At 47.2% G+C, this 461,373-nt stretch carries 308 protein-coding genes, 10 tRNA genes, 3 rRNA genes, 1 other RNA gene, 5 pseudogenes and 2 riboswitches (1 of these 329 cut by a window edge); of the genes and pseudogenes, 93 read left to right on the forward strand and 234 right to left on the reverse strand.

The annotated features are described in order from the left end of the window. From rapZ to efp, 11 genes are all read right to left on the reverse strand, one after another. Nucleotides 1-55, reverse strand: the start of a protein-coding gene (gene rapZ / locus HXT56_RS03330) for an RNase adapter RapZ (RefSeq protein ID WP_250309526.1). Its footprint begins 821 nt before the window's first position; the window shows 55 of its 876 coding nt (coding positions 1-55); its start codon is at nucleotides 53-55; its stop codon lies beyond the left edge, outside the window. A 92-nt stretch (nucleotides 56-147) separates the two neighbouring features. After that, nucleotides 148-1,344 carry a shikimate dehydrogenase family protein gene (locus tag HXT56_RS03335; protein ID WP_421778448.1) on the reverse strand — a complete coding sequence of 399 codons (1,197 nt, stop codon included), beginning with the start codon at nucleotides 1,342-1,344 and terminating at the stop codon, nucleotides 148-150. Between the two features lie 9 nt (nucleotides 1,345-1,353). Then, on the reverse strand, nucleotides 1,354-3,834 hold the full coding sequence (locus HXT56_RS03340; RefSeq protein ID WP_421778449.1) for a primosomal protein N': 2,481 nt from the start codon (nucleotides 3,832-3,834) through the stop codon (nucleotides 1,354-1,356). A 170-nt stretch (nucleotides 3,835-4,004) separates the two neighbouring features. Continuing rightward, a complete protein-coding gene (metK, locus tag HXT56_RS03345; RefSeq protein ID WP_421778450.1) occupies nucleotides 4,005-5,228 on the reverse strand; it encodes a methionine adenosyltransferase in 1,224 nt (407 codons plus the stop codon). Nucleotides 5,229-5,484: 256 nt separating this feature from the next. Further along, entirely contained in the window at nucleotides 5,485-5,769 is a 285-nt protein-coding gene (gene rpoZ / locus HXT56_RS03350; protein WP_116711844.1) for a DNA-directed RNA polymerase subunit omega, read from the reverse strand. Between the two features lie 79 nt (nucleotides 5,770-5,848). Next, the gene (gene gmk, locus HXT56_RS03355) at nucleotides 5,849-6,457 is read right to left on the reverse strand and encodes a guanylate kinase (RefSeq protein WP_116711845.1); all 609 of its coding nucleotides are present in this window, start codon (nucleotides 6,455-6,457) and stop codon (nucleotides 5,849-5,851) included. Between the two features lie 17 nt (nucleotides 6,458-6,474). Beyond that, entirely contained in the window at nucleotides 6,475-7,386 is a 912-nt protein-coding gene (pyrF, locus tag HXT56_RS03360; RefSeq protein ID WP_250309496.1) for an orotidine-5'-phosphate decarboxylase, read from the reverse strand. A 3-nt stretch (nucleotides 7,387-7,389) separates the two neighbouring features. Further along, entirely contained in the window at nucleotides 7,390-10,776 is a 3,387-nt protein-coding gene (carB, locus tag HXT56_RS03365; protein WP_421778451.1) for a carbamoyl-phosphate synthase large subunit, read from the reverse strand. A 51-nt stretch (nucleotides 10,777-10,827) separates the two neighbouring features. Then, nucleotides 10,828-12,039: a glutamine-hydrolyzing carbamoyl-phosphate synthase small subunit gene (carA, locus tag HXT56_RS03370; RefSeq protein ID WP_421778452.1), complete on the reverse strand. Its 1,212-nt coding sequence runs from the start codon at nucleotides 12,037-12,039 to the stop codon at nucleotides 10,828-10,830. A gap of 544 nt (nucleotides 12,040-12,583) precedes the next feature. Next, the gene (gene nusB / locus HXT56_RS03375) at nucleotides 12,584-13,126 is read right to left on the reverse strand and encodes a transcription antitermination factor NusB (protein ID WP_421778453.1); all 543 of its coding nucleotides are present in this window, start codon (nucleotides 13,124-13,126) and stop codon (nucleotides 12,584-12,586) included. 144 nt (nucleotides 13,127-13,270) lie between these two features. After that, nucleotides 13,271-13,834 carry an elongation factor P gene (gene efp / locus HXT56_RS03380; protein WP_116711852.1) on the reverse strand — a complete coding sequence of 188 codons (564 nt, stop codon included), beginning with the start codon at nucleotides 13,832-13,834 and terminating at the stop codon, nucleotides 13,271-13,273. A 129-nt stretch (nucleotides 13,835-13,963) separates the two neighbouring features. Here efp and HXT56_RS03385 point away from each other — a divergent pair, with 129 nt between their 5' ends. After that, nucleotides 13,964-14,353 carry a YccF domain-containing protein gene (locus HXT56_RS03385; protein WP_421778454.1) on the forward strand — a complete coding sequence of 130 codons (390 nt, stop codon included), beginning with the start codon at nucleotides 13,964-13,966 and terminating at the stop codon, nucleotides 14,351-14,353. On the opposite strand, the gene pyrE is transcribed toward HXT56_RS03385, so the two are convergent. The 23 genes and pseudogenes from pyrE to leuS form a co-directional block, all read right to left on the reverse strand. Next, on the reverse strand, nucleotides 14,329-15,021 hold the full coding sequence (gene pyrE / locus HXT56_RS03390) for an orotate phosphoribosyltransferase (protein WP_421778456.1): 693 nt from the start codon (nucleotides 15,019-15,021) through the stop codon (nucleotides 14,329-14,331). The two genes, HXT56_RS03385 and pyrE, sit on opposite strands and share 25 nt — an antisense overlap. A gap of 92 nt (nucleotides 15,022-15,113) precedes the next feature. Next, complete coding sequence (locus tag HXT56_RS03395; RefSeq protein ID WP_421778457.1) at nucleotides 15,114-16,151, reverse strand: dihydroorotate dehydrogenase; 1,038 nt, start codon at nucleotides 16,149-16,151, stop codon at nucleotides 15,114-15,116. A gap of 5 nt (nucleotides 16,152-16,156) precedes the next feature. After that, nucleotides 16,157-17,053, reverse strand: a complete 897-nt coding sequence (locus tag HXT56_RS03400; protein WP_421778458.1) for a dihydroorotate dehydrogenase electron transfer subunit — start codon at nucleotides 17,051-17,053, stop codon at nucleotides 16,157-16,159. 108 nt (nucleotides 17,054-17,161) lie between these two features. Further along, the gene (gene pyrF / locus HXT56_RS03405; protein WP_421778459.1) at nucleotides 17,162-18,205 is read right to left on the reverse strand and encodes an orotidine-5'-phosphate decarboxylase; all 1,044 of its coding nucleotides are present in this window, start codon (nucleotides 18,203-18,205) and stop codon (nucleotides 17,162-17,164) included. 30 nt (nucleotides 18,206-18,235) lie between these two features. Continuing rightward, entirely contained in the window at nucleotides 18,236-19,648 is a 1,413-nt protein-coding gene (locus tag HXT56_RS03410; RefSeq protein WP_421778460.1) for a dihydroorotase, read from the reverse strand. Between the two features lie 98 nt (nucleotides 19,649-19,746). After that, complete coding sequence (gene pyrB, locus HXT56_RS03415; protein ID WP_250309505.1) at nucleotides 19,747-21,012, reverse strand: aspartate carbamoyltransferase; 1,266 nt, start codon at nucleotides 21,010-21,012, stop codon at nucleotides 19,747-19,749. Between the two features lie 142 nt (nucleotides 21,013-21,154). Further along, nucleotides 21,155-21,487: a type II toxin-antitoxin system RelE/ParE family toxin gene (locus tag HXT56_RS03420; protein WP_116711858.1), complete on the reverse strand. Its 333-nt coding sequence runs from the start codon at nucleotides 21,485-21,487 to the stop codon at nucleotides 21,155-21,157. Next, the gene (locus HXT56_RS03425) at nucleotides 21,487-21,720 is read right to left on the reverse strand and encodes a hypothetical protein (RefSeq protein ID WP_421778461.1); all 234 of its coding nucleotides are present in this window, start codon (nucleotides 21,718-21,720) and stop codon (nucleotides 21,487-21,489) included. The genes HXT56_RS03420 and HXT56_RS03425 overlap by 1 nt, the downstream gene beginning before the upstream one ends. A gap of 81 nt (nucleotides 21,721-21,801) precedes the next feature. After that, nucleotides 21,802-25,089, reverse strand: a complete 3,288-nt coding sequence (locus tag HXT56_RS03430) for a bifunctional [glutamine synthetase] adenylyltransferase/[glutamine synthetase]-adenylyl-L-tyrosine phosphorylase (RefSeq protein WP_421778462.1) — start codon at nucleotides 25,087-25,089, stop codon at nucleotides 21,802-21,804. A 700-nt stretch (nucleotides 25,090-25,789) separates the two neighbouring features. Next, nucleotides 25,790-25,936 (reverse strand): hypothetical protein, encoded by a 147-nt coding sequence (locus HXT56_RS03435; RefSeq protein WP_421778463.1) that lies wholly within the window; start codon nucleotides 25,934-25,936, stop codon nucleotides 25,790-25,792. A 182-nt stretch (nucleotides 25,937-26,118) separates the two neighbouring features. Next, nucleotides 26,119-34,092 carry a peptidase gene (locus tag HXT56_RS03440; protein ID WP_421778464.1) on the reverse strand — a complete coding sequence of 2,658 codons (7,974 nt, stop codon included), beginning with the start codon at nucleotides 34,090-34,092 and terminating at the stop codon, nucleotides 26,119-26,121. 559 nt (nucleotides 34,093-34,651) lie between these two features. Then, nucleotides 34,652-35,508 (reverse strand): annotated as a pseudogene (metF, locus tag HXT56_RS03445) (methylenetetrahydrofolate reductase [NAD(P)H]). Between the two features lie 3 nt (nucleotides 35,509-35,511). Then, nucleotides 35,512-37,854 (reverse strand): 5-methyltetrahydropteroyltriglutamate--homocysteine S-methyltransferase, encoded by a 2,343-nt coding sequence (gene metE / locus HXT56_RS03450; protein ID WP_421778465.1) that lies wholly within the window; start codon nucleotides 37,852-37,854, stop codon nucleotides 35,512-35,514. A gap of 850 nt (nucleotides 37,855-38,704) precedes the next feature. Continuing rightward, nucleotides 38,705-39,262, reverse strand: coding sequence for a SixA phosphatase family protein (locus HXT56_RS03455; RefSeq protein WP_116711863.1), 558 nt, complete (start codon nucleotides 39,260-39,262; stop codon nucleotides 38,705-38,707). A 10-nt stretch (nucleotides 39,263-39,272) separates the two neighbouring features. Beyond that, nucleotides 39,273-40,412, reverse strand: a complete 1,140-nt coding sequence (locus tag HXT56_RS03460) for a tRNA (adenine-N1)-methyltransferase (RefSeq protein WP_116711864.1) — start codon at nucleotides 40,410-40,412, stop codon at nucleotides 39,273-39,275. Between the two features lie 118 nt (nucleotides 40,413-40,530). Further along, nucleotides 40,531-41,574, reverse strand: coding sequence for a tRNA (adenosine(37)-N6)-threonylcarbamoyltransferase complex transferase subunit TsaD (gene tsaD / locus HXT56_RS03465; RefSeq protein ID WP_116711865.1), 1,044 nt, complete (start codon nucleotides 41,572-41,574; stop codon nucleotides 40,531-40,533). Between the two features lie 2 nt (nucleotides 41,575-41,576). Beyond that, nucleotides 41,577-42,131, reverse strand: a complete 555-nt coding sequence (gene rimI, locus HXT56_RS03470) for a ribosomal protein S18-alanine N-acetyltransferase (RefSeq protein WP_421778466.1) — start codon at nucleotides 42,129-42,131, stop codon at nucleotides 41,577-41,579. 25 nt (nucleotides 42,132-42,156) lie between these two features. Beyond that, the gene (gene tsaB / locus HXT56_RS03475) at nucleotides 42,157-42,984 is read right to left on the reverse strand and encodes a tRNA (adenosine(37)-N6)-threonylcarbamoyltransferase complex dimerization subunit type 1 TsaB (protein ID WP_421778467.1); all 828 of its coding nucleotides are present in this window, start codon (nucleotides 42,982-42,984) and stop codon (nucleotides 42,157-42,159) included. Nucleotides 42,985-43,047: 63 nt separating this feature from the next. Further along, the gene (gene tsaE, locus HXT56_RS03480) at nucleotides 43,048-43,641 is read right to left on the reverse strand and encodes a tRNA (adenosine(37)-N6)-threonylcarbamoyltransferase complex ATPase subunit type 1 TsaE (protein WP_116711867.1); all 594 of its coding nucleotides are present in this window, start codon (nucleotides 43,639-43,641) and stop codon (nucleotides 43,048-43,050) included. 45 nt (nucleotides 43,642-43,686) lie between these two features. Next, on the reverse strand, nucleotides 43,687-44,685 hold the full coding sequence (holA, locus tag HXT56_RS03485; RefSeq protein ID WP_421778478.1) for a DNA polymerase III subunit delta: 999 nt from the start codon (nucleotides 44,683-44,685) through the stop codon (nucleotides 43,687-43,689). 71 nt (nucleotides 44,686-44,756) lie between these two features. Then, a complete protein-coding gene (locus HXT56_RS03490; RefSeq protein WP_421777723.1) occupies nucleotides 44,757-46,601 on the reverse strand; it encodes a ComEC/Rec2 family competence protein in 1,845 nt (614 codons plus the stop codon). A gap of 4 nt (nucleotides 46,602-46,605) precedes the next feature. After that, nucleotides 46,606-47,493, reverse strand: a complete 888-nt coding sequence (locus tag HXT56_RS03495) for a ComEA family DNA-binding protein (protein WP_421777724.1) — start codon at nucleotides 47,491-47,493, stop codon at nucleotides 46,606-46,608. A gap of 925 nt (nucleotides 47,494-48,418) precedes the next feature. Then, entirely contained in the window at nucleotides 48,419-51,403 is a 2,985-nt protein-coding gene (leuS, locus tag HXT56_RS03500) for a leucine--tRNA ligase (protein ID WP_421777725.1), read from the reverse strand. A gap of 221 nt (nucleotides 51,404-51,624) precedes the next feature. On the opposite strand from leuS, the gene HXT56_RS03505 reads away from it, so the two are divergent. The 3 genes from HXT56_RS03505 (at nucleotide 51,625) to HXT56_RS03515 (ending at nucleotide 55,010) form a co-directional block, all read left to right on the forward strand. Next, the gene (locus HXT56_RS03505; RefSeq protein ID WP_421777726.1) at nucleotides 51,625-52,050 is read left to right on the forward strand and encodes a hypothetical protein; all 426 of its coding nucleotides are present in this window, start codon (nucleotides 51,625-51,627) and stop codon (nucleotides 52,048-52,050) included. 156 nt (nucleotides 52,051-52,206) lie between these two features. Further along, nucleotides 52,207-53,010 (forward strand): fructosamine kinase family protein, encoded by an 804-nt coding sequence (locus HXT56_RS03510; RefSeq protein ID WP_116711873.1) that lies wholly within the window; start codon nucleotides 52,207-52,209, stop codon nucleotides 53,008-53,010. 161 nt (nucleotides 53,011-53,171) lie between these two features. Beyond that, nucleotides 53,172-55,010, forward strand: coding sequence for a hypothetical protein (locus tag HXT56_RS03515; protein ID WP_421777727.1), 1,839 nt, complete (start codon nucleotides 53,172-53,174; stop codon nucleotides 55,008-55,010). Between the two features lie 89 nt (nucleotides 55,011-55,099). On the opposite strand, the gene HXT56_RS03520 is transcribed toward HXT56_RS03515, so the two are convergent. Together HXT56_RS03520 and HXT56_RS03525 are read right to left on the reverse strand one after the other, a co-directional pair. Then, the gene (locus tag HXT56_RS03520) at nucleotides 55,100-56,911 is read right to left on the reverse strand and encodes an AMP-dependent synthetase/ligase (protein ID WP_250309536.1); all 1,812 of its coding nucleotides are present in this window, start codon (nucleotides 56,909-56,911) and stop codon (nucleotides 55,100-55,102) included. A gap of 147 nt (nucleotides 56,912-57,058) precedes the next feature. Next, nucleotides 57,059-57,745 carry a M23 family metallopeptidase gene (locus HXT56_RS03525; protein ID WP_421777728.1) on the reverse strand — a complete coding sequence of 229 codons (687 nt, stop codon included), beginning with the start codon at nucleotides 57,743-57,745 and terminating at the stop codon, nucleotides 57,059-57,061. 713 nt (nucleotides 57,746-58,458) lie between these two features. Between HXT56_RS03525 and HXT56_RS03530 the strand changes: the two genes are divergently transcribed. Both HXT56_RS03530 and HXT56_RS03535 read left to right on the forward strand, forming a co-directional pair. Continuing rightward, nucleotides 58,459-58,534, forward strand: a tRNA-Asn gene (locus HXT56_RS03530). 188 nt (nucleotides 58,535-58,722) lie between these two features. Next, nucleotides 58,723-59,724 (forward strand): ATPase, encoded by a 1,002-nt coding sequence (locus HXT56_RS03535; protein ID WP_421777729.1) that lies wholly within the window; start codon nucleotides 58,723-58,725, stop codon nucleotides 59,722-59,724. 351 nt (nucleotides 59,725-60,075) lie between these two features. On the opposite strand, the gene HXT56_RS03540 is transcribed toward HXT56_RS03535, so the two are convergent. From HXT56_RS03540 to HXT56_RS03555, 4 genes are all read right to left on the reverse strand, one after another. Next, a complete protein-coding gene (locus tag HXT56_RS03540) occupies nucleotides 60,076-61,566 on the reverse strand; it encodes an amino acid permease (RefSeq protein ID WP_421777730.1) in 1,491 nt (496 codons plus the stop codon). Between the two features lie 49 nt (nucleotides 61,567-61,615). Further along, nucleotides 61,616-61,801: riboswitch (Lysine riboswitch) on the reverse strand. Nucleotides 61,802-62,125: 324 nt separating this feature from the next. Further along, nucleotides 62,126-62,198, reverse strand: a tRNA-Ala gene (locus HXT56_RS03545). Nucleotides 62,199-62,342: 144 nt separating this feature from the next. Beyond that, a complete protein-coding gene (locus tag HXT56_RS03550; protein ID WP_421777731.1) occupies nucleotides 62,343-63,536 on the reverse strand; it encodes a hypothetical protein in 1,194 nt (397 codons plus the stop codon). A 175-nt stretch (nucleotides 63,537-63,711) separates the two neighbouring features. Then, on the reverse strand, nucleotides 63,712-64,650 hold the full coding sequence (locus HXT56_RS03555; protein WP_421778479.1) for a DMT family transporter: 939 nt from the start codon (nucleotides 64,648-64,650) through the stop codon (nucleotides 63,712-63,714). Between the two features lie 446 nt (nucleotides 64,651-65,096). On the opposite strand from HXT56_RS03555, the gene HXT56_RS03560 reads away from it, so the two are divergent. After that, nucleotides 65,097-65,501: a pyridoxamine 5'-phosphate oxidase family protein gene (locus HXT56_RS03560; RefSeq protein ID WP_421777732.1), complete on the forward strand. Its 405-nt coding sequence runs from the start codon at nucleotides 65,097-65,099 to the stop codon at nucleotides 65,499-65,501. Between the two features lie 129 nt (nucleotides 65,502-65,630). Here HXT56_RS03560 and HXT56_RS03565 read toward each other — a convergent pair whose 3' ends face one another. The 10 genes from HXT56_RS03565 to HXT56_RS03610 all read right to left on the reverse strand — a co-directional run bounded on the left by HXT56_RS03565 (nucleotide 65,631) and on the right by HXT56_RS03610 (nucleotide 74,266). Then, nucleotides 65,631-66,080, reverse strand: coding sequence for a DUF3021 family protein (locus tag HXT56_RS03565; protein WP_421777733.1), 450 nt, complete (start codon nucleotides 66,078-66,080; stop codon nucleotides 65,631-65,633). A 76-nt stretch (nucleotides 66,081-66,156) separates the two neighbouring features. Next, the gene (locus tag HXT56_RS03570; RefSeq protein ID WP_421777734.1) at nucleotides 66,157-66,687 is read right to left on the reverse strand and encodes a LytTR family DNA-binding domain-containing protein; all 531 of its coding nucleotides are present in this window, start codon (nucleotides 66,685-66,687) and stop codon (nucleotides 66,157-66,159) included. A 195-nt stretch (nucleotides 66,688-66,882) separates the two neighbouring features. Further along, nucleotides 66,883-67,701, reverse strand: a complete 819-nt coding sequence (locus tag HXT56_RS03575) for a histidine phosphatase family protein (protein ID WP_421777735.1) — start codon at nucleotides 67,699-67,701, stop codon at nucleotides 66,883-66,885. 37 nt (nucleotides 67,702-67,738) lie between these two features. Further along, nucleotides 67,739-68,170, reverse strand: coding sequence for a ribosome silencing factor (gene rsfS, locus HXT56_RS03580; protein WP_116711882.1), 432 nt, complete (start codon nucleotides 68,168-68,170; stop codon nucleotides 67,739-67,741). 64 nt (nucleotides 68,171-68,234) lie between these two features. Continuing rightward, the gene (glmU, locus tag HXT56_RS03585; protein WP_421777736.1) at nucleotides 68,235-69,644 is read right to left on the reverse strand and encodes a bifunctional UDP-N-acetylglucosamine diphosphorylase/glucosamine-1-phosphate N-acetyltransferase GlmU; all 1,410 of its coding nucleotides are present in this window, start codon (nucleotides 69,642-69,644) and stop codon (nucleotides 68,235-68,237) included. Between the two features lie 129 nt (nucleotides 69,645-69,773). Beyond that, nucleotides 69,774-69,844, reverse strand: a tRNA-Gln gene (locus HXT56_RS03590). A 507-nt stretch (nucleotides 69,845-70,351) separates the two neighbouring features. After that, the gene (locus tag HXT56_RS03595; protein WP_116711884.1) at nucleotides 70,352-71,374 is read right to left on the reverse strand and encodes a ribose-phosphate diphosphokinase; all 1,023 of its coding nucleotides are present in this window, start codon (nucleotides 71,372-71,374) and stop codon (nucleotides 70,352-70,354) included. Nucleotides 71,375-71,536: 162 nt separating this feature from the next. Next, nucleotides 71,537-72,376 carry a nicotinate-nucleotide adenylyltransferase gene (nadD, locus tag HXT56_RS03600; protein WP_421777737.1) on the reverse strand — a complete coding sequence of 280 codons (840 nt, stop codon included), beginning with the start codon at nucleotides 72,374-72,376 and terminating at the stop codon, nucleotides 71,537-71,539. Next, entirely contained in the window at nucleotides 72,339-72,866 is a 528-nt protein-coding gene (locus tag HXT56_RS03605; protein ID WP_421777738.1) for a phosphoribosylglycinamide synthetase, read from the reverse strand. Before HXT56_RS03605 ends, nadD begins: the two co-directional genes overlap by 38 nt. Before the next feature lie 50 nt (nucleotides 72,867-72,916). After that, entirely contained in the window at nucleotides 72,917-74,266 is a 1,350-nt protein-coding gene (locus HXT56_RS03610) for a glutamate-5-semialdehyde dehydrogenase (RefSeq protein WP_116712055.1), read from the reverse strand. A gap of 171 nt (nucleotides 74,267-74,437) precedes the next feature. On the opposite strand from HXT56_RS03610, the gene thrC reads away from it, so the two are divergent. Beyond that, nucleotides 74,438-75,952, forward strand: a complete 1,515-nt coding sequence (gene thrC, locus HXT56_RS03615) for a threonine synthase (RefSeq protein ID WP_116711887.1) — start codon at nucleotides 74,438-74,440, stop codon at nucleotides 75,950-75,952. A 172-nt stretch (nucleotides 75,953-76,124) separates the two neighbouring features. Here the strand turns inward: thrC and HXT56_RS03620 are convergent, their stop codons facing one another. From HXT56_RS03620 to HXT56_RS03650, 7 genes and pseudogenes are all read right to left on the reverse strand, one after another. Continuing rightward, on the reverse strand, nucleotides 76,125-77,066 hold the full coding sequence (locus HXT56_RS03620) for a regulatory protein RecX (protein WP_421777739.1): 942 nt from the start codon (nucleotides 77,064-77,066) through the stop codon (nucleotides 76,125-76,127). A gap of 69 nt (nucleotides 77,067-77,135) precedes the next feature. Further along, entirely contained in the window at nucleotides 77,136-78,272 is a 1,137-nt protein-coding gene (gene recA, locus HXT56_RS03625) for a recombinase RecA (RefSeq protein WP_421777740.1), read from the reverse strand. A 231-nt stretch (nucleotides 78,273-78,503) separates the two neighbouring features. Continuing rightward, nucleotides 78,504-78,737 (reverse strand): DUF3046 domain-containing protein, encoded by a 234-nt coding sequence (locus HXT56_RS03630; RefSeq protein ID WP_116711889.1) that lies wholly within the window; start codon nucleotides 78,735-78,737, stop codon nucleotides 78,504-78,506. Between the two features lie 9 nt (nucleotides 78,738-78,746). After that, nucleotides 78,747-79,391 (reverse strand): CinA family protein, encoded by a 645-nt coding sequence (locus HXT56_RS03635; protein WP_421777741.1) that lies wholly within the window; start codon nucleotides 79,389-79,391, stop codon nucleotides 78,747-78,749. A gap of 965 nt (nucleotides 79,392-80,356) precedes the next feature. Beyond that, nucleotides 80,357-80,962: pseudogene (gene pgsA, locus HXT56_RS03640) on the reverse strand (CDP-diacylglycerol--glycerol-3-phosphate 3-phosphatidyltransferase); the annotation flags it as partial. A gap of 137 nt (nucleotides 80,963-81,099) precedes the next feature. Beyond that, a complete protein-coding gene (locus HXT56_RS03645) occupies nucleotides 81,100-83,841 on the reverse strand; it encodes a DNA translocase FtsK (protein WP_421777742.1) in 2,742 nt (913 codons plus the stop codon). 165 nt (nucleotides 83,842-84,006) lie between these two features. Next, nucleotides 84,007-84,082 (reverse strand) — tRNA-His (locus tag HXT56_RS03650). A gap of 152 nt (nucleotides 84,083-84,234) precedes the next feature. Between HXT56_RS03650 and purT the strand changes: the two genes are divergently transcribed. From purT to purD, 6 genes are all read left to right on the forward strand, one after another. Then, on the forward strand, nucleotides 84,235-85,527 hold the full coding sequence (purT, locus tag HXT56_RS03655) for a formate-dependent phosphoribosylglycinamide formyltransferase (RefSeq protein ID WP_421777743.1): 1,293 nt from the start codon (nucleotides 84,235-84,237) through the stop codon (nucleotides 85,525-85,527). A gap of 164 nt (nucleotides 85,528-85,691) precedes the next feature. Beyond that, on the forward strand, nucleotides 85,692-86,474 hold the full coding sequence (gene purC / locus HXT56_RS03660) for a phosphoribosylaminoimidazolesuccinocarboxamide synthase (RefSeq protein WP_421777744.1): 783 nt from the start codon (nucleotides 85,692-85,694) through the stop codon (nucleotides 86,472-86,474). 221 nt (nucleotides 86,475-86,695) lie between these two features. Further along, a complete protein-coding gene (locus HXT56_RS03665) occupies nucleotides 86,696-90,442 on the forward strand; it encodes a phosphoribosylformylglycinamidine synthase (RefSeq protein WP_421777745.1) in 3,747 nt (1,248 codons plus the stop codon). Between the two features lie 51 nt (nucleotides 90,443-90,493). Continuing rightward, entirely contained in the window at nucleotides 90,494-91,981 is a 1,488-nt protein-coding gene (gene purF / locus HXT56_RS03670; RefSeq protein WP_421777746.1) for an amidophosphoribosyltransferase, read from the forward strand. A gap of 143 nt (nucleotides 91,982-92,124) precedes the next feature. After that, complete coding sequence (gene purM / locus HXT56_RS03675) at nucleotides 92,125-93,159, forward strand: phosphoribosylformylglycinamidine cyclo-ligase (RefSeq protein WP_421777747.1); 1,035 nt, start codon at nucleotides 92,125-92,127, stop codon at nucleotides 93,157-93,159. Nucleotides 93,160-93,234: 75 nt separating this feature from the next. Next, on the forward strand, nucleotides 93,235-94,506 hold the full coding sequence (gene purD / locus HXT56_RS03680) for a phosphoribosylamine--glycine ligase (RefSeq protein WP_421777748.1): 1,272 nt from the start codon (nucleotides 93,235-93,237) through the stop codon (nucleotides 94,504-94,506). Nucleotides 94,507-95,133: 627 nt separating this feature from the next. On the opposite strand, the gene HXT56_RS03685 is transcribed toward purD, so the two are convergent. Then, nucleotides 95,134-97,167, reverse strand: a complete 2,034-nt coding sequence (locus HXT56_RS03685; RefSeq protein ID WP_421778480.1) for an LTA synthase family protein — start codon at nucleotides 97,165-97,167, stop codon at nucleotides 95,134-95,136. Nucleotides 97,168-97,605: 438 nt separating this feature from the next. Between HXT56_RS03685 and HXT56_RS03690 the strand changes: the two genes are divergently transcribed. The 6 genes from HXT56_RS03690 to HXT56_RS03715 all read left to right on the forward strand — a co-directional run bounded on the left by HXT56_RS03690 (nucleotide 97,606) and on the right by HXT56_RS03715 (nucleotide 104,610). Beyond that, complete coding sequence (locus HXT56_RS03690; RefSeq protein WP_421777749.1) at nucleotides 97,606-98,985, forward strand: alpha/beta hydrolase; 1,380 nt, start codon at nucleotides 97,606-97,608, stop codon at nucleotides 98,983-98,985. Nucleotide 98,986: 1 nt separating this feature from the next. After that, on the forward strand, nucleotides 98,987-101,653 hold the full coding sequence (locus HXT56_RS03695) for a bifunctional lysylphosphatidylglycerol flippase/synthetase MprF (protein WP_421777750.1): 2,667 nt from the start codon (nucleotides 98,987-98,989) through the stop codon (nucleotides 101,651-101,653). Between the two features lie 135 nt (nucleotides 101,654-101,788). Next, entirely contained in the window at nucleotides 101,789-102,253 is a 465-nt protein-coding gene (gene purE / locus HXT56_RS03700; RefSeq protein WP_421778481.1) for a 5-(carboxyamino)imidazole ribonucleotide mutase, read from the forward strand. Further along, nucleotides 102,237-103,409: a 5-(carboxyamino)imidazole ribonucleotide synthase gene (gene purK / locus HXT56_RS03705; protein ID WP_421777751.1), complete on the forward strand. Its 1,173-nt coding sequence runs from the start codon at nucleotides 102,237-102,239 to the stop codon at nucleotides 103,407-103,409. The genes purE and purK overlap by 17 nt, the downstream gene beginning before the upstream one ends. A 291-nt stretch (nucleotides 103,410-103,700) precedes the next feature. Further along, entirely contained in the window at nucleotides 103,701-104,099 is a 399-nt protein-coding gene (locus HXT56_RS03710; RefSeq protein WP_116711905.1) for a Fur family transcriptional regulator, read from the forward strand. A gap of 199 nt (nucleotides 104,100-104,298) precedes the next feature. Then, on the forward strand, nucleotides 104,299-104,610 hold the full coding sequence (locus HXT56_RS03715) for a hypothetical protein (protein WP_250309568.1): 312 nt from the start codon (nucleotides 104,299-104,301) through the stop codon (nucleotides 104,608-104,610). Between the two features lie 57 nt (nucleotides 104,611-104,667). Here HXT56_RS03715 and HXT56_RS03720 read toward each other — a convergent pair. Together HXT56_RS03720 and HXT56_RS03725 are read right to left on the reverse strand one after the other, a co-directional pair. Next, nucleotides 104,668-104,740, reverse strand: a tRNA-Arg gene (locus HXT56_RS03720). A 143-nt stretch (nucleotides 104,741-104,883) separates the two neighbouring features. Continuing rightward, entirely contained in the window at nucleotides 104,884-106,077 is a 1,194-nt protein-coding gene (locus HXT56_RS03725) for an SLC13 family permease (RefSeq protein ID WP_421778482.1), read from the reverse strand. 326 nt (nucleotides 106,078-106,403) lie between these two features. Between HXT56_RS03725 and HXT56_RS03730 the strand changes: the two genes are divergently transcribed. Continuing rightward, nucleotides 106,404-108,155, forward strand: coding sequence for an acetolactate synthase large subunit (locus HXT56_RS03730; protein ID WP_421777752.1), 1,752 nt, complete (start codon nucleotides 106,404-106,406; stop codon nucleotides 108,153-108,155). Between the two features lie 76 nt (nucleotides 108,156-108,231). Here HXT56_RS03730 and dnaG read toward each other — a convergent pair whose 3' ends face one another. The 10 genes from dnaG to HXT56_RS03780 all read right to left on the reverse strand — a co-directional run bounded on the left by dnaG (nucleotide 108,232) and on the right by HXT56_RS03780 (nucleotide 121,914). Next, entirely contained in the window at nucleotides 108,232-110,391 is a 2,160-nt protein-coding gene (gene dnaG / locus HXT56_RS03735) for a DNA primase (RefSeq protein ID WP_421778483.1), read from the reverse strand. A gap of 199 nt (nucleotides 110,392-110,590) precedes the next feature. Beyond that, a complete protein-coding gene (locus HXT56_RS03740) occupies nucleotides 110,591-111,991 on the reverse strand; it encodes a hypothetical protein (RefSeq protein WP_421777753.1) in 1,401 nt (466 codons plus the stop codon). A 361-nt stretch (nucleotides 111,992-112,352) separates the two neighbouring features. Continuing rightward, complete coding sequence (locus HXT56_RS03745; RefSeq protein ID WP_421777754.1) at nucleotides 112,353-113,636, reverse strand: deoxyguanosinetriphosphate triphosphohydrolase; 1,284 nt, start codon at nucleotides 113,634-113,636, stop codon at nucleotides 112,353-112,355. Between the two features lie 87 nt (nucleotides 113,637-113,723). Further along, nucleotides 113,724-115,076 carry an alanine racemase gene (alr, locus tag HXT56_RS03750; protein WP_421777755.1) on the reverse strand — a complete coding sequence of 451 codons (1,353 nt, stop codon included), beginning with the start codon at nucleotides 115,074-115,076 and terminating at the stop codon, nucleotides 113,724-113,726. A gap of 158 nt (nucleotides 115,077-115,234) precedes the next feature. After that, nucleotides 115,235-115,777: an N-acetyltransferase gene (locus tag HXT56_RS03755; RefSeq protein ID WP_119487228.1), complete on the reverse strand. Its 543-nt coding sequence runs from the start codon at nucleotides 115,775-115,777 to the stop codon at nucleotides 115,235-115,237. Between the two features lie 24 nt (nucleotides 115,778-115,801). Next, nucleotides 115,802-116,296 (reverse strand): S-ribosylhomocysteine lyase, encoded by a 495-nt coding sequence (locus HXT56_RS03760; protein ID WP_421777756.1) that lies wholly within the window; start codon nucleotides 116,294-116,296, stop codon nucleotides 115,802-115,804. Nucleotides 116,297-116,398: 102 nt separating this feature from the next. Next, a complete protein-coding gene (locus tag HXT56_RS03765) occupies nucleotides 116,399-118,039 on the reverse strand; it encodes an ABC transporter ATP-binding protein (RefSeq protein ID WP_421777757.1) in 1,641 nt (546 codons plus the stop codon). Between the two features lie 7 nt (nucleotides 118,040-118,046). Then, a complete protein-coding gene (locus tag HXT56_RS03770) occupies nucleotides 118,047-118,895 on the reverse strand; it encodes an ABC transporter permease (protein WP_421777758.1) in 849 nt (282 codons plus the stop codon). Between the two features lie 58 nt (nucleotides 118,896-118,953). Then, nucleotides 118,954-119,919, reverse strand: a complete 966-nt coding sequence (locus HXT56_RS03775) for an ABC transporter permease (RefSeq protein WP_421777759.1) — start codon at nucleotides 119,917-119,919, stop codon at nucleotides 118,954-118,956. A 255-nt stretch (nucleotides 119,920-120,174) separates the two neighbouring features. Further along, nucleotides 120,175-121,914, reverse strand: a complete 1,740-nt coding sequence (locus HXT56_RS03780; RefSeq protein WP_421777760.1) for an ABC transporter substrate-binding protein — start codon at nucleotides 121,912-121,914, stop codon at nucleotides 120,175-120,177. 530 nt (nucleotides 121,915-122,444) lie between these two features. Here HXT56_RS03780 and pdxS point away from each other — a divergent pair. From pdxS to HXT56_RS03795, 3 genes are all read left to right on the forward strand, one after another. Further along, a complete protein-coding gene (gene pdxS / locus HXT56_RS03785) occupies nucleotides 122,445-123,278 on the forward strand; it encodes a pyridoxal 5'-phosphate synthase lyase subunit PdxS (RefSeq protein ID WP_240612637.1) in 834 nt (277 codons plus the stop codon). Further along, nucleotides 123,275-123,880, forward strand: a complete 606-nt coding sequence (gene pdxT, locus HXT56_RS03790) for a pyridoxal 5'-phosphate synthase glutaminase subunit PdxT (protein ID WP_421777761.1) — start codon at nucleotides 123,275-123,277, stop codon at nucleotides 123,878-123,880. Before pdxS ends, pdxT begins: the two co-directional genes overlap by 4 nt. Nucleotides 123,881-124,544: 664 nt before the next feature. Next, complete coding sequence (locus tag HXT56_RS03795; protein ID WP_421777762.1) at nucleotides 124,545-125,828, forward strand: ATP-binding protein; 1,284 nt, start codon at nucleotides 124,545-124,547, stop codon at nucleotides 125,826-125,828. 540 nt (nucleotides 125,829-126,368) lie between these two features. Here the strand turns inward: HXT56_RS03795 and HXT56_RS03800 are convergent. From HXT56_RS03800 to map, 13 genes are all read right to left on the reverse strand, one after another. Next, nucleotides 126,369-130,457 carry a BspA family leucine-rich repeat surface protein gene (locus HXT56_RS03800; protein ID WP_421777763.1) on the reverse strand — a complete coding sequence of 1,363 codons (4,089 nt, stop codon included), beginning with the start codon at nucleotides 130,455-130,457 and terminating at the stop codon, nucleotides 126,369-126,371. Nucleotides 130,458-130,757: 300 nt separating this feature from the next. Then, the gene (locus HXT56_RS03805) at nucleotides 130,758-131,525 is read right to left on the reverse strand and encodes a type III pantothenate kinase (protein WP_421777764.1); all 768 of its coding nucleotides are present in this window, start codon (nucleotides 131,523-131,525) and stop codon (nucleotides 130,758-130,760) included. A gap of 123 nt (nucleotides 131,526-131,648) precedes the next feature. After that, a complete protein-coding gene (locus HXT56_RS03810) occupies nucleotides 131,649-133,085 on the reverse strand; it encodes an extracellular solute-binding protein (RefSeq protein ID WP_421777765.1) in 1,437 nt (478 codons plus the stop codon). A gap of 16 nt (nucleotides 133,086-133,101) precedes the next feature. Beyond that, nucleotides 133,102-135,033 (reverse strand): glutamine--fructose-6-phosphate transaminase (isomerizing), encoded by a 1,932-nt coding sequence (glmS, locus tag HXT56_RS03815; RefSeq protein WP_421777766.1) that lies wholly within the window; start codon nucleotides 135,031-135,033, stop codon nucleotides 133,102-133,104. Nucleotides 135,034-135,210: 177 nt separating this feature from the next. Next, nucleotides 135,211-136,029 (reverse strand): amino acid ABC transporter ATP-binding protein, encoded by an 819-nt coding sequence (locus HXT56_RS03820; protein ID WP_421777767.1) that lies wholly within the window; start codon nucleotides 136,027-136,029, stop codon nucleotides 135,211-135,213. A 72-nt stretch (nucleotides 136,030-136,101) separates the two neighbouring features. After that, complete coding sequence (locus tag HXT56_RS03825; protein WP_421778484.1) at nucleotides 136,102-137,043, reverse strand: amino acid ABC transporter permease; 942 nt, start codon at nucleotides 137,041-137,043, stop codon at nucleotides 136,102-136,104. Between the two features lie 233 nt (nucleotides 137,044-137,276). Next, complete coding sequence (locus HXT56_RS03830; RefSeq protein ID WP_421777768.1) at nucleotides 137,277-138,203, reverse strand: ABC transporter substrate-binding protein; 927 nt, start codon at nucleotides 138,201-138,203, stop codon at nucleotides 137,277-137,279. A gap of 482 nt (nucleotides 138,204-138,685) precedes the next feature. Then, nucleotides 138,686-139,183, reverse strand: coding sequence for an SsrA-binding protein SmpB (smpB, locus tag HXT56_RS03835; RefSeq protein WP_421777769.1), 498 nt, complete (start codon nucleotides 139,181-139,183; stop codon nucleotides 138,686-138,688). A gap of 70 nt (nucleotides 139,184-139,253) precedes the next feature. Next, nucleotides 139,254-140,663, reverse strand: a complete 1,410-nt coding sequence (locus HXT56_RS03840) for a CHAP domain-containing protein (RefSeq protein WP_421777770.1) — start codon at nucleotides 140,661-140,663, stop codon at nucleotides 139,254-139,256. A 105-nt stretch (nucleotides 140,664-140,768) separates the two neighbouring features. Further along, nucleotides 140,769-141,692, reverse strand: a complete 924-nt coding sequence (gene ftsX, locus HXT56_RS03845) for a permease-like cell division protein FtsX (RefSeq protein ID WP_116711926.1) — start codon at nucleotides 141,690-141,692, stop codon at nucleotides 140,769-140,771. Then, a complete protein-coding gene (gene ftsE, locus HXT56_RS03850) occupies nucleotides 141,692-143,206 on the reverse strand; it encodes a cell division ATP-binding protein FtsE (RefSeq protein ID WP_421777771.1) in 1,515 nt (504 codons plus the stop codon). Before ftsE ends, ftsX begins: the two co-directional genes overlap by 1 nt. Nucleotides 143,207-143,282: 76 nt before the next feature. Continuing rightward, entirely contained in the window at nucleotides 143,283-144,425 is a 1,143-nt protein-coding gene (prfB, locus tag HXT56_RS03855) for a peptide chain release factor 2 (protein ID WP_116711928.1), read from the reverse strand. A 117-nt stretch (nucleotides 144,426-144,542) separates the two neighbouring features. Next, the gene (gene map, locus HXT56_RS03860; RefSeq protein WP_250309592.1) at nucleotides 144,543-145,316 is read right to left on the reverse strand and encodes a type I methionyl aminopeptidase; all 774 of its coding nucleotides are present in this window, start codon (nucleotides 145,314-145,316) and stop codon (nucleotides 144,543-144,545) included. 91 nt (nucleotides 145,317-145,407) lie between these two features. Between map and HXT56_RS03865 the strand changes: the two genes are divergently transcribed. Continuing rightward, a complete protein-coding gene (locus HXT56_RS03865; protein WP_421777772.1) occupies nucleotides 145,408-147,543 on the forward strand; it encodes a M13 family metallopeptidase in 2,136 nt (711 codons plus the stop codon). A gap of 208 nt (nucleotides 147,544-147,751) precedes the next feature. Here the strand turns inward: HXT56_RS03865 and HXT56_RS03870 are convergent, their stop codons facing one another. Beyond that, nucleotides 147,752-149,035 carry a CAP domain-containing protein gene (locus tag HXT56_RS03870; RefSeq protein ID WP_421777773.1) on the reverse strand — a complete coding sequence of 428 codons (1,284 nt, stop codon included), beginning with the start codon at nucleotides 149,033-149,035 and terminating at the stop codon, nucleotides 147,752-147,754. 327 nt (nucleotides 149,036-149,362) lie between these two features. On the opposite strand from HXT56_RS03870, the gene HXT56_RS03875 reads away from it, so the two are divergent. Continuing rightward, nucleotides 149,363-149,911, forward strand: coding sequence for a single-stranded DNA-binding protein (locus HXT56_RS03875; RefSeq protein WP_421777774.1), 549 nt, complete (start codon nucleotides 149,363-149,365; stop codon nucleotides 149,909-149,911). A 703-nt stretch (nucleotides 149,912-150,614) separates the two neighbouring features. Here HXT56_RS03875 and HXT56_RS03880 read toward each other — a convergent pair. The 10 genes from HXT56_RS03880 to HXT56_RS03925 all read right to left on the reverse strand — a co-directional run bounded on the left by HXT56_RS03880 (nucleotide 150,615) and on the right by HXT56_RS03925 (nucleotide 171,108). Beyond that, nucleotides 150,615-152,447 carry a proline--tRNA ligase gene (locus tag HXT56_RS03880; protein WP_421777775.1) on the reverse strand — a complete coding sequence of 611 codons (1,833 nt, stop codon included), beginning with the start codon at nucleotides 152,445-152,447 and terminating at the stop codon, nucleotides 150,615-150,617. Between the two features lie 276 nt (nucleotides 152,448-152,723). After that, nucleotides 152,724-154,196, reverse strand: coding sequence for a PIF1 family DEAD/DEAH box helicase (locus HXT56_RS03885; RefSeq protein WP_421777776.1), 1,473 nt, complete (start codon nucleotides 154,194-154,196; stop codon nucleotides 152,724-152,726). A gap of 49 nt (nucleotides 154,197-154,245) precedes the next feature. Then, the gene (orn, locus tag HXT56_RS03890; RefSeq protein WP_421777777.1) at nucleotides 154,246-154,953 is read right to left on the reverse strand and encodes an oligoribonuclease; all 708 of its coding nucleotides are present in this window, start codon (nucleotides 154,951-154,953) and stop codon (nucleotides 154,246-154,248) included. Nucleotides 154,954-155,113: 160 nt separating this feature from the next. After that, nucleotides 155,114-156,658, reverse strand: coding sequence for an IMP dehydrogenase (gene guaB, locus HXT56_RS03895; RefSeq protein WP_116711935.1), 1,545 nt, complete (start codon nucleotides 156,656-156,658; stop codon nucleotides 155,114-155,116). 52 nt (nucleotides 156,659-156,710) lie between these two features. Then, complete coding sequence (locus HXT56_RS03900) at nucleotides 156,711-157,814, reverse strand: MraY family glycosyltransferase (protein WP_250309600.1); 1,104 nt, start codon at nucleotides 157,812-157,814, stop codon at nucleotides 156,711-156,713. Between the two features lie 153 nt (nucleotides 157,815-157,967). Continuing rightward, a complete protein-coding gene (locus HXT56_RS03905; RefSeq protein ID WP_421777778.1) occupies nucleotides 157,968-158,627 on the reverse strand; it encodes an L-threonylcarbamoyladenylate synthase in 660 nt (219 codons plus the stop codon). Then, nucleotides 158,605-159,540, reverse strand: coding sequence for a peptide chain release factor N(5)-glutamine methyltransferase (gene prmC / locus HXT56_RS03910; RefSeq protein ID WP_421777779.1), 936 nt, complete (start codon nucleotides 159,538-159,540; stop codon nucleotides 158,605-158,607). The genes HXT56_RS03905 and prmC overlap by 23 nt, the downstream gene beginning before the upstream one ends. Before the next feature lie 129 nt (nucleotides 159,541-159,669). After that, complete coding sequence (gene prfA, locus HXT56_RS03915) at nucleotides 159,670-160,767, reverse strand: peptide chain release factor 1 (RefSeq protein WP_421777780.1); 1,098 nt, start codon at nucleotides 160,765-160,767, stop codon at nucleotides 159,670-159,672. 93 nt (nucleotides 160,768-160,860) lie between these two features. Then, nucleotides 160,861-161,073, reverse strand: a complete 213-nt coding sequence (gene rpmE, locus HXT56_RS03920; protein WP_004113085.1) for a 50S ribosomal protein L31 — start codon at nucleotides 161,071-161,073, stop codon at nucleotides 160,861-160,863. A gap of 129 nt (nucleotides 161,074-161,202) precedes the next feature. Beyond that, the gene (locus tag HXT56_RS03925; RefSeq protein WP_421777781.1) at nucleotides 161,203-171,108 is read right to left on the reverse strand and encodes an InlB B-repeat-containing protein; all 9,906 of its coding nucleotides are present in this window, start codon (nucleotides 171,106-171,108) and stop codon (nucleotides 161,203-161,205) included. A gap of 724 nt (nucleotides 171,109-171,832) precedes the next feature. On the opposite strand from HXT56_RS03925, the gene ssrA reads away from it, so the two are divergent. Then, nucleotides 171,833-172,229: a transfer-messenger RNA gene (ssrA, locus tag HXT56_RS03930) on the forward strand. 232 nt (nucleotides 172,230-172,461) lie between these two features. Next, nucleotides 172,462-173,913, forward strand: coding sequence for a tyrosine-type recombinase/integrase (locus HXT56_RS03935; RefSeq protein WP_421777782.1), 1,452 nt, complete (start codon nucleotides 172,462-172,464; stop codon nucleotides 173,911-173,913). A gap of 40 nt (nucleotides 173,914-173,953) precedes the next feature. Here HXT56_RS03935 and HXT56_RS03940 read toward each other — a convergent pair whose 3' ends face one another. The 5 genes from HXT56_RS03940 to HXT56_RS03960 all read right to left on the reverse strand — a co-directional run bounded on the left by HXT56_RS03940 (nucleotide 173,954) and on the right by HXT56_RS03960 (nucleotide 177,175). Next, a complete protein-coding gene (locus tag HXT56_RS03940) occupies nucleotides 173,954-174,283 on the reverse strand; it encodes a hypothetical protein (protein WP_421777783.1) in 330 nt (109 codons plus the stop codon). Continuing rightward, complete coding sequence (locus HXT56_RS03945) at nucleotides 174,276-174,773, reverse strand: Panacea domain-containing protein (protein WP_421777784.1); 498 nt, start codon at nucleotides 174,771-174,773, stop codon at nucleotides 174,276-174,278. The genes HXT56_RS03940 and HXT56_RS03945 overlap by 8 nt, the downstream gene beginning before the upstream one ends. Before the next feature lie 99 nt (nucleotides 174,774-174,872). After that, nucleotides 174,873-175,262: an ImmA/IrrE family metallo-endopeptidase gene (locus HXT56_RS03950; protein ID WP_421777785.1), complete on the reverse strand. Its 390-nt coding sequence runs from the start codon at nucleotides 175,260-175,262 to the stop codon at nucleotides 174,873-174,875. 131 nt (nucleotides 175,263-175,393) lie between these two features. Then, entirely contained in the window at nucleotides 175,394-176,620 is a 1,227-nt protein-coding gene (locus HXT56_RS03955; RefSeq protein ID WP_421777786.1) for a DUF262 domain-containing protein, read from the reverse strand. 114 nt (nucleotides 176,621-176,734) lie between these two features. Continuing rightward, the gene (locus HXT56_RS03960) at nucleotides 176,735-177,175 is read right to left on the reverse strand and encodes a helix-turn-helix domain-containing protein (protein ID WP_421777787.1); all 441 of its coding nucleotides are present in this window, start codon (nucleotides 177,173-177,175) and stop codon (nucleotides 176,735-176,737) included. An 87-nt stretch (nucleotides 177,176-177,262) separates the two neighbouring features. Between HXT56_RS03960 and HXT56_RS03965 the strand changes: the two genes are divergently transcribed. Together HXT56_RS03965 and HXT56_RS03970 are read left to right on the forward strand one after the other, a co-directional pair. Further along, nucleotides 177,263-177,532 (forward strand): helix-turn-helix domain-containing protein, encoded by a 270-nt coding sequence (locus HXT56_RS03965; protein WP_421777788.1) that lies wholly within the window; start codon nucleotides 177,263-177,265, stop codon nucleotides 177,530-177,532. Next, on the forward strand, nucleotides 177,526-177,858 hold the full coding sequence (locus HXT56_RS03970; protein ID WP_421777789.1) for a hypothetical protein: 333 nt from the start codon (nucleotides 177,526-177,528) through the stop codon (nucleotides 177,856-177,858). Before HXT56_RS03965 ends, HXT56_RS03970 begins: the two co-directional genes overlap by 7 nt. Before the next feature lie 156 nt (nucleotides 177,859-178,014). On the opposite strand, the gene HXT56_RS03975 is transcribed toward HXT56_RS03970, so the two are convergent. Continuing rightward, nucleotides 178,015-178,605, reverse strand: coding sequence for a hypothetical protein (locus HXT56_RS03975; RefSeq protein WP_421777790.1), 591 nt, complete (start codon nucleotides 178,603-178,605; stop codon nucleotides 178,015-178,017). Between the two features lie 32 nt (nucleotides 178,606-178,637). On the opposite strand from HXT56_RS03975, the gene HXT56_RS03980 reads away from it, so the two are divergent. From HXT56_RS03980 to HXT56_RS03990, 3 genes are read left to right on the forward strand one after another with little or no spacing between them, the layout of a single operon-like run. Continuing rightward, a complete protein-coding gene (locus HXT56_RS03980; protein WP_421777791.1) occupies nucleotides 178,638-178,994 on the forward strand; it encodes a hypothetical protein in 357 nt (118 codons plus the stop codon). After that, nucleotides 178,994-179,200: a hypothetical protein gene (locus HXT56_RS03985; RefSeq protein WP_421777792.1), complete on the forward strand. Its 207-nt coding sequence runs from the start codon at nucleotides 178,994-178,996 to the stop codon at nucleotides 179,198-179,200. The genes HXT56_RS03980 and HXT56_RS03985 overlap by 1 nt, the downstream gene beginning before the upstream one ends. Continuing rightward, the gene (locus HXT56_RS03990) at nucleotides 179,197-179,424 is read left to right on the forward strand and encodes a hypothetical protein (RefSeq protein ID WP_004137874.1); all 228 of its coding nucleotides are present in this window, start codon (nucleotides 179,197-179,199) and stop codon (nucleotides 179,422-179,424) included. Before HXT56_RS03985 ends, HXT56_RS03990 begins: the two co-directional genes overlap by 4 nt. Here the strand turns inward: HXT56_RS03990 and HXT56_RS03995 are convergent. Beyond that, entirely contained in the window at nucleotides 179,421-179,597 is a 177-nt protein-coding gene (locus HXT56_RS03995) for a hypothetical protein (RefSeq protein ID WP_421777793.1), read from the reverse strand. The two genes, HXT56_RS03990 and HXT56_RS03995, sit on opposite strands and share 4 nt — an antisense overlap. A 73-nt stretch (nucleotides 179,598-179,670) precedes the next feature. Here HXT56_RS03995 and HXT56_RS04000 point away from each other — a divergent pair, with 73 nt between their 5' ends. The 10 genes from HXT56_RS04000 (at nucleotide 179,671) to HXT56_RS04045 (ending at nucleotide 184,862) form a co-directional block, all read left to right on the forward strand. Beyond that, entirely contained in the window at nucleotides 179,671-179,868 is a 198-nt protein-coding gene (locus HXT56_RS04000) for a hypothetical protein (RefSeq protein ID WP_421777794.1), read from the forward strand. A gap of 190 nt (nucleotides 179,869-180,058) precedes the next feature. Beyond that, nucleotides 180,059-180,259 (forward strand): hypothetical protein, encoded by a 201-nt coding sequence (locus HXT56_RS04005; RefSeq protein ID WP_250309620.1) that lies wholly within the window; start codon nucleotides 180,059-180,061, stop codon nucleotides 180,257-180,259. Nucleotide 180,260: 1 nt separating this feature from the next. After that, nucleotides 180,261-180,482, forward strand: a complete 222-nt coding sequence (locus HXT56_RS04010) for a DivIVA domain-containing protein (RefSeq protein WP_421777795.1) — start codon at nucleotides 180,261-180,263, stop codon at nucleotides 180,480-180,482. Between the two features lie 9 nt (nucleotides 180,483-180,491). Continuing rightward, complete coding sequence (gene ssb, locus HXT56_RS04015) at nucleotides 180,492-181,004, forward strand: single-stranded DNA-binding protein (protein WP_421777796.1); 513 nt, start codon at nucleotides 180,492-180,494, stop codon at nucleotides 181,002-181,004. A gap of 55 nt (nucleotides 181,005-181,059) precedes the next feature. Continuing rightward, nucleotides 181,060-181,608: a hypothetical protein gene (locus HXT56_RS04020; RefSeq protein ID WP_421777797.1), complete on the forward strand. Its 549-nt coding sequence runs from the start codon at nucleotides 181,060-181,062 to the stop codon at nucleotides 181,606-181,608. Between the two features lie 745 nt (nucleotides 181,609-182,353). Beyond that, nucleotides 182,354-182,671: a hypothetical protein gene (locus HXT56_RS04025; RefSeq protein ID WP_421777798.1), complete on the forward strand. Its 318-nt coding sequence runs from the start codon at nucleotides 182,354-182,356 to the stop codon at nucleotides 182,669-182,671. Further along, nucleotides 182,653-183,366 carry a hypothetical protein gene (locus tag HXT56_RS04030; protein ID WP_421777799.1) on the forward strand — a complete coding sequence of 238 codons (714 nt, stop codon included), beginning with the start codon at nucleotides 182,653-182,655 and terminating at the stop codon, nucleotides 183,364-183,366. Before HXT56_RS04025 ends, HXT56_RS04030 begins: the two co-directional genes overlap by 19 nt. A 153-nt stretch (nucleotides 183,367-183,519) precedes the next feature. Next, nucleotides 183,520-183,669: a hypothetical protein gene (locus HXT56_RS04035; protein WP_421777800.1), complete on the forward strand. Its 150-nt coding sequence runs from the start codon at nucleotides 183,520-183,522 to the stop codon at nucleotides 183,667-183,669. Nucleotides 183,670-183,922: 253 nt separating this feature from the next. Then, complete coding sequence (locus tag HXT56_RS04040) at nucleotides 183,923-184,234, forward strand: HNH endonuclease (protein ID WP_421777801.1); 312 nt, start codon at nucleotides 183,923-183,925, stop codon at nucleotides 184,232-184,234. A gap of 184 nt (nucleotides 184,235-184,418) precedes the next feature. Further along, a complete protein-coding gene (locus tag HXT56_RS04045) occupies nucleotides 184,419-184,862 on the forward strand; it encodes a hypothetical protein (RefSeq protein ID WP_421777802.1) in 444 nt (147 codons plus the stop codon). A gap of 66 nt (nucleotides 184,863-184,928) precedes the next feature. On the opposite strand, the gene HXT56_RS04050 is transcribed toward HXT56_RS04045, so the two are convergent. Next, nucleotides 184,929-185,081: a hypothetical protein gene (locus HXT56_RS04050; protein WP_421778529.1), complete on the reverse strand. Its 153-nt coding sequence runs from the start codon at nucleotides 185,079-185,081 to the stop codon at nucleotides 184,929-184,931. On the opposite strand from HXT56_RS04050, the gene HXT56_RS04055 reads away from it, so the two are divergent. From HXT56_RS04055 to HXT56_RS04160, 22 genes are all read left to right on the forward strand, one after another. After that, nucleotides 185,071-186,270 carry a terminase gene (locus HXT56_RS04055; protein WP_421778485.1) on the forward strand — a complete coding sequence of 400 codons (1,200 nt, stop codon included), beginning with the start codon at nucleotides 185,071-185,073 and terminating at the stop codon, nucleotides 186,268-186,270. The two genes, HXT56_RS04050 and HXT56_RS04055, sit on opposite strands and share 11 nt — an antisense overlap. Next, on the forward strand, nucleotides 186,267-187,760 hold the full coding sequence (locus HXT56_RS04060) for a phage portal protein (protein WP_421777803.1): 1,494 nt from the start codon (nucleotides 186,267-186,269) through the stop codon (nucleotides 187,758-187,760). Before HXT56_RS04055 ends, HXT56_RS04060 begins: the two co-directional genes overlap by 4 nt. After that, complete coding sequence (locus HXT56_RS04065) at nucleotides 187,660-188,829, forward strand: hypothetical protein (RefSeq protein ID WP_421777804.1); 1,170 nt, start codon at nucleotides 187,660-187,662, stop codon at nucleotides 188,827-188,829. Before HXT56_RS04060 ends, HXT56_RS04065 begins: the two co-directional genes overlap by 101 nt. Nucleotides 188,830-188,940: 111 nt before the next feature. Then, on the forward strand, nucleotides 188,941-189,189 hold the full coding sequence (locus HXT56_RS04070; RefSeq protein ID WP_250309632.1) for a hypothetical protein: 249 nt from the start codon (nucleotides 188,941-188,943) through the stop codon (nucleotides 189,187-189,189). A gap of 90 nt (nucleotides 189,190-189,279) precedes the next feature. After that, the gene (locus HXT56_RS04075; protein ID WP_421777805.1) at nucleotides 189,280-189,741 is read left to right on the forward strand and encodes a hypothetical protein; all 462 of its coding nucleotides are present in this window, start codon (nucleotides 189,280-189,282) and stop codon (nucleotides 189,739-189,741) included. Between the two features lie 31 nt (nucleotides 189,742-189,772). Beyond that, nucleotides 189,773-190,687 (forward strand): phage major capsid protein, encoded by a 915-nt coding sequence (locus HXT56_RS04080; RefSeq protein ID WP_421777806.1) that lies wholly within the window; start codon nucleotides 189,773-189,775, stop codon nucleotides 190,685-190,687. Between the two features lie 15 nt (nucleotides 190,688-190,702). Beyond that, nucleotides 190,703-191,089, forward strand: a complete 387-nt coding sequence (locus HXT56_RS04085; RefSeq protein ID WP_250309635.1) for a hypothetical protein — start codon at nucleotides 190,703-190,705, stop codon at nucleotides 191,087-191,089. Continuing rightward, entirely contained in the window at nucleotides 191,079-191,429 is a 351-nt protein-coding gene (locus HXT56_RS04090; RefSeq protein WP_250309636.1) for a hypothetical protein, read from the forward strand. The genes HXT56_RS04085 and HXT56_RS04090 overlap by 11 nt, the downstream gene beginning before the upstream one ends. 1 nt (nucleotide 191,430) lies before the next feature. Beyond that, a complete protein-coding gene (locus HXT56_RS04095; protein WP_421777807.1) occupies nucleotides 191,431-191,727 on the forward strand; it encodes a hypothetical protein in 297 nt (98 codons plus the stop codon). After that, entirely contained in the window at nucleotides 191,724-192,089 is a 366-nt protein-coding gene (locus HXT56_RS04100; RefSeq protein WP_421777808.1) for a hypothetical protein, read from the forward strand. The genes HXT56_RS04095 and HXT56_RS04100 overlap by 4 nt, the downstream gene beginning before the upstream one ends. Nucleotides 192,090-192,100: 11 nt before the next feature. Further along, nucleotides 192,101-192,694 (forward strand): hypothetical protein, encoded by a 594-nt coding sequence (locus HXT56_RS04105; protein ID WP_250309638.1) that lies wholly within the window; start codon nucleotides 192,101-192,103, stop codon nucleotides 192,692-192,694. 107 nt (nucleotides 192,695-192,801) lie between these two features. Next, nucleotides 192,802-193,119: a hypothetical protein gene (locus HXT56_RS04110; protein ID WP_421777809.1), complete on the forward strand. Its 318-nt coding sequence runs from the start codon at nucleotides 192,802-192,804 to the stop codon at nucleotides 193,117-193,119. Between the two features lie 2 nt (nucleotides 193,120-193,121). Continuing rightward, complete coding sequence (locus HXT56_RS04115; protein WP_421777810.1) at nucleotides 193,122-193,505, forward strand: DUF5361 domain-containing protein; 384 nt, start codon at nucleotides 193,122-193,124, stop codon at nucleotides 193,503-193,505. Between the two features lie 2 nt (nucleotides 193,506-193,507). Continuing rightward, complete coding sequence (locus HXT56_RS04120; protein ID WP_421777811.1) at nucleotides 193,508-196,258, forward strand: tape measure protein; 2,751 nt, start codon at nucleotides 193,508-193,510, stop codon at nucleotides 196,256-196,258. A 15-nt stretch (nucleotides 196,259-196,273) separates the two neighbouring features. After that, nucleotides 196,274-197,023 (forward strand): phage distal tail protein, encoded by a 750-nt coding sequence (locus HXT56_RS04125; RefSeq protein WP_421777812.1) that lies wholly within the window; start codon nucleotides 196,274-196,276, stop codon nucleotides 197,021-197,023. Between the two features lie 10 nt (nucleotides 197,024-197,033). Beyond that, nucleotides 197,034-199,481 (forward strand): phage tail spike protein, encoded by a 2,448-nt coding sequence (locus HXT56_RS04130; protein WP_421777813.1) that lies wholly within the window; start codon nucleotides 197,034-197,036, stop codon nucleotides 199,479-199,481. A 14-nt stretch (nucleotides 199,482-199,495) separates the two neighbouring features. Next, the gene (locus HXT56_RS04135; RefSeq protein ID WP_421777814.1) at nucleotides 199,496-199,705 is read left to right on the forward strand and encodes a hypothetical protein; all 210 of its coding nucleotides are present in this window, start codon (nucleotides 199,496-199,498) and stop codon (nucleotides 199,703-199,705) included. After that, complete coding sequence (locus HXT56_RS04140) at nucleotides 199,686-199,874, forward strand: ABC transporter permease (RefSeq protein ID WP_250309653.1); 189 nt, start codon at nucleotides 199,686-199,688, stop codon at nucleotides 199,872-199,874. Before HXT56_RS04135 ends, HXT56_RS04140 begins: the two co-directional genes overlap by 20 nt. Before the next feature lies 1 nt (nucleotide 199,875). Continuing rightward, nucleotides 199,876-201,498: a BppU family phage baseplate upper protein gene (locus HXT56_RS04145; RefSeq protein ID WP_421777815.1), complete on the forward strand. Its 1,623-nt coding sequence runs from the start codon at nucleotides 199,876-199,878 to the stop codon at nucleotides 201,496-201,498. A 10-nt stretch (nucleotides 201,499-201,508) separates the two neighbouring features. Next, complete coding sequence (locus tag HXT56_RS04150; protein WP_421777816.1) at nucleotides 201,509-202,408, forward strand: DUF6273 domain-containing protein; 900 nt, start codon at nucleotides 201,509-201,511, stop codon at nucleotides 202,406-202,408. Nucleotides 202,409-202,562: 154 nt separating this feature from the next. Further along, nucleotides 202,563-203,420 (forward strand): N-acetylmuramoyl-L-alanine amidase, encoded by an 858-nt coding sequence (locus HXT56_RS04155; protein WP_421777817.1) that lies wholly within the window; start codon nucleotides 202,563-202,565, stop codon nucleotides 203,418-203,420. 12 nt (nucleotides 203,421-203,432) lie between these two features. After that, on the forward strand, nucleotides 203,433-203,906 hold the full coding sequence (locus HXT56_RS04160; protein WP_421777818.1) for a phage holin family protein: 474 nt from the start codon (nucleotides 203,433-203,435) through the stop codon (nucleotides 203,904-203,906). A gap of 253 nt (nucleotides 203,907-204,159) precedes the next feature. Here HXT56_RS04160 and HXT56_RS04165 read toward each other — a convergent pair whose 3' ends face one another. The 4 genes from HXT56_RS04165 to miaA form a co-directional block, all read right to left on the reverse strand. Beyond that, a complete protein-coding gene (locus HXT56_RS04165; protein ID WP_421777819.1) occupies nucleotides 204,160-204,351 on the reverse strand; it encodes a helix-turn-helix transcriptional regulator in 192 nt (63 codons plus the stop codon). 670 nt (nucleotides 204,352-205,021) lie between these two features. Further along, nucleotides 205,022-205,495, reverse strand: coding sequence for a Fic family protein (locus HXT56_RS04170; RefSeq protein ID WP_116711940.1), 474 nt, complete (start codon nucleotides 205,493-205,495; stop codon nucleotides 205,022-205,024). Then, nucleotides 205,492-206,004 (reverse strand): Panacea domain-containing protein, encoded by a 513-nt coding sequence (locus HXT56_RS04175; protein ID WP_421777820.1) that lies wholly within the window; start codon nucleotides 206,002-206,004, stop codon nucleotides 205,492-205,494. Before HXT56_RS04175 ends, HXT56_RS04170 begins: the two co-directional genes overlap by 4 nt. 158 nt (nucleotides 206,005-206,162) lie before the next feature. Then, on the reverse strand, nucleotides 206,163-207,173 hold the full coding sequence (gene miaA, locus HXT56_RS04180) for a tRNA (adenosine(37)-N6)-dimethylallyltransferase MiaA (protein ID WP_421777821.1): 1,011 nt from the start codon (nucleotides 207,171-207,173) through the stop codon (nucleotides 206,163-206,165). Here miaA and HXT56_RS04185 point away from each other — a divergent pair. From HXT56_RS04185 to HXT56_RS04200, 4 genes are all read left to right on the forward strand, one after another. Beyond that, entirely contained in the window at nucleotides 207,148-207,393 is a 246-nt protein-coding gene (locus HXT56_RS04185; RefSeq protein WP_421777822.1) for a pentapeptide repeat-containing protein, read from the forward strand. The two genes, miaA and HXT56_RS04185, sit on opposite strands and share 26 nt — an antisense overlap. A gap of 26 nt (nucleotides 207,394-207,419) precedes the next feature. After that, nucleotides 207,420-208,247: a GTP pyrophosphokinase gene (locus HXT56_RS04190; protein ID WP_116711943.1), complete on the forward strand. Its 828-nt coding sequence runs from the start codon at nucleotides 207,420-207,422 to the stop codon at nucleotides 208,245-208,247. A 144-nt stretch (nucleotides 208,248-208,391) separates the two neighbouring features. Beyond that, nucleotides 208,392-209,141, forward strand: a complete 750-nt coding sequence (locus HXT56_RS04195) for a Bax inhibitor-1/YccA family protein (RefSeq protein WP_116711944.1) — start codon at nucleotides 208,392-208,394, stop codon at nucleotides 209,139-209,141. A 259-nt stretch (nucleotides 209,142-209,400) separates the two neighbouring features. Continuing rightward, nucleotides 209,401-209,646 (forward strand): hypothetical protein, encoded by a 246-nt coding sequence (locus tag HXT56_RS04200; RefSeq protein ID WP_421777823.1) that lies wholly within the window; start codon nucleotides 209,401-209,403, stop codon nucleotides 209,644-209,646. Between the two features lie 593 nt (nucleotides 209,647-210,239). Here HXT56_RS04200 and tuf read toward each other — a convergent pair. The 22 genes from tuf to HXT56_RS04310 form a co-directional block, all read right to left on the reverse strand. Then, complete coding sequence (gene tuf / locus HXT56_RS04205; RefSeq protein WP_116711945.1) at nucleotides 210,240-211,439, reverse strand: elongation factor Tu; 1,200 nt, start codon at nucleotides 211,437-211,439, stop codon at nucleotides 210,240-210,242. A gap of 168 nt (nucleotides 211,440-211,607) precedes the next feature. Continuing rightward, nucleotides 211,608-213,737 (reverse strand): elongation factor G, encoded by a 2,130-nt coding sequence (gene fusA / locus HXT56_RS04210; protein ID WP_116711946.1) that lies wholly within the window; start codon nucleotides 213,735-213,737, stop codon nucleotides 211,608-211,610. Between the two features lie 42 nt (nucleotides 213,738-213,779). Further along, nucleotides 213,780-214,250, reverse strand: a complete 471-nt coding sequence (rpsG, locus tag HXT56_RS04215; protein ID WP_075523050.1) for a 30S ribosomal protein S7 — start codon at nucleotides 214,248-214,250, stop codon at nucleotides 213,780-213,782. A 3-nt stretch (nucleotides 214,251-214,253) separates the two neighbouring features. Next, nucleotides 214,254-214,625 (reverse strand): 30S ribosomal protein S12, encoded by a 372-nt coding sequence (gene rpsL / locus HXT56_RS04220; RefSeq protein ID WP_003813881.1) that lies wholly within the window; start codon nucleotides 214,623-214,625, stop codon nucleotides 214,254-214,256. A gap of 302 nt (nucleotides 214,626-214,927) precedes the next feature. Beyond that, nucleotides 214,928-215,896, reverse strand: a complete 969-nt coding sequence (locus HXT56_RS04225) for a cell division protein FtsQ/DivIB (RefSeq protein ID WP_421778486.1) — start codon at nucleotides 215,894-215,896, stop codon at nucleotides 214,928-214,930. 449 nt (nucleotides 215,897-216,345) lie between these two features. After that, nucleotides 216,346-217,911, reverse strand: coding sequence for a UDP-N-acetylmuramate--L-alanine ligase (gene murC, locus HXT56_RS04230; protein WP_421777824.1), 1,566 nt, complete (start codon nucleotides 217,909-217,911; stop codon nucleotides 216,346-216,348). After that, entirely contained in the window at nucleotides 217,901-219,109 is a 1,209-nt protein-coding gene (gene murG / locus HXT56_RS04235) for an undecaprenyldiphospho-muramoylpentapeptide beta-N-acetylglucosaminyltransferase (protein WP_421777825.1), read from the reverse strand. Before murG ends, murC begins: the two co-directional genes overlap by 11 nt. A 51-nt stretch (nucleotides 219,110-219,160) precedes the next feature. Then, entirely contained in the window at nucleotides 219,161-220,297 is a 1,137-nt protein-coding gene (locus HXT56_RS04240) for a putative peptidoglycan glycosyltransferase FtsW (protein WP_349815763.1), read from the reverse strand. 199 nt (nucleotides 220,298-220,496) lie between these two features. Beyond that, nucleotides 220,497-222,110 carry a UDP-N-acetylmuramoyl-L-alanine--D-glutamate ligase gene (gene murD / locus HXT56_RS04245; protein ID WP_421777826.1) on the reverse strand — a complete coding sequence of 538 codons (1,614 nt, stop codon included), beginning with the start codon at nucleotides 222,108-222,110 and terminating at the stop codon, nucleotides 220,497-220,499. A 179-nt stretch (nucleotides 222,111-222,289) separates the two neighbouring features. Then, nucleotides 222,290-223,393 carry a phospho-N-acetylmuramoyl-pentapeptide-transferase gene (gene mraY / locus HXT56_RS04250; RefSeq protein ID WP_116711951.1) on the reverse strand — a complete coding sequence of 368 codons (1,104 nt, stop codon included), beginning with the start codon at nucleotides 223,391-223,393 and terminating at the stop codon, nucleotides 222,290-222,292. Between the two features lie 40 nt (nucleotides 223,394-223,433). Then, complete coding sequence (locus HXT56_RS04255; RefSeq protein ID WP_421777827.1) at nucleotides 223,434-225,056, reverse strand: UDP-N-acetylmuramoyl-tripeptide--D-alanyl-D-alanine ligase; 1,623 nt, start codon at nucleotides 225,054-225,056, stop codon at nucleotides 223,434-223,436. Between the two features lie 74 nt (nucleotides 225,057-225,130). Beyond that, nucleotides 225,131-226,339, reverse strand: a complete 1,209-nt coding sequence (locus HXT56_RS04260) for a UDP-N-acetylmuramyl peptide synthase (RefSeq protein WP_421777828.1) — start codon at nucleotides 226,337-226,339, stop codon at nucleotides 225,131-225,133. A 64-nt stretch (nucleotides 226,340-226,403) separates the two neighbouring features. After that, nucleotides 226,404-228,245, reverse strand: a complete 1,842-nt coding sequence (locus HXT56_RS04265; protein ID WP_421777829.1) for a peptidoglycan D,D-transpeptidase FtsI family protein — start codon at nucleotides 228,243-228,245, stop codon at nucleotides 226,404-226,406. Continuing rightward, the gene (locus tag HXT56_RS04270; RefSeq protein ID WP_421777830.1) at nucleotides 228,245-228,883 is read right to left on the reverse strand and encodes a hypothetical protein; all 639 of its coding nucleotides are present in this window, start codon (nucleotides 228,881-228,883) and stop codon (nucleotides 228,245-228,247) included. The genes HXT56_RS04265 and HXT56_RS04270 overlap by 1 nt, the downstream gene beginning before the upstream one ends. 1 nt (nucleotide 228,884) lies before the next feature. Next, nucleotides 228,885-229,928 carry a 16S rRNA (cytosine(1402)-N(4))-methyltransferase RsmH gene (gene rsmH / locus HXT56_RS04275; protein WP_421777831.1) on the reverse strand — a complete coding sequence of 348 codons (1,044 nt, stop codon included), beginning with the start codon at nucleotides 229,926-229,928 and terminating at the stop codon, nucleotides 228,885-228,887. Then, complete coding sequence (gene mraZ, locus HXT56_RS04280) at nucleotides 229,928-230,800, reverse strand: division/cell wall cluster transcriptional repressor MraZ (RefSeq protein WP_421777832.1); 873 nt, start codon at nucleotides 230,798-230,800, stop codon at nucleotides 229,928-229,930. Before mraZ ends, rsmH begins: the two co-directional genes overlap by 1 nt. Before the next feature lie 507 nt (nucleotides 230,801-231,307). Next, nucleotides 231,308-232,645, reverse strand: coding sequence for a type I glutamate--ammonia ligase (glnA, locus tag HXT56_RS04285; protein ID WP_116711958.1), 1,338 nt, complete (start codon nucleotides 232,643-232,645; stop codon nucleotides 231,308-231,310). Between the two features lie 215 nt (nucleotides 232,646-232,860). Beyond that, nucleotides 232,861-233,574: a hypothetical protein gene (locus tag HXT56_RS04290; protein ID WP_421778487.1), complete on the reverse strand. Its 714-nt coding sequence runs from the start codon at nucleotides 233,572-233,574 to the stop codon at nucleotides 232,861-232,863. A gap of 84 nt (nucleotides 233,575-233,658) precedes the next feature. Then, nucleotides 233,659-237,225: a DNA polymerase III subunit alpha gene (dnaE, locus tag HXT56_RS04295; protein WP_421777833.1), complete on the reverse strand. Its 3,567-nt coding sequence runs from the start codon at nucleotides 237,223-237,225 to the stop codon at nucleotides 233,659-233,661. A gap of 46 nt (nucleotides 237,226-237,271) precedes the next feature. Then, the gene (locus HXT56_RS04300) at nucleotides 237,272-238,291 is read right to left on the reverse strand and encodes an RluA family pseudouridine synthase (protein WP_421777834.1); all 1,020 of its coding nucleotides are present in this window, start codon (nucleotides 238,289-238,291) and stop codon (nucleotides 237,272-237,274) included. Nucleotides 238,292-238,293: 2 nt separating this feature from the next. Further along, nucleotides 238,294-238,896 carry a signal peptidase II gene (locus HXT56_RS04305; protein WP_421778489.1) on the reverse strand — a complete coding sequence of 201 codons (603 nt, stop codon included), beginning with the start codon at nucleotides 238,894-238,896 and terminating at the stop codon, nucleotides 238,294-238,296. A 46-nt stretch (nucleotides 238,897-238,942) separates the two neighbouring features. Beyond that, complete coding sequence (locus HXT56_RS04310; protein ID WP_116711961.1) at nucleotides 238,943-240,274, reverse strand: DivIVA domain-containing protein; 1,332 nt, start codon at nucleotides 240,272-240,274, stop codon at nucleotides 238,943-238,945. A gap of 208 nt (nucleotides 240,275-240,482) precedes the next feature. Here HXT56_RS04310 and galE point away from each other — a divergent pair, with 208 nt between their 5' ends. Further along, complete coding sequence (gene galE / locus HXT56_RS04315) at nucleotides 240,483-241,493, forward strand: UDP-glucose 4-epimerase GalE (protein WP_250309673.1); 1,011 nt, start codon at nucleotides 240,483-240,485, stop codon at nucleotides 241,491-241,493. Nucleotides 241,494-241,665: 172 nt separating this feature from the next. On the opposite strand, the gene HXT56_RS04320 is transcribed toward galE, so the two are convergent. From HXT56_RS04320 to nrdD, 8 genes are all read right to left on the reverse strand, one after another. Further along, nucleotides 241,666-244,380 carry a leucine-rich repeat domain-containing protein gene (locus tag HXT56_RS04320; RefSeq protein ID WP_421777835.1) on the reverse strand — a complete coding sequence of 905 codons (2,715 nt, stop codon included), beginning with the start codon at nucleotides 244,378-244,380 and terminating at the stop codon, nucleotides 241,666-241,668. A 113-nt stretch (nucleotides 244,381-244,493) separates the two neighbouring features. Next, nucleotides 244,494-245,909 carry a leucine-rich repeat domain-containing protein gene (locus HXT56_RS04325; RefSeq protein ID WP_421777836.1) on the reverse strand — a complete coding sequence of 472 codons (1,416 nt, stop codon included), beginning with the start codon at nucleotides 245,907-245,909 and terminating at the stop codon, nucleotides 244,494-244,496. Nucleotides 245,910-246,030: 121 nt separating this feature from the next. Beyond that, nucleotides 246,031-246,103: transfer RNA gene (locus HXT56_RS04330), tRNA-Phe, on the reverse strand. A gap of 44 nt (nucleotides 246,104-246,147) precedes the next feature. Further along, nucleotides 246,148-246,221, reverse strand: a tRNA-Asp gene (locus HXT56_RS04335). Between the two features lie 103 nt (nucleotides 246,222-246,324). Continuing rightward, complete coding sequence (locus HXT56_RS04340; RefSeq protein WP_421777837.1) at nucleotides 246,325-248,457, reverse strand: ABC transporter ATP-binding protein; 2,133 nt, start codon at nucleotides 248,455-248,457, stop codon at nucleotides 246,325-246,327. A 2-nt stretch (nucleotides 248,458-248,459) separates the two neighbouring features. After that, nucleotides 248,460-250,340 carry an ABC transporter ATP-binding protein gene (locus HXT56_RS04345; RefSeq protein ID WP_421777838.1) on the reverse strand — a complete coding sequence of 627 codons (1,881 nt, stop codon included), beginning with the start codon at nucleotides 250,338-250,340 and terminating at the stop codon, nucleotides 248,460-248,462. Nucleotides 250,341-250,813: 473 nt separating this feature from the next. Continuing rightward, a complete protein-coding gene (gene nrdG / locus HXT56_RS04350) occupies nucleotides 250,814-251,518 on the reverse strand; it encodes an anaerobic ribonucleoside-triphosphate reductase activating protein (RefSeq protein WP_250309677.1) in 705 nt (234 codons plus the stop codon). A gap of 163 nt (nucleotides 251,519-251,681) precedes the next feature. Beyond that, nucleotides 251,682-254,057: an anaerobic ribonucleoside-triphosphate reductase gene (nrdD, locus tag HXT56_RS04355; RefSeq protein WP_421778490.1), complete on the reverse strand. Its 2,376-nt coding sequence runs from the start codon at nucleotides 254,055-254,057 to the stop codon at nucleotides 251,682-251,684. Nucleotides 254,058-255,048: 991 nt separating this feature from the next. On the opposite strand from nrdD, the gene HXT56_RS04360 reads away from it, so the two are divergent. After that, complete coding sequence (locus HXT56_RS04360; protein ID WP_116712069.1) at nucleotides 255,049-255,471, forward strand: DUF3052 domain-containing protein; 423 nt, start codon at nucleotides 255,049-255,051, stop codon at nucleotides 255,469-255,471. A gap of 547 nt (nucleotides 255,472-256,018) precedes the next feature. Here the strand turns inward: HXT56_RS04360 and HXT56_RS04365 are convergent. The 3 genes from HXT56_RS04365 to HXT56_RS04375 all read right to left on the reverse strand — a co-directional run bounded on the left by HXT56_RS04365 (nucleotide 256,019) and on the right by HXT56_RS04375 (nucleotide 261,116). Beyond that, complete coding sequence (locus HXT56_RS04365) at nucleotides 256,019-257,995, reverse strand: DEAD/DEAH box helicase (RefSeq protein WP_421777839.1); 1,977 nt, start codon at nucleotides 257,993-257,995, stop codon at nucleotides 256,019-256,021. 242 nt (nucleotides 257,996-258,237) lie between these two features. Continuing rightward, nucleotides 258,238-259,464: a glycosyltransferase family 2 protein gene (locus tag HXT56_RS04370; RefSeq protein WP_116712070.1), complete on the reverse strand. Its 1,227-nt coding sequence runs from the start codon at nucleotides 259,462-259,464 to the stop codon at nucleotides 258,238-258,240. Further along, on the reverse strand, nucleotides 259,461-261,116 hold the full coding sequence (locus HXT56_RS04375) for an AI-2E family transporter (RefSeq protein WP_421778491.1): 1,656 nt from the start codon (nucleotides 261,114-261,116) through the stop codon (nucleotides 259,461-259,463). Before HXT56_RS04375 ends, HXT56_RS04370 begins: the two co-directional genes overlap by 4 nt. A gap of 249 nt (nucleotides 261,117-261,365) precedes the next feature. On the opposite strand from HXT56_RS04375, the gene glnA (HXT56_RS04380) reads away from it, so the two are divergent. Then, nucleotides 261,366-262,802: a type I glutamate--ammonia ligase gene (glnA, locus tag HXT56_RS04380; protein ID WP_116711971.1), complete on the forward strand. Its 1,437-nt coding sequence runs from the start codon at nucleotides 261,366-261,368 to the stop codon at nucleotides 262,800-262,802. A gap of 217 nt (nucleotides 262,803-263,019) precedes the next feature. Here glnA (HXT56_RS04380) and HXT56_RS04385 read toward each other — a convergent pair whose 3' ends face one another. The 11 genes from HXT56_RS04385 to HXT56_RS04435 all read right to left on the reverse strand — a co-directional run bounded on the left by HXT56_RS04385 (nucleotide 263,020) and on the right by HXT56_RS04435 (nucleotide 286,903). Then, complete coding sequence (locus HXT56_RS04385; protein WP_421777840.1) at nucleotides 263,020-264,357, reverse strand: hypothetical protein; 1,338 nt, start codon at nucleotides 264,355-264,357, stop codon at nucleotides 263,020-263,022. A 174-nt stretch (nucleotides 264,358-264,531) separates the two neighbouring features. Then, on the reverse strand, nucleotides 264,532-265,488 hold the full coding sequence (locus HXT56_RS04390; RefSeq protein ID WP_421777841.1) for a zinc ribbon domain-containing protein: 957 nt from the start codon (nucleotides 265,486-265,488) through the stop codon (nucleotides 264,532-264,534). Nucleotides 265,489-265,719: 231 nt separating this feature from the next. Next, the gene (locus HXT56_RS04395) at nucleotides 265,720-266,373 is read right to left on the reverse strand and encodes a peptide deformylase (protein WP_250309926.1); all 654 of its coding nucleotides are present in this window, start codon (nucleotides 266,371-266,373) and stop codon (nucleotides 265,720-265,722) included. A 217-nt stretch (nucleotides 266,374-266,590) separates the two neighbouring features. After that, nucleotides 266,591-268,066: a phosphoglucosamine mutase gene (glmM, locus tag HXT56_RS04400; protein WP_421777842.1), complete on the reverse strand. Its 1,476-nt coding sequence runs from the start codon at nucleotides 268,064-268,066 to the stop codon at nucleotides 266,591-266,593. Between the two features lie 1,132 nt (nucleotides 268,067-269,198). Further along, on the reverse strand, nucleotides 269,199-271,820 hold the full coding sequence (pepN, locus tag HXT56_RS04405; RefSeq protein WP_421777843.1) for an aminopeptidase N: 2,622 nt from the start codon (nucleotides 271,818-271,820) through the stop codon (nucleotides 269,199-269,201). A gap of 115 nt (nucleotides 271,821-271,935) precedes the next feature. Continuing rightward, nucleotides 271,936-273,735, reverse strand: a complete 1,800-nt coding sequence (locus HXT56_RS04410; RefSeq protein ID WP_421777844.1) for a ribonuclease J — start codon at nucleotides 273,733-273,735, stop codon at nucleotides 271,936-271,938. Nucleotides 273,736-273,926: 191 nt separating this feature from the next. After that, nucleotides 273,927-275,318, reverse strand: a complete 1,392-nt coding sequence (locus HXT56_RS04415; RefSeq protein WP_250309923.1) for an MFS transporter — start codon at nucleotides 275,316-275,318, stop codon at nucleotides 273,927-273,929. Nucleotides 275,319-275,435: 117 nt separating this feature from the next. Continuing rightward, nucleotides 275,436-276,131: a GNAT family N-acetyltransferase gene (locus tag HXT56_RS04420; protein ID WP_421777845.1), complete on the reverse strand. Its 696-nt coding sequence runs from the start codon at nucleotides 276,129-276,131 to the stop codon at nucleotides 275,436-275,438. 315 nt (nucleotides 276,132-276,446) lie between these two features. Then, complete coding sequence (locus HXT56_RS04425; RefSeq protein WP_421777846.1) at nucleotides 276,447-281,093, reverse strand: ATP-dependent DNA helicase; 4,647 nt, start codon at nucleotides 281,091-281,093, stop codon at nucleotides 276,447-276,449. Further along, entirely contained in the window at nucleotides 281,090-285,997 is a 4,908-nt protein-coding gene (locus HXT56_RS04430) for a PD-(D/E)XK nuclease family protein (protein WP_421777847.1), read from the reverse strand. The genes HXT56_RS04425 and HXT56_RS04430 overlap by 4 nt, the downstream gene beginning before the upstream one ends. 108 nt (nucleotides 285,998-286,105) lie before the next feature. Then, complete coding sequence (locus HXT56_RS04435; RefSeq protein WP_421777848.1) at nucleotides 286,106-286,903, reverse strand: hypothetical protein; 798 nt, start codon at nucleotides 286,901-286,903, stop codon at nucleotides 286,106-286,108. A 143-nt stretch (nucleotides 286,904-287,046) separates the two neighbouring features. Between HXT56_RS04435 and HXT56_RS04440 the strand changes: the two genes are divergently transcribed. The 3 genes from HXT56_RS04440 to HXT56_RS04450 all read left to right on the forward strand — a co-directional run bounded on the left by HXT56_RS04440 (nucleotide 287,047) and on the right by HXT56_RS04450 (nucleotide 289,423). Beyond that, nucleotides 287,047-287,226: a hypothetical protein gene (locus HXT56_RS04440; RefSeq protein ID WP_421777849.1), complete on the forward strand. Its 180-nt coding sequence runs from the start codon at nucleotides 287,047-287,049 to the stop codon at nucleotides 287,224-287,226. A gap of 310 nt (nucleotides 287,227-287,536) precedes the next feature. Continuing rightward, nucleotides 287,537-287,646: riboswitch (TPP riboswitch) on the forward strand. Further along, nucleotides 287,636-289,204, forward strand: coding sequence for a hydroxyethylthiazole kinase (gene thiM / locus HXT56_RS04445; protein WP_421777850.1), 1,569 nt, complete (start codon nucleotides 287,636-287,638; stop codon nucleotides 289,202-289,204). It overlaps the preceding riboswitch by 11 nt. A 30-nt stretch (nucleotides 289,205-289,234) precedes the next feature. Next, nucleotides 289,235-289,423, forward strand: a complete 189-nt coding sequence (locus HXT56_RS04450; RefSeq protein WP_421777851.1) for a hypothetical protein — start codon at nucleotides 289,235-289,237, stop codon at nucleotides 289,421-289,423. Between the two features lie 636 nt (nucleotides 289,424-290,059). Here the strand turns inward: HXT56_RS04450 and HXT56_RS04455 are convergent. The 6 genes and pseudogenes from HXT56_RS04455 to HXT56_RS04480 form a co-directional block, all read right to left on the reverse strand. Beyond that, nucleotides 290,060-291,793, reverse strand: coding sequence for a bifunctional hydroxymethylpyrimidine kinase/phosphomethylpyrimidine kinase (locus tag HXT56_RS04455; protein ID WP_421777852.1), 1,734 nt, complete (start codon nucleotides 291,791-291,793; stop codon nucleotides 290,060-290,062). A gap of 634 nt (nucleotides 291,794-292,427) precedes the next feature. Continuing rightward, nucleotides 292,428-302,282, reverse strand: coding sequence for a hypothetical protein (locus HXT56_RS04460; protein ID WP_421777853.1), 9,855 nt, complete (start codon nucleotides 302,280-302,282; stop codon nucleotides 292,428-292,430). A 756-nt stretch (nucleotides 302,283-303,038) separates the two neighbouring features. After that, nucleotides 303,039-304,052: pseudogene (locus tag HXT56_RS04465) on the reverse strand (class C sortase); the annotation flags it as partial. 686 nt (nucleotides 304,053-304,738) lie between these two features. After that, on the reverse strand, nucleotides 304,739-307,090 hold the full coding sequence (locus HXT56_RS04470) for a SpaH/EbpB family LPXTG-anchored major pilin (RefSeq protein ID WP_421777854.1): 2,352 nt from the start codon (nucleotides 307,088-307,090) through the stop codon (nucleotides 304,739-304,741). Nucleotides 307,091-307,980: 890 nt separating this feature from the next. Next, a complete protein-coding gene (locus HXT56_RS04475; RefSeq protein ID WP_421777855.1) occupies nucleotides 307,981-309,063 on the reverse strand; it encodes an ORF6N domain-containing protein in 1,083 nt (360 codons plus the stop codon). Nucleotides 309,064-309,428: 365 nt separating this feature from the next. After that, a complete protein-coding gene (locus HXT56_RS04480; protein ID WP_421778492.1) occupies nucleotides 309,429-310,853 on the reverse strand; it encodes an ATP-binding protein in 1,425 nt (474 codons plus the stop codon). Nucleotides 310,854-311,478: 625 nt separating this feature from the next. Between HXT56_RS04480 and HXT56_RS04485 the strand changes: the two genes are divergently transcribed. The 3 genes from HXT56_RS04485 (at nucleotide 311,479) to HXT56_RS04495 (ending at nucleotide 314,621) form a co-directional block, all read left to right on the forward strand. Further along, nucleotides 311,479-311,883, forward strand: coding sequence for a nucleotidyltransferase family protein (locus tag HXT56_RS04485; RefSeq protein WP_421777856.1), 405 nt, complete (start codon nucleotides 311,479-311,481; stop codon nucleotides 311,881-311,883). Between the two features lie 382 nt (nucleotides 311,884-312,265). Next, the gene (locus HXT56_RS04490) at nucleotides 312,266-313,036 is read left to right on the forward strand and encodes a hypothetical protein (RefSeq protein ID WP_421777857.1); all 771 of its coding nucleotides are present in this window, start codon (nucleotides 312,266-312,268) and stop codon (nucleotides 313,034-313,036) included. Between the two features lie 526 nt (nucleotides 313,037-313,562). Continuing rightward, nucleotides 313,563-314,621 carry a virulence RhuM family protein gene (locus tag HXT56_RS04495; protein ID WP_421777858.1) on the forward strand — a complete coding sequence of 353 codons (1,059 nt, stop codon included), beginning with the start codon at nucleotides 313,563-313,565 and terminating at the stop codon, nucleotides 314,619-314,621. Nucleotides 314,622-315,176: 555 nt separating this feature from the next. Here the strand turns inward: HXT56_RS04495 and HXT56_RS04500 are convergent. From HXT56_RS04500 to rpoB, 5 genes are all read right to left on the reverse strand, one after another. Then, complete coding sequence (locus HXT56_RS04500) at nucleotides 315,177-315,461, reverse strand: helix-turn-helix domain-containing protein (protein ID WP_421777859.1); 285 nt, start codon at nucleotides 315,459-315,461, stop codon at nucleotides 315,177-315,179. A 65-nt stretch (nucleotides 315,462-315,526) separates the two neighbouring features. Then, nucleotides 315,527-315,868, reverse strand: coding sequence for a type II toxin-antitoxin system RelE/ParE family toxin (locus tag HXT56_RS04505; RefSeq protein WP_421777860.1), 342 nt, complete (start codon nucleotides 315,866-315,868; stop codon nucleotides 315,527-315,529). A 273-nt stretch (nucleotides 315,869-316,141) separates the two neighbouring features. Continuing rightward, nucleotides 316,142-317,467 (reverse strand): AMP-dependent synthetase, encoded by a 1,326-nt coding sequence (locus HXT56_RS04510; RefSeq protein WP_421777861.1) that lies wholly within the window; start codon nucleotides 317,465-317,467, stop codon nucleotides 316,142-316,144. A gap of 631 nt (nucleotides 317,468-318,098) precedes the next feature. Further along, nucleotides 318,099-322,118 (reverse strand): DNA-directed RNA polymerase subunit beta', encoded by a 4,020-nt coding sequence (locus HXT56_RS04515; protein ID WP_421777862.1) that lies wholly within the window; start codon nucleotides 322,116-322,118, stop codon nucleotides 318,099-318,101. Between the two features lie 278 nt (nucleotides 322,119-322,396). Beyond that, entirely contained in the window at nucleotides 322,397-325,945 is a 3,549-nt protein-coding gene (gene rpoB / locus HXT56_RS04520; protein ID WP_165846044.1) for a DNA-directed RNA polymerase subunit beta, read from the reverse strand. Nucleotides 325,946-326,097: 152 nt separating this feature from the next. Between rpoB and HXT56_RS04525 the strand changes: the two genes are divergently transcribed. From HXT56_RS04525 to HXT56_RS04545, 5 genes are all read left to right on the forward strand, one after another. Next, on the forward strand, nucleotides 326,098-326,490 hold the full coding sequence (locus HXT56_RS04525) for a hypothetical protein (RefSeq protein ID WP_421777863.1): 393 nt from the start codon (nucleotides 326,098-326,100) through the stop codon (nucleotides 326,488-326,490). A gap of 639 nt (nucleotides 326,491-327,129) precedes the next feature. Continuing rightward, on the forward strand, nucleotides 327,130-327,819 hold the full coding sequence (locus HXT56_RS04530) for a tRNA (cytidine(34)-2'-O)-methyltransferase (RefSeq protein WP_421777864.1): 690 nt from the start codon (nucleotides 327,130-327,132) through the stop codon (nucleotides 327,817-327,819). A 46-nt stretch (nucleotides 327,820-327,865) separates the two neighbouring features. Beyond that, nucleotides 327,866-328,927: an A/G-specific adenine glycosylase gene (locus HXT56_RS04535; protein WP_421777865.1), complete on the forward strand. Its 1,062-nt coding sequence runs from the start codon at nucleotides 327,866-327,868 to the stop codon at nucleotides 328,925-328,927. A gap of 268 nt (nucleotides 328,928-329,195) precedes the next feature. Next, nucleotides 329,196-329,948, forward strand: a complete 753-nt coding sequence (locus HXT56_RS04540) for a peptide ABC transporter permease (RefSeq protein WP_421778493.1) — start codon at nucleotides 329,196-329,198, stop codon at nucleotides 329,946-329,948. A 195-nt stretch (nucleotides 329,949-330,143) separates the two neighbouring features. Then, a complete protein-coding gene (locus tag HXT56_RS04545) occupies nucleotides 330,144-330,506 on the forward strand; it encodes a hypothetical protein (protein ID WP_421777866.1) in 363 nt (120 codons plus the stop codon). Here the strand turns inward: HXT56_RS04545 and HXT56_RS04550 are convergent. The 5 genes from HXT56_RS04550 to HXT56_RS04570 all read right to left on the reverse strand — a co-directional run bounded on the left by HXT56_RS04550 (nucleotide 330,496) and on the right by HXT56_RS04570 (nucleotide 335,905). Then, complete coding sequence (locus HXT56_RS04550) at nucleotides 330,496-331,860, reverse strand: PFL family protein (RefSeq protein ID WP_250309910.1); 1,365 nt, start codon at nucleotides 331,858-331,860, stop codon at nucleotides 330,496-330,498. The two genes, HXT56_RS04545 and HXT56_RS04550, sit on opposite strands and share 11 nt — an antisense overlap. 86 nt (nucleotides 331,861-331,946) lie before the next feature. Next, entirely contained in the window at nucleotides 331,947-332,273 is a 327-nt protein-coding gene (locus tag HXT56_RS04555; RefSeq protein WP_421777867.1) for an ACT domain-containing protein, read from the reverse strand. 123 nt (nucleotides 332,274-332,396) lie between these two features. After that, nucleotides 332,397-333,410, reverse strand: coding sequence for a ribose-phosphate diphosphokinase (locus tag HXT56_RS04560; protein ID WP_421777868.1), 1,014 nt, complete (start codon nucleotides 333,408-333,410; stop codon nucleotides 332,397-332,399). Nucleotides 333,411-333,645: 235 nt separating this feature from the next. Then, complete coding sequence (locus HXT56_RS04565) at nucleotides 333,646-334,656, reverse strand: ribokinase (protein ID WP_116711998.1); 1,011 nt, start codon at nucleotides 334,654-334,656, stop codon at nucleotides 333,646-333,648. Between the two features lie 58 nt (nucleotides 334,657-334,714). Beyond that, entirely contained in the window at nucleotides 334,715-335,905 is a 1,191-nt protein-coding gene (locus HXT56_RS04570) for a DMT family transporter (RefSeq protein ID WP_421777869.1), read from the reverse strand. 233 nt (nucleotides 335,906-336,138) lie between these two features. On the opposite strand from HXT56_RS04570, the gene rfbB reads away from it, so the two are divergent. Next, nucleotides 336,139-337,221, forward strand: a complete 1,083-nt coding sequence (rfbB, locus tag HXT56_RS04575; RefSeq protein ID WP_421777870.1) for a dTDP-glucose 4,6-dehydratase — start codon at nucleotides 336,139-336,141, stop codon at nucleotides 337,219-337,221. A gap of 581 nt (nucleotides 337,222-337,802) precedes the next feature. Here the strand turns inward: rfbB and HXT56_RS04580 are convergent. The 11 genes from HXT56_RS04580 to HXT56_RS04630 form a co-directional block, all read right to left on the reverse strand. Next, nucleotides 337,803-337,887 (reverse strand) — tRNA-Ser (locus HXT56_RS04580). 597 nt (nucleotides 337,888-338,484) lie between these two features. After that, entirely contained in the window at nucleotides 338,485-339,717 is a 1,233-nt protein-coding gene (glf, locus tag HXT56_RS04585) for a UDP-galactopyranose mutase (protein ID WP_421777871.1), read from the reverse strand. 117 nt (nucleotides 339,718-339,834) lie between these two features. Then, nucleotides 339,835-340,800: a glycosyltransferase family 2 protein gene (locus HXT56_RS04590; protein WP_421777872.1), complete on the reverse strand. Its 966-nt coding sequence runs from the start codon at nucleotides 340,798-340,800 to the stop codon at nucleotides 339,835-339,837. Continuing rightward, complete coding sequence (locus HXT56_RS04595; RefSeq protein WP_421777873.1) at nucleotides 340,800-342,539, reverse strand: glycosyltransferase; 1,740 nt, start codon at nucleotides 342,537-342,539, stop codon at nucleotides 340,800-340,802. The genes HXT56_RS04590 and HXT56_RS04595 overlap by 1 nt, the downstream gene beginning before the upstream one ends. Nucleotides 342,540-342,666: 127 nt before the next feature. After that, nucleotides 342,667-343,932 (reverse strand): ABC transporter ATP-binding protein, encoded by a 1,266-nt coding sequence (locus HXT56_RS04600; RefSeq protein WP_421777874.1) that lies wholly within the window; start codon nucleotides 343,930-343,932, stop codon nucleotides 342,667-342,669. Then, the gene (locus HXT56_RS04605; RefSeq protein ID WP_421777875.1) at nucleotides 343,932-344,777 is read right to left on the reverse strand and encodes an ABC transporter permease; all 846 of its coding nucleotides are present in this window, start codon (nucleotides 344,775-344,777) and stop codon (nucleotides 343,932-343,934) included. The genes HXT56_RS04600 and HXT56_RS04605 overlap by 1 nt, the downstream gene beginning before the upstream one ends. A gap of 23 nt (nucleotides 344,778-344,800) precedes the next feature. Further along, nucleotides 344,801-346,069 (reverse strand): acyltransferase family protein, encoded by a 1,269-nt coding sequence (locus tag HXT56_RS04610; protein ID WP_421777876.1) that lies wholly within the window; start codon nucleotides 346,067-346,069, stop codon nucleotides 344,801-344,803. An 82-nt stretch (nucleotides 346,070-346,151) separates the two neighbouring features. Next, nucleotides 346,152-348,467, reverse strand: a complete 2,316-nt coding sequence (locus HXT56_RS04615; protein ID WP_421777877.1) for a hypothetical protein — start codon at nucleotides 348,465-348,467, stop codon at nucleotides 346,152-346,154. 85 nt (nucleotides 348,468-348,552) lie between these two features. Beyond that, nucleotides 348,553-349,707, reverse strand: coding sequence for a LicD family protein (locus HXT56_RS04620; protein ID WP_421777878.1), 1,155 nt, complete (start codon nucleotides 349,705-349,707; stop codon nucleotides 348,553-348,555). A 99-nt stretch (nucleotides 349,708-349,806) separates the two neighbouring features. Then, nucleotides 349,807-350,745: a DMT family transporter gene (locus HXT56_RS04625; protein ID WP_421777879.1), complete on the reverse strand. Its 939-nt coding sequence runs from the start codon at nucleotides 350,743-350,745 to the stop codon at nucleotides 349,807-349,809. A gap of 3 nt (nucleotides 350,746-350,748) precedes the next feature. Further along, nucleotides 350,749-352,572: a phosphotransferase gene (locus tag HXT56_RS04630; RefSeq protein ID WP_421777880.1), complete on the reverse strand. Its 1,824-nt coding sequence runs from the start codon at nucleotides 352,570-352,572 to the stop codon at nucleotides 350,749-350,751. Between the two features lie 243 nt (nucleotides 352,573-352,815). Here HXT56_RS04630 and HXT56_RS04635 point away from each other — a divergent pair, with 243 nt between their 5' ends. Next, on the forward strand, nucleotides 352,816-353,748 hold the full coding sequence (locus tag HXT56_RS04635) for a glycosyltransferase family 2 protein (protein WP_421777881.1): 933 nt from the start codon (nucleotides 352,816-352,818) through the stop codon (nucleotides 353,746-353,748). Nucleotides 353,749-353,931: 183 nt separating this feature from the next. On the opposite strand, the gene HXT56_RS04640 is transcribed toward HXT56_RS04635, so the two are convergent. Both HXT56_RS04640 and HXT56_RS04645 read right to left on the reverse strand, forming a co-directional pair. Next, nucleotides 353,932-355,917 (reverse strand): RICIN domain-containing protein, encoded by a 1,986-nt coding sequence (locus HXT56_RS04640; protein ID WP_421777882.1) that lies wholly within the window; start codon nucleotides 355,915-355,917, stop codon nucleotides 353,932-353,934. A gap of 709 nt (nucleotides 355,918-356,626) precedes the next feature. Next, nucleotides 356,627-356,700 (reverse strand) — tRNA-Gly (locus HXT56_RS04645). 389 nt (nucleotides 356,701-357,089) lie between these two features. Between HXT56_RS04645 and HXT56_RS04650 the strand changes: the two genes are divergently transcribed. Next, nucleotides 357,090-357,638 carry a holo-ACP synthase gene (locus HXT56_RS04650; protein WP_421777883.1) on the forward strand — a complete coding sequence of 183 codons (549 nt, stop codon included), beginning with the start codon at nucleotides 357,090-357,092 and terminating at the stop codon, nucleotides 357,636-357,638. A gap of 447 nt (nucleotides 357,639-358,085) precedes the next feature. On the opposite strand, the gene HXT56_RS04655 is transcribed toward HXT56_RS04650, so the two are convergent. Next, nucleotides 358,086-359,951, reverse strand: coding sequence for a zinc-ribbon domain-containing protein (locus tag HXT56_RS04655; protein ID WP_421777884.1), 1,866 nt, complete (start codon nucleotides 359,949-359,951; stop codon nucleotides 358,086-358,088). Nucleotides 359,952-360,015: 64 nt separating this feature from the next. Further along, on the reverse strand, nucleotides 360,016-360,216 hold the full coding sequence (locus HXT56_RS04660; protein WP_421777885.1) for a hypothetical protein: 201 nt from the start codon (nucleotides 360,214-360,216) through the stop codon (nucleotides 360,016-360,018). A 435-nt stretch (nucleotides 360,217-360,651) separates the two neighbouring features. On the opposite strand from HXT56_RS04660, the gene HXT56_RS04665 reads away from it, so the two are divergent. Continuing rightward, entirely contained in the window at nucleotides 360,652-370,614 is a 9,963-nt protein-coding gene (locus tag HXT56_RS04665; protein WP_421777886.1) for a Rib/alpha-like domain-containing protein, read from the forward strand. Nucleotides 370,615-370,680: 66 nt separating this feature from the next. After that, nucleotides 370,681-370,923, forward strand: coding sequence for a hypothetical protein (locus tag HXT56_RS04670; RefSeq protein ID WP_421777887.1), 243 nt, complete (start codon nucleotides 370,681-370,683; stop codon nucleotides 370,921-370,923). Here the strand turns inward: HXT56_RS04670 and HXT56_RS04675 are convergent. The 3 genes from HXT56_RS04675 to HXT56_RS04685 all read right to left on the reverse strand — a co-directional run bounded on the left by HXT56_RS04675 (nucleotide 370,914) and on the right by HXT56_RS04685 (nucleotide 384,201). Then, the gene (locus tag HXT56_RS04675) at nucleotides 370,914-380,498 is read right to left on the reverse strand and encodes a fatty acid synthase subunit beta domain-containing protein (RefSeq protein ID WP_421777888.1); all 9,585 of its coding nucleotides are present in this window, start codon (nucleotides 380,496-380,498) and stop codon (nucleotides 370,914-370,916) included. The two genes, HXT56_RS04670 and HXT56_RS04675, sit on opposite strands and share 10 nt — an antisense overlap. Nucleotides 380,499-380,590: 92 nt before the next feature. Beyond that, the gene (locus tag HXT56_RS04680) at nucleotides 380,591-382,228 is read right to left on the reverse strand and encodes an acyl-CoA carboxylase subunit beta (protein ID WP_421777889.1); all 1,638 of its coding nucleotides are present in this window, start codon (nucleotides 382,226-382,228) and stop codon (nucleotides 380,591-380,593) included. Further along, nucleotides 382,228-384,201 carry a biotin carboxylase N-terminal domain-containing protein gene (locus HXT56_RS04685; protein ID WP_421777890.1) on the reverse strand — a complete coding sequence of 658 codons (1,974 nt, stop codon included), beginning with the start codon at nucleotides 384,199-384,201 and terminating at the stop codon, nucleotides 382,228-382,230. The genes HXT56_RS04680 and HXT56_RS04685 overlap by 1 nt, the downstream gene beginning before the upstream one ends. A 153-nt stretch (nucleotides 384,202-384,354) precedes the next feature. Here HXT56_RS04685 and HXT56_RS04690 point away from each other — a divergent pair, with 153 nt between their 5' ends. Continuing rightward, complete coding sequence (locus tag HXT56_RS04690) at nucleotides 384,355-385,014, forward strand: biotin transporter BioY (RefSeq protein WP_116712015.1); 660 nt, start codon at nucleotides 384,355-384,357, stop codon at nucleotides 385,012-385,014. A 360-nt stretch (nucleotides 385,015-385,374) separates the two neighbouring features. On the opposite strand, the gene HXT56_RS04695 is transcribed toward HXT56_RS04690, so the two are convergent. Both HXT56_RS04695 and HXT56_RS04700 read right to left on the reverse strand, forming a co-directional pair. Then, complete coding sequence (locus HXT56_RS04695) at nucleotides 385,375-386,265, reverse strand: biotin--[acetyl-CoA-carboxylase] ligase (RefSeq protein ID WP_421777891.1); 891 nt, start codon at nucleotides 386,263-386,265, stop codon at nucleotides 385,375-385,377. Nucleotides 386,266-386,355: 90 nt separating this feature from the next. Continuing rightward, complete coding sequence (locus HXT56_RS04700) at nucleotides 386,356-386,694, reverse strand: hypothetical protein (protein WP_421777892.1); 339 nt, start codon at nucleotides 386,692-386,694, stop codon at nucleotides 386,356-386,358. A 154-nt stretch (nucleotides 386,695-386,848) separates the two neighbouring features. Here HXT56_RS04700 and HXT56_RS04705 point away from each other — a divergent pair, with 154 nt between their 5' ends. Together HXT56_RS04705 and HXT56_RS04710 are read left to right on the forward strand one after the other, a co-directional pair. Then, nucleotides 386,849-388,939, forward strand: coding sequence for a DUF6020 family protein (locus tag HXT56_RS04705; RefSeq protein ID WP_421778494.1), 2,091 nt, complete (start codon nucleotides 386,849-386,851; stop codon nucleotides 388,937-388,939). A gap of 9 nt (nucleotides 388,940-388,948) precedes the next feature. Continuing rightward, a complete protein-coding gene (locus tag HXT56_RS04710) occupies nucleotides 388,949-390,349 on the forward strand; it encodes a helix-turn-helix domain-containing protein (RefSeq protein ID WP_421777893.1) in 1,401 nt (466 codons plus the stop codon). A gap of 22 nt (nucleotides 390,350-390,371) precedes the next feature. Here the strand turns inward: HXT56_RS04710 and HXT56_RS04715 are convergent, their stop codons facing one another. From HXT56_RS04715 to HXT56_RS04800, 18 genes are all read right to left on the reverse strand, one after another. Further along, nucleotides 390,372-390,947 carry a hypothetical protein gene (locus HXT56_RS04715; RefSeq protein ID WP_421777894.1) on the reverse strand — a complete coding sequence of 192 codons (576 nt, stop codon included), beginning with the start codon at nucleotides 390,945-390,947 and terminating at the stop codon, nucleotides 390,372-390,374. Nucleotides 390,948-391,116: 169 nt separating this feature from the next. Further along, entirely contained in the window at nucleotides 391,117-391,812 is a 696-nt protein-coding gene (gene rplA, locus HXT56_RS04720) for a 50S ribosomal protein L1 (RefSeq protein ID WP_004106273.1), read from the reverse strand. A 14-nt stretch (nucleotides 391,813-391,826) separates the two neighbouring features. Continuing rightward, complete coding sequence (gene rplK / locus HXT56_RS04725) at nucleotides 391,827-392,258, reverse strand: 50S ribosomal protein L11 (RefSeq protein WP_004118588.1); 432 nt, start codon at nucleotides 392,256-392,258, stop codon at nucleotides 391,827-391,829. Between the two features lie 322 nt (nucleotides 392,259-392,580). Further along, on the reverse strand, nucleotides 392,581-393,948 hold the full coding sequence (locus tag HXT56_RS04730; protein WP_421777895.1) for an ATP-binding protein: 1,368 nt from the start codon (nucleotides 393,946-393,948) through the stop codon (nucleotides 392,581-392,583). A gap of 184 nt (nucleotides 393,949-394,132) precedes the next feature. Further along, nucleotides 394,133-394,423 (reverse strand): hypothetical protein, encoded by a 291-nt coding sequence (locus HXT56_RS04735; protein ID WP_421777896.1) that lies wholly within the window; start codon nucleotides 394,421-394,423, stop codon nucleotides 394,133-394,135. Beyond that, nucleotides 394,420-394,686: a hypothetical protein gene (locus HXT56_RS04740; RefSeq protein WP_421777897.1), complete on the reverse strand. Its 267-nt coding sequence runs from the start codon at nucleotides 394,684-394,686 to the stop codon at nucleotides 394,420-394,422. Before HXT56_RS04740 ends, HXT56_RS04735 begins: the two co-directional genes overlap by 4 nt. 67 nt (nucleotides 394,687-394,753) lie before the next feature. Continuing rightward, complete coding sequence (locus HXT56_RS04745) at nucleotides 394,754-395,788, reverse strand: class C sortase (protein ID WP_421777898.1); 1,035 nt, start codon at nucleotides 395,786-395,788, stop codon at nucleotides 394,754-394,756. Between the two features lie 872 nt (nucleotides 395,789-396,660). Further along, a complete protein-coding gene (locus HXT56_RS04750) occupies nucleotides 396,661-398,517 on the reverse strand; it encodes a SpaH/EbpB family LPXTG-anchored major pilin (protein WP_421777899.1) in 1,857 nt (618 codons plus the stop codon). A gap of 242 nt (nucleotides 398,518-398,759) precedes the next feature. Next, nucleotides 398,760-401,483: a hypothetical protein gene (locus HXT56_RS04755; RefSeq protein ID WP_421777900.1), complete on the reverse strand. Its 2,724-nt coding sequence runs from the start codon at nucleotides 401,481-401,483 to the stop codon at nucleotides 398,760-398,762. Nucleotides 401,484-401,826: 343 nt separating this feature from the next. Further along, complete coding sequence (nusG, locus tag HXT56_RS04760; RefSeq protein WP_421777901.1) at nucleotides 401,827-402,783, reverse strand: transcription termination/antitermination protein NusG; 957 nt, start codon at nucleotides 402,781-402,783, stop codon at nucleotides 401,827-401,829. A gap of 26 nt (nucleotides 402,784-402,809) precedes the next feature. After that, complete coding sequence (secE, locus tag HXT56_RS04765) at nucleotides 402,810-403,037, reverse strand: preprotein translocase subunit SecE (protein ID WP_116712416.1); 228 nt, start codon at nucleotides 403,035-403,037, stop codon at nucleotides 402,810-402,812. Nucleotides 403,038-403,072: 35 nt separating this feature from the next. Continuing rightward, a tRNA-Trp gene (locus HXT56_RS04770) sits at nucleotides 403,073-403,148 on the reverse strand. A 186-nt stretch (nucleotides 403,149-403,334) separates the two neighbouring features. Further along, nucleotides 403,335-404,573: a pyridoxal phosphate-dependent aminotransferase gene (locus tag HXT56_RS04775; RefSeq protein WP_421777902.1), complete on the reverse strand. Its 1,239-nt coding sequence runs from the start codon at nucleotides 404,571-404,573 to the stop codon at nucleotides 403,335-403,337. Nucleotides 404,574-405,257: 684 nt separating this feature from the next. Further along, a complete protein-coding gene (gene proB, locus HXT56_RS04780; protein ID WP_421777903.1) occupies nucleotides 405,258-406,403 on the reverse strand; it encodes a glutamate 5-kinase in 1,146 nt (381 codons plus the stop codon). A 193-nt stretch (nucleotides 406,404-406,596) separates the two neighbouring features. Beyond that, a complete protein-coding gene (obgE, locus tag HXT56_RS04785) occupies nucleotides 406,597-408,267 on the reverse strand; it encodes a GTPase ObgE (protein WP_250310151.1) in 1,671 nt (556 codons plus the stop codon). A 174-nt stretch (nucleotides 408,268-408,441) separates the two neighbouring features. Then, on the reverse strand, nucleotides 408,442-408,693 hold the full coding sequence (gene rpmA / locus HXT56_RS04790; RefSeq protein WP_004106248.1) for a 50S ribosomal protein L27: 252 nt from the start codon (nucleotides 408,691-408,693) through the stop codon (nucleotides 408,442-408,444). Nucleotides 408,694-408,726: 33 nt separating this feature from the next. Further along, nucleotides 408,727-409,035 (reverse strand): 50S ribosomal protein L21, encoded by a 309-nt coding sequence (gene rplU, locus HXT56_RS04795; protein WP_004129104.1) that lies wholly within the window; start codon nucleotides 409,033-409,035, stop codon nucleotides 408,727-408,729. A 174-nt stretch (nucleotides 409,036-409,209) separates the two neighbouring features. After that, nucleotides 409,210-412,716 carry an Rne/Rng family ribonuclease gene (locus tag HXT56_RS04800; protein WP_421777904.1) on the reverse strand — a complete coding sequence of 1,169 codons (3,507 nt, stop codon included), beginning with the start codon at nucleotides 412,714-412,716 and terminating at the stop codon, nucleotides 409,210-409,212. A gap of 425 nt (nucleotides 412,717-413,141) precedes the next feature. On the opposite strand from HXT56_RS04800, the gene HXT56_RS04805 reads away from it, so the two are divergent. Beyond that, nucleotides 413,142-414,083: an AEC family transporter gene (locus HXT56_RS04805; RefSeq protein ID WP_421777905.1), complete on the forward strand. Its 942-nt coding sequence runs from the start codon at nucleotides 413,142-413,144 to the stop codon at nucleotides 414,081-414,083. Between the two features lie 10 nt (nucleotides 414,084-414,093). Here the strand turns inward: HXT56_RS04805 and HXT56_RS04810 are convergent. The 30 genes and pseudogenes from HXT56_RS04810 to HXT56_RS04955 all read right to left on the reverse strand — a co-directional run. Beyond that, nucleotides 414,094-414,393: pseudogene (locus HXT56_RS04810) on the reverse strand (KilA-N domain-containing protein); the annotation flags it as partial. Between the two features lie 155 nt (nucleotides 414,394-414,548). Next, on the reverse strand, nucleotides 414,549-414,938 hold the full coding sequence (locus tag HXT56_RS04815) for a hypothetical protein (protein WP_421777906.1): 390 nt from the start codon (nucleotides 414,936-414,938) through the stop codon (nucleotides 414,549-414,551). Nucleotides 414,939-415,041: 103 nt separating this feature from the next. Beyond that, nucleotides 415,042-416,481 carry a Maf family nucleotide pyrophosphatase gene (locus HXT56_RS04820; RefSeq protein ID WP_421777907.1) on the reverse strand — a complete coding sequence of 480 codons (1,440 nt, stop codon included), beginning with the start codon at nucleotides 416,479-416,481 and terminating at the stop codon, nucleotides 415,042-415,044. Between the two features lie 30 nt (nucleotides 416,482-416,511). Next, nucleotides 416,512-417,606 (reverse strand): homoserine kinase, encoded by a 1,095-nt coding sequence (gene thrB / locus HXT56_RS04825; protein WP_421777908.1) that lies wholly within the window; start codon nucleotides 417,604-417,606, stop codon nucleotides 416,512-416,514. A gap of 59 nt (nucleotides 417,607-417,665) precedes the next feature. Continuing rightward, nucleotides 417,666-419,024 carry a homoserine dehydrogenase gene (locus HXT56_RS04830; protein WP_421777909.1) on the reverse strand — a complete coding sequence of 453 codons (1,359 nt, stop codon included), beginning with the start codon at nucleotides 419,022-419,024 and terminating at the stop codon, nucleotides 417,666-417,668. A gap of 129 nt (nucleotides 419,025-419,153) precedes the next feature. Next, nucleotides 419,154-420,146 carry a CPBP family intramembrane glutamic endopeptidase gene (locus HXT56_RS04835; protein ID WP_421777910.1) on the reverse strand — a complete coding sequence of 331 codons (993 nt, stop codon included), beginning with the start codon at nucleotides 420,144-420,146 and terminating at the stop codon, nucleotides 419,154-419,156. A 212-nt stretch (nucleotides 420,147-420,358) separates the two neighbouring features. Continuing rightward, nucleotides 420,359-421,501: a D-alanine--D-alanine ligase family protein gene (locus HXT56_RS04840; protein ID WP_421777911.1), complete on the reverse strand. Its 1,143-nt coding sequence runs from the start codon at nucleotides 421,499-421,501 to the stop codon at nucleotides 420,359-420,361. Nucleotides 421,502-421,674: 173 nt separating this feature from the next. Beyond that, entirely contained in the window at nucleotides 421,675-422,670 is a 996-nt protein-coding gene (locus tag HXT56_RS04845) for an NAD(P)H-dependent glycerol-3-phosphate dehydrogenase (RefSeq protein WP_116712407.1), read from the reverse strand. 171 nt (nucleotides 422,671-422,841) lie between these two features. Next, on the reverse strand, nucleotides 422,842-423,771 hold the full coding sequence (locus HXT56_RS04850; RefSeq protein ID WP_421777912.1) for a lysophospholipid acyltransferase family protein: 930 nt from the start codon (nucleotides 423,769-423,771) through the stop codon (nucleotides 422,842-422,844). A 108-nt stretch (nucleotides 423,772-423,879) separates the two neighbouring features. Then, on the reverse strand, nucleotides 423,880-424,752 hold the full coding sequence (locus HXT56_RS04855) for an anchored repeat-type ABC transporter permease subunit (RefSeq protein WP_421777913.1): 873 nt from the start codon (nucleotides 424,750-424,752) through the stop codon (nucleotides 423,880-423,882). 14 nt (nucleotides 424,753-424,766) lie between these two features. After that, nucleotides 424,767-425,555: an anchored repeat-type ABC transporter ATP-binding subunit gene (locus HXT56_RS04860; RefSeq protein ID WP_116712404.1), complete on the reverse strand. Its 789-nt coding sequence runs from the start codon at nucleotides 425,553-425,555 to the stop codon at nucleotides 424,767-424,769. Between the two features lie 31 nt (nucleotides 425,556-425,586). Continuing rightward, nucleotides 425,587-427,392: an anchored repeat ABC transporter, substrate-binding protein gene (locus HXT56_RS04865; protein WP_421777914.1), complete on the reverse strand. Its 1,806-nt coding sequence runs from the start codon at nucleotides 427,390-427,392 to the stop codon at nucleotides 425,587-425,589. A gap of 77 nt (nucleotides 427,393-427,469) precedes the next feature. Continuing rightward, nucleotides 427,470-429,689, reverse strand: a complete 2,220-nt coding sequence (locus tag HXT56_RS04870; protein WP_421778495.1) for a choice-of-anchor M domain-containing protein — start codon at nucleotides 429,687-429,689, stop codon at nucleotides 427,470-427,472. 15 nt (nucleotides 429,690-429,704) lie between these two features. Further along, nucleotides 429,705-430,973, reverse strand: a complete 1,269-nt coding sequence (locus HXT56_RS04875) for a TIGR03773 family transporter-associated surface protein (protein ID WP_421777915.1) — start codon at nucleotides 430,971-430,973, stop codon at nucleotides 429,705-429,707. A gap of 983 nt (nucleotides 430,974-431,956) precedes the next feature. Continuing rightward, nucleotides 431,957-433,529 (reverse strand): annotated as a pseudogene (locus HXT56_RS04880) (choice-of-anchor M domain-containing protein); the annotation flags it as partial. 771 nt (nucleotides 433,530-434,300) lie between these two features. Continuing rightward, nucleotides 434,301-434,855, reverse strand: coding sequence for a cysteine hydrolase family protein (locus HXT56_RS04885; RefSeq protein ID WP_116712401.1), 555 nt, complete (start codon nucleotides 434,853-434,855; stop codon nucleotides 434,301-434,303). A gap of 838 nt (nucleotides 434,856-435,693) precedes the next feature. After that, nucleotides 435,694-438,360, reverse strand: a complete 2,667-nt coding sequence (locus HXT56_RS04890) for a hypothetical protein (protein ID WP_421777916.1) — start codon at nucleotides 438,358-438,360, stop codon at nucleotides 435,694-435,696. Between the two features lie 283 nt (nucleotides 438,361-438,643). After that, a 5S ribosomal RNA gene (gene rrf / locus HXT56_RS04895) occupies nucleotides 438,644-438,760 on the reverse strand. Nucleotides 438,761-438,937: 177 nt separating this feature from the next. Next, nucleotides 438,938-441,999, reverse strand: a 23S ribosomal RNA gene (locus tag HXT56_RS04900). 373 nt (nucleotides 442,000-442,372) lie between these two features. After that, nucleotides 442,373-443,898, reverse strand: a 16S ribosomal RNA gene (locus HXT56_RS04905). The 16S, 23S and 5S rRNA genes sit together here, the layout of an rRNA operon. Before the next feature lie 189 nt (nucleotides 443,899-444,087). Beyond that, on the reverse strand, nucleotides 444,088-444,234 hold the full coding sequence (locus HXT56_RS04910) for a hypothetical protein (RefSeq protein ID WP_162720529.1): 147 nt from the start codon (nucleotides 444,232-444,234) through the stop codon (nucleotides 444,088-444,090). A gap of 476 nt (nucleotides 444,235-444,710) precedes the next feature. Further along, nucleotides 444,711-445,523: an HD domain-containing protein gene (locus HXT56_RS04915; RefSeq protein WP_250310065.1), complete on the reverse strand. Its 813-nt coding sequence runs from the start codon at nucleotides 445,521-445,523 to the stop codon at nucleotides 444,711-444,713. Between the two features lie 84 nt (nucleotides 445,524-445,607). Further along, nucleotides 445,608-448,256 carry a KUP/HAK/KT family potassium transporter gene (locus HXT56_RS04920; RefSeq protein ID WP_421778496.1) on the reverse strand — a complete coding sequence of 883 codons (2,649 nt, stop codon included), beginning with the start codon at nucleotides 448,254-448,256 and terminating at the stop codon, nucleotides 445,608-445,610. Nucleotides 448,257-448,476: 220 nt separating this feature from the next. Next, nucleotides 448,477-449,457: a TatD family hydrolase gene (locus HXT56_RS04925; protein ID WP_421777917.1), complete on the reverse strand. Its 981-nt coding sequence runs from the start codon at nucleotides 449,455-449,457 to the stop codon at nucleotides 448,477-448,479. A 42-nt stretch (nucleotides 449,458-449,499) separates the two neighbouring features. After that, on the reverse strand, nucleotides 449,500-451,296 hold the full coding sequence (locus tag HXT56_RS04930) for an ABC transporter ATP-binding protein (RefSeq protein ID WP_421777918.1): 1,797 nt from the start codon (nucleotides 451,294-451,296) through the stop codon (nucleotides 449,500-449,502). 2 nt (nucleotides 451,297-451,298) lie between these two features. Beyond that, on the reverse strand, nucleotides 451,299-453,113 hold the full coding sequence (locus HXT56_RS04935) for an ABC transporter ATP-binding protein (RefSeq protein WP_116712395.1): 1,815 nt from the start codon (nucleotides 453,111-453,113) through the stop codon (nucleotides 451,299-451,301). A 180-nt stretch (nucleotides 453,114-453,293) separates the two neighbouring features. Further along, nucleotides 453,294-455,054: an ABC transporter family substrate-binding protein gene (locus HXT56_RS04940; protein WP_421777919.1), complete on the reverse strand. Its 1,761-nt coding sequence runs from the start codon at nucleotides 455,052-455,054 to the stop codon at nucleotides 453,294-453,296. 329 nt (nucleotides 455,055-455,383) lie between these two features. Beyond that, nucleotides 455,384-457,273, reverse strand: a complete 1,890-nt coding sequence (locus HXT56_RS04945) for an ABC transporter ATP-binding protein (protein WP_421777920.1) — start codon at nucleotides 457,271-457,273, stop codon at nucleotides 455,384-455,386. A gap of 20 nt (nucleotides 457,274-457,293) precedes the next feature. After that, a complete protein-coding gene (locus HXT56_RS04950; protein WP_116712392.1) occupies nucleotides 457,294-458,241 on the reverse strand; it encodes an ABC transporter permease in 948 nt (315 codons plus the stop codon). Nucleotides 458,242-458,268: 27 nt separating this feature from the next. Next, nucleotides 458,269-459,252, reverse strand: a complete 984-nt coding sequence (locus tag HXT56_RS04955) for an ABC transporter permease (RefSeq protein WP_165846076.1) — start codon at nucleotides 459,250-459,252, stop codon at nucleotides 458,269-458,271. Between the two features lie 566 nt (nucleotides 459,253-459,818). Here HXT56_RS04955 and HXT56_RS04960 point away from each other — a divergent pair. After that, on the forward strand, nucleotides 459,819-461,264 hold the full coding sequence (locus HXT56_RS04960) for an aminopeptidase C (RefSeq protein WP_421777921.1): 1,446 nt from the start codon (nucleotides 459,819-459,821) through the stop codon (nucleotides 461,262-461,264). Nucleotides 461,265-461,373: the final 109 nt, after the last annotated feature.

Consider the following 461,373-nt stretch of genomic DNA (forward strand, 5'->3'; position numbering starts at 1 on the left):
CGGCACCGCTCATGCCGGTAATCAGCATAACTTCAAAACTGTCGGTTAATTGCATACTAATTTGCGTATCACGTTGCGTACCAGGCTGAGCTTCACGTTGAACCTCATCTTGCGTATTATCTTGCACATCATATTGCTTACTAGCGCTCATAATGCCTCCTGTAAGGCTTTTCGCATGCAATTACTTAAATATTCACAGTCTCTAGGATTATCGTAATCTGCGGCCTTGTCAGAATCATTCTCAAAAATATTTTCCGAGCTTACTTCCGAGCTTACTTCCGATTTTTCTTCCGAATTTCTGTACTCAAACGTCATAAGCTTTACTTGCGCTAAGGCTTGGTACAGAAGCATTTCTTCGCCGCCAATTCCTAATCCGTATTGCCTGAAAGCACTAAGCAGCATGCTTGGGCGAGGATCATACACTACATCAAGCAGCGTTCCCAATTTTTTTACGCGCCTGTTTTGACAGTATGCTTTGAGCGCTAACGCTATGCCGTCCGCGACGTGCGCTGGAACGGTGCTTATTACAATATCTGCTTCTGCGATTGCGCGAATTGCGTCTAAGGAACTTAAGGATTTCAAAATGAGAGATTCGTCACATTCCGATAATTTTTCCGCGCCTAATTTTTCCGCGCTATAGTCGGCAAATTTTTTAAGCGCTTCTTCACTAAGCGTTGGGAATTCAATACCTCGCACTGATTCGTATTTTGAATCAGCTTCCCTACTTTCAGCTTCCCCGTTTTCTAAGCACGGCTCTATGCTTCTGCTATTTGGAGAATCCGCGCAGTACGCGCGCAAAAGATTATTAAAACGTTCAACGCCTTTTACGCTACCGGCATTTTCAGTTCTTGCAATAACTTGCACCTGCTCAAGTTTCGAAGCTTGCGCAATTTCTATCAGCGCCGCCATTGCAGAGGATGCCGTGTTGCCGCTGCCAATAATAACGGCCTTTTTTACTTGGCATATGCTCTCGTGCAAGGATCGAATAAAAGCTGTAATTATGCCACTTACGTCTGTGTTGCACAGTTCAATTTGCGAAGGCAAAGCTGTTGCAGGATTGCTTGTAAAAATCGCAGTATTTGCTACGTTAAGTGCTTTAGACCAGTAATCGCAAGGTGTGCCGAGTTTCATTACGGTTTTTTTAAGCGGCATTGTAAGGCTTAAGCCTTTCCAAGAATCGTCAAGATTGGCTATGAAATCGGCTAGCTCAGTTTCGCTTACTTTTTTCTTGCTATATTGCCAATTCGTAAGTCCTAAAGCTTTATAAGCTGCGTTGTGCAATACGGGAGACAACGAATGGTCAATAGGATCTCCTAATACCGCGCAATTATATATTTTTGGCATAATCCCTCCTCAGTACGCTAATAAATCTTTTGGATCAATACAAAAACGCAATTCTCCAGCAGCACGCGTTGCTACGTGATGCGCTACTTCGCGCTGTAAACGGAGCACTAATTCTTGTCTGAAAGATAACGGCACCCTTACGACTGCTTTTACTCTGTCGTCAAAATTTTCAAAATGCTGGAAGTGGTCAGTAACAGGTGGGTGCATGGGGACGATTCCCAGCAACGGCGGAATAGTTTGTTCAACGTTATGTTCTTGGGAGGATTCGTTTGCTTCGTCCGTTTTCGTTACTTCGTCCGTTTCCGCTAATACGTCCATTTTCATAGTGAGCATTGGCAAATTTTTATTGGAACATATAATTTGATTAGCGTTCTGATTTTCGCTTTGGTTGCTACAACTATCGTCGTCTAGCTGCACCATAGCACCAATATCGCGCAACGCTTGCATTACTGCGTCTCGAGAACCCCATACGCATGCAGCCGACACTGCAGGAGGCAATACTGTCTGTTTGCGTTCTAAAAGTTCGTTGCGTGAAAGTTGCGTCGTATCCCACAAAGTAAGTGCACTTGCAAGATTTTGGTAAGTTTCTCCAATTAACAGAACGCTTCCTCCCCTGCTTCTAGGCGCACACAAGGAGGCAGCTTTCATCCAGGCGGTTAACGTATCAACTCTTGCGTCTAAACCAGTTGCATATAAACTCACCCAAGTATCAAGTATTGCAACTACACGGTATTCACCGCACTTTCCTTCTTCACGCGCACGCACGCGCGGTTCAGCCCCGGTCGTTGCAACAACAATAATTGGCTGCTCGTTTATGCACTCAACTATGCCGTGCGGCTGATGCGGTGAGGAAAGTACTAGCGGTACGTTTCGAAATAGTTTTGTTAATTCTTCCGCAGTACCAGCAGCACCAACACGTATGGCACGCATAGTGTGGGAGCCGCAATGGGAACAGGACCACGAAACTGAGCTAGCGCCACACCATAAGCAACGCGCCGACGATTTTCCGCTACTTATATCGAGCGGACCAGTGCAACGTTTACAACGAGCTTGCGTATTACAGGAAGCGCATACTGCAGATTGAGTTACGCCATCTTGCGGAATGGAAAACAATACAGGGCAACCTTCACTGAGCGCATCATTAATAGCACGCACAGCAGTGTGCGGTATGCGCGCGCCTATGCTTTGATCAGCTAGAGCCGACAAAGTTGCACGATTGAGCCAGCGCACCCACGGAACCAACGTTTCGCGTGCCGCCTGCAAAGGAGCCACCGGAATACTTGCGCCGCTGACTAATTGCGCGACCTCAGTATTTGACGCGTAGCAATCTACTTCACTTTGGCTTAACGCACTCCTGGAATATGCCATTGCCACAAAAATGCCGCCGTGCCGCTGAGCGCGAAGTCTCATAACGCCACGAGCCTGTGCATAAGGCATCATGCCGTCAGCATACTGGTATGCAGTATCCTCAACGATTGCAAAAAGCGCATCACCTTCAACCGGAGCATACATGGCTGCACGCGTACCGAGCACACATGGCACTATTCCAGCTGCAACCGCACGCCAGGAGCGGTAACGGTCAGCAGGAGCGTCAGCTGCAGAAAGACGGGCGACGTCACCGTCAAAACCGCCGGCTGAAAAGCCAGGGTGATTGTCAGCCACGCGCTTATACGGCTGTAGACCATACTCCATAAGCGCGCGCATAACGTCGTTCACTTCCCTTAACGTTGGCAACACTGCCACAGCCTGCCTGCCCGCACTTATAGCAGTAACAATCATCCACGCTAAGTCTTGAGCCAGCCTTTGAGAGCCGGGTAACGCGTCAACCACAAACGATTGAGCAACATTATGATTATCGTCGGCAGCGTCGTAACTATCGTCGGCAGCATCGTACGCAACTGGCCTATTCAAAGCTGAGTACAACATATCAGCATTCGAGTATGAGTTAAGCATGCGAGCTGTAGTAGCGTATGACGATTGCGCATTGTTATTTTCAAGCAGGCGCTGCTTAAGTTTTCGACACCAATCTTTTCGCCGCTGCAATCGTATATTGTCAAACACAGTTTCATGTTCGACGCGCGCTACACGCTGAGGGACGGCAAGACGAAGAATATTAGCGCTTGTGCCGCCGTAGGCTGCTGCTATAGCGTCAATATCGTCGCGTAAAGACTTAGAAAGCAGCACATCCGACGGCAATACACGTTCTATAAATCTCAAAGCAGAAGCGGGGGTATCAGTGTGAGAGGAACGAGACCAAATCACGCCAATAAGCTTTTGCGCCCCAAACCGCACGCGCACAAACGCACCCGGCTGAGCGGACTCGTCTTGATCTTGCGCAATAAGATAATCGAAAGTCCGTCCTAAATGCGCAGCTTGAACGTCAAGAATCACCCGCGCTATGGCATGCTTCTTAGCAGGTATGCGCTCAGCGACAGTACGTTTACGCCGCGTTTTGCGCGCCAATCCGTCTAACGAAGGTTGTTCTGCCATGAAAATCCTTTGAGCTCTGCTTGAATTACCTCACACAACTACTATTGAGTTTACTGCAAAAACCTATCGCTATAAACAATCTCGTTTACCTGTGATTAATTGCGATTAATTACGATTAATTGCGTTACTTAATTGCAATTACTTAATTGCGATTACCTACTTGCAATTACCTACTTGCAATTACTTACGGCAGCACGCAACTGATCTACGCGATTCGTCTCTTCCCAAGGGAATTCCACATCAGTACGACCAAAATGACCATAAGCTGCCGTAGAAGCATATATTGGACGCAGCAAATCAAGCTCGTCAATAATCGCAGCAGGACGCAAATCAAACACTTCGCGCACAGCACGCGCAATATCCGCGCGAGTAATGCCATCAGCCTCAGTGCCAAACGTTTCCACGTTCACACTCACAGGATCCGCAATACCAATGGCATACGCAACCTGCACTTCTGCCTTATGCGCAAGACCAGCAGCAACAATATTCTTCGCAACCCAGCGAGCAGCGTACGCTGCGGAACGATCAACCTTACTAGGATCTTTTCCAGAAAAAGCACCGCCACCATGGTGAGCAGCACCACCATACGTATCAACAATAATTTTTCGACCAGTTAACCCGGAATCCGCGGCAGGACCACCCAAAATGAAAGAACCAGTAGGATTAACCAGCATACGGTACGAATCGTGCACAACTCGTTCAGCAAGAACCTCATCCAACACAGGATTAACAACATGCTCAACCAACTGAGCCTGCAACCATTCGCGCGAAACTTCTGAATCGTGCTGAGTAGAAATCAACACCGTATCCAAACGCTGAGGCACACCCTTAGAATCGTATTCAATAGTTACCTGCGTTTTACCATCCGGACGAAGATGAGACACCGTACCGTCTTTACGAACTTGCGCAAGCCGCTGAGACAAACGGTGGGCAAGATATATTGGCAATGGCATATACGTATCAGTTTCGTCACTTGCGTAGCCAAACATTACACCTTGATCCCCCGCACCCTGAGCAGCATAATGCTCCTCACGAGAGGCTTCACTTTCGCGAACCGCATCCAAGCGAGCAACACCCTGGTTAATTTCGGCGCTTTGCTCAGTCAACGAAACCATAACACCGCAAGAATCCGCGTCAAGACCAATCGCAGAACTCGTATACCCAACGTTACGAACCACGCGACGCACAATGCCAGGAATGTCGGTATAAACTTCGCCGCGAACCTCACCAAATACCACAAATTGTCCAACGGACGCGCACACTTCTACCGCAACATGCGCATGCTTATCCTGTCGAAGCATGTCATCCAAAATAGCGTCAGCAATCTGATCGCATAATTTGTCAGGATGACCTTCAGTTACAGATTCTGCAGAAATCAACTTACGTTCTTCCACATTCCCCTCCTAACGTTCCCTAACGTTACCTAATATTCCCTAAAGTTACTTAATATTCCTAGGGTTTCCTAAAGTTACTTAATATTCCTAAGGTTTCCTAAGGTTACTTAATATTCCTAAGGTTTCCTAAAGTTTAATAATGTCCAATAATATTCAATAAACTACCGTATAAAGCGAAAAACGCAGTCGCACTCCCTACTTTCACCAGTACAGATTGCGGCTGCGATTAATCGCAATAGAAGATTCAAACAGTAACTTAATTACCTTCGCTTAAATCATCTTCACCAAGCGTTTCTTCAAGCAAACCATCATTAATCTCGCGGAAAGCAATAGACAAAGGCTTCTCTTGATTCCGATACTCAACTAATGGTCCAACATTTTGCAACAAACCTTCATTAAGCTGAGTGAAATAAGCATTAATTTGACGTGCTCGTTTTGCAGCAAATAAGGCAAGCGCATACTTGGAATCCGCATGTTGCATCAAATCATCAATTGGTGGATTCGCAAGACCCGTAGGTGTTGGCTGAGTGCCCAATGCCATAATATTCTCCAAATTCTATGGTGCTACAATAGTTCCAAATTGCCTATTATAGGCTATTGATTGGATATTGCGGCGATACTTATTCCAAATCGTATTCTTTAGCAATAACATGCCACAATTCGTCTGCAGCACGCTCAGCGCTATCGTTCACAATAACAACGTCAAACTCACTAGCTGCAGCAATCTCAACTTTCGCAGTTTCCAAACGCTTAGCCTGCTGCTCAGGAGTCTCCGTACCACGTCCAATAAGACGTTTCTTAAGCTCTTCAAAACTTGGCGGAGCAATGAAAACGTACACGACTTCCAAACCAAGTCGAGCCGCCTCCTGCTTTACTCGACGAGCACCCTGCAAATCAATCTCAAGCAAAGTCGGAATATCTTGCTCAAGATGATCCAAAACAGGCTGCAACAACGTGCCATAATGAGCCATGCCGTGAACTAAAGCCGTCTCCAAAAATTCACCATTACGCCTACGGCGTTCAAACTCTTCTTCATCCAAGAACCAATAGTGAATGCCATTGAACTCGTCAGGACGCGGAGCGCGAGTAGTAGCTGAAACAGACAACCAAATATGAGGATGCTTCTCACGAAGTATCCCTTCCACTGTGCCTTTGCCAGCAGCAGTAGGACCGGTTAATACAATTAAGCGACGCTTTGGTTGCGCGATCCTCTCATTTTCGGTAGTCATTTCTTTTACCCCCTCACTCACGCATGATCGTCAGAGTCAATCAAAGCTTGACGAATATCCCATGCAATACGTTCAGTTGCCGCAGAAAGTTCACCAATATCTGGACCGTGTGAAGCAATAGAACGCGAAACAGTTACCAACACATTACCATGAGTACCGGCAAATACTCTCTTCAAGTCGTTCGCTTCCGCACCCTGCCAACCATATCCTGGCGAAAGAATCGGACCAGTGAAACTAGCAACGTCAATACCGCCACCATTCATCCAGTCACCAATGGTGGCGCCAACAATCAAACCAACGGAACCCATACCCTTAGTTTTATCGTTAAAACTTTGCGCTGTTAAAGCAATTCCATGCGCAACGGTGGTGCCGCGATACATGCCACTTTGACGAATAGCAGTCTGCAAGCTCGCACCCTCCCGGTTAGAAGTAAGGGACGCAATAAAAATACCGCGACCATTATTAAGCGCTTCGTTAATCAAACCGCCCATGGAACGAGCACCATAGTATGGCAACAAAGTAATAGCATCAGTAAGAAGTGGGGAATCTGGCTTAAAATACGCGTCCGCAAGCGCAGAAATAGTAGTGGATAAACCGCCGTGACCGCAGTCAACAATGGTTATAACATCCATTTGGCGAGCGGCATACAGTACACGCTCAAGAGCTGCGAAACCTTTGGAACCGTAGCGCTCGAACATGCTGGACTGGAATTTAACTGCCGCAGCCCTACCATTCATAGCTTGCAACATGCGCATAGAGAACAATTCCGCACCGAGAGCATCCATGTTATATCCCCAGTTCAGCAACATTTTGCGATGAGGATCAATACCAACGCACAGCGGGCCGTACTTGGCCATAGCGTTCTTCAAACGCAGACCAAAATCAGATCGTTGCGCCTGTACTTCCTGGTCACGAATGCTCTCGGTCATGTATCACGCCCGACTTTCTTGTCTTTCAGCCCGTTCAATTGCAAACAGCTGCTGAGCATGCTCTTGAATGCTCATCACCTGATAATCGTTGTTCTTAACAGCTTCAATAGCCATTAAGACTGGTGCGAACTCAGTAATAGTGGTGAATTGTGGAAGATCCGCAGCCACGGCTGCTGCACGAATAGCATAACCATCCGTACGAGACCCTCTCGAATTCGGTGTGTTGAGTACCATATCAATCTTACCATTCTCGATAAGCTCCACAACATTTTTACCGATTCTTTCCCCGCGATGACTTACATCCTTCGCCGTGTCGCCGCGGCTAGAAAGCTTGTCAACAATCACAGAATCAATTCCGTAACGACGAAGCACAGAAGCAGTACCTTCAGTAGCCCAAATCGTAAAACCAAGCTCCACTAAGCGCACTGCAAGAAGCGGCAATTGCCTCTTATCTGCATCACTTACAGACACAAAAACGTTGCCGCTAGTAGGCAAACCGCCCTTGTATGCTGCAAGCTGACTCTTAGCAAAAGCGTGCGGGAAGTCGCGGTCGAAGCCCATAACTTCGCCGGTTGAACGCATCTCTGGGCCGAGCAAAATATCAACCGTGCGACCAACAGGAGTGCGGAAACGCTTGAAAGGCAGCACAGAAGCTTTAATAGCAACCTGCTGGCCTGGATGAATGTCACCACCGTCTCCCTTTGGAAGAAGAAGACCGCGCTTACGCTGCTGGGCGATTGTTTCGCCAGCCATAATTCGAGCAGCCGCTTTAGCAAGAGCAACGCCCGTTGCCTTAGAAGCAAACGGAACAGTACGAGAAGCTCGAGGATTTGCTTCAATTACGTACAAAGTGTTCGCCATAAAAGCGTACTGAACGTTAATAAGACCGCGAACAGAGCATCCGCGAGCAATCGAAAGCGTACCCTCGCGAAGGCGACGAATTTGATCGTCCGAAAGCGTGCTTGGAGGAAGAGTGCAAGCAGCGTCACCAGAGTGCACGCCAGCTTCCTCAACATGCTCCATAATGCCGCCAATATAAAGCTCGTTGCCGTCGTAAAGTGCGTCAACGTCGATTTCAATAGCGTCCTGAAGGAACTTATCAATCAACAGTGGCGAAGGCAAGCGGCCAGAAACAACCGTATCCGCACGAGCTTCATCCAAAGCGCGCTCAACATATTTTGCAAGCTGAGCATCGTCGTACACGATTTCCATACCGCGGCCGCCGAGCACGTAGCTTGGGCGCACAAGAACCGGGTAACCAATTGCGTGAGCAGCATCCTTCGCTTCCTCAAGACTCAAAGCCGTGCCGTAACGAGGGGCGTTCATGCCTTCTTGACGAAGCACCTCACCAAAAAGCTCACGGTTTTCCGCCAAATCAATAGCCTCAGGAGTAGTTCCCAAAATTGGCACACCTGCAGCTTTAAGACGAGCAGCAAGCGAAAGCGGCGTTTGGCCGCCAAGCTGCACAATCACGCCCTTAACCGGACCAAGCTTCTTTTCCGCTTCATAAATTTCAAGCACATCTTCGAAAGTGAGTGGCTCAAAGTAAAGGCGGTCAGACATATCGTAATCTGTGGAAACTGTTTCAGGATTGCAATTCACCATAATGGTGTCGTAATCCTTACCCAATTCCTGCACAGCGTGAACGCAAGTGTAATCAAACTCAATACCCTGGCCGATTCGGTTCGGGCCAGAGCCAAGAATAATCACAGCTTCGCGATCGCGCTTCTTCAACTCACTTTCGTCAGCGTAGCAAGAATAGTAGTACGGAGTTGCCGCATCGAACTCGGCTGCGCAAGTATCAACCGTCTTATAAACAGGGCGCAAACCGTAAGCCCAACGAAGCTCACGAACCATGTTTTCGCCTTCGTCGCCAAGATTACGCAAATGTGCAATTTGCACATCCGAAAGACCAGCAAGCTTAGCACGCTTCAAAACCTTAGGAGTTAAAGTTTCAGCTTCACGAACCGCGAGCGCAGTTTCGTTAATTTGAGCCAGCTGTTCCACAAACCAAGGGTCGATTTTAGTTGCGGCAAAAATCTGCTCAGGCGTTGCCCCACCCCATAGCGCGCGCTGAATTTGCAAGTAGCGGTGCTCCGTTGGCGTGTGCATTTCTTCGAGAAGCTTATTAACTTCTTCCTTGTTTGGGCGCTCGCCATCCCAGTTAAAGCATGCGTGACGCTTGTCGATTGAGCGCATTGCTTTTCCAAGAGATTCCTGGAAGTTTCCAGCCAAAGCCATTGCTTCACCAACCGACTTCATGGAAGTTGTGAGCGTGGTGTCTGCTCCAGGGAACTTTTCGAAAGCGAAACGTGGAATCTTCGTTACAACGTAGTCGATTGTTGGCTCGAAGCTTGCTGGAGTTGAGCGAGTAATATCGTTTTGAATTTCGTCCAAAGTGTAGCCGAGTGCAAGTTTCGTTGCGATTTTTGCAATTGGGAAGCCGGTTGCTTTGGATGCGAGCGCGGAAGAACGAGATACGCGCGGGTTCATTTCGATGACGATGATGCGTCCGGTTTGAGGGTTGATTGCGAACTGAATATTGCAACCACCCGTATCGACGCCGACGCCTCGAATAATCGCAATACCAATATCGCGCATCTTCTGATACTCACGGTCGGTAAGCGTAAAGCAAGGAGCTACGGTAATGGAATCGCCCGTATGCACGCCTACAGGATCCACGTTTTCGATTGGGCAAACAACTACGACGTTATCTTTTGCGTCGCGCATAAGCTCAAGCTCAAACTCCTTCCAGCCTTCAATGCCTTCTTCAATAAGCACTTCGTTTGTTGGAGAATAGTGAATACCAGCCCCCGCAATGCGGTGAAGTTCCTCCTCGTTGTGTGCAATACCAGAACCCAAGCCGCCCATAGTAAAGCTTGGACGTACTACTACCGGGTATCCTAAAGTTTCAACAATTTTGTCTACTTCTTCAATTGAGTGAGCAATAAAGGATTTTGCCGATTCAGCTCCAGCTTTTTCAACGACTTTTTTGAAAAGCTCGCGATCTTCGCCGCGGTCGATTGCTTCCAAAGAAGCGCCAATAAGCTCAACGTTATACTTTTCCAGGATTCCCGCGCGACCCAAATCCATTGCCGCATTAAGCGCAGTTTGTCCACCAAGCGTTGGAAGTAACGCATCCGGACGCTCCTTGGCAATAATGCGCTCCAAAATCGAGGTGTCGATTGGCTCAATATAAGTTGCGTCAGCAAGCTCCGGATCCGTCATAATCGTAGCCGGGTTAGAGTTGACTAAGATTACGCGAATACCTTCTTCGCGAAGAACTCGGCAAGCCTGCGTTCCCGAATAATCAAATTCTGCAGCCTGACCAATAACAATAGGACCGGAACCAATTACCATAACCGACTTAATATCAGTACGTTTTGGCATAGTAAACTTCTCTTTCCGTGAATCTTAAAATCTTACTTGCTTTTTCGAGTATTACTTGCTTTTTCGAGGATTTTCGCGCATTAATTCCACGAAGCGGTCGAATAGGTAGGAGGCGTCGTGCGGGCCTGCTGCAGCTTCCGGATGATACTGCACTGAAAACGCTGGAATATCAAGGCATTGCAAGCCTTCTACAACGTTGTCGTTCAAGTCGATATGCGATACCATTACGCGACCAAAGTGTCCGTTTTCGTAAGGAGATTGAACAGGACCTTCGAGAGGAGCATCCACTGCGAAGCCATGATTATGAGCCGTAACTTCCACTTTGCCGGTTGTAACGTCTTTTACAGGCTGGTTAATACCGCGGTGACCAAACTTTAGTTTGTAAGTACCAAAGCCGAGAGCGCGGCCAAGTAACTGATTTCCGAAGCAGATTCCAAAGAATGGGTAGCCTGCGTCCAAAACTTTGCGCAAAAGTTCGACTTCACGATTGGCTTGGCCAGGATCTCCCGGTCCGTTTGAGAAGAATACGCCGTCAGCATTAAGTGCTTGCAGAGATTCAAAGCTTATTGAGGAGCTTACGACGTGTACGCGGCAGCCGCGCTCTGCCAAACGGTGAGGCGTCATGGATTTAATACCAAAGTCGACTGCTACAACCGTGTAAAGCGGATCTTTTCCTTCAAAATCACCGCAAGGCTCAACCGTGTACGTTTCTTGAGTACTGACTTCATCCGTTAAACGCAAGCCCTGCATTTGCGGAGTCTGCTTAATTTCGTCAACAAACGAAGCGACGGTACGAAAAGCCCCGGTTGACGAATCAACCAGGGCCTTATTAGAAAAAATGCCGGCACGCATAACGCCTACCGAGCGTAAATGACGTACCAGCTTTCGAGTATCAATACCACTAATGCCAACGATACCTTGCTTTTGTAAATCGTCTTCCAAGGAACCTTCAGCTCGCCAATTGCTAACTATTGGGCTTGGCTCCTTAACCACGTAGCCTGCAACCCAAATACGAGCGGATTCTGGATCTTCGTGATTCATTCCCGTATTACCTATGTGTGGGAATGTTTGAACTACGATTTGTTGATCATAACTTGGATCAGTTAATGTTTCTTGATAACCAGTCATGCCCGTGGAGAACACAATCTCAGCGCGCGTAGAACCTTGCGCACCAAAAGGCTTACCAACGTAAACCTGACCATCCTCCAATACCAATACTGCATCATCACTGCCGAATCCGGCGAAGGTGTTGCAATAATCCACCTTGACCCCCTTATGGCTTTAGGATATTCGTGGCAAGTCTACTCAGGTTGGCGGACGGACGACGCGCCGCGCGACGACCTGCTTGAGCGCTGCGATTTAGCGCGCGATTATTCCTTTACGCGACTGTAAAGTTTTAATCGCTTTCTGGCGAGATTTCGACATTTCCTTTACGCGGCTGTAAAGTTTTTGTCGTTTTTTGTCTTGATTTCGATTTTTTCTTTACACTCGCGTAAAGTTTTAATCGCTTTTCCGCAAGATTCTGATTTTTTCTTTACATGCTTGTAAAGTCACTGTCACTTTTTGGCGAGATTTCGTTATTTTCTGTACAACGCTGTAAAGGAATTATCGCTTTTGTGGAACATTTGCGGGAGATTTTTCTCCGGAAAATGTTGTTGTTTCAGTGAATTTTTGGAACATTCTCCGGAGATTTTTCTCCGGGATTTGCGCTGACGACCTGCCGAAGCGCTCCAAACGCGAGAAAACTATCTCACATTTGGAGGGCTTGGTTTAGCGTAATAGCTGCATAGCACAACTGCAAAGCTTATTACTCAGAAGCAGCAGTGTCGTCAGCAACAGCATCGTCGGCAGCAGCAGCGTCAGTAGCCGCGTCGCCAGCGTCTTCTGCAGCAGCGTCTTCCGCAGCAGCGTCTTCAGGAGAGGATTCGCCATTAAACTTTGCTAAGCACGCGTCTTTGTCTGCCACAATAGCGCTTAGCAAGCCGTGAATAAACGCAATAGCGTCATCGTCGCTATACACTTTGGCCAACGCAATTGCTTCATCGATTGCAACCTTGTCTGGAATTTCCTCGTTAAGCAGAATTTCCCAAACTGCAATTCGCAAAATATTGCGGTCAATAACAGCCATTCTTCCGACTTTCCAGCCGGTTGAATAGCGATTCAGCGTCTTATCAATCCTATTGCGTCGCTCACCAACGCCTCGAACAATCTCAATAGCGTATTCTGGAAGCGGCGTTTGAGCACCAGGCTCTTTAACGCGCTCCTCAAGCAAAGAAAGAATATTCTGATTCTTTTCATCCGCCTCATACAGCGTATTCAAAGCCCTTTTACGAGCGGTGGAACGTGCCATAATAACGCCCTTCTGCACAAAGTATTAAAAATTACAATAAATTTAGCATAAAATCGCGCGACCCAGCGACGAATAATCGCCACCGGGTCACACTATAAAAATTATTTAGAAATAAATAGTTAATTTAATTAGATAACTACTTCTTTAGTTTTCACGACCAAGGTAAGAGCCGTCACGAGTGTCGACCTTCACCTTTTCGCCTTCACCCACGAAGAGTGGAACCTGAATCTCAGCACCGGTTTCCACGGTTGCAGGCTTAGTACCAGCATTAGCACGGTTGCCCTGCAAGCCTGGCTCAGTGTGCGTAATAGTCAAAATTACGGAAGCTGGAAGCTCAACGCTCAAAGGAGTGCCGTCATGGAAGCTTACAATGCAGTCGGTGCCTTCAAGCAAATACTTGCTCTGGTCGCCAACCAAAACCTTAGGAATATAAACCTGATCGTAAGTGGTCATATCCATGAAAACGAAGTTGTCGCCATCTTCGTAGGAATACTGTAACGTGCGGTTATCAACGGTCTCGAACTCCATCTTCATGCCGGCGTTAAAAGTCTTGTCGACAATCTTGCCCGAGAGCACGTTCTTAATGGTGGTGCGCACGAAAGCAGGACCCTTGCCTGGCTTCACATGCTGGAACTTAACGACGGTCCAAAGCTGACCGTCAAGGTTCAAAACCGATCCATTCTTAATATCATTGGTAGTCTGTGCCACGAGTTACCCGTTTCTTTCGCTAATATAGCTGCAATTTACGCAGCTAAGAAATAAACCTTGCTTATTATGCCACACAGCATCAACTTATGCACTCATGCACCAATATCAGCGAGATTATATACTCATAGTATGAGACTTTTTGGGAATATTGTGTGGCTGTTATTTGGTGGTCTTCTCCTTGCCGCAAGCTGGTTTTTTATAGGATTGTTACTTTGCATAAGCATTGTTGGCATACCATTTGGCATCCAAGCTTTCAAAATGGCAAGCCTCACGCTAACACCGTTTGGAAAGCGTGTTATCAATAGAGGCGGCGTTAGCACAATTTGGAACTTGCTGTGGATTGTTCTTTTAATTGGGCCAATGCTTGCCTTGGGCTACGTAATTTCGGGATTTATTTGCTGCTGCACAATTGTTGGCATACCATTTGGCATACAAGCTTTCAAAATGGCAAAACTTGCGCTATGGCCGTTTGGTTCCGAAATTGTAGAGGACGTTTACGCACCGTATGTACGCAGGTAATCTGCAGCGCGCGAAGCTAAGTTCTCGTCCATAACAGCAGTTCCGTCACTATTAGTGAGTTTTTGTGCTGCTGCAAAAATTTCGCGCACGTTTGCAATCGGCAAAACTGGGAATCCAAATTCTTGCTCGACTGCTTTTACTGCTGAAAGCTCGCTGTCTTTTGTGCGCTCCATTCTATCTACTGCCAAAATCAAGCCAACAACTTCCACATTTGCTTCCGCTTTAAGCTTCGGCAAAGTTTCACGCACTGCAGTTCCAGCAGTCATAACGTCATCAACAAGTAGCACTTTCATACCGTCTTTTAGCGGCTTTCCAACCATAATTCCGCCGTCGCCGTGATCTTTGCGCTCTTTGCGGTCGAAAGTAAATCCGACTGGCATATTGTAATTATTCGTCAAAGCCATTGCCGTAGAAACTGCCAGCGGAATGCCCTTATAAGCAGGGCCGAAAACAGTGTCGATATTTTTCGGAAGTTTGCCTTCTTCAATTCCTGCAATTACGCGCTGAGCGTAGTATGCGCCCAAGCTAGCGATTTTCATGCCGTCGTCAAAAGCGCCAGCGTTAATAAAATAAGGTGATTTGCGACCAGATTTCAGCGTAAAGTCACCAAATTTAAGCGCACCTGAATCGAGCAAAAACTTAGTAAAACGCTCGTCTAATTCTGCCATAATTAGCTCTCTTTCATAAAATATTTTTTTAAATACTTTCTTAAATACTTTCTAAATACGATTACTTTCTTAATTTCAGCGCCAAGTTAATTTCAGCGCCAAGTTTTGCCTTCAGCAAGCAAAGACGCAAGTTTCGGACGCGAATCAAGCAAATCGTCAAGCTCGCGCGCAATTCGAATCGGAGCAGTAGGGTCCACCAAAGCGGCAGCACCAACTTCTACAGCATTCGCGCCAGCATACAAGTATTCAAGCGCTTTTTCGCCAGAATCAATGCCACCAATGCCAATAATCGGAATATCTGGCATAGCCTGGCGAACTCTCCACACGAATCCAAGTCCAATCGGGAAAATAGCAGGGCCGGAAACGCCGCCCGTGCGGTTTGCAATAATCGGCTCGCCAGTTCGAATATCAATTCGCAAACCAACCAGCGTGTTAATCATGCTTAAAGCGTCCGCTCCAGCGTCAACAGCAGCTTTGCAAATCGACACAATATCCGTCACATTTGGCGTCATTTTTACGATCATTGGCTTATCAGTCATTGCGCGAAGACGCGTAATTAAACGATGTAATGCCACCGGATCCGTGCCAACGCTCATTCCGCCGTGAGTTACGTTCGGGCAGCTTACGTTAATTTCAAGCATGTCCGCAGGAGAATCAGCGAGCTTTTCCACAACTTGCGCATAATCGTCGTCACTGTGGCCTGCAACATTAGTAATAACAAGCGCTCCCATGGACTTAAGTTTTGGCAACTCGTCTACTAAATAGTGGTCGACGCCCGGATTTTGCAAACCTACTGCGTTTACCATGCCAGAAGGCGATTCTGCCGTACGCGGAGAAGGATTACCCTCCCACGGTACCGGAGACACGCCTTTTGTGCAGATTGCGCCGAGCTGACTCACATCGTAAAAGCGACGGCAGGCTGCGAGCTGGAAAGTTCCGGAAGCAGTACCAACCATATTTTTCCACTTAACGCCCGCAACTTGAGTTGAGTGCTTCCATACGTGACTTGTATCGAAACCGAAAGTTTCAGCGGAATTTGTTGCGGAATTTGTTGCGGAATTTGTTGCGGAAATTGTCGCAGAATTTTCGTTATTTACAGAATTATTTACAGAATTATTTACAGCACTCATATTTTTTACTCCCAACCCAAACGATTCGCATCAAAAACAGGACCGTCATTGCAAACTTTCAGTCTGCCTTCCAAAGTGTCAACCACGCAAGCAACACAAGTTCCATAACCGCATCCCATACGCGCCTCAAGGCTCAGCTGACATTGCACGCCACGCTCATGCGCCCAATGAGCCACAGCTTTCATCATAGGCAAAGGCCCACAAGACAAAATAACCGTTGGCAAATCGTCGTCAAAATTAAAATGCTTAACTCTTTCAAGCTCGTCAAGAAGCGTAATAACAGTACCTTCAGCGTTCGTAATACTGTGTACGTCTGAAATATATTCTTTCATTAAGTCGTCTGCAAAACGCTTGCTACGGTAGCCGAGCACTGCCGTTACGCTAGAATCCTTACGCTCACTCAAAGCCTGAGCCGCACACATAATGGGCGGCACACCCAAACCGCCGCTAACCAACACATAATGCGCAGGCTGATCAATAGTAAAGCCCAATCCCAAAGGTCCAAGCGCATCCACAGTGTCCCCCGGCTTAAGCTTCGCAAACTCAGCGGTACCTTTACCAATCACAGCAAAAATCAGCGTAAACGCATCCCCCTCGACGCTTGCCACGCCAAAAGGACGAGGAAGCATGGCAGTTGCGTCTGGCGAATATAAATTCACGAATTGCGCAGGTTTAGCATGATGAGCAATCTCAGAATCTCGCAAAGTTAAACGGTACACGCCTTCGTCAAGCTTTTCGTTATTAAGCACTTCTACAGCCCTGCGCCCCCAAAGACGCGAGTATTTCGCATCGTCACTTTCGTTCGACGCACACGACCCATAAGAATCGAAAGCGTTGTCACGTAACGTAATTATGGCGTTTCCCGAAGCTTTTCGCGTTGGAATAAACATGCCATCACTCATGTGGTTTCCCCTGCCCTTGTATGTGTTGTACCGTTGCGTTTTGGTTTTAATTTTAGTTGTGTTCAGTTTTACTTTTTAGTTATACATTTTTATCTATACACGGCCTGTTTAGCGATAGACGGCCTGGCGCAAATCGTCGCGCATATTTCGCGCCGATTCAGCCGCAGATTCGCGCACAATCTCAAGCACATCTTCAAGTTGAAGTTTTCCTTGATTGTTAACGTAACCTTCCGACTTACGCCACGCTCCAATAATTCCGCGAGAAGAGTTCACAATAGCACCATCACCATTCACGTCAAACATTCCAGCAACATCGCCGGCGGTGCCACCTTGAGCGCCGTAACCTGGAACCAGGAAGAAAGTGTGCGGCATCAACTCTCGCAAACGCTTGCCTTCTTCCGGATGCGTGGCGCCAACAACAGCTCCTACCCTGGAGTAGCCGCGCTTGCCAACGCTTGACGCACCCCAACCTTCAATCAAATCCGCCATATGCTCGTAAACTGGTCTACCGTCTTGCAAAATAAGCTCCTGAAGCTCCTTACTAGACGGATTTGACGTGCGAAGCAGCACAAAAATACTTTTATCGTGCGCAACCGCTTCGTCAATAAAAGGCTTCACGCCGTCCGAACCCATATAAGGGTTGACAGTAAGCGAATCTTCGTGCCAAACGTCCAGATTATTAGAGCTTTTTAGAAGATTTTTAAGAGATTGAGACAATGCGTTACCATTAGTGGTTTCATCGTCAAAATATGCGGAAAGATTAGCAAAACCGCTTAAATGAGCCGCATACTGGCTTGCTGTGGAACCAATATCTCCGCGCTTAGCGTCTCCAATTACAAGTAATCCTTGCGATTTTGCGTATTCGCAAGTCATTGCGTACGTGTCCATTCCGGCGGAACCTAGAGCTTCATACATTGCGATTTGTGGCTTTACAGCAGGCACAATATCTGCAACCGCGTCAATAATCGCGCGATTAAACTCAAAATAAGCCGTAGCTAAAAGCGTTGGCAGCGCATCTTCACCGTCTACTTCTTGCAAAACTTCGTCTGCAAGACCGTTAATAATTTCCGCAGGCACAATCCCAGGCTTAGGATCTAATCCCACAACGCTAGGATTCTGCTTTGCTGCAATCGCTTCAATTAATTCGTCCATAATTTTCTACCAAACAAACTTCCACTACAATCACATTCTCGAGAACGCAATTTCCGAACCAATAATTGTCGCCACTGGCCTGCCCGTAAGCTGCCAGCCGTCAAATGGCGTGTTTCGCGCTTTAGAATGGAAGGAATTTGCGTCAACCGTCCACCGCTCACGCATATTAATCAGCACTAAATCAACATTTTCAGGATGCTCAGTAATGCTTAAACGCAACGTACGCTTATTTGCGCAGCGCGAAGAAACGTTCAGCAAAGCCGCAATATCCGTAGGTCTTCTGCTCATTAATTGCATCGGATTTACTGACATCAATTCAATTAAGTGCTTATCGTCCGTGTATCCCGCATCAACCAACACTTTGCGGCACACGCCGTATGCGCACTCGAGACCAATAATTCCGTTAGGAGTTTTTGCAAAATCTCCCGACTTTTCTTCCGCAGTGTGAGGCGCGTGATCTGTTGCAATCATGTCGATTGTGCCATCTGCAATAGCGGCAAGCGTCGCCTGACGATCCGCTTTAGAACGAAGCGGCGGATTCATTTTTGCCATTGCACCGTACTTCAGCACATCCTCATCGCACAAAGCCAAGTAGTGAGGAGCCGTTTCGCAAGTAATTGGCAAACCCGCTTTTTTCGCTTTACGAATCGCCTCAAAAGCTGCGGCCGTGCTCACATGCTGGAAGTGCACGTGTACTCCCGTTTCGCGGGAAGCATCAATATCTCGCTGAACGATTGCAAGCTCGGTTGAAGCTGGAATTCCGCCAACCCCGAGCATTTTTGCAACCGGGCCCTCATTCACAGCTCCAGTATCGTGATGCTCGCAATGTTCAACGAACGGCAAACCAGTTTCTTTCGCCATAGCTAGCACATCGCGCAAAATTGGTTCCGGTACCGCAGATCCGTCGTCGCTTATGGCGGTAATTGGATGCTTTTTCATTGGGGATGTTTTTTCGTCATCCTCAATTCCAGCAACATACTTTTTCCACAGTTCAATATTGCTTGGGGCTAATCCTTTACGTCCCAAAGATGCGCACACGCTCACATCGTAGCGAACCGGCAATTTTACGCCATAAATGCAGCCGTAACACTGTAAATAGTCGATTACGTTTTCTACGTCGAACGGAGCATCCTCCCAAGGTTCGCCATCTACCGCAGGAACAGTATTCGGCATAATCAACACTTGCGTATAACCGCCGGCAGCAGCAGCCTCGCTTCCTGTTTGCATGGTTTCTTTTGCCGTTTGACCCGGGTCCCTAAAATGCACGTGCGGATCCGCAAAACCAGGAGCAACAATCCAATCGCTTGCGTCAATATCGCCAGTAACGCGTGCATTCTGCTCAATAAGAGCATCTTGGCGAACGCCGTCCACAATAAGATCGATTCGCTCGCCAGTATCCCACACGGAGATATTGCGCAAAGTTAAAGTGCGTGCTTCGTTCATATCACTCCTAGTTTTGCGTAAATTGTAGTTATTAAATTGTAGTTATTAAATTTTTATTATTACTTGATTACTGTAATAATTTTACTGCACTTGCAAGGTTAGGCACGCGCTTCTTCGTCACAATACATGCAACGATATTCATGCCTGTCGGATTCAGCCTTATAGAATTTACGCTGCAACGTCAGTTCGCTGTTGGTTATGCAGCGAGGATTTGGGCAGCTAAGATTTTCAGGCGCACTTTCGTCGGTTACGTGTACGCGAGGATCCGCTAAGGAAATTCCGTGAGCGTCAACTGCTTGCAGCTCGTCTTCTGGAACGTTCACAAAATCAGTTGGCTCGTATCCGCAAAGTTCGTCACCAAGAACGGAACTTTCCAAAGCCATGCGCATAAGCATACCGTTTTTAACCTGCTCAAAGTATGCGGCGCGTGGGTCGTCGTCAACATCAACAGCAATTTCGTTAATTCGAGGAAGTGGATGCAGCACTGGCATATGCGACTTTGCTTTCTGCAATTTTTCTTCCGTCAAAATGTATGTGTCACGCAAACGCAAGTATTGCTCACGATCCGTAAAACGCTCTTCTTGCACGCGAGTCATGTAAAGCACGTCCAATTTGCCGATTACTTCCATCAAATCGCGAGTTTCTTCGTAAATGCAAGAAGGAGTGTCGCTAATGCGGTCGATTACGTACTGCGGAGTTTTAAGCTCATCCGGGCTAATTAGCACAAAATGAACGTTTCCAAAGCGGCACAACGTTTCAATAAGCGAATGAACTGTACGACCGTACGTTAAGTCGCCGCACAAGCCGACGGTAAGATTGTTCAAGCGACCAAATCGCGCAAGAATCGTCGCCAAATCTGCAAGAGTTTGCGTAGGATGCATGTGGCCGCCGTCGCCCGCGTTAATAATAGGCGTGCTAACTGCTTGCGTTGCAACGAAAGCGGCGCCTTCCTTCGGGTGACGCATAGCTACTACGTCAACATAATTTGAAACGACTTTCAAAGTATCGTTTACTGTTTCGCCTTTACTTGCGCTGGAAAGTTGCGCACCTGCAAAACCGATTACTTTGCCGCCCAAACGCAGCATTGCGGTTTCAAAACTTAAACGTGTGCGCGTGCTCGGCTCATAAAAAAGAGTGGCCAACACTCTGCCATCGCAAGTGTGGGCCACTTCTTTACGGTGCGAATCGATGTATCGCGCTTTGTCTAAAAGCATTCGTATTTGAGCTGTGGAAATGTCGTCTAACGTTACCACGCTTTTGCCGGCTAACGATTGAGCAATTTCGTCACGAGAAAAAACTTGAGGGGAAGAAACAGGAATATTAGAAGTAATAGAAGAATTAGAAGCGTTCATTGCGTTCGTCATAATAAATACCGCTTACCTTTCGTCAGTTGGCAAGACGGCCGCGATCGTACGCGACCTACGTAATATTACTGATTAGCGTTGACGAATCCCCCACCCGGAGTGGCGAACAGCTATAACTTATTATGCAACATTTAATAAGTACTCAATCCAATAAATCTATTTGTTCCAATACAGTTTGTTGATTACGTTTACCATAAGTAACCTTCAAAATATAAACTGTATTTTCTTCTAAAACAACTCTGTAATAAACAAGAAAATTCTTTACAACTATACGACGCACGCCAAGTGAATTCCAAGGCTCATACTTGACTACAGGTGCAAATTGAGGGAAAAGAGAAAGTCTTTTAATACTAGATTTAATAAGATGAATAATTCTTACAGAAGTTTTCTTAGAAATATTAGATGCAATATAGTCTCTTATATTTTTTAAATCATTTTCTGCATCTTGAGTAATAAGAATATCAAAGGAACTCATTACAAGCCCTTTTCTAACTCAGCAAAAACATCCGCATACGGGCGCACTAAACCAGAAACTGATTGCTTATAACTATGCATAAGTTTGGCAGCAAAATCAGTAGATAATAATTCATCATTTTCTTCTAAATTCTCACTACTGACTGCTTGTTTTATAGTTGCAGAAGCATCAGCATAAAAAACTGAAGAGTCAGCTCTTTCTTTTACATCATTACTTAATACCGCATTTTTCATTAAAAATCACCTCCCGTCTTGTAATTATAACCTACAACAAAGAATGCAACAATAAATATAAAGTGACTAAAGATGAAATGATTAACGACCGTAGAAAAGGCGAGACATTATTTCGCGACACTGACGCATAATTGCCAGAAGATCGTTTTCAAAAACGCGGCCCTGGTTCGGCTCGTAACCAAGGTAAGTTGCAATACCGCCAAGCGAATACGAGTCAGTTGGAATAATGTCTGCGCGAGACATTGAACCAGACCACAAAAAGTTCGCGTTGCGCACAGCCGAACACATATGCCAGCAGCGTTCCAAAACTTGCGCATCTTCCTCACTTATTAAACGCTCAGATTGCAACGCTTTCAACGCTTGCATCGTACCAACCACACGCAACGACTCACGCTGGCCAGCGCACTGCAATTGAAGAAGCTGAACAGTCCACTCAACGTCGCTTAAACCGCCGCGACCAAGCTTCAAATGCCTATCTCGGCTTACCCCTCGAGGCAAACGTTCCGCTTCCATACGCGCCTTTAACTTACGAATTTCAGCAATCTGCGACTCGCTAAGCGGATTTACAGCGTAACGCAAATCGTTCACAACGCCGTTAAGCAACGCATCTGCCAATTCTTTGGAACCTGCAGCAAAACGCGCACGAAGTAACGCTTGATGCTCCCAAGTACTCGCCCAATTTCGATAATACTTTTCGCAAGATTCTAGCGAGCGCACAAGCGGACCATCTTTACCTTCCGGACGCAAATCCAAATCAACCATAATTTTTGGCTCAAGAGTGAGCGAACCCTGCAAAATATTGCGCAAAATATCTACAGTTGTTTGCGCAAAATGGTGCGCCACGTTTACATCACAATCTTCACGAATCGGCTTATAAACAACCATCATGTCTGCGTCCGAACAGAAGTTTACTTCCCTACCCCCGTAGCGGCCGAGCGCAATAATCGCAATTTCAGCTTCAGGAGCATTGAGATTCATAGACAAAGCAGACTCGCGCATCGACCATTGCAAAGCCGCGTCCAAAACAGCGTCAAAAACGTCACTCATAGCGCGCATAGACGTATCGTCGTCAATAAGCCCACACATCCAAGATAAAGCCACGCGCTCAATTTCCTGCCGGCGAAGCGCGCGCAAAGACTGCGCAAAATCCGCAATATTACTGGCGTAGCGCGCAACCATCGCACTAGTTTGCATGTCAAGACTGGCTCTATCTCGCGCAGCCAACGCTTCGTCGTCACCAAGCCAGGTAATCGACTGCATTGACTGCATCATTGCCTCACCCAAGTAGCGCGAGTCAGCCAAAACGTGGCACAAACGCTGGGCTGCAGAAGGAGAATCGCGCAAAAAACCAAGATACGTGTTCTTACCGCCAAAACGTTCGGCAAGACGGCGCCAAGCGAGCAAACCCATATCTGGATTCTGACCATCACCAAGCCACTTCAACACTGCCGGTAGCAAAATGCGGTGAATTTTAGCAGCCCGGGAAAGTCCTTCCGTGAGCGCTTCAACATGCAACTGAGCTGCGCGAGCATCCGCAAAACCAATAGACGCAAAGCGCGCGCGAGCAGCCTCCGGCGAAAGCACAATAGGATCCGCATCCGTTTGAGCGTTAATCGGAAGCATAGGACGGTAGTAAATATCCTTGTGCAAGTGTCTAATTTCGCGACGAGCTTTATCAAAACGCTCAACCAACTCCTCCGGGCGAAGTCTCACAGCACGCGCAAGACGACGAATCTGATCATTATCGTTAAGCTGCTCGGTAGAAATTGTGCGCGCGCGATCCAAGCCTCCGTTACCTTGCGCACCCAAATCTGGGAACAAATGCGTGCGGTGCATGCTCCACATTTGCTGGCGATGCTCAAGCACACGCTCAAAACGGTAGTGTTCTGCCAAAATTACCGCCTGCGATCTGGAAACGTAGCCGCCCTGAGCCAACGCCTGCAGTGCGGAAATCGTATCGCGCACGCGAAGCGAAGCATCCTCACTCCCGTGCACAAGCTGCAGCATTTGCACCGTAAACTCAACGTCACGCAAGCCGCCCTTACCAAGTTTCATATCTAAATCGCGCTGAGAAGCCGGAATCAAAGATTCTACTCGCTGACGCATGTGCTGGCAGTCAGCCACAAAATGCTCGCGTCCAGAAGCCTTCCAAATAAGCGGCTCCACCATAGCTCGGTAATCTTTTCCAAGTGCCATATCACCCGCAGCGGGACGCGATTTCAAAAGCGCCTGAAATTCCCAACTACTCGCCCACTTTTCGTAATACTCGCGGTGAGATGCTAAGCGTCGAACTAGCGGACCATCCTTACCTTCCGGACGAAGCGCAGTATCAATCTGCCATAGTGGAGGCTCCACGGAACCAGCAACCACCGACTGACACACTTTTTGCAACACCATCGCTATAGACGCACCAATGCGCAAAGCTGCATCTTGCTGCTGTACGTCAGTTGGCTCTACTACGTAAATCAAATCAATATCGGAAACATAATTGATTTCTTGCGCACCAAGCTTTCCCATGGCGATAATTGCGAATCGGCACGCCGAAGAACCAGTCACTTGACCGCGCGCAATTGCTAAAGCGGCCTCCAAAGCGGCATCGGCCGCGTCAGAAAGTTTACGGCTTATGTCCGGTTGCACTTCCATTGGGTCCGCACTGGCTAAATCCGCCGCCATAATCGCAGCCACCTGCTCACGGTAGCGGGCACGCAACGCGGAAACGGCTTGCGCAAAGCCTAAGGAGGTAATAGGAATAGTGCAAAAATCGTCGCTTTTAGAAGATGAGGAAGCTGAAGAAACTGAGGAATTATCTACTGAACTTTTTTCAGGCAAAACTACCGTTGCACTATAAGCCTGAATCGCAGCAAACAAATCCTCTCGCCTCTCATCTAAAGTCATGGAGAACAAGTGATCAGGGTCGTAAGAGGCAGCTTCTACAAGATGAGGATGCGTGCGCATAAGCATTGCCATGGCGTTAGAAGCACCAAGAACCTGCATAAGATAAGCGAGCGGCCGCGTAATTGAACTAGTCGATATTGACGCAATTTTTTCAATAAGTTGGGGCTGAGCCTGAGCAATATCTCTCAGCGCAAGAACCGCAGCGTCCGGATCTTCCGCACGAGTGACACATTCAAGAATAAGTTGCGGATTAATAAATTTTTTATCGCAATCTTCACAAATATCTGCTATTGCTTTGCGAGCAGCATCTGGGCGAGCAAAACCTGCTTTAATAAGGGTTCGTGAGGTGAGTGCAGGGGTGGATGCGGAGTTTAGTGCGGAATTAGTTGCGGAATTTAGTGCGGAATTGATTTCGCTGGTTTCGTTAAAGCTATTTTCAGCAGTTGTACTATCTGTTTTGTTCGCACTTTCCATACCGCAACTTTACATTGCGGTGGTGTACAAGAATAAGTTGCGTGGGTTCAGCCTGTGGATTTATTTGTTCGCAAATTTATTTGCTATTTTGTTTTGTGAGATTCTTGAGTATCGTCTATGAGTTTTGGCTGATGTTTTAGGTTGTTGCTTTGATGAGTCTAAAGAAATTTCAGCATCGTGTACAATGCTCGTACACTTTGTGTGTACTCGCTGCTGAGCTTGCGTTGAAAGCACCCCGTGCTTTCAACTTTGAGCAAGCTCACGCTCCGAGTTGCTTTCGCGCGCGCAATACTGCGCTCAAGCAGGTCGTCGCGCCCAGTCCTTCGTCGCTCTGGTCTTAATTGTTCGTAATGAGACGCTCGCGTTTTATTACGCTCGCTCGCGAAACTCGCGTTGGAAGTCCCCCGGACTTCCAACTTAAGCGAGTTTCCGCATTGAAGTGCCTACGCGCGCTACGCTTTAAGCGCTCCGGCAAGTCAATGCGCCTAGTCCTCTTTTAGCACTCTGCTCGAAATTTCTTTAGACTCTGAGTTAATAATCTTTAACACAAAACTCATAGACTCGTGCAAAAAAGTTACGAAATTGCGTGGTTTACTAAGTGCAACTAAAGTCACGCAACTAAGCTGCGGTTGAGTGCGTAGATAGGAGTGTCTGGTGTGGTGTGCGCAGCAGCGAGAATGCTAGTGGCTTCTAGGTAATATTACTCAACGTGTGCAGCAGCGCGAATGCTAGTGTTCACTATGCAACAGTACTCAGCGTCTGCAGAGCATTGATACAAAGCTTCTGGAACATTTGCCGGAGTTTTTTCTCCGGCGTTTGTAGCTGATTTGACTGTTTTATGGAACATTTACCGGACTTTTTCCTCCGGCGTTTGTAGCTGCGTTGGTGCTTTTATGGAACATTTGCGGGAAAATCTCCGGCATTTGCGCGACAACCTGCTTTCGCGCTCAAAGCGTAGCGCGCGAAAAATCCCTCGCAAATTCACCTTGAGATAAATTTGCGAGGGATTTTACTTAACTATGTGCGAGGTTATTTGTCGGAGTGCTTGCGACGGCGAGACACACCAGCAAAACCTAAGCCGGCAAAAATAGCAGATGCCCATGCAAACAAGGAAACACCTGCACCGGTATTCGCAATCTTTCCACCGCGATTACCTTTGCCTTCGTACATCTCTATGCGACGAAGCAGCACGCCGCTGGCGTCACGCAACTCAGCACCGGCAGTATTAACCATGTCACGAGAAGCGTTGGCATCAGCCACCACGCCCTGAGCATTAGCAAGAGCATCATCGTAACGTTTAACCTCAACGCTACCAGCAAGACGCTTGTACGCCTCACTATGCTGAGAAACAACGCGCAACGCATCATCAATAATCTGCTGCAAACCAGACTTATCAACGCTCTGAACTATAAGCGGGTTCTGATCGCCAAGATGACCATAGCCAATACCGGTACCAAAACCAGTACCAGAACCTCCATTGCCCAAGGAATTAAACTTGTCGATAATCACGCGCTTAGCTTCCTCAAGACGCTGCAACACTTCATCAATCTGGGCTTGACTAGTATTCACAGCATCCAACACGCGCTTAGCTTCCTCAAACGCTTGCTTGTACGAATCAAGATCTCGAGACTCAGCAACAATATACGCAGTAGACTTACGGAACAACGGATCAGAATCAACCGCAGAACGCAAAGCAGACTTATCTACCGAATACTTCTCGATAATAATACGCTTAATTTCCTGAAGACGAGTCAACGCAGCCAACACCGCAGAACGAGTCGCGTGAGGATCTTCCAACACGCGGCGAGCATCTTCAAGCGCACGCTTATACTCATCAAGCTCCGGAGTGCCAACAGCATTCTTATAAGCAAGCGAATCCTCAAACTTGGAATCACCAGAACCCTGGCCATCAGACTCAGAATCAGAATCATCCTTCGACTTCGCAACCTCATCCTTAAGCGCTTGCTTCTGCGTGGCATACTCATCGTTAATCACACGCTTAGCATCCTGAAGCTTCTTCAAAGCGGCATCAACTTGAGCCTGCGTTGCTTGAGGATCCTTAAGCACAGAATTAGCTTCGTCGAGAGCCTTCTTATAAGCTTCAGCCTCAGGAGAACCAACGGCATTCTGATACTCAGGAGTCTTGGTGAAATCACCATCAGCATCGGACTCAGTTTGCAAGGCAGCCTTATCGGTCTTGTGAGAATCCGTAAGCTTCTTCTTAGCGTCCTGGAGCTTCTTCAAAGCCTCATCAACTTGAGACTGCGTTGCATTAGCGTCGCCAAGAACCTTATTCGCATCCTCGAGAGCCTTCTTGTAGGCTTCAAGATCTTGCTTAGAAGCATCGTCACCCTTAGATTGAGCGTTTAGATACTCAGGAGACTTAGTGAAATCACCATCAGCATCCGCTTCAGACTTAAGCTTAGAAGAATCAGTCCTATAACCGTCCGTAAGCTTCTTCTTCGCATCCTCGAGTTTCTTCAAAGCAGCGTCAACCTCGGTCTGAGTTGCGTTCTCATTGCCGAGTACGGAATTCGCCTCATCAAGCGCCTTCTTATACTCGTCAAGAGCCTGCTTAGAAGCATCGTCACCCTTAGCTTGAGCGTTTACGTACTCAGGAGACTTGGTGAAGGCAGAATCCTTACCAGCTTCAGTGCTCAAATCAGACTTATTGGTCGCATACTCGTCCGTAAGCTTCTTCTTGGCGTCCTGGAGAGCCTTTAGAGCGTCGTCGAGCTGCTTTTGGGTTGGAGCCTGAGTCATGCCTGTTGGGAGAGGATCTTTTACTGTGCCATCATTGCGATTGAAGGCACCGAGGAGCCTCTTGGCTTCCGCGAGCTTGTCTTTATAGTCGTCAAGAGCTTGCTTAGCAGCGTCATCACCCTTAGCAGTCGCGTTCTTGAACGCAGGAGTGTTCTCGAATACGTCGGTGCTGGTGTCGTCCTTGCCGTCCTTAGACTTATCAACTTCTTGTTGCAAGTCATGCGGGCTAGTGACGTAGTTCTTAGTGATCTTATCCTTAATTTCCTTCAGATTCTTAAGAGCCTCGTCTACCTCTTGCTGGGATGGGACATCCTTAGCATCAGACTTTGGCTTACCGTTCTCATCGAACTTGTTAAGCAAAGTCCTAGCTTTCTTCAACGCTTCCTTATAAGCAGTGACATCAGCATTATCCTTGCCGTCATCAGTCTTCTTAGAATCAGCGTTCTTAAACTCGGTAGTAGCCTCAAAGTCATCTTTACCAACGGTAGTTGCACCATCAGCAGTAGACTTCGCAGCTTCAGTCTTCAAATCCTTAGCGTTAGTTGCAAAGGCATCATCGATATCTTTCTTTGCCTTTTGCAAATCAGTCAGAGCATCGTCAACCTGCTTCTGAGTTGGACGATCTTCTGGCTTTGCATTTGGATCAGGATTCTTCACCTTGTTGATGAGTTCATTCGCAGCCTTGAGTTTTTCGTTGTAAGCTTCTAGCTTCTTGGTTGCAGACGTATCTTTCTTTGCATCGTCTTCAGATTCAGCATCCTTCTTCGCAAGTGCATTCTTGTACGCAACCGACGCCTCGAATGGAGGAACAACCGGCTTGCCGTCTTGATCCTTATCGCCAACTTCGTTCTTAATCTTGTCGACGTTAGTCTTGTAATTTTCAGTTATCTTCTTTTGTGCAGTAACAAGTTGCTTCACTAACGCGTCGACTTCCGTTTGCGTCATCTTGCTTGTATCCTGCAGTTTTGTAGCAATTTTTTCAACAAGCTTGCTTAAGCCAGGATTCTGATCGGTTCCATCCAAGTCCTTACCAGCCTGCTCATGCTTAGCGTTGTTAGCGTCATCCTTGATGTCAGTAGCATTCTTGTATTCAGGAGTCTTCTTGAATACATCTTCTGCGTATTCCTTAGCTTGCTTAAGCTTATCAACGTTTGTCTTATAGCCGTCGGTAATAGCCTGCTTAGCTTGCTTCAAGGCCTCAAGAGCATCATCAATCTGTTTCTGAGTTGGATGATCGCTGAGTGTCTGGGATGCGTTATCTTGCGCTAACTTGCGTGCCTTTGCCAAAGCATCCTTGTACGCTTTCACATCATCGTTGTCTACCTTATTACCGTCAGTACCGTCCTTCTTCTTAGCATCAGCGTTCTTGAACTCTGGCGTATTCTCGAAGTCGTTTTCAGTAACAGCAGCATGCTCTGGAGTAGACTTATTAGCTTCCGCCTCAAGATCAGTAGTAACGGTCTTGTAGTTGTCATCAAGCTTCTTGCGTGCTTTATCAAGAGCATCAAGCGCATCGTTGATGTCTTTTTGCGTTGGCTTTGCGTCTTGCGGCGTATCAGCGCTGTCATGCTTCTTCAAAAGATCCTGAGCTTTTGTCAAAGCCTTATCGTAATCGGCCTTAGCCTGCTTGGCAGCATTGTTCCTGGTGTCATCAGGCTTGCCATCAGCAGTTAAGAAATGAGGATCAGAGACGTTGCGGTATGCGTCGGAATCCTTTGTGCCCTCGACGGCAGGATTTGCACCCTCTGCGTCTTTACCGTTCTTATCAACGCTATCCTTGAGCTTGGTGGTGTCGGTGTTGTAAGCATCAAGAGCTGCACGTTTCTCTTTCAAGGTCTTAAGTGCTTCATTGACTTCATTCTGCGTTGCATCAGGATTCTTGAGCAATTCTTTTGCCTTGTTGAGAGCTTCACCATAATCGTTCGCAGCCTTACGAGCAGCAGTATTCTTAGCAGAATCCGCATTGCCATCATCGCCTAAGTACTGGTGCACCGAAGCATTCTTATATGCAGGCGTCTGCTTGGTAGCATCATCCTCGTTAACAGACTTAAGCAGCTCGTCGGTCTTAGTTGCAAACTTGTTCAAGTCAGCAACAGCTTTGTTAAAATCTTCAAGAAGCTTTGTCACATCCCTATTCAAAGGCTGACCCTTAGCATGCGCTTGCAACTTCTTAAGCGCATCTTTGTTGGTCATGTCAATATTTTGATCTGGAATAACAGACTCTGGGATTTCTGTATCACCTTGCTTATCCTTAGGAAGCTTGTTGTCAAAAGCATCATGAAGCTTTTGAAGTGCCTTTTCATAAGCTTCTTGAGCTTTCTTAGCATCCGATCCTTCAGCACCGGCAGAAGCATTTTTGTAAGCAGGGCTATTCTTAATAGCCAGACTGTTAAGCAATGCGGCAGAAATCTTGCTGGTATCCGTGGCGTACTTATCGATTACCTTACGGGCTTCTTCGAGCGCAGTCTTTGCAGCATCAATCTCTGTTTGCTTTGGCTTCTTGGACTCTTCCGTTTCCTTAAGCTTCGCACTTAACGCCTTGGCCTTCTGGTAAGCATCATTGTAGGCTTTGAAGTCCTTAGCAGCTTGAGAGTTTTCACCATCCTTATTGGCTTGATCAAACGCATTGAAGTACGCTGGCATAAGGTAGCCACTCACATTGTTTGCGATTGCCTTTGTAAGGTCGTTGTCATCGGACTTATAATTGTTATGCAATGCGTTTTCGGCTTCTTCAAGCTTTTGTTTAGCTTCGTCAACTTGCGCCTGTGTTGCTTTTTCGTTCTTAAGAACTTCACGAGCCTTAGATAATGCATTGTTATAGTTATCAATTGCATTCTTAGCAGCTTGCTTTTCAGCTTCATTTGCGCCGTTAGTCTGCTTGTTAAGCGCATTCTTATAGAACACGCTCTGCTTGCTTTCATCTGAGTCAGGATTATCAAAACTCTGCTTTTCGGCAGTTATAAGCTTTGACTTATCCGTAGCTTTAGCATCAAGCGCCTTCTTAGCAGCCTCAAGAGCTGTAATAGCTGCATTAACGTCCTTTTGAGAAGCGTTAGGATCTGTCGACAAACGAATTGCTTCCTCTAGCGCATTATCGTATGCTTCACGCTCACTATCAGTTGAATTTTTATATGTTGGGTCAGCTTTCTCTAATTTCTGATCAACAGTAAGATTATTCAAAGTATCGTTCGTATACTCATACACATGACCATGCTCAGCAAGCGCAGCATTAAGCTTGTCCTTGTTAGTGCTAAATTCGTTAAGCTTTGCGCGAGCAGCGTCAAGCTTAGCCTTGGCATCGTCAACAGCCTTCTGAGTGGCGTTGGCGTCGCTGTTTACATTATTGGCGTCTTCGAGAGCCTTTTCGTAAGCTGCTTTAGCATCTTTTGCAGCTTGGTTCTTCTTGGCATCAGGATTGCCATTAGCATCCTTAAAGTCAGGGTCGCTTACGTTCTTGAACTGGTTCGTTGCTTGCGTAAGCGTTGCAGGATTGTTGCCTTCAGCAGCTTTACCGTTCTCGTCAATCGAGGCCTTTAGCTTTTCCTTGTCAGTGTCAGGGCCATCAAGCTCGGCGCGTGCCTTGTTAAGATTGATCGTCGCGTTGTCGATTTGCGCCTTCTGCTGCTCGGTAAGGTCTTTTTCTTGCTTGTCCTTTACAGTTGCAAGCAAGTCTTTTGCAGTTTGCAACGCCTTATCGTACGCCTCTTTCTTCTTATCAGAAGCGTTGTAATAGGCTGGCTGCGTTGGAACGTCCTTGCCCTCAACGTTTTCGGTCTTGTGCTCACCAATCGACTTCGAAAGATCATCCTTCTTATGATTCGTCTGCGGCACAAAGATAACGTTAATTGCCTTAGGTGTATTCCAAGGTTGATTGCCGTTTTCCATGTAAACATTTCTGTACATCGTCAATCCATACGGCAAAACAAACAGGCGCGCTTTATATACCTTGTCTTTTTTAGCAGCAACAAATACCGGCTTAGCGTCTTCATCCCAAGAATACGAACCAGCAATAGACTCTGTATCACCGAGGTTCACGCCAGAATTAGAAACCTTCTGACTATACTGCCAGTAAGCACCGCTCATATTACCAAGCGACAACTCAGTTGTAGGTTGATCATTTTTGATCACGTAGCCTACATGCGACTTCTTGGCTTTTCCATCCACGCCCTCGTGATCAAGCTTCTCGTTGCCTGTGAGGTCACGTAAACCAGAATTCTTATCCTTTGGCGTAGCTTTCAACAAATCAAGAATCTTATTTGTATCAAACTCTTGAGCCTTAGTTGGGTCGTAGCGATAGATAATAGTCTTCTTATCTTCGCTCCAAGAGAGACCCTCATCACTGTCACGACCGTCAATCTTATTTTGCTTCCACGAAACGTCGTAATCCTTGCGAATATCCGCCAAACGCGTGAGCTTGTGCGCCTTTACGTCAGAAGTAAACTCGGCAACAGCCTTATCGGTCTTGATCTTAACGGTAATCGTGTTTTCCGCCTGACCATTCGAGATGCCCTTATTAGAGTCACCAGTTGCAGTAAGATTGCCCTTAAGATATTCAAGCGAAATCTGGTTCTCGTAGTCGGTAGCGCTTAAACCAAGTTCTGGATTATCTTTATTAGCTTCGTAAATAGCCTTCTTAATGCGCGCAATCTCGGCATTGTTGTAAGCGAGTGGGTTGTAAACAATGGTTGCTTTATCGGCTGCAGGAACGGTAATGTCTTTTTCTTCAATCTTCTTCAACACGAGGTCGCGCAAAGGAATCTTAGGAGCGTCATTTGGATCCACACCGTCGAAGTTGATTACAGCTTCGCCCTTATCGTTGAAAGTAACCTTGTCTTGTGGCACATGATTAAGCTGTGCAAGCTTCTTGCAGATGTCCGCCTTTTGGTCGTCTGTAAGTTTATTAATATCAACATCATCCACAATCGGCTTATCGATACGCGTATCGTAGCGCGCAACCGTAAGCGGAATAGCCTCAGACTTAAAGCCCAAATCCGTAACCATATAGGTGTTAAGAGTCTTAGCACCAACTACATAAGTCTTATTTGTTGCGCCTTTAGCTGATGTTTCCTTATTAATAGCATCAAACGTAGCCTTGTCGTAAGCATCATCAGACTTTACGTTAATATTTTGCGTAAACGCTCCAGAAAGCTGATCATTTACCGACTTTTTATCGCTACGCGCGGTTTCAACATTGCCAGCTTCAGTAATTGCTGCTTGAACCTTTTCAGGAGTAAGCTCTTGGTTATACTTAAGCACCACAGAGCTGGAAGTCTTTGGCGGCACAAGCGTTACAGCGCGGAATACGTTTGTTTTATAAGCAATAGTTTCTTTATCATTACCATCTTTAGTTACATACAGGAAAATAGAGCGACTGGCTGTATACTTCTCAGCGCCGCCAATATTTCCATTTCTAAAAAGTGTGCTCATTTCAAGAGTTGCAGATCTGTCGGGATTAGCAGTAAATATATATTCGCCAGAATAAGCTTGATGTTTGTTTGGATTTCCCGAGTAAAAATCAATACCTTTCTCACTTTTTTCATTATTGAAACCGTTTGTCTTAGAAGGGAAAATAGCAATACTGGTAATCTTGCTACCATCTTTTGGTGCTGCAAAGTGGAAAGTAACAGTGTGCTTTTCGCCATTTACGCTATACGTGTTGTCTGAGCTTCCCCAAGCATACGCATTTGGCATAGTGTCAGCGTTATTCTCGTTAATTTCAATCTTGGTGCTGCCATCAGTTTGAGCAACTGGATTAATTTTATTAGGATCTTGGTTTTCTGCATTACTATTAGAAGCGCGATCCTGATTTTCAGCACTCAGATCACGCTTTGCACGCTTCTTTGCAGCAGTCGCTTTACCTTTATTATCGTCAGTAGTTGCAGGATTCTTAGACTTATCATCTTCCGGATTTACTACAGACTGCTTATCCTTATCGCCCGCAGAATCGCCATCTGCAGCGCCATTATTATTATCATCGTCACTAAGAGCAGCAGCAACAGCATCAATATCATTATCGCTAATATCAGTCACAGGAGCTGGCGCCGGACTAGTCAAAGCACCAGCCTCCGCCGCCATCGCCGGAGTTGCTCCAAAAGCAAATGCCGCACCAGCCAACACGCCTGCAGCACCAACCGTAAATGCCGCCACTTTGCGCGCCTTTACAGCCTTAGAAATTGCGTTACTTACTGCAGCGTCTAATGTTACCTTGCGTGCGTGCCTTCTGGAATTTGAACTAGCCATTATGATATCTCCTTAATATCAATTCTCTCTGAACAAGTCTTTATGAATTTATTAGTGAAGAGCTTTGTGCAGTAAGCAAACGCTGATTGAACTACGGAAGTACATATCAAACTTCTGCTCAGCTCTCAAAAGCACGATCTCTTTTATTGAGATTCGCATTCAATAGTACCGAATATACGAATATTTTGCAACGTATTTGTTATGATGTATAGCCCACAAGCCCCCCCCCCCCGCGAGCCTTTATTTCAACGTTTATGGCAGATTTTTACGGTTAAAATCAATATAGTAAATGTAAGCTAGATTACAGTTTTAATGGCGATTCTAAACGTATGTTTAGTATAAAACGCCATTATTTTATGTATTTATGCATAGATGTACATTTATATACAGTCGCACGCAGCCATGCAACCAGACACAGTCGCACACAGTCACAAGCAGTAACACACGGTCTTACACAGTCCCACAGATAAAACTTATCTCGTAAGCGCACTTAACATGCACGCTCACGAGATAATAATCAAAAAGTTACTGCTGGAAAGTTAGCGATTCTTACGCGCTCCTACCCAATTTTCGTAAACAGCGGCTTCACATTCGACCAAATCCTGCGCGCAATACCCGGATGATTCATCGTATACAAGTGAATACCATCCACTCCTTCAGCAATTAAATCGTTAATCTGCTGAGAAGCAAAAATACTGCCAGCATCACGCAAGCACTCAGCGTTACTTCCCCAACGATCCATCATTGCGGAAACTTGCGAAGTAATACGAGACGAACACAAGCTCGTCATGCGCTTAACTTGCGAAGCATTCGCCACAGGCATCACTCCAGCCTCAATCGGCACAGTAATACCAGCCGCACGCGCCAAATCACGAAAACGCAAAAAATCCTCGTTATCGTAAAAAAGTTGCGAAATTAAGTAAGTATAACTCCCGCATCAACCTTGCGCTTCAGATTATCAATATCCGCCTGCAAACTTTCCGCTTCCGGATGCTTCTCCGGATAGCAAGCGCCCAAAATAGGCAAATCCGGGCGCTTGGAACGAATATAGGACACCAAGTCACTAGCATGCTCAAAAACGCCTGCCGCCTCCTGGCCAGCAATCACGTCTCCGCGCAAAGCCAAAACACCAGAAACACCAGCATTATCAAACATTTCCAAAGCTTCATCAACAGCATCATAATCAAGGTAGCGAGCTGTTAAATGAGCAACCGCGTCAATACCGTATTCGGAGCGAATAGTATTCGCAATACGCGCAGTAGCAGTACGATCCTGCAGCTTTCCAGTGCCGTAAGTAACCGAAATAAAATCCGGGTCAAGACCTTGCAAACCATCCAAAGTATCGTAAATCGTACCAATAGGAGATGTTCGCTTAGGAGGAAAAACTTCCAGCGAAAACTTTGGTTTATAAGCCACAACTCACCCCCTGCTCGGCTGATCGTTTAGCTTGTTATCTTGCAATTCTTCCCTAACCTCTTTAGCAGTAGCAACAAGATTCTCCAAGCTTGGCCAAGTTTCAGCGTCGCCACGAGTTTTAAGACCGCAATCCGGGTTAATCCAAAGCTTCTCAGCAGGCATCTTACGCAAAATCTCGTGAATACGCTCCACAAGCTCCGCCTTACCAGGAACGCGCGGAGAATGAATATCGTAAACGCCAGGGCCAGCCTCAGTCTCAAAATGCGCGTCATGAATAGCGTCAAGCACAACCAAGTCGCCTCGAGAAGCCTCAAAAGAAATCACATCCGCATCCATAGCATCAATGTCGCGAATAATGTCATTAAACTCCGAATAGCACATGTGCGTGTGAATTTGCGTAGTCGCAGCAACTGCAGAATGAACAAGGCGGAAAGCAGCAATCGCCCAATCCAAATACTTCTTATGCCAATCAGAACGACGAAGCGGCAACTTCTCACGCAAAGCAGCCTCATCAATCTGAATCACACGAATACCCGCACGCTCCAAATCCAACACTTCATCGCGAATAGCGAGCGCCAACTGCTGAGTCTGCTCCTCGTGAGTAATATCTTCGCGAGGCCAAGACCAGTTAAGAATCGTCACAGGGCCAGTAAGCATGCCCTTAACAACGTGCTTCGTGCAACTTTGAGCGTAAGCGCTCCACGCCACAGTAATCGCAGACTCACGAGAAACATCCGACCACACGATTGGAGGCTTCACGCAGCGAGTACCATAAGACTGCACCCAAGCGTTCTTCGTAAACTTAAAGCCGCGCAAATGCTGGCCGAAATATTCAACCATGTCGTTGCGCTCAAACTCACCATGCACAAGCACATCCAAGCCAATCTGCTCCTGATGCTCAATGCACTTGGCAATGCGCTCGCGCATAAACTCGTCGTAATCTTCACGCGAAATCTCACCCTTGCGAAGAGCGGCACGAGCGTTACGAATATCCTTAGTTTGCGGGAAAGATCCAATAGTAGTCGTTGGCAAATCCGGCAAGCCAAGCGCTTCCTTTTGCAAACGCTGACGTTCCGCCCTTTCCGGCAGTCGCACAAAATCGTTCTCGCTAAGATTAGACAAACGCTTAGCAACAGTTTCGTCAGTTCGCACTCGAGAACCGTCGAACAAAGCCTGATTCTTTGCTAAAACATTACTTTCCTTACGAATTTCGTCACCCACGTTCGCAAGCGAAGCAATATCGTGAATCTCCTGCAACTTTTCAACAGCAAATGCAAAATGTTGCAAAACGTCCACACCCAAAGCATCCTCACCAAAAGTGCTGAACGGCACATGCAAAAGCGAGCAGGCAGTAGCGACAGCCACGCGATCCGTAACCTTTTCGCGCAAAGCATCAACCAAACCAAGGCTCACAGCGTAATCGTTACGCCAAATATTACGGCCGTTCACAACGCCCGCAAAAAGCGTAGTCTTATCGTTCACACCGTAACGTTCAAGCGCGGCAAGGTTTTCTTCCTTACCTTCCACCAAATCAACGCCAACACCGTCAAAACCAAGATTATTCACCGTTTCGTAAGCGTCAGCAATATGTCCAAAATACGTGTTGAGCAACACCTTAACGGACTGTTCGCGCGCCTGAAGAATCGGAGCATACAAATCCTCGAACAGCTGTAAGTCGCCCGGCTCCTTATCCAGAGACAAGTACGGTTCGTCGAATTGCAACCAAGTTGCGTGAAGCTCGCCAAAACGCTTCACAATGTTGGCATACGCGTTACCAAGTGCCGAAACCACAGCTTCAGAAGCTTCCAATTCTTGAGCTTCCGGAGTCCTCGCAAGCTTTAAGAACGTATAAGGGCCAATGAGCACCGGCTTCGTTATTACACCCTGAGATCGAGCTTCTATAAACTCGTCAAACGGTTTAGTACCAGCCAAATGCAAGCTTTCCGGATGCTCAACTTCCGGCACAATATAGTGATAGTTCGTAGTGAACCATTTTTTCATAGGCAGCGCAGTTACGTCACCCCGCTCACCTTGGTAGCCACGAGCTATAGCAAATAAAGTGTCCTCTTCATGCTCAAAGTTTAATTTTTGGTAGCGTTCAGGCACAGCACCCAATAAAATCGCTGTGTCAAGCATTTGATCATAATAGCTAAAATCATTGCTTGGAATTAAGTCGACGCCAGTTTCTGCCTGGATTCGCCAATGCTTAGCGCGCAGCAAACGAGCTATTTCACGCACTTCGTCTAAGCTCGCATCAGACTTCCAATAACGTTCAATAATTTTTTTCAATTCGCGGTCGGCACCGATACGCGGGAAGCCCGATACCGAAGTGAGAACAGTAGACATATACCCTCCAAACGTTTCTTGTAACTCGATTTAGCCTAGCAAAGAAATGCTTGAGAGTGGTCATTGAGGAACTTGGGGTGTCGTTATAAGCTTAATTTATATGCTTAATTTCGTGTTGTTTAATAACTAATCAGCTGTGAGCAATGGAAATTACTTGTCTCGCAGCGCTCCGCTCTGCATAGTTTATGAACAACTTTTGGTGTGGCGCGAGTTTTGGGAGATTTCTCTCCTCGCACGTCCCGTCCTTCGTCGCTCTGGTTGCTAAAGGTTTTTATGTCTGCTTCGTTCTCTATGTAACGTTGCTTCCTCAGTCCTCTTTTAGTGCTCGTAGAGAAATCCCCCAAACTCTGCGTGCTAATCGTTAATAACCTCATCTTATCGCAGAGATTTTTCGATTTTTCTTCTTCGCTTGGCGAATCAGCAGCCTGCGGCTCTGACGTTCGCCTCGCTCAGTGCGAAAAATCTCAAATCTCACCACACTGGTATTCGTGCAACTAAAGTAACGAAATTAAGCTATGGATTGGTGCGTGGCTGGGAATTATTCTTGGTGTAGAGTGTGCAGCAGCGCGAATGCTAGTGGATTCTAGGCAAGAATACTCAGCGTCAGCAGAGCACTGATGCAAAGCTTCCGACTGTTTTGGGCGATTCCGACATTTTCTGTACACGCTTGTAAAGTAACTGTCACTTTTTTGCGAGATTCCGTTAGTTTCTTTACGCGGCTGTAAAGAAACTGTCACTTTTTGGCGAGATTCCGACATTCCCTATACGCGGCTGTAAAGAAACTGTCACTTTTTGGCTAGATTCCGTTAGTTTCTATACACGCATGTAAAGAAACTGTCATTTCGTGTAGCTACTCGAAGGATTTGGGAGTGAGGACGGCGAGAGCCGTAGCACCACGCAAACCGCAAGTAGAAAATGGACGATCCGCCACAAGCACCACCACCGACGCGTTAGCAAGCCCCAAACGCATCGCACCAAGCACATCCGGATCCGAATCCGGCGAAGAAAGCCACTGCGCAGCCATAGACATCGTAGGCTCGTGGCCTACAATCATAGTGACGCGCGCATCCGCACGAACAGCCTGAAGCTCATCCATAACCGACTGCATACCGCCGTCGTACAAGTTTTTGCGAGATACAACAACAGGAGCGTCACCGAAACGTTTCAGCATCTTCTGCAATGTCTGTTCGGTACGATTCGCGCTAGAGCACACGATATAATCCGGCACAAGTTTCAAAGACTCCAAACCTTTTGCCATGATTTTCGCTTGTTTCAAGCCCTTATCAGTAAGCCCACGGCCCCAATCGTCTCCCATTTCAGGAGCCTCAGCTTTGGCGTGACGCATCAGCAATAAAACGTATTTACTATGACGTACCTTTTTTACCAGCTTTTTCATTGGTGATGCCATCGTTCGCCTCCTATTGGGCTTTCTTTTCTACATCATCAGATTGCGCAACCGCAACCTCGTGCTTATCGCCCGGCAGTTGCGCAAGTTGCAAATCTAAATCACGCAAAACTTTACGCAACTTACGGTCAGAAATATCGCGAAGCGACAAGTCCTCCAACTGCTCAGCACGCTCCTCAGCGGTCATGTCGTCAATGTCAGTAACCGTATCTTTGGTACCGTGCTCGCGTTTCTTAAGCGCAACAAAACCATCGGCCATTGCGCGCGAAACAATCAAAAATCCCGTGTGACCAATCATCGCGTGATCCGGACGCACCGCCAAACCTTGAGCTTTCCACGAACGCTCCAACGTCTCCTGAATCTCCGGCTCAGTCCACACGCCGCTTTCTCGCAACGCTTCAGCCATTCGAGACATTTGCGTCGTAGTCGTCACGTACGCAATAAGCACGCCTCCCGGCACAATAACGCGATGCGCCTGTTCGAGACGATTCCAAGGGTCGAGCATATCAAGCATAATGCGGTCCACACTGTGCTCGTCTAAAGTTTTCGCAACCGAATCAAAATCGCCCGTAAGCAAATTCCACCAAGCAGGACGCTTCCCGTAGTACAAAGTTGCGTTAGATTCAGCAATACGCGCGAAATCCGGACGAAGCTCAATCGTAGTGAGATTGCCGCACTCTCCAACCGCGTCCAAAAGACTTAAGCTCATAGCACCAGAGCCAGCCCCCGACTCCAAAACACGCATGCCGGAGCGAATATCTCCTAAAGCAATTACTTGCGCAATATCTTTCGGATACATAATTTGCGCGCCTCTAGGCATAGAAAGTACATAGTCGACCATGCGCGGACGCATAACAACGTAATCCCAGCCGCCGATAGCACGAGCCGCCTTCCAAGGCTTATTTCCAGATTTTGAAAGGTCTTTAGATTCCTGATTTTCGCTATTTTGTAACGTTTCGCGCTTTGCACTAACGGTAGTTATAACAACGCCTTCATTGCGGCCAATCACGTCGTCGTGACAAATAAGACCATGCTCAGTTTGCGTAACGCCGCCTGCAACAAGTTGCGCAGTAATTCGCTTACCTTTGCGATCGGTGAACTGAATTTTCTCACCTACTCGTAAAGCTCCTCTACGCAAATTATCTTGCTGCACTCAACACCTCGCTTATTGCAAAAATACTACGAACACGCATATAGCAGCGCTATACAATTACTCCACCGACTATTTTACGGCAAACCCACAATAAAGCTCGTCAAAACTTACTAAAGCTTTACAAACTTACGGTAGTAAGCGGCATTGCAGAATCGATTGCGAAATCAGGCGCAGAAGGACGAACCCCCGCTTCCACCAAGTTGACACCTAGCATCGCAACCATCGCACCGTTATCCGTGCAAAGTTTAAGTTCCGGCAGACGCACTTCAACACCATGCTCCTTGCCTTGCTGTAGCAAATGTTCGCGCAACTGCGAGTTAGCAGAAAAACCGCCACCAATCATCAGCGTCTTCGAACCGTACTGCTCGCAGCCCATCATCGCCTTGCGAGAAAGCACATCTGCCACGGAATTAGCCAGAGAAGCACACACGTCGTCAACTGGAATATCAAGCCCCTGAGCTTGTCTTGCTTCCACCCAGCGAGCAACAGCAGTTTTTACACCCGAGAAGCTGAAATCGTAAGGATGCTCTTTTCCGGAACGTCCTTGCGTCAAGCCTTGCGGCACCTTTAAAGTATCAGGATTACCAAGCCTACCGTGCCTGTCAATATGAGGGCCGCCCGGGTATGGGAAGCCAAGCAAGCGCGCAACCTTATCAAAACACTCACCTGCAGCATCGTCCAAAGTTGTACCAACAACGTCAATACTTCGCGCAATATCGTTCACGTGAAGCAGCGAAGTGTGGCCGCCGGAAACGATAAGCGCCAAAACGTCCGGAGGAACGTCACCAAATTGCAATTGCGTTACTGCAATATGCCCAATTACGTGATTAATGCCGTAGATTGGCTTATTTGCAGCCCAAGCCAATGCTTTAGCGCCAGAAACACCTACAGCCAAGCAGCCTGCGAGACCAGGGCCAGCACTCACCGCAATCGCGTCGACGTCACTTAAATCCATGTTTGCGTCAGCTAAAGCTTGAGACACAACAGGCACAAATGCTTCAGCGTGAGCACGAGACGCGATTTCTGGAATCACGCCACCGTAGCGCGCGTGCTCTTGCATAGAAGAAGCCACCACATTTGATACCAGCGTGCGTCCGCGCACAATAGCTGCGGCAGTTTCGTCGCAGGTCGATTCAATTCCTAATACGATTGCTTCGCTCATGACTATTCCTTGGTTGCATTACTTTCTTTAGTTGATTCAAACAGGTTAATTTCACTTAAATCAGCACACATTGTGTACGCGTCCACACCTTCCGGCTGATAGTATCGTTTGCGCAAACCCATGCGCGCAAAACCAAACCGCTCATACAATGCGAGCGCAGGAATATTGTCAACGCGCACTTCTAGCAGCATGCGCTTAGCGCCAATTTGTTTTGCGGTTTTTACCATTGTGAGCAAAAGTTCAGACGCTATGCCTTTTCTTTGGTATTGTTTTGCGACGCCGATTGTCATAATTTGCGCATCGTCACCGTCAAACCAGTAGCCAGCATACCCGCGTAGCGTATTCGTATTGTTGTCAATATCGGCGTAATATGCGCGCATGGGAGCCTGTAACTCTTGCGAAATCATACGCTCATTCCATGAGCCTTTGCCAAATAAATCGGCTTCAACAGGCGCTATTTTTTGCGCTAAATCATCGCACGTAAAATCGCACTTAGGCACTCTACTACAACTCTCGGCTACTGCAGGAAATTGAGAACGCGTTATATCAACAATCATAATTACTCAAATCGTTAAAAACGTTCTATTTTTCCTTGGCTTTATTTGCGGCACCAGAACCGAGCACATGCTTAAGCGGATTTGGCACGGAAACGTCAGGGCGACGCAAATACAACGGATCAGCCGACGCAACTCGCTCATTATTTCGCGATTCCTCTAAAGCGCACTGATCAAAAATTTGCAAACCGCAAAGTCCTAAATCAAGCGCCGAAACGTCAGCAATCAAACCAATTTGCGCAATATTTCGCCAATCTTCAACATATTTTTTAGCTCCGTGACCGAGCACATCCACGCAATAATCCTTGCCGACTACGCCTGCCATATACTCATTCACGCGCGCAGTTACGTTAGCAGGGTAGTCAATATCCATGCTTACTACCGCTTTTCCTTCGTCGTCATACAAAGCAAAATACACTTGGCGACGGCGAGCGTCGTTTAACGAAAGCACATAATGACGTGTGCGAGAATCGTTAGTATCGTCCGAATTTGGAAGATTTAATAGTAAATCCGTTGAAATACCGCCATTTTTTAGCGCTTGCGTAAACGCACCAGAGCGCATCATCAAACTTTGAGGAAGTAAACTGTCACAACCAAAAATTTCCGCATTATTTGCGAACGCAATCGCTTTTGCTGCAACTAATCCCGCACGAAGACCGGTAAAAGGAGCAGGTCCTACTCCCACAACTACGCGATCAATATTTTGCGGCTGAAGCCCCGCGTTTTCCACAACTTTCGCAATATTGACTTGCAAACGTTCGACATGCGTGCGAGAGTCCGTTTCAACAATCGGCTCCAAACCAACAATACCAACCGTAGAACCATATGATGTGTCAATAACTAGCGTATTACTCATGTTTATTCCTCGACGTAACGTACCCAACCAGCTTACTCTTTCACCACAACCTGCAAAAGCTCGTTACAACGACGCCACGCGCTTCTGCCAATCATGACCAATTGGAAGCAACGTCACTATACGCTCGCCATCACTCGTCAAAACTTCCGTTTGATTTGATTGAGAAGACGTTTCCGTTTGATTTGATTGAATTGGCCTGGCAATATGAACTTCTAATCGTTCACTTGCCAGCACTCCAGCCATCTGCTCTCCCCACTCCATAAGCACAACCGTGCCATCGCCAGGTTCCTCTAAAGCTTCATCAAGCCCCAGCGATTCAAGCTCATCAAGCAAACGCGACACAACATCTTGCCCAGGAGCAAACGCTTCGCCTCCTAGACGATACGCGTCGACGTGAATAAGCGTTGCTGGCTTGCCGTCAGCAAAAGTACCGTGAAGTTCGCGCGCAATAGTAAACGTAGGAGACACGATTGGCTCGCTAATTTTCAGCCCCTCGCCAAATCCTTGAGCAAACGTTGTTTTACCAGCACCAAGAGGACCAGAAAGTAGCAAAACGTCACCTTCGCGCACAATTTTTGCCACCGACTCGCCAAGTTTGCGCATGTCGGCTTCAGTAGGAACTTGGCATATTTTTTGCAGTTCTTGATTCGATTCCATCGTTTACATCACGTTCTTTCTAATTTTCTTAATTTCTAAATTTTTCTAATTTCCTCGAGACGCTATCAGCATAATACACTGCTCTAGCGCATAGTCCGCGTCACTTGAACCGCCTTTACACTGCTCATCAGCCCACGCTAAACGTTGCAAACATTGAGCAATACCCGCACTATTCCAACCCGCAATCTGGCGCATCGCAATTTTAAGCACCCACGGATTCATTTTCGCCTCCGCCTGCGAAATTGTGCCGTTACGCACCGCCATTGCCATGGCAAGAGCGCGTATTTTTGAAGCACACGCGCCAATTAAAGCTATAGGATCCGTGCCCTGGGAAATTGCAGTACGCGCAGCAAGCACCGCTTGACCCGCATGTCCAGCAACAGCCTTATCTGCCACAAAAAATCCGGTAACTTGCGGATCTGCAAGCAAATAACGGTCAACAATATCAAGCGTCATAGGATTATCGTCGTAATCAAAGCACAGTTGCGAACACAAGGCAGCAAGTTCGCCAGTTTGCGAACCCAACACTGCCACCAGTCGCTGCGCAGCCTGCGGCTCAATACTGCGCTTATGACGGTCAAATATGCTCATAACAAAATTGAGTTTCGCATCGTCTTTTTTAAGATCAGGCACATATATAGTTTTCGCACCAGCCTTACTTAAACGCGAAATAATAGCCTTACCTTTAAGACCACCTTCATGCCGCGCAATAACCCAACTTAAAGAAGATTCGTCAAAATTATTTTCGTTATTTTGAGTCTGCTGGCAGAATTTTTCAATCGCATCTACTAAAGATTCATCCGCATTTTGCAAATCGTTTATCGCAACAATAGTGCCGCCACCAAAAAGTGACGGTCCAACCGCCTCATCAAACGCATACTTATCCGCATTCGCCGCATCAAGTTCAACAAGCTCAACATCTGGAACATTTTTTTGTATTGCTTCACGCGCACTACGAGCGTTAAGCTCATTTAAATACGCGTCCCCACCAACTACCAGCGTAACCGGCACCGCGCTTTCCAGACGCTGCTTACTAGCTGTCATCATGCTCCTTACACCAACCAAACTCTTAACCATCATAATATTGCGAGCGAATATGCGTTAGGTACACCAATTTAGTTTTCAAAAACTTCAGTAGCGTCACTTATTATGCGCTTTCCAGACGATCCAAGTAGTTGTCCCAATATAATCATGCGATTAACAACATAACGCTGAGAAAGCATACGCCGCACGCCTAAGCCAACCAGCAATATCGCCACTTCCACAGCCACCATCAGCCACGCACCACCCACTCCACTCGCCCATGGAACAACCCCAATAGCAGTATCGTCGCACCAATACGCACACTGCTGCATAAAGTCAGTACCCAGCGAAGCAAGTTGAGCAAACACAAAAGACAACCCAGCATTACAACTCGCACAAACCAACGAAATTAATCCACATAACGTTGCCCAATCCATAAGCGGCGCAACCACAACATTTGCCAGCACAGACATACATGACACTTCTGGTTGAATAAGAATCTGTACCGGAAGCGTCCAATATTGTGCGGTAAGCGTCATACTCAGCGCAGCAGCAATCCACGACGGCATATACCGGTCGAGCACACGCGACAACGGCACCCCCATAGTAACAATTCCAAACGTTGCCGCACAAGAAAGAGCAAACGCATAATCCCAAGCGTACGAAGGCGACATAAACAAGACTAATATAATGGTCCAGCTCAGTGCGCTCACAGACTGGTAAGGTCTTTTGAAGCAAAACGCCACCGCGCTTATCACCCCCATAATAAGCGCTCGCAATACTGACGCCGACGGAAACACTATACAAGCCAGCATTATTTGCAACACAATCTGCACGAAGGCCGTAAACCAGCGAGGCGTAAGAAAGTAAGCGCAACAGCGGCGAATAATTACGGCGAGCAACAAAAAATGACCGCCTGACACTGCCATAACGTGCATAATCCCCGCATGCTGAAAATGACGACGAGTCATTGTTGCGTACGTTTCGTCAATAAGTTCAGCCTGCGTACTGTACGCTGCTTGCTTTGGCTCGCTTTCTATTGGTACATACTCTTGCCCCAGCATGCCAACCGTCACCCCCGGAACCAACATTCTCCCCTGCATGTCGAGTTTGTTTGTCACTTCGTAAAAAGATTGCCACAATGCGCTCATAGTTCGGTGGAATATGTCAGGCTGTTCCGTTATGCGTATGGTTGCTTGAGATTTTGCTATGCGAAATTCCGGAACGTCACTGTTAAAACGGGAGGTTCCCACACGTACCGGCACGCGCACGGTAGCACCATAGGCAAGTCGATTACATAAAGGCGAGTAAGCATACAGTTTAGCCCGAGCGTAGCTTGCGAAGTGAGCAAACTTTCGCACTTGAACAGTAGCTTGACAATCTCCACTCATACTTTTTGACGTACGAAGTGGCGTTATTATACTAAATTCAGCTTCGTTTTCAGACGCGCCTATGTCGTTATCGTCACCAGTACGATGGTAGCGTTGAGCGTTGGGAACGCCACTTGTTTGTATTGATTGCATAACAATATCGTTGGCGAGTACGCACTGAGTTGTGTAAGTGAGCATTATTGCGGCAATACACACGTATGTTGCTAGCGACATCGTTTTACGCCAGTTCACCAGCCAATATCTTGCGGTATTTGTGATACGAAATATGCGCTGAGAATAATTGTGTATACGTATACGAATACTTGCGCTATTGCCGTACAAGAAACGTTGAAAATATTGGAAACATTGGAAACATTTACTTATTTTCATACGTTGCTTCACAATAACGCAAGTTATTACACCGCATGCCATTGCTATGATCAATGCGTTCAGAGTGTGATCTTTCCAACACCATTTTCCAACCAAGCACCCAGCCCACATTCCGGCAGCCACTGGAACCATGCGCATATCGTGGCTTCCAGAAATACGTTGCACTACGTTACGCATACACTTACCTTATTTCCACGATTCCGCTTAATCTTCTCAACGTTTTTGGGCCTATACCTTTAATTCGCAACAAGTCTTCTAATCTGGTAAAACGTCCCATTGCGTTACGTTGTTTAATAATTCTTGCAGCAGTTTTAGGGCCTATTCCTTTTATCGTTTCTATTTGATTGGCAGTTGCCGTGTTGAGATTGATAGGATCACTGTTGCCATTATTGCCGCTGTTACCGCTGCTGGTTCGCGCGCGAGTACGTTGACTTGCTGTCGCCTTTGCGGATGGTGCTGCTGCAGCTTGCGATTTGCGTTGCGTACGTGAGGATTTAGTTGTACGAGTTGAAGTTACGGGAGCTGAATTGGAGTTTTGTTGCGAAACGGTATCGTCATATACGCCGTCATCATTTACCGGCTGTATCGTAGTATTTTCCACGCCACTTTCTGCAGCAGTTTCTGCAGCACTTTCTGCATCGCTCTCACGACTATTCTTGTGCCCACTTTTTTGCTTATGTTTCGCAGAACGTCCATTGCTATTCGACGTTTCAGCACCGTGCTGGCCCGCTGCCGTGTTATGCACATCAGTCGGCCAAACTGACGCTTGTTCATTTTGCACTTTTTGATACGTAAGCGACTGCGAAATGAGCATGGTTAAACTCGCACACAAGGCCGTAACCAAAATCAGCATAACAGCTAGCACATGAATCGGACGCATATGCACGCGCGGCACCATCTTGCTACTTCGCAACGCCGCACTCAACGAAGTAACACCATCCTCTGCAGCATCGTCATTAAACTTACCTTGAGCTAGCTCAGATAGTGACGAAACAGCTCTACGAGAAGGAAGAGCGGCATGAGCACCACCAGCACAACCAGCACCATGTTTCGGATTGCAATATTCCATACCATCCCCCAAATTCAAATAATTCCCCAAATTTACAAACTATTACTCCCACTATTAATGAACTTCTACCTATTCGCAACAAAAATCACACATTGTGGTTAAAAGCTGCAGCCCCCTTGCTGCCGCACACACCCCGGAGTTTTTCCGGCAAATGTTCCATAAAATCAAAAACGATTTTTCCTTTACAGCGTTGTAAAGAAACTAACGAAATCACGCCAAAAAACGACAGTGACTTTACAGCGTTGTAAAGAAAAAATCGAAATTAAACCGAAAAGTGATTATTCCTTTACAGTAACGTAAAGAAAAAATCGAAATCCGGTCCAAAAACGACAATTCCTTTACAGCTATGTAAAGAAACCATCGGAACAATCTCCGGAGAATGTTCCTGTAGCTTTGCAGTTGTGCTTTGCGAACGTTGAGTACTTATTGCCTAGAATCCACTAGCATTCCTGCTGCTGCACACACCACACCAAACCAAATCCTCCCACACTCACAGAAGCTTAATTGCGCGTCATTCATTCACGTGGATATTCGTGTGGTGAGATTTGAGATTTTTCGCACTGAGCGCGGCGAACGTCAGAGCCGCAGGCTGCTGATTCGCCAAGCGAAGAAGAAAAATCGAAAAATCTCGGCGATTAAGCGAGGTTATTAACGATTAGCACGCAGAGTTTAGGGGGATTTCTCTACGAGCACTAAAAGAGGACTGAGCGAACGCAACACAACATAAACAAGGTTTTACTACAATAAAAATATTTCACATGAGTGCGGAGCGAAGGACGGGACGTGCGAGGAGAGAAATCCCCCAAAACTCACGCCACATCAAGGAGGATTCCGCGAAACTCATAGACGAAACTCAAGAATAACGAAAAAAAATGCTGTGCGCGACGACCTGCTTTCGCGCGCACAGCACTAATTAAGCCGAATTTTACCTCTCGTCAGGCACAATCGACACAATCTTAGGCGCTTTTACAATCACCTTAAGCGGAGCTTTGCCGCCCAAGCGATCGGCTACAGCTTCCAAGGCGAGCTTTTCAAGCTCTGAAGCCTCAATATCCGGGTCGACTTCAAGCTTGGCGCGAACCTTGCCCTTGATTTGCACGACGGCCGTAACCGTATCCGCACCAACGTAGCGAGAATCTGCAACCGGCCAAGCTGCGTGAGCAATCGACTTAGTGTGTCCAAGCTTGCTCCACATTTCTTCGCAAATATGCGGCGCGATTGGAGAGAGCATAAGCACGAGCGGCTCCACGGCTGCGCGCGGAACGTGAGGCAGCGAAGTCAAGTGGTTGTTCAGCACAATCAGCTTAGCGATTGCAGTGTTTGGTCGCATTGCTTCCATTTCCACAGTCACTTCCGCAATCGTGTTGTTAAGAAGCTTAAGCGTCTTCTCGTCGAGCGCGTCATCTGTTACTACGCAAGCGCCGGTTTCTTCGTTAACTACATTGCGCCACAAGCGCTGCAGGAAACGCATGCCGCCGACAACGTTACGCGTGTTCCACGGGCGGGATTCAGAAAGTGGACCCATGCTCATTTCGTACAGGCGGAAGGTGTCTGCACCGTAGTTTTCGTACATGTAGTCTGGGGTCACAATATTCTTTAAGCTCTTACCCATTTTGCCGAACTCGCGGTTCACAGTCTCGCCATGCCACGTAAATGTTGGCTCGCCAGCGCCGTTTGAAGCGCCTTCTTCAACCTCGTCGGCTGGCACGTACTGTCCGCGCTCATCCGTGTAGGCGTAAGCCTGAATCATGCCCTGGTTGAACAGGCGGTGGAACGGCTCAGCAGAATCCACGTAACCCAAGTCGTACAAAGCTTTATGCCAGAAGCGCGAGTAAAGCAAGTGCAAAACTGCGTGCTCTACGCCACCAACGTACAGGTCAACGCCGCCAGAAACGTGCTCTTTGCCTGGACGGTTTGTGCCCATCCAGTAGTCGTATTCGTCGGTGTCTACCATGTGCTCAGCGTCGTTTGGATCCAGGTAGCGCATGTAGTACCAGCATGAACCAGCCCAGTTTGGCATGGTGTTGGTGTCGCGATAGTAGGTTTTTACACCCTCACCGAGGTCGAGCTGAACTTTTACCCAGTCCTCGTTTCGACTTAGAGGCGCTTCCGGTTCGGAATTTGCGTCGTCTGGTGCGTATGTTTTTGGCTGATAGTCTGGAACGTCCGGCAATGCAATTGGTAGCTCAGAATCTGGAACTAAGTGAGCAACTCCGTCCTCGTCGTAAACGATTGGGAATGGTTCACCCCAGTAGCGCTGCCTAGAGAATAGCCAGTCGCGAAGTCGGTAGGAAACCCTGCCTTTTCCAACACCTGCAGCCTCAAGCCAAGTCGTCACCTTTTTAATTGCTTCGTCCACGCGCAAACCGTTAATAGACAAAGCGTCACCGAGCTTATGCGTATGTTCGACAGCAGAGTTGATAACAATTCCGTCGTGTGAAACAAACGGAGCGTTACCTTCGTAGTCTGCCAACTTTTCGCCAGACTCAGCAAGTGGTTCAACGGTATAGATTACAGGCAAACCGAAGGCTTTTGCGAAATCGTAGTCGCGCTGGTCGCCGCCTGGAACTGCCATGATTGCGCCCGTACCGTAGTCCATAAGCACGTAGTCTGCAGTAAAGAGCGGAAGTTTTGCTCCAGTTACAGGATTAATTGCGTAAAGACCGGTAAACAGGCCGGTTTTTGCGCCCGCATCTTCTGTACGATCTTTAGCGGTCTTCGCGCGAGCTTGAGCTTGATACTCAGCCAAGCCTTCCTTAAGACTTGCGTAGCCGCCCTTCCAACTTTCTGGAACGTCCGCACCCCACGCTTCTGGCACATGCTCAAGAATCGGGTGATCTACGGAAACAACTGCAAAAGTGGTGCCAAAAAGCGTGTCTGGACGAGTCGTGTACACTTCCAAATCGCGCGTTTCGCCATCTGCGCATGGAACTTCAAAATGTACGGAAGCGCCGTGAGATTCGCCAATCCAGTTGCGCTGCATAAGCTTAACTTTTTCAGGCCAATCAATAGTGTTCAAATCTTCAACTAAACGATGGCCGTAAGCGGTGATTCGCATGGACCATTGGCGAAGGTTGCGCTGGAATACTGGGAAGTTTCCGCGTTCAGACTTACCTTCTGCAGTAACTTCCTCATTTGCGAGCACGGTTCCCAAGCCTGGGCACCAGTTCACAGGAGATTTAGAAATATAAGCAATACGGAAGTCGTTGAGAACGTCTGCTTGCTCTACTTTGTTGAGTTCTTCCCACTTTTTGCCGGCAAAACCAGGAATTTCGCGCTTGCCGCTCTTAAATTCATCAACAAGCTCAGCAATCGGACGAGCGGAACCTTTACCGCCGTCTTTGCGCACAAAATCAGGGTTGTACCAAGCGTCATACAGCTTTGAGAAAATCCACTGCGTCCAACGCACATAATTCGTGTCGATTGTTGCAAAAGACCTACGATCATCGAAGCTCAAGCCCATGCGGTGCAGCTGCCTGCGCATATTTGCAATATTTGCTTCAGTAGTGATGCGAGGGTGCTGGCCCGTTTGCACAGCGTACTGTTCTGCAGGAAGTCCAAAAGCGTCGTAACCCATGGCGTGAAGAACGTTTTCGCCTTTCATGCGGTGGTAACGGCTTACCACGTCCGTTGCTAAATATCCAAGAGGATGCCCAACGTGCAAGCCTTTGCCGGATGGGTATGGGAACATGTCCATTGCAAAGAAAGAAGGACGACCTTCCGCAAGATTGCCTTCGCCATCCTTCAAATCACCCTTAACATTTGCAGCCCAGAACGTGCCTTGTTCGTCCCAGGTCTGTTGCCAGCGCTGCTCGATATCTTGTGCGAGCTGCGCGTTGTAACGAAAAGCTGGCTCGGTTGCAGAAGCATTATTGTCAGCTGTTGCATACTGTTGATCGTTGTCGTTCATACCCTAGGACTATAGCGTCCGGCACCGTCATTACGCAACACTTTTTACAAGTTTTGTGGAGAAAAATATGCTTTTTGCGAAAATTTTACTGACGAATGTACAAAATTCGTAGAACGCGCATTTCTTAACGAACGGACCACTACAATTGTTGATACACGACATAAGTAGATGTTACGAAATTAGTTACACAATTAGTTACATAATTAATAGAGGAGTATATAGTGAAAGTATCAAAAAATACGTTGTTATTACTTGCTTGTTTAGTTTGGACAGTAGCAGGAAGTAATATTTTGCGTTTAGGATTGCTGGCTTACGCTGATTATATTTCTCCCCTCAATTGCGCGTTATCGTTACTTGTTTTCTTACTATTCCAGTTCCTTATTTTTGGCAAGCTGGTTACGAAACATACGGCTCGAATTAAAGCTTACGAAGACGATAAGCAGTTTTTCCTCAAGTTTTTCGACGTAAAATCGTTTGTGATTATGGCGGTTATGATTACTGGCGGCATAACGCTTCGCGCCAGTAATATCGTTCCAGAACAATTTATTGCCGTATTCTACACCGGTTTAGGTGCCGCACTGCTACTAGCGGGCCTACTGTTTGGCTATCAATTTGCCAAAACTTTCTGCCCAGCTCTTAAAAGCTAAGCGCAACAATAAACTTAAAAAATAAACACAACGTTACTGTTTGTGCTCAGTTTTCGGTAAAATGGTGGGTTTGAAATAACTCCGTTTTGTGCGTGAACGGTTGCGCTCTGCAATATAAGCCCCCGCGTTCACGCACGCAATATTAAGAAGGTTGCTATGAACAATAATGTGTACAAGAAAAGTAGATCATACGCACCTGAACGCTTCTTTGAATGTGAGGGCAAGGGTTTGCAATGGTTGCAAGAAGCTCACCAGTATGGCGGCCCTAAAGTTGCGAAAGTATTTGACTGGGGTAAGGATTATCTCAATATTGAGCGCATTGACACAACCGCTCCAACTCCAATTGCCGCGTTCGAATTTGGGGCTTCTCTCGCACACATGCACGATTATGGAGCAACATATTTCGGCGAAGCTCCAGCCGACTACGATGGCACCTGCTATTTTGGACCTTTGAGCGATCCAGTTGAAATGCCAACTGGCGCTTGGAGTAGCGTCACTGATTACCTCGCAGACGGCAGATTGCGCCCCATGATTGAGCTTGGAATTGCTCGCAGGGAGCTTAGTAAAAGCGATTTGGATCTTACAAACGAAGTTATTGACGCACTTCCTGATTTGCTTGGACGCGCTGCGAACGATAAGCCTGCTCGTGTTCACGGAGACTTGTGGAGCGGCAACGTGCTTTGGACTAAAAGCGAAGATAACGAACATGTCGAAGCGGTACTTATTGATCCAGCAGCTCACGGCGGCCACCGCGAAGAAGATTTAGCAATGCTTCACTTGTTTGGAATAAGCTACTTTAAGCAAATATTAGACGGATATCAGTCCGTACACCCACTGAAGGCAGGTTTTGAACAGCGCATGACACTGTGGCAGCTCTACCCTATTGCCGGTCACTGCGTATTCTTCGGCGGAGGTTACGTAAGCGAATATCGAGATATGTGCAGAAGATTACTGAATTAAACGTTACGCAAGTACGCAGTAAATTTTCACAATTTTTACCAACAATAATTCGTAACAGACGATAAAATCGTACAAGACAATATCAGTTACCTTACTTATACACGCAATAGTTAGTTTAACTATTAGCGCAACTACAGCAGTTACGGAAGGCCAACATTACTATGATTTGTTTGCGCAAACGCACCTGGCATCGTCCACTCGCCCTACTCGCCGCATTAGCCACAATGATACTAGCGGTAAGTTCATGCGGGACACCAGCGCAAACCACTACTACACCAACGAAACTGCCACAAAAAAATCATGGCAATGTTGTTATTTTTACTCCCTCTGACGGCTTGGCATTAACGAGACACAAACCGCTAAGCACTTGGGATAGGCTTGTTCCTGAACTAGTAAAAGGCTTAAAAAATAAAGGATTTAACGATACTGCTATCGTTACTAAAACATCCTCAAGCCTCGCCGAACAAAGTCAAGACGTGCAAGATTACGTGGTAAATTTGCTCACCCCACTGCAGCATGCAGGCAAGAATCGTAAAGCAACCAAACATTCTGACGATGCGAACACAAAACTGAGAAAACAGCTCAGTAAAAATACTCTTGTTATTGCACCGTGGTCAAATAAAAACGGAAATAATAACTACGGAGATTACGCAACACTGCCCGCAGCACTTGAGCAAACACCGTCGCCAAACGTTACGTCACAAGATAAGCAAGGTGACGATACTCATCCTCAACAGAATGATAAACAATCGCACAAAGACCTTGCTCAAAAATCTGCCGACCAAGCCGAAGATAAGCAGACGCAAGATCAAGAAAATCATAAACGAATGGACTCATTTAGCAACGAAGCAAACAGCGCTGGCGACCAATCTGCAAAAAATGCTCTTCGCGCAGAAAAACGGTTAGCTACCTCACTGCAACTCGCCAAAAAAGCCGGAGTACACGTAATAATGATTGCCAGGACTGTGCCAGGATTCCAGCCAGACGTACTGTTCCACTTATCTGATGCAAAAAGTATTGGCGAAACTCAAGCCGCAACCCTAGTACAAAAGCTCGCTCTTGATCGTGCAACTCAAGATAACCCGCGCTATATTGAAGTGCTGCTACCATGCCACAATCAGAAAAATATTAATGCACATGCGAGCACGCAAACGAATAAAAACACTGAATCGAACGGCAATCATACTGAGAGTACGAACGAAGATAACCCGCTTGGATTAGACGACGAGTTTGCAAAAGAAGCATTCAGCGGTATTTGGAAAGTGTTACGACCGTACTTTGCTTCCGGCACACTCCTAAGTTCTTCTGGCACTTTGCATACAAACAGCACAGAAAACGATTGGATGAACGTAGCTTTTGACGCCGATGATCCAGAAGCAGTCAAAAAAGAACTTACTAATCGTATTACCGCTAACGATCACCAATTCACTCCTTCGCTGCGACACGTTGACGGAATTATCGCCATGGACGATCAAATTGCGTTGCAAACAGCAAAAACGTTAAGCGACCTCGGTTATGAAGGAAGCGCGGCAGATATCAACCCTTCATTTACTCTACCAGACGTTATCGGAAACTTTATTGGTAAAAGGAACCTCACTAAACGACCGGTTCCAGCTCCTAAAAACTCGCCGAATCACAAAGAAAATCAAGAACAAGCCGACACTGAAGCAGCCAAAAAGGACGATTCGCAACTAAAGCAATGGCCGGCAATAACCGGTTATGGCGCTTATAAGAATATCATGCCAAATATTGTCAATGGTAAGCAATGGATGACTACTATTGAGAACCAGGCAAAAATTTCTCAGGATATCGTAGCTACTTGCGACTCATTAAACACAACTGGAAAACTTTCGAGAAGCATTGCTACAACGCCGACGAATCTTGGCAATGGAGTAAACGTTCCTACTATTTACGAGCAGTTGCTGGCAGTAAGTGCCACAAACTTGAAAGCCCGCTTAATAGACCCAGGCTATATTTCACTCGCCGACGCAGGATTGTAATAACACGCGCCACGCGAAACCGGAGACGCTGCAACCAAGGCGCGCAACCGTATGCTCTGCAATTGGCTGGCGTTATTTTATGAGCAAAATTAGCGTTTGCGAGGAGCGTAAATCACTTGCTCAATCAAATCGTTATAACGCTCAATAACCGCTTTACGACGCGCTTTTAAGCTAGGCGTAACAAGCCCATTAGCTTGAGTAAACGCTTGAGGCACAATCTCGAATTTGCGAATAGATTCTGCCCTGGAAACCAGCGTATTAGCTTTGGTAACAGCACGCTCAACTTCCGCGCGTACGATACCATTGTGTGCAGCTTCCTTAAGCGAGGATACAGGGCGTGCACCGCGCGCAGCCAACCACGTATTAACTTCTGCCAAATCTAAAGCAATAATTGCAGCTACGAACGGCTTCCTGTCACCAATCACCACGCATTGCGCGATAATAGGAGATGTCATAAGCGAAGCTTCTAGCGTGCTTGGGGAAAGATTCTTGCCACCGGCGGTAATAATAAGATCTTTTTTCCTGCCGGTAATACGCACAAACCCGTCAGAATCAAGCGAACCAAAATCTCCCGTATGCAACCATCCGTTGACGATTTGCTGACGCGTAAGTTCAGGATTATTGTGGTAGCCTTTGCACACGGCTGGACTTTTAATACACAATTCGCCGTCGTCAGCGATCGCAACTGACACACCTTTAACTGGCAAACCAACCGTTCCGATACGATATCCCACCGTTGGATTCACCATTGAAGGCGCGCAAGTTTCTGTCATACCGTAGCCTTCTAAAAGCGGCAAGCCAATTCCATTGAAGAAGTGCGCAATAGATAAGTCAAGTGGCGCTCCGCCAGAAATCGCGTATTTAACAGAGCCTCCAAACACTTGCAACAAAGGCTTATACACTAGTTTTTTACATAATTCGTGGCTTATTGCAAGCATTGGCGAAACCATCGCTCCTGATTGTTGCGCATAGGACCAATCGCGAGCAACTTGCGCAGCATAAGCGAAAATAATTCCTTTCACACCCCTACCGGCTTTTTGTGAAGCAGCGTTGTAGATTTTTTCGAAAATTCTTGGTACGCCTAGAATAAAGGTTGGTTTGAACGTTTGGAAATCAGTGAGCACAGTTTTCAGATTACTGGTGAGACCAAGAGTGATATTGCCTGTAAAGCAGAAGAATTGCATGAATCTTGCGAACACGTGTGCCAATGGCAAAAATAGCAGCAGGCGCGGCTGATTTTTATAAGCAATGTCTGGCATTGAGATAACACCAGATTTTGCGATAAAAACAAAATTGCTATGTGTCAGTTCAATACCTTTCGGCTCACCTGTTGAACCGGACGTATAAACAATAGTCGCCACATCTGAACCTTGGACTGCGTGCGCGCGCTCATAAAATTCTGCATCCGTAACCGACTTACCATATTCAACGCACGCAGCTATAGCACCACGGCTTATTACGTACACGTCCGTAAGCGTAGGGCAGTATTCTTGTGCAGCCTCCACTTTAGGCAGCATTTCAGGAGATTCAACGAAGATTGAGCGTACGTTGGAATCTGAAATTATATGCTGTATTTGCAAAGGAGAGCTTGTTTCATAAATAGGCACTGTCATAGCGCCAATTGCCATAATTGCCATATCGAGCACAGTCCACTGCCACGACGTGTGCGCAATAATAGATACAGCATCTCCCGGCATAATTCCTTTCGCAATCATTCCTTTAGCGACGGCAATAACCATGTCACGAAACTCTTCAGCCGTGTAGGATTGCCAAGTACCAGCAGTATCAACATATTCAATAAGAGAATCATGAGGGCTACGCGAGGCGCGCTCCTCTAACAGAGAAAAAACACTATCGTCTATATCGAGCGTCTCATCGAGTGGACGAGAATACTGCTGCATACTAACTCCTCTGACGCCTCATTGTTGTACACACTTTACTATACGCGACTCGCACAATCAGACTATGCAAATATCTACAAGATTAAGCGTAACTTTGTTCAATATTCTACAAAACGCTCAATAATACGCTGCATACGTTTCCTCACGTTATGAATCGATTGGTTTCAGCACTATTTTTCGTCGAGCAGTCATACCGGCAGGATTTTCGTAAGTGCGATTCTTACGTTTTAATCCCCATTGCACACAACGTTTGCCACAATGATCCGAACCTCCCTCAACGTGGCCAAATTGTTGTCCTTGTTTTACTGCCACACCAACAGTAAATTTCGTAACTGCAGGCTCAAATGTTGAGGTAAGTTCACCGTGACGAATACTTACTACTGATTTTCCGGCAACATGGCCTGCAAAACTTATAACTCCGTCCGCTGGAGCAAATAGTGGTGTTCCTGGAGAAGCAGCCAAATCAACACCTCGATGCCCCGCCAGCCAAGGCTTAGGAGGAGGGTTAAAGGCCTTAACTATGCGAGCAGGCTTTACCGGCCATTTCATGGCAGAACGGCATGTTTCTGCACTATATGAGCTTTTAGCAAGAGCGCAGTTATGGCAGCATGATCCGGTAGATTTTGAAACGTAATATTTAAGCTGATTATTGTTCTGCAAAATATACGATTGCAAAGATAATGCCGTTACTAAAAAAGTAAGTACCACAAAAATACTTAAGCCGGCAAGCAAACTACAAAAAAGCTCGTAATTTTTTCGTTTTTTTAAATCTTCACGCAATAATTTCTTAAGTACTGCTTTAATACGAAAATGTTTACTGTAAAAACTACGCATATATCCCCCTTTTTTATGCGACTTGCTTTTTAGTTCTTATTTTGCTTTATACATGAGCTTTTAATAAGTCTTACAATTCGTTTGCAAAAAGCATAGTATTTTACGCAATTGTGGATAAAACATTTATAGTTTGTTTTACATTTTGTTTGCTGTGGCGCGAGTTTTAGGGGATTTCTCTCCTCGCGATTTGTTTTCGATATTCTTGAGTATCGTCTATGAGTTTTGGCTGATGTTTTAGGTTGTTGCTTTGATGAGTCTAAAGAAATTTCAGCATCGTGCGTCCCGTCCTTCGTCGCTCTGGTTGTTAAAGGCTTTTATGTCTGCTTCGTTCTCTATGTAACGTTGCTTCCTCAGTCCTCTTTTAGCACTCTGCTCGAAATTTCTTTAGACTCTGAGTTAATAATCATTAACACAAAACTCATAGACTCGTTAGCTTTGTTACGAGAAAGTGCGTGGTTTACTAAGTGCAACTAAAGTCGCACAACTAAGCTGCGGTGGGGTGCGTGGTTTGCTAAGTGCAAATAAAGTTGCGTAACTAGGCTGCGGATGGGTGCAACTACTTAGTTTAGAGTTTCACAAAAAGTGCGAAAAATCTCAAATCTCTGTCTCTACCATTAATTGCGACACGCCACAACACGCCATATTTGCATCTTAGAAAATTCCGTGTAATATAAATGTCTTGTGCGCGGCACTCAGCCAAACACAGCAGATATTCCTGCGTAGCTCAGTTGGCAGAGCGTTCGACTGTTAATCGAATGGTCGCTGGTTCAAGCCCAGCCGCAGGAGCCATAAAAGCCACTGATTCGTCAGTGGCTTTTTTGTTATGCAGTCAAAGCATCACCTCACTTCAGTTCCACATAAACCTTACACATTGACGACAGGAACGTAGCTAACATAATCGCTTTGGCGTACTATAGAAGCGGATTGTTGTATCACCGATACACATGTGAGCAGTCATCGACAAACAGAGGAAGCATATGATTCAACATATCTCTGCAAAAGCCAATAAAGGCGACAAGCGGAAATCTACTATTCTCATAGCGAGTATAGTAGTTCTAGCTTTGATACTTACCGCAGCTGGAGCATTTTGGTACGTAAAGTACACAGAACGCACTAGAGCTGCACGTAAACAGTGTGAACTTAAAGTTGCACAAGTTATGCGAGCCAGCAAAACATGGAAAACTTTAATCAACAATGAGATAGTTGTTAATCTTTCCTTAGACAATACTAAAATCAGCGATGAGCTTGATCGTATAATTCATGAAAAAACTCCTGCAGTAGTGGCATGCACCGCTACTTCTCCAGATGAGCTCGGCAATCAGGGCGCCCAAGCAGTGGCTGCATCTCAATGGTATATCGCTAAAGCCACGAAGGTACGCTCCATGGCTATCAAAATACTTGATGCTGCTGAGGAAAATATTAAGAAGGCTAACGCGGCAGATTCCGACAAGCAAGGCGAAAAGAAGGAAGAAGAAAAGAAGGAAATTCAGAAAGTAACTGGTACGGTCATTCGCAGAGCCAATGCTGTTGCCCGCGTACGCAGCAATACTCCACCTGCGCCTGCACCTGCACCTGCACCTGCGAAGACAGGTGACAAAAAAGAGGAAAAGAATAAGGAAAATCAAAAGAACAGTAATGAAGGCCAAACCCCTCCAAATACAAAGCTTGATTCTAACCTCAAACCTATAAAAGAAGATAAAAACTCTAAAGACGACAAGGATTCTAAGAATCCAACGAAGCCAAACGATAAAGAGCCAAACAAGCAGAATAACCAGGGACAGGCCCCACAGCAACCAAGCAAGCCAGGTGGTCAGGGACAAAACCCACAGCAACCAAGCACGCCAGGCGGTCAGGGACAAAACCCACAGAAACCTGCTACGCCTCCAGCGCAACCCGCTCCATCAACCGACAAGGATGCGAAGAAAGAGAGGCCAGACATTATAGTCGACAATCCCCCAGTAGGGAAAACTAATAAGTAATTTGTAGCTTCTGTCGGTTATTTGTTCACATACATACAATTACATATCAATAAAAGCTCCTGGCCATTGTAGCTGGGAGCTTTTTTGATATAAGGGTTGGAAATTTTGGGTTATTCCCCGGGTTATTTCCCAAAATGTGTGTACAGCTGAGCTTATGAAATTCTGGGCTATAAGACACAGCCCCAACACCATTAATTCTCAACTAACCAACTGAGAAAACAACGCTTACGCGTACTATAACGCAATATGCAAACCCCTATATATATATAAATAAATAAATAAATAAATAAAAAGCGTGTATGACACCTCATCACAAGATGCCATACACGCTACTGCCGTACGACCGGCTAACTACTCAACTTTCGCATGATCCTCACGGAAACTATGCAAATCAACTTCCTCAAGAGGAATAACCTTAGTATGGTACTTAATCTTGTAACCAACGTACAAAATCAAGAACAGTGGCACAGACATGTACGTAATACCAATAGCTTGCCAATTAAGAGTTGCAAACGAATGCAAATCCTGACCAACAATAACCAAAACGCACAAAAGGAATGCAACAATCGGTCCGAACGGATACCACTTTGCACGATACACCAGCTCATCCAAGGAATGACCCTGAGCCAAGTATGCTTTACGGAAACGATAATGCGCCGCCGCAATACCAGCCCAAGCAATAAAGCCTGTTAAACCACTTGCAGCAACAAGGAACATGTATATTTGCGAACCAAAAATACTCATGAAGAAAGTAAACAAAGCAACTACAAACGTGGCAACCAAAGCTGGAACTGGAATACCGCGCAAGCTAACCTTACCAAACAGCTTTGGAGCATTACCGTCTTTTGCGAGCGCATAAAGCATTCTAGTGGAAGCATACATGCCGGAATTTGCTGCAGAAATAACAGAAGTCAAAATAACAGCATTCATAATAGCTGCAGCAGCTGCAAGACCTGCACGCTGGAACACGAGCGTGAATGGGCTAATAGCAATATCACTTGCTTCAGATCCAAGAAGATTTGGGCTGGTGTAAGGAATAATGCATGCGATAACGAAAATTGCAAGAATGTAGAAAAGAAGAATACGCCAGAACACTTGCTTTACAGCCTTTGGAATACTCTTTTCTGGAGTTGCAGACTCACCAGCGGTAATACCAATAAGCTCAGTTCCTTGGAACGAGAAGCCTGCAATAGCAAACGCGCACAGAACTGCAGGAACGCCTCCAGCAAACGGAGCGTCTTTATGAGTGAAGTTTTGCAAGAATGGCGCTTTACCGCCAATAATTCCAACAATCGTAAGCGAACCAATAACAAGGAATACAATAACCGCTGCGACTTTCACTATAGAAAGCCAATATTCTGTTTCACCAAAGCACTTAACTGTCAGAACGTTAATAAGCAAAATAAGCATAAGAACAGAAAGCGAGAAAATCCATATTGGTACTTTCGGGAACCAGTATTGCAAAACAATTGCGGCGGTACTCACGTCTACCGCAACCGTAATAGCCCAATTAAACCAGTAGTTCCAGCCCATTGCAAAACCTAAAGCAGGATCAATAAAACGTCCGGAATACGATGCAAACGAGCCACTAATAGGCATAAACGTTGCCATTTCGCCAAGGGACGTCATCAGGAAGTACACCATGATACCGATTGCTGCGTAGGCAAGCAATGCGCCGCCAGGACCAGCCATGTGAATTGTGGCACCACTTGCAACGAATAATCCGGTACCAATACTGCCACCTAAGGCAATCATAGAAATATGGCGGGTTTTTAATCCGCGATGAACATCGTTCTGCTCAGAAGTTTGTGTAGCAGTAGATGACAATGATGAATCACTCATTTTTCCTCCTTTTTATCACAATCAGAGGCAAAAACAAGCATGAAGCATGCGTGTCGATAGCACTCCGCAGCGAATGCCGACTCGCTGCGACAGTCTTTGGCTTATTAAACCAAGTCCCAGCTCGCTAACTTTGGGAATCAGATAGCAAACTTCGGCGCTCTCCCCTTTTACAAGCAATCAACGCTTCCCAGCTCATGCTTGTTACTCTTGTTGAGCGCGACCTCTGGTCGATGGTGTTTATTATTAGTACGACTTGCAGACAAACGCAAAGTACAGCGGCGTGGCGCGAAAGTGACAGTTACTTTACAGCGTTGTACAGAAAATAACGAAATCTCGCCAAAAAACGACATTCCCTTTACAGTCATGTACAGAAAATAACGAAATCTCGCCAAAAAGCGATTATTTCTTTACAGCGTTGTACAGAAAATGTCGCGCGCACACTGCAAAACAGGGTTATAGGGGTTATAGGTGTTATAGGGGTTATAGTCCAAAAATGCGAAGACGCATCGTAAGGAATAAAAAAATCTCGACAAGTCATACAACCTGCCGAGATAAATTGTGGAGCTAGGGGGATTCGAACCCCCGACCCCCTCCATGCCATGGAGATGCGCTACCAGCTGCGCCATAGCCCCGTCTTTATTTATGTCGTTCAAACGAACCTTTGATAGAATACAACAAATTCACGTTCTATCCAAATGCGGCGTGTCGGGCAACTATCTATAAGTTCCCCCGCTCGCATTATTTCCAGTTTTCAAACTGGCTTTACCGCCGACTTTTTAATGAACTTTTCCGCTAACGTTGCTCGACGTATCGTTTCCACGAGAACCAGTCGACGCATCTCCATTTCCGCTCCCGGTTTGCAAATCCGACAAATCACCACCAGCACCATTGTTGTTATTTCCTCCAGCAGTAGTGCCGTCCTGTTCGCTATTGTTTTGCCTCTTGCTATCGGTGCCGTAAGACGAACCGCTGCGTAAATCACTACCGGATTCGCGGCCAGTACGATCCATTGAAGAGTCTTCCCCACCAACTTTACTGTGCAAATTATTGCTATCGGATTCTTCTCCAGATTGCGCGTTTTCCGTCGAATCGTCGCCTTCGGAAGTCTTTTTGTGCGTATCGGCATGAGTATCAGTCCGAACCCGAGGTTCTTGCTGTATTTGAGGTTGAGGCTGAGCAGGTTGAGGATTTGGTTGATTTATATAGTCAGTTCCCTTGCCTTGTGTAAGCAACAACACAATTCCCGCGGTGACAACGACGGCAATAAGCGCGCTCACCACAGCAACAATAAGAGTTACGCGATGATTACTATTACGTTGGTACGAAACGTTACGGTACGCGCTACTTCCATAGCCGCCTCGAACTGTAGAATCCACATACGCATTATTCACAGCTTGAGATAATGAAATTGGCGGGACATTAGCCCCATCAGACAGTGCCATATCTTCTTCGCGCTGCTTACGCAATTCAGAAAGTTCCATAACGCGAGTATTTTCTAATTCAGGATCACTTGCGTGCGAACTAATTGTCCTACCGGAATTTAACGCACCAGACTGTTGCGAAGGCTGCATATTAGCATCATCTCCCACGCTTTTATAACCAGAATCCGTCACATAACCGTTTGCTGGTTTACTTAAAATTACAGTATCGTCACAAGCCAAACTATTAGACAAATCATTCGCGTTGGCAGTAGCGTCAGCAGTAACGTTGGCAGTAGCGTTGACAGTAGCGTCGGTTTTAGCGTTGGCAGTAGCGCTCGAACCAACATTAGCTTCTGCTAATTTACGAGAAGAAGCATGAATAACATTTTGATACAGTTGAGAAGCCACTGCCGACACAATCGAACCAATAGCAACACCAATAACCGAACCAGCAATACCAATTTTTGAAGCAAGCAAAAAAGAAGTCACAGCAGCAAGTGAACCCGCTAATACTTGCGTAAACGATATGCCTTTGAAGAAATTCTTCACGTGTGTACCTTAACTCATTCGCTAACAGCATGCCAAAATTTGATGCAGCATATATCAATCATTACCTTGTAACGATGGTATCACTCATTGAATGAGTTGCACAGTACTCACCCGCGCGAGCTACGTCACCTACGTCACCCGCGCTGCTCACCCCCTCACCTACACTGCAAACTAATTACGCAACAACGGGAATATTCTTACGCTCAGCTTTCTTTCGTAACGCAATATGCTCATAGTGTTCACCCAAGCTAGCAATCACAATAGCAAGGAAAATAAGCCCGAACCCAATAAAAGCCAAGCCAGAAACGCGCTCGTGGTATAGCACTGTTGAAAATAGCAGCGTAAACAAGCTTTCCGTGCACATAATTACCGACGCGTTCGCAGTGGACAGTTTAACCAAACTATAGTTTTGCATAATTTGCGCCACAACGGTTACTACAACAGTCAGATAGAACATGTTGGCAATAATAGATACAGGAGTGTCAGCTTTAAGATTTGGTAAAGGTTCACTTACTGCGGCTCCAGCGATAAATAGTACTCCTGATACAACGAATTGCCCGAAAGTAAGAGTAACAGGATTGTACTTTCGTGAGTAGTACGCAAGAAAAGTGAGATTAAACGCAAATACTGCGGCACAAATCAAAGTTAGCACGTCGCCGTAAGAAAGGGCGAGCACAAACATTCCCGGTTTCAAAGCCACAAAGCCTACTCCCGCCACGCAAGTTACGGCAGCAATCAAACCAATAAGCGTAGGCCTCTTTTTGACGATAAGCCAAGCTGAAAATGGCGCAATAACGCAGTAGGCAGCTGTAAGAAAAGCGCTTCGTCCGGGATCAATTGATCTCAATCCTTCAGTTTGCAAAACTAACGTAGCGTAATACGTAACGCCAGTAAGAAGGGAAGGAATAATTAATTGTTTAGTAAAAGTCTTACGAAGCGTACCAAAGAAGATAACGGCCATAATTGTGCAAGCACCAACCATGCGCACACCCATAAGCCACTGAACAGGAAACACGTTCAGCGCATATTTTGAAGAAACGTAGCTACCACCCCAAATAGCTGCGCACGCTAAGAGCATGAGCTGTGCGGCATGAACACCTTTTCCAGTGGGCATACCTGACCGCTCTGCTAACGTTTGAGTCGCTTCATCTTTTGCTTTCATTATTCTTTCCTAAACCGTATCAAATTGTTTCCTTAAAATTTTCTTTTATTGAGAGAATTTGGATTATAAAATACAAAGATTAGCCATAAAATAGTGAAAAGTACAACTTTTCGGCGTTCCTCCGTAAAATTTCCGAAATCGGTTTAATAAAATAATTATTTATTGCGTGAATGGTTTATATATTCCCATTTTATTAATATTCACTTTGCGAGCGTCACGTAACGTTGTTTTTATCGGTGATTTACGTTCGGTGATTTACGTTCGGTGATTTACGTCACAACTTCGTATTTTTTTGCGATACGCACTCGTATACGATTCTAAATCAGCGTAAGGTAAGAATGTAGGCTTATAAATTGCGTACGAAGAAAGTGCGCGATGCTTTTTAAGAAAGGAATATTATGGCAACTCTTAACGCCGATATGAAGGAATTTATTGCGAATAATTTGGCTTGGATTGCAACAGTAAGCAAGGATGGCGAGCTTGATTTGGGACCGAAGATGTCTATGTTCGTGCTCGACGACAATCACTTGGCTTATCACGAGCGCACTGCCGGCCAGCATTACAAGAATTTGCAAGATGGCAGCCAGCTGGTTGTAGCAGTCGCTAATTTGGCAGAAAAGAAGGGTTATCGTTTCCGCGGAACAGTTACGCTTCACACGGATGATGCGATTTACGAGGAGCAGGTTCGCGTAGCTGAAGAAAAAGGCACCAAGAAGCCAGCTGCAGTTCCAGTTATGGAAATCACTGAGATTCAGGACTTGACTTCTGGAGCTACTGCCGGCAAAACAATCGCAAAAGATTAATTCATAGCTTGCGCAAAACGCCGAATTACTACGTTTCAAGCAAGCGGCATACAATATCGAGTGGCGTTCGTCCTCAAAGGCGAAGATGAACACCACTCAATTCTTTACTTAAATTATCTACTTAAATTTTTACTTGCTTTCTTTACGCAATGCTTGCAACCTAGCGTTCATTTCTCCCGCACTCTTCTTCTCGAAGTAATATATTACTGCAGCAATCGCAATCGGGAAAATAACAGTGAACGCAATCCATCCGCAAATCACCGCTGGCTCATCTTTGAACGAAATCCATCCAACAATCACAGACACAATAAATTGAATAGCAATTGGCGGAACTAGCGCAAAAACGAACTTTGCAAGATTTGACATGCGTTCATTCGACCAAAAAATAGCGAACACTCCATATCCTATGCCTATAACAAACGCGGCTACAGCATAAGATGCAATTCTGTTTCCAACCGCGCTATGTGCTAACAGGCTTGAAATAAAAGACATTACTGTAAAAATAGTGCACCCTATGCCAATGCCTTTAACAATGTTTTTTACCATTGTTTTACCAAAAGTTGTAACTTGCTTTTCCATAATAATCGTTTCCTTTTTAAGTATTAAAAATTAGTATTAAAATTTTTGATAGTTTTATATTTGACTACGCTTAAAACTACATTCCTAAGCGCTTTTTGAATCCTGCTAAGCATCTGCGACTAATCCACTCAACGCTTCCATCGTCCATTTTTACGCTCATACTTCCGCCGAATCCCGGATCAACTCGAACAATGCGATTCAAGTTCACGATTGCGGATTTAGATATGCGCACAAACGACGCAAATTGCGAATTGTCAAAATCCATCAGGCGCTTGTAGGACACGCACTCGCCTTTATCGCTGTGAATGATTACGCGCGAATTTTCTACGCAAATCATAATCACATCTGGCTCGTGCATAACAATAATCGAATCGTTAATATAACCGTATATGAATGAATTATTGTTGCTATTGGCAGCATTCATAGTATTATTTTCGGCAATCTCAGTATTTACAGTATTATTTTCTGCGTTACTTACTTTTGCATTTTTAGAATCGACGCTTTGTAATTGAGAAATAATGCGTTTAAGATTGTCGTCAATATTGTGAACTGACAATTGCACTGACTGCTCTTCTTCTGGCGGCACAATAGCAATCGTTACTTTCATAAAGCCTCCTTTCCGTAGTGCTACCGTTCGCGTTTGCTAGTTTTTGCTAACTTTTCTTAGCGTTTGCTAGCTTTTTGCTTTGTAATTTTGACTATACGGCACTGTAAATAGTCTGTCTTTACAAAACCGCTAAACGGTAGCTTTCGAGAATTAAGCGGCAATTAAGCGGCAAAGAAGGAAAGATTACGCAGCCCTCTATGCTGCACCCCAAATGCGAATAAGACGCTGGCTCGTAGGGTCAGCTGCAGGGCCTTGATCGTAAGCATCTAAACGCCAATGAATCGAACCATCAGCGTTAAGGCTTGGAATTAAGCGCGCCCAACGACCGTTCCCCATGCCACCAATCGTCTTATAAGAAGGATCTACCTTGTCTAATCCAAGCAATTTATGAACGGTTTGAGAAAGGCAAGAGCCGTGCGAAAATACTAGCAAATCGCGGTCGGAACCGGTTTTGCGCGTCCACTCTTCAACAGTCGCAGCTGCACGCTCGCCAACTTCCTGCTTAGATTCAGCACCGTGACGAAGCTCACCGCCCTCGCCTTTTACCCAAGCGTTAAAATCTTCCGGCCACTGCTCGCTAATCTGCTGACGATTCAAGCCCTCCCACTCACCAAAGAAACGCTCTCGCACACCGTTTTCAACATGCACATGAAGCCCAATCTTATCTGCAAAAGCGTGAGCCGTTTGCTGAGCGCGAATAAGCGGCGAAACAATCGCCACAAAACTCGCGTCTGCTTCCTCAGGAGTAATGCGCACATGCTCAGCGCTGTTCGGGTCCTTTGGATTTTCCAAGTCCGAAGCACCAAAAAGCACGCGCAAAGCTTTACCGGAACGAGTCACCTGATCCATTCCAGACTCGTCCAAAGCGATATCAATCATGCCTTGAAGACGAAACTGAGCATTGTACGGCGTTTGACCATGACGAATAAGCATAACAGAGCGCGCAATTCCTTCGTGCGCACTATTAATGGAATTATTTACGTTACCCGCAACATTTTCTACGAAATCAACCATGGTTTGTACCGTACTTTCTTCTTACCGTACTTTCTTCTTACTTTTCAGTTTCGCTAGTATTGTCGTCGTTATTTTCGCTAGATTCTTCAGTCTCGCCAGTATGCTCCGGAAGTTGCAAATCAATTGCCGGACAATCGTTCCACAAACGCTCCAAGCGGTAGAATTGACGCGCTTCCTCGTGCATAACATGAACCACAAAATCACCAAAATCAAGCAGAATCCACTGAGCTAATTCCAAGCCCTCTCGAGACAAAGCCTTACGCTTGTTATCTTTTAGGAACAAGTCTTTCTCAATCTCTTCAGCAACGGCAAGCACCTGACGCTCGTTGGACGCAGAAACAACCAGCATCGCATCCGTAATACCAAGCAAATCACTTACGTCAAAAGCCTGCTCATCCGTAGCCTTCAAACGATCTGCAGCAGCGGCAGCAATACGAACGGCCTTAACTGAACTTTCTAAAGCTGTCATAACGTTACTACTCCTTAATTCTTACCAACAATTCTTACCAACAATTCTTACCAGCAAACGCCTTTTAGCGTTCCCAGGCCGGCTTCCAACCCTCTACTACGTGCTGAGTGTTCTCCGAGTACACCATAGAATCAGCCGGAACATCGTGACGTACCACCGATCCCGCACCGGTAGTAACTCCATCTCCCACAGTAACGGGAGCTACAAACAGATTGCCAGCACCAACGTGCGCACCAGAGCCAATAGCAGTGTGATTCTTGTGTACGCCGTCGTAGTTCGCAGTAATCGTACCGCCACCAATATTCGTGTGTTCACCTAAGTCAGCATCGCCAATATAGCTTAAGTGCGGCACTTTCGTACCGTTACCAATATGCGCTTTCTTCATTTCTACGAAGGCGCCGGCCTTACTTTCCTCACCAAGCACATTGCCTGCACGCAAATACGTCCACGGACCAATGTTGGCAGCCCTGCAAATATGCGATTCTTGCACGCGCGAACGCTCTACTACCGCATCTTCGTCAATTTGCGCATCAATAAGCGTCGTATAAGGACCGACCACAGCACCACTTGCAACAGTAGTATGACCTTGAAGGAAGCAGCCAGGAAGAACCGTAACATCTTGAGCAAGCGTTACATCGTCCTCAATCCACGTAGTATCCGGATCGAGAATGGTTACGCCTTCAAGCATCCATTTTTCGCACACACGCTTGTTATACGCTTTGGCGAGCGCAGCCAATTGCACTCGCGTATTCACGCCCTCCACCGTGAGTGGATCTGGAGCAGACATGGCGCCAACGTGACCAAACTTGCGAGCATGCTCCAACGCGTCGGTTAAATAAAACTCACCTTGCGCATTTTGAGCGTTGAGATTGGCAATAGCATCAGACAGTACAGAAGCTTCAAACACGTAGACGGAAGTGTTTACTTCGTGAATAGCAAGCTCGCCAGCGTTAGCATCCTTGTGTTCTACTATTCGCAAAACGTCACCGTTTGCTTCACGAACAATACGACCGTAGCCGGTTGCGTCTTCCAAAACTGCCGTAAGTACCGTAGCGACGTTACCGTGGGCATGGTGGAAGTCAACTAACGACTGCAACGTTTCAGTATCGAGAAGCGGCATATCGCTTGCTGAGATTACAACAGAACCTTCAAGCGCCTTGCCGGTATTATTGTTAGAAATTTCGTTAAGAGATTTTATAGCACACTGCACTGCGCGACCAGTACCAGGCTTATCGTCCTGGTTTACAATACGAACGTTGCTATTGTAACTTAACGCAGCTTTAGCAACACGTTCAGCTTGAGCGTGCACAACTACCGCAAGTTCTGTAGGATTTACGCCAGACATGGCGTCAATAACACGATTGAGGAAGGTTCTTCCCGCGAACGGATGGAGTACTTTCGGTATTGCCGAACGCATACGCGTCCCATCGCCTGCTGCCAAAATAATTGCCGCGGTTACCTTATGCTCTTCCACGCATACGCTCCTATTCGTACCAAATAATTATCGTTCTACCACGCTTTATTCTATTACGTCTTAACGTTTATCCAAAGTAAAACAAAACAAAAAACGCTACCTGCAAAAAGCAAGTAGCGTTCGTATCAGCTCCCTCACCTGGATTCGAACCAAGACAAAGGGTTCCAAAGACCCGTGTGCTGCCATTACACCATGAGGGAACGGCGGAAAAACCGCCAAGTCACTATTATGCCACACCAATTGACATAGGCAAAACTTGGCGTGGCGCAAGGTTAATCGAGAGTTTAATGTGCGTTGTGTTGGTTTTATTTGACGAGGTGTGCGCGAGCGACAAATTGCTTATATCACAGCACTCCATTCTTGTTTGCTGTGGCGCGAGTTTAGGGGGATTTCTCTCCTCGCACGTCCCGTCCTTCGTCGCTCTGGTTGTTAGAGGCTTTTATGTCTGCTTCGTTCTCTATGAATGTTGCTTCCTCAGTCCTCTTTTAGTGCTTGTAGAGAAATCCCCCTAAACTCTACCAAACTAATATTTGTTACACTCAAGCAGCGCAATTAAACGAAAGTTCTAGTAGAGAGGTTGGTATCTTGGTCGATGTGCGCAGCAGCAAAACTGCTAGTGTCTCTTAAGTAAATAAGAACCAAAGCGCACATAGTAACAACGCGTGGCTATCAAATCACTTATTACTAGTACACACAGATTACTAGCTTTATGCGAATAAGAAGCCTTGTCCGTGATGCTCCGGGTACGTGTCAAACAGTTTTGCAACCGAACCATCCTCAAACACAGCCTTAATTGCGCTTGCAAGAAGTGGAGCGATTGAAAGAACCGTTAAACCATCCCAACGCTTTTCTTCTGGAATTGGCACAGTATCCGTCAACACAACTTCGCGAGCGCCACAAGACTTTAAGCGTTCAACAGCAGGGCCAGAAAGTACACCGTGCGTCGCCACAACGGTAACCGACTTTGCGCCGGCATCTTTCAACACGTTGCAAGCTCCAGCAATAGTGCCAGCCGTATCGATTAAGTCATCGACCATCACGCAATCACGCCCAGCAACGTCACCAACTACGCGGTTGGCAACAGTTTTATTCGGACACGTAATATCGCGTGTCTTATGCACGAAAGCCAAAGGACCGCCGCCTAAACGCTGCGCCCACTGTTCTGCAACGCGAATACGGCCCGCATCTGGTGACACAACCGTAACGTTCGCAAGATCGTCGCGGAAACGATCACGCACGTAATCAACCAAAACTGGCATAGCAATCAAGTGATCAACCGGGCCATCGAAGAAGCCCTGAGACTGTGCTGCGTGCAAATCAACGCTCATAATGCGGTCAGCGCCGGCAGTCTTAAGCAAATCAAACATCAAACGGCAAGAAATAGGTTCGCGGCCGCGATGCTTCTTATCTTGACGAGAATACCCAAGCAATGGACATACTGCAGTAATCGAACGGGCAGATGCGCGCTTCAAAGCGTCAATCATAATCAGCTGTTCCATAATAGACTTATTCACAGGATCACAATGACTTTGCAGTACGAACACATCCGTGCCACGCACCGACTGCGTGTAACGAACGTACATCTCACCATTGGCAAAATCGTACGCTGTCGTTTCCAACACATCGATACCAAGCTGGTCAGCTACATCATGCGCAAGCTTTGGATGGGCGCGACCGGTAACGAGAACAAGGTTTTTATCTGGCTTTCCTTCAAGGACGATGCTCACCATATCTCCAAACGTTAGTTCGCTATAATTTGCGAAATGAACTTCTTCAATACTAACTTTTTGCGACGACGATAACCGACAAGCCGAAAATATCAATAAAAGTACAGTTTAATTGCGCAGGTTGGTTTTCTTTAGCGAGACGTTATACAAAATAAACGTCAACAATCAGACACGATACAAACCGTGCTTGGCAATATACTGGACCACTCCGTCTGGAACCAAATACCATACTGGCTCACCATGCTCAACACGTCGACGTACGTCAGTAGAAGAAATCGACAACGCAGGAATCTCCAAAATATCAACCGGCAAATGTGAAGTATCACAATGCACCATATCGTCGCAATGTACAACTACGCCGTTATCGCTAGTACAAGGCTCCCTAGGTATAAGCGGCGAATTGAAATCAGCCAACTTTCCCGGCCTAGAATATCCCGGACGGGTCACAGCGACGAATCGCGCCAACTTCCACATTTCTCGCGCATCTTTCCACTGCATAATTTCAGCCACAGCGTCAGCGCCAGTAATGAAGAACAACTCAGCATCCGGATGTTGAGCGCGAATATCACGCAACGTATCAATAGTGTACGTCACACCAGGGCGATCAATATCAACGCGTGAAACCGTAAATTTTGGATTAGCAGCGGTAGCAATAACCGTCATTAAGTAACGATCTTCAGCATTCGTAACTTTTTTATCCAGCTTAAACACTGGTCTACCGGTTGGCACAAAAATTACTTCGTCTAAATCGTAAACCCAAGAAACTTCTGAAGCTGCAACCAAGTGGCCGTTATGAATCGGATCGAAAGTGCCACCCATAATGCCAATTCGCTGCCGTTCGTGCACGTTTCCGCGAGCAGACATGCGCCTTTTATTTAATGCAAGCGAAGGATGAGATGAAGCACCATTCTCAACGGGCGCACCCTGGAACAGGTCAGACATTCGACGCTCATCGTCGCTGCGTAATTCAGGAGGCATCCGATTCAGATTCCTTGTCTTCCGCATCTTCTACAGCGGTTTCATTGACCACACCCGAAGCAACATTGGCGCTGTCCGGGTTAATATTGCCCATTTCCTCATTCCACTCGTCTTGCACAACACGCTTAATTTCAGAAAAAGTAGGCAGCGGGAAATCAGGCTGATAAATACTGCGAATATTGGCAACCGATTCCGTTATATTCTCAAGCATCTCCGTCATAGCGTCGACGTCATGAGCACGCTCAAGCTCACTAAATTTAGCAATATGCCGTTCCATACGACGCATATAATCGAGCACTTGCGTCATTGCAGAATCTTCCGGAAGCGTTACATCTTTTGCGTCACTATCTGGCCAACCCATTAGCACGGCGTCAGCGTATTCGAGTGACGAGCGTTGCGCGGCGGAAGCGATACCTTCCTCAATCTGCACCAAAAACACATAGCGCACAATCGACAAACGCTCTGCGGCAATATCGAGTGCTTCAGCCGGAGTCATATTCACATCATTATTAGGCATATTCTTACCTTACCGCCACGTAATCACTAAAATCAGTCTCGCTACCAATATCAGCTACGAATTTGACCATCTCCGTAGCCAATCCACTTGGTTGTGGTCATTTCCCGCAATCCCATAGGGCCTCGCGCATGCAATTTTTGCGTAGAAATGCCTAATTCCGCACCAAAACCAAACTCGCCTCCGTCAGTAAATCGTGTCGACGCGTTTACCATAACTACTGCAGAATCAACGCTAGCAATAAAACGTTGAATAGTGCCGTAATCTTCAGCAATAATAGTTTCTGTGTGACCAGTAGAATAGCGCGCTATGTGATCGGCAGCTCCGTCACTATCTTCCACAATTTTTACGCCCATATCAAGCGACAAATACTCACGTCCCCAATCTTCGTCTGTAGCATGCTCAAGTTGCAAATAATCAATATGAGCCGCTTGCAAAATATCGTAAGATTTATCGTCAGCGTGCAATACTACCTTATGTTCAGCTAAAGCAGCAGCGATTTGTGGTAAAAATTCTTGCGCAATATCACTATGCACCAATAATTTTTCTGCCGCATTACACACGCCTACACGCTGAGTTTTTGCGTTGATAATAATAGGAATCGCTTTGGTAATATCCGCAGTCTTATCGACGTAAATGTGAACGTTTCCAGCTCCAGTTTCAATAACCGGCACAGTGGATTCTTTTACAACGGCGGCAATAAGTTTTGCGCTTCCACGCGGCACGAGCACATCAATGCGACCGTGAGCGTGCATCATTGCCGTAGCTCCCGCCCTACCCAAGTCGTCAACGGACTGAATTAAATCCGCACTCACGTTGGATGTTGCAAGCACGGATTGTATAACAGCGACACTTGCTTGGTTCGTATGAAGGGCCGCACTTCCTCCGCGCACAATGGCAGCGTTACCAGATTTAATACACAAAGCAGCAACGTCAATAGTTACGTTAGGACGAGCTTCGTAAATCATGCCCATCACTCCCATAGGGACACGAACTTGGGAAAGTTGAATACCGTTAGGAAGTGTGTAGCCGCGCACTACTTCCCCAACAGGATCCGCTAATTGCGCAATATTCCTAACGCTTTGTGCCGCTTTCTTAATACGCTCCTCGTCAAATTTCAGCCTATCTAATTTTCCAGCATCCATGCCTCGGCTCTGCGCTTCTTGAAGATCTATGGCGTTAGCTTTCGCAATGTCACCAGCCGATAATTCTAAAGCGTCAGCCATGTTCTCGAGCACCTTATTTTTGGCGCGAGTGTCTGCATGCGAAAAAACTCGCCATGCCGCGCGGGCAGCATCCGCACGAGCATTCACTAAATCGTCAATATCCAACGCACTCCCCTTCAGATTGTTGGTTTCTACATTATTGACACTGTGGTCAGTAGTGGAATTAAAAGTTGTCATACGTACGAGATTAGCACACGCCCGTTCGCCCAGCGCATCAGGTACCATAGATAAGGGGTTGTGTTTCTTAAAGCGTGCTGCTCCCAATGCGTTTTAAGAAAACTCTCTAACAAATATTAAGACACTGCACACACTGCAAGTAAGGTGAAAATCATATCTTACGGAGGCATCATGGCAACAGATACGGCTTTATTCCATAGCACGCGTTCTACTACACGAATGTGCACAGCAAAACAAGCGATTCGTAAGGGTATTGCTGAAGATGGAGGTTTATTCGTAACTGATTGCCTTGGCGAGGAACGTTACGATATTACTCATCTTGCTGAGAAATCGTATCAGGAGATTGCTCAAGACATTTTGCAACTGTTGCTTCCTGATTTTTCAACGGAAGAACTTGCTCAGTGCGTGGAACGCGCTTATGCTGAACAGTGGTCCGACGAGCGTATCACTCCTCTTCACCAGCTTGGTTCTACTAAAGATTTTGTGCTGGAACTCTTCCACGGCCCTACTTGCGCGTTTAAGGATGTTGCTTTACAAATGTTGCCGCAGTTGATGTCGCATACGCGTGAGGAATCTTCTGCTGACGGTAGGAATGTGATGATTCTCACCGCAACTTCCGGCGATACTGGAAAGGCAGCGTTGGCTGGTTTTGCTGATGTTCCTGGTACTTCTATGATTACGTTTTATCCGGAAGGCAAAGTAAGTCGCGTTCAGGAATTGCAGATGACCACTCAAGTCGGAGAAAACGTGCGAGTTTGCGCAGTTCGTGGCAATTTTGACGACGCTCAAACTGGTGTAAAACAGATTTTCACAAACAGCGAGCTTACTGACAGTCTTATGAACGACGAAAACACGGTGTTGTCTTCTGCTAACTCAATTAATGTTGGCAGGCTAGTACCTCAGGTTGTTTACTATTTTGCTGCTTACGCTGATTTGTTAAAGAGGCAAGTGATAACGCTTGGCGACGAAGTGGAATTCTGCGTTCCAACGGGTAATTTTGGTGATATTCTTGCTGGCTATTATGCGAAAATGCTTGGCCTTCCTGTAAAGCATCTTGTTGTTGCCAGTAATAGTAATAACGTTTTGTTTGATTTCTTAGTAAGCGGAACGTATAACCGTCAACGTCCGTTCCATCACACGGTTGCTCCTTCTATGGATATTCTTGTCTCATCTAATTTGGAACGCATGTTGTACTATATGTGCAATAAAGACACTCGTCTTATACAAATGCTTATGAATGATTTGCAGCAGTGGGGTGCGTTTGAAATTCCTGAGGATGTGCTCGCAAAAATACGTACACTGTTTGGTTGCGGTTGGGCAAACGAAGATCAGATTCGTCAGGCCATTGCAGACTGCTGGAAGCAGTATCAGTATGTAATTGATCCGCATACTGCTTGTGGCTACTTCGTTATGCAGCATATTCCACATGACGAAAGTGTGCCGCGTGTGCTTTTAAGCACGGCAAGCCCTTATAAGTTCCCTCGCGTTGTAGCCGAAGCGTTGTCTCTTGAAGTTGAAGATTTGGATGATTTCCATTGCATGGATGCCGTAAGTAAGGTTACGAATACTAAAATTCCAGCTATGTTACGTAATCTTGAGAATAAAACGCCTCGTTTTACTGATGTTATTGGTATTGAAGAAATGCCCGAATATGTGCGAGAACATGCGCACAATATTGCACTATAACACGAGTATCGTTGGTTGTTAACACTGCTGATTGATTTGGTTGCTGACGTTGCTTATATGGTTTGACTACCAGTAGCCAAGTTGATATACGTTAGCCTGCATTGACTTACGTTATGCAACGTTAGACTACGTTAGATAACGTTAGATAGCGTTAGCGTAGTACTGTACGCTTTTATGAGTTTTCTTCTTCAAAAAGCGTGCAGTACACTTCGTTAATAACGTTTAAATCATGGCCTTTGCGAGCTGCAGCAGCAAAAAATCTGCGCTTTCTCACTGTCGCATCAAGGTTACGTGTTCGTTGCACCGTTTTTTTACCAAGCTCCCACGCTGCTTCTTCAAAAACGCCTGCTTCTTGCGCTTGGCTTATGCTGCTAGCAATCACTGAAGATTCTACATTTTTACGCTGTAATTCCAAGCGTGTAGCTCGAGCACCCAACATGCGCGCAACGCATGAACGAATCACCAGTTGTGCATACTGGCAGTCGTCAAGCAAGCGTAATTCGCATAAGCGCTTTACTACTGAGTCAACAGTTGCATCCGCATAGCCTTTTTCCGTTAAACGCTGATGTACATCGGCAATTGAGCGTGGAGCATAATCCAACAACCGCAAAGCCGCTTCTCTACAATCATCCTCGTTAACTGACTGCTTTTGAGAAACTTGCTGAACAATTCGGGAACCGCAACGCACCGTCTTGTTATCGTATCGTTTCTTTCGCCGTTTACGAGCATAATTAGTGCTATGCTCATCAACCTCGTAGCCAGCTGCAATTGCCACTGCAGCGGCAATATCTTTGGACGACTGTTCCTCAGGCGACTGTTCCTCAGGCGACTGTTCTGACTGCTCGCCGAAGGATTGCTCGCCGAAAGACCGCCAAGAATCTGTAGATGTAAGCGCATTGGTCAGGAGCGAGTTTTCTCCACTTTCACAACAGCGTGACGCACTATTATCATACGGTGTATTCGCCATATCACTACTAGTGCAATCACCAGCTATTTCTCGCAATACACCATCATTACCGAGCACTGTGTCACTCGCAGCAGTGTTACTGAGCACAGCATCATTCTGCTCTGCTTCAGTAAGCACTGCTGGATGATTGCGAAGAAAACTCTCCACACTTATAACCATGCTTATTCACTTTATATTCTTGAACTTACGAATGATACAAAAGTCTTACTTAGACTTTTAGGCTTCAGCATCCTGCTCATCTGGCACAGTGTTTGAAGATTCTTTCGAAGACTGCTCAACCTTTTCATTCTCAGCGAATTGATCCTCAGGATGTGTCACCCCTAACGCCGTTTTTATTTTCTCGCTAATTTCTTCGGTAATAGCAGGATTATCTTTCAGGAACTTGCGAACGTTCTCGCGACCCTGTCCAAGCTGCTCACCTTCGTAAGTAAACCATGAACCAGATTTCTTAATAACGTCATACTGCAAGCCCATATCAATAACTGAACCCTCAGTTGAAATGCCTTCACCGTAAAGCACATCAAACTCTGCAGTTTTAAATGGCGGAGCCATTTTATTTTTAACAATCTTCACCTTCGTGCGATTGCCAACAGCTTCTTCACCATTCTTAATAGTAGAAACACGCCTAATATCCATACGCACCGAAGCGTAGAACTTTAACGCCTTACCACCAGTAGTTGTTTCAGGATTACCAAAGAATACACCAATCTTTTCACGAAGCTGATTAATAAAAATGGCCGTTGTACCAGCTTGAGACAATGCACCCGTCATCTTTCGCAAAGCCTGACTCATCAAACGAGCTTGCAAACCTACGTGACTATCTCCCATATCACCATCGATTTCTGCTTTAGGAACCAATGCTGCAACGGAATCAACCACAATAACGTCCAAAGCTCCAGAACGAATCAGCATATCCGCAATTTCCAACGCTTGCTCACCATTATCTGGCTGCGAAACAATAAGAGAATCAGTATCGACACCGAGTTTACGCGCATAAACCGGATCCAACGCATGTTCAGCATCAATAAATGCTGCCACACCTCCAGCTCGCTGAGCATTAGCAACAATGTGCAATGCCAACGTTGTTTTACCAGAAGATTCAGGACCGTACACTTCAACGATACGTCCACGAGGCACCCCACCAATGCCCAAAGCAGTATCCAACGCTAACGAACCAGTAGGAATAACCTCTACATCCTGCATAGGCCTGTCACCCAATCGCATTGCAGAGCCTTTTCCATATTGCCGTTCAACATTGGCTAACGCAGTTTCCAACGCCGCTTGACGACGCGGATCAGCCTTATCTGCATCAATAAGGCGATCAATATTACTTTTACCTTTCGCTTGCGCCATGTTTGCTACTCCTTTCGCATGCCGCCATGTATTGAACGACTTTAGTTCTTTACACATTGCCGCTGCAAGCGCTTTTGAGCAATGTGGATAAAAGCTAGTTATCCACCATGACGCCTATGGCGCGTGCATCTCCAAGTAATCTCTAGTATACTCACCATACGAACATTTGTTCGACACTGCGTGTCTTGTTAACGCAACGCACAACACCAACAAATACTGCCACCACACACCTCAGCGCGCAGGCAAAGGAGGCGCATTATGATCTTTACCCCACCGCTTACTATCCGGCACTCCCATATGATCACACAAAATATTCCACACAATACGAGGCTCTACGCCAGCTTCCAAAGCCTCACACGCACTCAAGCCGTCAAGCTTTTGCAAACCCTGATCTTTCGCAATACTACGACCCAACTCGCGGCCAAAAATTTCCTCAAGAAGCTCCCAAAATTCGCGCTCACGCATACCAACCCCCTACCGCAAACAAGTATCAGCACCAAGCATACTCGCAGCAATATGCAATAACCGATACACCGACGCCTTACGCACAGCTTCACGGTCACCAACTTCATGAAGCTCAAAAGCTAACGCCACATCCCTATCAACCACACGATCCCACATGCGCACAGCGTCACCCTGCTCAAGCACAAGTCTGCCAACACTTAACAATTCCTCACGCAAATCCGCAACACCAGGAAGCAACAAACCTACAAAAACCAAACCCGCAGGCTTATCGCCATCCGGACCAGGCCCCGCAACACCCGTAGTCGACAGCCCCAAAATAGGAAAATTCGCAGCATCCTCAGCACAAGTCCCATACTCCCAACCGCAACCCCGATACACGCGCGCAGCGCCCGCAGCCATACTCATAGCAACCTGCTGGTTTACAGCACCCTGCGATTGAAGCAACTCACAATCCACACCAAGAACTTTCGATTTAGCATGAATGTCATACGTAACCGCAGAACCGCAAAACACGCGCGAAGCACCCGGCACCGACACAAACGCATCCGCCAACAGTCCCCCGGTCAGCGACTCTGCAGCAGCAATATGCCAACCTCTGCGCACGCTTGCGTCCATAACGTTCGACGCCATAGTTACAACAGAAGAATCACTCATGTTCAACCTCGACCACCTAGCATCATTACCAGGATTTACCACTACGCACCCTCTATACACTTGTAGCTTACGAGTTTCCAAACAACACCCAAAGGCATAGGTTATTTTACAATTCGTTTAATATGGCGCGAGTTTTGGGGGATTTCTCTCCTCGCACGCGCGACGACCTGCTTGAGCGCAGCATTGTGCGCGCGAAAGCAACTCGGAGCGTGAGCTTGCTCAAGTTGAAAGCACGGGGTGCTTTCAACGCAAGCTCAGTAGCGAGCGCGTTATCCGCGCGAGCGTTCCTTCGTCGCTTTGTTCTTAAGCGCTCGTAATGAGACGCTCGCGTTTTACTACGCTCGCTTGCGAAGCTCGCGTTGGAAGTCCCCCGGACTTCCAACTTAAGCGAGTTTCCGCATTGAAGTGCCTACGCGCGCTACGCTTTAAGCGCTCCGGCAAGTCAATGCGCCTAGTCCTCTTTTAGTGCTCGTAGAGAAATCCCCCTAAACTCTGCGTGCTAATCGTTAATAACCTCATCTTATCGCAGAGATTTTTCGATTTTTCTTCTTCGCTCGACTTGTCAGTAGCCTGCGGCTCTGACGTCCGTCTTCGTTCAGTGCGAAAAATCTCAAATCTCTACCACGCTAATATTCCTACAACTGAATGACGACGCGCATCGAGATGTAAAAATAAACCACGCTAAGAAAAACGTAAGCTACAAACATGCGCAACAACGCAAATTCACTAATCGTAAAAATAAATGAACGCGTATACTACCTTACGCTGCCGTGGAAAATATCATCAGAATCGTCAATATTGCTAGACGCAGCAGAAGAGCTCAACGGCGCAACCGGAGCCTCTTTTGACACGCGCGACGACCTAGGCGACCTAGGCGACTTAGCAAACCCAGCCGGCTCATTCACTTTAGTAACTGGCACGCCAGCAATATTGCTACCATAATCTTCCGAAGCAGACTTATCAAAGAAAGCGCCATACACATACAACACTGCAGAGTAGAAAGCAAAGCCCAAAGAAATACCGAGCAAACCAAACGCTACAGCGTAATAGGAAATAACCCACGAAGGAAGGCCCTCACCTCCAAACGTGGAAAGCACTGGCGCAACGATCATAGCGATACCACAAGCCTGCGTTAACGTTTTATACTTTCCGGCAGCCGAGGCGGCAATCACCTTGCCACCCTTTTTAATGATGTAGAAACGCATAACCGTAATACTAACTTCACGCAACACAAACAGAACGGTTATCCACCAATAAACCTCACCAAAAAGAGAAGCAATAAACAAAGCAGCAAGCATCAAAATCTTATCAGCAATAGGATCGAGTAACTTACCCAACTCAGTAACCTGATGATACTTGCGAGCCATCCACCCATCAAGCTTATCTGTAGAAGCTGCCACAATAAACAAAACTAACGCAACCCAACGCAACGGGATTGACCGGGAGCCCCAATCCCCAGCAACCAAATACAATACGATAAAAACAAGTGACAACGCGATACGCACATAAGTCACAATATTAGGAGCGCAATTCCAGCCAGCAAAAAGTGACGACTTAGCTTTCTTCTTCATACCCATAGTCTCCATATTATCGTACGGTTAAAACTTACAGTTTTATACCATATCATCCGACAACTATCAAATAACTTATCAAATAACTGCCAGACAACTATCCAACCACATAGCTACACGCTATACAGCACATTATATTACAACGAATCTGACTCACCACGAATAAACGCCAAAACCTTCGGCAAATCTTCCGGTTGCACCAAAACTTCACGAGCTTTAGAACCTTCAGAAGGACCTACAACGCCGCGAGATTCCAGCAAATCCATCAATCGACCAGCCTTAGCGAAGCCTACGCGAAGCTTACGCTGAAGCATTGAAGTAGAGCCAAATTGTGAACCAACAACCAGCTCTGCAGCCTGCAATAGTTCATCCATATCGTCACCGATATCGCTCGTTTTCAGTTTGCTTTGAGCCTGAGAATCCGCCTGCTGCGCCATTTGCTCAATATCCTCACGATACCTTGGCTTGCGCTGCGTGCGCACATACTCCACGGCCTTGCGAATCTCCGACTCGCTCACCCACGAACCCTGCACACGCTGAGGCTTAGCAGCACCCATTGGAAGGAACAAAGCGTCACCTTGACCAATCAAAGTTTCCGCACCAACAGTATCAAGAATAACCCTGGAATCAGTTGCAGAAGACGTAGCGAAAGCCAAACGAGATGGAATATTAGCCTTAATCAGGCCGGTCACAACGTCTACAGACGGGCGCTGAGTAGCCAAAACCAAGTGCACTCCTGCAGCGCGAGCAAGTTGCGTAATGCGCTGAATCGAACTTTCCACGTCGTTCTTAGCAACCATCATTAAATCAGCCATCTCGTCCACAACCACCAGCAAATACGGGTATGGAGCAACTTTTCGTTCAGAGCCGGCCGGAGCATGAACTTTGCCCTCACGCACAGCCTTGTTGAAATCCTTCACATGGCGGAAACCAAAGAATTGCAGATCGTCGTAGCGAGCATCCATTTCTTTCACAACCCACTCAAGCGCCTGTGCCGCCTTCTTAGGATCCGTGATAATAGGGGTGAGCAAATGCGGGATACCAGCATACGCGGAAAGTTCCACACGCTTAGGATCGACCATAATCATGCGCACCTGTTCAGGAGTTGCCCTCATAATAATCGACGTGAGCATTGAGTTAATAAAACTCGATTTACCGGAGCCAGTGGCACCAGCTACCAGCAAATGCGGCATTTTATCGAGAGCAGCCGTCACAAAATGACCCTCAACATCCTTACCGACGCCGGTAAGCATAGGATTAGGGTCATTAATTGCTTTTTCAGAACGCAACACATCGCCTAAATGCACAATTTCGCGGTCAACGTTTGGAATTTCGATACCAATAGCAGACTTTCCTGGAATTGGAGACAAAATACGCACGTCTGTACTCGCCACAGCGTACGCAATATTTTTTTGTAAGTTGGTTACTTTTTCAACCTTTACACCAGGACCAAGTTCAACTTCGTACTGCGTAACAGAAGGGCCTCTAAGGAAGCCAATAACGCGGGCGTCAACGTCAAACTGCTCAAAAGTAGAGGTAAGAGCGCGAATAACCTGATCGTTAGCAGGGGTACGAGCAGCGTGAGGCTTGCCGTAAGCCAGTAAACGCAAATCTGGAAGTTGATAAGGCTGATCTTCAGAAGTTGACAAATCATCGGAAGCGTCGACAGATCCATTAACAAGTGCGGCACTATCGCCACCACTATGCTGAGCTTTATCAGCACTTGCTTTATCAACATTCTCCTGATCCGCACGATACTGATCCATACGTTCGGCAGGAATCGTCGACCACGGATCGCGCACACCACCTGGCATATTGCTCATAGGAGCTTTCGGCATTGTTTCTGCAGAGGTCATGGGTGTTGAAGAAGCAGTTCTAGGAGCCAATCCTGAATCGTCAGCATTATCTTCACGTCCAAGATTGCCGTAACTGTAATCGTAATCGGCACTACTTCTTACTGTACGAGCCTGGTGAGGTTCCGTCCTCTCAAGCTCTTCCTTAGCATCCCCATGAATCGCAGCAGCATGAGCAAACGCATCGTCACCAGCATATTCATCTAATAAATCGTCACTTTTATTACTCTGCTTGCCTTTGAATAAAGATTTCCACCAACGCAGAACAGGGGAAGATTTCGCATCACTAGATTTTGTAGATTCGGCGTCGTCTTCGTGAGTTGGCACACCTTCAGCAAATTGCAAAGGCTTATCGCTGTCTTCGGAATCGTTATCGGATACTTTTTCACGCGACTTTTTCTTCCCTACTGCCGACACAATATCAGAAATACATTTCGTAATATCGGTGACATGAAGTCGCGCAATCATTAAGATTGCAAAAATGGCAATAAGCACGAAAATTACGAGTGCGAATGGGCGTGAAAGACCCCACGATAAAGGCGAGCCGAGTGCGAAACCTAGCAATCCTCCAGCTTTTTGCACTATCTCAAAACTAAAAGCGTGATGCCGAGAAGCCGAAGTAACGTCAAGAATTGAACAAATTGACCACAATAGTAAAACAAAACCAGTAATAACGCGAGGATTACCAGAACCAGCGCCACTATTTCGCATTAAACGAATTGCAACAATAGTCAACCAAATCGGCAACACTACACTCATAACACCCAGCACACTGGAGGCGACAATATGCAAGCCTACACCGATAAATCCACTTACTCGGAACCATTCTGACGCGCAAAACAACACGGCAAGAACCAGCATAACAAAGCACAAACCATCTCTACGGTACGCCTCGTCATACTCCCCCACGCCGCATAACGAACGCACAATCTTACCCAAAGCTCTTGGCACAAAGAGGAGCGCACTCTCCCACCAAGGTTCGCGCGGTGTTGCTTTACCAGCCATACGATACTCCTTCTGCACCATGCGCTATGTAATGCGCAATGTCGCCGTCAACATTCACACGTGTCATATTTCTAAATGTGTAACCATACCAGTCTACTCCATAGGCTGCGTTGGTTTAAGTGAGACACAATCACATAACAAAAATCGCATAACAAAAAACGGCCGGAAAATTACCAGCCGTTCAAATGGGGTGGCTAACGCGGCTTGAACGCGCGACCTTCTGAACCACAATCAGATGCTCTACCGACTGAGCTATAGCCACCATGTGCGCGAAACGAATCGAAACAAATCGAATCACACAACAGAGGAATACTATACACGATTCCCTCGATTTACGCTAGCACAACACACTTCGGCGCGTCGCATATTAAAACTAATCCCCAGCTAGACAATACTAAATGTAACAATGGTTGTATGAGTTTTTCTGAGCAAAATCAGCACATTTTTGGCGTAACTGAAAACAGCAATAATACGACGGCACTTCTGCTTGGCTCAGGTGAGCTTGGCAAAGAAATTGCGATTGAGCTTATGCGATTGGGCGTGCGCGTTTGCGCTGCAGATAGCTACGAAAACGCACCGGCAATGCAAATTGCTCACGAATATCGTGTACTCGATATGTCAAATCCCGAAGCATTGCAAACACTTATTACACAAGTGCAACCGAATATTATTATTCCGGAAGTCGAAGCGATTGCTACGAAGGTTCTCGCGAAAGCTGCGAGCCAGCATATTCAGGTGGTACCTAGTTCGGATATCGCAGCCATCGCTATGGATCGCGAGCGCTTGCGAACAATAGCCCACGAAGATTTAGGTCTTCCTACTACACCTTATAGATTTGCTTCTTCTTTTGAAGAATTGGAGGAGGGAGCTAAAAAAGTTGGCTACCCTTGCGTTGTTAAGCCTGTTATGAGTTCTTCCGGACACGGGCAGTCAGTAGTGCGTAGTTCTGAAACGCTGAAAGATGCTTGGGATGAGGCTCAGCATGGAAGGCGAGCAGCAGTTGGGCATGAAAACGAGTGTTCTCGCGTCATTGTGGAAGCTTTGGCGCCACTCGATTACGAGCTTACAGTGCTTACCGTCAGTTCTTCGGCAGGCATTACCACTTGCGAGCCGATTGCGCAACGGCAGCAGGATGGAGATTATAGGGAATCTTGGCAGCCGGCTAATATTCCAGGATCAATCCGTGTTGATGCTCAGAATATTGCGAAACGCGCCGTAGAAGGTTTAACTAATATTGCGCGCGAAGCAGACGAAACCGGTTGGGGTGTGTACGGTGTTGAATTATTCGTACTTAAAGACGGCTCGCTTTTGTTTAACGAACTTTCTCCTCGCCCACACGATACTGGCATGGTAACTATGATTTCGCAGCATTACAGCGAGTTTGCGCTTCACGTGCTCGCTATTTTAGGAGTGCCTGTTACAGCAAACTACACTTCGCTTTCGTTACGAGATGATGAAGTTGCTGCAAGCCATGCAATTGTTGTTGAAGGCGAGGGAGAAGTTGGATTTACTAATATTTCCAAGGCTCTACAAGCGAACGAAAATTATCGAAGCGGTTTGCGAATTTTTGCCAAACCATCTGTGCACGGCCATCGACGTATGGCTGTAGCTCTTGCAACCGGTTCCACACAAGACGAGGCAAGAAAAAATGCGACACGCATTGCAAGCGCATTGCATACGGATTGTGCAAATGCTGAAATACTTTGAAAATAAAGGTATTAAACAATAATTTATATTGAGTCTCGGCAATATTTGTCGGAAATTTTGTAGGCAACAATTGTTACGCTAATCGTGCTGGCCAAGGTCAGGTAAACCTACAAATATTGTTGGTTTGCGCCTACAACTGTGAGTGCACGAAGAGAGGGCATATCATGGAAAAACTTGAGAAGTTGTATGAAGGCAAAGCCAAAAAACTGTACGCTACCGATGACACCAATGTGCTCTGGGTCGAATATATGAACCAGGCCACCGCTGGTAACGGTCTGAAGAAAGCTCAGATCGCCGGTAAAGGCAGTTTGAACAACCGGATTACTTCTTTACTATTCCATCTACTTGAGGCGCGCGGCGTAAAAAGCCACTTCCTCGGACGAATTTCCGATACTGAACAACTCGTAAAGCGTATGCGCATGTTCCCGCTGGAAATCATTATGCGCAATACTGCTGCCGGTTCTTTTGCAAAACGTTACAACGTTAAGGAAGGAACCCCATTAAAGAAGCCATTGTTGGAATTCTGCGTGAAATCCGACGAACTTGGCGATCCGTTTATTAATCCTGAAGGTGTTGTGGCTTTAGGTCTTGCTACCGACGAGGAAATGGCGGAAATTACGCGTCAAGCTCACGCCGTTAACAATGCTTTACTGGACATCTTCTCCAAGATTGATGTGCAACTGGTGGACTTCAAGATTGAGGAAGGCGTAGACGCGCAAGGCAACATTTTGCTCGCGGACGAAATCACTCCAGATACTTGCAGGCTTTGGGATAAGCGCAATGCTGGCGCAGATGGCGTAAGTCATTTGGATAAAGATTTGTTTAGGCGCGATTTAGGCGACATTATTCCTGCTTATGAAGAAATTCACGCAAGACTTTTAGCCTTGGCAAATAACGAAGGCCTGGATGTTGCCATTCGTCAGCCAGAAGACTGCGTAACAAAGTAATGATTTATTGTGGCTCGTATCTTACAAAGGGTACGGGCCACATGCTTTCTTACAGTAATACAGTAACAAAGCAGCCAATCTCATTGCCGGTAAGTCGCATTGTTCTTACGCTACGGCTTATTACATAACTTAAGATAATTACATAACTTAAAATAATTACATAGTAACCGACACAAATAAACACTACACTCGTACCGCACACTCAATAAGGTAGGTTTCTCGTGGTATTTCGCGTATATGTAGAAAAGCGCACTGGTTTTGACGTTCAAGCTCAACAGCTTCTGCACGAGCTTAAGGAAATTCTTGGCATAAGCGCGATTACTTCCGCACGAATTATTAACCGTTATGACGTAGAAGGTATTGGGGAGGATTTGTTCCATACCGCCGTGCAAACAGTGTTCAGTGAACCTCCTGTTGACAACACCTACGACTATTTGCCAATTAGCACTACCGAGCACGTATTCGCTGTTGAATACTTGCCAGGACAGTTCGATCAGCGAGCGCAATCCGCTAGCGAATGTATACAGTTGATTAGTCAAGGCGAGCGCCCGAACGTGCGCAGCGCTAAAATCATTGCGTTACAAGGCAATCTTGACGAAGCAGCTATGGACGCGATTAAGCATTATGTTATTAATCCCGTCGAGGCGCGTGAAGCTTCTCTCGATGAGGTGACGAGCCTGCAGCATGAGGCTGTTGTCCCAGCAGACGTGGAAGTGTTGAGTAGCTTTAACGATTTAGATGCTCAAGGCTTGCAAGATTTTATTCGTACGCGCGGCTTGGCAATGGATTTAGCAGATGCGCAGTTCTGCCAGCAATACTTCCGTTACGAACAACGCAACCCTACTATTACCGAAATTCGCGTAATCGATACGTATTGGTCCGATCACTGCCGTCACACAACTTTTGGTACGGAGCTTACTAATATCACTATCGACGACGAAACCGTACAAGAAGCGTTCCAACGTTACCTTTCCTTAAGAAGCAAACTTAACCGCGAAAGTAAGCCAATCTGCTTAATGGATATGGCAACAATTGGTGCAAAATATTTGAAACAAACCGGCGAGCTGAAAAATTTGGACGAATCCGAAGAAATCAACGCTTGCACGGTAAAAGTTAAGGTTGATGTGAACGGCCACGATGAAGATTGGCTGTTCCTCTTTAAGAACGAAACGCATAATCATCCTACAGAAATCGAGCCTTTTGGTGGCGCGGCAACGTGCATTGGCGGATGTATTCGAGACCCTCTTTCCGGCAGATCCTACGTGTATCAAGCCATGCGCGTAACGGGCGCCGCCGATCCACGCACCCCAATAAGCGAAACCTTAACCGGTAAGCTTCCACAACGAAAAATCGTAACTTCTGCAGCTGCCGGCTATTCTTCGTACGGCAATCAAATCGGCTTAGCAACAGGCGAAGTTCACGAACTGTATCACCCGGGTTACGTTGCTAAACGCATGGAAGTTGGCGCGGTTGTTGCCGCTACCCCAGCCGACCACGTACGTAGGCAAACGCCTGCACCTGGGGATGTGATTATTCTTCTGGGTGGTCGCACCGGACGCGACGGCATCGGCGGCGCTACCGGCGCTTCAAAAGCTCAGGACGTTGAAAGTATCGACGAATGTGGTGCTGAAGTACAAAAAGGCAACGCTCCTATCGAACGCAAACTGCAACGATTGTTCCGACGAAAAGACGCTTGCCAACTTATTAAGCGCTGTAACGATTTTGGCGCGGGCGGCGTATCTGTAGCAACTGGCGAAATTGCAGACGGATTAATTATTAATCTCGACAAAGTTTCTAAAAAGTACGAGGGCCTTGACGGTACGGAACTCGCTATTTCCGAATCTCAGGAACGCATGGCTGTAGACGTCGCCGCAAGCGATACCGAAGAATTCCTTAAGTATGCTCGCGAAGAAAATCTTGAGGCAGCAGTCGTGGCAACGGTTACTGAAGAAGCTCGCATGCGCATGACGTGGCGTGGAAAAACTATTGTTGATTTAAGCCGCGCGTTCTTGGCTTCTAACGGTGCTCCAAAACAGCAGGCTTTGCACATTGAATCCGGCGAGTCGTACCAAACCCCATGGCAAAGCCAGTCTGACGCATCGCTGAGCGAACGCATGCGCAATCTTGTTGCAGACATTAATGTAGCTTCTAACAAGGGCTTAGCTGAGCGCTTCGATTCCACTATTGGTGCCGCAACAGTGCTCATGCCGTTTGGCGGCCGCCGTCAGCTTACTCCAGCTCAGGCAATGGTTGCGAAATTCCCAGTATTTGGCGAAACGAACACTGCTTCTGCAATGGCGTGGGGCTTTAATCCGTATTTGATGGAAAAGAACCAGTTTACTGGGGCTTATGTGGCTGTTGTTGAGTCTTTGGCAAAGCTCGTGGCAAGCGGTTTCACTCGAGAACGTGCTTACTTGAGTTTGCAAGAGTATTTTGGTAAGCCAAACGACGTTCCAGAACGCTGGGGTAAGCCTGCTGCAGCCGTTCTCGGTGCTTTAAGCGCCCAGCTTGATTTTGGCGTGGGTGCTATTGGTGGCAAGGATTCTATGAGCGGTAGTTTTGAGAATTTGGATGTGCCACCAACTTTAATTTCGTTTGCTGTTTCAACCGGAGATGCGCGTCTCGTTGTTTCCCCGGAATTTAAGGGCGTAAACCATCGCGTGGTGCGCATTGCTCCTCAATATAAATCCGACGGAATTACTCCAGAAAGAGAAAGTTTCCTGAAGATTCTCAATATTGTCGAAAATCTTACGAAAAACAAGCAACTTCTTGCTGTGTCTACGCCTGGCTACGGTGCAAGTGCTGAAATCCTGTTTAAGATGACGTTGGGCAATCATATTGGCTTGCGTTTGAACAGTACAGTAAGCGACAACGATTTGTTTAAGCCAGCGTACGGAAGTTTCTTTGCGGAACTTGCGGAAGATGCCGACATTCCTTCGGCAGATTCAGACTTGGTAAACGTTGAAGTAATTGGCGAAACTAGCGAAGATTACACGATTACCTCCGCTTCTGGCGAGTGCGTTGAATTAAGCGATTTGCAGAAGATTTGGGAAAATGAGCTTGCTTCAATCTTCCCTTATAAAAAGCCTGGCGAAATTGTAGAAACTATTAACGAAACCAATGTTTCTACTAAAAATCACGTGCGCACAAAGCTTACGCCGCTTTCGCACCCGCGCGTTATCATCCCAGTCTTCCCTGGCAACAATTGCGAATACGACACTCAAGCTGCTTTTGAAAAGGCTGGTGCCGACGCTCACACGCTTATTATTAATAATTTGAGCGCGCGCGATATTGCTGAGTCCGCTCAACAGTTAGTGGACGAAATTAAGAAGAGCCAAATTGTTATGATTCCTGGCGGCTTCTCAGGCGGCGACGAGCCGGATGGTTCCGCAAAGTTTATTACTGCTTTCTTCAGGAATCCGGCAGTTACGGACGCTGTGCGCGATTTGCTTAATAATCGAGACGGCTTAATGTTGGGTATTTGCAACGGCTTCCAAGCGCTTATTAAGCTGGGTTTGGTGCCGTTTGGAGATATTGTTCCTATTGACGAGCAGTGCCCAACGCTTACTTACAATACGATTGGCCGTCACCAGAGCCGTATTGTGCGCACAAGAGTTGCGTCCAACATGTCACCTTGGTTGGCAAATACGCAGGTTGGCGATGTTCATACGGTTGCTATTTCTCACGGCGAGGGACGTTTTATTGCTACGCCTGAAGTTATGGAGAATCTTATTAATAACGGTCAGGTTGCCACGCAATATGTCGACAGTAATGGCGTTCCAAGTATGAGTTTGAATGTTAATCCGAACGGATCTGTTATGGCTGTAGAGGGTATTACTAGCCCTGATGGCCGCGTGTTTGGAAAGATGGGACATTGCGAGCGAGCAGGAAAAGGCTTGTACGTGAATATTCCTGATTTCCATGAACAGCCTTTGTTTGACGCTGGCGTTCACTACTTTACTGCGTGAATGGTCGCTGTTATGAATTTCGTTGTCAAACTCATCATCGAGGGGGTATAGATGTCTGCAGAGCTTGAAGATATTCACGAAGAATGTGGCGTATTTGGAGTGTGGGGTCACTCTGATGCTGCGAGACTCACCTACTTTGGTTTGCACGCATTGCAGCATCGTGGCCAGGAAGGCGCTGGCATTGTTTCAAACGATCACGGCCAGTTACACGGATACCGCGGGCTAGGCTTACTTACGAAAGTTTTTAGCAATGAGCAGGTTATGGAGCGCTTAACAGGAAACTGCGCTATTGGTCACGTTCGTTACGCTACTGCAGGCTCGGGAAGTGTCGATAATATTCAACCTTTCTTATTCCGCTTCCACGACGGAGACGTTGCTCTCGCACATAACGGAAACTTGACGAATTGCACTAGCTTACGCAATTCTTTGGAAGATAATGGCGCTATTTTCCACTCAAATTCCGACACTGAAATACTCATGCACTTAATCAGACGCTCAAATAAACCAACGTTTATGGAAGGTCTTAAGGAAGCGTTGCGCACGGTTCATGGCGGGTTTGCTTACCTTCTGCTAACGCAGGATGCTTTAATTGGAGCTACGGATCCTAATGGTTTCCGCCCTCTTTCGCTTGGTCGCATGCAAAATGGCGCTTATGTGCTTGCTTCTGAAACTTGTGCGTTGGATATTGTAAGTGCCGAGTTTATTCGAGATATTGAGCCGGGCGAGATTATTGTTATTAACGACGAAGGCTATAGGATTGAGCACTACACCGACCATGTTCAGCATGCGGTGTGCTCTATGGAGTTTATTTATTTCGCTCGCCCTGATTCTAATATTTATGGCATTAATGTTCATTCTGCAAGAAAGCGCATGGGCATTCGCTTAGCCAAGGAATCCCCTGTCGACGCCGATATGGTGATTGGCGTACCGAACTCGTCTCTTTCTGCAGCCGCAGGATTTGCTGAAGCTACGGGCATTCCTAACGAAATGGGTTTGATTAAGAATCAGTATGTTGCTCGCACTTTTATTCAGCCTACGCAGGAGCTTCGTGAGCAAGGCGTGCGTATGAAGCTGTCTGCAGTACGCGGCGTAGTTGCCGGCAAGCGAGTTATTGTTATTGACGATTCTATTGTGCGCGGAACCACTTCGAAGCGTATTGTACAGCTTCTTCGAGAAGCGGGTGCTAAAGAAGTACACATGCGTATTTCTTCACCTCCTCTTAAGTACCCGTGTTTCTACGGTATTGATATTCAAACTACTAAAGAATTGATTGCCGCCAAACATTCAGTTGAGGAGATTCGCGAGTATATTAATGCTGATTCGCTAGCGTTTTTGTCGTTGGATGGTTTGGTTGAGTCGATTGGTTTGCACAAGCCGGCACCTTACGGCGGCTTATGCGTGGCTTATTTTAACGGCGACTATCCTACTGCTTTGGACGACTATCGCGATGAGTTTTTGGCTTCGCTTACTCCGCAAGAGCGCGAGCATTTGCAAGAAGTGAAGCAGAATAGTAAATATTCGCACGAAAGTCTTATATAACTTAATATTTTACTTATTTACTGTAATTTATTAGTAAATATTAATAAATATAAGTAAATATTAATAAAACTTAAGAAAATACGTATAGTACATTTACAGTACAGGTACAGCACAATTACAGCACAGTTACGAAAGGAATAAAGATGCCACACGCGTATGAGGAAGCTGGCGTAAGCGTAGAAGCAGGATACGAAGTAGTGCGTCGCATTAAATCGCATGTAAATCGCACGAAGCGCCCAGGCGTTATGGGTGGCATTGGCGGATTTGGTGGATTGTTTGATTTGGCATCCCTCGGTTACAAAGAGCCTGTGCTGATTTCCGGCACGGACGGCGTTGGAACCAAGCTTATGGTTGCCAAAATGATGAATAAGCACGATACGATTGGTATTGATTGCGTTGCCATGTGCGTAAACGACATTGCAGCTCAAGGAGCGGAACCGCTGTTCTTCCTCGACTACATTGCTTGCGGAAAAAACAATCCTGCGCTTCTTGAGCAGGTTGTTGCGGGCGTTGCAGACGGTTGCGTTCAAGCTGAAGCTGGTTTAATTGGTGGCGAAACTGCTGAAATGCCGGGAATGTACGACGAAGACGAGTATGATCTTGCCGGTTTTGCGGTTGGTGTTGCGGAACGTTCAAATATTGTTGACGGATCTACTATCGCTGCCGGAGACGTGCTTATTGGATTGCCTTCTTCTGGAGTGCACTCGAACGGATTTTCGCTGGTACGCAAAGCTTTGTTTGAAGAAGCCGGCTTGGACGTAAATACTAAACTTGACGAATTAGACGGAAAAACGGTTGGCGAAGTCTTGCTTGAGCCTACGCGCATTTACGTAAAAGCCTTGAAACCACTGTTTGCGGAGCATCTTATTAAGGGAGTTGCTCATATTACCGGCGGCGGATTTATTGAAAACATTCCACGCATGTATGCGGATGATTTGGCTGCAAAAATCGACACTAATAGCTGGAAAGTTCCGCCTATTTTTGGTGTTATTGAAAATGCTGGCAAAGTTGCTCACGCTGAAATGTTTAACGTTTTCAACATGGGCATTGGCATGGTTCTTGCTGTCGATGCTCAAAAAGCCGATGAGGTTTTGCGTATCCTAAGCGAGCATAACGAAGCAGCTTATGTTATTGGCAGTATGATTCAGCGCGGGAATGAGGCCGTAGAACTACACTAGAGCACCCTCTCCCACCAAACTTAAGGTCACATCGAGTACGAACTAGTAAGCAAAGCCAAAACGGAAGGAATCGTCATGAAAGTTTTAGTTGTTGGATCCGGCGCACGCGAACACGCAATTGCACACACGCTTCTTAAAGGTGAAAGCGTCGAAGAAGTTACCGTCGCACCTGGAAATCCTGGTATTGCAGCCGACGGTATTCGCGTGGAACCAATCAACGTTTCGGATCATGACGCTCTCATAAAGTTTGTTACTAATAACGGCTACGACTATGCGTTCATAGGCCCTGAAGTGCCGTTGATGAACGGTATTGTGGACGATTTTGAAGCGCATGGAATTGCTGCTTTTGGCCCAAACAAGGCTGCGGCTCAAATTGAAGGCTCTAAAGATTTCGCAAAAAGGCTTATGTCTCGCCATAACATCCCGACCGCATCCTACCAAACCTTTGACGCACTAGAGCCGGCACGCGCCTACGTGCTTGAGCATGGCGCCCCAATTGTGATTAAAGCCGACGGTTTAGCTGCCGGAAAAGGCGTTACGGTTGCGATGGATGAGCAAACAGCGGTTGAAGCTTTGGAAGATATTTTCGTCGACCATCGTTTTGGTCAGGCTGGTGCGAAGGTTGTTATTGAAGACTTTTTGCAAGGTCAAGAGTTTTCGCTTATGAGTTTTGTAAGCGGCACTGATTTTTGGGTTATGCCAATTTCGCAGGATCATAAGCGCGCATACGATGGCGACAAGGGTCCAAATACTGGCGGAATGGGAGCGTATAGCCCTGTGCCGCAGATTAGCAACGAAACGGTTGAGCGTGCTATTAATGAAATTGTGCGCCCAACTGTCGAAGGATTAGCCGAAGAAGGAACGCCTTTTACCGGCGTGCTTTATGCTGGCTTAATCGATACTGCTGACGGTCCGAAGGTAATTGAGTTTAACGCGCGCTTTGGCGATCCGGAGACGGAAGTGGTACTTCCTCGCCTAACTTCGGACTTCGGTGAAGCAATTTGGAATATTTTGCAGCATAAAACCCCAACTTTTACTTGGAAAAATAATGGCGTTACGCTCGGCGTAATCATTGCTAGCGAAGGCTACCCTGGAACGTTAGTCACTGGCACCCCGCTTCCACACATTCCTGTTGACGAAAAGCAAGGTCAGCACGTGTATTTTGCGGGAGTTAAAAGCGAGGAAGGAACCGGCAGTCTCGTAACTTCTTCCGGACGCGTAGCGTTGGTGCAGGTTCACGGAAGCGATGTGGCGGATGCGCAAAATAACGTCTACAACATATTAGGCAAGCTGGAACTTCCACACATGTTCTTCAGGCACGATATTGCCTCAAAAGCGCTTCTCTAATTTTTTTCTCCCCCCAGACTGCAGGATTTGCATCACGGCAGTTTCTTAGGTGGCTGTGAGGGGTGGGTGCTGCTTGTCTCGCAGCGCTACACTCCTATACCTCATTTGGACTAGTGGACAGGTGGTTAAGTTTAGTTTTTTACTTACTTTTTTTGCGGAAATAGTTATTCATCAACAAGACTATTACTATCGCTCCGCTTTTATATTGCTCGACCAAGCAACACCCACCCCTCACACATCAATTCACCCACCGCCCTCAAAAGCACAACTTCAAAACTTCCGAATGTTTTGGGAGATTCCAACAGTTTCTTTACGCGACTGTAAAGAAACTGTCGCTTTTTGGATTAATTCCGACAGTTTCTACACACGACTGTAAAGTAACCGTCACTTTTGGGCGAGATTCCGACATTTTCTATACACGTTTGTAACGAAACTGTCGTTTTTTGGCTAGATTCCGACATTCCCTATACACGACTGTAAAGAAACTGTCACGCAGAACCACAAACGCAAAGCTACAGAAGCGTGTCCCGCGCTCAGTGCGAAAAATCTCAAATCTCCACCACACTAATATTCCTACTACAGAATTACGATGCGCATTAAGATGTGATATAAGCTACAGGTTTTGAGTCACGGCAGTTTGAAGAAGTTAGTGTTGCGAATGTAGTTCTTTCCGGCAGTAATGTCGTATTGTATAAGCTTATAGTCGTCCAAAAGCCGCTTGGTTTCTTTGCTCATATCCGAATACGCCATAGGCTTACCGTCACGATTCAAATAAATCGGCTGGCCCTCAGGAATCCTATCCCAGCCCTGAATCGTATTGACCACAGGAGGCTCCATAGCACTTATACGGTTATGTAGCTTCGTCAACAAAGCCAAGTATGCAGAAACCTTCGCGTTCATATGCGAAGCAGCTTTAGCAACAAAAAAGTTAGGCGAAGCGTAGTCGTTTTCGCGAATCTTATACGCATTTTCGTGAGCACGCTTCATACTGCTGTCACGCTGCTGACGCGCTTTTTTATTCGACCAAATAAAGTAATCAGTCAAATGCAAAGCTAAGGAATTCTTTTCATCCGCGCTCGCCGTGCTGTATACTCCCGGCAAGTGATCGCCATAGAACACAACAGTTACCGGCTTATTGAGCTTATCCAACTCCTGCAAAAAGTCGGCAGTTGCCTCGTCCGTATATTTCACGCCTTGAGCGTAGGTTTCAATAGAAGTAGTTTCGTCACTTCCCAAAGCTTCGGCACCGTTGGCAGCGTTCGCTTTGAAATCGTTATGCGCATACCAGTTGCGGTACGGCATGTGATTTTGCATAGTAACAATTTGCACAAAACGCGAACCGTTCACATTCGCAATCTTCTCAAACGCACTCTTATACGCTGACGCGTCCGAAACGTAAGGAGACTTATCAAGCATGTCTCGGTGTGCAATAACGTCCGGACCTTGCAAAGCGTAGAATTTTCCAAAACCAAACTTCTTATAGTTCGTAGAACGCAAGTACATGCTCGGCTCGTATGGGTGGAAAGCTACAGAACGACTGGCATCGCCCCAATATTGGTTAATAGTTGGCGTCCACTGTGCGTTAGGAACCAGCTGCTGGTATGGGCTGGTCAGCGAAGCGTTAAAGTTCACCATACTTAAGCCCGTTAGCGACATGTACTCAAGGTTTGCAGTGCCACCACCGTAGCCTGAAGACAGCATTAAGCCGCTGTCAGTGCGCTGCTTAAGCCCGCTAATAAACGGCATAGGATTCTTATTTAATTGCAAACCTGGCACTCTGGAAGGATCAGAGAAGGATTCTGAAAGCACGTAAACAACCGTATTATCGGTCAAATTTGTGGTGCGGGAACGATTGATACGCTTGGCTTCATCAGCGTAACGCTTATACAAAGCTTTCATCGTTGCTTCATTATAATTAGCCGGCTTATCCATAATTTTCGGATTTACCTGACGCAAAAACGCTACCAAAGCTCCATTTCGCTGAGCGTCATAAACAGAATCCCACATCGCCGGCATGTCGCCCATTGCTTTAGAAAAATTATTAGCAACGGAATCAACCGTACCAACTCCGGTAACATACCAAACCAAATTTCCAAGCAGAACCAACGCAACGATTGCGCGCGTACCAATCAAATATCGCAAATCCTTAAACCGCACAACTCTGCCATGATTCTCATCAATAATGTGCATTGCAATACTGAACGCCACAATAAGCACAAACCCAACAACCGCAACACCGATAACCATAGGCGCGTTATCCGGCAAAAATGAAGCAATATTGCCCGTGTTACTTTTCAAAAAATTCAAATCCGCTGGAAGAATCGTCTCGTAGCGCACATTCACTTTCATATATTCAATAACAGCAATAAGCATTGAAACGGCAAGTAATATGGCACTCACTATCCAGAAGCGGTTAATAATAAGCAGCATAAGACCGTAGATGAGGCCAATAATGAGCATGTTGAGCAGCAGCACGAAATTAAGATGCGTCCACATTTTAGTTAGCAAAGCCCAACGGCCACCGACCATTGCGGAAGTCATTTCTACTCTACCGCTGCGCTGCACACCCATTTGCACAAACAACACTGCCAGGCTGTCGACAACAACAAACAAAACGGCATACAGCCAGCCCGGAATAGTAATATGCAAAAATGACTTCATACTGTTCTTAATACTGTCTTTTATGCTGCCCTTAATAATGCCCTTCATACTGCCCATACTGTCCTCAAACAACGCATAAATCCATAAAATCACTGATATAACGCTACTCTACTTATTCCTATCGTCATCGCGCACCCAACATTCACCACTGCTTCTCATAACTTGAATATTTGTAAACATTTTCGACACAACAATATATTTCATACTTTTGAAGGATTACAATATATATTTTGCAATCTAGTATGAAACGCATAGCAAAAAAGATAAATATCACAGTGCCAGCGCCACTATAAAACGCAATCTTACAAGACGTATTGAGGAAAAATTAAGATACGTGCGCTATATTAACGCGTTTGGCAGGAATTTACACGTATAACCGTATAACAACGAACGCATTGGCAACAACGCGCAAATTGAAAGAAAGTGCAGGATTAAAGCATGCAGCAGTTGGCAAAAGTGAGCCTTTTACAAGGTTGGTTACCAACAAGCTTATTCAGCGTAACCGGTATTACTTTGGTGTTACTCGTTGTTATGCGCTCGCATGCTGGCAAACGCCTAATACATTTTCTGGTACAAATTGGTGTTGCGAGCATATCGTTTGTAGTAGGCGGCGGTATCGCATGGCTCGTTTCTGACGTATTTGTCGCTTTTGGAGTAAGCCTTGGCTGGCTTGTAATTCTTTCTATCGCATGCGGCTTTGGATTAATCGGTTTCGCCGCCACAGCAGTGGTACTTTCGCGCGGAATAAAACGATTTACAGCAATTGTTGCGATTATACTCACGTTGGTCAGTACCGCTTTGCGAGTAGACATGGTTTACGGCGAGTACACGACTATAGGCTCCATTTTTGGTATGGGAGCTTTCCCACAACTTGAAGTCGAGCGGGAACAGTCTGCCACTGCGAGCATTGAAGAATGGCGAAGTCTTGCAAACCACAATAAATTGCCTCGACTTCCTAAAAAAGGAATCGTAAGATCGGTGCGTATTCCTAATACTATTTCTCACTTTCACGCACGAACAGCAAACGTATATTTGCCGCCTGCAGCATTAGTAAAAAACGCTCCAAAGCTACCAGTTATGATTATGCTAGCGGGACAACCTGGAAGTCCTAACCATTTTTTTGCTGCAAGTGATATCGCAAAAACGCTTGACAACTACGCAAAAAATCATGACGGACTTGCACCTATTGTTGTTGCACCAGACCAGAACGGAGCAACAACACACAATTCTTTATGCTCTGACACTCACGTTTTTGGAAAAGCTGAAACTTACTTAACTAAAGACGTGCCGAATTGGATTAACAAGCATCTTCCGGTAAGCAGCGATCCGAAAATGTGGCTTATGGGAGGCTTTTCTCAAGGCGGCACTTGCGCTACGCAACTAGTTCCGTCCCACCCTAATATTTTCAGCAGCATGTATTCTGCTGGAGGCGAATTGGCACCAACGTACAAAAATCGTCAAGAAACTATACAACGCTACTTTAATGGCAATACGAAAGCCTATAACAAGCATGTTCCGGAAATAATTATGAGACGAAACGCACCTTTGAAACAAAACTATTACGCTATTGCAGGATATTGGGACCCCAAATCACAAGCAAACCAAGCAACTATTGCTATGAGTGCACACCGAGCAGGAATGAATGTGATAACTATGCTTGCCCCGAACTCTGGGCACGATTGGCACACCGTACAAGCAGGATTGGCGCTTGTTATTGACCAGTTTTGTAAACAAACTGGCATCGCCGACACAACACCTCATTTTAGTGCGTACCAAAATCTTGAAGTTCTTATTCATCAGCGAGTGAATCGAAACTAATATGAAACTATCTTTCTTTCATAAGCGCCGCAAGCAGAATAGCTCACGCTCACCACGCTCACGATCGTTTCGTCATGCAAAAATTTTAGCGCAAGATTTCATATCGTGGATTAAGCAACGCGCATTTGCCTTAGCGATAACCTGCGGTTTTATTGTCATAAACTGCATACACTGGCTTGCCGTAACCATTATGCACGTTTACACGTACGGAACCAATGCAACGCTTGCGCAACTGTTTATGCGACATCATCCGCGCAAAGGCCCGAGCCTATTCTTTGGTCACGGCAACATGTCGGAACTGCTGCTCAAACTTTGCCACTCACTACTTTTCGTAAACAGCATGCCTTCGCTACTGGTTAATAGTCTTCTCGCACTAGTGCTAATCGGGCTTGCAGAAACACGAATAACCCGTTTTCGTATTGTTACCATTTCCGTTATAAGCACCATTATCGGTATGGTAATTGGGCTTACTATTATTGGTAATCTTTCTATTCTTATTCGCAACATGCACTGGATTACCAAGATTCCTATACGATTATCTCCTTTTACGCTTTTTATTGGCGCATTTATGGCGTCAGCCGCGCGCGAATCAATATTATGGCATCGCCGAATGCTGGTAATCGGTTACGCAACTACTTCAGCAATGCTGCTTTATAGTGGAAACCCGGGAGACTACTGCACTATTATCGCCGCTCTAATAGGCCACGTTCTTGGCAATCTCATGTACGGTCGTAATCGCAAAAATCAAGGCGTAAATTGGTGGGAAGGAACCGATTACGAAATTCGCAGGCTGTTTGCTTTCACGCAGAGCATACTAGCTTTGGGTCCGCTGCTGGCTTTGTCGTCGCGATCTCACGCTGGAATTCTTACCACCCTTGGTTTGTTTATGTCGCCACAAATGGGCTCAAAACCTTGGCTTACACGCTGCTTAACTAATTACAGCACCAACAGTTGTCTGCTTCATTCCGGATTACACCACGCTGCCGTCGGCGGACTGTGGATTCGTATTCTTCTGCCGAGCATTACTATGATGCTTATTGCGTGGGGAATGTTGCGAGGACGTAGGCTAGCGGCATGGTCTTCTATTGTTCTTAACTCGTTAACTGTGCTCTATGCCGGCATGTACTTTACGGTTCTTCCGTTAATTGCTACTAAACAGCCTGAACTTACGCACCAACACAACGCGGTTGCTGTTGCATTTATGCTTACTGCACTTCCGCCGCTATTATTTACTATTTTACTCGCCATTAATTTGAAACATTTTTCTATTCATACAGATCGGCTTAAAGTTCGGTTAGGTTTATTGGCGATAGTGATAACGCTGTACGTTACCGGGGTAGGTTACGTTATTTTTGGTCTTATGATGTCGGACAATTTTAAGCCTACAGCCGATATACATCACCTTTTGCGTGATTTACCTGGACGCTGGATGCCAATGGGATTCGGCAATCGTTCTAACGCTATGCTTCGCACGCAAACACCGTTATCGTCGTTTCTTGCGCAAAGCGTGGGCGTAATTTTTTGGATGGCTATTTTTATGGTTTGCCTCACGTGGTTCCGAAGCAAACTTGCAACTAATGAAAACGATAGGGCTCAAGCAAGTTCCCTTGTGGAATTGGGCGGCAATACCATGAGCTTTATGACTACTTGGCCAAATAACCACTACTGGTTCTCCCCAAGTGGACAATCTGCAATCGCCTACCGTTTAAGCTACGGAATCGCACTCACTCTTACCGGTCCTTTTGGCAATACAAGTGAATATACGCAAAATCTTCGCAGTTTCATTCAACTGTGTGAACAAAATTCATGGTCTCCAGCATTTTATGCCGTTCACGAAGAATCACGGCAAGCGCTAGAAAAGCTCGGTTTTACTGCGATTAAAGTTGGCACAGACATGCTCGTCAATCCTAACGAGTGGCAGACTCGCGGAAAAAAGTGGCAGGATATTCGCACTGCTATTAATAAAGCTAAGCGTGATGGAATTACTGACGTGTTGTGCACTTACAATCAAGCTCCGTTGGAAGTACAGCAGCAAATTGTGGAAATTTCTGAAGAATGGGCTGAGCTTAAAGCCCTTCCAGAAATGAAATTTACGCTCGGCGGCTTGGAAGAATTGCGAGACGAACGCGTAAAAATCTTGTATGCACAAGACGAAAGTGGCAACGTACTCGGAGTGACCAGTTGGATGCCAACGTATCGCAACCACCGTATTATCGGCTGGACACTTGATTTTATGCGACATCGTACCGATAGTCCTAACGGCATTATGGAATTGTTGATTGCTCGCATGGCGGAACGTTTGCGCGACGAAGGGCTAGAAAATCCGGAATCTGCCGTGGAATTTATGAGCCTTTCTGCCGCACCTTTGGCAGGTATTGGCGAGCATGGGCTTGGCGAAACCGAACCGCAGTCAGCCAACGTTATCAGCCACGCTTTGGAAATGATGTCGGATATTTTGGAGCCGGCTTACGGATTCAAATCATTGTACTTCTTCAAGAAAAAATTCCAGCCAACCGCAAATCCTGTGTACGTCTGCTACTTGGATTCTGCAAAACTTGCGCAAATTTCTCTTGCAGTAACTCACGCATATTTGCCGGAAGCCAGCCCAAAGCAATTGTTAGAAATGACGAAATCATTGCGTCCAAAAAGTGACGAACGTAACAAATAATTTGTGAACTTTTGCTGTATTTTTACTCTAGTTTCGCTCCACTTTCGGCGAGTTCTCCCGACTGTTGCGTAAAGTAACAAGTGCACGTCAGGGAGGTTCATCGTGTCAGAATTAAAGCCAACCGTCGCTGTCGTAATGGGATCCTCAAGTGATTGGGAGACCATGCGTCATGCTTGTGAAATCCTAGATAAATTCCAAGTTCCTTACATGAAACGAGTTATTTCTGCACATCGCACGCCAGAACTTATGGCTGATTTTGCGCATAATGCTCGAAAAGAAGGATTCCATATTATTATTGCCGGAGCCGGTGGAGCAGCCCACTTGCCTGGTATGATTGCGGCACAAACCACACTGCCAGTTATTGGCGTTCCGGTGCGTTCGCACGCGTTATCTGGCTGGGATTCGCTGCTTTCTATTGTGCAAATGCCGGGAGGAATTCCTGTTGCCACAACAGCCGTTGGTAATTCTGGCGCAACTAACGCAGGATTGCTTGCTGTGAGTATTCTAAGCACAAACGACGAGCGTCTAGCAAACGAACTTGCAGAATATCGCGAAGAACTTAAAGCGAAAGTTGAGGAATCCAATGCCGACCTTATCTGAAGTCACTAATGGCGCTGTTGAACGCTTAATGCCGGGCGCTACTATTGGAATTATTGGCGGCGGACAACTTGGACGCATGATGGCTATTGCAGCACGTCACATGGGATTCAGAATTGGCGTTCTTGACCCTACCGTTGACTGCCCTGTGTTCCAAGTAGCAGACTTACAGGTTGAAGCAAATTATGACGATCCTGAAGGCTTACGCGAGCTTGCAGAACGTTGCGACGTGCTCACTTATGAATTTGAAAACGTAAATGCGGATGCACTCGATAAAGTTCGTCATCTTACTGCTATTCCTCAAGGCACAGACTTGTTGCGGGTTACGCAAGATCGCGTCAGTGAAAAAACGTTTATTAATAGTCATGGAATAGAAACTGCTAAATGGTGCGAAGTTAATAGTCTTGACGATTTAGACGCTGCAATTGACGAAATTGGTTTTCCTGCTATTTTGAAAACTCGCAGAGGCGGCTATGATGGCCACGGACAAGACGTGTTGCGCACAGAAGAAGACGTTGCCAACATTCACCATAGAGCAGATCGCGGCGGAAAATTCCCACCTTCTATTCTTGAAGGTTTTGTTGATTTTGCTTTTGAAGCTTCGATTCTTGTTTCTGGCAACGGCAAGGATTTTGTGACTTACCCGCTGGTAAAAAATGTGCATCACAATAGTATTCTGCACATGACTCTTGCCCCAGCTGTGGTGGATGCGCAGGTTGAGCAGGCAGCGCACGAGTTAGCGTTACGCTTAGCTAAAGGCTTTGAACTTGCAGGAACTTTGGGTATCGAACTTTTCATCACCAAAGATAATCGCGTGGTGGTTAACGAACTTGCTCCTCGTCCGCATAATTCTGGACACTACACGATCGAAGCTTGCGACATGGACCAGTTTGAAGCGCATATTCGCGGTATCGTAGGCTGGCCTTTGCAGAAGCCTCGCTTACTTTCCCCTGCTGTTATGGTAAACGTTTTAGGACAACATGTAGCTCCTACACGCTCGCTTATTTTAGAGCATCCAGAATGGCATATACACGACTACGGCAAGGCAGAAGTGCGTAAGAATCGCAAAATGGGGCATATTACTGTGCTGTGTGACGATCCTGTTGATGCTGCTGCCGCATTAGACGCTACCGGCTGCTGGGATGACGAACTCAACTAAAACCAAAACTAAGGTTGAATTAAGGTTGAGCTAAAGTTTAACTAGTCAAAATAACACAATAATTTAAGATTTGTGTACGTATAGTTGCGGTGCCTTATTGAAACTTTCCCAAATTTTAATAAAGCACCGCACTTCTCGTATAACACAACGTCTATAATGAAATATCTCTTACAAATATGCAATGAAATGTCTCTTACCAGTATTTGACTAAAGTTAGAAACGCTTAAAAGCATGTGTTTCAAGTAGTGTAATTCAAAATAACTACTTGTAAAAGCTACGAAAGGACGCGAGATGAACGGCGAACCTGTACGTCGACATACGAAGCAAAAAGAAATAGTGCTCGCCTATTTACGAGAATCTCGCAATTTTGTTTCGGCACAAGACTTGCACAGAATATTAGCCAAAGACGGAGAAATAATTGGTTTAGCGACTGTGTACCGTCAGCTCAACGCACTTACGCAAAGTGGCGAAGTAGATACAGTACGTTTTAACGGTCAACAATTATTCCGCATTTGTGACGAGAACACGCACCACCATCATTTAGTGTGCGAACGCTGCGGAAAAACCGTTGATATTGAGCCGCCTGACGATGAGGGCTGGATTCATAAGGTTGCGCAAGCGCACGGATACACAGTTGTTGACCACACGCTGGAAGTATTCGGCTTATGCGAAAACTGCCGGGAGCAGTGACGCTCCGAGCCACTTTCGCAATGACCCTTCTTTCGTTACTGGCGCAGTACGGTTCCTGCACGAGTAACATATAACAGCGCTTTTTCGTTACTGGCGCAGTACGGTTCCTGCACGAGTAACGTATAACAACGTTTTTCGTTACTGGCGCAGATTGCATACTGCACGCTCACAGTTGCAAACCCCGGAGATTCTCCGGCAAATGTTCCAAAAAACGGCCAAAACGACAACAAACTCCGGGAATTTTCCGGCAAATGTTCCAAAAAACCACCAAAACAACAACAAACGCCGGAGAAAAAACTCCGGCAAATGTTCCAAAAAACAGCCAAAACAGCAACAAATGCCGGAAATTCTCCCGCAAATGTTCCACAAATTAGCAAAAGTGATAATTACTTTACAGCTGCGTAAAGGAAATAACGCTCGCGCGTTTGGATGGCTTGGATTGTGTGGTGCTCGCGCTTTAAGCGCTCGCTACCGAGCTTGCGTTGAAAGCACACCGTGCTTTCAACCCTAAGCAAGCTCGGCACTTTTAAAAAGCCCGAAATTCTAATAATTTCGGGCTTGGTAAAAGTGCCCCCGACGCGACTCGAACGCGCAACCAACGGATTAGAAGGCCGTTGCTCTATCCTTTGAGCTACAGAGGCAAACAAATGGTCATTATACCAAAACGTCACTATCAACGCGCCATATAACGCACCATACAATCGCAAATAACACTTATTTACGTAAAGCAAGCAAACACTTATTCAGCACAATAAACGCTACCAACAAACGCTACCAACAAACGCTACTCAATAATCCACGCAAGCGACATTAACACCGCAAGGAAGAACACGTTTACAATCGTATAAGTAAGCAAATAGCGTCCCCTATGCTCAGCATACTGATGCGTAATACCCTTGTAGGAAATAAGCGAAGCCATAGACGCAATCAACGTACCCATGCCGCCAAGGTTCGTACCAATAATCAGCATCTTCCACTGATCACAGAATCCAGAAAGCAGAATCGTCGTCGGCACGTTGCTAATAAACTGGCTCGAAGCCACAGAAACTTCCATCGGATGCGTACCAACCCACATTTGCGCAAGATCGCTAAATCCTGGCACGCGACGCATATTACCAATAAAAATGAAGAACATAATAAACGTAAGCGGCAACGCCCAGTCGAGCACACGGAACACGTGGCGATCGCAGATCAGAAAAGCAACCACCATAATCACCAGCATCAGCCAGTCTGGAATCCAACCACTTACGCCGCACAAGCACACCACAAACAGCAGGCTATACACAACCACGCGCCAACGCGTAAAACTCATGCCGTAGCCCATCACACGAATCTCATCCGGCTGCGGATGGCCATGCGAAGGGGCCAGCACACTCTGCTCAATATCGTCCCCTTGCAATCCCGCAAACTGATCAACTTTACGCGACTTAAAGAAAACGAAAGCAAACGCAACCATCAACACCGCAGCGGTAACAGTGTACGGTGCCATAATCTTCAGAAAATCCTGCGTCGACATGTGCGTCAACGCTTTTAAGTACAGATTATGCGCGTTACCAATAGGAGTGAGCATACTGCCAACATTGGCGCCGATTGTCATCAGCGTTATCACAAGAATCGCTTGTTTTTCAGCATTTGCCATCACCAACACGGATAGCGCAAACGGCACAAACGTAACCAACGCAACGTCGTTCGTAATCCACATTGCAGAGAAAAACGTGAGCGACATAAGTACAAGCACAAGCCCGCGCTCCGTGCGCACATGCCGCAAAAGTCGCGCACCAATCGAACGGAATACGCCGATACGCTGGAAGCCGCAAACCACCATCATCAAGCACACAAGTTGCACAATAGTGTTCACATGAATGTAGCCCAAATATTGAGAGTCTGGAGGCACGAGAAAACAAGAAATAATTGCTAAAATAGCCGCAACAATGAGAATGGTTTCACACTTGACCAAATTGAGTAGCCAGCGCTTCATCATTCCTCCGTACGGCAGCAAATACAACTCGCTCAATTATACTAGAAACCCATTCCCACAAGGCCCCTATTTTCCCGACAAAATCGTTGCAATAGCAACGTATTGAGCACTACGAAGGCCGAGATTTAGCCGCAAATGCGTGAGGATAAAATCCGCCTTTTTTCGTGACACGCGCGGCAAATAAGCATGTCGCGAAAGACAAGAATACGTATATCATATAGAAAAGAATTTGTTGACTATACAACTAAATAAATAAGTAGCTACACAACTAAGTAGCTACACAACTAAATAGCTACACAACTACACAACTACACAAGAAGCGAAATATGGCAGAATCACAAGAAACAGAAAATCTGAATATTGCACAAAAACTTGAGCGACAGAAACATCTTCGCGAAAACCATAAGCGCAACACTGCAGATTTAGTTGTTGAATGTTTGGTAAATGAAGGAGTTGAAGTAGTTTTCGGCATCCCAGGTGAGGAAAATATTCCACTTCTTGAGGCAATTGAGCGCGACGGCCGCATTCGTTTTGTGCTCACTCGCCACGAGCAAGGCGCTGGTTTTATGGCGGCAACTTACGCTCATATTACTGGAAAGCCGGGCGTCTGCCTGGCAACTCTTGGCCCTGGTGCGCTCAATCTTACGCTTCCTGTGGCTCAAGCAAACGCAAGCACTACCCCACTTGTAGCAATTTGCGCGCAAGGTAACGTTTCCAGATTGTATAAGGAATCTCACCAAATTATTGATTTGGTTGCACTGTTCCAGCCGATTACGCAATGGTCTTCTATGATGCTCGCTCCAGCTTCCGCGCCAGAAATGGTTCGTAAGGCGTTCTCTATTGCGGGCCGCAATCGTCCAGGAGCCACCTGCCTCGTGATTCCGGAAGATATTAGCGAAATGCCTGCGCCAGCCGACGCAAAGCCACTTCCACTGCCGCATCCGCTGCACATTATGCCTGCTCCGGACACCATTGAAGAAGCAGCGAAAATTATTAGCAAAGCAAAACAGCCTATTATTTTGGCTGGAAACGGCGTTGCGCGCTCTCACGCAGAAAATCAGCTTCTTGCATTTGCTGAGCAGCTTAACGTGCCAGTTGCCACTACTTTTGAAGGTAAGGGCGTTTTCCCGGATAATCATCCGAATGCGCTCGGAGTTGTTGGTTTTATGCATCGCGACTACGAAAACTTTGCGTTTGACACGGCTGATTTGATTATTGCCGTCGGCTTCTCGATTCAGCAGTTCGATCCGAAGAAAATCAACCCGAATATTGATAAAACTATTATTCATATCAATACTTTTGTGGAAGATACCGACGCACACTACCCTACTGCGCTGAATATTATGGCAAATATTGGCCAAACGCTTAAAACTCTTACGGAAGTGCTAAAGCAGCGCAACGTAACCTTCGACGTAAGTCACCCGCGTATTCGCCAAATGCTTACGGAAGAATTACATTCTTGCGAAAACGACGAGAGCATGCCAATGAAACCGCAACGCGTAGTTTACGATATTCGTCGCGCTGTTCCTGAAGGCACGAAGGTGCTGGTTGATACGGGTGCTTTGAAAATGTGGATGGCGCGCTTGTATCCAACTATGCACCCGAATACTTGCATAATCGACAACAGCCTTTCGACTATGGCTTGGACGCTTCCGGGAGCCGTCGGAGCTTCGTTTATTCGCGATAATTCCGGAAAAATGAACGCAAAGCCAGTGCTGGCTGTGATGGGCGACGGCAGCTTCATGATGAACGTGCAGGAGATTGAGACAGCTGTGCGCGTTGGCAGCCGTATGGTGGTGCTGGTTTGGGAAGATAACGCGTACGGCTTAATTAAGTGGAAGATGGAGCTTCACGCCGGCGAGCACGAGTACGTGGACTTCCATAATCCGGACGTGCCAAAATTGGCGGAAAGCTTTGGTGCGCGCGGGCACGCTGTTAAGAAGCCGGAGGATTTGTACAATATGCTTCGCGATGCGTTGGCGCAGGAAAGTGGCGTTGACGTAATTTCTTGCCCGGTTGATTACAGCGAGAATATGAAGCTTATTGAGAAGCTCGGCGATATTGATTTCAGCAACTGAGTTCTAATAATTTTTGCAAGCAAAAAGGTTACGCAACCAAACTAGATTGCGTAGCCTTTTGTTTTATGTTGGAAACTTACATAATTTGAGACTGAAGGTTTTTGCGAGCCGCTTCCATTGCAGTAATTTGCCCGAGAAGCGTAATCTTTTCTTGCCCATCTTGCAACTTCGCCATGCGCGCCCGAGCAGCACCAATGCGCCGCATGAGGCCAATATCGAGCAGACGAATCAACAGTTCGTTAGCATACTTGCTTTCCGCTGGCGTAGCCCTACGCACATAATCAGACGGAGACCCAGATACAGCCTGCTGATTCTGTTGGTACTGCTGAGATTGCGCACTATATTCGTCGCCAGCTACTGAAACTGATGAAGCTGATGAAGCTGCTGGAAGCGGTAACGGCATTACCGAAAGCTCCGTAATAACCGGCTCAAGCAGAGGTCCCGCAGACTTCGTCATCATATGAAGCCATAAACCTTGCGTAACGTTGCCAGTCGGCAAGCCACCAGCAGCTACGAAAGATTGGAATAATGTGCGGAACACAGGCGTCATAAAATTATTCAACGTAAGCTGCGCAAATAATTTCTCGTCAAAAGCAAGCGGAACCTGCAACAGCAGCGCCATAAACTGCTGTTCACACATAAACACGGCATCGTCCACTCGATAATAATGCTGATTTTGCGCAGCACTGCGAGCTAAAGCCATGCGAGAGGTTTGATCAGAGGATTGAGTATCTCTCAACTGCTGCCCGCCAAGCGCATCTGAATTATATCGAGAAACGTAAGCGTCGTCGTCACGAACTTGCAGACGACGGCGAGCCGCTGCTACTTCGCGACGCATAACTGACAAATCAATTCCAATTCGACGCACGGCTTTGCGCGTGTACAAATCAAGTAACGAACGGTCACGAATCTGCGCAATAAGCGGAGCAACCGCCTTAACCGCACCCATTTGGCCGGTCGTAAACGAAGTATCAAAACGGTTAATTACCGTGTCAATAACAAAATCGTAAAGCGGACTTGCGTGCGCAACTAACGAACGCACGGCCTCATCTCCTCGCTGAATACGCAAATCACACGGATCGAGATTGTTATCAGCCACCGCAACAAACGTTTGTGTCAAAAACGTGGAATCAAGACCAAAAGCGTGCAAAGCAGCCTTCTGCCCAGCCGCATCACCGTCAAAAGTGAACACAATACGCGAACTTACAGACTGTCCTTCAACTTTCAGCGGGCCAACCAACTGAATTGCACCTAAGGAATCGTCCGCAATAAGGCGACGCACAATTTTCGCATGTTCCACGCCAAAAGCCGTACCACATGTGGCTACTGCCGTATCGACACCCGCCACATGGCACGCCATAACATCCGTGTAGCCTTCAACAATTACAACTTGGCGCTTTTTTACAATATTTGCTTTCGCTAAGTCGATTCCATATAACACTTGCGTTTTGCGATATAATGCAGTGTCTGGAGTGTTAATATATTTTGCGCTAATAGTATCGTCGTCGTATAGTTTGCGAGCGCCAAAGCCGAGAGTTCGGCCTGTTGAATCGCGAATCGGCCACGTTAAACGCCCTCGGAAGTAATCGTAAATACCACGCTGGCCAAGGCGAGCAAGACCAGCATCGAGCAACTCTTGACGCGTAAAGCCTTTATTTGCAAGATATCGGACTAAATTATCCCATCCTTGAGGTGCGTAACCGCATGCGAAATGCGCACTTTGTTCCGGAGTAAAGTTGCGTCCTGCAAGAAGGTCGCGAGCGGGAGCTGCTTCTTTGGTATTGAGTTGCGAAACAAAAAACTTTTGTGCTTCTTCGTTTGCTGCAAGCAATCTAGCACGTTTAGATCCGGCATGAGTTTGTGCGTCACCATCTTGCGATTGCTTGTAGTGCATTTCAATATGGTATCGATCCGCCAAAAATTCTACAGCTTCGCGGAAATCAATATTTTCTTTCTGCTCCACGTACTTAAAAACGTCGCCGCCGGCGCCGCAACCGAAACAATGCCACACGCCTAAACTTGGACGCACACTAAAACTTGGAGTTTTTTCATCGTGGAATGGGCAAAGTCCTACGAAAGTGCCGGTTCCGGAAGGTTTGAGCGTCACCGTTGCGGACACAATATCGTATAAGTCTGCCACGGCGCGCACGCGCTCAATATCTTCTTTCACAATCATTCCAACCATGATATCTAGCTTATCGCAAACCGGCGGCGAGCGTGACACTTGTGAGTACAGAAGGCGCCACTATTATTCCGCTTCAAACGCGAGAAGCACCCGCACGCGTTTCTAATCACAAACCCCTGTAGTTAAGCCCGTATAAAGAATAGGCCTTACGTGCAAGCAAAAGCAAGCGCGCAAGGCCAAGGAGAAAGCACATATGAAGTTGTATTGAAATTATTAACTGAAGATGACAAGCGGGCGGAACCGCTCGATGTTACTCTGCAAGCAACGCGTCAAAATCAGCATCAAGTAACGACTCAAGGGAGGAATTCAACTCATCTAAGTCCAAATCCTCGAAATCGAAATCGAAATCAGCTGAATCGGCAGACTTAGAATCGGAAGACTTAGAATCGGCAGCGAAGTCGGATTCGATAGTGCCAATGAGTTCATGGAATTCTGGCGTGTCAACATACTTAACTAATTCAGTCCACCAATCCTCATCTTCTTCAGCTTCCGAAATTTCCGGTACTTCCGAAATTTCCGGCACTTCTGGTTCTACTTCTGCTGGAGATTCGGCCGCTGGAGCTTCTGGAGTTGCAGGAACTTCAGGGGTCTTAGCTTCTGGTGCTGCATTTTCAGGTGCATTAGCCTCAGGCGCTGCAGGTGCATTTTCTTCTGGCGCCGCGTTTTCAGGTGCCTTTGCTTCTGGTGCTGCAGGCGCCTTTACTTCAGGAGCCGCAGGTGCTGGAGCCGGAGCGGAAGGAACAGAAGGAACAGGAGCAGAAGGAACTGGTTTACCATAATTAGCGATGGCATTCTTAACAGTCTGAGACAACTTAGCATTGAACTCTTTATCGGCAGTTTCAGCAGTTTTTGTATCAGCAAGCGTTAATTGCAAGAAAGTCTTATCGCCGAATCCATTTTTAACTGCAAGGAATTTGAGAGCAGCTTCCTTTTCGCCTTCAGTAGAAGGAACCTTGTTATCCCTAATCATTTCAGCTGCGTTAATATTTTTGTTATAAACGTCTTCTTGAGGTTTGCGCAACGTCTTTAGAGCGTCGTTGTACTTTGCAATCTGCTTTGCTGAGATCTTTTTATCTGCACCATCTTTACCTTTACCGGTGATAAATTGGCTTTTGAATTCTTCAAAAGATATTCCAGTTCTAGCAACAGATTCTATGGCGCTATCATCGTTGAAATCTGTTTCATCGTTTGGACCTGAAGGATTCACAGAACCAACTTTACCAACTCCGTTTGCAGCAGCTTGCTTAACAGCCTCCACATGAGACTTGGATGCAGCAACAGCCGCTTCCTTTAATTCTTTAAGCTTTTCTGCACTCTCACCATTTTTCAAGGCCTTTACGTAGGCATCGTTTTTCTTGAGAGATTCAGCGAATTTTGTTTCGCTGTTGCGTTTAATAGTAGCCTTATGAGCCAATTCCTTAAGATTTTTAAGTTCTTCTTCGCTCTTATTCTTAGATGGGTCCAAAGCCTCCACATAGTCTTTATTGGCTTTAAAATAATCGTTAAAAGAGCTAGAACTCTGAGCAACATGAGCGTTGTTGGCGACGCTGTGATCGTCAGCATACGCAGTATTGGTAAAACCACATACAGCTACAAAAGCTGAAACAGTCAGACCGGTGGCGGCAACAGTTTTCGTAAACTTGGTATTCATATTGTTCCTTAAATCCCTTTCTCCATGCAATCTACACGAAGAAATATTGCATTAGCATTTCTGTTTTACGGCGATGAGCCGCGCTTGTTAGTAAAACCTGAGTGAGAATTAAGTAAAACTATCAAGTACTAAAAATATACCATATACCCGTATACAGCAGTCAATAAAATAGAAAAAATATACAAAGGAGCAGAAATAATTATTCTTTTCTTGCGATTTTACAGAAAAATTTTCAGATTAAAGTAGGATCTAATTACCAATTTTCGGCATTATTAAGCCATTTATAACAGGACACGCCGAAACCCCCTCCCCCTAAGAATTTTGGCTTAACAAAAGCAAAAGCTAACTCAGCATACGGCGCCTAGCAAAGAGCCGCATGAAGCGCAGCAGCTGATCCATCCGTAAGACTTGCCACCTGATCAATCGCCACACGCAAACGCTCATTATCGTTACTGCACTCGTTCCAATCGCCCATAAACACTGCCTCCATAGCATCGTGCGCACGCGGCGACTTACTCATAAACACTTCCACCAAATCCGTCAGAATCTTCTGCTCACGCCTATAAAACTCGTGTTCTCTAGGCTCAATCACAAAATGCACTGCCAAACTTTTTAGCATTACAATCTCATACGAAGTATCTTCTGGAATCACAACATTCGCACGGTAACGAACCAGAGGACCGTCACCGTAGCAAGCGCGAGTGGCATGCTCGACAGATCTTGCGAAACGTCCAATCAGCGCACTCGTAATATTCTTAAGCTGCGCCAACGCTCGCCTGGAACCATCGAAAGAATCAGGGAACATGTTAAGAGAACGCAAACGACCCAAAGCTGCCAAAAGCTTGTCAGCATCCCACTGATTCCCATACCATGCGTGCATTTCGTCAATAACCTGATCCACTATGTTAGCATCCGCCACCAAAGCAGGGTCGAAAGCGCCCGTCACAATCGCATCTTCAACATCGTGCACGCTGTAAGCAATATCGTCAGAAAGATCCATTATTTGACATTCCATTGGTTTTGTTTCGTGCGGAGCGCCACGTTTTAACCACTCAAAAACCTCACAATCGTCCGGGTAGACACAGAATTTTAAGTCTCGCTCTCCCTTGTCGTGAGCTTGAGCTTCTTCTAATCCCCACGGGTACTTTACGGCAGCATCAAGTGCTGCACGCGTAAGATTCACTCCGGCACTGCGGCCGTTTTCGCGGAAAACTTTCGGTTCCAAGCGCGTAAGTAAACGAAGCGTTTGCGCGTTGCCTTCAAAACCGCCAATATCCTCCGCAATTGCAGCGAGCGCGCGCTCACCATTGTGTCCAAAAGGAGGATGCCCTAAGTCGTGCGAAAGGCAGGCGCAGTCAACCACGTCCGGATCGCAACCTAGCATCGCAGCAATTTGCCTACCAATTTGCGCCACTTCCAACGTATGAGTAAGCCGCGTGCGAGCAAAATCGTCCGATCCCGCCACAAACACTTGACTTTTAGCCCCGAGACGACGCAATGCCGACGAGTGAATAATGCGCGCACGGTCTCGTTCAAAAGGCGTGCGAGCGCGAGTGTGATGAGGTTCACTAGCCCAGCGTTCAGTGTCATGCAAATCGTATTCGCCTACGACTTCGTTATCTGAAGCAATCACTTCGTCGCACATCGCAAACCTCTTTCATATTTCAAATCAAGCTTTATTTCATATCAGGCTTTATTTCAAATCAAGCTTTATTTCAAATCAAGCTTTATTTCATATCAAGCTTTGAGCGTCAAGTTTTGCAATATCGCAATCGTCCAACACTTCGTAAGCGTTGCGATACAATCGCGGAACGCGAGGGCCAATACCAGTCATTATTTCGTAGCTTATTGTGCCGGCAGCCTCAGCCCAATCGTCCGCTGTCGGTTCGGCGTAATCCACTCCTCGCCCAGGTCCAAAAAGCGTTACCGTATCGCCTTCATGCACACCAAGTTCTTCCGCATTCCCCTTTAAATCTACGATGAACTGGTCCATGCACACGCGCCCCGACACATTCAGTATGCGCGCACCTTGCGTTGTTTCAACGCGCACAGGGCCTCCCGGCTTATCGACATGTCGTGTTCCTTGCATATCGAATCCGGAAGCGGAACGTACAATGCCGTCCGCGTAGCCGAGTGGCACAATGGCAGTGCTGGTGTTGTCCGGGGTTAAGTAAGTGCGTCCGTAGGAAATTCCGTGCCCCGCTTCCACTGATTTTACTGTGCCGAGTTGGGCTTGAAGTGTCATTGCTGGAGTTAATCCGTACGTTTGCGACGTCCCCATTGAAGGGTCTGGCTCATATCCGTACAAACCAATGCCCGGACGCACAAGTTCAAAACGGATTTCCGGACGATTGAGAGTTGCAGCAGTATTGGCTAAATGACGGATTTGCGGCGCTACTCCAGCCTCACACATTCTGTGCGTAAACTCGTGGAATTGCTGAATTTGTCGATCGGTTGCGTCCACAAATTCTGGCACATCTGGCGAGTCTGCCACGGCCAGATGGCTCCATTGCCCAACAACTGTTATAACGCCTTCGTGCGCGTAGCTGCTGAGTTTGGCAAGCGCATTATTAAAGCCTGCTGGAGTGAAGCCGTTTCGCCCGAAACCGGTGTCTACTTTTACGTGCACGCGCGCCGGTTTATGTAAGACTCGCGCAGCCGAAGCCACTGCATCAAGAGAGTCAAGGGAGCCGACAGAAATGTCGATATTGTTGTCGATAAGATCAGCAAAAGGCGTGGTTGGTGCGCTGGTAAGCCACGTAAGAATATGGCAACGACTCTCACTGATGCCAGCTTTGCGCAAACGTAACGCTTCGTATGGTTGCGCTGTGCCGAGCCATGTTGCACCGCCTGCTAAAGCAGCCAAAGCACACGGCAATAATCCATGTCCGTAGGCGTCTGCTTTTACTACTCCCATTACTTCTGGAGCGTGTTGCCCCGGTTCCACATCTTGCCCAACTCGCAAAACCAGCATGCGCATATTGTCGCGAAGTGCACGCAAATCGACAATTACCTGCCCTGGGTATAGCCGTAAAGCGCGAGCATAGTTTTCCGCCAACATTGTTGCAATATCGTTTGTATTCATCACTCACCTGTTACTTGTGCTCGTTATTACGCTTTACTTATTACGTAATTTTATAGTAGTGGATAGTAGTAAATAGTGGATAGTAGTAAATAGCTGTAAATTTGCGGTAAATAGCGGTAAATAGTAGAAGCAGTACACGTACGTTTGGTACCGTCTATTTATTGCATCACATGATTACAAGAGCGCATCCATTGGTAAGCAATACGCGTCGCACTATGCGCTCGGTCAGGAATAACAACCAGTCCACATCGGCTAAAACCGGCGCGAGTAATCACTTTTTGCATAATAAGATTGTCTGGATGAGTGTCGATACGCACGTTATTGTAGTGCTGCTTGGTCCATTGCAAGCATTCCGTCGCCATTTTTGGACGAATTCCGGAGGACGCAAGCCTGTGAATAGTAACGTACGGCAACACGTCGTCAAGCCACGCTCCGTCGATATGTGCGTATACTTCGTCAAGCCCCTCGCATACAGCAAACTGCGCTAGAATACGTTCTTCGCCACTATCCGGGTCGATGTCAACAATTAAGTTGAACCGCCGCAAACGAATGTCTTCAACAACACTTGACATTAACGGAAAACTATTGCCCCACTGGTGCGGATTGCCCGTAGTGCGCATAAATTTGCGAGCATTTTCGTAAATATGTTCAATATTGCGCACGTCACCTAACGTCGCTTTTCTTAATGCTATATCTTTCATGCTAGCCTCTATACCAAGATTACTTCACACAATCTTACGTTCAAAAGGATCTGAACTAATTCCTTTCGCAAGAATATCTTTACACCACTGCTGAGCACCAAATAAGCTATGATCTCGGTAATTTCCGCAAGATTCTATAGTGGTTGCAGGAACATCATCCCAAGTCGCCTTAAATGCAATAAACTCAAGCGACTCCTTCAAAGCGCGAGCAACATCTTCAGTACTGTGTTCACCCCACGTAAGTAAGTGGAATCCGGTTCGGCAACCAAATGGCGAGCAGTCAATATAACCATCAATTCGCTCGCGAAGCAGCACCGCAAGAGTATGTTCAATCGTATGCAATGCGGCGGTTGGTATCGCTTCTTCGTTTGGTTGCGTCAAGCGGATATCGTAATTTGAAATTACATCTCCGTGAGGGCCGTGTTGCGTATCAATATAACGCACGTAAGGTGCCTTTACTTTTGTATGATCAAGTTCAAAACTTTCCGGACGCGGATGCGAAACTGCACACTCACTCATAATCTATCCCTCACTTACTGTTGCGTTCCTATTACGTTTTCACTCTCTATATTAGACGGTACGCGTCAAATAAGTTGGGAAGATTGAGTTTAGAGCATTGGTTTAGAGCATTGACGCTTTTACAAGATCTTTAGTGTAGTCGTGCTGCGGATTGTTAAGTACGTCGGCTACGCTTCCAGATTCAACAATTTTCCCTTCTTTAAGAACAATAACTCGCTCTGCTAAATGCTGAATCATTCCTAAATCGTGGCTTACGAAAATGCAGGACATTTTTGGGCGATCTTTTCGAATAGCAGCAAAAGCGTCGAGAATACGAGTGCGCTCAGCAACGTCAATTGCGCTCATTGGCTCGTCTGCAACTAAAACGCGCGGATTGTTTATAAGCGCGCGAGCAATTGCAACACATTGCGCTTGGCCGCCAGAAAGTTCGTGAGGGTATTTTTCCGCAAAATCATTTGGATTTAAGCCAACTAGTTTTAGCACGTCGTCAACTCGCTTATTAATAGTTGCGTCGTCTAATTGAAGCGATTTTTTCCAAATATTAAGCGGTTCTGCAACGCTTGAGCGTACGGTCCAACGCGGGTCGAGTGCAGCAAATGGGTGTTGAAAAACTATAGCGGTTTCTTTTCGAATATTTGCAGAAGATTTTGCAGAAGATTTTGCAGAAAAATCAGCAGAAGATTCAGCAGAATTTACTATTTTCCCGTCGTAACTAACGCTTCCTTCGCTAATCTTTTGAAGACCTAAGATTGCGCGAATAAGTGTTGTTTTGCCGCTTCCGGAACCGCCTATAATTGCTAACGATTCGCCAACTCGTAGGCTTAAATCTACACCTTTGAGTATTTCGGTACGATTTCTTTCGTGACCAAGTGTTACGTGAATATTTTTTGCAGAAAGTAAGATTTCGTTATTTTCGTTACTATTTTCGTTACTATTTTCGTAACGTTTTTCGCTACCAAACGTATCGCATTGTGTTACGCGCAACGTAAGCTTTCTAGCAGCTTCAACAAGTTGCTTTGTTGAGGCAACTTGCGGATTTTTCAACAAATCTTGCACATCCGCACTATCGACCAATCGACCCGAATCAAGCACATAGCAACGTTGAGCTGCGCGAGATAACACTGAAAAATCGTGCGTTACGAACAGCATAGACGCACCCATATCGTCAACAAGCGAAGTCAACATATCTACCACATCGCGTTGAGTTACGGAGTCGAGTGCTGTAGTAGGCTCATCTGCGAGAATAAGCCGAGGAGACGTAATTAATGCCGTCGCAATACCAACTCGCTGCTGCTGGCCACCCGAAAGTTCAAAAGTACGCTGAGACGCAAGTTTGCTCGCCAACCCAACCTTTTCAAGCATAAGACACACACGACGATGGATGTCTTGCGAATCGAGCTGATAATGCAAACGCAACGGCAGTGAAATCTGCTCTTCAACACTCAACATAGGATTAAGCGCACGATTTGCCTGCTGAAATACCACTCCCACGTATTTACCGCGAAGGCGCGCCAACAAATCATCCGAAGCACCAACCGTCTGCGTTTCGCCAAGCTTACACGAACCAGTAATATGAGCAGACGACGGCAACAAACCCGTAGCGGCACGAAGTAGCATGGATTTTCCAGAACCAGAAGACCCCACCAAACCAACGCGCTCACCGTCCGCAACACTCAACGACACGTTGTTAAGAATACGAGTATCACCAAGGCTTAACGACAAATTTCGTATATCTAAACTCATATCCTGCCTACTTTACTTGTTTTCCTAGCGACGGGTTGGTAACTTCACGTATCACATCTCCAAAAAGATTGAGCGCAACAACCACCACCGTTACTATGAGTCCAGGCCAAACCACAGCCAAAGGATTGACGTGAATAAGCGTCACCGACGTCGCCAACACACGCCCCCAACTCGGTACTCCCGAAGGCACACCTACACCCAAGTACGTTAAACCACTTTCCGCTAAAATTACCGTTCCCGCAGAAAGCGAAAGTTGCACCATCGCAATCGGCATAATATTAGGAAATACGTGACGAAAAAGCACATAACTTCTTCTCGAACCTTGCGAAATTGCAAAAGTTACGTAATCGGATTGCAACACTAGTTGCGCACTTGGGCGCACAATACGCGCCAAATTAAGCCCGTAGCCAACCCCGCACGCAAGCATAATCACAACCACACTCGCACCAAGCGGCACAGCCAGCATAAGAGCAATCAGCACCGTAGGAATAGAAATTAGCGCATCTACCGCCATAACACTTATCGCACTCACGAATTGCGAACGCGCAATCATCACGCTTAATAAGCAAGCACCAATAGCAGATGCAATCAGCACCGTACACAGTACCAGCAACAGCTCAACGCGAGAACCAGCCATGAGCCAACTGAGCATATCCGAACCAGTACCATCCGTGCCAAGCCAGTGCTTCCACGACGGCTTCTGCCATACCTCGTACCCGTTTGTTTTCAGAAGTGGATAAGGCGTCCACAATAGCGAAATTGCAGCAATAGCAATCCACAACGCAAGCACAGCGCACACAAATTTCCCAAAAGCAGCGTGCCACACACTTCGCAACAAACGCAACAAATGACGCATATAAGTCACCTTCTTACCAACATTTGCCAACTTCTACCAACACACGAGACGACAACATTCAGTCATATACCTGCTGCGACAAACGCGGATCCAACGCACGATGCACTATATCAACCAACAACCCAACAAACAAAAACAGCGCAGCAAGCATGAACAGCTCCCCCTGAACCGCAATCAAATCACGCAAACCAACGTCACGCACCATACCCATACCCATGCCAGGTAACGAAAACAGGTTCTCAATAACCATCACGCCCATAACCATGTGAGCAAAAGTTAAACCGATAACAGACACAAGTTGAGGAAGCGCCAAACGCAAACCAACACGCCACATAACCTGCCTACGAGTCATGCCGCAAGCCATAGCCTGGTAAGCAATCTCACTGCGCGAAATATGCTCAAGAGTGGCAGCAGTATAACGCATAAAGCTAGAACCGACGATTATGCCAACCGTAAGCGCCGGCAACAGTAGTGAAAGAAGCGCCTCACCACATTCACTCCAACCATCAGTCGGAAAACCCTGAGTAGGAAGCAAACTAATAACGCCAATACCGCGCCCAAATAGCAAAATCAGCAGCATACCGCCCCACAGAGCCGGCACGGAACCAGCGGCGAGCGCCGTAAAACGAGCTACAGCTTGCGGCACCTTACCCTCGTGCGTAACCTGCCAGCAACCAAGCGGAATGCCAAGAATAAGCGCAAAAGCGAGGCCTAGCAAAATCAGCGGAAACGTAATAGTCGCGCGAGCTGCAATCATGCTTGCTACGGACCTACCGGTAAGCATAGATACGCCGAAATCGCCTCGCAAAACTCCGAAAAGCCAATCGGTATATTGCGTAAAAAGCGGCTTATTTAAGCCAAGCTCAGCCCGCAGCTGCTCAACTTTGCCATGAGGGGAATTAAGACCAGCCATAACTTGCGCGACGTCGCCCGGAAGCACGCGAAGCGCAAGAAAAACGGCCGCAGAAATGCAAAACAGGGCTGCAATAAACAGCAGCAACCGTTGGCATATCATGCGAAACATAAATCGCCTCCTTTTTATGGGCTTACAGTCCAAGTGCAGCGCAAGCACAGCGCAAGTACGGCGCAAGCACAGCGCAAGTATACAAATTCAGACACTAGTGCAGATTACTCGCTGCGTTAGTGTCCCATTTTGCTGATTTTGGGACACGCACGCAGATTACTCGCTGCGTTAGTGTCCCATTTTGCTGATTTTGAGACACTCGCGCAGATTACGCGCTGCGCCAGTGTCTCTAGATTGCGACTAGCAAATCCAACATTAGCTAAGGCGCAGATTGTAAAGCGGCAAAAGCTCCTGATTCATGTCGAACGGCATACCCTCGAGAGCCTTCACTTTCGCAGTCACCACGCGATAATTAAACAGCCAATCAGCCGGCGCGTCCTTGCTAATAATGCGTGCAGCCTCAGCAAGCAATTTAGCAGAATCGCTCTCGGACGCACTAAGCATTGCCTTAGCGTACAAATCTTGCACCTGCTTATTGTCGTAACCGTAGTAGTAAGTAGGATCCGCCCACTGGCCAAAATCGTGGCTTTCATTGTGATCGACCATCGACAAATCGTACTGCTTATTCTTATACACATCCTGCAGCCAAGTAGTAAACTCAACCACATTCACTTTCAAATCAATACCGGCTGGCTTAAGCTGCGAGCGCAATTGATCACCAAGTTGCGTGCCGTAAATATTCGGATAAGTAAGCGAAAGTTGCAATGGGTGAGATTCGTCGAAGCCGGCTTCTTTCATAAGCGCCTTCGCACGACGCAAATCATGCGGATACAATTTCGTCAAATCCTCATAACCCGGGTCGAGAGATGGAATTGGGCCGCCAAGTGCCACATCCGTGCCTCCTCGAGACGCAATAATCTGCTTGTGATCAATCGCGTAACGAATCGCCTCACGCACACGCTTATCCTTAGTGCGCTCACCCTTCATGTTCATTGCAAGCACAAATTTATCGGTGCCGTTCCCAGCTCGCACAACGTAACGCTTAGTATCATCCTTAAACGGCTTAGCAAGCTGCCCGGAAATAGGCGCTAACGCTTGCACAGCCCCCGAAGAAAGCGCGTCAACAGCAGCGTTGTCGTCCACAAAGTAGCGCACAACAATTTTGCTGGTTTTAGCAGGATGAATACCCTTATAGCGCGGATTTGCCTTCAAAACAACGCGATCGTTCGGCACGAACTTGTCAATTAAGTACGGACCGGAACCAACCGCCTGCGTTTTAGCATCATAACTAGCGTTTCTGTCGAACACTAAACCGGAACGGCTGCACAAAGCCCACAACAGCTTAGCGTTAGGTTCCTTAAGCGTAATCTCGAAAGTATAATCGTCCTTCGCTTTTGCCGACTCAACTTTGCCAACCATATTCGAGCCGCGATACTGCTTAGAAACAAGCTCATTAAACGACCACGCTGCGTCCTTTGCCGTCAGTTTGTGACCGTTAGAAAACGCGGCATTCTTACGCAAATGGAACGTGTAACGCAAGCCGTTTTTGCTAACTTCCCAGCTTTTTGCGAGAGATGGAGAAACTTGGTTTTTTGCATTTCGCGCAACCAAGCCTTCGTATACGTTGCCGATAAGCAGCTGGTCGAGTGAGGAACCGGACTGGTTGCGAATATCGAGGTTCGTAGGAGCAAGTTTGAGTCCGATTGTGACGGTTTTGTGCGACACGGTGTTTGCTGCGTTTGGAGTAGATTGACGCGGGCCGCCGGTAAACGTTGCAAAAATTGCACTAACCACCGCGATAGTAATAATGGCTAAACTGAACATCCAAGCTTTGCCAAGCTTACGTCGTGCGGCAGGTTGCGACGATTTTTCAGCATCGTTCAGTGAAGCGTCCGTGCTCGCGCCGTAAGCTGCACTCGTTGAACTTACGTGGCCTGCGTCTGTTGCGTTTGCTTTAGACGCACCATTTTGTGCTTCGCGCTGAGCCTTACCAGAGAATGTTTCGGTCGCGTCGTTTTCTTTGTACGCGCCTTCCTCGGGTTTCGTGTTACCCATACCATAAACCTTTCTAAATGGCATTGAAATATTAAATTGTTATCTTTAATTAAATTGTTATTTTTTATTGCGTTTTATTAAATTTTTTAATTGCTTGACGCTTGATTACATAGTGACACAAGTCGCCAGCCCTACCAATCGTAGTCTATTGACAAACCAGGCTCACCGTAGATTCCCTCAAAAAACTCATCAATAATTTGTACTAACACAACACAAAAAATTTATACTAACGAAATACGAGAATTTGTACTAACGTAATACGGCACAATACGAACGCAATATGAATATGATTTTAATCACACGCACTTGTGGCACGCGCGGTTGTAGTATTTATTAGGTATATCCTACGAATGTGGTTAAATTCCAACAGAACGTAAACTTGCAAACGTACGCAAACGCGCATAATACATCTAATAAAGCGAGGAATGATGTCTGAAAACTTGAATACTGCAGCAACCGTGAATGAATCCTCGGATCCGCAAAATAAGAGCGGCGAAGACCGCACCGCTTTGAACCGTCAGTTGGCTCAAATGCTTAAGGGCGGCGTGATTATGGACGTCACCACCCCTGAGCAGGCAAAGATTGCTCAGGATTCTGGAGCTTGCGCTGTTATGGCTTTGGAGCGTATTCCTGCGGATATTCGCGCAGCCGGCGGCGTTTCTCGCATGAGCGACCCAGCTATGATTCACGGAATTCAAGAGGCTGTGTCTATTCCTGTGATGGCAAAGTGCCGTATCGGTCACTTCGTTGAAGCGCAGGTTCTTGAGGCTATTGAGATCGACTACATCGATGAAAGCGAAGTGCTTTCCCCAGCCGACGACGTTTACCATATTAACAAGCGCGACTTTGCTGTGCCTTTCGTGTGCGGCGCCAAGGATTTGGGCGAGGCGCTGCGCCGAATTAACGAAGGCGCTTCCATGATTCGCACCAAGGGTGAGCCGGGCACTGGCGACGTGATTCAGGCTGTGCGCCACATGCGCATGATGAATTCCGCAATTCGCAAGCTCACCAGCATGCGTGAGGACGAGCTTTTTGAGGAAGCTAAGAATTTGCGCGTGCCTTTCGAACTCGTAAAGTACGTTGCGCAAAACGGCAAGCTTCCTGTAGTGAACTTCGCCGCCGGTGGCGTTGCTACCCCAGCCGATGCTGCTTTGATGATGCAGCTTGGCGCCGAGGGCGTATTCGTTGGATCCGGCATCTTTAAGTCCGGCGACCCAGCAAAGCGCGCGGCCGCAATCGTTAAGGCTGTAACTAATTACAAGGACGCTAAGCTGATCGCCAAGCTTTCCGAGAATTTGGGCGAAGCTATGGTTGGCATCAACGAGCAGGAAATTAAGCTTTTGATGGCTGAGCGAGGCGAGTGATTTTGTCAAACTCACCTATCAATACTGATAACTCCACTACTGGTAAAACTGTAGCTGTTTTAGCTGTTCAGGGAGCTTTTCTTGAGCATCGCTTGATGCTGGAAAAGCTTGGCGCGCGGGTTATAGAGCTTCGCCAGGCGCGCGATTTGGAGCAGTCTTTTGACCGACTCGTGCTGCCTGGTGGCGAGAGCACAGTGCAGGCTAAGCTTCTTCGCGAGCAAAATATGCTCGAGCCTTTGCGCGAGAGGATTGCTGGCGGCATGCCGGTTCTTGGAACTTGCGCCGGCTTGATTTTGCTTGCAAAGAACGTGGAAGGTAACGAGGTTAACGGCTTCGGCACGCTTGACGTGACGGTTAAGCGCAACGCTTACGGCCGCCAGCTCGGAAGCTTCCACTGCGAGGCTGATTTTGGCGATCTTGGCAAGGTGCCTATGACGTTTATTCGCGCGCCTTATATTGCGGAAGTCGGCTCTAATGCTGAGGTGCTTGCAACTGTTGACGGTCACGTGGTGGCCGCGCGCCAAGGCAACCAAATCGGCACATCCTTCCACCCGGAGCTTGACGACGATACGCGAATCCACCAGCTTTTCCTGGATTTGTAAATTGGATTAGCGCTCCGACCTGCTTTCGCGCATAAAGCGTAGCGCGCGAAGGCAGGGCAAGGTTATGTGGCTGTGAAAGATAGGAATTACTTGTCTCGCAGCGCTACGCTCCTATACCTTATTTGGACTAGTGGATAGGTAGTTAAGTTTAGTTTTTTGCTTACTTTCTCTGCAGAAACAGTATTCATCAACAAGACTATTACTATCGCTCCGCTTTTATATTGCTCGACCAAGCAATTCCTATCTCTCACACGTAAATTCACCCATCGCTCTCAGAAGCACAACCGTAAAACTTCCGACTGTTTTGGGCGATTCCGACATTCCCCATACACGCTTGTAAAGTAACTGTCACTTTTTGGCGAGATTTCGTTAGTTTCGTTACGCGTGTGTAAAGCCAATAACGATTTTTCGTAAGTTTCCGTTTTTTACTTTACACGCATGTAAAGGGAGTAACGTGTTTAAGGCGCTCACGCTCTCTAAACGTACGAAAGCACGTCGTAGCACACACAGCAACAACAAAGTTTTTAACGCGGACGTCAAAAAGTCATCAAAATACGAAAGTTTTTAACGTAGACGTCAAAAACTTTGAATTTCATGTAAGTTTTTGATATTATGGTTAAAAAGTTAGAAAAGTGGAGTAAATGTTCAAAAAAGGGGGCTTGCGGTGATATATAATTCAGAAACACACACGCTCATAAATCGCCCAGAATACCTAAACCAGCTTATTGAACATAAAGACGTAGACTTGGTGAAAATCGTAACTGGAATCCGAAGGTGCGGAAAGTCCTCTCTACTTGACCTTTTCCACGAGCATCTACTTAATTCCGGTGTAAACGAAGACCACATTATCCACATGAACCTTGAGTCGCTCAAATACCGAAACATTACAAATTACACGGAACTGTACGATTATATAAGCGAACGAATTCCAGCAGACTGCGCAGAAAGCAACAAATCCACAAACACAAGCAAATCCACAAAAACGTACCTTATTTTTGACGAGCTTCAAGCCGTAGAACATTGGGAAAAAGCAGTAGAATCGTTCCGAATTGACTTCAACGTTGACATTTACATTACAGGATCCAACGCGTACTTACTTTCCAGCGAATTTTCAACACTACTAGCAGGTCGCTATGTTGAAATCCGCATGCTACCATTATCCTTCAAAGAATTCCTGGACTTTTACAACTTCCCAGCAAACGCATCAACAGACGAAAAGTTCCAAAAATACCTGCAATTTGGCGGAATGCCGGTGCTAAGCGAATACAAATTCAACGAGCCGCGTAGCATGCAAGCTTTGGAAGGCATATATTCAACCGTTATTTTACGAGACGTTTTACAAAGAAACGAAAAAGCAGACCAAGTTGTTTTACAAAAACTTATGACTTTCTTATGCTCGACTATTGGCAGCACAACTTCCCCAAACAACATAAGCAAATCGCTTAGAGCTGAAGGAGATATTGAAAAAACTACAGTATCTGTTGCTAGCAAAACCGTTAGCGATTACATACGCATGCTAAGCAACGCTTTTATTATTTTTCCAGTACAACGCTACGATATTCAAGGCAAAGAGCTTCTGAAAACGCTTGGGAAAAATTACATTATTGACTTAGGTTTTCGCAATATGCTTTTAGGATACAGAGGGGCAGATCGCGGACACATTATAGAAAACGTTGTATTTCTTGAACTTATTAGACGCGATTATCGCGTTTATATTGGAAAAGTTGGTAGCGCGGAAGTAGATTTTGTTGCAGAAAAGCCTAACGAAAAAATATATGTTCAGGTGACCGAAAGCATGCAATCTCCAGAAACGCGCGAACGCGAGCTGAAGCCACTACGCGCCATTAAAGATAATTACGAAAAAATCGTAATTTCAATGGATCGCGATTACATAAACTCTTACGACGGCATTAAGGCGATTAACCTTACAGATTGGTTGCTTAAGTAAGCGCGCAATGCAGCGCTCAAGCAGGCGCTTTGACCGAGCTTGAAATCATTGGGATTTCAAGCTCCGTTTTCGTAGCGAGCGTCCTGGCAGTTTTATGGAACATTCTCCGGAGTTTTTTCTCCGGCAAATGTTCAAAATCACTAAACCGACATTTCCTTTACAGTCATGTAAAGAAAAAATCGAAATCAAGCCAAAAAACGATTAAAACTTTACAGCCACGTAAAGGAAATGTCGAAATCAAGACAAAAAACGACAAAAACTTTACAGTCGCGTAAAGGAAATGTCGAAATCTCGCCAGAAAGCGATTAAAACTTTACAGTCGCGTAAAGGAATAATCGCGCGCGCTAAATCGCAGCGCTCAGGCAGGTCGTCAGCGCACACCAACCACAACCTAGTTTCTAAGTATCACCACACTAACCTGCCCTGCCTTCGTCAATCGAGACGAAGGCAGACCTCGCTTGCGTTGAAAGCACACCGTGCTTTCAACTTGAGCAAGCTCGGCGCTCCGAGTTGCTTTCGCGCGCGCTACGCTTTAAGCGCTCAGGCAGATCGTCGCGCAAACGCCCCAGCAACAGCGAACATTGAGAACAGTCCAATCGACAAGAACGTGAACATAACAGCCGACTGGCCGCCAGTATGCGGCAAAGGCACTGGCTTAACAAAGGTCTCCAAATAGTACATCGTGTTGAAGAACGCTAAAGGCGACTTTGGATCGCTAACAGGCACAGCACCATTTTCACCTTCGCCAAGTTCTTTCCATTCACAAGTTTTTCCACTTGACTTCTTAAACATGATTTTATAAGTATTACCCTGTTTTTCTTCAGACGATTCAGGATCTTCAGAAACTTCCTCTCCTTCGCCCTCGTCATCTCTTACAGATCGCGATTTCTTTATAGATCGCAACTTCTTTACACGCAATTTCAACCTTGCACTGCGCGAGTCAGAATCAGTATCGCCATCACTAGGGTCTTCACCAGGTTCATCATCACCAGTACCTTTGCCCGATTGAGAATCTATAGCGCTTCGCAACTTTGATGCGAAACTACTTTTAACAATTTTGTACGCGTAATCTTGTAAAGATTCGCCTTCATCCTTCGTTATATTAGTCGAATCATACAACGCAGAAACATAGTAAGTAGTGCCACCAGAATCACCGCTACCATCACACTTACACGAATCCATATCGCCAGGCTCCATCAGCTTAGCGTGAATAGGAATGTAGTAGTTATTTGTCGGAGAGGCTAAAATCTTATCATTATCAGTTATGACTATATTATTGCTTTTAGTCGGATCATCCTCATTCATCGAGAATATTTCACCACTACTAGCAAAATGAGTTACTACAGGATCATCAGGGTCAGGAAGATCTGGATCAGAATTATCAAAATCTTTAGACTGCAAATTATTCGCAATCAACGTGCCTCTAAAACCACTGAACATACTATCAACGTAAAAGTAATGTTTGCTCTCATCATCAGGGTTAGCATTAGCCAAAGGTGTCTTCGATTTTGTAAAAGTCTTATTGCTGAAATCTAATACGAAATTGTCGCTGCTTTCTGCTCCTGCATTGGAAAACATTGAACTAAGATCCGTAACTTTTGAAATATCCCACTTGCTTAAATCAGCAGTGCCCGTAAGTTTTTTGCAATCCGCAAACATGCTAGACATATTCGTTACATTGCTAACATTCCAGCCGCTCAACGCACTTATATCAGTCAGATTATCAGCACCGATTTCGTCAACATCAGCACGGCTGAACATTCCGCTCATATTAGTAACATTGCTCACATTCCAGCTTCCTAGACCATCAAGAGATTTTAGTCCCACACACGCCTTAAACATTCCGCTCATATTAGTAACATTGCCAACCTTCGTTGCCCACTTACTCAAGTTTTCAAGACTCTTCAGTTTTTCACAATCATAAAACATGAGAGGCATGTCTGTAACTTTGCTAACATCCCAAGTAGCCAAAGGCTCAATACTCTTCAACAATTTACATGCACTGAACATGCTACTCATATTCGTAACACTGCCAACATTCCAGCCGCTCAATGCACTTATATCAGTCAATCCTTTTGGAGGATCATTGTAGGTATTAGCGCAACCGCTGAACATTTCATGCATATCTTCAACATTGCTAACATTCCAGCTTGCTAAACCCTCAAGAGTGTTTAAACCACTACAACCGCTGAACATTTCATGCATATCTTTAACTTTGCCAACATTCCAAGTAGCCAAAGACGCTATGCTAGTAATAGCTCTGCACTCGTTGAACATGCTATTCATGTCTTTAACTTCGCCAACATTCCAATTAGCCAAAGACGCTATGCTAGTAATATTGTTGCATCCATTGAACATTCTAGCTGTGCTAGTTAATTCTTTCGTACCACCGCCATTTGTTGCCCAGTTAGATAATCCACTGATATCATAAAGGCTAGTGCACTTTGAAAACATGTCATTCATAGATGTAACTTTACTTACATTCCAGTTTTTTAAACCATTAGTCTTTTGATCACCAGTATTTTGAATGTTTTGGCACACCGCAAACATTGCCCTCATGTCTGTAACCTTGCCAACATTCCACTCACTCAAAGGTTTTAGCGAATCAACACCTTTGCAGTATTCGAACATACTGATCATTGACCCTACGTTTTGAGTATGCCACTTTTCCAAACCATTAAGATTTTGTAGACTCGCGCAACCTTCAAACATTCTGGTCATGTTTGCAACCTTGCCAACATTCCACTTATTCAAAGGTTTTAGCGAATCAATCACCATTAGGCCCGCATACCCACCATTAAGTTTATTGTGTTCAGTGTAGTTATTAATAACAGACGCGAACATGCCCTTCATGTCTGTAACCTTGCTCACATCCCACTCACTCAAAGCCGCAAGCGATTTCAAGCTCGTGCACCCTTCGAACATGTTGCTCATGTCTGTAACATTGCCAACCTTCTTTGCCCAACTACTCAAGGCACTTATATCAAACCCCTTCTTATCCGCAGCCGTATACTTAGGATCAGAATCATACGGATACTGAGCCTTACACTCATTCTCATACTTCTTAGAATCTTTCCCCTCATCCTTAGCTCTCTGCTTAGCATCCTTTATACAGTCATCATATTTCTTTTTCTCATCCTCATACGCATTAACCTTAGACACAAAATCAGAATTAGAAGCGCATTGACTGAACATTCTACTCATGTTCGCAACCTTGCTAACATTCCAATCTTTCAAAGCCGCAATCGATTTCAAGCTCGTGCGCCCCTCAAACATTCCAGACATGTTCGTAACACTGCCAACATTCTTTGCCCAACTACTCAAGGCACTAATGTCTGTTAAATTGTCTGAACCATATACAAATTCATCCTTTTCACTGCCCAGTATCTTAGTCCCTTTACCTTTGAACATGTTGCTCATGTTCGTAACACTGCCAACATTCCAATTAGCCAAACCATCAAGTTTTACAATAAAAGTACACCCCTCAAACATTCCAGACATGTCTGTAACACTGCCAACCTTCTTTGCCCAACCACTTAAACCACTAATATTATCTAAATACGTGCACCCCTCGAACATGTTTTTCATGTCCGTAACCTTGCTAACATTCCAATCGCTCAAACCTTTAAGATTTTCAATACCAGTGCACCCTTCGAACATGCCCTCCATGTTCGTAACCTTACTCACATCCCAATCTTTCAAATCACCTGAATTACCAAATTGAGCATTCGAATAAAATAATCTAATATTCAGTGAGGAATCCTTAAACAGATACGACATATCTGTAACATTACTTACATCAAAGTTTTTGCCATTACCAATGTAAGAAACGTTTGCCCCCGAAAAAAGACCTTCCTTACCTTTTGACAAACTACCGTAGCCATACGCTTTAACACCTTCTCCAAAATGGATTTCGCTACCATCAGCAGGGAGAGACTTAATTTTTTCACGAATAGCACTAAATTCCCCACCCCGTTCGGCACTGATAGCACATTTATCTCCACCTGATTGAGACGTAATCGTGACTTTAGTATTATCCTCGTTAACTTTAGCCACACAAGCAGGAAGTGCTTTAACTTGTTCTAGGCTTAATTTCTCCATAGCCCCAGTGCTGCGATCTTGATCCTTAGCTTTTTTATCTTTGCCATCTTTTTTGGCATCTTTTTTGGCAGCCTTGCCATTAGCTTTGTCAGATTTGTCTTTACCCTTGTCGGCACCATTGCCAGCAGTGTTCCCGGCACCATTGCCAGAATTATTCTTATCTACAGACCCCACCCCATTAGGATTTTCACTATTCCCATTACCAACTTTATTGTCTGTTACTTTATTGTCTACATTATTATTTTTACCAGTTTCCCCCTTAACTTCCCCTTTAGTCTCTTTTTTATTATCAGTTTCGCCTTTAGCAACTCCCCCTTTAGCCCCTTCATTACCGGCTCCCCCTTCACCCGACTTACTCTGACCCTTATTATTCTCAGTAACAGCGGCCAAGGCAGCAGCAAACAATGGATTCTTCGTTATGTTGGCATAAGCCACCCCAGGCAGCACTGCCACGCTTAAAATCATAGAAACTACGCACGAAACGGCACCAATTGTCGAAAGAATACGATGTTTCCTACTCTCCTTCATCAATCTTCCTCTCATGTGAGCAAATCCCCTGCCGGCGCATAAACGATGCACAAAAAACAAGCGCGCATCAAAGAAAGTTCACCGGCGAACGCAATCTTTACACATAACTATTCATTATTATACGCCTAAATGCGAAAAATTGGTATAACAACTTACTAATAACAAATTTATACAGCAAATTTTTATAACAAATCTCCGCACCAAACGAAGTCGCTATGACGAATATCCGCACCAAACTAAATTGTTATGACGAATAGTCACAACACTAAAGTCACACTACAGCACTACAGCACTACCGCACTATCTCAGGTTGCGCTTATAAATTTCATCCATACCTTTGAAAATCAAGTCAGGATCGTAAAAGTCAATCGTTTTCACATCCTTCTCAAACAATCTACCCAATCCGCCAGTAGCAATTACCTTAAACGGCTCGTCAATCTCAATCTTGAACTGCTCAATAGTGCGCTCAATTCCGCCCAAAAAACTGTAGTATAAGCCAGCTTGCATGGCAGGTCTAGTTGATTTTGCGAGAACAGACTTCGGCCGCGCAATTTCAACTTCCGGAAGCTGAGCCGTGTTATCCCACAATGCTGCAGCCGCGGTACGTATACCCGTGCAAATCAAACCGCATGTAATAGCTCCGCTTTTATCAACATAGTTGTAAGTGGTTGCAGTGCCGAAATCTATTACAAGCGCTGGCCCACCGTACTCATTAAACGCGCCAACGCAATCAGCCAAGCAGTCAGCTCCAAGAGAACGCGGCTCATCAATTCGAATATTCATGCCTGTTTTAACGCCAGGGCCAACAATCATAGGATCAACATGCAAAAACTTTATAATACTCGCGCGGAATGAGTGCATAACTTTTGGCACTACGGACGCAACAATAACATCCTCAACATCGCTCACCTTAAATCCGCTTAAATTAAGGAATTGCGTAATCATAATTCCGTACTCGTCGGAAGTGCGGTTTGATTTAGTTGTCATGCGGTAGGTTCCCACAATGCGATTGTTTTCCAAAAAACCAAGCACAATATTCGTGTTACCAATATCGACTGCTAATAACATTTTGCTCTCTTTCCTTAAAGTTTTTATAAGCTTAAGTAATTATTTTAATATTCAACTTACTTTACTAATTAACTTACTTTACTAATTAAGTTACTTTAATAAATAATCACTTTAATAATTAAGTTACCTCATAATAAAGCCCTGATTGTAGCCGTATTCTTGCAAATCCTTGCTCCACAGCTTAAGCCCGTCTTTTAAGGAAATTCTAGGGCCAGGATCATCCGGAAGCCAAAGTTGACTTCCGTCGTCCTGAGTAATTCCGGCATCAATCATTTCTTGAACATTCAAGCGCGCGCGCGATTTTCTACTCCAATCGTACGCTTGACCAATAGTCGACCGAAAATCACTACGCGAATACACTTCAAACGGCAAATACCGGTACCCCGTACTTACACGGTTAGCAGCCTCAGCAAATACGCGATTAAACTTTTGACCACCAAAATACGGTATGTCAATTCCGCGCGAATCACGAATAGTTGTACGATTCAAAAATGCTGAATCCCCAAGCGTCACAACATCCGCAGGAAACGCTCCACCGCTCACGCGCGTATTAATACCCTGCATGTCATGGCACACAAAATTCACGAAACGCATAGCCGCTTCCGGCTTTCGGCTTGACTGCAACACCGACAGCGCAGAACCGCCCATTTCCGCATTGCGCTTCTCGCCGTGCAAAGTAGGAACTTGCGCAACTTTCCACAACCCTGCCGTACCAGGCACATTCTCAAGCAGCAGCGACGGCATCCACGCTCCAGCAAATACGGACGCAATTTTGCCAGCCCCAACACCATTCTTCCAACGCTGCGTCCACGTAGTAGTGCGCGTATCAATTAAGCCTTCGTCAATCATAGACTGCCAAAACTTAGTAAAAGCCTGAGTTCCCTTGTCGTACCCTAGTCGAACAGTCACCGTTTTGCCGTCGTGCGAAGTAATAAAAGGCTTACCTCCAGCAAGCCAAATCATAGCGTTATAGAAGCTCGCATCCCCCGAATCTGCAGCAATATACACGCCAATATCTTTCAGCTTTCGAGCGGCGTGACGATAATCTTCCCAAGTGTGTATTTGCGTTGCGTCCACACCAGCCTGCTTAAAAACGTCGTCGTTATAAAACCATGCCATTGGCCCAGAATCCATAGGCAAACCGTACACGCGCCCACCCAATTGCACAGACGACCACGTACCAGGAGTGTAAAACGTTTGCGTACCTTGCACGCGATCCGTAATATCTAGCAACTGACCGCTAACAGCGTATTGTGGAAGCGCAAAATACTCAAGTTGCGCAACATCTGGCATACCGTAGCCGTCTTGAATAGCGCTGTTGAGATTGTTGTATCCGCTAGTATCTTTTACTACTACGTGAACGTCCGGATTGAGCCGCTCAAATTGTGCCGCGAGCCGCTTCATACTTGGCTCCCACGACCACACGGTAATGCTCGTGCGGGCGTCAGCATGAGAGCAGCCTGAAGGAAGCGCTATCGCAAACACGCATAAAACTAGCAGCAGTAGCCGCCTCAAACGCTTGCCCAGCTGCAAAATTGTTGCGAACACACGCACACGCATAAAACAGCCGCCCGCACTATTCCACAGTTACAGATTTGGCGAGATTTCGCGGCTTGTCGACGTCGTAGCCTTTCAATTTAGCCATATCCATAGCAAACAATTGCAACGCAACTACGTCAACAAGCGGACTTAAAAGCGTCGGGCACTCAGGTCTCCAGAACACAATATCCGCATATCTTGCAGCGTCCGGATCACCTTCTTCCGCAACCGCTATAGTAAACGCTCCACGCGCTTTGACTTCTTCAATTCCAGAAATCACTTTCGCGTGCAAAACGTCGCGTCCGCGAGAAGACGGCACAATTACCACCACCGGCTCACCGGCATCAACCAGCGCAATCGGACCATGCTTAAGCTCGCCTGCTGCAAAACCTTCCGTAAACGTGTACGCAATTTCCTTAAGCTTCAGAGCGCCTTCCATAGCAACCGGGTAACCAACATGCCTACCTAAGAATAAGAAAGACTTAGCTTCAAGCGTATGCTCAGCCGCTCTCATAATTGTGTCAGATTGCGTATCGAGAACTTGCTGGATTTTACTTGGCATAGCTTTGAGTTGCGCCACAATTTGCTGAATTTCGTCGCGATACATTGTGCCTTTTACTTGTGCCAAATAAAGACCAAGCATATAAGCTGCCACAATTTGCGCTACGAAAGCTTTCGTAGAAGCAACAGCAATTTCCGGACCAGCATGCGTGTAAAGCACAGCATCGGATTCGCGCGGAATACTAGAACCCTGAGTATTACAAATTGCAAGCACACGACTTCCCTGCTCGCGCGCGTGACGCAAAGCCATAAGCGTGTCCATCGTTTCGCCAGATTGCGAAATAGCAACAACCAGCGTGCGATGCGTCAAAATAGGATCGCGGTAGCGAAACTCGTGCGCAAGCTCCACCTCAACCGGCACACGCACCCAATGCTCAATCGCATATTTTGCAACCAAACCGGCGTAACTTGCCGTGCCGCAAGCAACAACAATAATCTTGTCAATCGCGCGCAACACATCCTGACCAATATGCACTTCGTCAAGAACAATATTCCCCTGCGCGTCAAAACGACCTCGCAAAGTGTCGGCAACAGCGTGTGGATCCTCATGAATTTCCTTATCCATAAAGGAGTCCCAACCGCCTTTTTCAACAGCAGACGCATCCCAATCAACTGTAAAACACGTAGGATTTTCCACGACTTTGCCGTCAAAATCAGTAAGCAGCAAGCCAGCTTTACCAGCGCCATCAACATCGTCGTCAATATCGCCGTCAATATTGCCAATGCAAACAGCCTGATCTTGCCCGACTTCCAAAACACGATCCGTATAAGCCACAAAAGCAGCCACATCCGAACCCAAGAAATACTCGCCCTCGCCAAGGCCCACAACCAGCGGCGAATCATGACGAACAGCAGCAACAATACCTGGCTGACGAACGTCCACAGCTAAAAGCGTAAAAGCACCCTTAAGCATTTTCGCAGTGCGACGAATAGCCGTAAACAAGTCCGGCTTACCGGTTTCTTCCACGATTTCGTTCGCGACCTTACCAAGCAATTTTGCCGCAACTTCCGTGTCGGTTTGGGAAGAAAATTCGTAGCCTTCTTCGTGAAGTTGCTCTTTTAATACCACAGCATTTTCAATAATACCGTTGTGAATAAGCGCGATTTTGCCGTCAGCACTCGTGTGAGGATGCGCGTTTACGTCGCAAGGAGCACCGTTAGTAGCCCAGCGAGTATGACCAATAGCTGCGCTAGCTTCCGGCATAGGATTTGCGCTAATATCTTCTCGCAATACTGCAAGACGACCCGCCTTTTTGCGCACAGCCACGCGATCCATTCCAGGAGCAACCAACGCCACACCTGAAGAATCATATCCGCGATACTCTAAACGCTCTAATCCACCTAAACAAACTTCCAAAGGTTTTGCGCAAACTTTTCCAAAACCTGCGTATCCTACAATGCCACACATAATCTTCTATTGTACGATATGCGAGCGAGCGCACGCCAGAGACGCACATAACAACACGCAAAAAAGTGATGCAAGTTACGTCTAAATTTGCGCAAGTTACGCCTAACGCTGGTTAAGTTGATTAAGTTACGTATAGCGCTACTTAAGTTACGTTTAACGTATAGCGCTGCGCAAGTTCTATAAAACGTGCTGCAGAAAATCTTGGAAACGCTCAGTTTGTGGATTCGTAATAATATCAGCCGTGCCCTGCTCAACTATGACGCCACCATCCATGAACACAACTTGATCCGCGACTTCGCGCGCAAAACCAATTTCGTGCGTTACTACAATCATCGTCATGCCATCTTTTGCAAGATCGCGCATAACGTTAAGCACTTCGCCAACAAGCTCCGGGTCGAGCGCAGAAGTAGGCTCATCAAACAGCATAATCTCCGGCTTCATAGCAAGCGCGCGCGCAATAGCCACACGCTGCTGCTGACCGCCGGAAAGCTCCGCCGGGTAATGATTCATGCGCTCAGCCATACCAACGCGTTTAAGCTCTTCAACAGCTAAGTCGTGCGCTTCTTGAGCGTTCATACGCAACACGTGCACAGGCGCTTCCATAACGTTTTCCAAAGCCGTCATGTGAGGGAAAAGATTAAAACGCTGAAAAACCATACCGAGTTTCGCACGCTGTTGAGCAATCTCTTTATCGTTAAGCGCTTGTAAACACTGCTTTCCTTTACGCGTCACTTGCTTTACACCAATACGCTCGCCATAAATGCTTATACTTCCCGCAGTCAACGTTTCAAGTTGGTTAATTAAGCGCAAAAGCGTGGATTTTCCAGATCCGGAAGGCCCTAACATTACCGTTACGCTACCCGGGTTTACTTCCATAGTAATGCCGTTTAATACTTGCAAGTTACCAAATGATTTGTGCACGTCCTTAATTACGACTGCCGAAACGTTTGCTGCCGGAACGTTTGCTTCCGAAACGTTTGCTGCTGTATTTGTCATCTTTCAAAATCCAATCTAATTCTTATTTCGCTACTTTATTTCGCTACTTTATTTCGCTTTATTAAGTACTTATTAAGCATTAAAGCCGAGCATAGTAGCGTCGTTACGTCCTTTAACATTCTTTTGTTGAGCATGCAAAGACTGGTCGCCGCGCTGACCTTTATCAGTGTCTAACTGAGCATGTTTCACAATATCTCGCGCTTCAAAGCCCTTGCCAAAATGCTTCTCCAACATAGATTGCAAAACCATCAGAATAGAAGTAATAACCAAATACCAAATACTCGCCACAAGAAGCAACGGAATAGGCTTATAAATACGATTAGCTATAGCATTCGTAGCAAACTGAAGCTCCAGCGTAAACGGTACTGCAAGAACCAAAGAAGTAGTTTTCAACATGCCAATAGTTTCGTTTCCAAGCGGCGGCACAATAATGCGCATTGCCTGCGGAAGAATCACACGTCTCATCGTCAAAGCCCTACCCATGCCAAGCGCCTGAGCCGCCTCAACCTGCCCAACGTCAACAGCTTCCAAACCAGCTCGCACAATTTCCGACAAGTACGCTGCTTCGTTCAGCGACAAGCCCACAACAGCCGCCGTCAGCGAAGTCATAATTACATTAGAATCAATAGACCAAAACTCTATGGATGTAAACGGAATACCAATGCTCAATCGCGGCACAAGCACCGCAAACATACCCCAAAACACGAGCTGCGTGTACACAGGCGTGCCACGGAAGAACCAAATAAAGAACCAGCTCACACCGCGAAGAACCGGGTTTACTGACTTTCGCATCATCGCTAAGCCTATGGCGAGTACGATAGCAATCACCATAGCGAGTAGCGTAAGGAGTAACGTCCAGCCAATACCGGTAAGTACGTTGTCGCTTATAAGATACACGCCTACTACTTGCCATTCAAATCGCGGATTCGTAATGATGCTGTACAGTAGCGAGCAGGCTAGGATTGCGACGATTATGCCAGCTACGATTGGCCCCGGCTTTGCTACCGGCAAAATATGTTCAGCTTGGGACTTTCCGGACTGGGTTTTTCCGGACTGAGTTGTGGAAGATTTCTTAAAAGAGTCCAACTTATGCTCCCTGTAAATACGTTTATTTTGATACAAGTATAGTAAAACGAAACAATCTGAGCCACGAGAAAAGTCGTGACTCAGAATCGAAATCAAAATTTATGGAGAGACGCGAATCAAACGCGAATCAAACGCGAATCAAACGCGCATCAAACGCGCAATCAGACCTGCGGATTTACTACCGTCTTTTCAATTGCTACGTCTTCCACGCCCCACTTCTTCAAAATCTCCTTATAAACGCCGGACTTCATCAGCTTATCAATGCCAGCTTTTACAGCCTTCAGCATTGCAGTGTCGCCCTTCTTAACCGCTGCACCCATTGGTTCGGAATCCTTGCTGTTTTTGAGGATTTCGAGCTTACCAGGATTCTTAACAGCAGCGTAACCAGCAACCGGAGTATCGGCATACATAACGTCAGCGCGACCGGAAAGAAGTGCGGTGGTTGCGTCAGTCTGTTCCTTGAAGCTCATGATTTCTAGCGGCTTATCGTTATTTGCAGCGCACTGTTTCTTAGCTTCTTCCATAATTGGTTCGCCGACGGTGCCAGTTTCCAAAGTTACTTTTTTGCCGCAAAGATTCTTTGTATCTACCTTAGTAGGATTGCCTTTGCGCACTTCGAAAGACAAGCCCGCGTTTGCGTAAGCAATAAAATCTACTGACTTCATACGTTCAGCATTAACAGTAAAGCCGGAAATACCAACGTTATATTTGCTGCCGATTGCAGGAATAATAGAATCGAACTGAGCGTGCATAATTTTTGCGTTCAATCCCATTACTTTTGCCAAGGCTTTAGAAAAGTCGATTTCGTAACCAACTGGAGTCTTGCCGTCTGCTGCAAAGAACTCTGCAGGAGCGTAGCTCACGTTGACGCCGACGGTCAGCTCACCAGTCTTCTTAACTGCTTCTGGAACTAATGCCGCTACTGCATCGTCCTTCTGAACTTTGCTTACGTCGTAGCTACGTGCAATATCTGGATCAGATGCTTTGGAATCAGCAGGTCCGCAGGCAGCGACGCTACCGATTAATACCAAAGACGCAATAGCTGCAATAGACTTAATGTACTTAGTAGACTTAGTAGACTTGAACATTTTTCTTCTCCTAAAAGTATTTAAAATTTATAATTTGCATTGATGTGTATAACTATACACGACAACCCTACTATTTTCGCAACTATTTATGCAAAATATGTATATACAGAGATAAGTATGCTGTTTATTAGTGAAATACTTGGCTTTTTGCGAAAACCTAACGCATATTATTCGCAATACTGAATATTATACGGCGTGTCGCTTTATTCGCGCGAGAGTTTTGGTGCTTTTATGGAACATTTGCGGGAGTTTTTTCTCCGAGGTTTGCGCTGACGACTGCGCGAGGGTCCGAAGAACGGGATTAAGAGACCCTAACGCAGCGCGACGACCTGACTGAGCGCTTGTTCCTTTACGCGCACGTAAAGTTTTTGTCACTTTTTGGTGAGATTCCGACATTTCCTATACACGCACGTAAAGTTTCTGTCGCTTTTAAGCGAGATTTCGACATTTCCTATACACGACTGTAAAGTTTTTGTCACTTTTCAGTCAATACTTCTAGAATGCAAGTTTCTGTAACGCATAGCGCGCAATGCCTCGCGCTTATCCTGCTCCTCGCGCAACGCTTGACGCTTATCAAACTCCTTCTTACCGCGAGCAAGAGCAATCTCAACCTTCACGTAACTTCCCTTAAAATACAGCCGCAAAGGAACAACAGTGTAACCTTTGGCCTCAGTTTGCCTAGAAAGCTTAGCGATTTGCGCAGCGTGAAGAAGCAGCTTGCGTTTGCGCTTTGGAGCATGATTGTTCCACGTGCCGTTCAAATACTCGGGAATATTTGCGCCTTCAAGCCACATCTCGCCGCGACGATCAATATTGACAAAGGATTCAGCTAAGGAAGCTCGCCCTTCGCGCAACGACTTTACTTCCGTTCCCGTTAAAGCAAGACCGGCCTCGTAACAATCTTCAATAGCATAATCGTGATGCGCCTTACGATTTTGAGCAACCGTAACCGTACCATCTTGAGCAGGCTTGTGGACCATAACACCCCCATACACAAATCTCAATGTGCGAAACGCAACAAAATAGCGACGCAATTAGTAGTGCTAATTTCTAGTAGTGCACATATTCGTAGGCGCCAGGATTATGAATGGTTTCGTAAGCTGGGAACGTTGGGAAGCCAACGCCACCTTCAGAAATCAGCACGGAACCATCCGCATTCACACGCTCAACAACCGCCACATGCCCGTACTGCCAATCAGCATTCCACGTGCCAGCACTCTGACCTCGAGCAAACACCATCACCGCGCCAACATGCGGCGTGCGATTTACCAAATATCCCATACGACGGCCTGAATTAGCCCAGTCCGCACCATTACCCATAAAGGAGCCGACAGGAAGACCGAGCTGCGTACGACGCAAATAAGCCCACAATGTGCACTGACGAGCAGGATATGCAGTACCGCCAACAGAATTGCCAGTATTGTGACCGTAGCAGAAGTTGGAACGCTCAGGGCAATTACCAGGAACCGTATAAGACATGCCGTTAGCAGCACCGTTAGAAAGCGGCATAGGAGGAAGCGACACGTTGCCGCCAAATCCGCCGCCCCTCACCTGCTGACGGTTGCCAGCATTAGGATTGGCGCGCGCAACAGCTTTATTAGCAAGAGCGCGAGCCTGAGCATCAATCGCAGACTTCATAGCAATAATTTCCGCGGCTTCTCGAGCAGACTGAGAAGTTAAACTCCCCTTCTGACTCTCCAATTGCTTGCGAATATTCTCACCCTGATCACGTAAACTCTGCAACGCTTTCTTGCGATCGTTAGCAGCCTTAGCAGCAACCTGCGCACTTTGAGCCTGCACATCCGCTTGCTGCTTGAGCTTGGCAATTTCCGTTTCAATAGCAGCCAAACGTTGGCGACGGTTCATAGAAGTGTTCAACTTTACTGCAGCATCATTGGCAGCGTTAGCTTCACTACGTGCAACAGCCGCCTCTGATTGTAACTTGCCAACAAACTGTTCAGTAGTAGTAGATTTCGTAACAATATTCATAATGTCGGAAGCTTGGGAACCGTGGAAGCTGTTACGAGCAAGTTGCGCAACCGCAGCTTTAGCATCATCAAAATCTACACCAGTTTTTTTAATTTTCTCTTCCAAGTCACGCTTATCTTTTTGAGCTGATTCCAAACGCAGCTGAGTGGATTCAGCAAGGCTAAGAGCCTGAGCCGCTTGTTCGTCAGCCTGTTGCGCTGCACGAATTTGATTAGGAATTTGGCGCTCGTTTAAATCATTCAGCTCAAGAATCTTATTCGCTAACTGCTTATTCACGCCCGCAAGCTGACGTTTCAAATTCTCATTATGCTGAACTTTACGGTTATAATCGTTCATATTTACCGCATGCGCAGTAGGTGCAACCATCAACGGGCCTACCACACTAGCAAGCATCATCATGCCAGCAACTAGTAAACTCATTATTGTATGAGTGCGCCGAATTGCGACTACGCCACGTCGAGCCTCGCTCATATCACTTCCCTTTCAACATCACTACTGCGAATTATAGCGTTAAATAAGCAGCCACGCGAGTTAAGCCATTGTATTATCCGTTTTTAAGCCGTTTTTAAGCCGTATTTAAGCCTTCAAGTAGCGTCTCAACGCAACAGCAGAAGCAATTACCGACAATACAACAGCACCCGCTACCAGCATAGGAACGCACAACCAAACGGTAGATTGCGTCACAAACGGCATCCAACGCACGTTTTGCGCAAGCCAATCTGTTACGAAAACCTTAACAACTAAGCTCAACGCGCCGCCTGCAAGCAAAGAACCAGCACACGAAGCGAACGCACCCTCAAGTATAAACGGCATACGAATTGTCCAGTTGGAAGCACCAACCAAACGCATAATTTCAGTTTCTTGACGACGGCTTGCCGCAGACATACGAATCGTAGTACCAGTAAGCATAATAGCAACTACAACCATAACCGCAGCAAGCACAATCGTCACCGCAGTAGCACGATTGAGCACGTTAAAAACGGGATCGAAAATCTGACGCTGATCTACAACTTCTTCAACGCCGTCACGCCCAGAAAGCACCTCTGAAACGACTTGATATTTCATAGGATTCGTAAGCTTTAAACGAAGCGAATCCTGCATATCTGCCGCTGTCAACGTGCGGCCTTGGTACATTCCGTTAGGATACTGTTTTAAGAAAGTATTTTTGTAGAATTCGTTGCGACTTACATACGTTATGTTGGAAACGTCGTCGCCTAACTCTTGGTGAATAATATGCTCAAGCTTCACGATCTCAGCATTGGTAGGAGCTTTTCCGGCAGCGCACGAAGGTGACTGACTCGTACCATCTGGACACAGCCACGCAACAACCTCCACCTTGTCGTACCAGTCGCCTTTTGCTTTAGTAATCTGCGCTTGCATGAGCACCGAGGCGCCAATAAACAGGAATGAAATAAAGGTTACGAGCATGACTGAAAGAATCATCGAAACGTTGCGGCGTAAGCTAATGCAAGTTTCGGAAAAAATGAATCGTAAACGCATTATTTCACTCCTTCAGCTCGGTGCGTGTTGTCGTCAGCATGAGTATGGCCGGTGGTTGGCGGCTTAGGAGGGGCCGGAGGCATAGGAGGAAGTGCGTTTGCCGACGCTTCTTCGTGATTCTGAGGCTGATGCGCTTGCGTTTCGGTTTCGTGCGTCTCGGTTTCGTGCGTCACTTTAGACACTGATTCAGATTCTTCAGATTCTTCGAATTTTTCGGATTCCTCAGCTTCCTCAGATTCTACAGATTCTTCAAATTCTTCAGATTTTACAGCTTCCTCAGATTCCTTAACTTCTTCAGCTTCCTCAGATTCCTTAACTTCTTCCGCTTGCGCTTGAGCCGTCTCATTATCTACGTTAGGAGAAGTGTGTTCAGCGAGACCTTCAGCAGCGTTAGCACTATTTTCAGCAGCGTCAGCACTATTTTCAGACGACTTTTCGCTACTTTCTTCCTCATGCGCAAGTTTGGAATCTTCCTCAAGATCCTCACTGTCATCTTTCACAATCAAGCCGCGACCCCACGTCATGGTCGTTTCTATAGACTGGAACACCTCACCATAGCGACCAGTTCGACCAGAATGAACCGACTGCGCAAGGCGCGCAATCCCCTCATTTTCAGCTGAATTATTGCGCAAGGATTGCGTCACCATTTCAACAGCTTCACGAGCCTGAGCAGCGCGACGAGCTTTCTTAGAGAGTCGCCTATGACGTTCAACATGATCAGGCTGATCATCTGCAGATATGCTTACGCTACTACGATTTTGGTCATGCTCAACAGCCTGCTGCGCTTTTGACTTCTGCTCAACGTCAGAATCAGGGAAGTACAGTGCAGAATCGTAGGATCCTTCACGTTCGTCGCGCACAATCTTTCCTGTATGAAGTTCGACCACGCGCTTACGCATTGAATTCACGATTTCCTCATTATGCGTAGCCATCACAATCGTGGTACCCGTACGATTAATAGCATCCAGCACTTCCATAATGCCGAGAGAAGTCGTAGGATCCAAGTTACCAGTAGGCTCGTCGGCAAGAAGAATTTGCGGATGGTTTACGTACGCGCGAGCAATAGCCACACGCTGAGCCTCACCACCAGAAAGTTCGTGAGGATAATTGTTTTCCTTACCCGTTAAACCAACTGTTTCCAAAACGCGCGGCACAAGCGAACGAATAGTCGCCCTACTCGTACCAATCACTTCCAAAGCAAAAGCAACATTTTGGTACACGGTTTTGTTATTAAGTAACTTATAATCCTGGAAAATAAAGCCAAGCGAGCGACGATACTGCGGCACCTGGCGGTTAGAAAGTCGTCGCAAATCGTTGCCAGCTACGTGAATTTCGCCACTATTAGCTTCTTCTTCGCGAAGCAGCAAACTAAGCAATGTAGTTTTTCCAGAACCGGAAGCACCAACCAAAAACACAAAATCTCCACGATCAACATGCAAGGACACATCGTCTAATGCCGGACGCGTACCTCGAGGGTATATTTTTGACACATGATCTAATGAAATCAGCGACATTTTCAATCCTTCCGAAGATTATGTGTAATTGAGATTATGTGTAATTGTTGGTTTTTAGTTCTAAATTAACTTTAGTTTAAGATTCTTTTTCCGCTTCAGCTTCTTTTTGAGCTGCAACTCGCTGCTCGTGACGCCAGCGAATACCAGCTTCAATAAAACCGTCAATATCGCCGTCAAAAACAGCTTGAGTTTGCGAAGTTTCGTAACCAGTGCGCAAATCCTTCACCATTTGATACGGGTGAAGTACGTAAGAACGCATCTGATCTCCCCAACTTGCCTTAATATCTCCAGCAAGCTCCTTCTTTTTCGCAGCTTCCTCTTGATGCTTAATCACAAGCAAACGCGACTGCAAAACAGCCATTGCGGCAGCACGATTCTGGATTTGGCTTCGCTCATCTTGCATAGAAACAACCAAACCGGTTGGCAAATGCGTAATACGAACAGCAGAATAAGTAGTATTTACGCCTTGTCCGCCAGGGCCTGAAGCTTGGAAAGTATCCACGCGAATGTCAGAATCCGGAATATCGATATGATCCGTAGCTTCAACCAAAGGGATTACTTCCACAGCACTAAATCCAGTTTGACGACGGCCTTGATTGTCAAATGGCGAAATACGAACCATTCTGTGCGTGCCACCTTCCACAGAAAGGCGACCATACGCGTAAGGGGCATCCACTTGGAAAGTTGCGGATTTAATACCAGCTTCTTCCGCATAAGACGTGTCCATCATCTTAGTTTTGTAGCCGTTACGCTCCGCCCAACGCAAGTACATACGAAGAAGCATTTGCGCAAAATCAGCAGCGTCAACACCGCCTGCGCCCGAGCGAATCGTAACAACTGCAGAACGAGCATCGTATTCGCCATCGAGAAGAGTCTGCACTTCCATATCGTCAAGTTCGTGAGCAATATTTCCAAGCTCCTCTTGGGCCTCGCTCATGGAATCGGCATCGCCTTCTTCTTCACCAAGCTCAATTAAAGTTTTAGTATCCTCAATTCGCTGCTCGACAGCTTGCAAACGCTTCAGCTGAGACTGAGCTGCAGAAAGCTTACTCGTAACTTGCTGAGCATGCTCAGAATCGTCCCAAAGTCCAGGCTCCGCAGCCTGCTTTTCTAAATCAGCAATCGTAGCCTTCAACGAATCAACGTCTAAAGCTTTAGAAATCGAAGAATACTTTGCTTCAACATCATTTAACGCTTGGGAAAAATCAAATTCCGCCATTTACTTAACGTACCTCTTTACATACTCAATAACTCGTCTTACGCAATCACTATTCGCAAAACTCTTAGCAAATAAACTTTTTTACTTTTTGCTATTTACTTTTTACTCTTTACAAGTTTAACGTACAGTCAAAATCTCAGGACCATTCTCCGTAATTGCAATCGTATGCTCGCTGTGAGCGCCGCGAGAACCATCCGAAGAACGAAGCGTCCAACCATCTTTTGGATCCTGATAAATTTCGTCAGTAGTCTTTAAGAACCACGGTTCAATAGCAATCACCAAGCCCGGGCGAAGCTTGTAACCGTGGTGAGCACTGCCATCGTTAGGAACGTGCGGATCACCATGCATAATGTGTCCTACGCCGTGGCCGCCAAACTCAAGGTTTACGCTGTAACCATACTCGTGAGCAACGCAACCAATAGCTGCAGAAATATCGCCAAGACGGTTGCCTGGCTGAGCCATGTTAATGCCAGCTTCCAGCGCTTCCTCAGTGCACTTAATCAAACGCAAATCCTCAGGATCCGCATGCTTTCCAACCACAAAGCTAACAGCAGAATCTCCAACCCAACCGTCAACGTTAATCGCCAAATCAAGAGTCAGCAAATCGCCGTCCTTAAGATTGTAATCAAAAGGAACACCGTGAAGAACAGCATCGTTTACAGAAGTGCAAATGTAGTGCGCAAAAGGACCAGTTCCAAAATCAGGAGCGTAATCGACATAGCAAGAAGACGCACCTTTACGGCTCACAATACGCTGGCGAACGAAGTCATCAATCTCAAGAAGATTCGTGCCAACTTTGGTCATTGCTTGTAAGTCTTTAAGAATACTACCGACGAAGCGACCTGCAGGTTTCATCGCTTCAATTTCAGCTGGAGTTTTCAGTTCAATCATGATTTAAGACTAACGCGCAGGCACGAAAATGGCGCAAAATATGGCGAAAATACTAGCTAATGATGTCGCTTAATACTTGTAATCTAGGCACATGCATAATAACAATGAAATTAATAGCAATAAGGAATCGCAGAAGGAAATTTCTGCTGTAAATTTTGACCCAGCTTCCTTCTCGTCAGTTACTCGTCCACAAGACGACTTGTTCCGTTATGTAAACGGTCCTTGGATTGACACTTACACTCTTCCAGAAGATAAGCCAATGTTTGGTGCTTTCTACAAGCTTTCAGAAGATGCAGAGACGCAAATTCGAGATATTTTAGAAAGCAAAGATTGCCCAGCCAAAAAGTCGCAAACTTTGTACCGTAAATATTTGGATACTGCAGCTATTGAAAAAGCTGGGATTACGCCAATTAAAGACGATTTAGACGCTGTTGATGCGGCGGCCAGCAAAGAAGATTTGGTTCGCACTATTGGTACCCTTACCCCGTACGGCGGCCCAAATGCAATGTTCGCTTTTGGCGTTTACGGAGACCCTAAAGACCCTAAAACAAATGTTATGCATATTGAGCAGGGTGGATTGGGCTTGCCAGACGAAGCGTACTATCGCGAGGATAGTTACGCTCCGATTCGCGAAGAATACGTAAAAATGGTGGCTGCTTTGTTGCGCTTAGCTGGATACGGTGATGCCGCCGCTAGCCAGGAACTTGCCGAGCGCTTTTTGAAGGTGGAAACACAAATCGCAAGCAACCACTGGGATAACGTAGCAACTCGCGATTCTCAAAAAACTTATAATCCTTACAATTATGCTGATTTGGCAAAAACGTTTGAAGCGCTGAATCTTGACGCATTCTTGGACGCTGCTCAAAAATCTTACGACAATTGCGAAGAAGCAAAGAATCAGCCAATCAATGTTCGCAAAGCTTTTAGCAAAGTGATAGTTCACGAGCCAAGCTTTATAGAAGGATTGAATAAGATTTGGCAAGAAGCCGACTTAGAAGATCTAAAGCTTTGGGCACGCGTACACGTGATTTTGTGCTGGGCAAGCATGTTGAGTGAAGATTTTGCACAAGCCCGATTCGACTTCTACGGCAAAGTTCTTTCCGGCGCCACCAAGCCGCGCGACCGCTGGAAGCGTGCAATCGGAGTAGTTGACGATGCTTGCGGCGAAGAAGTTGGCCGCGAGTACGTGCGCTTGCACTTCCCTGAGTCGTCTAAAAAGTATATGGAAGGCTTAGTTGGCAATCTTATTAACGCCTACCGCGAGTCGATTTCTCACAGCAGCTGGCTTGGCGAGGAGACTAAGGCGAAGGCTTTGGAAAAGCTTAGCAAGTTTGAGCCAAATATTGGTTACACAAACCATTGGATTGACTACTCTGCGCTAAATATTAGGGAAGACGCTGGCTTAATTGATAATATGCGCGAAGTTTCTCGATTTGTGTTTGGTAGGTATACTGCAAAAGTTGGAGAACCTGTGGACCGCGAAGAGTGGCAGATGACTCCGCAAACCGTAAACGCTTACTACGATCCGTTGCTTAACGTAATCGTGTTCCCAGCTGCGATTTTGCAACCACCATTCTTTAGCCCGAGCGCTCCAGACGCAGCAAATTACGGTGCTATCGGTGCAGTAATCGGCCACGAAATCGGCCACGGTTTTGACGACCAAGGTTGCGAATACGACGGCGACGGCGTGCTTAACAATTGGTGGACAGAAGAAGACAAGACCAACTTTACTGAGCGCACTAAAAAGCTTATTGAGCAATACAATGCGTTTACGCCAACGCAGCTGATTGTTAAATACTCTCACTTAAAGAGCAAAGAAGAGCGCGATGCAATGCCTCACGTAAATGGCGCTTTAACAATCGGCGAGAATATTGGTGATTTAAGCGGCGTAACTATTGCGCTTAAAGCCTACGCTTTTGCTTTGCAAAAGAGCGAAGGTCGAGAGATTGACGGAAGTGACGATGCGATTCGCGAAACTTTGCTGAACGCTCCTGAAGTAGACGGTTTCACTGCTTTGCAGCGATTCTTCTTAAGCTACGCGTTGGTTTGGCGTTCCAAGTCTCGTAACGAGATTGCGGAACAGTACCTTCAAATCGACCCGCACTCCCCTGCAGAATGCCGCACTAACGGCATTGCACGCAACGTAGACTTGTTCTACGATGCCTTCGACGTTAAGGAAGGCGACGAAATGTGGCTTGCTCCAAGCGAGCGCGTACACATTTGGTAAGTCGCGATAATCACGTATAAGTCGCGATAATCACGTATAAGTTCACGTACAAGTCGCGATAACTACGTACAAATAAAGATAAATAAAGCCTGCGCGCGTTTTATTGAAACGTTTGCAGGCTTATTTTTTATTGTGTGACAGCGAACTTTTGGCGACGTCACGTTTTATTTTTAACTGAATTTACTTTGCTAAATTTACTTTGCTAAATTTACTTGGTTGCGGAAGACTCAGCAGATTCGGAAGATACGGAAGTTTCAGAAAATTCAGAATCTGCAGAAGATTCGGAATCTGCAGAAGATTCGGAATCTGCGGAAGACGCAACTGCCGTTCGTTTACGCAAGTAGAACCACGCGCCGTAGCCTATTGCCGCACACAGCACAATCACAACCAAAACCGTCCACACTAAAGTTGCAGCTGAACCGTTGTTCTGGCTCTGCTTTGCAGCATCAACAACTTTGCCACTCACATGCAACGCGCGATGCTTACCAACCGCAATACGATCGTGCGCGTTACGATCAGCCTTACTCTCTTTTTTACTATCTTCTTTGCCCTGCTTTTTCTGCTTGCTATCTGACTTCTTATTATCAGACTTTTTGCCATCCGACTTTTTAGCAGCATCTTTCGCATGAGAGTCGCGATTCTTACTACGATTACCTTTCTCCTGCGTTTCCTCGTCTTGAGAGAAAGTATGCTGCGGAGCCGTGGAATCACCACTCACTTTCCCGTCTGAAAAATCAGTATCGCCGTTATATAAAGACAACGTAAGTGCTGAAACTATACCGTAAGGGCCGCCAGAAGCCTCACCGTAGCCGAAAGAAAGATTTCTAGGGTTCAAAATCTGGTACAAATGACCATTATCTTCAGTAAACATTCCACCGGCGGCACGCAAGGATGCTTCTTCGTCCGGAATCCACATCTGCACGGAACCAGCAAGATCCGTTCCCCAAGCGAGATCCTCACCCCAAGCCTTGCGACCAGCGTAATTAGGTGCGCTCACGCCGTCTGGTCCAAAATGACCAAACTGCCCGTGTTGCGCAGTTTCTTGCGCGCGACGATACGCATCATCCTCATTTTCAGAATCGTACTGAATATTATTAACGTAAGCCGCCTTCGACAATCCGTAGCGACTCACGTAATCTTGCAAAGGCATGCCCTCAAAGTACATACTGCGATCGTCGTACAAACGCGAGCGCGCATTACGAATAGCGGCAATAATATAGCGAGCTGTGCCGTAAGAGCGTACGGAAGTTGCGATAGCGCTATGATTTGATTGAAGTATTGGTTTTTGAGAAGATACAGTGGAATACGAAGCAGAAGAAAAGTCTGAACGGCGTTCTGTGGAGTAAGAAGCTACGCAACACGACATAGCAACAACTACACAAGCGACCAAAGCAGCCAAAACCGCATGCTTTACACGCAGCAATCGCGACGTTTGTGCATCGTTTCTCATAGTGAGACTATGTATTGAATTTTGCGGATTGTTCTGAATCATAAAATATTCTTCTTCACTTTATATAACACTTTATATAACGTTTTACTGACGCTTTTGCCTAATACTACCTTGTCATAAGGAATAAGATACGACACAATACGGCACAACTCGCCTACAACTTATGCGTAGAATTGTCAACTTTCGTAGTCGATTGTGCATAACTTTTAGCTTTTAACCACAATGAAGAAATTTTCTGGCAGAACTGTTGCGCAACGTTAATAGTAGATACTACTGCGGCATTTCCTCATGGCTGCGAAGCTCAGAGGCAATGGTGGCTCTGTTTTCGGGGCTGAAATGGCTGCAGTCCAATTCTTGAAAGGATAAAATATGGCACAACAACAGTCAACAGTGACAATTAGCGGATATGTAGGCGCAGAACCGGTGTGTTTTGGCAATAACGAATATTCGCCAGCTTGCTCGCTACGAATCGGCAGCACTCAGTCCTATTACCGAAATGATGAGCAGCAGTGGCACGATCGTCCAACTACGTGGATGACAGTGAAAGCGTATCGCACTTTGGCTTCAAACGTGCTGAAAAGTGTGCATAAAGGCGACGCCATCGTAGTTTACGGCACTTTAAGTACCGAAAGTTGGACTAAAGACGGCAATAATTACAATCGCGTTGTTGTAGAAGCACAGACTATCGGTCATGATTTGAATCGCGGAACCACACAATTTACGAAGCATGCAAGCCAATCAGATAATAATCAAACTGAAAAAAGCGCGCCAACAGAAGAAAATAATCAAAACGTACAAAACGTACAATCTACGCAAGCCGCGCAAAACGTACAATCTACGCAAAACGTACAATCAGAACAAACTGACTCTCACACACGCACTATGGAAGATGAATTTGGGGGTGATGCCAACATCTAAGAAAAACGTACAAATATTTTACTCTTAGCGTGGTGGAGATTTGAGATTTTTCGCACTGAGCGCGGGACGCTCGCGCGCGCTTTGACCGAGCTTGAAATCAATGGGATTTCAAGCTCCTTCAAAGCGTGATTTGGCTCAATTGTGAAGCACGGGGTGCTTAACGCTCGCGCGGGTAACGCGCTCGCTACGAAACTCGCGTTGGAAGTCCCCCGGACTTCCAACTTAAGCGAGTTTCCGCTCCGAGTTGCTTTCGCGCGCGCAATGCTGCGCTCAAGCAGGTCGTCAGCGCACACCAACCACAACCTAGTTTCTAAGTATTACCACACGATTCTGTCCTGCCTTCGTCAATCGAGACGAAGGCAGACCTCGCTTGCGTTGAAAGCACCCCGTGCTTTCAACTTGAGCAAGCTCGGCGCTCCGAGTTGCTTTCGCGCGCGCAATGCTGCGCTCAAGCAGGTCGTCAGCGCACACCAACCACAACCTAGTTTCTAAGTATTACCACACGATTCTGTCCTGCCTTCGTCAATCGAGACGAAGGCAGACCTCGCTTGCGTTGAAAGCACCCCGTGCTTTCAACTTGAGCAAGCTCGGCGCTCCGAGTTGCTTTCGCGCGCGCAATGCTGCGCTCAAGCAGGTCGTCGCGCAAGAATATCAATATTCCTGGCGGCAAATTACGAAAGAAAGTTGTTACGAAAGCAGATCGTTACGAAAGCAAAGCGTTTACTCGATCAGCGATGCGGCTTGCAGCTTCGTCAACTGGAACTGCTTCGACGTTGGAACCGTTGCGATCACGGATTTCAATCGTACCATTGTTCACGGTGTCGCGTCCCGCAACTGCAATAATCGGCACGCCAACAAGCTCAGCATCTTTGAACTTTACACCTGGAGAAACCTTTGGACGGTCGTCAAAGATTACTTCGATGCCCTGCTTGCTGAGTTCTTCAACAACCTTTTCAGCAGCGTCGAAAGCAACCTGATCCTTGCCGGTTGCAACAACGTGAACTTGAGCTGGAGCAATTGCCATTGGCCATGCGAGACCAGCGTCGTCGTGATGCGTTTCCGCAAGGCAAGCGATTACGCGGCTCACGCCAATACCGTAGCAACCCATCCACACTGGCACAGCCTTACCGTTTTCGTTAAGAACGCTTAAGCCCAAAGCCTTGGAGTACTTTAAGCCGAGCTGGAACACCTGACCAATTTCCACACCGCGCTCGAAACTAAGCGGTCCGGAACCGTCTGGGCTCATGTCGCCGTCGCGCACTTGAGCTGCCTCAACAACGCCGTCCGCCTCAAAATCGCGGCCGTAGACAGCATGGTACACGTGCTTTCCTTCTTCGTCGGCTCCTGTAATCCACTCACTGCCCTTTGCAACGTGAGCATCCATCAAGTAACGAACAGGATTTGCAATGCCGCTACCCTCTTGGCGAGCCTGAGGACCGAGCACACGAGCGCCAATGTAGCCCTTCACGAACTCAGGGTGAGCTTTTAAATCATCCTCGGTTGCTTCTTCAATTTCTGCTGGAGCAAACTGAGCTTCAAGACGCTTCATATCTACCTGACGATCACCCGGAATACCAATAGCCACGATTTCGCGCCAAGGCTCCTCATGCTCGCCACCTTCAGCATCAGCCGGATGCTTAACAGCAATAATCAAGTTCTTCAAAGTATCGCTTGCTTGCCAATCGCGGCCGTCCTCTCGAGGATGCAAATCGTTAGAAACCTTAACCAAAGCCTCAATTGTCTTAGCGTCTGGAGTTTCGAGAGCTTCCATTGCTGGAGTTGCTGAGCAGTCCACGTCCGCAACTTCTGGAGTGGTTAAAGCCTCAACATTCCAAGCTTTTCCGGAAGGTGCGAGCGCAAAAGTATCCTCACCAATCGGCATAGGAGCAAGGAATTCTTCAGAATCAGAGCCACCCATAGGGCCGGAAACAGCGTGAACAATCACGTATTTAATGCCCAAACGGTCGAAAATACGAGCGTAAGCAGCACGCTCCTCAACGTAAGCCGACTTCAAACCATCTTCGTCAATCGAGAACGAATAAGCATCCTGCATAATAAACTCGCGTCCGCGGATAAGGCCTGCGCGAGGACGGAATTCGTCGCGATACTTCGTTTGAATCTGATACAAAGTAACAGGCAAATCCTTGTAAGAAGAATACATATCCTTAACAAGGAGCGTGAAAACTTCTTCGTGCGTTGGAGCAAGAAGGTAGTCAGCCTCATGGCGATCCTTAAGGCGGAAAATGTTGTCGCCGTATTCTTCCCAACGGTTGGTAGCCTCGTAAGGCTCGCGCGGAAGAAGCGCCGGGAAGTGAACTTCCTGCGCACCAATGCCGTTAATTTCGTCGCGAATAATTGCCTGAACTTTGTTCAAAACCTTAAGTCCGAGCGGAAGCCAGGTCCACACGCCTGGAGCGGATTTGCGAATATAGCCTGCGCGCTGCATAAGTTTTGCGGAAGTCACGTCCGCGTCTGCAGGATCCTCGCGCAGCGTACGAAGGAACAGCTGAGACATACGAAGTACATTGGAATTCATGCGTTCCAATCTATTTGTGCATGAGGACATAAACATTTGTTTACGCGCATCAACAAATAAGCCAAAACAACAACAAACACCGGAGTTTTTCCGGCAAATGTTCCAAAAACCAGCCAAAACAACAACAAACGCCGGAAAATCTCCCGCAAATGTTCCAAACACCAGCCAAAACAGCAACAAACACCGGAGTTTTTCCGGCAAATGTTCCAAAAAAAGGCCAAAACAACAACAAACGCCGGAGAAAAATCTCCGGAGAATGTTCCACAAAAAATCGCACTAAAACTCGTCGTCGAAAGAAAATTCGTCCTCTTCGCTACTACCGCTGCCAACGCTGCTACCGCTAGCAAAAATATCGAACTCCTGCTGATCCGCAGAATCGGCTTCCGCAGTATTCGTTACGAAAGCAGCAGCACCCTTGCTAGCAAGCAGCTCACTTGCGCACCTTGACGCCTCACGCAAGGATCCGTCAAGCAGCACAGCGTCAGCAGAAACACTAAACGCGCGATCGTTAATACCTTCTAAGTAAAGCCCGCCCAAATTTTCCACGCGAGAAAGCGCCACATATCCCATTCCGGGAGCGAAAGTCCTACGCAAATCCATTACCGCAGCATCGAGCGTCATACCTTGCGACTTATGAATCGTAATTCCCCACGCGCACCTAAGCGGCACTTGATTCACGCTTGCAAGCACCGTTTCACCGTCCGTCATTTCCCAAGCAGCCGGCTTAAGAGTCACAATATTGCCGTTTTCAAACTCAACAATCGGCCAGCCGCCCTTAGATTCAGGAGCAAAACGCAACACGCGTCCAACCGAACCGTTCACATACTGCCGATCTTGGTCGTTACGCAACGCCATCACAGCAGCTCCGGCCTTCAAAACTAAACGTTCCGGAGCGAGCATATTCTTCTTTAAGCGTTCAACAAGATTTTTAGGCCCGGCTTCCGTTGCTACAAACTCGTGAGATTCAGCGTCTATTGCCGCAAGTTTAGTATTATTCAGGCCGTCCGCCTGCGAGTTAGTAGGGAAAAGATGCACCGCAACTTCGTCGTCTTGAGGATATTCGCCAAGCCTGCCAGCAAGCACTTGCTTATCGTCTTCACTTACGCAACCGCAACGAATATCCGTTAAAACGTCAAGTAACTTGCCGTCGTCCTGACGATGTTGCTCTGTCAAATAGCACACAACAGGCTTCAACGCGTCCCACGCAAAGGATTCCGTAATATAGCCTTCCGGATTTTTGTCGGCGGCAGCATACTTTTCGCGCGACTCAATAAACTCAGGGCTTGGTTCGAACACGTCGCGATTTCGCATAGAAGTGCTAACCGGCGGCAGTTGGAAGAAGTCGCCTGAAATAACTACTTGAAGCCCACCGAAAGGCGCAGGATTTTTGCGCACCTTCCGGCACACTTCGTCAACCATGTCAAAAAGCCACGCGTGAATCATGGAAACTTCGTCCAGCACGAGCACGTCCGTAGCTTTTATGCGCTTTCCTCGCCGCGATCGAATAGTTTTCAGCAGGCTTGCGGTAAGTGCATTCGCCACCCCGGTTCCGCTCCATGAGTGAATGGTTTGACCGTTCAAATGAGTTGCCGCAATGCCTGTAGAAGCAGTTACTGCCACGCTTAAACCGTCTTTTCGCATTGCGCGAATTGCTTCGTTTAATACGTAAGTTTTGCCGGAACCCGGGGCGCCGGTGATAAACGCGCTTGAGCCGGCAGCGATTATGGATAGGGCTTCGGATTGTTTCATTGGCAGTACCTTTTATTGCGTTTAGTAGTCGCGCTTTGTTTCGCTTTGTTTAGTAGTCGCGCTTTTCTGCGGAATTTACGTCTTCTAACGCTTCTCCACGACGCTCGTAGTCGCGAAGTAAGCTCGTACTTTCAATATGCTGCGCACCCGCCTTTGCCTGCGCCTCGCTCGGGCCTGGAGCTGGCACGAACATCATATCGCGGTAGTAACGAAGCTCGTCAATCGACTCAATAATATCCGCAAGCGCGCGGTGACCACCGTGTTTTGCCGGCTTATTGCGGTAAACGTCCGGGTAAAGTCTGCGCGAAATCTCCTTCAACGTGCTCACGTCGATTACGCGGTAGTGCAGATTTGCCATTAAATCTGGCATGTAACGGTCGAGGAACTTTTTGTCGGAACCGACTGAGTTTCCAGCAAGATGCGCTTTTCCGCGAGCTGGCAGGAAGCGCTTTACGTACTCAACTACCTGCTTTTGCGCTTCTTCCAAAGGCAAACCGTTCTTATTCCACTCGTCAACGAGTCCGGAAGAAGTGTGCATATTGCGCACGAAATCGTTCATATTAGCCACAGCAGCTTCGCTCGGCTTAATCACTAAATCAATGCCGTCGTCAAGAACGTTCAAATTAAAATCGGTTGGAACTACAGATACTTCGCACAATTCGTCGTGGAAAATATCAAGACCCGTCATCTCGCAATCAATCCAAATTAAACGCGATTCCTCCGGCGTAAAAGTAAGATCTTCCTTAGCTTCAGCCATTTTCGTTCCTTTCCTAATATTTTTTTAGAACCCATCAGCCTACATCTTCGTACAGACGAGGCGCGTATTAAAAACGACGAAAAGCTGGCAAGTTGTAGGTAACTTGGGTAACTTTTCGCCGTTTAAAATAGTTGCGACTTATACGCGACTTATACGCAATTTAGTTGTGGAAACCGCTGTAGTTTGGCGCTTCTGCAGTCATCACAATATCGTGAGGATGAGATTCGCGAAGGCCAGCATCCGTAATACGAATAAAGCGGCCACGCTCCTGCATTTCCTTAATATTGTGCGCACCAACATAGAACATGGACTGGTGCAAGCCGCCGAGAAGCTGGTAGAGCACAGCGTTAAGTGGACCGCGATATGGCACTTCGCCTTCAACGCCTTCTGGAACCACCTTGTCGGAGCTGGTGACGTCAGCCTGGAAGTAACGATCCTTCGAATAAGACTTCTTACCACGAGGAGCCATTGCGCCAAGCGAGCCCATGCCGCGGTAAAGCTTGTACTGCTTGCCGTGAAGAAGAACCTTCTCGCCTGGAGCTTCCTCGCAGCCAGCCAAAGTGCCGCCGAGCATAACGGTGTCTGCGCCCGCAACCAAAGCCTTAGCAATATCGCCAGAATAGTGAATACCGCCGTCAGCAATGCACGGAACGCCAGCAGCCTTGCAAGCCTGAGCCGCGTCGTAAACCGCGGTAAGCTGCGGCACACCAACGCCAGCAACAACGCGCGTGGTGCAAATAGAACCTGGGCCAACGCCAACCTTTACAGCGTCGACGCCAGCGTCAATCATGGCTTGCGCGCCCTGACGAGTGGCGATATTGCCACCAATAATCTGCACGCCATCGAAAGCCTTATCTGCCTTAATGCGACGAATCATGTCGAGAGCCAAGCGAGCCTCACCGTTTGCGGTATCAACTACGAGCACGTCGACGCCAGCTTCCATAAGCGCGCACGCACGCTGCCAAGCATCCCCAAGGAAGCCAATGCCAGCAGCCACACGCAAGCGGCCCTGATCATCCTTAGTAGCATCCGGATACTGCTCAGTCTTCACAAAGTCCTTAACGGTAATCAAGCCCGTAAGCTTACCTTCGGCATCAACCAAAGGCAACTTTTCAATCTTGTTATCCGCAAGCAAGCGGTGAGCATCCTCTTTGGAAATATCGGAAGGACCAGTGACGAGATTTTCGCGAGTCATCACGTCCTTCACCTTCAAGCGGTCGTAATCTTCGGAAGCAATAAAACGCATATCGCGGTTGGTAATAATACCAACTAAACGATTTTCGCTATCTACTACCGGCAAGCCCGAAATATGGAAACGCCCGCACAATTTATCTAAATCTGCGAGCGTTGCGTCTGGGTGAACAGTAAGTGGGTCGGTAATCATGCCCGACTCGCTGCGCTTAACAATATCAACCTGCGCAGCTTGATCATCAATAGAAAGATTGCGGTGAAGTACGCCAATACCGCCGTTACGCGCCATGGCAATAGCCATATCGGACTCGGTAACAGTATCCATAGCTGCCGAAATAGTCGGCACTTTCATGGTAATTTCGCGAGTCAGACGAGTGGAAGTGTCCACTTCGGACGGGATAACATCAGTTTCGTTTGGAAGCAGCAGCACGTCGTCGTAAGCGAGACCGAGCTTCTCGAAAATTGGTGGAACAGGAGCATACACGGATTCCGTGTTCATATCAGTTGTAGCCATAGGGTTACTATACGTTTTCGCTATGACGTTTGCCGAAACGCACCACAAAACGCTACGAATTGCGAAGCTCGGGCAGGCGACGGCGCAAGTACGGCAGCATTGTGAGCACAGTAAGCAGCGCAGCAGCAAGAATCATCCCAACAAGCACATACACAGCTTTGAAGAACAGAATCATAATAGAGCCAAACGCAATCAGCGCCGCCCATCCCCATAAAATCAGCACTGCACCTTGCACGGAATGTCCGATGCGCAACATGCGATGATGCAAGTGCATGCGATCCGGGTGCATTGGCGACTGCCCTTTAGCAACGCGCCGCGTAATCGCCAGGCACATATCGAGAACCGGCAGGAACAGCACCAAAATCGGCAGCAGAATCGGCATAAACACAGGCAAATAGATGCTGGTGTGCACAGCGGAAGGGTCCAAATGGCCGGTCATAATAATCGACGCGCACGTGATTAAGTAGCCGATTAGCATGGAGCCGGAGTCGCCCATAAAAAGTTTCGCAGGATGCCAGTTGTGCAAAATGAAGCCGACGCACATTCCCACCATTGCAACGTCTATAAGCGTTGCCATTGAAGCGTAGGATGGCGACGTGCGCGCGAGCATGTAGGAGTAGGTTGCGAAGGCGATGCCGCCGATTGCTACGATTCCGGAAGCGAGGCCGTCGAGTCCGTCCACGAAATTTACTGCGTTAATTGAGGCCACAATAAGTATGGCGGTTATGGCGATTGACACGCTTGGCGAGGCCGTTACGAGGGAGCCGAGTGGCAAAGTTACGATTTGCAGCCCTCCCCACGCAACGAACACGGCTATAAGCAGCTGGCCGGCGAGTTTAAGCATCCAGTCTAAATCCCAAATATCGTCGCATACCCCAAGCAGGCATATCATGACTGCTCCGGCGAGTACCACCCACGGCTGGTGAGTTCCAGCAAAAAGCCCGGAAATAAAGGGCATCGAGCTTGCGAAAGCCATGGCGACTGCGAAACCAAAAAGCATACCCACCCCGCCCATGCGAGGAGTCGGAATCGTGTGCACGTCGCGCGCGCGAACTTTGCCGACGGCTCCCACTTGAATCGCAAGATGGCGCACAAGCGGCGTAATCAGCCACGTTGCTCCACCTGCAATTGCTGCAATAAATAGGTATACCCTCATCGGCTATGTCTTTCTGCTATTTTGATATTCGCTTGACTTTATTTGATTGTATCGATTTGACGGTACCGCAAAATTAGTAAATTACTTTTGCAATTTTCGTTACTTTCGCAACTTTCGCTACTTTCGCTACTTTCGTTACTTTCGTTACTTTCGTTACTTTCGCAAAGCCTCGCGGATTTCACCTTCCGAAATCACGCCTTCACGCAAAATCACGATGCCGTCTTCGTCGTTTGAATCCGCGCCAACTACCGTGCTTGCCACATGCGAGCGAGTTGGCCCCGCGTTCAAATACAGCGGAATTTCGTTACCGAAAGCCGCAAACGCTTCTTCCACGCTGTCCGCACTTTCGTTACCACTGCGATTCGCGCTAGAAGCAGCCAAAGGGCCGGTAACGCGCAAAATTTGCATTAATTCCGGGCAATCCGGCACGCGCACGCCTTGAGTTGCTTCAGTTTGCGCATCGTTTTCATTCATTTTGCACAACGTTGCAAGATTTGAAGCAATCGAACCTTTTTTCGCGCGCGCAACCGGAGAATATCCGCCCGGAAGGAACTTTCTAGCTAAAATATCCAGCGGAGACGGCAAATACAGCCCAAGTTTTTCTAAGTCCCCCACTCCGCTCATTAAAATTTGCAGCGCCTTTGTGCGCGGCCTGCGCTTAAGTTCGTAAATTTTGGCAACCGCGGCTTCATTGAACGGGTCGCAAGCCACGCCGTACACGGTGTCGGTCGGCACTACGATCACGCCGCCTTCGTTAATAATTTGCGCTGCCATTTGCAGTGATTCTTCGCTAATATTGCAAATTTTGCTCATTTTTTGCCTCTTTTTTGCATACTACAAATCTTGCTCTGTTTGTTAAATCGTTTTTGACTTTTGCGCTGATAAATCCTATGTTTTTTGCATAATCTGCAAGCGCCTCACCTTGCGAAATATCGTGCTCCATCACCATCGCTCCCCCAGGCTTAAGCAGCGCAAAAGCCGCGCGCATAATTTGCTCCGGAATACGCAAGCCGTCCGCAGAACCGCCGTACAATGCAACCGGCGGATCGTATTCTCGCACCTCAACCTGTTCCGGCACCTGATTTTCTGGTACGTAAGGCGGATTTGTGATTACTAAGTCTACTTTGCCGCAAATTTGTGCAAGTTCCGGCGTTAAATCCGAAATATGCGCTTTGGTTGCGTCTGCAAGCACAGCATGATAGCGACTGGAAATCTGCAGATTTTCTTGCTTTTTTGCAGTTTCTTCAAAATTTTTTCGCAAATATTGGAAGGCTTCGGGAGATTTTTCTACAGCCCACACTTGCGCGTCCGCAACTTCCGTCACCACCGACAATCCAATCGCTCCCGAACCTGCGCATAAATCAACTACCGTAGGCTTGCTAATATGCGATTCTCGCAACCAATTCAATCCAGCTTCAACAACAACTTCTGTTTCGGGCCGCGGCACAAACACGCCTTTTCCAACCTGCAAATCCAAGTAGCGAAAAGGCGCGCGACCAACAATATGCTGCAACGGCTCTCTTGAAGCACGCCTAGTTACAAAATCACTATATTTGCCAGCATAATCAGGCGAAAAATCACCTAAATCGCCAAGTATTAGCGCCTTGTTCAGCTCAGCTAAGCTCACGCCGCACGCCTTAGCCAGCAGCAAACGCGCGTCGTATTCCGCCGACTCCACGCCTGCTTTACGAAGACGCGCAATAGCATTTTGCAAAAGTTCGCGCATTTTAAGAACCGTTTGGAAATTTTATTTAGTTTACTTAACTTACTTACTTAACTTACTTACTTAACTTACTTACTTAAGTTACTTACTTAAGTTACTTACTTAAGTTACTTACTTAACGTACTTGGCTACTTACTTGGCTTGCGCTAAGCGGTCGGCTTCATCTGCTTGAATATCGCTGTCGATAACCGGCTGTAAGTCGCCGTTAAGCACCTGGTCAAGATTGTAAGCTTTGTAGTTCGTGCGATGATCCACAATACGATTTTCTGGGAAATTGTACGTGCGGATTCGCTCAGAGCGGTCGAGAGAACGCACCTGCGAGTGACGCATATCCGCCGCCTCTTGAGCTTCCTGCTCGTGCTTCATGGCAAGCAAACGCGACTTTAACACGCGAAGTGCTGCCGCACGGTTTTGAATCTGCGACTTTTCGTCTTGCATGCTCACCACAATGCCGGTTGGAATATGCGTCATGCGAACTGCGGAATAAGTAGTGTTCACGGACTGTCCGCCAGGGCCGGAGCTCATGAAAATGTCGATTTTCAGATCTTTTGGATCGATTTCGATTTCGTCGTCATCTTCGTCTGCTTCTGGGAACACGATTACGCCGGCTGCGGAAGTTTGTATGCGCCCCTGCGATTCCGTAACTGGGATGCGCTGCACGCGGTGAACTCCACCCTCGTACTTCATGCTTGCCCACACGCCGTCTTCTGGAGCAGGCGTACCTTTTGCACGAATCGCAAGCTGCACGTCTTTTACGCCGCCAAGTTCAGTTGAATTTTCGCTTTGGATTACGGTAGTCCAGCCGCGCTTTTCTGCGTAGCGCATGTACATACGCAATAAATCGCCAGCAAACAGAGCCGCTTCCTCGCCGCCCGTGCCAGCTTTAATTTCCATAATCATATCGCGCGCGTCGTCCGGATCCCTAGGGATCAGTGCCGTGCGAAGCTTTTCTTTTGCTGCTGGAAGTTGCGCTTCTAAACGCTTAGCTTCTTCAGCGAAATCTGGGTCGTCGCTTGCCATTTCGTTTGCGGCTTCGGAGTCGTCGCAAAGCTGCTTGTAGTTGAGGTAAGCGTTTACGATTGAGCCGAGTTCTGCGTGCCTACGGCCGAGTTTGCGAATGGCGTCCGGATTTGACGCAACTTCCGGACTTCCCATACGACTTTCAATATCGCGGTATTCTTCTAACGCGGTAACTGCTGCCGGGAATTGTTCCTCTACTGACTCAGCCATCATATTCCTTAAGTTGAAAGTATTTAATTGAGCACACAAAACGCCAGCCCCGATTCCGCGAGTTACACGAAAGCAGGGCTGGCGTCACAAAAGCTACTTAGTCTTCTTACCGTAGCGCTTCTCGAAGCGAGCCACGCGGCCGCCGGTGTCGAGAATCTTCTGCTTGCCGGTATAGAATGGGTGGCACTTTGAGCACACGTCAACCGTCATGTGATCTCCATCAGCGGTGGAACGGGTTACAAAAGTGTCTCCGCAAGAGCAGGTAACCTGCACTGCGTGATAGTCGGGATGAATACCCTGCTTCATAATGTCTCCTATGGAATTCGGGCGACCCGGGTCGCAAAGCCCCAATAGCTAAGCGTGAACCGGAACCTTTGCGATTCTAGTCACCACCCTCGACTCACGTCGGTTAGCTTTCTCGGTTAGCTTTCTCGATTAGCTTTCTTTAGACCGACGCTTGCGATGGTGCTTACCAGTTTTTGTTATGGAAATACCGAGTGCGGCGAGCGCTGCGGACCATGCGGCAGCTGCCATTGCGGCAGTTGTATCGCTACCAGTGTTGGCGAGCTTCGGCTCCGGCTTTGCTTCCGAATCCGGCTTTGCTTCCGAATCTGGCGTCGTGACTGAATCTTCCGGCAAGGCATTTGCGCCTGGAAGCGGGCACTCGCACGGATCAAGATTCGCACAAGATCCCTGATCTGGCGTTTGCTCATCATCCAAATCGATGTCGAAGTCCCAATCTGGCGTCTCATCCTCTTCTGGGGTTGGCTCCGGAGTTGGCGTTGGCTGCGGTTCCGGCGCTGGTTCAGGCGTTGGCGCTGGCTCAGGCGTTGGCTCAGGAACCGGAGCTGGCGGCAACGGAACCGGCTTGTACTCAGGAATCACATCAATTTCCATAGTAACTTCCGCTTCGCGACCGTACTTGTCGGTAGTAGTAAACTTTAGCTCAACTTTTGGCTGGTTGTTTACAATCTTCGGAGTTCCGGAAATCGTGCAAGCAGTGTCAGCGCATTTTGCGCTAATGCCGTTTACAGAATCCTTAACCTGGGAAACTAAATCATTAATAGTTACTTCCTTGCCGTCTACCGTAATCTTTGTATTATTAGTATCCGGCGTTCCGTCAGCATTAAGATTACCTTCAGTCATATTTTGCAATCTGAAGTTCGTTAAAATACCTTCGCGAGCAGAACCACTAAGCTTAAACTTCATAGGCTTCATCTTCTCGAAGTTTGCAGTAATAGTGGTTTCAGTTTCTGGGAACGCCATTGCAATATCAGCATCAGTAATACCTGCTTGCAAAAGCAAACTCTTCAAAAGTTCAATACTTGAGTTCTTGGAGCTGCGAATTATCTTTGCCGCATACGACTTTCCTAATACTTGCGCAGCATTAGCTAATCTATCACGACGCGCAGCGTATCTCATATCCTTGATATTTATAGCTTCAGCAAGAATATTCTTTATAGCCGCAAATGTAGAATTCTTAGAATTGCGAATTATATTAGCAGTGAACGGCCTACCATAGTGTTCAGCAATCTTAGCTAACATTTCACGCTCAGCATCAGTTGACTTGTGATTATCGGCATTATTATGAATAGTATCAACATGTTTGATAGAGTAAGATACTTTCTCCCAATTCTTGAATGTGTAACCTTTGTTAGCACGCACGTCCGGAATATAATTATTTATTTCAGACATTCTATCTTTACGCACCCAGTATGTATGTACTTGTGACTGCATAGTTCCGCCATTGCCAGCTACATACGTTACCTTCGTGTAGTTTTCTAAAATAAACTTTCCTGCTTGACTGTTACTTGAAGGTAAATCTCTCTGCGCAATCACATTCGGAAGCACTTGAATAGGTACATTTTCATAACGTACTACCTTTGTGCCCGTCTTATTTGGATCTTCTTTTTCAATCCTCACTCTAACAGTGGTAATGCCAGGCTTTGTAATACGAACAGAATTTGCTCCAGAAGAATAAGCTACACCCGCACCATGCATGCCCGCAATCTCTAGTTGATCAGGCTTAACACCAGATACAAGTTCACTAGCCGAAGGCACTTCGTCTCCAACGCTTCTAACAAACTGAGATACATTCACAGGCATATCAGCAGTCTGATTTGCCACATATACGCGAATTTGTCTATTCTTATTTGTGTCAGTTATCGGAACAGGCTTGTTGCCTGCATCATAAACTTCCCACTTGCTAAAGCTCTTAAGCTGTTTCTTCAACTCATTAGTTTTGCCAGTAACGTCATCATCATACTTAGTACTATCTGACTTGAAGTAGATAACTTTCGGCTTGTATGAGCCATCCTCCCACTTCCTTCCGAAAGCTGGTAAGAATACGTATGGCACGTAGTTATCTGGAATTTTATCCTTACTCTTTGCGTCGATGACATTATTCACCTTTTCGTACGCTGCCTGAAGTCTTGCATTGGTTTTGAATTTCCACTTTTTAACTTCTTCGGAAGTGTAGATTTTATCATTTTCTGCATTATTTACATTTCCTACATTACTTTCATTAATTGTCGTAGGAGTTGTAGCATCTGTAACTAAGAATGTCGTAAATGGCATAGCAGTAAACGCACTACGGACTGAGCTAGGATGTGTTGCGTCATGTTCTGAAGGAACGGTCGCACTACTAGTCTGTGCAGTTCCCTTAATAGTTTTGCCAGAAGCGTCTATAATCTCACCTTCTATTAGCTTCCAACCTCTAAACACGTAATGGTATCCATCAGCGTCATAATCCTTGCCAACAGCTTGCGGAGCTTTTACGCCAGCAACGCCACTATTTTCATCATTCGCAACCTTTTTAAGAACGTAGTACAGCTTAGTCGCATTATTATCAAGGATGCCCTGGTCTTTATTATTAACTTGCTCGGCATTTATAAAGTTGACCTTAACATACCTATCTTTATTAAGAACAAGGTCACGCTCTGCAGCAACACCAGTAAGAGTAGTTTCAGTAGTAGTACCAGGCTGAGAACCACCACCAGGCTGCTGAGAACCAGGCTCAGTATGACTATCAGGCTTCGGTAGGCTCTTATCGTACATCAACTGGTAAATCACCTTAAGACGAGCAACGCGCTTATACTTTTTAGGTTCCACTCCGTCCTTGTAATTGACTGTAATCCTTAGAGGCACAGTATACAAAGAAGGCTTCTTAAGCATTTCTTTCTCAAAGTCTTCTGGCTTCTTACCATCTGGCAAATCGTATTCGACTTTTACATCTTTTACAATCTTTCCATCCTTATCTTTTACAATCTCTCCATCCTTCTTGACAGCTTCTGCTTCTTCCTCCAAAGCAGCAAGATTTGTCAAATAATCTTTTAACTTCGGAAGCGTGTCACGCTTATCTTGCACAGCAACCAAGTAATCAGTCTGCACTTCTGGCTCTGTCCAAGGAGTTTGATCTGCCACGAACTCTTGGAATGGCTTATCAACTTTCCAATCCGAAACATTGTCTATAGGCGTTACTTCTTCTTTGCCATTAATCATGCTGCTTCGATTCCAAGTGCCAATAGCATTGGTTAGGTTTTCTTTAAGCCTCGTCAATGCACTAGTAGGGTCATCAGAGCTGTAAGGAATTTTCGAAAGATCAGTGCCCTTCTTTACGTAGAACACCTTAGGGCCGTCTGTTTTGTCCTTCCACTTTCGTCCTGGCGCAGGCTTGAATATTGCAATTACAGAATCTTCTGGAACTGTTCCGTTGTCGGACGAGCTGGAGAAGTAGTCGATTCGCTTGTAAATAGCGTGGTAAGTTACGCCGTTGTCTAACTTGACGTTCTTGTAGCGGTCGCTTGAATTTATGTCAAACTTCTGCTCTGGATTCGGATTCTCAGTAGTCGGCTCTACAACCTTAGTCGCCCAGCCCTTAAACACGTAGTGGTAATTATTGTCACTGTGATCCTTACCGAAAGCTTGCGGCACGCGGATTCTAACATCCTTACCTTTATAAACGTAAGCAGTAAGCGTAGTTTCTTCGCCAGTAGAAGTATCAGCATTATCGCTATCGTGGCCAATAAGCTTGCCTTCATCATTCTTGCCGGTAAAGGTAATTGGAACGTAGTCCTTAGCATTATTGCTGCCGTAGTCGCTTTTGCTGAACTTATCCCAATCGCTTTCGTACACCAAATCCGGCAGCACGCGGTACAGCACTTCAGTTTCAGCAGTGTTTCCATCAAGCTTCACTTGCACTTTAATCTTGTGTAAGCCTGGAGTGCTGTCAAACTTTTGGCCAGGCGCAAAGCTGAACTTAGCGTTACTTGGATACTTATCAGCATTCTTTATAAGCTCTTTAGCTGAATTATCATCCAGACTCAAAGCATCTGTTGGCTTCAAAACCTTAGTATCGATTGCAACAGGAGCTTTTAGCTTGAATTTAACAGTGTAAATTACTTCAGGGCTATTCTGCTCTTCGGAGCGAATCGGCAAACGATTTACGCCGGGAGCATACTTAAGCGTCGCAGAGCCAGCATCAGACGAACCGATTTGCGAAGTCCAGACATCAAACTCATATCCAGGCTTCGCTTTAACTGTTGGAAGCGGCATCTGATATGCCTTCGTGCCCTTAATCGCATCGTACACAAGAGCAGAGCCGTCAGCTACCTCACTTCCTTGCCAGTCAACAACGCTACCCATAGAGATTTGACCATCAGCCACTTTGAACACGTAGCGCGTGTAGTTATCCGGTCGAGCTGGGAGAGGTGGGAGAGGTGGGAGACCTGGTCGAGCTGGGCGAACTGGGCGAACTTGATTTTCGCCCTTGCGCTTAAGCACGCGAACGTCTTTATATCTGAAGGTGTATGTTTTTTCGCCAATCTGCTTGCCATCTTCGTCAGTAGCGTATTCAATATTCTGCTGCGTACTTTCCGGCATAAAGCCTTCAATCGGCTTGTAGAATGCTACGTCGTACTTTCGATTTACAGAGCTGACTTCGCTTTCTGGAAGAAGATCCTTGCCGTTTTGATCAATATACTTTACCTTATACTTGCGCGTATTGTACGTTTGGTAAATAAACTCGCCAGTATTCTGTTTCTCATGGCTCGAGGCTTCAAAGCTTGTGAACTGCTTATCTGGAAAGTGTGTTTCGTCACTGTAGACTGCTTCCGCATTGTAGCGCAAATGCTCACGCAAGCCGGAAACAGTTTGAGTAGAAACGTGGTCCACCATCGCGGCTTTTTGTGCGTCTGGAAGACCCTCTTTTTTATAGTCATCAAACGTGTACCCAGGCTTTAAGAATATGTGCTTAAAAGTACCGTTGTAGCGAGTATCCTTAACCCACACTGCATGAAGCGTTATATCTTCGACTACTTTGTTGCCGAAAGCGTACGGAAGTTTTGTGCCGTTCTTGTTAATCTCCCAGCCGTAGAAGTCGTAGCCTTTGCGAGTTGGAACCTTTATATCTTTATTTTCCTTAATAACATAGTAGTGATCGAACTGCTGTTTCGTAACTACGTTTGTTCCAGATTTCTCTTTGCCGTTTCCGTCAATTTCAGGCATATGGTAGTCAAGCGTTACAGTGTGCTTAATACCTTCTGGCTTACCCCACGCAGCGTAAAGCTTAATGCCGTTGACTGGCACTGTAATATCTTTGTCTTCGCCATTTATAAACCGAGTGCCGGCTTGATCAACAGCCCAGCCCTTAAAAACGTAGTCTTCCGGCAAATAATCAGGGCGAACGATGGAGTAAGTTTTGCCGTTAAGCGTGAAAGTGTACTTGCCATCTAACTGCTTAGACGTATCGTTAGCATCGTCTTTAGTTACAGAAGCATCGTAAGACTTAACGTTGCCATTGTCGTAGTACAAGTCTGCGTCTTTGCCCTTCAATTTAGCATTGCCGCGCTTGGTCAAGCTATACTCAAACGGCAGTTTTTCTTTAGCAACATCGCTACTACCAGTACCAGCACTTATAGCATTGCCGTCCGCATTATAAAACTGCACAAAGTACGACTTGCGCTTGTATTTAAATACAAGGGAGCCGTTTTCCTCATATTCTGTTGAGTCTTCGCCTCCACCAGCTAAGTGATTACGGAAGACTACATGGTACTTTTCCTTAAAAGCTTCTTTAGCATCATCTTCTAGATCATCCCAGTCTTTTTTTTCATCATCATTTTCATATTCAATAGAATGTGAATATAATTTTGTTAATAGCTGATTATCAAAATCATCACTATCATATTTCTTTATACGACCCGTCTTTTTAACAGAGTTAAAACCAGCCATGGATGAAGACTTATGATCGTATGTAGGGTTATTAGTATCATCTTTGCTATACGAATCTGTTGAAAGCACATAATCATCATTGTCTGAATCATTGTCTGAATCATCGCTTGAATCATCGCTTGAATCATCGCTTGAATCATTGCCTGGATTATTGCCTGGATTATTGCCTGAATCATCGCCTGAATCATCGCCTGAATCATTGCCTTTTTTAGCAGAGGCAATACTTTGCTTTTCAATGATTACCTGAATAGGCATAACCTGGTCATTATTGGTATCAGCTGTAATCAGACGCTGATTATCTTTTAGCTCGTATGTATTATTTGGATCACTATCAGGATTATCACTAATTTTAAGCTTGTGCTTATTACCCACTACACGGAATTTAGGGTCAGCAAATTCTTTTTTAGTAAAACGATACGGAGGAGTGTCACGAAACTCTACTTCCCCTGCATATCCAATACGCCACCCAAGAGAGCCTGTATCTTCACCAAAATCTAATTCATTTACATCAGGCCAAATTTCAGTAAGACTCTGACCGTAACGAACCTTTACGCGGTAACCTTTGTGGTTAATTGTATTGCCATCATCATCTTCGTTATTATCATCATAATTCGTTGAGCAATTGCCGCCGCCAGCATAGCAATAAATAGTTGTTTTGCCGTCTTTGTCTTTTCTTTTTATAGCAGCATTGTTTAAACGCTCAGCATCTTCTGAAGATTTAAGTACAGCAGGCTTAGCAAAAATAAGCTCGTACTCTTTGCGGTCGTAAACTAAGTTAAGAGTGTTGTTTAAGTCGTCCGCGCAAAGCTGCGATTTACTGCGTTTGCCTAAATCTGGGCGACCTGGCACAAAATCATGTTGCTCACTGTTAAGTTCTTTAGTAAGCTTCTTATTCACATGGAAGTAGCGCGTGAATAAATCCTTGCCTTTGTTTCCAGCGACACCAGGATTCTCAGTATCATACCCTTCTAAGCTTGTTACAGGCGTTTCGTCCATCCAGTTGAACTTTGCAATTAAGCCGGTTTTGTGTTCAGAATCTGTACCCTGCAGCTCTTCTCTAGTTAAGCCAAGCTCTGGGTTCTTTACATAATCAGTTTCGTCTGTGCCATTAAGCTTACTAGCATCATCAACAACGCCAGCATCATTCATCTTATCAAGCGCAACTTTACTGTCTGTTTGCACATTCTTGCGCTCAACAAGACCAACAAAGTCGTAGTTTGCAAGCGAATCCGGATGCTCTTTATCAACCAAATCCGCTTTTTGCACCCACACATTCACGCGGTAGCTGGTAGTATTGTTAGCATCCCAATTAGCGCGGAATTGCACATTGTGATCCGGCATCTTGAAGTCATCAAGAGAAGCGATAGTAGTATCATCAACATAGAGCGGATTATTCTTTTTGCTAGGATCGACTACAGACCAACCCTTAAACGTGTAACCGCGCTTAGTTGGGTTCGTAACTGGTGGTACAGGTTGCTGGTAATACACTTTTTGAGCAGTAACATCCGTGCCACCATCAGTGTCGTAAGTAACATCGTAAGCCTTACGGTAGTAGCGAAGGTTCAAAATCAGCTTGTCGCTTTCACTATCCGAATCCGAAAGCGGTGAGCTAATAAGATTGTGCTCTGGTTCGTAGCCTGGAATATACGTTGAAATAGCGCTTACATTAGAGCCAACTGTGCCCGTAATCTCCGTAACGTGTATTCTCTCAGTACTGCCATCCTTATGCGTTACAGTAATTACTTTGCCTATACCCAAATTTGGAGCATCGTAGAACTTATCCTTATGATTGAGATCCTGCAACAAGTGACGCACATAGTACTTAGCTGTTTTAGGAGCGTAGTTTATGTTCAGCTCGCCGTAGTACTGAATGCCGTCTTCTGATTTTGGCTCTGTAGAGGACGAAGATTGCGGATTTGTAGTTGCTTGAGATGATGAGGTTTGCGGAGCTTGAGCGCCGTTATTACCTCCAACAGCCGGCCTTTCTTTTACAGCGTAATCAGTAATCAGCTTTTTGTCCAAACGCAAGTAGCGAACAGCATCCGCATCCGTACCGTCGTCAATAACAAACTTGCTGTTATCTCCCTCACCTTTTTTAACGTAGTACTGGTAATCACCAGAATGATATACGGACGGGCGGTATCCAGCAGCCTTTGGAAGCTCAATGTATTCGTACTTGCCATCTTTGCCAAGATTATCGAAGCCGTCTTTGTCAATCGTAAGCTCATACGGCTGCACAAGCTGCTTATTCGCAGCGCCACCAATCGTGTAGCGAACTTTCAAATTGTACGTAGCTTTTGGCTTTTTGTCAGTTTGTACCTGTGCGTTGGCAGTTGTCTGGTTATCAGCCGTTGGATGCTGCTCATTCGGCTTAATTACCTGGCTGTTTGGATCAGTTGCTGTGTTTGTTGCACCAGCGTTTGGAGTGCCAGCAGCAGGTGTAGAAGTAGGTGAAGGCGTTGAGCTAGGAGCTGAAGGCGTAGCGCTTTTATCTTCGCCTGCACCTTGTGCACCTTGCCCCCCTTGAGCATTGGCATTGCCTTCTGCACTTGGGGTCGCTGCAGTTCCAGCACCAGCATTAGATGCTGTACTTGCAGGAGTTACAGGAGTAGACGGTGTAACTGTATTAGCTGCAGGGGTCACAGCAGGAGATGTAGGCGCATTATTTGCAGAAGGTTCAGCAGGAGATGCAGGCGCGCTTGTTGTTGTAGTAGGTACACTACTCCCGTCGGAAGCACTATCGCCGCTCCCAACAGACCTACGAACACGCCTCCTTGACGCATTTGCAGCACTTACTGTATTCGTATTTTCTTCGTGAGTGCTTGAAGGTTGTGCGCTTGTATTCTGCTCGCTTGCAGGTTTCGCGCTTTCAGCATTTCCAGGCTGCGAGGCTGCAGGCTGCTTATTTTCAGCGTGTTCAGACTGCGCTGGCTTTTGATTTGACTCAGCATTTGTTTCCGGCTGCTTTGTTTCTGCCGGCTTCGCATCCGGCTTTACTTCTGTTGGCTTTGCAGCAACAGGCTGCGTCTGCTGAGACGGCTGCGCGCTATTAGCTGGTTGTGCAGACTGCGGCTCTGCCGGAGTCTTCGCAGCTGGCTTTACCTCTGGCTGATTCGTAGCTGCCGGCTTTGAAACTGCCGTATTCTCAGCAGCCGGCTTTGAAACTTCCGGCTTCACAGCAGGAGCGGCAGCAGGCGTAGCCGCGGCCGGCTTAGCAGACGCAGGCGGTACAACGGGTGCAACAGGTTGCGCTACATGATTATCGGCAACATTTACGGGAGCAGCAGGCACAGTAACAGGCTTAGTTGGCTCAGCAGCAGGCGCAGTAATAGACGTATTTGCCGGCACACTTACCGCATCGGTCACAGACTTAGGTTGGGTCTGCTGCACTGCAGAACCCTGAATCTTATCCTTTATTTGACTACTAGATTTCTCCGTCGCTGGCTTCTGCACTTCTTGCGTACGCTGAACAATCTTATCCCCAGCATCCTTAGCAGATCTACGTGAATGTACGCTCACACTACTATCACGCGAAGCAGTATCATCGGCAGAAGTATGCTCAACGGAAGCACCTTCTGCAGAAACATGCTCACCTACGCGCAAACCAGTCAAATCTGAACCGCTAAAACCAGCTCCAAGCAAAGCAGACTTGCCAGCAGCAGAGCCACGCAATCCCAAATCATTGCGCTTCCCAGCACCAGACGCATCAACCTCACCAGCATTATGAGAATCAGCACTCTCGCCGGATTTTGCCAACTCACGAAGAGACGCAGCCCTAAGCGCCTCCTCCTCAATAGCCTTACGACCAAGATCCACCAACCGCTTAGTCTGCACACTCTTGTTCAGCACGCCAGCGCCCCAACGCTGCATGTTCAATTCGTCAGAATCAGGCCTACCCTTGCCCATTTTTCGCGTCGCACTAGACGCATTAACAATATCTTTTTGGGTAGGTTGCAGCGCAGAAGCCACAACCGACGGCAGCATCATAGCCAAAGTCGAAGCGACAGCAACACCGGCAACACCAGTGCGCAGAGCACGAGAACGCTTCACGGCATGAGCCTTACGAAGCGTTTTCTTTGGTGATTTACCATGCAAATTACTACGATCTACCATCAATTCTCCTTATTCCAATCCATCTCAATGCAGCGCATACTGTGCCTCAATATGCCGTAACCAGCCCACACATACGTACCATACATTAGTACAGTATGCATACGTAAAATAAACAAACGCTACATGCTTTCACGCAATACCGCCAACCTATTGCATAAGCATGCACGATCAACTCATCTATGTGCGAGAGATGTGCGCAATACACACAGCTCACACGCACTATGCAAAACTGCAATACTCGAAGTACCTTGTCTATAATACACCAAAATGCGTACCCCCCCCCCATAAAATTTTGTGAAAAATGACACATTTTTACAGCAATCCTAAAAAATACGCAAAAGTCAATAAATATCCGGAAAATGTTCCAAAAAAACGCTGATGTAGCAACAAAACCCGGAAAATCAGCTACAAAAGCTGAAGAAAATTCCGGCAAATGTTCCACAAAAAACGATTTTCCCTTTACAGCGTTGTAAAGAAACTAACGAAATCACGCCAAAAAGCGACAGTTACTTTACAGCGGTGTATAGAAACTAACGAAATCACGCCAAAAAGCGACAGTTACTTTACAGCGGTGTATAGAAACTAACGAAATCACGCCAAAAAGCGACAGTTACTTTACAGCGGTGTATAGAAACTAACGCTCGCAATATATGATACAATGTAAAAATGTGTGCTTAAGCGCAACAAATGTGCTTTAACGCAACGATTGTTTGAAAAATCAAAAGGGGTCGATCGGTTTCGACGGCGATCTGTTCGCCGCGGGGAAGCGTGCCGAGAACGCGAAAGTCCACTCGTAAACGTCCTTTCGCAAAAGAATAAGTGCTAAATCTAATCGCACTGAGTTCGCTCTCGCTGCCTGAGCTTCGCGCCAGGATTAACCAGTGAGCAGCCGCTCCGTTCACCCACTCACGTCTTCGGAGTAGTGCTGAACGTCATTAGAAGACTTGCTTGAATTGCCGGGCTGCAGGGCAATTCAGGGACTTTTACTGTAGATATGCTCGCCATGAATTGTCTGCGATAACATGGGGGCAGAAAAACTGCCGCACGGCCAGTAGACTACGCACGTAGAAGACCGAGGGTACGGTCACCGGACCGGGGTTCAATTCCCCGCGACTCCACAAACGCAAAAACGCCACTGCTCAAACAGTGGCGTTTTTTGTAGCAAAACCCAACGTTTCCAATACTTAAGACTCAAAAGCTTTTAATATTGAATTGTGCAAAATAATACATTTTGATACGATATAATACATTATGAGGGGCATTATATAGGGCATTGAAAAATGACCTTCAGAAAATCAATGCCCCTCATTGCCCTAAGTGCTAAAAATTGGTTAATGCGAAGGGGTATGCATTATGGCACGGCGTAGTTTTGGAAGGCTCAAAAAAGTAACACGATCATACGGCGCTGCATACGTTGCACGCTACTCAACGCCGCCAGCAGCCTTGGCAGAAAACCCGTCACTACCAAAAGAATTTACTCGAACATTGCCAGCAGCCTACCGCGTAGAACTAGAAGCATGGCTTGCTCAAGCAGAAAAAGAAATAGCATTAGGCACATGGACACCACCAGCCAAAATAAACCGTCACGAGATAGATAAAAGCTCAATTACATTCGCACAGCTAGCAGACGACTATATGCAAAATCAGCGTAAACCAGACGGTAGCAGACTGGAAGAAACTACGCAATCACACAAAGAAGGACGATTGCGCAACTACCTACTACCAGCATTTGGAGAAAGACGCATCAAAACAATCACAAGCAAAGACATACAAAACTGGTACGACGCGTTCGACTGCGACGAACTTACAGGAAGAAACACAGTAGCACGATCGCACTGCTACACACTGCTTAGAAGCATATTCAATTACGCTTGTGCAAAAGAAGTAAACGCAGCTGGAGAAACACTACTGCAACGCAACCCTTGCACACTCAAACTCAAAAAGCCACGCACAAGGCACGAAAGCATTGCCATCAGCATTGCGCAACTCGTTGATATATACAGCATGATGGCACCACATTTGCGCATCGGAGTTATGCTAGCTGGAGCGTGTGGATTGCGCGAAGGAGAATGTTGCGCACTCACCAGAAGCGATGTAGACCTTGACGCAATGACAATCAGCGTCAACAAAAGTCTAAAAAGCATAAACCACATAGGGCAAAAACGGCGTCTTGAAGTAGGCAAACCAAAAACAGCAAGCAGCATAAGAAAAGTACCAATACCAGAATGGACGCGCGAATATTTTGAAATACACATGCGGCAACAAATGCCAAGCGGGAAACTGGATGAGCTGATTCTACATACTCGCACGCCTAGAGCGTTCGTTGCACCAGCAAGCCTTAGAGAAAGCTTCAATCGAGCAATAGCACACATGCCATCGCTAAAAGACATGCACTTCCACGACCTTCGGCACACCGCGCTCACACACTATGGAGAAGCTGGCGCAAGCCTTGCAGAGCTCATGGAAGTCGCAGGGCATAGCGATATTAAAACCGTGTCCGTATATCAGCAAATCAGCCAAGCACAACGCAAAAGAACATCAGCCAGACTTAACGAACAAGCAAAAGAAGAACAACTCGGCATAAAACCACAAAACGTAGAAATGCAAAAAACTGTAGGGCCTACACAAAATCATGTAGAACTTATACAAAATCAAGAAAAAGACCCACTCATAGCAGTACTAGCAGCACTCACACTAGATCAGCAAGTAACAACGCTCAAAGCAATAGACAAAACTAGGCAAGCTACAATAATTAGCCAAATGCCGCCAGAAAATCAAATTCAGCTACTTTCACGGCTACTTTAGACTAAAAATACGCAAAAAAGGCGCTGAAAATGCAAAAATCTTAATTTTTATTACTATTGCTTGTACGTCCAAAAAGAAATCCCATAGCAGTTAATGCAAATGTCTTAAGAATGTCAATACCCATGTTTGCAGTAGATCGAGCATCTTTACAGAAACAAGCAATAAGAATAAGAATGATTATAAACAATACGCATATATTGATTAATGAAGACGCGCTACTGTTTTTGAAATTTTCCATACTCCAAGCATGTTTTTGAGCTGGAGTAATACTTTGCGTACGTAAACTATCATCGTTATTATTGAGCTGATTATCTTCTTTGTTAGCAGGAGGCTCATCTTCTGTAATATTATCAGGTATAGCGTTAGGCATTTTCAAGCCCCATAACGTCATCGAACGTATAATCGTGGGTCATATCATTCTCATTAATATAGAGTTCTTTCTTTTCATAAGCTTTACTCCATGCAGAATCTTTACGATGAGTAATACGGCTTAATGCCACAGCCGACATATTGCGCATCATTCCCCAGACAAAATCAAGAACTTTTCTTAATTCTTTATTGTTATCTTCATCGATGCGGTACATGTTGCCAGCTGAATCTTTCCCATATTTACGTATAGGATTGCCTCTAAATACATGGAATTCATCGTAAACGCTACGGCACACTGGTCCATACTTCCATTGCTGGAAAGGCTCAGACAGTAAACGCTTGCGAGTTTTTCTTTGATATAAACACGTTACAAAATACAATAGCTTTTGCAGTTTCATTGGTGAAACGTCAACTTTATCGCGAAATGCACGCTGAAGAATATTGTTAGCTACCCACGTGGCATTAGCGCCAATGCCTTGTAATTCCTCCATACATACCACCTCATAGCAATCATATCAAATATTATAAAAGATATTCATTAAGAATCTTTAGCTATAAAAATAGAAAAAATCTATACGATAGGTAAGACATCACACGAGAACGGGAGTGGAAAGAAAAGAGCGATAATCCTGAATAACATCACAAGTAACACCAAGAGCCTCAGAAAGAAGCCAAATATCAGTGCCATACATTGATTCAGCAAGCTTGTAATCAACATCGCTAATAAGCCTAGAAGCCGTTATGCGCCTTGTACGAGTTTCAAAACGCGAATCAATTCCACAAGCAACATCACGATACTCAGCATGAACCAGCTCATGGCACAGCGTACACAAACGCTGATGATCAGCCAAATGCTCATCAAGAAGAATCAGTCTACAAGCGTCGTAGTAGTATCCGCACACACTACCAGAGAGTCTGCGCTCTTCCACTCGCACACCAAGACGCGCGGCATCATCATAAAGCGAATCAAAACGAAGCATAATGCAACCCCAACGAAATCAACACAATGCGTTATACTCAATGGAAATGGATTGGGAGTACTCGGTCGGCGAAAGCTCTAGGTGTGGGGCCTAGAGCTTTTTGCTTTTATTGTTTTGCACATCTCAAGTAACTACACGAGTGATTTATAATATTCTTCAGCAGCCTGAATAGATTCAGTAGCTAACAGCTTAATAATTTTCATAGCATGAGTAAAATCTGTTTTGCTTGTGCTGCGTGATGAAGCAGCATAAATAAAACGATACATCGAAGAACGAGTACTCACAAAATACTCTTTATTAAGACGATACTCATCTCCGAAATACTTAGAGAACGATACGTCATCTGAGTCACTAGAGTTAAATGCCGCTAGCCTTTGGGACAATCTGCATACGTAGGTTACTCTATCAAGAATCTTGCTAGTGTTATAAAAATCAGGGTCTAATAATCCTAGTCCAAACAATAATTTAGCAGTACGCTTATTTGACCTAGGTGCGGTAATCCCTGACGGCATATTCGCAATTCTGTTTATGGTTTCTTTTAAGCAAGAAGCATAGTGAACTTGCTTATCAGTTGGTTTGTGAAGATTCTCAACAAAGTTAATTGTCTTTGTATCTGCAGAATTGATTAAAATTTTATCAGACCACAATCCAATCATCGTATAATAAATCTTCTCAAGATCAGCACGCTGATACGTACCAGAAATCTTCTCCATAAAACCAACAGTATTTGAATCGTAAAAATATTGACTCAATGGATTATCTGGCATTGCATGAATAATTTCTCCAGCACGAAGTTTTTCTTGATTCTGAAGAACCTTAAAATAATCTCTAATTTGAGCAGGGTCTGCAGCTTGCATAGTATAAACAGGCAAGCCGTAAGAATTAAAATTCATTTGAATACTAGATGGCAAGTCACTATAAGATAAACGAGAGGCACGCATCATTTTTTCCATGCCTTCAGGATCAGACTTACCGACAATACCCTTGATTATTTCTTTAGCCTGGTCAGAATTTTTCTTACTAAGTCTATACCAATCATCTGAATCATCAATCCATTGTGAAACTTTCCCAGATTCAATAAAGCGCAAAATAGTAGTCAAACGTTGCTTACCATCAACCAGCTCTTGCCTAGCATTGCGAGAATTTGGGTGGTCGAGATTGTTAATAACAATATTCCCAATAGGATAATTAAGAATAATACTAAGAATCAGCTGGTCTTTATAATCATCAGACCAAATATAAGCACGCTGATAGTCAGGAGCTAAATCCAATCCATTAGCCTGCACATTTCGTATTGACGAAAGAATAGAAAGCATAGGTTGCACAGAACCCGTAATATTAATTCTCTGAAAAACCATAGTAACACCTTTAGAACCTACATAGAAAAAATGCTTAATTGCGGATAATTGCCATATTACTTTGTAGGTTCTACAAATTTTTGCACAGTGTAGAACCTACACAAAGTAATGCAATTAGTTGCGAGGGGTGGTGGATTCGAGGAATTTGTTAGGGTCGGTATGAGCCATAAGAGCAAACTGAGAAGGATCAGCAGCAATCAAGTCGGCAACGTGACTCACATAATCATCATCCAAGTTGTTTGAAGAATCAGAAGACGCATCAGAATCAGAAGACGCACTCGACTCGGGATTTGCAGATAGCTCTGGCTGCTCCATTTTCTTACGTAGCTCTCTTTGCATATAAATTTCAGCCTGTTTAACAAGTTCGTGCGGTTTTAAGTCAAAAACTTCAGCAAGTAGCGCCACATGACGCACATTTATATTTCTTTCACTTTTCAGCAGTCTCAACAATGTTCTTTCGTTGATTGTCGATTTTTCTGCTAATTCTTTAATGGTCAATCCAGCAGCAGCTCTTTCCGCTGAAATTGATTTTGCCATTGCTTCGTTTATGTCCATATGGTCATCATACAGCACGTATATAAAATAAAAAATGCCCACTCGGTCGGTGTGTCGAGATTGACAGTAGCCCAATTGGTCACTACTATGCAAGATATGGTCACAATTACTGCAGAAACAGTCGCAAATAATGTAAAGTATGCGTTGGAAGAATCTGGATTAACACTCTCAGAAACTGCTGAGAAAACTGGAATTCCGCGCACTACGCTTACACGCAGGCTTAAGTCTGCAAATACCTCACCTTTTGATGTGTCAGAACTTTTAAGGTTATCAAAAGTAACAAAGTATAGCATTGAAGACTTTTTTAAGCATAAGCAAGCTGCAATTGCAAGCAAAGAAAAGAGTCAACCATGTTAGACGGAATAAACCGCGTGCTCAACACAGACTGCGGCGTGGACACAGCCAAAGTCTTGGAACTCATAGCCGAATATCGCAACGCACTCGATCAAGAAGAAAACGCGCTCAACGAACTCGAAGAAGCGCGAGACAAGTGCCAAGCAATAAAGAAAGCTGAGCAAGCAGTCAGAGACGCGCAACAAAAATATCACGACGCGCTACAAGAACTTAACAAGCAGCAAGACAAATTCAACGAAGACAATACAGAGCTACTCTGCAAAGTCAGTGAAACGCATCACGCCAGTAAAGACGCAGAAACGCGACTACTCAACGAAATAGGGAGGTGAGAGGGATGAGAGGCAAATTAGCAATACAGCTTGTAGTCCTAGCTATTCAAGTCATATGCCTAATAATTCAATGGGCAGTGATTTGGGCAACAGAGCCAAAGCGTATGTATGAAGAAGCTGATGTAAAACACCAGCACGGTTTCAGAGTAGCAAAAGTTATGCCTCATGCCAATGAGTCAGCCTATAAAACCAAACAAACGGGCGATATGAACGCTTCTCAGGTATTGGATTATATGGTTGCAAATCAAACTTGCCTTCAAGCTCAATCAGCTGCGAAACATATTTATGGCAACGCACCGGCCGCGCCATCCACCGAACATGGAATCCGCTACGTTGGGCGTTCTTATGCCTATAAGCAACGACCAATACCGATTCACCACACGAAATACTCGCTAAAGACTCAGGTAAGAGGATTTTACGGAACCCGCGAGCGTCTACTACTCCCTCGACAGGCTCAACAATAAAAACATCACAGTCGATAGCAGAAAGAGATACATCAAATGCAACACAGTCCCCAGAATTCGTCAACTTTACAGCATAATCAGGCTGACCTCTCGTATACAACATATCCAATCCACGGAATTCAGGGAGTGCAGCTGCGAACGCATCAAAAGAATCAAAAGGCATAGAAACAAAGCACGCTTGAGGGCGGTTATGCCATGGCCACCAAACTGTGAAAATAGCGGAAACAACCGCGACGCCAGCAGAAAACCATGTTGCAGCATCGCCTAAATTATCAAAACTCATACACAAAAGTGTAAAGGAAGAAAGGAACAGAAATGGAAGAGACAGCAGTGGAAGTAACAAAGAGCAAGCAAGAGTACAAGAAGCTCAAGAAGATGCTTAAGAAAGCATATAAGGCTTCTGTTAAATGCAATCAGATGGATGCGTTCATAGAGAATGCAAAGAAGAATTTCCCTGGCTATATGGAAGCGTATGAAGCATATGACAAATCTTCTTACAATACTGAGGCTGCTCCACTTGCAGCATTGAAGCGCGTCTCCGCTGATTTTTATGAAGCGTATGCAGAGCAGTTGGATAAGTATTCCACAATAGCACGCAAAGCCTGCGATCTACGGCTTGATTTTGAAAAAATGCTTAATCACGCAGGAGAAAAGGAAAGCGAGGAAGAGTGATGAGCGAAGTAGGAGATTTAGCTACTGATTTGTGCAATGCGGCCGTAGAGAGAGCGGAAGCGCGATGCTTAGTGAAGCAAGCACATCATGCCCTTTCCGTCGCAAACAAGAAATACGCCAAAGCATTACGCGCTATAGAAGTACAAGTATGCGCAGATAACTACAAAAAAGACGTCGACAATTCGCAAGCAGAGGAAGAACAATGAGCGAGAACGGGGAGCCAGAAGTGCCAGAAGTGCCAGAATCACAAGGAACATATGAGCTAAAACACGCTCAGCAAGGAATTCATATGTACCACGTTATTGATGAGTGGGCAAAAGATAAGGTCACTGCATGCAAAAAACAAGCACAAGCAATGACCCCAATAATTGCTATAAGCGCATTAGTAGTAGCTCTACTAGCAGTAATAATTAGCAAACATAAATGCTAGTTTTGCAAATGTTTTGCAACTTGTTGAGCGCCAAACCCAATAAAATGCACAGCTTTAGCAAGTTCCCTAATTTCGCGGCTAGAAGCAGAATCTTGAAGGTCTGCAGCAATGCTAGTACCAAACTCTATATTGCCTATGCCTTCTTTAATTTCTTGCTGATTTAAATAATCCATAATTTAACCTTTCAAAACAACTTTTAATACAGCAGTTGCAAGAACTGCAATTACAGCTTACAAAGGAGGCAAAATGAGCTTCGTACAAAAATACCCGTACACAACAACGCTTAGTAGCTTCATCTGCTTCGCAGCCAGCTTTTGGGTGGCGGCTCACAACGCACTCTACTGCTTCAACGGAGCAAACATGCTAGGCATCATAGGAGCAGCAATCTCAATTGCTGTAATACTGCACGCAAATGCAATCATCCAAGAAAGAGCAGAACAATGAAAAAGTACATTGCAATGGTTATAGGCGTGCTTATAGCACTAGGAGGCCTAGCGCTCGTATTTAGCACCTTCTGCAACTTAAGCCTTTACTTATGTGTACCACTCGGGTTGTTCCTCATACTCATGGGGGTTACGGGTGTAATAGCGGCAACTGAAATTACAGGCAGAAAAAACATAGAAAGAGACGAACGATGAACACATCAGCACTTACACCAAGAATCCCATACAAAAGGCTATGGAGTCTTAAAGAAGTATGCGATCAGCTCAGTATGGATAAGCGTGCCGTGATGAAGCTTGTAGACGCAGGGATTTTGCACATGCCTCACGGACGCTTACCAGGCAGCAAAGTTTACATTACAAACACAAGCATTGAAAAGTATGTAGGTGAATGAGATGGCTACCCTACTAACGCCACAAGACGTAAAGGACATGCGATTCACGGAGTGCCCTGGCTTTTTTGGAATGCCAAACGGGTACGACGAATACGAAGTAGACCAAGCATTAGAGAGAATCCAAGAAACCATCGAAATACTCGGGAACGAGTGGATAAAAGCAGTACAAGCAGCAGCAAAGTATCGTGCACAACTTGAAACTGCAGGACTACTAGCTGAATAAGGAAAAAATATGAGTGACAATACATACTATATTGCAGGGAACCTTACAAAAGACCCAGTGGTAAGCACTACTCCTAACGGCACTACTGTAACAAATTTCACAATTGCTGCAACCACTCGTGTACTTGATTCACAAACCTCGCAATACAAGGATACTGGCACCGTTTTTATGCGTTGCACAGCATGGAGAGCGTTAGCAGAACACGTTGCTAAAAGCCTTACAAAAGGCATGAGAGTTATCGCATACGGAAAGCTAGAACAAAGTACATACGAAGCCGAAGACGGCTCACATCACACTTCAATCAAACTCAGCGTAGAGGATATTGGACCATCAATGCGATTTGCAACAGCGCAAATCATGCAAATAAAGCAGCAAGGTGTGCAACAAATGATTTCGCAGCCTCAGCAAATGCAGACGGTTCAGCAAGCACCACAAGCTCAGCAGTCTATGACGCCTGATCAAGACCCATGGGTGCCAAAAAACAATATAGATCGCTACTACAGCAAAGAACCAGAATTTTAATAACCAATAAAAGATTTTAGAAAACTATACACAACCTTTATGAAAGGAACAAATCATGTCACCACTATCTGAAGCAAAAAGAAAAGAAGCCGGCAGTCTAGTAGACATTGCCTATGAAGATGGAATTAACACACTAAACGCAAGCGAGCTGCGACTTGTTAAGCGCTATCTAAAAGAACTTGGGTGCAAAGATGTTGACGAAGCATTTCAAAAGCAAATAGACGAGAAAGCAGTAGAAAAAGCTAATGCTACACCGAAAAAAGAACCCAAAACAAACACAATTAAGCCGCAGAAAACAAAAGCAAAATGTGAAAATACTAGCGAGATAGAAATTCTCGACGATTGGCCCGAGGGGTCATTTGAGCATTTTATTCGTGAAGTCAACTATACAGATTTCGCAAATTTCTGCAAAGCAAATCCAAACAGTGTAGCACTCTTCAAAAAAGACTTACTACGTCAAACTGCGACATATATGACCTTACGCATAAGAAAAGCACGGCTCAAAGCATTTGCAGCTACTAAAGGTCATTTTGAAGCACGAATACTACCAAACGGCGAATTTTATTCAGTATACGTAAAATACGTGCCGCAGGAAGCAGCGTAAAGGAACCGACAATGCTATATATACCTATCCCGTCGCAAAAACCGGCTTTACGCTATTTTTCGCAAATTCATCGCATATATGCTAATAGCAAATATGCAAAACCTGAGATAGTGCCAGTTGCACTTACAGGTTCACAACATTGCAATGGAACGATTTTTACGCAAAAAGATGAAGTTGTTATTAAGCCTCCAGAATACAACAGGCTCGTAAACGCTCGGTGCAGTACAGATCGACGCCATTATCCCCATGCAGTTGAGCTTTACGGATATTGGCAGTAATAGCAAAAACATACAAGTCCAGAACGCATTTTAACGGCGTTCTGGCAGTCGCATTGGCCAAATGTGGGATAACTTAACGCGGCATAGACTTACACCTCTTAGGCAGTGTAAATAGCCGCTGTAAAGACCTATGCCGGTTTCCCTACCGGTTGCACAAGCGTTCCGCAGTATTGAGCGGAAAGAGTCGGGAATTGATGCTGCAAGGTGTCTCATGACAGGACGACCGGATGAGCAAACATGGCAACGCCAGAGCCTTACAGCAAACCGCCGTGTGAGATATTTTTTTCACTCGTCATACGCGATGGCATGGCTCCGCCGAAAGCGCTGTATGGACGACCTAAAGTCATCGAGAGAATGAGATTGAGAAAGCCGAAAAGCTTTCTCAATTTTTATTTTCCCCTTGACTAGGTCGTCCCACTCAAGCAGTTCACCACCGAAAGTGCAAGGAATTTCGAGAGGAGAAAATGATGAGCAATCTTCAACCTGAGAAAGCTGACCAACAAAGCGGAAAACAAATCAGATTAAAAAAACTGAGCTGCAGACTTCAACACTTACTTAAAATTTTACAATCAACAAAAAGAATCGAAGTAGATGAAAACTACTTAGTAACAGCGTTAAGGCTTAGAACATTAAGCAGGCATGACAAAGAGGGAAAGCACGCACTTCAACAGCTCGTCAGCACCAATGCAATCTCAAAACCATTAAAGAAAAACGGTATTCGTTATTGGAATGTAGCAACACTCGCATCACACCTGGAAGGAACACAATGCAAAGTTACACTTTGAAAGAGCAAAAAGACTATACGAAATTGCTTATGTCACTCCCCTCTCTTAACAGGCAATTAGAAATGCTCGTATACAGAGAAGTGCGGCGTGATCAGTTCAGCCAACATATGCATGTAAATCAGAATGTTACTCCAGTAAACTTGAAAGCTCTTGACCTTGCGGATCAACTCGAAAACTTGGAACGGGAAATACTAAGCCAACTCGGCAGCGCAAACTTAACCATTGCGCAAACAGCACCAATAAGTAAAGTGGCGAAAATTATTGAAGCTAACGCTTTAGAAGTATCTTCATTAGCAAGTGCATCAGTATCATATGAGCAACTGAAAAACATTAGCAATAAAGTACTAGCCATCACAAACCCAAAGCCAACCAAGCTAGTCGGCTTGTGCCCTAAATGCAAACATCCATTGAAATGCGCAAATCTTAATGGGAATATTACTTGCCCTACATGCAAATCAGAAACGAGCTGTTCTATCATTGCAAAGACTACTTGCAAAGCCTTAGCAAAACTTACATATACAGGAAGCAGCAAGCAAGCATCGGAGTTTATATATCGAGTTCTCAATAAAAATATTCCAGCCGGGACACTTCGCAGACTCCGCTCAACAGGAAGAATCCATACATCAGGACAAGGCGAAGAAGTTATATGGAATATAAGTGAAATATTAAATAAGACTCGCCAGAAGAAATACTAGACTTGACAAAGTGAACACTAATAATGGTATAATCACACTGTGGTGTGAAGTGGCCGCAAAGAAGAAACCACCCCCACGATAGAAAATAAAAGACGTTAAAGAAAGCCTCGTGGTTAATACCCCGGGGCTTTTTGCATACATGAGGAAGTAACTATGAACCAGCCTACAATCACACTTACTATTACTCCTGACTTAACAGAAATAAAAAAGTTCGCTCACGCTTTCGCAGATTGGATAGACGAATACGCAAACGAACAAGATAAGAACACTACTCAAGCTCAGACGCACACTGAGAATGAATAGCGACAACGTTATTAGAAGGACAATCTACAGGTTCAATTGGTTTTCCACATACAATGCATATACCTTTAGATTGTTCAACAAATTGGCTCATAGCTTCATCGGCTAGTTGGTTCAAAGCATTTGAATCAACTTTTATTTTAATAGACACAAATACCACCTCCTTTCGCTTTTATTAGTCTTATATTAAATACATCATATGCCACAGAAACCAAAGAGTAATCCCCGCAGTAAGTATGGAAGCAGACGCAAAGCAATGCGTCAACGTGTACTTGCTTACTATGACACTTGCTACTTGTGCGGCAAGCCAGTAGACAAAACTATTAAGACTCCACATCCATTGAGTCCCGAAGTAGATGAGATAGTTCCAGTAAGTAGAGGTGGAAGTCCAACAGACTGGAATAACGTTCGGCTTACACACAGACAATGCAATCAGCTTAAGAAAGCGCACACTGCGGCGTGGGCACAAGCAAGAATATACGAGAAAGAACATGGATTAGACACAAGTGTAGCGCCTGAAGCATGTTGCGACGCATACAAACAGCATAACAAACACTCAAATTGGTAAGCATAAGTAACGAAACATAAAACGTTGCAACCTTAGAGCATTTCGGCAGGGGGAGGAACCCCATGGCTTTCCAAAGGAAACCAAGCCGCACAAAGGGCTAATATCTCCCCACTAAATAGCCATTACGTTACAGCCAAATCGTTACACGGTGATTTTTTCACTACAAAAAGGAGCAAAAATAGCCATGAAATGCAAAAATTGCGGTCGTTTTTTCAAAACAACAGGCCGCGGCCGTGCTCCAATGTACTGCAGTGAGAAATGTAGAGTCGACGCACATCGAAAAAAGAACCCAAAACCAACAAAATCAAGCCGACAAGAAGTACTTTTTGAGATTCCAGGCGAATCGAAACCAATAAAAACGACAATACCAACCGGCGAATTAACAAAAGACGCATTCGACAGAATGTGCGATGGAAGGATTGAAGACGAACTGCGATTTGCGCGCGACATTTTACATGCAGCGCTCATAAGTCCAGATACTCCAGCCAGCGCATTAGCAAACATGGCAAAGCAATACGTAGAAATAACAGAAAAGCTAGCTGGCGTAGTTGATGACGAAAAAGAAAACAATGAAGATATAGACTCGGAGGTAACTCTTAATGCAGTCTTTACTCCAGACCAAAGCTAAACATTTCATATACCCAGACGGAATCGTTACATCAGAATTCCCAGCAGTTCAACAAAAAGCAGCACACTACGGTATAACCTTCGACCCATGGCAAGCAGAACTCGGAATGTACCTACTCGGCAAACGCAAAAACGGACTATATGCAGCAGGAATATCCGGAGCAGTAATGAGCGTACCAAGACAGGTCGGCAAAACATACACGGTAGGAATGATTGTCATTTTTCTATGCATACTCCACCCAAAAACAAAAGTAGTATGGACAGCACACCGAACCAGAACCAGCGCCGAAACCTTCAGGAGTATGAAAAGCCTAGCACAGAATACAAAAGGACTTAACAAATATATTCCAACAACAAGAAGCGCAAACGGGCAAGAAGAACTCACATTTTCAAACGGCTCAAGAATCCTATTCGGCGCTCGCGAACAAGGATTCGGTCGAGGCTTCGACGACGTTAGCATGATTATTTTCGACGAGGCACAAATCCTTAGCATCAAAGCGTTGGAAGATATTTTGCCAACAATGAACGCTGCTAAAAATCCGCTAGCTTTTTACATGGGTACTCCCCCACGGCCAATAGATCCAGGCGAAGTATTCAGAGACAAACGCACAGCATTATTAAAGGGAACAGACAGAGACGGCTTATACGTTGAATTCAGCGCAGATAGAAATTGCAGCTTAGACGACAGAAACGAATGGATAAAAGCAAACCCATCCTATCCAACGCGAACAAGCGAGTCTGCTCTCCTACGTCTTCGTAGGCAGCTTTCTGAAGATTCATTTAGACGCGAAGTCTTAGGGATATGGGATGAATTGGCTTTAGCAACATCTGCAATCAGCGATAAGCAATGGCAAGCGGCAACAATAAGCAATCGCATAGAAGGTGGCGTTAAAGCATACGGCGTAGAGATTCCACCATCTCGAGATCGCTTAACATTATCCGCTTGCATGAAGTACCCCGACGGATACGCACATATTGAATTTTTAGAATCGCATCCACTTACAGAAGGCACAGACTGGCTCATCGACTTCCTAGCAGAGCGTAAACGTAACATGTTAGGAGTAGGAATCGACGCAGGAAGCGCAACAGGCATACTCTTACAAGATTTCGCAGACGCACACATCCCAACAATATCGCTAACAATGCGAGACGTAGGGCAAGCATGCGGAAGATTCATGGACATGCTCGCAGCTGGAAAACTTACGCATTTACCAGATGAAGATCAGCCAGCACTCGCAGCAGCAGTAAAAGGCGCGTCAACAAGACCTCTTGGCAAAAGTGGACTTTTTGCTTGGGGAAAGTTAGGTGATGACGTAGATACTACCCCACTCGTGTCTTGCACAATGGCATTACATGCAGCATTCGTGAGTAAACGACATCCTGGAAGAAAGCAGAGGCTATTAGTATGACGTTACAAGATTTTGAGAACACAAGCTCGCAACCGTTGTCATTTGGTAGCAAAATTGATGGCGTAGATGAAAAAGATATGCCAACTATTAAAAGGCTCTATGACACATGGCAACAGCATTACGAAAGTAATCAAAAACGAACAGAATACTTTAACGCAGATGAGACGGTTAAAAATCTGAACATTTCCATTCCAGAAGATGTGGCCCGTAGAGTTAAAGCGGTTGTTGGTTGGAGTGCGAAAGCAGTAAGAGCATTAGCTGATTTAAGTGTTTACGACGGGCTACAAATCAACGGTGACGATGTGCACAACATGCGCGCAATTGCAGAAGCAAACCAGTTCAGTGTGATTTTGCCACAAGCTATCATAAGCGCATACAAACATTCATGCAGTTTTTTGGCAATATATAAGGACGTTGATGCAGGTGGAGCAGTAAGAATCGTACCTAGAAGTGCACTCAATAGTTCTGCATTATGGGATATGGCACACCAAGAAGTAAAAGCTGCAATGACCATTACAGGAACAAATGAGAAAAATGAAATTAACCAAATAAGATTCTGGCTAAAAGGGTACTCATACGAAGTTAAAAAAGTTGAAGGCGCATGGAAAGCAACACTTGCTAAACAATCTTATCAAGGCGTATGCGTAGTACCAATTTGCTACGATCCACAGCTCGACAGGCCATTCGGACGAAGTCGAATCACAAGACCGCTTATGAGCTATACAGATATGGCGATTAGAACATTCGTGAGAATGGAAGCAACTGCAGAGTTCTATAGTATTCCAAAGATATGGTTCTTAGGTCTTTCTGAAGATGCACAAAAGGCGCAATGGAGCAATTACGTTAGCGCAGTCAACGGTGTAACAAAGGACGAGGACGGAGATACTCCAACCTTGCAACAGCTTACACAAGCAAGCATGACTCCACACTCGGAGATGCTGAAAACGATTGCGCTCATGGTAGCCAGTGAAACAGGTTTGCCAGCATGCGATCTTGGTATTACAACATCAAATCCAACAAGTGCTGAAGCAATGAGTGTAGCAGAACGCAAATTGACGCGCGAAGCAGATAGGCAAAATCTGATTTTTAGCCAATCGATTATTAAAGCGCTTGGCATTGCGGTTTGTTTGCAAAATGATGGAATGACAACAATTCCTCCAGATGTTTATGCTGCACAGGTTGCTTGGAAGCCAACGCAAGAAGTAAGCATGGGAGCTAGAGGCGACTTCTTTAATAAAGTTGCAGCAACATGCCCATCATACGCAATGAACGAAATCGCATGGCGACAACTAGGGTTCAGCGATGCAGAAAGCAGAACCTTACTCAGCGAAGCACGAAAAACGCGCGCTCTTGAATCACTTAACAGTTTGCTAGGCAAGGAGACGACAATTGGTAACAAGGGAGGATACGAATCGTCTAGCAGCAGCCAACAAGAAGATAAGCGACTCAGCACAGGAAGCAGCGCAGGAAGTACTACAGAAAATAGCTAGTGCACCAACAGAAGCTGCTCGCATTGCTCTCATAGACGAACTGATTCCAGCAGTAGCATCACAATATAGCGAACAAATTGCTATGGCGGCTGCTAAATGGTACGAAGAAGTTCGTGCAGACGCATTGCCTGACGTTGACGACGGTTTCGAAGCATCGCTTGCACAAACTTATTCCAAGAAAGCAATCGTTGAAGAAATTCACGATCATATACTTTCAAACAGAAACAAGTTTGACGAAGCAATCGTCGACGCCATGGATAGATGGGTTAAAATACCAGGGCGTGCAACAATCGCCGAAAATTGCAAACGAGACCCCCAAAAACCACGCTATGCATTAGTGCCACAAGGCAAAACATGCGCTTTCTGCACAATGCTCGCAGGGCGTGGGTTTGTGTACAAGTCTGAAAAAACAGCTCATAAAATGCACAATCATTGCGATTGTGTAGCTTGCCCTGAGTGGGATGCAAATCCAAACAAAATTAGAGGCTATGACCCTGACGCTCTTAGCGACGAATGGGATAAAGCTAAAAAAATAGTTTGGGAGAAAAATAAAGCAGAAGCTCGCAAAAACGGTAAAGATGCTAGCGAAGTTGTTGAACCAAGCATGAAAGAAATTCTTGCACAGCTACGAAAAACGCCTGGACTTTGTTCTGACGGATGCAAACCAGTTAAAAACGCAAAGAGTTCAAAAGGTTCAATAAACATACCCGACGGAGCGCGTGTTAACAGTAAAGAAAAGCGTGCTATGCAATGGATTGCACAATCAGGGCATAATGTTACAGCAAACCCAGTTAAAAATATACAAAATCAGAAAAATCCTGATTTTACAATAGATAAAGAAATATGGGAATTAAAAACCATTTCAGGCAGTGGCAAAAACACTATAATGAACGCGCTCAAGCATGGTGGCAAGCAAAGTAATAATCTCATATTGGATATTACAGATACTCCTATAAGCGAAAGCGAAATAATTAAAACAGCAAAATCTCGCTTACGGCGCGTAGAGGTACATTTAAGTAAAGTATGGATTATTAAAGATGGCAAAACAGTTGGAATATATGAAAGCTAGTCATACCCTCAAACCAACTCGTTACGAGATTAAGGGGTAAGAGGAGCCCTAGCTTTCAATACGATTCTATCACACGGCTTTATCCTATTCAATGCTTAGAAAGGATTTAACATGACATATCTTGCTAAAGCTGCACTATTCTGCAACCACTGCAAAGCTAAAGTCGAATGTGCACCCGAAGCAGAACCAACACTAGGATTTGACTTGAGGGAAGATTCTCCACTTAAAGGCTGGATAAATGTTGGGTTCAGTCACCACTTATGTGCTAATTGTGCAAAAGTCTATCTTGCTAAACGAGCAGAACTTGAACGAGAACTTAAAGAAGAATACTTAAACGATACTAACGAATTCACGCTATAACTTATAGCAATTATCAGATTTTAGCCACCTTGCAAAAGGTGGTTTTTTATTAACCAGCCCCGCATGGGGCTTTTTTATTAAGGAGAAAAGTTGGAAAACACAACACAAGAGACAGAAACCGAAAAGGTCGAAGAACTCAACAATGCCGAAACTACTTCAGCGGAAGAAAAAACCGAGGAAGTAGATTACAAAGCGGAAGCTGAAAAATGGCGCGGGTTTGCACGCAAATGGGAAGCCAGAGCCAAGAGTTCAGAACAAGCAGCTGAAAAGCTCAAAGCAGCAGAAGAATCTGAAGCAAAGCTGAAAGAAAAACTATCTGCTATTGAAACTCAGCGCAAGCACGATGAACTCACACAACTCATCGCAAAAGAAACTGGCGTACCAGCTGCACTATTGCGTGGTTCAACAGAAAAAGAATTACGTGATCATGCGGCAGCAATTAAAGAGTTTTCCAAACCGCGAACAGACAGTATTCGCCTTAACGATGAGCCAGATGGCTTAAAAGTAGACGCAACTCGTGCGTTTGTTCGCAAACTTTTTTCTAACGATTAAACAAAACCCTATGTAAGGAAGGTAAAAAATTATGTCAATTTTAGAATCTAAAGACCTAAAGCTCCCTGACCATTTGGTGAAGGGAATTGTAAAAGGTGTAACTTCTGGCTCTGCTGTTGCAGCATTGTCTGCTGCAAAGCCAACACTTTTTGGCAATTCCACACTCGTCACCTTGGATTCGAAGCCACGTGCAGAATTTGTTGCAGAAGGCGCAGATAAAGGTGCAACCAACGCAACATTTGGATCTGTAACAGTAACTCCGCATAAGACTCAGGTAACAATGCGTTTTAGCAACGAAGTGTTGTGGGCTGACGAAGACTACCAAATCGGTATTATGCAAACTCTCGCAGAGGAAGGCGCAACAGCGTTGGCTCGCGCGCTCGACTTTGGCGTATTCCATCGCGTAAACCCAGCAAACGGCACAACAACCGACTGGACGAACTACCTTACTTCTACAAAGAAAACCGTTGATGCTACTGCAAACATTGACGCAGACATTGAAAAGGCAATTGGCTTAGTTTTGACAGACGGGGAAGGAACAGACGTAAACGGCTTAGCGCTTTCCAAGCCAGCTGCTTACGCTCTTGCTACAGCTAAAGATAAGCAAGGTCATTTAATGTATCCAGAACTTGGATTTGGTACTGGAATGACTCAGTATAAGGGCATTAAAACAGCCGTGTCTACTACCGTAAACGGTCTTCCTGAAATGAAGCAAGACAGTGGCGTTAAAGCTATTGTTGGCGACTTTACGAATGGTGTGTATTGGGGTATTCAACGCAATCTTCCATTGGAACTTATCCAATTCGGCGACCCAGACGGTCAAGGTGATTTGAAGCGTAAGAATCAGGTTGCGTTGCGCTTAGAAGTTCAGTACGCATGGTACGTATTCGCAGACCGTTTCGCTGTTGTTAAGGCACCAGCTGGATCAGCAGTGGTATCTCGCTAACAGGAAGGCGTCGGCATGGAAGTGTTCGCAACGTTTGACGATGTAAAGGCGCGCTACCCAGCAGCCTCAACGCGAAACCGTGAAACGGTAGAAACACTGATATCTGATGCGTCAGCTCTTATGCAAGCAAGCGCGCCAAAACTCACAGACAACAAGCGGCTACTTTGCTTCGTTTGTTGCAGCGTAGTAAGGCGCGCTCTTGCAGCAGCTGAAAACGTCGGCGACGGAATGACTGGAGTAACGCAAACGTCACAAACTGTGGGGGCTTTCTCACAATCGTGGAGTTTTACAAATCCAGCTGGTGACTTGTATTTGACCCGCACTGAAAAACGCTTAATACGAGGGCAAGGAGCACAAACAGGCTTTCATGTGAATCTTATAGGAGATTCAGATGAAAGGTGAAACAGTAACTGTTCTTTTCCCAGTATTTAACGGAGTTGACGCGCTCAACAATCCTATAGAAGTAGCACCAAAAGAGGAACAAGTAGAAAACGTGCTTGTTTCTCCAGGAAGCGGAGTATTTGCTAATGCAAACGCGGATAGCGAACTACAGCCATACGGCATAGAAGTGTCACGCATCTGCTACTTCCCTCGCTCTTGGACTTACAAAAGTTTACGAGGAGCAAAAATTCGGATTCGAGGACGCGAATATTCAGTGCTAGGAGACCCAGAGCCACTAGACGGAGGTATGAGTCCAACCGCTTGGAATCTCGAAGTCGACGTAACAGACAAGGAAGGATGATGTGAGCAAAAACAACGTTAAATTAAACTTTGACGGCTTCCTACAGCTGCGACGAACAGCAGGGCACACAGTAGTAGCAAAAGTAGCACAAGAAATCGCATCAAATGCTACTGCTATGGCGACAGCCACAAAAAGCGGAATACATCCGAGATACGTGGCATTGCCAGTAAAAGATACTAAACACGGTGCCGTCGCAATCGTTACAGCAGCAAGCAATCCTTCCAAAGAATGGCTGGCAACAATGCGATCAGAGGGGCGACACCACTGGTTAGCAAAAGCTGTAGGAGCAGGTAAATGAAAACCATTGAAGAAACAGTTATCACTTACCTCAACACAGATGGACGCATTGATAGTTTCGAAGCATCAGGGCTTGTGCCATCAAACGCAACAAGTTCAAGCAGCTTCATAACGGTAGAAAAAAACGGCACAAGCATAAGCGACAGAAAAAGAATTTACGCTCTTTCTGCATCAATTTATGCACCAAGCCAAATAAAAGCCGCAGAAGCTGCAGATGCTCTTGCTCTAACACTTATTGCAATGCCAGAGCATGTAGAAAACGTTGCAAGCGTAATCGTAGATACAGTCACAATCTACCCAGACCCAGACACCCCATATCATCACCGATTCATGGTGAATTTCAGAATTAACACACCTTTATAAAGGAGATTTTTATGGTTAGAAAAATTGCTATAGCAAAACAATTCCCAGGCGGCGTACTTTTCGTAGCGCCAGCAGGCACACCGTTGCCTACAAACGCTACGGATAAGCTTGACGACGCTTTTAAGAACGTAGCAGACTTGAACGAAGACGGTATCACCAACGGCACTGACATGGATACTACAGACGTCGACAATATGAGTGGACAACAAGCAGCATCATTTATCACTTCTTATGCAGAAACAGTGCAGTTCACAATGCTAGAAACTACAGCTACAGTGCTTAGGACTCGATATGGAAGTAATCGAGTCAAAGCCAACGGAGAAGATGTTACTTCTTACACAACAGGAATGCCGCAGGCTGAACATATAAGCATTGTTGCAGAGCTGCTATTAGAAGGTATGAACAAAAAGCAGCGCAAAGTATTTCCCGACGCAATTCTTACAGATTCTGATGATGTTCAATATCACGCTGGAGACGCCATTACGTACAGCGTAACATTTGCCACCTTCCCAGATAAGCAAGGCAATAACTCATACAATTACTTTGCAGATTTGGGAACATCACAGCCAGTCAGTGGCGCATCTTCAGAACATACCAACGTCTGATAAATCTTGCTCACGTAGGGCTTTTATTCCTTTCACCTACGTGAGCAGCTCTTAACAAAACGAAAGGAAATTTCACCCTCTTACACATTCTTAAAAAAGGAATAAATATGACACAAGAAAAGAAAATTGTACCTAAAGATGAGCCAACTATCATGTCCATCAAAGGCATAGAAATTACAATTGACCCACAAGTATTTGATGATTGGAAAGTACTAGAGCTACTTGCCCTAATAGACCCCCCAGATGGCACAGAAGCCAAGCCGCTTGCAGCAGTTCCATTAGTTAAACGTATTTTAGGTAACCAATATCAGCATGTCATGAACGCATTAGAAAACAAAGAAACTGGACAAATCTCACCAGAAGAAATGACAGATTTTGTCAAAAAGATTATGGAGGGAGTCTCCCCAAACTCCTCACGCTCGTAGAAATGCTGCGCATCGCGCCAGACACCTTACGCGCGGATATTCAAAGATTCTACGGGCTTAACTTAGACGAAACAGGCGAAAGCATACGCGTTAGACGAATGGCTGACTTGGCAGCAAATTTGCCAGACTGTGCGCTCGTTTGGGGAAAAATCAACCCACAAGCACAATGGGACGCGACGCGACAATTGCTTGCAAATATTGCAGATAATACGGCTTTTCTAGCATTTTGCAAAACAAAAGACGCAAGCAAAGGCAAAAAGTTCAGCAATACAATCAAGAGGCCTGGCTCGAAAACAAACAGCAACAGTACCACAATCAAAACAGGCCATGCGGAAAGTAGTGAAGAACTTTACGCTTTGCTTGGTATAGATAGAGAAAGAGACTAATAATGGCAAAAGGCGATACTGGCATTAATATTGCGCGCGCTTTTGTAGAAATTGTGCCATCTACAAAAGGCGTAGGTAAGGCTATTTGCGACGCTTTCAATAATGCCAACAATAGTGTTTCTCAAAAAGGTTCTGAATCTGGCAAAAAATATGCAGTTGGGTTCAATCAAAACGTTAGCAAAATTGGAAGCAATATTGCCCAAAAACTAACATCAGCCAACTCTACTGTTATACAAAAAGGCTCACAAGCAGGCACAGGCTACGCAAGCACTTTTTCTCAAAAAGCAGCAGGGATAGGCGGGAAAATCCAGCAAGCACTCAACTCTATGGCATCTCACGCACAAAAAAGCGGCGAAAACGCAGGCAGCGGATTTGCTAAAGGTTTTGGCTTAAAAATGGGCATGATTAGCGGCATAGCGCAATCTGTTACCAGTAAAATTATTGGTGCTTTCGGCGGTATTACTAGCGAAATCATGAGTGCCTCCGACTCTGCGCAAAAGTTTGGTGCAACATTGCAATTCGCAGGAGTAAGCAGCAACCAGATTAAAGAGCTTACCAAATCAACACAAACGTATGCAGATAAAACTGTGTATGATCTTGAAGATATACGCTCAACTACAGCACAGCTCGCTTCAAACGGCGTAGCAAATTACGATAAGCTCGCTGAGGCGGCTGGCAACTTGAACGCAATTGCAGGCGGCAATAAGGACACCTTTAAGTCCGTAGCAATGGTGCTTACTCAGACTGCTGGCGCTGGAAAACTCACAGCAGATAACTGGCGACAGCTTTCGCAGGCAATACCAGGCGCATCTGGCAAGATTCAGGAACAGCTTAAGAAAAACGGTGTATACACTGGTAATTTTGCTGACGCGATGCGCGCAGGCGAAATTACCAGCGAAGCATTTAATCAAGCTTTGCTTGACCTAGGTTTTAATGATGTTGCTGTAAAAGCCGCACAAAGCACAGTAACAATTGAAGGCGCGTGGGGAAATTTGCAAGCGTCCGTTGTAAAAGCTGGAATGGTAATCTTTGACTCAATCAAAGGGCCAACAACTCAAGCAATGAGCGCAATTGCAGATGCAATTGGAAATCTCACAAATTCGATGCAAGCACCATTGTCAGCAGCTATTAGTGGAGTTGTTGACTGGTTTGGAAAACTCTTTACAGCAATGCAAAACGTTGGAGTATTCGAGTCATTCAAAGCAATATGGCAATCGTTGTGCGACATTTTCAAAGAAGTGTTCAGTATTGTCGGAGGGTGGGGTACACTATTCCCACCCGAATCTCTTGCTGTAGCATTAAAAGTTGTACTCGATTTACTAAATGGCGTTTTGCAAGTAGTTAAATTCCTTGCTCCAGTATTAACGCCTCTTGCTGGTATTTGGCTAGCTTGGGCTGGGGCTATAAAAGCAGTACAGGTCGCAACAGCAATCTGGTCAACTGTAACAAAAATAGCTACAGCAGTGCAAGCAGCTTTTAACGTTGTGATGAACATGAATCCTATAGGTGCGCTAGTTGCAGTTATAGCAGCTGTTGTGGCTGGTCTTATTTGGTTCTTCACACAAACCAAATTAGGGCAACAAATCTGGCAAGGTTTGTGTGACGTATTTATGAGCTTTATTAATACTATAGGTGCAGCATTGCAGGCAACGCTCAATAATATAGGCAATGCTTGGAACGCGGGCTGGAATGCTATGAGTTCGTTCTTTAGTAACGTTTGGAATGGTATCAAAAGCTTTGGCCAGTCGACATGGAATTGGATCAGTAGCACTATTAGCAACATGCTAAGAAGCATCAGCAATATTTGGAATAGCACCTGGAATAGCATCAGCTCGTTCTTTACTAACATTTGGAATGGTATCAAAAGATTTGGCCAGTCGACATGGAATTGGATCAGTAGCACTATTAGCAACATGCTAAGAAGCATCAGCAATATTTGGAATAGCACCTGGAATAGCATCAGCTCGTTCTTTACTAACATTTGGAATGGTATCAAAAGCTTTGGCCAGTCGACATGGAATTGGATCAGTAGCACTATTAGCAACATGCTAAGAAGCATCAGCAATATTTGGAATAGCACCTGGAATAGCATCAGCTCGTTCTTTGGCAATATTTGGAATGGTATAAAAAATGGCGCTAAAAATGGGGTTGATTCAGTATTCCATTTCGTTACTGGAATAAAAGACAGAATCTTCGGATTCTTTAGCGGCGCAGGTCAGTGGCTTGTAAATGCGGGCAAAGCTATTCTCGACGGTTTTCTCAGAGGCTTAAAAGGCGCATGGGACGGAGTTTGCAACTTTGTTGGCGGCATTGGCAACTGGATTGCGCAGCATAAGGGACCAATATCATACGACAAGAAGCTGCTTATTCCAGCGGGTAACGCTATCATGCAAGGCTTCAGCAAAGGCCTCGGCGATTCATGGCAAGGCGTACAAAAACAAGTTGCAGACTTCACCAAGCAATCTGGGAATTGGTTTAATGACGCGAATGCCATCCGCTTAAGGACTACTGTTATGCCACCTGATGGAGGCTGGAACGCTCAACAAAACCAGATAGCAAAAGTCGCAGCAAATTATGAAGTCGATGCATCGAGAACAGGCTTAACAAAGCAGGATCTATACGACGCATTCGACGGAGTAATGAGCCAAGGCGTAGCACTGAAACTAAACGGACGCGGTGGCGAAGTCATGGCTGGAATACTCGCAAAACCAATGAACAATGAGCTAAACAAAATGGCAACACTAGGAAGATAAAAGAAGGGAACAAGAATGCTGGAATGTAGAATCAACAAAATCCCACTCGACGAATGGGGGCTGAATCTCGAAAAAAAGGGAATCAGCATAGAATCACCAAAAACAACTACTTCCAGCATTACCGTTCCTGGACTCAATGGCGCAATAGACACAACAGTAGAAGACGATACGCACACAGCATTCCTACAAAAACGCGCAATCACATTAAGCCTTTACGCTTTAGGAGATTTAGCTACAGTAAGCGCTCTTTTTGAGCATATTGCCAAAGAAATTCACGGAAAGCAAGGGAGCTTACAAACAAGCGACTCAAACGGAGAATATCGCGGACGATGGAGCATATCAAACTGGAACACAATACGAAACTGGCAAGATTCATTCCATTGCGCACTGCTTCTAGAACTATCACTCGATGCAGATCCATACGTTTATGGCAAAAAGCGTACATTCAGGCTACATGAAGGCGAAAACCATGTGGCAACACCAGGAAGCAGCCCAGCATGGCCGCAATTCTCACTCTCCCTTGACACAGACTCAGCGTCAATAGCTAGGCAAGACGGCAAAACTCTTACCTTTAGTACAGGCTCGCACATGAATGGTGTACTAGAAATTAATGCAAATCCACAAAGCAGAAATTGCAAAATCAACAACAACATCATTCTTCCAACAATCGATTCCGACTACTTCACACTGCTACCAGGAGCGAACACGATCACGTGCACAGGCTGCAGCGGAACGCTCGAAGTAACACCATTAACCTTAATGTAAAGGAGCATCAATGCGATTTGCTCACGTAAGCTACAACGGCACATTAAAGCCAGATATTACCTCTATTACTAAAGCGGTAAGTACATGCGCAGTAGACGGCACAGATACGCTTGACATTACAACACTTGATAGCGGAGTGGAGAAAAATGACAGAATACTCTACTTAGACGGCAAAGACTTGTGGCATGAGGATATTGTACAAAGCGTTGAAACACAGCGCGACGAAGGCAAGCCAATTACTACAGCGTATTGTGTGAATTCTATTGCAGAACTTGGAAGCGTATACATACTAGACAAACGAGGGCGAAAAACAACCGCACCAGAGCGCGCGAAAGTAGCATTAGAAGGCACGGGATGGAACGTTGGCACTGTAGATAACGGCACCATACGCCATTACGCTGATCTAAACTTCTACCATCAAAGTGTTCTAAAATCTTTACAAGACATTGCAAAAGTATACGGGCTTGAGATTGAAACTAGCATAAGCGTTGAGAATGGTAAGGTTACGGCTCGTACTGTAAACCTATTGGAGCGGCGTGGTAATAAGAATGCTGAAAGGCGATTCGAATACGGTTGCGACTTAAAGAGCGTTAAGCGAACTCTTATGGCTGAGCAGGTTATTACGCGCCTTTACGCTTGGGGTAAAGGCGAGGAAAAAACTGACGACGACGGGAACTCTACCGGCGGATACTCTAGGCGTATCGGCATTAAGGAAGTAAATAACGGCAAACCGTATCTTGATAATGTTGAAGCTCAACAGTATTGGGGCGTGCTTGAAGGCGACACGGTTTTTGACGATTGCGATGACCGTAATGAGCTTTTAGAGCTTGCTAAGGCGCGATTGGCTCAAGTTTCGAAGCCTCAAGTGTCTTACGAGGCGGGCGTGGTGAATCTTGGTCGCGCTGGTTTTGACGCGCATGGCGTTAGCGTTGGTGACGCTGTGCAGATTGTTGATGCTACTTTCACTCCCCCTATTCGCGTTGAAGGGCGCGTACTGAAAATTGAGGAAGACTTACTCGATTCGGTTGATGCAACTCGTATTACGCTTGGTAATATTCACGAGTCTTACACGCAGAAGCGACACGCAATACAACAGAAGCTTGATGCGCTTATTGCTCAGTCTAGTGAGTGGAATGCGGTCGCCGAGGGCAATGGCTTGTACGTTCGCGACCTTATAGGTCGCATGAATGATGTGATGAATGGCGTTGGTGGCTACACGTATTTGAAGCCGGGCGAAGGTATTACGGTTTATGATAAGCCTGAGAATCAGCATCCGACTCGTGCTATTCAGCTTGGCGGCGGCTACTGGCGTACTGCTAATTCGAGGAAGTCTAACGGCGACTGGGATTGGAAGAATATTGCGTCCGGTGAGGGTATTTTTGCTAACGCGATTACTACCGGTAAGCTTATGGACGCTCAAGGCCGCAACTGGTGGGATATGGAAAACGGCGAGTTTAGTTTGCAAGCAACGACGAAGATTGGCGGCAAGACCGTTCAACAGATTGCTGACGATAGCGCGAAAGACGCGGCGGAAGTATTGCGTGAGCGGTTGAACTCAGAGCTTACTCAGCGTGCTATTTTTAACAAACTCACCAACGGTGGCGAGACGCAGGGTATTTATATGTTTGGCAGCCACTTGTATCTGAACGCTGAATACATGAGTACTGGTGTTCTCAGTGACGCTCTAGGGTTAAACCGATGGGATTTGCAAACTGGTGAATTTTCCTTACAAGCGTCTACAACTATTGGCGGTAAAACAATTGATGAGATCACCACCGAAAGCCTGACGCAGGATGCTATTTTCAACAAGCTTACTAATGGTGGCCAAACTCAAGGCATTTACCTAAACGGCGGAAAGCTGTATCTGAACGCGTCTTACATAAAAAGCGGTTATCTGTCTGCAAATATTATTCGTACTGGCAAAATTCAGGATAAATACAAAAATAATTTTTGGGATTTGCTTTCTGGCCACATGGAAGTTACTGACGCAACAATTGGAGGAATGACAATATCAAATAACGCTATTTATAACAAAACTATGTGTTTTGCTGAAGATGGAATGGATTTTACAGTAGGCAGCGAACACATTGGTGCAATAGCATGCGGGCATATGAAAGAAGATCGACGGCGTAAAACACTGGCATTCGACTTAGAGGGCATAAATTACATGACGTGGGGGTGGAGGCCAGAAGGGTCTACTGATGCATACACTACCATGATGACATATTCGCCAGATTATTGGAACGGCTACAGTAAAGGCATTAATTTTTCTTGTGATGTGAACTTACATAACTACTCAATCAGTAATGCAAAAATCAATAGCAGTTGCTGGTATGAGAATGGGGCAAATCTGAGCAAACGACAATTCTTACTGCCTACAGTAATTCGCGAAAATGATGGCACAGTAGCAGAATGGATACCCATTGATTTCGGGTTTGACCATGGGTTCGTCATATAAAAGGAAGGAATTATATGGATAACAGTCAAATAATCATAACGCCACAAGACCCACCACGTCCTATAGAAAAATTTATAGACGCAGAAGTATCCCATTCAGCAGGGGCATCTTCTACACAACTACAGGAAGAAATAAACACAAAATTAGACTCAATACTACAAATACTACAAATGGGAAAGACCAACCAACTAAAGGAGAACCATAATGACACCAATGCAGAATAATGACATTCAAACACGTATAACAAATAACCTGCAAAGCATAATTGCGGATATGAGCGGTCGAATAGCAACACTCGCAGCTTTATGCGAAGCAAAAGATGAAAAAATACAAAATCTAGAAACACAATTACAAGAATTAAAAAATACAAGTTCAAAAGAGAAAGCACACTGATATGACTAGCTATAAAGATGCAACCGTTAGCATAATCCACTTAGACTATGCCAATGCTTTTATCCCCGATATACGCGTAAATGCAGGAGATAAACAAGGACGTATTATCAACGTCCAACTCTTAAACAATGGGGTGCCAGTTGACTCTGAAAACATATCAGTAAATCTTGTATATAATCAGCAGCTCGGAGTTCTTATGGGCGGCAAAGTTGCAATGAGTAAACAAGCTACAGATAATGGAATAGTTTACTCATGTAAAATACCAGCAGACGCATGTCGCATGCCTGGCAAAGTCGCTATGAGCTTTGAGATAAAAGAAGGTGATTCAGTTCTATACTCGAGACCTTTCACAGCTATAGTAGACCATGCTGTTCTTGATGATTTTGCTCCAGAATCAAACGCGTACAAACTAACATTGGCTGAAGCTGCGCAGCAGGCTCGCAATGCAAAAGAGAAAGCTTTAGAAGCAACCAAACGAGCATTAGATGCAGCAGGCAATATAGACGCATCAAAACAATCTGCTTTAGAAGCAACACAACAAGCATTAGCTGCCGCAGAGAATGCGAATAACGCCGCACAATCCGCAAGCTCTGAAGCATTAAGAGCCTCAAATGCTTCCCAAAAAGTTGAATCAATCATACAAGAAGCAGAACAAGCTAAAACCCATTTAGGGGCTTTAGCTAACGCGGCAGAGAATGCTAATACTGCGGCCTCAAAAGCCAATACTGCTGCATCAAACATAAATGAAGTAATTGAAAAATGCAAACAAGAAACGGAAAAGACCAGAAAAGCTGGATTTAACGCCGAATCTGCTGTACAAAAAGCCAATGAAACTGAGAGTAAATATCGTAACAATGCTGCTGAAATCGATGCTACAATCACAAAAGCAAAAGAAGCAGACAAAGCAGCTCACGAAGCATTAGAGACAGTGCATGCTTCTGCTGGTATTCTTGGCGAAGCTAAAAAAATAGTAGACTCAGTCAAAGAAGCTAGCGAAATAGCCAAAAGAGTTGCATCAGCAGTAGAAGAACTTAAACCAGTTAGAGACGGAGCGTCCGAAGCAACAAGAGTAGCAAACGCAGCTGCAGACAATGCTAATACTGCAGCCGAGATAGCCAAAGCTCATGTATTAGAGATAAATAAAGTAATTGAAAAATGCAAAGCAGCATCATCCACTGCAGAAGACATATTATCCAAATCTTCTGGAACTCTCGCTAAAGCAGAAGAATCCATCATTGCAGCTCACGCTGCAGCAGAACAGGCATTATCCGCAGCACAAGAAGCAAAAAATTCAATAAACGAAGATTCTAAAACTCTTGTATGCGGATTCAAAGTAAGTGTAGATATTGAAGACAGCAGAGAAGCGGATGTACATGTACCACTGTTCAAAGGCATACCCGATTGGAAAACAATCATCGTATACCCAGAAAGTGAAACAAGTAACTTACAAGCGTACGCGAAAGCACAACCAGTTTTCAACTTTGAATTTAGCGGAGGATTCTACACGGGTAAAGTAACCATATCTGCACAAAAAACTGTAGAAAACCTCCGCCTTATAGCTATAGCATTAGGCGATAAAAAAGGCGGAACACAAAACGAATCTTATATAAATAATCACTCATAAAGGAGAGACAATGCCAGTATGTCAAATGCCATTCATAATTACTAATGAAATTAGTGAAGAAGAAAAAACAGCTTGGCACAATGCACGTCTAGCAGAAGTAGAAGCAGGAACATACAAAGGAAAAGAAATTACACCTGATTTTGAACCTATCAAAGGATGGAAACCCCTCAAGAAATACTTGGGCTATTCAGGCGGGGCAAATCCAGTTGAAATTATTAAGGGTGCAATATATGACAGATCCAGAATGGGCATATACCCAGGAGACTACATTCGTGAAACAGTACTAGGAACACAATATAAGTTTATTATAGTAGAAATAGGTAACACTCCGTATTCTAATCCTCCAGTAGCACTAATGGCAGCAGATAAACCATACCCCGATAGAATTCTAGGCGCAGAGTATATAGGAAGCCCCGATGACAACCAGGCAACTCCAATGCAGTGGGAAAAATGGAACTACCGATATACTATCATACGGAGTTACTGCAACAATTTCTACAGACAACTCCCAGATAGTTTAGCTAACTTCATTATGGAAGTATACCCTTCGTACACACAATACAATTACGAGAGAAAAGAATGGGAGGTTAACCAATTCAAGACGCGCGTTTTTATACCTAGCGCTACAGAACTTTGCCCTAGTGACAGTTCTTTTGAGGGGCGCATTCACGAAAAAGCAGAACCTGACTATTTCATTCCATGGCCAAAAACTTACAGAAACTCTATAGATGATCTCAGTAAACTGAATAATTGTTGGCTTAGAACAATGTTCTGCGATAGAGGACTCGATAGACAATGGAACTACCTCATTTGCAAGTGCACCCACATGCAATTTGTAGGAGACGAGAGGCTTGAGACGGACTTATCAAGGGCACATGCATATGTTTTACCTTGTTTCTGCATTGGATAAGCAATGTCAAAAAACAGAAAATATTATATGAGATTTGAAGCAGTCAGAGATTACGACATTCTCTATTTTTAAGCCACGCAAACAGCGTGGCTTTTTTAATAACCAAAGGAGGGAAACATTGCAAGACTGGGATAAATGCATCGCAGACAAAACAATGCTCATCAAAACACACTATACAAAAGGCCAACCAGGACGCAAAATACGCAAAATTGTATTACACCACAACGCTGGAAACTTAACAGTAGAAGGCTGCTACAGTGTATGGCAAACTCGTGAGGCTAGCGCACACTATCAAGTACAGTCAGACGGCGTAATCGGTCAGCTCGTATACGACTGGGATATCGCGTGGCACGCGGGAAACTGGAACGCGAACTTAGACTCAATAGGCATTGAGCACGCGGACGAGTCAAGCTCTCCATGGCGCATTAGTGAAAAATGCTTAGACAATGGCGCGCACCTAGTAGCAGCCTTATGCAAACTCTACGGACTCGGTAGACCACAATGGCGCGTAAACGTTTTCCCACACTCGGCTTTTTGCCCTACATCATGCCCATGCTCATTGCGAGACTCACAGAACGCTGAATACATGCAGCGAGCACAGCAATGGTATGACTCTATGGTTAGTGGCGTTTCTCAGCCCGTTGCGTCAGCGGTTCCGACGAAGCAGTTGGTTACGGCAACAGTGCATGACGGTGGCGTGTGCAGCATTATGATGCATATTCCGTATGGGACGAATGACGGGCAAGTAATGAGCTTTACGCGGTGCGGCAATATTGTGGCTGTAAATGGCTGTGGCAGTGTGTCGTTTGGTGGTGGCTCGTGGCGGAAATTGTTGGAGCAAGTCCCCGACGGGTTTCGGCCTATTTCCTTAGCAACCATCCGCCTATCTGGCGATGGAACCGGTAGTGTCATGGTCAAGCCGGACGGGAGCATGTACTGGGACGGCGACGGCAAGAACTGTTTCGCACACGTTAGTGGCGTGTGGGTTACAAAAGACAATCAACCAAAGTAGGAGAAGAAAAGAATGAACGATATTGAAATCTTATTGCTCGAAATCGCCGGCGCACTCGTGCTGCTCGACTACATTAGTGGTTTCACAAAAGCAGTCTACTTGCACTCGGTGTCTAGTAGCAAAATGCGCGATGGACTTTTCCATAAATTTGCATACGTGCTAATAGTAGCTCTTTCTATTTTGCTTGACTATGCTCAAACCAAAGTCAATATAGGCATCAACGCTCCGCTTGTAGGCATCGTGAGTGGATACATTATTTGGATAGAAGGCGTTAGCTTTTTTGAAAACGTCGCATCATTAAATCTACAAATCGCAAAAACAAAAGCTGTAAGAGTCCTACTATCTGTGCTTGCTTGTGTAAAGACATATACAGGCGGACAAGCAGACGACGCCATCACCAACGGCAAGCACGCTGCAACCGGAGCTGACGCCGAGTTGGACGGCCGCGGGAAATTGCCTGAAGACACTCCTACTGAAAATAAGTAGCGCGCGATATGCTCAAAGTATTCTCTAATTGAGAATACAAGTTGAAAATTAGTATTACCCCTCGCCTCGCGCGGGGGGGTAATTTTTTTATAGTCTTAACTTTTGTGAACCATTCCAGGAACATGCCAGGAACCATTCCAGGAACATGCCAGAAACATGCCAGAAACCATTCCAGGAACGCGCCCGCTGTCAACAATGACAGCTCGTATGTCTGGAACTCGGGCGGCGCGCTCCCGTGATTAACTACTCTTAACTACTCTGCATTAGCAGGGCGGCCACCGTGACCTGGACGGTTCGCATTCCAAGATTCAATACTTTCACGTTTCCAGCCACGAGTGCGACCAATAAATGCGTCTGGATCTGGAAGATTATAGTTGCCAAGCGCACCAGTTTTTACACCAATAAGCTCGGCAACTTCCGTATAACTCAAATAACGCTCACTCATACTACCCTTTGTGCTTTCTCCCAGCATCTAACGCACATACGGCACTGATTACAGCACAACCAGTAATGAGCCAAGGCGAAAAATGGCACCATACTCCAGCGATAATAACGAGTGAGAACATAGCAGATACTATTGCATCTAATTTCATAATGAGCCTGCAGTATAGTGGATAGTGAGCCCCGGACACTTGGTCTGTTCGGGACTCTTTATTTACTTATTGCGCTTCAATTCTTTGATAAGCTTTGCTATTGCTTCTATTAGCTTTGCAATGCCAACCAGTAGAATTGCAATCGCAGTAAGTATTTCCACTATGTGCATGTCACCTCCTTTCTTGTTTGACACTTTATATAATAGCACAGCTATTATATAAAGTAAAGTAAGCTAGAAAAAATAGTGAGAGATTTTCTTTAATATTTGATAGAATTCAAACACGAAAACAAACTCAATAAAGCAACTAATATTTGTTATAAAAACGCAAGATAAGGCGATATTGAGCGCATTGGTAATAAAACGTTATTCTATAAAACTCTTAGAGAAATAAGGCATTAGCGGTTATTAAACGCTAATTCCCCGCGACTCCACAAACGCAATAACGCCACTGCTCAAACAGTGGCGTTTTTTGTAGCAAAACCCAACGTTTTCAACACTTAAGCTACGCGTCAAAATCTAATTAATTAACTTCATTCGATAATAAATGAGCATGCGAACGTAACTGTTCAGCTAAACTAGCACGAGCAATCTTACCTTCCACAATATTCTGAATCCACTTATATAAATCATTGTCAAAAGGATTCGCACTATCCTCAATATCAAGAATAATTCCATTATTGCGAAGTAAAGCTACACACGTTAATACTGTCGTGCGCTTATTGGCATCAGGAAAAATATGGTCTTTAGCAAGATGCGTAGCAAAGTCAGCAATTTGGTCAAAAATATCCGTATAGTTATTTCGATCAGCTGGAGAACTATCAAAAATAATCGCAAATGAAGAATACAAAACATTTTCAACACTGCCCTGAACTTCTTGCTTAACAGTAGCGAGTCCTTGGCTTGTATCAACAATCTCTCGTTGAATAGAACACACTATTTCTGCGAAGGCAACAATCTGTTCCTCATTCCAAACAAGAGCATCATACTGGCTCATGCGTCACCAAGAATACGCAAAGTATTCGGATACTGTTTTTTTACAGCATCTACAGCACTAATAAACGTATTCTTCTTAGCAGGATACGAAGTAACATCTGACGATTGCAGAATATTCTGTACAAGAATCGGCTTATTGTGCGACGCATCATACACATTGTGCCATGCGCCGCCAGTACGATGAGCATAATTTACTAAATCAAACGCATTCATCCAAGCATATTTTTCAACAACAGTATCTACAATATGATCAGCATACTGGCTGGTTTCGTGATTAGGCGCATTGAAAATACGATTCCGCCCAAACTGCTTAAACTCGTTATAAACGCTAGGCTCTACAGGACCATATTCCCAAGCTTGAATTTCATCCGTAAATAACGGACGCTCAGGATTATTACGCAACGATTCCACTTGCGCAAAATATACTAGTTTATTCAAAGTGAGATTGGTTAATGCTAGCTTTTTCCCGTATCGATCAATAAAAATTGATGCTATGTCTAAAGCTTTCATATTTAATCTCCTTTCAACAAACTTATCACGCACACAAAAGTAAAATACATTCTACAAAATATTTCGTTAATAATACAATAAAATCATAGGATGAGGCGATATTCCGACATTTTCTGTATGCGTATGTAAAGCAAATGTCGCTCCTTACCTTAATTCCGCTATTTTTTAACGGATCCGAGATGGTGCTGAGTAGCGTGCTCAGTTGCGTCGGAACTGTCGCCGTCGAACTCCCCCGCATCCGCAGAATCAACCAACGCGAGCGCAGCATCCACAAGATCCGGACGCAACGCATCCAACCAGTGGATGCGCGCATCCCTGCCAAACCAGCCCATCTGCTTACGCGCAAGCCGACGCGTTTTCTGCGCAATATCCGCAAAAGCCTCATCCTCGCTCCACACGCCATCCAAATAATCCATGATTTGCTGGTAGCCGAGCGCGCGCGCCGCCGTAACTCCCAAACGCCCGCGAATTTCGCGCACCTCATCCACAAACCCCTGCTCGCGCATAATCTGCGTGCGCAGATTCACGCGCTTGTCCAAATCCTCACGCTGCAAATCCAAACCAATCTGCACGCAATCAATCACGTACTTATACCGCGGAAGCGTGGCGGAATAAGGCTTCCCGGTAAGCTCAATCACCTCAAGCGCGCGAATTGTGCGGCGCGGGTTGCGCGCATCCATGTGAGCAGCCGCAACCGGGTCCTTCCGCTGCAACTCTGCGAAAAGCGCGCCCGCACCTTCCATGCGCTCGCGTGCCTCCAAAGCCGCACGCACAGACTCATCCGTGCCCGGAAAAGTAATATCATCCACGGCGGCGCGCGCGTACAACCCCGATCCCCCAACTAAAATCGGCCGCACCCCGCGCGACTGTAGCTCGCGAATACACTGCCGCGCAAGCATTTGGAAACGCGCCACGGTCATCGTCTCCTCCGGATCGATAATATCCAGCAGATGATGAGGCACTTCCGCCTGCTCCTCAGCGCTCGCTTTCGCCGTGCCAATATCCATACGCCTGTACATTTGGTACGCGTCCGCATTGATAATTTCCGCACGCACCCCGCGCTCGGCTAGTTTTTTAGCGAGCGCAATACCCAGGCCGGTTTTGCCGGAAGCCGTTGGGCCAACTATTGAAATCACTTTCGGAATGTTGTTCTGCTTGTTTTCCGACACGGCACACTCCTCAACTCGCGCAACGCTAACTTACGCAACGCTAACTCACGCAACGCTAACTCACGCAACGCTAACTCGCGCAACGCTAACTTACGCAATCCTAACTTACGCAATCCTAACTTACGCAATCCTAACTCGCGCACATACAAATCTGACTTATCTTAAATATTATACTTTTACCCCACGCACCCGCCGTCTAACGAATCTCAAACACGCTTAGCAGATTCTCGAGTATGATAGTTACTCGTGATACTTGATCGTCATAATCGCGTAAACGCAGCAGAATTGTATGCCCGACTTCACAGCAACGAAGCAATGAACGAGGCAATTAGTGAGCAGGGCGTTGACAATAACGCTAATACAAACGAACATGCGCACGCCCAGCACAATTGCCCCCACTGCGGCAAATCCGACTTCCCAACGCTGCCGGAAGACCAAATCGACGAATTCGTGAACATGATGCAAGTGTACGAAGGCGCAATGTACGAAATCAGCACCAAGCTTGAGATTCTCGACAGCGAGTTTCAAGTGCGCTTCTCCCACGACCCGATTCACCACATGGAACGCCGCCTTAAGTCCGTGCACTCCATTTTTGAGAAGCTGCAGCGTCGCCATCTCGACATTTCCACTCGCTCAATTCGCGACAATCTTTTCGACGTTGCCGGCATCCGCGTAATCTGCAACTATCGCGACGACGTGTACTCGGTAGCGCAGTATCTTTCTAAGCAAACCGACATTCAGGTGCTGCAAGTCAAGGATTATATTAAAAATCCTAAGCCGAATGGCTACCGTAGTTTGCACGTGATTTACGCCGTGCCGGTGTTCTTATCATCGGGCGCGCACTACACGCCGGTTGAGGTGCAGTTCCGCACGATTGCGATGGACTACTGGGCTAGTTTGGAGCACGCGTTGCGCTACAAGGCTGGTTTGCCGGACGCGAAGTTGGCAGAACATTCGCAGACCTTGCTTGATTGCGCGCTGAGTTTGCAGAATATTGAGGCACAAATGCAGGGTATTCACCGCGATATTAATGGTGCGCCTCAAGTTGAGGAAGCGCCTGATCGCAATTCGTGAAGACGCTGCGTAAAGACGCTACGAAAGTATATTTGTGCAAACGTACTAAATTGCTTTACATTTTTTAGCATTTTTTAAGATGATTTAGATAACATGATATGAAAACATTATATTGTTAGCGTCTTGTATCTTTTAAGGAGAAAAATGGCAGATTTGAAACAGCAATTTTATAGTGGCACGCAAAATCCTACTATTATTGACACGCACGCCACGTACGCTTTTGAGGAAGCACAACGCACTTCGGTTGGCCGCACTTATGGCGAGATGACGCTGGGCCTTATTGTTACCGCTCTTACTGCAATGTTCACGCAAACCGGCAACTTTTTCATTAGTTTTATGGTTGCGACGCGCGGGCTTGGTTGGATTCTGCTGGTAGTTGCGCAAATTGCGATTGCTCTTATTATGGGTATTCGCTTGATGAAAATGAGCACCACCACGGTACGCATTTTGTTCTACGCTTACGCAGTGCTGACAGGATTTACTATGAGCACGGTTTTTCTGGCGTTTAGCCTGGGATCTGTGGCTCTCGTGTTCGCGCTAACAGCGGGCTTCTTCCTCTGCTTAACAATGCTTGCGCTTACCACTAAGAAGGACTTGCTTAAGATGGGTCCGATTTTGATGGTTGCGTTGGTGGTGCTGGTGGTAGCGCAGATTATTCTTTCGTTTGTGGCACCTGGCGCTGGAACTTTGCGACTTGTGGCCGCAATCGGTATCATTATTTTCGCTGGACTGACGGCTTACGACGCTCAGAAGACTCGCGCCTTGCTTAATAATTACGCGGATCAGCCGGAGATGGTAAAGAAACTTTCGATTTTCTGCGCTTTCCAGCTTTATTTGGACTTTATTAACATGTTCATTTATTTGCTGCAGTTGCTTGGCGATAATAGAGACTAGCAACGCTAAAACTAACATACGTGTGTTAGTTGCTTAGTTATTCAACCCTGCCGAATCAGTATTTGGCAGGGTTTTATTATGCGCTCTGCACTCCAAACGCGAACGTTACCCACCACCCAAGTCCACAAACGCAGGAGATTTTCCGGCAAATGTTCCACAAAACCACCAAAACAACAACAAACGCCGGAGAAAAAACTCCGGAGAATGTTCCATAATTACGCAAATTCAGCAACAAAACCCGGAGAAAAAACTCCAGCAAATGTTCCAAAAAATGGCCAAAACGCTCGCGCGGATTGCGACGCGCTCGCTTACGAAACTCGCGTTGAAAGTCCCCCGGACTTCCAACTTAAGCGAGTTTCCGCTCCGAATTGCCTTCGCGCGCTACGCTTTAAGCGCTTCGGCAGGTCGTCGCGCAAATTCCGGAGAAAAAACTCCGGCAAATGTTCATGTAGCTTTGCAGTTGTGCTCTGCAGACGTTGAGTATTTGTTGATTAGTGAACTTTAACATTAATGCTCTGCTGACGTTGAGTATTCATTGCCTAGAGAACACTAGCATCAGTGCTGCTGCACGCACCACGCCAGATGCACCTACCACACCAAAAAATAATGGCGGGTGAATTTGCGAGTGGAAGATAGGAACTGCTTGAGCTGTACAAACATTCGTGTGGTAGAGCCTTAAAAGTTTTCGGGCAGAGCAATAAAAGAGGACTGATGGAGCAACATTCATAGAGAACGAAGCAGACATTAGAACCTTTAACAACCAGAGCGACTGAAGGAACGCTCGCGCGGTCTAGGCGCGCTCGCTACGAAACTCGCGTTGGAAGTCCCCCGGACTTCCAACTTAAGCGAGTTCCCGCTCCGAGTTGCCTTCGCGCGCACAATGCTGCGCGAAAGCAGGTCGTCGCGCCTACGATGCTGAAAACTTTCGAGGCTCATAAGAGCAACTATTTACAACACCAGCCAAACACCAGCCAATCCAGCAACAAAACCCAGTTAAAACTCCGGCAAATGTTCCAAAACAGAATACAAAAAGACCCCACGAGTTTCCTCGCGGGGTCTTTGTTAAGCCTTAGCTAATACTTTCAGTTAGAGAAAATACTAGGCAAGAATCTTGGTCACACGACCGGAACCAACGGTACGGCCACCTTCACGAACTGCGAAGGTCAAGCCCTCTTCCATTGCGATGGCCTGGATCAACTCAACAGTGAAGGTTGCGTGATCGCCTGGCTGAACCATCTCAACGCCATCTGGCAAGGTGATAACGCCGGTGACGTCGGTGGTGCGGAAGTAGAACTGTGGACGGTAGTTGGAGAAGAACGGCGAGTGACGGCCACCTTCGTCCTTGGTCAAGACGTAAACTTCGCCTTCGAACTTGGTGTGTGGGGTCACAGAACCTGGAGCAGCCACAACCTGGCCACGCTCAACGTCGGTACGGGTGATACCACGGAGAAGAAGACCAGTGTTATCGCCAGCTTCAGCCTCATCCATCTGCTTGTGGAAGGTCTCGATGGAGGTAACGGTGGTGGTCTGGGTGTCACGCAAACCAACAATCTCAACTGGGGTGTTGATTGGGAGCTTACCACGCTCAACACGACCGGTGACAACGGTACCACGACCGGAGATGGTGAACACATCTTCGATTGGCATCAAGAATGGCTTGTCAAGATCGTGAGTTGGGGTTGGAATGTACTCGTCAACAGCCTTCATGAGCTCCTTGACAGTCTCTACCCACTTGTCGTGATCTGGAGCATCATCGTGCAAAGCACCGTAAGCAGAGGTGCGGATGACTGGGCAGTCGCGATCGAAGCCGTTTTCTTCGAGGAGGTCACGAACCTCTTCTTCGACGAGGTCGATAAGTTCTGGATCATCAACCATATCGCACTTGTTCAAAGCAACGAGGATCTTCGGCACGCCGACCTGCTTTGCGAGCAAAACGTGCTCACGGGTCTGAGCCATAGGACCATCGGTAGCAGCAACCACGAGGATTGCGCCATCCATCTGAGCAGCACCGGTGATCATGTTCTTCACGTAATCAGCGTGGCCTGGAGCGTCCACGTGAGCGTAGTGACGCTCAGCGGTCTGATACTCGATGTGGGCGATGTTGATGGTAATACCGCGTTCCTTCTCTTCTGGAGCGGCATCAATCTGATCGAAGTCATACTGAGGGTTCAGATCTGGATACTCGCCATGCAGCACCTTAGAAATAGCCGCGGTCAAGGTAGTCTTACCGTGATCAACGTGACCAATGGTACCAATGTTAACATGCGGCTTAGTACGCTCGTACTTTTCCTTTGCCATGTGTTTGTCCTCCTGGACGTCTCGTAGTTTGCCTCACACATTTGTGAGAGGTCTTTCGCTACATATTACTGGGTTTCTGGGTTAGGTGCCACTTCGGTGCCAGAACCCAGTCAACGTAGGAAATTCTAGCGTTGACCGGGGACAGAAAACACCGAAGTAGCGTGCGCTTTATTCGCCGCGCTGAGCCTTAATAATCTCGTCCGAAACGGCCTTCGGAACCTCCGCGTAAGAGTCCATCTGCATGGTGAACATTGCGCGGCCCTGAGTCTTGGAACGAAGATCGCCAATGTAGCCGAACATTTCGCTCAGCGGCACCTTGGCGTCGATGACCTTCACGCCGGTTGCATCAGTCATGGACTGGATGTTACCGCGGCGAGAGTTCAAATCGCCCATGACGTCGCCCATGTACTCCTCTGGAGTACGGACTTCGACGGCCATGATTGGTTCGAGAATTACCGGGTTAGCCTTTGGAGCAGCTTCCTTGAAGCACATGGAACCTGCGATCTTGAAGGCCATTTCCGAAGAATCGACATCGTGGGTCTGACCGTCGGTGACGGTAGCCTTGACGCCCACGACTGGGAAGCCTGCCAACACGCCGGATTCCATAGCTTCCTGCACACCTGCGTCGATGGAAGGAATGAATTCCTTGGTGATGTGGCCACCGGTGACTTCGTTGAAGAACTGGTAGGTTTCGCCAGATTCCGTATCGAGAGGCTCGAAGTTCATCAAAACCTTTGCGAACTGACCAGAACCACCGGTCTGCTTCTTGTGAGTGTATTCCTGGTTCATAACAGCCTTACGAATCGTCTCACGGTAAGCAACCTGTGGCTTACCAACGTTCGCTTCAACCTTGAACTCACGGCGCATACGATCAACGATAATGTCGAGCTGAAGCTCACCCATACCGGAAATCAAAGTCTGACCGGATTCTTCATCAGTCTTAACCTGGAAGGTAGGATCCTCGTCAGAAAGCTTAGCCAAAGCCAAGCTCATCTTTTCCTGATCAGCCTTCGTCTTTGGCTCCACAGCCACCTCGATAACTGGATCTGGGAAGGTCATGGATTCCAAAGAGATTGGGTTCTTTTCGTCGCACAAGGTATCACCAGTGCTGACGTTCTTCAAACCAACGAAGGTGTAGATGTTGCCGGCTTCTGCGGAATCTACAGGATTTTCCTTATCAGCGTGCATCTGGAAGATCTTGCCGACGCGTTCCTTCTTGGACTTGGTGGAATCGTACACGGAATCGCCTGGCTTCACTTCGCCAGAGTAAACGCGCACGAACACGAGCTTGCCATAGAATGGATGGGTCGAAATCTTGAAGACCAATGCTGCGAATGGATCGGTGTTCACTGGCTTGCGGTCGATTTCAACGGATTCGTCGCCTGGCTTGAAGCCCTTAATGGATGGAACATCCTCTGGGCTTGGAAGGAAGTCGACAACGGCATCCAACATTGGCTGAACGCCCTTATCCTTGAATGCAGAACCGCAGGTTACAGGGAAGGCCTTACGTTCGATTGTAAGCTTACGAATACCAGCGCGCATTTCTTCTTCAGTAAGTTCGCCGGATTCGAGATACTTCTCAACCAATTCGTCGTCAGCTTCAGCAACCTGATCCATAAGTTCGGCACGATATTCTTCGGCGCGCTCCTGCAAATCTGCAGGAATGTCGACGGTGTCGTAGTGAGCACCCATATCGTCCTTAACGTCATTCCAGACGTAAGCCTTCATGCGAATCAAGTCGACAACGCCAAGGAAGTCGTTTTCAGCACCGATTGGAAGCTGAATAACGAGTGGAGTTGCGCCGAGCTTCTCCTTGATGGTCTTGACGGAGTAGTAGAAATCAGCGCCAAGCTTATCCATCTTGTTGATGAAGCAAATACGTGGAACACTGTACTTATCTGCCTGACGCCACACGGTTTCAGACTGAGGCTCCACGCCTTCCTTACCGTCGAAGACTGCCACAGCACCATCGAGAACGCGCAGGGAACGCTCCACCTCAGCGGTGAAGTCCACGTGGCCTGGGGTATCGATGATGTTGATCTGGTAACGGTCATCAACGTCATGAGTTTGACGCTTCCAGAAGCAGGTGGTTGCAGCAGACTGAATAGTAATACCGCGTTCCTGTTCCTGAGCCATGAAGTCCATGGTAGAAGCGCCATCATGGGTTTCACCGATCTTGTAATTCTTACCAGTGTAGTAAAGAATACGTTCGGTGGTAGTAGTCTTACCAGCATCGATGTGTGCCATAATGCCGATATTACGAACCATATTCAGGTCGTTAAGCACATCTTGTGCCATATTCTTATCCTTAGCTCTTTAAGATACCGATTATCTTGTGGATTACCAGCGATAGTGAGCAAAAGCCTTGTTTGCTTCTGCCATCTTGTGGGTATCCTCGCGGCGCTTCACGGAAGCACCCAAGCCATTGGAGGCATCGAGAATTTCGTTAGCCAAACGCTCGGCCATGGTCTTCTCGCGACGAGCGCGGGAGAAGTCGGTAAGCCAGCGGAGGGAAAGAGTGTTTGCGCGAGCAGGCTTCACTTCGACTGGAACCTGGTAGGTTGCACCACCGACGCGGCGGGAACGAACCTCGAGGCTTGGACGAATGTTGTCAAGAGCGCGCTTCAATACGGAAACTGGCTCCTGCTCGGTCTTTGCCTTCACCTGCTCAAGAGCGGTGTAGACGATGTTTTCTGCGATGGACTTCTTACCATCGAGAAGAATCTTATTAATCAACTGAGCCACGACGGTCGAGCCGTAGATTGGATCAGGAAGCAGCTGATGCTTTTTTGCAGGTCCTTTACGTGACATGTTTTACTTCGCCTTCTTTGCTCCATACAGGGAACGACCCTGCTTGCGGTCCTTGACACCCTGGGTATCGAGCGCACCACGCACGATGTGGTAACGAACACCTGGGAGATCCTTCACACGGCCACCACGCACGAGCACGATGGAGTGCTCCTGCAAGTTATGACCTTCGCCTGGAATGTAGGCGGTTACTTCAATACCCGAGCTGAGGCGCACACGAGCAACCTTACGAAGCGCAGAGTTTGGCTTCTTAGGAGTGGTGGTGTACACACGGGTGCACACGCCACGACGCAGCGGGCTACCCTTCAAGGCCAAAGTCTTTGACTTCTTCGGCTTGGCCTGACGTCCTTTGCGGACAAGTTGTTCAATCGTAGGCAACTTAAGTTCTCCGATTCATTGATATGTTCTGTTTGGTGAAAACCGCCACACTGCAGCACACCTTAACGCATGAATCGGTTAAAGAGTAAAAGCCACAGTCCACCGGCCCGATGGCCCTCGCACCTCCAGCCACGCATTACTGCGCACTATCTTTGGCACTTGGGATATCCCAACCCGCACGCCTATTACATAAGGCACGCCGTTGGCACACACGAATTACTATTATACAGCAAGCTGAGACAATATTTATTACCGCTATATTCTCGCTTTACTCCCGCTATATTCTCACCTATATTGTTCTGTTATTTAAGAATCGGTCGCACCGGAGCGGACACGTCGAGACAATGTTTGTCACCAATTTTGCTTGGATCGTCAATAATTTTGGCAACAATTGCCTTCTTTAGCGCAAGTTGCGAAGAATTACCCCATACGATAGTGCGGTGCACTCCCCCCAATTCCGTCTCCACCGAATCCTGCGTTTTTGCAATCACCTGCGTCACTCTTATACGCAAAGATTCCGGCAGCGAACTTACAATTTTCACCGCTTCTAACACTGCACGACTGCGCAAACTGCGATCAATATTACTCACTTCAATTACCGGTATGCCTTGGGTGGAAGCGTGCGCTACCGCATTAAGCACGCGCCCTTGGGCATCAACCGCCGTAAGCTTGCTTTCTCCGCGAGTCTTTAACATCGCTGCAGGACGTTGCGCGCGCACGATAATTTGCAAGCTTTGCGGAAATTCTTTGTTTACTTTTGCCTCGGTTACGCCTGGAATATCGTTGAGTTGTCCGATTACTTCCTGCGACGACACCAAAAATAGTGATTTGTCTACTTGCGTTGAAGCAATAGAAGCAATTTTTTCTTTGCTTACCCATTCGTTAGAACCGGAAATACTGATATTGCTAGCTTTTAGACGAAATACGGGCGAGAAGAACAGCAGCCACGAAAGTGCGCAAACCGCTACGAGAATAAGCACTATGGTTACGACTCGACGAACAGTGAAGTGCAAGTAAGCCGACTTTTTTTCTTGCAACCGTTCACGAAAATCAATAATGCGAGGTCGCGTAACCATGCCAAGCGAGCCGGAAGTCTGATTTAACGTTTTTTTCACGAAGTCCAAACCTGGCAGTCGCCTTGCGTCTACAAACTTTCCTTGGCGCTGGTTTGAAGGATGGTTATTGGCAACTACGCGATTGCTCAAAGAAGGCTGATTTTCGGCAGTCGAATCTTGCTTAATTGCAGATTGCTTAATTGCAGATTGCTTAATTGCAGCTGTTTTCGAGGAGGCTTTTCTGTTTGATACGACTCTATTATTGCTGTTATTGTTTTTATTATTGTTATTATTCTTATTATTCGATACAGCTTTTTTATTTGATACGTCTTTTCTATTCGATACGTCTTTTCTATTAGACGCAACTTTCGAATTCGAAACAAACCTTTGTTGCGCAACTGATTTTTTTCGTATCGCAACTCGCGCGGTAGTAGTTTTTACAACACCAGTTTGAGACCGGCTGATTTCGCGTTGCTCATCGGTTTGCGCTAAATTAACGCTGGAAACGGCACGAGGGTGCGGTTTTTTTGCAGCAGCATCGTCTGATTTGCTCACCACCACGCGTCCCATGCCGTTACCTTTCACAACGATTATTTGGTATCCACCATATTCTATCAGCAAGCGCACGTCTATCACGCACGCAAGCCTTGCCAATCAGCCGCAGCCTACAGCGCTTCTAGCATAACAGCAGTCATAGCGGTAATACTCCCCGCGCCGACAGTTAGCAACACATCGCCAGCGCTCGCACGCGCCACCAAACGCAACGCAGCCTCGCGCATATCTTCCACCGCTTCCATTGGCGTGGAAAGCCCCTGCGCACGTGCGGCATCAACAATGGTCGACGCATGTATGTCAGCAAAATCTTCCTGCTTTTCGCGAGCCGGGAAAATGCCCGTAACAATCACATCGTCTGCAAGTGCCAACGCCTGAGCGAATTGGTCGGCAAAAGAGCGCGTGCGAGAGAACAGATGCGGTTGGAATAGCACGCGCAATTGGGCGGAAGGATACCGTCTGCGAGCTGCGCGAAGTAACGCAGCAATCTCAGTTGGATGATGTGCGTAGTCGTCCACAACCGTTACGCCGTTAACACATCCGCGAATATCAAAGCGACGAGACGCACCGCGGAAACTTGCCGCACCTCGCGCAGCATCCTCCGGATTCATGCCGAGCAACACTGCAGCAAGAATCGCAGCCGAAGCGTTGCGCGCGTTGTGTAATCCTGGAATAAGTAAGCTAACTTGCACTTTGCGAGCATTATTATCGGCTAGAGCTTCCGGCAAAACAAGCGTAAACACTTCCCTTCCGCTACCAGCTTGCTCAGTTTCATGGTCGATTGCAGCGAACATTGCTAACTTTTGTACGCGCGCACTCACCTTTGATTTCCAAGTATTTTCGTCACCATAGGCAACGCTTATGCGCAAAGTTGAATCCGGCATCGCCTCAAGCACTTGACGAGCGCCATCGTCGTCAGCGCATATAATCACGTTGTTTACAGCGTGACTTACGTGTTCGCAGAATGCTTCGCGATAGTGTTCGCTGGAACCGTAGTGGTCTAAATGATCCGCTTCTGCGTTCGTTACGATTGCGATTGCTGGACGATATTTTTCAAAGCTTCCATCGGATTCGTCGGCTTCGGCAACCATAACGCTGCCCTTGCCTGCGTGACCTCCGTCGATAACCGCACCGTTTGCCGCTTGTATCGAGCCGCCGATAGCGTAGCTTGGATCCGCAAGTTCTCCCGTTCCTGCGGTGGTAAGTATGTGCGCGAGCAGTGAGCTTGTAGTGGTTTTGCCGTGGGCACCCGCTACCGTAACTCCGCGCTTGTTGGCAAGCAGTAACGCAAGAATATCGCTGCGGTGAACGAGTTTTACCCCCCGTTCGTATGCAGCTACGATTTCTGGATTGTTCGGTTTAATAGCGCTTGAATATACGAGTATGTCGGCATGTTCGACGTGGGAAGAATTTTGTCCAATTGCTACTTCAATACCTAGCGTTTCTAAATGTTGAGTGTGGTCGTTTGCTTCCCTATCGCATCCGCTAACGCTTACGCCTTCTTCGTGGAGCATTTCCGCTAGTACGCTCATGCCGGCTCCACCGATGCCGATGAAATGCACTCTCCCGAGCGTAGTGACGCTTTGAGAATCGTCAAATGCCGCTTGTATAGGGTTCAAATTAATACGATTGCACACCGTACCCAACGATGAAGCAGCATTACTAGTATCAGTCGTCATAATCCCCACCTTCACTTACGACTCCAAGAATACGCTGTGCCATAACGTCTGCAGCGTTGCGAATTCCGTAGCTCCACGCTTGCTTACGCATCGTTTTAAGACGATTCACATCTTGCAGCAACGTCAATCCTTCTTCACGCAACCATTCTGCAGTAAAGTCGGCATCCTCCACCATTATGGCGCCGCCAGCGTCAACTACAGGCTGCGCATTAAAACGCTGCTCACCGTTGCCAATTGGAAGCGGCACATACACTGCAGGAAGTCCCAATGCCGAAATTTCTGCCACCGTTCCAGCACCAGCCCTGCATATAACTAAATCTGCACACGCAAAAGCCCAGTCGATTCTTTCTAAATATTCTGCAATATGGTAGTCACCCAATCCTGCATGTTCCGGTTTAATATCGTTTATTTGCGATTGACCCACTTGTTGCGCAACAATATTGCGAACTTCTTCCGCTTTTGCGCGGCCAGTTAAGTGAATTACTTGCGCATGCTGCAGCATGTCGCTTGCGGCGCCCGCTACAGCCCGATTAAGGCTTTGTGCTCCTAAAGACCCGCCGGTTACGAGAATAATTGGTCGTCGAGGATCGACACCGAGTTTGTAGGCACCTTCCATGCGCGCAGCATCGCGATCTTCCTCAAATTTTTCGCACAGTTGCGCAATAGCTGGTCGAAGCGGCAATCCGACTCGCTCCACTTCGACACCTTTGCGAGCGCGCAAACCCGTGGTATCGTACACCGTTCCCACTTTGGTTGCCCAGCGAGCGCCCAGCCTGTTTGCCATGCCAGCTTTTGCGTTTTGTTCGTGAACAACGATCGGAATATGCTGCGCGTGAGCTTGAGAGTACACGGGGGCTGCAGCGTAGCCGCCAAAGCCGACAACAATATTTGCTTTTCGTTGCGCTAATATGTCGCGAACTTTGCGTTTTTCACGCAACCAACGAATAGGAAAAGTAAGAGCAGCCATATTTGGTTTACGCGGGAACGGCACTTTTTCGATAGTGTCGAGTTCGTAACCGGCCTGCGGAACTAAAGTACTTTCCAAACCAACTTTTGTGCCGATTACACTAATATTTGCTTGAGGCGCACGTTTTTTCAACGCGTCCGCGACGGCCAGCAGCGGGTTGACGTGTCCCGCAGTGCCCCCTCCTGCGAGAACAATATGCACGTCGCGCTGGTTGTTATTGTTAGTGTTCATAACTTGCCTCTTGTTGTTCTGTTGCCGCATAAGCGTGCTACTATTTTGCTACTATTTTGCTACTTTTAGCTGCGGGTTTTCTCGCATAAGACCATCCGCCACACCAACCGCAACAAGACACATCACTAACGACGATCCTCCTGCAGAAACGAACGGCATAGGAACGCCCATAACCGGCAGCAACTGTACTACTACCAGAATATTTACTAATCCTTGCCCTACGATCCAGGTGGCAATACACATTAAGGATATGGAAATAAATTTAGATTCCGCTTGCAATGCTGAGGACATCATGCACCAGCCAATCACGATATACAGTAAGACTACTGCGGCCGCCACGAGGAATCCCATTTCTTCGCCGATAATAGCGAAAATAAAATCGTTGTGCGCGTACGGTAAATAATTCCATTTTTCTCGAGAATTGCCGATACCTACGCCAAGTAATCCGCCGGAAGCCATGGCGTACTGTGCGTGAATTGCTTGGAAGCACACACCTCGGGCAGCTTTTGCGTCGCATCCGTGGAGTGTTGCGAGAATACGACGCATACGGTTTTGGCTTGTTAATACCAGAAGCGCCACCAGCACTACTGCTACAGCGATACTTCCTACCAGCCAACGCGTTGGGAATCCGCCGAGATAGAACGCTATTAAAGCTATGAAAATAATAATTAGGGCGGTTCCAAGATCCTTGCCAGCAATAACGAGCAGCAGGGATAGGCCGAGTCCTGCAGCTGCGGGAATATACGCGCGCATTTGCACACGTTTATACGCTTGCTTTGCTGCAAGTAGCGCTACTGGAAGCCAAATACATAAGGCGAGTTTCGTAATTTCGGCAGGCTGCAACGTAATAGGTCCTATTGATATCCAACCTGCGTTACCGTTCACCTCGCGTCGAAGTCCCGGCACAAAGGTGAGGAACTGTGCCACTGCAGAAACCGTATAAATAACGGCGATGTAGCGACGATAGTACGAAATAGGAAGTCGAGAAGCAAAAATGTAGCCTATAGCTCCCAAAATGCAGTAAAGCGTTTGGTTGACACCCTGGCCCCACGGTGCTGCACCGTACGTAATCATGGTGACTGAGGAGCTTGAGAACACCATAAATAAGCCGAAAATCGAAAGTATCACTACTGATACCCGCATGCCGTATAAACACCACAACGGGTTAATGAAACTTCGCCAGCCCATGTATTGGCGCAATGATGAATCTTGCGAACTATCAGACGAGACTTGACGAGAGGCGGCGGCTTTACGAGAGGCGGCGTTCTGAACAGAAGATTGAGGCGCAACAGCGGCCGCGCCACTTGCTTTTCGCGACGCCAGCTTGCGAGCGCGAGTATTATTACCACGCACCAAATTCTTTAAGGCGCCTAACCACCGCTTCGGATTACTGCTGTTGACTACCATGATCGTGCACCCATCGTTGAGATTCTTGAGCAAAGCGATTGCCGCGATCCGCGTACGAAACGAACTGATCCATAGAAGCGCAAGCTGGCGCCAGCAACACCACATCCCCCGGCTGCGCATAGCTTCCAGCGGCCTCCACCGTCTGACGCATAACCGCTTCACCGAATGAAGAATTTGCTGAAATAAGCGAACTGTTCTCAACCTTACTGAGCACGCAATCGCTAACTTTCGCATAAGACTCAACGCCAGATCCGTCAGGAGCAACAATCGTTACAGGCATATCCGGCGCGGCCGCGTGAAGCGCCTCAACAATCGGACGCTGATCTACACCAATCACCACTGCAGCTTTCATAACGTGACGCTGCTTAGCTACCAAATCTTCAAAATGGCCGCCTTTCGCCAAGCCGCCAGCAATCCAAACAACTGAATTATCTGCAAAACTTGCTAAAGAAGCCGCAGCCGCATGCGCATTCGTCGCCTTAGAATCGTCCACAAAACGAATCGCATGAGCAACATCACCATCTGCGCAAGGAAGCGTTGCCACAGTTTGAATACGATGCCCGCCAGGAGCAAATTGAACCAACGCCGAAACAGCAGCCTCAACATTACCGGTTAAGCCAAGAGCCAACGCCAAAGCCGTAAGCGCATCAGCCAACAAATGCGGATACACCGTGCCATCAGGCTCACACAAGTGCTGCAAATCCCGCAACGCCACAATGCGCTGCGGCTTGCCAGCAACACCCCCAGCGACGCCACTGTTATCAACAATCCAACCGTCTTCAACACCAATTTCCCCAGCTTGAGGCGCGTCTAAAGTAAAACCAATACGCTTGCATCCTTCCGACACAATCGCCGCAAACGCCAAAGCTTTAACCCGCTCGTCCTGAGCGTTATAAACTAAAGCTTTACGCACGTTATTAAATACTTTCGACTTGTCGTAAGCGTACGCTTCCATACCACCATGCCAATCCAAATGGTCAGCAGCAATATTAGTGATAGCAGCACAATCGAGCGCCAAAGAATCAGTAAAATGAAGCTGGAAGGAGCTTAATTCCACACACAGCGCATCGTGTTCAGGTTCCAAAGCAGCGTGAGACACAGACTTTCCAATATTTCCCACGGCAGGAGCGTTCAAGCCACAAGCGGTGAGCATAGCAGATGTCATTTCCGTAGTAGAAGTTTTACCATTCGTGCCGGTAATACCAATCCAGTAAGCAGGCTGATGCGTACGCTCCGTAGCAACACGCACTCGCCAAGCCAACTCAACCTCACTCATAACAGGAATATTGCGTTTAGCAGCCTCGAGTAAAAATGGCGTACGCGGATTAAAAACAGGTGACGTCACCACAGCATCAATACTCGACCAGTCAATTGCAGAAAAGTCGTGAATATCCGCTTCAGGCTTACACTCATCCGCCGTAACAGGTGACGCACCAACCGCACGCAACACTGACACAGCACCGCGACCAGAAACGCCAAGACCAGCCACGAGCACGCGACGGAACGCAAAAGCACCATCACCAGCATTAGTTTGAGATGCGATTTGAGATTCGATTTGAGATGCGAAAGACGAATCATAATGAGACGTATTCATATTACTGCCTTCTTGATGCTTCCTTACTTAAGTTTTAGTTAAGTCTTACGTAACTTAAGTCTTACGTAAGACTTAACTAAGTCTTAATTAAGCCTTACGTAACCCTTACTTAAATCTTATTTAAGTCTCACCAGACTTACCTAAGATTTCTTACGTCTTACCAACAAACCAAACATTGATTAAATCAACAATCCTGAGCGCCCAGCCCAATCGGCGTAGAAAATCATCAACGCCGACAGCACAAACATAAGCTCAATCATCCAGAAACGCACCACAACCTTGGTCTCTGTCCAACCTAAAAGTTCAAAATGATGGTGAATAGGAGCCATCTTAAACACGCGCTTATGCGTCAACTTAAAGAAACCAACCTGAATAACATCGCTCGCCGCTTCCAAAACAAACAAGCCACCCAAAATAACCGCCAAAAACTCAGTGTGCGTAGCAATAGAAAGTGCCGCAAACAAGCCGCCCAAAGCTAAGGAACCAGTATCACCCATAAACACTTGAGCAGGGTTGGAATTAAACCACAAAAAGCCGAAGCACACAACCGCAGCACACACGGCAATAATAGTTAAGTCGAGAGGATCGGAAACGGCGTAAGAGAAACCAAAATGACCGCCACCGCGCACATGATAACTTTCCCAAAAAGCAATCAAAGCGTAACCGGCGAAAGCAATCATAGACGAGCCAGTAGCTAAACCGTCAAGACCGTCAGTCAAATTAACAGCATTAGACCAAGCCGCAATAAGGAAATTAACCCAAATAATAAACACGACTATGCCAGCAAACTTGCCAAGAACAGAAAAATCAAGGAAAGGACGCTCAATAAAACTCATACCAGCTTGAGCGCTCGCAATACCAGACTGTGTAGGGAGCAGCAACGCTAACAGCGCGTAAATACTAGCAAAAATAATCTGTCCAATCAGCTTAGCATGCACCGAAAGGCCCAGATTCTGCTTCTTACGAACCTTAGCAAAATCATCAATAAAACCAAGCAAACCCATGGAAAGCATGGCAAACAGCACAAGAAATGCCGACCAGGAAGGAGTGCGTCCCATTGACAAGTAGCGGTACAACGCGGAAGCCGCCCAGCCAACAACCACGGCAAGATTAATAACCACACCGCCCATGGTTGGAGTGCCACGCTTAATAAGATGCGTTTGAGGACCGTCTTGACGAATATACTGACCGTAGTGCAAACGATGCACCAAACGAATAAGCAGTGGTGTGCCAACAATCGTCACCACGAGCGACACCACGATTCCAACAATAAGCGCAATCACCGCTTAAACCTCCGTTTTACTGTTACGCTTGCCTTTAGTCTTATTTGCGAGCAGCACTACCAGCAGGCAGTAATGTTGCCCAACGCTCAGCCAACACGCTCAAACCTGAAGCATGCGATCCTTTCAATAACACCACGCTACTCGGATGTGCAGCCACCAACTTCCACACTACAGCATCCGCAGCCTCAGCACTATGCACAACATGCAACGCATCATCAGCACTAAGGACCTTATGCTGCCAGTCTTGACGCGCACCGCTCACTATGCACTGGGCAAGATGATCCAATGTTGCATCAGTTTGCGAACCAACCGCCACCACAGCGTCGACACCGGCATGAGCAACATACGAACCAATCTTCTCATGCAACTCGTCTTCACTGCCACCAAGTTCAAGCATAGAACCGAGTACAGCAATACGGAACAGTTGAGAAGAATCACGCCCGTCAGCACGCTCATACGCGCACAAACCGTCAATACCAGCTTTCATGGAATCAGGATTGGCATTAAACGAGTCGTCAATAAGCGTGAACTGCTCACCATTGTTATGCACTGTGCTCAGCTGCATACGGTGAGGACTAATATGCGCAACTTGCGAAAGAACGTCAGCAATATTACGAAGATTCATGCCCAGCAAGCGCGCAACATTTGCCGCGGCAAGCGCGTTCATAACATTATGCGCACCCGGCAAAGCGAGATGCACCTGGATTTGGCAAGTATCATAAGAGTTTTCGCTAGTATTTGGAGCCTCGCTAGTATTTGGAGCCGATTTTGCACTAAAGTTACGTTCCGTAAGAGTAAAAATCGGTTTTCCTAACGAATCCAACGCAATATCGCTAGCGCACAACTGATACTCACCAGCAGCCGCAGCTTCCAACAATCCGTCGCTAGTATTTTTACCAAACCAACGAGCGTGCTGCTTATCAACCAAATTAGCCATGGCACTAACGCGCGTATCGTCAGCATTCAACACCGCTATGCCATGCGGCACAAGACCGCGAACAATCTCACTTTTTGCTTGCGCAATACGCTCAACGGAACCAAACTCACCCAAGTGAGCTGTACCTACTTTCAGCACGACAGCAACGTCAGGAGGAGCAATATTCGTAAGCGCTGCGATTTCACCAACGTGATTAGCGCCCATCTCCGCCACTAAAAATCGCGTCTTATCGTTCACTTGCAAAGCTGTAAGCGGCAAACCAATTTCGTTATTAAACGAACCGACAGGAGCCACCGTTTCCCCAATAGTGCTCAGCAGAGCATGCAACATATCTTTCGTAGTTGTTTTACCAACTGAACCCGTAATACCAACAATCGTAAACGGATTATCGGAAGCACGACGAAGACGCAAATTATATTGCGCAAGCAACCCCAACGCTTCAACGCAATTATTCACCACAATCTGCGCTATATCTACGCCGTCAACAATATGCTCAACAATAGCAGCAACAGCGCCGGAATTCTGCGCACTGGAAACATAATCGTGCCCATCTACGCGCTCACCAACCATTGCCACAAAAACAGAACCTTGCTTAACTTGACGAGAGTCGCTACACGCCGAAGTTACAGTATCGTCAGCATTGCCGCCACTAAGCTCTCCATTCACCGCTTTCGCAATATCGCCAACGGTCATCGGCATCATGTGAACATGATCCACAAAACTCATACATCCTCCAAACTACAAACTCACACGACTTGCACAGCAACTATGCGTGCAACAAAATCGCGAAATTACATATACTAACGCAACTCGTGAGAAACTCGCAACGCACTTTTAATGGTTCCCCGACGCACGCCAGCAGCCAACACCATTGCAATAGACAAGGAAAGGTGTCGGTGCACATCTTTGCCACCAATTTGATCAGCTAAAGCAGCTAATTCGTCGGAATCGGCTGAACGAGTGACGCAATACGCATGATCCCTGCTGCAAAAACCGTAGCGTTGACGCAAAGAATAAAAACTCATGGTTGGAGCAGCTGGCGGCAAATCGAGCAGAGAAGTGGTAGTTGTCAGTGCCGCAACTGCAGGTAATGTGTCAGAAGAAACTTTTTCGACTTGGGAATCACCGCTTGGTTGAGAGGCGCTTTCCACAGAAGCAGACGCGGCCTGAGAAGCAGTAGGCTCGGCTTGCGCAGAATCAACAGTCGAAGAATTAGATTGGGAAGAAGTAGACGGCTCAGTTGATGTAAGCTGCACGGTTGGAACAGGAGGTACGGCCGAAACTGGCGCTTTTAATGAAAGCTGCTCAGTCGCCTTAGTATTCGCTGTTGCGTATCCAGACGAAGATGCATCCTCTGCTGCGCGATGCGTCTGCTCAGCACCCAACACATCAATATTTACTGACTGTAACGCATTCTTCGACAGCGTCGCCGAATTTAACGCAATAACAACGGCCGCCGCACCGTCTTCCACGCAAACCGACAGCACATGCTGCACGTCGGCAATATGAAGCGGATACTGCAACGACAACTCACGCTGCAAAGAACTCGAACCAGCGTCGCTAATAATGCCAACTGGATTGCCAAGCATGTGCAAAAAGTCAGCCAAACGAATCACGTTGGCATGAATATCGTCGTCGTCATCACCAGCAACGGCAAAAGTTGCAACGCACGAAGAAGGGTCCGCATTAATATCGCAAGCAAGTTTCCCAAGAGCCACTGGATTCACCGACGAAACCAGCAAAGGCATCCCCAATTCCGCAGCCTCAGAACGCAACTCCGGAGTCACCAACGCAGCATAAGCACCTGCATCGCGCGCAGCCTCAAGCTGACGGCGATCAATATGGCCAATCGGCACATACAAGCAGCCTGGCCTCACCTTACGCACATCGTGAGCAATCGAAGTAATAGTTACGTCCGCAGCGAAAGCCGGCACTACTTCAAAACCGTAGTTTTTAGCAGCAAAACCTAACGTAACCCTAGTTCTTGAATATTCATCAACCGCGTTCATCTAACACCCTACTTCGTTACTATAGCAGCACTGCTGACGTGGACTAATGCAAACGCACTCACTGTCACCAATTAATTGGGGCTGGATTCGTGCGAGGAGCGGAAGCTGGAATATCATACTTTTGCATAAGAAACTCGCCAATTGCCTTGAACAGTGGGCCTGCCGTTACAGCACCATACACACCTTGAGGATCACGCAACACAACCGTAATCACGAAACGAGGATTATCCGCAGGAATGGCACCAGACCAGTCGCTGATATTCGAGGTGAGCTTGCCGTCAGGACCAGCAACCTCAGCGGTACCACTTTTTGCAGCAACGCGATAACCATCTATAGCAGTGTAATTATGGTAGTGGTCGCCTGAATTCTCCAAAGCGTTCATCATGTCGGCCGCAACGCTCTCATCCAAAACTCGCGTTGCCTCCGGACGTTTAGATTTGGTCACATGACCGTTAGAATCTATAACAGACTTCACTAAGGTTTGACGTAACTTAACACCTTTATTTGCAATAGTCGCCATAGCGTTCGTAATTTGCAAAGCGTTCACAGCATAACCCTGACCAAACAGTACCGTTTCCTTCTTACGGCCATCCCACGATTCCAAGCTAGGAAGCAGACCACGAGATTCACCCTGCAAATTCAAGCCGGAATACTGTCCTAAACCAAACTTAGCGATGTATTCGTAACGCTTATCAACCGGGTAAGTTTCACCGGCCATAATCATACCGACGTTGGAAGATTCCGCTAGAATGCCAGCAAGAGTCAAGTTTTCTGCGCCGTGATCGAGTGCGTCATGGTAACGCTGACCATTCTTAACAATAGAGTTAGGAACAACAAAGCGATCGCTCAGCTTACGCGCTCTCGTTTGCAACATACCCGCCAAAGCAAAAGCCTTTCCAATAGAACCAGGCTCAAATGTTTGGCTCACCGCACGAGAAACATTCACCTTAGCTTCAGTACTGCCAGCGGTAATATCGTCCGTATCTTCCAAAGCGAGAATCTCACCAGTGTGCACGTCCTGCACAACAGCAATACCCCACTTTGCTTTATACTTTTCCTTACCGTCGAGAAGCACTTTCTTAACGTACCAATCCACGTCGCTATCAATAGTGAGCTTAATATCACTACCGTTTACCGCAGGCTTATATTCGGTAACAGTGCCCGGAATCTTTTCGTTTCCAGCATTATTGCCTTGGTAGCGCTGGTAACCGTCCACGCCGTTCAATGTTGAATCGTGCGCAAGCTCAAGTCCCGTAACACCAACCTCACCTCTACGGTTTTTCACATCCTTACGATTCACTTCATCTGCACTGGTGACGGCACCAATAAGCGAACCAAGAATTGGTCCACTCGAATACACGCGCTCACTACTTTCTTCTGCATAAATGCAGCCAGACAAATTCAACTTATCAATAGCACGTTTCACTTCTGGAGTAACGTTGCGCTTAAGTAAAGCGTAACGGCCGACACCAGCCAACTTCCCGCCAATTTCAACAGAGCTCATATGCAGCAGCGGAGCAAGCAGACGAGCAACCGCCACAGCGCCCGTACCTTCAACCGGCTTACCATTGAGAATATGACAGTTATGCTCGGTCTGTTTCGTGCAAGGAGTAGGTTTAAAAGCTTGAGCATTCAACGGGTCGCCAATAATGTTGTAACGCTCAACACTCTGTGCCAAAACGGCGCCGTTCGCGTCGAGAATACGACCGCGACGAGCAAGAATTGGGCGCACGCGACTACGCTCAGCCTGCGCTGCCTGTGCGGTAGAACGTGCGTTAATCAGCTGGATAAAACTGAGCTTTACAATTGCGCACGAAGCGAGAATTGCAAAAACTATAGCGATAACAGTGCATTTGCTTACAAATGTCTGCTGCTGGGCGAAACGTTGTTTGATTAAGTGGCGCATCAATGTTTCTCCTGTATTGCTGATTGTTGTTGGTTTTGATTGTTTTGATTGCTTTGTTGGTTTTGTTGGCTTTGTTGGCTTTGATTGCTTTGGCTACTTTGGCTGCTTTGTTGCGAAGATTGCTGCTTTTCGTCATGACGATCCGCTTTCTTACGCTCAGCTTCACCATTCTTACGTTTCGCAGCGTAATCACTTAAGTCAATCGCAATAGAACCCTGTTGCGGAACCATACCCATTTCTTGAGCCTTCGCAGGAAGTTCAGCTTCAAGCGTGTCGAGCTTAGCCTGCGTAGTTTCAACGTCTTGACGCAACCGCGCAATACGAGACTGTACGGCAGTCTGTTCAAAAGAAATCTCAGCCATTTGCGTACGAAGCATAAGGGATGACAACAACGTCACAACCATAAAAATCACGATAATAACGCAATTAATAAGCGGAACCTTACGCGTATTACTCCAAGCCATAACCCGATGGAAACGCTCAGAAACACTCGAAGCGTGAGCCTTACCTGCTTGAAAAGCTGAAGTAACTGAATTATGCGAATAATCTTTACGAGTTGCGGCATCTTTCACACGACCAGCCGGAGCTGAAGCAGACGAAGTTGAACGCAAAACACGACTTTTCATGCCAATAACCATGTCAGCGCACCTCCTTTTGAGATGCTCTGCCAGCAGCATCCTCAAGTCGCGCGATCCAACGATGAGGAATAGGACGAACCAACTCAACAGCGCGCAAACGCACAGAAGAAGAACGCGTATTACGCGCCAATTCTTCTTTCGAAGCCTTCAACGCACCCCGTGTAAGTGCCGCAAAGAACGGCTGCGCACCGTCAGGAACTACCGGCATATTCGCAGGAACGTCAACCGTTAAGCCCTGGCTCATAAAACGCTTTACTGTAGTATCTTCTAACGAATGGTAAGACTCCACTACAAGACGACCATGCGTACGTAAGTGCAATGCAATCTTAGGAAGTGTACGCTGAAGCTTATCTAATTCGCCATTAACTTCGATGCGCAACGCTTGGAACACACGTTTTGCAGGATTACCTGTAGCACGATGAGCTTTAGGAATAACGTCGTCAACTAATCGCACAAGCTGACTGGAAGTAGTAAACGGCTGGGACTGACGCGCCTCAACAATACGACGCGCAATAAGCGATGCGAAACGTTCCTGTCCATACTCGCGGAAAATCTTAGCTAACTCACGAACGTCGTAAGTTGCCAAAATAGTTGCAGCAGTAACAGATTGCGTGGTATCCATGCGCATGTCGAGAGCAGTATCGTGCGAATACGAAAAACCACGATCAGCCTCATCGATTTGCAAACTTGAAAGACCTAAATCCATAAAAGCTGCGTCAATGCCGTCAATATGGTTCTCGCGAAGCACTTCGTCGATGTCGTCAAAGGCAGCATGCGCCGGAATAAAACGCTGCTCGAGTCCTTCACTACGCATGCGCTCAGTCGCCAACGCAAGTGCTTCAGCATCGCGATCGATTCCAATAAGCGTGGCGGAAGGTGCCGCCTTCAAAAAAGCGGTGGCGTGGCCGGCAAGACCAAGCGTGCAATCCACCACGATTGAGCCTTCATGCTGCAAAGCGGGAGTGACTAAATCGACACAATCTTGCAATAATACTGGCGCATGAATGGAGGTAATAGCGGTAATATCAGTCTTCACATCAGCCATCACATCACCGCCGGAAGTACATCGTCGGCAATATCCGCATAACCTTGCTCACGATCCGCAAGATATGCTTCCCAAGCCGACTTATTCCAAATTTCCGCGCGCGTACCAACACCAATAACAACTATTTCGTCACCTAAACTGGCGTAATCTCTGAGCATTGGCGGCACAACAATGCGACCTTGTTTATCCGGCTCTTCGTCAACCGCTCCAGAAAGAAACACGCGTAAATAATCGCGAGCGGACTTATTGCTCATAGAAGTGTGCTGGATTTGAGCGGTCATGCGCTGAAACTCAACCATAGGAAGTACGTAAACGCAACGTTCCTGCCCGCGAGCCATCACAAAACCGCCGCCAAGTTGCGCACGGAATTTTGCCGGCAACGCAACACGGCCTTTATCGTCAATTTTCGGAGCATAAGTACCGAGCAAAATAGGGGTTTGCAGTTGGGAGACGGATTGCACTACGGGTTGCTGCATTACAGGCTGCATTACAGGCTGCGCAATTCCCGGCTGGACAGATGTCATAGGCATAGTTGCGCACTGAGCAGCTTGATTAACCACGGCAGAAGGAGATGAGTAAGAAGCCGAGGTTGGCACTTGCTGTTGCAGCGAGGACATTGCAGTTGGTTGCGTTGCGTTTGGCACAGCATAATAAACCTGATTAATTGGCTGATTAATTGGCTGATTGAGCTGCGCCTGAATAGGCTGAGAATATGATTGCTGCGGAATTTGCGCCGACACCGACCCTTGCAGTGGCATCTGCGTAGGTTGGGAAACGTTTGATTCTGCAGTTGATTGAGCCGGATTTTGGCAACGTTGAGATGAAGTATTGGCTTGATTTTGCGGTTGCTCTTGAGCAGCACGACGCACCATACTCCACCTCCTTAACTCAACATGCACTATGCCGTATGCACATTACTCACCACTCTACCCCATTTCTCCCCAAAAATCCCCACTTTTTACAAAATTAACCACAAAATTACTAAAAATCGGCAAAACGCTGCAAACGCAAAACAATACAAAAGGAATCAAACTGCTTTAATAACAAACAAACACAACGCTCGCTCTGTCAAAGCGCAAACGAAAGACCCTAACGCAGCGCGACGACTGCACCAGTGTCCCAAAACAAGCAAAATGAGACCCTAACGCAGAACGCCAACTGCACGCGGGTCCGAAGAACGGGATTAAGAGACACTAGCGCAGCGCGCCAACTGCACCAGTGTCCCAAAACAAGCAAAATGAGACCCTAACGCAGCGCGGTTTCTGCGTTAGGGTCTTAACAGCGTAGAAAAAACTCCGGCAAATGTTCCAAAAAACCACCAAAACAACAACAAACGCCGGAAAATCTCCCGCAAATGTTCCACAAAAACGCCAAAACAGCTACAAGCGCGGCAAGTACTTCTCAAGTTCAAAAGGCGTCACTTGGCGACGGTACTCTTCCCACTCCTGATGCTTATTGCGCAAGAAGTACTCGAAAGCATGCTCGCCTAATACGCTCGCCACAAAGTCCGAGCGCTCCATAATCTTTAGCGCCTCATCCAAGGATTCCGGAAGCGGCTGAATACCCATTGCCTGACGCTCAGCATCAGTAAGCTCCCACACGTCGTCACTAGTAGGCTCGCACAATGTCATCTGCTTTTCGATACCATCCAAGCCTGCAGCCAGCAGCACAGAGTAGGCAAGATACGGGTTCGCCACAGGATCGAGCGCGCGGAATTCCATACGGCAAGAGTTGCCTTTGCCTGGCTTATACTGCGGGACGCGAAGCAGCGCCGAACGGTTGCTATGACCCCAGCACACGTAGCTAGGAGCTTCCGCCCCACCCCACAAACGCTTATAAGAGTTCACGTACTGGTCAGTCACAGCGCAAATTTCCGAAGCGTGATGCAAAATGCCAGCAGCAAACTGACGCGCAATAAGCGACATATTAAACTCTTGGCCAGCCTCATAAAAAGCGTTCGTATCGCCTTCAAACAAGCTCAAATGCGTGTGCATGCCAGAACCAGGCTGATCAGTTAAAGGCTTTGGCATAAAGCTTGCGTACATGCCGCGCTCGAGAGAAATCTCCTTCACTACCGTGCGGAAAGTCATGATATTATCCGCGGTAGTAAGCGCATCCGCGTAACGCAAGTCGATTTCGTTTTGACCAGGGCCGCCTTCATGGTGCGAATACTCTACGGAAATGCCCATTTGTTCAAGCACACTTACAGCGTTGCGACGAAAATCCATCGCCGAACTCTTAGGAACGTGGTCAAAATAGCCACCCTCATCAATAGGCACAGGCGCTTTAGACCAATCATCCTGCGCTTCAAATAAGTAAAACTCAATTTCCGGATGCACGTAGAACGTAAAGCCTTTTTCTTTCGCTTTAGCGAGCGCCGTTTTCAAAACGTGGCGAGGATCCCCTAGCGAAGGCTCGCCGTCAGGTGTGAGCACATCGCAGAACATGCGCGCCGTGCCTTCAGGACCGCCATGCCATGGGAGAATTTGGAAAGTCGACGGATCCGGCTTCACAATCATGTCGTCTTCCAAGACGCGCGTCATGCCTTCAATAGCAGAACCGTCGAATCCGATGCCCTCTTCAAATGCGGCCTCTAATTCAGCAGGAGCAATAGCAACAGATTTTAGCGTACCGAGCACATCCGTGAACCAGAGGCGAATAAAACGAACGTCACGCTCTTCAACAGTGCGCAAAGCAAACTCTTGTTGTCTATCCATAATCAGCCCCTTGGGTAGCATTTTTACCACGCTATTATTGAGCTTAGTAGCCGGCTTGCGTAGTAATATTTATAAGCACGTCATGTATATTGTAGTGTATTCTTGCAAATTATTCTGCACTAATTTCAGCTATGCGCAATGAATTTACGTAATCGTAATGAAATTACGCAACACTTGCTTTTTCGCAATATTTTTCGCAGTATTTTTCGCAATATTCACTGTTTGCCATATTTATTAAAGATTTTGTACGCAGCAAAGTTGCTTAAATCGTCGCTGTCGTACATTGTTACGTCTTGTTTCGCAAGAGTATCTACTGTTTCCATGCAAATGGCGAGGTCTTCTACTCTTCTTGACCACACAGCTAACGCCATTGGCGCCACAATTTCCTGCGGTTCTACCCCATTTTGGTAAATTTTTGCAGTGATTTTGTCGGCCCGATTTACGATAAGCATAACGTCCATTCCGCGGAAGAGATCAACGAATTCTTTTACGTCTTCTTCCGGACCGTTATCTTTGAGATTTTTTAATATGGCAACGGCGCCTTGTTCTTCGTCAAAGCATTTTGCGGAAATGTCCGCCATTTTGCAGAAGGCTGCGAGCAGTTGCGCTGGCTCAACGTAAGTGATTATCATGGCAACTTTCGCCTTATTGCCAAGCAACCCTTCTAAATCTTCTTCAAAACTCGCTTCTTCAATGTCTCGCATTGCGTCATCAAGAGTACTATTTTCTTGATTTTTGCCGTCACTTTGAGCATTTTTTGAATTTTCGCTGTCGGAATTTTCTTTGGATTCATCCTGAAATTCGCGTTCAAAACCTGCAAGCGCGTTATCTAATTCAGCATCTGTAAAAGAAGCGCGTACTGAATCGTCACCGTTAGCTTCGTTATTTTTACGCTCGTTATTTTTTCGCTCGTCGCCATTATTTGACATTTCCATTACTTTCTCCCCTTTAAATATAGATTATTTAATACAGCTTCTTAAACCTTATATTTTACCAAATTAATACTGCATATTTTACGTGCTCGGCAAACAGTTCGATCCGAAAACAATTTTCATTTCCGCAAACAGCGAAGTATCGCGCTTCACGCGGAAACGATCGCCAAAAGTAAGCACTTGCGCACGCCCAGTATCGTCAATTAATGCCAAACGCACTTCGCAACATCCCGGGTGACGGCTCAAAATACTACTTAATTCCGCAACATGACCCTTGTCTAAAGCTTGTCGAGGAAGCACAATAGTGAGCGGCCGCTCGTCAACCGACTCCAGAGTTGGCACTTCAAACTCCGTGGCTCGCATAGAAACCGTTTCGTCGCGCACTTCAACCTGCCCGCGAATACGCACCACCTGGTCAATCGCAAGCTCCTGCGCTGACGCTTCGTACACCTTTCCAAAGAACATGCACTGTATGGAACTTTCCATATCTTCAACAGTTACGATTGCCCAAGCGTTACCCTTACGAGACACTCGCCTATCCACGCTAGTAACTAAACCAGCAATCGTCACTTGCTGTCCGTCACTCATCGTTTTTGCACGGTCAATAAGTTGCGCAATTGACATTTCACGCAAATCAGCCAAAACCGCAGACAATCCACTTAACGGATGGTCAGAAACATACAAGCCCAACATTTCGCGCTCAAAATTAAGCTTCGTTTTCTTATCCCACTCCTCAACGTCCGGCACATTAATTTGCATATCTCCCATGCCGTTATCGATGCTCGAGTCGGAAGACGAGTCAAGATCAGCAAACAAGTCAAACTGACCCTCGGCCTGCTTTCTTTTAATCGCAATCACAGAATCTATTGCGGGATAACAAATTTGAAACAGCGCGCGACGATTCGAATCAATAGAATCAAACGCTCCCGCTTTAATAAGCGACTCAACTAGGCGTCGGTTCAGCGCCGTAATCGGTACACGCTTAATAAAGTCCATAAAGTTTACGAAACGCCCGCGCTCACTTTCATGCTCCGCAATAATATCGTTTACTGCTTTATCTCCAACGTTACGAATAGCACCCAAGCCAAAGCGCACAACATCCCCAACTGCGGAATATTCGAGCACAGACTCGTTCACATCAGGCTGCAAAACTTGAATACCCATGCGACGAGCCTCGCCCAAGTACAGTGCGGTTTTGTCTTTATTAGTACGCTCGTTTTGGAGCAAAGCTGCCATAAATTCCACAGGATAATGCGTTTTTAAATAAGCCGTCCAGTAGGAAATCAAGCCATAAGCTGCAGAATGAGCTTTGTTAAACGCGTAGCCGGAGAACGGCACTAAAACATCCCACACTGCTTGAGCAGCTTCCCTGGAATATCCGTGTGCTTTCATGCCTTCAAAGAACGGCACCTGCTCTTTTGCCAGCACCTCCGGCTTCTTTTTACCCATTGCTCGACGCAACACGTCTGCCTTACCAAGGCTGTACCCTGCCAAAATACGCGCAGCAGACTGCACCTGCTCCTGGTAGACGATTAAACCGTAGGTTTCTCCCAGCACATCCTTCAACGGTTCCGCAACTTCCGGATGAATAGGAGTAATTTCCTGCAAACCATTCTTGCGTTTGGCGTAATTCGTATGCGAATCCATATCCATAGGGCCAGGTCGGTAAAGTGCGATCAAAGCCGAAATATCGTTGAAATTATCCGGTTTTAGGGTGCGAAGAAGCGCGCGCATGCCGTCGGAATCAAGCTGGAAAACGCCTAAAGTATCTCCCCTGGAAAGCAATTGATACGTAGGTTTATCGTCCAAAGGAATTTTCGTATAATCAATCGGCTCTTTCCCATTATTTTCAATATTTCGCAAGGTATCGCGAATAACCGTCAAGTTGGAAAGGCCTAAAAAGTCCATTTTTACGAGTCCGAGCGTTTCGCAAGTGTGATACTCGAAAGTTGTGGTAATAGTGCCGTCAGTGCGTTCAAGAAGCGGCGAGGTGTTGGTGATTGGTTCCGAACCCATGATTGTTGCGCAAGCGTGCACACCAGTTTGACGAATCAAACCTTCAATACCTTTTGCTTCTTCTGTAATACGACGCGTGTCGGGATCTGTTTCATACATTTCACGAAACTCGCGCGCCTCGGCATAACGCTTTGATTTTTCGTCGAACATTTCGTGCAAGCTCATATCTTTACCGTTTTTAGACGGCGGAAGGGCTTTCGTAATCTTTTCGCCAACTGAAAACTCGTATCCCATAATGCGAGCGGAATCTTTCAACGCCTGCTTCGTTTTAATCGTTCCGTAAATAACGCACTGAGCAACTTTATCTCTGCCGTATTTTTCACCAACGTATTCAAGCACTTTCGCGCGGCCATCCGGATCAAAATCAACGTCAATATCTGGCAATGATACGCGCTCCGGGTTTAAGAAGCGTTCAAAAATAAGGCCGTGTTTCATAGGATCAAGCTCGGTAATGCCCATTGCGTACGCAACCATAGCTCCTGCAGCAGAGCCACGACCAGGGCCGACCATTACGCCATGCGCTTTAGCCCAGTTAATGTAGTCTGCAACAACCAAAAAGTATCCGCAAAACTGCATTTGGCAAATCACGCCGCACTCGTAGTCAGCCTGCTTTAACACTTCCATCGGAATGTTGTTATTGTAGCGACGCTCCAAGCCTTCCTCAACTTTTTTAAGGAATAGCGAAGTCTCATCCCAGCCTTCTGGACAGTCAAATTGTGGCATAAAAGCGCCATCTTCGCCGTCGTCAAACATAACATTGCAGCGTCGAGCAATCTCAAGCGTATTATCGCAGGCTTCAGGAAACTCTTTAAAAAGTTCGCGCATTTGCTCGGCAGATTTCAAATAGTAGCCGGAACCGTCAAACTTAAAGCGGTCAGGATCGTCTAGGCGCGAACCGGAATTAATGCAAAGCATAGCATCCTGCGCTTCGCGATCTTCCTCGTGAACGTAATGCAAATCGTTCGTAGCAAGCAGCGGAGCGTTAATCTTTTTCGCAATCTCAAGCAAATCTTTTGTTACGCGCGTTTCAATTGAAAGCCCGTGATTCATAAGTTCAATAAAGAAGTTATCGCGCCCAAAAATATCCTGAAACTCGCCTGCGGCACGTAAAGCTTCATTAAACTGACCTAAGCGAAGACGCGTTTGAATAATTCCAGAAGGGCATCCGGAGGACGCGATTACGCCTTTTGAGTAGGTTGCGAGCACGTCTTTATCCATACGCGGGTAGCGCATAACGCGGCCTTCAAGATTCGCCACAGACGAAGCTTTAAGAAGATTCGTTAAGCCAGTATCGTTTTCCGCCCACATTGTCATGTGAGTTATTAAACCGCCGCCGGAAACGTCGTCCGCACGCTGATCTTCCGTACCCCAATGCACGCGGCTTTTGTCTTGACGCGCGGTTTCAGGAGTCACATACGCTTCTATGCCGATAATCGGCTTAATTCCAGCTTTTACAGCTGTACTCCACATTTCGTACGCGCCGTGCATGTTGCCGTGATCAGTAATGGCAACGGCCGGCATACCTAATTCTTTCGCAGTATTAACCAAATCGGGGATTTTTGACGCACCGTCGAGAAGCGAATAGTGCGTGTGGTTATGTAAGTGTACAAAATTGGTTTCCGGCTGAGTCATAAGTGATATTCTATAGTCGAAAGTTGACTGAAAAAATGCAAAAACGCTACTTTGACAATGCTCGCATAGCTTCTAACGCGTGTTGCAAATCAGAAGGATAATGCGACCGAACTGTCACGGATTTACCGGTGCGCGGATGCGTAAAAGTAAGCTCCGTGGAATGTAACCATTGACGTTCGAGGCCTAATTGTGCTGCAAGCACCGGATTGGCGCCGTACATTGAGTCACCGACCAACGGGTGTCCTATAGAAGTAAAATGCACGCGAATTTGGTGAGTGCGACCAGTTTCCAAATTGACACTGGCGAGAGTTGCCCTACCAAAACGTTCCAGCACATCCCAATGCGTTACCGCCGGCTTTCCTTCAGGCGTAATCGTGAAACGGAAGTCAGATACTTTCGCACGACCGATTGGAGCCTCGATTGTTGCCTTATTTTGCGTCAAGTCGCCTTGTACTAGCGCATGGTAGGTTTTTGTAACGGTGTGGTTGGCGAACTGTTGTTTCATAGCTTCGTACGCTAAATCCGTTCTGCAAACAAGCATTAAGCCGCTTGTGCCAACGTCAAGTCTGCTCACGATGCCTCGACGATTTTCGTCTCCAGCAGTTGCCGAGATGCTAATTCCGCGATTTTCTAAGGCCTGTCCAACGGTTGGTCCGTCCCAGCCTTGAGCTTGGTGAGCAGCCATACCAACCGGCTTATCTACGACTACGATATCGTCATCTTGGTAGGCAATCGTCATATTTGCTTCGATGCGTAAGTATTGGTCGCGCAAACGTTGCAACGTTTGGTTGAAATCGTACGTTTGGCGGGAATCGTGTGCTTCTTGCGATACTCCCGCTTCCTGCGATTCCACTGCTTCTTGCGATACTCCCGTTTCCGTAGCGCATACTATTTCGTCGCCAGTAAGCAGCACAGCCGACTTAGACGCTTTTCGATTCGCAAGAAATACGACACCACTAGCAATCAGCGCACTCGCTTTAGAACGCGAAATACCTTGCAATTGAGCAACTGCAACGTCAAAACGGCAGCCGACAAAATCTTCAGGAATAGGCGTAGGAAATTGCATAACTATTCGTTACTTTCCACAGAAGAAAGTTGATTCGTTTCGTCTGCTTCGTTCGTTTCGTTTGATACGTTTGTTGCGTTTGTTGCGCCTGTTTCGTTTGTTCCATAAGATTTGGAAACATTACCAGGCTTAAACGGGAAGTCAAAAATAACTAACACCACAAACCAAACACCAGCAACCGCCAATATAATATCGGCGACATTACCAACAGACCAACCGTAGTTGATAAAATCAATCACCTTGCCATCCAAAAAGCCCTCGGCATACATGGCACGATCAATCAAATTACCAAACGCTCCAGCAAAGGCAAGTGACAACGCCAGCGTCCACTGCAACGACAATGTGCGCCGAACCGCAACCAGCATTGCAACGCAAGCAACAATAGCCAAAATGCTAATAAAACAAGTCGCCCCAGAACCTAGTCCAAACGATGCCCCAGGATTCCTAACTAACGACAGTGAAAGAACATTATGAACTATCTCAACATGCTTTCCGCCGCTTAAAGAAGCCAACGCCCACAGCTTAGTTACACGATCTATAACAAGCCCAACAATAACAATAAGCGCAAAAACGGCTGCGCGGGTACGCAGCCGTTTCACACGCACATCTCTATGCGCCAAAATTTATCCGATCTTTAGTAATGTCGAATACTCACTGCTCTTGCTGAGCATTCTCAGCAGGCTGATTCTGACCTAATTCAGCATAAGCATTCTCGTCCGAAACCTGAGCAACAAGCTGGCCCAAGAAGTCGGTCAAACGAGTGCGATACTCGGTCTCAAACTGCTTGAGGCTCTGAATATTGCCTTCGATAACCTGAGTTTGCTTCTCCAAATTCTCACGCACCTGACGAGCATAAGCATCAGCAGCGGTACGAGTAGTAGAATCGTAGTCTGCCGCACGATGCTGTACTTCAGCTTCGTATTGATCAGCCTGATCGTGAGTTTGCTTAGAGTAATCATCTGCAGCCTGACGAACCTTACCAGAGTAAGCGTCGGCCTCGTTGTGAGCACGGGAAGCATAAGCATCAGCGTCAGAGCGAGTGCGTGCAGAATAGTCGTCGGCGTCACCGCGAGTCTGCTTGCTGTATTCTTCAGCTTCACCACGAGTACGAGTAGAGTACTCGTCAGCCTTAGCAACAGTGTCGTTATAGTGAGACTGAGCTTCTTCAACAATCTGCTGAGCCTTTGCCTTGCCCTTATCAACGTACTGATCGTGCAACTGCATAGCGAGAGTCAACATTGCGGTAGCACGCTCCGGTTCAGAACCCTGAGCTTCAACTCCAGCGCCAGCAATCTTCTGCAAGCTACCAGTTTCCGTATTTGGCTCCAACTTAGCAACCTGCTGACGAAGCTGCTCCTCGCGCTGCTGGGATTCTTCCAACTGCTTAGCAAGATCTTCAACCCTGGAGTTCTCCTGCTGGGTAACAACAAGCTGCTGACGAACCGACTCAAGTTCACGACCCAAGTTTTCGCTGTTAGCACGGAAGTCATCACGCTCACGCGTAATCGTTTCCAATTCCTTCTGCAACTGCTTAGCATTGTCTGCCTGAGCGGTCTGAGCAGTCAACTGATCAACTTGAGCACCCAAGCCGTCCAATTGCTCCTTCAACTGCTGGTTTTGAGCAGCCAACGCACGGTTGCTTTCTTCAGCTTCACGCAACTTAGTTGCAGTAGACTCAAGCTGGGCAGCGGCTTCAGAAGTTTCGCCCTGCTGCTTACTAGCGTTACGCAACGTTTCATTTTCTTTAGTTAAGGACTCTACTTGAGAAGTTAACTCAGCAATCTTGGTATTCAAGCCCGCAACATCACGGCCAAGCGATTGCGTGGACTGACCCAGTCCCTGCACTGCCTGCTGACCAAGTGCTTCAATCGTTTCTGTAACTTGATCAAGAAACTCGTCAACCTCGTCAACGTCATATCCTCCCTTGAAACGTACAATCTGGAAGGTATGCTCTCGAATGTCCTTAGGCGTCAACAGAGTCATATGCTTTACACCTCGCTTTTGGGACGCATCTCATTGATATATATCTATTCGATGCTATCACGTGCGCAGAAAATTTGAGTAGATAATGCGAAAATTTATTTCGCAAAACGCCGACTGCGCAAAAATGTGTGTAGTCTATTTTGCAATTCGTTCAGTTTGGCGAGATATAATCGCACTGATTACACAAAGATACGAGGAAAGGTCAAGAATGACTGTTCTTGTTACGGGCGGGTGCGGATACATTGGCGCACACGTAGTACACGCTTTGCACGAAACCAAGCAGAATGTCGTCGTTGTGGACGATTTAAGCTATGGAAAGCCTACACGTATTGAAGGCGCACGACTGTACGGCATGGATATTGCCTCCCCAGACGCAGGTAAGCGGCTTGCGCAAATTATGAAAGATGAGCACGTCGACGCCGTGATTCATTTTGCAGCACGCAAGCAAGTTGGAGAATCAGTAGAAAAACCACTGTGGTATTACCAGCAGAATATTAACGGCATGCTCAATGTTCTCGAAGGTATGAAAGACAGTGGCGTCAAAAAGCTCGTGTTCTCTTCCTCTGCAGCAACTTACGGTGTACCACCTGTCGAAGTAGTGCCAGAGGACGTGGTGCCGATGCTACCAATTAATCCTTATGGTCAAACTAAGCTTTTTGGCGAGTGGATGGCGCGCGCGTGCGAGCACACGTATGGAATCCGCTTCTGCGCTTTGCGCTACTTTAACGTGGCAGGCTGTGGACCAGTTGAGCTGGAAGATCCTGCTATTTTGAACCTGATTCCTATGCTTCTCGACCGTTTGCAGCGCGGCAAAGCTCCTGCTATTTTTGGCGACGACTACCCTACTCCAGACGGCACTTGCGTACGCGATTACATTCACGTTTCGGATTTGGCAGACGCACATCTTGCTGCGCTGCAATATCTTGAACGCGATGAACGTAAGTATGATGCTTTTAACGTGGGTACCGGCAAGGGCACTTCCGTTCGTGAAATTGTTGAGGAAGTTCGTCGCGTTACCGGCTTGCCATTTAGGGAAACGGTGCTCGAGCGTAGGGCCGGCGACCCTCCACAGCTTATTGGTAGCGCAAAGCGCATAAATGAGGAAATGGGCTGGCACGCGCGCTACGACGTGAAAGACATTGTGGAGTCCGCTTGGAAAGCTTGGCAAGCAAATCCTGAGCATCACATTGATGTGGCGTCTTGGAAGCAACTCGACTAGCAAACAATAACTTAGGAAACGTTGCTTTGCGAAACGTTACTTTGCGAAACGAAAAAGATTAAATTAGAACAAAAAATTTCCCCACGTTTGTTTTCCGAATTAATAGAATCGGAAGCAGACGTGGGGAAAATATTTACTACATTAAGCGGTTAATCAAACTGCAGCAACGCTTTTATGCCACCGTAGTAGCAACGTTGTTCCCAGATACGGGCGCAACAGCACCAGCGTTAGAGGAAGCAGCGTTAGAGGAAGCATCGCCAGCTTTAGCAGCACCATTATTAGCGTCGCTAGCTTTAGCCGTACCATTATTAGCAGTACCGGCGTTAGCGTTAGAGTTGACGTTACCCGTGTTAGCCGCACCCGTATTAGTGGTACCAGCGTTGGCGTTACCAGCATTAGCCGCACCCGTATTAGTGGTACCAGCATTAGTAGTACCCGTGTTAGCCGTACCATTATTAGCGGTACCAGCATTAGTAGTACCAGTGTTAGCGGAGGCGTCGCCCGCATTAGCAGTACCAGCGTTAGCAGTACCAGTGTTAGCGGAGGCGTCGCCAGCGTTAGCGTTACCAGCGTTAGCGGTACCAGAGTTGGCGTTACCAGCGTTATCGTTAGAGTTGGCGTTAGCAACAGAGCTAGTGTCAATTAAATCACTCAAGTCACCAAAATCGATATCGCTCAAATCCAGACTATCCCAGTCGAAATCATCAAAATCGAAATCGCTTGGATCAGAATCATCTCCAGTATCACCAGACTCTCCAGTACCAGTGTCACCTAAATCATCAAAATCGATATCGCTCAAATCCAAATCGTCCCAGTCAAAATTGTCCCAGTCAAAGTCAAAATCAGGATCCACTGGTTCAACTGGATTCACTGGTGGTTCAACTGGATTCACTGGTGGCTCAACCGGATTCACAGGCTCAACAGTCCCAGACTGCGTACCATTTAAGCTAGCATCAGAGAGAATGGATAGATTCGGGAACTTTTGCTGCAACTCTTGGACTACATCAGGACTCACATCGGTACCCACGTACAAAGTATTCAAATTCTTTAATTTAGCAATAGTAGCCGCATCAATATCATCAGCCTTGTGTACGCCACTTAAGCATAAACCTTGCAAATTTGGCAAATTAGCTAATTCAGGCATATTCATGTTGGAAGCGTCAATCGTAACAGAATTAACATTCTTCAGCGAAGAGACGTTTTTAAGGTTTCCACCATTAATGCGCAAGTAATACAGATTTGCCAAATTAGAAAGCGGAGCAACATCAATTCCGCCACTAATATCCAAAGTCGAAAGATTCGTCAAACCAGCAAGAGGAGACACATCCGAAACCTTCGTACCAGAAAGATACAAAGTCGAAAGATTCGTCAAACCAGCCAAAGGCGACACATCCGAAACCTTCGTACCAGAAAGATACAAAGCTGACAAATTAGTCAAACCAGCAAGAGGAGCTACATCCGAAACAGCAGTATGAGAAAAATCTAAAGCATTCAAATTCTTTGAATCTTTAAGAGAAGACAAATCAGAAACAGCAGTATCAGAAAGATACAAAGTTGAAAGATTTGTCAAACCAGCAATCTTCGACAGATCCGAAACCTTCGTACCAGAAAGATACAAAGCTGACAAATTAGTCAAACCAGCAAGAGGCGACACATCCGAAACAGCAGTACCAGTAAGATCCAAAGTCGTCAAATTCTTTGAATCTTTAAGAGAAGACACATCCGAAACCTTCGTACCAGAAAGATTCAAAGTTGACAGATCCTTTGCGTCTTTGAGAGAAGACACATTCGAAACAGCAGTATTAGAAAGATCCAAAGTCGTCAAATTCTTTGAATCTTTAAGAGAAGACACATCCGAAACCTTCGTACCAGAAAGATTCAAAGTTGACAGATCCTTTGCGTCTTTGAGAGAAGACACATCCGAAACCTTCGTACCAGAAAGATTCAAATCCATCAAATCTTTCAAACTGGCAAGAGGAGTTACATCCGAAACCTTCGTACCGTCGAGAGCCAAATTATTCAACTTAGTCAAACCAGCAAGAGGCGAAACATCAGAAACAGCAGTATGAGAAAGATCCAAATATATCAACTTCTTTGAATCTTTAAGCGGAGTCAAATCCGAAACAGGGGTATTGACAAGACTCACGCCTGTTAGCTCATTCAAACCTTTGAGCGGAGTCAAATCAGAAACAGAAGTAAAACCTAATCTTATGTCGTCCAGATTCTTCAAATTTTTGAGCGGAGTCAAATCCGAAATAGGATTACCAGCAATCTGCAACTCCGTCAAATTCGTCAAACCAGCAAGAGGAGTCAAATCCGAAACCTTCGTATCAGAAAGATACAACCAATTCAGCTTCTTCAAATCTTTAATCGGAGACAAATCCGAAATAGGAGTATTAGTGAACTCTAGTTTACCCAAATTTGCCAAACCAGCAAGCGGTGAAATATCAGAAACAGCAGTATCAGAAACCCTCAACCACTGCAGATTCTTCAAATTTTTAAGCGGAGTAAAATCCGAAACAGCAGTGCCAGGGAGACTCAAATACGTTAAATTAGGGAAATACTGTAAATCAGAAAGATCACAAATATCACTGTACTTCGAATCAATGGTAATTTCTCCAACTTTTTTAGCATCCGCATAAGTAATTTCTTTACTGTTCCAATTTTTAAGTACTCTCATTACTCCAGAATTATCAAGTAAAGCACGCTTTAATTCGGGATCTTTAAATTGGATAGGAGTATTGTCGTCAGAATCAGTATGGTTACCGTTAGAAGCAACCGTATCACTGTCAGCCGCATACGCAGCAGCCGGAATAGAAGCAGCCGCAATACCACCAAACAATGTCGCTGTCGCAACTACCATTGCCATAAACTTTTTATTCAGCATATAGTACCTTCTTTTTTATTTCTTACAAGGATTTACCAATATTCTATTAAGTAAACCCACGCATATAACGACATGAATTTGCATTAGCAGTACCAGTACAGTACCGACGTCGCCTAATCGCCTAAGCCGCTTAAATCAATATCGCTCAAATCCAGACTATCCCAGTCAAAATCGTCAAAATTGAAATCGTCAAAATTGAAATCGCTTGAATTAGAACCATCTCCAGTGCCAGAGTCACCAGCACCAGCGTCACCAGTTCCAGTGTCGCCAGCGTCACCTAAGTCACCCAAGTCACCAAAATCAATATCGCCCAAATCCAAATCATCCAAGTCAAAATCAAGATCTGTATTAGAATCAGACGAATCAGACGAATCAGACGAACTCGACGGAGTATCATCCGCAGTATAATCCGAAACTACATTAAGCGAAGGCAACTTTTGCTTCAACGCCTTCAAACTGTCGCCGTTCACATTGCTATTAACAAGCAAACGCGTCAAAGCAGTCAACGTACCCAACGAAGACACGTCAGTCACGTCCGTACCGGTAAGATTCAGCACTTCCAATTTCTTCAACGCCGACAAAGCAGCAACATTGGAAATCTTCGGCCCTGAAAGCTGCAATTTCTGAAGATTAAGCAAGGAAGCAAGCGGAGCAACATCCTCAAGAGACATACCAATATTCAAATCAGTAAGATTCGTGAGCTTGGCAAGAGGAGTAGCATTAACAGCTTGTTCAACATCACTATTCAACACCAGCTGTTTCAAAGTTGTTACTTTACTCAAACCCGATAAATCTGCAAGCTCTGGACCGTAAAGATTCAACGATTGCAGATTCTTTAACGCAGCCAACTGAGTTAAATCAGCATTCGACGAAACCGTAATATCCAACTTTTGCAAATTTTTCAAACCAGCTAAAGGCGACAATTGGGAAACCGGCGAATCAACATTTAATGTTTGCAAATTTTCCAAGCCTTTTAGCGCAGTCAAGTCCATACTGTCAACATTGGAATCTTCGTCGGCACTATCTGCAACGGACAATTCCAGCGTAGTTAAGTTACTTAAGCCCGAAAGCGGCGACAAATCAGCCTGAGGAGCTGCAATCAGATTTAACTTTTGCAGCTGTTTTAAGCCCGAAAGCGGAGACAAATCAGCAACATGGGAGCCGTCGAGTGACACATCCTTAAGATTCTTAAAATTGGAAAAGTCCAGAATGCTGGAAACAGGATTCAATCCGGCAACAACGGCAGCAATGCGAAGCTGAGTAGCGCGCTCTGCCTGAGCTGAAGTCACCTCATCAGCAGAAGCGTCTATAAGACCAGCAGCCTTCATACTTTTAAGCGCTTGAGCTTTAAAAGCAGGGTCGTTAAACGTAATTGTGGAGTCCTGATTAGCCGACGTTTCAGACGTTGCAGACGTTTCAGACGTTGCGGTATCGCTAGCGTACGCAACCGAAGGTACAGATACCAACGCAAAACTACCAAGCAACGTGGCAGTCGTCGCCAAAGTTGCTATAAACTTTTTATTAATCATACGCACCTTCTTTTATATCAATAGCCAAACGTGGGTTATTTCCCAAACGTACTACCGAAAAATAGGGTACTCGCAACAAAAGAAAAACGCGGCACACAAGTACCGCGAACTAAAAAAGAAGTGGCTCCGAGCGGGATCGATCCGCTGACCTAGCGATTTTCAGTCGCTCGCTCTACCAACTGAGCTACAGAGCCATGATGAATAAAAAACCCGGGCAAACCGGGTCTCCTACTAATCGCGACCCCGGCCGGACTTGAACCGGTGACCTCCGCCGTGACAGGGCGGCGCTCTAACCAACTGAGCTACGGGGCCGTGGCTTCGTTCTCTTGAACAGCCGAGTCACTATCTTACAGAATCCTCAGCAAAATGCAAGCGCTGGGCGTGTTCGGCGTGTTGCCGCACAAAATCAAGCATCTTATTCCAACTCAATCGCGCCCGTGCAAAGCTGATAATATTCGCCACGCTGAGCCATTAAATCTTCATGCGACCCTCGTTCAACGATGCGCCCATGATCAAGCACCATAATCACGTCCGCATTGCGCACTGTGGAAAGCCTGTGCGCAATCACAAACACAGTGCGATCTTGCATCAGCGCATCCATACCGTGTTGCACCAACGCCTCAGTGTGCGTATCGATTGAAGAAGTAGCTTCATCCAAAATAAGCACAGGCGGATTTGCTACAGCTGCGCGCGCAATAGAAATAAGCTGTTTTTGGCCTTGAGAAAGCCCCTCACCACCATTAGTAAGCTGAGTATCGTAACCGTGAGAAAGCTGCTCAATAAACGCGTCAGCATGCGCCAATTTCGCCGCTTTTACGCACTCTTCGTCAGTTGCATCGAGGCGACCGTAACGAATATTATCCATAACGCTGCCAGTAAATAAGTTCACATCCTGCAAAACTGTGCCAATAGCGTAACGCAAATCAGTTTTACAAATATCACGAACGTCAATACCGTCATACAAAATTTGTCCGTCATCAATATCGTAAAAACGCGTAAGCAGATTCGCAATCGTAGTTTTCCCAGCGCCCGTAGCGCCCACCAAAGCAACTTTTTGCCCCGGCTTTGCAAACCACGTAATATCGTGCAAAACTGGCTTCTCAGGGTCGTATCCGAACACAACGTCCGTAAAGCGCACGTCGCCGCGAAGTAACGTATACCTGCCGTCTAGAGAAGTTAAAGCGTCGCGTTTGGCATGACACACCACTGTTTGTGCCATCTGACTTAACTGCGAAGCGCGCACCACAGCTTTGGTGCCGTTATCTTGCACAGCTCGCTTCCAAGCCCAGTAAACGTGCTCGCCTTCAGTTTTTTTGCTCACTTCTTCCAGCACGTCGAAAGTGTGCTCACTTTCTTGAGACTGCGTTTGGCTGACGCGCACTTTTACCAAGCGCACTGTGCCGTCGTCTGGCTCTACTTCTTCGTCGAGAAGCTCAAAAATTCGCGAAGCTCCAGCAATTGCCATCATCAGCGAATTGAGTTGCATAGTAATTTCGCCAATAGGATTAATAAATGCGCGCGACAGCGTGAGTAAGGATATAAGTGTGCCGAGCGTTAAGGCTCCGGATCCTGCCATGCCAAGCGTTGGTAAACCAACTGAAGCAGCCCATGCTCCAAGTAGCGCAATTAACACATATAGTAAGTAGCTTGCGTTGCTGATTATTGGCATTACATTATTTGCGTAAGAATTTGCACTTGCTGAAATTTTTTGTACTTTTTCGACGCAATCGTCTAATTTTTCAAGCGTAACTGTTTCGTGATTAAAAATTTTAATAACTTTATTGCCAGTTGCGGATTCTTCTACAAATTTGTTCAACTCACCCAAAGCATGTTGAAATTGTTCAAAAAGCTTACCGGAACGTTTCAGCATAAATCGCACTAAAAACAGCAGAACAACGGTGAAAACGGCCACAAACGCTGCCACCGGAAGCGAGAGCCACATAATTGACACAAAAGCTGCCGTAATCGAAATAAGCGCCGAAAAAGAGTCTGGAAAAGCCCAGGAAATAGCTTCGCGAAGCACTTCCGTATCATTCGTGTAGCGGCTCATTATATCGCCGTAGCCTTGCGCATCTAGGTAGCGCAACGACAGCTTCTGCTGATGCTTAAACATGGCGTCACGCAAATCGCGCATAACGCTTTCGGAAATATTCGCAACCAGCCGGCTCCACAGCCAACAGCTGAACACTCCAACCGCATATACGCTTGCCATAAGCATTATCATGCGCACAAGCGGCATCCAATCCGGATTGTGCTTGCCAACGAGCGGAAGAATATACACGTCGACCAAGGATTGCAGGAACATCGCGCAGGCAGCTTGAACAATCGAGCTTACAATGATCGCGGCTATGATTACGAAAATTTTGGCGCGATACACTAGCACGCAGGAAGCGAGACGTTTCAGCACAGGCCAGTTGATTGTGCGGCGGTTGCTGCTAGAGCGTCTGTTGGCGCTGCTGTTGCTGGCGCTGCGGTTGCTGGCGCTGCTGTTGTTAGCGCTGCTGTTGTTAGTGGATTTGCTAGGAGACTGAGCCGTTTTAGTAGACATAATTATTCAGCTCCCTTTGCGCTCGTAGTTGTTACTGCGGTTTCGTCGTCCGCTACATTACTTTTTGCTTGAGATTCCGCCATATTTCTGTACAGTTCGCAAGACTTAATCAAGTCGTTGTGCGAACCTTGGGCAAGAATGCGTCCGTTTTGCAACACAACTATAATGTCTGCGTGCTCGATTGAAGATACGCGCTGAGCCACAATAATTTGCGTGGAATCAGGCATAAACTTTTTCAAATTTTCACGAATCTTACGATCCGTTTTCATATCGACTGCACTCATGGAGTCGTCAAGAATTAAGATTTTGGGTTTCCTTAAAAGCGCGCGAGCAATGCACAAACGCTGCCGCTGACCGCCAGAAACATTTTTACCACCCTGCTCAATATGCGTGTTGTAGCCGTCCGGAAAATCCTGAATAAACTCATCCACGCAAGCAATCTTACATACTTCGCGCACATCCTCGTCAGTAGCATCCAATCTACCCCAACGAAGATTTTCTGCAATAGTGCCATTAAACAGAATATTTTTCTGCAAAACAAAGCCGACTTCATTGCGCAAACTAGAAGAATCGTAGTTACGAATATCCTTTCCGCCTACAAAAAGCGTGCCGGAACTTACGTCGTAAAGCCTTGCAATCAGTTGCACAAGACTTGATTTTCCAGAACCCGTAGCCCCCACAATACCGACGGTTGCACCTGAAGGAATACTCAAGTTGATATCGTGTAAAATTTCCTGTTCTGCCGGCGTAGATTCATCCGCATCATCCGATTTCGGATAACGCAACGAAACATGCTCAAAACGAACCGAAGCGTCGGAAATCTTAGTAAGAGGACATTCTGGAACAACCTCAGTGTTTTGCGATTGCAGCACTTTCGCAATTCTGTGCATCGAAGCACGAGCCGTTACAGACATAACAAAAACCGCAACCAAATTCGCTAAAGCAAACAAAATTTGCAGCGCATACACCACCAACGCCGCAAGATTTCCTGTAGTTAAACCAAAAGCAGGATTATTTCCAGAAGCAACGATTTCTCGCGAAGCCATCCACGCAACCAGCAACATACCCGTATAAAAACACACATTAAACAGCGGAATGCTGCAATTAAGCACATACTCCGCCTTAAGAAAATGCTGGTAAATCTTATGAGAAATGCGCATAAAACGACTGTTTTCATAATCTTCACGCACATAGGATTTCACAACGCGAATATTATGCAAATTCTCGCCAACTTGATTATTCATTTCATCAACCATGCGGTAAATTCGCATAAAAGCTGGAGCTACAATACTCGCACCAACCGCACCAATTAAACCAACAATCGGCACAAAACTAAGAAAAACCCAAGAAATCGCAGGACTAATTAAAAAAGTAAACCACCACGCGGCCACGATAATCACAACGCTACGAATGCCAGAACGAATCATCAACTGGTAAGCAAACTGAACATTCGACACGTCGCTAGTCATACGAGTCACAATCGTGCCGGTAGAAAACTTATCCAAATCCGAAAAACTTAAAAGTTGCAGGCGCGCAAAAATATTATGCCGCAAATTCCTGCCAAAACCAGCGCTAGAATGTGCGCAACAAACTCCAGAAACAACGCCGGCAACCATAGAAAACACGGCAAAAATAAGAAGCTGCAAACCGTAGTACCAGGCGGTACTATTTGACCGCTGCATAATTCCAAAATCAATAAGATTCGACATTGCCGAAGGAATAATAATTTGCATAGCGGCTTCAAAAATAATTGTTACGGAAGTAAGAACGCCGAGCAGCCGATAATTCTTTAAAGAATGAAGAACAGTGCGTAAAGCATGAGAAGTACGATCGGCGCGGTTCTTTGATCTTTTCGACGATTTTCGCGTGACATCTTCCGCCATTACGCCCCCTCCTTAAATGATTCGTAAGCTTAATAATATCACTTTGAATATAAGGTAGGCAGGGTTACGAGAACCAAATTCTCCCGCAAATGTTCCAAAAAAACACCAAAACAACAACAAACGCCGGAAAATCTCCCGCAAATGTTCCAAAAAAACACCAAAACAACAACAAACGCCGGAAAATCTCCCGCAAATGTTCCAAAAAAAAGGCCAAAACAGCAACATTTTCCGGAGAAAAAACTCCGGCAAATGTTCCAAATCACTAAACCGACATTTCCTTTACATCGCTGTACAGAAAATAACGGAATCTCGCCAAAAAGCGACAGTCACTTTACACGAGTGTAAAAAAACTAACGCACTACGCTCTAAGCGCGAAAGCAGATCGTCGCGTACATTCGGAGAATGTTCCATGAAATGGCCAAAACGCTCGCGTGAGCGCTTTGACCGAGCTTGAAATCATTGGGATTTCAAGCTCATCCAAGCGCCTCGCCTTGCGCGCGGTCTTTTCCATAAATTGACGGAATAAAACGCTCCTGATCGTGCAACTTCTCCCAAATTACCGGCGGATCGTGCGGATTTTCCAAAGACTTTGGCACGTCAATAATTCGCTGATTACTGGAGCCTCTAAACTGCAGCAGCGAATCGTGCAAATCCTTCATATAGCGGCCGTCAACAAGAATGTCAACGTACTGCAAAAGTTCGAGTTTATCCGGCGTCTCCCCCGGGCGCATAAGTTCTTCCCAAGTGTAGCCAGTCCAACTCCAGATATCTTTCGTATGACCAAATTCTTTGCGAATACGCTTGCACAACGGCAGCAAAATGCCAGTATTCAGCAGCGGTTCACCGCCGAGAAGCGTCAAACCTTGAACATAAGGCTCAGCTAAATCCTTTATAATCTGGTCTTCAAGCTTTTGAGTATACGGGTGGCCTGCGCGAAAATCCCAAATCGACTCGTTATAGCACTCAACGCAATGGAACGGGCAGCCCGAAACGTAAAGCGAACAGCGAATACCCTCGCCGTCCGTCATCAAAAAACGCTTATAGTCTGCAACCATGCCCTGGCTCATGCGCTCGCTCGACCACTGACCGGCGCGCGGATTATTAGAAAGTGAGGTAGGAATCCACGGACCGCGATTCGCGTCATTCGGCGCAAAATCATGAAGCGTAATACGTGCCATACCCCACCCCCTTATATTAATTACGTTACTTAATTACGTTACTTAATTACGTTACTTAACTACGTAAAAAGTTGCGTTACACATAATCTCATGCCGTTGGGAACGCGCAACACACGCACGCATTACCAACGGCACGAATTATAAATAAAAATAACGAAATCTACTACTTGGTTTCCTCATACCATTCGCGAGACTCACCATTATCCAGCGTCACGTGACCAGTTTCGCCAGACATGTGCTTCACGCGGTGCGCAATCTCCTCGTGACGACCGTGAACCATCGGACGCTGAACAGGATTGCCCAAGTATCCACAAGTACGCTTAGTAACATTGCACTTATCCGGATCACTATTGCCGCACTCAGGGCAACGGAAACCTTCCTTAGTCGGCTCAAAATCACCCTGGAATCCGCAAACGAAGCAGTGATCAATAGGCGTATTCGTACCCAAGTAACCAATGCCAATCTTATAAGCGTAATCCCACACAGCTTCCAAAGCCTTAGGATTCGCCTGCAAGCAAGGGAACTCACAGTAGTTAATAAAGCCGCCGGAAGCAAGATACGGGAAGTCAACCTCGTAACGAAGCTTCTCCATAGGAGTTGGCTGCAACCAAACCGGATAATGGAAGGAATTAGTGTAGAAGTCGTGATCGGTAACGCCTTCAATGCGGCCAAACTTCTGACGATCCATACGGTTGAAACGGTCCGTCAAAGACTCAGCAGGAGTCGAGTAAACGGAATAATGGTAACCCTCCGCCTTCGACCACTGCTGGCAAAGCTTATTCATGCGACGCACCAAAGAAAGCGCAAACTCCTTGCCATCCTCATTCCAGCTGTGATCCTTAATCCAATCCTTACCAAAGAACACGGCCGTAGTCTCATACAAACCAATATAGCCAAGCGAAACCGTAGCACGCTCGTTACGGAACAACTGATCCACACTCTCATTAGCTTCCAAACGGCCAAAAGCACCGTAGCGGAACAACGTTGGAGCGTTCACAGGAGTTGCCTGCTTGCAGCGCATAATGCGGAAACGCAAAGCCTGGTGAGCAATCTCCATACGCTCGTCAAAAAGCTTCCAGAAACGATCGACGTCACCATGAGACTCAAGCGCAATACGCGGCATATTCACCGTAACCACGCCAAGATTCATGCGGCCGTCTTCCACGTCCTTACCGGTTTTCGGATCAATCCAACCCTGAAGGAAGGAACGGCAGCCCATAGGAGCCTTGAAGGAGCCAGTAATCTTCACGATATTCTCGTAGAACACAACGTCTGGATACATGCGCTTAGTAGAGCACTCAAGCGCAAGCTGCTTCAAATCGTAGTTCGGGTCGCCCGGATCCGCGTTTACACCGTGCTTAACAGTAAACACAAGCTTAGGGAAGATAGCAGTGTGACGATCCTTGCCGAGGCCGCGAATACGATTAAGCAAAATAGCGCGCTGAATTTCGCGAGCAAACCAAGACGTACCAAGACCAAAGCCAACAGTTACAAACGGAGTCTGGCCGTTAGAAACGCGGTTGGAATTAATCTGATATTCCATCGTTTGCATAGCATCGTAAATAGCTTTACGCGTCATAATCTTTGCGTAAACTTCACGAAGCTGATCAAGCTCGCTCAAGTTTTCGTCAAAAGGAGTGTCAGCAGGAAGCGGATCCCTGTCTGAGCAGTGAAGATTCTTAGGCTCCTGAGCCTTCAAACCGTCAATCATATCCTTCGCAACTTCAATCGGCGTAGAATCCGGAATCATAGCGTGAGCCATAGCAATATTCTTGTCGTAATCGCACTTTGCGTAACGCTCAAGCATTTCGTCCGCACGATTCACCGTCTGGCCACCATACTGCGCGCCAGCAATATCCTTAATAATCTGCGTAACCTGGGTTGCGGCAGTACCAATAGACTTTGGACTATCCATCATGGCATTGCCAAGCGCAAAACCCTTAGCAAGCATGTCGCCAAAGTCAGGAAGCGAACAGTTGCTCATGCAAGTAAATGGCGAATAATCGGCGTCATGGAAGTGAATATCACCCTTCATGTGCGCGTTAGAAACGGCGTGAGGAAGCATAGAAAACGCGGAAGCCTTGGAAACAGCACCGGCGAGAAGATCGCGCTGGGTGGCGTAAACGTTGGAATCCTTATTTGCGTTTTCGCGAACGAGCGACTCGTCTCGGTTTACAAGACGATTCACGGCTTCGTTAATATCCGTAGCCTTAGCGCGATCGATATCGCGGTTCAGACGGTAGCTCGTGTAGCAGCGCGCAACCTCGTACAGATGGTTCTCAATAAGGCTGTGCTCAACTAAAGTCTGAATATCCTCAATCTTTGCCGGACCATTGTAACGATCCTGAATTTCGGCCTCAATATGATCAGAAATGCTACGAATCATCTGCTCTTCCTGCGGACCGACTTCCTTGCCCAAGTCCTTGAAAGCAGCCTTCACAGCCATAATGATGTTCATTGGGTCAAAGTCAACGACACGGCCATCGCGCTTCTCTACAAGTACACGTGAAACTGGGGCTTCCACCACGCCATCATTCATACGAATTGCTGCGTTATCAACGTCAGTTTCTTCCAAAACCTGCATCGGACAGACCTCTCTCTACCACTTATTTTTATTATTTTTACTACTTATTAACGTTTCTCTCGTTGTAAACTATTTCAATAGTTTACAACGACCTGCTCTACTATAACCCAAGTCTTGCACAATATCTAGGGAAAAACGTAAAGATAACAACCTACATATAGTGATTTGCGTCACTTTCGCGATTTTTGAGGCGTGTCGAGGATGAGGGAGCTTAATTTGCTGGCGTGTTTTCTGGAGTGGCTGCGAGAGATAGGAATTACTTATCTCGCAGCGCTACGCTCTTATACCTCATTTGGACTATCGGACAGGTAGTTAAGTTTAGTTTTTTGCTTACTTTTTTGCAGAAATAGTTATTCATCAACAAGATTATTACTATCGCTCCGCTTTTATATTGCTCGACAAGCAATTCCTATCTCTCACTACTAATAAAACCGCTAGTGTTTTGTGGTGTGGTAGAAGAGTCTGGTGTAGTGTATGCGGCAGCGCGGATGCTAGTGGTTTCTAGGCGATAATACTCAGCGTCAGCGGAGCAATACTGTTAAAGCTCACTAATCAACAAATACTCACCGTTCGCAGAAGCAATGCTGCAAAGCTACAGGAACATTTGCGGGAAAATTCCCGGCGTTTGTTGCTGGATTGGCTGGTTTTTGGAACATTTGCGGGAAAATTCCCGGCGTTTGTTGCTGGATTGGCTGGTTTTTGGAACATTTGCGGGAGATTTTCCGGCATTTGTTGCTGAATTTGCGTAATTATGGAACATTTGCCGGAGTTTTTTCTCCGGTAAATGTTGCTGTTTTGGTGGTTTTTTGGAACATTTGCCGTGTACTTTTTCGACATTTCCTATACACGCACGTAAAGCAGAGTCAGTAAGGAAAGACTACTTAAGTAAGTACAATACACGCCGTTGTGCGCGCGCACTTCGTGGCGCTTTGATATATTGAGTCACGTGGAACAGATAGCTTTTCAACATGCACAGGAATTCGGATTCCAACGAGGAGACATTGTGCAACAATGGCTCTGGGACGATGATGTTGACGAAACAATTTGCGAAAGTATCGAACAACTCACTGGCGAAGAACTAGTGGACGAGGACTACGATTCCGCTGTTGATGGCGTAGTTATTTGGTGGCGCGACGGCGACGACGAAGACGAACTCGCGGACACCATCATGGATGCCACAAATATGCTTGACGACGACGCACCTATGTGGGTATTAACACCAAAACCAGGGCGCGAAGGTTCCCCAAGTTCCAGCACCGTGCAATCAGCCGCTAAAACCGCAGGCATGAACGCCGCTACGCCGTTGACTGTAAGCGCTGATTGGAACGGAATTCAGTTGCGAGCATTTGGCAAGGGCCAAAGCAAGTAAGCAATTACAGCTGCATTACTTTCGTTACTAACGCAGTACAGTTTCTGCGCTAGTAACGCTTAAGTTGGAAGTCCCCCGGACTTCCAACTTAAGCGAGTTTCCGCTTTTACTGAGCTTGAAATCCCGATGATTTCAAGCTCGGTAAAAGCGCTAGTGCAGTACAGTTTCTGCGCCAGTAACGCTCGCGCAACCCTCCAAACGCGGGAAACTCACCTCACATTTGGAGGGTATAAGACTGCACAACCCTCCAAACGCGGGAAACTCACCTCACATTTGGAGCGTGTCATATGGTATGGCGCTCGCGCAGCGCTTTGGTGATTTTATGGAACATTTGCCGGAAAATTCTCTCCGGGGTTTGCGCGACGACATGCTTGAGCGCTGCGATTTAGCGCGCGAAAGCAACTCGGAGCGTGAGCTTGCGTTGAAAGCACGGGGTGCTTTCAACGCAAGCTCAGTAGCGAGCGCGTTACCCGCGCGAGCGTTAAGCACCCCGTGCTTCACAATTGAGCCAAATCACGCTTTGAAGGAGCTTGAAATCCCAATGATTTCAAGCTCGGTCAAAGCGACCGCGCCCGCGCCACTGCCCGCGTCCACGTCCGCGGCCTTTGCGCTTGTGCTGCTCAGGCTCCGGCATACTCCAACCTTCCTGCAACTCAGCAGCCTCTCCCACGATTTCATCCAAAACAGGCGAAGCAGGATTCACATCCTCAGCCTTCGCATGAATCCCAGCACGACGAAGCATCGTGTGCGCCGAACGCTTTTGATTCGGCAGCACAAGCGTCACCACATCACCCTCTTCGCCAGCGCGCGCCGTACGGCCAGATCTATGAAGGAAGGACTTCGGGTCCTCCGGCGGCTCCGTCTGCACCACCAGCGCAACTTCACTAATATCAATGCCGCGCGCCGCCACATCCGTCGCAACCAGCACGCGCACCAATCCTTCCGCAAACACCGCCAAATGCCGGTCGCGTTGATTTTGCGACAAATTACCTTGCAAATCCACCGCAGGAATACCCTGCTGCACAAATTTCTTTGCCATATTCTTCGCCTGATACTTGGTGCGCGTAAAGAATATGGAACGCTTGCATCCGGAAGCCAACTTGCGCAACACTTCGTATTTGTCTCCCGCCGACACAGCAAAAATGTGGTGAGTCATGGTGTCAACCTGCGAATCCGCATCGTCAACCGCATGCACTACGGCGTTTGGAAGGAAGCGGCTCACCAGCGCGCCAACTTGCTTATCAAGCGTGGCAGAAAACAGCATTCGCTGGCCGTCCGGCTGCACTTGTTCAAGAAGTCGCGTAACAGCCGGAAGGAATCCCATGTCTGCCATTTCATCGGCCTCGTCAAGCACGCTAACCATCACCTTTTCGAGCGTCAACGCACCTTGCCGCAGCAAATCTTCCAAACGACCTGGGCACGCGAGCACAATTTGCGCACCCTGCTTCAATTGCGATACCTGGCGCTGGTATCGCACGCCACCATACACCGTCACCGTGCGCATACCGTAGGCTGCCGCAAGAGGCGCCACTACATCGTCAATTTGGTGCACAAGCTCACGCGTTGGAGCCAAAATCATTGCACGAGGAGCCGGCAAATCACCACTTTCGCGAGCATTACGTTTTTTGCCGGAATTAATAAGATCAACAAAGTTCTCCGCTAAACGCGCCACAAGCGGAATGGCGAAAGCCAATGTTTTACCGCTTCCCGTACGACCGCGACCTAGAATATTCGCTCCACGCAACGAATCAGGCAACGTAGCCTGCTGAATTGGGAACGCCGTCGTCTTTCCGTCGGCACGCAACACTTCCACAATAGGATTCGGCACCCCGAGTTGTGCAAACGTTACGTCGTCACGATAAGCGTCGCGAGATTCGATTGCAGAATCCGGAATGATTACTGGAGTTTGAGTTGCTGAAGATTGAGAATCTTGCGTCGACAATGCGTGTGCGTCCGACGAGTGATGCGCCGCAGATTGGCGTGCCGCAGACCGCTTAGAAGAAGCATACTTGCCAGAAGCATACTTACCAGAAGCGTGCTGAGCAGAGTCACGTTGCGCAGTATTCTTACCAAAACCATCCGCCTGCGTAAAATCCGCCTGCGCAAAATCCTGTTCAGCCTCGCGAATCGCCATTTCCTCATAGCGCAAAGCCTTCTGACGCGCCTTTTCTTGCGCTTTCTGCGCTTTACGGTTGCGTTCCCTTCGCGAGTTAAATTCGTGTTTTACACTGTTTCGTTTGTGATTGCCCTGGTATTCAAAAGGATTGCGCTGCTTGTTGGACTTCTTCGCACTACGCGCCTCGCGAATTTCATAGGATTCACGTTCGTTATGCGTCTTCTTTACTTTTCCGCGCTTTACAGCGTCACCAGCACCCGCGTCGCCAGCACCCACGTTGCCGGCATTCCCGTTGCGAGCAACGCGACCAAATTTCCCAACGTCTTTCGTACTTTTCGTATTCTTTTGATTTTTCGTATTCCTGGCGCCACGCTTATTGGCGGACGCAGCATAATGAGTATGCGGCACAATAGCCTTTCGTAAAGTATGTAATAGTTTGACTACATGTAATCATTAAAGTCATGAACTTACTGAGCCTAGCACACGCCCCACACAAGCGTTATATATTCTTATCCGTTGGTTGACAGATTGATTAAACGTTGGTTGGCAGATTGATTAAACGTTAGTTGGAAGGCTTGATTATCCGTTAGTTGAGGCTTGATTAGCCGTTAGCCAGAGCACCAAGCCGTCCCAAATCAACGCACACTACCCTACTTACCGGTGTGATGAATCGGCTTCCACTCACTCTTTGAGAACACGGCTTGGAACGCAATCGGTACATAAGAAAGCATGAAAATCGGGAAGCTCAACGCGTACGCGAACAGCTCCTTATTCGTAGCACCCAGCTTATCGTGCTCCACCAGAATCGTCAGCGACACAAACACCATCATGCCAAAAACGCTGGTAACTGTAGTGGTAATAAAATTGAGTGAGGATTCAATTTGGCTGGTCCACGTTACGAAACCAAAGGCCGCAAACACGAACCCAAGCATAAGTCGTACAATCGCTAATACCATAAACGGACACAGCATAAGCGTAAAGTCCACGGATGAAAAGTCGCGCTCGCGAATACCGTGACGTATAAGAGCAGCACCATAGTAGCGGAACACTTGCAAGAAGCCCTTACTCCAGCGCAGCCTTTGTCTCCAACTTTGCCTGAATGACACCGGCTGCTCGTCGTAAAGCACAGCCGAACCACAGTAGCCCACTTTGTCTCCGTGAAGAATCGAGTCCATAGTAAATTCGAGATCTTCCGTAAGAAGGTGGAATTTCCAACCGCGATTTCGGTGCATAATTTCGCGTGAGAACATGAATCCAGTACCGCCCGCGTGGCAGCTGGATCCGAACAGCATGCGTGAATTATTAGTAAAGCGCGACTCTCGAATAAACCACAGTGCAGAACCGGATGAAACCCAGTTGTCGGAGAGGTTGACAGAGTTACGATAGCTTGTCAAAATCTGATAGCCCGCGTGGAAGCCTTTGTTCATTTCTTCAAAATAGTGTTCGTCGAGTTTATTATCCGCGTCGAACACAAAGTAGGCGTCGTACACAGCGTCCGCACCACTTTCCATAATGTGGTCGAGCAGATAGCTTAAGGCGTACCCTTTGCCAATGTGCTTTGTGTCGAAACGTTCTATAACATTGCAACCGGCGCGACGACCTACTTGCGCAGTGGAATCGGTACAATTATCGGCCACAAGCCAAATATCAATGAGCTTTTGCGGATATGTCTGAGTTTGGATGCAGCGAATCAGGTTGCCGATTACCGCTTCTTCGTTTCGTGCGGAAATAAGCACGGCATAATGCTTATCCATAGGCGCTTCGGGGAAAACAATAGGTTTAGCGAACAGCGATGCTACAGCGCACACGCCTTGGTATACGACGCTGCTAATACCAATAACTATTACTAATACGTCAAATATTGATAGCAGAATCATTGCTTCCATCCGCTCCGTGGGTTATTTTTTACGTTATTTTTTACGTTATTTTTTGTAGTATTCTTTTTTGTTACGTTTTTGTTGCGACGGCGAATATTCCGCGCAGTCGTAGCGTTCCCTGCGTTTTCCGTACGTTCCGTACGTTCCGTACTTCCCGTACTTTCCGTACTTTCCGCATTTTTCGCAACTTTCGCACGTCGCACACGATTTGCAGCAAGATCTTTATTAACAGCGTCCAACACTTCGCGAGAAATCGCCATCGTAGCAAGAGAATCAGCCTCATCCGCATCGTAAACGGAAACGTTAACTTCGCTGCCAGCATCCGTATTATCAGATACATACGCCTGCTTGTACCAGTACAAAATATCGTCGTTCATGGAAATTCTGGAACTACTACCCCGCATCACGCGAAGCACCGTATCACGAACAGGCTTCATAAAATTATGCCCAATAGCTTCAACGCTCGTAACCATAAGCGACTTACGCTCAGGGCGAGGATCGTTCATAAGAGGAGACGAGACAAGATGATACTGTTTCGTACACACCTTAAAAATAGCCTGCAAACTAGCCGTAACCGGCAGCGCAAGAAACGCTCCAAGCGCACCAAATACAGCACCCATCACCAACACTGAAAGAAAAGCGACAGCCGGATTCAAATCCATAGTTTTTTCGGAAATTTTCGGCGAAATCACCATATTTTCAATCTGCTGATAAATCGTAATAAAAATTAACGTTGCGAGAGCCGCACCATAACCGTTCGATCCCCACGCAAACAGAATCGGCAAAGCACCGCCCAAATAGGTACCAACTGTCGGCACAAACTGCGAAACAATGCCGCAGAATAACGACAAAGGCAACCAATACGGAATGTGCATCACAATAAGAAATATCGCCGTACCCACGGCATTAATCGCAGCCAAAATAATACGCGAAAACAGGAAGCTGGAAATTTGCTCCTGCACAACCGACCAAATAAACAAAAACCTTCGCTGCGACTGCGGATTCATCCAACGGCACATGCTTCGACGCATAGCCGGACCTGCTGCCGAAATATAATACGTCACCATAAGAATCGTAAGCAAATCAAGCAGAAATGTCATCACACCCCACGTGGTGTTCAACGCTTGACCGGCAAAATCAACCACCCACGAAGTCTGCACATGCTTCAAAATTTCCATGCCAAGCTGCTCAATATTCGGCATCCTAAAACCGGTAGAATGAAGCACAAACTGACTCAGCTGATGATATAAATCCGGCAAGCCCAAGGCCATCGACACAGCCTGCTGCACAAACAAATTGCCAAACAATCCCAGCAATAAACCGACGACAACCAGCAAACTCGTAAGCGTAAAACCGGAAGCGACTCCTCGCCTCCAACCGTGCTTAATAAGACGAACCACCAACGGTTCCATAGCGAGCGCAATAAAAATAGACACGATGACGTCGAAAACAATAAACGAAATGCTACTCCACGCAAACCATAAGAAAATCGACGTAAAAACAACAATCGCCACGTAAATAAGTGCGCGACCAAGCCAGTCCGGCGGCCGCCTATCGTCACCTTTTGCAGGGAAAAGCGAAGCTAAGTCCAGTTTGTTGTCGCCAGAGCGCACTGCACTAGCGTTATCGGCTAAATCGTTAGCTTCATACATTTCATGCTCGTGATATGTCATACTCACTATTGTACCGGCGCGAACTGATGAAAAGGGCTTACGGCATGTAAACTGCGCGGCAACAAAGCCACGCAACGCAATCACGCAACCACGCAACGCAGCCACACTACTCGTAACACGCAACGCAGTACGTAACACAAACGTAACGAGATATTCGAGTCGACGAAATCCAAAATCACTCTCCCAGTTCTAAACTCGTTACTGAAGATTAAGAAAGGAATGGTGGCCATGACCACGTTGCAAACGAAAGAAGATGCCGCAGCCCTTATTGAAAAGGAAGGCATTGAATACGTTTCCGTACGATTTACTGATTTGATTGGTGTCCAGCAGCACTTTACAGTCCCAGCTGACGAATTTTTGCACAGCGCATTCACCGACGGTATGGCTTTCGATGGCTCCTCAATGCAGGGCTTCCAAGCTATTAACGAATCCGACATGAAGCTTATTCCAGACGTCGATACTGCTTACATCGACCCATTCCGTAAGCATAAGACTTTGAATGTGGCCTTTTCTATTGTTGATCCTGTGACGGATGAGCCATACTCTCGTGACCCTCGTCAGGTGGCAATTAAGGCTGAATCTTATTTGAAGTCCACTGGTATCGCTGATACCGCAAGCTTTGCTCCGGAAGCTGAGTTCTTTATTTTCGACAAGGTGCGTTTCGCAAACGATATGCAGCGTTCCTTCTACGAGGTGGATTCTAACGAAGCTCCTTGGAATTCCGGCATTGATACAGAAGATGATGGCAGCAATAACATTGGTTTTAAGAATCGCGTAAAGCACGGCTACTTCCCTGTGCCGCCGGTTGATCACAATCAAGACTTGCGCGACGACATGGTTTACAATCTGCAGAAGGTCGGTTTGATTCTTGAGCGTTCTCACCACGAGGTTGGCGGCGCTGGTCAGCAGGAAATCAACTACCGTTACAATACGCTTGTTCACGCCGGCGACGATTTGATGAAGTACAAGTATGTGGTTCACGAAACCGCTGCTTTGGCTGGCAAGGCTGCAACCTTTATGCCTAAGCCAATTGCTGGAGACAACGGCACCGGCATGCACTGCCATCAGTCGCTTTGGAAGGACGGCAAGCCACTGTTCTACGCGGAAACCGGTTACGCTCAGCTTTCCGACATCGCGCGCTGGTATATTGGCGGCTTAATTAAGCACGCTTCTTCCGTGCTCGCTTTTACTAATCCTTCGCTTAACTCTTACCACCGTTTGGTGCCAGGCTACGAAGCTCCAGTGAACTTGGTTTACTCTGCGCGCAACCGTTCCGCCGCAATTCGTATTCCTCTTGCCGGCGCTGAGCCTGCCGCTAAGCGCATTGAGTTCCGCGCGCCGGATCCTTCTTGCAACCCGTTCTTAGCATTCTCAGCTCAGCTTATGGCTGGTTTGGACGGCGTGATTAACCACATTGAGCCTCCAGCCCCGGTTGACAAGGATTTGTACGAGCTTCCTCCTGAGGAGCATGAGGGTATTAAGCAGGTTCCTTCTTCGCTTGGTGAGGCTTTGCAGGCTTTGGAAGAGGATCACGACTTCCTCATGCAGGGCGATGTGTTTACTAGCGATTTGCTTGAGACTTGGCTGAATTTGAAGCATGAGGAAATGGATATGGCTCGCTTGGCTCCAACGCCACTTGAGTATGAGCTTTACTTCCACATCTGATTTGCTTTAATATCTGATTTGCTTTGCGTTTTACTTGCGCATCCAGTAATTGGATTGCAAATACAGTAAATACAGTAAGTACAACAAATACAGTAAGTACAGCGAATACATTAAGTTATAAACTTAAATAAAATAAATCCCCCACAAAAACTTGCGGGGGATTTTTTGTTATATTTTTTGTTAGGTATTTTGATTATTACTAATCAGCTACTTGTCACTAATTTTCGTTGTTGCCAAAGCTAACGGACAAATTATCGCCATTAATCTTATACCTTCCATAAATGCAGAAGTTGTCAGATTGGTCGCCATCTTTCCAATCTTTGTCGTCATTAACCTTATAACGATACTTTACCTTTGTAGTAAATGGATCTGTGCTAAAAGTACTGGAAGAAGTATTAATATCGTTAATCTTAGGATACTTTTCGACACTTCTCTTAATATCGGAATAGTCATAGTTGAGATCAGAGAAGAATCCATACGACTTTTTCTTAAGCTTAATAGCGAATTCACATTCTTTTGAAACCTCAGGTTCCGTAGAAGCTACGCACTTATCAATCTCTTTTTTAACAGCAATTGCAATGCCCTTAGATAACCTATTAGTGGCAACAAGGTTAACAACCGTAGTATCCGCGCTCGATCCGGCACCAAAAACAGTAACGTCTTTAATAGAATCAGCTTCCACAAATGGCGAATCTATAACTGGCTTAACGGTATACGTTCCAGGGTAAACAGGGATACTATACCTTGTGCTATCACTATTATTTCCGTCAGTATAGCCGTATCTTTCATCTTTCTTTGAAGACTTCTTGTATTTGTCTAAATTCACTAAAGTGCCGTTAATATTAAGCTTTTTAATGCTGCTAGGTACTTCTACAGGCAACGAGCTTATAGTCGGGTACTTTATTTTGTAAGAACTAAATACGAGCCATTCTTGCTTAGGTGGCGTAAGCTCAACATTAAAGTATGATTCTTGACCATTAATTTTGTAAGTCACGCGCTTAGAATCGTACGACAAATCGGTAATAGACGAGTTCGCAATACGATTTTCAGTATTCTTACCAGTGTTATTGTTCATAAGAACACGAGTACCATCTGGAACGTTGCTAGAAGTCCAATCGACAAGATTGTTAGCTTCTGTAAAGTTTCCATTTTCCAAAGCAGTAACGTATCGCTTAACTGTAGCTTCCTGAGAATACACATTTTTTTGAACAAAGTAATATGTAAGGCCAAGAATTACAACTAAAACGCCTACTACGCTAAGAATAATCTTAGTTTTCTTGCTCATTTTTACTGGAGCTGGAGCTGGAGCCGGATCAAAAGCTGGAGCCGGATCAGAAGCTGGAACCGAATCAAAACTTGTGGTAGTTTGCGAAACGGGATTGCTATATTGTGGCTGCATTGGTTGAGTGACGGGCTGAGTAAACTGCTGTGCCTCTGGTTGAGCAACAGGCTGAGCAGGTTGCGTCTGAACAGGCTGATTGTCTACTCTGGAGCCGCAATTTGGACACCACGCAGCATCATTATCAATTGCGTTTCCGCATTGTATACAATTCATAAATTAACTCCTACTATTTCACAAAAGTGCCTAGCATATTATTCATACGCTAAGCACTTTTGAATAAAATTTTTGTTGCAAGCTGTTTTGCTAAACTAACGCAAACTTTACAAAAAATACTCTATAGCGAAAGCTTTTATAGAATCACATTTACATCAGATTAGCAAAATCCGTTTAGTGCAATAAAGCTCCGTACATTGCGGAAGAAATAGCACTTGTTACGATACCCATCGTGACGAAGAATACGATAATAAGAATTATCGCAGCCACCAACACATAAATAACCCACAACCATTCGCGATCCATCTTACGCGTGCATTCAGCGTGAGATACGAAGGAGAATGGGAGAAGTAACGTCAGGAAACCTGCAAATATTTGCAAGAACACCGAAGGAGTCGAAAGAGTAAGAATGCCAAGCAATGCTGCACAAATCTGAATTGTTACAATCGGCACCATCTTCTGAGCGAACTGAACATGCAACTGGCTGGCAGACATTGAATCACCAAACATCTTTGCACCAATTAACGCAACAACGAATGTCATATAAACGCTAATCATTGCTGCGAAGAAAGCTGCAATGAACACGGAAATAGGCACGGAAACTCGTGGAGCAGAAATAGAACGCTCCAACATCGACGAAAGGAAGTTAGCACCAGCATTAGTGAAAGAATTGAAGAAGTTAGCACCAGATTGAACCGTGCAATAAGTTTGGATTGCAGACACAAGCGCGCTGATAACAAACACCAACACGGCGTACAAGCTAGAAACGCGATACCTATGAGATGGATGCTTAATAGCGCTAACAAGCCAACGGAAGAAGTGCATTACCTGTTCAGTGTTTATTTGATTTGCTGCTTGCGTAAAGTGAGGAGCACCTTGAGCTGGCTGCTGCTGCATCGGCTGAGTAGGCTGAGTGTATGCAGGCTGAGGCTGAACAGGCTGAGTATACACCGGCTGAGGCTGAACAGGCTGAGTGTGCATAGGCTGAACAGGCTGAGGCTGAACAGGCTGAGGCTGAACAGGCTGAGGCTGAGCATACATTGGCTGAACAGCTTCAATATTGTTGCCGCAATTCTTGCAGAATTTTGCGATGTCGTTATTTTCCGAATTGCATTGAGAACAAACCTTCATTTGTCTCTCCTTTTCTGTAATGGAACATCCGTGCACTTTTAGCAACTACAGCAAAAAGCACATACGGCTAATTCTATTACTCAGGTTACGACACACAAACATAAAATCACATTTTTATTAGGCAACAATCGCAACAACAATACCTGGGGGTTGTATTAAATAGCTTGCAAAACCACAAAATATAGCGTTACTTTATATAGCAACGCTATATCGTTACTTTATAGCGTTACTTTATATAGCAAATCCGAGAGTTCGGGCAGCGGCAACAGGAACGGCTTCGTCTGCCCAGTAATCCTCAAGATTCTCATCGGTAGCAAGCGAACGCATTTCCGCACGATCAATATACAGCTCGCCGCGAAGATGATCAGTTTCATGCTGGAAAATACGCGCAGGCCAGCCGTGCAAACGTTCGGAATGTTGCTTGCCGTCTTCATCCTGCCAAGTGGCCTGCACGTCAAGCCAACGCTGACGCACTGCTTGGTAACCAGAAACGCTTAAGCAACCCTCGTAAAAACTGCGCGTTTGCGTACCAATCGGCTCGTAGTGCGGGTTAATAATCGCACGGAACGGCAACTCCGCAATATCGCGCGGATCATCTTCATCGTCACGCACATGATCTTCAATAACCGCAATAGCAAGACCAAGACCAATCTGCGGAGCCGCCAAACCAACTCCTGGAGCTTCCAACATGGTGCTGTGCATCAGCGAAATAAGTTTAGTGAGCGTAGCTCGAGTAAGTTGGCCGTCATAAGCAACCGTGCGCTGACGCAACACAGGCTCCCCCGCCTGCACAATCGGCAAAATACCGTCTTCAGTAGCGGAATCAAGCAAGCGCTCAACAGCGCGACTGAGTTTCGTATCGACACTTGCGTGATGCGTAAACATAGGACTCCTTTTACACGGGGGCGTAAATAAAAAACGTACAAAACTGGCGCTTTGCGAACACGTCGCAAACACAGCACTAAAGTGACAAGTATACCAAAATTATTCACGCACTTCCAGAGTTATGCACAACTCTCGCACGAATTACGAGTTTCGTTACGAGTTTCGTTACGACTCTGCAAATTGCGTTACGACTTTACAGCTTGCGTTACGAATTGCGTTACAGCTTGAGATTATCAACCACAACTTGAGCAAGTCGAGCGCAAACTTCGTCCGCTTGAGCTTGAGTAGCAGCCTCACACATAACGCGCACAAGAGGCTCCGTGCCGCTCGGACGCAACAACACGCGACCCGTATCGCCCAACAAAGCCGATTCCTTCTCCACTGCAGCGAGCACAGCAGGATTCGTCTTAGACGCCATCTTGTCAACATTAGGAACATTCACAAGAGCCTGAGGAAGTTGCGGGAAGTCAGCTGCCATCTGAGAAAGTTTCTTGCCAGCGCGCACAACCTCGCGGCACAAAGTCAACGCTGTAAGCGTACCGTCACCGGTCGTAGCAAACTCGCGATTAATTACGTGGCCTGACTGCTCACCGCCAAGAGAATAATCATGCTTAAGCATTTCTTCCAAAACGTAACGATCGCCAACATTTGTTTGCACAGTCGCAATTCCCATATCTTTAAGCGCAAGCTTTAAGCCAAGATTGCTCATTACGGTAACCACAAGCGTATCGTGATTCAGCTTACCTTCGGCTTGCTTTGCGCGCGCAAGAATACCCATAATCTGATCGCCATTAACCATAGTGCCGTTTTCGTCCACGGCTAAGCAGCGATCCGCATCACCGTCAAAAGCAACTCCCAAATCAGCCTTCGACGCCTTCACCATAGCTTGCAACTGCTCGGGATGAGTGGAACCAGCATGATCGTTAATATTGTATCCGTCTGGAGATGCGTTAATAACAATTACCTCCGCACCCGCGCGACGAAGCGCTTCTGGAGCTACCACAGAAGTGGCGCCATTAGCGCAGTCTGCCACTACACGCAAGCCAGCAAGAGGCTTTGGACGAGTAACACAATCCTTTCCCAACGGGGCAACCGCAGAAACAAGGTGATCAATATACAGATTTGTTGCGGTAGTAGTGTCGTGGCTTACGCGACCCACACCGGCACCTGTCGGACGATCCCACTGCTGGCCGAGCACCGCCTCAATCTCATCTTCCTTACTATCCGGAAGCTTAAAACCGCCGCGAGCGAAGAATTTAATGCCGTTATCTGGCATAGGATTGTGCGATGCGGAAATTACGGCACCCATTTCTACGTTGAGTACGGAAGTTAGGAAGGCAACACCAGGAGTTGGGATAATACCTGCGTCGATTACGTCAAAGCCGCCGGCGCTCATACCTGCGGCGAGTGCGGAGGCAAGGAAGTCTCCAGAAACGCGAGTATCGCGGCCGATAAGGGCACGACGACGAGAGTGGGCGTGAGAAGTTGCGGAAGTTGCTGAGGCTTCGGAAGTTGCGGAAGTTGCTGTAACTTCTGTAACGCTATTTTCTGCACAAAAGTCGGAAGCGGCAGATGCGGGAGCTGTATCTCCCAACACACGCACCGCAGCATCCCCCAAATCTAACGCAAGCTGCGCTGTTAAATCGCGATTTGCCAACCCACGCACACCGTCTGTACCAAACATTCTCGGCATAATAAAGCCTCTTTCGCAAAATCACTTCAATTGCGCGCGCATAAACTACATTGCATACTAGCGCGTCACACACTATTCGCAATTCTACTCACTGTTTCACATAACGCGCTATAAAAAATTTCTCCGCACATGGTTGTGATACAAAAGCCGGAGAAAAATCTCCGGCAAATGTTCCAAAAAACGGCCAAAACAGCAACAAAATACGGAAAATCCCCCGGCAAATGTTCCATATTTGCGCAAGTTTAGCAACAAACGCCGGGAATTTTCCGGAGAATGTTCCAAAAAACGGCCAAAACAACAACATTTGCCGGAAAATCTCCCGCAAATGTTCATGTAGCTTTGCAGTATTGCTGCTGCACACGTTGAGTACTGTTGCCTAGAAACCACTAGCATTCGCGCTGCCGCACAAACTGCACCGAATCCTCACACACACCACCGCAGATTAATTGCGTCGCTATTCAGTCGTAGGAATATTAGCGTGGTGGAGATTTGAGATTTTTCGCACTGAACGAGGGACGCTCGCGCGGGTAACGCGCTCGCTACGAAACTCGCGTTGGAAGTCCCCCCGGACTTCCAACTTAAGCGAGTTTCCGCTCCGAATTGCCTTCGCGCGCTACGCTTTAAGCGCTTCGGCAGGTCGTCGCGCAGAGCCGAAGGCTACTGACAAGTCGAGCGAAGAAGAAAAATCGAAAAATCTCGGCGATAGACACGGTTATTAACGATTAGCACGCAGAGTTTAGGGGGATTTCTCTACGAAAACTAAAAGAGGACTGATGGAGCAACATTCATTAAGAACGAAGCAGACATTAGAACCTTTAACAACCAGAGCGACGAAGGACTGGGCGCGACGACCTGCCGAAGCGCTTAAAGCGTAGCGCGCGAAGGCAATTCGGAGCGTGAGCTTGCTCAGGGTTGAAAGCACCGGTGTGCTTTCAACGCAAGCTCAGCAGCGAGTACACGCAAAGTGTACGAGCGCTATAAGCGCAAACACAAATTTTCCAGCCTCGTAAAAACCAAAAAACTAAATCAGTTACAAAACTCATAGACGATACGCAAGGATAACGAAAATAAACTCGCGCCGCATTAAGCAAGAACTTATCTGCTCAATGCAGCGCGAAAGCAGGACATCGCACTAGCGCAAGGAAGCGTTGTAATGCTGAACCTTAAGCGCGCGACGCGAGGAATCCAAATTGCCGAGCACCATGCGACGCAAAGCCTGATCCGCATCCTTATGCTCATCAAGCCACTTCTCACCGCTCGCAACCAACTCGTCCACATCCGCATAAGTTGGATACAAGCCCTCAATCAAAGCCTCAGCCATGTGGAAGGTGCGATTCTTCCAAATCCACTCAACTTCAGCAAAGTAGCGCTCAACGTAAGGCTTAACCAAATCGCCCTTAGCCGTGCTTGTGAAGCCGGCAACCACAGCGCCCATCTGCATATTCGTCAAATCGAGATTGCGCAAAGCCTGTTCGAAAGCCCAATCCTTAGCTTCTGCCGTTGCGCGCGCTGCACGAGCTTGGTAAGCGTATTCGCGATTTTCAGTAGTGTCGCGCTTGGCGAGTTCCGCGTCAATTCCAGCTTCGTCCAAATCGTTCACTCTAGCGAGCGCAATCAAAATGCTCCAACGCAAGTCGTTGTCGATTTCCAAGCCTTCCAGATTCACGGAACCGTCGAGCAAACCGCGGGCGACGCGCACAAACTCAGCATCTCCCACTTCGCCGTAGCCAAGATAAGCCTTAAGCAGCTGGAACTGCTCGTCGGAGCCGGCCGAAGCCACCAAAGCGAGCTGCCACAATTCGTGAGCCACATGCTTTGCAACTTCTGCCTGATGCTCTGGAACTACGTAATGGCTTGCGGTTACCTTAACCTGGCCGAGTGCGTAACGGAAAGTCGTGGATTCGCGCTCGGTTGCCAATGCCTTGAGGCTCAGCTCAATAAAGCGTTCTGCCGGGAATTCGGCGTCGCGAGTCATATCCCACAACGCGAGCCAAATAAGCGAGCGCGTCAAAGAGTCCTTGAAACGGTACAGGTTTCCGGCAGCAAATTCAAGCGACTTTTCGTCGAAACGTAGCTTTGTGTAGGTTAAATCGTCGTCGTTTACGAGGATTAACGCAGGCCTGCGCAGGCCGCGAGCTTCCGTAACTTCCGTTACTTCGCCGTCGACGTCGAGTTCGATTCGCTTCGTGCGCTTGATTTCGCCAGTTGCTTCGTCCAAATCGTAGAAGCCGACAGCCAATCGGTGAGCGCGCAAAACAGGATGCTCAGCCGGCGCGCTTTGACGCAAACGCAAGGAAGTAATCGTGCCAGTTCCGTCGCCAGCTTCTTCGACTTCCGTGGAAATCGTGTTAATTCCAGCTTTTTCAAGCCATTGCGCACTCCACGCCTTCAAATCGCGACCGCTGGTAAGCTCTAATTCCTGCAGCAAATCTGCCAAAGTTGCGTTGCTGTAAGCGTGCTTGCTCAAATAATTGTGGATTCCTTCAAAGAATTGTTCGCGACCAACGTAAGCTACGAGCTGCTTCAAAACGGAAGCGCCCTTTGCGTAGGTGATGCCGTCGAAGTTGACGGAAGTGTCGTTCAAATCGTTGATTGGAGCCACGATTGGGTGCGTTGTTGGAAGCTGATCTTGGTTGAGTGCCCAGCTTTTTTCGCCGGAGTTGAAAGTGCTCCAGGCGTCATGCCATTCGGTTGCTTCAGCGGTGGCAAGAGTGGAGGTGAATTCTGCGAAGGATTCGTTAAGCCACAAGTCGTTCCACCACTTCATGGTTACGTAGTCGCCGAACCACATGTGTGCAAGCTCGTGCAAAACTGTCACAACGCGGCGCTCAGCGTAGGCGTCCGTAACTTTGGATTCGAACACGTACTGGTCGCGAATCGTAACCATACCAATGTTTTCCATAGCGCCGGCGTTGTATTCTGGCACGTAAATCTGATCGTACTTTGCGTACGGGTATGGCACTCCCCAAGTCTTAGCGTAGAAAGCAAAACCTTTCTTCGTAATGTCGAATAAGTAGTCAACGTCTTTTGCAAACGCGTCTTTAAGTGCTTGACGGCAGTACATTGCCATTGGCACTACGCGACCGTCTTCGTTTTGGTATTCCGTGTGCCACCCAGCGTAAGGACCTGCGCAAATTGCGGTTAAGTAGGAGCTCATTTTTGGAGTTGGCTCGAATACCCAGCGCTTCATGCCTTCAACAGCGCCGTTTTCTAAAGTGCCAGCTTCGGTTTCGCGGCCTTCCAGCGCGGTTTCGCTAGCTACCGGCATGTTGGAAGTGACAATCCAGCTTTCTGGAGCGTCCACGCTAAAATCAAAAACAGCCTTCAAATCTGGCTGATCAAATACGGCGTACACGCGGCGAGCGTCCGGCACTTCGAACTGCGTGTAAAGGTACACGTTGCCGTCGGAAGGATCAACGCTTCTGTGCAAGCCTTCGCCCGTGTTGGAATACTGGCAGCTTGCCACCACTTCTACGGTATTGTGCTCAAGCAAATTCGCGAGTTCAATTCGGCTGTCTGCAAAAACTTTCGTAACGTCAAGAGCGGTGCCGTTGAGCACTACGGATTCCACGCTGTTTGCAATCAAATCGAGGAAGCTTGTTTCCCCAGCCTTAGCGTCGAACTCAATCGTCGTGCGCGAAGTAAAATCGCGGCCACCCTTACCTAAATCGAGTGACACATTGTAATGAATTGGCATTTGAATTGCGTCAAAACGTTCCGCAGCTTCTACTCGAGTAAGATTTGCTCCTGGCATATATACCTTCCTTATATTTTTCTTATTTTTTGATTATATTTATGGTTATTTACGATTATTTATGGTTATTTACGATTATTTTCGGTTACCTGCAAATGTTTACGATTATTTTTGTTTACTTTTGCGTATTTTCCGAAATATCCGCAACCACCGGCACAATCATCGGCTTCCTGCGCAACGCGCGCGCAATCCAGCTTCCCAAAGTGCGTCGCATCACCTGCTGCAGTTTGTACGTGTCACGCTCACCGTGCATCATCGCATCCTGCAACTGCTCAACAATCTGGTGACGAACCTTCTCAAAATCAGCTTCGTCTTCGGCGACCGCGTTCAGGAAAATCTTCGGCACCGAAACCACGTCCGCATGCTCAGTATCAACTACTACAAAGCTGGAAACGAAACCTTCCGTGCCCAAAATCCTGCGCTTTTCAAGCTCCTCATCCGTAAGCTCACCCACGGAATCGCCGTCGACGTACACGTAACCGCAAGGCACCGAGCCTACAACCGCAGCGTTTCCGTGGTACAAATCAACCACGTCACCGTCTTCAGCCAAAACAACATTTTGCGGATCAACACCAGTTTTTACTGCAATTAAGCCGTTTGCAACTAAGTGACGATGCTCGCCGTGAATTGGCATAGCGCACTTTGGTTTCACAATGTTATACAAGTACAGCAACTCACCTTCGTTGCAGTGTCCGGAAACGTGAATTGCGGCGTTATCTTTGTTGATTACGCGCGCGCCAAGCTGCACAAGCTTATTAATAACCTTGTAAACTTCGTGTTCGTTGCCAGGAATCAGAGAGCTTGCGAGAATAACAGTGTCATATTCGTTAACAGTAATATCCCTGTGGCTGCCGTCCGCAATACGCCCGAGCGCCGCCATCGGCTCGCCTTGGGAACCCGTGCACATATACACGAGCTTGTCGTCCTGAATATCCTTGGCTTGCTTTAAGTCCACAACCGTATTTTCAGGAATATGCAAGTAGCCGAGATCTGCAGCAATCGACATATTGCGCACCATCGAACGGCCGACGAACACAACTTTGCGACCAAACTTATGCGCTGCGTCAACCACTTGCTGCACGCGATGCACGTGGCTTGAGAAGCTGGCAACAATAATTTTGCGCGTAGCTTCAGAAAAAGCGCGATCCAAAGCTGGACCAATCGACGTTTCCGGCTTTACAAATCCCGGAACTTCCGCATTCGTGGAATCCGCCATAAGCAAGTCGATTCCCTGCTCACCCAAGCGTCCAAATTCCACCAAATCCGTGATGCGATGGTCGAGCGGCAGCTGGTCGAGCTTAATATCGCCCGTATCGATCAGCGTTCCGGCTGGAGTTTTTACGCAAACTGCGAGCGCGTCCGGAATGGAGTGCGTCACCGTAATAAATTCGAGATTAAACGGGCCGACTTTCATCTTGTCACGACCCTCAACGCGAATAAGTTTCGGATCGATATGATGTTCTTTGCACTTTGCTTCTACGAACGCGAGCGTAAGTTTGGAGCCGATTAGCGGAATATCCGGACGCATCTTGAGAAGGTATGGCACGCCGCCAATATGGTCTTCGTGACCGTGCGTAAGTACCAAAGCTTCAACTTTGTCAAGACGATCTTGAATATAGTGGAAGTCTGGCAAAATCAGGTCGACGCCCGGCTGTTCTTCTTCTGGGAACAGTACGCCGCAATCGACGAGCAAAATGTGGCCGTTGTATTCGATTACGTTCATATTGCGGCCGATTTCACCTAAGCCGCCGAGCGGCACAATGCGCATGGAACCTTTGCGATATTTTGGCGGCGCGATAAGTGCACCTTCACGCTGATCGTTGACTACTGGCGGGAGTACTTTGCCGCTACGATGCGCGGAACCCTTCTCTTTGCGAGTTTCTGTATTTTTTCTTAATTCAGTTGACATATTCATCTCACTACATCTTGCGCAATTGCGCACTGCTTTCTAGTGTACCGTTAGGACTCAACTCGTTAGTTTCTATACGCGCTTGTAAAGTAACTGTCACTTTTTGGCGAGATTTCGACATTTTCTGTACACGACTGTAACGAAACTGTCACTTTTTGGCGAGATTCCGTTAGTTTCTTTACACAGACGTAAAGGAACTATCGCTTTTTAAGCACCATCACGATGAACCAGCCGAACGTCGCAATCGGGATTGCGATAAGCGTCGACATCCACGGCACCATCATGCCCACATGCGAATCCCACGCATCAATTGCCGCACCCGCTGCCATCGATCCCAGCGAGCAACCTACAGCCGAAGCGGTTGGCAGCCAGGAAAGGCCTTCCGTAAGCGATTCTTCCGGCACTGTCGCTTTCACAATAAGATTTCCAGTTGCGAAAATTGGCGAAACGCAAAGTCCAGAAAGCACTTCAAACACGCTCATAAGCATAAGTCGGTCAAGATTGAGATTCATAAGAACGTAGCCGACGGTGAGCAGCGTCAAAAACACGATAAGATGCGACCAGTTGGATCCGCGGAACTTATGCGAACCGAAAATTATTGCGCCAACCAGCGATCCGCAAGCAAAAAGCGCGAGCTGCATACCGATAAAATGTTCAAGTCCTTGCGCTTTCATAGCGGCCGTCACCGACACGTCGAATGCACTAAAGCTCATATTAAACACCACAAACATGAGCACAAGCGGAATAATTCCGCGGTAAAGCAGCACGTTTTTGCCGCGCTTTTTTGCGTGATGATTGTGCAGTTGCTTAAGACTAAATTTGTCGATAAACGAGCGTGCAAAATCTTTCTTTTGAGATTCGGTTTCGGCTTCTAAAATTTCGTTTTCTTTTTGAGATGCGATTAATACGTCGACGTCACCAGCTGCGGCCGTCGGCACTTCCACGACTTTCAACACTGCAGGCTGGGTGTTGCGCAGTGAGAAGAACCATGCTCCACCCAATCCGCTTGCAAGAACTGGCACAAACAATTGCGAAACTGGGTGCACAGAAGTTGCCAACCACGCAGCCAAAATTGGCCCTAAAATAAACACAATCTCGTCGATGCCAGATTCCAACGCATAGGCGACGTTGAGTAGCGAATCGTCACTTTCCGCTCGCAAACTGTACGCCCAGCGGGTTCTAACGAGCGCGCCGAACGCAAACTGCGTCACACCCATCACAATTGCGAGCACAAATAGCAACGCAAGCGGCACTCTGAACAAAGCTGCAAACGCAAACGAAATCATTGCAACTACTTGTGCAGTTAGCGCAATCACACCTACTTTTCGCTGCCCAAAACGGTCAAAAAGCTTAGCATACACTGGAGTTACTGCAGCCTGCGCAAGCACGTAGGAAGCAGACATTGCGCCCGCAATCGTCCAATTGTTATACAAATGGTTCAGTGCGAGCACGATACCCAGCGCAATCATTGACATAGGTAAGCGCGCTATTGCCCCAGCCACGCAAAACGATTTAGCCCCGTTTAATGAAAACAGTCGCTTATATTGCGAAATTGCGGATGTTTTTGTTGTTGCCGTTTGAGACGACATATATTTTGTTACTCCTTTTGAAAACTGTACCCAACTGTACCCAACTCTTATCTAATTAACGCACGCAAATAAACGCACGCTTTTCATAAACGAACGCCCAGCAAACAAACGCCCGCACTAGCGCGTCTGAGAGCGCGCATGCGCCATCTTCCAACGCTCCGAACGCACGCGCGGCTCCCCCGAATAAATGTACAAGTCGTCCACCAAAGACTTCATGTGCTGAGCCTCATACGGGTGATCCGCACGCTTCCACGAAGCATCCTTACGCAATCCGTGATAATCGTAGAAGCTCACGTCACAAGCCGAATCGGTGTGCAAATAGTAGCGGTTTACGCCGTTATTGCGTAGCATGCGCATAGTGCGCTTCCACAAACCGCCGCCGACGCCGTGTCCGCGAGCATCCGGCGAAACTAAGAACAATTCCAGCTCGGCTTGCGTCAAATTATTTATATGCGATTTTGCTTCAAGTTTTGTTTCCAAAGCACGCATTCCGTAGGCTTCTTCCAAAGCGTTATCATACTTCGCGTCGTTTTTTTCTTTCATATTCGCTTCTTGCGCACGAAGCATTCCCTTTACTTCTGGGAATAAAACCGGTTCTCCGAAAACGCGCGCCAAAAGCAGTCCCATAAATTTTCCGTCGACTTCTGCAAGAGTGCCGTGCGTCGATGGTCCTAAATAATGCAGCACGCAACGGCGGGAAAGGCTTAGCGACGCATCTTTCCCAACTTCCGTAGCGATACCCCAGGTACGTTCGTATTCTTGTACGATAGCGTCAATATCACTGAGTTGTACAGGACGAAATTCCACGTTCATGACTGTTCCTTACTTCATACTCCATATATGTTGCACCGCATGCGTTACGCAACATGCGTTATACCATATGCGTTACGCAACATGCGTTATACCACGGCAAAACTGAACCCAGGCATAGCGAGCTAAAAAGTAAAGCTCGCATGCAGCAAAATTTGCCTTGATTTAGCAGTGTAACAACGTTTCATCGATGTTGTGCGTATGCCCGCCCACACGCACTGCACGAGGAATCTGCACGTTATCGAGGTGATGCACGATGCGTTTCAATCGTGGCGCTCTACTAAGCCGCTCGCAGCACTAGAACGTGCCATACGAGGCTTATGCGTCATCATCATCGAGGAATGTCAACGTGTCAGAGTGTAACTCGGCAAGGATTTCATCTTTTGTTTTTGGCTCGGCATGAATCTCTCGTTGAGATTCACCCGCCTCATTCACATAATAAAGGGTGGCGTCGATAGCGTCGAGCGGCGCCTGCGTCATTAGGGACAGCAGCAGTCGATACCAGTCGAGTTGGCCAAGTTTGAGAGCAATATCGCGTGGGCTTGTTGGCTTGTGTCCGGTTTTCCAGTCGACTACGGTGTATAGTTTGCTGCTGTCGTGTGGGTTAAGTCCTCCTGCGAAAATGGCGTCGAGTTTGCCATTGATTATTTGCTCGCCTAATTCTGGTATGTGCGCGACTATCGGTTGTTCGGCCGCGAGTGGCGTGCGATGCGCCCATGACGACGTTGCTAAACGCTGTTTCCATATTAGTAATTTGCGTTCAGCTGCTAGCGCACTGTGCGAAATATTGTTATTCTTTTCGTTATTTTCTATATTTTCTTCGGTTTTTTTGAGTTGTTCAACTAAATTTTTTTGCGCAAAAGTAAGTTCTGAAGATTCCGCAACTTCCGCAGATTCCGCAACTTCCGCAGATTTCGTAACTTCCGCAGATTCCGCAACTTCCGCATATTCCGCACTTTGTTTCACAATAAGCGGCCACAATTCGTAAGGCGCACTGTCACTATTATCACTGCTTAAATCAAGTGAACTACTATCAAACGAACCACTATGCAAGCAGCCGGCTTTCACGAATTGCTCCGCCCACGCGTGGAATCTCGTCCCCAAATCTGAAGCCGACGACGCTGGTTGCGGAATTGGACGAATAATTGCCATCCACTCATTGCGTAAACGTTGGCTAGTTTTAGCAGTGTTATTAGCAGCGTTATTAGCAACGTTATTAGCAGCATCGTTAGTCATAACCGTTCTCCGCTGCACGGTAGTGACGTTAATGTTGCCGGATTGGGAAAGTTGTGCAGCTCGGTTTTGCAGGGCGCGAACGTCGTGATACCAATCAACTTGCGGCATGAGATCGGCGTCTTGAATAAGCGCTTGTGCGCGAGCGAGTAACGATTGAGATTGGCTTTCTTTATTTTCCCCCAAAATTTCTCCCGTAATCTTGCCCGCAATTTCGCTAATACTTTCGCTAGAAACTTCGCGCTTTTCTTCCACAAGTTGCGCGGACTTGCGTAACACGTTTCGTATAGTTGCGCTCGACGAAGCAGGCCACGATAAGAATTGCTGTGCTTTGTCGCTTGGAAGTAGCGTTGGCTTGCTGAGAATTTCTGCAAGTTGTTGCGAATTCGCGCCAACAACATATCCAACTTCGTTTGACGCGTCCCTAACTTTCGTAACGACTGCACCAAGGTTAGTTTCAGATTCAGTATTGCCAGAAAGATTGCCAGAAAGATTGCCAGAAGAATTGCCAGAAGAATTGTTGCCGTCGGCGGATTGTTGCATAGCTTCATAAACTTCATACCAAAAAACAGAAGGTTTGCTAACTCGAGTACGAGCGCCAGCGGAACCAGCGGAAGTAGCACTAGCGGAAGCAGAAGTAGAAGTATCACCTTCTTTCGCATTGTTGTTGCCTACATTGCCGCCGTCACCTCCGTCAGCAGTCATAGCATTACTCTGGCTGCACGTCAGCAATGTGGCATATTTCGCGCGCGTTAAGGCCACATACATGAGGTGACGCTCGTCAATATGCAAAGCGCGCCCACGTTCTTCACGCTGAGAAAGCGGCAATGCGCCGGTTTTCATTGCCGCATCGTACACCTCTCGCGCCTCATCAGGCACAGCAGCATCTGGCGCTTGCTCGTGATTGTAGAATTTTTCCGCCAACTCAAGCATTGCTGCCATACGCGATCCATAAATTTCTGCATCAATTTGTTCCACTGTTTTTATAGCGGCGAGCGAAACGTGAGGATCCATGCTGATCTGCAAGTTGGCATCATGAGGGAATCGCGGCAGAATATCCGCGTCTACACGCAAAGGAGTTGGCACTTTCGCCGCAATTTCAAGCGTTGCGTAAGCGCGCTCTTTGTATTGTCCAGTAGGATTAGACGACTGCTCAACTCGTTCCACACGCAAACCGTCGCCTTGATTGCTTGGGAAGCTTCCTTCATTCAGTCCAACGATTGCCACTGCCGGCCATTCCAAACCTTTAGACTGATGAATGGTGAGAAGCACCACGTCCGCCGGCTCGTCGATTGAGGCGGGAGTGTCGTCAATCTTGTCGATGCTAGCAATCCAAGCCATGAATCCACGCAACGTTGGTGCGGTGAAATCACTCATTTCCTGAAGGTACGCGTCAACGAGAGCAATCATAGAGTCGAGCGTGGCATGCATGTCGTTAAGAAGCGTGGTATTGCTAGAGTTTTCGTTCAAAAGAGCGCGCGAAACAGCCACGTCGATGTCAATATTCAGCACTTCGATTGCTGTGCGCATTACGTCGTGTAGGCTGCCGGATTGCGCACGCTCGATAGCGTCGAGTATTGCGCCAGCGCGAAGCACTGCGGCAAATCCACAGCCGGTTAGCGAACCGCGCAGTTGGGAAAGCCGGCCCTGTTGTTCTGGCTGTGCTTGCTGCTCAGGCTGCGCATGCTGCTCAGGCTGCTCGCTCCGCCCCACGCGCGCATACTCCCGGTAGGCTTCCAACAGCACGTCTGCCATAAAAATCCCACCGTGTATGCTGTTCGTTTGCGCAGCCTGAGATTGCTGCGCTCGCACCAAACTAGCCCACTTGCTGCGCGGCGCGCTCGCATCCACTAATCCCGCCTGTGCTAGCGCGCGGAACACATATTCCACATTCGCCGAAGTCGCCACGCTCGCGAGCGCCGTTAAATCGTCAGTGCTGAGCGCAAAACGAGGAGTTGCCATAAGTCGCATAAGCGCCGCGGTGTTCGTGTGATCCGCCGAAACTGCGAGCGCAGCCAGCACATCTTTGACTTCCGGCTTTTCCAACAGCGCAGAATACCCCACCGTGAGCGTGCGCAATCCGGCCCGCTGCAGTGCTTCTTCGTAGAGTGGAATATTGGTTTTACTGCGGAACAGCACTGCTACACGAGGGCTTGTGACATTCGGATTATCGTTGCTTGAAAGTTGCGTATGAGTTACGTATTGTGCAAAACGCACCACCGCTTCAATTTCTTGATATTGGGTAGGCATATTGACTATGCTCAGCGTCCCAGTTGGTGCCGATTGCAAATATTGCAGATTGTTAACTTCTACTTCCGAAGCAAGCGAGCTGCTGTGCCGTACCGCTGGCACGCGCAAAGCTTTGGTAATAGCGTTTGCCGCTTGCAAAATAAGGCGTGCGTTTCGACGCGTTTGCGTTAGGGAAAATTGACTATCGCTGCCGATATTAAGCGTTTGTTGTAGTTTGCGAAATGCTCCGGAGCTGGCTCCACGGAAGGAATAGATCGCTTGGAAAGGATCTCCCACGGCAGCAATATGCGTGGCATCCGTAATATGCGTAGCATTAGCAGCATCCCCCACATACGCAGCATCCCCCGCACCACTGCCTTCGCCGCTACTCTTTTGTTGATGGAAAAGCGCCGCAATAAGCATGGCTTGAGTTGTGGAAGTATCCTGATATTCGTCCAGCAAAACTTGACTATACTGCCTTCGATATTGCGCCGCTATCGAAGGAAAATGTGTTACTAAACGGTAGGCGGCAATAGTAAAATCACTGAATTGTGCCATGTGAGCGCGCTGTTTAGCATCGTCGAAAGCAAGTACCAAATCGAGCAAGGCCGCACGTTTTTGTGCCACTTCATATACATGCTTGCACGATTCGTAACACGTATTTTTTAGCGTAATATTCAAGTATTCTACGTATTCTTTTCCGTAATTTACGCATTTTTCAAAATATTTTTCGTCAGATTCGTTTTTTCCGCGACGTAATTTAATAGCACTCGGCTTGGCGGGTACACTTTCGAAAGTTTCAGCCTGCTCAAGCGCTTGGCGCACGTGCTCAATCCACGCAGAATTCCACTGTTGAATCTCGCGAACTGCGGCAGCTACGCTATCTAACGATTCTCCCTTACTATTTACTCCAATCATTGAGCAGGAAATATCTGCTGCAAGCGCTAACACATCGTCAATAAGCGCGTCAAAACTATACCAGGTGACAACTTCCGGATGCTGCTGCACGTAATCGTCCACCAACGGCTTCATCAGTTCGCGAGCGCCCGCGCTACTCAACGGCTGCGTACGCTGATCAAAACCAACCAGCAACCCGTATTGGCGCACAATCGTCTGGAAGAAAGCGTCGTAAGTCATAACTTCCGGTTTTAAGAAACCGGCGTGCGCAGGAGAAGCAACAGAATCAGCGCGCGTATGAACGTGCTGACTGACGGCTTGTGCAACTCGTGCAAGCAGTTCAGCAGCCGCCTTATTGGTAAAAGTAAGGCCCAGAATCGATTCCGGTGCCACACCGCGGTCGATTAGATCAATAACGCGCCGAGTCATGGTGTAAGTTTTTCCCGAACCCGCGCCCGCCACAATAAGCATGTCTTTATTGGACGGCGCTTGAATTGCTGCGGACTGTTCCGCACTATCCGTGTTGGCGCGCAACGTGCGCTTGTTCAACGTATCGCTCATATCGCTTGTACCGCTCATATAGCTCGTATCGCTCGTATCGCTCATGATTGACGCACCTCGTAAACGGTATCTAAACGCCCAGCGCAAGCCGGGCAGACTTGTTGCGATCTACAATATTGCACATGCTGCGAAGTTGGGTGCGCGACTATGCGCTGCGAACGCACCACTGCAGCAGCGTAGCAAACGCGAGCAATCATATTAAGGGACCATTGTGCCGTCTCGCTTAAGCAGCGGAACGACTGCCACGCTTGCTCACTTACTCCTTCTGGACGCTCAGAAAGTAGCTTCTCTCGCTGAGGATTATCGAATAATCGCGACATGGTTTTGAAGCCAACGCGCGTCTCAGGCGGGTTGTTATTTAGCATATTTCCAACGAAAAGTGGCGGCTGATATACGTTTTCTGCCACGTTGTGATCCTGCGCAGGCGTATCGTTATACACCACATGGAACAGCATGCTGCGCACGATTGTTGGCGCGTGAGGGTTAGAAATAAGCGGTTTTTCGTCGGCAAAAACTAGAGCAAGCTGGTAGCATACCAATTGCAAATCGTTAAATACTCCACTAGCAGAAAGTGCTTTGCCAGTTTTGTAATCGAGCACGCGCATACTTGTGGAACCGTCGGCGTGCGTGCGCGTTTCCATGCGGTCTATGCGGCCGTGAATATGCACTTGTAAATCGTCGCATACGCCATCGGGCCAGCCTCCAACTAAGGCTCCCATAAGCGCAATAACGTCACTTAATTGCATGGTTGGCAAGTTTGCAGCTTGTAAAGTATTGTTCAAAACTGCTGTTATGTCGTCAAAACCGAAGTGAGCGCTTGTTGGCAACTCGCAGTAGGCTTTCTGCAACGTGCCGATACTGTTGCTAATCGTTTTTTTGCTGGCACTGAGCGTTTGCAACATGCCAGAATCCGATTTTTGCGCGTCTAATTGGTACGTTGACTGATCGTAGGCTGTGACTAAATATTGTGCGATTGTGGTGAGCGCGCGCATAATATTCGTTTGTCGCGCGAGCGCACTGTAGCGTTCTCGAGTGTCTCGAATATCCGCAAGTTCCGGAGCAATGCTGGCGTAATAGTCGGCCATATTTTGGGCGATGGCGTTAATACGACGCACTTTAGAAACGTATGGAGAATAGGAAGATTCCGACGTTACGGATGCTTCAGCGCAAGTTTCTTCTACTTTAGTTTCCGGCAGATCGTAATGCTGATTTTCGCTAGCCCACCGTGCTGTTTCGTGAATAAGCGTGCCGACATACGTTGCCACACTTCCTTTTTGCGGGCCTGCGAGTTGACGACTTAATAGTCCGCACACTGGGCAAGCCCACAAACTATCGACTGCAGAAGGTGACAGACTTACCACAGAACGTGACGCACTTTCTTCAGTTTCTATATTTTTCGTAACTTTCGTATTTTTCGTAACTTTTTCCGCAACTTTTTCCGATTCTTCCGTAACTTTTTCAGATTTTTCCGTACAGTTCGTAAACTTTTCTGCATCTTCCGTAATATCGTTCATAAAATCCCATTGCTTTGGGTTCGCACATTCCACACCGTTATCGCTTAACAGTTGCAACGCCTGAGCCGCATCCACAACAGCTTCACACGAAGGTACGTCAGCGCAAGAACGAACGCCCTCACAACCAACAGTTTCAACACGAGCGCGAGCGACCTCAGCGCGCGCAATCTTTGAACGAGCAGCACAAACCAACCCACGCACATCCATATCAAGACCAGCAAAAGGAAGCGTAAATTCCGTAAAAGGCGTGCGCGAATCTTCATTATTGTAATAGCGTTCAGGCAAGTAATAGTACAAAAAATCGCTAGGAACTGCACTGTCACTGTACTGCGCACTTAAATGCAAACATTCCGTCGCGCGCGTAACAGCCAATAAGAAACTGCGCTGCTCGCCAGCAAACACAGAAGCTTTGTCGTTGGCAGCAAGATCAGTGGCGTTAATGCTGCGTTGACGCGAAGCGAGTATTACGTTAGCTAAACTTTCCGCACCAAACATCGTGCTACGCGGAGCCAGATTTGGCCACACGCGCTGCTGCACAGTCGGCATCCACACCAGCGGCCAATGCTTACCAACAGCACCGGCAGGAGTGGTAAGCGTGACGGCATCCGGGTGAGGAGCCACATGAGCCAACGAATCCGCCTCAATTTCCATACCGCGAACTTGCGCTATAAAATCTGCAATATCGCTAGAACTGCGGGCGTGCGAAGGGGAAGAATCTGCAGAATACTCAGAATCCGAAGCAACGGAATCCGAAGAAACGTAATCCGCAAAATCTGAAGCAACAAAATCCGAAGAATCCGCAGAATCATACGCAGAAACGTAATCAAAAAGACGCATCGCAGCATCTAAACGATCGTTGGCACAATACCCCTCTCTGTTATGCTGCAATGCGGTACGCTGCCAACGTTTGTCAACATTGCAAATCTTCCATGCTTCACCAAGCGCATACTTCGCACGTAACAAATCACTGTTCTTGCGCATAGCAGACGCCAACTGCTGCACCCAATCCCACACCTTCGCAAACGCTTGCACATGAGGATTGTGAGGAGCCATAGTCTTAAGCAACGACAGCACTGTTACCTGCAGCAACGTTGAATGTTCGCCATCGGACGCTCCGTCGCCATCCGCATATCGTATGGCTTGCACAAAGCACAACATGTAGCAAGCGTCCAAAGAAAGAGTATGCAAATCCCCGCTATTATCGCCAGCGTTACTAATATTGCTATCTTCAACAAGACGATTGTCAACAAGCACTTGCGAAGCCGCCGACCGCTCGCGCGCAGCAACAAGCAACTTTGCTCGCACATCATCCCACAACTGCATAAGGCTAAGCAAAGGGGAACTTTGGGCGAGCGCATCAGACTCGATCACAGCCGCCAAAGAAGCCAACGAACGCAACAAAGCCTCAACCGTACCCAACTTCGCAGGAATCTCAGCGCCAGTGTTATTAAGCAATCCCATATCCGCGCAATGCACACTAGCCAACGGACTTTCCATAATCAGATTCACGCGAGAACGCACCCACAAAGCCAAACTAGACAAATTTGCGGAAGTTGCGGAAGTTGCGGAAGTTGCGGAAGTTGCGGAAGTTGCGGAACTTTCTGGACGTAGCAAATCGCCCGCATTATTACCAACACTTAAACGCGAAACAATCCCACTCATCCCACGCTGAACAGCATACGCAAGCTCCATCAACGCAAACAAGCCCTGCACAAAAGGCTCGTCTTTCAAAGGGCGAGTTACCAACGAGTAGCGCACAGGAACGCCATCCTGCCTCAACTGCTCACCAAAAAGACGCACTGTAGCATTGTCGTGCGCAATCAACGCCATATCACTCCACCGACGACGATTCACCATATGCTCACGCTTGATATGCCAAAGCACGGCATCCAATTCCTCGCGCTGCGAACGATATAACGCAGTGCAAACAGTACCATCATCGTCAAGAGTGTTAGAAGATTGTGCCGAATTATTGAGCTGTTTCAGCGACACAACCGGAAGCGTGCCGGCAAAAATTGGCGTTTTCCAAGGGCGATTAGGAAGCGCAACATCCGTACTATGCTGCGACGTAAGCGAAAGTGAAACGCGCGCCGAAAGAATATCGCGCATCGTCGGAGCTGAAAGTTGCGAAGACGGCTGAGGAGAAGATTGTTGCGTTGGGTTTAGCTGGCTTGTTGGGTTTAGCTGGCTTGTTGGGTTTAGCTGGTTTGTTGGGTTCAGCTGATTTGTTGGGTTCAGCTGGCCTGACTTATCCAGCTGACTCAACGTATATTCAGCCGCACGCAACGGCCCTTCCACAGCTACAGTAACACTATAATCCGGATACGCTCCCCTAAAAGCCTGCACCGATTCATCCGGATTTGCCAACAGCACCACGCGAGTGCCAAGCGAAACCAAGGTTTCCACAAAACTCAAGCCAGCAAGCGTAATATCCTGAAAATCATCAACCACCAAAAGAACCGGCATCTCCGCAGACTGTTGCAAATATTGAGCAGCCTTCACACCCTCAACCAACAGCTGCGAAGTGTCGAGACGAAACGAACCAGCATAAGCAGAAGCCAACGCCTCACGATATTGCGCACGAAGCGCAAAAGCAAGCCGCCACTGCGTACGACGACGATCAAGCAACACGCGCACTTGCGGCATAGTCGACGAAGATATAGTTGACGAAGATACAGTCGACGAAGATACAGTCGACGAAGATATATTTGACGCAGATACAGTCGACTCCACGGAATCCAATGCCGCAAAAACCGCTTGCTCACTAGCCGCGTCGCCAACCCCAAGCTCATCAAGTCGCGCAATCATATCGCGCAACTGGTGCATAAAAGCATTACTGATCTCAAGCTGCGAATTGACCGTTGCGTAAGTCGAAGATACGGAAGTTGCGGAAGCTGCAGAAGCTGCAGAAGTTACGGAAGTTGCGGAAACGTTCGCACCATCTTCGCCACCACACGTCAAAGTACCAACCCACGAAGGCGTGCCAAAATACTCTTGCAACAGCGCACAAACTGCACAATCTCCATTATCCCCACGCTCAACATGCTGCACATGCGAACGCACCACTTTACGAAGCAGCGCATCCTGCTCAGCACCGTTGAGCAGCTTCGGAGCAGGCTTATGCTGCGACTTGCAGTACGCGGAAATAATACGAAACGCTAACGAAGCCAACGTGCCAACCGGACGCGACTGTCGGCTCACACCAAGTTCGCGAATAATACTAGCGTCAATACTCGCAGCAAGCGTACGATTCTGCACAACCATCGCCGTCACGCGCTGAGGCCAGCGGCGACAACCCGCAACAGCCGCGCGCACAGCAAAACTCGTTTTGCCAGTATTAGGAGCGCCATACACCAGCATAGCGCGCGTTTCCTGACCTTGAGCATTGCGCAAAGTGCCATCAAATAACGCTTGAAGCGCAGTATTTTCACACATACGCCCAATTCTAGCAACGAGGCAATAGTGGGAAGGAAGTCGACGCTAATTTCGTAGCGTATTTCGCAACGTATTTCGTAACGTGGGAAACGCTAATTTCGTAACGTGCTAATTTTGCAAAATTGCGCGAGCGCGAGCATCCTTAAGCGCCAAAAACACGCGGCCGACACCAATAAAAATCAGCGTAAACACAATAAGCAAATACAGCACGCCCACACCGAGCGTCGTGGCGTTAAAAGTCTGCGGCGCGAAACCAAACCAGCCAGCAGGAGCACCATAATTAAGGAAATTGTAAGGCGCGCGCATGGCATGCACACCCCAGCGGACGCCAACGCACTCGCTTAACATCACGGCATAAGCCACGTACAGCAGCGGCGGCACAGTTGCAACATACAAATGGGCGCGCGTGGAGCGGAAGCGGTAATCAAACAGCACAAAATCAGCAATCGCAAGAAGTGGGGCGATTGCGTGCACGCAAAGGCTACTGCAGCCGTTATTCATGTACGCGCCAACGAAGCCGAGCTTATTCGTTGGAGCGAGGAAGCAAAGGTACAGCGTAAAGGTGACGGCAATGGCAATAGTCACCATGAATTTGAAAACGTACCAGGCGTTGGATTTTGTATCGAACCAGGCGTCGGCTTGAGTCGCAGAGGCTTGGGCTGCGGAAGTTGCGGAACTGCGGGCGCGCGCAAAAGCGACGGAATCCAACGCAAACGAGCCAACCATAGCTACGCACACCGCGAGATTGGAAAGGTTAGTGAAATATGTAAGCGACATCCAACCTTCCCAGGAAGCCGCCATGCCATAAACGGACGCGACTATTGCAATTGCGCGGATTGCAGTGCGCGAGGCATATTCGTGATTGGTGAGTGGGGTTTGTTGCTTTAGCGCGGAATCGTTCGTCATGTTATCTCGCTTTCGTAACTTTAATCACTTATTTTTTACCATACTCATACTTACACATCGGAAAGGGAAAATCTGTAGAAGAAATTGCAAAAATGCGGCGCACTTTTTGTAGATACGTTCAAACGCCGGGAAATCTCCCGCAAATGTTCCATAATTACGCAAATCCAGCAACATTTGCCGGAGAAAAAACTCCCGCAAATGTTCCAAAAATTGACCAAAACGCTCGCGCGGATTGCGACGCGCTCGCTACGAAACTCGCGTTGGAAGTCCCCCGGACTTCCAACTTAAGCGAGTTTCCGCTCCGAGTTGCCTTCGCGCGCTAAATCGCAGCGCTCAGGCAGGTCGTCGCGCAAACGCCGGGAATTCTCCGGCAAATGTTCCATAAAAGCGACAGTCCCTTTACAGCGCTGTACAGAAAATAACGGAATCTCGCCAAAAAACGACAGTCCCTTTACAACGTTGTAAAGAAACTAACGAAATCTCCCTAAAAAGTGACAGTCACTATACAACGTTGTAAAGAAACTAACGAAATCTCCCCAAAAAGCGACAGTCCCTATACAGCGTTGTAAAGAAACTAACGCACGCTAAATCGCAGCGCAGAAGAAAGTAAGTCACGAACAAAAGATATAGTCGAAGGATGGTTCGGAGTGCGCAATCGCCGCAAAATCGCGGACGGCGCTGAGATTACATCCGCAGAACCTGATCTAGATAGTGCTAGCGAAGGGAAACATTATGACAAAAGATAACGCCCCAGAAACCAATAACTGCAACGAAGCAAACGCAACCAACGCAACCAAAGTCGACACCTGCTTCTCCGCGCGCGCCCGCCGCCGCATGTTCCTTGCCGACGTGCGCCAATGCGTCGAACGCGTGCGCGCAACGCAGCCACTCACCCACTGCATCACGAACGTAATCGTGCAAGACATCACCGCCAACGCGCTGCTCGCCGCAGGAGCCTCACCGATTATGGTCACCGACCCGGAAGAAGCGCGCGAACTCACCCAAATCGCCACCGGCGTGCTCATCAACGTCGGCACATTCCACCAGCCGGAAACTTCCGAATACATGCGCGCCGCCGTTGAAGGCTGCGAAAAAGCCGATACCCCATGGGTGCTTGACCCGGTTGGCATTGGCGTGCCGGCGCTCGCCCCACGCACGCGCTTTATCCACGAAATCGTTAAGCACCACCCTACCGTAATTCGCGCGAACGCTTCCGAAATCATGGCGCTCGCCGGCAAGGAAAGCAACGGCAAGGGCGTTGATTCACACGATAGCGTGAACGACGCGCTTCAGGCCGCGCGCGAATTGGCTAAAAAGTACGGCTCAGTAGTGGCAGTTTCCGGCGAAAAGGATGCGATTTACGGTCACGGCTGCTTGGCTCGCGTAACAGGCGGCCACGCAGCTATGACTAAAGTCGTTGGAACCGGTTGCGCTTTGGGAGCGTTGGTTGCAGCGTACGTTGGAGCAAACCCGGAGCGCCCGCTCGCCGCAACTGTTGCTGCGCACGTGCACGCCGCCGCCGCTGGAACTTGGGCCGCCCGCCAAACCACGGCTCCCGGCACATTCCGCACGCTGTGGATGGACGCGCTTTCAACGCTGAGCGTAGACGACATGCTTGAGCTTACTAATATTGAGTTTACTGTGGAACCTGTGGATTGGACGCTGTACTTGGTTACGGATCCGCGCATGGGAAATCGTCCGGAAGAAGAAGTGGCCGTGGAGTCGATTGAGGGCGGCGTTACGGTTGTGCAGTTGCGCGACAAGTATTCCGACGACGCTGAGATTGCGGCTAAGGCTAAGAAGTTGCGTCACGCGCTTATTGATTCCGGACACGGCGATGTGCCCGTGTTTATTGACGATCATGTTGATTGCGCGGCTCGGCTTGGTTTTAACTTGCATATTGGGCAGAAGGATACGCCGTTTGTTGAGGCGCGAAAGGCGATGCCGGCTGAGTGGATGGTGGGGCTTTCGTGCGCGCGCCCGGATTTGATGGAGAAAGCGTACCGCGAGTGCAAGGAAAGTGACGTACCTCTGCCGGATGTGATTGGTATTGGCGCTGCTTTTGAAACGCATACGAAAGCGCACGATGTGCCGCCACTGGGAGTTGAGGGCGTGAATGAGGTTGCGAAAGTTGCGCACACGATGGGCGTGAAAACGTTGGCAATTGGCGGAATTCACGAGAACACAGTGTTCCCTATTCGAGGTCTTGAGATTGACGGCGTGTGCACTGTGTCGGCGCTTATGTGCGCTGAGGATGCGGCTAAAGTTGCGCGCGAGCTTAAGCGCGCGATTGCTGAGTAAAGCGCGATTGCTTGTAGTGCGAGCGCTTTTGTGGAACAGTTGCGCGACGACCTGCTTGAGCGCTGCGATTTAGCGCGCGAAGGCAACTCGGAGCGTGAGCTTGCTCAAGTTGAAAGCACGGTGTGCTTTCAACGCAAGCGAGGTCTGCCTTCGTCTCGATTGACGAAGGCAGGGCAGATTAGTGTGGTTGTTCATTGGGAATTTGGCTGTGTTTTGTGAGTGCTGCCAACTGCACGCGGGTCCGAAGAACGTGATTAAGAGACCCTAACGCAGCACGCGATCTGCGCGCGTGTCCGAAGAACGTGATTAAGAGACCCTAACGCAGCACTCCGACTGCACCAGTGTCCCAAAACAAGCAAAATGAGACACTCGCGCAGTACTACGACTGCACGCGGGTCCGAAGAACAGGATTAAGAGACACTCGCGCAGTACTCCGACTGCACGCGGGTCCGAAAAACAGGATTAAGAGACACTCACGCTGCATGCAAACTGCACGAGTAACGAAAAAAACGGTGACGTTCGCACAGCGCGACGACCTGCTTTCGCACTTTGAGCGTAGCGCGCGAAGGCAACTCGGAGCGGAAACTCGCTTAAGTTGGAAGTCCGGGGGACTTCCAACGCGAGTTTCGTAGCGAGCGCGTCGCAATCCGCGCGAGCGTTTTGGTCAATTTATGGAACATTTGCGGGAGTTTTTTCTCCGGCATTTGTTGCTGAATTTGCGTAATTATGGAACATTTGCGGGAAAAACTCCGGAGAATGTTACAAAAACAGCCAACGCTCGCGCAGCGCTTTGACCGAGCTTGAAATCATTGGGATTTCAAGCTCGGTCAAAGCGCGCGAAAGCAACTCGGAGCATTAACGCAATGCTCGATGAGCTTGATTAAAGAAATCGTACTCGTACACGCACGATGTCATATACGCCTGCGCCGCAAGCACGCGCTGCTTCGGCGACGCCTCCTCAAAAGCCTGCTCTACGCACTCAATTGCCGTACGAACGCACGCGTCGAAACCTTCCGAAGAATACATCTCAATCCACTCATAGTACGGATTTCCTGGCTTAAGCGCCTCAGCGAGCACGTGACCAACTTCCTCATACAGCCAGTAGCACGGAAGCACGCTGGCAACCGCCACCACATAATCCTCGCCCAACGTCGAAGCGAGCAAGTGATTCACGTAAGCCAGCGTCACAGGCGAGCACACCGGTCGCATCGGCTGACCCGTCTTCTTAAACCAGCCGCGATGCAGCTCAGACTCAGCCTCAATACACTCCGCGGAGCTAGACGACCAGTGCACGCGCGCCTTGTCATCGTGCGCTTTGGCTCCACAAGCCGCCAAAGCCCTAGAGTAGCGCTTCAAATATTCCGCATCCTGGTTCAGATAAAAGTCGAACAAATCCTCGTCAAGAGAACCGTCGCCAAGCGCCTGAACGAACGGCATGCGCACAATGTTGTTATCGACGTCAGCACTCGCCTTCCACAACGCCTCAGTCCACGGTCCAGCCGCAGCAATCCACGGCTTACGAGCCTCAGTGCGCGCAGGCGCAACGCAAGTTTGCGGATTCGTACCGTCCAACTCTCGCACGTCAACCTTCATAAACTCCCAAGGAGTTGCCGAAGAATCAAGCTCCATCCTATACTGACGCGCCGCGTGATTCACCGGACCATGGCCCTTCCCAACGTGCAAATCTTCACCGTGCGCAATCGCCTCGTTAAGCCAATGCGTGGTCCAAGCCAACGCCTCCGCAACGGTTGCGTGATCCTCGAGTTTTTTACCTTCGCGAAGCGCCAAACCGACGCGAGCTGCCAGCGACGACGACAGCGAGCAGCCAGTTCCGTGAGTCGTGGCGGTGTCGACGCGTGGAGAAGGCACGTGAATTTCGGTGCCGTCCGGGAATACCGCCGTGTTTCCAGCGTCCGTACCGGTTAAGTGTCCGCCTTTCACGATTACCACGGTGTTGTTGTCGGCAGCCCAGCGGCGAGCCTGCGCGCACGCTTCAGCAAAGTTGGTGGCCGGCTGCTGCTCGCACAATACGGCAAGTTCGGGAATATTTGGGGTAATAATATCCGCTTTTGCTGCAAATTCGCGCAATGTTTCCTCGGCTGATTGTTCGAGTAGACGGTCGCCAGAAGTGGCTACCATCACCGGGTCGAGCACGATAACCGGCACAGGGTGCGACGCGAGCCAGTCGCGCACGAGTTCGATATATGGTTTGTCGCCGAGCATGCCGAGTTTAACAGCGTCAATTTGTACGTCGTCGAATACGGCTTCGAGTTGTGCGCGTAGGAATGAGGTTGGCGGAGTGTAGACTTCGCGCACGCCGCACGTGTTTTGAGCGACCAGATTGGTGGTTACGCACATGCCGAAGCCGTGGGATGCCATGATTGATTTGAGATCGGCTTGGATGCCGGCGCCGCCAGTTGGGTCCGTGCCGGCAATGGAGAGCACGCGCGGAATGATTGGGTCACCGAGCTGCGGTAACGAGTTTTCTCGTGGGGTTGAGAAAGTTGCGGGTTTAGTTGCGCGTGTAGTTTCGTTTGTATTTGCGTTTGCTACGTTGCTATCAGCGTTTGTTTGTGCAATTGTTGTCATGATGTTTCCCTTCGCTAGCACTATCTAGATCAGGTTCTTGCGGATGTAATCTCAGCGTTTTGCTTGGCGATTATCGCAGCATTGCGCACTCCGAACCATAATTCGACTATATCGTTCACACACTACTTAGTGGAGTAGCAGATTGCGAGCGCATAGAGCGCGAGCATTGGCTTTTATGGAACATTTGCGGGAGATTTTTCTCCGGAAAATGTTCCAAAAAAGCGCGAAAGTAGCTACAAAACCCGGAAAATCTCCCGCAAATGTTCCAAAAAACAGCCAAAACAACAACAAACGCCGGGAATTTTCCGGAGAATGTTCCACAATTACGCAAATTCAGCAACAAATGCCGGAGTTTTTCCCGCAAATGTTCCAAAAAACAGCCGAAAAGCTCGCGCGGATTGCGACGCGCTCGCTACGAAACTCGCGTTGGAAGTCCCCCGGACTTCCAACTTAAGCGAGTTTCCGCTCCGAGTTGCCTTCGCGCGCTAAATCGCAGCGCTCAGGCAGGTCGTCGCGCAAACGCCAGGAATTTTCCGGAGAATGTTCCACAAAAGCGTGAAAACGCTCGCACGAGCGCTTTGAAGGAGCTTGAAATCATTGGGATTTCAAGCTCGGTCAAAGCACAACTTATTCATCACAGTCGAAGCCACTTGAGCAGCTTGCCGCTTCGAAGCGCTTCAACCGAAGCGTCGCAGTGCTTGCTGTCTGTGAGCGAGCCAAATCCATAACCGCTAAGCACCGAGCCAAGCCATCCGCGCCTTCCGAACGCGCCGGATGCCAAGAACAGCGCAAACAGCACGCCGAACATGAAGCTGAACCATATTGCAGCTTGGCCACCCGTGAACGGCAGAGGAACCGGACGCACTAAGTATCCAAAGCTGAAGTAGCCGACTAAGCGACCCTTACCGTTGTTATCACTAAAGCCGTCGCTCTCATTATCGGACTTATCTTTTGCACGTCCGTACAAAGCGTACTCAACTCCGTCACCGTCAGTCTTTAGCTTCTTGAACGCCGCAGCATCTACGGAGCCATTGCTCATTATTGACTTGCAGCTGTCAAAATCAGTTGCGCCGCCAATCTTATTAACTTTGCACGCGTACAAGCTAAGGTCGCTGAGTCTAGAGAAGCTATCGTAGTCGTCGTGAACATCCGCAAACAAAGTCTTATTTTTATCCTTGCTTTCCGACTTCGAAACTTTTCCGTCCTTGTCGTATTCCAAAGGATTACCCTCAACCGTGAGCTTAGAGTAGTCCTTCTCATCCATTGCTACAACGTAAGGATTCTTAGCATCCGTGTGACCGCTGAGAAGCGATCCTGCAGTTGCAGCAACAGTTGGTCCAACGTTATCAACAGGTATTACGTATACGCGCATTGCTGCTTCGTCGGTGCTGTCACCTTCCGCGTTGTACTTATCTTTATTTCGTCCGCGAGTGTTGAGCAGCGTCTTATTCACCCAGCTATCACCTAGAGTCATCAGCTGAGTGCTTTGCGGTGCCGCAAACACCTTATCGTTCTTTGTAATATGGAAGTCGTTTCTGCCTGTTGCAATAGCTCCAGAGCTACCCCATGCAGCTATGCCCTTGAAGCTGGTTTCATCTATACTATCGTTAGTTCCGTAAGTTTTGCCTTCGCCGCCAGTAATATGGTCACCGCCGCCACCACTGAGGCCTTTACCGTCACCTCTCCAATTAGCAGAAGTCATGTCGATAATGTTTACGTATGCCGTTAAGTGCGAAGTGTTATGCTCACTATCACCGATAGGCGCGGCGTTACCACCAGCACTATTAGCAGCTCCAGCAGCACCACCAGCTCCACCAGCATCGCCACTTCCGCCAGCACCGCCAGTATCGCCAGCACCGCCACCGTCCGGCGTATACACGTAGAAGTTGTTCTCAATCATCTTGTAACCGTTTTGGCCAACAATAACATTGTTTTCTTTATACTCACCATCAACCTTGCCGCTACCTTTTACTTCGCGCAGTGACGGCTGGCAGTCGTACAAGTTGTAACCTTTACCGCACTCTTTTTCAAGTCTTACGGTATTCGGTTTCAGCACAATTCCATACTGCAGGTCGTTAAGCGTAAACGGCGCTTTAGTGCCGAGGTTGAATAGATAGAACAGCGATTTTCCGTCTGGAGACAGCATAAATCCTGGGTCGTCTTTTCGATCATTAACGTACGGATGCTTTGGATCCCACGTCACCAAATAGTCGGCTGCTTTATCAGTATCGTCAAATTTTTTAGAAACACGAAGTCTAGCAAATCGCGTAATCTGCTTGATTCTAGGAAGAGGCACGAGTATGCGGCTTCGCCAACCGCGCGTCAATACGGCTACGTCTTGTATATTCCCGGCTCGGCCTCCGTAATTATCTTCAGGGAAGTTGTTCGGCTTAGATACGTGTGGATTATGGCTAGTATCGTAGTCGTTTTCCTTGAACGTCACCATTGCTTGGCCTGGGCTTAGCGTTATTTCATCGTTTGACGTGACTTCGCTATCGCTTTTAATCCAGTTTCCGCTTTCGTTTTCTTTGTGTAATTCGGTTTTGATTGCGTGCTTTTCGTCGCCGCTTAGCAGCATTGGGTGCACTTGCACAATACGCCTGTGCATGGCTACGCCGAAGTACACGCAGTCGGAAGGATGCTGACCTTTAGACCATGCGTCTGCAGAAACATTATCTGGCCTACACACTTCACTTGGTTTTTCTTTTGCTAATTCCATTGGCAGGACGTTATCATCATCCTCTTGTTTAGCAAGATCCACTGTGTTACCTGCGTCACGATCCTTACCATTTGAACGCACTTTACCTGATTTTTCACCAGTTCTGGCGTCTTGGTTGTCGTCAGAGTCTTCAACGTCGCGTAAACCTGGCATTGGGGACCACGGCCCTGCATACCAACCTGTACGGCTGCGCGCTCGGACTACGCTGCCCGGTTCCAAGTAATTAGGCGTGAAGCGAACATCACCATTAGACGGATCAATGTATATACCAGGACCTTTTGTATTATACTTGGCTTCATCATGCCATCCTCTTATTTCTTTTGCAGGATCGTACCCATCGCACAGCAACCAGTATTTATACAAACCTTTCTTCGTCCAGCACAATGCAATTTTTTTACCAATGTCGTAGGACTGCTCATTACTTCCACCGGTACTTCCGTTTGCGCCTCCGTTTGCACTGCTGGCCGCAACGGTGTATTTCTTCCTAGGATGGAAGTAAATAACCATTCGTTTTGCAGCATACTCACGACCATACATTTGCTGTGACGGCTGTACCAATACTCCATTATTTAACTCTGAAGTATTAGCTCCTTCATTTTGATAAAGCCAATTTTTCTCAGTAGTTGGATTTTCGTGCGTATTTCCATCGTACGCGACTACGCTAGGCCCCGGAGCTTCTTTCCACGTTACTCTGAAGCATCCTACAGCAGTTTCATCGCTATTTTTACCGGCGCTATCTGTAGTTGAAGCAACCATCTTGAATATAGTGTCCCCAGGCTTATTGCCTCTGTTAGATTCAATAAACCTTTGAAGCGATTTAATATACTCTTTTCCACGTTTAACAAACTCGAGACTCTTAGCTCCGTCGCAATTGTAACTATTACCGCCCGTGCTCTTGCAAACGAGAATTTTCACGCGCAAATTATCTTCAAGAACTTTACTTGATTTACCTTCTTTTGGTTTCGGTTCATCATTCTCATATTTTGATTCAGGCTGTATAGTCTTGTCGTACGCATTGAAGTCATCATCCAGCTTCAAATTATCAATTAAGTGTATAGTAGCGTTATCTACACTACCGTAGCTATCTCTCTTATAAGCCGGGTTATACCATACTCTGTCCAAATCGAGCGGATCTTCGCCACTTCTCAATCCGCACTGGCCATGGTTGTTTTGATTCATCAGGCAATCACCATGAATATTCCACGGCTTACCATTTTTGTCATACTTCTTCGCACTAATCGTCGGCTTTTTGCCGTCCACAGGCATGAACCACACGTTAATTACGTTCGTGGTAACGTCCTGTATTACATCATTTTTATCAAAATCATTATTTCTCAGTAGCAAATCGTTCATTATTAGGCCGTTACGCACGAACAGTTGCGCGTGCATAAATGGTCGCTTGTTGAAGTATCTTTCTGCAGCTTCCTGATCACCTTCTCCGGGCACATATGGCACATTATCGTAATCATTCACCGAATTAACGCCTTTATTCTCGGTTATAATGTCGCCAATGTTTTCGTTATCTGCTTGACCGTTAAAATACTTTCCTCCAGGCATAAGGAAGTCTTTACGGATTGTGTACTCGCTACGCTCATCTTTTGTCCCGGCGTCTATGAGCTTATCCGTAATAGGAACTTCAGTCTCATCAATCATGTTCACATCAACGTTGTCTGCAAAAGAGCCACGATTTCCACCATGCTCATCCGGGGTATACTTAACTAAATCAAGCACGTTTTCCCACTGGCATTTTCCAACATTATCGTCGCTATACCCGCCTGGAGTACACGTACCATCATTAGGAGCATAACCAAAACTCAATCCGCGTATTGGCAACTTACCGTCCCAGCCTCCGTTACCTTCTGGACCATACAGAATATCATGCTTATTCTTCGAACCGTCAAGAACTTTGCTAAGCGAAGGTTGCGGCTTATTTGGATCTTGAGCTTTTGGTACGCCTTTAATTAAATTAAGCACAGCATCCGTGTTAAGCCTTTTACCAGTGTTGATATTCCACTTGTACACTAAATACTGCGTACCGTATTGTTGGTTTCCTCGCATTTCGAGGCCCGGGTCACTTTCCCTTCCACCAACCTTTGTACCTTTAAGTTCCCACGTATAATCTTTGCGCATGTCTACGAAGCGCGTCACCTTATTCATAACAGGGTTCAGCTCAGTTTTATCGCTTGTTTCTAGCTTTTCAAAAACAAGCGTTTTCTTCGCATACTCCATCTTAGGAATATCGTTTATATCTGTAGTGATTTTACGGGGTCCCATAACTCCGTCTAGGCACAGCTTCCACTGCAAGTCGCTACTATGCTTACCCTCAGCCTTGCAAGAATACTTAGGTTTACCATCTCCTTGAGCGTAAGTGAATTTACTACTAGACTTATCGTACTCGTTATAAGTATCGTACTTATCTTCGCCTTTAATGCCGATTTCTTCCTCGCGGTAGACAAAAAGCCTGTAATTCTTAGGGTCGTGACGCATCCAAGTAAGCAATGCTCCCTTTTCTGCGTCGTTTAACTCGTACGGGCTTACTTGCACTAAGCCATTTGGCCATGTAATTTTCAACGGAAGTGGGTCGGATTCTTCCGAAACTCCGGTGAGTTGCCAAAGGCTAGTTTTGACCTCGTCCATAGCTTTTGCTGAGTCTCCCGTTATGCCAGCATCCACATAAATTCTGGAGCCAATTTCCGCAAAGTATTCCGGAATCGTAATATCGCCGGTTTGTGGATCGAACGTAATTTCGCAGCTTCCGTCCGGAGCTTTTGCCGGGTCGCAACCAGGAATTTTGCCTTTTAGATCCGTAATCACTCGCTTAGCGTACTTTTCTTTGAGCTGCGTATCACTTGGATTTCCTGCAGCACGGTCGTCGTCAGCATCTCGATTCTGTTTTTCAGCGTCTTCTTTAGCCTTGTCTTCGCGGTCTTTGCCAGTATTACCATTCTTGCCACCCTTGTTTTGAGTGCTTCGCTTCAAACGTTTCTTAACGTCTTTATTTACTCCCGTAGACGCGTTAGTATCGCCTGCTTTGTTCTGCCTTTCGTTGCCATTATTTGGAACATTCTTGGCTTCAGAATTTGCAGCGTTTTCAGAATTTGCAGCGTTTTCGCTTGGCTTCTGATCGGTCTTCTGATCAGTATTCTGCTTATTTTCAAGCTTGCTATCAATGCTCTTGTTTTCGTCTTCCTTAAGAACAGCAAACCTTACTTTACCGCGCCTTCCAGGAACATTGCGCTTCTTAGAATCCTTCTTAGAATTCTTCTTAGCTGTCTTATTCTTAGCGTTCTTCTTAAGTTCTTTAGAAATCTTCAAAGAAGCAGGCTTGTTGTTAGCTTGATTCTGCGGAATCTGCTGTTCCTGCTTATTTTCTTGCTTTTGCTGATTTTGCGACTGATTCTGCTGCTTTTGCGGCTGCTGTTCCTTCGGCTTTTGCTGATTTTGGGTAGAGTTCTCCCCAGATTTGGCATTATCAGTTTTTTCGCTATCAGCTTTAGCTTTGTTGTCAACTTTCGCCTTGCCGCCAGCAGCCTTGCCGTCAGCAGCCTTATCACCAGTCGATTTGTCGTCAGCTTTCTCCTTGCTGTCAGCTTTAGATTTATCTTTATCCTTGCTGTCAGCCGACTTGTTATCAGCTGCCTTGCCGTCAGCATCCTTTCCATCGGCCGCTTTATCGTCAGCTGCATCTCTGTCCTCTAAAGCAGCTCTATCCGCATCAACCGACCTAGCGCGTCGAGCCCCTACCGTCTTCGGCATATTACTTCTACCATCAGTATTCACCTGATGCCACGGCTTCCCTAAGCCGTCTCTCTGAATAATAATTCCGTAGCAGCTACCATCTGAAGGACACTTTTCATCAAAACTCTTATGAGTTTTACTTTGTACAGGGTCAACTACAGGCTTGCCTTTACCGCGCGCCCAAATGCGTACCATAATCGAGCGCACGCGCTTATCACCGTCCCACGGCTTTACGCGCCCAACGTAATACTTGTAGTCTTTACTCGTATCCCTACGTCCGTTTTTATCTACGTTATTGCCAACTTCCTTCGTGCGCTTATCCCACCAAACGTTTGGCAAACCGTAATCTTTAGAAACAATAATCAGCCTAATCTTCTTAAACACTGAGTTTCCTGCAGCATCCCAACCGTGGAATATAAGATCGTGAATACCGTCAGATTGATCCTGATCTTTAACCGTAGGCGAACCTTGAGCTGGATTATTATCCTTTTCCAAATCTTTCTTTAGAACCCAGCCTTCTTGATCTTTATCAGTATGAGGCATATTACTACCATGATTAAAATCGTCGTATTGTATAGTCTTAAAGTGGCCGCCGCCTTTACGATCAGGATCCTCGTCTTCGTCAACCTTAGGGTCATTAATCATCTTGAAGTCGTCACGGAACTTATTTCCAACATACTTCTTAACCGTATCCTTCTCCATAACGCCAAGAAGTATTTTCGTATCGTCATGACCTTTAACCCAGAACTTAATTTTGCTTCCAACAGCAATTCTCATACCATCTTCTGGCACTTCTTCAGCATCGCCATTATTTACGCTCACTTTTACATCAAGCTTTGGATCCTCATAGTCAACATAAGCAAACACAACAGGTATAACAGTAGTTGAGTTATCCCAGAACGTAATCTTCGCGTACTTTACAAACACAACATTTGGCAAAACTGTAGGTTCTACAGGATTGCCATTAGACTGGGTCTGCAACTGCGCACTATACTTGTTGCGCATCCAAGTGCCGTACTGCCTATTGATTTTCTTTATAACATCCTGCTTGTCTGCGTCTGTTAATTCATCCCCCTGCTTTGCATTTTTTGGAGCGTTACTTATATACCAAATATTGCGTTTCGTAGCATCCTGAGGAGTAGGCCAGCACGCAGACGTTGCAGCGTCACGGTTTTCAACGTCCGCAGACCGCTCAGTATTAGCCGAACGCATGCTTGCGTCAACAGCGGACCTATCACCGTTAGATGCGGACCTATCCCTATTCATTTCATCCTTATGCTCATCCAAAATCTTAGAGTGAGCGCAAGGATTTAGCACACTTACAACAGGCACTTTTGCAGCAATTTTTACATCCGCATCTTCCAACGTGTTTTTACGAGACTGCTCACCCCATTGGTCGGTCCATTCAACGTTGTACACAGCGTTTTTACGAAGATTATCGTTAGCGTCGTTGTCTTTAGAATCTTTGTAAGTTTCGTCAATAGGATACGCCGTAGTTTTGCCAGAATCTTGCCGTACGGAACCATACTTTATGTTAGTGCCGTACATATTCGTATTTACAGGAAGGAACAAGTTAGGATCAAAAGCCATTACCTGATTGTATAAATGCGCCCTATTCTTCACAAATTGCACGAAAGTCTTAGGATCCGGAAGCGGCTTATCGTAATTGTAATACTTTGGAGCAGTTGGACTTGTTTTATCGTCAATCCACTCCTCGGTTTGCAAAGGCTTAAACACGTCCGTTTGCGTAATAATCCTATACCACAAATCCTGCGTTTCGCTAATGCGATAATAATCGTTACTGTACTTTAGTTGCAGCTTATGCCTTCCAGGCGTTGAATCAACAGTATTGTGATCCCCCACACCAGGAGTACGGAACCACTGATTGCCTCGAGCGTAACCGTTATTAGGAGAATAATAATCTGGGAGCAGACGAATATTATCATTCACTTGAATAGCAGGAGAATCATATAAAGGCCTATTTACTAAATTCAGAAGAACACTTGAGAACGTAATACCGTAATTAGAAAGGTAGTTACCATTATTGCTGTTGTACGGTCCCAAACCAGTTCCCTTAAGGAAGTGCCACCTTGGCGCCTGAACATCCATAATTCGCGGCGCACCATACCACTGCTGGTACATAGTGGTATACATATACTTACCACGATTACGGCCAAAACTTATTAACGAATACTTAGAATTATTCCCAAACGGATCAGTCCGACCGTAAAAAGCAGTATTATTCCTTCTGCCGTAGTAAGATCCTGCAGCGTAGAAGAACGAATCGTTCTCGTGCCCAGGCTGAGTACTGGTAGTGAAATGAATCTTATAAGTGTAAGGAACTTCATAATCGCCAGATTCCTTATGAACTTCATTCACAAAACTAAAGACGCGCTGAGTATCAGTTTCTATAGACTTGTAAAGATTTTTTACGATAGCCATGTACGCAGGAGAGTATCCTCGCCCGTAACTACCTTCTGTCTTAGGTGCAATCTTGTGGACGCCATCATCCGGAGCCGCATAACTCGAAGAACTAATGCAAACTAAACCAGATCCATCTCGGCAAGAACCAATAACTTTATCGCTATTTAAGTCATCACTACTTATGGATTGAGGAAGAAGTCTAGAATAGTTTCCGTTTTGACTGTCGTCACTGCCGCTCATCTTATCCCAAGCTGCGGTAAGATCATCACCCGGAGCAAAATCGCTACTCTTCACTTCCTTGCTGCACAAACCGTTAGGATTATCCCACGAGAATGAGCAAGTTTCGCGAGGAGGGTTGGCAATATGCTTTACCTCCTTTTTGTACATTGCAGTTTCTTCCCTACCCGTGTACAGGACTCGCTGAATGTACTGCCTTCCACCTTCGCTACCCTTGTCCAAAGTCTGACCTTTTGGAACCGTAAAGTAGTTAAGAGCATCAGCTGCACCCTGTGTGCGGCCACCCATGTTGAAAATTATATCCCACACGAAGCCGCCGCCGGAAAGCTTAGGCGTGCGCTTTACAAACACAAAGTCTGCAACATCATCCAAAGGTAACTTATACACATCCATGCCGTTACCTTGCGGGCTAATAGTCATATCACGCAAACGCTTCATAATATACGTGCCTCTAGGGTACGGCGTGAAGTACGTTTTACCAAAGTGGTTAGTTCCGGAAGGATCTTCAGGCACAGGGCCATTCTCATAATGTCCACGAGGATAATCAACAGCACCGTTTACTGTTCCAGAATTGTGCGTGTAACCTTTAGCGTTTACATCCAAATCGTGGCCGTTTGTAGCACGAGCGCCAGCACCATCGCCTTCGACAGTAAAACATTCGCCGCGAGCATAATCCTTACCGCAGCCAGGATGATACACTTCGTAAGAATCGCGCTCACCACTGCGTTCTTGGGCTTCGCGGTTTTGCGCTTGAGCTTGCGCTTCTTTGGCAGCACGCTCAAGAGGGGGCATGTTTTTGTAGGCTGAGCCGTACTGAGAGCCGTACTGCGAAAGTAGACCCGAACCTAAATTAGAGCCGAACTTTTTAAATGGATTTTCTGGAGTAACGGATGTACTGGAATTAGGGAAACTTTGGAATGCTGAAAGCTGAGCATCGGCATCAGGAGATGGGTTTTCGGATGGAGTATTTGATGTGTTGGTGGAATTGTTAGCGGACTTATTGTCGGACTTATTGCTGGACTTATTGCTGGACTTATTGGAATCAGCAGCAGACTTGGCAGACTTGGCAGACTCAGCAGAAGTGCTGGAATTATTAGCAGCATCCGCCGCAACCGCGGTGTCCGCAGTCAAGCACAGCGGCAGCCACATCGCCGTCGCAATAACGCAAACGAGAACCGTCTTGAACGCACGATACACCGCACGACGCAACGCACGCAGCAACGCAGGCACGCACTTACCCAACGCAGGCACGCCCCTACACACAGTACGCCACATCGCAAGCATGCACTTGCCCGCCGCACGCACTATGCGCAGCATCGCCCCACCAATGCACGCAAGAACGTTTAGCATAATCGTCCAGATACTCTTCATCGTTTCCACCTAAGTTTATTTGCGATTCCGATGCTAAATGTAGGGGAACTCCCTAAATCAAGCCGCGAACTCGCGCTCGTTTGCGTCGCCGCAGAATCCTGCAGCACCGTTTACTTGCATATTCAGTTATTCGTTCAGTTATTCGTTCAGTTAGGTCACGACGCCGTGGCGCACTATAAGCTACAAGCCGAGAATGTTCATAATCCAGCCGAAAGTATTTTCGCCATTACCTCTCCGCTTGTGCTTCTTACGCGAACTAGACTTTTTGACTTTCGGCCTCTTTTTTGACCGATTCGCAATCGCTCTAGCTTCCTCGCGCGCAAGATCTGTGCTACTAATTGCGGCTATCGCACTCGTCACACCTATCTCACTCGTCGCAGCATGCGCATCCTCACGCAACGCAGCATCACCACGCAACGCATCCTCACCACGCAACGCATCCTCACGCAACGCAGCATCACCAGCATCAACCTTCGAAGCAACGCTTCCAGCTCCCCTAACCAACGCAGCCAACCCTGTATACGCAACGTCACCATTCGTAAGACCAGTGTCAGCTAAATCGGCGCCTTCCCCTTCTTTCTCGCCTTCTTCTACGCTTCTTTCTTTCTCGCCTTCTTCTTCTACGCTTTCTTCTACGCTTTCTCTGGTTTCTTCCCCTGTTTTCTCAAGACTTTCCGCGCTACTTTCCGCACTGCTTTCCGTAACAACGCCGTCAGTCGCGCTACCGTCGCCAGCCTCGCCAGCTCCCTTATCTTCCTTATCCTCCTTCTTTTTCTTCTTAACCGGCAAACCAGCCCACCAAATGTAGCCGCCCACCACGCACAAGCTTCCGAAGCAGCCCACAACCCACCACGGGAACCTCGGCACATCCGGCTTCTTACCACGATTAGCCTCATCCGCCGCAGGCGTCGGTATAATGCGCTCGCCCGTCACCAAAATGCGCTGCGTGTTAATGCCAAGCGGCGTACACGTAATCAGCGTCATCAAATCCTTACCAGGAACGGCCGCAATCTTCTTCGTCTCATCCGGGTTCACAACGATCTTTTCAATCACCTTATAAGTGAGCACCTCGTCGAAAACCTCAATCGTAAACGTGTCCCCCTTAACGATTTCATCGAGACGCGTAAACATTTCCGCACTAGCAAGACCACGATGCCCGGTTATAACCGAACGCGTGCCCTTGCCTCCCACCGGAAGCGACGTGCCGCGCAAGTGACCGAGGCCCTTAAGCAACGTGTCATCTTCCGTACCGTGGTACACCGGCAAATCAAGATCAATCTTCTTAATCTTCAAGCGCGCCATCAGTCCGTCGTCGTTCGCCTTCAACTGCTCCCAGTAATCCTGGCTAGCATCCGACGTGGCGCCGTGCGAAGTCGGAATGTTCGTGTTCGCCTCGTAAATAGCGCCCGACGAAAGCTTGCTGTTATACTCGCGCGCGCGGTCCAACTGCTCGTGCGGAGCCGGAATCGTGTGCGTAATAAGCTTCGCATACTCGGCCGCAACCTCCGACATGTGATACTGACTCAGCCACATGGCAGCGTGCGGATAAATAAGCGACGCAAACGACGCAAGCAACAGCAGCGTCGGCACAATGCACGACTTAGAGAATCGCCACTTTTTGGTGCTGGCTTTTTTGGTTGTTTTGGTTGATTGAGGTTTGGTGTCGCCCGCGTTTGGATAAGCTTGATCATCGCGACGACCGTGTTCCCCACGATAATCGCGTCGATCTGGCTTAACCGCCACAATGCGACTCTCAAAAAACCTAAACATGTTAGTAAATCCTCATGAAAGCGTTCGCGCGCGACGACCTGCCTGAGCGCTGCGGTTTAGCGCGCGAAGGTAATTCGGAGCGGAAACTCGCTTAAGTTGGAAGTCCAGTGGACTTACAACGCGAGTTTCGTAGCGAGCGCGTCGTAATTCGCGCGAGCGCTTTGGTTGTTTTGTGGAACATTTGCCGGGGGATTCTCCGGGTTTTGTAGCTGTTTTGGCTAATTTATGGAACATTCGCCGGAGATTTTCCGGCGTTTGTTGTCGTTTTTGCGTTGTTTGGAAACATTTGCCGGAGATTTCTCTCCTCGCGATTTTCTTTGCGAGATACTTGGCTTTCGTCTATGAGTTTTGACTAGCGTGTTTGGTGTTTAGTGTTGTGAGGTCAAGGAAATTTCAGCATCGTGCGTCCCGTCGCTACGCTCCTCTTTTAGCACTCTGCCCGAAATTTTCTTGACCTCTACTTCGCTACTCTTTAACACAAAACTCATAGACTAGCGAGTTTTGTTGCGAAAGTGCGTGGTTATGAACGGCAGTTATGAGATGTGGCTGTAAGAGATAGAAATTGCTTATCTCTCACTGCTAATAAGGCCACTCAAAACAGCTGCGCAGCTTGGTCGAAACCAAACTGCGCAACCGCCAGAGTAAATCAGCTGCGCAACCAAGTCACTCAACCGACTGAGCGAGTTTTACTCCTGCTCTTGCTCCTTGCGACGCTTCAACACAATGTAGAAGAACGTGCCAGCAATGCCAACAATGCCGCAAAGCGTCAAAATCACCAAGCCGCGAGCACCGGTCATAGGCAAAGAACCGAGAATCTTGTCAAGCTCCGTAGCCTTTACGTTCTCGACCTCAACAAGGTTGGCTGCTACTCTCTCCGCAACTGCCGTAGCATTATCTGTTGGAGAAGTAACATGTGTAAGATCTTCTTGCAACCACACGCAGTGAGGAGCAGAATCGAGCTTGTAACCAGCAGGAGCTTCGGTTTCGACTAAGCAGTAAAGCTTCTTCGTAGCAACAGACTTAGGATTATCCTTCGGAGCCTTGTAAACCAGAAGCTTCACGGAATCAGTACCATCGACATCTTTTTTGTTTATTGTCTTCTTCTTGGTTTCCAAGGTAGTAGCTTCGTCGGTTGCTGGGCTCGTGCTATCGTCGGCTGGCTCCTTATGCGTAATCTTCTTTACGTTGTAGGAAACACCAGTACCAGATTCAGGCTTCGTAGTTATAGTTGACGTATTCTTTTGAGCGTCAGTAGTGACGCTTCCGTCGAACTTAGTTGCCTTCGTAATGTCATTTTCTCCAACAGTGGTACTTCCATCAGAACCAGCAGTCGTCTTCTGAGTAACCTCATAGAGATCGAACTTCGCGCCATTCAAAGGCATGTTCTTCTTCTTGCCGTTATCAGTTTGACCTTCGCCAGCCTTGAAGAACTTGCTTACGGTAAGAGTGCCGTAGTGCATGATCTCGTTAGGAATGTCCTTGTCCTTGCACTCGTCTCTAGTATCACCAGGAACGCACGGATTATTACCATCGCCGTCGCCGGTCTTGTTGTCGTCGACGAAGGTGTTCGCAACGTTGGCAATCTCGTTAAGGCTCGTATCGTCAACCTTAGTCACAATCTCAACCACGAGCTTCGCAAGCTTCTTAGGATTCTCGGACTTGCTAGCCGCTTCGTACTTCTCCTTCGCGAGCTTAAGACCGTGATTTTCAACATTGTCCTTGAGCTTGAAGGTAAGAGTGTTGCCGTTATCGGTTGTAGGATTGGTCAACTCGTAGTCGTTAGTTGAATCAAGTGGTACTTCCTCAGGTACCTGTTTACCACCAGATTCAACAGTATTCGGCACCCACTTTTTAACGCCAGCCTTATCCGTTTCTTCCTTATAGATAGCGATCTTCGCCTTAACCATAGGCTTCTGCTGAGCGTCCTTTAACAAAGTCAGCTTATCAATCAACTTATCGACGAAGCCAATCTTCGTGTACTTCTTGTCTTTTCCAGGCGCGGTAAGAGGAATAGCAATCGTCCACGTAATGTGCGTACCTTCGACGGTCTTCTTCTGCGAGCTATCACTCTTCTTAGCAACCTCCGTATCGCCGACCAAATCGTTACGGTTTACACTACCGGTCTTGGTTGGAAGCTCCGGGTTCGTGTCGTTCTTCGGGTACACGTGAACGTCGTAAAGCCATGGCTTCGTCTTCTGAGTTGCGGTATCCGAGTTTGGAAGCGGCGTCGTGATTAAGAACGGCGCAACCGCCTTCGTAATGGAAACCTTCTTCCATACAGCTGTTTCGCCCGCAGCTGCCGTGTTTATCTGCGCCTTGGAAATATCCGTTTCCTCGATGTAGTACAAGCCCATTGGGAGCTGATCAAGCTTAACCGAGCCATCATCGCCGGTAACGCACTTTGCGCCGTCCTTAGTTTGAGTATTTGCGACAGTGCAATATCCCTTTGTAGTGTCTTTGGTGGCATCTCCAGTATACTTATTGAACTGCTTAGTCAAAGAAGGTTGCGCTGTCGTATCTCCATTCATCAACTGATCTACGGTGTAAGTTGGTTCTGTAGATTTACCGGATGCAGGTTTCGCAGCTGGTGTAGCCTCTTTAGGAAGCTTTAGGTATTGGACTTTATTAATCTTCGACCAGCCGTCGGCCTTAGAAAGGTCAATTACTTCGTCAGTTTTAGTATTGCCACCCGTAGCAGCAGGGCCGGTTTGGTACGTCTTCAAGCGCCAAATGGTGAACTCAACGCCCTTAACTTGCTTCTTGGCAACACTACTACTACCAACTGTGTCTACAAGTACTTTAGAATCTAGCTCCCTACCGTCATGAGCAACGTTCTTCAGTTCCGGAGCTTCATACTTGTGAATGGTAATGGATGTGGAATTAGCTTTAGTAGTATCAATATTAGCGGTGCTTGGTTCTGTAGTAGTACCACTATCAACAGCCCAGGCGATGGAGCTGGCGATGCAGCAGGTGCCGAGTGTGCAGGCGGCGGCGAATGCTGCCACGGCACGTTTTAGTAGAATTTTGTTTAGACGCATAATACCCCTCTTCTTGCAGGAACGTCTTGGATTAAATGTTTGCGTTTTAATTTTTGGCTTACAAAAAAGCTAATCATAGCAAGGTTATAATGTAATAACAAATTTCTAATAAGATATTACAAATACCTTCTTCTTAGCAATTTGTAGCAAGTTGGACGCGAGCGCTCAACTCTGAGTAAATACAAGTCTAATCATCAGCAAGACGTAAAAACAGGCACATTATACACATAAACAAATGTTTATACTTTTAAGCACCCCCCCCCCCGTAATTAATAAAATCGTTATATACCAATACTTTTTGAGGGTGTCAATATGCAAATAAATGCCCCTTAAACCCTATTTTTTACTTTCCCAAAGTTTCCCAAATCTTCACAAATCTAAATCATCGGCGTGTCGCATCGCCTTGCTTTTTCACTCAAAGCGTAGCGTGAAAAAGCAAATCGATGCGATAGCGCTTGCTCAATGTGGAAAGCCCAGTGGGCTTTCCATGCAAGCGCGCCCACGATTACGCTTTCTTTATTTCCTAAGAAAGCGTAATCTGACGAGTAATAGGTTTATTCTCGATACACTAATGCGGTAGCGCTTGCTCAAAGTTGAAAGCACGGGGTGCTTTCAACGCCAAAACGCTCGCGCGGATAACGCGCTCGCTACGAAACTCGCGTTGGAAGCCCCCCGGACTTCCAACTTAAGCGAGTTTCCGCTTTGAAGGAGCTCGAAATCCCAATGATTTCAAGCTCGGTCAAAGCGCTCACGCAGAAAGCCAACTGCACCAATGTCACACAGCCACCAACCAGAGACCCTAACGCAGCGCGCCAACTGCACCAGTGTCCGATAATCGACCACCAGAGACCCTAACGCAGCGCGACGCTCTAAAAGCCCGTTCCTGTATATCAAATTTTCAAATTCTTATTGTTTAACATTCCAGCAAACATTGCATGATACATATCCTTCGACGATTCTTCTATCTTGGTAATACTTGATATTTTATTTCCCGCATCCTTTGACGATGCTCCACAAAGATAAAAGGCCTCATTTTCTGCACCAAAGTCTATTGCAATATACCTATCGTGGTATTTTTTATCGGCCATCTTCAGATTCAGGTCTATATTAGGATAATCTTTTCTAAAATCATCTAAGATATTTTTCGTAAGCATATCTTTATTTCTCACATTATCGCTAAAAACTACGATTTGCGTGTTATCTCTTGCAGCCCTTAAAAGTTCCAATGTTTTAAGCCCAATATAGTTGTCGATAACATAAATGCTTTGCTTTGCTGACTTATATATTTTTGTATAGGCAACATCGGCTTCTATCTTATCTCCATTCAGCAAAAGAAAATGCTTGTAGGTGTTACTATCTATAAAATTATCCATCACCTTTTTCAAATCTTCTTTTGTTGCTAAGGTGCCAATTTTATCGTTAATATTTGCTATTTCTTTTGAATGCTGCATTATGTCATTCGTATTTTGACTTGTTTGCAATGACAGTTGCGTCATTTCTTTTGAGCTAAGAAAGTCTCTATTTTCAACAATGAAGTCTTTCATCTGCTTGAACATTCGTATTAAAGCCTTGCTTTGTTTAACTGCAAGTTCTCCTTTTAATACGGTCATAAGCATATAGATTCCCTGTTCCGTAAAGGCGTAGGGCTTGTATTTAATATTACTGCCTCTACCTTGCGCTTTGTTCAAGGTCGCAAAATGCGACCTTGAAAGTTCATGTACTCGCCCATCGTTCAAGGTGCCAAAATGGCACCTTGAAAGTTCACATACTTCCTCATCGGTTAATTGGAACATAAAATCGTCATCAAATTTTTCAATATTCCTTTTAACCTGTCTATTAAACATTTTTGTTTCGTAACCGTATATTTCAGCTAAATCTGAATCAAGCATAACTTTTTGATTTCTTATATAGTAGATCTTACTTTTAATCGTAGCTTCATCTATTATCGCTATCTCTTTATTCTCTTCTGCCATAATGCCCCCAACATTATCTAAATATCTTTCCCAATCTGTCACGCACTGCGTAACTTATACTGCGCGGCTTTCACTGCGCGGCTTTTTTAAATCAATATCATATTCTTTTGAATTTTTCTACTCCATCTTCAGCTTTTCCGACTTGTTCCGCATTTTTACTACATAAGCGCACCATAAGTAAAATCAGACACTAACGCAGTACGCAATCTGCGCCAGTGTCCCAAAACAAGCAAAATGAGACCCTAACGCAGCGCACCAACTGCACGCGGGTCCGAAGAACGGGATTAAGAGACCCTAACGCAGCGCGACGACCTGCCTTCGCGCTACGCTCTAAGCGCGAAAGCAGGTCGTCAGCGCACACAAATTTACAGGAACTCAGCCATCACAATCGGCAAACATTCAATCGCACCAACGCGCTGATAGTCTTTAGTGTAAATCAGCAGCTCGCGCGCAATACGCGAAGAAAACTTGCGCGAGAAAACATCAAGCGAAGCGTGTGTTTTATAGCCGGAACTTTTCACTTCAATCGGGACGATTTTATTCTTTTCCGCAATCAAAAAGTCAATTTCGTAATTGCGATTTCCTAACGCGCCATCAACACGCGCACCATCACCCTCATCAATCAACCCCTCCGAACTCATACTCTCCACAAAAGTGTGATAATACAACTCATGCCCATGCGCACTCAACATTTGCGCAACCATATTCTCATAAACATACCCAAGATTCGCCTGCAACTTGCCGCTCAGCAATCGCGTGTAAATACCATTGTCCGTAAACGACTTATCCTTAAAAGCCAGCGTAACAAACAATCCAGTATCCGCAAGAAAAAGCTTAAATTTAGTCAAATCTTTATGCTGAGCCATTCCTACAGAAGGGTCAGAAGTGTGATTCGCAATGAGAACGGTTCCGGAATCCTTTAGCTGTGCGAGCTGCTCAAGAATATCATCCGCGCCCTTCCCAGTAAGAACGCTAGAAACGTGGTATCGCGACGTGTTAGACATAAGTTGCGCTGGAATAGCGTCGAAAATTTCGGAAATTTTACCAGTCGTGTCAATCTTCCAAAAATCCTTCTCATACAATGAAAGAATGTCACGTTTCACTTGATCCACGGCACTAAAATCGTTAGTCTCAATGTAACTTTCTACAGCTTGTGGCATCCCACCAACCAGCATATAAATACGAAAATCTCTCAGAATCTTCCTACAAGCCGCTTGACCGATTGGTTTTTTAGAATCATACAGATTACGCAGAAGCGGAATAGTGACTTCATCACCAAGCGCGCGAGTGAACTCCTCATAATCCATCGGATACATTTTCAGCTTGCGTTCTTCGCTCGGAATAAGAATATCCTTAACATTTTTGTAAATCGAAATTAGCGAACCGGTTTCTATATAGTCGTATCTGCCGTCACTCACTAAAGCTTTTATGGCTTGACGCGCTTTAGGGCAAAGCTGTACTTCGTCAAAGACAATGCAAGATTTGCGCTCTTTTAAGCTTGTTTTGTACGCAAGCTGTAGCTGCAAGAAAATATAGTTTATGTCCGAAAGGTCGTCAAATAGCTCCTTTATTTCTTTCGATGCTGTGTAAAAGTCGACGAGAATGTAGCTTTCGTATTCGTTTTGAGCGAATTCTTTTACGATTGTCGATTTGCCCACGCGACGCGGGCCTTCGATAAGCAGCGCTGTTTTGCCGTTGGACTCGTGCTTCCAGGCGAGCATTTCGGAGTAGATTTTGCGTTGGAATTTGAGGGGTGATTCGCTACGTGCTGCGTCTGACGATTGTTGCATGAAATTACGCTGAGTTTTAGCTGACGTATTACCTTCGTAAACCATTGCAATTCCGCCTTTCTTCCCAAAATCGACATTTTTATTTTATCAAATTACCCCAAAATCGGCAATTTTTATTACCGCAATTCACCCCAAAATCGATATTTTTTACTACATAAGCGCACCATAAGTGAAATCAGACACGCGCGCAGAACGACGACCTGCACGAAGGTCTCATTACGCAGGTCTTCAGACACTAACGCAGAACACATACTGCACCAGTGTCCGAAGGTAGGCAAAATCAGACACTCGCGCAGCGCACCAACTGCACCAATGTCCCAAAACAAGCAAAATGAGACATTAACGCAGCGCACCAACTGCACGCGGGTCTGAAAACTGTCAACTAGAGACACTCACGCAGCGCGCATACTGCACCAGTGTCCGAAGACAGGCAAAATCAGACCCTAACGCAGAACACAATCTGCGCCAGTAACAAATAAACCTCAGCGCGCAATACTGCAAGCACGTCAACGATTAATAATGTAGTGATTAATTGCGCATTATGGTATAAAATTTCAGTTAATACAACAGCTCACAAAACATACGCAAAATACTGCGAGCATAAGCAATACGAGGAGGAAGCAGGATGGCAAATAATATTGCATCTTCTAATTCTCTTGCCGCCAGCGCGTCTGAACTAACGCCAATCGCAGTTAAAAATTTGTGCGAAAAAACAGCGCGCAAATTAGGCGTAGACGAGCTGTACCTTTTTGGCTCGGTCGCGCGAAACGCAGCAAACCGCGATTCGGACGTTGACTTCATTTACAAAATTCGTAACGATCCAAACCCGCAGTCACCGCAATCGGCTATCAAAGAAGCGAGAAAAAAGCAAGAATTACGCTTAGCTCTGTCCGAATGTTTAGGAAGAAAAGTGGATCTTGTAAACAAAGATTACGTAACGAAACCACTTTGCGATGGCGGCGATGCGGAGTTGCAAAGAAAAGCGTTCGTTACAGCAATCAACAAGCAGCCAATCTACAAAATCATTTAGCGCGAGATTTGGCGCTCCAAGCAAACTCAATTCAGCAAAACTGACTCAATGTCAAATTTTTCAATGTTATTTTTCCTTACTTTCTGAACATTCACGAGATAGTTTTTTTAATTCAATTACAGTAACTAACACAGTTTTTAGGCTAGAAAGCATTCCATCTCGCCTTAAATACTAATAACCACTGTATTTACCTCTTTTATCAAAATCATCATAATAAAATTATTGATTATGAGATAATCTGCTATAATAAACTAAGATGTTTTGAGTAAATAACGAAATTACTTTTCATTTAAGAATTAAGAGTATTTTTTCGTTTTTTATTCTATATTCTTAAAATATCCATTGAATTACGAAATTTAACTGTAAAATGCTTAGAGGAATCATGGATGACAATTACTTAGACATCAAATCTAAAATAGACAATCTTAAAGATCAGGAAGCTGGAGCTGCTTTCAAAAGCATTGTAAAAGCGTACCTAGATCCAGCTTATGGTTCTATGACAAAAAGAGACTTAGATATCTTACTATTTACTGAATTACAAAAAGCTAATATTATAAGCAAAAATGCTGAATTATATGAAATTATACGCAGTTTAAAAATTAGCCGAGCTAAAGCAAAAAATTTATTATACGAATCAAAAATGCGTAGAGCATCAATGGAGGATTTAGACAAAGAGCTAAAGGAAATTATAATTAAACCTATTTTTCTAAAGGATAATGACAATATTTCAATCGAAATAGACAACCAATTACTAGTCGACCATATTAGATGGAAGCTTAAAAAACTAGGCTACATTACAGATGGTTCATTTTCAGCTGATTTGCTTAAGTTATCAATTGATGCATACGTTGCTCTATTCGTTAAAGTAACTGGCGAAAATAGCAAGAAAGTTATAAATGAAGCATTAGCTAAATGCGGAGCAGAAGAAATAGGATTCTCCGGCCTTTTGAAAAAAATCCTTAAAGATGCTACAAAAAAGGTAGTAGGAGAGGCAACAGGAGAGGCAACAGTAGAGGCAGCAGTAGAGGCAGCAGAAGGGTTAGGGAAGAAAGTATCTAAATGTTTATACGAAAAATTACACTCCCTAATACACGCACGCGATAAAAAAAGCGAAGTATCTAAAATCTGCGAGGAAGCTCAATTAAAAGATTAATGAATTTATGTGCATATTGACAGAAATTTAACAGCACATACATCACGGCATATACCTCTTATTTAGGCAAATACATCTTAACAGCGATATCGCCAGTTCCAAACTACCACCAAAAATCAACGTAGTGTATGTAAGCGTGAGCATAGCACTTATGTATCGGGGCATCCAATGCAGTCAAGAACTTGCCCCATACTTCATCGGGTTTGTGGACTTACCTACCACCTAAGTCCACAAACCCGAGAAATCAGCTCTCAGGCAGGTCGTCAGCACACACGAAATAACTTTTATCCGCATTACGTAAATTTTATTGTCTAAAATAATTACGCAGAATAACATCAAATTATGGACAAACGCAACAACCACCACAAGCATCAATAACAACGAACAATAGTACAAAAAATAAAGTAGTTCCAATAAAGCTACTTATAAAATAGACACACTAAAATAGACGCATACAAAAACAGAAAATAGAAAATGTGCATAGCACAATGTACTCAATAAAGAACAATCGAAGGGGGAAATAAACATGGCCGTAGAGAAAAAGACAACAAGTGAAAATAACCAGCGAGGAAATCTGCTTATTTACCAAGCCGAAGATGGCAAAACAAAAATAAACGTGAGATTTGTTGATGAAACAGTGTGGCTTACGCAGCAACAAATGGTCACGCTTTTCCAAACATCTCGCACTAATATTGTTGAGCATATTAAGCACATCTACGAAGAAAACGAGCTAGACGAAAATTCAACCTGTCGGAATTTCCGACAAGTTCGTTTGGAAGGCACAAGGCAAGTTGCACGACAAGTACCACATTACAATCTCGATATGATTATTTCACTTGGATATCGCATAAAGTCCAAGATTGCAACCAATTTTCGCCGTTGGGCAACAGAACGCCTCAAAGAGTACATGATTAAAGGCTTTACCATAGATGATGAGCGACTGAAAGAACTAGGAGGAGGTGATTATTGGAAGGAACTTTTAGAACGAATTCGCGACATTCGTTCTTCTGAAAAGGTAATGTATCGTCAAGTGCTCGATTTGTACGCAACTAGTGTTGATTATGATCCAAAAAGTCAAGAATCAGTAGCGTTCTTTAAGATTGTGCAAAATAAGCTTCACTATGCTGCTCATGGGCACACAGCGGCCGAAGTAATTTATGAGCGAGCAGATGCAGATAAACCTTTTATGGGACTTACTACATTTTCTGGGGATTTTCCTGCCGCTAAAGATATTGGCATTGCTAAAAATTATCTAAAAGAAGACGAACTAAAAGTTCTTAATGGTATTGTTTCTGGATATTTTGATTTCGCGGAAATACAGGCAATACGCCATAATCCTATGCACATGAGCGATTACGTAAAATGCTTAGACAACATACTTTCTGCTGCGGGAGAACAAATTTTATTAGATAATGGCAAAATTAGCCACAAGCAAGCAATTGAAAAAGCAACCGCGGAATATAAGCGTTTTATTGTCAACAATCTTTCGCCAGTTGAAGAATCTTATCTCACTACCATAAAAAATCTCGAACAAATCGTCAAGACCACTGAAGAAAACGCCACAAAACACAAAAATGGTAAGTAGAGACTTGAAAAACGCTGGGACAGTATCGATAATTGCGGAAATCTAGTTGACACCTTCGTAAACCATTGCAATTCCGCCTTTCTTCCCAAAATCGACATTTTTTATTACCGTAATTTACCCCAAAATCGATATTTTTACTACATAAGCGCACCATAAGCAAAATGAGACACGCGCGCGGCGCGCAATCTGCGCCAGTGTCCCAAAACAAGCAAAATGAGACCCTAACGCAGCGCTCCGACTGCACGAGTGTCCGAAAACCACCAACCAGAGACACTCACGCAGAAAGCGTACTGCACCAGTAACGAAAAAACGCCTCTATACGTTACGCGCGCAGTCACTCATCTGCACTAGTAACGAAAAAAACAGAAAAGCGTTCGCACGGATAACGTGCTCACTTACAAAACTCGCGTTGGAAGTCCCCCGGACTTCCAACTTAAGCGAGTTCCCGCTCCGAGTTGCCTTCGCGCACTATGCTTTGAGCGCTTCGGCAGGTCGTCGCGCTGCACCAGTAACAAAAGAACGGTGGTGCTCACGCGAATAACGCGCGCAGGCACGTCAACGCGCATTCGGCACAAATTCAATCCTGCAAGTCGCATTCAAAGCATTTGCAATACGATTCAAAAGCGCAACAGTCGGATTCCTCGAACCATTTTCCAACCTGCTAATATCCGACTGACTTATACCCGTCTTCTCCGACAGCTCAGCCTGAGTCAAACCAGCCTTTTTCCTCGCCATCACAAGCGACATAGTCAAGTCTCTTTCCGGCTGAAGCGCATCATACTCTTTCTTAAACTCGGGATCCTTCATAAGCTCGTCCGTGAGTTCATGCAAATCATTCATTCGTTTTCCCTGCCCTACTTGCGCCCCCTGCAACTCCTGCTTTTCCTGCAACTCTTGCCTTTTCATCACAAGCCTATCTTTCTATTAAAATATTCAGCCCTTCTCTGCATAGCTACTAATATTTCACTACGCGGAGTTTTCTGCTGCTTTTTAACAAATCCATTGGTGGCAATAATAATCTTATCCGCATCAAAAAAGTATAAAATACGCACTATGTTGCTACCTAAAATAGTGCGAAGCTCAAAAATATGGTTGCCAACATGCTTACTAAGCGGCTCCCTCGCATCGTTTCCCAACATCTCCAAGCGATGCAAATCAGAAACCACCTTCGCGCGCAACTTGACATCCAAACTTTTAATAAACTCACGTACTGGCTTATCACCATCCTTATCACTGTAAAAAATCACATCAAACAATTTTCCCCAACCCCCTGTCTTATGTTATATATAGCATAATAATACATGCGCGCCTTGTCAAAACAAGCAACAGAGACCCTAACGCAGCGCACCAACTGCACGCGGGTCCGAAGAACGGGATTAAGAGACCCTAACGCAGCGCGACGACTGCACGCGGGTCTGAAAACTGTCAACCAGAGACCCTAACGCAGTACGCCATCTGCACGAGTGTCCCAAAACAAGCAAAATGAGACACTAACGCAGAACAACGCTAAGCGCGCGCAATCATCCAACGCGCATAATCCGCGGCACACCAGCCTCAACAAGCTTCCGCTCAAGATTCTTAACGCCAACAACATCCGCAAAATTAAAGCGCACAATCTTACTCACGCCGCACTCCCTAAAAAGCACCGACTCACGCTCAGCCTGCCTATCAATATTGCGATTAATAGCGGTCTGATTGTAGGAATTACGCAACATTTGAGTATCCGACGAAGAATTAAAGTTGATATTCGCATGCGTAGAATTAGTCGAATCAACAAAATACTTGTCATACCCATCAAGCTCGCCAACAATCAGACCACCGCCAGGAACCCGCCACAAAAAATCACACCTATACTTAACCCCGGAATTAGGCGCAACAAACTCATGCTGCAACTCAGGCACCATAAACCCAAGATCAATCATCGTGCCGCGCGCGAAAGACTCGCCGCCATTCTCGCTTAAACCATTCGCAAAACAACAGAGGCGACGCAGCCTAAAAATAGGATCCGCATTACTGCCGAAACCAACTACGCCACTATCCACGAAACCGCTGCCAGCTACGCCGCTACCGCCAATACCAACGCCGCCAACGCCGCAACCAACACCGCAACCAACGCCGCCAACACCAACACCGCCAACACCAACACCATATCTTCCACCGTATCTTCTTCCGCAAATCTCAAGAACCTTGTTAAAATTCACGTTATCGCGCGCAGCAGAATCAAAAATAGGCAACGCAGCCCTAAAACTCAAACTGTTAGCAGCATCAAAAAGCAGCGTACTCTTGTCAACAATATGACTTCTAATCTCGTAACTTACTCTGTCGCTTAAATGCGGAAGCGTAATAAGCTTCCCATCATATTTTCGACTCGGCTGCACAATCCGTACGTCGTCGCTAGTGCCATCCTGCTCCATTCCGGTTGCGCGAATACGATGCAATTGCGGATTATCGTGCGTAGATTTGTTAGTTGTTGAGCGAACATAAATCTGCGTGGGAAGCGTTTGCAAATTCGTTTTCTGTGAATCATATTTGCTACCAACAAACAGCGTGTCATAATCTTCAACAACATCATATCCTAATAAAACTGCTCCACTCGTCACAGTAAACTTCCAATCTGGATAAATATCCATCAAGGAAAGCGCTACATGACGTATGCGTTCTGACGTATATAACCTTTGCCAATAATCAGTTTGCGCGTAAAGATTGCGGAAAGTGCGCACAAAAGTGCCTTTCTTCACGCGTTTCTTTAGATACTGCTTTTGCGCATTGGTGACAGGTCGAATGCATGTACGCTCTTGTTCAGCGTTTGAAATCATTCTGATAATACTAGTATTTACTTCAATCATACGACTGAGGTTATTCGACTTGACAATACTTGTGCAATAAGATTAACGCATTGTGGATAAAAGTTATTGAGCGCACGAAAATAAGTAGTTACGTAAGATTACAAATACTACGCAAGGGACACTAATGCAGAACACTGACTGCACGAGTGTCCGAAGGTAAGCAAAATCAGACACGCGCGCAGAAAGCCAACTGCACGCGGGTCCGAAAACCACCAACCAGAGACACTCACGCAGAAACAGTACTGCACGCGGGTCCGAAAACCACCAACCAGAGACACTCACGCAGAAACAGTACTGCACGAGTGTCCCAAAACAAGCAAAATCAGACACGCGCGCAGAAAGCCAACTGCACGCGGGTCCGAAAACCACCAACCAGAGACCCTAACGCAGCGCGACGACTGCACGCGGGTCCGAAGAACGGGATTAAGAGACCCTAACGCAGCGCGTCAACTGCACCAGTGCCCCAAAACAAGCAAAATCAGACACGCACGCAGAAACAGTACTGCACGAGTGTCCGATAACCGCCAAAACCAACGCCGCAACCAACGCCGCCAAAACCACCAACGCGCAACAAAAAAGGAGCTTCAAGCCCGAAAGCTTGAAGCCCCATTTATATAAGGTTTAACTCAGCTCACTCAGCCTCGTCACCATAATCGCCCTGACCACCCTGATCGTCAAGGAAGTCATCTGGATTAAAGTCGTCGCCGAGCTTCATATCGCCGAAGTCGATGTTGGAGAAGTCCACGTCGCCCATGTCGCTCTCACCGAAGTTCGAAGGCGTGCTATCCGCACCGCCCAAACCGAAGTTCGGATAAATAGAGTCACGCACCTGAGGATCCGGCTCCACGTTAGCGTTGCGGTAACGCGCCAAACCGGTACCGGCTGGGATGAGCTTACCGATAATCACGTTCTCCTTCAAGCCCTTAAGGTCATCTTCCTTCTGGCTCAAGGCGGCTTCGGTAAGCACGCGCGTAGTCTCCTGGAACGATGCTGCAGAAAGCCAAGAATCCGTAGCCAACGAAGCCTTGGTAATACCCATAAGCTCTGGTCGACCAGCAGCAGGCTTTCCACCGTTCTTCACGGCAGCCAAGTTTGCCTCGCGGAACTTAGCCTGGTCCACAAGCTCGCCCGGAAGAAGCTCGGTGTCGCCGGAATCGATCACCGTAATGCGGCGAAGCATCTGGTGCACGATAACCTCAATGTGCTTATCGTGAATGTCGACGCCCTGGGAGCGGTACACGTTGTGCACTTCTTCCACGATGTTCACCTGAGCTGCACGCGGGCCGAGAATTCGCAGAATCTTCTTAGGATCCACGGAACCTTCGATAAGCTGCGTACCAACTTCAACGTGCTCGCCATCTTTCACAAGCATTGGCGCACGGCGCGTCACAGGGTAAACGATTGGCTCAACCGTAGTGTCGTCCGGAGTCAAAGTCACCTGACGGCCGTGGTCGGTATCCTCAACCTTCACAACGCCTGGGAACTCTGCGATTGGAGCCTCGCCCTTAGGAGTACGAGCCTCGAAAAGCTCCGTAACACGAGGAAGACCCTGCGTAATATCGGAAGCCGAAGCGACACCACCGGAGTGGAAGGAACGAAGCGTAAGCTGCGTACCAGGCTCACCAATGGACTGTGCTGCCACGATACCAACGGCCTCGCCAACGTCCACGAGTCGGCTCGTAGCCAAGGACCAGCCGTAGCACTTTGCGCAAACGCCGCGCTTGGATTCGCAGGTGAGCACAGAGCGCGCCTTAACTTCCTCAACGCCGTGCGCAACCAAATCGCGCAAAACGTCCATAGAAAGCGCGTCACCGCACTTTGCCAAAACTGTCGTACCGTCGGCAGGATCGATAACGTCCGCAGCGAGCAAGCGCGAGTATGGGCCACCGTCAGCAGCCTTAACCAGCGTCAAGTTGCCGTTTTCGTCGCGGTCGGCGATCTTCATCATAAGGCCGCGCTTCGTGCCGCAGTCTTCTTCGCGCACGATTACTTCCTGAGAAACGTCCACGAGTCGACGAGTCAAGTAGCCAGATTCTGCCGTACGAAGTGCGGTATCTGCCAGGCCCTTGCGCGCGCCGTGCTGGGAGATGAAGTACTCCAACACGGACAAGCCGTCGCGGTAGTTGGACTTCACAGGTCGAGGAATAATCTCGCCCTTAGGGTTTGCCACGAGGCCTCGCATACCAGCAATCTGGCGAATCTGCATCCAGTTACCACGTGCGCCAGACTGAACCATGATGTTCACGTTGTTGTCGTCGTGGAAGTTTTCGCGCATTGCGTCTGCAACCTTGTCGGTGCACTCAGTCCACAAGTTGATCAGCTCTTGACGACGCTCTTCGTCGGTAAGAAGACCCATATCGTACTGAGAGTTGATTTTTGCAGCCTGATCCTCGTAATCTTGCGCGATTTGCTCGCGGTTTGGAGGAAGCACAATATCGGAGAATGCCATTGTTACGCCGGACCAAGGTGCGCGAGTAAAGCCGAGATCCTTCAAAGCATCAAGGCTTGCTGCAACTTGTGCCGTTGAGTAGCGGGTTGCGATATCGTCGACGATCTTGGAAAGTACGCCCTTTGGAACCTGCTCGTTTACGAACGGGTAGTCAACTGGCAAAGTTCCGTTGAACAAGATACGTCCGCAGGAAGTTGCGAACAGTACTGTTCCGTCCTTAAAACGCTCCTCGCGCACAACGTCTGGGCTGCCCGGCTCCGGATCAACGACCTTAAGCTCGGAAGGTTCCCAATTCTTTGGCAGCACGAAGTCTGCAGGAACGCGGATAAGTACCTTTGCCTGCATGTCAATTTCGTGCTTGTCGAGCGCCATTTCAGCTTCGGCGAGCGAGGAGAAGATGCGGCCCTGACCCTTGGCTCCCTCGATTACGGTAGACAAGTAGTAAAGACCCAAAATCATATCCTGAGATGGCATGGTGACGGTGTGGCCGTCTGCCGGCTTCAAAATATTGTCGGAAGCCATCATCAAGGTGCGCGCTTCTGCCTGAGCTTCGGCGGAAAGTGGTAAGTGCACTGCCATCTGGTCGCCATCGAAGTCTGCGTTGAATGCGGCGCAGGCAAGTGGTGGCAGGTGGATTGCTTTACCTTCAACCAAAATCGGCTCGAAGGCCTGAATACCCAAGCGGTGGAGTGTAGGTGCACGGTTCAGCAGCACAGGATGTTCGGAAATAACTTCCTCCAAAACGCCCCACACTTCGGAGTCGCCGCGGTCGACCAAACGCTTTGCGCTCTTCATATTCTGCGCGAAGCCCTGATCCACCAAACGCTTGATTACGAACGGCTTGAACAGTTCCAATGCCATTGGTTTTGGCAAACCGCACTGGTGCATGCGAAGGCTTGGACCAACGACGATTACGGAACGGCCGGAGTAGTCGACGCGCTTACCGAGCAAGTTCTGGCGGAATCGGCCCTGCTTGCCCTTGAGCATGTCGGAAAGCGACTTTAGTGGTCGGTTGGATGCGCCGGTTACTGGGCGTCCGCGGCGACCGTTGTCGAAGAGCGAGTCGACTGCTTCCTGAAGCATGCGCTTTTCGTTGTTGAGCATGATTTCAGGCGCGCCAAGCTCAATAAGTCGCTTCAAACGGTTGTTACGGTTGATTACGCGACGGTACAGATCGTTCAAATCGGAGGTTGCGAAACGGCCGCCATCGAGCTGAACCATTGGTCGCAAATCTGGCGGGATTACTGGGATTACGTCCAAAACCATAGCTTCTGGCTTGTTTCCAGTAGTCAAGAAAGCGTTTACAACTTTCAGTCGCTTCAAAGCGCGAGCTTTGCGCTGGCCGGTTCCGTTGTCGATTTCTGCGCGAAGTTCTTCGGCGGCAGACTTCAAATCGAAGTCTTGCAAACGCTTCTTAATAGCTTCAGCGCCCATGCAGCCTTCGAAGTAGTCGCCGTAGCGGTCTTCCATTTCGCGCCAAAGGTCAACGTCGCCTTCCATATCGCCGGCACGCAAGCCTTTGAAGCGGTCGAATACGGCGTTTAAGCGCTGAATCTGCTCATCGTAGCGGGTGCGAATGGCGGCCATTTCGCGTTCTGCGCTGGCACGGAGCTTGGCGCGGGCGCTACCTTTGGCTTCTCCGGATTCTTCCAACTCGCGCAAGTCTTCTTCAACTTTCTTAGCGCGCGCTTCGATTTCGTTGTCGCGACGCTTGCGAAGGTTGCCGATTTCGGTATCGAATTCGTCTTGCAAATCTGGAAGATCCTGGTGACGCTGTTCTTCGTCGACTTTCGTAACCATGTAGGCTGCGAAGTAGATTACTTTTTCAAGATCTTTTGGTGCAATGTCGAGTAAGTAGCCCAAACGGCTTGGCACACCTTTGAAGAACCAAATGTGCGTCACCGGAGCTGCAAGCTCAATATGACCCATGCGTTCGCGGCGAACGCGGCTGCGAGTAACTTCCACGCCGCATCGTTCGCACACGATTCCCTTAAATCGCACGCGCTTGTATTTGCCGCATGCGCATTCCCAGTCGCGAGTTGGACCGAAGATCTGCTCGCCGAACAGACCGTCCTTCTCCGGCTTTAGGGTACGGTAATTAATGGTTTCTGGCTTCTTTACTTCGCCGTGGCTCCAGCTACGGATGTCGTCGGCGGTGGCCAGTCCAATCCTCAGTTTGTCAAATGCGTTGACGTCCAGCACTATTATCGTCCTGTCTCATGAAATTGTTTTCTAACGTTTCTTAATTTCTTAAAGTAGTGTTCGTTTCGAAATAATCGTTCCGTATTACTTTCCGTATTACGTTTCGAAATAATCGTTTCGTATTACTTCAGCTTCACGTTCCGAAATTACTTCCGAAATTACTTCCGAAATAATCGTTCCGTTTTACTTCCGTTTTACTTCCGTTTTACTTCCGTTTTACTTCCGTTTTACGTTCCGTATTATTCGATTATTCGATTATTCGATTATTTCTCACCGAATCACTGGTATTCAGGTTCATCAACAGCAATCTGGTCTTCCTTGGCGGACGAATCTGGTCGAGCGCCAATGTTGAAACCAAGGTCGTCTGATGGAATTGGATCGTCTTCCTCATCCTTCATGTCGATTGCGACGCCTTCAGCGTTCAGCACCTCAACATTAAGGGAAAGCGACTGCATTTCCTTAAGCAACACCTTGAATGATTCAGGAATACCAGCTGGCGGAAGGTTATTGCCCTTGACAATAGCGCCATACACGCGCACGCGGCCGTCGACGTCATCAGACTTCGTGGTCATCATTTCGTGCAAGGTGTAAGCAGCGCCGTAAGCCTCGAGCGCCCACACTTCCATTTCGCCGAAGCGCTGGCCGCCGAACTGAGCCTTACCACCCAACGGCTGCTGGGTAATCATGGAGTAAGGACCAGTGGAGCGCGCGTGAATCTTATCATCAACCAAATGATGCAGCTTCAAAATGTACATGTAGCCGACGGAAATTGGCTTCGGGAATGGTTCACCAGTGCGGCCGTCGAACAACGTTGCCTTACCATCAGAGCCAACCAACTTGTCGCCGTCACGGTTTGCGAGCGTGGTGGAAAGCAAGCCCTTCAAAGTTTCTGGGCGAACGCCGTCGAATACTGGGGTTGCAACCGGAGTGCATGGATCGCCATGCTCAGCACCCTGCGGCACGTACTTCTTCCAAGCTGCTTCCAAATCTGGATCCAAGTTAATATCCCAGCCAGCGTGAGCAATCCAACCCAAGTGAAGCTCGAGCACCTGGCCCAAGTTCATTCGAGAAGGCACACCCAACGGGTTGAGCATGATGTCAACTGGAGTACCGTCAGCCAAGAACGGCATATCTTCTTCTGGAAGAATGCGGGAAATAACACCCTTGTTGCCGTGGCGGCCGGAAAGCTTATCGCCTTGCGTAATCTTACGGTGCTGAGCGATGTAGACGCGAATCATTTGGTTCACGCCGTTTGGAAGCTCGTCGCCGTCGTCTTCAGCGTCTTCGCGAGTGATTTCCTTAACTGCAATCACGGTACCGGTTTCGCCGTGTGGCACGCGGAGCGAAGTATCGCGCACTTCGCGGCTCTTTTCGCCGAAGATTGCGCGGAGCAAACGCTCTTCTGGAGTAAGTTCGGTCTCACCCTTTGGCGTTACCTTACCAACCAAAATGTCGCCAGCTTCAACTTCAGCACCGATGCGAATGATACCGCGTTCGTCGAGGTTTGCAATCGCGTCTTCACCAACGTTTGGCAAGTCGCGAGTAATCTCTTCGGAACCAAGCTTGGTTTCGCGAGCGTCGATTTCGTATTCTTCAATATGAATGGAAGAAAGCGTATCGTCCTGCACGAGACGCTGGGAAATAATAATAGCATCCTCGTAGTTGTAACCGTTCCAAGGCATGAACGCAACGAGCAAATTCTTACCCAACGCAAGCTCACCCTTTTCGGTTGCAGGACCGTCAGCAAGCACCGTGCCAGCTTCAACGCGCTCGCCGTCTTTAATAAGCGGCACTTGGTTGTAGCAGGTGGTTTGGTTGGAACGCTGGAACTTGGAAAGCTTGTAGCTGGATTGGGTTCCGTCGTCGTTCATAACGCGAATAATATCGGCAGAAACGTAGGTTACGACGCCCGGCTTTTCAGCTAGGATTACGTCGCCGGAATCAACTGCTGCACGCCATTCGGAACCGGTACCAACGAGTGGTCGCTCGGACTTAATAAGCGGCACTGCCTGACGCTGCATGTTCGTACCCATCAATGCACGGTGGCCTTCGTCGTGCTCCAAGAATGGAATCAAGGAAGCGCCGAGGGAAACCATCTGGCGTGGGGAAACGTCCATGTAATCTACGGTGCTCACAGGCACATCGACTGCTTCTTCTTCGTCCACGCGGGCGAGCGCCTGAGTGCCAACGAAGTTGCCATTTTCGTCGAGTTCCTGGTTTGCCTGGGCAATAACGTGCTCGGCTTCGCGATCTGCGGTCATGTATTCGACTTCGTTCGTTACGTGACCGTTAATAACCTTGCGGTATGGCGTTTCGATGAAGCCGAATGGGTTGATTCGTCCGAAGGTTGCCAAAGAACCGATAAGACCGATGTTTGGACCTTCTGGGGATTCGATTGGGCACATACGTCCGAAGTGGGATGGGTGCACGTCTCGAACTTCCATAGAAGCGCGGTCGCGAGAAAGACCACCAGGGCCGAGTGCGGAAAGACGACGCTTGTTCGTAACGCCTGCCAATGGATTGTTTTGATCCATAAACTGGCTGAGCTGGGAAGTTCCGAAGAATTCCTTAATTGTTGCGTTTACTGGACGAATGTTGATCAAGGACTGAGGAGTAATTGCCTCAGCGTCTTGCGTTGTCATACGTTCGCGCACAACGCGCTCCATGCGGCTTAAGCCGGTACGAAGCTGGTTCTGTACCAACTCGCCAACCTGACGGATACGACGGTTACCGAAGTGGTCGATATCGTCAACGTCAACGCGCAACTGCACGTCTTGACCGTCGCGCTTACCTGGGAAGGTTTTTTCGCCGGAGTGCAAGGTTACCAAATACTTGATGGTGGCGATAATATCTTCGCGGTTCAAGCTGCGATCGCCGTAGTCGGCTTCGAGACCAAGCTTGCGGTTGATCTTGTAGCGGCCAACGCGAGCCAAATCGTAGCGCTTTGTGTTGAAGTAGAAGGAATCGAGGAGATTGCGGCCGGCTTCTGGAGTTGCAGTGTCGGCTGGGCGAATCTTGCGATACAAGTCGGTAAGAGCGTCGTCTTGCGTTTCGATTGGTTCCTTTGCGAGCGCATCCAAAACGAGTGGGTACCCTTGGAAGGCGTCGGCAATTTCGTCTTTGGTCATGCCGATTGCCATAAGGAAAACGATTGCGGATTGCTTACGCTTGCGGTCGACGCGCACGCCTAAAACGTCGCGCTTGTCGATTTCAAATTCCAACCATGCGCCGCGGCTTGGGATAATTTTCGCGCCGAAAACGTCCTTGTCGGAAGTGCGATCGGAAGTGCGATCGAAGTACACACCTGGGGAGCGCACGAGCTGCGAAACGATAACGCGCTCGGTGCCGCCGATAATGAAGGTGCCGTGTGGAGTTTGCAGTGGGAAGTCACCCATGAAAACGGTTTGGCTTTTAATTTCGCCGGTTTCGCCGTTTTCAAACTCAGCGTTCACGTAAAGTGGAGCGGAGTAGGTGTAATCCTTTTCCTTGCACTCGAGCACGGTGTGACGTGGTTCTTCAAAGTATGGGTCGGAGAATGTGAGGCTCATTGTCTCAGCAAAATTCTCGATTGGGGAAATCTCCTGGAAGACTTCGTCAAGACCGGAAACGTGAGGTACGGTGTGAGTTCCGTTTGCTTCGTCTTCGGCGACGCGCTTCTTCCAGCGTTCAGAACCGATCAACCAATCAAAGCTGTCGGTTTGTACGCCGAGGAGGTATGGCACATCAATAGGCTCACAAATGGAGCCAAAATTCACACGATCTGACGCTTTGTGCAGTTTAATATCATGCTCGTCAGCGCGTGCGATGACTTTCGTGGTGCTCGTCATAGCTTGTTCAGCAGCCAATGGACGTTCCTTTATCACTCGCTAGTTAACTATTTAATCGTTGAAAACTAAAGAAAATCGCGGCAAATGAAGTGCTTTTTAAGCATATTGTGATTCGCGGGCGCCTTCTTCGGTTCCATGAGCATGCCCGCTATATGACACACCTTACACAGTCTGTCTACTCTACCAAAAACTCCGGACTTTTCACCACCCTAACACCACCGATAAAAACAGCGACAAACGTCCTACAATCTTCCGGCAAATGTTCCACAAAACCACCAAAACAGCAACAAACACCGGGAAAATTCCCGCAAATGTTCCAAAAAACCACCAATTCAGCAACAAATACCGGAGATTTTCCGGCAAATGTTCCAAAAAACGGCCAAAACAGCAACATTTGCCGGAGTTTTTCCCGCAAATGTTCCAAAAAACCACCAAAACAACAACAAACACTGGGAAAATTCCCGCAAATGTTCCAAAAAACCACCAAAACAACAACATTTGCCGGAGAAAAAACTCCCGCAAATGTTCATGAAGCTTTGCAGTAATGCTTCTGCGAACGGCGATTACTTGTTGCTTAGTGAACTTTAACATTATTGCTCTGCAGACGTTGAGTACTTGTTGATTAGTGAGCTTTAGCATTAGTGCTGCTGCACACACTGAGTACTTATCACCTAGTGGACACTAGCATTAGCGCTCCGCTGACGTTGAGTATTATTGCCTAGAAGCCACTAGCATTCATGCTGCTGCACACACCACGCTAAGAATAATCTCCCAACCACCAAACCACCCGCAGCTTAGTTACGTGACTTTAGTTGCACTGAGCAAACCACGCACTTACGCAACAAACTGCACGAGTCTATGAGTTTTGTGTTGTGTTTAGTGTTTTGAGAGGCTGGAAAAATTGTGTTCAGCACTAAAAGAGGACTGAGGAAGCAACGTTCATAGAGAACGAAGCAAACATGAAAACCTTTAACAATCAGAGCGACGAAGGACGGGACGTGCGCAAACACAAATTTTCCAGCCTCGTAAAAACCAAAAAACTAAATCAGTTACAAAACTCATAGACGAAACTCAAGCATATTGTAAAGAAACTCGCGCCATATTAAACGATACAAGTTGCGAGTAAACTAAATACGTTACGATTACGAAGTTACGTAAAGATACTTAAAAAGCTAAGGAATAGCATGAATAACAGCGAGAATACGCAAGAAGCAGCAGAAAAAGACGAAAAGCAAGCCGAAGCACACAAAGCAGCCGCAAGCCGCGTAGAGCAAATGTACGAATACGGCTATCGCAAGTCAAACTACGGCCCGGACGAGCTCGTAACCGATGCCCACGGCAATCCGATTAGTGTTATGGACGCCATGCTCAGCGCCGACGATGCCGCACGCGCCGAAACGCACACCCCTCACCTTTGCTTCTACTCCCCTCGCATTCCTGGCAACACCGGTTCTGCGATTCGCCTTTGCGCTGTAACCGGCACGATTTTGCACCTTGTTGAGCCGCTCGGTTTTAATTTGCACGATACGAAGTTGCGTCGCGCCGGCTTGGATTATCACGATATGGCGCACGTTGTTTTGCACCCGAATTTTGAGAATTTGGTTGAGTCGATGCCGGATTCGCGAATTATTGCGTTTACCGCAAACGCTACGAAACTTTACACCGAAATTGAGTATAAACCGAACGATATTCTGCTTTTTGGACCGGAACCAGGAGATATTCCGGATCCGATGGATATTATGGCTGGTCCGCACGTGGCAGAGCAGGTGCGACTTCCAATGCGACCGTCGCTTCGTAGTTTGAATCTTACGAATTGCGCGTCGATTGCCGTGTATGAAGCGTGGAGACAGCTCGGTTTTGCTGGCGGCAAGTAACGAAAAGTAACGAGATAGTAACTAACGAAATAGTAACTAACGACTTATGCCGCAGGATTTTTATCGTCTTCAAGAACTCAGCGAACTAGCCCGACTGACACGCTCTAGCGTTGCACTATTCTGGCAGACGCGCGCCCGCGACTTGCCATGGCGCTTTGGTCGCACCACTCCTTGGGGCGTGCTGGTGTGCGAAGTGATGAGCCAGCAAACGCAAATGAGTCGCGTGGTGCCGTATTGGACAGCGTGGATGCAAACTTGGCCTGATGCACAGTCGCTTAGTTGCGCTACTGCTGCCGAAGTTATTACGGCTTGGGGTCGCCTTGGATATCCGCGACGCGCCTTGCGTTTGCAGGAGTGCGCGCGCGTAGTTGCGAACGAATATCACAATAGTCTGCCGCGCACATACGAGGAGCTTATCGCTTTGCCTGGCGTGGGTGATTATACGGCGAGCGCGGTGCTCAGTTTTGCTTATGGCGAGCAAGTTGCGGTGATTGATACGAATATTCGCCGCGTGCTTACGCGCACTTTTGCCGGAGTCGAGTCGCACGGAGGTAGCACTACTCATGCTGACCGCGAGTTGGCCGCTGCGGTGCTGCCAAAAAGCGACTTCGACGCAGCAAGCAATGACTCCTCTCCTGCTGCTCCTACTTGCGCGCCTACTCAATCCTCTCCTACTTGCACATCCTCCGTATGGAATCAATCTATTATGGAAATCGGCGCCACTCTTTGCACAGCGCAATCACCGCAATGCGATACCTGCCCGCTGCAACGGTGGTGCCGTTTCAAAGCCGCAGGTTTCCCCGGTCTCGGTGCGCGCCGCACGCGTCCGCAGCAACGTTTTGCTGGGACTAATCGTCAGGTGCGCGGCATTATTTTGCAAGCGTTACGCAAAGCACATTCGTCACAAATTTCGTCACAAATTTCGCAACAACATACGCAACAACATACGCAACAACATACGCAACAACATACGCAACAACATTCTTTACAGCGCAATGAAATTAACGCTTTATGGTCAAATCAAGCACAACTTGGCGAGTGCATTGCGTCACTTGATAACGATGGACTTATCGTTGTGCTTGAGGACGGAACAGTAACGTTGCCATAAAGGTAACGTTTGCCGTAAAGATGGCTGTATTTTGCGATTCGCACTTACTTAATTACAAACTTACTTAATTCCGCAATTATTACACAACATTCGCCTCATCGACCCATGTATTACAATGGTGAGTATGTCATTGCCAGCCATGTTCCCACGTAAGTCGCAGCGCAAAGCGGGCGCGCAACCACAGCGCGCGGCACAGCGCAATGCAGCGCGTGGTACTGACACATTGCGCGGTAAGGGTCAGCAGCATGGCACGAATCGTTTGCGCAACATGAGCGCGGCGCGACGAAACATGTACCTTCGTCGGCGCATTTTTGTGAGCGTGGTGCTGATCCTCCTACTATCGCTGCTGGTTTTTTGCGTTATTAGTTTAGGAAAGGGCATTGCGGCAATTGGCACCACGTTTTCAGGGCACGAAGTGAACGTCACCAAAAAAGCGGTGCCGGATCCGCGTCCGGTTGGTTTGACGAAACGTTGCAACGCGCGCGACATACGCTTGGAGCTGTCTACTAAATCGCAGAATGTGCCAATGGGTGGCAGCGTGGAACTTACGGAACGCTTTGTGTACGAAGGGAATACTTCGTGTCTTATCGACGCGTCAGATATGAACGCTGTGCTCGCTATTAACAACGCAACCGACTCGGAAAACAACGCGGCAAACGGCGGCGACAAAAGTAACGGCGGAAATAACGGCAAAAGTAACGGCGGAAATACAGATAATACGGGCAAAGATGCTCATAAAGAAGCCGACGATACCCAAGTTAAAAACGCTAGGAAGAACGATTTCTTATCGCACGCAGTGTGGCGTTCGGATGTGTGCGATGGCACGCTCAAGCCGTTGCTGATGGCAAAAGGCGATCGTTACGAGAAAAAGATTACGTGGAATACTAACGCAACTTCCGGCGTGGGTTGCGTCGCGGACGAAAACCTGCCGAAAGTGAACCGCGGAACTTACGTGGCCCGAATTGTGCACAAACGCGTGCCTGGGCTACGCAGCGAGCCGGTGCTGATCAACGTGCAGTAGCGCGACGACCTGCCTGAGCGCTGCGATATAGCGCGCGAAGGCAACTCGGAGCGGAAACTCGCTCGCGTTGGAAGCACGGGGTGCTTTCAACGCGAGTTTCGTAGCGAGCGCGTCGCAATCCGCGCGAGCTTTTTGGCCGTTTTTTGGAACATTTGCCGGAAAAACTCCGGCATTTGTTGCTATTTTGGTGGTTTTGTGGAACATTTGCGGGAGAATTTCCGGCATTTGTTGCTATTTTGGTGGTTTTTTGGAACATTTGCGGGAGAATTTCCGGCGTTTGTTGCTGTTTTGGTGGTTTTGTGGAACATTTGCCGGAGAATTTCCGGCGTTTGTTGCTGTTTTGGTGGTTTTGTGGAACATTTGCGGGAGAATTTCCGGCGTTTGTTGCTATTTTGGTGGTTTTTTGGAACATTTGCCGGAAAATTCCCGGCGTTTGTTGCTGTTTTGGCCGTTTTTTGGAACATTCTCCGGAGATTTTTCTCCGGAGTTTCCGCTCCGAGCTGCTTTCGCGCGCGCAATGCAGCGCTCAAGCAGGTCGGAGCGTCCGTTAGTTCTTAAAACTGTGAACAGGCGCCGGAATACGCCCGCCGCGCGTCACAAACGCTTCGCAGCTGGTCTGATTCACTGGAATAATCGGCGCATACCCCATCAAACCGCCGAAGTTCGCCATCTCGCCAACGCCCTTGCCAACTACCGGAATGATGCGCACGGCGGTGGTCTTCTGGTTAATCATGCCGATCGCAGATTCGTCCGCAATCATGCCGGAAATCGTCGCGGCGGACGTATCCCCCGGAATCGCAATCATGTCCAAACCGACCGAGCATACGCAAGTCATCGCCTCAAGCTTCTCAATCGTCAAGCAACCAGACTTCGCGGCGGCAATCATATTCGCATCTTCCGAAACCGGTATAAACGCTCCGGAAAGTCCACCAACGTAGCTGCTGGCCATAATTCCGCCCTTCTTCACCTGATCGTTAAGCATTGCGAGCGCCGCGGTCGTGCCAGGCGCACCAACCTGCTCCAAGCCAATCTTCTCAAGCACTTCGCCAACGGAATCCCCAACTGCAGGCGTTGGCGCCAGCGACAAATCAATAATTCCGAACGGCACGCCAAGCCTACGCGAAGCCTCCTGCGCAACCAGCTGCCCCACTCGCGTAATCTTAAACGCCGTGCGCTTAATCGTTTCGCACAGGAAAGCGAAGTCTTTGCCGCGAGCCGCATCCAGTGCGCACGACACAACGCCCGGTCCGGACACGCCCACGTTTATCACCGCGTCGCCTTCAGTAACGCCGTGGAATCCGCCAGCCATGAACGGATTGTCGTCCGGAGCGTTGCAAAAAGCCACAAATTTTACGCAGCCGTAGGAGTCGTTGGCGGCAGTCGCTTCAGCAATCTGCTTAATAATGCGCCCAAGCAGCTCCACGCAATCCATGTCGATACCGGTGCGCGTCGATCCGACGTTCACTGATGAGCACACGATTTCCGTCTCGCTCAACGCTTGCGGAAGCGACTCAATAAGCATGCGGTCGGCGGCGGTCATGGACTTTGCGGGAAGCGCAGAATATCCGCCGATTAAATCGACTCCAACCGTGTGCGCTGCCCTATCTAGTGCGTGCGCAATTTGCACGAAATCTTCCGGCTTTTTGCAAGCGGAGGCGCCCACCAGCGAAATCGGCGTTACGGTGATGCGCTTATTTACGATTGGAATCCCGTATTCGTGCGAAATGTCGTTGCCGGTTTTGACGAGGTCTTTCGCAAGACGCGTAATTTTTGCCTCAACATTGCGGCACACGTCCTGCAGATTTTCCGAAGCACAGTCGAGCAGGTTGATTCCCATGGTGATTGTGCGAACGTCGAGCTGTTCTTGCTCAATCATCGAATTGGTTTCGCTTACTTCCATCAGGTTGAGCATGGCACACTTCCTTACGTTTGTTTAGATTCCGTGCGTTTCAGATTTTACGTTTGTTTAGATTCCGTACATTCTAGATTTCGCACATTTCAGATTCTGTGCATTGCAGTGAAAATATTGCTACGCTGGCAGCGGATTCGCACGCCAATTTCGGCACCAAGCGACTCCAAGCCGTCTGCAAACTCGCCAAATTCGCAATCCATAGTAGCCGTATCCACAATCATCATCATGTTGAAGAATCCGTCGACGATTGTTTGCGAAATATTCAAAATGTTTACGTTATGCTCGGCTGCGTGCGAAGTAACTTTCGCAATAATGCCGACAGTATCGCAACCGACAACGGTAATAATCGCCTTGGAAGCGTCGCCTTTGGAAAGCGATTCCTGATTTTCTGCAACTGTAGTATTGGCGACCATATTTGCCTCCTGCCGTTGTGAAACCGCGTGTGCGGATTTGCTTTGTTTTATTTTATATTTTTACGTAAGTTTCATGCGTAAATATTATGCGTAAGTTTCATGCGTAAGTTTTATACGTAAGTTTCATGCGTAAATATTATGGTGCTTCATATCTTCCGGAAGCGCGTTGCGCAAAGATACGAGCGAACCAGAGCGGAACACGGAACGAATACCAGCGGCAAGCAACGGCGCAATCGAAAGCACCGTCATATTATCAAGTCGCTTCTCCTCCGGCACAGGCACCGTATCCGTCACAATAATTTCGCGCACGCCCGCAGCCTTCAAACGCTCTATAGCAGGCCCGGAAAGTAGCGCGTGCGTTGCAACCAAAGTAACAGACTTCGCTCCCGCCCCACGCAACGTGCGCACAGCCTCACAAATAGTGCCGGCAGTGTCGATCATATCGTCGACCACAATGCAGTCGCGGCCTTGAATTTCACCGATAATTCCGTGAGCTTCAGCGTGATTAGGACGCGTAATATCGCGAGTTTTGTGGATAAACGCTAGCGGCAAATCGCCAAGTTTCGCAGCCCACTGTTCGGAAACCTTAATGCGCCCTGCGTCAGGAGAAACGATAGTTGCGTTGTTGAGTTTCATAGAGTTGCGCACGTAGTCGATTAGCACTGGCATGGCGGTTAAATGGTCGACCGGGCCGTCGAAGAATCCCTGCTCCTGCGTGGCGTGCATGTCAACCGTCAAAATACGAGTCGCTCCGGCCGCGCGGAACAAATCAAACATGAGGCGCGCGGTAATTGGCTCGCGGCCCTGATGCTTTTTATCCTGACGCGAGTATCCGAAGAATGGTGCCACCACGTTAATACTGCGGGCAGAAGCGCGGCGCAAGGAATCAACCATAAGCAGCTGTTCCATAATCCAATTGTTAATAGGATTCGTATGCGCTTGAAGCACAAAAACATCCGATCCGCGAACCGGCTGCGTAAAACGCACGTACATTTCGCCATTCGCAAAGTCGTAGGCAGTTGTCTCAAGCACGTCAATACCAAGGTATTGCGCAGTTTCTTTGGCAAGTTCCGGATACGCACGACCCGTAACCAGCATCATCTGCTTTTTTGAATCGCCTTCAAGAATTACTGACATAATTGCCTTCCCGCTTGCAAATTGCATGTACAGTGACAGAGTCGTTTTCTATTTTAGCAGTTGCCGCGCCAGAGAAGACACAGCGGTGATTTACGCAAAAGTTTCGCAAATAATTACGCAAATAATTACGCAAAAGTTACGTAAAAAAGTTGCGCAAGCAATTACTTAAGCAAGCAAATTACTTACGCAATACTTAAGAAATTACTTACGCAAACAAATTACTTACGCAAACAAATTATTTAGCGAAATACGCGCGAATTTCGTCAACAGTTCCGTAAGAAGCCTGCGCACCAAAGCGAGTCGCAGCGTAAGCAGAAACGTAGGATGCGAGCGCAGCAGCGTCCGGAAGCGACATTGAGGCAGCCAAGCCAGCCAAAACCGTGCCCATAAACGCGTCTCCGCAACCCGTAGTATCAACCGCTTTAACGCGCTGAGGAGCGATACGACAAACCGAATCCTCCTCGGCATACTGCAAAACTACGGAACCGTCGCCGCCAAGCGTCACCACCGCTTCATCGAAACCAAAGTCGTGCATAACTTCAGCCGCGTGATTCCAATCAAAACCTTCCCAATTGCCATCTTCAGGCTCGTCAATATGAAGCAGCTGCGCCATCTCATGCTCGTTCACAAGCAAAATATCGGCAGCCTCAATCAACTCCGCAGGCAAAGTGTCCACAAACGGAGAATTATTAAGCAAAACCTTTACGCCAGCCGCGTGAGCCATTTTTGCCGCAGCCGTAACCGTTTCCATCGGGCTTTCTAGGCAAAGCCCCAGCACGCGCGCACTCGTCAAAGCGCTTTTAACAGACTCAATATAAGGAACCGTAACGTGCGCGTTAGAACCAGGCGCGTAAACAATCGTATTTTCGCCGCCCTGAGCGTCAACCGTAATAACCGTGGCGCCACTAGGAATGTTGTCAACGTGCAAAATATGAGTGGTGTCGACACCGGCACTGTTCAAGGAATTAAGCAAGAAGTCAGCATTTTGGTCGCTGCCGAGAGCGCCAAACATGCGCACGTGCGCGCCAATTTTTGCGGCAGAAACGGCCTGATTGCCGGACTTTCCACCTGGGAGCACTTTAAGCTCGCTGCCGTTTACTGTTTCGCCAGGCTTTGGGAGGCGATCCGCCACAATCGTGTAATCCGCGTTCATTGAGCCGACCACCGCAATCACGGACTTGGCGCAGTCGGCAGCCTTCACATTTTCCAATACATCCAACGAGTTCAAAGTATCGTGGTAGCGCATCAAAATTCCTTTCTTTGTTTAGTTTTTATTTTATAACTTAAGCAAGTCGTAACTTAAGTCAGTCGGCGCGTTTGCAAAGCAGGATCATCATAACGAAAATCAGCCCGAAGCCAACGAAATCTGCCCACGAAAAAACGGCACCCGTAAACAGCACTGCCGTAACAGCCGCAGTAACCGGCTCGCTCGCACCAAGAAGCGTACCTCGCACGGAACCGACGCGCATAATACCCTCAAGAAACAGCCAGTACGCGCCAAAAGTGCCGGCAACAATCGTAAAAGTAAACAGCAAAAGCGCGCGCCAATCAAGCGGCGGCAAAGTTGCCCAAGGCCGCACGAACGGCAGCATAATCAACCCCGAAATAATAAAAGTGATGCCGTTTACCGTAAGATTTCCCCATTTTGCAATCAACTTTACCGGCATAATAGCGAGCGCCGCCGTAGAAGCCGCATCCGCAAGGCCCCAAAGCAAGCCCATAATCGGCAGCGAAAGTGAGGAGAAATTGCCGCCCGTCGCCATTAAAGCAGTGCCAAGAAACGCTAGAATAACGCCGATAGTTTCGCGTTTGGTCGGGGTGCGACGCGTGTGCAAGCACACATAAACCAGCACAAAAAGAAGGTTCAGACTTTGCAGCACCGTGGCAGTGCCGGAATTAGTCCAGTCGATTGTACACAAATACGAAACTTGCGTAAGCAGCACGCAAACTATGCCGGTAACTGCCATCGAAAGCCATGTGCGACCGGATTTTACCGCTCCCGTAATCTTTTGCGGCGTGCAGGCTGCAGCGGTAATGCTGAACAATATGCCGGCGGCGATTTGACGCACGCACGCTATTTGCAACGGGGAGACGTGGTACGTTGACATCAGTATTTTCGATACGGTTGCGTTGGCGCCCCAGAACGCACCACCCAGAAGGGTGAGAACAATTCCAACGAAAATCGCGTTTGTGGAATGATTAAGAGCGGGATTAGGGCGATTCGGAGTATCGGCAATCGCTTGTGCGGCGGCTTTTGACGTGTCAAAAGTTGTGGAACCGGTTGCGTGCGTTTCTTGCGTTTCCTGCGCTACATTCGATACTTTCGATACTTTCGCTACTTGCGTTTCCTGCGTTTCTTGCGCTACTTTCGCTACTTTCGCTACTTGCTCCCCACGCGTCTCATACGCTACCGAAGATTCCTTCGTTTGCAAATCCTCATTTCGTTTAGGCGAATCCGCTACGCAACTATTGCGATGCCACGTAAACATTGACATTGTCAGACTCACCTCGTATCCCCTAAGCAACCAACCATGCAGCAATTATTGCACATCTACTCAACCAATTACTATCACAAACAAAAGCAATCAATGCTATCACAAACAAAAGCAACAACGAAATATACTGCTTAAATATTTTCTATACAATCAAGCAACAATCAAATAACAATCAGACAACAATCAGACAACAATCAAATAACAATCAAATAGCAAAAATATATAATGAACGTATGAGTATGAAATGCGATATATTTACACCTTTTCACATACTTGTAACAGGCGGCGCCGGATTTATTGGATCAAATTTTGTGCATTACGTAGCGAAATATCATCCGGAAGTTGCAGTTACAGTACTGGACTCGCTTACTTACGCCGGCAATATGGCGAATTTGTATGAATTGCCGCAAGATTTTGTAAGTAGCCGCTACGCTTTTATTCGTGGGGATATTCGAGACGCAAATTTGGTGGACCAACTACTCAATCCCCATACTCAGCACAAAACTGCTGCAGAAAAGTCAATGCCAGCAATCGACGCAATCGTAAATTTTGCTGCGGAATCGCACAACGACAACGCAATCGAATGTTCAGATCCGTTTGTAAACACAAATATTTTAGGTACGCACGTACTAATTAATTTCGCGCGAAAATATGACATTCGTTTCCACCAAGTAAGTACTGACGAAGTTTACGGAGACTTGCCTATTGATAGCGCGTGCAGATTTGACGAGACGAGTCCGTATCGTCCGTCTAGTCCGTATTCTGCAAGCAAAGCTGCGGGAGATCACCTCGTACGCGCTTGGAGCAGGACTTACGGATTGCGCGCAACTATTTCTTGCAGTGGCAATAATTACGGTCCGCGCCAGCATATTGAGAAGTTTATTCCGCGGCAGATTACCAATATTATGTGCAATATGTCGGCAAAGTTGTACGGCAAGGGAGATTCGATACGCAACTGGATTCACGTTGAAGATAATTGCGACGCAATATGGCATGTGTTGACGCGTGGAACAATCTGTGAAACATATAATATTGGGACGCAATGCGAGATGAGTAATCGTGACGTATTGCGAATGTTGCTACATATAATGGGCGTTCCGGAAACGAATGTAGTGCACGTACAGCCACGACCGGGAGAAGATCGCAAGTACTCACTTAATAGTATGAAAATTCGTACGCAACTTGAATGGGAGCCGCAACATACTAATTTCCAACAGGGATTGCAGGAAACTATTGCGTGGTACGCGTCTCATGCTGATTTGTGGCGGCCTATTAAAGCGCAAGTTGAGCAGCATTACGCGGCGTTGGGGCATTAGGCGTTATTAACGCAGATTGCGTACTGCGTTAGGGTCTGATTTTGCCTATCTTCAGACACTGGTGCAGTACACTTTCTGCACCCGTGTCCCATTCTGGTGGTTTAGAGACACCCACGCAGATTGCGTACTGCGGAAGTAACGGAAAAACAGGATTATACGTTACTAACGCAGATTGCGTACTGCGGGAGTAACGCTCACTTACGAAACTCGCTTAGGTTGGAAGTCCCCCGGACTTCCAACCTAAGCGAGTTTCCGCTCCGAGTTGCTTTCGCGCGCTAAATCGCAGCGCTCAAGCAGGTCGTCAGCGCACACCAACCACAACCTAGTTTCTAAGTATCACCACACGACTCTGCCCTGCCTTCGTCAATCGAGACGAAGGCAGACCTCGCTTGCGTTGAAAGCACACCGTGCTTTCAACCTTGAGCAAGCTCGGCGCTCCGAGTTGCTTTCGCGCGCTAAATCGCAGCGCTCAAGCAGGTCGTCGCGCAAAATCGGATTAAGGGTAAGCGGCAAAACGTTGATATATCGGGGTTTTCGGCATGAAAAAAGGGCTTCTAGCGATTGGCTAGAAACCCTACTCGCGGAGAATACGAGATTCGAACTCGTGAGGCTGTTACACCAACACGCTTTCCAAGCGTGCGCCATAGACCACTAGGCGAATTCTCCAAACTGTTTGCCCAGCAACTAAATGCTTGCTAAGCAGACAACTTAAATAGAGTACCACAAATCGCGGATATTGCAAACTCGCGCGCGCCGACGCTACAAACGCCGGGAAATTTCCGGCAAATGTTCCATAATTACGCAAATTCAGCAACATTTTCCGGAGAAAAAACTCCCGCAAATGTTCCATAATTACGCAAATTCAGCAACATTTTCCGGAGAAAAAACTCCGGAGAATGTTCCACAAAACGGCAAAAACAACAACAAAACCCGGAGAAAAAACTCCGGAGAATGTTCCAAATCACTAAACCGACATTTCCTTTACAGCCGTGTAAAGAAAGAATCGGAATCAAGCCAAAAAGCGACAAAAACTTTACAGCCGTGTAAAGGAAAAATCGGAATCAAGCCAAAAAGCGATTAAAACTTTACGTGAGCGTAAAAGAAATGTCGGAATCTTGCCAAAAAGCGACAAAAACTTTACGCGAGCGTAAAGAAAAAGTCGCTTTTGAGGAAATCACGCACTATCTACTAAAGCAGCAAAGTAAGTAGCAGCATCCTACTAAAGCAGCACAGTAAGCAGCCTGCTTAAGTAAAGCAAGCATCCTACTTAAGCAGCGGCGCCACCTGCGATTCGTAAGCGCGCAAAGCCATATCGATTACGTTGTGCATGTCGTAGTAGCTGTAAGTGCCAAGCCTTCCGCCGAAAACAGTGCGTGGCTCGGCCGCAGCCAGCTCAGCGTAGCGCGCGTACAAAGCCTTATCCGCCTCGGTATTCACCGGATAATACGGCTCATCCTCGCGGGTGGCGGCGCGCGAATACTCCTGCCACACCACAGTCTCCCCAGCTTTCACAGTCTTTCCCGGCACAAAATCATCCACGCCAGCCTCGCCAGCAACGCCCTCAACTTCGCCGCGCTCCGGGTTAAAGTTCTTAAACTCAATCGCGCGCGTAAACGGCACATCCGCATCCGAATAGTTCATCACCGGGCAACCAAAGTGGTCGCTCTCCTCGTAACGCACTTCCTTAAAGTCCACGGTCCTCCACTTCAGCTCGCCGAGCGCATAGTCAAAGTAGCGATCAACCGGCCCCGTGTACACCACCGGCACCCCAGCCTCCGCCAGCGCGCGCTTATTAAACGGCTGCGACTCGTCGAAGAAGTCCACTCCAAGCGAAACGTGAATTCTCGGGTCGTCAATCATGCGCTGCATCCAAGCGGTGTATCCGTCCGTCGGCAACCCCTCCCACGTATCCTTGAAGTAGCGGTTGTTGTAGTTGAATCGCACCGGCAGGCGCTTAATAATTCCGGCCGGCAGCTGCGAAGGGTCGGTTTGCCATTGCTTTGCCGTGTAGTTTTTAATAAACGCTTCGTACAAAGGCCGCCCAATTAAGCTAATTCCCTTATCGTTCAAATTCTCAGGATCTTTACCAGCCAACTCCCCCGCTTGGCTTGCAATCAGCGCCTTTGCTTCTTCCGGCGTGTAGTGTGCGTGGAAGAATTGGTTGATTGTGCCGAGGTTGATTGGCAACGGGTACACTTCGCCGTCGTGCGTTGCGTATACGCGGTGCACGTAGTTGGTGAACGACGTAAAACGGTTTACGTAATCCCACACGCGCTTGTTGCTTGTGTGGAAAAGGTGCGCACCGTACTTGTGGATTTCGATTCCCGTGCGTTCGTCAAAATACGAGTAAGCGTTGCCGCCAATATGGTCTCGCACGTCAATAATTTCAACGCTTGCGCCTGCGAGTTCCGCCGCCTGCTGCGCTACGGTTAAGCCGAATAATCCGGCACCCACCACTACTAAATCTGGGTAATTTGTTGATTTGTTGTCGCTCATTTTTGCCCCTATCAGTTACGTTTTACAGTTACGCTTTACAGTTACCTTTTGCAGTTACCTTTTACAGTTACGTTTTACAGTTACGCTATACAGTTACCTTTTACTTCTGCGGAAAATCTACCGCGGAAAATCTACTTTCGGATTAAATCGTATAGCTCTCAGCATTTGGCAGATCATTTTGCGACGCAACTTGCGCGCCACACGCCCGCGCCGCATTTGTCGAATCACGTTTGCACAGAACAGCAAGTATTTCGCCTTGCCTTCGTGGTGCAAACGGTACGACGCTTGGTTGCGCACGCCGTAAGCAAACTTCCACGCGTTTTTTTCGTCAATCATCGTAAAGTTTACGCCTTTGTTCGCGCCCATATCGTGCACGATTACGCTGTCAAGCACCTGCACTCCCGGGCACACGCGCGTAATTCGCAACGTATATTCCGCGTCGTCGAACCAAATAAAGTATTCTTTAAACGGCAGCCCGTACTTTTCAAGCACCCACCTTGGTACGAGCACCGACACGAACGAGCAGGAAGTTACCATTACCAGGTTTTCAAAGCCGCGAGCAATAAGCCTTCCCCAATCCCAGGTTGGCACGGGGTTGTTCATTTCGCAAATCGATCCGTCCACGAACTTCACCATTGAGCAAGCGTACGGCACGTCCGGACCAAGCTCCCCAACCGCAGTATTAAAGCCCTCAAGTAATTTTTCCAAAGCATTCGGTTGCGGATATCCGTCGTCGTCGAAAATCCACACGAAGTCGGCACCTAGTTCGTAGCCTTTGCGCATGCCGGCACTGAATCCGCCTGCGCCGCCCACGTTTTTCGGAAGTGTCACCACAGTAAGTTGCATGTGTTGAGCCGCCGTGGAGTTGTTAAAGTCGCGCGCGTACGTTTCTAAATATTTGTCGGTTCCGTCGGTTGATGCGTTGTTGACGATTATCAGCTGATCGGGTACGCGTGTTTGCGTTTCGATTGACGCGAGTACCGTTTTGAGTTTTTCGAGCCGATTGAATGTGACGACTACGGCCGCTACGTTCACTTGGTTGCCGGCTGCGTCGCGTTGTTGCGTTTCGTTCGCGTCGAACATTACTTGCTCCATTCTTCAAATAATCGGATAAATAGCGCGTCGGCCGACTCGAGTTTAGCGAAGTCGTTGAGTTGCTTGGTTTCTTCTTTCCACAGTTGCGCGCGCGACGTTTCGTTTTCACTTAATGTCGCTACAGCTTTTACGGTTGCGCGCACGAACGATGATGTCATGCGCGGTAGAAGTGCTTGCTTAGGAATAATGGTTCGCTGCGAGCCAACGTCCGTCGATAGTACTGGAACTCCGCTTGCGAGCGCTTCTAAAGTTGTGAGGGTTATGCCTTCGTTTACTGAGCTGATAAGTAGCAAATCGGCGTCGTTGTAGGTTTGTTGCGCCGGAATGTTCATTGAGCGTCGTTCAATAATATCGCGTAATCCGTAGCGAGATATGAGTTCTGTTACAAAGGTGTCGAGTTCGCCGTCACCGTGGAGGATGAAGTGGAAGCGGCCGGGGTATCGTTTGTTAAGCGCTCGTGCTGCGAGTACGAAGGCTTCTGGGCGCTTTTGGCGGGCCATGCGCCCCACAAACGCTACGGTGAAGATGCCGCTGTTGCGCCGCGCGGCTACCGATTGCTGCTGTTTGCTTGTGGTGAGTCCGATGAGTGGCGCGTCGATGATTTTGTCGGCGGCGATGCTGTGAATGTCGTGGAGCCAGTGCACTAGTTGCGGCGATATGACGTGGTGCAGGTCGATCCATTGGTCATGCGTTACTGCTTCGTGCGGGTAGCCGCCGCGGTTGATGTATTCAACGATGTGCAACGAGTCGATGATGTGGGTTTGTGGGAAGTAGCGTTTTACCCACCAAATGTGGTCGTAGAGCCACTGGCAGTGATGTATAGCAATACCTCGAATATCAAACTGTTCGAACAGCGAGCGCAACAGCGGCACGTCTGCCCAACATTCTTGTACTGGCGGTGTGAGTGGCAGCACGAGCGCGTCGTCGCAGAAGTCTTTGGTGATCCACGGCTGGTGTCCGTCGCGGTCGGTGATGATTATTGGCAGGAGTCCGGCTTTTTTGGCGAGTCGTATGGTTTCTACGGCCCAGCGTTCGGCGCCGCCCGCTTGCAGCCAGTGTAGGCCGATAATTATCGCTTTTGGCAGCGCAACATTTGATAGCGCTTCATTTGGCGGCACGCATTCCAGATTGTTTGGCGCCAATTCCAGATTGTTTGGCATGCCGTGACTGCGTTCGCCGCTGGTTGCAACGTTTTCGAAGAATGCTTTGTTCCACGGATGGTACGCCACAGTTGGCTTGTACGATGCAGCTTCTCTCCGCCTCCTTATGGCTTCGCGCAGTATGTCGAAGGAGGAAGGCGCATGAAGTTCCAGTTCTTTGTACAAGCGCTGTTTCGGCGTATCAGACGCCCAGTGTGACATTACGTCGTCGTCGGTGGCATCGTCCGGGGTGAGCATGAGGTAGCGCGTACCGTCGTCCGGTATGCGTTCTCCCTCGTTCCAAAATTCCGTCGGATACTGTGAGTTTGTTGCTACGGTTGATTGTGCAGTAAACGTTGCGCAAGGTTGTAAACCGGCATTTTTGGTACAGAATCCGTTGAATACGGAGAAGTCAGCAAGCCGCGGGTATTGCCACTTTTCGCCCATGTATATTTGGTAGCGCAAAGTGCGTCCTGGTTGCATAAGCGAGTGGTAGTTTATAGCTCCGATAATAAGCCTGCGTTGGCGTTCGCTTACCGACGCTATGTATTGTTCGCCGTCAGTGTCTACATGAAAAAATGTTATCATCACATACCTTTGTGTAGCTTTATTTGGTGGTATAAAGCTGATAATCCACTTATATTAACTTTTATATCAAGCGCGTTAACATTGCGCGTTAACATTGCGCGTTAACATTGCGCGTTAACATTGCGCATCAGCATTGCGAATGTTGCACGCAACGTATGGTCATGGCAGTGTCGTTGAGTAGCGCGTACTCGCGATTTGTGCTGTCTCGCACGGCGAACAGGCATGAGTTGTTATCGTTGGTGAACGCAATCATGTCGGTGTCGTCTGGATCCGTCGCGCTCCTTGTGCGCAAGGAGGCTACGAGCTTAAACTCGCCATTGTTGAGGATAGTAAGCGGCATTTCAAATTCGACGCGCTGCTTGCCTTCACCTTCAAGTTCTATGGCGTCTCCGCCGGTATCGTAGGCGATACCGCCACGTTTTACGTCGTGCATGGCTACGGCGATAAAGTATTTGCCCGGTTCGTTGAATTCGTATTCTACGGCGAAACGGAATTTTTCACTGCAGTTGAGTAGCTGCTTCGAAACTGGCACGATTCGCATATAAGGCACGCGTTTGTTAAGTCCGATTGGGTATTCGTTAGTTTTGCCACTTGCTTGCGCGTCAGTTTTGTTGGCTAAGTTTTCTAGCGTGTAACGGTTGGCTACGTCGTTTTTATCTCCGTTAACTATAACTTCGCCGTCTTTAATAAGCACGGCTTTGTTGCAGTAGCGTTTGACGGCGTTCATATCGTGCGTGACGAGGATAACGGTTTTGTTCGCGTCTTTTTTAACTTTTGCAAAATACGCGTCACACTTGCGTTGGAAAGCTTCGTCGCCTACTGCGAGCACTTCGTCGAGTACGAGGATGTCTCCTTGGGCTTGGATTGCTACGGAAAAAGCTAAGCGCACTTGCATGCCGGAAGAATAGTTTTTCAGTTTTTGATCCATAAATTCTTCAAGTTCTGCAAATTGCACAATATCGTCATACATGTTTTCGATTTGTGCACGCGTAAAACCGAGTAGTGCTCCGTTTAAGAATACGTTTTCGCGACCGGTTAGTTCTGGGTTGAAGCCTACGCCAAGCTCAATGAATGGCACGAGTTTTCCGTTGACGCGTATGCGTCCGGAGTCTGGTACGTAAATTCCAGAGATGAGTTTGAGTAGGGTTGATTTGCCGCTTCCGTTGCGTCCTACGATGCCGAAGAAGTCGCCTTTGCGTACTTCAAAGTTGATATCGCGCAGAACGTGCTGTTCTTTGTAGCCTTTGATACCACGCGTCCAATTAATAAACGCTTGTTTCAAACCACTTGCTTGCTCGGTTGGTAGCTTAAAGTATTTGCCTACGTGTTCTACTGAGAGTACGACTGGTTGCAACTCTTCTTTTTCAGTATTCGCTAACTCAATCTCGCTCATTACATCACCTCAGCAAACTTACGATTGCACTTGCGGAATACTGCGACGCCGAGCACGCACAAGATTACGGTTAATATTACTGGGACCATCATCAGCAAAGAAGATCCTACTAAATTCCACACGGTAGGCTGAGTAAGAGGTGCTACGAGATTGTGCCGCATGTCTTGAATACACTGCGCAATAGGGTTGAGTAGTTGAACTTTAGCAATAAGCGTGCCCCATTTTCCGAGGGAATGGTTGCCTATCACCATACTCAGTGGGTAAATGATTGGCATTGCGTAAAACAGCACTTGTTGCGCCACGTCCCACAAGTGTGCAATGTCGCGAAAATACACGTACATAGTTGCCAGCAGCAGCGTTACACCTAATGCTAATGCGTAAAGTTGTATGCAATTCAACGGAACTAAGAGCACCCACCACGTAAATTTCACGCCTGAGCATATTGCAAAAATGATTACTACCACCAAATTGATTGCGAAACTAATTAACGCTCCAACGGTTGCTGAAACCACCACAATATAGTTAGGAAAATGGATTTTACGAAGCAGGTCACCGCGATCTACCACCGCACGTAAGCCAATCGACGTTGCCTCGCCAAAAAACTGCCAGGCGCTGATGCCGAGCAGCAGCACCACTGGGTAAGTTGGGGTACCATCCGACATTCTTAAAAACTTTGCGAACACTGCATACATTACGCAAAACAGCATGAGCGGTCGCAAAACCGACCACGCAACTCCCAGGAAAGACCCTTGGTAGCGCAGTTTGAAATCAGTTTTCACCAGCTCTTTAAGAACCACCCACGAATAGTGGTAGCGCGCACGCAACTTATCTACCATGTTTTTCACAAAATATATAGTTTATCAGTTACTTACTCCATTTTGGATTGCGAATCCGTTTTATACACAGAACATACGCAATTGGCGACATGCTCCAACGTTAGCGCAATTCGGTTGGAAAGTGGTTTGATGGCGAGATCTATTACGACTGCCACAACTGAAAGTACTGCGTACGTACAAATTAAAGTAATTGCGTAAAGTAGCACGATGAGTGCGCTTGAGGAAGTTGCAGGAAGCATCCACGCTACGAACGTCCACAACGCTACGAAAATAAACATGTGCTCGTGAAGAAGGTACACTCCGAAAGTTGCTTTGGAAACGCGTAAAATTACGGTTCTTGCTAGTCCTTGGATTCTCGCCATATTTATTCGGTGTACGAGAATGAAAATGCACATTGCAATAATCATTGGCAGTATTCCGATGCCGCCGTGGACCTGCTGATCCCACGTAAGAACTCGCACAAACTTATTCCCGGACGAAGCAACATAGTCAAAAGCGAGCATAAGAACAGTAGATATTGCTACGCACGCGCAAAGTCGTTTCGTAGTAAGTTTTTTTATTCCGCTACCGTATTGCGCAATAAAAGCTCCGGCTAAATATCCGAAAATTGCGTAAATAATATCGTTCCAAGTATAATTTTTGCCAAAATATAGCGGTATAAGTGAGATTGACGCAAGAAGTACCAGCAGCATAGCATGATCGCGCTGAGTCATGTGGCTTATAAGAATGTTGATAAAAGGCATGAACATGAGCATGATTAAGTACGCGCTCATAAACCAGTAGCTTCGGTAGGTAAATGGCGTCACATTCCACAACAGCGTGTAGACAAGTTCTTTTCCGTGAAGTAAGTTGCTCAAATTTTCCGGAAGTAAGCCAAAGCAGTCTGCTACGAAGGTTACTGCCAGCACGATAATGCAGTAGAAGAACATTTGCGCCCACGCTGCAAAAACGCGTCGGCAGCGGAAGGTTTTGCGACATAAAAAGTAGCCGGAAATAATAAAGAAGATTGATACACCAACTTGACCGTATTGTACGACTAAGAATTTAAGCGCTGAACGCAAGCCTGGAGCCGGCAAAAGTTCCATATTGAAACTGTGCGCGCGAATGTTCAAATGTATGATCATGTGGCAGGCCACGATCATAAGCATTGCAATAATTCGCAAGACTTCAACCTGCAGGTCTTTTTGCGTGCCATTTTGCAGGTCTTTGCTCGATTGTAATGCCGCTTGAGCTTGCGTTTCCGCCTGAGCTTGCGCAGAAGACGCTACTTTTTGCGCTGGTTGTTTCTGTTCTACTACCATATTTTCTTCTTAAAAATTTTCTTATTCAAATTATTTGAATTGTAATTTACTAATAGTAACCAAATTGCAACTGATTCGTCTGTTACGTAAGTGGCGAGAACCAGGATTCGATACTTCTATATACGCTCGGCCTAGTGCCTTGAAGGTCTGAGTATCGTCCGTTGGCAAGGAGGTTTAAGGAACACAAGCCCACGCTGGAAATCACCAGAATAATCAGAACTTTGTGCATTAATTTAAGGTTGGCTTTAGAAGGCGACTCCTCGTCTGTTTCGTTGACGCAACCAGAAGGAACGTCAACCATGTGTACGCAAGACGAGACTTTGTCTACAAGACTTGCGATCACCATAATTGCGCACAACGCTAGCAGCCATCCGAAATCACTAAAGTACCTGCTGGAAATTCCTACTACTTCCGCGTCTAATACCATAAGCAGTATCGACAACGTTAAGCCGAGAGTAAAGAATCCAGCAAGCTGCTTTTTGCGTAATTGTTGCTTTACCAACGGGTACAGTACTACGGCTGCGCACACAGGAGAGTAAGCGAGTAGGCCGCCAAAGAATGGCTCCATAATGATTTGCCCGTGGAACATTGATGGCAGCACGGATTGTTCCATAAACGGAAAAACTGGCGTAATAGTAATCGGCTGGAACAGGTACATCCATACTCCCCATGGGATTCGCGCCCAAGAGTAGGAGCGGTGGACCATGTCAAAACCGGTTAGATTGTAGGTTGCGCCGAAATCGAGTGGCGAACCGAAACGCGCGTAATTGTACCAGCAGGCGGCTAAGCCTATAAGAATCATTGGTGCGATTACGCATACCGTATTGATTACGCTGCTTCGTTTGAAGGCAAAAAATAGACGGTACTTTACGATTTCTTCCTTAAAAATTACGAAAGCAAACAGTGACGCCAGAATAAATTGCGGCCTACACCCTAGGTTTAGTGCAATACATACTGCTCCCAGAATGAGTAGTGACTTTCGTAAGTACGGGGCTTCAGAAAGAGTATCTTGAGTAGTTCGCGCTTGTAGCCACAATCCCAGTCCTAAGCAGGTGAAACACAATGATGAGAGCATAGGAAGCGAGTAGATTTGCGGCAGATACGCCTGAATTAATACTCCGCTTGACATGAGCATGATGAGATGCGACAACACGAGGAAGCCGAAGGATCGCTTTGGGAAGAAGCGACGAAGCAATTGCACCATAAGATAGAGAGAAGCAATTGCGAAAGCGACTGCAAAGAAGGCGACGGCGTAATCTGTGCGCAAATCGTGACCAGTAAGTACTTTGAACGGCATAAAAAGTAACAGTGCCGGAAGTGCGCCGAAGTAAGTAAAGTAGTGGCTTCCGTGGAACGCATAGTCCCAGTAAGTTGGTTGACCAGTTTTTATCGACATGGCGTAACGCGCGCCTGCGTCGTAAGGGTTGCTCATATTCGGCAGCCAATCAGGAACCGGCAGATCCAAGTACAGGTGACCTTTGAGCAGGCTGTTGGCGAGGTGATTGTACTGGTTGGCGTCACATATAAAGCCGCCGTTATTACACACACCCGCCGTAAACATGTGTTGAGTACCAGTGACTTTCGTTACTCCAATAAGTATTGCGCACTGCACCAGCACTAACGCAACAAGCCACAACTGCTGCTTACGCACACGCAAATCAAGCGCTTCTTTGTAAATGCGCGAACGAGGAGCCAACACGTATATCGCATAAGCAATAAGCAACAACATCACGACGCGAACAAGTGAAATATGCAACGGCCTACGCTGATTCAACGCAAGGTTAGCAATTGTAAAAGAATCACCTTTCTGAAGCTTCGTACTCAAACGCAAGCCCGCAACTTTATCAACCGCATGCACACGCACATACTTCGTATCGTTCACATTCGACGTAACAGGCTGAGACGCAACTTGAATATAAGAAGCACTGTTGCCACCATCCAACACATACACAGCAATATCGAGTGTGCGAGTTTGAGGCGAGCGCGTATCGACGTAAATATTGTTTATTTGAGAAGGCTGAGCGTAATGCAATTGTATGTATTGATCGTTTTTGCCGGTAACTGTGTACACGTCGCCGTGACGAATTAAACCGGCACCGGTTGAAACGCTCTGAATAGGAGTTGGATTGAATCCTGCCGATTCGATTGCCGGAAAGTTGAACCATACAAGTTCCAGCAGAAGCACGATAATAAGCGGCATAATTAGCGATATGCGTCGTAAAACGGAACGTGTAGCGCGAGCGCAATCGCAACCGCACCGTAGCGCACTGCTTATTGCACCACTTATTGTGCTACTTATTGCACCATTTACAGCACTACCCGCCATCGTTACGTTTCTTTCTGCCGTTACACTATTTGCAGAAGTCGCATTACCGTTACTATTGCTCGTATCGCCCATATACACACCTGTTAATTCTTTCGTACTATTGCCGTTCTTAACGTTACTGTTTTGTAGCGTTACTGTTTTGTAGCGTTACGTAATTTCACTCAAGCCTGCTGCAACCGAGAGCATACGGATTCGAACGAATATCCTGCTCAATTACGTCGTCAGTATGACTGCTATGCAACGATTCACAGTCGACATGACGGAAGTGCGTAATAATATCCGACGGCAGCTGATAAATATCACCATACACACGTTCCAAAATATTTTCCGATAACTGCGGTATAGCAACAGAAAAATCTTCAAAAGTTGCCATTTTTACTGGAAACATTTCGCTACATTGCGCAAGGTACAAATTCTCAGCATCAACATTATCCAAACCGTACACCACGTTGCGCGCGCAAGACTTACTCACCACAAGCCCCTGGCTTACAGCCTTCTTTTGGAAACTCTGAAAAATCTGCTCAATCGACGCAGTGTATTCGCCGCCCTGCTCAACGTAACCGCGGTCAAGCCACGCGTTGAAAAAAGTCTGCGAACGCAACTCTTGCTGCAAATCCTTACGCAAAGACACAAAACTCTGACGCTGTTCAGGCGTCAAATCAGGCGCGTAATCGTAGAAGAAAATATCCAAAAAACAAGGATTACTATTATTCGCGTAACGGAACCGCAACTGACGGCAGCACACGTACGGATCGTACACGAGCACCGCACGGTAGCGCGCGCGCAACGCAGCATCCTCGCGCAACATCGTTAGCAGCTTATCAATATCTTCTCGCATCATACCCAAGTCAACATCGTCATCCCAAGGAATAAACCCACGATGACGCACGCAACCGAGCAGCGTACCAAAATCAGCCCAATACTGAAGATTATGCTGCTGCGCAATCTGCGCAAACTCACTCAGCAGCGACGCACAACCCCGTTGTATAACGCGCATAGAACCTGTAGCTTTCGGCAAACTAAGGAAGAAACGCTTATGCGCATCCACGCTACTTTCGCCATCTTTCCTATAGTTTGACCAAGCCATAATCGAAGACTGCTCGCGATTCGTCAAAATCTCCGTGCGCAACGACTTCTCAACGTTACGCTGCTCAACTTCAAGATGAGCGCAGCGAGCGTCGACACATTCTTGCAATCGGGAAATTTGCGTTTGAATAGCGCTCAGCTGCTCTCGCACTTCCACAATGGAACGTTTTGACGAAGGGAGTCTGCCTATTATCCAACTCACTATGCGACGTAACGGCGAAACCATAAGTTACTACTCCCCCATTGTCTGAGAACATATTTGCTATAGCGTACTGCTATAGACTGTTGCCACAATGCAATACAGGTTTATCATACTCCGTTGCAATTATTTTTCGGAAGCAACCACTACCGTTCCCGCAATTATCACCACGCAACAAACCCACGCAATAAGCGGCGGAATCGTTTGAGAAAGTAACGCTGCCGCAATCATGCTCCACACCGCGTACGTAATATTTCCAGCCATAGCGCGAGTTGCACCAACCTGAGCAATACCACGGTAGTAGCACAAGTAGGAGGCAGTACCAAGTAACGCTATAAATATAGTTAACGCAATAAAGCCAGCTGATTGCATAATCTTTACGCTAAAAACCGGCAGAATCGTACACAACGGCACAATGAGCAAGGCGTACGACAGTGCGGAAACAGTTTCGCGCACGTGCAGCATCACTTCGTCGTCCACGCTTTGCTTTCTGGTAGCCCACGCACAAGCAACGGCTTCACTTCCCCAACCGATAACGCTGAAAATAGCCGCAATCAAACCTAAGACCAGACTGCCCACAGAGGAGACAGTTGCGGTTGAAGATTCCGCGCAAGAACAGTAGCCGAGCACTCCTACCGCAATAAGCGTTACAGCAAAAGCACAATATTTCAACGCACTTAAACGTTCGCGCAACACAATAGAAGAAAGTACTATGCCAAAAGCCGGATACAGCGCAGAAATCGCAGCAGCGTAACCGGCACCAATATTGCTTGCCGCAATAGCGTAACCGGTCATACCGATTGGGCCACCAAGAAGCGAACTCAACACAATAGGCACAATCAATTTCTTACGCTTGCAAAGAGCAACAGTTTCGCACAACTTTGAACGACAAGCCATATAAATCCACAATATTACAGCACACACAACGTCGTGAACGCAAGCGCCCACAACGCCCACATACCATACTGCAGAAGGCGTTAAGCCGTTCACAGATAACGCAACCAATACCGCAAGCAAAGCAGTGTCGACTCCCCAAAAAAGGCCGCTTATTAAGGAATATTTCATAGATCACACCTTTGCTACAGAGCCTGCGGAACCAGCACCATATTCGCTCGAAGCGCGGTCGACATAACGTTTCGCATAACGGTAATACAAATAACGACAGTCGCCTACCGGCTCCCCCTCAGCCTCTTTTACCAGCGACCACAAATACCAACACCACCCCGCAAAACCAACGTACGCCATGCAATGACGACGCTCAGCACAAGTAGGATTGCGCTCAAAATACTCCGCTAGAACCGCGTCAAACTCCTGCTCATTAAGCGCGTCAGACACGCACAACGTACCCAAATCCTGCGCATAATCCGACATCCCCGCATACTCCCAATCGATCAGATGGTAGCGTCCAGCAACATCCACAAGCACATTCGCACCCAATATATCGTTGTGAGCCAAGCAAATTTTTTGACAAGCATCTTTACTCACGCACTCATGCAAGCAATCAACCTTATGAAGCAAAGCGTCCGCACCCTCAGGCAACGCCACACGGCGAGCGCACAAATCGCGCAAATAACGCTGAGATTCCTCATAAAAATCGAACCGTCTACTCACCGTAGCACCACTGTTGTGAAGCTTACGAACTAGCCGCATACCTTCGCGCAAATCGCAAGAATCGTGAAAATCAGCCGTACGACAGTCTTTCAAAAAATGCGAAATTTTCCAACCGCACTTCGGATCGTCCGCAACCAACGTACCATCCAAACCAAGGCGCTGCGCCGCACGCAAAGCCTCATCCTCAGCCTGGCGATTCACCAACACATCCGTACCAACACCCGGATGACGGTACACATACTCGTTGTCGCCAACCGCAAAATGGCAAGAAAGATTCGTCAAACCATTTTTCAACGGGTAAACGTCGCGAATATCCGACTTTTTGCAACCAAGCACCTTAACAATGCGGTCAAAAACTTCACTGTCAACATTTTCCAAAAACAGCGGATCAAACTCGCGAAGCTCATCCAACGAATCAAACTCGTGAATAATCGGCGGATCGTAGCGGCGCATGCGCATATCAAGCTCGTCTAAATGCTCAATCAAAATGTCTTCCCACAACTTGCCAGCAGTCTGCGGCAAATCATATTCCGCACGCAAAATTCGCACAAACTTAGCCGAAAATTCGCTGTCAAAATACACGTGACCAATCATGTACCACGCATCACTGCCACCAATAGTTACCGAAGTAATGCGATCGTGCGCACCAACACTCATACACCACTCTTTAGTGCGACCCTGCTGATATTGCGCAGAATAGTAAGCCTTCCACACGTATGGTTCAAAAGGATTTTCGTCGAAATAATTGTCGGAAGAACAAATATACGTGTTACTTAAAAGGTGGGCAACAGCCATGATTGAACTGTTGTTGTTGCGCTCACGATATTCCTTATTTGGCACGATTTTTACGCAAAAATCGCCTTTGGTGAACTTGTCTTCCAAATAGAAGAAACGTTCCTGCTTGTAGCCAACAACCACGCTAATATCTTTAATTCCCACCTCTTGCAATTGGCGAATTTGACGCTCAATAAGCACCTCCCCACGCACGGTAATAAGACCTTTGGGAAGCTCGTACGAAATCGGGGAAAAGCGGGAGGAAAGGCCGGCTGCCATGATTACCGCATTGTGGACGCGATGCGGTTCGAGTGCGGTAAGACCGTCTTTAGTAACCGTTGCGTCGGCAACAAGGCCTTTATTTTTTGCGTTGCGCAGCGTTGCGTTTACGGAGCCGAGCGAAAGGTGCGTACTGTCGGCAAGCGCACGTTGGGAGGCTTGCGGTTGGCGCAGCAAGGCGGTAAGTATTGCAAATTCATTATGAGTGAGCGGGGAAATTGGTGACATGGCGACGATCCAAACTCAAACACGGGTGTTCAAAGGGTGTTCAAAGGGTGTTCAAAAAATAATTAATATTATTCTAATTTGAACACTGTACTTTTGTGAAGTTTAAAGAAATCACCAATCCACCATAAGAAATCACCAATCCACAATAATGAGTAAAATAACAATGATTGCGCACGGCAAAACAATAGCTACACTACCTACACAAAATCGCGCGCACCATTTACACATACGAAGGGATATATTATGACTTCCGTCGCAGTATTGCTGCCCTGCTACAACGAAGCGATCACCATTGGAAAAGTTGTGCGCGACTTCAAAACTGCATTGCCGGAAGCAACAGTATACGTGTACGACAATAATTCCACCGACGAAACCGCAAGCATTGCCGCCCAAGCCGGCGCAATAGTGTGCAAAGAACCAAGACAAGGCAAAGGCAATGTAATTCGCGCCATGTTCCAGGACATCGACGCGGACGTGTATATCATGGCCGACGGCGACGATACCTACCCGGCAGAAGCGGCACCTGAAATGGTGGAAAAAATCGCAGAAGGCTACGATATGGTAATCGGCGACCGACTCAGCTCCACGTATTTTCAAGAAAACAAACGTCCGTTCCACAACTTCGGCAACCGACTCGTGCGCGGCGCAATCAACACGTTATTTAGCGCGCACGTCACCGATATTATGACAGGATACCGCGCTTTCTCCTTCACCTTCGTAAAAACTTACCCAGTGCTTTCGCGCGGCTTTGAAGTCGAGACGGAAATGACAATTCACTCGCTTAACAACAATGTAAAGCTGTACGAAATGCCGATTCAGTATCGCGATCGTCCAGAAGGATCCGTAAGCAAACTAGACACAGTAGGTGACGGAATCCGCGTGCTTTCAACAATTTTCAGAATGATTCGCGAATACAAGCCAATGCCGTTCTTCGGCACGCTTGGAGTGCTCATAACGCTGTGCGGATTGGGCGCGTGCTTGCCACCGTTTATCGAATTTTGGCGCACGCACTTGGTGACGCGCTTCCCTACACTTATCGGCGCCGTCATGCTTATCATTGCCGGACTGCTGTTCTTTATAGCCGGCATTATCCTCGAAATTCTCGCGAAAAACGAGCGTAAACGCTTCATAGAGCAAGTAAATTTGTTCGACTTTTTGCGTAGGAACCAGAACTAAACGCAACTTTTGTAAATAGCACGCAACTTCCGTAAGCAACGCGCAACTTCTGTAAGTAATACACAACTTCCGTAAGTAACGCGCAACTTTCGTAAGTAACCAGCGCTTAAGAATGATGCTCACGTTTCAACAATGTAAAACGTGAGCATCACACATATCACCATACGCTATAACGTCGTAACGCTACTCAATCACCCAACGTTGCGAAGCACTATGGTTTGGAGCATAAAGCTGCAGGAGCTGACCGTTAGCTGCGTTACCGTTTGGAATATCAATCGCTCTACCTGCTACCAAGCTCACGATTGCATACGTGCCGTCGGAATACTTCCACAGCATCCAACGTTGCCCGTTACCTTTATGCGCAGCGTACTGGCGAATCTTAGTGCCGTTATCATTCTTGCTTGAAGGCACATCAATCGCCTTATGCGAATTTTTATTCACAATAACGTACAGTCCGTTGCCCACCTGCTTCAAGTTGAAATGCTGCGACTTGGCGTCGGCGTTAAACTGCGAAACCTGAACCGGGGCGAAATTACCAAGGTTGGCGCCGCTGATGTCGATAGCAACATTGTTGTTGGCAGCAGACTTTATAGTCACGTTATTTTTAGCAGCCAACTCGGCAGAGGCTGGCATAAACAGTTGCGCTTCAGTACCGTTTGGACGATACAGCGTAATGCGCGCGCCATTGGAACTATTGGCACCCGAAATATCGAGAACCCAATTGCCGAGCGCCGACTGCACGTAGTAGCCAGATCCGGAATTGCGCAACACCCACCGCTGAGCCTTGGAGCCGTTTGCATCATACTGCCATACCACAGCCCCGTTTTTTGGCTTGGCGTATTGCACGTCCAGCACCTTACCGGAGTGGGCGTTGCGAATCACATAGCTTCCGTCGCCTTGACGTTCAAACATAAACTGCTGAGCGGCGGAATTATTCCACTGATACAGCTGGATAGACGTTTCGTTAGCATTGCTTGCACCAGGCATGTCAATGCTGGAAGTATTTTTAAGCATGGCGTTAATGAAATAGTAGCCATTAGGCACTTCCACGGACGGAAGCTCGCGCACGTCGACGCTATTGGCATCACCGTTTGTGCCGCCGTCGGAATCGTCACCGTTTGAAGAAGTTGAGTATGCAAAATTCATTTTGCTGCCGTCAGTCATACCAAAAGCGTTGAGATCCACGCTTCCGGAAATGCCGTTCACGCTACCGCTGGACGTGTACTGCCAGCCGCGGATAGGTGTTGAAATCGAGAAGCCAACGTTCGAACCGTAGCTAGCAACCCAGCTGGTGCGATCGTGAATATATTTGGAGTTGAGCGGGCCATTCAAGTAGTTTGTGTACGAATACACGCCAAGCTTGTTGTAGCCGGCAGAGGAAAGCTGATTCCACCAGGAAGCCACGATATCTTGGTACACGTACGGCGAAGTTGGATGCTCATGCCCGGTCCACACCCAAGGTTCCAAATCGTAGTAAACAGGATACGATAAGTCGTCAGGATTTACACCGGCTCCCTTCAAAAGCTTTACGATATCGGCACCTTCAGCGGCGCCGTCTTCAGCTTTTTCTGCATAAGAGTAAGTGTAGATGCCAAATGGAATTCCCAAACGCTTGCATTCGTTGATATTTCGCAACGCCTGCTTATCGTAGCCGTTATCCCAACCGTAGCTGATACGAATAATTGCGCCGTTCACGCCGGAAGCTTTTACTGCTTCCCAGTCAATTTCGTGCTGGTGTTCCGAAACGTCGATAACACCTTCAGCGTGTTTGGCGAAAATCTTGTTGTCAGCGGTGAAGAATGCGGGAGCACCGTCTATTTCACCCCAATGCGCGCCGTACTCGTTTTCCTGAAGCGCAGTTTGACGAACAGTGCCAGAAGGAAGCGGTTGGATAATTGGCTTGCGCGCGCTTTGGTTGGCGCGAGGTTGGGCTTTGGCGCGAAGCTGTGCTTGAGCAGCAGCGCGAGGTGACTTTGCAGCGCGAGGTTGGGCTTGAGCAACAGCGCGAGGTGACTTTGCAGCGCGAGTTGCGCTAGTTTTTTGCGTTTCGGTACGCAACAACACATCGCGAGTTGGCACCGAAGTCTGCTGAGGCGCTGCTATGTTCATCGCAACAGCAGTGGCAACCGATACTAATCCAGCTAATACACGCACAAGAATCTGTCCCACGAGTCCTCCAAACGTATTTCTACTCGTTACTTCGCTACTACCTTAGCAACAGCACCATAATATTACGCTCTGGCCTGCTCTGCTTTCGCGCGCTTTGACTGAGCTTGAAATCATCGGGATTTCAAGCTCCTTCAAAGCGGAAACTCGCTTAGGTTGGAAGGACTGAGGGACTTCCAACGCGAGTTTCGTAAGCGAGCGCGTCGCAATCCGCGCGAGCGTTTTGGCCGTTTTATGGAACATTTGCCGGAAAATTCCCGGCGTTTGTTGCTGTTTTGGTGGTTTTTTGGAACATTCTCCGGAAAATTCCCGGCGTTTGTTGCTGTTTTGGCCGTTTTATGGAACATTTGCCGGAGATTTTTCTCCGGCATTTGTTGCTGTTTTGGTGGTTTTTTGGAACATTTGCTGGAGATAGTTCCGACATTCCCTTTACATGACTGTAAAACAAATGTCGTTTTCTAACGAGATTTCGTTTTTTCCTTTACATTCATGTAAAGGAACTATCGCTTTTTGGCGAGATTTCGTTATTTTCTATACACACTTGTAAAGAAACTGTCACTTTTGTGGAACACTCGCCGGAAATCTCTCCGCAGGTTGTGCAACTATTCTGTACACACACTTTGGAATAACCCGGAAATTAACAATATAAAATAACAGACGCACTAACGAAATATATGTGTCAAAAAAGCTTTGGAAATCAACGAAATTTAAGTGGAGCGGACGACGGGAATCGGACCCGCGTAATCAGTTTGGAAGACTGAGACTCTACCATTGAGCTACGTCCGCAAAATAGCAACTTGTACAAGTATACAGAAGCTTATGACATAGAGCAAGTTTGCGTTTGCGCAATCTGCGCCAGTGTCCCAAAACAAGCAAAATGAGACACTCACGCAGCGCGACGACTGCACCAGTGTCCCAAAACAAGCAAAATGAGACACTCACGCAGCGCGACGACTGCACCAGTGTCCAAAAACCGGCGAAATGAGACACTAACGCAGCGCGACGACTGCGCCAGTGTCCGAAAATCACAAAAGCCGGAGAAATTTCCGGAAAATGTTCCACAACAGCGATTGTTCCTTTACAGCGTCGTAAAGGAAATAACGGAAGCGAACTAATGCGATAGTATTCGCAGTAGTATAGCCTAAGTTGTTAGCGCAGATTAGTAAGGAGAGCGCATGATTGCAGGATTAGGTCACGATGTGGTGAATGTTGCGCAATTCGCTGAGCAGATGCGCGAAGGCAACGGTTGGCGCGCGCTGTTTTCTGTGCGCGAACTTCGGCAGTGCAGTTTGCGTTCCGATATGAAGCACGACGATGAAGCTTTGCATATTGCGGCGCGTTGGGCAGGGAAAGAAGCCGTGATTAAGGCGTGGTGCGAGGCGCTGGCGCTTGGCGATACCGCTTACCCCTATACTCTTGACAATACGCCGTGGTCTTGCATTGAGATTCTCGACGATTCGCATGGCTGCCCGCGCGTGCAACTTGCGCAAAAAGTGCAAGATAAGCTTTGCGCGTCGCTTTCGTTAAAACTTGCGGAACCTAGCAACAATACGGAACTTGCGGAACTTAGCAACACTGCAGAACTTGCGGGACTTGCGAATATCCCGAATACTTCCGGAAATATTTGCAACGCAATTCACTGGCACATTTCGCTAACTCACGACGGATCGGTACAGAATAATACGGCAGTCGCCTCCGCTGTTGCTATGCTCGAAATCCTGTAGCCGCAAACTCGACTACAAAACTCCGGCAAATGTTCCAAAAAACGGCCAACGCAGCTACAAAATCCGGAAATTCTCCGGCAAATGTTCCATATCAGCGACGAAGTGACACTCGCGCAGTACTGTTTCTGTGTTAGGGTCGGAAGATTGGCGTTATGCGACCTTCGTGCAGATTGCGTACTGCGTTAAGGTCGGAAGATTGGCGGAATGTGACATTCGCGCAGATGGCGTACTGCGTTAAGGTCGGAAGATTGGCGGAATGTGACATTCGCGCAGATGGCGTACTGCGTTAAGGTCGGAAGATTGGTGTTTTGTGACATTCGCGCAGATGGCGTACTGCGTTATGGTCTCTTGGTGTGCGCGACGACCTGCTTGAGCGCTGCGATTTAGCGCGCGAAAGCAGGCCATCGCGCAAATGCCACACCGCACCTCAGTGCCGAAACAGCAAAATCACAGCGATTCGCTAGGAATCGAACCCCAATCGAAAGGCTCCTCCACCAAATAATACGCATTCGAATCATCCGGAGCAGGCGCAAACTTCACTGGTTTATTAAACATAGTAGGCACAAACGGATTGTAATTTACGCCCCAATGTTTTTTATTAGTTACATCAACTTTTGTTTCTTTATATAACTTCGGATCTCGCCTTAAAATAAACGGACGATTCATATCAGGATTCTTAGAACCTTCGCCAACAAAATACCCAGACTTTTCTACCGCATCTAATTTAGCATTCAACGGCACGAGCAAAAGGAACTCGTCCATTCTAAAACTTGCTCCCTTAGCGTAACCAGGTATATCTTCAATATTGCTATAATCTTTCATGCTGTCTGGCAAATTAAATCGGCTAACCACTTCTCCATTAACGCAGAATCTAGCTACAGAATCATTAACTAATTTATTTCCGCAATACGGTGCTCCCCTATGCTTATATATTTCAATAACGCCACTATCTCCAGGAAGAAGATGGTTCTTCATAGGCTTATAATCATCAGAATTCTCCGTTGAATAAGAACAATTCGACGGATCGTGCGTCATGTTGCAAACATCAAAAGAGTTATTGTAGCCATCGTAAGTAGTTGGATCATACGGAAGATCCGTAGAATAAAGCGAAATTTTCCCATGATCTTCGTCGCTATCCGCTGGAGCTCGCAAATCTAAGCAATCACCAGATTTTGTGCACCATAAACCAGCAATAGCATCAGCATTCATTTGAGCGGAAATATAAGAAGGCTCATCTTTATTCAAAAATGCATCTTTTGCTTTCGACGCATCCACGCCATAATAAAGCGTTAATTCGTTACCAGAAAGCGGGCTTCCTAACGAAGGAAACGCGCCAACAATCTTGTTAATATACTTTCGAGAAGAGAACCTCGGACGAAGCTTTACATAGTATGAGCGATCAAACATCATTTTGTATGCAGCGTCTTTATCCATGCCAAATAAATTAGTTGGCACTCCCTTAAAAGTATTATCACCGACAGCTATGTGAATAACTTTTTCTTTACCTACCGAATATCCAGGAATAGGATTTGAAGCCAGAATCTTTCCCGACTCCAATGAAGCTACATAATGAACTTTTACAGGCACTCCCATGGATTGAAGAATATTTTTTGCAGAATTAAGACTCTTGCCAACAATACCTTTTGCTGGAATTCCAGGACCTTTAGATCTGGCGACTTTTACAATATAACTAGAAGATATATGAGAGTTAGGTTTTACATTAAGATATCGCAAGAAACTTCCAGGTTTTTTGCCGCTAAATTCATCTACAATTTGTACCTTAATGCCATTAGAAGCGAGAGTTTTAGTAACATTCGCGACTTTTTCGCTTGTTTCAAATTTTGGAACAACTACTTCGCGTTCGCGCAAGAAATACCACAAAGTTCCAGCAATAATTAATACGACTGCAAGAGTTGCGGATATGGAAATTGCGATGACGCTTTTTTTGGAGGTTTTGGCGGTTTTGGCGGTTTTGGCGGCGGCGGGCGCTGCGGATGGCGCGGCGGATTGTGCTGCCGGTGCGGTGGCTGCGGTGTAGCTTGAGTAGTTTGCGTTTACGTTGGATGAGTTAGCGTAATTTGCATTTGCAGCATTTGCATTGTCTACATTTGCGTTGTCTACATTTGCGTTAGCGTAGTTTGCATTTGCAGCAGTAGCGTTTGCGTTGTTATTGTTGCCAGCCGCGCTAACTTGCTGATTCTGCTGATTATCCGCACTAACCTGCTGATTCTGATACTTTTTTACTGTTGCACCACATTTTGTGCAAAACTTAGTATTTTCGTCAATCTTATTTCCGCAATTTGTGCAAAACATCGCAACCTTCTCTCCTGCGCACAATAATCTCATTTACAGAACAACTCTTCTTTCTATAATACAGCTACAAACGCCGTAGATTTTCCGGCAAATGTTCCATATCAGCGACGAAGGGACACTCGCGCAGTACTGTTTCTGCGTTAGGGTCGGAAGATTGGCGGAATGCGACCTTCGTGCAGATGGCGTACTGCGTTATGGTCTCTTGGTGTGCGCGACGACCTGCTTTCGCGCGCACAATGCTGCGATCAAGCAGGTCGTCGCGCATGCGAGGAGAGAAATCCCCTCAAACTCGCGCCACGCTAAGGAGGATTCCACCAAAACTCGCGCTTTAAGCGCTCGCTGCTGTAAAGCAAACAGATATTGGCGCAATTAAGCTTTATGTGGATAAGTTACGAAGATTATAAGAAATTTTCTAATTTTATCGCATAATAAGTCATTATAACAATACTTTCTACTACCCCCCCCCCCGAGAAACAGGAAATTTTACAATTGTTACTTAGATAACAATAAAAAATTACATCGAAATGGTAAAAATACGATATAATATTATGCAGCATGTGCATAAGCGTACTTATTGCCTACCACTGCTTTATACAAACACAAGATTGGTATTTGAAGAAGAACTAGACACAAGTTTATATACGCCGCACATTAAAGAACGTTAAATTAAGAAGCACAAGAAAAAGGATTACAGGTTATTATGGCAAATAACACTCGCAAAAAGAACACACGTGAGCAGGCAGAGCGCTCGTTTACAAACATTGACTCATCTTCTGCATCTACCACATTGCGCAAGATGTCATTAAGCGCGCTTGCCACGGTTCTTACTGCAGCCACCTGCTTGGGCGGTCAGCCAATCCTCGCATCCTCTAATATTCTTCTTCCTCCAACTACAGCGGCTTTTGCAGCAGAAGTGCATAAGAACGACCCTAATCCTTGGCTACATAAGCCAAACATTCTTGAGTATCAGCGCTACCGTTACCAAAATAGTAATGGTGACGCAGGTTACGTTGGAGATGATCAAATCGGCGACTGGGATCGTATTAAGAATAAGTCAATGATGTACGCTCGCGTAGAAGAATCTGGCGGAAACAGGTACTTAGTATTCGACGTGTTCTTTAACAATGACGGCAAGTCCATGCTTACAGCATCAAAACAACAGCAATACGTATGGCAAGTTCCTTTTGCAGTTGCAGACTTAAACAATGGTGCTTATAAAAGCGATACCGTAACTGATTTACGATTTGACTTCTACAAACGCAATGAAAAATCAAAGGACACTCCAGCCACTCTTTCTCACGATATTCAATTGTTTGAACATGATGAAAAGAAATCTTTTAGCGTTGGAGTATTACAAGACGGTTATGGCAAAGAAAATTCTACGTACACTAATACGTTAGGCATACGCGCTGGAAACAGCAAAAACAAAGATATATACACAACATTCCACACGACTGAAGCAAAATTAGACCCAACTATTAAAAAGGCTATTGCCCTTCCATATCCATATAGTAAATACAGCTACGGCCTTGGCTTAAAAACCACAAATGTTAACTATGCTGTAAAGCTACATTGCAAAGTAAAGTTACGTCCGAATGTTACAAAAGACGAAATTCAAAATGCATTCACCTGGACAAATACAAGCTCGTTCGCAAGAAACACAAATTCTTCATACACATTTATTTCCGGACGAACTCACGACGAAAACTTCCGACGCACAAAAAGCGACGATTTGCCGCCAAAGCTGTATTTTAATGGCAAGGAGCTTACAGACAATTCCAGCAGCATTACCGTGTATCAGGGCGAAAGCAACAACTTCACTTTCGGCACGTCCGACAATAGCGAAAAGGTGACTAATTTCTCTGTAGGCGGATTCCCAGGTAGCGGTAATGACAGCGGAAACTTTAATGAAATAAACGATAACGGCATGCCAGCCACCGAAAACAGCAAGCACACCGTTACGAAATCAGTTGCACTTACTCACAAGAACGGCGATACACCAGTAAACTCCGACTACACGATTACTGTTTCTGCAACCGACGCTTCCGGCAATAAAGCAGAGAAGACGATTACAGTACATCTTAGGAACCAAAATCTTAAGCATAAGGCTCCAACCACTACACCAATTACTGTTGATTGGGGTCATAAGCCAGATGAAGATGAACTCAAGAAGCATGTTTCTGGAGCCGATGGTGGCACTCTTACTTTTGACTCTATTCCAGAGACCAAGATCCCTGAGCAGTACTTTAACGGAAAAGATACTCTTCCTGCACACGCTTCTGGAAAAGTGACGTATAGCGATGGTTCGTATCACAATGTGACTGTTCCTGTGAATGTTAGGAAGCCACTTTCTTTGCAACATAAGCTTAATGGAAATACCGTTAATGCTACTGTTGGCGACCCTCTTACTAAAGCAGGGAACAAGGTTGACGCTAAGAAATATCTTGGCTTAACAGACACAGAATTAAATAATAAGAAAATCAAGAGCGCAGAGTGGGTTAATGGCGAGCCTTCCACAGATGTTGCAGGAAAGAAAACTTACACTGCTAAAGTCACGTTTAATGACGACAGCACAGCGGAAGAAAAGGTCACTTTCACTGTTCGCCCTAAGCAGCCTAAGATTGAAACTGATTTGACGGGTGTTGCAGGCGTAGAAAACAAGGAAGTTGTAGTTAATGCAGGGCCTGGCACCGAAGGAAGCACTGTAACTCTTAAGGATAGCAAGGGCAAGCAAATCGGCACTGGAAAAGTTGGAGCCGATGGCAAAGTTACGATTACTGTTAAAGACGGTATTCCTGAAGGAAAAATTACTGCAGTAACTACTACTGCAGATTCCGTAAGCTCCGACGAAAGTGAACCTAAGAATGCCAGTAAGGACGATCAAAAACCAACATTAGCTGCTGATAAAAATAATGTTGAAGTCGAAGTTGGCAAAGATTTAACTATCACGCTTACAGCAAAAGACAATTTGAAAGTTGATAGAATTGACACAGCAGCAGCAACTATTGCTCTGTTTAACAATGACCCAACAAAGCTGTTTAGTAATCCAACTCGCGCTGGATCAAAGTACGATTCTAAGAACACAGACACACAGAAGAAACTTACTTATACATTCTCTGGTTTTAAGTCAGAAGAAATAGGCACATACAACTTAACATTTAAGGCCTTCGATTCTGCAGGAAACGAGTCTGCACCTGTAACTGTAACTGTAAAAGTTAAGGAAAAACTCGCAAATAAGCCGACAGCAAAGCCTTACTCCGTTGAGATTAATAAAGAGTTAGGTGATGAAGACGCGAAGAAAACTATTGCTCGTGCGAATAAATTGCCAAAGGGAACTAAGTTTACTTGGGCAAAGGATGGTAAGCCAAACACTTCCACTGTTGGCACGGAAAAGGATGGAAAAGTTGTTGTAACTATTCCTACTAACGACAAAGATCACCCACAAGTTGAAACTGTTGACGTTAAGGTAACTGTTAAGGATACCAAAAGTCCTAAAGTTACGATTTGGCAAAAGGGCGAAGGTGACACATATAACACCATTGATGCTGGATATCCAAATGGTAAAAAACACCCACCAGTATTCACTATCAATACGTACCGCGGTGATAAGAACGATATTAAGATTACTGCAACCGACAACAGCGGAGAAGTTACAACTCTTACTTTAACGCCTAAAACTCCAGGCGAGACAGAAAACGCTCCTACCGGAACTGGCACAGATAAAAAACCTAAGACTTTGATACTTGATGGCACTACTCCACTCAACACTGAGCCTGGCAAGTATAAGCGTACTATCACGGCGGTGGATCCTTCGGGCAACACTACAACAGTGGCTGTGGAGTTTGTTGTTAAGACGCAGGCAGAGAAGTACAGCAAAGTCACAGGCACGTCTGTTACGTACAAGATGAGTAGCGGCACAACGCATCCTAAGCCAGAAGACGGCATTGCGAAAGAAAGCAAGAATAAATTGCCTAACGGCACTAAGTATTCTTGGGCTCAGGAACCAGATTGGAATACGCCTGGCAAAGATACAACTGCTGAAGTTCTCATAACGTTCCCAGATGGTTCCACTGAGAAAGTAGATACAAAAGTTACCGTTAAGGACGATATTGCGCCTGTTATTCTTGAGCCTCATACCAATAAAGGTGAACATAATAATCAAGGCAAAAAAGAATTCCCATACATGTTCAAAGTGCATAAGGATAAGTCTTTCGATATTGAAATTAACGCTTATGACAACAGTGGAAAGATCAGTAGCGAACCAATATCAAAATTCCCAGGCTACGACGGAAAAATCACTATTGACAACAGCGATAAAAATTCTGCAGAAAAGCCTGCAACTATTCATATTAAGGGCACTGCTCAGCGCGCAGATAATACGAATCCTGATGCGAATAAGTGGTCTCGTGAGCTTGTTGTTACAGACAAAGCCGGCAATAAATCCAAGCTAAAGGTTCAGATTTCCGTGTACACGGATGCTGAAGAGCATACTGCTACTGCATCTAAAGTTAATAATCCTGCAAGTAAAGATGCCATTAAAGACGCTATTAAAATCACTAAATATGATGCTTCAAATACGCCAATCGATAAGAATGGCATAACATTTGACGTTGAAGATATTCCTACCAAAGATGGAAATTACGCTATTCCTGTAACAATTCATTACAAAGATGGTTCTTCCAGCAAGATTGAAGTGCCTATTGTCGTTAAAAGCGAGTCCAACAACTATGACCCTGTTGGCAAGACGATTACTGTTGATTGGAATTCTAAGGAAGATATTGCAAATAAGATTAAGTCGTTCGATAATGGCGGCGGCTTGACGTGGAAAGACAACAATTCTCCATCTGGTACTACAACGGTAGAAATCGTCAACGCGAAAGACGTTCCAAACACCGATAAGCCTGGCGAGAGCAAAGTGCAAGTCAAGGTTACGTATTCGGATGGCTCTAGTGACGTTGCAACAGTAACTGTTAAAGTTTTGGATCCACAAAGCGAAACTTATACGCCAGAAGGTCAAACGATTACCATTGCCTACAATAAGACGCCGAATAAGAAGGACATATCCAGCAAGATTAAGGGCGTTGGCACTGGTAATGGCATTAAGCTAAAGAAGAATGGCGAAACAACCGATCTTACAAAGCTTCCAGACGACGTCGCAAGTATTGCTATTGATGATGATAAGACCGTTCCAGATGGCACTCAGCCTGGCGATTTTACTGTTCCTGTAACAATTACGTATAAGGATGGCTCTAAGAGTCGTGCAACGGTAAAGGTTAAGGTTGGCGAGCCTCAGAATAAGAAGTATGAGCCAAAGCAGCCTGATGGAATCAAAGTTGACTATAATGGCAAGGTTCCTTCTGATAAAGAAATCGAAGCTAAAGTCAAGTTTGAAGATGACAAGCAACCACCAGCCGGTACAACAATCACAGTTGACGATGGTCAAATACCTATCAACACTACTACTCCTGGAATCGTAAACGTTAAGGTTACTGTTACCTACCCTGACGGCTCTGAGGATCATGTGGAAGTTCCTGTAACAGTTGGCGATCCAGATAACGTTACTCATAAGGCTTCTGCAACTCCTATAGAGTTGAAGCGAAATAAAGATAATACAAATAAGCCAAGTGAAGACGATATCAAGAAGCATGTCAAAACAGGAGTTGGTGAAACTGAAGAGCAGCCAAATATTACTGTAGCTACGGATAAGATTCCAAATACTAATCAAACTGGCACAACTAATGTTCCTGTAACTATTACATATAAAGACGGAACGTCCACAACCGTACAGGTTCCTGTTATTGTGACAGATACAAACGCAGACGAATACACGCCGAACGTTGACCCTGTGGAAGAGCCGTATGGCACTGACGAAGCGACGATTAAGAAAGCCATTACTGATGCAGTAAACGTTACGGATTGGCCAGAAGGATCCGATAAGAAGCCAACATATGAGATTGCCGCAGGCGAGACAATCCCAAGCGGTACCGAACCTGGCACAAAGAAGGTTAAGGTTAAGGTCACATACCCGGACAAAACAAGCGAAGATGTTATTGTTGATGTGACTATTAAGAATAAGCAGTCGGATACTTTCAAGCCAAAGGTAACACCTGTTGTTAAGCAGTTTGGAAAGCCTGTTACATCCAAAGATGTAACAGACAGTGTAACTGTTCCTAATTTGCCAGAAGCAGACAAAAGTAAACTAAAGATTGAGTTGAACAATCCTCACACACAGCTTCCAGACGGTAAGACTCCTGGAAACTCTACAGTTGAAGTCAAGATTACATATCCTGATAAAACAGAAAAAGTTGTTGAAGTTCCAGTAACTATTAGCAATAAGCAGTCTGAACTTTACCCACCTACATCCAAAGAAATCACTAAGGATAATGGCAAAGCACCTACTGCTGAAGACATTAAGAAGGCTGTAGAGATTCCTAATTGGCCATCAGGCAATGGCGACATTACAAAGACTGTTGATCCTAAGAGCATTCCAAACGGCGAAAAAGGCGGCACTTTCAACGTTCCTGTAACGGTTACGTATCCGGATGGATCGTCAACCGTGATCAACGTGCCTGTAACTATTAAGGCTCCAACTGCTACGGCTAAAAAAGTTGTGACTGTGCCAAAGGGTGCGGAACCTAAGCCAGAAGACATGATTGCCAATAAGGATAAGTTCCCTGATGGCACTCAGTTCGAGTGGTCCAAAAAACCAGACACGAAAACGGAAAACAACGGCGTAACAGGCAAAGTAAAGATTACTATTCCTGGATCTGATACTCCTCAAGAAGTTGAAGTAACTGTAAACGTTGTTGACCCAACTGCGTCTGAAGTCAACGTGCTACAGGGCAAGAGTTTGCCAGAAGCTAAGGCTGTTATTAAGGATTCTGACAAAACGAATAAGTATCCTAGCGAAACTAAGTTCGAGTGGAAGCCTGAAGATAAACCGGATACCAATAACTCTGGTCCAAAGACTGGCAAGATTATTGTTACCCTCCCAGGACAAAAGCCTAAAGAAGTGCCTGTAACGGTTAATGTTTTGCCAACGCCTGTTGCGAAGGTTGTTAATGTGAAGGTTGGCGACGACCTTCCAGACGCATCGAAGGGTATTGCTAATAAAGATAAGTTCCCTGAGGGAACCACCTTCAAGTGGGAAGAAAGTGGCAAGCCAACTACAGATACCGTTGGAGAAAAGAAAGGCGGTAAGGTAAAGGTCACTATTCCAGGCGTAAATGGAAAGACCGGAACTTCTTCTGATGTAGAAGTTACTGTGAACGTAACTCCTAAGCCTAATGCCAAAGTTACCACCGTTGCTCAGAACAGCGATCCAGATCCTAAGAACAGCATTGAGAACAATGGCAGCTTCCCAGACGGAACTACCTTTACTTGGGGTACGAAAGACGGAAAACCTGACAAGCCAGACACTTCTACTACAGGCAATGAAAAAACTGGCACTGTTGTGGTAACTGTTCCAGGGCAAGAGCCTCAGACCGTTACAGTCAAGGTAAACGTGACAGCATCGCCTGAAGGAAAAGACATAACTGTGTTGCAAAACAACACTCCTGATCCAAGTGGCTTAATTTCCAATAAGGATAAATTAACTGGAGCAACATTCGGGTGGAAGAAAGATAATAAAGACAAGGAAACTGGCAAGCCTGATACATCAAAGACTGGCAACCAGCCAGGCGTTGTGACTGTTCAGGTTCCAGGAATGACTCCTGTAGATGTGCCTGTAAACGTTTTCGTCGTGCCAAATCCAAAAGACAAGACTGTGAACGTGCCACAAAATGGCAATTTGCCGAATGCAAAAGACATGATTGCCAATAATGGTGACTTCCCTGAGAAAACCACATTTACTTGGGCAGATAACGGTAAGCCATCAACGTCTAATACTGGTGAGCAAACTGGAACTGTCTCTGTAGCTATTCCAGGTATTACAAATCCTGTGAATGTAAAAGTAACAGTAAACGTTGTTGATAAAGATAAGCCATTTATCAACGATGGTAAAGCCGAAAATAAGCCAGATTCTAAGAAGACAACCATTACTGGTAAAACTCAGCCAGAAAACACCGTAACTGTCAAAGACAATAGCGGTAAGACTGTTGGTACTCCAGTAAAAGCAGATGAAAAAGGCAACTTCACTATCGAAATCGATAAGAAGGATCCTAATACAAAGCTCAAGCTTGTTCCAAGCAAGGGTAATAACGAAGGCACTCCAGTAGAAGTAACCGTTACTGCAAAACCAAATGCTCCGACTATCACCGTTCCTTCGGACAATGCAGGCGGAAAGCAGGGCGATGGAAACGTAACTGTCACTCCGCCAACCGACGCCACCGTCACCACGGTTGAAATCACGGTTAAGCCAAATCCGCTTAACGGTCCAGAGCAGCCAGTTCGCACGATTGTTGTTAAGAACGATAATGGCACGTGGAAGATTGACGGCAATAATCCTACTGATGCAACTGTTGACAACAACGGCAACGTTACGATCCCAGCCAAAAACTTGGAAGATGGCAGCACTATTACGGCTGTGGCGAAGAATAAGAACAATACTTCGGACACTGCAACGAATAAGACTGGATACAAGACTCCGCAGATTAAGAACGAAGGTCAATCATCTCCACAAATTACTGACAACAACGGCGATTCCGGTAAGCAAACTATTACTGGAGTTGTGACGGTTCCAGGCGCAACAGTAACTGTTACCGATAAAGACGGAAATCAAATCGGAACTGGTACTGCGGGCAACGATGGAAGCTTCACTATTACTATCAACAAGCAAAAGCCTGGTGCCATTGTCACTCTCACGCCAACCAATGGTAAGGGTGACGGTGCAAAGACGGGCGATCGCGTGGAGCTAACAGTCGGAGGCGCCATTGCAACGCCGAAGATTAGTACTCCGAACGATGGCAGCGCTAGCGTGACGCCTGACGAGTCTGATACTCGCGTGAACAAGGTTGTAGTTACTTACACTCCAGAAGGCAGTGAAACAACCGCAACGATTACTGTTGTTGCCGAAGGTGATAATCGCGTATGGAAGATTGATGGAAATACTCCAGAAGGTGTAACTGTTAATCCAGATACTGGCGTTGTTACCATTCCTGCAGGCAAAATTAAGAATGGCAGCACTATTACTGCGCAAGCCAAGCAGGTTACAAAAAATACCGGTGCTACTACCGCTACAGAAACTTCTTCCGCTGAAGTAACCGGCACAATTACTACTCAAAAGCACCACTATGATCCAACGCCAGTACCGGAACCAACTCCAACGCCGGCGCCAACAGTCACTACGCCAAGCGAAGGCGCGGACCAAGGCTCCGCCATCGTTACCCCACCAGCGGATGTGGATACGCTTCTTATCACCTTCCTTCCGGAAGGAAGTAGCGAAAGTGCAACGCCTGTAACGATTACCGTAAAGAAAGATAAGAATGGTAACTGGACTATTGACGGCACGACTCCAACTGGCGTGACTGTTGATCCTAAGACTGGTAAAGTCACCATCCCTGCAACCGCGGTGAAGGGAGGCAGTGAGGTTACCGCTCAAGCAAAGAAGGGCGATAAGCAATCCGAGAAAGTTACCGGCACCACAGCTGGCAGCGAAAAGAAGCAGCCAAAGAAGCCGGGACAGGAGCCAACGCCAAGCCCAATTCCAACAGATAAGCCGCTTGTGGTAACTCCGCAAAATGGTGCCGAGCAGGGTTCTGCAACCGTCACTCCTCCAGCTGACGCGGATTCCATGGAGATTACTTATACTCCAGAAAATGAGGAAACATCCTCTGGAATTGGTGAAACTGAAATACCTTCACTTGAGGAATTGACGCCTGGAACAACTAATCCTGATTCGCAAGAGCCAGGAAATAATCCAGGAAATACGCAAGGAAACGAAAATCCAGAAGGCAAAACTTCAGGAAATGAAACTCCTGCTCGCGTCACAATCAAGATAAAGAAGGACGCGGAAGGCAAGTGGAAGATTGACGGAGATGCACCAGACGGCGTAACAGTTGATCCGCAAACCGGAAAGGTTACGATTCCAGCAAATAAGGTGAAGGATAATACTGAAATTACTGCGAAGTCAAAGAAGGGCGATAAGCCTTCCAAGACGGCAACCGGCACCGTGGGCAACAACCCAATCGACGATCTGAACATTGACGATCTTATCGACAATGCGGGCGGAAATAGCAACGAAAAGGGTAAGGGCCACGGCGAGAATCACGGAAACGGAAACGGAAACGGAAACAACGACGGAAACGGAAACGGAAACGACAACACTGGCGACACCGGAAACAACTACACTGGCGACGCCGGCAACAAGGGTGACACTTTGAACCCTGAATCCGGAACTCACCGCATCAAGCACGGCGACACGATCGACGCAAATGGCGCAAACAACAACCGTGCTAACGGGGACGACAATGGTAGCACTGGAAACGGTGCGCAGGGTACGCAAGGTTCGCAAGACTCGCAGGGTACGCAAAGCGGATCACAAGGTGCGCCAAGCGAATCGCAAGCGAAAATCGATAAGATTCGTGCGCGTCACTCTTCCGGCAAGATTGCGAAATCTAAGCTGAGCAATACTGGAGCCGCCATTGCTGCAATTAGCACAATAGCCGCTCTTGCTGCCGCAGTTGGAGGCGCAATCGCGGTTATTCGCAAGAAAAAGCGCAAGTAATAGCAAATAACAGTTGAATAACAGCAAATAAAAAGCAAATAAAAAGCTGCACCGCTTTTTACCAGTTTGATTCAAATCGGTAAATTCGCGGTGCAGTTTTCTTATAACATCACCAGCAACGCAGCTCCAATCGCCCCACATTTTCCGGCAAATGTTCCAAAAAACCACCAAAACAACAACAAACGCCGGAAATTCTCCCGCAAATGTTCCAAAAAACCACCAAAACAACAACAAACGCCGGAGAAAATTCCCCGGCGTTTGTTGTCAAACTCAACTAAAGCAGCAACCAAAGCAGCCGATCAGCAGTAGTAGCCGTCGGCGCTAAGGCGCGCGTCAGGATTGAGCAGCATCGCCTTTTCTGCCTCGTGACCGTCGTAACGCGAGCCGTCCGGAAGGCGCGTGCCATCCTTAAGCAAGTGGCGATTTTCCACCGGCTCAAACAGCGGCGCGTGGCCCATCATGCCTTCCTCAAGCCTTCTCTGGCCCGCCGCCAAGCGAGCGTTTGCGCGTTTGCGCCACTCCTCCAGCGCCTCAGCACCAGCGGTAGCAGCCACAGCCGCCTCAAAAGCACCCGGGTGAACCAGCGCCACGAATCCGCTCACGTGGCCGAAGCCGAGCGAAGTGGCGAGCGCAGCCTTCACTGCACAAGAACCTGCACCAGCGGCACTTCCAACGCGCATCGGCTCGCGCAACCAAACCATGTGGTCGTCGTGCGCCAACTTAGGATCCACGCAATCAAGCGACGCATTCGCCGGAATTACGCCTGTTCTAAACAGTTGCGTCAAACCGTTGATTTGGAAGATGCACGCACCGCCCTTTGCGTGGCCGGTTAGCGTCTTTTGGCTGATTACGAACAGCGGGTTTCCGTCCGTGCGTCCGATTGCGTGCGCAAGAGTATTGTGCAGTTCGGATTCGTTCGGATCGTTGGCATTCGTGGAAGTATCGTGTTTAGAAACCACGGCAATATCGTCCGGAGTGACGCCGAGAGCCGCCAAATCACGCACGAACTTAGACTTGGCGCCTCCCATGCCCGCAGCCAACGCACCCAAGCCCGGGGCAGGTATGGAAGTGTGGATGCCGTCGGCGTAGGAGTGGATGAAACCAACCACGCCAGCAACCGGCAAACCGAGCTTAAGCGCAATATCGCCGCGCGTAACCAAAATCGTGCCGCCGCCTTGAGCTTCGAGGAAGCCGCCGCGTCTGCGATCGTTCGCACGAGAGAAGAATCGTGGGCTTATGCCCTTTGCGTACATTTCTTCACTATTAGCGGTAGCGTTCATATTGCCGAAGCCGACCACAGATTCCACGCCAATATCGTCGATTGCGCCGGTTACTACGAAGTCAGCTTTGCCGAGCGCAATCTTATCGACGCCTTCTTCGAGCGAAACAGCCGCAGTTGCGCAAGCCGACACCGGCTGAACCATATTTCCGTAACCGCCGATGTAGGTTTGCATTACGTGAGCTGCCACAACGTTTGGTAGCGCTTCTTGCAGCACGTCGGTTGGAATTTCGTGGTTAAGGAAGCGATCCAAGTACAGTTTTCGCATTGAGCTCATGCCGCCAAAACCGGTACCTTGCGTTGAGGCAACAAGCGAAGGATGCACAGACTGCAGAATCTCCGAAGGCGTGAAACCGGCGGAAATGTAAGCGTCCACGGTGGTGACGATATTCCACAGCGCAATCGTGTCGACGCTTCCAACCATCGAAGCTGGAATTCCCCACTTGAGCGGGTCGAAGCCCTTCGGGAATTGTCCGCCGACGGTTCGGGTCATTGCAGCCCTGCGCGGCACGCGAATCATGGAACCTGCCTTGCGTGTAACCGTCCACTCTCCCGACTCTGCGTCGCGAGCAATCGCAGTGTGTGCTTCGTCGAGTGCCACGTATTCGCGCGCAATCGTTTCTGTTGGCACGCTGAAAGTTACGTCGTGATCGAGGAAGATTTCCGCTTCTTCTTCGTTCGCACCTTCCTTGTAGTCGCCGCCCATGCCGGTTTCGAATGGTCGAATTCCGGAACGCGCCACTACTTCGTCAGCGTACTTTTCTGCTATATCTTCTTCTGGTACAAGCGTGCCGTCCGCATCGTACCAGCCCGGCTTTGGCGAGTCTTGCCAAGTGAGCAAGCCCATATTCCAAGCCAATTCCAGCACGGCTCCTGCGGAAAGTTTTACGGAACCGTCTTCTTTAATTCCGAGTTCCGCTTCGAAACGAGTGCGTCCTGAGCCCCATGGTCCAAGCTCGCCGACGGATACGATTACGATTTCGTCTTCTGGGCGAGCGGTTACGTTCTTCCAGTCGGCTAGGTTGACGCTCGGCTGAGTTGGTACGTAAGGCGTTGGGAGTGCTTTGTTGGTTGATTTTGCAGTTGATTCAGCAGCAGATTCCGCAGCTTCCGCAGCTTTTTCTGCAACTTCCGCACGCTTCTGATCTTCCAACGCTTCCGCACGAAGCGCATTCAGATCAAGCGGTTCCTTTCCTAATCCTCCCGTGAAGTCGACGTCCAAAGGCGCAATTGCCGCCTGCTCACGCGCTTCCTTCGAGCACAATTCAAGCAGACGATCTGCCATTTCTTGCGTCGAGTAGGTGGTTAATCCGTGACGCTCAACCACGGCAACCAACGGATCGTTTCCGCCCATTAAGCCGGTTCCGCGCACCCAACCGATCTTAGGGTGTGCGAAGGTTACGCGATTCGACCACACGCTTTCTGCATGCGCACGGTTCACAATCGCGTCGAACGCGCTCTTGACTTCACCGTAAGCGCCGTCGCCACCGAACATTCCACGGTTTGGCGAACCAGGTAACACAACGTGCATACGATGTTGCACATCCGTGTCGGCTCCAATCTGCGCAAATCCGGCGATTGCGCGTTCCACACCCCACAGCATTAATCGCGACTGCGATTCGAAAAGCGAACCGGAATCAGCCAAGGTGCCGTGAACTGGAGGTGCTGCGAACGGGAAGAACATGCTCGGCTCGTAAGCCGGCTTCAAAATTGTGGTGGTTGCGCCGCTCACTTTCTTTGAAACTGTGCCAACCCACTTCACAAGCGCGTCGACATCGCGGTAGCTGGACAAGTTTGCTGGCACAAGCCACAGTTTCGCACCCGTTGAAGCGTTTTCGCGATACGCTTGCTTTGCCCAAGACTTTACGCTCGGCTTGAAGCTGTGCGAAGTTGCAATAACGGTAGCGCCGCCCTTAAGTAGGCCTGTTACTACGCGAGCTGCGATTGAGTTTGGTGCAACGCCCGTAACAACCGCTACTTCTCCCGCAAAGCGAGTTGCGTAAGCTGCGTCTTCAGAAGCGTTGACTTTCGCAAGTTTAGTGCGCGCGTCGCAAGCGATAGCGTTAAATATGGTTGCGAGATTGTTGAGTTCGCGTGATTTTGCGAGACCAGCGAACCATTCGGCTTCAGAAGCTACAGACTCGCCGACGCCCAAGAAGCTGCCGAATTGACTGATAATTGCCGAAACTTCAGTTGGTTGCGCGTCTACATTTTTTACAGCATATTCGTAATACAAGCGTGCAACGTCTTCGCGAGCAGAGGCCCAACGGTCGTCGAAAAGAATCGCTTTTCGCTCGTCAAATCGAGGAGCCACTTGCTTTGGCCAATCCGCACCAAGCTCAGCTTCAACAGCAGCAACCACTGCCGCGTTTTCGTCGGATTCAGTTTCCGCTTGAGGCGCTTCAATGCCGAGTTTTGAAAGCACGAATTTGGCGGTTGCGGCGAGCACGCCGTCGGCGCCAACTACACGCTCTGCAAACGCGTCAAGTGCTGCGGAATCAACCACTGCACCACCCGAAGCGCCGGCAGCGCCCGGCTTGGAAACGTTAACGCCGTGAGCTTGTGCGACTTGCATGATTGCCGCGTCGATTAAGGCTTCGGCGGCTGCGGCGTTCTTTGCAGGCTCGGTTGCGAGCTGGGCCAGATTCTCGCCGCGTACGCTTGCGCCTTCGCGAGTTTGCAGCACGAGGGCCGCGAGCACGTGTGCGCGCCAGCCGTCACCGAGCTGCCAGACTTCCGAAATCCGCTTGTCGATTTGCGCAGGTTTTACACCGGCCGCACCAAAGAGCGCGCGCAAGCGTTCGCGCACGATGTCGGAGAGCACGGCACCGAACGCCTTGTAGCGTGGAGCAACCGAGTCAACGAGCTTTCGCAATGCGCTCATTGGGGCTTCTGCAGCGCCGTCCACACTCGCCACACCAAGCTCGGAGCTAATGTCCATGAGCAGCTGGTTTCTGCGTGAGGAGACGCCATTGGTGAGTGTGTCTGTGGTGTCTGCATCGCCGATTTGGTCGAGTCGAATCTTGGCGCTGTAGGCAATGAGCATGGAGATTGCGTCGGATGCTTTGAATGGCAAGTCTGCAACAGGCCCGCTTGCCACTGCGGAAGGCGCTGCAGAAACCGCTGCAGCCGCACCAGCCGCAGCCGGCGCCGCCGAAGCCGCCGAACTACCAGCCGCCGGCGCGCTCGCCGCAACCTCAGCCGCGCCAGCCTCCGGCGCATTATCCTCCTCATCAAACGCTTCCGGCACCAGCGAATCCGTGTCAGTCATATAAACGCGTCCCTCGTCGCGACCAACGTTATAAACTGTCACCTTTTCACTACTGAACTCCGGCAAAGCAAGCGTTTTCGCACCAAGATTTGCCAAAGTTGGAGCGTTTCCTAAACCAACTTCCACGTATTCTTCAACACCAAGCCCGCCGCGAGCGCGATCCGCAAACATAAGCGCCTGCGTTTCAATCCAACGAACCGGGGACGCAAACTGCCACGAAAGCAGTTCCGTAAGAAGCAATCTACCAAGCTTCTGCTCATCCTCTGCATAAGACTTCCAAGTGGTTTCGTCTTCCAAAGCCGCTTCAATACGCTCGGATGGCACCACGTCCAGAATCTTCTGCGCAAATTCGCGCGTAAGCTCGAACGGGCAGGCCACGAGGTTTGGAATGTAACGGTCTACGAGCACCGAGTAGTCAATGTGTTCCGGCAGAAGCGAGTCGAGCTTGTCGCGGAATTCCGGCACGCCCTTGCGCAGCAGACGGGAGTGGAACGGCACGTCAATTCCCGGCACGAGCATAAACGGAGGCTTTCCACCATACTCTTTCGCACGCTTGGAAGCGTCGGCTTGCAAAGCCTTCAAGCCCTTAATAGTTCCGGCAATTGCGTACTGTTGACCTGCCAAATTGTAGTTTACAATCTGCAAGAATTCGCCAGTAGCCTTGGAAATTCCTTCAACGTAAGCGTTTACGCCTTCGTCTCCAACTCCGAACTGGTTTGGTCGAAGCGCGCCCATGCGGTAGTTCGAGCGTCCTTGAGCGTCGCGCTCAATCAGATGGTGCATGGTAGAACCGCGATGGAACACTAATTCAAGCACGGTTTCGAGTGGAATAATTTGTGCGAAGGAGCTTAACGCGTTGTATTCGCCAAGCGAGTGGCCAGCAAAGTAGGCTGGCCAAATATCGCAGCCGGCTTCGCGAAGACGCGCGGTTTGCGCAAAAGCGACGGTTGCGAGCGCAACTTGCGTAAATTGCGTCAAATTAAGCAGTCCTTCAGGGTGACGATACGTTACACCGTGAGCTGTAAGTTCTTTTGGATTATCGCGCACAACAGCGAGGATTGAGAAGCCGAGTTTTTCGCGAGTGAGCTTGTCGGCTCGTTCCCAAGTTTCGCGTACCGCCGGGGACTTTGCGCGCTCGTCCAGCGACATTCCTTGCTTTTGGATACCCTGACCTGGGTATACGAAGGCTGCGCGTGGGGCGCGGGTAAGTGCGCTTGCTTTAGACACGATTTGTCCGTTAACGCGGCAGGTGACTTCCAAAGCGAGGCCGCCACGGCGAACTTTTCCTACGCGTTCGACGGTGATTTCTACTTCGTCGTCCAGCTGAACCATACCGTACATGTTGTAAGACCAGCCGATTAGCTCGTAGCGAGCGCCTTTTGCGTCCAACGCTTGAGCCACGTGCTGAGCGGTAGCAGACAGCCACATTCCGTGTACGAGAGGCGCGGAAAGTCCGGAAATTGCAGCTCCTCGTAAGGAAGTGTGGATTGGGTTGAAGTCGCCGGAAGTGCGTGCGAAAGCGGTCATATCGTGAGGCGCGCGCACAACTACTCTACGCAAAGCTCTGCGAGGTGTGTCTTCAATTTCGTAGCCGTGTAATTCTGCTGCGTCACCGTATTCGGCGGCAGGTTCCGGAAGCGCGTTGCTAAAGCTGCGTCCGCGGATTGCGAAACGTTCGGTTTCGTGCGCAAGTCGCGTACCGTCGGCTGCGGTGTGCACGATATGAATGGTGACAACGCGTCCGGAAGCGGATTCTGCATACGGCTCCGCCCAACCGAGCAAATTAATTCGCTTTCCAACGTACTTGCGGAAGTCTTCAGCGTCAACGTCAAGCTCAACCAGGTGATCCAAATGAACCGCGTTAAGCAAGCCCTCAATAATCGGGTAATCGTCAACCATTACCGAGCCTAGTGCCGAGTAAATTGTTGGCCAAGCAGGGCCGACTAAAGCGTCTGGCACAATGCGAGAAGCGAGAAGTCCGTCCGGCAAGCGGCCAGCAGTTGCGGATTCGTGGTCGATCCCGAGGTTTCGCGAGAAGGTATAAGACGAGCGAACTAAGCCGAATGGCGACTCAGCGTAGCCTTCTTCAACCAAATCTTCCGGCAATTGTGCCAAACTACCATCTTCTTTTACTCTTTCAACTTTTGGCATTGCGTCGAGCACATCTCCCGTAATCGCAGTATTTCCAATACCTGCGGTTGCGGCGAGCATTTCGTATACGTGCTTTGGAAGGCGAGCGCGGTCCACTACTGGAATGGTTCCTGCTCGGCTTGCGTCGACGGTTAGCGGAATTACAATATCGCGAACCGCATGCTTGCTGGTATCGCCACCATGCTTGCTGGTATCGCCACTGCGACTATCCCAGAAAGTGTCGAGTTTGATATCTAAATCGAGCGAAATTACGTCGTTATTAGTAGCGGTTACGTTGATTACGTAATTTTCGTCGCCTAATTTTGTGCCGTAAGCTGGATTTGCGGTTACGTGACCAACCCAAGAAATATTTGGGCAGGCACGAACGTAATCTTCAACGTTTGCGGCGGCGGCAATTTGGCTGAAGGCAACTTTTGCGCTGCTATTTTCAGACTTATTTTCAGCCTTATTCCCAGCCTTACTTTCAGACTTGCTTTCCGCACCCGCTTCCGCGCGACGTACCATTGCCGCTTCAAATCGTCCAAGAATATCCGCAATCGGCTCGTCCATAGTCGTAATACCAGCCACGGAAATAGGCCCCGGAATTACGCGCACAGCATCCGCCGAATATCGCGAATCTTCCGACTGCCAAAGCTGATCCTGACCCCACCAACGCAACAAATCGTTGTCAATAACCGGCACAAACGGCATTGGCTTCGGGTATTCGCGCACCAAAGTTGGGAACCACGCGGCATCCATTGGCACCACGTTCAGTTCGCGAGCCTGAGGTAACGCTTGCAAAAGTGCATCCAAAGCAGCTTGCGGATGCTCGCCAACTTCCGCACGAGACGGCAAAATCGACGCAAATTCGCCGGAATCCTGGCTCACCAATCGCGCTTCAATTCGCTGCAACAAGTGAAGATAACGATCCGCATACGTAGGATCCACCCACGGGTATGCCAAATCGAGGAAACGCTGAGCAAACTGAGCGTAAGTCATGCTTTCAAGGTCACCAAAATATGGTTTTGCGGTTGCGTTCAATGCCGCAATTACTTCGTCGCGGCGAGTTTCAAGCTCCTCCGGATGCTTCATCATGTGCACAAGAAGGCGTCCGCAGCGGGCAGAAGCGTTTTCCAACTCGTAAATGTCGGCGTGCAAATGGCTTAAGCCACTGGTCACACCGCCCACAACCTTGCCCGACGGCACCCAACGTTCTCCCAAAGGTGCGAACGGATCGTCGTCAAAACCTTCCACGCTCGCAGCTTTCGGCATCACAATTCCTGGCGTTTCAACCAGCATGCGCTTTACTGCAGGGCTGGTATGTGCTTCTTTTGCCGTCATTGCAGCCGTGCCAATCATCACAGCATCAACAGGCATATTTGGCAAACCGTATTCGCGCGCCCATTCGCCGGAAATGTAGTCGGCTGCGCGAGCAGGCGTACCGATTCCGCCGCCGGCCACAAGTACCAAATTATCGCACTCGCGCACCTGAGCGTACGTTGTCATAAGCAAATCGTCCAAAGACTCCCACGAATGGTGGCCTCCTGCAGCGCCGCCTTCAACCTGCACAATAATCGTGGCTGGAGCAACCGCCTTCGCAATACGCACAACCTGCCTGATTTGGTCAACCGTTCCCGGCTTAAACGTTACGTAAGGGAACCCATCTTTTTGCAAGGACGCTACTAATTCCTTAGCTTCGTCAAGTTCCGGAATTCCGGCAGAAATAACTACGCCGTCGATTGGAGCACCCGACTGCCTCTTTTTTGGTACGATTCGTTTCGAACCAAACTGCAAATTCCACAGGTAGCGGTCCATAAACATTGCGTTAAATTCGATAGTTGCGCCTTCGCGAAGCTGATTTTCCAGCGACTTCATATGGCGATCGAATACTTCCGCAGTTACCTGGCCGCCGCCGGCAAGTTCCGCCCAGTAGCCAGCATTCGCTGCAGCCGCAACGATTTCCGGTTCTACAGTAGTTGGGGTCATGCCAGCAAGGAGCACAGGGGCTTTGCCGGTAAGCTTGCTAAATTTGGTGAGAACTTTACGTCCGGAAGGAGTGTCGACTACTTGTGGCGCAAAATCAGCCCAGCAGCCAGTGCGCGCCGGCACGGAAGCCGAGTCAGCGGTTGAAAGTTCGGCGCGAGCGCGCATCGTGGCAGTTTCTACAACGCCAGCGCCCGTTCCTTGCACCAGCACGCCCGTAAGTTTTCCGAGCACTTCGCTAGGGCCCATATCCATAATCCACAGCGAACGCGCATTGTTTTGAGACACGACTTCGCCAATTTGTGCCGCCCAATCTACAGGCGTCACCAGCACAGCGTCCGCCAATTCGCGCGCAACCGCAGCGTTTAATCCTGCCTCGCGCGCCCAAGTTTCCACCTGCTCAACCGCAGATTGAAGCATTGGCGAGTGGAACGGCACGGTTACATCTAAATATTCCGCAACTGGCGCAAATACTGCGCCGCCACGCACCTTCATTTCGCGCAATTTCTTGGAACGTTTCGCCTCCTTCTGCGCTTCGTTCGCCACGGCTTCCATATCTTCCGGATATCCGGATAGCACCACGTGATTGTAAGCGTTGGTGACTGCGATTGAAATTTCACCACGAGTGCGTTCGACGCGAGAAATCAGCGCTTCCGCCTGCTTTTTGGTAACTCCCTTAAGCGAAAGCATTGGCGTTATTTCGCCGTCGCCCGTAATTTCCAGCATGCGTGACTCGCGGTCTCCTGCTGCGCCAATTAAGTAGGCAATTGCGAGAAGTTCTTCAATTTGTGGTCGCGCTTTTTGCCAGGATTTTGCTTTCAGACGCGCTTTTACCATTTCTGCTGCGATTACGCCTTGGGAATGTCCTAAAACTGCGCAAGGCTTGTTCACTTCAAAGTTGTAGCCGAGATTGGTTAAGTCGCGCACGGCACCAAGTTGCGCAAGCGTAATTCCCGGCACGCTGAGCAGCGCGTTCGCGGCGTGAATATGCTTATTTTCTAACGCATCGAACACGTTCATGTCGCCGCCAGCGTTTGCCAGCAGTTCTGCGTAGATTGGGGCGAGTAGCGCTTTCGCTCCGCTTTCGTATTCGTGGAGTTCCGCGTTTAATTCCGTGTCTTTGCCCAAGTCTCGCAAAGCTTCAACCCACGGAGTTGATTGTCCTGCGAAAACAAGCGCGTGCGGATCGTGAGCGAGTTGGTCGAAAATGTAGGTGGTCATGGTATTTCCTTCTCGTTGATATCCAATAATTTTTTATAAATTTTTATAAATTTTCGTAAGTTTTCGTAATTTTTTATAAAATTTCGTAACTTTTACATTGGTTGATTTCCGTGATGCTTGCCAGTTCTGGAAACTCGCTTTTTACTGCGCAAAAGCTTAAGCGAGCCGGCAATCATATCGCGCGTCTGCTCCGGATCAATCATGGCGTCAATTTGGCCCGTTTCCAACGAAAGATTCGCGTTTACGGTAGTCGCCTCATATTCGTCAACCAACCGTTTTCTCAGCGCTGCAACGTCCTGCCCACGCTCCTTCGCCTTCTGCAAATCCTTGCGGTGGATAATGTTTACGGCACCTTGCGCACCCAAAACCGCAATCTGGCTGGTCGGCCACGCGTAGTTCACGTCCGCACCCATCGACTTCGAGCCCATCACAATGTAAGCTCCGCCGAAAGCCTTGCGCAAAATCACCGTAACCAACGGCACCTGCGCATTCGCGTACGCGTAAATCACCTTCGCACCCCTGCGAATAATTCCGGCATGCTCCTGATCTGAACCAGGCTTGTAACCAGGGGTGTCAACCAAAGTGACCACCGGCAAATTAAACGCGTCGCACAATCGCACAAATCGCGCCACTTTTTCGGAAGAATTAACATCCAAAATACCAGCGTTTACTTTCGGCTGATTTGCCACGATTCCAACCGGATGCCCTTCAATGCAAGCAAAACCAACCACTGCCGAAGCAGCGTACAATTCCTGAACTTGCACAAACTCGCCGTAGTCTACAATCCTACGAATCACGTCGAGAACGTCGTAAGGCTGACGGTCGTTATCCGGCACGATATTCGCCAATTCTCGCGCAGTTTCGCGGTCAGCTCGCGTTGCAGCGTAGGCAAAAGTTGGAGGCTCAGACTCGCAGCTCGACGGCAAATAAGCCAAAACCGTGCGCGCGTAGTCGATTGCGTCAGCCTCATCCTCACCCAAGTAGTGAGCAACGCCGGAAGTTGCGTTGTGTACGAGGCCGCCGCCCAAATCGTCCATGCTAATAGCCTCGCCGGTTGCAGCCTTAACCACATCCGGGCCGGTGACGAACATGTTGGAATGTTCGCGCGTCATAATAATCAAATCCGTCAACGCAGGGCAATACACTGCGCCGCCGGCGCAAGGGCCAAGAATAAGCGAGATTTGCGGAATCAATCCGCTCGCTTCGCAAGTTTTTTTGAAGATTCGCCCGTATTGCATCAGCGCGTTCACACCTTCCTGGATGCGAGCGCCGCCGGAATCAATCACGGCTACAACCGGCACACGAAGCTGCAACGCCATGTCCAAAAGATGGCAGATTTTCTCGCCTTCAGCCTTGCCGAGGGTGCCGCCGCGCACAGAAAAGTCTTGCGCATACACGGCAACTTTGCGTCCGTAAGCCTCGCCAAAACCGGTGATTACAGCACATCCGGCCACGTCGTTGTTTATGTCGCCGCCGTTGAAGCGGCCGATTTCTACGAAGGAGCCGGTGTCGAAAAGCAAGTCGAGGCGCTCTCTTGCGGTGCCTTTGCCTTTGGCGTGCTGGCGCTCGCAGGCTTTTTGTTCGGCGTCGCGGGCGAGCTTTGCTGCGTGCTGGACGGCGGCTTTCCCTCGGCGAGGCTGCAAGTTGGCGGCGTTCGCAGCGTCGTTAAGAGCATTATCAGAAGCAGTTTTTGCCGAAATTTTTGTTTGTTCTTGCAATAACGCGCTCATTATTTTTGCTCTCCTTGCGACTTTTCAGAAGATTTTTCGGAAGACGTTGCGTTTTCGGAAGACGTTTCAGACTTTTCCTTATCCGCGCCCTTGTCTTCGCTCTTGTCTTCGCTACTTTCCGCACTTTTGCCTTCGCCCTTGCCTCCAGCAAGATCAATCGTCACCAATTTCGCACCAGATTCCACGCCGTCACCCGGACCAACAAAAATTCCGGTAACCGTGCCAGCAGCCGGCGCGTACACGTAATTTTCCATCTTCATGGACTCAAGCACCACAAGCAAATCACCCTTAGCAACCTGCTGACCTTCAGCCACGTTCACGCGCGTAATCACAGCCTGCATAGGTGCCGCAATCACGCCCGGAATCTGCTCCTGCTCCTCAGTTTTGTGAGTATCCCCGCGAAGCCCGCGCCCGCGCAACGGCTGCGAAGCTCTGGCGACGCTGCGAACGCGAGCGGAACCCGTCAAATTGTCCACAATATCGCGCGGAATCGTAAGCTTGACGCGCTTATTATCAACCTCAATAACGAAGGATTCCATTGCAGGCTGCTTATTTTCTGATTCGTCCACAGACTTTCCAGAAACCAAAGAAGCCGGCTGCCCACCCAGAGACGCTGCCGGAACGCGGTTCAAATACTTGCGTTCCAACCACTTAGTAGACACGTCAAAACTGTGATTTTCCGCCGTAAACTCAGGATCGTTAAAAATCTGCTCAAAAAGTTTCGCCGGAGTTGGCACGCCCTCAATGCAAAGTTCCTTCAAAGCGCGACGCACGCGAGCAACGGCAGTTTCGCGACTTTGCGCAGTAATAATAAGCTTGCCCATCATGGAATCGAATTTTGGCGACACGTTATCGCCAACTTCCACACCAAAGTCGACGCGAATACCAGGGCCAGAAGGCCACTTAATCTTCGTCAAAGTGCCGGAACTTGGAGTCAAATTCGTAGCAGGATCTTCCGAAGTAATACGCAACTCAAAGCTGTGTCCGCGAGGCTCCGGATCCTTAGTCAACTCGCCGCCGTCAGCAATATTGAGCTGCTCACGCACCAAATCGAGTCCGCTAACTTCCTCACTCACCGTGTGCTCAACCTGCAATCGCGGATTAACTTCAAGGAAGTAGACTTTATGCTGAGAAGTCACCATATATTCGCACGTGCCAAGACCAACGTAGTCAACAGCTTCAAATAGGTTACGAGAATATCGGTAAAGCTGCTCTTTTTCATCGTCGGTCAAGAACGGTGCAGGAGCTTCCTCAACCAGCTTCTGGTTGCGGCGCTGCACCGAGCAATCGCGCGTGGAATATACGGTGAAATTTCCGTGAGCGTCGCGACCGCACTGCGTTTCCACGTGGCGAGCCTTGTCAATAAAACGCTCAATAAAATATTCGTCTAAGTCGCCGCCCTGCAAAGCGTCGTGATTCATGTAAAAGCCGCGCAACTCGTCGTCGTTGTGCACAACAGTAATACCGCGGCCGCCACCGCCATCCGTGCGCTTCATCATCACCGGATAGCCGTGCGTTTGCGCAAATGTTAAAAGCTCTCGAATATCTTTTACAGGCTCCGAAATGCCCGGAACTGGCGGCACTTTCGCGCGCACAGCCACGCGACGAGCCGTAATCTTATCTCCCAAGTCAATAAGCGCTTCCGGACGCGGACCAATCCAAATTACGCCAGCATCATTAACTTTCTTCGCAAAAGACGCAACTTCCGAAAGGAATCCGTAACCAGGGTGCACAGCATCCGTGCCGCTTCTTTTAATAATGTCAAGAATTGCGTCCTCATTTAAGTAGGTATCGCGATATGTGTCTCCGGAAAGCGCGTACGCTTCGTCCGCCATTTCTACAAATTGTGCCTGCCGATCCGTTGGCGCGTAAATTGCGACGGTAGCAATGCCCATTTCGTGAGCCGTGCGAATAACTCGCAAGGCGATTTCACCGCGATTAGCGATGAGTATTTTTTTGATATTCGTAACCATACGTTACAAGATATTGGAAAAGTTGCGTTTTCGTATGAGCCAACATACACAAAAGCTTGCGCAAAATTTTGTACACTTCTCCAATGCTGATATTTTCTGCGGCTCGTAAGGTGATTAGCGAAACGGAAAACGTTTAACCGAAAGAAGGTTTTCATGACTAGCATGAATCAAAACAATGCAACTACCACCGCCACGGCAGCATCCACTGCAACCGTTGCAAATAAGCTGAAGACGGCCGCAGTCTGGCTCGCTAAGCCAGCGCTTCTCACTGTGCTTTTGGCACTTTCTACTATGGCTGGCGCTATTTATCTTCCTATTACGCCGGTGCCTATTACGTTGCAAACTCTTGTTTTGTGCATTATTGGTTTGACGCTGAGCTGGCGCGAAGGCGTGGCTTCCGTGGTGATGTATCTTGCCGTTGGTGCGGCAGGTTTGCCTGTGTTTGCTGGCTTTAGGGGCGGTTGGGCTGTTTTTGTAGGCCCTACTGCTGGCTTCCTTGTTGGTTTTATTTTTGGCGTTGCCGCAACTGCCGCTTTGAAGCGCGTATTTGACGTTGCTCTTGACGCAATGATGCCAGAACGCTCGTTTAAGAAGACTTTCGTGCGTTTCTGCACTTACGCTGTAGCATCTGTAATCGGCACAATCGTGATTTACGCATTCGGCATTTTTGGTCAGAGCTTACTTACCGGCATGCCGCTTTCTACTGCTGCCGCAACCTTGATTATCTTCATGATTGGCGATTTAATTAAGGCTTTCGTTGCGAGCGCGGCTTGCTCCGGCTTGTATAACGCGCTTAATAAGAAGCGTGCGTAACGACTAACCTCAAACCCTCCAAACGTTAGTTTCTTTACACGACTGTAAAGAAACTAACGAAATCTCGCTAAAAAGTGACAGTGACTTTACAGCGTTGTATAGAAACTAACGAAATATAACTCACAAGCGTTAGTTGCTTTACACGCATGTAAAGAAACTAACGAAATACCGCAGAAAAACGACATTTCCTTTACAGCAACGTAAAGGGAATGTCGTTTTGTATAAGAAAAAACTCCGGCAAATGTTCCACAAAACCACCAAAACAACAACAAACGCCGGAGTTTTCCCCGCAAATGTTCCAAAAAAAGGCCAAAACAACAACAAACTCCGGAGAAAAAACTCCGGCAAATGTTCCAAATCTCACTCTTCGTACGCAACGGCCTGCACATCGCCGCTTTTAACCACAATCTCCTCGCCAGACTCTTCCCGAATCGTAAGTGAAGCATCTTCCCCAATGCGCACAGCCGTTCCCGTCACAACGCGCCCGTCAACCGGATGCACATTCACTTTGCGACCAAGAGTCCAGCACACATCACTTAATTCTTTAAGCAAATCTGTAGCGTTACTTGGATAATCGCGCATAAAATCGCATAGCCGCGCCCGCAATCCCGCAACGATTTTCGCAGCAATCATATCTCGCAATTCTTCCGCTTCCGGCAGCGCTGTCATGTGCATTTGCAGCGAAGTTGCCATTTTAATCGGCAGCACTTCTTGCGGCACGTTGAGATTCAATCCGATTCCAAAAACCACTCCAACAACATCGTCGCGCCCCGGCACCGCCACAATTTCGGTTAAAATTCCACCTTCTTTGCAATCGTGCAAAAACACGTCGTTCGGCCACTTGAGTTTTAGCGTACATTCGCTGCCGTGCTGCGGCTCACTGGCACATTCCGCGAAGGTCTCAAGCAGCGCGTCTCTAGCGGCGAGGCCCGCAATTATTGGCAACCAGCCGTTTCGATTTTCGTCCATAACTATCGACTTTGGTAGCAAAGTTACGAAAGAAACCAAAAAACTTTCCCCTGGCCTGCTCACCCAAGCACGACCTAATCGCCCGCGTCCTGCCGTTTGTGCGTCGGCAACAATCGCAAATATTGTTGGCTTTCCGTCGGCTCTCGCTATTATTTTGCCTTGTTGTATCATTTCGCGCGCAATATTTTGCGTAGAATCGGTAATTGCGAAAAATTGTACAGAATCCGCTTCTGCAGCAGTTCGTGGCAGTACTGTCACACTTTGCGAAGAAAATGTAGTCATAGGTATAATTTACCTCAGGTTATGTGCTTATGCTCTGGTTGCTTCGGCTGTGTCGATAAGCCAGTTTTTATGAGCATATGTGCAGTTTTATTAAATTTTTAAGCAGGTGTTGATTATGAATAGCGCACGTAACACACGTAGCACAAATGACGCACGTAGCACGCGTATCGAATCCTGCGAATCCTGCGAATCTGCCAAAGCAACTACAAAACCCGGAAATTCTCCGGCAAATGTTCCACAAAACAGCCAAAACAGCAACAAAACCCGGAAATTCCCCCGCAAATGTTCCACAAAACCACCAAAACAGCAACAAACGCCGGAGTTTTTCCCGCAAATGTTCCAAAAAACCACCAAAACAACAACAAACGCAGGGAATTTTCCGGCAAATGTTCCACGAAACAGCCAAAATCCCAATGAACTACCACACAAATCTGCCCTGCCTTCGTCAATCGAGACGAAGGCAGACCTCGCTTGCGTTGAAAGCACCCCGTACTTTCAACTTGAGCAAGCTCGGCGCTCCGAGTTGCTTTCGCGCGCTAAATCGCAGCGCGAAAGCAGGTCGTCGCGCAAACTCACCTCTCGTATCGCCTGCTATATTTTGTGCGCACTTTTGTGCTCCCTCCTCGCCTTCGCCACTTGCATAGGACCGATTTTCAGGAACCAGGATCCGCAATTTCACCTGGGCACACTCGCCGATTTTTCCTGGATTAACGCGCTAATTTTCGTGCTCGCCTTAGCGATTTACGCGGCAATGCTGGCTACGCTGATCTATTACGGAAAGTGCGGCGCGATTCCTCCGCAATACGGCAAGTTCGCGAATTGGATTAGGCTACATTTGATTAGGCTACATTTAATTAGGAAAGGAAGCAAACGCAGCAAAGGCAAGGAAGCCAGCAAAGATAGCAGCAAAGATAGCAACAAAGATAGCAACAAAGGCGAGAAAGCTAGCAAAGTAGCCAGCAAACCAAATCACATTCTCCTACTTCTCTCTATCCTGAAGCCGCGCTTTTCTTCCGGGTTCCGCTGGTTCGTTACGCACGCCACGCGCAACCGCCGCAACCTGTTCCTCACCTTCCTCCTCGGCTGGCTGTGGGCGCCGGTTACTCTGCTAGCCGCATACGGCGCCGACATTTGCTCACAAATCCGCGAGTACAGTTGGGCTTGGAACCAAGTCACCGGCCTCAAACAGCCCTATATCGGCTTCTTCAGCTTCGTCCCCATGGATATTTACCCTACCGCTCACTACTTGTGGCCTGCGCAACCAACGTACTTAACTGACCAACACAACATAGTTCTCACTGTTATTTACGGCTCGGTTGCTGCGGTTTCGCGCTACTTTACGGATTCCAACGACGCGGGAATTGTGCTGCTAGCTTTAGCACAGTGCGTATTTGCGGCTTGGTGCGTAGCTGCTACAGCGCACCGTTTTTTGAACCGCCCGTGGCTTGCGGCAACGTCTAAACAAACGTCTAAACACACGTCTGAACAAACGTCTAAACAAACTCTTGAGCACAATCTTCAAACGCCATTATTTGCCAGATTTGCCGTACTGCTCATGTTTTTGCTTAACCCCCTGGTAGTATGCTCCACAATTGCGCTCACCAAGTCGCCGCTGTTCGCTTTCGCTTTTTTGTGGTGGTTTGGCGTAAATTACGAGCTGAGCCGCAGTTACGGCGCGGACGAGGCCAACGCCGGCAAAACCGTGCCACCAACCACGTCACCAACCACGCCACCAAAAACCCGTTGGCACACCGTCTTAGAACTAATTATTTCCGTGTGCGTTATGCTTATCGCCGCCAAATACGCGTGGTACATTCTGCTCGCACAGTGCGTGCTGCTCGTCATTTTCGATCGCAAACATCGACGCTTATGGCTGTCTTGCGTACTCGTGCCGACGCTGCTCATCCACGGCGCGCTCGTTTTTCTGATTTCTAGCGGCGCTATTATTAACGGCGACCCGATTGAGAGCCGCGGCATCCAGTTGCAGCAGATTGCGCGCATTGCGAAGTTGGATCCGCACAGCATTCCGCGTAGTACCAAACGCTTAATTGCGCCGATTTTTAATCTCGACCAAACCGCGGAAGCGTATAAGCCTTACGACGCCGACCCTGTGAAGTCTTCCGGCTTGCAGTCTAAGAAGGTGAGTTACCGTTGGCGTTACGTTACGCGCGATGATATTGCTCGCTTAAATCGCGCTTGGTGGATGATGGTAAAGCATAGTCCGCTGGTAGCGTTGGATGCGCTTATTGCGAAAACGTATGGTTATTTCGATATTTTCGATCGCCCGTACGTTGGTCCGGAATATTATATTGACACGGATAATATTCATAATTCCACGTGGATTAAGTATTGGAATCCTCGTTGGCGTACTCAGTTTGCGAGCGCGATTAGTTCGTGGAGTGATATACCGGTGGTGAGTTGGCCTATTCATGGTAATACGTTTGTGGTTGCGACGCTTATGTTGGGAGTGGCGGAGATTGTGTTGAAGCGTTGGCGTACATTGATATGGCATATTCCGTTAGCGTTGCTGGTTGGCGTGATGGTGCTGGCTCCGGCGAATAATTTTGAGCGCCATATGTTGCCGGTTGCGTTTGCGTTTGGTTTTATGCTACTTACTTTTTGGAGGGATACTGTTAGTCAATCGCGTTATAATAGTAAGGAATGTGAGGACTAAAGGCATACGATGGACGAGAAGAATTTGCAACAGTTTGCGCACAATGGTGACGCCCTTACTTCCGTCGTATCTTCTGAAAATTATACGAATGTTGCTGATGGTGGTGACGGTAACGAAATTAGTAACAGTAACGAAATTAGTAACGGAATTAGTAACGGTAACGAAACCGTGGATTTTCTTTCGCTCCTAGCCGGCGTGCAATCTTTATCAACTAATCAAGCCCACAATTTCGCTTCTAACGCTTCTACCACACCTAACGCTTCTACCACACCTACCGCTTCTAGTGAAGAATCTCAACTCAACGCTACCCCGGAAACTTCATTTTCAGCATCGCAGGAAGGTGGCGAAGAGAAGCGCCGTCACCATTTGTGGCATCGTCTTTCTACAAAACAGGATGGCAATAAATCTTCCGAAAGCAAAAAAGCAGACGAAGCCCCGCATTTTACGCCGCTTCCTAACGCTCCGAAGCCGTCGCAATCTCCTTCCGGCATTTTTGACGCCCGCGACGGCCAAATTTTCGACGCTACCACTCGCCTTCGCTTGCACACGCTGATTGCAACGTGTCTTATGAACGGCATTGACGATTCTCGCGTTAACGCTTTTATGCATTTGCTGCAGTGGCCTGACGCTCCAAAAATGATTGTTATTGCTGGAAGTTTTGGCACGAAGATCACTCCGGATGATGGTCCGAATCGAAAGCCAGCGCCTGCTACTCCCCCGGATAATACGGATGCGCTTCGTCGCAATATTTGGCCACAGTTGGGAAGTTGCAACGCGTACGATGCGATTGTGGAGCGTACGCAGCAGAGCGCGTTGCAGCGTATTGCGGGTGCGTGGAAAACGGTTCAGGCGGTTACGGGAAACACGGGCGAATTTGCGGCTCCTTCGCATATTATCATTCTTGCGGTGCGCGAGACGCCGAGCGATCAGGCTTTGGAAAAACTGTGCCAAGTTTTTGCTTCGTCGCGCGAAACTGTTTGCGTTAGCGGCGTGGTTGAGGGCGTTGAGAATGTTGCTTCCGCGCTCACTGCTACGCTTGCGGCCGTGGCGGTGGCCCCTGCAGTACAGCATTTGCCGCAGATTATTCGCGTGGATGATGTGCTGCCTGAGCGCGCGCTTATAGGAGACGTGACAGCTTTTGACACGTTGTATCACAAGGTGTATCAGAGTTTGGCACCTTATAATCACGACGACCCGACGCTGGCGACTATCGACATGTTCCTGCGTTTTGGCGGCGCGCTCGACCAAACTGCGCACGAGTTGAATGTGCACCCAAATACGGTGCGTTATCGTCTGCGTAAGGTGGCACAGACTACTGGCTGGGACGCTACGGACCCGCGCGCGGCTTACGTACTGCAGACGGCCATCACCATCGGCCGCATCCGCGACTCGCGCTCGCACATTATCTAGCTAAATCGTCGCCTCGCCAATCTTACGACATTCGCGCAGCGTGCCATCTGCACGAGTAACAAAAAACAGCCAACGCTCGCGCAGCGCGACGACCTGCCTGAGCGCTGCGATTTAGCGCGCGAAAGCAACTCGGAGCGCCGAGCTTGCTCAAGGTTGAAAGCACCGGTGTGCTTTCAACGCAAGCGAGGCCTGCCTTCGTCTCGATTGACGAAGGCAGGGCAGACTGGTGTGGAACATTTGCCGGAGTTTTTTCTCCGGCATTTGTTGCTACTTCGGCCATTTTTTGGAACATTCTCCGGAAAATTCCCGGCGTTTGTTGCTGTTTTGGCTGTTTTTTGGAACATTTGCCGGAGTTTTTTCTCCAGCATTTGTTGCTACTTCGACCATTTTTTGGAACATTTGCGGGAGTTTTTTCTCCGGCATTTGCGCGACGACCTGCTTTCGCGCTTTGAGCGTAGCGCGCGGAAGCAACTCGGAGCGTGAGCTTGCTCAAGTTGAAAGCACGGTGTGCTTTCAATGCAAGCGAGGTCTGCCTTCGTCTCGATTGACGAAGGCAGGGCAGATTAGTGTGGAACATTTGCGGGAGAATTTCCGGCATTTGTTGTTGTTTTGGTGGTTTTGTAGAACATTTGCCGGCAAATTCCCAGCATTAAAAAAAAACGCTGAGAAGCGCTCACAAAGGAGCACATTCTCAGCGCGTAAGCCTTAATACTTGACTTATTACTTCACAAAGCCCGTGCTTTCGCACAAACTACGCGAGCAATAAATCAGGCAGCGATGCTGGCAATATCAACCGGAACGCCAGGAGCCATCGTGGAGGTAACAGTTACCTTCGTGATGTAGCGACCCTTGATGGTGCTTGGCTTCAAGCGACGGATTTCGTCTGCAACAGCCTTGAAGTTCTCTTCAAGAGCCTTAGCATCGAAGGAGAGCTTGCCGAAGAGGAAGGACAGGTTGCCCTGGCGATCCACGCGGAACTCAATCTTACCGCCCTTAATGTCAGCAACAGCCTTGGCCACATCCATGGTCACGGTGCCAGTCTTAGGGTTTGGCATCAAGCTACGAGGACCGAGCACACGACCCAAGCGGCCAACCTTACCCATCATGTCTGGTGTTGCAACGACTGCATCGAAGTCAAGGAAGCCACCGGCAACCTTTTCGATAAGCTCGTCATCACCAACGATGTCGGCGCCAGCTTCCTGAGCCTCAGTAGCCTTTGGGCCACGAGCGAACACCAAAACCTTAGCGGTTTTACCGGTGCCGTTTGGCAAGTTAACAACGCCACGAACCAACTGATCAGCCTTGCGAGGATCCACGTTAAGGCGCATAACAGCCTCAACGGACTCGTCGAAAGCGTGCTTTGGCATGCTCTGCAACAAAGCGATAGCTTCAGCTGGGGTGTACAGGTTATTGCGGTCGATCTTCTCAGCCGCTTCACGATACTTCTTAGAACGCTTAGCCATTTCTACACTCCCTTTCAGTCGGTAACGGTAATACCCATCGAGCGAGCGGTGCCCGCGATGATCTTCATACCGGCCTCGACGTCACGTGCGGAGAGGTCAGGCATCTTAATTTCGGCGATTTCGCGCACCTGAGCCTTGGTCACAGAACCAACCTTGTGAGTCAATGGATTCTCGGTGCCCTTCTGAATACCGGCAGCCTTAAGCAGCAAAGCAGCGGCTGGTGGGGTCTTCAAAATGAAGGTGAAGGAACGATCTTCGTAAACGGTGATCTCAACTGGGACGATCTGACCCATCTTGTCCTTCGTCTGGTCGTTATAGGCCTTGCAGAAGTCCATGATGTTCACGCCGTGGGAGCCTAATGCTGGGCCCAGTGGTGGGGCTGGATTTGCCTTACCAGCCTGAATCTCGAGCTTAATAAGCGCGGAGACTTTCTTTTTCGGAGCCATAATATGGTTCTTCTTTCTTGTACAAGCGGTTCAAACGGTTGCTGCGAACGCTAATACAGTCGCTTATAGTCGCTTCTTACAGAAGTAAAGCACTTACGAAACGTTGCTATAAAGCCGTTTTGCAGCTTCCTCCCGCATCTTGTATTGCTGTGCTGTGCTAGCGGATTCCTCCTCCAGTCACAAGCCTTCCTATTATGCCACATCTTCGCGACACGCAGACTTACGAAAGCTGCAACTACATTTGCGCAACTATCTTTGCGCAACAGTAAAAGTTGGAAGTCTACTCCCAAGTTGCAGCTACCTTCACACATACCTTCGCGCGCTACACCAATCCACACATATAAAGTGGTAATATTACGCAATTTAAATCTTTCCTAACGCTAAGTTGTTTAGGAGCAAACACATAACTCGTTCCAATTCTTTTCGAAAACTTATTCTTAAATTTATCAAGAGAAACTGTTTTAAACACATTCCCAGATTTAACTTCAATAGGAGATATGCGCATTTTGCCAGCAGAATCCTGAAAAGCTTTAGAAATCAAAAAATCTATTTCCATAGTATTTTCCGAATTTTCTTTATCTCTATTTGAATAGAAAAATAGGCGATGCCCAGATGCTATCAGCTGTTGCGCAACAACGTTTTCAACTAGCATTCCTTCATTAATTGAGATTTTTCCAAATAAAATTTCTTTATACAGATTATTAGACGCAATACTACTATCTGAAAGTATCATAGAAGTCAACAACCCGGTATCAGCCATATAACATTTTACTAACGCATCATCCGCATTAAGGTTCAGACCCACATTTGGATCTGTAGATTTGTAGCAATTATTTGTAATACTCGCATCCGAAAGCCAAAAAAACGCATCCTTGTAGTCACGCATACGAGCATTTTTACCCAAGGAAGTAATCCTATACCTTTTTTCATGCTTAGAAAGCTGTGCCGGTATTCCATCAAACACAGCCATAACTTTCATTTCATACCCTTTTGCAAATTTTGCAGCATCCTGCCTATAGAGTGAAAGAATACGACGCTTAACCCTATCTACTCGAGCAAAATCTCTCGAATCAACATATTCATTTACAGACTGCGGCATGCCACCAACTAACATATATTCTCTAAAAAGTCGCATTGCTTTTTTATGTAAAGCATCCGGCAAAGGATTTAACTCATTAAATGAATTTTTAATAACTTTCGATAGATTTTCTTCTCCACAAGCCCACAGAAATTCTTCAAAATCAAGAGGATACATGCGTTCTTCTTGTTCTTCAGACGGAATCACTATTGTTTCAACATTATGTTTAATAGACAATAACGAACCAGTCTCTATATAGTCGTATCTACCATCTGCAACTAATTGTTTTACAAATTCTCTAGCCTGCGGGAAAAATTGCACTTCGTCAAAAACCATTACCGATTCACGGTTATAAAGTTTCACACCATATAATGCAGATATGTACGTAAAGAAAGTGCTTAAATCTGAACGATAATCTTCAAATAGCTGAAGCGCATCTTTTGATGCTTGCGAAAAATCAATAAGAATATAAGACTTGTACTCGTTCCTCGCAAACTCTTCAACTAAAGTGCTTTTCCCAACTCTGCGAGCACCTGTTACTAAAAGCGCTGTTGAACCGCAATCAGCATTCTTCCAATCGAGCATTTTTTGATAGAATTTTCGCTTTAACATACAACACCACTTTTAATTAACACAAAACCATTGAAAATACTATTGTTTTATAGTATATATTTCACGAAAATCAATGTCAATTTATGCCAGATTTTCACGAAATCAAAGGTAAAAATATGCCAAATTTTCACGAAAATCAAGGGTATTAACGAGATTTGAGACTTGCGCGGCTACCTTTGCGCGGCTACCTTTGCGCAGCCATCGCATTAGATAATTCGTTAAGTACAGCGTTTCTAGTCCACGCACTCGCAGTCATATTCCTGCGCTTCGCATCAGCTTCGATTAAATGCCAAACAGTATCACTTAACCTAACAGTACGCGGTTTCAATGGTTGAGTTTCATCTTCCCAAGCTCTTCCGTCAAACTTTGTAATAGTGGCACCAGAAAAATTATCTTCTGCTTCCTCAGCCCACTTATCAACAACATCGTCAGTAATAACGAACCCATTTTCCGCAGTATACGTATTCTTACTCATCTCACATCCCTTATCTCTTGTAAAAATCCCTTTGTAAGACGATTCGCATGAATTATAAGTATTGCGTTGTTTTCAAGCTTTACAAAAACAAGCTCTATTTCATGCCCATCGCTATCAAATCCTATTGTTGCCCATCTCGGCGGTTCTGCAATACGGTCTCTATATCTAATAATTGCACCATTTGATCCAGTTTCGTACGCCTCAATGATTTGCTTATTTGCAAGTCCATGAGTGCGAGCATGAGGATGAATAATAATGCGCATACACTACAGCATACACTACAGCATACAAATCAACAATTAAAGAAAAACAATAGATAAGTAGGGAATTCTAAGCGCCCACATGTTTAGCGTGGGCAAGCGCGGCCTCGCGGCGACGGCGCCGTTCAAGCGCGGCCAAAATCATCGTGGCAAGAATCACCGCGCATCCAATAAGCGCAAGCACGAACATCGTCATCCAAAGCGGCCACTGCAACTTATCCCCCGGCGCCGAAACCGGATCCGGCAGCACACGATAGCCCGTCACAAGCAGCCTCTGCGTATTCACACCATACGGCGTACACGTAAGCAGCGTCGCCAAATCGCGCCCCTTCTCGCGTTGAAGCATGCTAATATCATTAGGCTCCACAACATTAATACGAAACACTCTATAACGTAAGGTTTCGCCTTGTATATCAAAATAGAAGTAGTCGCCTTTTTTAAGATAAATTAAGTCGTCGAACATTGTAGCGTGCGGCAAACCCGTATGCGCTGTCACCACCGAGTGACGAGTTTTGCCACCCACCGGCAAATCCGTGCCATACAAGTGTCCTGCACCCTGTGCTAAAACCTCCGGCGAACTACCATGGTAAATCGGCAACTTAACGCCAATCTTCGGGATTTTCACGATACCCATTATTCCCATTGGCTCATCGAGCACGCTCTCATACTTCTTGTATTCGGGAGTATTTTTATAATCATCACTACCGTTATACGGGTCTGCGGTAAAAATCGCGCTGCGCTGCGCATTATATTCGCGAGCTTTTTCAAGGTTCACTATTCGCGCGTCTTTCGGCAACTTCTTGCTCATACGATCGTATGCTGAGGAAATCTCCTTCGACAAATTATTATTCCACAATGTTGACGCGACCGGGTACGTGAAGCACAATATTGCGGCAAGCGCGAGGGCAATTGGCTCGATAGTGCGGCGAAGCTTAGACTTGGGTTTTTTCGTTGGTTTTGCTTTGGTTTGGGTTGCGGTTGATTCGGTTGCCGAGTCTTCAGTTGATTCGGTTGATTCAGTTGATTCGGTTGATTCGGTTGCGGGTTTTGCTTTGGGCTGGTTGAAGAAAGCATATACTTTTGTAACAGCTTCGTTTAATTTCATGCTTCCTCCATGTGGGATAATTAGGCTTAGATTGCTTTAGGTGCGTGGTTTTAGTTTATTTTTTCTTTAGACAGACTTGCGTATCGTCTATGAGTTTTGTAACTGATTTAGTTTTTCGGTTTTTTACGAGGCTGGAAAATTTGTGTTTGCGCACGTCCCGTCCTTCGTCGCTCTGGTTGTTAAAGGTTTTTATGTCTGCTTCGTTCTTTATGTAATGTTGCTTCCTCAGTCCTCTTTTAGTGCTGAACACAATTTTTCCAGCCTCTCAACACACTAAACACAACACAAAACTCATAGACTCGTGCAGAAAGTTGCGAAAGTGCGTGGTTTACTAAGTGCAACTAAAGTCGCGCAATTAAGCTGCGGGTGGGTGCGTAGGTTGAGGTTTTTGGTGTAGTGTGTGCAGCAGCATGAATGCTAGTGTTCACTAGGCAATAAATACTCAACGTCAGCAGAGCACTGATGCTAGTGTTCACTAGGCAATAATACTCAACGTCTGCGGAGCGCGACTGCAAAGCTACTGGAACATTTGCCGGAGTTTTACCTCCGGAGTTTGTTGCTGTTTTGGTGGTTTTTTGGAACATTTGCCGGAGTTCTACCTCGTGTTTGCGCGACGACCTGCCGAAGCGCTCAAAGCGTAGCGCGCGATTATTCCTTTACGTGGCTGTAAAGTTTTAATCGCTTTTCCACAAGATACCGATATTTCCTATACACGCACGTAAAGTTTTTGTCGGTTTTTGGTGAGATTCCGTTATTTCCTTTACACGGTTGTAAAGAAACTGTCATAAGAGCAAGTGAGTCTAGGATTTAGTTCAGTAAACCCTAGACTCACACTTTGCTATTAGACTACAAGACCAGCTTCAGAAAGCGAATCAAGCGTTCTGCTGTTCTTCTTCCTTACGATTGCGCACATACATAATCACGCTAGCCGCAATAAGAGCCATGCCCACGACAGCGAAAATCAGTATTCCGTAAGCACCAGTCTTTGGAAGGAAGAACCATGGAGTGTTAATTCCCGAATCCTTAATCTTAGTGTTAGGGAAATCAACAGTTGTAGTCTCGCCTTCTTTAAGGCTTACAGCCACAGCACCAGGATGGCGCATGTAACCCTCTGGAGCTTTCATCTCAACAAGGTAGATTGTTTGACCAGCAAGAGCCTTAAAAGCACTTTGGAACTTACCGCCGTCAATAGTTTTACCATCGAAATTCGCGGATGCACCATCCGTGCAAGGATCAGCAGCAGGAGTACTTGCAGGTTGTGCAGTTGCAGGTGTTTGCTCTGTTGCTTTCTTCAACAAAGACGCGTTGCAAGCATCTGCCTTATCTTTAGAGTTAAACAACTTAAACTCAGCATCCTTAAGCCCAGTCTTAGCATCATCCTTATCATGCTTATGAACCTGAAGGTAACCAAACGTGTTAGTACTAGTACCCTTATCCTTATCACCAGAAATGATAGGATTTGGATCCGGATTAGTGTTGGAAGGATGAGCCTTGAAGAAACCAGACTTATTCACAATCTTGTTATGACCGTTAGCTTCTTGCGTTCCTTCAGTAGTTGGAGCAGTACCACCTTTATAGGGATCGCTTAGCTGGAACTTGAACTTAACATGAACCTGAGGCTCACTTCCACTTTTAGCCTTGTTCAATGCATCAGCAATCTTACCTAAACCAGTAGGAGTAAACTTAACCAAAATACGAGTATGCTTGGCCGCAAGCCCCTTGGTATCACCGTCTGTTGTAACAGCTTCTGTACCAGAATTCGCATTAACTTCAACGGTATAATCATCCGTCTTTGTAAGAGCATCATTAACTCCATCAACAGTCACAGACTCGATAACAGTATCCTTGGAAATCGTTGCAAACGCGTCTGTTGGAGCGTCATCGAACACTGCAAAATCCTTAATGCTATTTGCAGTCAAATGACCAGAAGGATGATTCACACCAGCGCTAATCTCGTAAACAATGTCGTCCTTAACGGCAACAAAGTTATCACCCTTATCAGTACTTAAAACCTTCTTAAGAGTGCTCGTAAGATTCTTGTTCTTTGGCGCAACAGCAGGACTGTAATCATACGCAGTCTTATACGTTTTGCCAGACTGATCAGTGCCATCTTTCACCTGATAAATCAAAGGCAAAGTAATATAGAACACGCTCATATCACTTGCGCCGTAGCCGGCTGGAGCCTGAGTTTCTTCAACCTTGTACAAGCCAAGCGAAAGATTCTTAAACTCTGTTTTACCATCAGTTGAACTAGTGGTTCCAGTTTTCACATCAGTCGTTTCATTGCTAAGAGTGATGTTGGTCTCATCATTGTGGTTTAAATCATTAACAACATCAGCTAACTTAGCCCAATCAGTATCAGACTTGTAATCAAGAGTCTCATTGTTAACTTTCGCAACTTTTGTTACCTTAAATGTTGCTTCAAGCGGACTGTGGCCAGCAGGGCAAGAAGTAGGCTTATCATACCCATTATTAGCAGACTGAGCATTGCCGGCAGCAGGCTGAGAAGCAGTAGTAGTACTTTTAGCATCGCACTTGAAAATAGTAATAGTACCAGTTGTAGGAGCACCAGTCTCCCACGGAGCCTTAGGATCCGTCTTAGGGTTTTGCCTAACCGGCGGAACACCCCACGCAACTCCAGACACAGTTACAGCGCCGGCGACGCACAGCGTGCCAGCCATCGCAAGCGACGCAACCGCCGCCACGAATTTATTAGTGAACTTTTTCATGTTCACTCCTTTCATTGCTTTTTACAGCAAGTAGAAAATTGATTTGCATTTATCATGCTCATACGAGTAAAGTGTTAAAATTTTTGGCATTTACCTTGTGTTATCACGCTCCCGAATCCCGAAAGACTGCGCGATAAAACAATGCGCAATAAAACAATGCGCGAAACAGGAAGGCTTTATGCGCAAATGCGTACGTAGTCGCCTTATGCGAAGCACGGCGAGTAAATGCATATACAACTGCTTTATACGTGATTGCATAAGACTCGCCACCTTCCCAAAATTAATTTGCGACCGCGCTCACTTTGACTTACCACAAAGCCAGCAGCCAACAGATTCACCAGTAGAGCGGCAAGAATACCGAGCTGCAAATTCCAACTCTGACCGCCCGTTTGCGGCAAAGTAAAATTACTCACCGAATGAAGATTGAGCGTAAAAGTAGCAAAATCCTTGTTTTCTTTAAACGCCGTAGGAGAAGCCTTAGTTAGCGCAGATTTTATTGAATCAGGAGTTAAGCTGTCAGATTTAGTATTTTTTATTGCATCATCAAACGTTTTAAGTGCATCAGGCTTTAGCGCAAACACAACGCACTGGTAATTGCCAACCTCAGTCGGCTTTATGCTCACTTCCTTATCAGTTCGCGCAGCCACTTTTTTACTTGGATCAACCGACGCACAAGTCTGCTTGCCTTCTTCAGAGTTACACGTATTTTGCTTCGTATCCTCAGGCACACTCAACACAAGCCCATCAGGTTTACTACTCCAAGTAGCTTCCGCAGATTGCGATGGTTCAGAAGGCTTATTAGTTTGCGAACCAGTGCCAGCATTAGCGCTATTCGAGTCAGTACCGCTAGTATCGCCACTTGATCCACTTACAGCAGAACCACTTTCAGTCGAGCCAGCACCTCCGGTAGAAGTACCACTACCACTACCACTACCAGCAGCATTATTCTTCTTCTCGCCTTTGCACAGCACGCGCAACGTAATCTTATTCTTGCTATCCGCCGCAGAAGTAGCATCAACAAACGGCTTAAGCTCCATACCGAGCATCGCAGAAATATCGTTATTGCTGCTAGACAACGCCGTCGGCAACGAACCATCGCTGTTTTTAAACGGATACACGTTCAGCGTAAGATCATTTTCACCAATTTTTGGCGGCTCCGGCTTATCTCCAAACTGGATTGTTATAGTCTTATAAGCCCAGTCAAAGCCTTGCTTAATATCACCAGTTTGCCACTTAGTACTATCAACAATGTTTCCCTCAAACAGAGACTTCTTACCTGCATAATCTTTGACTTTTTTATTAAACTCGTCTGATACTGTAGACTCTTCGAAATCTTTACCTACACCGATACTTGATAACTTAGTATCCTTAATAGCAAACACTTTGCAAGTATATTTACCTTCACTGCCAACATTTGGAGTTCCAGTAATCCAGCTTTGGGAACGCTCGCCAATGCTGTCACTGTCGCTTTCGTACAGCTCACCGCTAGAATCGTTAAGCGGATTCTTATTAGTGTCGCGCGTTCCTAAAACATGCTTCCACTGCTTTTGCGTGGACGACTTAGCTGAACCAGACACATCAGCACTATCGCTAAGAGTTAAGCCATTAATTGAATTAAGATAGTAATCACTATCACTGTCTTTATGGCAAATCATGCGATGGTAAATACGGTTAAACTTTCCAGGAGACTGGCTGTCAATAAAAATCGGAGTAATCGGGTTAAATTTTCCATCTTTATTCAAAGTAAATTTAACACCGTTCGTTTCATCAACTTCGGTACGACCATCAGATTCTTGGTGATTGTAAACCTTTAACGATAAAGCATTATTTTTATTATTTTTAGGATCATTGTATCTAATCTTGACACGAAATTGTGAGTATTCCTCATAACCTTTAGCTTTAACTTTACATTTACTCTGCTCAGTGCAGGATTCCAGATGAGTTAAGGCAGAGTTGTCCTTATAGTCTACTTTTACATATACATCATAGTAACCCTTCTTCAACCAATTATTAGGACGTATTGTAACCGCGCCAGAAGTAGAATTTACTTCAACAAACTTTTTAGTTTCCTCTTTTTTCAAATCAAGTAACTTTTCATCAAATACAATGCCCTCTAAAGAGAAACTTTTTACAAAGCCTTTAACTTCATCGTACGAAACATCTGTTAATTTTGACGGATCACCATTATTACTAAGTTTAGTAACACGATAAAACTTTGGTTCTCCAGTATAAGACTCACCTGGTTTGGTTATATTGACATACGATACATATTTTTTCTTATATTTAAACTCATACTTTGCTACATAGCATTTTGCGAGTTTATCTATGCCAGCTTTTACGCACTCTTCCGGAAGCTGAGGCTCTTTCTTCGTACTTCTGTCAGTACCGTTAGCATTAGCTTTCGCAGAATTAACATCTTTCTTTTGGACATCTTTAGCGTTTTTCTTTACATCAGAATCAGTCGACTTAGCCTTATCAACACCATTGTTACCAGCATTCGGCTGCTTTTCAACAGGCTTCGATTCCTTATTATCTTTATTTAAATTACTAGAAGAGCCAGTATCACCCTTATTAAGTTCAGCACTATTCGATTCACTTTGATTAGGCTGCTTCTTCTCATCATCAGTCTTAGCAGAACCAGCCTTCGCACCAACAGTCTCCTCAGTGCTAACTTTCTCACCAGTATTCTCACCAGCGCTCAACGCATAAGCAGGAGCAATCACAAAAGTAGCAAGCAACGTTGCAGATGCTACAAATAACGAAAGTAACGCTCGACTCGTGCACGAACCGCACGCTTTTCGAGACGCGTTTTTAGATGATTTTACGAACGCGTTTTTGGATGCGTTTGAGCGCAAAGCGGCGCAAGAAGCCTTTTTAGACTCTCTTGCAACGCTAGAGTTAATGTGACGAGCAACAAAATCTCGAATTGCCCGCCAAACTTTTAATAAAACATTTTGAATATTCATAAATATTCCTTAATGTTCCTTTAACCGCCCTATATACGCTCCCTGACCTTGCACAATAAATAAAGGCGAAAGGCAATTGTCTTTACTGCAAGCACAGCTATGAAAACTGTTAAACAGTACGATCAAAAACCTCCATGTAATGTACAGCTGAGAGTGTACCCCCCCCCCATGGTTAAATTCAAGTAAAACTACTTACTTTGGAAATATTTATTACTTATGTTGATAAAAGCACTGCTGCTACAAGAAAATTTCGGATTATTTCCCATTTTACGGCGTGTCGCAGTAAATAAACAAAACCGGAGCACGAATAACGCACCCCGGTTTATAAAAGTTTTATAAAAGCTCACACAATCGGCTCAACTTGGTTAAACCCAAGCTCCACAGGAGTTTCGCGGCCAAAGATGGAAACCAACACCGTAAGCTTCTGAGTTGTAGGCTCCACGTCCGAAACCACGGCAGCCATCGTTGCGAATGGTCCATCCGTAACCGTCACCTGATCGCCCACCTTGTAAGCAACTTCAACCTTGCGCTTACGTGCTGCAGCAGGCTTGTCACCAGCATTGCGCAAAGCTTCGGAAGCAATCATCGGCGCCATCATGGCCACAACTTCCTTACGAGTTAACGGCGCAGGATCCTTAGAAGGACCAACGAAGCCAGTCACACCCTCAGTTTCGCGCACAATGCGACGAGCGTTCTCATCAGGCCACATACGAATCAACACGTAACCAGGCACGCGCACGCGGGTAATAACCTTCTTACCCTTTTCCGTATGCTTCTCAACCTCTTCCATAGGAACTTCAATCTGGAAAATCTTATCTTCCAAACCAAAGCTTTGCACACGAGACTCAACGTTCGTTTTCACACGCTTTTCGTAGCCGGAATACGTGTGAAGCACGTACCATTTGCCTTCCAAAGTGCGGAGTTTCTTAGAAAATTCGGTTACGGCGATTGCGCCAGCGTCTGTTGGATCGGAGGTATCATCAGCAGAAGCGTCGGCTGCGGAATCAGCGTCAGCGTCGTCAGCGTCGGCAGCGTCGGCAGCGGCATCGTCGGAAGAATCGTCAGAATCATCGGCATAGTCTGCATAGTCGTATGCGTAGTCCGCAGCAGTGACAGCATTCACGGCATCAGCATCGCTAGCAGCGTCGGCATCGTCGACAGCAGAAGCCGCACCTTCAACACCAGACTCGGAATCAAGAGCTGCAACAGCCGCATTCGCAGCCTCCGTCGCTTCAGCGGTATCAAACGCCTCAGCAGTCTCAGCAGCATCTGCCTCTCCGAGATTGAACTCATCAGTCATATTGTATACACCTTCAAAATCTCAAATCAGCCGAACAACCACATCACGAACTTACCCAAACCGAAGTCCATGCAGCTGACGAAAACCATCAAGAACGCAACAAAAATAAAAACGGCAGCGGACCAAGCAAACAATTCCTTACCGTGAGGCGCAATCACCTTACGCGTTTCATCAATAGTCTGCTTGACGAACATGCCAATACGCATGAACAAATTTGGCTTTACTGCTTTCCTAGTGCTGCTTGCCTGTGCCATGCTGATTCCTTCGTGTAAAAATTTGAACTAAAAACTGGCAGGGACGGCGGGACTCGAACCCACAACCTACGGTTTTGGAGACCGTTGCGCTACCAATTGCGCCACATCCCTAAGGTGAACTCGCCTATCATACCCCAAAAGGGGCGACATAGCAAACCGCCAAATAGTTATGCTAGCTCAAGCCCACGATTTCGCCATATTCGCACCAAGGCGAGTGTCGCGAAATAGCAATATTACGCTTCTACTACGCAGGCCCACGCTTCTATTACGCCTCAACCCACGTCTGTTACGCTTCTACTACGCCTCAACCCACTGCTTCATGCGACGCATGCCCTCAGCAAGCTGATCGTCCGCGAGCGCGCAGGAGAATCGCAGATAACCAGGAGCGCCAAAAGCCTCGCCAGGAACGGCAGCAACATGCGCTTCATCGAGTAGCATTTCAGCAAATCGCGCAGAAGTGTGCGGCACCTCGCTATGCTCGCCAAGCGGACGCTCAAGCAACGCCTCAACGTTAGCAAACGCGTAAAAAGCGCCGTGAGGAAGCGGGCAAGTAACGCCGTCAATATTGTTAAGCGCTTCCATAATCGCTTTTCGGCGAGCGTCAAAAGCCTCACGCATGGTGGCAACCACGTCCAAAGACCCGCCAACCGCAGCAATTGCCGCACGCTGCGAAATATTGGAAACGTTTGAAGTCATGTGGCTTTGCAGCTTCACTGCGGCTTTCGCAACGTCCTCAGGCGCAACCATCCAGCCAACTCGCCAACCTGGCATGGCGTAAGTTTTCGCAACGCCGTTCAAAATCAGCAGCTGATCTCGAACTTCCGGCACCTCAACGCCAACGTAAGAAGTCGAAATTCCGTCGTAATGCAAGTGCTCGTAAATTTCGTCAGAAAGCACCCAAATATGGTGTTTTACAGCCCACTCGCCGATTGCGCGAATAGTTTGCGCACTCCAAATAGCTCCAGTAGGATTCGACGGCGAATTGACAATAATTGCGCGCGTGCGCGAAGTGCGTGCGGCTTCAATTGCCTCAATATCCGGCTCAAAACCGCGGTCTGCACCTGCTAAAACCGGCACAGGCACGCCGCCGGCAAGCTTCACAGCCTCCGGATAGCTCGTCCAATAAGGCGCCGGAATAATTACTTCGTCGCCATCATTCAGGAGGATTTGGCAGGCTTCGTACACAGCTTGCTTTCCGCCGTTTGTTACTACTACTTGATTTGGGGAGACTTCGTAACCGGAATCGCGCTTTACTTTGTGGGCGATCGCCTCGCGCAACTCAGGCAAGCCGGAAGTGGCGGTATAACGGTAGTTGCGTGGGTCTTTGCAAGCGGCTGCGGCGGCATCAACAATGTAAGAAGGAGTAGGGAAATCAGGCTCCCCCGCGCCAAAACTTACTACGTCAATGCCGGAAGCTTTCATAGCTTTTGCTTTGCCGTCCACTGCCAACGTTGCGCTTGGGGCAACTCGATTAATACGCTCGCTTAATACGCGCCAATTTTCTTGCGCGGAAGTTTCTGCAATATTCTCTGCCATGATTTCCAGTGTAACCTTAAGCCGCGAAACGATCCTCGCGCCACACACATATTAAGTAAACGATGAGTCTTGTTGATCAAAGAACACTATAATCAAAGCTGCCGCACACACCACACCAAACAAAACCACTACCAAACAAAACAACGGAGGTGATATAGCTATTTTAGTGAGGGAGATTAATGAGGTAGAGATTTGAGATTTTTCACACTGAGAAAATATTAAAACAGGTAGTTGCACCCATCCGCAGCCTAGTTACGTTACTTTAGTTGCACTTAGCAAACCACACACTTTCGCAACTTTTTGCACTAGTCTATGAGTTTTGTGTTAAAGATTATTAACTCAGAGTCTAAAGAAATTTCGGGCAGAGTGCTAAAAGAGGACTGAGGAAGCAACATTACATAAAGAACGAAGCAGACATAAAAACCTTTAACAACCAGAGCGACGAAGGACGGGACGCACGATGCTGAAATTTCTTTAGACTCATCAAAGCAACAACCTAAAACATCAGTCAAAACTCATAGACGATACTAAAGAATAACGTAAACAAAATCGCGAGGAGAGAAATCTCCCAATCCTCGCGCCACTCAAAGCAAAATACCGCCGCGCATAACACAGACTGCGTTTCAGTCTCAAGTCGCCCTTTTAGAAACACAAACGCAGAAACAAGAGACCAAAACGCATAAATCACACGAGAACTAGATTATCGCGATGAACCACCGGATGCGCATACTGCCGGCCAAGCGACTCCTCAAGTTCGTCAGTCGTGCGCCCCATAATCTCCGGGATTTCCTCAGCATCAAAAGCCACAAGACCCCTCGCTAAGTGGTTTCCCTGCTCGTCGTCAATCCACACCGGGTCCGTCGCCGAAAACTCGCCGCGCACGCCCACAACGCCAGCCGCGAGAAGACTCGCGCGCCCGCCTCTAACAGCCTCCGCAGCTCCCGCATCCACCACCAAAGTGCCACGAGGGTGCGAAGCAAACCCAATCCAAAGCCTGCGCGAAGAATCACGCGTATTCACTGGTGCAAACAGCGTACCAACCGCGTCGCCCGCGAGCGCAGGGCCGGCATTACCCGCGCAAGTAAGCACGGTCGGTATGCCAGAAACCGCGGCAACATGCGCCGCTTCAAGCTTCGTCACCATACCTCCGGTACCTACGCCCGAAACGCTCGCCCCCACTTTCACTTCCTCCAGCGCGCGCGTCACATCCGGCACAAAACTTATACGCTTTGCGCCCGGTTCGCTCGGCGGCGCAGTGTAAAGCGAATCCACGTCCGTAAGCAGCACAAGTGCTTCCGCGCGCACAACATTCGCCACCAGCGCGGCGAGACGATCGTTGTCGCCGAATCGAATTTCGTTGCTAGAAAGCGCGTCGTTTTCGTTCACGATTGGAATTACGCCAAGCTCCAGCAGTCGCGACATAGTGCGCTGAGCGTTGCGGTAGCGCGACGGCGAAATAGTAACGTCCGCCGTGAGCAGCATTTGCCCAACTCTAAAGCCAAATTGCGCGAAAGCAGCCTCGTATTGCGCCATAAGCAAGCCCTGACCAACCGAAGCCGTGGCCTGCTGAGTTGGCACGTCTTTCGGACGCTCGCCAAAGCCAAGCAACCCAAAGCCTGCCGCAATAGCGCCGGACGATACCAACACAACGTGAGCGCCCATCATCTGCACGTGACTAATTGCGGACACGAGAGCGCGCAATTTTTGCACGTCCAAATGCCCAGATGCGTCGGTAAGCGAGCTTGAGCCGACTTTCACCACGATTGTGCGCGCTTCACGAATTGAACGCCGAACCCCATCTTCGGTAGGCTCAATTTCCGGATTGCCCATACGTTATTTCCCCTTGATTTTGCTTAGTTTTGAGTAACTTTGCTTAATTTTGCTTAGTTTTGCGTAGTTTTGCTTAGTTTTCGTAACTTTTCGTAACTTTGCTCAGTTCCGTTTAGTTTTACGTGACTTTGCGTAATTTAGTTTGAGCTAGCTAAATCTCGCTTAATTCCGCACAATTTAGCTAGTTTTCCTACTATTCTCCGCGTCCAAACAAACTGTTTTCGTCGTGACGGTCGTCATCCACGGAAGGATCCGCCCAGTGGCCGGACTTTCGCTCAGCCATCATCGCTTCTCGAACCGCGCTCTTGGCATCCATCATGCTGTGATAGTCGCGGCGACGCTCGGCATTCGTGCGACGCGCACCACGAGGATCATTCGCCTCAAGACGCAAATCCTTGCCACGCGCACCCAAGTTAGCGCCGTCCAATCCTTCCGCACCCGCAGCAATACTCGGATCCCAGTCGAAGCAAACCATATGATTTCCGCTACCAATGCGAATCTCGTCTCCCGGACGCGCGCCCTTCTTACGCAACTCGTCCTCGACGCCAAGCTTCGCCAAACGATCCGCCAAATATCCCACGGCTTCGTCGTTGTCAAAATTCGTTTGCACAACCCAACGCTCCGGCTTCGTACCGGTAACCGTGAACCAAAAGTCGCCGTTCCTATCCTCTTCGCGCTCAATCGTAAAGTCTGCTCCACTTCCACGACCGTCGTCACGACGCCTACGCAAAGCCGACGAAGCCTGCTCAAGCGGCTGAATAACCACGCGTTCCTCCTCGCGCGCCGCTTCCTCAGCAGCGAGCTTCTCGCGCATCTTTTCAACCAATCGTCCAAGCGCAAATCCAAGCTCTTTCAAGCCTTCGTGAGAAGCGGTAGAAATCTCAAATACTTCCAGCCCCATCGCCTCAAATTCGCCGCGCACAAAATCAGCCAATTCCTTAGCTTCCGGCACGTCAACTTTGTTCAGCACAATAATTCGCGGACGCTCTGGAATTGGAATCGCACCCAACGGAAGCTCAAGTTTATCGGCGTACTGCGCAAGCTCGTGTTCAAGCGCATGATAGTCGCTAATTGGGTCGCGATTTGGTTCCAAAGTAGCGCAATCGATTACGTGCGCAATAATTTCCGTACGCTCAATATGACGCAAAAACTCAAGTCCCAAGCCCTTGCCTTCGGAAGCTCCTGGAATTAATCCCGGTACGTCCGCAATTGTGTAGCGATAATTTCCGAAGCTCACCACGCCGAGATTTGGCACCAAAGTAGTAAACGGATAGTCCGCAATTTTTGGCTTGGCTGCACTAATTGAGGCGACTAGGCTTGATTTTCCTGCAGATGGGAAGCCGACTAAAGCTACGTCCGCAATAGATTTGAGTTCCAAAATTACGTCGCGTTCTTCGCCTGGCTCGCCTAAAAGCGCGAATCCCGGAGCGCGACGAGTTTTGTTGGCAAGGGCCGCGTTGCCAAGACCGCCAGCACCGCCTTGAGCTACAACGAATTGGTCGCCAACATGCTGCAAATCCGCCAAAACTTCGCCCGGACGCTTCGTAGCTCCCGCAGCACCTCGCGCTGTAAAAATAACCGTTCCAACCGGCACAGGAAGCACTAAATCGGCACCTTTTGAACCGTCTTTAGTGTCACCTAAGCCCATCGTACCGTTTTCTGCAGTGCGGTGAGGCATAAAACGATAGTCGAGTAAGCTGTTTGCGTTGCGGTCGGCTACAAAAATAACAGAACCGCCGTCGCCACCGTTGCCACCGTTTGGACCTGCCAGCGGCTTGTACTTTTCGCGACGCACGCCTGCGGAACCATTGCCGCCGTCGCCGCCTTTCACGTGCACTGTTACGCGGTCTACAAAATCACTCATACTGCTACCTTACTCGATACCTTACTCGAAGCTAAACACCTAATATCGAAGCTAAACACTTAAATTCGCGGAAACAAATCAAGCACAAAAAAGCCGCACCGATTGGGTGCGGCTTAAACGTTTTTCGCCGGCTTTTTCACCGACTTATTGTTGAAGCGCTTAGGCTACTATGACTCAGGCAGTCACCACGTCAACAACCTTGCGGTCGCGACGAATGCCGAACTTCACATTGCCGTCCACCAAAGCGTACAGCGTGTGATCCTTGCCCAAAGCCACGTTCTGGCCGGCGTGGAACTTAGTGCCGCGCTGACGAACGATAATGTTGCCAGCCACTACAGCTTCACCGCCGAACTTCTTCACACCAAGATATTGCGCTTGCGAGTCGCGACCGTTGCGCGAGCTAGACGCACCCTTCTTATGTGCCATCTCACTGTCCTTTCAGGTTTATAACACCGTCAATCAGGCGATGGCCGTGATCTTGACGAGAGTCAACTTCTGGCGATGACCCTTGCGACGAGCCACACCAGTCTTGTTCTTAAACTTCATAATGCTAATCTTTGGACCCTTGGCTTCGTCGTTCAAGACTTCTGCCTTCACCGTGATCTTAGCAAGATCCTTGGCGCTTAAGGTCACCTTAGCACCGTCAACAACGAGCGCGACCGGGAATTCCACGGTATCGCCCTTCTTTGCATCGAGACGGTTTACGAGAATGGCGTCGCCAACCTCGACCTTCTCTTGATGGCCACCGGCCTTCACAATCGCGTACATAATTCGTTCCTTAGCTCAATTGAAAGCTTACTTTTGCCTCGCGCGCGGCGTATGGAGCGCGGCAAGACACCGACTATCAAAAATACACCGACCCCTGTACTAACGTCAAGTCAGTACAGTTACGAAGCCTTGTAGGCAATAGTCAATATTGTACTCAAGCCATATACTTCACGTTTATTCGGTATATTCGAAAGTATTTTCGTCAGTATTTTCGAAATTACTTTCGTTGGTATTTTCAAAATTACTTTCGTCAGTATTTTCGGAAGATTCGTCGGTATTTTCGTAAGCGTTTTCCGCAACGTTTTCCGTAGCGTTTACCGAAATATTTTCGGTAACTTCCGCAACTTCCGCAACGGCTTCCGTATTTTCCGCAACTTCGGTAGCCTCGTCCAACGTAGCCTCGTCCAACTTGGCTTCGCCAAACTTAGCTCCGTCATTCACCACCGAAGCCGCAGCAATACGCGCCAACTTAGCGCGCACATCCGCACTCGACCCCTGCTGTTTCACCGGAGCAGCAGGCTGTTCCGTCGCGCTTCCGTGACCGTATTTATTCGTTTTAACAAACGGATCGCCACCCTTCAACGCGTAAGGATCGGCATATTCCGAAGAAACAGTCGGCTCATCGTGCAGAATAAATCCGCGGCCCTTACACATCGGGCACTCCTCAGAGAAGGCCTCAACCAGGCCCTGCCCAACGCGCTTACGCGTCATTTGCACAAGGCCAAGCGACGTCACCTCCGCAACCTGATGCTTAGTCCTATCTCGCGCCAAGCACTCAAGCAACCTGCGCAACACCAAATCGCGGTTCGCCGGCATCACCATATCAACATAATCAATCATGACCATGCCGCCAATATCGCGCAAACGAAGCTGACGCGCAATCTCCTCAGAAGCCTCCAAATTGCAACGCGTCACCGTTTCTTCCAACGACTTACCGCGGCCAATAAATCGGCCAGTATTCACATCGATTGTGGTCATTGCTTCCGTGCGATCAATCACAATCGACCCGCCCGCAGGCAAATAAACCTGACGCTCCATGCCCTTACGCAGCTGACTATCAATCTGCCACTTGTCGAATACGTCCTTACCTTCATGCTCGGCAGGATCCCAATACTCAACTTTACTGCGCAAATCCGGCGCCATCATCTCGAGATACTCGTCGATACGCTGGTACACACCTGCACCTTCAACAATAAGCTTCTGGAAGTCGTCGTTGAAAATATCTCGTACCACACGAATAGCCACGTCCGGCTCGCCTTGGAGCAGCTTAGGTCGCTTACCGTGCAGGTATTCCTGGCGCTTCGATTCAATGCGTTCCCACTGCTTCACCAGCGACTCAAGATCCTTAGATATCGCGTCCTCACTCGCGCCTTCAGCTGCAGTACGAATAATAATACCCATGTCTTTTGGCGCAATTTTCGACACAATACCGCGCAAACGCGAGCGCTCGCGATCTGAAAGCTTGCGGCTCACGCCAGTCATTCCGCCGGAAGGAACCAACACGAGGAAGCGTCCGGCAAGCGTCACTTGCGAAGTTAAGCGAGCGCCTTTGTGACCAATAGGATCTTTCGTAACCTGCACGAGTACCGGGTCGCCTGACTTGAAAGCAAGCTCGATTCGACGAGGTTGGCCTTCGAGTCGCGTCATATCCCAGTTCACTTCGCCCGCATACAGCACGCCGTTTCGCGCCTGACCAATATCTACGAAGGCGGCTTCCATGCTTGGGAGCACGTTTTGGATGCGGCCGAGATAAATATTGCCGACGGTTGCAACTTCTTGAATATCGGAAACGTAATGTTCTACGAGAATATTGTCTTCGATAACGGAAATTTGCGTGTGCTTGTCGCGTTCTCGCACCACCATTAGGCGTTCAACGTTTTCGCGACGGGCCAAGAAATCTTGTTCTATGAGTAGGTTTTGGCGGCTGCGTTCGCGACGGTTGTCGCGGCGGCGTTGGCGCTTTGCTTCAAGCCTTGTGGAGCCTTCAATATCCGTAATTTCGTCGATATATTGTTGCTTGCGCGAGCGTCGGGAGGTGTCGTCGTCGGAACTTAAGCGCGAGGCCGTTGACGAGGCCGTTGACGATGTTAACGAAGTAGCGTCATCCGAGGTCTTAGTGCGGCGGCGGCGACGGCGACGCGTGTATAGCGTTTCTTCTTCGTCCTGCGCGCGGAACTCGTCTGGATCAGGGATTAAGTCGCGGTCTTCTTGAGAAACTGCATCAAGGTTTTCGTCGACAACGCGCGAGTTGAAGTCGTCGTAGTCTTCGTTGCTACTGTCCCGTCGACTGTCGTTGCGGTCATTGCGGTCGTTGCGGTCGTTGCGGTCGTCACTTCCGGTGCGAGATGCGCGGTGACGACGGCGACGGCGCGTCATCATGCCGCTTTCTTCATCGTCCTCAACGAATGAAGTATTGCGAGATTGACTTTGTGCAGTATCGTCCAAATCGTCGGCAGTGTCGTTATCGTAATCGTCGCGCATATCGAGTTTTTGGCGGCGGCGACGCAAGTTGCGTTCGTTACGGTCGTTACGTTCGTTGCGTTCGTTGCGAGATTCGCGATTATCGAGACCTTCATCATCCTCAACATCGTTGCGATTGCTGCGGTTGCGACGCCTGTTCGACACAATATCGCTTACATCGAGCGTTTCGTCGATACGCGTATCAATAGGTGCGTACACAATATCGTCGTAGGCAAGATCTTCCTCAATTTGCTCAACTTCGGCGGCGGCGCGACGCTCGACCGCATTGAGGCGGCGCGAACGACGCGAACGCTGACTTTTTCGAGGAATATCATCAACGCTGCGGTAGAAGTCGATATCATCATCAAAAATTCCCGCATTGTTAACGTTTGTATTGTTAACGTTTGCACTGTTTTCATTGTCGTCAGATTGACGATTTGATATCTCGCCTTCAGTTGTTTTTGTAGTTGCGGATTGGGCAGATTGACGAGAACGGTTGGCAGACGAGTCGTTGTCAAGAAGGCGTCCGCGTCGACGGCGACGGCCGTCACGGGAATCTCGAGTATCATCGCGAGTGTCGCGACTGTCGCGTGAGTCTTCACGACTATTATGCGAATCGCGCATATTGCTTTCATCGCGCTCATCCGTGGCATTTCGACCTGATTGTCGACTCAATGAACGGCCTGTTTCGCGCGATGTTTCACGCGATGTTTCACGGCTGTCGCTACGACCGCCGCGGCCACTGCGAGCGTCGCCTCGCGAATTACGTTCCCCACGTTCCCCACGTTCCCCACGCTCGTCACGCTCACCAAACTCACCACGACAACCATCATCCCCACGATCACCGCTATCGTCACGATTGTTAGCGTGCGTTGGAAGTACTGGCTCCTGGAACAGCAGCGAAGTAATTGACCTCACCGGAAAATGTGACTGACCACTCTGAGAATTTGGATCTTCAACCTTCAATTCCATCGCCTCACCTGCGGCACCGGTGCCACGCGTCACTCGACGGCCGCGGCGGCGACGCATAACTCCAACAGTCTCCTGAGCGTCTGCGTTTGCATTATTCGATTTATTGGCTTCACCTTTAACAGCACCATTAGCAGCACCTTTGGCTTCATCTTTGGCGGCACCTTTAACGGCATCAGCGTTTGATTCAGGCACAGTTATATTATTTGCAGCTTCCGATTCGTTGAAGCTTTCTCCTATTATTCTGGGCACTATGCTCCTCACGAGACGCTGCATCGCCTCGCAGTTCTTGGCTTTAAGATGGGCACGCGTATGCGAACCACCCAAAGGCCCTCAACAAAGTCTCGTTGCGTAAAACGGCGGACGCCAGCCTCGCTTAAACCCCGCGAGGGGATCGACGCCATCAATCGCTTGGCGGCTTGCAGTGCCGCCGCTCTCTAGTATGCCATACCACCGAGTCAAATATTGAGATTTGAACGTTACTTCCCATCGCACTTCCGTTATTTCCTTCACACTCACGTAAAGTTTTTGTCGCCTTTCAGCGAGATTCCGACATTTCCTATACACGACTGTAAAGTTTTAATCACCTCTACTTAAAAAAGTTGCGTAGCACTCCTATAGTTACACAAGAGGTTCGCACGTAGCGTTGCGTACCACTAACTTTTAGGAGGCGAGACATGGGCTTAATCAGCGCTATGCAAGGTTTTTGCGTAATCGGCATCGTGATTCTTGCCGGCTACATTACTGCGCGCCTGCGAATTGGCGGTTCCCAAGCGCAGATGGTCTTAAATCGCGTGAGTTTCTTCGTTTCCAGTCCTTGCTTAATGTTCGCGATTCTTTCTAAAGAGCCTATTTTTGAGATTTTTCATTCCTCAATTTTTGTTGCGTTCTTTTCTGCGATGATTGTTGGAGTTGCGTTCGTATTACTGAACCGCCTGTATTTTCGCCTTCCTGCAGCCGACTGCACGATTGGCGCGCTTAATTCGTTATATTTAAACTCAAATAATATTGGTTTGCCAGTTGCCACTTATATTTTAGGAAATCCTGCGCTTGTGGCACCAATTTTGGTTATGCAACAGGCTGTGTTTACGCCGGTTGGTTTGACGGTTCTCGACATTACAACTACCGGCAAATTCTCGCTCAAGCGTATTGCGCAGCAGCCTTTGAAGCAGCCGCTTTTAATTGGTTCTCTCGGCGGCATTATTATTTCCGCAATTTCAGCTAAAGTTGGCTATTTTCCCGTTCCGAATTTTTTGTACGATCCTATTAAAATGATTGGCGATTCCGCAGTTCCTATGATTTTGATGGCTTTTGGCATGTCGCTTTACGGAAGTAAGCCGCTGCAGAAGAATTCAAACCGTGCGGCGATTGCGACGGTTGCGGTGCTGAAAAATTTGATTATGCCGATTGTTGCGTTTTTGCTAGCTTACTTTGTGATGGGTTTTCGCGGGGCGACTTTGTACGCTTGCGTTGTGCTTGCGGCACTTCCGACGGGTCAGAACGTGTACAATTATGCAGCTCGATACAACGTGGGCTTAAGTTTTGCGCGCGACGGCATACTATTTTCTACCGTAACCAGCCCAATCTGTATAGCAGTAATCGCCGCAATCTTGGGCTAATTTCCTACGCGCTTTCTGACCATCTTTGAGGAGATAAAGTAAAAGCATTAGAACCAGCCTCGTTCTTAAAGGAGTCGAATTCGACCCCTTTAAAATTTGGATTGTTAATACTCTCCCACAATCCCAAGAACTCAATAGTATTCTTCACTCTCAGCCAGTTTTTAACAACATCTTTAGGCTCTTCTTTATTTTTATATCTCGCAATATCGGTTAAACTAACGTAATCATTCCTAAAATCTTCCGTATAAACCTGAATTGTAAGGCCTTTTGCTTCAATAGTTTCTTTTTTAATTTTCGACATATTAGACATAATATTCCCCTAATTTTTGCGCAAGTTTTTTACGTAATTATTTTATTTACTTGCTTAGTTTGCTTTATTTTTATGCGCTTAACACAACCCCATAAATCACAAGCACACTACAAAATCAATCACAAGCCACAAAACTTCTAAAAACTAGCAGAAAACTAGCACGTGTCAGCGCGTAGACATAATTTTATAAGATTCCACAGAATAAAAGCAACACAAATACATCGCAGCGCTTTAAGCATGTCGTCGGCGCAAACGCCGGAGATTTTCCGGCAAATGTTCCACAAAAACGCCAAAACAGCAACAAACGCCGGAGATTTTCCGGCAAATGTTCCAAAAAACCACCAAAACAGCAACAAACGCCGGAGATTTTCCCGCAAATGTTCCAAAAAACCACCAAAACAACAACAAACGCCGGAGATTTTCCCGCAAATGTTCCAAAAAACCACCAAAACAGCAACATTTTCCGGAGAAAAAACTCCCGCAAATGTTCCAAAAAACCACCAAAACAACAACAAACGCCGGAAATTCTCCCGCAAATGTTCCACAAAAGCGATAATTCCTTTACATCGTTGTACAGAAAATAACGAAATCTCGCCAAAAAGTGACAGTGACTTTACAAGCATGTAAAGAAACTAACGCGCGCTACGCTTACGCGAAGGCATGTCGTCGCGCTAGCAAATCAAGTCGCGCGCGGAAAGACGGCCAATCCGTGCGCATTGCCGTAAGCAGCTTCAACTTCGGCACGTCGTCAATCGGCACCCACTTGATTTCCATACTTTCGTCGTCGTGTGCGCAAGGATTCACACTATGCCCCGGCTTTTCAAACGCAAAAACCGTTGTGTACCCCCAGTTGCCATGGTCCTCACGGTATGCGCCAACAACCTCAATATCTTCCGAAGTAATATTCGCTTCCTCGAAAGACTCGCGCAAAGCACCCTCAATCGCACTTTCGCCGTCGGAAATCGCGCCGCCCGGGATACCCCAAGTACCGCCTTCCGCACTCCAAAGCGCGCGATGCTGCATCACAACGTGCGTCACGCACCCAGTCGACTCATCTCGCCTGGCGAGAAGCACGCCAGCCGCACCGTTATGACCCCAGTGCCTGCGCCCGCAATTGCACTGCACCCAGCCATCTCCCGGCTGATGCACGTTTTCTTTAGGCACCTGTGCGGAAGCTGGATCGTTCTTCGCACCGGCTTCTTCCAAAGTATTCTTATTCCACAAATCCGGCCACGCGTAGCCAAGCTCAGTAACCATCTTGCGAAGCAGCGGCAAGCTGATTCCAAGAACTCCGTGCGGATCGCCTTGAATTTCCTCAATAAAAGCTCCGCCGAAACCTTCTAACGTAAAGGATCCCGCAACTTCCAGCGGCTCGCCTGTTTCTACGTAAGCACGAATTTCCGCGTCGCTCATGTGCGCAAAAGTTACGCTTGCGTGGCTTGTTTTGCACACGATTTTGCCGGTTTTTGCGTCGATTAAGCAGTGGCCCGTCCACAATTGCCCCGTTTTGCCACTCATTTGCTTGATTCGTTCAAAAGCAATTTCGGGAGTATGCGGCTTTCCGTAGCACTCGCCATCGAGTAAGAACATGGAATCGCAGCCAACGATTAGCACATTGTTGCAATCGTTAGAAGATTCATTTAGATGAGCAAAATTGTGAATATCGAAAGTTTTAGTAGGTACAGTTACGCCTGAAAAATCGCGGGTTTGCGCTGTATCTACATTATGCGTTACGTCCGCTTGGGAGTCGCTTGCTAAAGCATTATTAGTAGTTTCCGCAGCTACCGTAGTTTCAGCAACTTCAGCTTCCAGCGGATACCCCACAACGCATTCGCCAGTAGCGCAGCTGGCCGCATCCGCCACACGCTTCCACGACTCATACACAGCCTGAGCTTTTGCTCGCGCCAAAATCGAAACGCGCTCCTCAGCACTCAACTGATCAACGCTTGTTTCACGTTCACTGGCAGCATCTCGCAAAGCCGCCGGCTCATCCACTTCGCTCACGTGAATCACCGGAATTACGCCAGCCGCTGCCAAAACCGCTCTACGCGAAGGCGACTGTGAAGCCAAAATCAACGAAACTGCCATATCTGCTCCCTTTTTATAACTTCTCACAACCTATTCGCGAGCGACCGTTACGCCAGTCGAATCGACTGGCACGTGAAGCACTCGCCAACCGTCGCACGCAAGCCACGGCTCCGCAATTTTGTCGATTTGCGCGTTCGCGAGCGCAGCACTTCCGGCATGGAACACAGCTACGCACGATCCCGCTCCAGAAATCGCGGCCGCAAAACCGGCAGCGCGCAACGCTTCCACCAAATCCCACGAATCCTGCATAAGACTTGCGCGATACGGCTGATGAAGCGCATCTTGCGTTGCTGCGAACAGTAATGCGTTGCGAGAAATGTTGGATTTCACAGCTTCTGCACCAAACTCACCAGATGCGCCAAACGAACCAAACGCAACCGGAAGCATCGCAGCGCGAGAAACGTTAAATATTGCATCCCCGTAAGGCACATTTGCCGGAAGCGCACGTCTCGCAAGTTCCGTAGAAAGCTCGAAATTAGGCACGAAAACTGACACGGAAATATCTTTCGAAACTTCATATCGCACCGTGTGGAAACCTGCAGAAAGCGGCTCCTCTCCACATCCTGCCGCATCCTCTCCAGCCACTCGCACGGAACCCTTACCCTCGCCTACATCAAGCTTCCAACTCATCGTCAATCCGCCAAAAACAGCAGGCGCCACGTTATCCGGATGTCCCTCAATCGCGGCCGCAATCTCAAAAATTGCTTCGCGATTAAGCTCGCCTTCGTGCGTAAAAGTCCAAGCAGCCGCCACTGCAGCCACAATCGCCTCTGCAGAAGACCCCATTCCGCGCGCTTGCGGAATTTGATTATGCGCTTCTAAAGTGAATCGCAAGTTTGGTAACCCAAAAATTTTGCAAGCCTTACGAAAAGTTGATACTACTAAGTGCGTTTCGTCTTTTGGAAGCGTGTCCTCGCCTTCGCCGTGAATAATTACACGCACGTTAGGTAATTTTTCTGCTGCCGAACTTTTTTCGTCGGTTTCAGACGCAAAAATTTCATCGTCTAAAGTAAAAGTTAAAGAATCCGCGTAATCGAGCGCGATTCCGGCAGTGTCAAAACCCGATCCTAGATTTGCGCTAGTTGCCGGCACTCGCACTGAGACGGTTTTGCAAATCGGTTTCATTTAGCACCTTTTCCGTTTAGCTGGCCTACTTAATAATCTGGCCTACTTAGCAATCTGGCCTACTTAATAATTCGCAAAGCAAGCGGCTTACCTAGCACAACGTCCAGCGATTGCAAATCTTCGCAAATAGCCTGCATCTCAGTGTCTGCACATTCGCGCACAAGCACGCGCACGCTTCCAGGCCCGCCAATTCCGCAGGCAGGGCAATCGCCTTCGCCGCCATTTTGCGCATATTTCGCCTCGCACGCCGAAGCCAAACGCTCTGCTTTCACGCCGTGAGCCGCAAACACGTCCATAACTTCTCCACACAAAGCAGCTGAAGTGTCTTCCATATTGCAACGCACCACAAAATCGGCGCAAGTTTCTTCACTAGAAGCCGGCACGTAGCTGTTGTACATTGGCACAGCGAAACCAGAGCATTCGCGCACAAGATTTCGCGCTGCGCAAACAACGTCTCCCACAACAGCGCTGGCCGTTGGAGCGCCGCCGGCACCGCGGCCGTAGAACATCAAATCGTCGGCAGCTTTCGCCTTCACAAACACCGCATTAAAACTGCCATGCACCGAAGCCAAAGGATGCTCCGCACTAACAAGCGCCGGATACACGCTAACGCTTACTCCGTCGCCGTCGCCATGTCGCTCGACAGCCGCAAGCAGCTTAATTACGCGATTTTCTGCTCCAGCAGCCGCAATATCTTCAGCAGTGATCGCACTAATTCCCTCAACGGAAACGTCGTCAATACTCACTGGCATTTGGAATGCAAGCGTTGCTAAAATAGCAGCCTTATTCGCTGCATCCAAACCTTCCACATCTCCCGTAGGATCTGCTTCAGCGTAACCCTTTTCTTGAGCCGCACGCAAAGCCGTTGCGAAATCAAGCCCTCGCACTGTCATTTCGTCAAGAATATAGTTGGTGGTGCCGTTTACGATACCAAAAATTTGCGTAATTTCGTCACCAATAAGCGACTCTCGAAGCGGACGAACAATAGGAATCGCGCCGGCAACAGCCGCCTCAAAGTACAAGTCAACTCCGTGACTTTTTGCACACTCGTACAATTCCGGACCAAATTTTGCAAGCAACGCTTTATTTGCAGTAACCACAGATTTACCGTGGCTCAGCGCACTTTTTACGAAAGTATGCGCCGGTTCGAGGCCGCCAATCAGCTCGATTACAATATCGACGTCTTCGCGCTCACACAAGGAAGCCGTATCAGTGGTGAGTAAATCGCGATCAATCCATGGAGCATCTACTTCTTCCGGACGCAAGCAGGCCACGCCGGCAAGTTCGATTACGGCACCGGTTCGGGCGGCAAGCTCCTCTCGCTGCTCAACTATTAGTCGCGCTGTTTGCGAACCGACGGTTCCGGCTCCCAGCAGGCCTACGCGAATAGTTTTGCCGGCAGACTGTTCGTTTGACATAGCAATCTCCTTTGTGTGCTGTGGCGCGACTCTTGTTATGCGCAACTTTTTATAAAATTTCCGTTATATAAATTTCTGTTATACAAACTTCCGTTATATAAATTTCGTTATCCGAACCTTATCCGAATACTAAGCGAAAAGCATCATCACATTCATCATGATCGCAATAATCAAAAATGCGATAACGCCAACAGTTCCGTATAATGCTTTTCTGCCTTCGCGTTTAGGCAATTCCGTAGGCGCGTCGAAGAACACGAGATATCGGCGGCGACGAACGAGCAAAACTATGCCAATCACCAACATAACCAGCATAAACATGCCATAAATTCCAGCCAGCATAAAACCAGCAGGCAAATTCGTCAGCTCTTGATTCGAAAGTTTATCTATGTCGACCATATTGCCGCTCGCATCCACCAACTGCTTTTCCAGCCACAAAGCAACAACGCTTCCTTGGAAGTTCACAATCATGTGAAGCAATATGCTGTAGCGCAAACGCGAAGTGCGCACGTACATGTAGCCGAAAACAAGCCCAAGTCCGAACGCGTAGAAGAACTGGAAGATGTTCATGTGGAATAGCGCAAACGCGAGCGCCGAAAATACGATGGCCCGCTTTTCGCCGTATACGCGCAGTCGCGAAAGTATCTGCTTTCTAAACAACCATTCTTCCATAATCGGCGCAAGAATCACCACAAACACCATGGTTTCCCACGTACTTCCGGATTCAATAATTTCAGAAACGTGGTTTTCTGCTTTGCCGCCCGTAAGCAATAAAGCGAGCACAATTCCCAACATATTGCCAATGTACATAATTGGTACACTTGCGGCGAAAAAGCCTCCAAATTGGCGCAATCGCATAGTAAATTGGCGCGTGGCAGCAACGGGGACTTTGCGAATGACAAGCATTGCTATTGGCAGCGCCACCAAGTATTGTGCCACATCCGATACGAGTATGGTCCCTAACGAATTGCTCACTGCTCCTCGTGGCACGAATTGCGAATAGCACATGCCGAGCACGTACGCTACAGCAATCCACACAACTAGTAACAGGCATAATGACATGCCAATAGTTCCTTGGCGTTTTTTCGCCAACACATACGTGTTGTCATGTTGCAGTTCTTGCATACCCGTTCCTTTATATTGTCGTTTTTACTTATTTGCGATTATTCGCGATTTTACTTATTTAGTTATATATTTACTTATTTATTGATTCGCGATTATTTTTCGCTTTTTACTTAAAGTTACTTAAAGTTACTTAAGTTACTTAAGTTACTTAAGTTACTTAAGATTACCTAAGATTACCTAAGATTACCTAAGATTACCTAAAGTTACTTTGCTTACTTAAGCACACCTTCAATAAGTTTCGTAATCAAATCACTGTAGCTTATTCCGGTTGCTTCCCAAGCTTTTGGATACATGGAAATTGGCGTAAATCCAGGCATCGTGTTGATTTCGTTAAGGATTACGCGCCCGTCTTTAGTTACGAAAGAGTCCACGCGACTAAGCCCTCTGCCGTCTGCTGCTTTGAACGCTGCAAGCGCTGTTTTGCGAACTCGCTGCAAAGTTTCTTCCGGCAGATTTGCTGGCACTTCCACGTGCGAAGCCGCAGAATCCATGTATTTGCTGTCAAAATCGTAGAACTGGTCTTCGCCAGCCTCGCGCTTGTCGAGCACAACTTCTCCAGGCCAGCTTGCCTGCGGCTCCTCACCGTCGCGAGCCGCAAGAACCGCACACTCGATTTCACGCGCGTCAATTCCCTGCTCTACTAACACTCGCCAATCGTGCTTTGACGCTTCAAAAACGGCTTGTGCCAAAGCTTTAGCGTCGCGCGATTCCACTTTTGTAACGCCAAAGCTAGATCCTGCACGGCTTGGTTTTACAAAAAGCGGATACTCAAGTTTTGCCGCTTCAACTTGCTCAAGAATTTCGTTTGCGTACGTGCCGAAGCGATTTTCCGCGTCGCTTGCAAACTTTCGCGCATCCAGTGCAATTCCAGGAGCCACAGCAATCCCGGCCGCTTTAAAAAGCTGCTTTGCGTAATATTTATCCATGCACGCAGCCGAAGCTAACACTCCGCAACCAACGTATGGAACTTGCATCATCTCAAGCAAGCCTTGCAAAGTTCCGTCTTCACCGTTTGGACCGTGAAGCACAGGGAAAACAGCGTCAATATGACCCAAACTTGTAAGCGTGCCGTCGGCTTCGCGCACCAAAAATCCGTCTGCTCCTTTGGCAGGATCGAGCACCACATCGCGCGTTTCAGCGGTTTTTGTAATTACCGGCAACTCGCCTTCTTCCATACGGAAGCTTCGCGGGTCTTCGCCACCAACAATCCACTCGCCTTTCTTTGTGATTGCAATTCGCACAATGTCAAAACGATTTTCGTCTACAGCACTGAGCACTCCAGCAGCAGATATGCAAGAAATCGAATGTTCGTCTGCTTTACCGCCATACAAGAACACTACACGCTTTTTCGTCATTTCTTTCCTTTAGCTTATTTTTAATTATTTTGGATTATTTACGATTATTTACGGTTATTTACGGTTATTTACGCGCGCTACTTTTGCAAACGTTACTTTCGCGCGCTACTTACTTTCACAAACGTTACTTTCACAAACGCTACTTTCGCGCACGTTACTTTTGCAAACGTTACCTATTCTTCGCAAACGTCGTCGTCAAAAAGCATTGCGAGCATGTCTTGGCAGGAGATTCCTTCTTCCAGCACGCGAGCCATTGCGCTTGCAAGCGGAGTTGCTACTCCCAAGCGCTTGCCCATTGCCACAACTGCGCTCGTAGTTGGCACACCTTCTGCCACACCGTTGCTTACGGCGGTTGCTTCTTCAACGCTCATGCCTTTGCCAAGATTTGCACCGAAAGTGTAGTTGCGGCTTAGTGGAGATCCGCAAGTTGCCACTAAATCGCCAAAGCCGGCAAGACCTGCGAAAGTGCGCGAATCTGCGCCTTCTGCAACGCCCAAAGCCGTCAATTCTGCAAGTCCGCGCGTTTCAATCATAGCTGCCGTGTTTTCGCCGTAACCCGCGCCTCGAGCCATGCCAACTGCGAGCGCAACCACGTTTTTAAGCGAGCCGCACATTTCTACGCCGATTACGTCGGTTGACACAAACGCTTTAAAGTAGCTGTTCGAGCAGGCTTTTGCCACTACTTCTGCCTGAGACTTTTCAGTGCAGGCAACTACTGCTGCAGCCGGATGGCGAGAAGCAACTTCCTTGCTTAAGTTTGGTCCGGAAAGTGCGGCAAAACGGTTGCGCGGCAAATTCAAAGCCTCGCACACAACTTCATCCATGCGTTTGCCGGTGGTGCGCTCAATGCCTTTCATAAGCGAAACAACAATCGCATTTTGCGGAATAAGCCCCACAAACTCAGCTAACGCAACGCGCGCAAACTGTGCTGCAATCGCCACGACTACAATATCCGCGTTTGCAACAGCTTCCGCACGATCCCCCGTTGCTGTCATGTTTTCTGGCAGTTTTTCTACGCTTGGTAGGCGCACACCGTTATGGTGATGGTCGCGAATTCCTTCAACGATTTCCGGCTCTATTGCCCACATCGTCACCTGATTGCCCGCGTCCGCAAGCACTTGTCCAAACGCAGTTCCCCAAGCGCCAGCACCCAACACCGTAACGTTCATGTTTTATGTCCTGCCTTTCGGTTGTGAGTTTTGTAAGCTGCTTTGTAGTTTCGTGTATCCCGCAGTTTCACGATTCCGCAGACTACTTTGCAACTCAATGACTTATAATCACGCTATTACACAATTCTACACACGCCGCTTTACGGGTGTGCCTAAACGTACGACTACGCACTATTGTTGCGTTTCTTGCGTTTGTTGCGTTTCTTGCGTTTCTTGCGTTTCTTCCGTAACGCGTTTCATAAGACGGTAATTAAAATAGCCGGCAGGCGATTTTTCGCCGCGAATTTCTTCCATAATTTGCGTCATGCGCACGCGAATACGTCTCGCTAGCTCGGCGGCAGATTCCAAAGGAGGTAACTCTCCCCAACTTTCGCTTCCTTGTAACAAATCCGAGTAGTCAAGTTGCGTATCGTAGCACATTACAATGTTTTTCTTCGGCCACGGCCACCAGTGGTTAATGCTTGCAGCCCCCCACACAACCGCGCAAAATAGCGGAATCTGGTGTCCTAGTCTGCGCGAAGCTTCGAGCGCAATCACTCCCACACCTGGCTTCATGCTCATAGGCCATTTTTGCGGATCTCTGGTAACTGTTCCTTCTGGCCACACGCTCAGCGGTCTGCCACTTGTGAGGATTTTGATTGATTCTTCCTCGATTTCGCGAGCTTTTCCGCTTCTACGTGGCACCGGTTGCATACCTACGAGCTGGAACCACTTGCCTAAGATTGGCCAGTTGGCAAGTTCTGCTTTCGCCATGTAGCGCGGACGTCGGCCTTGGTGGAATAGTGCTGTCATCGGCACGAATACGTCGAACATGGTTACGTGCGTGCACGCGGTTATGAATACGCCCTCTTCTGGAACGTTTTCCAATCCCCATGCCTTTACTTTTGAGCGCGACCGCAATACGCGAGACGTTCCTTCAAGCAATCGTTCAGTTGCTTTTGGATTTTGCGCGTTGATTTCCGCTTCGTTTGGCCTGCGTGTGCCGGTTGGATAGTAGTAGGTTGGGTCAACTAAGTGGTGTTTTGCAGCCAAGCGCTTTACTTGCTCATCACTGAGTGGTTTTACGGCGCTTCTTGGCGAAGGTTTTCCTTTTGATACCATACGTCTATTGTGCCGCACGCTATAAACCTGCTACAAACCCGCTACAAACCTGCTACAAACCTGCGCTACGTTCTTTTCTTTACACGCTTGTAACGAAACTGTCACTTTTCAGCGAGATCCCGCTATTTTCTTTACACACGCCTTCGCAATCAGCCCGTGCTTAGGCGAGCAAGCCCACGCAAGCACAAAAAGCGCCGTAGCTACGAGCACAATCGTTCCACCTGTTGCCGTATCAAAGCTCCACGAAATATACATGCCCACAATCGACGACGCGCAACCAATAATCGGCGCAAGTATCATCATTCTCGACAACCTATCCGTAATCAGTCGCGCAGTTGCGGCAGGCGTCACTAGCAGCGCAAGCACGAGCACGTTTCCAATAATTTGCACGGAAACAACCACAGCAATCGCCACCAAAACGTATAACATGCCGTCGAGCCACGCTACCGGCAGTCCCATTGCGCGCGAAGTCTCGCGATCCATTGACACACACACGAGTTCTTTGTGGAACATGCTCAACAGCGCCAAAATAATCAGCCCCGTAACAGCTACTACTGCAATATCCGAGTCCGGAATGCCTGTAATCGAGCCAAAAAGGAAGGATTCCAAAGAGCCTGCGTAACCGGAAGCCTTTGAGATTATTACGATTCCGAGTGCGAAAGCAGATACGAAGAATACGCCAATAAACGAGTCTTCGCGAAGCCTGCGGTTTTGGCTAAAGATTGATACGATTAGTGCGGTTGCAACTCCCGCGAGCGCGCCACCAAATAGCAGATTGCCTTGTAATACGAAGGCGATTGCAAGCCCTGGGAATACGGAGTGAGCTACAGCGTCGCCGATAAATGCCATTCCGCGAAGCACCACGTAGCATCCCACAGCTCCGCAAATTACGCTCGAAAGGCAGGCTACAATAAGCGCTTTTAGTAGGAACCAAAGGTCGGGGTTAGTTAAGTCTTGTATAAATTCGATTGGCGATAACATTTACTTTTCCACCTCTATTTCTTCCCAATTACGCGCTCAACGGCCTGAATAAGCGGATTTTGCGGAGTTACATTGAAGGTTTTCACCCACTGATCAGCACCCAAATTTTGCGGCACATCGTCGCCTACAATACTTCCGTCAAAAAGCATGATTCTTGAACACGAATTAATCGAGCCGATTATGTCGTGCGAGCTCATAAGAATCGCTTCTCCCGACTTCGCTAAATCCAAAAACAGGCTCGTAAGTAGTTCTTGAGTTGGCATGTCAAGTCCGGTAAACGGTTCGTCAAGTAGTAGCAAGCGAGGCTCTCCGGCAAGTGCGCGCGCAACCAACACGCGCTGCCTTTGCCCGCCGGAAAGCTCACCGATTGTGCGGTCACGAAAATCGGCCATTCCGGTGCGCTCAAGCGAGGCAAGCGCTATCTCGTAATCCTCTTTTTTCGCGCGACGAACGTAACCAATATGCCGAATCCTGCCCATCATCACCACGTCAAGCACGGAAAGCGGAAAATCCCAAGCAATATCGTGACGCTGCGGCACGTAACCCACGTAGGACACGCGCGGGTTCATGCTGCCACCTTCCGTATGAGGCGCGCGCACTTCCAACTTTCCGACGTGCGGAATCAGCCCCATAATCGCACGAAATAGCGTTGTTTTGCCGGCACCGTTTGCACCCAGCAAGCCAACAAATTCGCCGCTATTAATAGTAAAGGAAACGTTTTTCACAACAGCGCGACTTGCGTAGCTTACGCTTAAGTTCTGCGCGTTAATAACAGTACCGTTTTCGCTAATATTTTTATTCATAAGTCACTTCCACTTCAATCTCACTTAAAGCTCACTTCAAGCATTTTGCTAAAGAATCCGCATTCGCCCGCATCATATCCGCGTAAGTTCTAACTTTCGCGTCGAAAGCGTCACCATAAATTGGGCAAACTTTCACATGCGCCTCAGCCGCAAGCTCTTTAAGTACCGACGAACGCGAAATCAAATTCGGCTCCAAAAATACTGCCGGAATCTCCAAATCGCGCAAAATTTGCGAAAGCCTACGCCTGTCTTGCACACTCGGCTCACTCGAAGGATTGATCGTTACAAATCCCGCAATATTTACGCCGTAAGTCTTACCTAAGTAGGCAAAAGCGTCGTGCGTTGTGACTAAATTGCGTCGTTCTTTTGGAATTGACGCAACTTTTTTGCGCATATACACGTCCACATCCAGCAGCTTGTTAATATAGTGGTCCGCGTTGGCGCGATACTTTCGCGCGTTTTTAGGATCCACTTCACAAAGTCGATCCGCAATCGTGCGCACATACGCTATGCCGTTTTTTACCGACTGCCACAAATGCGGGTCAATATCGCCGTGAACATGCTTTCCAAGAACCGCTTGCGGAAGTTGATACAACTTTTCGCGAGCCGCACCCAAAAAACGATACCCCTGCTCTGCCGGAATCTCCTTTAGCGCATTCGTCGGCACTTCCACAACCACATCGCGAGGCTGGTAGTACACTCGCTTTGGCGTTGCAGAGCGCTTTTCTTGTAAGGTATCCACTCGGTACATAAATCCATGCGATGCCAGATCGTACGCTAAATCGGCATGACCTTGATTCAAAACCACGCGCGCGCCGCGCTTTTTCGCTATTTTCTGCGCATTTACGCCAACCGCAAAGCGCATGGTTGCATTCCCTAAGCTTGCCACTCGCGCGCCCTGAGCGTTCAAAATATCCGTGTGCCAGTCAAGCGTGTACTCTCCCGGCTTGCTAAAAGCCCAACTTAAGTGCGTGTGTGCGTCAGCCGGCAAATCCACGTGATCGTCGTCGCTAATTCCGTTCGCTGAATTTACGTAAGTTTCAACGCTTCCGAAAGTGCCTGTAAGGTAAGCAAATAACGCTCCTGGACCACTCACTTTTGTTGCAGTTAAGCGGATTCTGTCGGAACGCTTCATGTTGTATGCGTTTGGCTTTATTACGGTTGCGCGTCCTTCTTTTGTTACTGTTGAAGGCGCGTTTGATTGTGAAGATTGCGAGTTCTGGGAAGATTGCGAGTTCTGGGAAGGTTGTGCGTCTTGAGAAGGCGAAGATTGCGATTTTTCAGAAGATTTTCCAGAAGATTTTTCAGAAGATTGTGCATTTTCAGCTTCAGCTCCCACCTGCGCAGCCATACGCTCCGTGGCAAGCCCAAGCCAAATCGTATCCAACGACACGTCTTCAACCATCGGAATAATATCCGCCGCATGCTTCACGCTTTCTTCCGCAAGCTCAACGTTCGGCACACCTTTTCGTAAGTTCGCGTCCAAAGCGGTAATCACGCCGTGTTCCTCAAGCATCATGTAGTTACTGAAAGCCACATCCGCATACACAACATCGCGAATTGAGCGCAATCGCGGCTCGTAGGAGTGTGGATCTGCATTATCCGGCACAATTGCACTTACGTTCGCAGCGTCACCCGCAACATTTGCCACCATATCGCGCAAAACGCCTGTAGTTGTAACTACATTAATTCGCCCGTCGCGATGACCTGCGCTATTGCCGCCATGCACAGTTCCACACGCGCCAAGTGGTAGAGTAAGCGCGACTACGGCACACGCTGCAACCACCGTTACGAATTTTTTCCGCAATATTTTGGGCTGAAAAATCACCCTTTTCATTCTCCTATTTCACACTTCTACTATTGTTAAGTAGCGCAATTAGTAGCGCAATTAGTAACGCGAACTAACAGCGCAGACTAGTAACGCAGCAACCAATTCAAGTTGATAAACCCGCGTTTGTAGAGATACCAAATTCCAGCACCAGAAACGCCAAGAATTGCAAGTATGCCTCCTGCAAGTAATGAATACGCTACAGCAGGATTGTTTTGGAATAGGCCAGCAATACCCGTTGCTTCTTCATCCACAACTTCGAGTCCTCTGCTCAATTTCTGTCGGTATAGGCTTGGAGAGAGCTTGTTTCTGCTGATTTTTGGCGTAAGTTTGCTGCGTTTCATTGAAGACGTCGGCAGACTTTTTCCACTGTGGGAACCACTTCCGCCAAAGCTCCTACGGCTTAAACTTCCGCCGCCAAATCCGCCGCCAAATCCGCTGTTCCCGCCATTGTTGCCACCGTTTGAAGGTGTCTTTTGTGTTCCAGTAGGCAACTTAGCAGCGGGAGGATTCTTCTTAAGTAATTGGGAATGCGCGCCTTCTTGATTGTTCTTTCCTGCCGCCGCGCAAGACATTGGCGTTTCTTCAGGATCCACTCCTACCGCAACGTGAATAGCTTTTTGCACTGTTGATTCACCATCAGAGGCTTCAAAATGCAGCGTGTAATATCCTGGCTCGCTAAAGTCCCAGTTTGCGTGCGCATGCGTATTTGCTGGTATCGTGTAGTCGGTTGCGCCTTGTGTTGAGAAAATCTCCTGATCTCCTCCGCCGAGGCCACCAAACATCCAAACTCGCACGTCTCCAGGCCCGTCAACGCTTGTCAGACTTAATTGCGTAGGCTTGTGTGGATTCATGGATTGATTATTCCAGCCCATCCACGGCACACCGTCAATTTGCGTTTGTGGTATGCGGTACACGCCTTGAGTTTTTCCAGCTTCGCCTACTGCAAACACGACGGTATCCGGGTCTCTAAATACGTGGCTTCCTGTCACATCTTCCTGCACAGCCATGTCAATATTATTGGCGTCGTCGTTATAAACAGCAACATCCACATGCCCGTGATCTATTACCAGCTTGTCGCCATCAATATCTTTGAATCGAGTGCACTGCTTCTCGTTGGTAGCTAATTCCTGATCATCTTCCTTTCCACCTTTTTTGCTGCTTCCGCCGGATTTCTTTTCTTTGCTTCCTTGAGGATCAGCCTTCCCAAGCTTGTTTTTCAATCCTTGATCCGGCTTAGCACCAGGCCACGGTGTTACATACACCGTATTGTTGTTGCCGTTGATAAAGAAGGCTCCGTTACTTTGCTGCAATTTAATGCTGTTATCGTCACCTTCCGCATCTTCATCCTCATCAGAATTTTCGTCATCTTCTTCACCATCACTGCCATCTCCATCGTCGCCGTCGAAAGACGGACCGTCATAGTCGGCAAAGTCACCCATCGTCACATCGTGATTGGTTACGTGGAAAGTGTAAATCTGCTCAGCACTTTGCTTCTCGTCACCAACGGCAGCAGTAGCTTTCATCGTCAGTTTGTATACGCCCGGACGGTTAAAAGACCAGTACATATGCGAATGCTTGCCACCAGTCTCAGTGATGTCAACATCTTTCGGCCAGCCATCCGCAGAACCAAGCATTTTTTCATAATCATCACCGCTGCGAGTGTACATAAAAACTTCGCCATTGTGAGGTGCTTCGATACCAGTTAATGACAGTTTGACTGTTGGATTAACTGAAGTAGAACCAGCTCCCTCATATAACGGTCTAGTATCTAAACCAGGCCATAAAGCACCAGTCTTCTCAGCTCCCGACTGATCAAAGAACCAGACTACACCTTCGCGAGTTGTTGCGTAGATTTCTTTTATTACCGGACTGTCCTCATCTTTAGAAAGTTGCATGATATTTTTAGATCCGACTTCAAAAATAAGTCGATTCGTATCGTAACGGGCACCATTATTATCATTCTCTTCAAACGCATCGCCCAAGGTACCTAATACCATGCGCTTATTCTTAGTATCAAAGAAAGTTGCAAAAACGTCAGTATGACCTTTATATGCGTGGCACATTGCAGCTTTACTATCAGCCGCAGGTTGTGAAGCAGTTTTATCTAATCTAGCAGCTGCACACGCTTCAAAATTGGCTTTATTTATGGCGGTAAAATCTTTAGTTTTCTGCTGCTTACCGCTTACCGCAGTAATGTTGCCGTTTTCGTCAGCAAAAGCCGCGGGAGCTCCCATCACCATACCGCACAAGCACACGCCCACTAATAAAGCGCGAGATAATTTCTTTATAGTATTACGCATCATCATCACCAAAATTTCTTATTTCCATTGAGAAGAATCAAAGCCGGAAGAATCAAACTGAGAAGCGCCAGATTCAGTAGTATGAGTATCAATTGGCGCCATTACTGTAGTTTCTTGTCCACTCACTAAATTAGACAAATTGTTGTCTTCGTTAATAGTTTGTACCATTTGTACCGGCTGCGTTTGTTGTACCGGCTGCGTTTGTTGTGCCGCTCGCACCGTCTGCACTGATTGCATCGGCTGTACCGGCTGCTGCCCGTTGTGCTGCTCCGCCAACGCCTGCTGACGAGCTTTCCTACTTTTTACTACGGCAAAACCTACGAAAGCCACAATAATAATGGCAACAATTGCTACCATAATTCCCACGAGCTGAAGTAACCCGGAAGTAGTATCCGCGTTGCGCGCAGCTTGTTTGTGAACGTTGCGCGACGCAGCGTGCGCATGATCGCCACCATCAGTATTTTCTTCAGTTCCGTCGGCACCAGCATTATCTGCGTCATTGTCGTCCGCATTTCCTTCATCCGACTGGTCTCCACCGTCTGTAGCAGCACCCAAAGCAGCTTGCGGATCAGTGCTATCTCCCACGGCAAAGTTCAGTACGCGAGTATCGCTTACCGTGCGTCCGTTCTTAAGTTTTCCAGAAAACGTGAGCTTAACGTGGTACACGCCCGGCTTTGAAAATACCCAATTCACATGCGTGTGCGCGTTAGTTTCGATCCACGTATTTTGCGGATATCCTTTGGTGCTGTCCCAAAGTTGTTGCGGATTATTATTGCCGTTTTCTAAATAAACATGTAATTTTCCGGGACCACTCACCCCATCGAGTGAGAGGTTTGCTCCGCGATCGAGTTCGTTTAATACGCCACCTTCTTGCGTGTTCCAGCCGAGCCATGGCACGTCAGGATTCTGCGTTTGCGGAATCACATACAGCTTCGTCCCTGGTTTTTCACCAATAAAACTGTATGCCGCGTCGTTTGGCATAGGAACTATTGCGTTGTTTGCTAAGCGGAACACCACGTTTTCAGGATCTCTCCACACTGGTTCGTCGCCGGTGTCGTCGCGAATTTTCATTTTCCACTTGTTGTCGATAAGCGTAGGGCCGAAGTCGGCATGACCAGCCTGAATCATCACCGGCTGGTTGCTTTCCGCAAACGCAACTTTCATTAATGGTGCAGGCAAGCATACTGAAGCAATAATGGTGAGCAGTGACAACATCATTGCCGTAAGCGCTTTAGCGTACACATGGCGTCGTTTTTGACTTGATACTGTGTTGTGTGTGAAGTTCATTGTTCTAAGCTTTCTATAAATAATGTTCTTATATGTGCGATTTCTCAATGCGCTAATTTGTGCGAGGTGTTATCAGATCAATTTGGTACGAGGACGAGCAAGTACGCTACACGCGCCTGTTACGGTGCATAATCCAACGCTTGCCGTGCCGGTTGCTGCCGCAACCCACGTAGTACCGTTGTTGTTAGATTCTTGATCTTCCGTCGAGTCGTCTTCTTGTGCTTGCGTATATTCCGTATCGCGCTGCGCTGTAGGATCTTCGTCGCTATTTGTTTGTTTCGACGCTTCTACAGCTTGACGACTTTCGTTTTCAAATGAACGCACGTTTTTCGAGACTTTTTTCGAAGCCTTTTTAGATTTCGTTGTACGCTTGGCAGCGTTTACTGAACGCTTGTTTTTGTTACCGCTGGTGTTTTCTACGCGCTTAAACGAACCCGACGTTTCCGTATTGTTTTTTGCTGCGTCAGTAGATTTTCCGTTACTATTTTGAGGGAAATTCCTCACGTTTTTGTTGCGACGAAGCTGACGGTTGTTGCGAGCGTTCTGATTGCGAGCGTTGCGGTTGTTGCGATGACGCTTAAGTTTCTTCGACTTGCTGGCAGCATTGCCGAAGAAATTCGGCGTAAAAGTGACGCTTCCGTCAGGATTGCCAAACATTCCCGATTTTGTATTCTGCTGCGCTCCCGACTGCGTTAACTTTTGCTCACTCTGGTTTTTATTAAAAACGTTGCCTCCTGCATTATTTGCCGTCGCAAATCCACCGGCAAAACCACCAGCAAACCCATTGTTGGAAACGCTAGCGAAAAGATTTTGCACAAACCCGCGATTTGCAGCATCAGCATCGTTAACGCGTGCACGCCTTCCTCTCACACTTCTATGTACGCTTCTACGCTTCTTAAGGCGACGCTTACTTGAGTGACGCGCGTCTTCTTCCGAATCAGGATCGTGAACTTGTTTCTCAGCAGCCTCTTGTCCGTTATGTTTGGCGCCACCCATATCAATAACGTAATCGCAAAACTCGTCGAATTTACTATTGCGATACAGTTCACCATTCTTCAAAACCAGGGAAGGACGAATCGTAGCACCGTCCATAGAAGCGTCAAGTTTTAGCTCCAACTTGCTGCTCACAGCACCAGGAATGCGCTTAAACTCGCTTTCTCCTTCCTTTTTTATCAACCAAACATAATCCTTAACAATGGAAGTTACTGGACTTGTCGGATCGTCAATTGGCGCGCCGGTAATACCGTCGGTTGCAACGTGCGGGTTAAGTAGCGCTGTTTTCGCACGTAAAGAATCTCCTGGCTTGAAGCGCTTATACGGGGCGATTGCTTTTACAACGGGGCGTCCGTCGGCACCGTGATCTTCAACGGCGATGGTTGCAGACGCAGTATCTTTGCCAACTTGCGTTTCACCTTCAGTTGCGTGAGCATACACCTTCATTTTGTTCATTGCAGGCTCAGCTGGAAGCTGCAATCTCTCAGCAAAAAGAGTGGTTCCATACGCGTCAGGACCTTCGTCAGCGCGCACATATCGCCACTCAATGCGAGCGCCTTTTGGCCTGTTTACCACCTTCAAATCGAGGCCGCCATAACCTTCGTATGAATGATAATGCGGATGCGGTCCGGAATCGCGAATATTGCCGATGCGCATATCGCCGCCATCGTCTTTATCCGTGTCTTTATGTTCTTCGGAAGCTTTGTGCGCTTCTTCATCATCGTCAGGATTAATAGAATCACCGCGACGGTGCAAATCAAGCGTTTCTGTAATACCAGAAGCAGGTACTTTGCCTGAATATGTATCTTCTACTTCAAAAGTGTATTCTGCAGGCTCGGTTGTGATCTGCTTTTTAGTGTTCTTATTTGTAATAGTTGCTGCTACTTTTAGCTTATAAACGCCAGGTTGCGTAAATCCCCAGTTTGCATGCACATGCCCAGCAGTATGTTGATGAATCACACCAGGTAGCATAAATCGGCTACCTTCAGTATCAGGTTCGTCGTCTAAATCGTTCTCTTCAAACGATAATTTCTTCGAAGTTTTTCCAGCTCCCTCGGTAGTCCAAAGCAGAATACGCCCGTTCATTGGTCCAGTAACTTGCTGAATTGCAATATCTGCTGTTGCTTCATCTGCGTGAGATGCACCAACTAAAGTTGCAGCATAACCTGTATCCCAACCCGGGAAGAGAGGATTTCCATTTTGATTTCCGGAACTATCAAGATAGTAGTATTCAGTAGCGAGAGCAGGAAGTTGCGATTTTGTAGTATACGTGCTTTTTGCTACGCGTAAAGTAGTGTTTTCAGGCTTTAAGAAAGTGGCAGCGTCTTTTTCGACGGCCATAATGAATTTACCATTGTATTGAATTGGATAAAATACGTCCGTATGACCGTGACTTAGCACTTCTTTTTTCGTAGGATCGTATTTTTCGCTAGGATTTCCACCTTCTGATGCGTACGCTGTCATTGCTGCGCCAAAACCAGACGCTAACACCGCAAACGCAAGTATGGCAACGCCTGCCATCGCAAAAGCACGTTTCGCAATATTTTTAATGACCTGAGTCATAATTATTATTTCGCTCTCTACACTTCATCTTCTTAAATTCATCGACCTACGCTCTTCTTTCGCAGACGATTACTGAAGATATTTTTATAACGTGTATCAATAATAATAATGATTCTCATTAATAGCAAGTCGACACTCCGCGCAAACTCGTCGGGGTTATAGGCCAAAACTGTGTAAAAAAAAATCATGTCTCGCGTATTGCAATACAAGCGTTTTTTCGTTACTGGTGCAGATTGCGCGCTGCGTTATGGTCTCTTAATCCTGTTCTTCGGACCCGCGTGCAGTCGGAGCGCTGCGTTAGGGTCTCTTAATCACGTTCTTCGGACCCGCGTGCAGTCGGAGTACTGCGCGAGTGTCTCATTTTACTTGTTTTGGGACACTGATGCAGTCGGAGTGCTGCGTTATGGTCTCTTAATCCTGTTCTTCGGACCCGCGTGCAGTCGGAGCGCTGCGTTAGGGTCTCTTAATCACGTTCTTCGAACCCGCGTGCAGTCGGAGCGCTGCGTTAGGGTCTCTTAATCACGTTCTTCGGACCCGCGTGCAGTCGGCAGCGCTCACAAAACACAGCCAAATTCCCAATGAACAACCACGCGAATCTGCCCTGCCTTCGTCAATCGAGACGAAGGCAGACCTCGCTTGCGTTGAAAGCACATCGGTGCTTTCAACCCTAAGCAAGCTCGGCGAATCGAAGTGACTTCTCGCGCATTATGCAGCTCGAAGTCGTCGATTCGCAAATCAACCAGCGTAATATTTTTAGCAAATTAGCAACTTTCAGCCTTCTACGATATCCGCATTAAGGCAAGTCTTAAAATGACGAAGCGCCCACTCGTGACCTTGAGGATCGAAGCTTGCCACAGCATCCTTATGAACCACAATCTTAAATCCAAGATTATATGCGTCAACAGCAGTGTGAAGCACGCAAATATCCGTGCAAACTCCCACCAAATGCAGCTCCTCAATGTGACGTTCGCGAAGCTTAATCAGCAAATCAGTGCCATTAAACGACGAGTAGCGAGTCTTATGAATGTAATACACGTTACTTTTGTCTTTATTCGCTTCATAAAAATCGCCAAGCGCACCATACAGCTGCTGACCGTGCGTTCCAGCAATATTGTGAGGTGGGAACAGCTTAGTTTCCGGATGATACGGGTCGTTCAAATGATGCGTGTCAATCGCGAAAACAACAAACTCGCCAGAGTCAAGGAATTCCTGCGAAATCTCAGTAATGCGCTTTTCTAACTTTTGTGCAGGCTCGCCTACAGTGAGAGAACCGTCGCTTGCCACAAAATCATTCGTATAATCAATGTTAATAAGGGCTTTATTCATACCTACTCCTTGTATGAAATTTACAGAATAATTGCAAATAGCATAATCACAATTAGCGCACGCTTTACTTACAATATTCCGTATTTTTAATTGCTTGATTTTATTTCAATTGATAGCCCAATTATCAACTCAATTGCTGGCCCAATTGCGCTCGGCACAATATTTTAATACTCAACGAATACTCAAAATCGCTTGTTTTTATGCCGACTACAATCATTTAATCACTACCTTGCGGCAAGTGTAGTCATGGAACATTTTCCGGCGTTTGTAGCTGTTTTGGCTGGTGTTTGGAACATTTGCCGGGGGATTTTCCGGGTTTTGTAGCTGTATCAGCGTTATTGTGGAACATTCTCGGGAGTTTTTTCTCCGGGTTTTGTAGCTGTTTTGGCGGATTTATGGAACATTTGCCGGAAGTTTATCTAGAGTTTGCAACTGACGACCTAGTTACTAAGTATCACCACACTAATCTGTCCTGCCTTCGTCAATCGAGACGAAGGCAGACCTCGCTTGCGTTGAAAGCACCCCGTGCTTTCAACTTGAGCAAGCTCGGCGCTCCGAATTGCCTTCGCGTGCGCTTTGACCGAGCTTGAAATCATTGGGATTTCAAGCTCCTTCAAAGCGTGATTTGGCTCAATTGTGAAGCACGGGGTGCTTCACATGCCAAATCAGCCGAACGGCTACCAATAGCCGTGAGGAATAAACGCTTCGGCAGATCGTCAGCGCAAATCAATTGCATATAATGCTATATCCCTATAACTAAATAGGCGGCGAGGATGCAATCCCCACCGCCTACTGGTTTTATGCACTTACTACATTCGCAACAGTAGCAAGGCTATAGTTAATTATTATTTTCTTGAGTCTTGGTAACGTTGTCAGTCTGAGTAACATCGCCAGCATTATCATTATCAGTCTCAGCAGCCTCAATCTTAACATCTTCAGACTTAGCATCAGCAAATTCAGACTTAGCAGCCTCAATCTTAACATCTTCAGACTTATCCACAGCAACCTCAGCCTTAACAGCCTCAATCTTAGCAGCCGCAGACTTAGTATCACCAGGCTTGATAGTCTCACTAGACTTAGCATCACCAGGCTTGGTAATTTCACCAGGCTTAGCAGCATCACCAGAGTTGGCAGTATCACCAGGCTTGGCAACATCCTCAGGCTTGGTTTCACCAGGCTTGGCAGTATTGCCAGCATTGGTATCGCCAGAGTTGGTAGTATCACCAGACTGAGTGTCACCAGACTGAGTGTCATCATTATAGAAATCACTCAAGTCTAAATCGCCCAAGTCTAAATCATCAAAATTGATGTCATCGATATCTAAGGAAGCCAAATCGTCATCACTGATTTCCGACGCATAAGTATCGAACTCACTGAAATCGAAGTCCTCAGCCTCCACATCATCAAGGCCCAAATCATCCAAATCTAAATCGTCAAAGTTGAAATCACCCCAGTCAATGTCATCAAAATTGAAATCATCAAATGGGCCAGCAGGATTATTGTCAGGATTATTACCGGAATCACCATCAGGATTATTATCAGGCTTATTACCAGTATCGCCATCAGGATTCTCAAACGAGCTGTCGTTATAATCAAGCGGAGCAACATCTTCACTCGACTTCTGCTCAGGAGTCAAAGCCAAGTTGTCTATATCAAGAACTGTCGTATCATACTCACCGCTCTTTAACTTTTTAATGAGATCCTCGCGAGCATATAATTCCGTTTGTTTGTTGTCAAATCTTTGACGCTCTTTACCTATATATTTGTATAATTCATCATCCGCTTTATAATAATCAGCTTCAGCTTGCTTAATTTCTTCCTTAGAAGCGCCGGAACTGTTTAATTCACCCCATTTTGTAGACGCTGCCCACATTCTATCATAAAGAACTTTTGCCTCGCCCTGGTTTGCATAATCGTTATACTTCTTATCTCGCTCAAGGCGGTCATTTACGGTCGCTTTAAGCATATCGTCGTATGATATGCCATTCTTAAGCGCTTCCTTTATATACGCATCATTGTCACGAGCAGCAAGTAAATCTACCATAAATTCATAACGATATACAGTTTCTATCGCGTCACGATACTCTTTAGAAGTTCCAGCTTCACTATAGCTAATCTTATCCACTAATTTTTTAGCTTTGTTATAAGCAGGCGCGTCATCTTCCAGCAACTGTTCAAGATTCTTTCCGTTATTAAGCTGATCTTGTACATACTTCTTAAACTTCAAATGCAAGTAAGCGTATGAGACAGCACCATCGCGAGCAGTACTCAAGTCTTCAGCAATATCGTACGCTTTGTAAGCATTCTTATCGCCTAATTCTGCTTGTTCCTTACGGAGATCTTCAAGCTTCTTACTGTTCTCAATGCGTGATGCAGTATACTTTTCATAGGCATCGCAATACTCTTTGCGCTGCTCAGCAGTCAATTGACTTGGATCTTTATAAGTAAATTCCCAGCCAAACTTTTTCGAAGGATCATTAATATTGCTCGAAATGGCATCAATCTGCTGCTGAAGAATATTGTACTTCTCATAATCAAAGTCAGGATTTTCACGAGGAGGAAGACTTACACCATTACCATAATGAATAATGGTATGATCAAACGCCTTCTTCAATGTTCCTTGCTGAGCTAATTCTTTGCTCAAATACTCGTCGCCATTATGCACATTGACAGTCGCATTAACCTCACGATTAAGGTCAAATACATTTACATTCACATCGATACCTGTTCTAGCTACCAGGTCGCGAATTCCATTAGCAACTTTATCTTCCAAATTGCGTTTACTTTTCTCAACTAATTTATGCCAGAAAGCTAATTGAGCTTTCACATACGCTGAGTTATCGGCATTTGGTTCACCATCGTACCAATACTTTACTTTAACTTGGTCTAAATCATAATTACTTTGATCTTCAATACTTATTGGATGCACTTCAGAAGGAAGCTGTATTGCCTGTCGTAAATCATTAAATTGTTTATCGAGAGCAGTAAGCTTAGCAAGCTTAGATTTAGTATCCTCAAGCTTGTTATAAGGCACGGAAGCTTTTCGCCATGATGAATACGTCGAATATCCTCTAAAGACATCATAGTGGTTATGGAATCCAGCACGTGCTCCGAATGAATTATTGGTGGGACGATTTAAACGCTTATCTAATTCTTTGGCTTCAGCGCGCAAAGCATCAAGCGTATTCTGATTAGGCTTCTCACCTGCTGCATTAAGATGCTGTTCAAACTGTTCAATCATTGTTTTATCAGTATCAATTAAATTTTTGTAAAACGGTTTGTATGTGTCAAGATGAATATTGAAAGGATCGCTTTTCAATTTAGCATTATCAGAATTATCAATAAGCTTTTTTAGCGCGTCGATATGATTATCTGCTTGAGATATTAATTGTGTGATAGTCGCATTGAAATCTGTATTATCATCTGCTACTGCAACGCCGGCGTTGCATACGCAGCACAACATGGCTGCTGCAGCAAATGTTGCTATAAACTTTTTATTCATCATATGCACCTTCTTTTAACTCTTAATACACTTAAACGAAAGCACAATGCTACGCATAATCCGCGCAGCAAAGTACCTACTATCTCAGACTACTCCCTCCCCCCAAAAAACCACAACGCTCGAAAAGGATTAATTACTAAAGCGCGCGCAACTTTTCTCGTGTTCGTGTACTTAGGCTGGGTGTAAGTCCACGAATGCGCGTGGATGAATCAACACCTATAACCCATAACAGTATGCGGGGGATAATAAAAAAGCGGGGAACAAACGTTCCCCGCTAAAAAGAATAATGCGGCAGCGTGCTAGTCTCCCACACCCTATCGAGTGCAGTACCCTCGCCGTGTCAGGCCTTAGCTTCCGGGTTCGGAATGGGACCGGGCGTCTCACCTGAGCCATGACCACCGCAAACTTAATTATAACACTCACCAGCAGTGAGTGGCAAGTTGGCGGTTTGGGAACCGGACATGAACGCGAATAAAAACAACTCTTACCAACCGATCGTTAAGCAAAACATTCAGTACTCATTAACGCTAGAAGAAAAATACTCACAGAAACTCACCCTCCCCACTCACAAGAGTAGAGAAGAATGTCACCATCACCCATTAGTACTAGTCAGCTCCACCCCTTACAGGGCTTCCACATCTAGCCTATCAACCACGTGTTCTACATGGGGGCTCACACACTAACGTGCATGGAATGCTTATCTTGGAGCAGGCTTCCCGCTTAGATGCTTTCAGCGGTTATCCCTTCCGAACGTAGCTAACCGGCAGCGCCACTGGCGTGACGACCGGCATACCAGAGGTTCGTCCACCCAGGTCCTCTCGTACTATGGGCAGGTCTCCTCAACATTCCAACGAGCGCAGAGGATAGAGACCAAACTGTCTCACGACGTTCTGAACCCAGCTCGCGTGCCGCTTTAATCGGCGAACAGCCGAACCCTTGGGACCTGCTCCAGCCCCAGGATGCGACGAGCCGACATCGAGGTGCCAAACCATCCCGTCGATATGGACTCTTGGGAATGATCAGCCTGTTATCCCCGGGGTACCTTTTATCCGTTGAGCGATGCCACGTCCGTACGCCGGCACCGGATCACTATCTCCGACTTTCGTCCCTGCTCGACCCGTCAGTCTCACAGTCAAGCCCGCTTGTGCGATTACACTCAACACCCGATTGCCAACCGGGCTGAGCGGACCATTGAGCGCCTCCGTTACTCTTTAGGAGGCAACCGCCCCAGTTAAACTACCCGCCAGGCACTGTCCCTAACACGGATAACGTGCTGAGGTTAGACGCCAGATATGGAAAGAGCGGTATTTCACTATTCGACTCCACGCAAGCTAGCGCCCACGCTTCACAGCCTCCCGCCTATGCTACACGATCCACACCTAACGACAATACCAAGGTATAGTAAAGGTCCCGGGGTCTTTTCGTCCTTCTGCGCTTAACGAGCATCTTTACTCGTACTGCAATTTCGCCGGGCTCCTGGCCGAGACAGTGGGGAAGTCGTTACGCCATTCGTGCAGGTCGGAACTTACCCGACAAGGAATTTCGCTACCTTAGGATGGTTATAGTTACCACCGCCGTTTACCGGGGCTTAAATTCACCGCTTCACCGAAGCTAACGGATCCTCTTAACCTTCCGGCACCGGGCAGGCGTCAGAGCGTATACAGCGGCTTACGCCTTCGCACGCTCCTGTGTTTTTGGTAAACAGTCGCTACCCCCTAGCTTGTGCCACCCCCAACAGCTCAACAGCGTAAAACCATATCACCATCAAGGGTCTCCCTTATGCCGAAGGCACGGGAGTAATTTGCCGAGTTCCTTGGCCAGGATTCGCCCGATCGCTTCGGTATACTCTACCAGACCACCAGTGTCGGTTTAGGGTACGAGCGGAATCACACCTCACGTTGAAGCTTTTCTCGGCAAGCAGGATCACCGGAATCAGCCTTACAGCCTACCCATCACGCCTCAGCTTAACATCCCCCGGATTTACCTAGGAGACAGCCCACACGCTTAGCCACGGAAAACCACCTCCGCAGCCGGCTACCTACCCGCGTCACTCCCACGCTAACCTACTACCAATACAGTCCCAACACAAACAAGCCAACAACCCCGAAAGGAAGCCAACTCGCAAATGAAGGTTAGTACTCTCAGATTCAGTTCGAACGGTGTAACACCGGTACGGGAATATCAACCCGTTCATCCATTCGACTACGCCTGTCGGCCTCGCCTTAGGACTCGACTCACCCGGGGACGACGAACGTGGCCCCGGAACCCTTAGTCATTCAGCGGACGGGATTCACACCCGTCTCTCGCTACTCATGTCTGCATTCTCACTCCCGTACAGTCCACGACAAGTTCACACTGCCGCTTCACCCCATACAGGACGCTCTCCTACCCCGCATGAACAAAATTCATGCAGTCGCGTCTTCGGTGGCGTGCTTAAGCCCCGCTACATTGTCGGCGCGGAACCACTAGACCAGTGAGCTGTTACGCACTCTTTCAAGGATGGCTGCTTCTAAGCCAACCTCCTGGCTGTCTATGCGACTCCACATCCTTTCCCACTTAGCACGCGCTTCGGGACCTTAGACGACGATCAGGGCTGTTTCCCTTTTGACGACGGAGCTTATCCCCCGCCGACTCACTGCCGTGATAAACCTAACAGGTATTCGGAGTTTGGCTGCTATTGGTACCCGGTATGGGCCCGCAAGCATCCAGTAGCTCTACCCCCTGTAAGCAATAACACGACGCTGCACCTAAATGCATTTCGGAGAGAACCAGCTATCACGGAATTTGATTGGCCTTTCACCCCTAACCCCAAGTCATCCCCCCAGTTTTCAACCTAGGTGGGTTCGGTCCTCCACACGGTCTTACCCGCGCTTCAACCTGCTCAGGGCTAGATCATCCCGCTTCGGGTCCAGGACATGCGACTCAAACGCCTTTTAAAACTCGCTTTCGCTACGGCTCCCCCACCCGGGTTAGCCTCGCCACATACCACTGACTCGCAGACTCATTTTTCGATAGGCACGCCGTCACCCCACAAAGAAGGCTCCGACGGATTGTAAGCGCACGGTTTCAGGAACTATTTCACTCCCCTCCCGGGGTGCTTTTCACCTTTCCCTCACGGTACTAGTACACTATCGGTCAGACAGGAATACTTAGGCTTACCCAACGGTCTGGGCAGATTCACGCGGGATTCCACGAGGCCCGCGCTACTTGGGAATAAACATAAAGAGACATCGCACGACAAGCTACGGGGCCATCACCCTCTACGGCTGGGAATTCAATCCCATTCACCTAGCACGACATTTTATCACTCTCCTCAACCCCGTCAGAGGCTGAACAGTCAATCCCACGACCCCGAATGCGCAACACCTGACGGTTATCACACGCACCCGGTTTAGCCTGATCCGCTTTCGCTCGCCACTACTCACGGAGTATCCTTTCCTGCAGGTACTGAGATGTTTCACTTCCCTGCGTACCCCCCACAAAAACTGTGGTGACCACCCATAACAGTGGCCGGGTCTCCCCATTCGGAAATCCTCGGATCAAAGCCCACTCGGCAGCTCCCCGAGGCATATCGCAGCCCGTCACGTCCTTCATCGGTCCTGTCTACCAAGGCATCCACCATACGCCCTTACCAGTGACAAACACTAAAGTAAGAACCCATCAGCAAAATTCTCTAGACAAAAAATCATCACACTAAACGATCACAAAACGATCAAGCGACTCCAACAAAAGGAGCCGGTTGAAATTGATAAAAGCAAAAAAAATCGAAACAAAAAGTTTCGCATTTTACTCGCGTCCACTATCCAGTTCTCAAACCACCACAACACCAAGAACCCAAGCCAAAAACAATAAAAGCCTCAACCTGAAATCCAAGGGCCAGGACCGCAACCCCCAAAAAGGAGGGGTGGCAATCCGGGAACCCAAAAGCATGCCCAACAAACTCATTTAAAAACATTAACTATTGATTTCCACACCAGTAACCACACTCAACCGAGCGTGCACAAAAACTCCGTAGAAAGGAGGTGATCCAGCCGCACCTTCCGGTACGGCTACCTTGTTACGACTTAGTCCCAATCACGAGCCTCACCTTAGACGGCTCCCTCCAAAAAGGTCAGGCCACCGGCTTCGGGTGCTGCCCACTTTCATGACTTGACGGGCGGTGTGTACAAGGCCCGGGAACGCATTCACCGCGACGTTGCTGATTCGCGATTACTAGCGACTCCGCCTTCACGTAGTCGAGTTGCAGACTACGATCCGAACTGAGACCAGTTTTAAGGGATTAGCTCCATGTCACCATGTCGCAACCCGTTGTACTGGCCATTGTAGCATGCGTGAAGCCCTGGACGTAAGGGGCATGATGATCTGACGTCATCCCCACCTTCCTCCGAGTTAACCCCGGCGGTCCCCCGTGAGTTCCCGGCATAACCCGCTGGCAACACAGGGCAAGGGTTGCGCTCGTTGCGGGACTTAACCCAACATCTCACGACACGAGCTGACGACGACCATGCACCACCTGTGAACCTGCCCCGAAGGGAAACCACATCTCTGCAGTCGACAGGCACATGTCAAGCCCAGGTAAGGTTCTTCGCGTTGCATCGAATTAATCCGCATGCTCCGCCGCTTGTGCGGGCCCCCGTCAATTTCTTTGAGTTTTAGCCTTGCGGCCGTACTCCCCAGGCGGGACGCTTAACGCGTTAGCTCCGACACGGAACCCGTGGAATGGGCCCCACATCCAGCGTCCACCGTTTACGGCGTGGACTACCAGGGTATCTAATCCTGTTCGCTCCCCACGCTTTCGCTTCTCAGCGTCAGTAACAGCCCAGAGACCTGCCTTCGCCATTGGTGTTCTTCCCGATATCTACACATTCCACCGTTACACCGGGAATTCCAGTCTCCCCTACTGCACTCTAGCCCGCCCGTACCCGGCGCAGACCCACCGTTAAGCGATGGGCTTTCACACCAGACGCGACGAACCGCCTACAAGCTCTTTACGCCCAATAATTCCGGATAACGCTTGCGCCCTACGTATTACCGCGGCTGCTGGCACGTAGTTAGCCGGCGCTTATTCGAAAGGTACACTCACCCGAAGGCTTGCTCCCAATCAAAAGCGGTTTACAACCCGAAGGCCTTCATCCCGCACGCGGCGTCGCTGCGTCAGGGTTTCCCCCATTGCGCAATATTCCCCACTGCTGCCTCCCGTAGGAGTCTGGGCCGTATCTCAGTCCCAATGTGGCCGTCCGCCCTCTCAGGCCGGCTACCCGTCGAAGCCTAGGTGGGCCATTACCCCGCCTACAAGCTGATAGGACGCGACCCCATCCCATGCCACTAAACACTTTCCCAACAAGACATGCGTCAAGTTGGAGCATCCAGCATTACCACCCGTTTCCAAGAGCTATTCTGGAGCATGGGGCAGGTTGGTCACGCATTACTCACCCGTTCGCCACTCTCACCAACCAGCAAGCTGGTCAGATCCCGTTCGACTTGCATGTGTTAAGCACGCCGCCAGCGTTCATCCTGAGCCAGAATCGAACCCTCCACGAAAAAATTCAATGAAGAGCCAAAATAAGGCTCCAAAAAATAAGAAAAAGACGAGACATTCTTTAAGGAAAGAACATCCCAACAAAAACCTCACCACCATTTAACCATCTCTCAGGCACCCCACAATCTGTGAGGCAGGCAATGAACTGGCAATAATTAACTAATAAGTAGTACAGACACGCTCTTGAGTTCTCAAACCACCACCACACCAGCCGGCCCATCAACCTCAACCGAGGAGAACCAGCCGCGCTGAGCAGCAAGAGATAAACTTACACCAACCCACGCCAAAACGCAAACCCACCAAAAACAAACACCCCAAAACCATTGAAAACAAGCCAAAACACCGGCGTGTCGAAAACAGTAAAAAACCAGAGAAAAAACCAACAACAAACCAACAACCCAACCCAAAACCAACAAAAAACAACCAAAAACAACCCCAAAAACACAAAACCCGGGAGTGTCGCACTAATCTCACAACCCACACCCCCAAACAAAACAGCAACAAAAACCAATCCCAAACCAAAACACAACCAAAACACAACCAAAACGCAACCAAAACATTAAAAAAAAACAGAATCAAAAGCAAAAAAGCAGAATCGAAATAATCAAAACACAAAACAAAACCACAGAAGGTATATATCTATATAAACAATTAATAAGAAACTAAAAATGCGACGTTAAATAAATAGAAACAAACTTACGCAACAAACTTACGCAACAAACTAAAACAATAAATCTGCGCGACAAACTTACGCTATAAACCTACGCTATAAACCTACGCAATAAACCAAAAACAATAAACCAAAACAACAAGCTTACGCGTCAACGGATAATCCGAAGCACTTTGCCAACGCCTCAATATCAGGCTCGCCATACTTCTCAACCAACTGCATCCACCGCAATGCATTATCTTCACCAAATCGCGCAGCCTTGCGACGGTAAGAATCCACAGTTAAGAATCGCGGAGGAATCGACTTGCTGTTGTACTTATCCGCAACCATCACAATCTCTTGCTCAAGAGTACGAGGCATATAATCAGCCGCCGGCAAAGGAAGATTCTGCGAAAGAACCTGCTCACGCGTTAAACCAACCCCAGTATGATTACGCGCAAACTGAGCAATATCCTCACTAAAACCGCGTTCAACTAAATAGTTATAACCACGCAACCCATGCAAAATGTAGTGTGGCCCATCAAAGCGCAGTTCTCCAGCAAACTTATTAGACCCGTCCTTCTCAAGCACAAAATAAGTGCCAATATCATGAATCAAACCGCCAACCAAAGCCGCATACTCGTCAACATATTGGCACGGAGCGGAACCGCCTGTAACCGAAGGCAACGTAAGATACGCCTCACCGATAAGTTCGCTCATACACTTCTGTGCAAGCTGAGCGCGCTCACGCAAAGCAGCACCCATAGGATTAGCGCAAGATTTGGCACTTAATAACATATTGCAGTGATGCGCAATCTGCCAAGAAATAGTTGCAATAACAGCACAATGCCCATGAATAACATCGTAAGCGGCGCGAGAAGGCGCAGTATCGCGATGCAACTGCTCAACCTGCTCAAAATCAGGAATATCAGCAAGTTTTATTGCATCGCAATGAGTTAACGACAATGATTCATTCATCACCGCGTCACCACTAACAGCGCCACCACACACCGCGTTATCACTCATATTAGCCAGCTATCCTGTGCAATCCTGTTTCGCTTATTAGCGAGTCTCGCCAAGACCAGCAGTCTCGTCACCACCAGCAGTCTGCGCCGGTTCTTCCGCACGTTCAGCATCTTCTACGGCTTGCACAACAGCGTGAGTTACGTTCGCTGCATCAAGACTTACTTCCGCCTCACGAAGTTCACGAGATTGAGAAGATTGCGAAGACTCACGAGACTGCGAAGACTGAGCATCACCCGCCTTCGCCGGCAACTTCAACGATACAGGATTAATTTTACCCGTATTCACCAGTTGTTCGTCAGCAAGTAGCACGTTCGCAGCGGCAATATCGCGCGCGTTCATTACCGCAGTCTGCTCCGCATCAGTTGGTCGAGTATCACTCACCATATCAACAGGCGTTTCTGCTGCCGAAGCGCCTTGCAAAGATTGCACAGCACGAGGGCTACATTCCTCCCTTTGCAAACGCGGAGGTCTACGTGTAGAAACAAACAGTGGCTGCACTTCCACAATCGGATTGTACGGCGCCAAACCAAACCACTTAACCGGAGTTCCCGCAATATGTCGAATCGCATACTTCATTTTCAGCGATAATGCGCCACGCACAGAAATATTCGACTCCGGCATCAAAGCCTTGTGCAACAGCACGTAACGAATCGGACCAATATCCGGATCCGCATCCACCTTAGGATACACCGATTTTTGTCGCGGAAGCTCACCCGTGTGCGACAAATCATGCATAATTTGGTGCAAATAAGCTGGTATAGAAGGCGACACCTTAAATCCAAGCTTGATTTTTACGCGGAACAAATAATCCGTACCAAAATTTTCCACGCAATACTCTCGCGTAAACGGCGCGTCATCAGTCTCTACTGACACAGCCCACCAAGCGCGTGCACGCTTAGGATGGTCTGCAAAGATCGAGAAGAAAATACCAGTATCAAGACGCTTCATTTCACGATCGGACGTTAAGTACACAATATTGTCGGCAAAATAAGGGATACGGAAATCTCCGTGCAACTTGTCAAGTACCGGAAGAAAATCTTTCGGTTTCATGTGCAAACGTTGCGAACGCTCAATTTTTGTGCCATCTTTCCACGTAACCATAATTGTCAAAATGGAAAAACCAAGCAGCATCGTAAACCAGCCGCCGTGCATAAACTTTGCCATAGAAGCGACAAAGAACATGAATTCAATCATGAGGAACACTATGGCAAATATTAACGCTCCAAGACGCTTCTTTTGATACCACATGTGTACGGTAAGCAAAATAGTCGTTGCCAGCATGGTAAGCGTCAAAGCCAAACCGTATGCGCCGGAAATGTGTTCGGAATCACGGAACACGGCAAGAACAGTAAGCGTTGCAACGCAAAGCACTACGTTTACTACAGGAATATAAAGCTGTCCGCGTGTGCGCGCTGGATATCGTACCTGCAAGTGCGGCATCCAGTTGAGACTAGTTGCTTCCGAAACCATGGTATAAGCGCCAGTAATCAAAGCTTGAGAGGCGATAATACCTGCAGTAACAGAAAGAATAACAGCCACATAGCGTACGTTAGGCTCAAGCATTTGGAAGAACGGATTTAATCCTTCAAGCGACCATAATGCTTTATCGTTCTGGTGCTGCAACATCCAGGCGCCCTGGCCGAAATAGTTGAGTACTAAAGCAACTTTAATAAACGGCCACGTTGCGTACACGTTTCCGCGACCAACATGACCCATATCGGAGTACAAAGCCTCAGCACCGGTTGTGGAAAGGAAGATAACGCCCATCACTGCTAAGCCCTGCACATTGTGTGGGCTAAACAGGAATTTCAAACCGTAGATTGGATTAAGCGCCTCAAATATCGTCCAATCTTGGCCAATATTGACAATGCCAACTAACGCAAGGAAGGCGAACCAAATCATCACGACGATGCCGAATACTTTACCAATGCGTTCAGTACCGCGTTGTTGCACAGAAAAAAGCAGCACGATGATAATAATCGTAATCATCAGCGCTAAATTCTCATTTTCTAAGAACACTGGTCGGAATGCTTCGATAGTGCGCAAACCTTCCACTGCGGAAGAAATGGAAACTGCTGGGGTTAGTACAGAATCTGCCAAGAACGCAGCGCCACCAATCATGGCAGGTATGGCAAGCCACGCACCTTTTCTGCGCAAAAGCGAGTACAGTGCAAAAATTCCACCTTCGCCCTTGTTGTCAGTTCGCATGGCAACAAACACGTATTTTACTGTAGTGATAAGCGTAATTGACCAAAAAAGCAGCGACAGCATACCGTAGACGGCTTCACTGTTGATATTTTGCAATCCGCCTTGCCCCGCCAAAAAAGTTTGTGCGGTATACAAAGGCGAGGTACCAATATCGCCGTACACGACGCCAAGTGCCACAATTGCCATACCGAGCGTGAAACGATCAGAGCTAGTCTGTACTTTTGCCCACCATCGTCCTAACGGTCCTCGAACAGCGCTAGCAACAAGTTTTTCCGCTTCTTTCACTTCTTGCGCTTGCTGTTGAGCTATAACTTCACGCTCTTCTCGGGTTGTTGTTTTATGCGAGACTTTCGGTGCCTTCGTAAAGGACGCTGCTCGCAATATAGCAGCCTTAGAGCCTTTTTCGGAATCTTTCGCGCCGTTGCGAGGATCCTTAGCGCCATCGGTTGACGGCGCAGCAATGCGTGACTTCGTCATGCTGAATTGTTCCTCCATAGGTAAGGTTTCTTCTTGCTGCCAACAAGAAGTCGCATAAACCTCGTACCTTCACAGTTTTATTTCCGTACTTGGATATTGTATACAATAATAGCTATATCGTGCAAAAATCTTACGAAATCGTTGAAAAATAAGGGTTCCAATTAGGCTGAAATTTTTAGAATCCGCAAATTTAGAATCCGCAATTTTAGAATCCGCAATTTTAGAATCCGTAAATTTTGCGCGTATTTTCACGCGTCACTTTCGCTGCGTGCTCTAAAGATACGTCCAGTACTTCCGCAAGTGTTTCCAAAGTGTACGGCACCATATAAGGTGCGTTTGGTCTTCCGCGGTAAGGCATTGGCGTTAAGTATGGTGCGTCCGTTTCAACGGTTATGTGACTTTCGCCTATAATTTGTGCAGATTTACGTAACGCTTCGTTGCCTTTGTAGCCTATGGTCCCGGAAAAACTTGCGTACCAACCGTGTTCTTTTAGTATTTCGGCTAAATCCGTGCCGCCTGCGTAGCTGTGAAATACTGTTCGTTCCGGAGCGCCATCCTGCAATAAAACTTTTACTATATCTTCGTGTGCGTCGCGATCGTGTATTTGCAGGGGTAAGTTTAATTCTTTTGCGAGCGCAATATGGTCGCGGAAGGCTTCGCGTTGTGCGGATCGTGCTGGTTCTCCTGTGCGAAAGTAGTCTAAGCCGGTTTCGCCGATTGCTACTACTTCTTTCGGATGCGCTACAGCTAGCGAGCGCAGGTGTTGCATTGCTTCGTCAAATGGTATGTCGTGGTAGGGCTGGTAGGTTATTGGCAGCCCGTCTGGGCCTTGCGCGCCTCTGTGCCCGTGCAATACTGCTTCGTTTGGGTGTATTGCGATTGCTGCGCGAACTGAATCCGCATGCGAAGAAGCAAACGCAATAGTTGGTTCCCAATCTGGGTATTCGCAGCCAACTTCTAACATGTGTGAAACGCCGGCGGATTTTGCTTGCTCAACCAGATCGTCCGGAGTTGGTTCGGCTATTAAGTCGCGGCCTTTTTCTGCTAATTCTTGGTTGAGATTATGCGCAAAGTCGACGACGCTGAGCATATGCGTATGGTCGTCCGCAATTGTTACGCCGTTTTTTACTAGATTTTCCCATACTGCGGATTGCGTGGTTAGAACCGGCGCCCAATTGTGTTCGCGATGATGTTTACTCATACGTACTAGTTTAGTCAATCAATTGCGTTTTGATTTACAATCTCACTCAATCGATTGGCGAATTGCAGCATATTGCGATTCTACAAGACGATAGTAGGCACCTTTTGCGGCCATAAGTTCTGCGTGCGTACCGCGTTCTATTATTTGTCCGTGGTCAATTACGCAGATTAAGTTGGCTTTTTCAATAGTTGATAATCTGTGCGCAATTACGAATGACGTGCGATTTTTAAGCAGCTGCGCTAATCCAGCTTGTAGTGCTTCTTCCGTACGCGTGTCAATATTGCTGGTTGCTTCGTCGAGAATTAGGATTCGCGGGTCCGCAAGTAGCACTCGCGCAAACGATATGAGTTGCCTTTGTCCTGCGGAAAGTGTTGCGCCTCGCTCCTCAATTTCGGTATCGTATCCGTTTGGTAAGTCTTCAATAAATTCGTGTGCGTGAACGGTTCGAGCTGCAGCCTCGATTTCTTCGTCAGTTGCGTCAAGTTTTCCATAACGGATATTTTCGCGCACGGTTCCGCTGAAAATAAAGCTATCTTGCAGCATTACGCCCATTTGTTTGCGAAGTGAATTTAAGGTTACTGATCGCACGTCATGCCCGTCGATTGTAATGGATCCTTCTGAAACGTCGTAGAATCTGGATAGAAGGTTTACTAGCGTCGTTTTTCCGGCTCCCGTCGGCCCCACTAAAGCAACTGTTTGCCCCGGCTGCACATGCAAATCAACCAGGTTCAAAATCGGCCTTCCGCCTTCTTCGTAACGGAATACAACGTCGTTTACGTCGACTTTTCCACGAATTTGCGGCAATTCTTTAGCGTCTGGCTTATCTACAATATTCGGCTTAATTCTTAAAGTTTCAAAAATTCGTTCAAGATATACCGAACAAGTCACCAATTGCGTGTAAAAGTTTCCAATATTTACTACCGGATCCCAGAAGGTAGTCGAGTACCATACGAATGCTATAAGCGTTCCGGTACTTACGTTCATTCCGCCTAAGTTCGACACTCCAACGTAGTACAAAAGCGATATTGCTGCGGTTTCAATAATTGAAGCTCCCGGCCAAAGCAGCATTTGCACTCTAACGTTTCGCATCCAAGCGCTGCGAACACCCGCCTGCTGTTCTTGGAACGTGGCGTATTGTTCTGCTTCGCGAGCAAAAGTTTGCGTTGTTTTTACGCCTGCGATTGATTCGTGCAAGTACGCGTTTAAATTACTTTGCTTATTCGATAGTTTTTTAGACGCTTTACGTTGCAAAATTTGCAAAGTGCGCGTCCAAATTATAAATATTGGGAATAGCACCAGGCTCCACAACGCCATTCGCCAATCTATAACGAACATTGTTATTAGTGTAATAATCAGCACAAAAACGTCGGAAAATACGTTAATAAATCCCGAAGAAAGCGTATCCGAAAGCGTGTTTATGTAGTTTACTATGCGAATCAGAATCTTTCCGTGCGGACGCGAATCAAAATAATCAAAAGATAGCGATTGCACGTGCGTAAAAATATCGCGACGCATATCTCTAATCATCATTTGGCCGAGGCGCGTAATTGCAAGCGTTCTGTACGCTAATCCCAGCTCGTACAGCACAATAAGCACCATAAAAACCGCAATAATTGCGTACAGGTACGTGTAGTTTTTATGCGGCAATACTACGTCGATTAGCATTTTTGTGATCATTGGCATTGCCGTCATAATTATGCTGCCGCTTATAACTACCAGAATTACGAGCAGGAGTTTAGTTGCGTACGGTTTCATGTATTTTTTAACGCGCATAAGCTCATGCACGTTCACATGCTCTTCTTGTTCTTCGTCTTCGCGATAAGTGTTTCGTTGCGCCATGCCTACTCCCCCTTCGTTTCGAATCCTGCGGACTTGCCGCTTTGCAATCCCAGCTGCTTTCTGTAAATCTCCCAGTACCTTCCGTGCGCTGCCACAAGTTCTGCGTGCGTGCCACGTTCGACGATTTTGCCGTGATCTAGCACAACAATCATGTCTGCATCTTTTACGGATGAGATTCTGTGCGCAATAGTGATTACGGTGCGCGTGCCGTCGAGTTTCTTTAGCTCCTGCTGAATATGTTCTTCTGTTTCCATGTCTACAGCCGAAGTTGTGTCGTCCATAATTAAGATTGCTGGGTTATTTGCTAAAGCGCGAGCTAAGCTAAGCCTCTGTTTTTGCCCTCCGGAAAGTCCGACTCCGCGCTCTCCTACTACTGTTTCGTAGCCTTCTGGCATACTCATAATAAAATCGTCAGCTGCTGCAATTCTTGCCATTCTGCGAATCGTATCGTCTAATTCTTTGCAATTTTCTTTATTTTGAAGCAAACCAAAGCCAATATTTCCTGCAATCGTGTCCGAAAATAGGAAAGTTTCCTGCGCTACTATGCTGACTTCGTTTCTTAAAGTTTCTAGCGGCCATTCGCGCACGTCTTTTCCGTCGATTAAAACGCGCCCACTCGATGGATCGTAGAATCTTGCGATAAGACTTACAAGAGTTGATTTTCCAGCTCCCGTTTCGCCAAGAATGCCTAGTTTGCTTCCGGCAGGAACGCGTAAATCAATATTTTTTAAGATTGGCGAGTCTTGATCGTCCGGGAATGCAAAATCAACATGCTCAAAAGTGATTTCGCCTTTGATTTTTACGCTTGCGTCCGCTTCTTTTGGAAGATTAATATGCGATTCTTGCGTAAGAAGCTTGCGAATATTAACGCATCCTGCATTAAAACGCTGCCAGTCGTTAATAAGCCAGCCAACCATTCTAACAGGCATATTAAGCATCCAAAGGAAGCTGTTAAAAGTAACGAATGTGCCTAATGTCATGCTGCCGTTTAGCACGAGCCATCCGCCGAAGCCTACGGTTATAAGCTCTAGCACAAATCCCATGCCGTCTAGCCACGGCATGTATTTTTGCGTGTTTTTTGCAAGCGTAATATTTCGTTTAAAGTAGTCTTCGTTACATTCGTCGAATTTTTTGGTTTCGTAAGCCTCGCGCACGAAGGCTTTTACCACGCGGTTTCCTTCAATATTTTCTTCTACCATTGAGTTCATGCGTGCGAAAGATTCGCGAATTGCAAGGAATTTTGGCCTAGCTTTTTTGCCCATAATTCTTGCAAGCAGGAACAAGAATGGCGTTATTGACATAAGCGCTAAAGCAAGCTGCCATTGGATTGAAAACATTATTACTAACGCAAGCACGAACATTACTAAGCAATCCAGCGCCATATAAGACACCCAGCTTAGAATATGGCGAATCGCATCCGTATCCGACGTCATTCGGCTCATAATATCGCCTGTGCGCGTGTGATTAAAGTACGTAAAATCTAAAGAGTGCAACTTTTCATACTCGTCGCTTACGAGTCGGTACACAGCGTTTTGGCCGAATCTTTCCATTTGAAGCTGGTAAATATATCTTGAGCCTACGCGAATAATCATCATTGCAACCATAAGAACGCATACGCTTATAAGTAGATTATGCTGTTTGCCAATAATGATTTTGTCGACTATAAAACCCGAAAGCAATGGCATTGTCATTGCCATTGTGTCGTTAATTGTAAAAAGTATAAGCGATACGCCTACTCTCCACATGTCTGGCTTGCAATATTGCAATACCCAGCGCACGTTGTTCGCGTCTTTGCGTTGATTTGGGTTGACATACATGCGCCGAGTGCTCCTTCATTTTAGATTTTTATTTTTTAAGACTTATTTTTTAAGTTTATACTATTTTCTGCTTTAGCAAGCGCAAAAACATGTGGCGTGTAGCCCAAAGACCACACGCCACATGCTGTAAGTTAAGCAATCAGCTTAGTAAACTTGCGCGAGTTATCGCTACAAATTTACTCACTTCTGCCAACCAATGTTTTCAACGAAAACGTTAGCATATCCAGCAGGACCGCCGTTAGCAAAGCCCTTCTTGTATGCCTGGTAGGTTGGAGGAGCAGAAACTGGGAGCGTGCCATACTCAGCAAGAGCCATGGACTCAGCCTTGTTGCTCAATGCAGTCTGTTCCTTGTAATCATAAATCTTACCAACCTTGGCGAGCAGGGCATCAATCTTCTTGTTGCCAGTGCCAGTAAAGTTGGAATCGCTCTTAGAACCGTAAAGCTGGGAAGCGGATGCCAAGAAGCTCAATGGAGATTGGGAAACCCAAGCCATTGGAAGCACCTGGAAGTCGAAGGAGGTTACAGTCTTAGAGAACTTAGAAGCAGGCTTGTTTACAGTCTTGCACTTCATGCCAGCCTTCTTCATCATGGCCTGGAATGCGTTAGCAAGAGCTGCCTGAGTGGAGTCATCGCCGAAGAAGGTGAATGAGAACTGAACGGTCTTACCATTCTTAGCGTAGTAACCGTCTTTGCCCATCTTGTAGCCAGCGGCCTCAAGAGTCTTCTTAGCGTTTTCTACGTTGAACTTACCATCAGCTGGAAGGTTGTTCTTGTAGCCAGCCTGGAACATGGAGAGAAGCTCAGAACCTGGCTGCTCGCTCTTCCAGTTCATGCCCTGGAACTGAATCTTGTTGTAGGTGGCAACGTCGAATGCCTGAGCAACGGCCTTACGAACGGCCTTATCCTTAAATGCGCCAGCCTTTGCGTTCAAGTTAATAACACGAATCTTGGTGCTGTAGCCGTAACGGAGCTGAGCGCCCTTAACACTACGAGCAGCCTTGATCTTATCCTTGGTGGAGATGGAATCCACGGAATCGATTTCGCCGTTCTGGAAGGCGTTCATTGCAGCGGTATCTTCCATACGCTTTACAACAACCTTATCAAGCTTTGCCTTCTTGCCCCACCACTTTGGATTGCGCACGAAAACAACCTGATCTTCAGTTGCGGACTGAATCTCGAATGGACCTGCACCCCACTCGTTGTGAGGATTATTTACCCAACCCTGGTTGAACACAGTCGGATCAACTGCCTTTGGATGAACCAATGGAGCGAAAAGCATTTCCCAAGTTGCGCATGGCTTATCGTACTTAACGATTACTTGCTTAGGAGTTGCACCCTGCTCAACGGACTCAATGCAGTCATAGCCTTCGTGAGATGGCACAGAGTAGGCCTCGTTCTTGCCATTCATGACTTCCCAAGTAGCCTTGAAAGCAGTGTAATCGATGTCTGTACCATCGTTCCACTTAGCCTTTGGGTTCAAGTTGTACTGAACTACGAGTGGCTTGTCGCTAACCTTCTTAACGGAAGTGATGTAGTCAGGGTTGTACTTAACCTTCTCGCCCTTAACAGTGTCGTAGTAAGGAAGTGATGGCTGATAGAATCCCCACAAAGTACCCATGTAAGCAGTGTTGCCATCGTTAGAAGCGTAGTTCCAGTTTGGACCCATGTCGGAAAGCGAGAACGTATAAGTACCGCCATCCTTAATATTTTCACGAGGCTGTGGGTTGTCGTAGCGCTTGTCAACCTTAGGCATTGGAAGAGCGCCAGTGTAGGAAGTATCCACACCTGCGGCTGGTTCTTCTGTAATACCTGCCTTATTGCCAGCGGCATTATTGTTGTTGTTAGCAGTAGAAGCACCACCGCAAGCGCCGAGCAGCATTGCAACAGAAAGTGCAGCTGCGGCAAATACGGTTAATTTACCTGCATTAGTTTTTTTCATGATTCCTCTCATTCCCCGGATGATGTCCGTCTTCCGGTATGTTGTATGAGTATATACAACTCTATGACATTCGACAAATTGTTTTCACAAAATATTAATTTTTTCTTTTTTGACTTTATTAAAATTGGGCAAAAAAGAATAATTTATTATCAAGAATGAGCAAAACAGAAAATTTTTTAGTTTATTTTCACTGAAAAACAAAATATCTTACGTTTTTTAATTTTATGTTACGCAACAAAAATCGCGCATGTTGTAATAAACATGCGCGATAATGCAACGTTATTCAATCAGAAACAACCCGCAAAACTCAGGCTGCAACCAAACAATAACTACTTAACATCGTCAAACGTATCTTCTTCGTTAAGAATAATGCGCTTACGATTCTTCTCAATCGTAGGATCTGGAATTGGCACAGCACTAATCAAAGCCTGCGTGTACGGATGCTTAGGATTGTCAAACACCTCATCCGTTTCGCCAGCTTCAACAATTCGACCGTGATACATAACAGCAATACGACTAGAAATGTGACGAACCACAGCCATGTTGTGAGCAACGAACAAGTAAGCAACACCCAACTTATCCTGCAAATCTTCAAGCAAGTTGATAATGCCAGCCTGGATGGAAACATCCAAAGCCGAAACAGGCTCGTCGAGAAGCAACAGCTTAGGATTCACAGCCAAAGCACGAGCAATAGCAATACGCTGACGCTGACCGCCCGAGAACTGCGTTGGGAATCGATCAACCTGATCTGGATTCAACTCAACCAACTGCATAAGTTCAGCAATACGCTGACGAATTTCCTCTTTCGTCTTATGCTGAACCAACAAAGGCTCCGCCAAAATATCGTAAACAAGCATACGAGGATCAAGCGAGCTCATAGGATCCTGGAACACGTACTGAATCTTAGAACGAAGCTCACGACGCTGCTCGCGCGTCAACTTATCGTTAAGCTCGGTACCAAAAACGGTAATAGAACCAGCTTCTGGCTTCTTTAAGCTCATAATTTCCATCAAAGTCGTGGACTTACCAGAACCGGACTCACCAACCAAAGCAACGGTCTCGCCTTCGCGAATCTCAAGGTCAATGCCATCTACAGCACGAACCTCGCCGATCTTTCGTCGCAAGAAACCGCCACCTGTAATCGGGAAGGTCTTAACTAATCCCTTAACATCCAAAACAACTTTACGCTGCTCGCGAGGAATGCCCTCGAACATAGGCTTAATCGGTTTTTCAGTCTCAGCATGAAGCAAAGCGCGAACCGTTTCACTTTCAGCTTCAAGCCCAATCATGGTACTGTCGTCGCCACTGTTCTCCTTAGCAATCAACATATCCATAGTCGGCTTAGAGATTGGGGTCAAACGACGAGTGCGCTTCTGATCGACGCGAGGGACAGCACCCAACAAACCAATCGTATAAGGCTGAGTTGGATTAGCAAAAATCTCTTCAACGCTATTATGCTCAACCAAATGGCCTGCATACATGACGATAACCTCATCGGCAACGCCAGCAATCACACCTAAATCGTGAGTAATGAAGATCATTGCAGCACCGGTTTCGCGCTGAGCTTTCTTCAACACATCCAAAACCTGAGCCTGAATAGTCACATCCAAGGCGGTAGTAGGCTCATCAGCAATAATAATATCCGGATTGTTAGCAATCGCCATAGCAATCATTACGCGCTGACGCATACCGCCGGAAAACTCGTGAGGAAAAGCCTTCAAACGCTCAGCTGGCTTAGTAATACCAACCAAATTAAGCAATTCAATAGAACGCTCACGAATCCGCTCTTCACTCATATCCGGGTTATGAGTTACCAAAGCTTCCTTCAACTGATCGCCAATAGAAAACACTGGCGTCAAAGCAGAAAGAGGATCCTGGAAGACCATAGCAATATTCTTGCCACGAATCTTACTCATCTCAAGATCAGTTTTAGTAAGAAGCTCCTCGCCCTTATACTTAACCGAACCTTTAACGCTAGCGTTCTTATCTAGCAAGCCCATCACAGCCAAAGAAGTAACCGACTTACCGGAACCGGACTCGCCAACGATACCAATCGTTTTGCCGCGGTACAAATCAAAATTCATGCCACGCACAGCGTGCACAATGCCAGCTTCAGAAGCAAAGCTAACTTGCAAGTCGCGTACAGAAAGCAACGGTTCGTTGTTTTGATCTTCCATCGTGGCATCTTCCTTCATTGCGTCATTCACCATATCAGTCATGTTTATACCTCCAACAAGCCTTACTCGGCCTTACCAGCAGACCTAGAATATGGATCAATCGCATCGCGAAGACCATCACCAATAAGCTGCACAGAGAAAGTCAAAACAACTAACACGGCAGATGGAACCAAAAGAACCCACGGAGAGGTCATAACACTACTCTGGCCAACATTGAGCAACGTACCCAACGAAGTATCCGGAGCCTTAATACCAAGACCCAAGAAGCTCAAAGCAGTTTCACCATTAATAGCACCAATAACACCGAGCACCGTGTTAATAATCAACACAGAACCCAGGTTTGGAACCAAGTGGCGCACAATAATACGGAAGGAAGAAACGCCCTCGAACTTAGCTGCACGCACATATTCGCGTTCGCGCAAGCTTAGCGTCAGCGTACGAAGCGTACGAGCATAACCAATCCAACCGAAGGAAGTCATACCAAACGCAAGCCATAACCAATCGTTGCCGTTAGTTGAAGAGCTCACGATTAAAGCAATAAGCAAGAAGGAAGGAACAATAAGAAGCATGTCCAAAATCCACATGCCAACCTGCTCAAACCAACCTTCAAAGTAGGAAATAGCAGTACCAACCAAAGCTGCAATAATCGTAATAGAAATTGAGCTAACAATACCGATAGAAAGAGAACGACCTAAGCCGCGCACAACCATCGCATACATGTCAGAACCGCCAGGCGTGGTTCCAAGCCAATGTTCAGCGGAAGGAGGAGTGGCAAGAGCCGTAAAATCAGGCTCGTCATAACCCCACTTGCTAACCTTGGCACCAAATAGTGCGAAAAGAATAAGAATAACCAGCAAAACCAAGCCCACAACCGCCGACGGACGACGGAAGAAACGACGCGTGTACAACGTCAGTTTGCCAGTACGCTTAAAGTTGCCCCAAGCTCCAGCAGTAGCCTTTTTATCTGCAGCAGACTCTTGAGGTTTTGAAGATACATTTTTCATAGTCATATCAATGTCACCTACACTGTTCTGCAATTAGTTCAAACGAATACGCGGATCAAGCCAAGCAGAGAAGATATCTGCAAGCAAGGCACCTACCAAAGTGCACACAGCACCGAATGCAGCAATAGCAACAGAACCATTGATATCGTTATTGGAAATAGTCTGCACAAAGTAACTACCCAAACCGTTAATTGCGAACACGGTTTCAGTAATAACTGCGCCAGTAAACACGCCTGCAATGGAGAAGGCAACATCAACAGCAGTTGGAATTAACGAAGTACGCAAGGCGTGACGACGAATTGCCAAATTCAAAGGCAAACCCTTCGCGCGAGCAGTGCGCACATAATCAGCATTCATAGTATCAAGCAAGTACGTGCGCTGCGTCAAATGATATCCAACCATGCCAGGAACTGTCATAACAATCGTTGGCAAAATCAAATGCTGCAAGAAATCAAAAATAAAGGCAAATGGGTTAGAACCTTGATACGAGTGCAAACCGGTGACGTAGAACAAGCGCGAACCAGCAGCATTGTTAATACTGATGGCTGCGAGAACAATCAACAAACCAAACACAGCAGCCGGAACAACAAGCAAGAAAGTAGCAATAGAGTTAAGCACGCGATCCTGCCACTTATATTGGCGGATAGCAGTGTAAACGCCGACGCTAACACCGAAAACGATACCAAGAACAGTTGCACAAGTTACCAATTGAACCGATGCGCCAATACGGGTCGCAATTGCTGGACCGACTGGAGCCTGCTCAGGGCTTAAACCCCAATCCCAGCGAGTAAGAACGCCAGTAAGCCAACGGCAGTAACGCGTAAACACAGGAGTCTGGTCATTAATATTTGCCAAATCCAACGAACGATTGATTGATGCAATAGGTGGATGCGGATGCCGAGACATATAATTTGAACGCGGGTCCATAAACGCACTTGCCAAGAAATACGTCATGGAAACGGATACAAATAACATCACAACATAATTCAGGCATCGTTTAACGATGTATCGTATCATTGTGACTCTTTTCTACGCCTAACCATTGTTTACCTCCAATCGGTACCACAAACCTGGCGATTTATAGCAGTACCGTCTTAGTCCATCGTTCCCCTTCAAAAGGGCGCGCTTGGATTGACCCTCATCAACCCGGGACACATAATTAGTATATTTTTAGCCAAGCTATGTACAAACGCCCAAACAGAAAATATTTTTGTAACATGTTTTTTGGCAAAACTAATACTATATTGCACACTTGTGCAAGCGGTAAGTACGTTATAAACATAGTACGAAAACGCATAATATCAAGGATTCTGCGGCATAACATTTCGCAAAAACACAAATTATATTTAACAAAATTTTTATTTTTCAAACTAAAAATACGCATTATTTCTAAATATAATAAATTCAGAATATAATTACAAAAACAAAATATTTAACGGAAAAATTACACTTTTATAAAAATATTTAATATTATTCTTATAAATGCCGGAAATAGGCACAAACAAGAAACACGCACATGACATTGCAACAGCTACAATGACTGTTATTCGTATTACAAACCGTAAAGGAGATAAAGAAGACCCATGGCCGAAAACGTAAAAGCCGTAACCCTCGAACACGTACAAACATATTCCAAGCACTTCAACGAACAACGAGCTAATCTCCTTGCCGCAAACGCAGCGGTTAGCAATGGTGTACTTAAAGCTGCCACCAGCTACCAAGGTAAGCGCGCCTTGCCACGCGATTTCTCCGTGGAATTAAAGCAAGGAAGCATCACCAACCAACAGCACTCCGGCCGCTGCTGGATGTTCGCATCTCTTAACACTTTGCGTTACGAATTAATGCACAAGTGGAACTTGGAAGACTTTGAGTTTTCAGAAAGCTATCTGTTCTTCTGGGACAAGATTGAAAAAGCAAACGCTTATTTGGAAAACGTGTTGGCAACTTTGGACGAGCCAATTGATAGTCGAGTTTTTGAGTGCATTAACTACGGCCCAATCGACGACGGCGGTTGGTGGCAGATGTTCGTCAACTTGGTAAACAAGTACGGACTCGTACCAAAGAGCGTGTACCCAGATTCACAGAACGCAACCGATTCCGATGCCTTCGTGCAGTACATCAATACCAAGTTGCGCGAGTTTGCATGCGAGTTGCGCGAAGCTCATAAGAACGGCTCCTCTTTGGAAGAATTGCGCGAAATGAAAGTCCGCGATTTGGAAACCGTTTATCGCATGACAACTATTGCGCTCGGCGAGCCTCCAGCAAAGTTCGACTTCTTCGCACGCACTAAAGACGATGACGACAAGAAGGACGACAAGAAGGAAGAAAATAAGGGCGGCGAACAAGCTGGCGAAGAAAAGAAGGACGACAAGCCAAAGACTGGCAAAGATGAGCGTCCAATGATTCGCGAATACGGCATCACTCCACTCGAGTTTGTCAAGAAATATGTGCCAGTTGACGTAAACGATTTCGTAACGTTGTGCAACTCCCCTATGAAACGAACTCCTTTCAACAAGCTCTATCAACTCAAGTACAGCACCAATGTTGCTGAAACTGATGAGCTGGAATTTGTGAACGTTCCTCTCGAAGTGTTCCGCAAAGCAGCCGTAGCGCAGCTCAGCGACGGTCACCCAATTTGGTTTGCATGCGATTGCACGCAATTCTCCTTGCGTGACAGCGGCTTCTTCGATCCTGCAGTTGTGCGCGTAGACCAGCTCTTTGACGTCGAATTCACGTTTGATAAGGCAAAGGGATTGGAATACATGGATTGCTTAGGCAACCACGCCATGACCTTCACCGGCGTAAACCTCAACGAAGCTGGCGAGCCAGATCGCTGGAAGATTGAGAACAGCTGGGGCAAGGAAAACGGCGACGACGGATACTACGTTGGATCCGCAGAATGGTTCGACCGCTACGTTACCGAAGTAATCATCAATAAGAAGTACCTCGATGAAGCAACTCTTGCCGTCTTAAAGCAAGAGCCAGTAATGCTTGATCCGTGGGCTCCACTTTCAAGGCGTTGCAACTAAATTTAAGTATTACGTAACTATGTAAGTATTACGTAACTATGTAAGCGCAGATTGCTTTTTGCAGTCTGCGCTTTTTGTTTGCGCTTTTGTTTGCGCTTTTGTTTGCGCT

It is taken from the genome of Gardnerella nova (assembly GCF_049244055.1).
Taxonomy (GTDB): Bacteria; Actinomycetota; Actinomycetes; order Actinomycetales; family Bifidobacteriaceae; genus Bifidobacterium; species Bifidobacterium vaginale_H.

What these genes read in the sequence shown, in the direction of transcription:
- HXT56_RS04025 (WP_421777798.1), top strand. Translation starts at nt 182,354, where the DNA reads ATGAGCAATCTTCAACCTGAGAAAGCTGACCAACAAAGCGGAAAACAA.
- secE (WP_116712416.1), bottom strand. Translation starts at nt 403,037, where the DNA reads ATGGCACAGGCAAGCAGCACTAGGAAAGCAGTAAAGCCAAATTTGTTC.
- HXT56_RS04430 (WP_421777847.1), bottom strand. Translation starts at nt 285,997, where the DNA reads ATGTGTGAAAATACTGCGCTTCAAGCGTTATTTGATGGCACTTTGCGC.
- HXT56_RS04110 (WP_421777809.1), top strand. Translation starts at nt 192,802, where the DNA reads ATGACACAAGAAAAGAAAATTGTACCTAAAGATGAGCCAACTATCATG.
- HXT56_RS03425 (WP_421778461.1), bottom strand. Translation starts at nt 21,720, where the DNA reads ATGAAAAATGCGGTATTAAGTAATGATGTAAAAGAAAGAGCTGACTCT.
- HXT56_RS04625 (WP_421777879.1), bottom strand. Translation starts at nt 350,745, where the DNA reads ATGAAATATTCCTTAATAAGCGGCCTTTTTTGGGGAGTCGACACTGCT.
- glnA (WP_116711958.1), bottom strand. Translation starts at nt 232,645, where the DNA reads ATGGATAGACAACAAGAGTTTGCTTTGCGCACTGTTGAAGAGCGTGAC.
- map (WP_250309592.1), bottom strand. Translation starts at nt 145,316, where the DNA reads ATGATTGAACTGAAAACTCCAGCTGAAATTGAAGCGATGAAACCTGCA.
- rsmH (WP_421777831.1), bottom strand. Translation starts at nt 229,928, where the DNA reads ATGGCTGATGTGAAGACTGATATTACCGCTATTACCTCCATTCATGCG.
- purE (WP_421778481.1), top strand. Translation starts at nt 101,789, where the DNA reads ATGGGATCCTCAAGTGATTGGGAGACCATGCGTCATGCTTGTGAAATC.
- prfB (WP_116711928.1), bottom strand. Translation starts at nt 144,425, where the DNA reads ATGGCGGAATTTGATTTTTCCCAAGCGTTAAATGATGTTGAAGCAAAG.
- HXT56_RS04745 (WP_421777898.1), bottom strand. Translation starts at nt 395,788, where the DNA reads ATGAAATTAAACGAAGCTGTTACAAAAGTATATGCTTTCTTCAACCAG.
- galE (WP_250309673.1), top strand. Translation starts at nt 240,483, where the DNA reads ATGACTGTTCTTGTTACGGGCGGGTGCGGATACATTGGCGCACACGTA.
- HXT56_RS03990 (WP_004137874.1), top strand. Translation starts at nt 179,197, where the DNA reads ATGAGCGAGAACGGGGAGCCAGAAGTGCCAGAAGTGCCAGAATCACAA.
- HXT56_RS04265 (WP_421777829.1), bottom strand. Translation starts at nt 228,245, where the DNA reads ATGCGCCACTTAATCAAACAACGTTTCGCCCAGCAGCAGACATTTGTA.
- HXT56_RS04935 (WP_116712395.1), bottom strand. Translation starts at nt 453,113, where the DNA reads ATGTATGTCAACCCAAATCAACGCAAAGACGCGAACAACGTGCGCTGG.
- HXT56_RS04185 (WP_421777822.1), top strand. Translation starts at nt 207,148, where the DNA reads ATGTTGTTCTGCTTGTTTTCCGACACGGCACACTCCTCAACTCGCGCA.
- murG (WP_421777825.1), bottom strand. Translation starts at nt 219,109, where the DNA reads ATGAACACTAACAATAACAACCAGCGCGACGTGCATATTGTTCTCGCA.
- HXT56_RS04930 (WP_421777918.1), bottom strand. Translation starts at nt 451,296, where the DNA reads ATGGCGCAACGAAACACTTATCGCGAAGACGAAGAACAAGAAGAGCAT.
- HXT56_RS04270 (WP_421777830.1), bottom strand. Translation starts at nt 228,883, where the DNA reads ATGGTTATTGGCATGAAAAGTCGTGTTTTGCGTTCAACTTCGTCTGCT.
- HXT56_RS03730 (WP_421777752.1), top strand. Translation starts at nt 106,404, where the DNA reads ATGGCAGAATCACAAGAAACAGAAAATCTGAATATTGCACAAAAACTT.
- HXT56_RS03525 (WP_421777728.1), bottom strand. Translation starts at nt 57,745, where the DNA reads ATGCGTAGTTTTTACAGTAAACATTTTCGTATTAAAGCAGTACTTAAG.
- HXT56_RS04715 (WP_421777894.1), bottom strand. Translation starts at nt 390,947, where the DNA reads ATGCCGGAAATTCTCCCGCAAATGTTCCACACTAATCTGCCCTGCCTT.
- HXT56_RS04805 (WP_421777905.1), top strand. Translation starts at nt 413,142, where the DNA reads ATGGGCTTAATCAGCGCTATGCAAGGTTTTTGCGTAATCGGCATCGTG.
- purK (WP_421777751.1), top strand. Translation starts at nt 102,237, where the DNA reads ATGCCGACCTTATCTGAAGTCACTAATGGCGCTGTTGAACGCTTAATG.
- HXT56_RS03950 (WP_421777785.1), bottom strand. Translation starts at nt 175,262, where the DNA reads ATGCTTCGTTTTGATTCGCTTTATGATGATGCCGCGCGTCTTGGTGTG.
- pepN (WP_421777843.1), bottom strand. Translation starts at nt 271,820, where the DNA reads ATGCCAGGAGCAAATCTTACTCGAGTAGAAGCTGCGGAACGTTTTGAC.
- HXT56_RS04435 (WP_421777848.1), bottom strand. Translation starts at nt 286,903, where the DNA reads ATGACGAACGATTCCGCGCTAAAGCAACAAACCCCACTCACCAATCAC.
- recA (WP_421777740.1), bottom strand. Translation starts at nt 78,272, where the DNA reads ATGGCGCAAGCGAAAGGTAAAAGTAATATTGATCGCCTTATTGATGCA.
- purF (WP_421777746.1), top strand. Translation starts at nt 90,494, where the DNA reads ATGTCTGCAGAGCTTGAAGATATTCACGAAGAATGTGGCGTATTTGGA.
- pyrF (WP_421778459.1), bottom strand. Translation starts at nt 18,205, where the DNA reads ATGGACGAATTAATTGAAGCGATTGCAGCAAAGCAGAATCCTAGCGTT.
- HXT56_RS03985 (WP_421777792.1), top strand. Translation starts at nt 178,994, where the DNA reads ATGAGCGAAGTAGGAGATTTAGCTACTGATTTGTGCAATGCGGCCGTA.
- HXT56_RS03905 (WP_421777778.1), bottom strand. Translation starts at nt 158,627, where the DNA reads ATGAGCAAAATTTGCAATATTAGCGAAGAATCACTGCAAATGGCAGCG.
- HXT56_RS03760 (WP_421777756.1), bottom strand. Translation starts at nt 116,296, where the DNA reads ATGAGTGAGTGTGCAGTTTCGCATCCGCGTCCGGAAAGTTTTGAACTT.
- prfA (WP_421777780.1), bottom strand. Translation starts at nt 160,767, where the DNA reads ATGGCTGAGTCAGTAGAGGAACAATTCCCGGCAGCAGTTACCGCGTTA.
- HXT56_RS04370 (WP_116712070.1), bottom strand. Translation starts at nt 259,464, where the DNA reads ATGATTCTGCTATCAATATTTGACGTATTAGTAATAGTTATTGGTATT.
- smpB (WP_421777769.1), bottom strand. Translation starts at nt 139,183, where the DNA reads ATGGTCCACAAGCCTGCTCAAGATGGTACGGTTACGGTTGCTCAAAAT.
- HXT56_RS04565 (WP_116711998.1), bottom strand. Translation starts at nt 334,656, where the DNA reads ATGCGCTACCACGATACTTTGAACTCGTTGGATGTATTGGAAAATGTG.
- HXT56_RS04890 (WP_421777916.1), bottom strand. Translation starts at nt 438,360, where the DNA reads ATGATGAATAAAAAGTTTATAGCAACATTTGCTGCAGCAGCCATGTTG.
- HXT56_RS03960 (WP_421777787.1), bottom strand. Translation starts at nt 177,175, where the DNA reads ATGGACATAAACGAAGCAATGGCAAAATCAATTTCAGCGGAAAGAGCT.
- HXT56_RS04600 (WP_421777874.1), bottom strand. Translation starts at nt 343,932, where the DNA reads ATGAGCGAGATTGAGTTAGCGAATACTGAAAAAGAAGAGTTGCAACCA.
- HXT56_RS04375 (WP_421778491.1), bottom strand. Translation starts at nt 261,116, where the DNA reads ATGTATGAAGCTAACGATTTAGCCGATAACGCTAGTGCAGTGCGCTCT.
- HXT56_RS03805 (WP_421777764.1), bottom strand. Translation starts at nt 131,525, where the DNA reads ATGTTATTAGCAGTCGATATTGGTAACACGAATATTGTGCTTGGTTTT.
- HXT56_RS04060 (WP_421777803.1), top strand. Translation starts at nt 186,267, where the DNA reads ATGACGTTACAAGATTTTGAGAACACAAGCTCGCAACCGTTGTCATTT.
- HXT56_RS04055 (WP_421778485.1), top strand. Translation starts at nt 185,071, where the DNA reads ATGATTGTCATTTTTCTATGCATACTCCACCCAAAAACAAAAGTAGTA.
- HXT56_RS03645 (WP_421777742.1), bottom strand. Translation starts at nt 83,841, where the DNA reads ATGGTGCAGAAGGAGTATCGTATGGCTGGTAAAGCAACACCGCGCGAA.
- HXT56_RS03945 (WP_421777784.1), bottom strand. Translation starts at nt 174,773, where the DNA reads ATGGAGGAATTACAAGGCATTGGCGCTAATGCCACGTGGGTAGCTAAC.
- HXT56_RS04390 (WP_421777841.1), bottom strand. Translation starts at nt 265,488, where the DNA reads ATGAAGGTTTGTTCTCAATGCAATTCGGAAAATAACGACATCGCAAAA.
- HXT56_RS04775 (WP_421777902.1), bottom strand. Translation starts at nt 404,573, where the DNA reads ATGGCAGAGAATATTGCAGAAACTTCCGCGCAAGAAAATTGGCGCGTA.
- HXT56_RS04870 (WP_421778495.1), bottom strand. Translation starts at nt 429,689, where the DNA reads ATGATGCGTAATACTATAAAGAAATTATCTCGCGCTTTATTAGTGGGC.
- pyrF (WP_250309496.1), bottom strand. Translation starts at nt 7,386, where the DNA reads ATGACCGAGAGCATTCGTGACCAGGAAGTACAGGCGCAACGATCTGAT.
- HXT56_RS03800 (WP_421777763.1), bottom strand. Translation starts at nt 130,457, where the DNA reads ATGAAGGAGAGTAGGAAACATCGTATTCTTTCGACAATTGGTGCCGTT.
- HXT56_RS04610 (WP_421777876.1), bottom strand. Translation starts at nt 346,069, where the DNA reads ATGGTAGTAGAACAGAAACAACCAGCGCAAAAAGTAGCGTCTTCTGCG.
- HXT56_RS04730 (WP_421777895.1), bottom strand. Translation starts at nt 393,948, where the DNA reads ATGTTAAAGCGAAAATTCTATCAAAAAATGCTCGATTGGAAGAATGCT.
- alr (WP_421777755.1), bottom strand. Translation starts at nt 115,076, where the DNA reads ATGAATACAAACGATATTGCAACAATGTTGGCGGAAAACTATGCTCGC.
- HXT56_RS04020 (WP_421777797.1), top strand. Translation starts at nt 181,060, where the DNA reads ATGTCACCACTATCTGAAGCAAAAAGAAAAGAAGCCGGCAGTCTAGTA.
- HXT56_RS03695 (WP_421777750.1), top strand. Translation starts at nt 98,987, where the DNA reads ATGAAACTATCTTTCTTTCATAAGCGCCGCAAGCAGAATAGCTCACGC.
- HXT56_RS03925 (WP_421777781.1), bottom strand. Translation starts at nt 171,108, where the DNA reads ATGGTAGATCGTAGTAATTTGCATGGTAAATCACCAAAGAAAACGCTT.
- HXT56_RS03880 (WP_421777775.1), bottom strand. Translation starts at nt 152,447, where the DNA reads ATGAATTCCAATGTACTTCGTATGTCTCAGCTGTTCCTTCGTACGCTG.
- HXT56_RS04085 (WP_250309635.1), top strand. Translation starts at nt 190,703, where the DNA reads ATGGAAGTGTTCGCAACGTTTGACGATGTAAAGGCGCGCTACCCAGCA.
- HXT56_RS04385 (WP_421777840.1), bottom strand. Translation starts at nt 264,357, where the DNA reads ATGAATTGTATACAATGCGGAAACGCAATTGATAATGATGCTGCGTGG.
- HXT56_RS04100 (WP_421777808.1), top strand. Translation starts at nt 191,724, where the DNA reads ATGAAAACCATTGAAGAAACAGTTATCACTTACCTCAACACAGATGGA.
- purD (WP_421777748.1), top strand. Translation starts at nt 93,235, where the DNA reads ATGAAAGTTTTAGTTGTTGGATCCGGCGCACGCGAACACGCAATTGCA.
- rpmE (WP_004113085.1), bottom strand. Translation starts at nt 161,073, where the DNA reads ATGAAGCAGGGTATTCATCCCGACTATCACGCAGTGCAGGTTACCTGC.
- HXT56_RS03455 (WP_116711863.1), bottom strand. Translation starts at nt 39,262, where the DNA reads ATGGCATCACCAATGAAAAAGCTGGTAAAAAAGGTACGTCATAGTAAA.
- HXT56_RS04050 (WP_421778529.1), bottom strand. Translation starts at nt 185,081, where the DNA reads ATGACAATCATTCCTACCGTGTATGTTTTGCCGACCTGTCTTGGTACG.
- HXT56_RS04875 (WP_421777915.1), bottom strand. Translation starts at nt 430,973, where the DNA reads ATGAACTTCACACACAACACAGTATCAAGTCAAAAACGACGCCATGTG.
- rpoB (WP_165846044.1), bottom strand. Translation starts at nt 325,945, where the DNA reads ATGACGAGCACCACGAAAGTCATCGCACGCGCTGACGAGCATGATATT.
- HXT56_RS04425 (WP_421777846.1), bottom strand. Translation starts at nt 281,093, where the DNA reads ATGAGCGATACGAGCGATACGAGCTATATGAGCGGTACAAGCGATATG.
- HXT56_RS03740 (WP_421777753.1), bottom strand. Translation starts at nt 111,991, where the DNA reads ATGAATACCAAGTTTACGAAAACTGTTGCCGCCACCGGTCTGACTGTT.
- HXT56_RS04125 (WP_421777812.1), top strand. Translation starts at nt 196,274, where the DNA reads ATGCTGGAATGTAGAATCAACAAAATCCCACTCGACGAATGGGGGCTG.
- nrdD (WP_421778490.1), bottom strand. Translation starts at nt 254,057, where the DNA reads ATGAATGATGGCGTGGTGGAAGCCCCAGTTTCACGTGTACTTGTAGAG.
- HXT56_RS03940 (WP_421777783.1), bottom strand. Translation starts at nt 174,283, where the DNA reads ATGCCTAACGCTATACCTGATAATATTACAGAAGATGAGCCTCCTGCT.
- nrdG (WP_250309677.1), bottom strand. Translation starts at nt 251,518, where the DNA reads ATGGCACGTATTACGCTTCATGATTTTGCGCCGAATGACGCGAATCGC.
- HXT56_RS04320 (WP_421777835.1), bottom strand. Translation starts at nt 244,380, where the DNA reads ATGCTGAATAAAAAGTTTATGGCAATGGTAGTTGCGACAGCGACATTG.
- HXT56_RS04485 (WP_421777856.1), top strand. Translation starts at nt 311,479, where the DNA reads ATGGCAAATAATATTGCATCTTCTAATTCTCTTGCCGCCAGCGCGTCT.
- HXT56_RS03955 (WP_421777786.1), bottom strand. Translation starts at nt 176,620, where the DNA reads ATGGTTTTTCAGAGAATTAATATTACGGGTTCTGTGCAACCTATGCTT.
- HXT56_RS03775 (WP_421777759.1), bottom strand. Translation starts at nt 119,919, where the DNA reads ATGTTTCGCATGATATGCCAACGGTTGCTGCTGTTTATTGCAGCCCTG.
- HXT56_RS04655 (WP_421777884.1), bottom strand. Translation starts at nt 359,951, where the DNA reads ATGTTTTGCACAAATTGCGGAAATAAGATTGACGAAAATACTAAGTTT.
- HXT56_RS04080 (WP_421777806.1), top strand. Translation starts at nt 189,773, where the DNA reads ATGTCAATTTTAGAATCTAAAGACCTAAAGCTCCCTGACCATTTGGTG.
- rpmA (WP_004106248.1), bottom strand. Translation starts at nt 408,693, where the DNA reads ATGGCACATAAGAAGGGTGCGTCTAGCTCGCGCAACGGTCGCGACTCG.
- HXT56_RS04840 (WP_421777911.1), bottom strand. Translation starts at nt 421,501, where the DNA reads ATGACGAAAAAGCGTGTAGTGTTCTTGTATGGCGGTAAAGCAGACGAA.
- rpoZ (WP_116711844.1), bottom strand. Translation starts at nt 5,769, where the DNA reads ATGGCATTGGGCACTCAGCCAACACCTACGGGTCTTGCGAATCCACCA.
- HXT56_RS03995 (WP_421777793.1), bottom strand. Translation starts at nt 179,597, where the DNA reads ATGGATTATTTAAATCAGCAAGAAATTAAAGAAGGCATAGGCAATATA.
- carB (WP_421778451.1), bottom strand. Translation starts at nt 10,776, where the DNA reads ATGCCAAAACGTACTGATATTAAGTCGGTTATGGTAATTGGTTCCGGT.
- HXT56_RS04160 (WP_421777818.1), top strand. Translation starts at nt 203,433, where the DNA reads ATGAACGATATTGAAATCTTATTGCTCGAAATCGCCGGCGCACTCGTG.
- HXT56_RS03780 (WP_421777760.1), bottom strand. Translation starts at nt 121,914, where the DNA reads ATGGGTAACACGAAACCCGAGGAAGGCGCGTACAAAGAAAACGACGCG.
- HXT56_RS04510 (WP_421777861.1), bottom strand. Translation starts at nt 317,467, where the DNA reads ATGATTGAAGTAAATACTAGTATTATCAGAATGATTTCAAACGCTGAA.
- HXT56_RS04540 (WP_421778493.1), top strand. Translation starts at nt 329,196, where the DNA reads ATGAGCGCGGCGCGACGAAACATGTACCTTCGTCGGCGCATTTTTGTG.
- thrC (WP_116711887.1), top strand. Translation starts at nt 74,438, where the DNA reads ATGGCAACAGATACGGCTTTATTCCATAGCACGCGTTCTACTACACGA.
- HXT56_RS03765 (WP_421777757.1), bottom strand. Translation starts at nt 118,039, where the DNA reads ATGAGTTTAGATATACGAAATTTGTCGTTAAGCCTTGGTGATACTCGT.
- HXT56_RS04150 (WP_421777816.1), top strand. Translation starts at nt 201,509, where the DNA reads ATGCCAGTATGTCAAATGCCATTCATAATTACTAATGAAATTAGTGAA.
- thrB (WP_421777908.1), bottom strand. Translation starts at nt 417,606, where the DNA reads ATGAAACCGATTTGCAAAACCGTCTCAGTGCGAGTGCCGGCAACTAGC.
- HXT56_RS03770 (WP_421777758.1), bottom strand. Translation starts at nt 118,895, where the DNA reads ATGCGTCATTTGTTGCGTTTGTTGCGAAGTGTGTGGCACGCTGCTTTT.
- tuf (WP_116711945.1), bottom strand. Translation starts at nt 211,439, where the DNA reads ATGGCAAAGGAAAAGTACGAGCGTACTAAGCCGCATGTTAACATTGGT.
- HXT56_RS04960 (WP_421777921.1), top strand. Translation starts at nt 459,819, where the DNA reads ATGGCCGAAAACGTAAAAGCCGTAACCCTCGAACACGTACAAACATAT.
- HXT56_RS03690 (WP_421777749.1), top strand. Translation starts at nt 97,606, where the DNA reads ATGCAGCAGTTGGCAAAAGTGAGCCTTTTACAAGGTTGGTTACCAACA.
- HXT56_RS04555 (WP_421777867.1), bottom strand. Translation starts at nt 332,273, where the DNA reads ATGGTCGCCAATACTACAGTTGCAGAAAATCAGGAATCGCTTTCCAAA.
- HXT56_RS03875 (WP_421777774.1), top strand. Translation starts at nt 149,363, where the DNA reads ATGGCACAACAACAGTCAACAGTGACAATTAGCGGATATGTAGGCGCA.
- glmM (WP_421777842.1), bottom strand. Translation starts at nt 268,066, where the DNA reads ATGCCGAGAATGTTTGGTACAGACGGTGTGCGTGGGTTGGCAAATCGC.
- rimI (WP_421778466.1), bottom strand. Translation starts at nt 42,131, where the DNA reads ATGATTGTTGATATAACGCGTTCTCAATTTCCTGCAGTAGCCGAGAGT.
- HXT56_RS04945 (WP_421777920.1), bottom strand. Translation starts at nt 457,273, where the DNA reads ATGACTGATATGGTGAATGACGCAATGAAGGAAGATGCCACGATGGAA.
- HXT56_RS04500 (WP_421777859.1), bottom strand. Translation starts at nt 315,461, where the DNA reads ATGAATGATTTGCATGAACTCACGGACGAGCTTATGAAGGATCCCGAG.
- HXT56_RS03970 (WP_421777789.1), top strand. Translation starts at nt 177,526, where the DNA reads ATGTTAGACGGAATAAACCGCGTGCTCAACACAGACTGCGGCGTGGAC.
- HXT56_RS04030 (WP_421777799.1), top strand. Translation starts at nt 182,653, where the DNA reads ATGCAAAGTTACACTTTGAAAGAGCAAAAAGACTATACGAAATTGCTT.
- HXT56_RS04170 (WP_116711940.1), bottom strand. Translation starts at nt 205,495, where the DNA reads ATGAGCCAGTATGATGCTCTTGTTTGGAATGAGGAACAGATTGTTGCC.
- HXT56_RS04680 (WP_421777889.1), bottom strand. Translation starts at nt 382,228, where the DNA reads ATGAGCGCGTTATTGCAAGAACAAACAAAAATTTCGGCAAAAACTGCT.
- HXT56_RS04415 (WP_250309923.1), bottom strand. Translation starts at nt 275,318, where the DNA reads ATGTCGTCTCAAACGGCAACAACAAAAACATCCGCAATTTCGCAATAT.
- HXT56_RS03385 (WP_421778454.1), top strand. Translation starts at nt 13,964, where the DNA reads ATGAGACTTTTTGGGAATATTGTGTGGCTGTTATTTGGTGGTCTTCTC.
- HXT56_RS04735 (WP_421777896.1), bottom strand. Translation starts at nt 394,423, where the DNA reads ATGAGTAAGAATACGTATACTGCGGAAAATGGGTTCGTTATTACTGAC.
- HXT56_RS04255 (WP_421777827.1), bottom strand. Translation starts at nt 225,056, where the DNA reads ATGAGTTTTGTGGATCATGTTCACATGATGCCGATGACCGTTGGCGAT.
- purT (WP_421777743.1), top strand. Translation starts at nt 84,235, where the DNA reads ATGAGTTTTTCTGAGCAAAATCAGCACATTTTTGGCGTAACTGAAAAC.
- HXT56_RS03710 (WP_116711905.1), top strand. Translation starts at nt 103,701, where the DNA reads ATGAACGGCGAACCTGTACGTCGACATACGAAGCAAAAAGAAATAGTG.
- orn (WP_421777777.1), bottom strand. Translation starts at nt 154,953, where the DNA reads ATGGCTGAAGCTAAGGAAGATCTTACTTTTACGCCGGAGGAATCGCGT.
- HXT56_RS04835 (WP_421777910.1), bottom strand. Translation starts at nt 420,146, where the DNA reads ATGCAAGAACTGCAACATGACAACACGTATGTGTTGGCGAAAAAACGC.
- fusA (WP_116711946.1), bottom strand. Translation starts at nt 213,737, where the DNA reads ATGGCACAAGATGTGCTTAACGACCTGAATATGGTTCGTAATATCGGC.
- HXT56_RS03555 (WP_421778479.1), bottom strand. Translation starts at nt 64,650, where the DNA reads ATGCCCACTGGAAAAGGTGTTCATGCCGCACAGCTCATGCTCTTAGCG.
- murD (WP_421777826.1), bottom strand. Translation starts at nt 222,110, where the DNA reads ATGAATACGTCTCATTATGATTCGTCTTTCGCATCTCAAATCGAATCT.
- HXT56_RS04040 (WP_421777801.1), top strand. Translation starts at nt 183,923, where the DNA reads ATGCGTCAACGTGTACTTGCTTACTATGACACTTGCTACTTGTGCGGC.
- HXT56_RS03635 (WP_421777741.1), bottom strand. Translation starts at nt 79,391, where the DNA reads ATGAGTGATTCTTCTGTTGTAACTATGGCGTCGAACGTTATGGACGCA.
- HXT56_RS04695 (WP_421777891.1), bottom strand. Translation starts at nt 386,265, where the DNA reads ATGACTACATTTTCTTCGCAAAGTGTGACAGTACTGCCACGAACTGCT.
- HXT56_RS03610 (WP_116712055.1), bottom strand. Translation starts at nt 74,266, where the DNA reads ATGACAACTTTTAATTCCACTACTGACCACAGTGTCAATAATGTAGAA.
- HXT56_RS04120 (WP_421777811.1), top strand. Translation starts at nt 193,508, where the DNA reads ATGGCAAAAGGCGATACTGGCATTAATATTGCGCGCGCTTTTGTAGAA.
- HXT56_RS03715 (WP_250309568.1), top strand. Translation starts at nt 104,299, where the DNA reads ATGTTCCAAAAAACGGCCAAAACGACAACAAACTCCGGGAATTTTCCG.
- pyrB (WP_250309505.1), bottom strand. Translation starts at nt 21,012, where the DNA reads ATGACGAACGCAATGAACGCTTCTAATTCTTCTATTACTTCTAATATT.
- HXT56_RS03840 (WP_421777770.1), bottom strand. Translation starts at nt 140,663, where the DNA reads ATGAGCGAGGCTCGACGTGGCGTAGTCGCAATTCGGCGCACTCATACA.
- obgE (WP_250310151.1), bottom strand. Translation starts at nt 408,267, where the DNA reads ATGAGTGATTTTGTAGACCGCGTAACAGTGCACGTGAAAGGCGGCGAC.
- HXT56_RS03420 (WP_116711858.1), bottom strand. Translation starts at nt 21,487, where the DNA reads ATGAGTTCCTTTGATATTCTTATTACTCAAGATGCAGAAAATGATTTA.
- HXT56_RS04005 (WP_250309620.1), top strand. Translation starts at nt 180,059, where the DNA reads ATGAACACATCAGCACTTACACCAAGAATCCCATACAAAAGGCTATGG.
- HXT56_RS04300 (WP_421777834.1), bottom strand. Translation starts at nt 238,291, where the DNA reads ATGCAATTTCCTACGCCTATTCCTGAAGATTTTGTCGGCTGCCGTTTT.
- HXT56_RS04650 (WP_421777883.1), top strand. Translation starts at nt 357,090, where the DNA reads ATGATTGCAGGATTAGGTCACGATGTGGTGAATGTTGCGCAATTCGCT.
- HXT56_RS04675 (WP_421777888.1), bottom strand. Translation starts at nt 380,498, where the DNA reads ATGACCACCTACATTTTCGACCAACTCGCTCACGATCCGCACGCGCTT.
- HXT56_RS04440 (WP_421777849.1), top strand. Translation starts at nt 287,047, where the DNA reads ATGTTCCATAATTACGCAAATCCAGCAACATTTGCCGGAGAAAAAACT.
- HXT56_RS03605 (WP_421777738.1), bottom strand. Translation starts at nt 72,866, where the DNA reads ATGCCTAATAATGATGTGAATATGACTCCGGCTGAAGCACTCGATATT.
- guaB (WP_116711935.1), bottom strand. Translation starts at nt 156,658, where the DNA reads ATGGCTACAACTGATATGAACACGGAATCCGTGTATGCTCCTGTTCCA.
- purM (WP_421777747.1), top strand. Translation starts at nt 92,125, where the DNA reads ATGCCACACGCGTATGAGGAAGCTGGCGTAAGCGTAGAAGCAGGATAC.
- HXT56_RS04915 (WP_250310065.1), bottom strand. Translation starts at nt 445,523, where the DNA reads ATGAATGAATCATTGTCGTTAACTCATTGCGATGCAATAAAACTTGCT.
- HXT56_RS03510 (WP_116711873.1), top strand. Translation starts at nt 52,207, where the DNA reads ATGAACAATAATGTGTACAAGAAAAGTAGATCATACGCACCTGAACGC.
- HXT56_RS03340 (WP_421778449.1), bottom strand. Translation starts at nt 3,834, where the DNA reads ATGGCAGAACAACCTTCGTTAGACGGATTGGCGCGCAAAACGCGGCGT.
- HXT56_RS03810 (WP_421777765.1), bottom strand. Translation starts at nt 133,085, where the DNA reads ATGCGTGTGCGTGTGTTCGCAACAATTTTGCAGCTGGGCAAGCGTTTG.
- HXT56_RS04345 (WP_421777838.1), bottom strand. Translation starts at nt 250,340, where the DNA reads ATGGCGGAAGATGTCACGCGAAAATCGTCGAAAAGATCAAAGAACCGC.
- HXT56_RS04010 (WP_421777795.1), top strand. Translation starts at nt 180,261, where the DNA reads ATGGCTACCCTACTAACGCCACAAGACGTAAAGGACATGCGATTCACG.
- purC (WP_421777744.1), top strand. Translation starts at nt 85,692, where the DNA reads ATGGAAAAACTTGAGAAGTTGTATGAAGGCAAAGCCAAAAAACTGTAC.
- HXT56_RS03900 (WP_250309600.1), bottom strand. Translation starts at nt 157,814, where the DNA reads ATGAGGGTATACCTATTTATTGCAGCAATTGCAGGTGGAGCAACGTGG.
- HXT56_RS04535 (WP_421777865.1), top strand. Translation starts at nt 327,866, where the DNA reads ATGCCGCAGGATTTTTATCGTCTTCAAGAACTCAGCGAACTAGCCCGA.
- HXT56_RS04595 (WP_421777873.1), bottom strand. Translation starts at nt 342,539, where the DNA reads ATGATAACATTTTTTCATGTAGACACTGACGGCGAACAATACATAGCG.
- HXT56_RS04590 (WP_421777872.1), bottom strand. Translation starts at nt 340,800, where the DNA reads ATGTTCGACGCGAACGAAACGCAACAACGCGACGCAGCCGGCAACCAA.
- rfbB (WP_421777870.1), top strand. Translation starts at nt 336,139, where the DNA reads ATGAGTATGAAATGCGATATATTTACACCTTTTCACATACTTGTAACA.
- thiM (WP_421777850.1), top strand. Translation starts at nt 287,636, where the DNA reads ATGACAAAAGATAACGCCCCAGAAACCAATAACTGCAACGAAGCAAAC.
- HXT56_RS03965 (WP_421777788.1), top strand. Translation starts at nt 177,263, where the DNA reads ATGCAAGATATGGTCACAATTACTGCAGAAACAGTCGCAAATAATGTA.
- tsaD (WP_116711865.1), bottom strand. Translation starts at nt 41,574, where the DNA reads ATGAGCGAAGCAATCGTATTAGGAATTGAATCGACCTGCGACGAAACT.
- HXT56_RS03335 (WP_421778448.1), bottom strand. Translation starts at nt 1,344, where the DNA reads ATGCCAAAAATATATAATTGCGCGGTATTAGGAGATCCTATTGACCAT.
- HXT56_RS04850 (WP_421777912.1), bottom strand. Translation starts at nt 423,771, where the DNA reads ATGGTATCAAAAGGAAAACCTTCGCCAAGAAGCGCCGTAAAACCACTC.
- murC (WP_421777824.1), bottom strand. Translation starts at nt 217,911, where the DNA reads ATGACGACTGATACTAGTAATGCTGCTTCATCGTTGGGTACGGTGTGC.
- HXT56_RS04620 (WP_421777878.1), bottom strand. Translation starts at nt 349,707, where the DNA reads ATGGTTTCGCCGTTACGTCGCATAGTGAGTTGGATAATAGGCAGACTC.
- HXT56_RS04635 (WP_421777881.1), top strand. Translation starts at nt 352,816, where the DNA reads ATGACTTCCGTCGCAGTATTGCTGCCCTGCTACAACGAAGCGATCACC.
- leuS (WP_421777725.1), bottom strand. Translation starts at nt 51,403, where the DNA reads ATGAACGACAACGATCAACAGTATGCAACAGCTGACAATAATGCTTCT.
- HXT56_RS04045 (WP_421777802.1), top strand. Translation starts at nt 184,419, where the DNA reads ATGAAATGCAAAAATTGCGGTCGTTTTTTCAAAACAACAGGCCGCGGC.
- HXT56_RS04490 (WP_421777857.1), top strand. Translation starts at nt 312,266, where the DNA reads ATGGATGACAATTACTTAGACATCAAATCTAAAATAGACAATCTTAAA.
- HXT56_RS04325 (WP_421777836.1), bottom strand. Translation starts at nt 245,909, where the DNA reads ATGATTAATAAAAAGTTTATAGCAACTTTGGCGACGACTGCCACGTTG.
- HXT56_RS03560 (WP_421777732.1), top strand. Translation starts at nt 65,097, where the DNA reads ATGGCAACTCTTAACGCCGATATGAAGGAATTTATTGCGAATAATTTG.
- metE (WP_421778465.1), bottom strand. Translation starts at nt 37,854, where the DNA reads ATGTCTACTGTTCTCACTTCGGTATCGGGCTTCCCGCGTATCGGTGCC.
- HXT56_RS03490 (WP_421777723.1), bottom strand. Translation starts at nt 46,601, where the DNA reads ATGCGTAACGTAGTGCAACGTATTTCTGGAAGCCACGATATGCGCATG.
- rplU (WP_004129104.1), bottom strand. Translation starts at nt 409,035, where the DNA reads ATGTACGCGATTGTGAAGGCCGGTGGCCATCAAGAGAAGGTCGAGGTT.
- HXT56_RS04940 (WP_421777919.1), bottom strand. Translation starts at nt 455,054, where the DNA reads ATGAAAAAAACTAATGCAGGTAAATTAACCGTATTTGCCGCAGCTGCA.
- HXT56_RS04140 (WP_250309653.1), top strand. Translation starts at nt 199,686, where the DNA reads ATGACACCAATGCAGAATAATGACATTCAAACACGTATAACAAATAAC.
- HXT56_RS04750 (WP_421777899.1), bottom strand. Translation starts at nt 398,517, where the DNA reads ATGAAAAAGTTCACTAATAAATTCGTGGCGGCGGTTGCGTCGCTTGCG.
- tsaB (WP_421778467.1), bottom strand. Translation starts at nt 42,984, where the DNA reads ATGAGTAATACGCTAGTTATTGACACATCATATGGTTCTACGGTTGGT.
- HXT56_RS04665 (WP_421777886.1), top strand. Translation starts at nt 360,652, where the DNA reads ATGGCAAATAACACTCGCAAAAAGAACACACGTGAGCAGGCAGAGCGC.
- HXT56_RS03975 (WP_421777790.1), bottom strand. Translation starts at nt 178,605, where the DNA reads ATGAGTTTTGATAATTTAGGCGATGCTGCAACATGGTTTTCTGCTGGC.
- HXT56_RS04135 (WP_421777814.1), top strand. Translation starts at nt 199,496, where the DNA reads ATGGATAACAGTCAAATAATCATAACGCCACAAGACCCACCACGTCCT.
- HXT56_RS03565 (WP_421777733.1), bottom strand. Translation starts at nt 66,080, where the DNA reads ATGGAAAAGCAAGTTACAACTTTTGGTAAAACAATGGTAAAAAACATT.
- HXT56_RS04460 (WP_421777853.1), bottom strand. Translation starts at nt 302,282, where the DNA reads ATGAAGAGTATCTGGACGATTATGCTAAACGTTCTTGCGTGCATTGGT.
- HXT56_RS03870 (WP_421777773.1), bottom strand. Translation starts at nt 149,035, where the DNA reads ATGATTCAGAACAATCCGCAAAATTCAATACATAGTCTCACTATGAGA.
- pdxS (WP_240612637.1), top strand. Translation starts at nt 122,445, where the DNA reads ATGCTTAAGGGCGGCGTGATTATGGACGTCACCACCCCTGAGCAGGCA.
- rplA (WP_004106273.1), bottom strand. Translation starts at nt 391,812, where the DNA reads ATGGCTAAGCGTTCTAAGAAGTATCGTGAAGCGGCTGAGAAGATCGAC.
- dnaE (WP_421777833.1), bottom strand. Translation starts at nt 237,225, where the DNA reads ATGACTCAGCCGGAAACCAATTTTGTACACTTACATAACCACACGCAC.
- HXT56_RS03885 (WP_421777776.1), bottom strand. Translation starts at nt 154,196, where the DNA reads ATGAAACAATCCGAAGCCCTATCCATAATCGCTGCCGGCTCAAGCGCG.
- HXT56_RS04290 (WP_421778487.1), bottom strand. Translation starts at nt 233,574, where the DNA reads ATGTCAAATAATGGCGACGAGCGAAAAAATAACGAGCGTAAAAATAAC.
- HXT56_RS03755 (WP_119487228.1), bottom strand. Translation starts at nt 115,777, where the DNA reads ATGAAAGATATAGCATTAAGAAAAGCGACGTTAGGTGACGTGCGCAAT.
- HXT56_RS04740 (WP_421777897.1), bottom strand. Translation starts at nt 394,686, where the DNA reads ATGCGCATTATTATTCATCCTCATGCTCGCACTCATGGACTTGCAAAT.
- HXT56_RS04000 (WP_421777794.1), top strand. Translation starts at nt 179,671, where the DNA reads ATGAGCTTCGTACAAAAATACCCGTACACAACAACGCTTAGTAGCTTC.
- tsaE (WP_116711867.1), bottom strand. Translation starts at nt 43,641, where the DNA reads ATGGAATCGAATCAAGAACTGCAAAAAATATGCCAAGTTCCTACTGAA.
- HXT56_RS03745 (WP_421777754.1), bottom strand. Translation starts at nt 113,636, where the DNA reads ATGTGCGACGAAGTGATTGCTTCAGATAACGAAGTCGTAGGCGAATAC.
- glnA (WP_116711971.1), top strand. Translation starts at nt 261,366, where the DNA reads ATGACCACGTTGCAAACGAAAGAAGATGCCGCAGCCCTTATTGAAAAG.
- ssb (WP_421777796.1), top strand. Translation starts at nt 180,492, where the DNA reads ATGAGTGACAATACATACTATATTGCAGGGAACCTTACAAAAGACCCA.
- HXT56_RS04340 (WP_421777837.1), bottom strand. Translation starts at nt 248,457, where the DNA reads ATGTCTACTAAAACGGCTCAGTCTCCTAGCAAATCCACTAACAACAGC.
- rplK (WP_004118588.1), bottom strand. Translation starts at nt 392,258, where the DNA reads ATGGCTCCGAAAAAGAAAGTCTCCGCGCTTATTAAGCTCGAGATTCAG.
- gmk (WP_116711845.1), bottom strand. Translation starts at nt 6,457, where the DNA reads ATGACTACCGAAAATGAGAGGATCGCGCAACCAAAGCGTCGCTTAATT.
- HXT56_RS04395 (WP_250309926.1), bottom strand. Translation starts at nt 266,373, where the DNA reads ATGTTTACGCATCACGCAAGTGTCGATACGAAACTCAGTCGCGCTGTT.
- HXT56_RS04105 (WP_250309638.1), top strand. Translation starts at nt 192,101, where the DNA reads ATGGTTAGAAAAATTGCTATAGCAAAACAATTCCCAGGCGGCGTACTT.
- HXT56_RS03820 (WP_421777767.1), bottom strand. Translation starts at nt 136,029, where the DNA reads ATGACAAATACAGCAGCAAACGTTTCGGAAGCAAACGTTCCGGCAGCA.
- HXT56_RS04145 (WP_421777815.1), top strand. Translation starts at nt 199,876, where the DNA reads ATGACTAGCTATAAAGATGCAACCGTTAGCATAATCCACTTAGACTAT.
- prmC (WP_421777779.1), bottom strand. Translation starts at nt 159,540, where the DNA reads ATGCGCGAACTTTTGCAAAATGCTATTGCGCGTCTTCGTAAAGCAGGC.
- glf (WP_421777871.1), bottom strand. Translation starts at nt 339,717, where the DNA reads ATGAGCGACAACAAATCAACAAATTACCCAGATTTAGTAGTGGTGGGT.
- HXT56_RS04570 (WP_421777869.1), bottom strand. Translation starts at nt 335,905, where the DNA reads ATGTCAATGTTTACGTGGCATCGCAATAGTTGCGTAGCGGATTCGCCT.
- rpsG (WP_075523050.1), bottom strand. Translation starts at nt 214,250, where the DNA reads ATGTCACGTAAAGGACCTGCAAAAAAGCATCAGCTGCTTCCTGATCCA.
- HXT56_RS04950 (WP_116712392.1), bottom strand. Translation starts at nt 458,241, where the DNA reads ATGACTATGAAAAATGTATCTTCAAAACCTCAAGAGTCTGCTGCAGAT.
- HXT56_RS04070 (WP_250309632.1), top strand. Translation starts at nt 188,941, where the DNA reads ATGACATATCTTGCTAAAGCTGCACTATTCTGCAACCACTGCAAAGCT.
- HXT56_RS04690 (WP_116712015.1), top strand. Translation starts at nt 384,355, where the DNA reads ATGACTAGCATGAATCAAAACAATGCAACTACCACCGCCACGGCAGCA.
- HXT56_RS03430 (WP_421778462.1), bottom strand. Translation starts at nt 25,089, where the DNA reads ATGGAAAGTGCGAACAAAACAGATAGTACAACTGCTGAAAATAGCTTT.
- HXT56_RS04530 (WP_421777864.1), top strand. Translation starts at nt 327,130, where the DNA reads ATGAATAACAGCGAGAATACGCAAGAAGCAGCAGAAAAAGACGAAAAG.
- rsfS (WP_116711882.1), bottom strand. Translation starts at nt 68,170, where the DNA reads ATGACAGCTTTAGAAAGTTCAGTTAAGGCCGTTCGTATTGCTGCCGCT.
- HXT56_RS04830 (WP_421777909.1), bottom strand. Translation starts at nt 419,024, where the DNA reads ATGTCAAACGAACAGTCTGCCGGCAAAACTATTCGCGTAGGCCTGCTG.
- HXT56_RS04310 (WP_116711961.1), bottom strand. Translation starts at nt 240,274, where the DNA reads ATGACTCTGTTGACGCCTAAGGACATTCGAGAGCATACCTTCCAGATT.
- nusG (WP_421777901.1), bottom strand. Translation starts at nt 402,783, where the DNA reads ATGACTGATGAGTTCAATCTCGGAGAGGCAGATGCTGCTGAGACTGCT.
- HXT56_RS03520 (WP_250309536.1), bottom strand. Translation starts at nt 56,911, where the DNA reads ATGCAGCAGTATTCTCGTCCACTCGATGAGACGCTCGATATAGACGAT.
- HXT56_RS03515 (WP_421777727.1), top strand. Translation starts at nt 53,172, where the DNA reads ATGATTTGTTTGCGCAAACGCACCTGGCATCGTCCACTCGCCCTACTC.
- HXT56_RS04410 (WP_421777844.1), bottom strand. Translation starts at nt 273,735, where the DNA reads ATGAATATGTCAACTGAATTAAGAAAAAATACAGAAACTCGCAAAGAG.
- HXT56_RS03685 (WP_421778480.1), bottom strand. Translation starts at nt 97,167, where the DNA reads ATGAAGTCATTTTTGCATATTACTATTCCGGGCTGGCTGTATGCCGTT.
- HXT56_RS04525 (WP_421777863.1), top strand. Translation starts at nt 326,098, where the DNA reads ATGACACACCTTACACAGTCTGTCTACTCTACCAAAAACTCCGGACTT.
- HXT56_RS04240 (WP_349815763.1), bottom strand. Translation starts at nt 220,297, where the DNA reads ATGGGCTGGCGAAGTTTCATTAACCCGTTGTGGTGTTTATACGGCATG.
- HXT56_RS04455 (WP_421777852.1), bottom strand. Translation starts at nt 291,793, where the DNA reads ATGACAACAATTGCACAAACAAACGCTGATAGCAACGTAGCAAACGCA.
- HXT56_RS04885 (WP_116712401.1), bottom strand. Translation starts at nt 434,855, where the DNA reads ATGAATAAAGCCCTTATTAACATTGATTATACGAATGATTTTGTGGCA.
- HXT56_RS04550 (WP_250309910.1), bottom strand. Translation starts at nt 331,860, where the DNA reads ATGCTCAACCTGATGGAAGTAAGCGAAACCAATTCGATGATTGAGCAA.
- HXT56_RS03570 (WP_421777734.1), bottom strand. Translation starts at nt 66,687, where the DNA reads ATGAAAGTAACGATTGCTATTGTGCCGCCAGAAGAAGAGCAGTCAGTG.
- HXT56_RS04090 (WP_250309636.1), top strand. Translation starts at nt 191,079, where the DNA reads ATGAAAGGTGAAACAGTAACTGTTCTTTTCCCAGTATTTAACGGAGTT.
- HXT56_RS03630 (WP_116711889.1), bottom strand. Translation starts at nt 78,737, where the DNA reads ATGCGTGAGCGCGAATTTTGGGAGCTTCTTGAGGAAATTTTTGGCCGC.
- HXT56_RS04480 (WP_421778492.1), bottom strand. Translation starts at nt 310,853, where the DNA reads ATGCAACAATCGTCAGACGCAGCACGTAGCGAATCACCCCTCAAATTC.
- HXT56_RS04195 (WP_116711944.1), top strand. Translation starts at nt 208,392, where the DNA reads ATGGCAGATTTGAAACAGCAATTTTATAGTGGCACGCAAAATCCTACT.
- HXT56_RS04925 (WP_421777917.1), bottom strand. Translation starts at nt 449,457, where the DNA reads ATGAGTAAACATCATCGCGAACACAATTGGGCGCCGGTTCTAACCACG.
- HXT56_RS04155 (WP_421777817.1), top strand. Translation starts at nt 202,563, where the DNA reads ATGCTCATCAAAACACACTATACAAAAGGCCAACCAGGACGCAAAATA.
- HXT56_RS03865 (WP_421777772.1), top strand. Translation starts at nt 145,408, where the DNA reads ATGCATAATAACAATGAAATTAATAGCAATAAGGAATCGCAGAAGGAA.
- HXT56_RS03395 (WP_421778457.1), bottom strand. Translation starts at nt 16,151, where the DNA reads ATGAGTGCTGTAAATAATTCTGTAAATAATTCTGTAAATAACGAAAAT.
- HXT56_RS04855 (WP_421777913.1), bottom strand. Translation starts at nt 424,752, where the DNA reads ATGTTATCGCCAATCGAATTTATACAAGACTTAACTAACCCCGACCTT.
- HXT56_RS03440 (WP_421778464.1), bottom strand. Translation starts at nt 34,092, where the DNA reads ATGGCTAGTTCAAATTCCAGAAGGCACGCACGCAAGGTAACATTAGAC.
- HXT56_RS03435 (WP_421778463.1), bottom strand. Translation starts at nt 25,936, where the DNA reads ATGTTCCATAAAACAGTCAAATCAGCTACAAACGCCGGAGAAAAAACT.
- HXT56_RS03400 (WP_421778458.1), bottom strand. Translation starts at nt 17,053, where the DNA reads ATGAGTGATGGCATGTTTATTCCAACGCGAAAAGCTTCGGGAAACGCC.
- HXT56_RS04860 (WP_116712404.1), bottom strand. Translation starts at nt 425,555, where the DNA reads ATGAATAAAAATATTAGCGAAAACGGTACTGTTATTAACGCGCAGAAC.
- HXT56_RS03725 (WP_421778482.1), bottom strand. Translation starts at nt 106,077, where the DNA reads ATGAAGCGCTGGCTACTCAATTTGGTCAAGTGTGAAACCATTCTCATT.
- HXT56_RS04615 (WP_421777877.1), bottom strand. Translation starts at nt 348,467, where the DNA reads ATGGGCGATACGAGCAATAGTAACGGTAATGCGACTTCTGCAAATAGT.
- HXT56_RS04470 (WP_421777854.1), bottom strand. Translation starts at nt 307,090, where the DNA reads ATGCGTCTAAACAAAATTCTACTAAAACGTGCCGTGGCAGCATTCGCC.
- HXT56_RS04035 (WP_421777800.1), top strand. Translation starts at nt 183,520, where the DNA reads ATGAACCAGCCTACAATCACACTTACTATTACTCCTGACTTAACAGAA.
- HXT56_RS04495 (WP_421777858.1), top strand. Translation starts at nt 313,563, where the DNA reads ATGGCCGTAGAGAAAAAGACAACAAGTGAAAATAACCAGCGAGGAAAT.
- HXT56_RS03980 (WP_421777791.1), top strand. Translation starts at nt 178,638, where the DNA reads ATGGAAGAGACAGCAGTGGAAGTAACAAAGAGCAAGCAAGAGTACAAG.
- HXT56_RS04710 (WP_421777893.1), top strand. Translation starts at nt 388,949, where the DNA reads ATGGACGAGAAGAATTTGCAACAGTTTGCGCACAATGGTGACGCCCTT.
- HXT56_RS04175 (WP_421777820.1), bottom strand. Translation starts at nt 206,004, where the DNA reads ATGAAAGCTTTAGACATAGCATCAATTTTTATTGATCGATACGGGAAA.
- HXT56_RS04845 (WP_116712407.1), bottom strand. Translation starts at nt 422,670, where the DNA reads ATGAACGTTACGGTGTTGGGTGCTGGCGCTTGGGGAACTGCGTTTGGA.
- HXT56_RS04660 (WP_421777885.1), bottom strand. Translation starts at nt 360,216, where the DNA reads ATGCGCGACGACCTGCTTGATCGCAGCATTGTGCGCGCGAAAGCAGGT.
- HXT56_RS04260 (WP_421777828.1), bottom strand. Translation starts at nt 226,339, where the DNA reads ATGAACGCGGTTGATGAATATTCAAGAACTAGGGTTACGTTAGGTTTT.
- nadD (WP_421777737.1), bottom strand. Translation starts at nt 72,376, where the DNA reads ATGCGGAAGACAAGGAATCTGAATCGGATGCCTCCTGAATTACGCAGC.
- HXT56_RS03830 (WP_421777768.1), bottom strand. Translation starts at nt 138,203, where the DNA reads ATGTTCAAGTCTACTAAGTCTACTAAGTACATTAAGTCTATTGCAGCT.
- HXT56_RS03410 (WP_421778460.1), bottom strand. Translation starts at nt 19,648, where the DNA reads ATGAACGAAGCACGCACTTTAACTTTGCGCAATATCTCCGTGTGGGAT.
- HXT56_RS04920 (WP_421778496.1), bottom strand. Translation starts at nt 448,256, where the DNA reads ATGACGAAGTCACGCATTGCTGCGCCGTCAACCGATGGCGCTAAGGAT.
- HXT56_RS03595 (WP_116711884.1), bottom strand. Translation starts at nt 71,374, where the DNA reads ATGGTGAGCATCGTCCTTGAAGGAAAGCCAGATAAAAACCTTGTTCTC.
- HXT56_RS04200 (WP_421777823.1), top strand. Translation starts at nt 209,401, where the DNA reads ATGTTCCAAAAAATGGCCAAAACGCTCGCGCGGATTGCGACGCGCTCG.
- ftsX (WP_116711926.1), bottom strand. Translation starts at nt 141,692, where the DNA reads ATGCGTTTACGATTCATTTTTTCCGAAACTTGCATTAGCTTACGCCGC.
- HXT56_RS04865 (WP_421777914.1), bottom strand. Translation starts at nt 427,392, where the DNA reads ATGAAAAGGGTGATTTTTCAGCCCAAAATATTGCGGAAAAAATTCGTA.
- holA (WP_421778478.1), bottom strand. Translation starts at nt 44,685, where the DNA reads ATGACAGCTAGTAAGCAGCGTCTGGAAAGCGCGGTGCCGGTTACGCTG.
- ftsE (WP_421777771.1), bottom strand. Translation starts at nt 143,206, where the DNA reads ATGTCGCTGATTTCATTAGATCATGTGTCAAAAATATACCCTCGAGGT.
- HXT56_RS03535 (WP_421777729.1), top strand. Translation starts at nt 58,723, where the DNA reads ATGATTCAACATATCTCTGCAAAAGCCAATAAAGGCGACAAGCGGAAA.
- HXT56_RS03495 (WP_421777724.1), bottom strand. Translation starts at nt 47,493, where the DNA reads ATGGAATATTGCAATCCGAAACATGGTGCTGGTTGTGCTGGTGGTGCT.
- HXT56_RS04755 (WP_421777900.1), bottom strand. Translation starts at nt 401,483, where the DNA reads ATGAATATTCAAAATGTTTTATTAAAAGTTTGGCGGGCAATTCGAGAT.
- proB (WP_421777903.1), bottom strand. Translation starts at nt 406,403, where the DNA reads ATGGGCAATCCGGAAATTGAGCCTACCGAAGATGGGGTTCGGCGTTCA.
- HXT56_RS04165 (WP_421777819.1), bottom strand. Translation starts at nt 204,351, where the DNA reads ATGAGTGAGCGTTATTTGAGTTATACGGAAGTTGCCGAGCTTATTGGT.
- HXT56_RS04685 (WP_421777890.1), bottom strand. Translation starts at nt 384,201, where the DNA reads ATGGTTACGAATATCAAAAAAATACTCATCGCTAATCGCGGTGAAATC.
- HXT56_RS04955 (WP_165846076.1), bottom strand. Translation starts at nt 459,252, where the DNA reads ATGATACGATACATCGTTAAACGATGCCTGAATTATGTTGTGATGTTA.
- HXT56_RS03540 (WP_421777730.1), bottom strand. Translation starts at nt 61,566, where the DNA reads ATGAGTGATTCATCATTGTCATCTACTGCTACACAAACTTCTGAGCAG.
- HXT56_RS04560 (WP_421777868.1), bottom strand. Translation starts at nt 333,410, where the DNA reads ATGTCAGTAATTCTTGAAGGCGATTCAAAAAAGCAGATGATGCTGGTT.
- HXT56_RS04630 (WP_421777880.1), bottom strand. Translation starts at nt 352,572, where the DNA reads ATGTCACCAATTTCCCCGCTCACTCATAATGAATTTGCAATACTTACC.
- mraZ (WP_421777832.1), bottom strand. Translation starts at nt 230,800, where the DNA reads ATGGTGCGTCGTGCTGCTCAAGAGCAACCGCAAAATCAAGCCAATACT.
- HXT56_RS04420 (WP_421777845.1), bottom strand. Translation starts at nt 276,131, where the DNA reads ATGAACGTGGAATTTCGTCCTGTACAACTCAGTGATATTGACGCTATC.
- glmS (WP_421777766.1), bottom strand. Translation starts at nt 135,033, where the DNA reads ATGTGTGGCATTGTAGGATACGCAGGTTTTGGAAAAGTTTGCGCAAAA.
- HXT56_RS04475 (WP_421777855.1), bottom strand. Translation starts at nt 309,063, where the DNA reads ATGGCAGAAGAGAATAAAGAGATAGCGATAATAGATGAAGCTACGATT.
- nusB (WP_421778453.1), bottom strand. Translation starts at nt 13,126, where the DNA reads ATGGCACGTTCCACCGCTCGTAAAAGGGCTTTGAATACGCTGTATGAG.
- HXT56_RS03935 (WP_421777782.1), top strand. Translation starts at nt 172,462, where the DNA reads ATGGCACGGCGTAGTTTTGGAAGGCTCAAAAAAGTAACACGATCATAC.
- pyrE (WP_421778456.1), bottom strand. Translation starts at nt 15,021, where the DNA reads ATGGCAGAATTAGACGAGCGTTTTACTAAGTTTTTGCTCGATTCAGGT.
- HXT56_RS04130 (WP_421777813.1), top strand. Translation starts at nt 197,034, where the DNA reads ATGCGATTTGCTCACGTAAGCTACAACGGCACATTAAAGCCAGATATT.
- HXT56_RS03575 (WP_421777735.1), bottom strand. Translation starts at nt 67,701, where the DNA reads ATGGTTGATTTCGTAGAAAATGTTGCGGGTAACGTAAATAATTCCATT.
- HXT56_RS04115 (WP_421777810.1), top strand. Translation starts at nt 193,122, where the DNA reads ATGCTGCGCATCGCGCCAGACACCTTACGCGCGGATATTCAAAGATTC.
- HXT56_RS04820 (WP_421777907.1), bottom strand. Translation starts at nt 416,481, where the DNA reads ATGGCAGTTTCGTTGATTTTGGCTTCACAGTCGCCTTCGCGTAGAGCG.